This window comes from Dietzia maris (genome assembly GCF_036287335.1).
Classification (GTDB): Bacteria; Actinomycetota; Actinomycetes; order Mycobacteriales; family Mycobacteriaceae; genus Dietzia; species Dietzia cinnamea.
Genome location: NZ_CP143053.1, coordinates 1,199,191 through 1,535,000, shown reverse-complemented (window position 1 = coordinate 1,535,000; position 335,810 = coordinate 1,199,191). Strand labels below are relative to the sequence as shown.

The following is a 335,810-nucleotide window of genomic DNA, read 5'->3' as shown; positions in this document are numbered from 1 at the left end:
CAACCAAACAAAAAATTTGGCACTATCACAAACAAAACACACTGTTGAGTTCTCAAACAACACCCACACACCATCCACACACCCGACCAGACGGCCGAACAGCTTCCGGGGTGATCGCCGCCCCTTTCGAGGCAACTCCTCCAACTTAGCGGTCCCGCTTCACCGTGTCAAACCGGCTCGGCGCTCCGACTTGCTGGAGCCTGTCTCCTCGGGCGGCTCGGGCCTCTCGGTCCGGGCCGCTCTCGGCGACGTCCAATAAGTTACGCAGGCGTGAACGCAAACGCAAACCCGCAGGTCAAGCCCGTTAACGGACGATGGCGTCGGCACGAGCCGACGCCATCGTCGTAGACAGGGGCGGATCAGTTGATGCGGACGCCCGCGAAGCTCTTCTTGCCACGCCGCAGGACCAACCATCCGCCGTGGAGGAGATCGCCGGAGGACGGCGTCCACTCGGGGTCCGAGACCCGCTCGTTGTTGACGTACGCACCTCCCTCACCCACAGCACGCCGGGCAGCACCCTTGCTCTCGCTCAAACCGGAGGCCACGAGCAGGTCGACGATGGTCGTCGGGCTGCCCGGGGCGATCTCCACCGCGCCGGCGTCCTCGAGCGCCGCTGCGAGCGTCGCCTCGTCGAGCCCGCCGAGCTCGCCGCGGCCGAACAGGGCCTGCGCGGCGGCCTGGACGGATTCCGTCGCGGCCACGCCGTGCACGAGCGTCGTCATCTCCTCGGCGAGGCGCTTCTGCGCCGCACGCAGGTGGGGCTTGTCGCGGGTCAACGCCTCGAGCTCGTCGATCTCCTCACGTCCGAGGAAGGAGAACCACCGTAGGTAACGCACGACGTCGGCGTCGGCGGTGTTGAGGAAGTACTGGTACCAGGTGTACGGGCTCGTCATGGACGGATCCAGCCACAGGCTGCCGCCTCCGGTGGACTTGCCGAACTTCTTGCCGTCGGCGGACGTCACGAGAGGGACCGTCATGGCGTGGACCGTCTCGCCGTCCACCCGCCGGTTGAGGTCGACACCGCCGATGATGTTCCCCCACTGGTCGGACCCACCGAGCTGCAGTGTGCACCCCATGTTGCGGCGCAGCTGCAGGAAGTCGTTCGCCTGGAGCAGCATGTAGGAGAACTCGGTGAACGAGATGCCCTCGCCCTCGAGGCGACGCTTGACCGTGTCGCGCCCGAGCATCGTGTTGAGCGAGAAGTGCTTACCGACGTCGCGCAGGAACTCGATGACCGACATGTGCCCGGTCCACTGCATGTTGTTCACGATCCGCGCGCCGGTGGGTCCCTCGGTGAGGTCGACGAACAGCTCTAACTGACCAGCGATCCGCTCGGTCCACTCCGCGACGGTGTCGGAGGTGTTCATGACCCGCTCCCCCACCTCGCGGGGGTCACCGATCATCCCGGTGGCGCCGCCGGCGAGGACGATCGGCCGGTGCCCGGCCAGCTGGAACCGGCGCAGGGTCAGCAACGGGATGAGGTGCCCGGCATGCAGGCTCGGACCGGTCGGGTCGAACCCGCAGTAGAGCGAGACCGTCCCCGCGTCGAGGTGGGTGCGCAGCGCGTCCAGGTCGGTCGACTGGGCGATCAGCCCACGCCACTGCAGTTCATCGAGGATGTTGTTGGTCACGACCGTCATTGTCCCCCATCGGTGCGACCGGCCACCACGGGGCGGGTGACCTGCGGGGCGCGTGGGCTCCGCCGGTAGGCGGAGACCTCCCGCGCGCCGGCGAGCCAGAACCGCCACGGGCGGTCCGCCTCGCGGGAGACCCCGACGCGCGGACCGGAGCGGATGTGGGCGTCGGGAACCGGCGCAGGTCGGAACCGGATCGACGACGAGGGGTCCAACACGTCGGTGCCCCGCATCGACAGATCGATGCCGAGCGTGCGTCCGAGATTGCCGGGACCGCGGGCGGTGCGCTCCGCCGGGACGCCGGGCCGGCGGGTCTCCACGGTCTCGTGGCCCCCCACCACGCGGGCCGCCCGGAGGAGCACACCCCCTCCCTCACCCTGAGGTCGGCAGGTGATGTTCACGCACTGGTGCAACCCGTGGCTCAGGTACACGTACAGGTGACCGGCGTCGCCGAACATCACCTCGTTGCGAGCCGTGCGACCCGGCCACGTGTGGGCCGCCGCGTCAGGGAACGCCGAATCGGCGGGCCCGCCGTACGCCTCGACCTCCATGACGCGCACCGAGACCGTGTCGTGCGTGAGGATCCCGCCGAGAAGTAACCGCGCCGCCTCGTCCGGGGACGACTCGCGCAGCAACGCCCGGAATCGCTCGCCACCCGTGTCGTAGCCACCGGTGTCGTCACCACCCGTGGCGTCGCGGTCGGCCCCGGACGCGCCCGCCAGAGGACTCACTCCGCGGGCGTTCCGCCCGACCGGGCGACGAGGTCCGCGTGTTCGGCGTCGTCGACCTGCCGGGATTCGTCGACCAGCAGGACGGGGATGCCGTCGTCGATCCCGTAGGCCCGGCGCAGTCGCGGGTTGTACAGCGTCTCCCCGTCGACCAGGAGGAGGGGGCCCTTGTCCTCGGGACAGGCGAGGATCTCGAGCAGACGTGCGTCGATGACGGACATGCGTCTCACCCTACCCACGCGGCGAACTGGTCACGGACCTCGCCCAACCGCCGGCGTTGCTCCGCCACTGCCTCACCCGCGGTCCCGCCACGGGCGTTCCTCGACGCGACCGAGCCGGTCACCGTGAGGATCTCGCGGACCTCGGGCGTGAGCGTGGGGTCCACGGCCGCCAACTCGTCGTCGTCCAACTCGTCCAGTCCCACCCCGCGGCCCTCGGCCACCCGCACGCACTCACCGGCCGCCTCGTGGGCGACCCGGAACGGGACGCCCCGGCGGACCATCCACTCGGCGATGTCCGTCGCCAGCGTGTACCCGGCGGGCGCGAGCTCGGCGAGTCGCTCGGGATGGAATTCGAGGGTGCCGACGAGCCCGGCCATCGCCGGCAGGAGCAGGTCGAGCTGCGCGACGGAGTCGAAAACCGGCTCCTTGTCCTCCTGCAGGTCCCGGTTGTAGGCCAACGGCTGCGCCTTGAGGGTCGCGAGCAGCCCGGTGAGGTTGCCGATGAGCCGCCCCGTCTTACCGCGCATCAGCTCGGCGACGTCCGGGTTCTTCTTCTGCGGCATGATCGAGCTGCCGGTCGACCACTCGTCGGCGAGCGTGACGTACCCGAACTCGGGAGTCGACCAGGCGATGAGCTCCTCCGCCAGGCGGGAGAGGTCGACCGCGATCTGCGCGAGGACGTAGGACGCCTCGGCCGCGAAGTCCCTCGAACTCGTGGCGTCGATCGAGTTGTCCGCCGCACGGTCGAACCCCAGCTCCGCGGCGATCGCGTCCGGGTCCAACCCGAGCGAGGACCCGGCCAGTGCGCCCGAACCGTACGGCGACACCGCCAGCCGGCGGTCGAGATCACGGATCCGGTCGAGATCGCGCAGCAGCGGCTGCGCGTGCGCGAGCAGCTGATGAGAGAGCAGCACCGGCTGGGCGGCCTGGAAGTGGGTCTTGCCCGGCATGACCGTCTCCGGGTGGGCGTCGGCCTGCGCGACGAGCGCGTCGACCACATCGAGCACGCCCGCCGCCACCGCGCGGACGGCATCGCGGAGCCACATGCGGAAGAGGGTGGCGACCTGGTCGTTGCGTGAGCGGCCGGCCCGCAGTCGTCCACCGACCTCGGCACCGACCCGGTCGATCAGCCCGCGTTCGAGGGCGCCGTGGACGTCCTCGTCCGACTCGGCCGGGACGAACGCGCCGGAGTCGACGTCCGCGGCGAGGCGATCCAGGCCGTCGAGCATCGCGTCCAGATCCGGGCCGGTGAGCAGACCCGCCCGGTGCAGCACCCGGGCGTGCGCCTTGGACGCCCGGATGTCGTACGGCGCCAGCTCCCAGTCGAAATGGGTGGACTTGCTCAGGGCTGCCATGGCCTCCGCCGGACCGCCGGCGAACCGGCCGCCCCACAGGGCGCCGGTGTTGGTCCCGTGCCTGTCGTCCCCGGTCGCCCGCCCGCGGTCGCTCTGCTCGGCACTCATAGGCCGAGGTCCCGCTTGGCGGCGATCTTGGAGCTCAGGCCGTGCAGGTTGACGAAGCCCTTCGCGTAGCTCTGGTCGAACGAGTCGCCCTCGTCGTAGGTCGCGAGGTTGAAGTCGTACAGCGAGGAGTCGGAGCGGCGGCCGTTGACGGTGATCGACCCGCCGTGCAGGACCATCCGGATGTCGCCCGACACGTGCTGCTGGGTGTTGTCGATGAAGGCGTCCAGCGCGTACTTCAGGGGCGAGAACCACAGTCCGTCGTAGACCGCGTTCGACCACTCGTCCGAGACGCCGGACTTGTAGCGGGCGAGCTCACGCTCGAGGGTGACGTCCTCGAGGGCCTTGTGCGCGGTGATGAGGATCATCGCGCCCGGCGCCTCGTACACCTCACGGCTCTTGATGCCCACCAACCGGTCCTCGACCATGTCGAGACGACCCACGCCCTGCGCACCGCCGCGGCGATTGAGCTCCTCGATCGCCTCGAGGACGGTGACCTTGCGACCGTCGATGGCGACCGGCACGCCCTCGGAGAAGGTCACGGTGACCTCGTCGGGGGCGGCGAAGTTGATGGTCGGGTCCTCGGTGTAGTCGTAGACGTCCTTGGTGGGGGCGTTCCACAGGTCCTCGAGGAAGCCGGTCTCCACGGCGCGACCCCACACGTTCTGGTCGATCGAGAACGGCGACTTCTTGGTGACGTTGATCGGGATCTCGTTCTTCTCGGCGAACTCGATCGCCTTCTCGCGGGTCCACGCGTAGTCGCGGACCGGCGCGATCACGTCGAGATCCGGTGCCAACGCGCCGAAGCCGACCTCGAAGCGGACCTGGTCGTTGCCCTTGCCGGTGCAGCCGTGCGCCACGGACGTGCCGCCGTGCATCTTCGCCGCGGTGACGAGATGCTTGACGATGAGGGGACGGGAGATCGCCGACACCAGCGGGTACTGCCGCATGTAGAGACCGTTGGCCTTGATGGTGGGGGCGCAGTACTCCTCGGCGAACTCGTCGCGGGCGTCCACGACGATCGACTCGACGGCGCCGCAGTCCAGCGCGCGCTGGCGCACGACGTCCATGTCCTCGCCACCCTGGCCGAGGTCGATGGCGACGGCGACGACCTCGGCACCGGTCTCCTTGCCGATCCAGCTGATGGCGACGGAGGTGTCGAGTCCGCCGGAGTAGGCGAGGACGACGCGATCGGACATGGTGTTCTCCTTGGTGTGTGCTGTGGGTCTGTGGGTCTGGGTGTGCGGCTCGTCCGCGGGTCGCCCGGTCAGAGCTGGCGTCGGGCCAGCGCGGCGAGTCGGTCCGCGAGTTCTGCTCCGGAGACGGGTTCGCGGGCCATCACGAATATGGTGTCATCCCCGGCGATGGTGCCGACGACGTCGTCCGGGTTGGCGCGGTCCAGGGCGCTGGCGAGGAAGTTGGCGGCCCCCGGTGGGGTGCGCAGAACCGCGATGTTGCCGCTGTGATCGGCGGACACGAGCAGCTCGCCGAGCAGCTTGGCCAGTCGGTCGGTGCCCCCGGGGATGCCCGGGACGTGGCTCCCGTCCTCCGGGATGACGTAGCGGCCCGCTCCCCCGTCCGCGGCGCGGAGCTTGACGGCACCGAGCTCGTCCAGATCACGGCTGAGGGTAGCCACCGCGACCGCGATGCCCTCCTCGGCCAGTGCCTCGGCGAGCTCGGTCTGGCTGCGGACCGGGCGGCGCCGGAGGATCTCGGTGATCCGGGCGTGCCGCACCGTCCGACTCACGGCGCCGACCGAGGTCACGCCCGCTCCAGGAGCCAGACGAGCAGTGCCTTCTGGGCGTGGAGCCGATTCTCCGCCTCGTCGAACACCCGGCTGCGGGGTCCGTCGATGACGTCGGCGGAGATCTCCTTGCCCCGGTACGCGGGCAGGCAGTGCAGGACGATCACGTCGTCGGAGGCCCGGTCCACCGCCTCCTGGCCGAGCCGGTAGTCGGCCAGGTCGCGCAGGCGGTCGGTCGCGGAGTCCTCCATGCCCATCGACACCCACGTGTCGGTGATGAGCACGTCGGCCCCCTCGACCGCCGAGTCGACGTCGGTGGTGATGTGGACCGATCCGCCGGTGACCTCCGCGATCCGCTCGGCGTCGGCCACCACCTGCCCGGAGGGCTGGTATCCGTCGGGGGCGGCGATGGTGACGTGGATGCCGGCCGTGGCGAACCCGAGCAGGTAGGAGTGGCCCATGTTGTTGGCCCCGTCGCCGAGGTACACGGCCCGCAGGCCCGCCGTGCGGCCGAAGTTCTCCCGGATGGTGAGGAGGTCCGCGAGGATCTGGCAGGGGTGGAACTCGTCGCTCAGGGCGTTGACGACCGGGACGTCGGAGTGCGCGGCGAGTTCGACGAGTCCGTCCTGGGAGTACGTCCGCCACACGATCGCCTCGACGTAGCGGGACATCACCTTCGCGGTGTCCTCCAGCGTCTCGCCCTTGCCCATCTGGGTGGAACCGGACTCGACGACGATCGGGTTGCCGCCCAGTTGCGCGATTCCGGCGTCGAAGGAGAAACGGGTCCGCGTCGATGTCTTGTCGAAGATCACGGCGACGGAACGGGGGCCCTCCAGCGGGCGCGCGGAGAACGGCTCGGCCTTGAGCTCCAGCGCGAGGTCGAGGACGGCGGCCTGCTCGGCGGGGCTGAGGTCGTCGTCGCGCAGGAAGTGGCGTACCGAGTGGGAGGATGCCGGGGCACCGGTCATGACGAGGACTCCTTCTGGGACGCGGCATCGAGGATCGCGGGCAACGCGGTGACGAACTCCGCGGCCTGCCCCTCGGTGAGGATGAGCGGCGGGGCGAGCCGGACGACGTCGGTGGTCGTGGCCCCCACGAGGTAGCCGGCCCCGCGCGCGGCCTCTTCCACGGACTTGGCCACCGGGGCGGTGAGCACCATGCCGAGCAGCAGCCCCCGTCCCCGCACGTGGTCGATCAGCGGATGGTCGAGGCACTCGATCTCCGCGGCGATGACCTTGCCGAGCCGGTCGACGTGCGCCACGAGATCGTCGGACTCGATCGTGTCGAGCACCGCGAGCGCGGCGGCGCACGCGACCGGGTTGCCCCCGAAGGTCGTCCCGTGCTGGCCTGCGGTGAGCAGCTCGCCGGCCGCGCCGATCCCGAGGCATGCGCCGATCGGCAGCCCGCCGCCGAGCCCCTTGGCGAGGGTGATCACGTCGGGCACCACCCCTGCCTTGCGGGAGGCGAACATCGCGCCGGTACGAGCGATGCCGGTCTGGACCTCGTCGACGATCATGAGGACGCCGTGCTCCGTGCACAGCGCGCGGACATCGGCGAGGAACCCCTCCGGCGGCTCGACGACGCCGCCCTCGCCCTGCAGGGGCTCGAGGATCACGGCGGCGGTGTCACCGGGGTCCTTCTCCACGAGTGCGGTGAGGGCGTCGATGTCGCCGTACGGATAGAACTCGACGCCGGCCGGCATCGGCTCGAACGGCTCGCGCTTCGCGGGCTGGCCGGTCATCGCCAGCGCGCCCATGGTCCGACCGTGGAAGCCGTTCCCGGCGGCGAGGATCCGCGAGCGCCCGGTGCGACGGGCGATCTTGAACGCGGCCTCGTTGGCCTCGGCACCCGAGTTGCAGAAGAACGCCCGCACCGGCTCCTCCACCGCCAGCAGGGACTCGAGCCGCTCCGCGAGCTCGACGACCGTCGGGTGGACGTACAGGTTCGACACGTGCCCCAGCTCGGCGACCTGCCGGCTGACCGCGTCGACGATCGCGGGATGCGCGTGACCGAGCGAGTTGACCGCGATACCGCCGAGCAGGTCCGTGTACTCGCGGCCGTCGGCACCGACGACGGTGACACCGCGTCCCGAGACCAGCTCGAGCGGGGGTGTGCCGTAGTTGCGCATCAGGGCGGTGTCCCACCTCGAGGTGAGGGTGGGGGTGGTCTTCTCGCTCACGCGTGGTCTCCTGCCGGTATCCGGGTCTCGTGATCGCCCTCGGTCACCATCGTCCCGATGCCGCCCTCGGTGAGGATCTCCAGCAGCACGGAGTGCTCGACACGGCCGTCGATGACGTGGGCGGCGCGCACGCCGCCCTGCACGGCGCGCAGGCAGGCCTCCATCTTGGGGACCATCCCGCTCTCCAGTGACGGGAGCAGGCGCTCCAGGGGCCGGGTGCCCAGGTGAGTCACCAGCGAGGAACGGTCGGGCCAGTCCGTGTACAGCCCCTCGACGTCGGTGAGGACGACCAACTTCTCCGCCTCCAGGGCCGAGGCGAGCGCACCCGCGGCGGAGTCTGCGTTGATGTTGTGGACGGTCCCGTCGACATCGGGGGCGATGGTCGAGACCACGGGGATCCGCCCGGCCTCGATGAGGTCGAGGACGGCGCGCGGATCGACGGATTCGACGTCGCCGACGAGTCCGATGTCGGTGGGCCGACCGTCGACCATCGCGGTACGCCGGACGGCGGTGAACAGGCCGGCGTCCTCGCCGGAGATGCCGACCGCGTACGGACCGTGCGCGTTGATCAGGCCGACGAGTTCACGACCGACCTGCCCGAACAGCACCATCCGCACCACATCCATCACCTCGGGGGTGGTGACGCGGAACCCGCCGCGGAACTCCCCCTCCATCCCGAGCCGCGTGAGCATCGACGTGATCTGAGGGCCACCGCCGTGGACCACGACGGGCTTGAGTCCGCAGGTGCGCAGGAAAACCATGTCGGCGGCGAAGGCCTTCTTGAGCTCGTCGTCGATCATCGCGTTGCCGCCGTACTTCACCACGACGATCTTGTCGTGGAACTTCTGCAGCCACGGCAACGCCTCCGCGAGGACGTGCGCGCGGACGAACGGCGTCAGCTCTGTGGACCCGTCGTTCATCGCTGTGGTCATGTCAGGCCTCTCCGGGCTGGTCGGGGATGGTCAGGGCGAGATGGACGTCGGCGCCGCCGCGGTGCCGGAACCGGAACTCGACGCCGTCGGCCGTGGGCACCGGCTCGGGCAGCGGCGAGTGCTCGATGTCCGGCCGGAAGACGAGGACCTCGATCGGGCCGACCTGCGTCGCCGTCGCCGCGGCCAGCGACTCGGCGACGCTCTCGGCGACGAGGTGCGCGGCGGTGAAGTCGGTGGCCGTGTCCCCGGCGCCGGCATCTCCGATCAACACCACGGCCCGGGTGGCGGGGACCTGTGCGCAGCGGGCGCTCCACTGGAGTTCGCCGGCCAGCGCGGCCTCGGACACGCCCGGCGCGGCGATGTCGAGCCGGGCCGCGGTGCCGGCGGGCGCCCACCAGGACACGCTCCCGGGATCGTCGATGTACCTCCGGCGGACGAGACCGTGGAGGTCCTCGCCCGGGACGGCGCCGTCCGCACCGACCGGTCCGGCGTCGGTCACGGGGCGAGACCGACCGTGCTGAGCCCGTCGGTCTCGGGCAGGCCGAGAGCGAGGTTCATCGACTGGATCGCCCCGCCGGCGGTGCCCTTGGCGAGGTTGTCGATCGCGGCGGTGAACACCGCGCGGCCCGCGCGCTCGTCCACCTCGATGCCCAACTGCACGGCGTTGGAACCGAGAACGGAGGCGGTCATGGGCTGCACGCCGGCGGGCAGGACGTGGACGAACGGCTCGGTGCCGAACGCCTCCGCATAGACCGCGCGCAGCTCGGCGGCGCTCGCCGTGGTGGGGGCCACGGCGGTGGTGAGGATGCCGCGTGCCATGGGGGCGAGGACCGGGGTGAAGCTCAACGACACCTCCTCGTCGGTGACCGACCGGAGGTTCTGGAGGATCTCCGGGGTGTGCCGGTGGGTGGTGACGCCGTACGCCTTGACCGAGCCCATGACCTCCGAGGCCAGCATCGGGACCTTGGCGGACTTGCCGGCGCCGGACGCGCCGGTGACGGAGACGATCGTGATGGCCGAGGCGTCGATCAGCTTCGCCGCGACGGCCGGGAACAGCGCGAGCGTGGCCCCGGTGGGAAAGCACCCGGGCACGGCGACACGGCGGGTGGTCCGCAGCGCCTCGCGCGCCCCCGGCAGTTCGGGGAGTCCGTACGGCCACGACCCGGCGTGCTCGGAACCGTAGTAGCCCGTCCAGTCCTCGGCGCTGGAGAGCCGGAAGTCCGCGCCGAGGTCGACGACGAGGACGTCCGGCCCCAGCTGCTCGGCGATCGCCGCGGAGTGCCCGTGGGGCAGGCCGAGCACCACCACGTCGTGGCCCGCGAGGGACTGCGCGTCGGTCTCCGCCAGGACACGGTCGGCGAGCGGCAGCAGGTGCGGGTGATGCTCACCCAGCGTCTGCCCGGCGTTCGACCCGGCGGACAGGGTGCCCAGCTCGAGCTCACCCGACACGTAGGCCGGATGCCCCAGGAGGAGGCGGAGGAACTCCCCTCCCGCGTATCCCGAAGCACCTGCGACCGCTACCTTGATTGCCATGCGCACGAGTATGCACGACGTTGCAATCTTTTGCACGTGCGGGGGTCAGGCCCCTAGCTGCCGCCGTCCCCCCGCGAACCGCCGCTGCCCCAGGTCCACCGAGCCGCCCACCCGGCGCCCCTCCTCGATCCCGGACATGCCGACCCGTCGGCGGGTACCGCGCACCGCGGTCGGGAACCGGCGGCGCAGCTCCGCGTCCGCCCTCTGGGCGTCCGACCGGAGGACGATCCCCGCCCCTGCCGCGTCGCGGCTCTCGGCGACCGCGCCCTGCTCGGCGGCCTCCAACCGCCGGCCGACCTCGAAGGCGAACCCGGTCATGAACGACTTGCGGTGGGTGACGGCGGAGACGCCGGGCGCCGGGCGCTGGCGGGCCGCCGCGGCGAGCATCACCCCGGTCAACGCACCGGCGAGCATGCCCACCCGCTCGACGTGCCGCCGGACCCCGACGATGTGGACGACGCGCGTATTGTCACCGCGCACAGAGGTGACGGCCCGGCAGTGCATCGCCGACGCGAGTGCGGCGACGAGGCCCACCTGATCGGGCTGATACCTGCCGGAGACCACGTGGTCGAGCACGGTCACCTCCGCCGCGGTGGTGTCGGGACCCGTGCGCGCCAGCGCCTCGTCGACGCCGTACTTGGCGAGCAGTGCGTAGGCGCGCTCGAGGAGTACGTCCGCCTCCGGTGTCCCGGCCACGCTCTCGGCCTTGGCGAAGAGCTTCCGCACCCGGTCGAGCGCCTTCTCCGGCGGTGGGGCGCCGTGAGCGGGGGACGAGGTGGGGTCGGAGGGGGAAGAGGTGGCATGGGAAGTGTTCATGGTCTGCTCCTGGTCGTCTCGACTGTCAGTCGGGACGGATGTTCGCACGCCTGTACGACACCGACGGCGGCCGCGCCTGGGCCGGAGCATCCGCGCCCGACGTCCGGGGCCACCGCCGGAGACGCTCAGCGGTGCAGGAACCAGGTGTGGTCGAGCGGCCCGGATCCACGGCCCACCTCGAGTGCGAGCCCACCGTGTAGCGCCCCGTCCATCCACGGCCGGACTCGGCGGTAGGCCGCCTCCCAGTCCTGCGCGCCGACACGGGCGGTGGCCAGGGCCGAGGACAACGAGCATCCGGTGCCGTGCGTGTGCGGGGTGTCGACCCGCACGAACGGCAGGCGGAGCGTGGTCCGCCGGTCGCCATCGGTCTCGACGAGGACGTCCTCGGCGCTGCCGTCCTCGAGGTCACCGGTGGTGGCGAGCACCGCGCAGCCGGTCTGCTCGTGGACGAGTTCAGCCTGACCGACGATGGTCTCGATGTCCGTGGCGCCCGTCTCGCCGCACAGGACGGCGAGCTCGGGGACGTTGGGCGTGACCAGGTCCGCGAGGGGGACGAGGTCACGGAGCATGCGCGCGGCGTCCTCGCTGGCGAGCCGGCCACCGGTGGTGGCGACCATGACCGGGTCGAGGACGACGTGCGGGGGACGACGACGACGAAGCCAGTCCCCGACCGCCTCGACGAGGCCCGCCTCACCGAGCATGCCGATCTTGACGGCGTCGATCACCACGTCATCGGCCACGGCGTCGAGCTGGGCGATGACGGTCTCGGGCGGCACGGCGTGCACCCCGGTGACGCCGACGGTGTTCTGCACGGTGACCGCGGTGACGGCGCCCATCCCGTACCCGCCCATCGCGGCGACCGCCTTGACGTCCGCGAGCAGACCCGCGCCGCCGGACGGGTCGGTGCCCGCGATGCACAGCACCCTCGGTGCCCGGACCCTGTCAGCCACGCAGAACCGCCCCCACGGACTTCTCCGCGGCCTCGACGGCCGCGCTGCGCCAGGTGCTCGCCTCGTCCTCGGTGAGCGTGCGGTCGGCGGCGCGGAACGTCAGCGCATACGCCAGGGACTTGCGGCCCTCGCCGAGCTGGGCGCCGGTGTAGACGTCGAACAGGCGCACGCTCTCGAGCAACTCCCCGCCCCCCGAGCGCAGCGCGGACTCGACGTCCGCGGCTGGCACCGAGGCGTCCACCACGAGAGCGACGTCCTGGTTCACCGCCGGGTACGCCGAGATCGTCGGGGCCGGCAGGACCTCACGGACACCGATCGCGGTGAGGTCGAGCTCCACGGCGCAGGTCCGGGCCGGCACTCCGAGTCGCTCGCACGCCGCCGGGTGCAGTTCGCCGGCGTGCCCGACGACGACCGAGTCGACGAGCACCTCCACACAGCGGCCCGGGTGCCAGGGCGCGCACTCCGCCGCCCGGACACGCACCTCGGCACCGAGCGTACGACCGACGATCCTCGCCGCCTCCACCGCGTCGAGGGCGTCGGCCTCCCGGCCCGGGCCGAAGTGCCCGGCCGGCTCGCGCTTGCCGGTGTACAACGCAGCGACGTGCAGCGGCTGCTCGGGCAGCGAGGCGCTCAGCCGCTCGCGCTCCTCCGGGGTGGGCTCGCGGTCGACCGGCAGCATCTCCACCGGCGCGGTTGTGGGCGTACGGAACGACACCTGCGCGACCGAGAACAGCGCGAGATCGCGAGTCCCCCGGGTGATGTTGCGGCGGGCGATCTCGACCAATGAGGGCAGCAGCGTGGTCGCGAGGTGCGACTTGTCGCTCTCGAGGGGGTTGACCACGGACATCGTGTTGCGGCGCTCGTCGTCGTCACCCAGTCCCATGTCGTCGAACACCGACGGATCACAGAACGGGGACGTCAGCACCTCCACGTGCCCGGCCGCGGCCAGGGCGTGCCCGACGGCGCGGCGGCCACGCTGCTCGGCGGTGAGGCCCCGGCCCGCGGGCGCGGTGGGCAGCACCGACGGGATGTTCTCCAGCCCCTCGAGGCGCAGCACCTCCTCGACCAGGTCCGCCGGCAGGGCGAGGTCGGGACGCCAGGTCGGGGGCGTCACCTCGAGCAGCACCGCGTCGTCACCGGCGACGGTGCAACCGATCTGCTCCAGCCGGCGCCGCGCGGTCCCGGCCGGGTACCCGACGCCGGCGACGCGCGCGGGGCGGTCCGGGTCGAACGCGATGGTCGGCATGACCGGCGCCGAACCGACATCGGTGAGGGAGGCCTCGACGGTGCCCCCGGTGATCTCGGCGAGCAGGGTCGCCGCGCGGTCCAGGGCCGCGATCGAGGCGGCGGCGTCGACCCCGCGCTCATAGCGCTTGCCCGCCTCGCTCGGCAGCTTGTGCCGGCGGATGGTCCGGAACACGGCGAGGGTGTCCCACACGGCGGACTCCAGCAGCACATCGGTCGTCTGATCGGAGACCTCGGTCGAGGCCCCGCCCATGACGCCGGCCATCGAGACGGGCCCGCTGTCGTCGCAGATGACGACGTCCTCGGGGTCGAGCGTCCGCTCGACGTCGTCGAGGGTCACCAGGGTCTCCCCCGCCCGCGCCCGCCGGACGGTGAGTCCGCCCTGCAGTCGCGCCGCGTCGAACGCGTGCATCGGGTGACCGAGCTCGAGCATGACGTAGTTGGTCACGTCGACGGCCGGCGAGATCGGCCGCACGCCCGACAGCAGCAGGCGGCGCGCCATCCACCACGGGGTGCGCGCGGCCGGGTCGATCCCCGTCACGCGACGCAGCGCGAACCGCCGGGCGCCCGACTCCGGCAGCACCTCCAGCGGCCAGGTCTCGGCGTCGGCCGGGAGCCCGAGTTCGACGGCGGGGTCGGCGAAGTCGAGGTCGAACCCACACGCGAGCTCGCGGGACAGGCCGCGCGCCGACAGGCAGTATCCGCGGTCGGGGGTCACGTTGAGCTCGATGACGGTGTCCCGCTCGTCGGCACCGGCGGCGAGCACCGGCCCGGCGGGATCGCCCGGCTCGGCGGTGCCGGGGGCCAGGACGATGATCCCGCTGTGATCGGAGCCGATGCCCAGCTCGGACGCCGAACAGATCATGCCCTCGCTGGGCCTGCCGTACGTCTTACGCTTACCGATCTCGAACCCGCCCGGCAGGACCGTGCCGGGGAGCGCGACGACGACCAGATCGCCCTCGGAGAAGTTCCGGGCGCCGCACACGATCTGCTGTGCCTCGTCCCCGCCCACGTCGACCAAGCAGAAACGGATGGGCTTCTTGAAGCCCTCGAGCTCCTCGATACTCGAGACCCGGCCGATCGTGAGCGGGCCGGTGATCTCGGGGAGCTGTTCCGGCTCGCCCTCCACCTCGAGCCCGACGCGGACGAACCCGGCGTCGAGCTCGGCGGGGGTCACGGTCCAGCCGTCGTTGGCCCGCTGCAGGATCTCGGTCAACCAGGACTGCGCAATTCGCACTGTGGGGTCCTTCGTCTTGGTGTGGTGGGAGGGGCGCGGCGCGTCAGGCGCGGATGCCGAAGGGCAGGGAGAAGCGGACGTCGCCTTCGACTATGTCGCGCATGTCCGACAGACCGTTGCGGAACTGCAGGGTGCGCTCCAGGCCCATGCCGAACGCGAAGCCCGAGTACTCCTCGGGATCGATCCCACAGGCCGTGAGGACGTTCGGGTGGACCATGCCGCAGCCGCCCCACTCGACCCACCCGGCGCCGCCCTTCTTGCGGGGGAACCACACGTCCACCTCGGCGGAGGGTTCGGTGAACGGGAAGTAGTTGGGTCGCATGCGGGTGCGGGTCTCCGGACCGAACAGGGCACGTGCGAACGCGTCGAGCGCGCCGCGCAGGTGGGCCATCGTCAGCCCCTTGTCGATCGCCAGGCCCTCCACCTGGTGGAACACCGGGGTATGGGTGGCGTCGAGCTCGTCGGTGCGGAACGTCCGGCCCGGGCAGGCCACGTAGATCGGCGGCTCGCGGTCGAGCATCGTGCGTATCTGCACCGGGGAGGTGTGCGTGCGCAGCACCTGGCGGCTGCCCTCGGGCGCGACGTGGAAGGTGTCCTGCAGCGTGCGCGCCGGGTGGTCGGGCAGGAAGTTCAGCGCGTCGAAGTTGTAGTGCTCCGCCTCGACCTCGGGCCCCTCGGTGATCTCCCAACCCATCGCCACGAACACGTCCGCGACCTGCTCGGTGATGATCGTGATGGGATGCTGGGCTCCCACCGGGGCGCGCCCGGACGGGACCGTGAGGTCGAGCGTCTCGGCCACGAGGACGGCGGCGTCGCGCTCGGCCTGCAGTTCGGCCAGGCGGGCGTCGTAGGCCTGCTGCACGCGCCCGCGGGCGACGTTGACGGCCTTGCCGGCCGACGCCTTCTGCTCCTTGGGTAGTGCGCCCAGGCCCCGGCGCGCCAGGGCGATCGGGCTGCGGTCACCCAGATGCGCCGTCTTGGCGGCGGCCAACGCGTCCAGGTCGGCGGCTGCCGCGAACGCCGCCTCGGCGGCGGCGGCGTAGCCGGCCAGTGACTCCTCGTCGATCCGGACCTCGCCCGCGCCTGTGTCTTCGCTCACCAGTGCCCTCGTCCTCCCCGTCACGTCGGCCTCTCGCGACCGACACACCTCGGGCTCCGAGGGTAGTCGATCCCCGTAGCGCCCCCGGGTCCGCCCGGGCCGGCTCGTCCGAGGGCTCAGACCCGGCGCCGGGTCACCGCGCTCCTCGTCGTCGTCATCTCCTCGCCGGATCCCACACCGCGGCGGCGACAATCCTGACGGCTTGCGCTCCGAGCTGGTCCCGCCGGCCGGGTGCGTCACCTGACCTCCCGAACGGCCCCCGACTCCACCTCGAACTCGCGGGTCGCGCGGAAGGCGTCCCGCATGCGCCGGTCGTGGGTCACCAGCAGGACCGTCCCGTCGAAGGCGTCCACGGCCTGCTCGAGCTGCTCGATCGCGGGAAGGTCGAGGTGGTTGGTGGGTTCGTCCAGGACGAGCAGGTTCACCCCGCGCTGCTGGAGCAACGCCAGCGCCGCGCGGGTGCGCTCGCCCGGTGAGAGCGTGGCGCAGGCCCGCGCGACGTGCTCTCCGCCGAGCCCGAACTTGGCCAGCAGGGTCCTCGCCTCGGTGGGGTCGAGCCCGGCCGGGTCAGCGGCCACGCAGAACGTGTCGAGCAGCGTGTCGCCGCCACTGAACTCCGAGCGCGCCTGGTCGACCCGGCCGGGCAGGACGCCGGACCCGATCGTCGCGCGCCCCGCATCGGGTGACGAGGCGCCGGTGAGCACCGCCAGCAGCGTGGACTTGCCGGCGCCGTTGGCCCCGCTGACGAGGACCCGGTCGCCGGCCCCCAGCTGCACGGTGACGGGCCCCAGGACGAAGTCGCCGCGCCGGACCACCGCGTCGGTCAGCACCGCCACCACCGCGCCGGAGCGGGGTGCGGCGGCGATCTCCATGCGCAACTCCCACTCCTTGCGCGGCTCCTCGACGACCTCCAGTCGCTCCAACGCCCGCTCGGACTGCGAGATCTTGGCGGCCTGCTTCTCCGAGCGCTGCCCAGCCCGGTTGCGGATGTGCTTGTCTCGCTCGGCGTCCTTGCCACCGGTCTTGCGCATCGCGCTGCGCACGCCCTTGTCGAGCCAGGTCTTCTGCGTCTGCACGCGCTCCTTGAGCTGGTCGACCCGGCCCGCGTACTCCTCGTAGGCGTCGCGGGCTCGCTGCCGCGCGAGCGCGCGCTCGGCGAGATAGGCCTCGTATCCCCCGTCGAACACGGTGATCTGCCGCTGGGCGGAGTCGAGCTCGACGATGCCGGTCACGCACCGGGACAGGAACTCGCGGTCGTGGCTGACCACGACCATCGGGCGGCGTTCGGACCGCATGAACTCCTCGAGGACGGCCAGTCCCGCGAGGTCGAGGTCGTTGGTCGGCTCGTCGAGGAGCAGGACGTCGTACTGGCTGAGCAGGACGGCGCAGAGGTTGACGCGGGCGGCCTGCCCTCCCGACAGCGCGGTCATGGGCAGTTCCGTCACGGCGGCGTCGAGCCCGAGCCTCGCGGCGGTGGCGGGGATCCGGTCGTCGAGGTCGCCGCCGCCGAGCGCCAGCCAGCGTTCGAGGGCGTCCCCGTAGGCCTCGGCGGCGGCGTCGGAGTCGGCCATCCGCTCCGCGAGCGCGTCCATCCGTACCTGCGCGTCCGCGACACCGGTGACGCGGTGCAGGAAGTCTCGCACCACCTCGTCGTCGTCCCGTTCCACCTCCTGGCGGAGGAGGCCGACCGTGGCGTCCGGCGGGCTGACGGTGACCTGCCCGGTCATCTCGGCGAGCGGGTCGCCGGCCAGCGCGTGGAGCAGGGTGGATTTACCGGCGCCGTTGGGCCCGGACAGGCCCCAGACGTCACCGGGGGCGACGACGAGGTCGAGCCCGTCGAACAGCGTGCGCGCTCCCCGGGAGGCACCGACTCCGCGGACGGTGAGCGTGGCGCTCACGATCCCGCCTGCAGCCGGGAGCTGGTGTGCAGACAGATGGACGCCGCCGTGACGATGTTGAGGCTCTCGACGCGACCCCGGATGGGGATGCGGACCCGCAGGTCGGCGGCGGCGGCGAGGTCGGCCGGCACGCCGTGGGCCTCGTTGCCGAAGATCCACGCGGTGGGCGCGGCGAGCACGTCGTCGGCGCGTTCGATGTCGACCTCTCCGCCGGCGTCGGCGACGGCGACCTGCAGCCCCGACCGGTGGGCGCGCCCGACGAGGTCGTCCTCGGCGATGCCGCGGACGACCGAGAGGTGGAAGACACTGCCGGCCGACGCCCGCACTGCCTTGGGGTTCTCCGGGTCCACCGCCCCCTCCGTGAGCCACACGGCGTCGGCGCCGAGCGCGTCAGCGACACGGACGAGGGTGCCGACGTTTCCCGGCTCGGACAGTCCCTGACCGACCGCGACGAGGCGCGGCGAGGCGACCGTGTCCGGCCCGTCGGTCGCCCCTGCGGCGCGGGTGGCGGCGTCGGCGGCCGGCCGCGTGACGGAGCGGCACACGGCGACGATCCCGGTCGGGGTGACGGTGTCGGACAGCCCGCGGATGGCGCGGTCGGTCACCACGGACACCGGGACGCCGGCGGAGCGACCGGCGTCGACGAGGTCGGCGAACCGGTCGAGCGCCGCCTCGGTACAGAAGAGTTCGACGGCGGAGCCGGTGGCGAGCGCGGACTCGACGGAGTTGGCGCCCTCGGCGAGGAAGCGTCCGGCCTTGCGCCGGGCCGCCGAGCGGTGGAGCTTGGATGCGGAAACGACCCGCGGGGTCCGTTCGGTGAACGGGTCCGCGGGTCGTCCCGTGCCCTCTGCGGGCGGAGTGTTCGTCAAGTCGCGGGTGTCAGGCAGCCGGCGCGTTGACGTCGGCCGGCAGGGCCTTGCGCGCGACATCGACCAGCGCCGTGAAGGCGGCCGGGTCCGTGACGGCGAGGTCGGCGAGCACCTTGCGGTCCACCTCAACGCCGGCGAGCTTGAGGCCCTGGACGAAGCGGTTGTAGGTCATGTCGTTGGCGCGGGCCGCGGCGTTGATCCGCGAGATCCACAGCTTCCGGAAGTCGCCCTTGCGCGCGCGACGGTCACGGTAGCTGTAGGTCATCGAGTGGAGCATCTGCTCCTTGGCCTTGCGGTACAGCCGCGAACGCTGCCCACGGTAGCCCTTGGTGGACTCGAGTACGGTCCGACGCTTCTTCTGGGCGTTGACTGCCCTCTTCACGCGTGCCACTGGTCAATCCTCACTGGTCTGGGGCGGTCGCCTACGGGGCGACCGGGAGTTACTGAAGGTCGGAGGGGCTCAGAGCCCGAGGAGCCGCTTGATGCGGGGCACGTCGGCCGGGGCGACGTCCGTGCGGCCGTCGAGGCGACGGGTGCGCTTGGTGGGCTTCTTCTCCATGATGTGGCGGCGGTTGGCCTGCTGGCGCACCAGCTTGCCGGTTCCGGTCTTCCGGAAGCGCTTGGCGGTGCCCTTGTGGGTCTTCATCTTCGGCATGATCGGTCTTCCTCACATGGTTCGGCCCGGAATGCCCGGTGGGGCCTCGGGTGTGCGGACGGCGTGCGTCCGTGGTCTTGTCGGCGCGGAGGGCCTACTCGGACGCGGGGTCGGTGACCTTCGAGTCCTGAGCCTTGGCGCGGGTCTTGGCGCCGCGGTGGGGGGCCACGACCATGGTCATGTTGCGGCCGTCCTGCTTGGCGCTGGTCTCCACGTATCCGTACTCGGTGATGTCGTCGGCCAGGCGCTGCAGCAGCCGGAACCCGAGCTCGGGCCGGGACTGCTCACGGCCACGGAACATGATGGTGACCTTGACCTTCGAGCCCTTCTCGAGGAAACGGACGACGTTCCCCTTCTTGGTCTCGTAGTCATGCGTGTCGATCTTCGGCCGGAGCTTCTGCTCCTTGACGACGGTCTGCTGCTGGTTCTTCCGCGACTCGCGCTCTTTCTGCGCCGCCTCGTACTTGAACTTGCCGTAGTCCATGATCTTGCACACCGGCGGGCGTGCGTTGGGCGCGACCTCCACGAGGTCCAGATCGGCCTCCAGGGCCAGACGAAGTGCATCCTCGACGCGAACGATCCCCACCTGCTCGCCCCCGGGGCCGACGAGTCGGACTTCGGGGACACGGATTCGTTCGTTGATACGTGCTTCGGCGCTGATGGGCCCTCCTCGGTAGTTACGGTGCTGGCGTCCGCGACCACTCACGTGGCCGCACAACCGCCCTCGAGGCGCCCCACGCCTCGCCAGCCGTGGCCGGCGAAGGCGAGAAGGCCCCACGGCATGTCTACCGGGGGCCTCTCACTCCTCACCCGTCGACGAGTACACGTCCGCGATCACTCGCGGAACCCCTCGTCGGGGTGGTGACCATCAAACTGCCTCGCGGCGTCGGATGGTGGGAGATCGGGCTCCTCTTGGACGACGGAACCCGCCTCGTAGCGGATTCCCACAGTCGCTGATGGACTCTACCAGTTCCGGCCGGTGCCCCCAAACCGGTGTCGGTGCACACGGCCCGGGGCGGTCCGTGGGACAGTGAACGGCATGACCACCGACCAGCCTTCATCCGCTGACCAGGCCACCGAGAACCTGCTCGGGGATCACCTCGACGCTCGCGAGGTCGAGATCGTCGATCTGGCGGACGTCTCCGCGCAGGAGATCATCTTCCGTTCCATCGTCGTCCTCATGAGTGCCGCTGCCGAGAAGCTGGGGCTGTCCGACGAGGACCCGACCTCGAGCCCGCGCCTGGACCTCGACGAGGCCCGCAAGCTCATCACCGCTCTCGCGGGCCTGGTGACCGGCTCGGCCGAACACCTCGGGCCGCAGGCTCGCGTCGTGCGTGACGGGCTGCAGGGCCTGCAGCGCGCGTTCCGCGAGGCCAGCGCGTATCCCGACGAGCCCGGCGAGGGACCCGGCGAGAAGTTCACCGGCCCGGTCTACTGACCTCTCCCCCACTGCGGTCGGCGCCCGCGCGGTGCCGACCGCTCCCGTGGGTCACGCGCCGTGCGCCCGGCGGCGGGTGATCAGCGCAGCGCGCGCGCCTTGCGAGCCGCCTTCGCGGCGGTCTTCTCGGCCGCGGTCGGGGCGGCCTTCTTCGCGCCCGCGCTCTTCGCTACGGTCTTCTTAGCACCGGTCTTCGTCGACCCGGCCTTGCGCGCCCCGTTCTTCGCCGCCGCGGTCGAGGCGGAGGGCTTCTCTCCCGCGCCCGTTCCGTCGGCGCCCTGCCCCGTCGAGGTCTCCGCCGCGGGCAGGACTTCCGCGAGGAACCGTCCCGTGTGGCTCTCCGGGACCGTGGCGACCTGCTCGGGCGTCCCCTCGGCGACCACGGTCCCGCCGCCGGCACCACCCTCGGGTCCCATGTCGATGACCCAGTCGGCGCTCTTGATGACGTCGAGATTGTGCTCGATGACGATGACGGTGTTGCCCTTGTCCACCAGGCCCTGGATCACCAGCAGGAGTTTGGTGATGTCCTCGAAGTGCAGGCCCGTGGTGGGCTCGTCGAGAATGTAGACCGTCCGCCCACTGGAACGCTTCTGCAACTCCGCCGCGAGCTTCACGCGCTGGGCCTCGCCGCCCGAGAGGGTGGGCGCGGGCTGGCCGAGTCGGACGTAGCCGAGCCCGACCTCGGTGAGCGTCTTGAGGTAGCGGTGGATCGAGGTGATGGGCTCGAAGAACTCACACGCCTCCTCGATGGGCATGTCGAGCACCTCGGCGATGGTCTTGCCCTTGTAGTGCACCTCGAGAGTCTCGCGGTTGTACCGCGCGCCGTGGCACACCTCGCACGGCACGTAGACGTCCGGCAGGAAGTTCATCTCGATCTTGAGCGTGCCGTCGCCCTGACATGCCTCGCAGCGCCCGCCCTTGACGTTGAACGAGAACCGGCCCTGCTTGTAGCCGCGCACCTTGGCCTCGGTGGTCGCCGCGAACAGGGTGCGGATCTTGTCGAAGACGCCGGTGTAGGTGGCCGGGTTGGAACGCGGGGTCCGACCGATCGGCGACTGGTCCACCTGGACGAGCTTGTCGAAGTCCTCGATCCCGTCGATCCGGGAGTGCCGGCCGGGGACCTGGCGCGCGCGATTGAGCTGGTTGGCCAGCGTCGTGGCCAGGATGTCGTTGACGAGGGTGGACTTACCGGACCCGGACACCCCGGTGACAGCGCACAGCACGCCGGCGGGGAAGACGACGTCGACGTTCTTGAGATTGTTCTCCCGGGCGCCCCGGACGTGGAGCCGCCTGTCAGGGCTCGGCTCGCGTCGCTTGGCGGGCACCGCGATCTGGCGACGGCCGGCCAGGTAGTCGCCGGTGAGCGACTCCGTGTTGGCCAGCAACCCCTCGTAGTCGCCCGAGTGGACGACCCGCCCGCCGTGCTCACCGGCCAGCGGGCCGATGTCGACGATCCAGTCCGCGGACCGGATGGTGTCCTCGTCGTGCTCGACCACGAGCAGGGTGTTGCCCAGGTCGCGGAGACGGACGAGGGTGTCGATGAGGCGGCGGTTGTCGCGCTGGTGCAGGCCGATCGACGGTTCGTCGAGCACGTAGAGAACTCCCGCCAGGCCCGACCCGATCTGGGTGGCCAGGCGGATGCGCTGGGCCTCGCCACCGGACAGACTGCCGGCGACGCGGTCCAGGGAGAGGTAGTCCAGGCCCACGTCGAGGAGGAACCCCATCCGGGCCTGGATCTCCTTGAGGACGCGGCCGGCGATCATCGCCTGTCGCGAGTCCAGTTCCAGCCCGTCGAGGAAGGCCGCGCAGTCCTCGACCGACATGCGGCTGATGTCCGCGATCGAGCGCTCCTGGCCGCCGGGGCCCGCGAGGGTGACGGCGAGGATCTCCGGCTTGAGGCGGGTCCCGTCGCAGCCCGGGCATGGCACCTCGCGCATATAGCCCTGGTAGCGCTCCTTCTGCGATTTGGACTCGGTCTGTTCGAGGCGTCGCTTGAGGAACGACATGACGCCCTCGAACTTGGCGTCATAGGTGCGGGTCCGTCCGAACCTGTTGCGGTACTGGACCCGGACCTTCGTCGGGGCTCCCCCCAGCACGGCCTTGCGCACCTTCGCGGGCAGGTCCTGCCACGGCGTCCGCAGATCGAAGCCCATGTCGCTGGCCAGGCCGGTGAGGAGCTGCTGGAAGTAATCCGCGCTCTGACCACCCGACCAGGGCGCGATCGCACCGTCGGCCAGGGACCGCTCGGGATCGGGGACCACGAGGTCGGGGTCCACCTCGAGGTGCGCCCCTAGGCCGTCACACACCGGGCAGGCGCCGTACGGGTTGTTGAACGAGAACGCGCGCGGCTCCATGTCGTCCAACGCGATGGGGTGGCCGTTGGGGCACGCCATGTGCTCCGAGAACCGCCGGTGGCGGGCGGGATCCGACTCGTCGCGGTCCACGTACTCGATCACGATCACGCCGTCGGCGAGGCCGAGGGCGGTCTCGACCGAGTCGGTCAGCCGCTGGCGCGAGGACGGCTTGGTCGCCAACCGGTCGACCACCACCTCGATGTCGTGCTTCTCCTGCTTCTTCAGCGTCGGGGGCTCGGACAGCGAGTGCAGGACACCGTCCACTCGCACACGGCTGTAACCGTCGGCGGCGAGCTGCGCGAAGAGGTCGACGAACTCACCCTTCCGCGTCCGCACGACGGGCGCGAGCACCTGGAACCGCGCCCCTTCCTCACCCTCGAGGATCTGGTCGACGATCTGCTGCGGGGTCTGCCGCGAGATCACCTCGCCACACGTCGGGCAGTGCGGCACCCCGGCGCGCGCGTAGAGCAGACGGAGGTAGTCGTGGACCTCGGTGATGGTTCCGACGGTCGACCGGGGGTTGCGGTTGGTCGACTTCTGGTCGATCGACACCGCCGGCGAGAGACCCTCGATGAAGTCGACGTCCGGCTTGTCCATCTGACCGAGGAACATCCGGGCGTAGGAGGACAGCGACTCGACGTACCGACGCTGACCCTCCGCGAAGATCGTGTCGAACGCCAGCGACGACTTGCCGGAGCCGGACAGCCCCGTGAAGACGATCAGCGAGTCGCGGGGCACGTCGATGTCCACGCCCTTGAGGTTGTGCTCCCGTGCGCCGCGGACGACCAGACGGTCCACCATGGGTTCTCCTTCCGAGTGGGGAGCGCCGCCACTGATCCGTGACGGAAGCCGTACGCCGGGGCATGGCCACCGTTCCCGCAGACGAAGGTACCAACGTGGTACGACACGTTTACGGCCACCGGCCGCGTCCGACGTCGGTAGCCTGCAGTTATGTCGAATCCCACCGAGTCCCTACCCGACCGCATCACCCTCACCGAGGGTTATTCCGGCCGCCTCTCCGGGCGCCTGACCGGCGAGCGCTGGACCGTGGGTCCCGCGCGACTGAGCAAGATCTCCGTCGGCGAGATGGACAACAACGTCTACGTCATCGAGTCGACCGACACCGGCGCGGTCCTGCTGGTCGACGCCGCCAACGACGCGCCGCAGCTCGTCGAGCATCTGCGCGACCGCGCCCCCGGCGTCAAGGAGGTGCTGACCACCCACCTGCACGCCGACCACTGGATCGGCCTCGCTGAGACGGTCGAGGCGCTCGGCCTGACCACCATCGCCTCCCCCGGTGACGCCGCGGGCATCGACGTCCCCACGGATCGACACGTCTCCCACGGGGACGAACTCGAGGTGGGCGACCTCCGACTGGAGGTCATCGGACTGCGCGGCCACACGCCCGACGGCATCGCCCTGCTCCTGCGGACGGACGCGGGGACCCATCTGTTCTCGGGCGATTCGTTGTTCCCCGGCGGGCCCGGCAAGACCGGATCCCCCGAGGACTTCACCACCCTAATGGGCGACCTGGAGTCCCGGGTCTTCGACGTCCTCGACGACGACGTGGTGGTCCACCCCGGACACGGAGACGACACGACGATCGGCGCCGAGCGTCCGCACCTGGCCGAGTGGCGCGACCGCGGGTGGTGACGGTCGGCCGACCCGCCCGCCGACCGGCGACCCGCGACCGCGACCGGAAGCGCGCGCCGCGAGTTCGCACTAGGTTCGGTGACGCACTCCCACCTATCCAGGAGGAACGATGATTCGACGACTCGCACGACCCATGCTCGCCACGGTGTTCGTCATCGACGGCGTTGAGACGCTTCGCAATCCGCAGGCCCACGTCGCCGATGCCGCACCGCTCGTCGACAAGACGGCACCGCTGGTGGAGAAGGGTGAGCAGGCCGTCAACGAGAAGGTGTCCACGTCGGTGCCGCCGGTGCCCAAGGACGCCGAGACGCTCGTCAAGGCGCTCGCCGGGGTGAAGATCGGCGCGGGCGCGCTGTTCGCGCTGGGCAAGGCCCCCCGCCTGTCGGCACTGGCACTCACCGCCGCCCACGTCCCCTCGGCGATCAGCCGACACGCGTTCTGGATGGAGTCCGACCCGGCCGCGCGCAGCCGCAAGACCACGGGGCTGGCCACGGACGTCGCGCTCCTCGGTGCGCTCCTGCTCGCCTCCGTCGACACCGCCGGTCAGCCCGGCCTGGCGTGGCGCGCCCGCAAGGCCGGCGACACGGTCGCCGCCAAGCTGCCCGGCGCGAAGGCCGAGTCCGCTGCGGCCGGCGCGGCGATCGCCGGCGTCGCCCACAGCGTCGCGGACCAGGCGCGAGGCGCCGCCGATACGATCCGGGACAAGGCTCCGGAGGTGGCCGAGACGGTGCGTGAGAAGGCCCCCGAGGTGGCCGACCAGGTTCGTGAGCAGGCGACCGGCGTCGCCGGGGCCGTCCGCGAGAAGGCTCCCGAGGTCGCCGGCCGACTGCGTGGGCGCGCCGCCGCCGCACGGGATCAGGCCGCTCCGATCGCCGCCCAGGTCCGCGACGCGGCCGTGCCGGTCGCCGCCGAGGTGCGGGGCCGCGCCGACGCCGCCGCCCGTGTCGCGTCCGACCAGGCCGACGACGTCCGCAAGGCCGCGCTGGCGCGGAAGAAGGCCGCGGAGAAGCAGGCCAAGAAGAAGTCCGCGCGACTCGGCAAGGACGCCAAGAAGAAGACCGCCCGGTTCGAGAAGGACGCCGGCAAGGCGGCCCTGATGGCCAAGAAGAAGACCGACGAGGTCCGGGCGAAGGCGGCCGACGCCATCCATCCCTGACCCGTCGCGGGCCCGGCCGCCACTCGGGCCGGCCGGCTCCCCGGACCATCTCGTCACCCGATGACCCCGCCCGCACCCGGGCGGGGTCATCGCCGTCCGAGGGCACGTCGCGGATCCCGGTACCCTGGACGTCCTGCCCGAACAGCCCCAACCGGAAGGAGCGCCTGTGACGGGACACGACGCCGTCGACGAGGAGCAGCGTCACCTCGGTCGTCTCCTCGACCGCCTCGAGGAGTTGCGGGCGGACACCCGCGCGCGGCTCGACGCCGTCCTGCGCACTTCCGGCGGGACGCCGCAGGCCCGGTCGGAGCGGGAGTCGTTCGCCCGGCTCTACTCGTCGGAGCTCGCGGCCTTCAGCGCGGCCAACCTGGGCCTGTACTTCGGCCGCCTGGACATGGGTGACGGGGAGGTCCGGCGGATCGGCCGCGTGGGGCTGCGGGACGACGACGAGGACCTCACCACGCTGCTGTTGGACTGGCGCGCCGACCACAGCCGCCCCTTCTACCTGGCCACGACCGCCCGGCCCGAGGGCGCGCACCGCCGTCGTCACCTGCGCACGATCGGGCGTCGGGTGATCGGTATCCACGACGAGTATCTGACTGCGCCGGAGGACGGCGAGTTGCCGGAGGACCACGACGACGTGGTGGGGGAATCGGCCCTGTTGGAGGCACTCGACACCGCGCGGTCCGGGCACATGACGGACATCGTGGCGACCATCCAGCGCGAGCAGGACGAGATCATCCGCAATCCCCACGCGGGCGTGCTGGTCGTCCAGGGCGGTCCGGGCACGGGCAAGACCGCGGTGGCCCTGCACCGCGCGGCCTATCTTCTCTACACCCACCGTCAGCGGCTCGACCGCAGCGGCGTCCTCATCGTGGGCCCCAACGCACGGTTCCTCGACTACATCGCCCGGGTGCTACCGTCGCTCGGCGAGTCGGGGGTCGTGCTGCGCACCCTCGCCGATCTCTATCCGGGCGTGCGGGCGACCGGCCCCGAGACGCTGCGCGGTGAGGAGGTCAAGGGGTCGGGCGAGATGGTCGGCATCCTCAAGGCCGCCGTGCGGGCGCGTCAGCTCGCGCCGCGGTCCGAGGTGGTGGTGCGCGTGGAGGGCCACGACCTCACTCTCGCCCCGGCCACGGTGCGGGCGGCGCGGGGGCGGGCGCGGATGACCCGGCGCCCCCACAATCAGGCGCGGGAGGCGTTCGCGACGCGGATCGTCGACGCGCTCACCGAGCAGTACGTGGCCGCCCTGACCGATCCGGTGGGGCGCGCCGAGGACGAGGCGTGGTCGCCGGAGGGCGACGGCGTCGGGGATCTCGGGGATCCGGCCCGGCCGCTGTTGGACGCGGACGACCGCGCGGAGCTCCGGCGCGAGGTGGAGGCCTCCCGCGAGGTCGCGGAGATCGTCGACGAGTGGTGGCCCGTCCTGCGGCCGGAGCAGCTGCTGGCCGATCTGCTCTCGAGCCGCGAGCGGATCGCCGAGGCGGCGGGTGACTACGTCGCGGAGGACCAGGAGGCGCTCTTCCGCCGGGACGGCGCCGCGTTCTCGGTGGCGGACGTGCCGCTGCTCGACGAGCTCGCGGAGCTGCTCGGGGAGGATCCGACGGCGGACGGCAGCGAGGCCGACCGCGCCTGGGCGGAGCAGCTGCGCCAGGCGGAGGAGGCGCTGGAGATCCTCACCGGCTCGGCGGTCCAGGACATCGAGGACGATCTCGATCCCGAGGTGCTCATGGCGTACGACGTCGTCGACGCCGAGGCGCTGGCCCGCCGCCACAGCGCCGATTCGGACCTCACGGTCGCGGACCGAGCGGGGGCCGATCGGACGTGGGCGTTCGGGCACGTGATCGTCGACGAGGCCCAGGAGCTGTCCACCATGGCGTGGCGGGTCATCATGCGCCGCTCACCCAACCGGTGGATGACCCTCGTCGGGGACGTCGCCCAGACGTCGAGCCCGGCCGGGATCGACTCGTGGCACGACGCCCTGTCGCCGTACGTCGACGGCCGGTGGGTGCTCACCGAGCTGACGGTGAACTACCGGACGCCCGAGACGATCTCCGCGGTGGCGGAGTTGCTGCTGGCGGAGATCGATCCCGACGCGGCCTCGCCGCGCCCGGTGCGACCGGGGCGACGTCCGGTGGCGTGGCTGGAACCGGGACCCGACGAGGTCGCGCGGGTCGTGGCGGAGGAGATCCGCGCGGTGCCGTCGGAGCGCGCGGTGGCCGTCCTGGTCCCGGACGACGGCGGGGAGGGTGACGGGCGCGGCCACGACGGCGGTGGCGACGGTGGCGGCGGCCATGGCGGTGACGACGGCGAGGGCACCCCGCCCCGGTACGCCGCCCTGGCCGAGGTCGCGGAACGGGCCCGGCCGGGGACCTCGGTGCTGCCGTTGGCACTGGCCAAGGGGCTGGAGTTCGACGTGGTCGTGGTGGTGGACCCGGATCGTGTGCTCGCACGCTCGCCGCAGGGTCTGCAGGATCTCTACGTCGGCACCACCCGCGCCACCCAGGAGCTCGTCCTGGTCCAGCCTGGAGGATTCGGCCCGCTGCTCGCGGGGATCCGGGAGCGCGTGGCCGCCGACGACCGGGAGCTCAGCGCATGAGGCGGGTTCGTGCACGGGTGCTGGCCGCGGCGGCGCTCCTCGCGGTGACGGCCACGGCCTCGGCGTGTGGCGACGCGGCGGACGGAGCCGGCGGCGACGGGACGACCACGGCGGCGTCACCCGAGACCGTCGCAACGGACACCACGGTCGGCGCCCGGCCCGGGACGGGTGGGCCGCTCCGCACCGAGGAAGAGCGCGCCTTCCTCGCCGACCTGGCCGGGCTCGGGTTGCCGACCGAGATGACGGCGGAGACGACCCTGGAGGTCGGTCTCGGCATCTGCCGGGGAATCGACGACGGCGCGGACACCGAGACGATCCTTGATCGGATCCGCCCCCTCACCAGCGCGATCGCGTCCCAGAACGACGAGTGGGACACGGCCGGGGTCGGTCGCGCGCTCATCGACGCGAGCCGGGCCCACCTCTGCGACTAGTGGGCATCTCCGTTAGTTCGTCGGGGGTCGGTGATCCAGGCGGTGGGGTCGCCGAGATAGAGGCCGCAGGCGGTGTCGAGGGCTTCTGCGGGAGTGCCTGAGGGCCATCCGTTTGGCAGGGCGGCTTGCTGGTAGTCGTCGTGGCTGGCGCGGTAGATCGCAAAACCCCACTGGCTGGCTGATCCGGCGTAGCGCAGTCGGCAGAGCTTGACTTCGTCCCCGTCGCTCAAGGTGGCATCGATGTAGGCGAATCCGGCCCGGTAGCGGGTGTGCAGGGCCTGGATCTGGGGCCACCGTTCGGCAGCGCGGGCCAGGAGTTTCTGTCGCAGTGAGGTCTGTGTCGAGTCGGGGATCTTGGCCATGGTCTCCATCATCGCCGCCGCCGTTTCTCGCCCTCGACTTTCGGCTTGTTCCGGCGTGGCGGCTTGGCGGGCGCCGCTGGGTGCGTCAGAAATGAACATGCCTCCCACCAGCGCCGTTATCGGGCTTATATCGTTTTCGGTGCTGGGTTTTCCCAGCTCAGCAGCCCGCTAGGGTTGACGGTGGGAGAGGTTCGGTGAGCGCGGTTGTCGGCTGAGGGTTGTGCCTCGTGAACAGAGAATGCGACACCGGATCTGCCCCGCCACATGGCCCGTTTGAAGGGAATTGACGGACTGGCCTGGCAGAGGTGTTCTGTCGACTGGTCGCGCCGGATGACACGTAAGCACGGGCACACCCTGGCGGCGACACCTCTCGGCCGATTGCTGGCCGCGGGGCGCCGATGGCCTGCTGTGGCAGCGGCTCGAGTATGCGGGGCCGCGGCGACGGGATGCTCCCGAGACCGATAAGTACACAGGAAGCCACGGCCGCACTACCCGATGGCGCGGCGATGATTGTGGGGCTTCCCTCCTGCGACGTCGCAGGCAGGCTTGGTGGAGCCTGCCGGCACGTGCGATGCCGCTCGAGGACGCCCGGCGACATCGTCTCGACTGTCCCGCTATGGCGAGCGTGGCAGGAAGGAAGCCCGAACCCATGACTTCAACGGGCACAGTCCATAGTCCCACAACGATTCAGGCCCGCGCCGGGATCGACTGCGCGATCGTGGCGAATCACCAGTGCGAGCTGATCGAATATCGCGACGACGGCACGACACGAACAACCCGCAAGACCATCCCGAGCACCGCGGCCGGGATGAACGAGCTGACCAGGTTTCTCGCAGCAGTCGACGTCGCCGTCGACGTGGTCGCTGAACCGACTTCCCTGACCTGGGTTGGTATCCAGGCTGCGGTCGGCGCCGCCGGCGGCCGGTTCTACCTGATCGGCACCAGGCACTCCTCTCGACTGCGCGCAGCGGTGGCCGGCAAGAACAAGTCCGACGTCATCGATGCGCATCTGCTGGCCAAGGCGCTCGACTTGTTCGACCTTGAACCGCTCGTCGTTGCCGACGTCGGTTCCGAGGCCATCAAACGCTCGGCCCTGTCGCGGGGCGATGCCCGCGTGCACTACGACCAGTGCTGGCGCCGACTGCGTTCTTACGTCGCCGCCACCGTTCCGGACATCGACAAGATTCTCGCCGGATCTCGTACCCGCACGTTGGCGGTGCTGGGGCGGTGGCCTGACCTGCGAGCCCTGGCCCGAGCACACCGGTCCACCATCACCGCAGTGCTGCGCGAACACTCCTACTGCGGTGGCCGCCAGGAGCAGATCGCTGACCAACTCCGCAGTGCCGCGGCGGCCTGGGTGGGCATCCTCAGGGACTACTACGACCTAGATTTCTGGGCTTTGAAGGTCGCTGGAATGCTCGCCGACATCGATCAGGCCGCGGACCGATTCGACCGCTACACCGAGCAACTCGACGGGCTCTGGCACGCCTTCTACGGCCCCGATGATCTGCTGCTCTCGGTGCCGGGGACCGGCCCGATCACCGCGGCGACGATTCGTGGCTGGCTCGGCGACGGGTCCCGTTTCGCCCGCCCCGAGGACTTCGCCTCCTACTGCGGACTGACCCCATCGAACTGGTCGTCGGGAACCATGGAGCACAAACATCGCGCGATCAGCAAGGAAGGCCCGTCGGCTTTGCGGATGGCGGTGTTCCTCGCCGCGAATGCGGCACGCACATCCGACCCGCAGCTCGCTCGGGTGTACCACCGGCTCATGGTCGACAAGGGTCAGCACCACAACAAGGCCGTGTGCGCGGTCGCCCGCAAGCTCGCCGAGCGGATGTGGATAGTCGTGCACCGCAACGCGCCCTACGAGTACCGCGACGACGACGGCGCGATCCTCGACATCACCCAGGCTCGGGCCATCGTCCGCGAGCGCTACCAGGTGCCCGCGGAAGTCCGCGCCCGCCACCGCAACCACACCACCGCCCAAAGGAGAGCCCGACTGGCAGCCTGACCCCTCCCTCGCCTCGCCACCACGAGGCCCCAGATCAGCCGTAGAGCCCGGCGCTCTACGGCGCCTCGACATGCATCCCGACAGGACCATCCTGAGGGGGGTTGACAATCGTTAGGGAATCTCTTCCGGATCCGGAGTGCGTAGCTGGGGTTCGCCGGGGATGCGGTGAGGCACAAGATGTAGGGGTCCTGGGGCGTGTGAAGATGCAGGTTCCTACGCCACGCATCGAACACCCCAGGACCCGCTTTGAACGCTACCGCCAGCCTGCTTGCCGACACCATCTGCCGCACCGTCGAGCTCGGGGTGACGATCACCGACGCCGCTGTGGCTGACGAGCTCACGCACCTGTTCTGCGCCCCGGTCACACTCGACCCGGTCTGCGCCGAGTGCGGGATGGCGGGCCGTTTGCGGGACCACGTCCAGCGGAAGGTCACGGATCTGCCGATCGTGGGTCATCCCACCAGACTGCATGTGCGGGTACCGCGCTTCACCTGCGACAACATCGAATGCGAGACGCGCATCTTCCAGCAGCGGATGCCGGCGTTGGCCGAGCCGCGGGCCAAGACCACGCGTCGCTGCAGCCGCTGGATCCTGCAGCGTCTGGCGATCGACCGCACCAGCGTGTCCGCGGTCGCCAAGGCCCTCGGGCTGGGGTGGGATCTGGTCAACGATCTAGCACTGTCGGAGACTCGCACGATCGTCTACGACCAGCCCGGCCACTTCGACGGCGTCCGCATTCTCGGAGTCGACGAGCACAAATGGAAGCACGTGCGCGGCGACGGCAGCAGCTCATTCGTCACCGTCCTGGTCGACCTGACCCCGGTCGTGGACGGCACCGGCCCGTCTCGCCTGTTGGACATGGTCCCCGGGCGCTCGGCGAAGGTGCTCACCGAGTGGCTCGACGCCCGTGACCAGGTGTTTCGAGACCGAGTCAAGGTGGTCACGATGGACGGGTTCGCCGGCTACCACTCCGCCGCCGCCAAAGCCGTTCCCGCTGCCCGGACGGTGATGGACCCCTTCCACGTCGTGCGCCTGGCCGCCGACAAGCTCACCGTGTGCCGCCAACGCATCCAGCAGGCCACCACCGGGCACCGGGGCCGCACGGGCGATCCGCTGTACGGCATCCGCCGGACCTTGAACACCCGAGCCGAGCTGCTCACCGACAAGCAGAAGGTGCGCCTGTTCAAAGCATTCACCGCCAACGATGCGCACGCGGCGGTCGAGGTCACCTACGGCGTCTACCAGCGACTCATCGCCGCCTACGACGCCGCCGGCAAGCGGGAGGGCAAGATCGCGATGTACAAGCTCCTGCGCTCGATCCGGGCCGGGGTGCCCAAGGAGCTGCCCGAGCTCGCCCAGCTCGGTCGCTCACTGTGGAAACGGCATCGCGAGATCCTCGCTTACTTCGACGTGGGTGCCTCCAACGGACCCGTCGAGGCCATCAACGGCCGCCTCGAGCACCTCCGCGGGATCGCCCTGGGCTTCCGCAACCTCAAGCACTACATCTTGCGGTCACTCATTCACTCCGGCCGGCTTCAGGATCGGATCAATGCACTCTGATTCCGGAAGAGCCCGTTATCGTCATCCTGTCCGGCAAAGAACGCGACGTGCTGACCCGCCGCGCGCACGCTGCTCGTTGTGCGCACCGCGATGTACTGCGAGCCCGGATCGTCCTGGCGGCCGCTGCCGGTGATGCCAACGCTGCGATCGCCCGCGAGGTCGGGGTGTGCGAAGACACGGTGCGCCAGTGGCGGCATCGGTTCTGCACCGAGCGCCTGGAGGGTCTCAAAGATCGGCCCCGCTCGGGACGACCGCGAGTGTTCACCCCCGTCGAGGTCGCCCAGGTCAAAGCGTTGGCGTGTACGCGCCCGGCTGACCACGGTCTGCCACTGACCAGATGGTCGGCCGCCGAGTTGAGAGCCCACGCCGTGGCCACAGGGCTGGTGCGCCCCGTGGCGTCGGCGACGATCGGGCGCTGGCTGGCCGCAGATGCGATCAAGCCGTGGCAGCACCGGTCGTGGATTTTTCCCCGCGACCCCGACTTCGCCGTCAAGGCCGCCCGGGTGCTGGACCTGTACCACCGGCGCTGGAACGGCGTTGCTCTCGGCGACGATGAGTACGTCATCAGTGCGGACGAAAAATCACAGCTCCAAGCCCTCAAACGCCGTCACGCCGAGACTCCCGCCAGGCCCGGTCAGCCGCGGCGCGTGGAGTTCGAGTACCGCCGCGGTGGGACGTTGGCCTACTTCGCCGCCTACGACGTCCACCAGGCCCGCGTGATGGGGATGACCGCACCCAAGACAGGGATCGCCCCGTTCACCGAACTGGTCGAGCAGGTGATGACCCAAGAGCCATACGCATCCGCGAAGCGAGTGTTCTGGGTCGTCGACAACGGCTCATCCCACGCAGGTCAGGCCTCGAAAGACCGGATGCGTCATGCGTTTCCCAACGCGGTCCTGGTGCACCTTCCGGTGCACGCCTCGTGGCTCAACCAGGTCGAAATCTACTTCTCGATCCTGCAGCGCAAAGCCATCGCCACCGGCGACTTCGCAGACCTCGACGATCTCGCCGCACGCCTCCTCGCGTTCCAGGATCGCTACAACCGAAGCGCCGAACCGTTCGGCTGGAAGTACACCCGCGACGACCTCAACCGCCACCTCGACCGCCTCAACAACGACGGCACCCTCCGCGCAGCATGACCCCCGACGAACTAACGGAGATGCCCACTAGCGGCCGGACCCGGCGACCGCCGGGCCCGGCCGCGTGGCGCGAGCGCCTAGGTGGTGTGGACGATGAGCACGTCGCAGGTGGCCCGGCGGGCCGCGTCGGCGGGCACGGATCCGAGCAGACGCCCGGTCAGCGAGTTCAGCCCTTTGTTACCCACCACGAGCAGATCTGCGTCCACCTCGTTGGCCAGCTTGATCAACGACTCCACCGGCGCCCCACGGACCGTGCGCGTCTCGAGCTGCGTGGCCCCGGCGGCGAGAGCGCGCTCGCGGGCGCCCCGGACGATGTCCTCGGCGGGATTGTCGCCACGGATCTGGTAGGCGTCGTCACCCAGCTGATCTGCGGCCTGGCTGACCGACCGGGGGTCGGCGGGCACGTACGCGCAGGCGATCACGAGCGTCGCCCCGGCGTCGGCGGCCAGTCGGGCGGCGCGATCGACGGCGCGGTAGGACGACTCGGAGCCGTCAGTTCCCACCACCACCTTGGTGTAGGCGCTCATTTGCTTCCTCTCCTCGGGAACACGTTGCACACAGCGTAGTCCCAGGCGGGCGCGACCGCGTACGGTAAGCGCGCTCTGCACTCGCGGCCGGGCGCGCGTGGCCGCACCGTCCGCGTCAGTCGATTCCGGCCTCGCGCATCCCCTTGAGCTCTTTACGCAGCTCGGCGATCTCGTCGCGGAGCCGGCCCGCCAGCTCGAACCTCAGGTCCGTGGCGGCGGACATCATCTGCTCGGTCATCTCCTCGATGAGCTTCTCGAGCTCCTTGCGCGGCCGGGCGGCGTCCCCCACCGCACGCGCGCCGAGCAGCTCCGGACGGTCCGCGCCGTCGGCGGCGTCACCGCGCTCCTCCCCGACCCGGTCGAGGATGTCGGCGATCTTCTTGCGCAGGGGCTGCGGGTCGATGCCGTGTTCGGTGTTGTAGGCGATCTGCTTGTCGCGGCGCCGCTCGGTCTCCTCCATCGCGTACCGCATCGAGTCGGTGATGGTATCGGCGTACATGTGGACCTCGCCGGAGACGTTTCGCGCGGCGCGTCCGATCGTCTGGATGAGCGAGGTGCTCGACCGGAGGAACCCCTCCTTGTCCGCGTCGAGGATCGCCACGAGGGAAACCTCGGGCAGGTCGAGGCCCTCGCGCAGGAGGTTGATGCCCACCAGCACGTCGTACTCGCCGCGACGCAGATCCCGCAGAAGTTCGACGCGCTGCAGCGTGTCGATCTCCGAGTGCAGGTACCGTACCCGCACGCCGAGCTCGAGCAGGTAGTCCGTGAGGTCCTCGGACATCCTCTTGGTCAGCGTGGTCACCAGCACACGCTCGTCGCGCTCGGCCCGCGCGCGGATCTCCCCGATGAGGTCGTCGATCTGCCCCTTGGTGGGCTTGACCACGATCTTGGGGTCGACGAGGCCGGTCGGCCGGATCACCTGCTCGACGAACTCACCGCCCGTGCGGCCCATCTCGTACGGGCCCGGCGTCGCGGAGAGGTACACGGTCTGCCCCACCCGGTCGGAGAACTCCTCCCACGTCAGCGGCCGGTTGTCCAGGGCGGACGGCAGACGGAAGCCGAAGTCGACGAGATTGCGCTTCCGGGAGGCGTCGCCCTCGTACATCGCGCCGATCTGTGGAACGGTCACATGGGACTCGTCGATGACCGTGAGGAAGTCCTCGGGGAAGTAGTCGATGAGGGTCGCCGGCGCACTACCCGCGGGCCGGCCGTCGATGTGGCGGGAGTAGTTCTCGATGCCCGAGCAGAACCCCACCTGCTGCATCATCTCGATGTCGTAGGACGTCCGCATGCGCAGCCGCTGGGCCTCGAGCAGCTTTCCCTGGTTCTCCAGCTCGGCGAGCCGGACCTCCAGCTCCTCCTCGATCGACGCGATCGCCTTGGCCATCCGCTCCGGCCCCGCGACGTAGTGGGTGGCCGGGAAGATGCGCACCTCGTCGACCCGGCGGACCACGTCGCCGGTCAGCGGATGGATGTAGTACAGCGCGTCAACCTCGTCACCGAAGAACTCGATGCGGACCGCGAGCTCCTCGTAGGTGGGGATGATGTCGACCGTGTCGCCCTTGGCGCGGAAGGTGCCCCGGGTCATCGACACGTCGTTGCGCTCGTACTGGACGTCCACCAGCAGGCGGAGCAGCTGGTCGCGGTCGACCTCCTGCCCGACCGCCAGGGACACGGACCGGTCGAGGTACGACTGGGGAGTGCCGAGGCCGTAGATGCACGAGACGGAACTGACCACCACCACGTCCCGCCGGGACAGCAGCGAGGACGTCGCGGAGTGGCGTAGCCGCTCGACGTCGTCGTTGATCGACGAGTCCTTCTCGATGAAGGTGTCCGTCTGCGCGATGTACGCCTCCGGTTGGTAGTAGTCGTAGTACGACACGAAGTACTCGACCGCGTTGTTGGGCAGCATCTCGCGCAGTTCGTTCGCCAGCTGTGCCGCGAGCGTCTTGTTGGGCGCCATCACCAGCGTGGGGCGCTGCACTTTCTCGATGAGCCACGCCGTGGTCGCGGACTTGCCGGTGCCGGTCGCGCCGAGCAGCACGACGTCGCGCTCCCCCCGGGCGAGCCGCTCGCTCAGCTCGGCGATCGCCGTCGGCTGGTCGCCGGACGGCGTGAACTCGCTGACCACCTCGAAGCGGTTGGTGCTGCGTTCGACGTCGCCGATCGGTCGGAATTCCGAGTACGAGAGGACGGTCGGGTCGGCGGGGATCCCGTCGTCGGGGATCTCGGTCGCGAATGCCATGCCACCAGCGTACGAGCACTCGCCCACCCCCGCCCACCGGCGATCTCCTGACCGATGTCACAGGCGACAACTACCGTACTCTTGACTCTTCCTCACCTATCGTCGTGTCGTCTGGAGAACACCGTGGCCTGGAGCCCCCCTCGTCGTCGTACCCCTGCTCGCCCTCCCCGCCACCGGGGCGCGCGGTCCCTGGCCGCGGTGACCACGGCCTCCCTCGCGGCCGGGGCGCTCTCCCTCCTCGCACCCGTCGCCTCGGCCGCCCCGTGCGACCCGTGGCCCCCCACCGGCGGGAGCGGTTCCCTCGGCGGCTCCTCCGTCGGCTCGATCGGCGCATTCGGGCGCCCGGCGACCCCCTGGCACGACGGCGGGTCCGGCTACATCCCGGTGCTCAAGGGCCGAACCACCACCGTCGAGCTCCTCACCGGGCCCACCAGCCCCAACGACACGGTCGACCGGTTCGGCATCTGGGGCACCGACCTCGGGATCATGTGGGAGAACGGCGGCGCCGGCGGCGAGGACCAGGTGCACATGGCCCTCGGCGACACCATGGGCGACTGCTCCGTGCCGGGTGACCAGTGGCGCAGCAACATCCTCTTCCGCTCGCGCGACCGCACGCTGCACGACGGCATGCGCATCAAGAACGCGCCCATGGAGCGGCCAGGGATGGCCAAGTCCATCCTCCCCCGGTCGAACATGCCCGGCGAGACCACCGTGATCCCGACCGCCGGCGTCGAGGTGGGCGGCGTCCAGTACCTGCGGTACATGTCCGTGGAGCACTGGGGCGCGCCCGGCGAGTGGACCACCAACTACTCCGCGCTCGCCCGCTCGGCCGACAACGGCGAGAACTGGCAGCCAGTCTCCGGCACCGCCCGCCGCGGCACCGCGCCGATGCCCCTGCCCGCCGAGCTCGGCGAGGAGTTCACCCGCCACACCGACGGCCAGATGAGCGCCTTCCTCAAGCACGAGGGATTCCTCTACGAGTACCTCACGCCGTCGGGCCGCAGCGGTTCCGCGCGCCTCGCCCGGGTGCCCGAGGCCGATATCGAGGACATGGACGCCTACGAGTACTGGACCGGCGCCGGCTGGTCCCGGGAGCACCGGGACGCCCGCCCGGTCCTGGGAGCGCCGACCATCAACACCACCGTGAGCGAGCTGTCCGTCACCTACAGCGAACACCTCGACCGCTTCATCGCGCTGTACAACAACCGCCAGAACAACATCGTCATGGCGCAGGCCGAGAACCCGTGGGGCCCGTGGTCGGGCGAGGACATCCTCGTCTCGTACAGCCAGGTCCCCACCCTCTACGGTGCCTTCGTGCACCCGTGGAGCCCCGCCGTCGAGACCGACGGCGAGGACCTCTACTACACGATGTCCACCTGGGACGCCTACAACGTCTTCCTCATGCACACGGACCTCACCGACATCGCGCCGCGGACCTTCCCGAACCCCAACGCCAGGATGCGCACGACCGACGACAGCTGGACCCGCAACACCCCGGACCCCGCCGAGACCGGTGAGACCGTGCTCGTCGAGCGCCGCGACCTCCCGGGAGCCTGACGTGGCACGCTCCCTCCCCCGCCTGGCCGGGGCCCTCACCGCCGCGTCCGTCACGCTCGCCGCCTCGGTCACCGCCATCGGCACCCTCGGTGTCGGAACCGCCTCCGCGGGCCCGTGCAGCGAGATGTTCGGCAACTTCGGCTCCCTGCTCGAACACCGCACCGGCGCCGGGATGGCCACCGGGTCCCTCGGTTCCCTCGGATCGTCCGGCGATTCCGGATCGATCGGCTCCACCTCGCGCGCGCTCGGCTCGGCCGACCGCTCGGGCTCGCTCGTCCGCGAGCTGGAGACCGGGTCGCTCGGCAACGGACTGTCCGGCTCCCTCGATCCGCTGGTCGGCTCGGTCTACGGGATGCCGCCGTGGATCACCGGCGAGGAGGGCACGGTGCCCGTCCTGCGCGGCCCCACCCGGTTCGAGCAACTCGTCACCGGGCCCACCAGCCCCTCCGAGTCCATCAGCCGCTTCGGCGTGGGCGGTACCGACCTCGGCATCATGTGGGACAACGGCGATCCCGACGAGCCCCGCGTGCTCATGGCGTTCGGCGACACGATGGGCGACTGCACCGTCCCCGGGACCCAATGGCGGTCGAACGTCCTGTTCCGATCGGCGGACACCGACCTCACCGACGGCCTCACCATCGACTCCGCCGCCATGGGCACCGACGGACTCGCCAAGTCCATCGTGCCCCGCTCGGGGCTGCCCGGTGAGGTGACCATTATCCCCACCGCGGGCATCGCCGTGAACGGCGTCCAGTACCTGCGGTTCATGTCCGTGGCGCACTGGGGCCAACCGGGGTCGTGGACCACCAACTACTCCGGACTGGCCTACTCCGTCGACGACGGCGAGAACTGGACCGTCGTGCCCTCGATGGCCCGGCCGATCACCGACACCGTCCCCACGGGCGCCGGGTCGCCCGGTGTCGACGCCGCGTGGCGCGGAGCGCAGATGAGTTCCTTCCTCACCACCGACGATCACCTCTACGAGTACCTCACGCCCTCCGGACGCCAGGGCGGCGCGATCGTCGCCCGGGTCCCCCTCGACGGCTCCCCGGCCGCCGACGACCTCGACGCCCCCGGCGCCCCGCCGACCGCGGGCGTGCTCGACCCCGGCGCCTACGAATACTGGGACGGCACGAAGTGGGTGTCGGACATCCGCGCGGCCGGTCGCGTCCTGCCCGCCCCGGCCAGCGAGATCTCCACCATGTGGAACGAGCATCTCGGCAAGTACACGGCGATGTACTCCCAGGGCTTCGACTCGGTGGTCCTGCGCACCGCGGACCGCCCCGAGGGGCCGTGGAGCGCCCCGACCACGCTGGTGGACTACTCCATGCTCCCCGGCGTGTACGGGGCGTTCATGCACCCCTGGGCGCAGGGCGAGGACCTGTACTACCTCGTCACCACCTGGAACGCGTACAACGTCTTCCTCGTACGCACCCGGTTACCGGAGGTGTTCCCGGACCGCTCCCGCTCAGCGCGCGGCGTGGCCCCCGGGCCGCTGGAAACCGAGGTGATCCGCCAGGTGCCGGTCTCCGAGCTCGTGGACGGGGTCGTCCCCGGCGAATGACCGCTCCGCCTCGCGGCCTCGTGCCGGCGGCCTAGCGACCGCGGCGCGAGGCCTCGCACAGCGTGCGCTCGAAGCGACGCGTCTCCTCACGGTTCGCCCGGCGCAGGATCTCCGAGTACTCGGCGCGGGCACCGGGATCGGCACCGATCACTTCTGCCATCAACAGCGCGAACTCGTGCTCCGGGTCGTCCTCGGCGACCACGGACACCTCCAGTGGGCGCGCGGGGTCGCACCAGTGCAACAGCGGTCGATCGCTCTCGCTCGATCGGTCCCGGACGTACCCGGCCCCGGTGAGCTTGGCGAGCGCGGACTCGACCGCCGGCGCATCGCGCACCGTGACCTGCAGATCGATGACATCCGGCGCGTCGAGTCCGTCGACCGCCGTCGGCCCGACGTGGTCGATCCGCGTGGCGATCTCGCCCACCACGTGGCGGAGCCTCGCGCACGCGCGCTCCGCCTCGCCGGCCCACTCGGGGCGGAACGGGACGACGGTACGGTCCCCGATCACCGGCGTGCCGGTCCGCAGATTGTGCTCGAACGGGTTCAGCCTGACCTCGATGAGGGCGTTGGTCAGATCGATGGTGGTCTGCCGGTCGCCGGAGTTGTCGATCAGGACGTCGGCCACGGCCCGCCTGGCCTCGTCGGTCGCCTGCCTGGCCATCCGGGCTCGGGCGTCCTCCTCCGGCATCCCGCGCTGCTCCACGAGCCGCCGGAGCCGGATCTCGGCCGGGGTGTCGACCACGATCACGAGGTGGTATCCGGGGGCCATCCCGCCCTCGACGAGCAGCGGCATGTCGTGCACCACGATCGCGTCCGCGGGGGCCGAGTTGTAGAGCTCGGCGGTCCGCTCCGCGATGAGCGGGTGGGTGATAGCGTTGAGTGCGGCCGTGCGCTCGTCGTCGACGAACGCCTTGGCGGCGAGGGCGGCGCGGTCGAGCGCACCGTTGGGTCCGAGGATGTCCTCGCCGAACTCGGCGACGAGCATCGCCAGCCCGGGACTGCCGGGTTCGACGACCTCGCGCGCGATGCGGTCGGCGTCCACGACCACCGCTCCCGCGTCCGCGAGTACCGCCGTCACCGTTGACTTGCCGGCGCCGATCCCACCGGTCAGACCCACCATCAGCATGGTCTGGAGTCTAGGTGACCGTCCGGCCGCCCGTCCGGGCGGGCGGCTCCGGGCGGGCGACTCCGGGGCGCGCTGCTCCGGGCGCGCGAAATATACCGCCGCCCCGGAGGGTACCCACCGTGGTGGGCGACCCTCCGGGGCCGCGGCCGATGCTCTCGGGCGCTCGGGGCGCCGTCAGGCTGCGGCGATCACTCGCCGCCGGCGAGCTTGGCGCGCAGGGCGGCCAGCTGCTCGTCCGAGGCCAGCGAACCGCCGGTGGTCTCGGAGGTGCCGGCGTCGGCAGCCGGACGCGAGGACGGGGCGGACTCCGACGAGTAGTTGGTCGGCGCGGCCTCGGCGGCCTCCGCAGCGGCCACGCGACCCTTCTCGATCTGGGCCGTGTGCATCTTGTGGCGACGCTCGGCCTCCGCGTAGCGGTTCTCCCACTCCTCGCGCTGCTTCTCGAAGCCCTCGAGCCACTCGTTGGTCTCGGGATCGAAGCCCTCGGGGAAGATGTAGTTGCCGGCCTCGTCGTAGCTGTCGGCCATGCCGTACTTCGACGGGTCGAACTCCTCCGTGTAGTCCTCGTCGGCCTGCTTGAGCGACAGGGAGATACGACGACGGTCGAGGTCGATGTCGATGACCTTGACCATGGCGTCGGCGCCCACGGAGACGACCTGGTCGGGGACCTCGACGTGGCGCTCGGCCAGCTCGGAGATGTGGACCAGGCCCTCGATGCCCTCCTCGACGCGCACGAACGCACCGAACGGGACGAGCTTGGTGACCTTGCCCGGGACGATCTGGCCGATCGCGTGGGTCCGGGCGAAGTGCCGCCACGGATCCTCCTGGGTGGCCTTCAGCGACAGGGAGACGCGCTCGCGGTCCAGGTCGACGTCGAGCACCTCGACGGTGACCTCCTGGCCCACCTCGACGACCTCGGACGGGTGATCGATGTGCTTCCAGGACAGCTCGGAGACGTGGACCAGACCGTCGACGCCGCCGAGGTCGACGAACGCACCGAAGTTGACGATCGAGGACACGACGCCCTTGCGGACCTGGCCCTTCTGCAGCTGGTGCAGGAACTCGGAACGCACGGCGGACTGGGTCTGCTCCAGCCACGCACGACGCGAGAGCACGACGTTGTTGCGGTTCTTGTCCAGCTCGATGATCTTGGCCTCGAGCTCCTGGCCCACGTAGGGCAGCAGGTCGCGGACGCGACGCATCTCCACCAGCGAGGCGGGGAGGAAGCCACGAAGGCCGATATCGAGGATCAGGCCGCCCTTGACGACCTCGATGACGGTGCCCTTGACGGCCTCGTCCTTCTCCTTGAGCTCCTCGATGGTGCCCCAGGCACGCTCGTACTGGGCGCGCTTCTTGGACAGGATCAGACGGCCGTCCTTGTCCTCCTTGGTGAGGACCAGGGCCTCGACCTCGTCGCCCACCTCGACGACCTCACCCGGGTCGACATCGTGCTTGATCGAGAGTTCGCGCGAGGGGATGACGCCCTCGGTCTTGTAGCCGATGTCGAGCAGGACCTCGTCGCGATCGACCTTGACGATCGTGCCCTCGACGATGTCACCATCGTTGAAGTACTTGATCGTGGCGTCGATGGCGGCGAGGAAGTCCTCAGCGGAGCCGATGTCGTTGACGGCTACCTGCGGGGACGTGGTGTTGGTGGTCATAGGGTGGGGTGCTCCGAGGTGGATAGGAATCGTAGGTGGACGGACTGAACGCGAACGCGTACGCACGCGACCGTCAACTGTACGCTTCTGCCGTGACGTCCACAAACCCCCCCGGACATGGAGAGTCGGTCCGAGCCTCGCGCTCGTGGTGGGACTCGGAGGCCTCGGACTACCACGAGGAACACGGCGACTTCCTCGGCGCGCACTCCCCCGACGGCGAGTTCATCTGGTGCCCCGAGGGCCTGCACGAGGGCGACTGGCACCTGCTCGGCGACGTGGCGGGCCGCGACGTGCTGGAGATCGGCAGCGGTTCCGCGCCGTGCGCGCGGTGGATCGCCGGGCAGGGTGCCCGCGCCGTGGCCGTGGACCTGTCGGCGGGCATGCTCCGGGTGGGCGCCGAGGCGGCGAGCCGCTCGTCCGGACCGGCGGCCTCCGTGCCGCTGATCCAGGCCGACGCCGGGCGGCTCCCCTTCGCCGACGCGAGCTTCGACGTGGCGTTCTCCGCGTTCGGCGCGATCCCCTTCGTGGCGGACTCGGCGGGCGTGATGGCGGAGGCGGCGCGGGTGCTGCGCCCGGGTGGCCGGTTCGTGTTCTCGGTCAACCACCCGATGCGGTGGATCTTCCGCGACGACCCGGGCCCCGACGGGCTGCAGGCGGTGTTCCCGTACTTCGACCGCTCGCCGTACACCGAGTACGACGACGACGGCGAGCTGTCCTACGTCGAACACCACAGGACGGTGGGTGACAGGATCCGCGAACTGGTCGCCGCCGGGTTCGTGGTTCAGGACCTCATCGAGCCGGAGTGGCCGGAGTGGCTCGACCGGGAATGGGGGCAGTGGAGCCCGCTGCGGGGCGGGATCTTCCCCGGCACCGCGATCTTCGTGGCCTCCCTGCCGTGACACCCGCCGGCCGGGGTCATCCCGGCCGGCGCTCGGCGCGTGCGCTCAGAGGATCTTCGACAGGAAGTCCTTGGTGCGCTGGTGAGTCGGCCTGGCGAGCACGTCGGCGGGCTTGCCGGCTTCCACGACGACGCCGTTGTCCATGAACGCCACGGTGTCGGCGACCTCACGCGCGAAACCCATCTCGTGGGTCACCACGACCATGGTCATCCCCGCATCGGCGAGCTCCCGCATCACGCCGAGCACCTCACCCACGAGCTCCGGGTCGAGCGCCGAGGTGGGCTCGTCGAAGAGCATGAGCTTGGGGTCCATCGCGAGCGCACGGGCGATCGCGACGCGCTGCTGCTGCCCACCGGACAGCTGCGCCGGGTAGGCGTCGGCCTTGGCGCCGAGCCCGACCATGTCGAGCAGTTCGCGGGCACGCTCGGTGGCCTCCGCCCGCGACTGTCCCTTCACCAGCATCGGTGCCTCGATGACGTTCTCGAGCGCGGTGCGGTGCAGGAACAGGTTGAAGTGCTGGAAGACCATCCCGATGTGGCGGCGCTGGCGGGCCGCCTCCGCGGGCGAAATCTCGTAGAGCTTGTCGCCCTTCTCGCGGTAGCCCACCAGGTCGCCGTCCACGTAGAGCCGACCGGCGTCGACCTTCTCGAGGTGGTTGATGCAGCGCAGAAAGGTGGACTTCCCCGAACCGGAGGGTCCCACCAGGCAGAGGACCTCACCCGCCGCCACCTCCAGGGAGATCCCCTTGAGCACCTTCAGGGAACCGAAGTTCTTGACCACCTGGTCGGCCTTGACCATCGGCGTCATCGCCTACCTCCGGACGGGTCGGCGGCCTCGGCCGCGGCGAGGGAGGACGGCGTGAGACCGTCCGCGTCGGCGAGCGCGCGCAGTTGCTTGCCGGTGAGCTGGCGGGTCGCCCCGCGCGAGAACCTCTTCTCGAGGAAGTGCTGCCCCACCATGAGAACGCTGGTGATGACGAGGTACCACGTGGCCGCGACCAGGAGGAGCGGGATCGGCTGGAAGTTGACGCCCGAGATGTCGCGCGCCTGACCGTACAACTCCCCGGAGAACGGGATCGCCACGACGAGCGAGGTGGTCTTGAGCATCGAGATGAACTCGTTGCCCGTCGGCGGGATGATCACGCGCATCGCCTGCGGCAGGATCGTGCGCCGCATGGTCTGCCCCCACGTCATGCCGAGGGCGGTGGACGCCTCCGCCTGACCTTCCGGCACCGACGAGATGCCGGCCCGCACGATCTCGGCCATGTAGGCGGCCTCGTTCATCGCCAGGCCCACCACGGCCAACCAGAAGGCCGAGTAGAGCACCATGGTGTCGTCGAACCGGATGAAGTCGATGTCGGTGAAGGGGATGCCGAACTGCACCTGTCGGTAGATGGTGAAGATCAGTCCCCAGAACAGCAGCTGGACGTAGACAGGGGTTCCGCGGAAGATCCACAGGTAGACCCACGCCACGGCCTTGAGCACCGGGTTGGCGCTCATCCTCATGACCGAGAGGATGACGCCGAGAACCACGGCCAGGGTCATCGACAGCACGGTCAGCGCGATGGTGTAGAACACGGCCATCCCGAACCTGGTGTCGAACAGGTAGCGGGCGTACGTGTCCCAGCCGTAGGCCGGGTTGGTCGCCGCGCCCCAGACGAACAGGAAGACCAGGACGAGGACGATCGTCGCCGACACCCAGCGCCACGGGTGCCGTAGCGGTACGGCCTTGATGGGTTCCGGGGCGTCCGCCGCGGGGGCCCCGGCCCCCCTCTCCGCGGTGCTCACCTGGCGTTCCCTCAGCCCTTCCGGATCTCGGCGTCGTCGATCATGCCGTCCTCGACGCCCCAGTTCTGGGCGATCTTCTCGAAGTCGCCGGTCTCGATCAGCTTGTCGGCGGCGGCCTCGAGGGCCGCGGTCAGCTCGGAGCCCTTGCGCACCGGCCAGCCGTACGGGGCCGCGTCGAAGACGTCGCCGGCGAGCTGCATCTTGCCCTCGGACTGCTTGACGGCGTACGCGGTGATCGGCGAATCGGCGGACATCGCGTCGACCTTGCCCAGCGCAACGGCCGTGGAGGCCTCGTCCTGGGAATCGAACTGGACCTTCTCTATCGCGGGCTTGCCGGCGTCGGTGCAGGCCTTGCTCCGGGCGGGCACGTCCTCCTGGTCGGAGACGGTGGTCTGCTGGACGGCCACGCTCAGTCCGCAGGCGTCGTCGGGGTCCACGTCGTTGCCGGCGGCCGACGCCCACTGGATCCCGGCCTCGAAGTAGGTCACGAAGTCGACGGTCTTGAGGCGCTCGTCGTTGACGGTGAAGGACGAGGCGCCCATGTCCATGGTGCCGCCCTCGATCGCCGGGATGATCCGGTCGAAGTCCGACTCGCGGAATTCGGCGCGGAGTCCCATGAGCTGGGCGACGGCGGTCATCACGTCGATGTCGAAGCCGACGATCTCGCCGTTCTCGTCCTTGAACTCGTTGGGGGCGTACGGCGGGTTGGTGCCGATCACGATGACGCCCTTGTCGCGGATCTCGGCGGGCACGAGCGCGGCGATCGACTCGTCGGCCTCCAGCGACACCTCCTCGCGGGGCTCCCCGGAATCCTGCGGGCCCTCGGTGTTGGTGGTGCAGCCGGTCAGGGCGAGGGCTGCGGTGGCGGTCATGGCCAGGGCGGCACGCAGGCCGCGCCGTGAGGTGAGGGTCATGTGGGTGCCCTTTCAGGCGTCGGGAAGCCGAATCTGCAATGAACCTAGGGCATACGGGGACCGGCTCAAAACCAATCGACCTGTTCGGGCCCGGTGATCTCTGTCGCGTCGTGGTTCCGTCGCGCCGGTCGCCCCCACCCGCACCGGCCCGGTCAGTGGGCGGCGGAGTCCCAGTTCGGACCGGTGCCGGTCGACACGTCCAGCGGCACGTCCAACTCGATCGCGGAGTACATGCGGTCCACCACCAGGCCACGGACCTCGTCCAGTTCGCCGGGCGCCACCTCGAGCACCAGCTCGTCATGGACCTGGAGGAGCAGGCGACTCTCCAGTCCCCGTGCGGTGAGGTCGGCGTCGACCTTGAGCATCGCGGCCTTGATGATGTCCGCGGCGGTCCCCTGGATCGGCGCGTTGAGGGCCGCACGTTCGGCGTTCTCGCGCTTGAGCCGGTTGTCCGAGTTGAGCTCGGGAAGATAGCGCCGACGGCCGAAGAGTGTTTCGGTGTACCCGTCCTTCCGGGCCTGCTCGACGACCGCCTGGAGGTAGTCGCGGACCCCGCCGAAGCGGGAGAAGTACGCCTCCATCTGCTCGCGCGCCTCGCCCTGGCTGATACCGAGCTGGGCGGCGAGGCCGAAGGCGCTGAGCCCGTAGGCGAGGCCGTAGCTCATGGCCTTGACGCGACGCCTCAGCTCCGGGGTGACCTGGTCGATCGGCACGCCGAACGCCCGGGACCCCACGAACGAGTGCAGGTCCTCGCCGGTGCGGAAGGCCTCGATGAGGCCGGCGTCGCCGGACAGGTGCGCCATGACGCGCATCTCGATCTGGCTGTAGTCGGCGGTGAGCAGGCAGTCGTACCCCTCACCCACGACGAACGAGCCGCGGATGCGCCGGCCGTCCTCGGTGCGGACGGGGATGTTCTGCAGGTTGGGGTCGGTGGAGGACAGGCGGCCGGTGGCGGCGACGGTCTGGTTGAAGGTGGTGTGGATGCGTCGGTCGTCGCCGATGGTCTTGATGAGCCCCTCGACGGTCGTGCGCATCTTCGTCGTCTCACGGTGCAGGAGCAGCGCCTCGAGGAAGGCCCGCCCCGGGGTGTCGCCCGTCTCCTTGGCGAGCAGCTCCTCCAGCGCCTTGGCGTCGGTGGTGTACCCGGTCTTGGTCTTCTTGGTCTTGGGCATCCCGAGCGTCTCGAACAGGACCACCTGGAGCTGCTTGGGCGAACCGAGGTTGATCTGCTCGCCCCCGATCGCGGCGTACGCGGCCTCGGCCGCCTGCCGGCCACGGTCGGCGAAGTCGTCGCGCAGTCCGTCCAGCGCGGAGGCGTCGACCGCGATGCCGATGGACTCCATCCGAGCGAGCACCGGCACGAGAGGAAGCTCCATCTCCGCCATGAGGGTGGCACCGTGCACCTGCTCCAGCTCCACGTCCAGGCGCTCGGCGAGGTCGACCACCGCGCGGGCGCGGGTCGCGGCGGCGTCGGCGGCCCTCTGGGCGGCCTCGGCGTCGTCGACCTCGTCGAGGAGCGACAGCTGCTTCTCCGCCGCCTCCGCCTCCGGGAGTTCGCGGCGCAGGTGGCGCTGGAAGAGTTCGGCGAGTCCGTAGCTGCGCTGCCCCGGGCGGACGAGGTACGCCGCCAGCGCGACGTCCATCGTGACTCCGCCGAGACGGAGGTCGCGCCCCATCAGCGCGTGGGTGGCGGCCTTGGCGTCGTGGACCGCCTTGTGGACGGCGTCGTCCCCGAGCCAGCCCTGGAGGGCCTGCTTGTCGTCGGGGCCGATCGCCGCGAGGTCGACGTGGGCGGAGGCGCCGCCCGCGGCGGCGATGGTGACGGTCTGTGCGTCACCGGCACCGGGCCGGGAGGGGCCGACGACGACGAGGCCGTGCCGCTGCCCGGCCGGCGCGTGCGCTGCGAGCCAGTCCGAGACCTCGCCGGCGTGCAGGAGCGCCGCCTGCTCGAGCTCGACCTCGGCGGCGGGCTCCGGGGCTCCCTCGGGCAGGAAAGCCGACAGGAAGCGGTCGCGGGCCTGGGGCCCGAATTCCAACCGGTCGAACAGTGCGTTGACATCGCCGCGCTCCGGGGTGGAGCGGACCAGGTCGGTGAGCTCGACGCCCAGGTCCAGGTCCCGGGTGAGCTCGGTGATCCGGCGGTTGAGCTGGACCTGCGGAAGGTGTTCGCGGAAGCTCTCCCCCACCTTGCCCTTGATCTCGTCCGCGTGCGCGATGAGCTCGGACAGGCTGCCGTACTGGGTGATCCACTTGGCGGCGGTCTTGTCGCCGACCTTCGGCACCCCCGGCAGGTTGTCGGAACTGTCGCCGCGCAGCGCGGCGACGTCCGGGTACTGGGCCGGCGTGACGCCGTACTTCGCCTCGACCGCCTCGGGTGTGAAGCGCGCGAGCTCCGAGACGCCCTTGACCGGGTAGAGCACGGTGACGGCGTCGGAGACGAGCTGCAGCGCGTCGCGGTCACCGGTACAGATGAGGATCCGGGCGTCGTCCGAGTGCGCGGCGCCTGTCGCGAGCGTGGCGATGATGTCGTCGGCCTCGTGCCCCTCGAGCGAGAGCGTCCGTACCCCGAGGGCGGCGAGCGCCTCTTGGATGAGTTCGATCTGCCCCTTGAACTCCTCCGGGGCGGCCGAACGGGTCGACTTGTACTCGGGGTACTCGGCCGTGCGGTGCAGCGTGGCCCGTGAGACGTCGAACGCCACGGCGAGGTGGGTGGGCTCCTCCTCGGTGACGAGATTGGCCACCATCGACAGGAAGCCGTAGACGGCGTTGGTGTGCTGACCGGACGCGGTGGAGAAGTTCTCCGCCGGCAGTGCGTAGAACGCGCGGAACGCCAGCGAGTGCCCGTCCAGCAACAGCAGCCTCGCCGGCCCCTCCCCTTGGGCGGCGGAAGCGGGTGCGGCGGTGGTGGCGTCTGTGGTCTGGCTCGTGGTGCTCACACGGCCACTCTAGGGCGGGCGTCGGACAGGCGCTCATCGGTCGTCGGTTAGACTCACCGACCAGCGGCTCGCCGCGCTCGCCCCCGTAGCCCAATTGGCAGAGGCAACGGATTCAAAACCCGTCCAGTGTCGGTTCGAGTCCGACCGGGGGCACCACCTCGCCGCACCGTTCCGCACCGTGGCCGGAGCGCTACGCCGTTCAGCACCCGCCCCAGGGAGCTATCCCTCGATGTCGGCCTTGAGGTTGGTCAGCAGCTGGTGCTGGATGCGCTTGAGGCCGGCCGGCGCGAAGGTCCGCTCGAAGAACCCGCCCACTCCCCCGGCTCCGTCCCAGGACGTGGTCATCTCGACGAGCGAGCCGCCCGTGGCCTCGCGGACGGTGTACGTGGTGGCCATGGACGAGTTCTCGTCCTTCTCCACGAGCGACCAGTGCGCGCCCGCGTCGTCCACCGTCACGGTCGCCTTGACGTCGCGGTTGCGCTTCTTCGTCGCCTGCAGGTTCCAGGCCGCGACGGTGCCGTGGCCCTGCCCGCCCTCGATCAGCCGGTAGGCGCTGAACTGTTCGGGCTGGATCCGCGGCCGGACCCGGGCGTAGTCGGCGATCGCCGTGGTCACGGCATCGACCGGTGCCTCGATGACGATGGTGTTGGTTGCGGTGACCCTGGCCATGTCGGTGACTCCTCCTCGTGGGTCCGACCCTCTCGCACCCGACGCGGTCGCGAGGGTGGCGCCCGGTGGACGCGTCAGACCACTCCCATCCTGCCCGACGTCGGCGGTCCGTATCGGCCCGCCGAGCGGTGGGTCTGACAGCCGGTCGGCCCGCCGGGACGGGACCGGCCCGCGGCGACACCACCCGGCGTCACACCGGGCGGGCCACCGCGGGCCGGCTGGTTCTGCGCGGGGTATCAGTGCCCGCGCCTGATCCACTCCTCGAGGTGCGGGGACTCGTCCCCGACCTTCGTGCCGTCACCGTGACCGGTGTGCACGAGGGTCTCCGCTGGGAGCGTGAGGATCCGCTCGCGGATGGAGGCGATGATCGTCGGGAAGTCCGAGTACGAGCGCCCGGTGGCGCCCGGCCCGCCCGAGAACAGCGTGTCGCCCGAGAACAGGACACCCGCCTCGGGAACGTGGAACACGCACGAGCCCGGCGAGTGCCCGGGGGTGTTCATCACGTCGACGCGGGTGCCCGCGATCTCGAACTGCTGACCGTCCTGCAGCTCACGGTGGGACACGTCGGGATGCGTCTCTTCCCACAACATCTTGTCGCCCGGGTGCACGAGGATCGGCGCATCGAACTTCTCGGACAGCTCGGGGGCGACGGTGATGTGGTCGTTGTGGGCGTGCGAGCACAGGATGCCCTTGACCTTCCGCCCTCCGACGGCGTCGATGATCGGCTGGGCCGTGTGGGCCGCGTCGATCACGAACACCTCGGAGTCGTCCCCGAGGATCCAGATGTTGTTGTCCACCTCCCATTCGCCGCCGTCGAGCGCGAAGATCCCGCTCGTGATGACCTTCTCGATACGCAGTCCACCGGCGTAGCCGGCGCTGGTGTAGGTCTCACTCACAACGTCACCACCGATCGCAGTACGGAACCGGACTTCATGGCGTCGAACGCCGCCTCGACGGCGTCGATGCCGATCCGCTCGGAGACGAACTTCTCCAGCGGGAGTCGACCCTGCAGGTGCAGGTCGACGAGCATCGGGAAATCCCTCTCGGGCAGGCAGTCGCCGTACCAGGAGGATTTGAGGGACCCGCCGCGGCCGAAGAAGTCCAGCAGCGGGAGCTCGAGGCGCATCTCCGGCGTGGGGACGCCCACGAGGACGACCGTGCCGGCGAGGTCGCGGGCGTAGAACGCCTGCTCGTACGTCTCGGGCCGGCCGACCGCGTCGATCACGACATCTGCGCCGAAACCGCCGGTGGACTCCCGGATCGCGGCGACGGGGTCCGTGGAGGTCGAGTTGACCGTGTGGGTCGCCCCGAAGTCCTTGGCCCACTCGAGCTTGGTGTCGTCGATGTCCACCGCGATGATCTCGGAGGCGCCCGCGAGTCGCGCGCCGGCGATCGCGGCGACGCCCACACCGCCGCACCCGATCACGGCCACGGACTGGCCGCGGGTCACCTTGCCGGTGTTGATCGCGGCACCGATGCCGGCCATCACGCCACAGCCGAGCAGACCGGCGACCGCCGGATCGGCGGACGGATCGACCTTCGTGCACTGGCCCTCGTGGACCAGCGTCTTGTCGATGAACGCCCCGATACCGAGAGCGGGCGTGAGCGCGGTGCCGTCGGTGAGGGTCATCGGCTTCGACGCGTTGTGGGTGTTGAAGCAGTACTCGAGCTGCCCGCGCTTGCAGGCACGGCACTCGCCACACACCGCCCGCCAGTTGAGGACGACGTAGTCACCCTCGGCCACGTGCGTGACGCGGTCCCCGACGGTCTCGACGACTCCTGCGGCCTCGTGGCCGAGGAGGAAGGGGTACTCGTCGTTGATGCCGCCGTCCCGGTACGCCAGATCGGTATGGCAGACGCCGCACGCCTGCACCCGAACGATGACATCGTTGGGCCCCGGATCGGGCACCACGACATCGACCAGTTCGACCTCGGCACCCTTGCTGCGGGCGATGACGCCCTTCACGGTCTGCGACATGGATCGCCTCTCGATTAGATGTGGATACTCCCCACCCACTCTGTCAGAAGCGCACGGAGCCCGGCCGCACAAAGCGATGCGCCCCGCCTCCTTCAGGGGAGGCGGGGCGCAGTGCGTGCGTGAGCCGGGATGGCCCGGTCAGACGGCGAGGCCCTCGCGATCAGACCGCGACGCCGTTGGCGCGCAGCCACGGCACGGGATCGATCCACTGGCCGGCCGGGTTCCGCACACCGAAGTGGAGGTGCGGCCCGGTGGAGTAGCCACGGTTGCCGACCGTCCCGATGACCTGGCCGGCGTTGACCCGCTGCCCCACGGAGACGTAGTTCTGATCGTTGTGGCCGTACTCGAGGAGGTGCCCGTCGTCGGTCTGGATGCGGATCCACAGGCCGTACCCGGACGCCGGCCCGGCCGCGACGACGGTGCCCGACTTGGCGGCGAACATCGGGGTGCCGATCGGGGCGCCGAAGTCCGTGCCGTTGTGGAACGTGCCCCAGCGCGGGCCGAAGCCGGAGGTGATCGGGCCGTAGGTCGGGGCGTGCGCACCACCGGCGGCCGGGAGGCCGAGCGAACCGAACATCGCCGGGTCGATCGCGTACTCGCGCAGCTGCTCGGGGGTGAGTCCGATGCCCTGGACGACACCCTGCGCCATCTCGGTGAGCTGGTCCACGCCGATCTCGGCGGACTGCGCGGACGCGGCGGGGGCGGCGGCGAGGGCCGCGCCGCCGGTGAGGGCCGCGCCGGCGACGGTGCCGGCGACGAGGCGGCCCACGGCGTTGGAGGAACGGGCTGCACGGTGGCGACCGGCGGTCGCGCCGGAACCCTCGACGCCGAGTCGGTCTGCGAGCTCGGCGAAGGTGATGCGAGTGGCGTCGGACATCAGGGGAAACCTCGGGGTCTAGAGGGGTGAAGCGGTGAGCCGACCGGCTTCCCCGGTGGCCTCCAAGAAGGTAACAGAATTGTCTCGGCGCTGTCACGTCAAAAGCACGAACTCAGACGAAAGCACCGGTGAGCGGGGGTGCTCACCGGCGCTTCCGGGTGTTATCAGATGGTGACTACAGGCGGTCGACGCCTCGTCCCCGCCCTGTTCAGTGGTCGGCCTCGCCGATCCGGTGCACGAGGATGAAGTTGGTCGACCCCTCCACCCCCGGCACGTTGCCGGCGACGATCACGATGAGGTCGTCCTCGTTGTATCCCTCGACCGGGAGCAGGAGTTCGTCGGTGACCTTCACCAGCTCCGCCGTCTCGGTGACGCGGTCGGTGAGGAAGGTCTCGGTTCCCCACGTCAGCGACAGCTGACTGCGGATGCGCGGATCGCCGGTGATGGCGATGAGTGGCAGGTGACTGTGCAGGCGGGCGAGACGCCGGACGGTGTCACCGGTGGAGGTGACCGCGACGAGCGCCTTCGCCCCGAGCCGCTCGCCGATCTCGCGCGCCGAGTACGAGATCACGCCACGCTTGGTGCGCGGGATGTGGACCAGGTCGGGTGCGGCGGTGGAATCCGACTCCACAGCCAGCGCGATCGAGGACATCGTCCGCACGGCGTCGATGGGGTACTTGCCCACGGAGGTCTCGCCGGAGAGCATGACCGCGTCCGCCCCGTCGAGTACCGCGTTGGCCACGTCGGAGGCCTCCGCCCTCGTGGGCCGGGAGTTGGTGATCATCGACTCGAGCATCTGCGTGGCCACGATGACCGGCTTGGCGTTCTCGCGGGCGATCTGGATGGCCCGCTTCTGGACCAGCGGGACCTCCTGCAGCGGCAGCTCGACGCCCAGGTCGCCGCGCGCCACCATGATGGCGTCGAACGCCAGCACGATGGACTCGAGGTTCTTGACGGCCTCGGGCTTCTCGAGCTTGGCGATGACGGGGACGTGGATGCCCACCTCGTCCATCACCTCGTGCACGAGGTCGACATCCGCGGGGGACCGCACGAAGGACAACGCGATGAAGTCGACGCCCAGAGCGAGGGCGAACCTCAGGTCGGCGATGTCCTTCTCGCTCAGTGCGGGCACGGAGACGTTCATGCCCGGAAGCGAGACGCCCTTGTTGTTGGACACGGTGCCGCCCTCGGTGACGACGCAGTGCACGTCGTCGCCCTCGACCCGCTCGACGGTCAAGCCGATGTTCCCGTCGTCCACCAGCAGGCGGTCCCCCGGGCGCGCGTCGGCCGCGAGACCCTTGTACGTGGTGGAGACGCGGTCCTTGGTGCCCTCGACGTCCGCGACGGTGATGACGACGTGGTCGCCCTCCGCCCACTCGTGCCGGCCCTCGATGAACCGGCCCAGCCTGATCTTGGGGCCCTGGAGGTCCGCGAGCACGCCGACCGCGCGTCCGGACTCGTCGGAGGCCTTGCGGACCCACTTGTAGTTGGCCTCGTGGTCGGCATGCTCTCCGTGACTGAAGTTGAGGCGGGCGACATCCATCCCCGCGTCGACCAGCTCACGGATGCCGGCCTCCGAGGCGACGGCGGGACCCAGGGTGCAGACGATCTTGGTACGACGATTCACCCGACCCAATCTAGTCCCCTCGACCGGCTGGCCGGTTAACCCGACGTCAACGGCCGGACAACGGGGGTGCGTCCGTCGGGCCGTCCCCCACCGACTCGTCCACGGGATCGCCGAGAGCGCGCAGCTCCGAGGGGGCCTCACGGCCGCGGCGGGCACGCCAGAAGTACAGCAGCGCGGCGATCATGACGACCAGCGACACGATCGTGTTGATCCGGAGGCCGAACACCTCGGTGGCGGCGTCGGCGCGCAGCAACTCGACCCAGAACCGGCCGAAGCAGTACAGCGCCACGTAGAGGGCGAAGAGCCGGCCGTGTCCGAGCCTGAACCGGCGGTCGATCAGCACCAGCGCGACCGCGACGAGGACGTTCCACAGCAGTTCGTAGAGGAACGTGGGGTGCACCGTCGCCAGCACCTGCCCGGTGGAACGCCCGATGGTCTCGGAGTAGCCGTACGCCTCGTCGTAGCGCTGGTAGATCTCCAGGGCCCACGGCACGTCTGTCTCGCGTCCGTAGAGCTCCTGGTTGAAGTAGTTCCCGAGACGGCCGATGCCCTGCGCGAGCACGACGCCCGGCGCGATCGAGTCCCCCAGTGCGCCGAGGGCCCGGATCCCCTGCTGCCGCAGTCCGATGTAGGCCCCGAGCGCACCGAACGCGACGGCACCCCAGATGCCCAGGCCGCCGTCCCAGATCTTCAGCGCGTCGACCGGGTTGCGACCCTCGCCGAAGTAGCGGTACCAGTCGGTGGCCACGTGGTAGATGCGCCCGCCGATGAGACCGAACGGGATCGCCCACAGTGCGGTGTCGAGCACGACGCCCGCCCGCCCACCACGCGCGACCCAGCGCTTCTCGCCCCACCAGACGGCGATGACGATGCCGAGGATGATCCACAACGCGTAGGCGCGCAAGGGGAACGGGCCGATCTCCCACACGCCCTGGGGAGGACTCGGGATCACGACGACACCCCGCGGCGAACACCCTCGGCCAGCTCCGCCGTCAGACGCCGGAGCGCGTCCGGCCCCTCGGTCGCCGCCGTGATGAGCGCCGAGCCGACGATGACGCCGTCGGCGTAGGAGGCGATCTCGGCGGCCTGGTCGCCGTTCCGCACACCCAGACCCACACCACAGGCCAGATCGGATATCTCGCGTACGCGCCGGGTGAGCGTGCGCGGCGCGTCCGAAACGACGTCCCGCGCGCCGGTCACCCCCATCACCGCCTGGACGTAGACGAAGCCACCCGTGCGCGACAGCGTCATCGCCAGCCGTTCCGGGGTGGACGACGGGGCCACGAGGAAGACCCGGTCGATGCCGTGCGCATCGGAGGCGGCGATCCAGTCGTCCGCCTCGTCGGGGATGAGGTCGGGAGTGATCACGCCGGTGCCGCCGGCCGCCGCGAGATCGGCGGCGAAGCGGTCGACCCCGTATTGCAGGACGGGGTTCCAGTAGGTCATCACCACGGGCACCGCGCCGGCGTCAGCGACCGCCCGGACGACCTCGAAGGTGTCCGCGACCCGGAATCCCGCCTCGAGGGCGGTGTCCGCGGCGGCCTGGATGGTGGGGCCGTCCATCATGGGGTCGGAGTAGGGGATGCCGACCTCGATGATGTCGCAGCCGCCCTCGACCATCGTCCGGACGGCCTCGATCGATCCCTCGAGGGTCGGGTACCCGGCCGGGTAGTAGCCGATGAGCGCGGCCCGGTTCTCCGCCCGGCACCGCTCGAACACGTCGCTGAGAACGCTCATCCCTCGACTCCCCCGTCCGCGTACGCACCCTCGCCGTCGTCGGCACCCCGGCTCGAATCCACCCCGGCCTCCGGCGGCTCACCACCGCCCAACAACCCGAACCACCGCGCGGCGGTGTCGACGTCCTTGTCCCCGCGGCCGGAGACGTTAACCAGGATCAGGCCGACCCCCTCGGCGGCGAGCTGGGCCGCTCCGGCGACCGCATGTGCGGACTCGATGGCCGGGATGATGCCCTCCGTACGGCACAACTGCGCGAAGGCGTCCATGGCCTGGGTGTCGGTGATCGGCCGGTATTCGGCGCGACCGATATCCGACAGCCGCGAGTGCTCCGGCCCGACGCCCGGGTAGTCCAGGCCGGCGGAGATGGAATGCGACTCGATCGTCTGACCGTCCTCGTCCTGCATGAGGTGGGCGTACGAGCCCTGGAACACGCCGGGCCGGCCGGCGTTGACGGTCGCCGCGGTACGCCCGGTCTCCACACCGTCACCGCCGGCCTCGCAGCCGACGAGGCGCACGGACTCGTCCTCGATGAACGGGTGGAACAGGCCGATCGCGTTGGAACCACCGCCGACGCAGGCGACCGCGGCGTCCGGCAGCCGTCCCGCCTGCTCGAGGATCTGCACCCGCGCCTCGGCACCGACGATCCGCTGGAAGTCGCGGACCATCGTCGGGAACGGGTGCGGCCCGGCCGCCGTGCCGAACGCGTAGTAGGTGTCGTCGGCGTGCGCGACCCAGTCGCGCATCGCCTCGTTGATCGCGTCCTTGAGCGTGGCCGAGCCGATCTCGACGGCCTCGACCTCCGCGCCCAGCAGACGCATCCGGGCGACGTTGAGCGCCTGACGACGCACGTCCACCGCGCCCATGTAGATCTTGCACTCCAACCCCAGCAACGCACACGCGGTGGCGGTGGCCACCCCGTGCTGGCCGGCGCCGGTCTCCGCGATGACGCGGTTCTTACCCATCCGCTGGGCGAGCAGCGCCTGACCGAGCACGTTGTTGATCTTGTGCGAGCCGGTGTGGTTGAGGTCCTCGCGCTTGAGGAAGACCCGGGCGCCGATCTCCTCGCCGAACCGCGTGGCCTCGTACAGAGGGGACGGCCGACCCGAATAGTGCTTCTGCAGCCGGTCCAGCTGGTCGAGGTACTCCTCGTCCGCGCGGGCCTTGGCGTAGGCGTCGGTCACCTCGTCCACGACCGCCATCAACGCCTCGGGAACGTAACGGCCCCCGAACGGCCCCCAGTGGCCGCGCTGGTCAGGCTCGTGTCCGGTGGCTGTCCGGAGCACCTCCCCCATGGTGGGCAGTGACGTCAGATCCTTGGAGTTCACGACTCCCAGTCTGCCGGAAGCCCACCACCGGGGCCTAGCGGGGCCCCTGCGGGCAGGAGGGGTGAGCACCCGCCGTGGCCAGCGCGTTGCAGGCCGCACGCGGGTCGCCCTGCGTCACCAGCCCCTCGCCGACGAGGACCGCGTCCGCACCCACGCTGGCGTACGCCAGGAGGTCGGAGGCGTCCCGGACACCCGACTCGGCGATCTTCACGACGTCGGACGGCAGGCCCGGTGCGATGCGGGAGAACACGTCCCGGTCGACCTCGAGGGTCTTGAGGTTGCGGGCGTTGACGCCGATGACGCTCGCTCCGGCCTCCAGGGCGCGGTCCGCCTCCTCCTCGGTGTGGACCTCCACCAGCGCGGTCATCCCGAGCGACTCGGTACGGTCCAGCAGCGACACCAGGGCGTCCTGCTCGAGGGCGGCCACGATGAGCAGGACCAGGTCCGCTCCGTGCGCCCGCGCCTCGTGGATCTGGTACGGCCCCACGACGAAGTCCTTGCGCAGGACCGGGATGTCGACCGCGCGCCGGACCGCGTCGAGATCGGCCAGGCTGCCGTGGAAGCGTCGCTCCTCGGTCAGGCACGAGATGATCCGCGCCCCGCCGTCCTCGTACATGCGGGCCAGCACCGCCGGATCGGGAATGTCGGCCAACGCCCCCTTGGACGGGCTCGCCCTCTTCACCTCGGCGATGACGCCCACACCCGGGTCGCGCAGCGCCTTGAGCGCATCGAGCGGGTCCGGCGCGGACAGGGCCGCCTTCTTCACCGACTCCAGGTCGATGACGGCCTCGCGGGCCGCGACGTCCTCGCGGACCCCGTCGAGAATCGAGTCCAGCACGGTACCCACCGTGACCTCCCTCAGCAGTGATCGGGGCGGAAAGTGTGATCGAGATCGACAATAGAGGTCCGGAGCCGGGTTCCCGAATCGGGTCCACCCCGTCGCGGTCAACCGGTCGGATCGCGTCCTTCGTCGAGCTCCGACCAGAGGTCACGACCGGCGTCGCCGTCCGCGTCATCCCTCGCTTCTCCGCCGGTTCCGCGGCGTACGGCGGGCGTGACGTACCGGTCGTCGCGCCGCACCGGACGCGCCGGCCGCGCGAGGACGACGATCCCCGCCGCGAGCAGCGCGGCCGCGCCGGCGCCGGTGAGCGACGGGCCCACCGGCCGGGTCGACAACTCGGTGATCCGGGACCACTCCGGGATCGACTCGGAGCCCTCGGCGCCCGGCCCCGCGTTGGTCCGGGCGACCCCCTCGTCACTCGTGATCACCGTATGGACCCGCTCGGCGTCGACGCCGCCCACCGACGAGATCAGCAACGCGACGGCCGCCACCCCGAGCAGGGCGATGACCGCTCCCACGGCGCGGGCCGCGAGCCCCCGCACCAATGCCACCGCCGCGATGGCGGCCAGGGCGCCCAGCGCGAGCGGCACAAGAGCCGGCTGCCACTCGGCGCCGGCGAGCGCGCGCCGGGCCTCACCCGACTGGTCGTTGAACGCGGCCACGTCGAGCCACACCATCCGGGAGGCGATCCACAGCAGGGCCGCGCCGACGAGCAGCAGGACGACGGGCACCAGGAGCCGGGCGCGACGGCTCACCGGGACTCCCCTGCCGGCCGCAGCGTCTCCGCGGCGGAGACGGCCCGCAGGACCGCCATCGCCTTGTTGCGACACTCGGCGTCCTCCGAGGCCGCCACCGAGTCGGCGACGATTCCGGCCCCGGCCTGGACGAACGCGGTGCCGTCCTTGATCACCGCCGAGCGGATCGCGATGGCCTGATCGGTGTTGCCCGCGAAATCCACGTAGCCGACCACGCCGCCGTACACGCCGCGGCGGGTGTCCTCGAGGTCCTCGATGATCTGCAGGGCCCGCGGCTTCGGGGAACCCGAGAGGGTGCCGGCCGGGAAGCACGCGGTCACCGCGTCGATGCCCGTCCGCCCGTCGGCCAGGCGCCCCGTCACCGTCGACACGAGGTGCATCACGTGGCTGTACCGCTCCACCTGGCGGAACTCGGTCACCTCGACCGTGCCCGGGACGCAGACGCGGCCCAGGTCGTTGCGCCCGAGGTCGACCAACATCAGATGCTCGGCGTTCTCCTTGGCGTCGTCCACCAGGTCCTTGGCGAGCAGGATGTCGTGCTCGTCGTCGTCACCCCTGGGCCTCGTCCCCGCGATGGGGTGGGTCGTGGCGACGCCGTCGACCACGGTGACCAGAGCCTCCGGGCTCGATCCCACGATCGTGAACGCCGTCCCGCCGAACCCGTCCGGCCCCGTGCCGTCCGGGATCGTCATGAGGAACATGTACGGGCTGGGGTTGGTGGTACGCAGGATGCGGTACACATCGCGCGGCGAGGCGTCGGTGTCGACCTCGAAGCGCTGGCTCAGCACCACCTGGAACGCCTCGCCCGCGTGGATCTGCTCGATGATGTCGGCGACCCGCGCGTGATAGGTGGGCTCGTCGGTGCGACGACGCACCCGCGGATCAGGTGTGTTGAACACGCTCACCCCGCCGGCGCCGGGCTCGGCGAGACGCGCCGTCATCGACTCGAGCCGCTCGACCGCGTCCGCATACGCCTCGTCCACCCGCTCGTCGCTGCCGTCCCAGTTGACGGCGTTCGCGATGAGATGGATCCGGCCCTCGTGGTGGTCGAAGGCGGCCAGATCCGTGGCCAGCAACTGGACGAGCTCCGGCACCCGTAGGTCGTCGATCGTGTCGGGGGCGATCCGCTCGAGCCTGCGGACGATGTCATACCCCAGGTAACCGACCATCCCGGACGTCAGCGGCGGCAGGCCCACGATCTGGTCGGTCCGCAGCAGCTCGAGGGTCCGTCGGAGGGCGTCCAGCGGATCACCGCCGGTCGGCGCGCCGGCGGGGACGCTGCCCCACCACGTCGCCTCGCCGGCCTCGTCGACCGTCAGCGCGGCCGCCGCGCCACAGCCGATGAACGACCACCGTGACCAGGAGCGCCCGTGTTCGGCCGACTCCAACAGGAACGTGCCCGGCCGGTCCCCCGCCAGCTTGACGTAAGCCGAGAGCGGGGTCTCGGAGTCGGCGAGGACCGTGCGCACGACCGGCACCACCCGGTGCCCCGCGGCGAGCGCGCGGAACTGCTCCAACGTGGTGGTCGCGGTGCTCATCCGAGGGCCTTGCCGCCGATGCCGAAGGAGTCGTGCGGCATGTCGTTGACATGGACCCACACCTTCGCGGGGTCCTTGCCCGAGGCCTCCGCGTACGCCGCGGTGACGGCCTCGATGACGCGGGCCTTGCCCTCCGCGGTCATCCCGTCGAGCTGGTTGATCTGGATGAACGGCACGGCGATCAGTCCTCCCCGAGAAGTGTGGCGGTGTCGAAACAACTGGTCGTGCCGTTGTGGCACGCCGCCCCGGTCTGGTCGACCCGGAGCAGGACTGTGTCCCCGTCGCAGTCGATCTCCACGCTACGGACGTGCTGCACGTGGCCCGAGGTCTCCCCCTTCACCCAGCGCTGACCCCGCGAGCGCGAGTAGTACACGCCGCGGCGGGTCGCCAGGGTCTCGGCGAGTGCGGCGTCGTCCATCCACGCCATCATGAGCACCCGACCCGAGGTGGCGTCCTGCACGACGGCCGCGATCAGGCCGTCGGCATTGCGTGAGAGCCGCTCGGCGATGGACCGGTCCAGGACGTGCGCGGTCATCGGACCGTGATCCCCTCGGCCGCGAGCGCCTTCTTGACGTCGCCGACGGTCATCTCCCCGAAGTGGAAGACGCTGGCGGCCAACACCGCGTCCGCCCCGGCGTGGACGGCGGGCGCGAAGTGCTCCACCGCGCCCGCGCCTCCCGAGGCGATGACGGGGATCGACACGGCCTCACGGACCGCCCGCACCATCGCCAGGTCGAAACCCTCCTTGGTGCCGTCGGCGTCCATCGAGTTGAGCAGGATCTCCCCCACGCCCAGCTCCTGCCCGCGCCGGGCCCACTCGACGGCGTCGATGCCGGTGCCGCGGCGGCCACCGTGCGTGGTGACCTCCCACCCCGACGGCGTCGGCTCTGAGCCCTCGGGCACGGTGCGCGCGTCGACGGAGAGCACGATGCACTGCGAACCGAAGCGCCGGCTGAGCTCACCGAGTAGCTCAGGTCGGGCGATGGCCGCGGTGTTCACGCTGACCTTGTCGGCGCCGGCCCGCAGGAGCTGGTCGACGTCCTCTTCGGCACGGACGCCGCCGCCCACGGTGAGTGGGATGAAGACCTGCTCGGCCGTGCGGCGGACCACGTCGATCATGGTGCCGCGACCCGCGCACGACGCGGTGACATCGAGGAACGTGAGCTCGTCCGCTCCCTGCGCGTCATAGGCCGCGGCGAGCTCCACGGGATCGCCGGCGTCGCGGAGATCGAGGAAGTTCACGCCCTTGACCACACGGCCGGCGTCGACGTCGAGACACGGGATGACCCTGGTGGCGAGTGTCATGGCCGGATCACCGCTCCCCGGCCAGCCACGGGCGCGGACTCTCGGGTTCCGGCGTGGACCGGCGTCGACCGGCCTCGAAGAAGTTCCCCGGCTCACCGAGCTGCCGGACCGTGTCCAACACCTCCGCGTGGGCGCGTGGGGCCGCCGCCAGCAGCGAGGGCGAGTCGATGGACCACGGTCCACCCGTGAGGTCGGTGACGACACCGCCCGCGGCACGGATGTGGGACGCGCCCGCGGCGTTGTCCCAGGCGTAGTTGCCGAAGCTCACCGCGGCGGACAGCCGCCCTGACGCGACGAACGACAGGTCGACACCGGTCGAGCCGAACTTGCGGGTCCGCGCGGCGTCGAGGGTGAGCTGTTCGAACACCTCGCGGCGGTAGGCCGGCGGGTACGTGGTCCGGGCGCCGGTATTGAGAGAGCCGAGTCCGAGTGCCACGTCGCGGATGGAGACGTCCGACATCCGCGGGGACTCGACGCCGTTCTCCATGAGCGGCCCACCGGCGATCGAGGTGAACGTCAGGCCGAGCAACGGCAGCCACGTCAGGCCGAGCACCGGCTGGCGCTCGTGGACCAACGCGACGAGGATGCCCGCCGTCGGGATGCCCAGCGAGTAGTTGGCGGTTCCGTCGATCGGGTCGACCACCCACAGCGTGCCCTCGTTCACGGGCGGGCCGCCGAACTCCTCACCGTGCACCTCGAGGCCCGTCCCCTCACGCAGCGCGTCGGAGATCCGGCGCTCCAGTTCCAGGTCCAGCTCGGTGGCGAAGTCGTTCCGTGCGCCCTTGTTCTGGACGCCGGGGGCGCCGACGCCCTCGACGAACCGGGGCGTCACCTCGTCGAGCACCCGCGTCGCCAGCGCGAGCGCCTCGGCGGGGTCGACGGGGAGATCCGTCGGCAGGGTGTTTCCGGTCTGATCTGACATCTCGGGCCTCCTGCTCGAGGTCGTGCGGGGGTGGAGCTACCGGGTGAACACGGCGCTCGACGGATTCAGCGGCCGCTGACGGCGGCGAGCGCTTCGGGAAGGGTGAACCGACCGGCGTAGAGGGCCTTGCCCACGATGGCCCCCTCCACGCCCTGCGGCACCAGCGAGGCGATGGCCTCGAGATCCGCGACGGACGAGACGCCACCGGAGGCCACCACCGGCGCGTCGGTGGCAGCGCACACCTGGGAGAGCATCTCCAGGTTGGGCCCGTTGAGCATGCCGTCCTTGGACACGTCGGTGACGACGTAGCGGGCGCACCCGTCCTTGTCGAGGCGCTCGAGGACCTCCCACAGGTTGCCGCCGTCGGAGACCCATCCCCGGCCGCGCAGCCGCGGCTCGCCGTCGATGACCCGCACGTCGAGACCCACCGCGATGCGGTCACCGTGGCGGGCGATGGCCGAGGCGCACCACTCGGGGTTCTCGAGCGCGGCGGTGCCCAGGTTGACGCGCGCGCAGCCGGTGGCGAGCGCGGCCTCGAGCGACTCGTCATCGCGGATCCCGCCGGACATCTCGACCTTGACGTCGAGCGCCCGCACGACCTCGGCGAGCAGCTCCCGGTTGGTGCCCCGTCCGAACGCGGCGTCCAGGTCCACCAGGTGTACCCACTCGGCGCCGTCGTTCTGCCACTGCATCGCCGCGTCGAGCGGTGCACCGTAGGAGGTCTCCGTCCCGGCCTCGCCCTGGACGAGGCGGACGGCCTGCCCGTCGGCGACGTCGACGGCGGGCAGGAGTTCGAGGTATCTGGCGTTGGTCACGGGCATCAGCCTAGTCCGTCGTCAGCGGGGCGCTCCGCCTGCCCGCCGAGCTCCTCGCCGTACTCGGCGCGGATCGCGCGATCGGTGATCCGGCGCGACGTCAGGCCCATCGCCGCCACCGTCGCGACGACCCCGACGAGGGCGACGACCGCGCGCCCGGCGGGCGGCAGGGGCAGCAGTGCGACCGCGAGCGCGGTGAGCGCGAGAACCAGGACGCCCGCCCCCGCCACCGCCATGGCGAGCGCGGCGAACGACACCGCGGCCGGGCCGCGGTCGCTCTCAGGCGACAGAGCGGAGCCAGTTCTCGAGGAGCTGCAGGCCGGCGTCCCCGGACTTCTCGGGGTGGAACTGGGTGGCCGACAGCGGGCCGTTCTCGACCGCGGCGATGAACCGGGTCCCGTGCTCCGCCCACGTGACGTCGGGGGCGCGCAGGTGGTCGGAGGGCTCCATCTCCCACCGCTGGACGCCGTAGGAGTGCACGAAGTAGAAGCGCTCGTCGGCGGGCATTCCGGCGAACAGCACGGTGCTCGCGGGCGCCTCGACGGTGTTCCATCCCATGTGCGGCAGGACGGGGGCGTCGAGCTTCTCCACGACACCGGGCCACTCCCCACAGCCGGGCGCGCCGGGAGAGTCCTCGTGCTCGCCGTCCGAGAACTCGGTTCCGCGCTCGAACATCACCTGCATACCCACGCAGATGCCGAGAACCGGGCGACCGCCCGCGAGACGCTCTCCGATGATGCGGGGCCCCTTGACCGCCTCGAGGCCCTTCATGCAGGCGGCGAACGCACCGACGCCGGGCACGACGAGCGCCTCGGCCTCGGTCGCCACGCGCGGGTCGGAGGTCAGCTCCACCCGGGCGCCGACACGCTCGAGAGCGCGGTGAGCCGAGCGCAGGTTGCCGGAGCCGTAGTCCAGGAGCGCTACCCGCGGGGCCGTCTTCGTCATGAGTTCACCTTATCGCCGCTGTCTTCTGAGGCCAGATCTCGTACGGGCCGCGTGCGGCGTGCTCCCACCGCCGCCGGGCCGCCCACCACGAGGACGATCCCGGCCGCGACCGTGAACAGCACGACGTAACCGAAGCCCGCGAACCCACCCATGACCACCGACCCGAGCCCGGTGCCGGCGTCGAAGGAGATGTTCCACGACGCGGACGCGGTGCCCAGCCGGGAACGCGGCATCCGCTCGAACGAGCCCACGAGGGCCTCGTTCTGGATGGCGCCGAACCCGAGGCCGAAGACCACGGTCGGGACGAGGAACCACCAGGGGTTCGCCTCCAGTGTCAACAGCCAGGCGATGCCCAGCATTCCGAGAGCTGCGACACCCAGTCCGGGCCACACCAGCGCGCCGGGGCCGCGCCGGTCCGACACGAGTCCCGCGACGGTGCGGCCGACGATGACGCCGGCGCCCAGCAGGCCGAGCCCCAGCCCGGCGACGACGGCGCCGCTGCCGGAGACGATCGAGTCGAGGGCCGGCGACAGGAACGAGGCCGCCGCGCCGTAAGGCAGCGTCACCGCGACCATCACCAGGAACGGTCCGGCGAGGAGGAACAGCACCTTCCGGGGTCCCATCCCCTCGTGGTCGGACCCCTCGGGCGGGGTCGGGAAGACGTGTGGCAGACGCACCGCGGCGACGAGTCCGACGACGCCGAAGGCCGTGGCGGCCCAGGCCACCGTCGGCAGCCCGAACAGGTCGAGCAGCCACAGCCCGACCGGCAGGAAGAGCGCCTCGGAGATGCCCACGGCGAGGCCGATCAGCGAGGTCGCGCGTCCCAGCATTCCCGGCGGTGCCAGTTCGGCGACGAGCGCGGAACCGGCGACCGTCATCATGCCGAAGCCGGCGCCGCGCACTCCGCTGATGGCCAGCACCGCGAACGACCCGTCGAAGACCGCCAGCAGGCCCGAGGGCAAGCCCAGCAGGGCGCTGCCGATCCCGAGCACCCACCGGTACCCGATGATCCCCGTGAGCCGGGGGGTGGCCAGCTGGAACAGGACCGTCACCGTCATGAACACGCCGGTGGTGGCCCCGGCGACGAGTTCGCTGCCGCCGCCGCGGACGACCGCGAGCGGGACGACCGGCAGGAGCAGCGAGAAACCGCCGAACGCGAGCAGGACCAGAACGAAGGCCGCGGGGACGCCGGGGGTGCGGGCCAGGCGTGCGAACGCCCCCGAGTTCTCTACCCCCGCGTTCACGCCGGCATCACAGCGCGCCCTTGGTCGACGGGATCCCCGTGATGCGCGGGTCGGGCTCGACGGCGGCGCGCAGCGCGCGGGCCACGGCCTTGTACTCCGCCTCGGTGATGTGGTGCGGGTCGCGTCCGTAGTGCACGCGGACGTGGAGGGCGATGCGGGCGTTGTAGGCCAGGGTCTCGAACACATGCCGGTTGAGGACCGTGCCGTATGGCGCACTGTCGTGGCCCACGATGAGGTAACCGAGCATCATGTCCGGCTCACCGGTATGCACGCAGTAGGGACGGCCGGAGACGTCGACGACGGCCTCCGCGAGCGTCTCGTCCATGGGGATCGAACACTGTCCGAAACGTCGGATCCCGCGCTTGTCCCCCAGTGCCTGACCGAACGCCTGGCCCAGGACGATCGCCGTGTCCTCGACGGTGTGGTGAGCCTCGATCTCGATGTCGCTCGTGGCGCGGACCGTGAGGTCGAAGGCGCCGTGCTGCCCGAAGGCGGTGAGCATGTGGTCGAAGAACGGCACCCCGGTCGAGATGTCGGTCTGACCGGTGCCGTCGAGGTCGATCTCCACGACGATCGACGACTCCTTGGTCGTCCTCTCGACGCGTGCCCGCCGCGCGTTGTGCTCGCTCATCGTCTCTCCTCGGTTCCGGTGGCGATCTCATCGGCCGCCAGGTCGGCGCTCACCTGCAGCAGCCGGTCGTTCTCGTGCTCGAGCCCGATGGTCGCACGAAGCCGACCCGGGATGCCCACGTCACGGATCAGCACTCCGGCGTCGAGGTAGCGCTGCCACGCGCGGCCGGCGTCCGCGAACGGGCCGTAGAGCACGAAGTTGGCCTCGCTGGGCAGCACCTCGTAGCCCTGCTCCTCGAGTCCGGCGGTGACGCGCTTGCGCTCCTCCGCGAGGAGCGCGACCGAGGCCAGCGTCTCGTCCGCGTGACGCAGGGCGGCGCGGGCGGCGGCCTGCGCGATCATCGACAGGTGGTACGGCAGTCGCACGAGCAGTACCGCCTCGACGAAGGACGGATCGGCCGCGAAGTAGCCGAGGCGACCGCCGGCGAACGCGAAGGCCTTGCTCATCGTGCGCGACACGACCAGTTTCGCCGGATACTCGGCCAGCAGGGTGCAGGCGCTCGGCGACGGGGAGAACTCCGCGTACGCCTCGTCCACCACCACGATGCCGGGTGCCGCGTCGAGCAGTCGACGCAGGTCGTCGAGGTCCACGACGTGACCGGTGGGGTTGTTGGGGGTGGTGACGAACAGCAGGTCCGGCCGCTGGCGGTCGATCGCCGCCAACGCGGCGTCGACGTCGATCGACAGATCCTCGCCCCGCGGCACGGAGATCCACTCGGTATCGGTGCCGGACGCGAGGATGGGGTGCATCGAGTAGCTGGGCACGAACCCCATGGCCGACCGCCCGGGACCACCGAACGCCTGCAGCAGCTGTTGAAGGATCTCGTTGGAGCCGTTGGCGGCCCACACCATGTCGACGTCCACGGCGACACCGGTCTGACGGGTGAGGTACGCGGCCAGGTCGGTGCGCAGTCCGACGGCGTCGCGGTCGGGGTAGCGGTTGAGGTCCGTCGCGGCGGCGGACACGGCTGCGGCGATGTCGGCGACCAGCGCGGGGCCGGGCGGGTGCGGGTTCTCGTTGGTGTTGAGCTGGACGGGGACCTCGAGCTGGGGCGCGCCGTACGCGCTCTGGCCACGGAGGTTGTCCCGGAGCGGCAGGGCGTCGAGGCCGACACCGGGGCGGGGGCCGGCGGTCATCGCTCGTCCCGCCCCGCGGCGAGGTCCTCGAAGCGGGCGCGCACGGCCTCGCCGTGGGCGGGCAGCCGCTCGGCGTCGGCCAGCGCCACGACCGTGGGGGCGATCTCCTTGAGGGCGGCCTGGTCGTAGTCGACGACGTGGATGCCGCGGAGGAAGGTCTGCACGCTCAGGCCCGACGAGTGGCGGGCGCTGCCGGAGGTGGGCAGAACGTGGTTGGACCCGGCGGCGTAGTCGCCGAGCGGGACCGGCGAATAGGCGCCGACGAAGACGGCGCCGGCGTTGCGGACGCGCGCGGCGTCGGCGGCGGAGTCGCGGGTCTGCACCTCGAGGTGCTCGGCGGCGTACGCGTCGACCACCTTGAGGCCGGCGTCGATGTCGTCGACCAGGACGATGCCCGACTGCGGCCCCTCGAGTGCCTCGCGCACGCGCTCGGAGTTGAGGGTGACGTCGTACCGGGCCTCGATCTCGCGGTCGACCGCATCGGCGAGCAACTCCGAGTCCGTGACGAGGACGCTGGCGGCGTTCGGGTCGTGCTCGGCCTGGCTGATGAGGTCGTAGGCGACGTGCACCGGGTCGGCGGTCTCGTCGGCGAGGACGGCGATCTCGGTGGGGCCGGCCTCGGAGTCGATGCCCACGACGCTGCGGCACAGCCGCTTGGCGGCGGTGACGTAGACGTTGCCGGGGCCGGTGACCATGTCGACGGGCTCGAGGGCCTCGCCATCGGTGTCCTCCCCTCCGTAGGCGAGGAGCGCGACGGCCTGCGCGCCGCCGACGGCCCAGACCTCGTCCACTCCCAGGAGTGAACACGCGGCGAGGATGGTCGGGTGCGGCCATCCGCCGAAGTCGGCCTGCGGCGGTGAGGACACGACGAGGGATCCGACGCCGGCGACCTGGGCCGGGACGACGTTCATGATGACGCTGGAGGGGTAGACGGCCTTGCCTCCCGGGACGTAGAGCCCCACCCGCTCGACGGGCACCCACTTCCCGGTGACGAACCCGCCCGGGGCGACCTCGGTGACGCTGTCGCTGCGCCGTTGCGCCGAGTGGACGATGCGCGCGCGCCTGATGGCCTCGGCCAGTGCGGCCCGGATGTCAGGGTCGAGTTCCTCGGCCGCGCGGGCGATGACGTCGGCGGGCACGCGCACCGAGGCCGGCCGCACCGAGTCGAATTTCTCGCCGTGGTCGAGTGCTGCCCCGGCTCCGTGCTCGCGGACCGCCTCGACCACCGGACGGACGGTGTCGACGACGGAGTCGACGTCGGCGGCGCCGCGCGGGAGCGTACGCCTCAGCTCGGCCGTGCCGAGAGAGCGACCGCGCAGGTCGATGCGGGAGAGCATGGTGTGGCCTTTCCTCGGGAGCACCGTGGCCGCGGGCCGGATCGGCGCCCGTGTCGCGAGCACACGATGGGCCATGACCCGCGCGGCCACCCGAATAGTCTAGTGCCGCCGACGGCGCCCGCGACTCGGGCCACCTGCCCGGGTGACCGCCGGGCGGGTCGTGCGACCCACGCACACGCCGCGCACGGATTGTCAGCCGGCGCTCATCCTTCCGCGGCCCCCGCTTTCTATGCTCGTCGGCATGCGGAAACTCCTGTGGGTGGTCGGTGCCCTCGCCGTCGTCCTCGTCGTCGTCCTCGCCGCACCGTTCGTCTACAAGGCCGCTCGCGGCGGCGATGACACCGCGCCGACGGTGATCGATGTCGAGGCCGCCGACGCCGCGGCGACCGACCTCGACGGCACCTGGGTCGTCGTGCCCGGCGAACCGCCGAACGGCACCGTCGCCGGGTACACGGTCGACGAGATGCTCCGCGGCGAGCCGGTGACGGTCGTCGGCACGACGAACAAGGTGAGCGGCGAGGCCGTGATCGCGGAGGGCGTGCTCGAGACGGGCCGTTTCGAGGTGGACATGGGCGGCCTATCCACCGACATCGGCGCGCGCGACGAGATGGCCCGCTCGGCCGACATCCTCGACGTGGCCGGGCATCCCGTTTCGACCCTCGAGGTGGCCGATCCCGTCGACCTGGGCGCCGTGCCCGACGACGGCACCACCGCGACCGTGCCGATGCAGGTCAACCTCACCGTCAAGGGCACCACCGTCCGGACGCCCGTCGAGGTGACGGTGCTCCGGTCGGGCGATCGGATCATCGCCTCCGGCTCGATTCCGGTGACGTGGACCGACCTGGGGGTGGAACCGCCCAGCCTGGGATTCGTCACCGTCGCGCCGGACGGCACCGTCGACTTCCGGGTGGCCCTGGAGAAGCGGTGACCGTCGCCCGGAAGGGCGGGAACGGCGCGGTTCACCTCCTCGAACGGAGGGGGTGCTGTTAACATTGGCCGATGCAGCCGTGGACGACCCCGCGCCGCTCGGCGGTGTTCGCCTTCGTCCTGCTCGTGGCCACGGCCTTCGGGCGTCTCGGTAGCTCCAGGAGTCCGGCGTCTCGCTGCACTGGCCCGTCGCGGGCGTGATCGCCCTGTGGGCGCTCGTCCTGCGCGACCGCGCGGAGTAGATGGTCGTGGGTCGGAGCGAGGGCCCCCGCGAGCGGACCCGCACCCGGGTGGAGTGGAAGAACCGGCTCGAGCGCGCGCTCGAGGCCGACGATCTGCTCCTGTATCTGCAGCCCATCATCGACGTCCCGACGCGGCGGGTCGTCGGCGCGGTGGCGTTAGTCCGGCTCGATGACGACGGCGTGGTGGTCCCGCCGTCCGAATTCGTCCGGGTGGCCGAGCGGGCTGGGATGGCCACCCGCCTCGATCACTGGGTGGTGCGGGCGGCGGTCGCGATGGCCGCGCGGCTGCGCCGGATCGAGCCCGACTTCTCGATGTGGATCAACGTCTCGGCCCAGTCGGTCTCCAGCGAGGAACTGGGGACCGCCCTGCTCGCCAACCTGGCGGACCACGGAGTTCCGCCGAGCGCGGTCGTTCTGGAACTGACCGAGACCTCGCCCGTGAACGACGTCTCCGCGGCGCGATCTTTGGCGCAGCGACTGCGCGCAGCCGGAGTCCGCCTGGCACTGGACGACTTCGGCACCGGGTTCGCCTCGTTGCTGTACCTACGGCACCTGCTGTTCGACTTCGTCAAGATCGACGGGGAGTTCGTCGCCGAACTGGACACGTCCGATACCGACTGCACGATCGTGCGTTCCATCGTCGACCTCGCCACCGAGCTGGGCATGCAGACGGTGGCCGAACACGTCGGCTCGCCCGGGGTGCTCGACGTGGTCAGCCGGGAGGGGATCGCTCTCGCTCAGGGCTTCGGGATCGGCCGACCATGCACCGAGGACAAGTTCGTCACCCGCCACCTGACTGCCTCGAGCAAGGAAAGATGAGTCGGGAATACTCAACGCATGGGCTCCGTTGGAAGAGGTGCGATCCCGGAAAGACCGGGCGCTCCCCGATCAGTCCTGAAGGAGACCTGCGATGGCCACCAGCAACCGCTTTGATCCGTTCCGTGAGCTCGACCGCCTCCTGGGCGAGGGGCTGCGCAGCGCGACCGCCTCGACCTCCCTGCCGATGGACCTCTACCGCGAGGGTGACCGCTTCATCGGCCTCATCGACATGCCCGGCGTCGATCCGGCGAGCATCGACATCGACGTGGAGGACCGCACGCTGACCGTGCGGGCCGAGCGTCGCTCCCCGATCGACGGCGACGGTCAGTGGCTCATGCACGAGCGCCAGTCGGGCGCGTTCGCCCGCCAACTCGCCCTGGGCAAGGGCCTGGCCACCGACAAGATCGAGGCCGACTACACCGACGGTGTCCTCCGGCTGGTGATCCCGGTGGCCGAGGAGGCGCAGCCGCGCAAGATCGCCGTCTCGCACGGCACCCAGCGCACCGAGCAGGCCGAGATCGTCGAGGGCTCGTCCGACCTCGGGAGCTGACCTCCCGCCTCGCACCGACGCACGGTGTCGACTCATCCCACCGCCCCGTCCTCTCACGAGGTCGGGGCGGTGGCGTGTATCCGGGTCACCTGACTCAGCAGTCGATCTCCCCCACCACGACGAGCACGTCGGTCGCCCTCGACAGACCCACGTAGATGCGTTCGCGGAGGCGGTCGATGCCCTCATACCCGTTGCACACCAGCACGACCGCCCGCCGCTCGAGTCCCTTGAAGCCCAGGACGTGGCCGTAGAAGATGTCGTCCCCGCTCCAGAATGTCTCCCAGTAAGCGTCGTTGCCGTCCTCCTGCAGCTCCACCTGCATCGGGTGGCGTGAGCCGATCGTCAGCAGGGCGACGTCCCCGGGCTCCCAGCCCTCGTCGAGCAGCCGCATGGCCTCGTCGTCTCCCACCGCGATCGGGTCGGCTCCCTCCGGGACGTCGACGTACCGCACCGCGGGGCCGGACCCTCCCCGCAGCTCCATGCGGTGCCCGACGAGCGGGAGGAACGCGCTGGCGATCTGCCGGGTGTTGCGGAGGTTGTGGTCCAGCACGAGGGGCACGAGGTCCACGGGCGGTCGACCCGCCCGCTGGAAGACGCTCTGCCCGACGTCACCGACGATCATGAGGCGACCGTTCTCCCGGTCACGCAGAGCCCCGATCACGGGCTGCCACCAGCTGTCGGCGAAGTCCTGGGCCTCGTCCACGATCACGGCGTCGAAACGCCGGCCGTCGGGCAGCCCGTCGGCCAGCTCGGACATCAACCGCGGGAGCTCCTCCTCCCACCACCGCACCGACTCGGCGGACCGGATGCGCTCGTCGGGCCCCGCCGGGGCGCCCCATTCCACACCGAGGGCGTGGAACTCCCCGACGTAGGCGGGCCGTTCGCGCCGCTTCCATCCGTTGGTGACGCGCCTGAGGTAGCTGGCCAGGCCGTGGGAATAGCAGATCAATGCCACCCGCTGCCCGTCTCGCGACAGCCGGCGGGCCTGCTCGAGAGCGAGGTAGGTCTTGCCGCTCCCGGCGCCACCGCGGATCTCGACGCGCGGGAGGGCGTCGACCGCGCGCAGCAGCACCGACTGCTCGCGGGTGAGCGCGTCGGCGATGTCGGCGTTCTCCGCGGCACGCGCCACCACGTCGCGCTGCGGCAGGCCGCGGCCGCCGAGAATCTCGGCCAGCCTGTCGACCGTGTCCGCGGCGAGGAACGGGCGGTCGGCCGGTCCGGACTCCCGCGCGACCCGGTGCGCGACCGACGCGAGTTGATCGAGCTGGTCCCGGTCCACGATCCGGTCGCGGCTGATCTGCGGCAGCGCGAAGTCGTCGGGGATCGAGGCGTTGGGGAAGACGAGCAGGTGGGTCCACCGCTGGTGCTGTCGCGGCCAGCGTGGGTCCTCGCTGACGTACCCACGTAGAGCGTACAGCGCCTCGCGGCACTGCGTCACCGGGTCGATCGTGAACTGCTTCCCGCCACTGCCCTGCACCCAGCGTCCGTCCTCGACGGCGATCTGCCCGGACTTGATCTCGATGGCCACGATCCCGGCACCGGGCATCGCGACGAGGGCGTCGACCTCGTGCTCCTTCTCCGCCGTCGACACCCGCTGCCCCACCACCACGAGGCAGTCGTCGGCCAGCTGGTCCCGGAGCAGGTCGACGACCCTGCCCTCGGAGGGATGGCCGTAGACGGGGTGAGCGGGTATGACACGGGGCATGTGAGAACAGTTACCGCACCCGCCCCGCCGGCGGGTGGGGTACGCGCCGGACGGTCACGTCCTCCGGGTGGCCCTGACGACGACATCGTGCACGGTCACCGCGGCGCCGCCGCGCCCGGCCATCTCGCGCGAGCACTCGAGCGCGGTGTCGATCCGCCACCGGTCCCGCCCGAGCACCGAGGTGATCCCGGCGGCGGTCGCACTGGCCTCGGCCGGCGGGTGGGCGCCGTGGTGGGGATGCCCCGCGGCGCCGTGGTGGCCGTGCGCTCCGCGCTCTCCGTGGTGGAGGTGCCCCACGATGAAAAGCGTGCCGCCCGGGGCCACCCAGCCCGCGAGCCGCTCGTAGAAGTCCAGCTGCGGGATCGAGGGGTGGGCGTAATGCGTCGTGACCAGGCCGAACCGGACCTCGGGCTCCCAGGCGGACAGGTCCGCCTCGAGCCACGTCACCCGGTCGGCCAGGCCGGCCGCCGCCGCACGACGCGCCGCGACCTCGAGCGCCCCGGCCGCGAGGTCGACCCCCGTGACGCGCCAGCCTCTCGAGGCCAACCACAACGCCTCGGCCCCGGCCCCGCACCCGGCCTCGAGCGCCGCCCCGGGACTCAGCCCCGCGATCTCCCGGACGAGGTGCGGATTGGGTGGGCTCGTGGCCATCGCGGACGCCCTGCTCGCCTCTCCCGCATCCCCGGCGTTCCCGGTGTCCGCCGCGCCGGACCAGACGCGGTCCCAGTACCGACGATCAAACTCGTGCGCCATCGACCGCCTCACCCGCCTGCTCGACGACATCCTCCTCCGCGACAGCGCGCTCGGCGACCGCACGCTCGAGGTCGGCCGTCACCAGCGCGGCGTTGAGGGACTGCGCGACCCGCACACCGTGGGCGGCCGCCGCCCCGACCTGCGCCATGAGGTCCGCGCAGTTGCCGGCCGCCCACACACCCGGCACCGAGGTGGCGCCGGTCTCGTCGGTGGCGATGAACATGCCCACGGGGTGATCGTCCGCCGTCACGCCGATCGCGGTGTAGGGCTCGACCCGCACGGTCATCCGACTGCCCACCACCAGCGCGTCGAGATCGATGACCTCGTCGTCGTCGACACGGACGCCGACCACGCGCCCACCGTCGGTCTCCACCCGCGAGATCCCACCCTCGACGATCGGTATTCCGAGCGCGTCCAGATGGACGCGGTCCTGCTCGTCGAGCGGCCGCCCGCCCGTGAGGAAGGTGATGTCGCGGCTCCACTGGTGGAACAGCACGGCCTGGTGCGCGGACATCGGGCCGGTCGCGATGACGCCGATCCGCTGGTCGCGGACCTCCCAGCCGTGGCAGTACGGGCAGTGCAGGACGCCGTGCCCCCACTGCTCGCGCACCCCGGGAACGTCCGGCAGCTCGTCGGTCACCCCGATCGCGAGGACGAGCGTGCGAGTGGGCAGCACCGTCCCGTCGGCCAGGATGACGTCGAACCCGTGCCCGGCCGGGCGGGTGCCCACGACCTCGCCGTCGACGACCTCGCCGTCGTACCTCTCCACCTCCGCGCGCCCACGCGCGAGGTACTCCGACGGCTCCACACCGTCCAACGCGAGGAGACCGTGGATCCCCTCGGCCGGCGCGTTGCGCGGCCGCCCCGCGTCGATGACCGTCACGCGACGTCGTGCGCGCGCCAGTGTCAGGCCGGCGCTGAGCCCGGCCGCCGCGCCGCCCACCACGACCACGTCCCGCAGGTCGTCGATCCGTGTACTCATCTGTCCGTCTCCCCCGCTCTGGGCCGGCGGTCGCGGCCCTCGTCCCTCGACGATGGCGCCCGCACCTCGCAGGCGCAACGTTCCTTGCTGAAGTGGCAAACTGGCTTCATGACCGACCCGACCTCCCAGACCCTCACCGGCGTGGGACCCCGCCTGCGGTCCCTGCGACGGCGCCGCGACATGACCCTCGCCGAGCTCGCCGACAAGACCGGCATCTCCCCCAGCACGCTGTCCCGCCTCGAGTCGGGACAGCGCCGGCCCACGCTCGAACTGCTGCTACCGCTCGCGCGGGCGCACGGCGTCACGCTGGACCACCTCGTCGACGCCCCGCCGACCGGCGACCCCCGCATCGCCCTGCGGCCCCTCACCACCGACTACGGCGCCACCGTCATCCCGTTGTCACGCCGGCCGGGCGGGATCCAGGCGTACAAGTTCGTGCTACCCCGGGGGAGGGACGACGACGAGCCGCACCTCCACGTCCACGACGGCCACGACTGGGTGTTCGTGCTGGACGGCCGACTGCGACTGGTCCTCGGCGAGCACGACCTCATCCTCACCCCGGGCGAGGCTGCCGAGTTCGACACCCGCACCCCGCACTGGTTCGGTGCCACCAGCGCCGGCCCGGTGGAGTTCCTCAGCCTGGTGGGCCGGCAGGGCGAACGAGCGCATATCCGGGCCAGCACCGCGAGGGACTGACTGGTCGTACCGTGGAGGGGGCACCGGATCGGCTCGCACCCACTCGGTGATCACCTACTCGGCGAGCACGGTCACCACCAGGGAGGAGTGCGCCATGACCACCGACGGCCCGTACGCCGACAGCCCGAAACTGCTCAGCGGCGGCAACCCGCAGATCCCCAAGGGCGAGGGCCCCGGCCCGGTCCGCGACTACATCGCGGCGATGCCGGAATGGAAACAGGCGATCGGACAGCACCTCGACGACCTGATCGTGCAGACCGTGCCGGGCGTGCACAAGGGCGTCAAGTGGAACCAACCCCTCTACGGCCACGAGGGCGCCGGGTGGTTCCTGTCGTTCCGGTGTTTCACCCACTACGTGCAGCTGCAGTTCTACCGGGGGACCTCGCTCGACCCGATGCCGCCGAAGGGATCCAAGCACCCGGAGATGCGGTACTTCGACATCCGCCGCGACGACAAGCTGGACGACGAGCTGCTGCGCTCGTGGATCGAGCAGGCCAGTCGGTTACCCGGCCAGGACCTCTGACGGCGGGGCCGCGGGCGCCGGCGCGGGGATGGGCGGCGCCCCACTGTGCGCCGGGCCACCCCCCGTGCCACAATGAACGGTGTTCAGGTCGCCCTGCGGCCGCAGCATCACCAAGGAGTGTCATGAGCATGTCGATCGACACGGCCCCGGCCCGCAGCGCGACCCGGGACCTCGCCCAGATCGCGGTGTTCGCCGCCCTCATCGTGGTGCTCGGGCTGCCCGGCCAGATCAGCATCGGCTCGGCGGGCGTGCCCATCACCCTGCAGACCCTCGGCGTGATGCTGGCCGGGTCTCTGCTCGGCTGGCGCAAGGGCGCCCTGTCGGTGCTCGCGGTGATGGTCATCGGCCTGGCACTGCCGGTGCTCGCGGGCGGCCGCACCACCCTGACCTCGCTGGCCGGTCCCACGGCGGGCTTCCTCATCGGCTGGATCCCGGCGGTGATCGTCATCGGCCTGCTCACGGCGTGGGTCCTGCCGCGCTACCGCGTGCTGCCGGGGTTACTCATCAACATCGTCGGCGGCATCGGGGTGATCTACGCGGTGGGCGTGGCCGGGATGCTCATCCGCACCGAGCTCACCGTCACGGGCGCGATCGCCGCCAACACGGTCTTCCTGCCCGGCGACCTGCTCAAGGCGGTGGTCACCGCGATCGTGGCGGCACAGGTGCACCGCGCGCGTCCCGGGCTGATCGCCCCGCTGCGCGGGCAGCGTTCCACAGCCGCGTGACCAGCCTGAACGCCCCCGACCCGCGCGGCGCCGAGATCCGCTTCGACGGAGTCGGTCACGCCTACGGTGACCGGCCCGTCCTCGCGGACGTCGACCTCACCCTCACCGAGCGCCGCATCGGCATCGTCGGCGTCAACGGCGGCGGCAAGTCCACGCTGGCGCGCATGATCAACGGGCTGGTCGTCCCCACGTCGGGCACCGTGACGGTCGACGGCCTGGACACCCGCCGCAAGGGCGCGCAGGTCCGTCGCCGGGTGGGCTTCTGCTTCACCGACCCGGACACCCAGATCGTCATGCCCACCGTGGCGGAGGACGTGGACTTCTCCCTACGGCGCTCCGGGATGGGCAAGGAGGAACGACGACGACGAGTCGCCCGGGTGCTCGAGACGTTCGGCCTCGCCGGGCATGCCGGTCATCCGTGCCATCTCCTGTCCGGGGGGCAGAAGCAGTTGCTCGCGCTGGCGGCCGTGCTGGTGATCGAACCCTCGGTCATCGTGGCCGACGAGCCCACGACCCTCCTCGACCTACGTAACCGCCAGTTGGTGGCGGAGACGTTCGCCGCTCTCGAACAGCAGCTGGTCGTGGTCACGCACGACCTGGACCTGGTCGCCGATTTCGATCGCGTGCTGGTGGTCGACGGCGGCCGCGTGGTGATCGACGACTCCCCCGGGCCCGCGCTGGCCGGCTACCGGCGGATCGCGTTGGAGCGCTGACGTGTTCGCGACGTACATCCCCGGGGGCTCGCTGCTGCACCGCCTTCCCGCCGGGCTGAAGATCCTGGCGGTGTGCGTGCTCATCGTGGCCGCGACCCTGCTGATCAGAGAGCCCTGGCACGTCCTTCCCGCCCTGGCCCTGACCGCGGTTCTGTACGCCATCGGCCGCATCCGCCCCCGGGCCGCGTGGGATCAGGTCCGGCCGGTCCTGCCGATGCTGATCGCCATCCTCGTGCTGCAGTGGATCGTCGCCGACCTCGACACCGCCCTGCGGGTGTGCGGTGCGCTGCTGGTGGCCATCGCGGTGGCGGGTCTCGTCGCGCTGACGACCCGCATCTCCGACATGCTCGACGCGGTCACGCGCGCCGCCGGCCCCCTGCGCCACGTCGGTGTCTCGCCGGACCGCATCGCCCTGGTGCTCGTGCTGACGATCCGTGCGATCCCGCTCATCGCCCGCCGCCTGCGGCAGGTCACCGAGGCCCGCAAGGCGCGCGGCCTGGGCATGTCGATCCGTGCGCTCGTGGTGCCCACCGTCCTCGGCGCGCTCACGACGGCCGACCAGCTCGGCGACGCCCTGGCCGCCCGCGGCGTCGACGACTGAACCGGCCAACCGTCGGCATCCGCCGCCCCGGCCCATCGACAAGAGCGTTCCGCGCACCCCCTTCTCGCACCACGTGTTCCGAACACTCTTGAGGATGAAGCGGCACCGCGTGCCACCATAAGACTCGTGTCCGCGCTCGCCCGTTTCCTCCAGCTCTCCAGGCTGAACGGCGAATCATCCGCCCTCTCGCTGCTGCGTGCCCAGTTATGGCCGCTCATCGTGGCGGTCCTGGTGGAGGTCTTCGAGGGCTCGTCCCGGCGGGTCCCGTCCTCGGAGTTCTACGAGTTCCTCGACAGGACCCTGACGGCCGTCCGCGACTCCGGCGCGGACGTTCCGGGGACAGCCCAGGCCTACGTACGTCAATGGGTCGACGCCGGCTGGATGCTGCGCAGACCCGGCACCGCGGCGACGGGTGAGACGCTCGAACCCACCCAGTCCGCACTCGTGGTGATGGACTTCCTCGACGGCCTGCAGACACCGCGACGCGGACTGACCGTGTCCCGCGTCGAGACGCTCACCCGGCAACTGGAGGACCTCGCACGGGACACCGACCCGTCCGTTCAGGGCCGGCTGGCCGCCCTCCACCGGGAGCGCGACCGTATCGACGCCGCCATCGCACGTGTCGAGGCGGGCGACCTCGAGCTCGCGGACCCGGAGCAGGTCGGGGAGAAGGTGTCGGAGATCCTCCGCGGGGCGGATGACATACCCGCCGATTTCGCCCGCGTCCGCGCCGAATTCGAGTCGCTCAACCAAGACCTCCGTCGTCGTCTCCTCGACCAGGACGGCGCGCGCGGTGACGTCCTCGACGCCGTCTTCGGCGGCGTCGACCTCATCGGTGACTCCGAGGCCGGCCGCAGCTTCTCGTCCTTCTACTCGGTGCTCCTCGATCCCGAACGCTCGGCGTCGGTCGACACGTGGATCGACGACATCCTGAGCCGACCGCAGGTCGCCGACCTACCCCCGTCAGCCAGGCGGGGCCTGCGGGAGCTGTTCGACGAGATGGAGACCGCCGGGGCTGAGGTCAACGGTGTCCTCACCTCTCTGTCTCGCAGCCTGCGGCACTTCGTCACCTCCGACGCCTACGTCGAGCACCGGCAGATGCTGGCACTGATCCGGTCCGCCCGCGCCGCGGCAGCCGAGGCGAGCGGCGCGCGCGCCGTGAAGCCGACCAGTCAGATGTCGGTGCCGCTCCGTCGGGTCGGAATGTCGGTCCGGTCTGTGAGCGCGCTGCGCCTGCGGAATCCGGGAGAGGAACGGGTGGCGGCGGAGGTCGCGCACCACGAGGAGGGCCACGCGGACCTCGAGGCCCTCACGGCGCTTGTCCGGGCCTCGGAGATCGACGAGGCCGAACTCCGCGCCCATGTCCGCGACGTGGTGTCCAGGCTCGGCCCGTCATCCATCGGGGCGATCCTCCGCGAACACCCGGCCACCCAGGGCGTCGCCAGTATCGTCGGGCTGTTGAATCTGGCCATCACCACGCAGGCCGAGGCACCACCGGATGACCCGCGTTCGGTCGAGACCGTCACATGGACGAGTGGATCCGGCCCCACCTTGAGCGCCCGGATCCCGACCCTGGTGTTCACGGCCGATCGAGTTCTGGAGGAGGACCTGTGACGACCCCTGCGACGGCCGATCCCGACGGACCTGACGGTGCGGGTGATGACGGCCTGTGGCCCGGTGACACCGGGACGCTGTCCTTCGCCTCCAGACGCGCGTTGGCCCGGCTGCTCACGGGCCCGCTGGTGCAGGCGCATCGCCAGCCGGAGATCTGGGCGGCTGTGGTCTCCGACGAGCCCGCCATGCGATCCCGACTGGCGGACGTGTTCCTCGATCTGGTGCTGGACCACGACGCCGGTATCGCCTTCACCAGGCAGGTCGACACGGGTGGTCGGGTCGAGGTCCCGGCGATACTGCGGACCGAGACGCTGTCGCACATGGACACCGTCCTGCTCCTGCACCTGCGGTCCGAGTTGTCCGTGGCCCAGCCCGGCGAACGGGTGATCGTGGATCGCGAGGACGTGGCCGAGCGGGTCGACGTCTACCGTTCCGTCGTCGACTCCGACCGGAGCCGGTATGCGCGCAAGTTCGACGCCTCGTGGAACCGGCTCAAGAGCTACTCGCTGCTCTCCGACACGGAGACAGAGGGGCGCGCCGAGGTCTCCCCCGTTCTCCGCCACCTGTTCGACGCGGACGTCGTCGCGGGGATCCGCGACGAGTACCGCGCCCTGGTCGAGGCGCGCGGTGGGGCCGACGGTGAGCACGACGGCGAACCGGCCGGCGGGCGGGACGACGCTCTGTTCGACGACGACGAGGTGGTCGACGATGACTGAGGCCCTACAGCTTCCCGGAGCTCCGGAACACCCTGATCAGCTGCGACTGTCGCGAATCCAGGTGTGCAACTGGGGAACGCTTGACGGGTATCACGACGTGGAGGTGCCGCGGAAGGGGTTCCTCATCACCGGCGGATCCGGGTCCGGCAAATCGACCCTCATCGATGCGGTCTCAGCGGTGCTGGTGCCCCCGGCGCACCTGCGATTCAACGCCGCCGCGCAGGAGGAGGCGGGACGGGGATCGGGGCGCACCCTCGTGTCCTACATCCGAGGTGCCTGGCGGCGGGGAGCCGACGCCGAATCCGGCGACCTGGCCTCCGTCTACCTTCGTCCCAAGGCCACGTTCTCCGCGATCGCCCTGACCTACTCGGACGGCCGCGGCACCAGCGTGACGCTTCTCCTGTTGCTCTACCTCCGTTCGGGCGACAATTCCGCGGCCGGGGTCAAGCGTCTCCACGGTGTCCGCGAGCACTCGTCCGACGAGCCCACGGACCTGCCGGACCTGTTCGGCTACCTCCGCAGTGGCATCGACAAGCGGGCGCTCAAGCGGGAGATCCCGGACGTGAGGTTCCACGACAGCTACTCGGCGTTCGCCGCCGCGTTCCGGCGCCGGCTGGGCATCGCCTCCGAGTCCGCTCAGCTCCTGCTGCACCGGACCCTGTCCGCCAAGTCGCTGTCCAGTCTCGACCAGCTCTTCCGCGACTTCATGTTGGAGGAGCCGGGTACCTTCGCGGTGGCCGACCGCGCAGTGGCACAGTTCTCGGAGCTTCGTGAGGCCCACCGGTCGGTGGTCGACGTGCGCAAGCAGATCGCCCATCTGGCCCCGCTCGCCGACCTGCGGGCCTCCCGGGACCGCGTGCTGGCGCTGGCCGACGAGCTGGACGCTGAGAGTGAGGCTTTTCCCGCGGTGCAGGCCGCCGTGACCATCGAACTCGTCGAGGAGGAGCTGCGGACGGCCCGCGGGGCGCTGGTGGCCGCGGAGTCCACCATCGCATCCGCACGAGATCGACTCGATGTACGACGCACGGCGACCGACGACATCCGCGCCCGACTCCGGGGTAGCGCCGGCGCCGGGCGGGATGAGCTCGCGAGAGACCTCGACCGGGCCCTCGAACACGCCGCCGACGTCTCCGCACGGCGTGCGCGTGCGGAGGCGGAGGTCGAGCGCCTGGGCGGCGCCCTTCCGACTTCGGCCGAGGACTTCGCCGCCCTGCTCGCCACGCTCGAGCGCGAGGACGCGGAACAGGAGGCCGAGCGGGCGCGAGATCGCGAGACGCTGCGGGAGGTGGCCGGGTCCCTCAACGAGGAACAGCGCTCGCTCGAGGAGGTGACCGCGCAGCTGCAGGCGCTGTTGCGACACCGCTCGAACATCGATTCCCGGCTGCTGGCCGCCCGGGACCTCGTGTGCGAGGCGGCGGGGCTGAGCGCGCGCGAACTACCGTTCGCCGGAGAACTCCTCGACGTCCCCGCCGAGCACGCCCGCTGGCGTCCCGCGATCGAGCGGGTCCTGTCCGGCTTCGCCCGCACGATGCTCGTCCCCGACCACCTCCGGGACCGGGTGGCCGCCGCCGTCGACTCGACCCACCTGGGCGTCCGCCTGGTCTACGAGGTGGTCGACCACGGCGACGACTCCGCCGCGCGCAGGACCGGCCCGCACAGCCTCGTCCGGAAGGTCCGCCCCGCCGCCGGGCCGTTCCTCCAGTGGCTCAACCGCAGACTCGCGGCCGAATTCGACGTGACCTGCGTGGAGACCGCCGCTGAACTGGCCCAGCACGACAAGGCCGTCACTCTGCACGGGTTGATCAGACGCGGGGCGCGGTTCGAGAAGGACGACCGCCGACGGATCGACGACCCGGCGGCGTTCCAGCTGGGCAGTATGGACGACTCCAAGGTGGAGGCGCTGACCTCCGTCCGGAACGAGATCCGGGCACGTATCGACACCCACGAGCGGCAGTGGACCGGACTGGACGACCTCGACGCGCAGCGTCGCGCCCGCCAGCGCGCGGCCGCCACCCTCCTGGGCCTGCGGTGGGAGGAGCTGGACGCCGACACCGCCGAGGACCGCGCCCGGGCAGCCCGAGATCGCCTGGACCAATGGCGGGAGCAGCATCCCGAGGTCGCGGAGATGGAGCGGGACCTGCGCGCCGCCGAGGAGGCGCAGTCGCGGGCCCAGGCGGAGTACGACTCCGCGAACCGGGCCGGAGCGGTTGCCGCTAGCGTCGTGGAGGGTCTCGAGAGGCGGCTCGCCGACCTGACCGGTCATGAGAGGCGCGACGTCGACGAGGGCGCCGCGGCCCGCATCCGCGAACGCCTGGCGGCTGCGACGCGCCGCCTGACCGCCGAGAACGTGCAAGAAGTCTGCCAGCGTGCCGAGCGGTCCATCGCCGCCGAGCAGGTGTCCACCGCGACCGAGCGCGACCGGATCCATCGGCGCATCACCGCGGTTCTCACGTCGTACCTGGAGCTGTGGCCGGCCAAGAAGGCCGATCTCAAATCCGACCCGGAATTCGTCGGTGAGGCCGTCGAATGGCTGGTCCAACTTCGCCGGGACCGCCTCGCGGAGTTCGAGGACCGATTCCTCGGGCTCATCGGGGACATGCAAACCCGGAATCTGGGCGAACTCGCCCGTCACATCCGCCGCGCCCGCTCCGAGATCGAGGCCGGGATCAGACCGGTCAACGACTCGCTGCGCCGGTCGGAGTTCCAGTCCGGCCGGTGGCTGCAGATCGAGGTGCGTGACCGACGTACCGAGACCGTCACAGACTTCCTGAGCGACCTTGAGAAGGCGGTGTCCGGAGCGCTCGACAAGCGCACCGTCGACACCGCGGAGGCCGGTTTCGCGGTGATGTCACGACTCTTGGACCGGCTGGGATCCGCCGATTCCGCCGACCGACGCTGGCGGCAGACCGTGCTGGACACCCGGCGACACGTCGGCTTCATCGGCGTCGAGATCGACGAGGACGGGACGCCGACCAACTACCACGATTCGTCCTCCGGCCTGTCGGGCGGTCAGGCGCAGAAGCTGGTGTTCTTCTGTCTCGCCGCGGCTCTGCGGTTCCAGCTCGCGGACATCGACGCCGATGTGCCGCGCTACGGAACCGTGGTCCTCGACGAGGCGTTCGACCGGGCCGACCCCGACTACACGCGCCGCGCGATGGACGTCTTCACCGATTTCGGGTTCCACATGGTTCTGGCGACCCCGCTCAAGTTGTTGCAGACCCTCGAGCCGTACATCGGTGGTCTGGTGGTGGTGGGCATCGAGGACGGGAGCCGCTCCCGCATCGAGCGGGTCACCTGGGAAGCCGCGAGCTGACATGGCCGGGCCGACGACGCCGCGCGCTCCCGACGATCTGGCCGAAGCGTGCGCCACCCGGTTCGCCCGCCGGTACCGCGAGTGGATCGCCGACCCGGACTCCGCTGCCGCGTACGTCCTGCGATTCTCCACCGCATCCCCGACGGCGACGCGCGCCTCGGACGACCCGGCCGGCACGGCGGACTGGATCCGGCGGTGGCGGGAGTTCGACTCCGCCCAGGACGCCCTCGACGTACAGATCACATGGGTGGAACGCCGATTGCCCGGGTTCGGCGCGGTCGCTCTCCCTCAGCGCGTGGAGGTCCGGGGCGGCCGGGCGATCGCGCGGATCGCGGGACGAGCCGCGCACTGGGAGGCGATGCTCGCCAGGGCCACCGACCTGCTCCGGTTGGGCCCCGACGAGTCGGTCCTGCGACTCGCCGCCGCGGCCACCGCACCGACCTGGGAGAAGCTGAGCGACGCGGACATGGAGCGCCTGCTCGCCGTCTGCCGGTGGGCGCTCGCGCATCCCACGGAGGGATTGCGGGCGCGCGAGATCGCGGTCCCCGGAGTCGACACCAAGTGGATCGAATCACGGCTCCGCGTGGTCGAGCAACTGGTCGACGCGGCACGAAGCGGTCGCGACAGCGCGATCCCCGACGGTGCGGTCACTGTCGCCGGTCTCGGGCTGAAACGCTCCGACCTCCGCGTGAGGATGCGGATCCTCGACCCCTCGATCGACTTCCCACTGCGCGATGTGGAGAGCCCGGTCGATCAGCTCGCCGCGCTGTGGCCCGGTTCGGAAGGGCCGCGCACCCTCGTCGTCGTCGAGAATCTCACCACGTTCCTCGCGCTCCCCGACCTGCCCGGCGCGGTCGGCCTGTTCGGCCGGGGCTTCGCGGTCGATGCCGTCGCCGCACTGCCCTGGGCGATGACCGCCCGCATCGTCTATTGGGGCGACCTCGACTCCCACGGTTTCGCGATCCTCGACAGACTCCGACACCACGCGCCGCACGCGGTCAGCGTCCTCATGGACGTCGAGACGCTCGACGCCTGGGGCGAGTTCACGGTCCCCGAGCCCACGCCCGCCCGCACCGCGCCCACGCGACTCACCGCGGGCGAGGTCGCCGCACTCGAGGCGCTGACCGGCCGAGGCGACCTTCGGCTGGAGCAGGAACGTATCCCGTGGGACTGGGCGCTGCCTCGCCTTCGATCGGCGCTCGACTGAACCCGCGTCGGCCCGGCCCCGGAAGCACGCGTCTCGTTGGCGACCCGCCCCGCCCGTGATCAGCGCCGCTCCCGACCGCCCGCCGCTGGGTATCGTGGCCTCATGTCCCGAGAGACCCGGAAACCCGGCCGCGGCCGCTCCACCCCGGCCGACACGGACGACACCGCTGCCACGTCCGCGCTCGTACCGAAAACTCCCGAGTCGAAGGAGGTGGCACTGCGGTCGGCGCCGGTGTCCAGCCTCGTGGGTACGGCGTTCGGCGCGGTGGCGGCGGTGGCACGACTGGCCCGCCCCAAGGCACTGCATCCCAAGGGCGTCATCGCGAAGGCCACGCTGAGTGTGACGGGGGTCGGACGCACGGGCTCCCCGCTGCTGGACATCACGGGCCGTTGGCCGGCGACCGTCCGCTTCTCGCGGGCGGTGGGACTGCCGGACGCGGTCCCCGACATCGGCGGCATGGCCGTCCGGATCCACGCCGAACGACCCGTGGACATCCTGCTGGCCAGTACGGGGACGGGCCCGCTGAGCCGCTACGTCCTCACCGCGGGCTGGCGCACGACCGGCCGCACGATGACCTCCGTGTTCCCCGTGCTCGTCGCGGGACGACCGCTCCTACTGGCCGCGATCCCCGGCGGCGACGGTGGCACGTGGACGCTGCAGCACGCCACGCCCCTCGGCAGGTGGCGGACGCTAGGCCGACTCACGGTGGACACGTGGGAGGACGACGACGAGGACCTGCACTTCGACCCCATCGGTAACCGCCTCCCCGGGTCGCGCTACCCGCACGTCCTCAGGGCGCTGCGGGATCCGTCGTACCCGCCCCCCCGACCGGGCGTGACCGGGCCGGCGGGCCGACGCGCTCAGCGCTCCGCGGCGCCGCGCCTCCAGTAGCCCATGAACGCCACGGCCTCCTTGGGCACCCCGGCGGCGTCCACGGCGAGTCGGCGCATGGCCCGGACCAGGCTCGCCTCCCCGGCGAGGAACACGTACGGGTCGCCGGCCGACACGGCGGTGGCCGGCTGCCACTCACGCTCGGCGGGACGTCGACCGCCCAGGACGGTCTGCACGCACTCGTCGCCCAGGTCCAGCACGCCGGCCAGGTGCCGCGCCACCGCGGCGCCGGGCTCGCCCGCGCGGGGTAGCACGGTGACGAACTCGGGCGCGCCGTCGGCGAGCGCCACGGCATCGCCGGTGGTGGGCACCTCGATCACGATCTGCACGTGACGCTCGGGGGCGGGCCCTGCCGCCGCCCGCTCCTCGGCGAGCTCGTCGGCGATCGCGAGCAGGGCCGGCGCAGCGGTCTCGTCACCCGCGCACACGACACGCGCGGCCCGCCCGGGAGCCCAGGCCGCCCACGGCGCGTGTCCGCGTCCGGGCCCGGCGATGTGGACGATCTCGCCCGGCTGGACGGTCCTCGCCCAGGCCGAGCCCGGCCCCTCGTCGTCGCCCGGGTGGACCACCATGTCCACCGTGAGCGCGGGCACGATCTCGCCGTCGAGGTCGACGGTGTCGGCGCGGCGCACGGTATAGGTGCGCATCCAGCCCCGCTCGCCCTCGGGCAGCGCGAGCCAGTCCCGGATGCCGTCGGCGTCCGGGATGACGCCGCCCCCGCCGGGCGGCGGCACGATGAGCTTGATGTAGCAGTCGCGCACCGTGCCGGGGTCGACGACCTCGGCCGACCACCGGTGCAGGTCGGGACCCGCCACCACGAGGCGGACGAACGAGTCCCCGAGATCGCGGGCCTCGAGGACCCGGGTCTGCGAGACGACGATCGGTGTCTCTACGGCGATGGCGGTCATGTGGTCCCCTTCCGTCGTCCCCGCGGCAGCACCACGGGATGGCCGGTGGCCGGGTCGGTGATGATGTCGGCGTCCAGGTCGAACACGCGACGCAGTGTCTCCTTGGTGATCACCCGGTCCGGCGGGCCCGCGGCGACGACGCCGCCCTCGGCCACGGCGACCAGGTGATCGGCCACCCGCGCGGCCAGGCTGAGCTCGTGCAGCACCGCCACGACCGTGCGCCGGCCGGTGCCCTCTCCCCCGCGCCCGGCGTGGCCGGCGGGTAACGGCAGGTCGCGGACCAGGTCCAGGATGTCGAGTTGGTGCGCGAGGTCGAGGAACGAGCACGGCTCGTCGAGCAGCAGCGTGGGCGTGGCCTGCGCCAGTACGAGCGCGACCCACACGCGTTGCCGTTGACCGCCGGACAGTTCGTCGACCCGCCGGTGGGCGAAACCGGCGGTGTCGGTCAGGGTCAGCGCCTCGGCGACCGCCGTGTCGTCGTCGTCGCCCCCACCCCACCAGCGGCGGTGCGGGTGCCGGCCCCGGGCGACCAGCTCGGCGACGGTGAGCCCCTCGGGCACGAGGGGCGACTGCGGCAGGAACGCGACCGAGCGCGCGTGCTCGCGCGCCTTCACCGCCGCGACGTCGCGCCCGCCGGTCTCGATCGTCCCCGACAGCGGCCGCAGCTGACGGCCCAGGGCACGCAGGATGGTGGACTTGCCGCAGCCGTTGGCGCCGATGAACACGGTCGTCCGGCCCGCGGGGATGTCGAGGTCGAGGTCGCGGATCACCGACTCGGCGCCGTAGCCCAGCGTGAGGCCACGCAGCCGGAAGGCCGGATCGGGCTCGGGCTCCGGGTCCATCGGCAGGGCGCATAGTACGGGCGCGACGGGTGAGGGAATGCTCATCAGGCCACCTTTCTCGAACGCAGGAGGATCCACAGCATGGCGGGCGCACCCAGTGCGCCGGTCACCACGCCGGTGGGGAGATCGACGGTGCTCAGGGCCTCGGAGGCCACGATGTCGGCAGCCACCACGATGACGGCCCCGGTCAGAGCGGCGGCGACAATGGACGGCCGGCCGCGGCCGAGCGCAGCGGCGACGGGGGTGGAGAGCAGGGCGACGAACGAGAGCGGGCCGGCCACCGCGGTGGCCGCGGCGGCCAGGAGCGTGCCCACACCCAGGGCCGCGGCACGGGTGGGCACGGGACGGGACCCCAGACCGACGGCGAGCTCGGGTCCCAGCTCGGCGGGCCGCAGCGCGGAGTGCAGCCACACGCCGAGCGGCAGCAACACGACCAGGGTGACGGCGAGCCACGCGATGCGCTGGACCGACGCCCCGGACAGCGAGCCCACGGTCCACACCGCTGCCTCCTGCGCGCCGGTCAGCGGGAGGCGGGCGATGAGCTGGGTGACGACGGCGACGCTCAGGGCCGCGACCGCGACGCCGCCGATGAGGAAGCGCTGCCCGACGATGCCGGTGTGTCGGCCGGCGGAGGCCCCGAGGACGATCGCGAGCGCGACGGCGGACCCCAGCAGGGCGGCGGGCACGACACCGACCCCGCGCAGTCCCCACAGGGCCATCCCGGCCACCGCCCCGGCGGAGGCGCCCTGGGAGATACCGAGGATGTCGGGGCTGGCCAGCGGATTGCCCAGGACGCGCCGAAATAGCGCGCCGGACGCGCCGAACGCCAGGCCGGCGAGCGCGCCGAGCACCGCTCGCGGCAGCTTGTCCTCCATCACGACGAACGTCGCGCCGGGGATCGTCGCGCCGCCGAGGATGGCGACGAAGTCGGGGATGGTCACCGTGTAGCGGCCCAGCAGGACGCGCACCGCCATGACCGCCACGAGGAGCGCGACGAGTCCGACGACGACTCCGAGCGCGTGCCTACGGCGGTGGGCCGAGAGCCGACGGACCACCCGTTCGGTCTCGGCGTGCTCGGCGGGACGGTCGAGGACGGCGGCGCTCACGAGGCGCTCACCCCCCGGTTGGCGCGCAGGAGGGCGATGAGGAAGGGCACGCCGATCGCCACGGTCATCACGCCCACGGCGATCTCCCCGGGCGGTGCGATGACGCGGCCGATCGTGTCGGCGAACAGCAGCACGGCCGGCCCGACGAGCACGGACAGGCCCAGGACCACGCGGTTGCCCACCCCGACCAGCCTGCGCAGCAGGTGCGGCACGAGCAGACCGAGGAACGCGATGGGGCCGGCGAGCGCGGTGGCGACCCCGGACAGGATGACGACCCCGCCCAGGACGACGGCGCGACCGGCGACCGGGCCGACGCCGAGCCCGCGGGCCAGGTCGTCCCCCAACGCGAGCGCGTCGAGGGCGGCGGCGCCGGCGAGGACCAGGACGAGCCCGAGCAGCAGGAAGGGGACGGCCGCGCCGATCTCCGGGGCGCCCGAGCGGGCCACGGAGCCCAGGCCCCAGAAGCGGAAGCGGTCGAGGACGCCGGGCAGGGCGATGACCAGTGACGAGGTGACAGCGGTACAGCCGGCGGTGACGGCGGCGCCGGCGAGCACGAGCCCCGTCCCGGAGTCGGCGCCGAGTCGGCCCGCGCCCACGACGACCATCCCGGCCACCAGCGCGCCGATGACGGAGAACAGGGCGACGACGGACGGGCCGGCGGCCGGGGCGAAGGCCAGGCCCAGCACCACGCCGAGCGCGGCGCCGGCGGTGAGGCCGAGCAGCCCGGGATCGCCGAGGGGATTGCGGGTGGCGCCCTGCAGTCCCGCGCCCGCCACGGCCAGGGCGGCGCCCACGAGAACCGCGGTGATGGTCCGGGGCACGCGGGCGGCCACGACGACCTCGTCCATGCCCGCACCCGAACCGGGCGCGACGGCGGCGGCGAGGTCGCCGGAGAGCAGCTGGCCGGGCAGCGCGCCCAGCACCGACCACACGACGGCGGGGTCGACCGAACGGGCGCCGACGAACAGCGACGCCGCGATCCCCACGACGAGCAGCACCAGGGACGCCACCGTGCCGATCACGACACGGCGGCGTCCGGGTGCGGCCGGCACGACCGGCCCGCCCGCGGCGGGGGCGGGCGCGGTCGTGAGCGTCGCGGGGCTGGTCACCGGCGTCAGCCCTGCTCTTGCTGGGCGGCGGCGAGGATGTCGGGGACGACGTTCTCCAGCGCCCACGGCAGGCTCAGCGGGGACGACGCGGAGATGGACAGCACCTGCTGCTCGTCGGTCTGGACGACCATCCGGCCGGCCTCGACCGCGGGGATGCGGCCGAGCAGCGGGTCGGACTCGATGGCCTGCCGGACCTCGGGCGAGGTCGCGTAGGTGATGAGGATGTCGGAGGCGAGTTCGTCGGCGCGCTCGGGCGACCACGTGACGGCGAACTGATCGGGCGAGCCGCTGGAGGCCTCCGCGACGACCGGGGCCTGCTCCATCCCGAGCTGGGTGAGGAAGCGCGGGCGGTTGTCGACGTCGGTGAACGCGTAGATCTTCTCCGCGGCCTCGGGGTCGACGGTCGCCCAGACGAAGGTCGTCCCCTCGATGGCCGGATTGTCCTCGGCGACCTGCTGGATCTGGCCCTCCACCTCGGTGATGAGCTCCTCGGCGGCCTCGCTGCGGCCGAGCGCCTCACCGATCAGCCGGGTCGAGTCCTGCCAGGCGGTGCCGAACGGCACGTCGCCCTCGGGCATCGCGATGGTCGGCGCGATCTTGGACAGGGTCTCGTACTCCTCGGCGGTCATGCCGGAGTACGCGCCCAGGATGAGGTCGGGTTCGAGCGCGGCGATCGCCTCGGTGTTGATGCCGTCGGTCTCGGAGTACAGCTCGGGCATCTCGCCACCCACCGCCTCGAGCTCGGCGTCGAACCAGTCGGTGGAACCGTTGGCGTTGGCCCCGAACGAGTTGCGGGGCATGCCGACCGGGACGACGCCCAGCGCCAGGGAGACGTCGGCGTTGACCCAGGAGATCGTGGCGACGCGCTGCGGGGCCTCCGGGATCTCCGTCTCGCCGTAGGCGTGGGTGATGGTGCGCGGGAACTCGCCCTGCCGCTCGACGCCGGTCGTGTCGGCCGACTCGCCGCCCCCGTCGACGGAGCCCGTCGAACAGCCCGCGAGCAGCGCCAGCAGCGCGGCGATCGCGGTGAGGACGAACAGCACGGCCCGGGCCCGTGGGCGGGCCGTGCCGGACACCGCCGCCTCGAGTCGGGAACGCCGGGCAGGTGCAGTCATGGGATCTCCGTCCACTGAAACGAACACGTCTAGCTAGTTAGGTTTGGCTAACCTAGCCAGGCGCCACAGTAGAGGTGAGGCGCGCCATAACGCAAGGGTCACGAGAAAGATTTCCACATTCGCTGGGCGAGAAAGTGGTTCATCTCACCCAACTGTTGTTTAGGTAAGCCTAACCTGCTTAGCGTTCGCCGGTACCGAAGTCCCCGAGTAGGTCGGAGTACCCGTGAACGATCCATTGTTGAGCAGCGAGAACCGGGAGGCCCTCGCCGCGGCCCTGGCGGCGGCGACCGCCGAGGTCAGCCGGTACCTCGGCGGTCGGACCACGCCGCGATCCCCGGCGTCTCCGTCGGCGCTGGCCGCGCAGACCGCGGCCGTCGACCTGTCCGCCCCGCTCGGCACTCTCGACAAGGCGCTCGAAGAGGTCCGCGAGCTCTACCTCGACCACGCCGTGGGCTACCACCATCCGCGGTACCTCGCGCACCTGAACTGTCCCATCACCATCCCCGCCGTCGCCGCCGAGGCCCTGGCGACCTCGGTGAACACGGCCGTGGAGACGTGGGACCAGGGCACGTCCGCGTGCCTCATCGAGCAGAGACTCATCGACTGGGTCACCGATCTCATCGGGTTCGACGAGTCCGGGCGCCCGGACGGGGTGTTCACGACCGGCGGCACCGCGTCCAACCTCCAGGGCCTGTTCACCGCCCGTGAGGACCGACTCAGCCGGCCGGCACCGGGTCGCGACGACGCCGGCGACCGCTGCGCGCGGCTGCCGGGCCTGCGGATCGTCACCGGCGAGCACGCCCACCTCAGCGTGGTCAAGGCCGCGCGCCTGCTGGGCCTGGCCCCGGACGCCGTGGTGACGCTGCCCGGCGACGGCGACCAAATGGATCCGGCCACCCTCGACCGCATGCTGTCCACGTTGGCGGACGCCGGGCACGAGGTCGCGGCCGTCGTGGCCCTCGCCGGCACCACGGACCACGGCGCGATCGACCCGCTGCGCGCGGTCGGCGAGGTCTGCCGCCGCCACGACGTGTGGATGCACGTGGACGCCGCGTACGGCGGCGGGCTGCTGGTCTCCCCCACCCGCCGCGACCTGCTCGACGGGATCGACCTGGCGGACTCGGTGACCGTGGACTTCCACAAGACCTTCTTCCTGCCGGTCGCCGCGTCGGCGCTGCTGCTCCGCGCCGGTTCCGGCTTCCGACACTCCACGGTGAGCGCGGACTACCTCAACCCCGCCGACGGCGACGACCACGCGGTGGACAAGTCCCTGCAGACGACCCGGCGCTTCGACGCGCTCAAGCTGTGGATGACGCTGCGGGTGATGGGCGCGGACGGGATCGGCCGACTGCTGGACGGCGCGATCGACGTCGCGGCTCGCATCGGCCGCACCGTCGAGGCGGACGCCGAGCTCGAACTGGTCCGCGTGCCGGCCCTGTCGACGGTGCTGTTCCGCCCCCGCCCGGCCGGCACGGACGGGCGGCCCGTCTCCGACGCCGAGTCGGACGCCCTGGTCCGCCCGATCCGGGACGCCCTGTTCGCGGAGGGCCGTTCGCTCGTCGCGGCGACCGTCGTGGACGGGCGGCCGTGCCTCAAGCTGACGGTCCTCGATCCCAGGCTCGCCGACGAGGACGTCGCGGCCGTCCTGGCCGACGTCCGTTCCGCCGCCCGGTACCTGGCGGCCGGGATGCGCGAGGCCACGACCGCGGGGGTGCTGACGTGACGGGAGAGATCCACGACCTGCTGGGCGTGGGGATCGGCCCGTTCAACCTGGGCCTGGCGTGCCTGGCCGAGCCGCTGGGGCTGGACGCGGTCTTCCTCGACGCCCGCGACGGCTTCGCGTGGCACCACGGGCTGATGTTCGACGACGCCACCATCCAGGTGCCGTTCCTGGCCGACCTGGTGACGCTGGCGGACCCGACGTCGCCGTACTCGTTCCTGAACTACCTCAAGCAGATCGGGCGCCTGTACCCCTTCTACATCCGTGAAGACTTCCAGCCGCTGCGCGCCGAGTACGACGCCTACTGCCGCTGGGCGTCCGAACGGGTCGGCGGCCTGCGCTGGGGCCGCGAGGTGGTCGACGTCCGACGAGAAGGACGGGGCGACGACGACGAAGCGCCCGTCTACCGGGTCACGGCCATCACCCCGGAGGGCACCGAGACCTATCGCACCCGGCACCTGGTGCTGGGGATCGGGACGACCCCGTGGGCGCCGATCGACCGGGAGCCGCTGGACGGTGACGGGTCGGTGGCGCTCCACGCGAGCGAGTACCTGCACCGGCGGGACGAGCTGCTGTCGCTGGGATCGGTGACGGTGGTGGGCAGCGGCCAGTCGGCCGCGGAGATCTACCACGACCTGCTCTCGTCCGCCGGCGTCGACGGCCCGCGCGTCGACTGGGTGACGCGGTCCCCTCGGTTCTTCCCGATGGAGTACACCAAGCTCACGTTGGAGATGACATCGCCGGAGTACATCGACCACTTCCACGCGCTGCCCGCGGATCAGCGCGACCGGATGCTGCGGGAGCAGCGCTCGCTGTACAAGGGCATCAACGCCGAGCTCATCAACGAGATCCACGACCTGCTGTACCGCCGCTCGGTTCACGGCCTCCCCAGCGGCCTGCTCGCGGCGGCCACCACCCTGGACGGCGCCACTCGCGTGGCCACCCGGGGCGGCACCGCCAGCGCCGGCGGCGCCCTGCGGCTGGACCTGAGCTGCGCTGACACCGGCCGCCCCTGGACGCACCACACAGACGGGCTGGTCCTGGCGACCGGTTACTCCCCCACCCCGCCGCGGTTCCTGGACGGGATCGCCGACGAGATCGACCGGGACGAGCGGGGCCGGTACCGCGTGGCCCGCGATCACACCGTCGACCGTGCGCATTCGACGATCCACGTCCAGAACGCGGAGGAGCACACGCACGGGCTCACCGCCCCGGACCTGGGCATGGGGGCGATGCGCAACAGCATCATCCTGCGCTCGATCGGCGGGCGCGAGGTCTACCCGGTCGAGACGTCGATCGCGTTCCAGCAGTTCGGCGCGCCTGCCGGCGGTGTCGACCCCGCCCCACCCGCCCCCGCACACGACTCGCCGACCGCCCGGCACCAGGAGGCACGATGAGCCACCCCGTCAGCACAGTCCCTACCCCGGTCAGCACCGTCCACACCCCGGCCGGGATCGTCACGCTCGAGCCGCTCGTCCTCGGAAGCAGCACAGACAGCACAGACAGCCCAGACGCCCTCCGCACGCTGCACGCCTGGCTCGACCACCCCGGCTCGGCCTACTGGGGCATGCAGGGGTCGACGCCGGCGCAGGTCGAGGAGTTCCTCGTCGACTGGTCGTCGGACCCGCACCGGCGGGTGCTCGTCGTCCGCATCGACGGCCTCCGCGCCGGCCTGGCCGTGTTCTACGACCCCGACGAGGTCGAGCTCGACGGCCGGTACCCGCACGAGCCCGGCGACCTCGGCATGCACCTACTCGTCGCGCCGACCCGCACCCCGGTCCCCGGCACGACGGCCGCGGTCATGGGCGCCATCTGCTCCACGGCCTTCGCGGTCCCGATGATCGGCGGCTCGCCGGCCCGCCGGGTGGTCGTGGAGCCCGACATCCGGAACACGGCCGTGCACCGGCTCAACGCCCGCGCCGGCTTCCGCGAGGCGGGCCCGGTCGACCTGCCCGACAAGACGGCACTGCTCTCCTTCTGCACCGCCGAGGCGTTCCGCGGGTCGGAGATCGGCGCCGGGACGCGGGTGATCTCGTCGTCGTCGTCGGATACCCACGCCGGCCATGCGCACCTCACCGGTCACGCTCATCTCACCGGTCACGCCATGCGCCGCGCCCACCGTCACCTGTGCGTCAAGGCCCTCGCAGAGTTCTCCCACGAACGGCTCCTCGCGCCCGTCCACGACGCCGCGACGGACACCTACACGGTCCGCGCCGGCGACGAGCGGTGGTCGTTCCGCGCTCGCGTGCTGCCGCTGGAGCACTGGGTGATCGACGAGGCCTCGCTGCGCCGCGAGGTCGACGGCGTGCCGGCGGAACCGGACGCGCAGGAGCTCATCATCGCGCTCGCGCCGGACCTGGGCATCCCGGAGACGCTGCTCGGCATCTACCTCGAGGAGATCGCCGCGACGCTCGGTTCGGCCGCGTTCTGCCTGCACCACCGCGACCGGCCCGCGCAGCAGCTCGCCGAGTCCGGCCTCCAGGAGGTCGAGGGCGCGATGACCGAGGGGCACCCTGGTTTCGTCGCCAACAACGGCCGCGTGGGCCTCGGCCTGACCGACCGGCACCACTACACCCCGGAGTCGCGCTCGACGGTCCGGCTCGTGTGGCTCGCCGCGCGCCGCGACCTCAGCCACCTGGCCACCATCGCCGGCCTCGACGAGCGTGAGCTCTACGCCCGCGAGTTCGGCGCCGAGGCCCTCGAGCGGTGCGACGACCGGCTGCGCGCGCTCGGGCTCGACCCCGCCGGGTACCGCGTCCTGCCAGTCCACCCGTGGCAGTGGGAGCACAAGATCGCGGTGGCGTTCGCCCCCGACCTGGCCCGGCGCGACCTGGTGCACCTCGGCGAGTCCGACAGCGAGTACCGGCCGCAGCAGTCCGTGCGCACGTTCTTCGACGTCACCCGCCCCGAGCGCGGCTACGTCAAGACCGCCCTGGCCGTGCAGAATATGGGCTTCACCCGCGGGCTGTCGCCGAAGTACATGCGCGATACCCCGGCGGTCAACGACTGGGTGGCCGGGATCGTCGACTCCGACCCCGTCCTGCGAGCGCTCGACTTCGGGATCCTGCGCGAGGTCGCCGCGGTCGGCTACACCGGCGACGCCTATCACCGGGCCGCCGCCGCGGGCGTGTCCGACGAGGGTCCGCACACCAAGATGATCGCCGCGTTGTGGCGGGAGAGCCCGGTCCCCCGACTGGCCGACGGCGAGCGGGCCGTCACGCTGGCCTCGATGCTGCACGTGGACCTGCACGGGCGGGCCCTCGCCGTCGAACATCTCGAGCGCTCCGGCCACGACGCCCGCACGTGGCTTCGCGCGCTGCTCGACGCCTATGTCCTGCCGGTCGCGCGGTGTCTCCTCGCGCACGGGCTCGTGTTCATGCCGCACGGCGAGAACGTCATTGTCGTGCTGGGGCCCGACCACACGCCGCGGCGCGCGCTGTTCAAGGACATCGGCGAGGAGGTGGCGATGGTGCGCGACCTCCCGCTGCCAGACGGCATCGAGCGCGTCCGCCACGTCGTGGACGCCGAGACCGCCGCCCTGGGTATCCAGACCGACGTGATGGACGGGGTGCTGCGCCACCTCGCCGGGGTCCTCGACGCCGCCGGCGTGCTCGACGCCGACGCGTTCTGGGACGAGACGCGCCGGTGCCTGGAGGTGCTCGCCCCTGGTGACGCGGGCGACGACGGCGACGACGGCGAGGTGCACCGTCCCACCTGGGAGGCGCTGTTCGCCCCGCGGTTCAAGCATTGGTGCCTCAACCGGCTGCAGTTGCGCAACACCAGGCAAATGGTGGACCTGACCGATCAGGCCGGTTCTCTGCAGTTCGCGGGCACGCTGGCGAACCCGCTCGCCGCGCGCTCCGGGGAGACGGCCGACGAGGCGACGGGGCGACAGGGCGCGGCGCCCGGCGCTCGCGGCGATGCGGCACCGCGCCGGCAGCACGACCCGACACCCGTGGGGTGACGGTAGCGTCGACCGTGTGAACGGACGGGAACTCCAGAAGTGCGCGGCCGCGAGGGCGCGTGAGCTTCCGGCGTCCACCCTGGAGTTCCCGTTCGGCCCGGACTTCGACGTGTTCAAGGTCCGCGGCAAGATGTTCATGTTCCGCGCCGAGGTCGAGGGCGAGCCCCAGGTGATCCTCAAAGCGCTGCCCTCGGACTCGATGTCCCTCCGCGCCGCGCACGCCGACATCACTCCCGGCTACCACATGAACAAGCAGCACTGGATCTCGCTGCATCCGGGCGGAACCCTGACCGCCGAGATGGTCGACGAGCTCGTCACCGAGTCCTACCGTCTCGTCGTGGCCGGGCTGCCGAAGGGCCAGCAGCCCGTCGAGCCGGAGACCTTCGGCCGCGGGCAGCGGGCCTGACCGCGGCTGGGCCGGTCGGCGCGGCGGCCGCTGTCCGGCGCGGGCTCTCGCCGTCTCGGCTCAGTTCGCAGGCGACAACGACGTCTCGGTCAGCGAGCCGAGCTGCTCGCCCACCGATCCCTCGACCGACTCGGTGGCCGACGAGGTGTCGAGCTGATCCGCCAGCGAGCCGCCCACGAGCGGCACTCCGCTGAGGACAGCGCTGACCGATCCGTCGACGTCTCCTGCCAGCAGGGCGTCGGCGGACCGTGCAGCGGGGTTGAGGACCGCGCAGATCACGCCGACCGGCACCTGCAGCGGGGCCCCGATCGCATTCGCGGCCAGGCCGGCGGCGCTGCCGACGTTGCAGGCGAAGGTGGCCGCGGAACCGAGCGGCCCCGAGGCGTAGCCGGGCAGCGACCCCGTGACCGAGCCGGGAAGCAGCTCACCGAGTTCGCCCAGCTGGCCGGTCTCGCCGTCCTCGGCGCCTGCACCGCTGCCGCTCTCGGCACCCGTATTCTTCTCGCCATCGGCGGCCGCGGAGCCCGGGATCGAGCCGGTGTCCGCAGGATCAGAGCTCTGAGCTGCTGCAGTGCCCGCCGAGGCGACGAGCAGGGCCGCGGCCAGTGCGCCGACGTACGCGATTGACTTGGTCATGGTGAGCCTCCGAACTCCGGTGCGTCGGGCGGTCTCCCCCGATCAGTTAATGAGGGTCCCATAAATCTCGAGCCCCCGAAGCGTCGTTGCCAATGCGTGGTCTTTCTCAGTTCCACCCACGTAGGCCTTGTGGTGTCGAACACGTGGACGTAGAATAGAACACGTATTCGAGACGGCCGCGGTGCGGCCGCACAGTCGACCACAGGGGTGGGGCATGGACGGCGATTCCGAGCGCACGGCCGGCGGCCCTGCGTCCCCTTTCGGCGCTGCCGACTCCTCCGACCCCGCCGGTTCCTCTCGCCCCGCCGGCTCGTCCGGCCCGGCGGCGTTGACGGGCTTGACGGCGGCGGCGCGCGAGGGGTGGGCGACCGAGAACCGCGCGGCGGCGCAGCGCCTGGTCGCCTGCTACGCCCTGCTGCAGGAATGTTGGCGCGAGTACGGCCACGGTATCGACGGCAGCCACGAGGCCCGCCCCGGCCACGCCGTCGTCGACGGGCTCGTCGCCGCGGCAGGGTATGTGGTGGCGACGATGTCCATCTCCGCCAGGCGCGCCGAGAAGATGCTGTCCTTCTCCTGGGAACTACACACCCGCTACCCGGCCATCCTGGAGGCCATGGCCGCCGGGCTGATGGAACAACGCGTCGCCGAACTGCTGGCCCGGCAGATGGCCACCGTCCGCGGGGACGTGTTGGAGCAGGTCCAGCGCCAGGTCGTCGAGGACTACCTCAACGGTGTCGCCGCCGGGATCCGCCTGGGCGACAAGGCCCTGCGCGATGAGGTCGACGCCGTCATTGGCCGCCACGACCCCGACGCCATCCGGCTACGCAAAGAAGACGCCAGCCGCACCCGCGGCGTACGCATCGGCAAGGGCGTCGACGGCATGTCCAGCGTCTCCGCCCTGCTGGCCACCGAGGAAGCCGCCGTCCTGGCCGAAGCCCTCGACCAACGCGTCGCCGAACACCAGGCCGCCGACACCGACGCCACCGCCGCGGCCGCCGCGGCGCGGGCCGCCGACCCCGACACCGACCCGGATGAGCCTGTCGAGCCGGAGCCGAACTACTCCAAAGCCGAACGCCGCGCCGACGCCCTGATGTCCCTCATCTGCGGCGACACCCCCAACCGGCCCGGCACCGACGCCGATGGCGCCGACAGCCCAGCGGGCGCGGCCGCCAGCGGCACCGGGGGCGCCGGGCAAGGGCTGGCGCCGGTGTTGCGGCCGAAGGTCACCGTCATCGCCACCGGCGACAACGGCCGCGACGAACACGGCGCGCGAGTGGAGTTCACCCGCACCGGCGAGGCGGCCCTGCAGACCCTGATGGAGATGCTCGCCACCTCGGATGGGGCCACCTTCGAGCAGGTCGATCCCCGCATCGGCGCCGCCGACGACACCGACGCCGCCCTGAGGTACCGGCCCGGTGCCCAGTTGGCGCGCCGGGTCCGGCTCCGCGACGGCACCTGCCGCCACCCCGGGTGCACGATCCCCGCCGACGACTGCGACCTGGATCATGTGGTGCCGTTCAACCACGCCGACCCCGCCGCCGGTGGCCAGACGGTGGAGGCGAACCTGGTGGCCCAGTGCCGGCGCCATCACCGGTTCAAAACCTTCTCCGACTGGACCTACCAGCTCCAACCCGACGGCACCCTGATCGTGACGACCCCCGACGGCACCGTCATGCTCACCCGCCCCGACGGGCCGCTGGCCCAGTACCGGCGCGAGCAACAACGCGACGAGGCTGATGCCTGGGCACGTCAGCAACGCCGCAACCCCAGCCCCGACATCGGGGCCGGGGTCCTGGACGAGGCGACCTACTTCGCCCGCCGCGCCCAACGCCTGGCCCGCGAACGCGCCCGCACCGCCGCCCGCAACGCAGCCGAGTCGACCACGCCGCCACCCGAGGCCGCGGACGAGACCGCGGGCAGCTCGCCCGCCGCGGCGCCTGCCGAGACCGACGCCGCCCCGCACTCGGACCCGGCCCCGCGCGGAAGGGTGACCCCAGCCGAAGCCAGTCGCTGGTGGGAACGCAACAAACCCACCGACAGCGCCCTGGAAAAAGCCATCCTCCGCGCACTGCATGAGCACCTCGACGAACTCCTCCAACCACCACCACCCTTCTGAGGCTGTCGCCGCGGCGGGCGAGCCGCCGGTTACCGCCCTCACCAGCGAGGGATGAGGGATGGTGAAGTCATGACAGAGATCCCGATCGAGCCCTCCGCCCATTCGCTGGCCGATGTCATGCCGTCTATCGCTGCGTCGCTGGGCTCCGGCCACCACAACCCGCTCGCGATCGCGCCAGCTAGCGACGCCGTCCTGGTTCTCGTCGATGGTCTCGGCGCCGAGCTGATCCGCCGGTACGCCACCGACGCCCCGACGCTCGCCGTCATGTCCTCCCGGATGATCTCCGCGGGCTTCCCGGCGACGACCGCGACCAGCCTGACGAGCCTCGCCGTAGGCGCTCCGTGTTCCAAGCATGGGATTGTGGGGTACAGCTTCCGAATCTCGGACGACGCCGACAACACCGCCGTCTCGTTCAATCCGTTGCGCTGGACCCTCGACTCGGCGGGCGGGCCGTCGGCGATGGATCGCTTCCCACCGCGGAGAATCCAGCAACGGTCGAGCCTGCTCGAACATCTCGCCTCAGACGGCATCGACGTCACCTACGTGATGCGTGAGGAGTTCCGCGAATCAGGACTGACCCGGGCGGCCTTCCGGGCGGACGGGGACTTTCGCTCTGCTGTCTCCCTCGACGAGGTGAAGCAGGGAGTGATCGACGCTGTGGGCCGCCCCTCGCGATCCAGGCGCTTCGTCTACGCGTACTACGGCGACCTCGACCTCATCGGACACATCCACGGCCCCGGCTCTCCGGAGTGGCTGGAGTCGCTCCGCGCTGTCGACGCCTTCATCGCCGACCTCGCCACCGATCTCCCCCGCGACTGCAGACTCATCGTCACCGCGGACCACGGAATGGTCAACGCCGAGACCGTCGTCGATATCGACCACACGCCCGCACTCCTCGCCGATGTCGAGATCGTCGCCGGCGAAGCTCGCGTCCGTCACGCTTACGCCCGCCCGGGCGCAGCGGACGACGTCCTCCACGCGTGGCGAGCCGAACTGGCCGGTCACGCCCGCGTGATCAGCCGCGAGCAGGCCTTTGACGAGCGTCTCTTCGGCCCCGATCGCACCTACGCCGACCGGCTCGGTGATGTCATCGCCATCGCGAGCGGCGGCGTCATCCTCTCGCGGTCGGAGCACGAGCCGATGGAGTCGTCCCTCCTGGGCCACCACGGCGCCAACACCGCGGCGGAGCAACACATCCCGCTCATCCTCCGGTGATCCCGGCGTCGGCGCCCCACGCCGGCGTCAGCAGGTCACGAGAACCGACGGATCGCTGGTGGTGTCCAGCCACCGACCGTAGGCCGGGGGCCCTGCCGCGCGGACATCTGCGCACAGTTCCTGCCGGGTGTAACCCGACGCCCGGTAGACGGCGTAGATGACGTTGCCGTTCTCGTCGCGCGGCCGCAGTGACGGACACGCCATGTCCGTGCGTAGGTAGGACGCTCCCGGGAACCTGGCCAAGGCAGAAGCGATCTCCTGGGCGTAGGAGCCCGGGGTGACCGCAGAATAGAGGACGACGATCCCCCGGCCGTCACACGCCGGCCGGGACATCGGTGTGTCGAGTCCCAGGTCACCGACGGTCGCGGCGGGTTGCGGCGCGGCCGGCGCCCTCGGGGCCGCCGGCGCCGCCTGTGGAGTCGGCGCGGACGGCGAGCTCGGCGCCTCCGCCGACGGGACGACCGGGCTCTCCGTCGCTACGGGAGCCGTGATGGGAGCCGCACCGGGCGCAGCGGTGGGCTGATCGTCCTGCGACGCGACGAGGTAACCGACCCTCGCTGCGAGCACGAGGAGCAGCACCACGACGATCCCGCCCAGCACCCATACCGCAGTGTTCCGACCCGGCGACCGGAGGTCGTTGTACGGCGCGTACCGCCAGTCATCGGTGTCCCAGCCGTTCCCGGGCGATCTGGTCATGTCCACCACCGTCGACAGGGCCGGGTCTCCGACCGATTCCGTCTGAATGACGATTATTTTATCCGCGGCGGGGTCCAAAAGTCTTCGAATCGAGCCAGGGAGGCGTGGAACCGAACCGGCGATCCCGCGCGTCGAACAGGGTGCACGGAAATACGGCGCACGGGACCAACAGCGACGCCACCACGGCCGGCGAGGCGGATATGAGAACTCGGGTATGAGAACGACGACGACGACGAGCGCCACCAGAGCACCAGGCTGCTTCCACCGGGATGCGCGGGACCGTCAGGGGAAATCGGCGCGGATGGTGGTCGGACCCACGGTGGGGCCACGATGACCGGGCCGCTCGACGTCACGCCGGTCGAACTGACGGATCTCGCCCGGCGCGTGGACGGATACGGCGACCAGATCGGCGGGATCACCCCGGAGGGCGACCTCACCGCACTGGCGAATGCCGTGAGGGGCAGCAGGGTCGCGGCCATCGCGAGCACACTCGGCGCGCGGCTGAGTCAGTCCGGCGACAGGCTGAGCTCCGACTTGTCGGAGGAGGCGGGCCGCCTCCGGACCGCGACCGGGGTCATCGTCACGGCGGACGGCGGCAACGCCGCGATGTTCGGCGGGAGGTGAACCGGTGCCGATACAGGTCAGCGACGCACTCGCGTGGCAGGTCGACGACGCAGAATCGCGCCTGAGCGCGGTCCGCGCGGGTATCACCGCGACGGATGACGTCGCGGACCGGCTGCGGGACGATGCGGAGAGGGTGCTGGACGGGATGGAGGGTCAGTCCGTCGATGCGGCGCGCTCATCGGTTCAGGATCTGCGTCGGCGCACATCCGCACTCGGCGACGACCTGCGCAGCACCGCGAATCCCCTGTCGTCGTTCGCTCGATCCGTTGCCATCCACCGTGATCGGCTGCAAGCGGGCGTGGAGGCGGTACTCCGACAGGGGGCGACGGTCGCGGAGGACGGGAGCGTGGTGTGTCCTCCCGACATGGAGGCGACCCGGGTGCGAGAACTCCGCGAGCTCGAAGTGACCGTCAAGGACGCGCTCCGTGCGATCGACTCTCTGGACGTCGAGACGGCGGACAAGCTCACCCGTCTCTACGAGACCATTGCCGACCACAGCAACAACGTCGATGCCAAGACGATCACCGTCGGCGTGGTGAACTCGGTGATGACGGAACCACTGGCCGCCGCGATCGCCGCCGGCGACGACGGACTGCGCAGCACCCGAGTCGTCGCCAAGGGGCTCGGCCCGTTCGGGTCTGCGCTGAGCTTCGTGGCCGGGGTGTACGGCGCGCCGGAGGACGAGCCGTTGACGGAGACGCTCGCCGCCGAGGGCGCCGGTCTCGGAGCGGGGCTCGCGGCGAGCATCGTCGGTTCCGCCGTAGCGGGTGGCCTGGCCGGAAGCATCGTTCCCGGCGCGGGGACGGTGGCCGGAGTACTCGGGGGCATCGTCCTCGGCACGATTGCCAGCGCCAAGGCGTCCACGCACCTCCGCGACCGATTCGACGACCAGCGGCAAGGTGGGTGAGGGTGATGTCCCAACCAGCACCGGACTCTGCCGCCCGGACCATCGAGTGGACCTACCGCGTCGCCCAGAACCCTCGTTGGCTGCTGGCGTTCGCGGCCCTGTGTTGGTACGCCGGACAGGTCATATGGGCTGCCACGTCGATCGACGTCTGGTGGTTTCTCGGTGTCATCGACCCGGTGCGCGCCGCGTACTCCGAGCGGCCCGACCCCGTGGAGCTCGCGTATCTCGGGTCCAATGCGATGGTCGCCGTGCTCGTTCCGACCGCCACAGGTTTCGTCCACCTCAGGACTCCACCCCGAATCGATGAACCCCGAACACCGATTCCCGCATACGGGCACTGGCGCCTCCACATTCCTTTCGTGGTCGCGATGACGCTGAGCTCATGGGCGCTGATCCACTGGTTCTCCGATCCCGACTACGACAACCTCTGGTCTCAGGTCTCGGCCTACGTGGCCCTGGCGATCGGGTGGGCGGGCATGACCCTGGTCGGCTGGTCCCTCGTCGCCGGAGGTCACCGTCGCGCGCTCGTCTTCACACCCGGGGCGCTGCACTACACGCGCGGGTACTTCCAGGCCACCATCCCGTGGGACTCCGTCACCGCACTCCGACCCGTGTGCGACGCCAACATCAAGAACGGGGGCCCTGGCGAGATTCACCGGCCCTCCCACCGCAATCTCCGCGCGGGGGTCCAGATGTTCGTTCGCGAAGGAGTGGAGACCAGAAGGAAAACCATGCTCTTCCGTATCGACGATCAGGACGTGATCGGCGTGGACTGCTCCGGTTACAAGATCGAGCCGAACACTCTCATCAACGCCATCTACCTCCTCGTGGAGAACCCCGGGCTCCGGCCACTGCTGGACACCCCCGAGTGCGCCGAGTTCTTCGTGGGTCCGGACTGGAACATCCGTCGAACGATGCGCGTCGGCGATCGGTGGGATCGGACCACGGGCGAGATCGTTCGCGCCGAAGAAGGGGACACGCCATGACGACGCTCACAGAGTTCCTCGAGGCCGGCGGCAGGGTTCTCGAACCGCTGGACGACCCCTCCCTCGCCCGGCTCGACCCCGGCGACGGGTGGCAGCTCCTGGACCAGAACGAACCGGTGCCGAACGTCGCGATCTGGGCACACCCCCGGTTGTATCGCGAGGGGTTCCAACCGACCGTCATCATCTCGCTGGCACGCCTCACCCCCGCGGTCGACCTCGGAACGTTGCTGGACCGGCTCGACGACACGGCCGCGACGCTCGAACGATGGCGGGTGCGGGCCGCCGACAGGGTGGTGGACGACCGGGGTCGACTGGTCTCGGACACCCTCGGCGGGTTCCGCGTGGGCCCTCACGAGCTCACCGCGTCGACGATCGCCACCGTGTGGCAGGACGGCGGCGCCACGGTGCTGCGTCAGGTGGTGGTCACGACCTTCACCGACCAGGTGACGACGCACTCGGACGTCCTGCGGGCGCTGGGCTGACCGGGCGCGTCCACCGGATGCGGGCCGACGGGGTCGTTACTACGGTCGGGAGTATGCGTGAAGGCGCACAGCACGACCAGAGAGGAGCCCTAATATGAAGGCAGTCACCTGGCACGGCAAGCGCGACGTCCGCGTCGAGGACGTCCCCGATCCCAGGATCCAGGAGCCCACCGACGCGATCGTCAAGATCACCAGCACCAACATCTGCGGTTCCGACCTGCACCTGTACGAGGTCCTCGGGCCGTTCATGCACGAGGGCGACATCCTCGGCCACGAGCCGATGGGGATCGTCGAGGAGGTCGGCGCCGAGGTGACCGACCTCAAGCCCGGCGACCGCGTGGTCATGCCGTTCCAGATCTCCTGCGGGCACTGCTACATGTGCGACAAGGGCCTCAACACCCAGTGCGAGACCACCCAGGTCCGCGACCAGGGTATGGGCGCGATGCTGTTCGGGTACTCCGAGCTGTACGGCAGCGTCTCCGGCGGGCAGGCCGAGTACCTGCGCGTGCCCCAGGCGCAGAACACCACCATCAAGGTGCCGCATGAGCACGCCGACGACCGCTACCTCTACCTGTCGGACGTCCTGCCCACCGCGTGGCAGGCGGTCGACTACGCCGAGATCCCCGACGGCGGCACGGTCGTCGTGCTGGGCCTGGGGCCGATCGGTGACATGGCGGCCCGGATCGCCGCCCACCACGGGCACCGCGTCATCGGTGTGGACCCCGTCCCCGAGCGGCGCGCACGCCAGGCCCACCGCGGCGTCGAGGTCATCGACCCCACTGACGTCCCCGGCGAACTGGGCGACGTCATCCGCGACATGACGGGCGGGCGCGGCCCCGACTCGGTCGTCGACGCCGTGGGCATGGAGGCCCACGGCTCCCCGGCCGCCAGCGCCGCGCACGCGGCCGTGGGCATGCTGCCGAAGTTCCTCGGCAAGAAGATGATGGAGAACGCCGGCGTCGACCGGCTCGACGCGTTCTACTCGGCGATCGACATCGTGCGCCGCGGTGGAACGATCTCCCTGTCCGGCGTGTACGGCGGAAGCGCCGATCCCCTGCCCATGCTCACGCTGTTCGACAAGCAGATCACGTTGAAAATGGGTCAGGCCAACGTCAAGCGCTGGGTGCCCGACATCATGCCGCTGCTCACCGACGACGACCCGCTGGGTGTCGACGACTTCGCGACCCACCGGCTGCCGCTGGCGGACGCCCCGCGCGCGTACGAGATGTTCCAGAAGAAGCAGGACGGCGCGGTGAAGGTGGTCCTCCAGCCGTGACAGAACTCGCGCGGCTCCTGCTGATCCGCCACGGACAGAGCATCGGCAACGTCGCCGACGACCGCGCCCGCGCCGCGGGCGCCCACCGCCTCGACCTCGACCACCGTGACGCCGACACCCCGTTGTCGGACGTCGGGGGCGGCCAGGCGCGCGCGGTGGGCGCCTGGCTCGGCGAGCTACCGGAGGAGCTCCGGCCCACCGTGTGGCTGACCTCGCCGTACCGCCGGGCGGCCGACACCGCGGCCCTCGCGCTTGAGTCGGCGGGCGGCGCGGCGGGCGGGGCGACCCTGCTCACCGACGAGCGCCTGCGGGAGCGCGATCTGGGGATCCTGGACGGTTACACCGGCCGGGGCATCCGGGAGCGCTACCCGGAGGAGGCCGAGCGGCGGGACCGGATCGGCAAATTCTATTACCGCCCGCCCGGCGGCGAGAGCTGGACCGACGTGCTGCTGCGGGTGCGCTACCTGCTCACCGACCTGCGCCAGCAGTACCCCGGCGAGCGGGTGTGCGTGTTCAGTCACCAGGCGGTCATCATGTGCTTCCGCGTGGCGCTCGAGCAGATGGCCGAGCACGACGTCCTGACGATCGACCGCGAGAACCCGCTGCCCAACTGCTCGGTGACGACCTACCGGCGCGTGAACGATCAGCTCGCGCTCGAGCGCTACGCTGACACCACGGCTGTAGAGCGGGCGGACGCGCCGACGACGCGTGAAACGCCGACGACGCAGGAAGAGGCTGCGACATGACGAGCGGCGACACGACGAGCGGCGACACGACCGGCGGTGCCAGCGGGGCCGGGGCGGTCCTCACGCCTCATCTCCTGCGTGACTGGCCACTGCCCCCGCCCGGCGGGGGCAAGGAGGGCCGTGGACGGGTGATCGTCGTGGGCGGCAGCCGGGCCACCCCGGGGGCGGTGAAACTGGCCGGCGAGGCCGCGCTGCGCAGCGGCGCGGGCAAGTTGCAGATCGCCACGGCCGAGACGGTCGCGCCCGGCCTGGCGATCCACATCCCCGAATCCAAGACCGTGGGACTGCCCGAACGCGAGGACGGGGAGCTCGCGGCGGTGGGCGCCGAGACGATCGTCGGGCTCGCGAAATCCTGCGACGCCGTCGTCCTCGGCCCCGGCATCGCGGACAAGACCACCGCGACGGACCTGCTCGCCGAGGTGATCCCCCGGCTGGAGACCACCCTGGTGCTGGACGCGCTCGGCATGGCGTACGTCACCGAGTACCCCGACGGCCTCGAGCACCTCGACGGCCGCGTCGTCCTCAGCCCGAACCCCAAAGAACTCTCGCGCACCCTGGGGGTGGACGAGGACGACGTCGAGGCCGACACGCCCGCGCACGTCACCGAACTCGCGCGCCGCGCCGGGGCGGTCGTCGTGTCCGGCACCTCGACCTCGTGGATCGCCACCCCGGACGGCCATCTCTGGCGGGACGAGTCGGGATCGTTCGGCCTCGGCGTCTCCGGTTCCGGCGACGTCAAGGCCGGCATCATCGCCGGACTGTTGGCCCGAGGGGCCGAACCGGCACAGGCCGCCGCGTGGGCCACCTACTGTCACGGCCGTGCCGGAGAGCGCCTGTCCGGCCGGGTGGGTCCGACGGGCTTCCTCGCCCGAGAGCTGCTCCCCGAGGTTCCGGGGATCCTGGTAGAACTCTCGTCCTGAGCAGACCGTCGGGAGGGTGTCAGTCATGCAGGTCCGGCAACGTGGGATCCCGGTCGGCCGGTCGCGCCGCGCCAGGGGACCGAACGCGCTCGTCGTCGTCATTCTCACCCTCACGGGTGCCCTGACCGCCGCGTGTGGCGGACCGTTCCCCAGGGACACCGACGGCAGCCTCGACCGGATCGCCGGGGGCGTGCTGCGCGTGGGCGTGTCGGAGAACCCGCCGTGGACCGAGGTGTACGACGACGGGCGCGTCGCCGGGCGGGAGGTCGACCTGGTGCGTGGGTTCGCCGCCGAGCACGGGGCCGACGTGGAATGGACGCCCGGCGCGGAGAGCGAACTGGTGATGGCGATGGTCCGCGGCGATCTCGACGTGGTCGTCGGCGGGCTGACGTCCGATACCCCGTGGGAGAAAGAGGTGGCGGTGACCCGGCCCTACGCCGATGAGGTCACGCCGGACGGCGACACCGAGCAGATGGTCATGGCCACGCCGCTCGGCGAGAACGCCCTGCTCGTGGCGCTGGAGACGTACCTCGCCGGAACCGGAGAGGCGTCATGAGCGAAGAGGCGTCATGAGCGGGACGACTGCGCTGTGAGGTCGGGACCTGCCCGACGAGCAGCAGGCCGCACTGCGTCGCGCCATCCGGCTGGAGTGGGTGACCCTCGCCGTTCTCGCCGTGACGGTCGCGGCGGTGTACGCCGTCTCGGGACAGTCTCAGGCGATGAAGGCGGCGTGGATAGAGGACTCGTTGTCCTTCCTGCCGCCGATCGCGTTCCTCGTGGCGCTACGGGTGTCGAGGATCCCGCCGAGCGCGCGGTTCCCGTACGGGCGCCACCGGGCGGTGGGGATCGGGCACCTGGTGGCCGGTGTGTCGCTGCTGGTCATGGGCGTGTTCCTCGTCGTCGACTCGGGCACCGGGCTGATCACCGGAGAGCGGCCCCCGCTGGGGGTGGTGGAGATCGGCGGGCACGTCGTCTGGTCCGGGTGGCTGATGGTGGTGGTGATGGCGCTGTCGGTCATCGGGCCGTTCATCCTCGGCCGGATGAAGCTCGCACCGGCCGAGGCGCTGCACGACAAGGTGCTCTACGCCGACGCCGCCATGAACCGCGCCGACTGGAAGACCGGTCTGGCCACGATCGTCGGGGTGTTCGGGATCGGCCTGGGGCTGTGGTGGGCGGACGCGGTCGCGGCGCTGGTGGTGAGCGTGTCGATCATCAGCGACGGCTGGTCCAATCTGCGCGGCGCGATCGAGGGGCTGGCCGACGCGCGCCCCACCCGCTTCGACGGCACCGACCCCCACCCGCTCGTCTACGAGATCGACGCACTGCTGGCCGAGGTCGACTGGGCGGTGGACCGCGGCGCGCGCGTGCGTGACGAGGGGCACGTCTTCCACGTGGAGGCCTTCCTCGTCCCCGCCGAGGGCCGGGAGGTCACCGTCGAGCGGCTGTCGGAGGTCCGGCGGGGGCTGGCGGCGCTGAGCTGGAAGATCGAGGACGTCGTGGTCACGGTCGTGCCGGAGGTACTGGACGCGCACCGGCCGTGCTGACGCGCGCACCGGCCGCGCACCGGCCGCGCACCGGCTGCGGATCGCCGTAAGGGCTGGCAGGCTCGGGGCATGACCACACTCGACGACATCCGCACCGCCATCGACGCCGCCACCGATCCCGAGCAGCCCGCGTTGGAGCGGGCCCGCATGATCATCGTGGACAAGCTCGGCGAGCGCGACAGCCTGGGACTCGACGAGCTGATCGAGTCGGTATGCGAGGCGTACGACGCCCACTCGGGCGAGCCGCTGCGGCTGGTCGACGTCGACCCGTCCGCCCCCGAGACCGACACGCCCGCCCTGCGGAACCTGCGCTATGCCCGCGCCGCGCGCACGGCGATCATCGCGCTGCTCGACGAGGGGACGATCGTGACGGTCGAACCGCTGCCCGGCGACGGTGAGATGGTCCGCGCCACCGGCGAGGGGGACCCCGCGGGAGAGGACCACGACGACGAGGTCACCGCCGCCAAGGAGACCACCGACGCGGCGGCCGCGAAGGCCGGGGCCGAGGAGGTCGTCGTCGCGACGGGCCCGCAGCCGGAGGGGCGGCGGTTCTCGCTCGCCGACCGCTGACCGCCCCGCCGGCGGGTCCGGGGCGCGCGGGGCGTCCTACAGGGTGACGGTCTCGTCCGGGTGGTCGGTGTCCTTGAGCGGCTTCTGCGCCCCGCCGGACAGGGTCGTCTCGCCGAGGCGGGCCTCCCGGTACCGCTCGGCCTGCGCCTGGGTGATGGATTCGCGGGAACCGTCCTTGGCGTAGCAGACCGGCAGCCAGGCGCCCTCGTCGTCCAGGCGGGCGACGATCCGCTGGCGGAGGCGGAACGGCTGGATGGAGTCCGACCACGCGACGAGCAGGTCGAGGTTTCCGCCGCGGGCGTCGGGCGGCGAGTCGGTGATGCAGAAATGCTGCACACTGCGCCACACCGCGAACTGGGCGCCGGACACCGACAGCGGGTCGACGGTCGCGGCCTTCGGCGCGCGGGCGGACCGGGTTCGGGAGGCCTTGGCGGGCGCGGGGGGCGGAGGTGGGGAGGTGTTCTCCCCGGCCTCGACGCGGCGCCGGGCCTCCTCCATCCGCTGCAGTCGTCGCTCCGCCGCCGTGCTCTTCTCGCCTGAGTCCCAGAACCCCGTCATGGCAGACGACTTTACGCGGCCCGCCGCCCGGCGCCCGAGCCCGAACGCCCCCTGTGGGGCGGACCTCACAGGTCCAGACCCAGATCGAGTACTGCGACGGAGTGGGTCAGGCCCCCGACCGCGAGATAGTCGACGCCGCAGCGCGCGTAGTCGGCGGCCACGTCGAGCGTGAGTCCGCCGCTGGACTCCAGCCGCGTGCTCGGCGAGACCTTGTCGCGGCGCTGCACCGCGATCTGCGTCTGCCACACCGGGAAGTTGTCCAGCAGCACCAGGTCGACGCCCGCGGCCAGCATCTCGTCGAGCTGCTCCAGGGAGTCCACCTCGACCTCGCACGGCAGCTCCGGGAAGCGCTCGCGGACCGCCGTCAGCGCCGGGAGGACCCCACCGGCGGCGACGACGTGGTTGTCCTTGACGAGTACCGCGTCGCCCAGGCCGAGGCGGTGGTTGACCCCGCCGCCGCACCGCACCGCGTACTTCTGCAGCAGCCGCATGCCGGGCATCGTCTTGCGCGTGTCGCGGACCGCGCACGTCGTGCCGGTGAGTTCGTCGGCCCACGCGCGGGTGGCGGTGGCGACCCCGGACAGGTGGCACACCAGGTTGAGCAGCGTGCGCTCGGCGGTGAGCAGCCCGAGGGTGGGCGCGCTGATCTCGGCCACGACGTCACCGGCCGCCACGCGGTCGCCGTCGCGGGCGTGGAGGGTCACGGAGAAGCCGGAGCCGCCCGCGCCCCGGCCGAGCACCTCGGCCAGCACCATCTCGATCAGCGGAAGACCCGCCACGACGCCGTCGACCCGGGTCGCCAGCCGCGCGGTCGCCCGGGCATCGGCCGGCACCGTGGCCAGCGAGGTGGCGTCCGGGCCGTATCGCAGGTCCTCCTCGAGCGCACGACGGATCGCTACCACCGCGTCCGCACGGGTGTCGGGATCGAATAGCTCGTCGTCGTCGACCGCGGGCGCCCCGCCCGGTGCCGCTCCGGCCGGCACGTCCGGGCGGCTCACTCCCCCGACCCCGGGTTGCCGATCGCGATCATCCGCTCGACCGACCCGCGCGCGGCCTCGGCGGTCACGGGGTCGACGTGGACCTCGTCGGCGCCCTCGACGAGGGCGCGCAGCAGCGCGGCCGGGGTGATCATCTTCATGTACGGGCAGCTGGCCTGGTCGTTGACCGGCAGGAAGTCGATCTCCGGGGCGGCCTTGCGCAGCTGGTGGATCATGCCGACCTCCGTCGCCACGAGCACCTCGCGGGCGCCCGAGGCGCGGGCGGCGTCGACCATGCCGCCGGTGGACAGGATCTTGACCTGGTCGGCGGGCACCGCCCCCTCGGTGGCCAGGTGCAGCGCGCTGGTCGCGCAGCCGCACTCGGGGTGGACGAAGAGCTCCGCACCCGGGTGCGCCCCGGCCTTGGCGGTGAGCTGGTCGCCGTTGATCGCGGCGTGGACGTGGCACTCGCCCGCCCACACGAGGACGTTGTCCCGGCCCGTCTTGCGGCGCACGTGCTGGCCGAGGAACTGGTCGGGCAGGAAGAGCACCTCGCGGTCGGGGTCGATCGAGGCCACCACGTCCACGGCGTTGGAGCTGGTGCAGCAGATGTCGGTGAGCGCCTTCACCGCCGCGGTGGTGTTGACGTAGGAGACCACGACGGCGTCCGGGTGCTCCGACTTCCACTCGGCCAGCTGCTCGGCGGTGATGGAGTCGGCCAGCGAGCAGCCCGCCGCCTCGTCGGGGATGAGGACGGTCTTGTCGGGCGAGAGGATCTTGGCGGTCTCGGCCATGAAGTGCACGCCGCAGAAGACGATGGTCGACTGCTCGGCCGCCGCCGCGACGCGCGACAGGGCCAGCGAGTCGCCGACGTGGTGGGCGATGTCCTGGATGGCGGGGATCTCGTAGTTGTGCGCGAGGATCACCGCGTCCCGCTCCGCGGCGAGCCGACGGATCTCGGCGGCCCACTCCGCGTCGGGTTCGACGCCCGTGTACACCGAGCCGTCGTGGCGGATCCTCGCGGCGAGCGGCGAATCGAAGCGCCCGATCGCGGTGCCGGGCCGCGGCGCGACCGTCGTGCTGTGTCCTGTGGCAGTGCTCAACGCTGCCCCCTCCCGGGTGAAGTCTCACGGCGCCCTCCGGCAACCGCCCGGGGGCGTTTCCGACTTATAATCGAAAACATGACGGAGTGTAACACCGGTCACGAGGTACTCGTCGTGGTGACCCAGGTACGACCGGTCTCCGAGGGCTCGGCACCCGCCCTGCACGTGCTGCTCTGGCAGCACTCTCTCGGCCCCGCAGCCGGGCGGTGGGCGCTACCGGGTGGCGGCGTCCGCGACGACGAGGACCTGCCCACCTCGGCCACCCGGCAGCTCGCCGAGAAGGTCGACGTGCGGTCGCTGAGCCACCTCGAACCCGTCGCCGAGTTCTCTGATCCCGCCCGCGTCCCCGGTCGGCGCGTGTTCGCCTCCGGCTTCCTCGGCGTGCTGCCCTGCGACGCCGACCCGGCCGTCCCCGACGACACCGGGTGGTTCCGCGTGGACGAGCTGCCGGACACGGTGTACGACCACGCCGGCATCGTCGCCCTCGCCCGCGACCGCCTCGCGGCCAAACTGTCCTACTCCAACCTCGGCTTCGCCCTGGCGCCCGAGGAGTTCACGCTGTCCTTCCTCGCGCAGCTCTACGCGGCCGCACTCGGACACCCGGTGGACCCGACCAACCTCCAGCGCGTCCTGACCCGCCGCCGCGAGCTCGTGGCGTGCGGACGCAGCGCTCCCCCGGGCCCGGCGGGTGGGCGGCCGGCGGGGCTGTACCGATTCGCGGAGAGACGGCTGCGCATCACCGACCAGTTCGCCACCCTGCGTCCGCCGACCGGAAGCGGGTGGTGACGCCCGTCAGTCGGCGCCCAGATCCGGCGACGGGTCGAGGTACGCCAGGGCGGCGATCGTGAACGCCGCGATCATCGTCCCCAGGGCCAGCCAGCCGACGCCGGGCGGGAACCAGTCCCACGCCGGACCGGACAGTCCGTAGATCATCCGGTCGTAGAAGAGTTCGCCCGCCGCCGGGGCCTGGCGCACCACCTGCCCGTACGGGGCGTCCTCCGGGGGTGCCGCGAGCAGACCGGCCAGCGGCGTGGCGGCCATCGCGGCCGTCGCCGCCGCCAGCCCGGGCACGAGTGCGAGCGCGGGCACGCCTCCCGGCCGCCGCAGGCCGGGGTGCCGATGCCAGAGCACGAGCACCGCGCTCACCGTGGCGAAGCCGGTGAGCACGATGAGCGTGAGCAACTGACTGCCACCGTCCGCACCCGAATCGGCCAGCCGAAGGCCGCGCCCGTCACCGACGGACAGCAGCTCCGCGCGCGGGGCCGCGACGGCCCACAGCGCCAGAGCCGCGAGAAACGGGACGACGACGGCGAGGAGTGTGCCCGCCGCGCGCGGGGCGGTGCGGGGCGTACGGTCGGACGAACGCACGACACCTGGCGACGACGGGCCGGTCATGCGGCCCGACTGTACCAACGGCGGTGCCGCCGACCCGCTGTGGTGTAATCGGACCCGGCTCCGCCCCGCCCGGCGTGGCGCCCGGATGCCGGGCCGGGGCCATCCGCGACCCCCGGACGAGACGTCAGGAAGTACCAGCCAGTGGCCTCCATCCCTGCTCCCGCGCCCGCCCCCCGGCGCCGCGGGACGATGGCCTACCGGCACGACATCGACGGCCTGCGCGGCCTCGCGATCGCACTGGTCGTGGTGTTCCACATCTGGATGGGCCGCGTCTCCGGCGGCGTCGACGTGTTCCTCACCCTGTCCGGGTTCTTCTTCCTCGGCTCGCTCCTGCGCGGCGCCGGTGACCCGGACACGCCCCTCAACCCGCTGCCGCACCTCAAGCGCCTGGTCCGCAGGCTGTACCCGGCGCTGGTGGTGACCGTCGCCGCGACCGTCCTCGGCACCGTGCTCATCAAGCCGCCCACCCAGTGGTCGGCGATCTTCGAGCAGACCGTGGCCTCGCTGCTGTACTACCAGAACTGGGAACTGGCGCTCACCGCCTCGGACTACGCGGCCGCCGACGCGACCATCTCGCCGCTGCAGCACCTGTGGTCGATGTCCGTCCAGGGCCAGTTCTACCTCGTGGCCCTCGCGGTGATCCTCGGCGTGAGCCTGCTCTGGCGTCGACTCGTCCGCCGCGGGACCCCGAAGTGGGTCCTCGTCGGCATCGTGGCCGCCGGCACCGCCACCTCGGCGTGGTGGGCCGTACTCGGGCAGTCCGCCAACCAGCCGTGGAACTACTACGACACCGGCGCCCGCATGTGGGAGCTGCTCGTCGGCGGCCTGGTGGCGATCGTCCTGGCCGGGATCGTCCTGCCGTGGCCCCTGCGCCTGCTCACCACCGCCGCCGGCCTCTTCCTGGTGGTGAGCACCGGGTTCTTCTTCGACGGCGCGGGCCACTTCCCCGGCCCGCTGGCCTGGTACCCCATCGGCGGCGCGCTGCTCATCATCCTCGGTGGAAACCTCCCGCCCGGCCTGCGCGCCACCCCGGCCCGGGACCCGATCACCTGGCTGCTGTCCGGCCGGCTGTTCCGGCGCCTCGGGGACATCTCCTACTCGCTCTACCTGTGGCACTGGCCGCTGCTCATCCTGTGGCTCTCCCACGACCGGGAGGCCGAGATCACGCTCGTCTCCGGTCTCGTGATCATCGCCGTGTCGATCGTGCTGGCGCTTCTCACGGAGAAGTACGTCGAACGACCGTTGCGGATGGCCAGCCGGGCCCGCGGGCGCACCACCCCGGCGGCCGCCGCCCGCGACCGGCTGCGGGGCGGCCCGGCCCGCTCGGCCCGGGAGCAGGGGCTGTTCGTCCGCGCGAGCGTCCTCGTCGTCGTCGCCGCCGTCGCCAGCGTGGCCACCGTCGGCTGGTGGGGCGCCACCTCGGGCTCCCGCTCGGCCGTGCCCTACGTCGACTCCCTCACCGACCCGGACCACCCCGGCGCGCGGGCGTTCCTCGAGGGCGTCCCCGCGCCCGACGACGTCGGGTACGTCCCCTCCCTGCTCCAGGTGGGCAACGACCTGCCCGCCAGCACCATGGACGGATGCATCTCGACCTTCGAGTCGTCCGAGGTGGAGATGTGCGTCTACGGCGACGTCACCTCCCCCCGCACCATCGCGCTCACCGGCGGCTCCCACGCCGAGCACTGGATCAGCGGCCTCGACGAGGTCGGCCGGCACTACGGCTTCCGCGTCGTCACCGTCCTCAAGATGGGCTGCCCCCTCACCCTGGACGCCTCGGTCTCCGACGGCGACGAACCGCTCTACGAGAGCTGCGCCGAGTGGACCCCCGAGGCGCTGGCGGCGCTCGTCGGGCTGGACCCGGACTTCGTCTTCACCACCGCCACCCGCCCCGTCGGCGTGGTCGGACCCGACGTCACGCCCCGGCAGTACGTCGACCTGTGGCGCGCGCTCGGCGAGCAGGGCATCGGCGTCATCGCCATCCGCGACACCCCGTGGCTCAACCGCGGCCGCGGCCCGATCCGCGCCTCCGACTGCCTCGGCGACGGCGGCACCCCGGCCGAGTGCGGCATGCCGCGCGAGCGCTCCATCTCCCCCGTCAACCCCGCCGCGCTCGCCGGCGCCGGCCTCGACTCCGTACGGCTGCTCGACCTCACCGACGGACTGTGCGACCCCGAGGTCTGCCCCGCCGTGGTGGGCAACGTGATCGTCTACCACGACTCGCACCATCTGTCCGGCTCCTGGGTGCGCTCCGCGTCCGGCGAACTGGCCCGTCAGATGGGGCCCGCCACCGGCTGGTGGTGACCGGGACCTTCGCGTACGAGGGCCTCGCCGGGTTCCGATAGGCACTACCCTTGGGCAGCGTGACCCAAGATGACGTGACGCAAGCCGCCCCGGAGCTCATCCGCGCCTGGCCGGGAACCCCTTACCCGCTGGGGGCCACCTACGACGGCACCGGCACCAACTTCTCCCTGTTCTCCGAGGTCGCGGAGCGCGTCGAGCTCTGCCTGATCGACGACGACGGCAGCGAACAGCGCGTGGAACTCGAGGAGGTCGACTACCACATCTGGCACTGCTACCTGTTCGGGGTGACCCCGGGTCAGCGGTACGGATTCCGCGTCCACGGGCCGTACGAGCCGGAGAACGGGCTACGGTGCGACCCGTCCAAGCTGCTGCTCGACCCGTACGGCAAGGCGTTCGACGGCACCTTCGACGGGCACCCGAGCCTGCACAGCTACGACCTCGACAATCCGGACGAGCGCAACACCGAGGACTCGCTCGGGCACACCATGACCACCGTCGTGATCAACCCCTACTTCGACTGGGGCAACGACCGGGCGCCCGGCCACGAGTATCACAACACGATCATCTACGAGGCGCACGTCAAGGGTATGACGGCCACCCACCCCGACATCCCCGCCGAGATGCGCGGCACCTACGCCGGGATGAGCCACCCCGCGATCATCGACTACCTCACCGAACTGGGGGTCACCGCGATCGAGCTCATGCCGGTGCACCAATTCATGCACGACCAGCCGCTCATCGACAAGGGCCTGCGCAACTACTGGGGTTACAACAGCTTCGGGTTCCTCGCCCCGCACAACGAGTACGCCTTCTCCCGCCAGCCCGGCGACGCCGTGAGCGAGTTCAAGGCCATGGTCAAGGCCTTCCACGAGGCGAACATCGAGGTGATCCTCGACGTGGTCTACAACCACACCGCCGAGGGCAACCACCTGGGGCCCACCATCGGCTTCCGCGGTATCGACAACCAGGCCTACTACCGCCTGGTCGAGGGCGACGAGCAGTTCTACATGGACTACACGGGGACCGGTAACACTCTCAACGTCCGGCACCCGCACTCGCTGCAGCTCATCATGGACTCGCTGCGGTACTGGATCCTCGACATGCACGTCGACGGCTTCCGCTTCGACCTCGCCTCGTCGCTGGCCCGCGGCCTGCACGAGGTCGACCGGCTGTCCTCGTTCTTCGACCTCGTCCAACAGGACCCGGTGGTCAGCCAGGTCAAGCTCATCGCCGAGCCGTGGGACGTCGGTGAGGGCGGATACCAGGTGGGCAACTTCCCGCCCCTGTGGACGGAGTGGAACGGCCAGTTCCGCGACACGGTGCGCGACTTCTGGCGCGGCGAGCCCGCCACCCTGGGCGAGTTCGCCTCCCGCCTCACCGGCTCCTCCGACCTGTACGAGGCCACCGGCAGGCGCCCCACCGCGTCGATCAACTTCGTCACCGCGCACGACGGTTTCACCCTCAACGACCTCGTGACCTACAACGAGAAACACAACGAGGCCAACGGGGAGGACAACAACGACGGCGAGAGCCACAACCGCTCCTGGAACTGCGGCGTCGAGGGGCCCACCGACGACCCCGAGATCCTCGCCCTGCGCCGCCGTCAGAAGCGCAACCTGCTCACGACCCTCATCCTCTCGCAGGGCACGCCGATGATCGCCCACGGTGACGAGATCGCGCGCACCCAGCACGGCAACAACAACGTCTACTGCCAGGACAACGAGACGTCGTGGATGAACTGGGACCTCGACGAGGAGCAGGAGGACCTGCTCGCCTTCACCCGCGAGCTCGTCCACCTGCGGAAGAACCACCCCGTGTTCCGGCGTCGACGCTTCTTCGGCACCCCGGTGCGCGGCGAGGAGGACCCGCAGGACATTGCGTGGTTCGCCCCCGACGGCTCGGAGATGACGAGCAAGGACTGGGACTCCGGCTTCGGCAAGTCCCTGGCCGTCTACCTCAACGGCGAGGGCATCCGCGAGCCGGACGAGCGTGGGCAGCGGATCATCGACGACTCGTTCCTCATGCTGTTCAACGCCCACCACGAACCCATCCACTTCTCGTTGCTCGGCCCGGAGTACGCCGAGGCGTGGGAGATTGTCCTGGACACCACCCGGCCCGCCGGCGACCACAACGGGGACCTGCCCTCCGACGGCACCCTCGTCGTGGACGGCCGCGGCACGGCGGTCCTCCGGAAGCTGCGCTGATGAGCCACGCCGCGAACGGCGCGGGATCGGACCTGCGTGCCCGGGTCGACGTGCTCTCCAGCACGTACCGCCTCCAGCTGCGCACCCCCGCCTCCGACCCCGACGGCCGCGGCTTCACCCTGGCCGACGCGGAGGGCCTCGTGCCCTACCTCGCCGACCTCGGGGTGGGCGCGGTGTATCTCTCGCCCGTCCTGACCGCCACGCCCGGTTCGACCCACGGATACGACGTCGTCGACCCCACCGAGGTCTCGCCCGAGCTCGGCGGAATCGACGCCCTGCGTTCCCTGCGTGCGGCGTGCCGCGCCCACGGGCTGGGGCTGATCGCCGACATCGTGCCCAACCACCTCGGCGTGGACGAGCCGGCCGCCAACCCCTGGTGGTGGGACGCGCTGCGGCGGGGCCCCGACTCGGAGTACCACCGCTTCTTCGACTTCGACACCGAGGAGGCCAACGGGGCGGACGGCAGGATCGCGATCCCCGTCCTGGGCTCCCCGGAGGACGTGGCCGACCTCGTCGTAGTCGCCCCGGGGGACTCCGCGAGCGGCGAGGCCGAACTGCACTTCTACGACCACCGCTTCCCCATCGCTCCGGGGACCGGGGGCGGCACCGCGCAGCAGGTCCACGACCGCCAGCACTACCGGCTCGTCCACTGGCGCGAGCCGCTGCTCGGCTACCGGCGGTTCTTCACCGTCACCGGCCTGGCCGGCCTGCGCCAGGAGGGCCCCGCGGTCTTCGACGCCACCCACGCCGAGGTGCGCCGGTGGTGCGAGGAGGACCTCGTCGACGGCATCCGCGTCGACCACCCGGACGGGTTGTCCGACCCGGTGGGTTACGCGCGCCGGCTGCGCGACCTCGTCGGGCCGGACCGGCTCGTGCTGGTGGAGAAGATCCTCGCGCCCGACGAGGTGCTCGAGCCGGCCATGGGGGTCGACGGCACGACCGGCTACGACGCCCTGCGGCTCATCGACCAGCTGCTCGTCGACACCTCCGGCGAGGCACGGCTGTCCGAGCTCGCCGCGCGGTACAGCGGTGACCCGGGCGACGAGGACCGGGTCCACGCGCAGTCCGCCGAGCTCAAACGGCAGATCGTCGCCGAGGACCTCGCCCCCGAACTCGCCCGGCTCTCCCGCGTCGTGCGCCGCGAGGCCGCCGTCGGGCACGACGGATCGACGAGCGACGACGTCGAGGAGGTCGACCTCCGCGAGGCCCTGGTCTCGGTGATCGCGCACACGCCGTTCTACCGGGCCGACTATCCCGTCCTGCGGGGCACCCTCCCGGCCATCCTCGATCGGCTGCGCCGCGACCGGCCCGGGCTCGCGCCCGCGCTACGGCTCGTGGCCCGCGCACTCGCCCGCGGCGGGGAGGCTTCCACCCGGCTCGCGCAGGTCACCGGCGCCGCCACCGCGAAGGCCGAGGAGGACCGGCTCTTCTACCGGCTCGGGAGGCTCGTCTCGCTCAACGAGGTCGGCGGCTCCCCCGGGCGGATGGGCCTGCCCGTCGAGGCGTTCCACCTGGCGATGGCCGAACGCGCCCGCGCCACACCACTGGCCATGACCGCGCTGAGCACCCACGACACCAAGCGCGGTGAGGACGTCCGCGCCCGGATCTCAGTCCTCTCGCAGATCCCCGACGCGTGGGCCGACCTGGTCTCCCGCGTGTTCGAGGCCCATCCCCCGCCGGCCGAGGACGCCGGCTACTTCCTGCTGCAGATCGTCGTGGGCGTGTGGCCGGAACCGGGCGGGCCGACCGACGAGCTGCGCTCGCGCCTGCACGCCTACGCCGACAAGGCTCTGCGGGAGGCCGCGGTCCACACCAGATGGACCGATCAGGACGCGGAGTTCGAGTCCGCCGCCCACGAGTGGATCGACACCCTCCTCGGCTCCGGCGCCGCGCTCATCGGCCCGTTCGTCGAGCGCATCGCCCCGGCCGGACGCGACAACGCACTCGTCGCCAAGGCCGTGCAGCTGCTCTCCCCCGGCGTGCCGGACGTCTACCAGGGGACCGAGGTGTGGGAGGACTCGCTCGTCGACCCGGATAACCGGCGGTTCGTGGATTACGGTCCGCTGCGCTCGGGCGCCGTAGCCCGCGCCGGTCACCCGAAGTTCGCGCTGGTCCGCGAGCTGCTGCGGATCCGCCGCGCGCACCCGGCGGACCTCGTCGGCGGGGCGCACGTGCCCCTTCCCGTGCACGGTCCCGCCGCCGCGGACGTGGTCGCGTTCACGCGGTCGGTCGACGGCCGCGCGGCGGTCGGGCTGATCGCCCGGCGGCGGACGGCGGTCCTCAGCGCCGGCGATCTCGGAGGCACCACCGCCCTACTGCCGGAGGGGACGTGGGCGGTGCGGCCCGACGGCACGACGATCTCCGGGCGCGTGGACGTGGGCGAGTTGCTCAGCGCCTCCCCCGTCGTGGTGATCGTTCGCGAGGACTGAGGCGGGGCGACTGGCGTGTCGGGTCCGCCCGGTCGGGCTGGGTGAGGTCGGGCTGGGCCGGGTGGGCTGGGTCAGCCGCGGCCCAGCAGCCTGTCGGTCTCCCGCCGCTCGCGCTTGGTGGGCCGGCCCGCGCCGCGGTCCCGTCGCGGTTGGGAGGCCAGGACCTCCTTGGGCGGCGGCGGGGGCGAGTGGTCGATATAGCAGGTCGCCGCCACCGGAGCCCCGACCCGCTTGCTCACCGTCTCGACCACCTCGAGAATGCGGATCCGGCCGAGCGCGCCCGTCACCTGGACCCGGTCGCCGGGCACGACGTTCTTCGACGGTTGCACCGCCTCGCCGTTGACCTTGACGTGGCCACCCCGACAGGCGGCCGCCGCCTTGGTCCGCGACGGGAACAACCGCACCGACCACGTCCACGCGTCCACCCGCACACCCATGGCCCGAGGATAACCGCGCCCGGAGCCTCCACGCGGCCCGCGCGGTCTCATGACGGCGATACGCCCTTCGATCGGTGATCCGCCCCTCGGATGACGATCTGCCCTCGGAGTTCCTAGGGTGGGTCGATTTGCGGAGGGCGAATCGAGATTCGAGGGGCGGATCGTGACGGTCAGCCGCCGTAGTCAGGCGGCGGCCGGGTACATCACGCTCCGAAGGCGCTGTACCAGTAGCCGAGGCTTGTCGAGATCCGCCCAGCGCCAGTGGAGCACCCGGTAGCCCAGAGCCATGAGCGCGGCATCTCGATCTTTCTCCACACCCAGTCGGCGCCGGGCCTCTGCCGCATCCGCGCCATCGAGGTACTTGCCGAAACCGTCGCATTCGCCGATCAGACCGAGCTCCGGCCAGAGGAAGTCCACGCGAGCGACGAAGTCGCCGTGGGTATCGAAGATGTCGACCTGTGTCTGAGGCTCAGGAAGACCGTAGTCCGCGAAGATCAGGCGACTGCGGGTCTCCGCGACGCTCTCGCTGCGGGCATCGACTCGGGCCAGCGCGGCCCGCGCGCGTTTGACACCGGATTTACCGGCCGCGCGGCTCAGCGCGTCGTCCACCGACGCCGCAGTGACCGCCTCCGCCTTGAAGGCCGCATCTGCGACTGCCACGCTCGCCGGTGGTGCGCACGCCCTGGCCACGTCCACGATGGTGCGTTCCGGGCGGGTCACGCGGAGCCCGTCGACCACGTGGACGTCGTCTTCCGCCAACGGGGTCACGTCATGCCTAGTCAGCCTGGTGGTACGGGATCTCTGGGCGTGCCCGGCGCGGGACAACGACACGGTTCCGAGTGGCAGATCCCAGCCCGGCAATCCGAGGACGAGTGCTGCCGACCAGTGGGTGAACACCGGGCATGCGAGGGCGCGGTCCGCCGCCAGCACCATGAGCAGGTGCCGCTCCTCTCGCCCGAGCTCTCGCGTGGATCGGTCGACGTAGAAGCCGGGCCGCAGGCGGATGAGATCGCCCGAGGCGACCGCTCTACCGAGCGACTGGGTACTGAAGCCGGCCGCCATCAACTGTTCAGTCGTGTGGAGAAGTGCTCGCAGGTCATCGAAAGTAGCCATGGTCAGATCCTCGGTGCTCATCCGGCCGGTTCCGGCTCATCCCGGTGCTCGACTCGTTCCTGCTGTGGATCGGGGCGGCGACTGTGACTGCGTGCGCCAGCGAACTGACCTGCCTCATCGCCGCTGTCGGGGCGGCGAGTGGACGAGTTCCCGCCGGGCGGTCCGGATCCTCACGATCTGGCTTCCGACGGCCGAAAGTCCCGCCAGAGTGGACATCCAGCCGTAGCCGGCGTGAGCCTCCGATGCGGCCGTCGGCGTTCTGCCCCTCGGATCGCGAGTTGCTCCAGGAGTTCCTAGGGCAGGTGACGATCCGAGGGGCAGATCGTCGGGGGGCCCGAGCCGGGGCGCCATGGGAGACTGGGATCACACCACCCCGCAGCTCCCTGGAGGACCCATGACCGACGCCGCCTCGATCGCCCCGGCCACTCTCGACGCCGCCGCCACGCTCGAGCGGATCCTCGACGAGCGCTACAGTTGCCGCGGCTTCACCTCGGAGCCGGTGCCGGAGGAGACGATCGAGCAGATCCTGCGGATGGCCCAGCGCACGGCGTCGTGGTGCAACTCGCAGGCCTGGCAGGTCGACCTCGTGACCGGGGACGCGACGGCCGCGTTCAGCACGCACCTCACCGAGCACGTGCTGGCCAACGACATGCGCTCGGATTTCCCGGCGCCGGAGCGGTACGACGGCGTGTACGGGGACCGTCGGCGGGCCAGTGGCTACGGCCTCTACACCGCGCTGGGCATCGAGCGGTCGGACCAGGAGGCGCGACTGCGCCAGATGCTGGAGAATTACCGCTTCTTCGGCGCCCCTCATGTCGCGATCATCACCTCGGACGCGGGGCTGGGCACCTATGGAGCGGTCGACTGCGGCGGCTACGTGTCGACGTTCCTGGCCGCGGCCACCTCACTGGGCGTGGCGACGTGCGCGCAGGCCGCGATCGCCCTGTACTCGGACGCGGTCCGCGAGCACCTGTCGATCCCGGACGACCGGCTCATCGTGTGCGGGATCGCCTTCGGCTACGCGGACGAGAACCACCCGGTCAACACCTTCCGCACCGAGCGGGCGGACCTGGGCGACGTCGTGCGCCGCCACGGCTGAGACGGCTGAGACGGCTGAGACGGCTGAGACGGCTGAGACGGCTCAGTACAGCTCGCGCTTCTGGTCCGGCTTGCCGGAGATCGCCTTGCGGACCTTGTTGCCGTGGTAGATCGTCAGGATGCCGGCGATGATCGCCACCAGCGTGAAGAACGAGCTCGCGAACAACGCGATCGGCAGCGACACCACAGTCACACCCAGCGCGATCGCCGTGTTCCGCGCATCCTTACGGACCTGCTGCTTCTGGGCCTCGATCGAGTTCGGCTGGTAGGGCTGCATGCTCATACGTTCAGGATTCCATATCCGGGCGTGTCGCCGCGGTCTCGGTGGTCGCGACCCCCGCCTCTGACCACTCGGCGCCCCCGGACGTGCGGGCGGCGAGGATCGGCCCGATCACCCCGAACTCCCCCGCCACCGTCAGCCCGACTCGACGGCCGTAGTCCACGTCGAGGACGCGGACGCCGGCCGAGCGCAGCGCCGCCTCGAGTCCACCGGCGACGGAGTGGTCGACCACGGCCTTCCACGCGGGGGTCCGGGTCACCTCCACGACGCGCCCGTCGGTCCACGCCTGCTCGACGGCATCGCTCACCGCGGCGGAGTATGCGCGGGCGAGGCCGCCGGTGCCGAGCTTGGTGCCGCCGAACCACCGGACGACCACCGCGCACACGCCGGTCAGCCCGCTTCCCCGCAGGACGTCCAGCATGGGGGTCCCGGCGGTGCCGGAGGGTTCGCCGTCGTCGTTGGTCCGCTCGATCAGGCCGGCCCCGGGGTCGCCCACGATGAAGGCACTGCAGTGGTGGCGAGCCGCCGGATGCGCGGAGCGGAGGTCGGCGATCAGGGCGCGGGCGTCCTCCTCGTCGTCGCACCGTCTCAACACCGCCACGAACCTGGAGCGCTTCTCCTCGTACTCCCCCGTCACGTCCGGACCGGCGGAGAGCCTGAGCACGGGCGGCAATGCGGTCATGCCCCCAGTATCGCGCCCGGTGGCGGTGACGCGGCGCGGCGGTCCGACCCGACCCCTCCCCGCGGGCACCGGTTTTCCCTACGCTGGGCGGTGTGACCTCACCGAGCGAATCGACCTCGTCCACAGCCACCGGCGCCGACATGTTCTCCGTCTGGGCACCGGAGGCACGCGCGGTCGGGCTGGTCCTGGACTCCCCCGACGCCGACCCCGTCCCCATGCGGCGCGCCGCGGACGGCTGGTGGACGTGCGGCGTCCCCCGCGAGCAGGGCAGGGACTACGGGTTCGTGGTGACCGGCGACGACGACGAGGTCAGCCCGCCCCGGCCCGACCCGCGGTCGCCGCGTCAGCCGGACGGGGTGCACGGGCTGTCGCGGGTCCACCGCCTCGACCCGTCCCGCTGGACGGACGCGGCGTGGACCGGCCGGCAGCTGGCCGGGTCGGTGATCTACGAGATGCATGTGGGCACCTTCTCGCCCGGCGGGACGCTGATCAGTGCGATCGAGCACCTCGACGAGCTGGTCGAGCTGGGGGTGGACATGGTCGAGGTGATGCCCCTCAACGCATTTAACGGCGAGTACGGCTGGGGTTACGACGGGGTGGCGTGGTTCGCGGTGCACGAGCCGTACGGCGGGCCGGACGCGTTCCAGCAGTTCGTGGACGCCTGCCACGCGCGCGGCCTGGCGGTGTGCCTGGACGTGGTCTACAACCATCTGGGCCCGTCAGGGAACTACCTCCCGGAGTTCGGGCCGTACCTCTCCGCCGCGGACGGGCCGTGGGGGTCGGGGGTGAACCTGGACGGCGAGCACTCGGGCGAGGTGCGGCGCTACATCATCGACAATGCGTTGCGCTGGTTCGACGAGTTCCACGTGGACGCGCTGCGCCTCGATGCCGTGCACGCGCTGCACGACGCGTCGGCCGTGCACCTGCTGGAGCAGTTGGCGGTGGAGGTCGAGTCGCTGTCCACCCATCTCGGGCGGCCGCTGTCGCTCATCGCGGAGTCCGACCAGAACGATCCGCGGACCGTCACCGCGCGGGAAGCCGGCGGCCTCGGGCTGGACGGACAGTGGGACGACGACGTGCACCACGCCGTCCACGCCGCGGTCTCCGGCGAGCGGCAGGGCTACTACGTGGACTACGGGTCGCTCGAGTCGTTGCGGCAGGTGCTCACGGGCGCGTTCCTGCACGCGGGAACCTATTCGACCTTCCGGGGTCGTGTGCACGGGCGGCCGCTGGATGTGAACCGGGTGCCGGGCAGCCGGTTCGTCGCCTACACGCTGACCCACGACCAGGTGGGTAATCGCGCGGCGGGAGATCGGCCGTCGATGAATCTCACGCCGCAGCAGCAGCTGGCCAAGGCCGCGATCGTGCTGTGTTCGCCGTTCACGCCGATGCTGTTCCAGGGCGAGGAGTGGGGTGCGCGGACGCCGTTCTGCTTCTTCACCTCGCATCCCGAGCCGGAGCTGGCCGAGGCGGTGCGGCAGGGACGGACGCGCGAGTTCGCGGCGATGGGTTGGGATCCCGACACGGTGGCGGACCCGCAGGATCCGGAGACGTTCCGCCGCTCGGTGCTCGACCGCTCGGAGCAGGCAGCCGATGAGCACGCCGAGATCCTGCGCGTCTACCGCGCGCTGATCGCCCTGCGCAAGGCCGAGCCGGAGCTCAGCGATCCGTGGCTGGCGCCGGTTCGGGTCGAGTGCGGTGTGGAGGCCGACGACGACCGCTGGCTGGTGGTCCATCGTGGATCGTTGGCGTTGGTGGTGAACCTGGGCACCGAGCCGTGCCGGGTCCCGCTGGCCGGCGAGGCGGTGCTGGCCTCTGCTGCGGTGGCCGACGCCGAGTCGGTGTTCTGCCAGGCGTTCGGGTTCGCGGTGGTGCGGACACGCTGACGCCCGGTCGGGTCAGGTCAGGTATTCGTACGCGGCGGTGCCGGGCTCGAGGCGCTCGCAGTCGATGCGGGAGGCGTCCATACGCTCGAGCAGCGAGTGCAAACCGGTGGCCGACCCGAGCTCGATGCCCACCAGCGCCGCGCCGAATTCGCGGTTGTTGCGCTTGAGGTACTCGAACAGCGTGATGTCGTCCTCGGGACCCAGGACCTCGTCGAGGAAGCGACGCAGCTGGCCCGGCTCCTGCGGGAACTTCACCAGGAAGTAGTGCTTGAGCCCCTTGTGGACGAGGGATCGCTCGATGATCTCGCTGTACCGCGAGACGTCGTTGTTCCCGCCGGAGACGATGCAGACGACAGTGGCGCCCTCGTCGATGTCGAGCTGGTGGAGGGCCGTAACCGCCAGCGCGCCGGCGGGCTCACAGATGATCCCCTCGTTCTGGTAAAGCTCCAACATCTCCGTGCACACCGCGCCCTCGTCCACCGTGAGGACCTGGATCCGCTCGGTCATCGAGGAGATGACACCGAATGGGAAGTCACCGAGCCGGGCGACGGAGGCGCCGTCGACGAAGGTGTCGACCGTGTCGAGGGTGACGGGCTCCCCCGCCTCCAGTGCCCTCGTCAGCGACGGGGCGCCGGCGGGCTCGACGGCGATGATCTTGCAGTCCGGCGCGTACTCGGCCAGATAGGTCGCGATGCCCCCGGCCAGTCCGCCGCCACCGACCGGGACCACGACGGCGTCGGGGACCTCGTCGAGCTGCGCGAGGATCTCGGCGGCGATGGTGCCCTGTCCGGCCATCGTGTCGGGGTGGTCGAACGGCGGCACCATCGTCGCCCCGGTGCGCTTGGCGTCCGCGCGGGCAGCCGCCTGCGCGGCGTCGAAGTTCGTGCCGGTCACGACGAGCTCGACCCAGCTGCGGCCGTGGGCCAGAATCCTGTCGCGCTTCTGCTTGGGCGTGTTGGTCGGCACGTAGATGCGGCCGTTGATCCCCAGGACCCGGCAGGCGAACGCCACGCCCTGGGCGTGGTTGCCGGCGCTGGCGGTGACCACGCCCGCGCTGCGCTCGTCGCCGGTCAGCTGCGCCATGAGGTTGTACGCGCCGCGGATCTTGTAGGAACGGACCGCCTGCTGGTCCTCCCGCTTGAGCAGGATGCGCGCGCCGGTCTGCTCGCTGAGCCGCTCGCTGGCCTGCAGGTCGGTCGACCGGATGACCTCGCCGATCCGGCGGGCTGCGGCGTCGATGTCGTCGGTGGTCACGACCTGGGTGGGCGCGGGTTCGGTGGCGGTCACAACCACCAGTGTCCCACCGCCCCCGCGATCACCGCCAACCGGTCACCGCGTGCGCAGCGGCGCGCGGCACCCGGCGAGACACGCGTGTGCCGGGCGGCCGCGGTCAGCCCGCGAGGCAGCCGGCACCGAGTAGCGCCTTGAGGTCTCCCATGAGGGAGGACGAGGTCTCGACCCGCAGTTGGTCGTCGAGCCGCAGGACCGTCGAGGAGTTGCCGTTGACCAACCGCAGGTGGACGTCCGAGGGGCCGGGGTGGCGGACCAAGACCTGCTTGAGCGCGGTGACGGTCTCGATGGTGCACATCCGCGTCTGCAGCGTCAGCGCGAGCGGCGCGCCGTTCCCGCCGACGACCAGGTCCGGCACCTCGAGGGTGTCGCCGAAGACCGACACGCGGTCCTCACGGATGTTGATCCTCGCCTTGACCAGCACGACCGCGTCCTCGGCGATGTCCAGGGCGGCGATCCGGTAGGTCTTGGGGAAGAACAGCACCTCGACGCTGCCGTTGAAGTCCTCGATCGTCACGATCGCCCACGGCTCGCCGTTCTTGTTCACCCGCCGGTCGACACCGGAGATGATCCCGCCGATCGTCACGGCGGTGCCGTGGGGCAGTTCGCCCTCGTGGATCGTGGCGATGTTCGTGTCGGTCTTGGCCTCCAGCGCGGCCTCGAGCCCGTCGAGCGGGTGGCCGGAGACGTACAGGCCCAGCATCTCGCGCTCGAGGGCCAGTTTCTGCTTGGTGTCCCACTCCTCGTCGGGCACGCGGACGGCGAACACGTCACCGAAGCCGGTGTCGGCCGCGGTGTCGTCTCCCCCACCGAAGAGGTCGAACTGGCCGACGGCCTCGGCCTTCTTGGTGGACATGACCGATTCCACGGCGTCGGCGTGGACCAGGAACAGGCCCTTACGCGGATGGCCGAGCGAGTCGAAGGCGCCGGCCTTGATGAGCGACTCGGTGACCTTCTTGGTGCAGGCGGTCTGGTCGATCTTGGCGAGGTAGTCCGAGAAGTCGGTGAACTCGCCCTTGGCCTCGCGGGCGGCGACGATCGAGTCCACGACCTGCGCGCCGACGTTGCGCACGGCGCCCAGGCCGAACCGGATGTCCTTGCCGACGGACGCGAAGTTCGTCAGCGACTCGTTGACCGACGGCGGGAGCACCTTGATACCCATCTGCCGGCAGTTGGACAGGTAGAGGGCGGCCTTGTCCTTGTCGTCACCGACGGAGGTGAGCAGCGCGGCCATGTACTCGGCCGGGTAGTTGGCCTTGAGGTAGCCGGTCCAGAAGGACACCAGACCGTAGCCGGCGGCGTGGGACTTGTTGAACGCGTACGAGGCGAAGGGCTCGATGGTGCCCCACAGCGCGTCGACGGCCTCCTTGGAGAACCCGCGCTCGAACATGCCGCCCGAGAACTTCTCGTACTCCGCGGCCAGGACCTCGGCCTTCTTTTTACCCATGGCCTTACGGAAGCCGTCGGCCTCACCGGCCGTGTATCCCGCGAGCTCGCGGGAGATGGCCATGATCTGCTCCTGGTAGACGATCAGGCCGTGGGTCTCCCCGAGGATCTCCTTGAGCGGCTCCTCCAACTCGGGGTGGATCGGCACCAGTTCCTGCTTGCCGTTCTTGCGGTCGGCGTAATTCCAGTGCGTGCCCATGCCCATGGGGCCGGGTCGGTACAGGGCGAGGGCGGCGACGATGTCGTTGAAGCCGGTGGGCTTCATCCGCTTGAGCAGCTCGCGCATGCCGCCGGAGTCGAGCTGGAACACGCCGAGGGTGTCACCGCGGGCGAGCAGGTCGTAGGTGGCCTGGTCGTCCGTGCTCAGCGTGTCGAGGTCGATCTCCTCGCCGCGGTTGAGCTTGATGTTCTCCAGGCAGTCGCCGATCACCGTGAGGTTGCGCAGGCCCAGGAAGTCCATCTTGAGCAGGCCGATGTCCTCACACGACGGGTAGTCCCAGCCGGTGATGATGGCGCCGTCCTGCGCGCGCTTCCACATGGGGATCACGTCGAGCAGTGGCTCGGAGGACATGATCACCGCGCACGCGTGGACGCCGGCCTGACGGACCATGCCCTCGAGACCGCGGGCCGTGTCGTAGATCCGCTTGACGTCGGGGTCGGTCTCGAGGAGCTGGCGCACCTCGGCGGCCTCGCCGTACCGCTCGTGCTTGGGGTCGGTGATGCCGGACAGCGGGATGTCCTTGGCCATGATCGCCGGCGGCAGCGCCTTGGTGATGCGGTCGGCGATCGCGTACCCGGGCTGGCCGAAGTTGACGCGGGCGGCGTCCTTGATGGCGGCCTTGGTCTTGATGGTGCCGAAGGTGATGACCTGGGCGATCTTGTCGGCGCCCCATTTGTCGGAGGCGTAGCGGATCATCTCGCCGCGACGCCGGTCGTCGAAGTCGATATCTATATCGGGCGCGGACGGCCGCTCGGGGTTGAGGAACCTCTCGAACAGCAGGCCGTGCTCGATGGGGTCGATGTTCGTGATCTTCAGCGCGTACGCCACCAGCGCGCCGGCGGCGGACCCTCGGCCGGGCCCGACTTTGATGCCGATCGAGCGGGCGTGCTCGATGAGGTCGCCGACCACGAGGAAGTAACCGGGGTAACCCTTGCCCTTGATGACCTCGAGCTCGAAGTTCGCGCGATCGATGTACTCCTGCGGCACGCCGTCGGGGAAGCGCCACTGCAGGCCCTTGTGGACCTCCTTGGCCAGCCACGTGTCCTCCGTCTCGCCCTCGGGGACGGGGAACTTGGGCATCCGGTCGCGCGGCGTCCAGATGTCGTCGTACGGCTGGACGCGCTCGGCGATCCACAGGGTGTTGTCGCACGCGCCCGGGACCTCGGAGTCCCACTGGGCGCGCATCTCCTGGGCGGACTTGAGGTAGTAGCCGTCCCCGTCGAACTTGAAGCGGTTCTCGTCGGCGAGGGTCTTACCGGTCTGGACGCAGAGCATGGCCTCGTGAGCGTGGGCCTGCTCGCGGGTGACGTAGTGGCAGTCGTTGGTCACGAGCGGCGGCATGCCCAGGTCCCGACCGAGCTTGAGGAGGTCCTCGCGGACCCGACGCTCGATGTCGATCCCGTGGTCCATGAGCTCGAGAAAGAAGTTGTCCTTGCCGAAGATCGACTGCCACTTCTCGGCGGCCTCGTAGGCCTCCTTGTTGTGGCCGAGGCGCAGGCGGGTCTGGATCTCGCCGGAGGGGCAGCCGGAGGTGGCGATGATCCCCTCGGAGTACTCGGCGAGGATCTCCGCGTCCATGCGCGCCCACTTGCCCAGCTGCCCCTCGTACGAGGCGAGCGAGGACAGCCGGAACAGGTTGCGCAGGCCGGTGGCGTTCTCGGCGACCATCGTCATGTGCGTGTAGGCGCCGGAGCCGGCGACGTCGTCGCTCTTCTGGTGCTTCTCGCCCCACAAGATGCGCTTCTTCTCGAACCGCGACTCGGGGGCGACGTACGCCTCGATCCCGATGATGGGCTTGACCCCGGTCTTCTTGGCCTGCTTGTAGAAGTCCGAGGCGCCGTACATGTTGCCGTGGTCGGTCATCCCGACGGCCGGCATACCCAGACGTGACGCCTCCGCGAACAGCGGGTCGATCTGCGCCATCCCGTCGAGCATCGAGAACTCGGTGTGATTGTGCAGATGCACGAACTGATCGCCCACGAAAGCACTCCTCCTACGGACTCGTCCGCCACAGTCTAGGTCGGATCACCGACAGGCCTCGAACCCCCAGGACGGGCCGCGCGCGGCGTGCGACCGGCCAGCGTGAACGCGATGACCGCGGTCCAGATGAGCGCGAAGCCCACCCACTGGACGGCGTCGAGTCGCTCTCCCACGACGAGCAGTCCCCACGCCATCTGCAGCACCGGGACGATGTACTGCAGCATGCCGACGGTGGCCAGCGGGATGCGCTGCGCGGCGACGGCGAACAGCAGCAGTGGCACCACGGTGACGAGGCCGGAGGCGGCCAGCAGCGCGGAGTGCCCCGCACCGTGCCCGGTGAAGGTGCCCGCGCCGGACGCACCCAGCCAGACGAGGAACGCCACCGCGACGGGCGTCGTCACCGCGACCTCGCCGAGCATCCCGGTCACCGGGTCCACGCGCAGCTTCTTCTTGAACACGCCGTACAGGCCGAAACTCACCGCGAGGATGACCGACAGGTACGGGAAGTGACCGTAACCGGCGGTGAGGACCCCGACGGCGACGACGGCGAGGGCCACCGCGAGCCACTGTGGGCGGCTGAGGCGTTCGCGGAAGACGATCACGCCCAGCAGCACGCTGACCAGCGGGTTGATGGTGTACCCCAGGGCCGCCTCGGTGACCCGCTCGGAGTTGACCGCGTACACGTAGACGCCCCAGTTGGCCGAGACGAAGACGGCCGCACCGCCGATACGGGCCCAGGAGACGCGGTCCACGGCGCGCACCCGCCCCCAGCCGCGCAGCAGCGTGACCACGATCGCCATGACGACGAACGACCACACGATCCGGTGCGCGAGGATCTCGACCGCCCCGGCGGGCTCGAGCAGCGGGAAGAAGGCGGGGAAGAAGCCCCAGAGCGTGTACGCCGCGACGCCGGCCGCCATGCCGACGGCGACCGTCCTGTCCTTCTCCCCTGCCGCCTCACCGTTCACCGGCGCAACCCTAGGAGCATGGGTCAGTAATGGCTCGAAGCGCGCCGAGAGTACGGCGGAGTGCGTGAGAGCGTTGCGCTCGGGCCGGCGTCACTGGCGGACAGGTATTCGGTTTGCGAAGCCGCGGTGATGGCGTTCAGTCCGCGGGTCAGCCTGTAGGTCGCCCGGGCCTGCCAGTTCAGGCGATCTGGAGGCCGCCGAGCCCGGTGGCGCCGATATGACCGTGGAGCTTTCGCAGGTTGTGGCAGGCAGCGAGCAGTAGCCATTCACCGCGGGCGGCGTCCAGACCGCGAATCAGGAGTTGCTTGCCGTTCTGCAGGGTGCTCATCTGTCCGAAGACCGGTTCGACGATCGCTTTGCGCCGGGCGTAGACCGCTCGGCCTTTCTTCGTGGCGAGCTTGCGGGCCATGCGCTGCTTGTCCGTGGCGCTGGCCGGGATCGGTCCCCGGGGGGCGATCGGCGCCGGTTCCCCGCTGCGCTGTCGTCCGGTGGCGATGAAGAACTCGGTGCCCTGCTCGCCGGTGACCTCGGCGGAGGCGGCGAGGTTCGCGGCTGAGCAGTACCCGGCATCGGCGAGCATCTGCTTCGGGGCCTGCCCCGTGTTGCTGATGGCCTGCTCGGTCATGGGGATGAGGTTGCCGACGTCGGCGGCACAGTCGTTGACCTCGGCCGCCACGATGATCTGATGGGCGGCATCGACCACGGCCTGGCCGTTGTAGCACTGAGCGAACGACCCGTCCCCGGTGAGCATGATCTTCGACTCCGGGTCGGTGAAGTTGCGCTGGGCCTTCGGCCTGGGCGTGGCGCGCTCGGCGGCCTCAGCGGCCTTCTGCGCGACGGTGTCTTCGTCTTCGCCCTTACCGCGGGCCTTAGCCTCAGCCTTCTCCGCCGCATCGGCGGCGGCGTCGGCTTCCAGAGCAGCTTTGGCCTGGCGCAGCTTGACCAGGCGAGACTCTCGGCGGGCCAGCTCATCGGGCAGCTCGTCCCCGCGCCGGTTCTTGCCGAACTTGGCGTCCTCGGCCTTGTCGATGGCCTCGGCGGCGGCCAGCAGATCGGAGACCTCCTGGGCCAGTACCTTCTCCTTGTCCGTCAGCCGCGCGTACGACATGGCCTTGCGTTTGGAGGCGTTCGCCCGCAGCTTCGTCCCATCCAGCGCGACCTGTCCAAGCGTGACCATCCCGGCGGCCTGGCACAACGCCAACGCCTGCAAGAACAGGTTGCCCAGCGCGGCCAGGTGCCTCTTGCGAAACCTGGCGATCGCGCGGTAGTCCGGGGCCGCCCCGGCCGCCAACCACCGGAAAGCGACGATGTCGGTGCAGGCCTTCTCGATCCCGCGGGAGGAGCGCACCCCCGTGGTGTAGCCGAAGATCAGCAACCGCACCATCAACCGCGGATCGTACGGCGGGGCCCCGCGCCCCTCCTGGTAGGAGACGTAGATCCGCGATAAATCCAGGTGCTCATCGACCAGATCCGCCACGAACCGTGCCAGATGATCGGCCGGAAGCCAGTCATCCAGCGACGGCGGCAGCAACAACCCCTGGCCCGGGTCGAACGCCCGAAATGTCTTGCCTGCGCCCACCGGCTCGACCTCGCCCTGCCGGTCAGCCCGCTCGACGCGGAACTCCTCGGCGGCGAACAACCCTTCCTCGCCCATGACGACAATTATCCCGCCGAACCCGCCCCATCAGCGGACCTGAACTGGCGTGTTACTGACCCACGCTCCTAGCGCCGGTCGCCCGCGGTGGCCGGTCAGGCGGGGGGTACGGGGGCGGCGTCCGGGAGCGGCAGGGCCGAGTCGACCTGCTGAGGCAGCAGGGGCCGGACGGCGAAGCGCCCGTACACCGCGTCGGGGGGCAGCGCCTCCACCGCCCGCACACCGCGGTGGTCGGCCACCGCGCGCAGCTGTCCGGTCGTGCCGCGCACGAGCAGGCCGATGATCGCGGGCTCCCCCGCCCGGATGCGGGACGCGGTGAGCGCGGCGGCCGCGGCGGCCCGGTCCGATCCCGCCGGGGCCGGATCGAGCCGCGCGGCCGCCTGCTCGAGGCCCCGGCCGAACACCGCCTCGCGCCCGGCCTCCCCCGCCACCGGCTCGGCCAGCGCCACGTCGGAAACGGGCATCGCGACCCCCTCGACCGGCACCTGCACGGACAGCCCCGAGACGCGCGGCAGACCCCGCACCGCGCCGGCGGCCTCGGCGACCGACCACGCCTCACCCGCGCTGACGAGGGCCCAGCGGTGGGCGTCGGGGTCGCGGGCGCGGCCCTCGTCGTCGTCGCCATCATCACCGGATCCCCCCGGGACGTCCGTCCCGCCGCCCACGGTGACCAGTGAGGCGGCCGCGCGGTCGAGGTAGTCGCCGACGCGCTCGCCGGGGTCGGGGCCCAGGGCGTCGCTCATCACCCCCGGGCTCCGCGGGAGCTCGGTGCGCAGCGCGGTGAGGATCGTCACCAGCGCCAGGACGACCACCACCCCCACGCCGGCGGCCCGCAGCAGCCGCGCGGCGCCGGTCATGCGTCGCGGAGGACGTCGATCGCGTGCTGCAGGTCGTCGGGGTACCGGCTCGCGAAGTCCACGCGCGCCCCCGTGCCCGGATGCTCGAAGCCCAGGCCCACCGCGTGCAGCCACTGCCGCTCGAGCCCCAGCCGCCGCGCGAGGACCGGGTCCGCGCCGTACGTGAGGTCACCCGCACACGGGTGGTGCAGCGCCGAGAAGTGCACGCGGATCTGATGGGTGCGCCCCGTCTCGAGCTTCACCTCGACCAACGTCGCCGCCTGGTGCGCCTCGAGGGTGTCGTAGTGCGTGATCGACGGCTTGCCGTCGGAGGTGACCGCGAAGCGCCAGTCGTTCGACGTGTGCCGGCCGATCGGCGCGTCGATCGTCCCCGAGAGCGGATCGGGGTGGCCCTGCACCAGCGCGTGGTAGGTCTTGTCGACAGTCCGGTCGCGGAACGCCCGCTTGAGCAGCGTGTACGCCCGCTCCGACGCCGCCACCACCATGAGGCCGGAGGTCCCCACGTCGAGGCGGTGGACGATCCCCTTGCGCTCCGGCGGTCCCGAGGTCGAGATGCGGTACCCGGCGGCGGCCAGGCCGCCGATCACCGTGGGACCGGTCCACCCGACCGAGGCGTGCGCGGCCACACCGACGGGCTTGTCGACGACGACGATGTCCGCGTCCGAGTACACGACCGCCATCCCCTCGACCGGCTCGGCGACCACCGCCGGCTCGGCCCGCGGCTCCGGCATCTCTACCTCGATCCAGGACATCCCGGTGAGCTTGTCGGACTTGCCCACGGTGCGGCCGTCGAGCAGAACCTTGCCCTCGCCGGCCAGGTCCGCCACCGCGGTGCGCGAGATGCCCAACAGCCGGGAGACGCCGGCGTCGACGCGCATGCCGTCGAGACCGTCCGGCACGGGGAAGGTACGCAGCTCACCCATCGGCCGGGTCCCCCTTGGCGACGGGGGCGGCGTCGTCCGACACGCGCGAGCCGTCGAAGTCGATGTTGCGCAGGACCGCCACCGCCACCACGATCACACCGGCGACCAAGCAGGAGTCCGCCACGTTGAACACCGGCCACCAGCCCACGGACAGGAAGTCCACGACGTGGCCCTGCAGGATCCCGGGCGCCCGGAAGTACCGGTCCACGAGATTGCCGGCGGCGCCGCCGAGGATGAGGCCCAGCCCCCACGCCCACCATGTGGAGTGGACGCGGCGGGAGAACCACAGCAGCCCCAGCACCACGACCGTGGCGACGACGCTGAGCACGACCGTCGACTCCGTACCCATCGAGAACGCGGCGCCGGGATTGCGCAGCAGCACCAACCGCACCGTGTCACCCACAAGCTCGATCGGGCGGGCGTTCTCCAGGTTGGCCACCGCGAGCACCTTGGTGACCTGATCGATCAGGACCACCACGCCCGCGATCGCCAGCATGACCGCCGGCCCCGCGCGGAAGTACCCGGGCGCGGTGGCCCGAGGTCCGGGTGTGCTCGCTCCCGCGGCGTCAGGCCGCGTGCCGTCGGTCTCCGTCATGCCGCCCAGTATCCCTGATGATGTCGCCGACCCGACGGCTGCGGGTGGGCGACCCTCTAGGCTCGGGGCGTGGACCCGCGATCGACCGTCATCCCCGGCCCCTCCCGAACCACCCGCCGCGAGCGTGGCGGCGACCGAGGACGGGGTGGCCGCGGCGGCTCCGGTCGACGTCTCCTCGCGGCCGCGCTCGCGGCCACCCTCGTAGTCGGTACCGCCGGGTGCGCCGACGACGACGCCTCTGACCCCGCCGCCTCGGGGCAGGCGACGACCACCGGGGCGGGCGCCGCTGCGGACCCGGACGCGCAGGCGCTCGAGCCCGAGGTGAGCGTCGACCCCGGACCCGCCCCCACCGTGGAGCTGGTGGACGCCGGGCAGGGCGAGCGGCGGGTACTCGCCTACGCCCCGTCGCTCGAACCGGCGGTCGTGGCCGTGACCCGTGCAGCCACGTCCCGCACCGAGGTGCCGGGTTCCGAGCCGAGGGTCGACGACACGCCGGAACAGACGCTCACGCTGGAAGGGCGTTCCGAACCGGACGTCGACGGCGCCCAGCGGGCGACCGTCACCGCGCGCGAGTTCACCTCCGTCGACGACCGCCGGTCCGCGCAGTTCGCCACCGCGCCCGGTTTCACCGTCACCTGGACCCGCAGCGCCGACGGCGTCATCCGCGAGCTCTCACTGGCGGCACCGGCGGGTGCGACCGACGCCGCTCGCGCCGGCGTCGAGATCACCGCCAACGCGATCTCGGAGGCGACCGTCGCGTTCCCCACCGAGGAGATCGGCGTGGGCGCCCGGTGGACGGTCACCCGGCAGGTCGACGACGCGGTCGCCCCGACCCGGGTCACCACCTACGAGCTGGTGGACCTCGACGGCGACGTCGCCACCGTCCGGTCACGCACCGAGGCCCCCGATCCGCAGGACACCCTCACCGCACCCGCGCCCGACGGCGGGCCGGGCGTCACCCTGGACGTGGAGTCCTACGACGTCTCCGGCTCCGGCGAGCTGACGGTCGACCTCCGGGCCGCCCTGCCGGTGGGCGGGACGACCGAGTCCTCCACGCGGACCGCCTACGTCGACCCGGATTCCGGACGACGGTCGACCTACGAGGAGGACTCGGAGCTGAGCTTCCGCACGGTGGACTGACCGCCGGCGCGGCGGCCGGCGGTCGCCCGGATCAGGCCTCGGCGCAGGTGGCCGGCAGCTGGAGCCCGGCGTTGGTGATCAGCGCGCAGGCGAAGGACTTCTGCAGCTGCCACTGGCCGTTCTGGTTGATGAACTGCGCCTGGACGTTGATGTCCTCCTGGCCCGGCTGGGTGATCACCGCGTTGGCGATGAGCGTGCCCGGGATGTCGCCCTCCGCCACGCCGGTGATCGTCACGCCGGCGCCCTGCTCGGCCTTGAGGGCGGCGATCTGGTCGAAAATCTCGGGCGCCTCGGCACCCCCCTCGACGAGGTCGACCTTCTCCTCCACCGGAACGGCGGGATCGGACGCCCGGTCGAGGAGCCCGGTCAGCTCCGCGGCGGTGGGCACGGTGGCGGTCTCCTGCGCGCTCGTGGTGGGCGCGGGTGCGGTCTCGCGCTCATCGCCTCCACCCCCACAGGCGGCGAGGCCACCCATGGCGAAAGCGGACAGGGAGAGAGCGGCGATGGTCCGTCGAAGACTCACGCGGGGTCCTTTCGTCGAGATGTGGGGCACCGGGCATCCGGCGCCGAGCCGGTCCCGGCTCCGGGCCGTGTCACCGGCCCAACGAACACTGGTCGGCCATTGTTCCATCGTCGGCGGCCCGGGTGTTTGACGACGAGCCGCCCGCACAGCACTGTGGACCGGGTGACCAGCGCCCAGACCAGCACCGATACCCCCCACATCGTGATCTGCACCACCGGCGGCACGATCACCGCCTCCACGACGCCCGAGGGCGCGGTGGTGGCCGGGGACTCCGATCCGGCCACGGCGGCGATGCTCGACGAGCTGCGGGCCGTGCTGCCCGGCGAGATCCGGGTGAGCGCCCGCGCCGTCCTCGACGCCGACTCCTCCACCTTCGGACCCGCCGAGTGGGACCTGATCGTCGACACCGTCGCGGACGTCCTGGTCGATCCGGAGGTCTCCGGGGTGGTCGTGACCCACGGGACGGACACCCTCGAGGAGACCGCCATCGCGCTGGACCTGCATCACGCGGACCCGCGGCCCGTGGCGCTCACGGGCGCGCAGCGTGCCGCCGACCACCCCGAGGCCGACGGGCCCGCGAACCTGCTCGACGCGGTGCTGTTGGCCGCCGACCCGGTCTCCCGCAATCTGGGGGTGCTGGTGGTGCTCGGGCGGTCGATCCTTCAGGCCCGCGGGGTGCGCAAGTGGCACACGACCGATCCCGTCGCCTTCGCCCGAAACTCCCCCGAGCACCCGGTGGAGGACCTGCCGCCGGAGCTCGAGCGCCCCACGCTGACCGGGCGGGCCCGGTTCGCCGACACCCGGGTGGACGTGGTCGCCTGCCCGCCGGGCTCCGACGCCGCGGCGGTGAACGCCTGCGTCGACGCCCGCGCGCGCGGGCTGGTCCTGGAGGGTTCGGGGTCGGGCAACCTCCCGCCCCTGGTCGCCGACGCGGTGGCCCGGCTCGCCGAGGACCGGCCCGACATCGTGGTGGTGGCCTCCAGCCGGGTGCCGCGGGGCGAGGTGACCGCGACGTACGGCGGCCGGGGCGGCGGTGCCGAGCTCGCGGCCCGCGGGGTGCTCTCCGCCGGCTACCTGCGCTCGGGGCAGGCCCGTGTCCTGCTGGCCGCTCTCCTGTCCGTCGCGGAGGGGGCGGAGGTCGACGTGGACGCTGATGCCGCCGCCTACGCCGACGCCGACGCCGCCGCCTACGCCGACCCCGCGGCGCGGGTCCGCCGCGAGTGGTCGAGGTTCCACCTCTACAACTGACGAGCAGGCCCCCGGGCAGCCCGGGGAGCCCGAGCGGATACACAGCCGCCCGTCACCATGGCGTCTCGCGCGCACCGCGGTGGGGGCGAGACGCCATCGCCGGGAGCGGCTGCGAACCGGGGCGGGCATTCGCGGGCGCGAGACGCCATCGCCGCGAGCGGCTGCAGCTGGGCCGGGCGGCTGGCGTGCAAGGGGTGTCACCAGCCCAGGGAGTCCAGGGGGTCCGCGGGCTCGAGCGCCGGATCGTCCTCGGCGAAGGTGCGCATCCGGCCCGGCCCGGTCACCGCTGTCTCGAACCGCACAGAGACCCGCCCGTGCCCCGAGCCCTGCACCCAGCCGTGTCCGAACTCCGGGTGACGCACGTCCGCGCCGGTCTCGAACCGCCGGTCCTCGCCCCGACGCCACGCCCCGATCGCCGGGAGTTCCCCCGCGCCCGTTTCCGCGGCAGCCCCCGCGCCCGCGGGCCCCGACCCGGCATCGGCCGGCTCGGACTCCTCCGTGGTCACGGTGGTGCCCACACCGACGATGTCTGGCAGGTCCTCGTCGTCGTCGACCCCCGCCCCCGGCCGCACGCCCAGGGTGAACTCCTGCTCGAACAGCGCGTCCTGGTGGAAGTCCGTCAGGCCCGCCACCCCCACGCCCAGAAGGCGGATCGCACCGAAGTCCACCGGATCCGGCGCCAGGGACCTGGCCACCGCGATGATCGTCTCGAGCGAGGTCGTGCCCTCCGGCAGCGTGTACGAGCGGCTGATCGACGTGAAGTCCGAGCGCTTGACCTTCACCGTCACCGTGCGGGCGGCACGCCCGTCGCGCAGCAGCCGACGGTGCGCGGCCTCCGCCGCCCGTCGTACCGCCGCGGTGACCTGACCGGGCGTGGTCAGGTCGGCGGCGAACGTGCTCTCCGCGCTGATCTGCTTGGCCTCGGCCCGCTCGTGCACCGGCCGGTCGTCGTACCCGCGCGCGATCCGGGCGATCGCCGGGCCCACTGTCCGGCCCAGGGCGTGCGCCACGTCGTCGTCGTCCATCGCGGCCAGGTCGCCGATCGTCGACACCCCGAACTGGGCGAGCCGCTCCCCCGCCACCGGGCCCACGCCCCACAGGCTCCGGACCGGCAGCGGGTGCAGCACCCGTTCGTGATCGCGGCGCGCGACCACCGCGACCCCGTCCGGCTTGGCCAGCTCGGACGCGATCTTGGCGTACTGCTTGCCCGCCCCCGCACCGACCGAGGCCGGCAGCCCCGTGGCCTCGCGGATCGCCGCCCGCAGATCCTGCGCCCAGCGCCGGGTGCGGTCCACGTCCGCTCCCCGCAGCTCGGGCGGCTCGAGGAACGCCTCGTCCACGGACACCTGCTCGACCACCGGCGCGTGCTCGGCGAACACCTCGAACACCCGGCGGCTCAGCGCGCGGTACACCGGCATCCGCGGCGAGACGAACACCGCCGACGGGCCGACGAGCCGCCGGGCCTGGTGCGACGGCATCGCCGACCTCGCCCCGAACGCCCGCGCCTCGTACGAGCATCCCGCCACCACACCGCGGCCGCCCTGCCCGCCCACGAGCACCGGCCGACCCCGCAGGGTCGGCCGGGTGAGCTGCTCGCAGGAGGCGAAGAACGCGTCCATGTCGACGTGCAGGACCCAGCGGTCCTGCCCGTCGGTCACCGTCGCCTCCGTCGGATCACGATCGCGTCCGTCAGGGTCGGGTCCGGGCCGATCAGACCCGGGCCAGCGTCATCCGGACGCCCTCGGCGAGCTCCACCGCGTCACCGTCGGCCGCGTCCAGGCCGTCGACCACCGCGAAATCGGTCGCCAACACCTCGGCCGCGATGAGCTGCGCATGCCGATCGGCCCACTCCCGGCGATCGGCCGGCACGGCCATCCGCACACGGATGCGGTCGGAGATGTCGAACCCGGCCGCGCGGCGCGCCTCCTGGATCTCGCGGATGCGGTCCTTGGCCCACCCCTCCGCCTCGAGTTCCTCGGTGACCGTCAGATCCAGCACCACGAGGCCGGCGCCGCCGGGCAGCGCGGCAGTCGACTCGGGATCGGAGGCGACGAGGCGGTGCTCGTACTCGCCCTCGTGCAGCTCGATGCCGCCGGCGGTGACCACCCCGTCGACCTCGGTCCAGTCGCCGGTCTTGGCGGCCTTGATGCAGGTCTGGACCTGCTTGCCGAGCCGCGGGCCGGCGGCTCGGGCGTTGACCGCCAGCTCCATCCGGCCGTGCGCGGCCACATCGCTGGTCAGGTGGACCTCACGGACGTTGACCTCGTCGGCGATGATGCCGGTGAACGGCTCCAGCCGCTGCGCGTCCGGCATCGCCACGGTGAGCGAGTTCAGCGGCAGACGCACCCGCAGGTGCTTGGCCTTGCGGATCGAGGACACGGTCGAGCACACGTCGCGCACGGCCTCCATCGCCTCGACCAGCGCGGCGTCGCGCGGCAGCTCGTCCTCTGCCGGCCAGTCCACGAGGTGCACCGACTCCTCGCCGGTGAGCCCGGTCCATACGACCTCGCTCATCAGCGGCAGCAGCGGCGCGGCGAGCCGCATGGTCGTCTCGAGCACCGTGTACAGCGTGTCGAACGCGTCTCGCGAGTCCTGCCCGCTGTCCTCGCCCGCCCAGAACCGGGACCGCGACCGACGCACGTACCAGTTGGTCAGCGCGTCGGCGAACAGACGCAGCTCGTCGCACGCGGCGGCGATGTCCGTGGCGTCCAGGGCCTCGGTCATGGCGTCGCGGGTCGAGGCCAGCCGGGACAGGATGTAGCGGTCCAGCACGTGCTGGGAGTCCGTCCGCCACGTCGCCCGGCGGGAGGCGTACAGCTGGAAGAAGCTGTACGAGTTCCACAGCGGGAGCATGGCCTGGCGGACGCCCTCGCGGATCCCCTGCTCGGTCACCACGAGGTTGCCGCCGCGCAGGATCGGCGAGCTCATGAGGAACCACCGCATGGCGTCCGAGCCGTCGCGGGCGAACACCTCGTTGACGTCCGGGTAGTTGCCCTTGGACTTGCTCATCTTGAGCCCGTCGTTGCCCAGGACGATGCCGTGGGCGGCGACGTGCGTGAACGCCGGGCGGTCGAACAGGGCGGTGGCCAGCACGTGCAGCGTGTAGAACCAGCCGCGGGTCTGCCCGTTGTACTCGACGATGAAGTCGCCCGGGTTGTGGGTCTCGAACCACTCCTTGTTCTCGAAGGGGTAGTGGACCTGCGCGAACGGCATCGACCCGGACTCGAACCAGCAGTCGAAGACGTCGGCGACGCGCCGCATGGTCGACTTGCCCGTCGGGTCGTCCGGGTTGGGTCGGGTCAGTTCGTCGATGTACGGCCGGTGCAGGTCCGTGGGCCGGACGCCGAAGTCCCGCTCGAGCTCGTCCAGCGAGCCGTAGACGTCCACGCGCGGGTAGGCCGGGTCGTCCGACTCCCACACCGGGATGGGCGCGCCCCAGTAGCGGTTGCGGTTGATGTTCCAGTCACGCGCGCCCTCGAGCCACTTGCCGAACTGGCCGTCGCGCACGTGCTCGGGCATCCACGTGATGTGCTCGCGGTTGAGCTCCACCATGCGGTCCCGGAACGCGGAGACCTTGACGAACCACGCGGGCAGCGCCATGTAGATGAGCGGCTGGCCCGAGCGCCACGAGTGCGGGTAGGAGTGCTCGATGGTCTCGTGTCGCAGCAGCCGGCCCGCCGACCGCAGGTCGCGGGAGATGGGGGCGTTGGCGTCGAAGACGAGCTGGCCGGCGTACGGCGGTACCTCCGAGGTGAACTTGCCGTCGGGCCCCACCGGGATGACGAGCTCGATGCCCGCGGCGTCACAGGCCTCCTTGTCCTCCTCACCGAAGGCCGGGGCCAGGTGGACGATGCCGGTACCGGACTCGGTGGAGACGTAGTCGGCCGAGAGCACGACGTGGGAGTTGGGGTGTCCGGCGAAGAAGTCGAACGGCGGGGTGTAGCGCAGGCCCACCAGCTCGGAGCCCTTGACGGTGGTCTCGACCTGGGCGTCGTCACCGAACTCGGCCGCGTAGACGCCGCGGCGCGCCTCGGCCAGCACGAACACGCGGCCGGCGAAGGGCCCCGAGTTGACCCGCACGACCGAGTAGTCGATCTCGGGGTGCACGGCGGCGGCGAGGTTGGACGGCAGGGTCCACGGCGTGGTGGTCCACACGAGGGCCTCGGCCCCGTGGAACGGGCTGTCCTGCGGCGCCTCGAGCGGCAGTCCCACGGTGACGGCCGGGTCCTGGCGCATCTTGTAGGCGTCGTCGAGCCGGGTCTCCTGGTTGGACAACGGTGTCTGCTCGTACCAGGAGTACGGCAGGACGCGGAAGCCCTTGTAGACGAGACCCTTGTCGTAGAGCTGCTTGAAGGCCCACAGGACGGACTCGGTGAAGTCGATGTCGAGGGTCTTGTAGTCGTTGTCGAAATCCACCCAGCGGGCCTGGCGGTGGACGTACTGTTCCCACTCGTCGGTGTACTGCAGCACCGACTTCTCGCACGCGGCGTTGAACTCGGCCAGACCCATCTCGAGGATCTGGGACTTCTCGGTGATCCCGAGCTGCTTCTCGGCCTCGAGTTCGGCCGGCAGTCCGTGGCAGTCCCAGCCGAAGCGGCGTTCCACCTTGTAGCCGCGCATGGTGCGGTAGCGCGGGACGACGTCCTTGACGTAGCCGGTGAGCAGGTGGCCGTAGTGGGGCAGGCCGTTGGCGAAGGGCGGGCCGTCGTAGAAGACGTACTCCTCCGCGTCCGCCCGGTTACGGATGGACTCGCGGAAGGTGTCGCGCTCGTCCCAGCGGGCGAGAACCGTCTCCTCGAGGGCCGGGAACGAGGGGGTCTGTGACGTGGTGCCGCCGGTGAGGTCGACGATCGGGTACGCGCTGCCGGTGGCACCGGCCTCGGCGTCGCCGGACGCCGGGTCGGCGGATTCGCGGTTCACGGGCTCGGTGCTCATGGGGGCGGACTCCTCGCGTACGGGGCCCGCACGAGTTCGCATCCGTGGGGCCGGTCAGGCCTGCGCTCGGGGACGATCCGGCGGCGCCCAGCGCGCTACCGTCCGCGGTACCACCCCGTTTGGCGACGACGTGCGACGCCCACTCGTGGGTCGGGCTGTGACGGGCTCCCCCGTTCGGTTCTACTGAGCGGGTCCCGAAGCGGGGCCGCGCCGTTCTTCCGAGCGCTCCCCGGTGATGGCCGGATCATCGCGCGTCCGGCTCGGGGCCGGACGATGTCCGATATTACCCGTCGGCCCGGACGTCCGCCTCTTCCGAGGGCCCGCGGGTGCGGGTGTCCCGGTCACCGCGCCCCTGGATGAGGTCGATCACCAGCAGCAACAGCCCCAGGGCTCCCACGACGATGCACGCCCAGGCCCACCCGATCTGACCGGTCGCGACCGCGGCGACGAGAAAGCCGAATCCGAGGATCGTCAGTCCGAGCGCGGCGACGAGCATCCGTGCCTCCTGGGGGCGGTGCGTGGTGACAGGGGATGCGCGCGACTCACTGTGGCGCGCACCTCGTGCCGTCGAATATACGTCGGTCCCCGCACCCTGGGCAGGGGCGGGGACCGTTCGCGCCGCGCGGATCGGGCGCGTCACGCGTGAGGGGTCAGTCGGCGCGGTGGCCGCCGTCCTTCTTGGTCGCCTGATCGACGGCGCCACTGGCACCACCGGCGTCGGCGGGGGCCGCCGGGGCGGCGGAGCCCGTCTTGCCGAGTTCGGCGAGCTGGTTCTCGAGGTAGCTGGTGAGGCGGCTGCGGTAGTCCTTCTCGAACGTGCGCAGCTGGTCGATCCGGCTCTCCAGCACACCGCGCTGCTGGTTGATGGTCGCCATGATCTCGGTGTGCTTGCGCTCGGCGTCGGCCTGCAGGGCGTCGGCCTTGGCCTGCGCCTCCTTGACCTGCTGCTCGGAGCGGGCCTGGGCGTCCTTGACGATGCCGTCGGACTTGCTCTTGGCCTCGGCGAGAAGCTTGTCCGCCTCGCGGCGGGCGTCGCCGACCATCTTCTCGGACTGCGCCTTGGCGTCGTTGACCAGCTTCTCGGACTGGGTCCGGGCATCGCCGACCAGGCGGTCCGACTCGCTGCGGGCCTTGGCCATGAGCCCGTCGGACTCCTTCTTGGCCTCGCCGGTCAGACGGTCGGCCATCTCCTGGGCCATGGCCAGGACGCGGGCGGCGCGCAGGTGCGTCTCGTTGTTGGCGGCACCGTCGTCCTCGCGCTTGCCCAGCGACGGGGTCGCGGCGGCGGGAGCAGGGGTGGTGGGCGCGGGCGCCGGGGCGGGAGTCGGCGCGGGGGTGGGCGTCGGGGCCTGCGCGGCTGGGGCGGCGGCACCCGATCCGCCACCGGAGGACTTGCCGGCCTCGTCAGCGGCCTTGCGCGCCTTCTCGAGGTCGCGGGTCAACTCCTCGACCCGCTGCCGGAGATCTTCGTTGTCCGAGACGAGTTCCGCGAGCTCCGTCTCGACCAGGTCCAGGAACTGGTCGACTTCGTCCTCGTTGTAGCCACGCTTGCCGATCGGTGGCTTGGAGAACGCGACGTTGTGCACATCGGCTGGTGTCAACGGCATGGGATACCCCTCGTGGTCGTCTCGGGTGCCGGTCCGGCGTTCTCGCACCGGACCCACGACTTCATTACTACCTTAACGGTGGCCAATCTAGTCACAACCGGCCCGCGCGTCACCAGCGGCCGTGGTCCGGGACGGTGAGCCGGGGCCGCCCTGCCGGCCGCCGCGCGGCCCGGTCGGTCTAGATGAAGGCCAGGATGACGACCCGCAGCACCATGAGGATGATGAAGAGGACCAGGACCGACAGGTCCAGGGAGACCTGACCCAGGCGGACCGGCTTGATGACCTTCCGCAGCGCCTTGACCGGCGGGTCCGTGATGGTGAACAGCCATTCCAGCACCACCGCGAGGACACCCTTCGGGGTCCAGCTGCGGGAGAACGAGGCGATCATCTCCACCACGATCCGGCCCAGCAGCAGGAACCAGAAGACCTCGATCACGTAATAGAGGACCAGCAGAATCAACGTCACGCTTCAACCCTACTGTCCCGGGCCGTCGCGGCGCCCGAGGGCACCCTATGCGCGCCGACGGGCCGGCCGGTCAGCGGCGGAAGGCGCCGTTGACGGCGTCGCGGACCTCGGCCTCGGTGAGGTCCATGCCGGCGGGCTGCAGGAGGAAGGTGCGCTCGCGGTCGGCGACCTTCTCCATGCGGCCGTCGAGGCCGAAGACGAGGCCGGCGGCGAAGTCGACCATGCGTCGGGCGTCGCCGGACGCCATCGTGGACAGGTCCAGGACGACCGCGCGTCCGGCGCGGAAATGCTCGCCGAGGCTCTTGCCGTCACCGAAGCCGCGGGGCCGCTCGACGACGGTCTCGGGCACGGTGACGACCCCGTCCTCGACGAAGTCCTCCTCCGGCGCGAGGGCGACGGCACCGCGGGTGGCGGGCACACCGCGGAGGTTGGCGCGCGCGCCGGCCTCGGCCGCGTGGTAGCGGCGGGGGCGCGGAGCCGGCTCCTCGACGGGCGCACGGCGGGCGGCGGCACGCTCGTCGACGGGGTCGAGGTCGGCGACGCGGGAGCGGGGCGCGGGCTCGTCGAGGTACCGGTCGGCGGCGTAGCCGTAGTCGTCCCGGCGGTCGCGGGCGACCGGACCGAGGTCGTCCGTGTCGTGCATTCCGCGACCGACGCGCGCGTCGTGGTGGACGGGGCGGTCGTAGTCGTCCAGGTACTCGTCCTCGTACGCCGCGACGGGCGCCATTCCGAAGTACTCCTTGAACCGGGCGATTGCGCTCATCTTCCGGGACCTTCCTGGTAACGGGGTCGTCGCGGGCGTGTGTTCTTCGCGGGCGGGTGTCCCCGCGAGGCTGGATCTCAAACTACTGGTCGGGGGCCGAGGATCGCCGTTCCGACACGCACGCAGGTGGAACCTGCCGCGATCGCCTCCTCGATGTCCCCGGACATGCCCGCGGAGAACTCGACGGCGTCGGGGTGCCGGCGCCGCAGGTCGGCGGCGACGCCGGCGGCGTCGGCGAAGTGGGCGGCGGGATCGCCGGAGAGCGGGGGCACCACCATGAGGCCGGCCAGACGGAGGTGCCCGAGTCCGGCGACGTGATCGGCGAGGGCCGGCAGGTCCTCGAGGGTGACCCCACCGCGCGAGGTGTCGCCGTCGAGGCTCAGCTGGAGCAGGACGGGCAAGGGCGTGACGCCGTCGCGCTCGTCGGCGGCGCGGGCGCGGCCGCGCTCGAGCCCGTTCGCGACCTTCACGGAGTCCACCGAGTGGACCCGGTCGGCCCACCCGGCCACGGCGGCGGCCTTGTTGGACTGGATGTGCCCGACCATGTTCCACCGCACGGACGCCGCCAGCTCGGCGTCGGCGGCGGTCAGGTCGTCGACCTTGGCCGCCGCCTCCTGCACCCGGTTCTCGCCGACGTCGCGCACCCCGAGGCGGGCGAGGTGGACGACGTCGGTGACGGGATGGAACTTGGTGACGACGACGAGGTCGACCTCGTCGGTCCGGCCCGCCGCCGCCCGCGCCGCGTCCATGCGTTCGCGGGTCTCGGCCAGCCGCGCGGCGAGTTCTGTGGCCCTGGTGTCGGTCATGTCCGCCCTTTCGTCTCCCGGTCCGGCGGGTCGGCCGGCCCGGCCTGCTACACCTGCCGCCAGATCACGCTGGCCTGGCGCCCGGTCCGCCCCTGTCGACGATAGGAGAACAGGGACTGCTCGGCGATCGTGCAGCGGGGGTCGGAGTCGACGCGCGTCACGCCCAGCCCGGCGAGCTGGCGGGTGATGCCCTTGCGCAGGTCGACGCCCGCCGTTCCGGCGACGGTCCGGGTGCGACTGCCGGGCAGAGCCGCCTCGACCTCGTCGGCCAGGTCGTCGGGCAGCTCGTAGTGCTCCCCGGCCGCCGCCGGACCGAGGAGCACGGTGATGCGCTCCGGACGCGCCCCGAGCGAGGTCATCGCGCCGATGAGGTCGGGGACGATCCCGCCGACCGCGCCGACGCGTCCGGCGTGCACGGCCCCGATCACGCCGGCCTGCTCGTCCGCGGCGAGCACCGGGACGCAGTCGGCGGTGAGCACCGCCAGCGCGAGGCCGGGCCGGTCGGTCACGAGTCCGTCCGTGGCGGGGACGGGCCCGCCGGTCGGCCTGGTGACGCGGGCGATCCGGGTGCCGTGGACCTGGTCCATCCACACGATGTCGGTCGCGGGCAGGCCGAGCCGGCGGGCGAGCCGCGCGCGGTTGGCGGCCACGGCGGCGGGGGCGTCACCGACGTGGTCGCCGAGGTTGAACGAGTCGAAGTCTCCGGTCGACGCGCCGCCGCGGCGGTCGGTGACCACCCGGCGGACGCGCCCCGTGGCGTTGGGTGTCACGGGGCGCCGCGTCAGTGCCGCATGAAGGGCGGGACGTCGATGTCGTCGTCCTCGTCGCGGCGACGGGACGACGACGAGGACGAGCCCGTCGAGCTCGCGGACGACCCGCCGGAGCCCGAGTAGGCCGACTCCTCGCGACCGCGACCGCCGAGGGGCGTCGATCCGAGCTCCGAGGCCCCGCCGGTGTCGCCGGAGGCGCCGGGGACCGACTCGTCGTCGTCGAGGTGGTGGCGGCCGCGGCGAGGCTGGGCCGCTCCGGCCGTGACCGGTCGGGACCCGCCCTCGAACCCGGCGGCGATGACGGTCACGCGGACCTCGTCGCCGAGGGAGTCGTCGACGACCGTGCCGAAGATGATGTTGGCGTCGGGGTGCGCCTCCTCCTGCACGAGGGAGGCGGCCTCGTTGATCTCGAACAGGCCCAGGTCGCTGCCACCGGCGATGGACATGAGCACGCCCTTGGCGCCCTCCATCGTGGTCTCGAGCAGCGGCGAGTTGATCGCGGCCTCGGCGGCCTTGAACGCACGGCCCTCCCCGCGGGAGGAGCCGATGCCCATGAGCGCGCTGCCGGCGCCGGACATGACGCCCTTGACGTCGGCGAAGTCGACGTTGATGACGCCGGGAGTGGTGATGAGGTCGGTGATGCCCTGCACGCCGTTGAGCAGCACCTCGTCGGCGGTCTTGAACGCCTCCATCATCGACACCCCCGCGTCGCCCAGCTGCAGGAGGCGGTCGTTGGGGATCACGATGAGCGTGTCGCAGGCCTCGCGCAGGGCGTCGATGCCGGCGTCGGCCTGGCCGCCGCGGCGCTTGCCCTCGAACGAGAACGGGCGCGTGACCACGCCCACCGTGAGGGCGCCGAGCTTGCGGGCGATGGCCGCAACGACGGGCGCGCCGCCGGTGCCGGTGCCGCCGCCCTCGCCGGCGGTGACGAAGACCATGTCGGCGCCCTTGAGCACCTCCTCGATCTCGTCCTTGTGGTCCTCGGCGGCCTTACGGCCCACCTCGGGGTCGGCGCCCGCGCCGAGTCCGCGGGTGAGCTCGCGGCCCACGTCGAGCTTGACGTCGGCGTCGGACATGAGGAGGGCCTGCGCGTCGGTGTTCACGGCGATGAACTCGACGCCCTTGAGCCCCTCGTCGATCATCCGGTTGACCGCGTTCACGCCGCCGCCGCCGATGCCGACGACCTTGATGACTGCGAGGTAGTTGTGGGGTGAGCTCATCGAGGCCCGGCCTTCCTATGGGGGTGTCGTGCTCGGTTGCGTGCTGTCTCGACGAAACGTTCCGTGGACCCTGAAGTCTCACCCTCTAGTTGAGGGTTAAACTTGCTGGTCAGAGGCGGTTTCTGCCGTCGGAACACCACGGTAGGGCTACCGGCCCCGCGCGTCCACGAGGCTCGCGGGCGTGTCGTGCGTACCGGGTTGTCGAGCGTGCTCCACCGAGGCGCGGACGCGGCGCCGGCGGGGCTCTAGCGGGACGTCGGCAGGGCCGGGTTGGACACGTTCCAGGTCTGCCCCGGCTGCTCGAGCACCATCTGCAACGCCACGGCCTTCTCCCGGTCGCGGCCGGCCGCTCCCCACTCGACGATGCGCCCGTCGGCGAGGGTGAGCACGATCGACGCGCGGGTGTCGACCTCCACGGCGGTGATCTCCTGGCCGGCCGTACCGCGCACCTCGGCGAACACCGTCGCTAGGTCGCGCACGACCGCCGGCAGCTCACCGCGGGCGTCCTCCCCCACCGTGAGCACCGGCGTCCCGAGCGGGACCTCCCCCGGGCCGAAGTCGATGCCCTGGGCGTCCACGAGATGCTGCTCGCCGTCGACCTCCACCACCACGAGTGCGGTGCGCTCGACGAGCTCGATCCGCAGCCCCGACGGGTAGTCCCGCTTGACCGTCACCTGGTCCACGCGCGGGATGCCCGCCACGCGCCGGGCGACCGCGTGGGTGTCGACCTGGAGCAGCGGCGTTCCCGGCGCGACCGCCGCGCGCTCGGTGACGACCTCCGCGGGGATCGTCCGGGTGCCCTCGACGCTCACCTCACGGACGGCGAACACCGGGAGGAAGTACAGCGCGATGTAGCCGAGCAGCACCACGACCAATGCGATGCCCAGCCCGGCGTAGATCCGGTTGGTCCGCCGGCGGCGGCGCCGCAGGCGTGCGCGCACCGCCGGGTCGGAGTGACGGACCCGCTCGTCGGAGCGACGCAGGTCGGCCGCGGCCCGCCGGCGGTCCGGGTCGTCGGTGGGCGGGGTGTCCCACGCCGTCACCTCGGTGGACGCCTCGGTGGGCGGTGGCCCGGGGTCGGGCCCCGGTCGCTCCGCGGCGGGGTCGACGTCCGGCGCACCGGGGACGTCGTGCTCCTCGGGGAGGTCGGGCTCGTCGGTCACCGCGCGGCCCTCCTCACGGCTCCCCGCCGGCGACGATCCGCGGGCCGAGAGTGGTGATGTCGCCGGCGCCGAGGGTGAACACGACGTCGCCGGGCCGCAGGATCCCGGTGACCGTCGTCAGCGCGCTGTCGAGGTCGGGCACGTGGTGGACGGCCGCGGTGACGTTCCGGGCGATCAGTCCGCCGTCGACGCCGGGCTCGGGTCGCTCGCGCGCGCCGTAGACGTCGAGGACCACCACCTCGTCGGCGAGCGACAGTGCGCGGCCGAACTCCTCGGCGAAGATCCTCGTGCGCGAGTACAGGTGGGGCTGGAAGACGGCGACGAGCCGACCCCCGTCCGCCTCGACGATCTCCCGCGCGGCGCCGAGCACCGCGGCGACCTCCGTGGGGTGGTGGGCGTAGTCGTCGTAGACGCGCGCCCGCCCCTCGCCGACCACGGCCTCGCCCTTGGGCTCGAAGCGTCGTCCGACGCCGCCGAACCCGGACAGGCCGGCGAGGAACCCGTCCGCGTCGAAGCCGCCCGCCTCGGCCACCTCGCGGGCGGCGAGCAGGGCGGCGAGGGCGTTGAGCGCCATGTGCTCGCCCGGGGTGCCCACGTGCAGGTCGCCGTGCGACCCGCCGTCGAGGGTGAGCCGGGCCCGCGTGCCGTCGGAGTCGACGGTGATCCCCGCGAGCTCCCCCGCCACCGGCAGGTCGGTCGTCGGGCCGTCGGCGGTGCGGTACCCCACCACGCGGACGCCCGCGGCCGCGGCCCGACGCGCGCGCTCGGCCGCGCCCTCGTCATCGACGCACACCACGAGCGCGCCGGTGTCGGGGATGCGGGCGAGGAAGGTGTCGAAGACCTCGTAGTACGCCTCGGCGGTGCCGAAGTGGTCGAGGTGGTCGGGTTCGGCGTTGGTGAGGATCACGACGTCGGGCTCGTAGTGCACGAGGGAGCCGTCGGACTCGTCGGCCTCGGCCACGAACACGGGGTCGGCGCCGCCGCGAGCGTTGGTCCCGAACTGCAGGACGGTGCCGCCCACCGCGAAGGACGGGTCGGACCCGGCGGAGAGCATGCCCGCGATCAGCATCGAGGTGGTGGAGGTCTTGCCGTGGGTGCCGCACACCATGATCGAGCGGCCCGCCCGGGCGAGGTGCCCGAGCACGTGCGATCTGGTGACGACCGGGACGCCCGCGGCCCGCGCCGCGACGAGCTCGGGGTTGTCGGCGGGGATCGCCGCCTTGGACACCACGACGATCTGCGGGGGCGAGCCGAGGGCCTCGAGGGCGTCGGCGTGGTGGCCGACGCGCACGACGGCGCCGCGGTCGGCCAGCGCGCGCAGGTCGGCCGAGTCGCGGGCGTCGCTGCCGGAGACCCCCACGCCCTGGTCGAGCAGGATCCGCGCGACGCCGGACATGCCGGCGCCGCCGATCCCGATCATGTGGACGCGCTCGAGCGTGGCGGGCACGGAGTCGGTGCCGGGGGTGGTGCTGGTCAACGCGGGGCCTTTCCGGCGGCGTCCAGCGCGATGCGCGCCACGACCTCCGCCGCGTCTCGGGAGCCGCCGCGGACGGCGGCCTCGGACATCATCTGGAGCCGGTCGGGGTCCAGCGCGAGCGGCAGGACCTCCGAGCGGAGGTGGTCGGGCGTGAGGTCGGAGTCCTCCACGAGCAGGGCCGCGCCGCCGGCGACGAGGTCACGGGCGTTGAGGGCCTGCTCGCCGTTGCCGTGGGGTAGCGGGACGAACACCGCGGGCAGCCCGACTGCGGAGACCTCGGCGACGGTGATGGCACCCGACCGGCACAGGATGAGGTCGGCGGCGGCGTACGCCAGGTCCATGCGGTCGAGGTAGGGCACGGTCACGTAGGGCGCGCCGCCGGCCGGTACGACCGGGGCGTCGTCGAGGTTCTTCGGACCGACCGCGTGCAGGACGCCCACGCCGGCCCGGGAGAACTCCTCGGCGACCGCCGCCATGGCGGTGTTGAGCGACCGCGCGCCCTGGGAGCCGCCCACGACGAGCAGGACGGGCCCGTCGGGGTCCAGCCCGAATGTCGCGCGGGCCTGCGACCGCAGGGCCGCGCGGTCGAGGGTCGCGACGGCGCGGCGGACGGGGTTGCCCACGACGCGGGCGTCGAGCCCCGACCCGGTGACCGCGGCGAGGGTCGCGACGGCGAACCGCGCGCCGAGCTTGTTGGCGATCCCCGCGCGCGAGTTGGCCTCGTGGACGACGATCGGCACGCGGCGACGCGCGCCCCCGGACGCGGGTCGCAGCGGCGCGGCCGCGGCCAGGTACACGGGCACACACGCGTATCCGCCGAAGCCCACGACGACGTCCGCGTCCGTGCGTCGCAACACCTCGCGGGCCCCGCGCACGGCCCGGACGAGACGCCCGGGCAGGCGGAACAGGTCGCCGCCGACACTGCGCGGCAGCGGGACCGGATCGACCAGTTCGAGTGGCACGCCCCGCCTGGGGACGAGGTCGGTCTCCAGGCCGCGCGGGGTGCCCACTGCGGTGACGCGTGCGGTCGGGTCGAGGGCGGTGACGGCCTCCCCCACCGCGAGCGCGGGCTCGATGTGGCCGGCGGTGCCGCCGCCGACCACGAGGACCGAGGGACCGCCTGTGGACGCCGCGCTCATCGCTCGCGTCCCCGGTGGATGGGGCTGGGCCGGCCGGCGCCGGGGCTCTGGCGGCCCCCTGCGTCGGGGGCCGGGCGGCGCGGCTGGCGGCGCTCGGCCTCGCGTCCGCGGACGGGCCGGGCCGTGCGGCCGGTCATCGCGGTCGCCCCGCGCCGACGCTCTCGGGCGGCGTCGGCCGGGATCGGCATGGTCTCGTACGCCGGCGGCCGTGGTCCGCCGCGCGGCGGACGCGGCACGGGGGCGGGCTGGGCCGTGCGCCGGGCGCCGGCGGCCCGGTCACGCGGCGCGGGACCGCCGGGGCGGGCCGGCTGGCGGCGGGTGACGGGGTCGCCGTACCGCCGGGCGCCCTCGCTCGAGCGACCGGGCGCCGACGAGGCGGGGACGGGGCGCTCGGGCCGGTAAGGGCGCGGGTCGGGCAGGGAGAACCACCGGTGCCGACGGCGGTTCGGGGAGCTGAGGATCGCGGAGATGGCCTCGGGCTCGTGCCGGGCGCAGTTGGCGAGCAGCCCGAGCGAGGTGAGCGTGACGACCGCGGAGGTACCGCCGTTGGAGATGAGCGGCAGCTGCAGGCCGGTCACCGGCAGCAGGCCCACGACGTAACCGATGTTGATGAACGCCTGCAGGACGATCGTCGCGGAGATGGTGCCCGCGAGCAGGCGGCGGAACGGGTCCACCGAGCGCATGGCGATCCGCATGCCGACCCAGCCGAGGGTGAGGTAGAGCGAGACGACGACCGCGGCACCGAACCAACCGAGCTCCTCGCCGATGATGGCGAAGATGAAGTCGTTGGTGGCCTCCGGCAGGTAGAACCACTTGGCGCTGGACTGCCCCAGGCCGACGCCGAACAGTCCGCCGTCGGCCAGGGAGAGCATGCCCTGGTACGACTGGTACGCCGCGCCCTGCGGGTCGGAGAAGTCGCCGCGGAACGTGTCGAGGTAGGTCCGGATCCGTTCGAAGCGGTAGGCGAACGCCACGGCGAGGACGCCGAAGACGACGACACCGACGGCGATCACCCACGCGAAGTGCCGCGCGGGGTACCCGGAGAACCACAGGATGCACAGGAAGGCGATGGTCACCGCGGTGGCCATGCCCAGGTCGGGGGCGACGACGACGAGGACCGCCACGATGAGGTACCCGACGACCGCCGGGAAGAGCAGGTCCAGCCAGTAGCCCGTCCGCACGCGCTTGGCGACCACGGACGACGCCCAGATGATGAGGGCGAACTTGGCGATCTCGGCGGGCTGGATCGAGAAGATGCCGAGGTCGATCCAGCCGCGGGAGCCGTTGACCTCGGAGCCGATGCCGGGGATGAGCACCGCGACGAGCAGGCCGATGGACACGAGCAGCAGCGGGAACGCCGCGGCGCGCAGCAGCTCGATGCGCAGGCGCAGGGCCAGGACGAAGCCCATCCAGCCGATGAGCACGAACATCGCCTGGCGCAGGAAGATGTCGAACGGCGTGCCGCCGCCGGAGAACGCCAGCACGTTGGAGCTGGACAGCACCATGCCCAGGCCGATGACCGTGAGCAGGGCCGTGACCACCATGACCACGTGGTACGAGGTCAGGGGTGCCCGGTTGACGGCGGCCAGGGGCGCGGCGATACGTCCGAGCAGGTCCGGCCGATCGGCCCGGTCGCCGCTCCCGGCCGCGTCGGGTCCGCCGGCGGTGTCGGCCCGGTCGTGAGGTGCCTTGTCTCGCAGTGCCATAGCCTCTACCTCCCGGCCACGCGGCCCACGGCGAGGACGAAGCTGCGCCCCCGGTGGCCGTAGTCGGTGAACATGTCCATCGACGCGGCAGCCGGGGCGAGCAACACGGTGTCGCCTCCGGTGGCCATCCGCGCGGCCTCGGCGACCGCGCGGTCCATCGTCTGCTGCGGCTCGTCGGGACCCGCAGCGTCGTCATCGTCTCCCGAGGCCAGCTCCACGACGGGCACCGTCGGCGCGTGTCGGGCCAATGCCCCGGCGATCCGCCCGCGGTCGCGGCCGATGAGGACCACCCCGCGCAGGACATCAGCGACCTCGGCGACCAGTGGCTCGACGTCGGCGCCCTTGAGCAGTCCCCCGGCGATCCACACCATCGGCCCGCCCGCGAGCAGCGAGGTGCGGGCGGCGTGCGGATTGGTGGCCTTCGAGTCGTCGATGTAGGTGACCCCGTCGACGACTCCGACCGGTTCGGCGCGATGGGCGCCCACCGTGAACGAACGCAGGGCCGCGGCGACGTGCTCGGCCCGCGCGCCCACGGACATGGCCACGGCCGAGGCGGCGAGTGCGTCGAGGACGCCCGCGGGCCCGGCCGGGCGCACGTCCGCGGCCGGCAGCAGCGGCACCTCGTCGTCGTCGTCACCACCGCCGATCCGCGCGGTGAGCACGCCGTCGACCACGCCACACTCCCCCGCGGCGGGAGCGCCGAGGCGCACCCCGATACGCGTCGCGGCGGGCGCGTCGGCGAGCAGTCGGGCGGCGATCTCGTCGTCGGCACCGGCCACGGCCACCCGGCCGGTGAGGACCTGCGCCTTGGCCGCGGCGTACGCCTCCATGGACCCGTGCCAGTCGAGATGGTCCTCGGCGACGTTGAGGACCACGCCCACGTCCGGCCGGCAGCTCGGTGCCCAGTGCAGCTGGAAACTCGACAGTTCGGCCGCGAGCACCTCCACGCGCGGCTCGGCCAGCAGCACGTCGGTCACCGGCAGCCCGATGTTCCCGCACGCGCGCGCCGCCATGCCCGCCTCGAGGCAGATCGCCTCGAGCATCGAGGTGGTGGTGGTCTTGCCGTTGGTGCCGGTCACCGCGAGCCATGTGCGGCGGGGGCCGAACAGCTCGGCGGCGTCGGCGCGCCACGCCAGCTCCACGTCGCCCCACACGCCGATCCCGGCGTCCGCAGCGGCGACCAGCAGAGGCGAGTCGGGGCGCCATCCCGGGCTGGTCACGACCAGGTCGATACCGATCCGGTCGACCGCACCGGCTGCACCGGCCCCGCCGGCTCCACCGGCCTGGCCGACCGGTCCGCGCGAGGCGGCCAGGAGTTCGGCGGCGCGGTCGAGGTCGACGCCCTCGCACGCGACACCGTCCGGCAGCGCCTCCCGCAGGCGTGCGATCGCCTCGGGTCGCGAGTCGGCGACCACGGGCTCGGCGCCCAGCGCGTCGAGGATGCGTACCGCGCCCGGCCCGGACACGCCCGCGCCCAGGACCAACACCCGCAGCCCGTGCAGCGCCCGGACGTCCAGCCCCGGCCGGTCGGTCGACGCGGCGGTCTCGCTCATATCGGTCATGTCGGTCATCCCGCCGAGCTCGCGAGCCAGTCGCCGTAGAACAACGCGATCGCCAGGCCACACGAGATGGCCACCAGCAGCCAGAACCGGATGGTCACCGTGGTCTCGGCCCAGCCGCCGTTCTCGAAGTGGTGGTGGATGGGGGTCATGCGGAACGGCCGACGGCCCGTGGTGCGGAACGCGGCCACCTGGATGAGCACGGAGACGAACTCGATGACGAACACGGCGCCCACGACGACCATGAGCAGCTCGGTGCGAGAGACCACGGACACGCCCGCGACGATGCCGCCGAGGAACATCGACCCGGTGTCCCCCATGAAGATCTTCGCGGGGGCCGCGTTCCACCACAGGAAGCCCAGGCAGGCGCCGAGCGCCGCCGAACAGACCACCGCGATGTCGAGGGGGTCACGGACCTGGTAGCAGCCCGACAGGTCGACTCCCTCCGCGGTGGAGAAGCAGGAGTAGCGGAACTGCCAGAAGGTGAACACCACGTAGGTGCCCATCACCATCGCCATGGACCCGGCGGCGAGGCCGTCAAGGCCGTCGGTGAAGTTGACGGCGTTGGACCAGCCGTAGACGAGGACGACGATGAAGACGAGGAAGACGACGACGGGGAAGCTCACCGCGACGAAGTCCCGCACGTAGCTCAATGACGTGCTGGCGGGGGTGAGCCCGTCGTTGTTGCGGAACTGCAGCACGAGGACGCCGAACGCCAGCGCCGCGAGGACCTGCCCGACCGTCTTCGACAGGATGCCCAGGCCCTTGTTGTGGCGCTTGAATACCTTGAGCCCGTCGTCGACCATCCCCACCACCGCCAGCGCGGTGGCCAGGCCGAGCACGAGCACGCCCGAGGCGGTGAAGCCGCCCCCACCGACCGTGACCTGCCCGATCACCCCGGCGACGATGTACCCGAGCCACACGGCGGTGAGGATCGCGACGCCACCCATGTTGGGCGTGCCGCGCTTGCTCATGTGGGACTGCGGTCCCTCGAGACGGATCTCCTGGCCGTAGCCCTTGCGCCGGAAATAGATGATGAGCAGGGGTGTGAGGAAGATGCTCACGACGAAGGCGACGATGCCTGCGATCATGATCTGGGTCATGACTGGTTCTCCTCACCACGCGACGCGAGCAGGTGCTCGGCGACGCTCCACAAACCGACGGCAGCAGAGGCCTTGACCAGGACGATGTCGCCGGGCTCCACGCGCTCGTCCAGGATCGCCACGGCCTCCTCGGCGGTGGCGACGTGCTCCGCCTCGGAACCCCACGAGCCCTCCTGGATCGCGCCCTGGAACAGCGCCCGCTGGGGACGGCCCAGGCCCACGACCACGAGCTGGGACACGTCCAGGCGGACGAGGAAACGCCCGATGAGGTCGTGCTCGATGACCGCGTCCTCGCCGAGCTCGGCCATTTCCCCCAGCACCGCCCAGGTCCGCCGGTGGCCGCCGCCGGAGCGGGCCATGACGGCCAGGGACTTCAGCGCGGCCCGCATCGAATCGGGGTTGGCGTTGTACGAGTCGTTGATGACGGTGACGCCGTCGGCGGTCATCCGCACGTCCATCCGGTGTACGGAGGCGGCCTCGGCGGTACCCAGCGCCGCCGCGATCCGCTCGACGTCCATCCCGCACGCGAGGCCCACCGCGGCCGCCGACAGGGCGTTGCCCACCTGGTGTTCGCCGTGCACCCGGAGCGCGACCTCCGCCTCACCCCGCGGGGTGACCAACGTGAACGAGGCGCGCACCTCGTCGTCGAGCCTCACCCGCTCCGCACGGACGTCCGCGGACCCACCCAGCCCCACCGTGACGACCTCGGCGGAGGTCCGACCGGCCATGGCGGCGACCCGGTCGTCGTCGGCGTTGAGGACGGCGACCCCGCCGTGCGCGGCGTCCGGCAGCGCCTCGACGAGCTCACCCTTGGTGGCGGCGATGACCTCTCGCGAACCGAACTCGCCCAGGTGCGCGGTGCCGACGTTGAGGACCACCCCGACGCGCGGGGGCGCGAGGGCCGCGAGCTCGCGGATGTTGCCGGGTGCGCGGGCGCTGAGCTCGAGGACGAGGAAGTCGGTGTCCTCGTCCGCGCGCAGCGCGGTCCACGGGTGGCCGATCTCGTTGTTGAACGAGCCCGGGGGTGCGACGACCGTGCCGGCCGCCGACAGTACGGCGCCGATGAGGTCCTTGGTGCTGGTCTTGCCCGACGACCCGGTGACCCCCACGACGACGAGCCCGTGGTCGGCGACCAGCCGGTCGACGCTGGCGCGCGCGAGGGCGCCGAGCGCGGTGAGCACGGCGGCCCCGGAGCCGTCGGTGTCGGCGGCCAGCGCCATGGCGTTGGTCTCGCGACGGTCGACCGCGGGCACGACGATCTGCGCACCGTCCACGCCGTCGACCTCGTGCGCGACGAGCGCACCGGCCGCCCCCGCGTCGAGCGCGCGGGCGACGAAGTCGTGGCCGTCGACGCGTTCGCCGGGCAGGGCGAGGAACAACCCGCCCGGGGTGAGGCGGCGGGAGTCGAACTCCACGGTGCCGGTCACGGCCGTCGACGGGTCACCACCGACCAACCGACCGCCGACTATCCCCGCGATCTCGCCGAGGGTGAGGTCGATCATGGTGTGCTGTCCTCCGTCTCGCCCGTGGGGGCGCGGTATCCGAGTCGTCTGACGAGTTCTTCCGCGGCCCTGGCCCGGTCGTCGAACGGGTGCACGACGCCGGCGACCTCCTGACCGGTCTCGTGTCCCTTCCCGGCGATCACGACGACGTCGCCGGCGCGGGCCCAGTCGATCGCGGTGGCGATCGCGGCGCCGCGGTCGCCGACCTCCTCGACGCGGGTGTCGGGCCCGGCGGCCTGTTCGGCCCCCGCGCGGACGGCGGCGCGGATGGCGGCGGGGTCCTCGCTGCGGGGGTTGTCGTCGGTCACCACCACGAGGTCGGCGATCTCGGCCGCGGCGGCCCCCATCTTGGGGCGCTTACCCGGGTCGCGGTCGCCCCCGGCGCCGAGGACCACGGCCACACGGCCCTCGGTCTGCGCGCGGACGGAGCGCAGGACCGCGGCGACCGCGCCCGGCTTGTGGGCGTAGTCCACGAGGACGCGGAAGTCCTGGCCGCGCACGACCGGCTCGAGGCGGCCGGGCACCCGCACCCGCATGAGTCCGGCCGCGGCTGCGGCGACGTCCCCGCCCAGGGCGTCGACGATCGCCAGCGCCACGAGCGCGTTGGCGACGTTGAACCGACCCATCAGCGGGAGCTCGACGTCCACGGCCAGCCCGCGGGGCCCGTGGACGGTGAACTCCTGGGTGTCGCGGTCGGTCGGGGTGGACTCCCCGGCCGTCCAGTCGGCGTCGGCGTCGGGCTCGGCGGACACGGTTACCGCGTCCGGGCGCATCCCCACCAGGCGGCGGCCCCACTCGTCGTCGATCACCACGACCGCGCGCTCGGCCGGCCACACCGCCGAGCCCGGGTCCGCCTCGACGTCGAACAGCCGCGCCTTGGCGCGGAAGTAGTCGTCCATGCTCGGGTGGAAGTCCAGGTGGTCCTGCGACAGGTTGAGGAACGCGCCCACGGCGAACCGGACGCCGTCCACCCGGCCGAGCCGCAGGGCGTGGCTGGAGACCTCCGCCGCGACGGCGCGTGCCCCCGCGGCTCGCATCCGGGCGAGCAGGGCCTGGAACTCGGGTGCCTCGGGGGTGGTGAGCCGGCTGGGCAGGGCGCGGCCGTCCACGCGGCTGCCGGTGGTGCCGATGAGACCGGCGACGTGCCCGCAGCCCTCGAGGGCGGCCTCGACGAGGTAGGTGGTGGTGGTCTTGCCGGAGGTGCCGGTGATGCCGACGACGTCGAGGTCGGCGGACGGGTCTCCGGTCACCGCCGCGGACACCGCGCCGAGAACCGCGCGCGGGGCGGGGTGGACGAGGACGGGCAGGCGCCCGGCGACGGCGGCCATCAGCTCGATGCCCTCGGGGTCGGTGAGCACCGCGGATGCGCCCGCCTCGACGGCGGTGGCCCCGAACGAGGCGCCGTGGATGCGGGTTCCGGGCAGGGCGGCGAAGAGGATACCCGGGCCGCAGTCCTGGGCCCGGATGGTCGCCCCGGTGAGGTCGACGTCGGCCCCGGACCTGTCGCCGAGGAGCCTGGCCCCCACCGCATCTGCCAGCTGTCGCGCCGTGGTCATCGCCTGTCCTCGCCCCGCCTTCCTCGCTCGATCCCTCCCGTGAACCCGCTACACGCTACCCTGCCGGGCGCCGGTCACCGCGCCTGCAGGACCAGTTCCGGCGCGGGGGCGGACGGCGGGATGTTGTCCCTGTTGACCAGCCATGACGCGATGTCGTGGAACAGCGGGGCGGCGGACGCGCCGAGCACGCCGCGGGAGGGCGCGTCGAGCATGATGGCGATCACGTAGCGCGGGTCGTCGGCCGGCAGGATGCCGGCGAAGGTGATCCAGTAGCGCGAGTTGGAGTAGCAGGAGCAACCCGGGTCGATCTGCTGCGCGGTGCCGGTTTTGCCGCTGATCTGGTAGCCGGCGACCGCGGCCTGGGGGCCGGTGCCGGCCTGCGCCCCGGGCCCGGACTGCACGACGGCGCGGAACATGTCGCGCACGGTGCGGGCGGTCTCGGCGCTGACCACGCGCTCGCCCTCGGGGCGTTCGGTGGGGTGACTCTCGCCGTCCGGGCCGACCCGCTCGGCGACGATCCGGGGCGGCACGCGGACGCCGTCGTTGGCGATGGTCTGGTAGATCCCGGCCATCTGCAGGGTGGTCATGGACAGGCCCTGCCCGATCGGCAGGTTGGCGAACGTGCCGCCCTGCCAGTTCTGCAGGTCGGGCACGAGGCCCTCCGACTCCCCCGCCAGTTCGATGCCGGTGCGCTGGCCGAGGCCGAACTTCTCCAGGTACTGCGAGAACGGCTCCTTGCCCACCCGCTGGGCGAGCATGAGAGTGCCGACGTTGGAGGACTTCCCGAAGATGCCGGTCGTGGTGTACGGCGTGGGTCCGTGCTGCCACGCGTCGGAGACCGTGACTCCCTCCATGCGGATGCTGCCGTCGACCGAGTGCACCTCGTCCGGATGGGTCAGTCCGGCCTCGATGGCGGCGGCCGCGGTGATGATCTTCTGCACGGAGCCCGGCTCGAACGGGGAGGTGATGGCCGGGTTGCCGAGGTCCGCGCCACGCTCGAGCTCCGCACCGACGCCGACGGCCGGGTTGAACGTGTTGTCGTTGGCCATCGCCCGCACCTCGCCGGTCCGCGCGTCCAGGACGACGGCGGACGCGCTCTTCGCGCCCGAGGTGTCCTTGGCGGACTGGATCGCCTTCTGGACGTGCCACTGCAGGTCGGCGTCGAGGGTGAGGCGGATCGTGTCGCCGTCGCGCGGTTCGGTGACGTTGCGAAGGGTGCCGGGGATGACCGTGTTGTCCTGGGCCCGGTCGAAGGTCTGCCGGCCGTCCTCGCCGTCGAGCTGGTCGTTGAAGTGCGACTCGATGCCCTGCAGGCCGATCAGCTTGCCCTCGTCGCTCTTGGTGGTGGCGCCGACGACATTGGCGGCGAGCGCGCCGCCCGGGTATTCGCGGATGTCGACGCGCTCGGCGCCGATCATCGGGAACTTTCGGACGATCGCGTTGGCCTGGGTGACGTCGACGTTGCGGACGAGGTAGGTGAAGCCGCCGCCGGAGGAGAGCTTGGCCTCGATCTCGTCGCGGTCGACGGCGTCGCCGAGCACGGCCTCGAACTCGTCGGCGATCTCCACGACGAGCTCGTCCCACGTCGGCTTGGTGCTGTCGAGCTCGCGGCGGGCCTCGGCGTTCTGCTGCTCGACGAGCGGCTGGATCGACAGGTCGCGGGCCTCGCGGGTGAAGGCGATGGGGTCGCCGTCCAGATCGACGATCGCCCCGCGGGTGGCGGGCAGGACCTGGTGGACCTGCCGCTGGCTCTCCGCGCGGGCCGCGAGCTCGGTGCCCCCGATCGTCTGTACCCAGAAGAGCTTGACCAGGGCGATCACCATGATCACGGCGAACGCGGACCGCATGAAGGTGAACCGGCGCTCGGTCGAGTTGGTGGTGAGGACCCGGCCGAACCGGTTCGGTGGCCGTCCGACGCCCGGTGCGGTGGCGCGCGGGTCACCCGAGGTAGCCCGGCGTCCCGCTTCCGGGGTGCGTCGTTCGGTCATCTCGGGGGCCTTTCGGGTGGGGGTGCTAGAAGGGTTGTCCGGGCACCGGGGCGAGCGTCGCGGCACCGTCACCGGGAGCCGTCGGGGCGGGCGGCGCGGCCGGGGGGCGCCGGGTCGGGGGCGGGGCCCGCCTCGGCGGCGGGGGCCGGCGGGGCCGGCTCGACCATGGGGGACGGCGGCGCCACCGGGGACGGCGGGCCGGCGAGCGGCGGGTACGGAACGGGGGCGACACCGCGGGGGGTGCGGTCCTGCGGCGCCTGTGCGGGCGGCGCGTCGAACGCGTCCCGGTCGGACGACCTCGACCGCTCGGACGCTACCGGAGCGGGCTGGAGCGGCTTGATCGGCGCGCCGAGCTTTGCTTCGGGCTCCCCCACGATCTCGATGACGCCGTCGGATCCCCTGGTGAGGATCGGCGCGCTGGCGACGCCGACCATGCCCAGCTTCTCGGCGCGCTGCGCGAGCACCTCGGCCGAACGGGCGCGCTCGTTGGACGCGCGGAGCGCCTCCATCCGCTCGACGAGTTCGACGTTGGCGTCGCGCGCGTTCTTGAGGTCGTAGGTGTCCTGGGTGGTCTGGGCTGACAGCAGGAGGGTGCCGCCGACGCCGGCGCCGATGAGGAGGAGGAGGACGACGACGAAGGGCACCCTGGCGGCCAGCTCGGCCGGACTCAGACGTTCCGCGGGGACGACCACGGTGCGACGGCCGCGGACGGAGCGCGTGACGGGCCTGCGTCGTAGGCCGACGGCCCGTCCCGCTCCGGCGGGGGCGTCGGCGTCCGGGCCGGGGGCCGGGCGGGTGTCGAGCCCGTCAACGGTGCCGGGCGTGTCGATCGTGCTCGTCATGGGGTTCTCCCGTCGATACGCCGGACGCAGCGCACCCGGACCGAGGCCGAGCGCGGGTTGTGGTCGATCTCCTCCTGCGAGGCCTTCTCCGCTCCCCTGGTGACGGCCTCGAACTCGGGGCCGTGGCCGGGCAGCTCCACCGGCAGGCCCGCCGGGGTGCGGGAGGCGGTGCGGGTCGCGAGTTCGCGCTTGACGATCTTGTCCTCGAGGGAGTGGTACGCCATGAAGACCGCGCGACCGCCGAGCCGCAGGAGGTCGAGGTAGCCGGGCACGGCGTTCTCGACGGCCTCGAGTTCGGCGTTGACCTCGATGCGCAGGGCCTGGAACACGCGTTTGCCGGGGTGGCCACCGGTCCGGCGGGCGCCCTGGGGGATCGTGTCGTAGAGCAGTTCGACCAGCTGTGAGCTGGTGACGATGGGATCGGTGTCGCGCCGGCGGACGATCGCTGCCGCGATCTGCCGGGCGAAGCGCTCCTCGCCGTACACCCGTAGGATCCGGGCGAGCTCGTCGCGCGGGTACTCGGCGAGGATGTCGGCGGCGGTCGGCCCGGTGGTGGGGTCCATCCTCATGTCGAGCGGCGCGTCCACCGAGTACGCGAAACCGCGCTCGGCGACGTCGAGCTGCATCGAGGAGACGCCGAAGTCGAGGAGGATGCCGTCGATCGCCGGGCCGGCGTCGTCGCGCGCGTCCGGGGGCAGCGCCGCGGTCACGGCGCCGAAGTCGTCGAAGCGGGCGTGGACGGGCGTGAAGCGGTCGCGGTACGCGGTGAGCCGGCGTGTCGCCATGTCGAGCGCCTCGGGGTCACGGTCCACGCCGAGCACACGCAGCTCGCCGAACTCGGCCAGCAGGTGGGAGGAGTGTCCGCCGAGACCGAGGGTGCCGTCCACGATGACGGGAGCGCGCCCCTCCTCCGCGGCGGCCTCGACGACGGGCCGGAAGAGCTCGATCGTGCGCTCGAGGAAGACGGGGACGTGCCCGGAGCGCGTGGCGTCGCGATCGGCATCGGGCCGTTCTGCCATCTCGCCTCCTTGCGTCCGGTCGTCGGTGCTCCGGCGGTTGTGGTGGAGCCCCCTGGTCCCCGTCCGGTACCCACCTGGCGTTGGGGAAGTACGTCAGGGTGGTGCCGGGCAGGGGCCGGGGGGCTCCGTCCGTCGTGCTCTCGTGTGCGTTCTCGTCCTCCCTCTCCCGGGATCAGAACTCGATCCCGAGCGAGGTGCCCTCCATCTCGGAGAACACGGGTAGGTTCTCCGCGCTGTAGCGGTCCCACGCCTCGGCGTCCCAGACCTCGAGACGCTCCCCGAGGCCGTTGACGACGCAGTCCTTGTCGAGACCCGCGTAGTTCCGCTGACTCGCGGGGATGGAGATCCGTCCCTGCGAGTCCAGTTGTTGGACTTCCGCGCCGCTCACCAGGAGCCGGAAGAACGCCATGTGCCTCTCGCTGAGGTTGGCGGTCGGCCGGACCTTTCTGACCAGCGCGTCGAACTCGTCTTCAGGGAAGACCGAGAGCGTGTTGGTGAACCACCCACACACCACCACCCCGTCCGCCAGGCCGGGCCTGAATCTGGCGGGGATCGTCAGCCGCCCCTTGTCGTCGAGCTTGGGACGGTGGGTCCCGTACCCGACGAAGGCTCGTTCGCGTCCGGAGTCGACGGGATCGGTGTCGGTCACCCGCCACCTCCTGGGGTCCAGGCCCATCGAGCTCCTTACGTGCCCCACTGTACCCCACAACGCCCCACAAACAAGGCCTGCGCCCCACTTCTCCCCACCGTCTTACATCACTGCACTTCAGACGGTTTCCGCCTCGTCGACGCGGCCGACCCCCGGCCGCCGAGCCCGCGTCACGAACCGCACATTCTGCGACTTACTGAGGCTGATGTGACTGAAGTAGCCCATGAGACGGTCACAGCCGCGACGGTGGGGAATGGTGGGGCCACGGGGTGGGGCGTGGTGGGGCCCCGGGGTGGGGAGGGGTGGGCGCGCAGCCGCCCGGCCCGCTCAGCCGCCCGGCCCGCTCAGCCGCCCGGCCCGCTCAGCCGCCCGGCCCGCTCAGCCGCAGCCGCACGCCAACATGGCGTCTCGCGCGCACCGCGGGGGGTGCGAGACGCCATCCCCGGGAGCGGCTGCGTGCTCGGCGTACATCCGCGCGAGCGAGACGCCAGGGCCGGGGGCGGCTCCAGGCTCGGCGTTAAGACCCGCCGGCGAGACGCCGACTGCGCGAGCCGCTGCCGGCGAGCCGCGGGGCCGACGGCCCTCGGGCCGGTGGGCCTCGGGCCGGTGGGCCGGTGGGCCGGTGGGCCGGTGGGCCGGTGGGCCGCGGAGCCGGCGGGCCCGGAAATGAGTGAAGGGGTGAACGCTGGTGCGCTCACCCCTTCATCTGAAGCGTGGTGGTCGGCCCGGAGGCCGTCGATCGATCAGGGGCCCTGCTCGAAGCGACGACGGAAACGGTCCTCCATCCTCGAGGAGTAGGACCGACCGTCGGAGGACTTGGAGGAGGCCCGCCCGGCCCCGGGGACACGCGGCCCGCCCGGGTTCTTGACCCCCGGCGCACCCGCGGACGGCGTAGAACGCAGCGCGAGCACCCCGGCCGCGAACATGACGAGGAATCCGACGAGGCTCAGCACGGGGAAACCGCCCGGCTTGACGTCGAGGGCCAGACCACCGATGAGAAGTGCCACACCGAGGACGGCGAGCGCCACGACCAGGCCCGCGGGACGCCGGGCGCCACTCGCGCCGGTCTTACGGACGGACGACGCGAACTTGGGGTCGTCGGCGTAGAGCGCGCTCTCGATCTCCTTGAGCATGCGCTGCTCGTGCTCGGACAGGGGCACTTCGACCTCCTTCAGATGCTCGTGATGACGAGCGTGGCCGGCTCGGTCGGTTCGCACCGACCGCGGACGGTGATCAGCCGGTCAGGGTTCTCCCCATCATACGAGGGCAACGCGGCCGGGACCACCGGGATTCCCCTGGACGGGCCAGGGGGCCGGTGGGTCCGCGGCGGGGCGGGTCAGGCCGCGGGGCCCAGGACGCCCAGGCGCTGGTCCACCAGGTCCATGAAGCGGCCCACCGCCCACAGGAAATCGTCCGCCATGCGGGCCGAGATCGTCCGCGGGAGCCCGTCCTCGACGGCGGCCGCGAGAGCGGAGTACCCGCCGAGGGCGGTCGCCCACTCGCCCAGCTCCGGCACCTCCGCCGCGAGCCGGTGCCAGACATCGACCGGACCGCGACGCCGTGGCCCCGGGGCGAGCAACGCGCCGGCGGCGCACCTGGCGGCGCGGTACGCCTCGACGAAGCGCTCCGACGGGTCGGCCGCCGCGATCGCGCGGCCACGGTGCACCTCGGCGCGGCCGGCGCGCCCGAGGGGCCCCACGGCACCCCCGCGGGACGACCGCGTCCTGCTCGTGGTCCGCGTCTCCCTCATGTCCATCTGCTGCACCTCCGCCTCCTGCATCTCCGCGTCTGCGCGCACGGTATCGCCGGGGTACGACACATCCCGGCGCCCCGGATCCGCGCCCGTGATGAAATGGGGTGGATGGACACCGTGATCACCCGGCTGGACGCCGCCGACTTCCGAGACCGACTGCCCGAGGCTCTGGGGGTCTACGTCGACGCCATGGGCTATCCGTCGCAGGTGATCCGCTCCCGGGCGGCCGCCTGGATGGAGCACAGCTACCGCGACGGCTGGTCCGGGGTGGCCGCGTTCGAAGCCCCGCGTCGACGTCTGCTCGGACAGTCGAGGGGCCCTCTGGTCGCGATCTGTTACGGCTACCACGGTGCGCTCGGCCAGTGGTGGTACGAGCAGGTTTCCCGGGGATTGCGCGACCGGGGCCGGGAGCTCCCGTCCGACTACGTCGAGCTGACCGAGCTACACGTCTCGCCCACCCACCAGGGCCGCGGTATCGGCGGGACCCTACTGCGCAAATTCCTCGCGGACCGGCCGGAGAGCAGGGTGCTGTTGTCGACCCCCGAGATCGAGGGCGAGGACAACAGCGCGTGGCGGTTGTACCGGTCGCTCGGCTTCACCGACGTGCTGCGGTCGTATCGCTTCGAGGGTGACGCCCGGCCGTTCGCGGTGCTGGAGCGTCCGCTGCCGCTTCCCGGCCCGGGGACCGTCGAGTGAGCTCGCGTCATGACGTGGTGGTGATCGGCTCGGGCCACAACGGGTTGGTCTGCGCCGCCTATCTCGCCCGCGCCGGGCACGACGTCCACGTGGTGGAGAAGGACACCGTGATCGGTGGCGCCACCTCCACGGTGGAGAGGTACCCCGGCCACCGGACCGATCGCGGGTCGTCCGCGCATCTCATGATCCGGCACACCGGCATCTCGGAGGAGCTGGACCTCGCGTCCCACGGACTGCGCTACATCGACTGCGATCCCTGGGGGTTCGCGCCCGCTCCGCCCGGGTCCGGCGCGCCGCCGATCGTCTTCCACCGCGACCTCGACGCGACGTGCGCCAGCATCGCCGCCGCCTGCGGGGACGCGGATGCCGACGCGTACCGCGAATTCGTCCGGCGGTGGGACGTCCTCGCGGGACGCATGATGAAGGGCTTCTCCGTGCGGCCCACCGCGCCGGGGCTCGGGTCGGCGTTCCTCGGGGCCGAGGACCTGCGCGACCCGTTCGGCACGGCCCAGACGTTCCTGTCCTCCGGTGACGCGCTCCTGGACTCGATGTTCGACTCCGAGCGACTCAAGGCCGCGCTGTCGTGGTTCGGGGCCCAGTCCGGTCCGCCGATGTCGCACCCCGCCACGGCCCCGATGATCGGATTCGCGGCGCTGATGCACCGGATTCCGCCCGGGCGTGCGGTCGGTGGATCGGGGGCGCTCGCTGACGCACTGACGTCGGCGATCCGGGCGCACGGCGGCACGGTCACCGCCGGCGCGGGCGCCACCGCGATCCGCCGCTCGGGTCCGGGCTGGCGCGTCGACACCGAGGGCGGGGACTCCCTCCACTGTTCGACGGTGGTGGCGGCGTGCCACGTCCACACGACCCTCGACCTCCTCGAGCACGAACTGCCCGCGACGACGGTGGCCGGGTGGCGACGGCGGATCCGCCCCGGCTTCGGACTGGGGATGGTCGTCCGGCTGGGCACCACCGACCTGCCGCGCTATCCGGGCGTGCCCACCGAGACCAGCGCCCACGGGCTGCAGCTGCTCGTCACCGACCGGCGACACCTCGACCGGCGCTACGGCGTCGCCGCCGCCGGTGGGCTCGACGCGGACCCCGCCGTCCTGGCCATGAGTTTCAGCTCGCTCGACCCCTCCCTCGCTCCGGCGGGCCGGCACGAGCTCACCCTCTGGTCGCAGTGGCACCCACGCCATCTCGCCGACGGGCGGGGCTGGTCCGAGGCGGGGTCCGCGGAGGCCGACCGCATCATCGCCGCGGCGGACCGGTTCGCCCCGGGCCTGGCGGACTCGATCGTCCACCGTCACGTCCAGACCCCGGAGGACCTGGAGACCGAGCTCGGGCTGCTCGGCGGGAACGTCATGCACGTGGAGATGTCGCTGGACCAGATGCTGCCGATGCGCCCGCACCCCGACCTGCGCGGCCACGCGGTCCCGGGCGCCGACGGGGTGTTCCTGGCCGGGGCGTCCACCCACCCCGGCGGAGGCGTCATCGGCGCCAGCGGCAGGACGGTGGCGCGGCTCGTCGGACGTAGGCTCGGCAGGTCGGCGCTATGGCGTCGGGGAGTACGGGCAGAATGACCGCCGTGACCGTGCCCCGACCGCTCCGGCGCCCCACGACCGCGCGCTCCACGACCGTGCGCCCCTCAGCCGCCTCCGGCCGCTCGCGGCTGCCGCGACGGGTCGCGGGCCTCACCACGCTGGCCGCCCTCCTGATCGTGCTCACCGGGTGTCTCCAGCTCAACGCCCAGATGAGCGTCCGCAAGGACGACACCGTCTCCGGCCGCATCCTCATCGCCGGCGATCAACCGGAGCAGGCGGCGGCCCTCGAGCGGCTCGGCGCGCCGTCCGGCCTCGAGCAGAAGGTCCGGATCACGCCCTACTCGGCGGACGGGTTCACCGGCCGGGAGATCTACTTCACCCAACTGACGTTCGCGGAGATGGACACGCTCACACTGGCGATCGACATCGAGGGCGCCCGCCCCTACACGCTCGGGTTCCGCCGCAGCGGTGACACGGTGTCGTTCAGCGGCGCGATCGACCTGTCGATGCTCCCGGCCGATCGCGCCGGGTCGACGACGACGCGGGTCGACCTGACGTTCCCCAACCGCATCAGCGAGACCAACGGGACCGTCGGAGCGGGGAATTCCGTGAGCTGGACGCCGGCGCCGGGCTCGATCACCCGGATGCAGGCCTCGTCCTCGTACCCCGACCCCGCCACCCGCGGCTTCGCCGTGTGGATGATCGTGGGCATCGGCGCCGCCCTGCTGGTGTCCATCGGGACGATCCTGGCCGCGCGGACCGCGAGGGCCCGCGCGGACCGCCTGGTGCGCTGAGGCGGTCAGATCCGGCTGGCCGCCACCCCGGGCGCGGGCGCCATCGACAGGTTCGTGAGGACCTCGCGGGTCGCCCGCGAGAAGTTGAGGGTGTTGAAGTGCAGACACGGCACGCCCTCGGCGATCAGCCGCTCACACATCCGGGTGGTCAGGTCGATCCCCACCTCGCGCACCGCCTCGCGGTTCTCCTCCGGCCCGTCCCCCGCGGCGGTCCGGAGCCGCTCGGCCAGGTCGTCGGGCAGCGCGCACCCCGACAGCTCGACCATCCGCTTGACCTGCCGCAGGCTGGTGACCGGCATGAGACCGGGGATGATGGGCTTGTCGCCCTGCTCCGGATCGGCCGCGACGGCGCGGTCCCGCAGGCGCAGGTAGTGCTCGACGTCCCAGAACATCTGCGTGATGGAGTACTCGGCACCCGCGCGCAGCTTGCCGACCAGGACCTCGGTGTCGTGATCGAGGTCGCGCGCCCGGTAGTGCCCCTCGGGGAACGACGCCACGCCCACGTGGAAGTCCCCCACCTCGTGGATCAACCGGACGAGCTCCTCGGCGTAGCGCAGTCCCTCCGGGTGCGCCGTCCACTCCCCCAACGGGTCCCCGGGCGGGTCCCCGCGGAGCGCGAGGATGTTGGACACCCCCACCTCCCCGTACATGCGGATCATGTCGGCGAGCTCGGCCACCGTGTGCCCGACCGCCGTCAGATGGGCGATCGGGACCAGGTCGGTCTCCCGGACGATGCGCTCGACCACGCGGACGGTCCGGTCACGCGTCGACCCGCCGGCCCCGTACGTCACCGAGACGAACGCCGCGCCGAGCTCGGAGAACACGGAGGCCGCGCGCCACAGGCGCTCCTCAGCGGCCTCGTCACGGGGTGGGTAGAACTCGACGGAGAACGGCACCCTCGGGGTGGTCGACGTCGCGATCCTCTCCACGATGCTCGGGTGCCGGCCGCCGTCCGTCGGGTCTGGGTCGGGTAGCTGGGTCACCCGACCAGGGTAGCCCGACACGCGTCCGGTCCGGCCGCCGCCCGACGACTAGGATCGTCGTCGACGAGGGCGGCCGGACCGGACGCCCGGAAGGGATGGTGCCCGTGGTCATGGCGACCCGCCCCGACGACGGAGGACGCGTCCTCGCCACGCTCCGCCGCCACATCGAGGGACGCCGCACGGTCGTCGCCGCGGTCGACGAGCGGGTGGACCGGCTGGCCGGGCTCCTGTCGGACTTCGTGCTCGACGGCGGCAAGCGCATGCGGCCCCGGTTCGCACTGGCCGGGTGGGCCGCGTCCCGGCCCGACGCCGGCCCGGCGCCCGAGGAGGTCGTGACCGCCTGCGCCGCCCTCGAACTGATCCAGGCGTGCGCCCTCGTCCACGACGACATCGTCGACGCCTCCGACACCCGCCGCGGCCGTCCCACCGTGCACCGCGCGATCGAGTCCGCGCACCGCCGGGACGGGTGGGACGGCGACGCCGCCCGCTACGGGATATCGCAGGCGATCCTCGTGGGCGATCTCGCGCTGAGCTGGGCCGACGAGATGTTCGTGACGTCCGGCGTCGACCCGGCCGCGCTGGGCCGGGCGCTCGGCCCGTGGCACGCCATGAAGACCGAGGTCCTGTCCGGCCAGATGCTCGACATCCTCGCCGAGGCGTCCGGGGCCACGGACGAGCAGACCCCCGCCCGGGTGAACCGCTTCAAGACCGCGGCCTACACCGTCGAGAGGCCGCTGCACATCGGGGCCGAACTCGCCGGCGCGACCGACGAGACGGTCGCCGCGCTGAGGGAGTTCGGCGTCGCCGTGGGCCAGGCCTTCCAGCTGCGTGACGACCTGCTCGGGGTGTTCGGCGACCCGGAGGTCACCGGTAAGCCGTCCGGGGACGACCTCCGTGAGGGCAAGCGCACCCTCCTGCTCGCCCGCGCGATGACCCTCGCGCCCGGCGAGGACGCGCGCTTCCTCGCCGGAGTCCTGGGCACCGAACCCGACGGCCCGACGCTCGAACGGGCCCGCGCCGTCCTCGTGGACTCCGGGGCGGTCGCCTCCGTGGAGACCGAGATCGAGGAGCTGACCGCCCGCGCGCTGGACGCGATCGCCTCGGACGCGATCAGCGCACACGGGCGGGACATGCTGCGGGACCTCGCGGAAGCCGCGACCCGCCGGCGGGCCTGACCCGTGCCCGCAGCCACCGGACACCGACCGGAGCGGGACTCCTCGTCGTCGTCACGCCCGCCCACCCGGGCCACCGCGGCGGTGGGCTCCGCCCGGGCCGCCCTGACCGGCCCGTCCGGTCCCGCGCTGTGGCGGGGCGTCCTCGGTGCCGCGCTGCTCACGGTCTCCGGCTTCGGCGCCGGCGCGCTGCCGGTCGACGGCGGCCCCGCGGTCGCGATCGGCCTTCCCGGTTTCACGTTCGGTCACGGTGAGGTCCTGGCCCTCGTCCTGTGCTGGGCGGGCGTCGCGCTCCTGGTCACGTCGTGGCTCTCGCTCGGCCCCCGGGCGGTCTCCGGACGGCTCCCCACGCGCGACGCCGCGTGGGCCACCGCGCTGTGGTCGCTGCCGCTGCTGCCCGCCGTCCCCCTGTTCAGCCGCGACGCGTGGTCGTACCTGGCGCAGGGCGCCATGACCGCCGCGGGCGTCGACCCGTACGAGTACGGGCCCGAGGCCAACCCCGGCCCGTTCACCACCGAGGTCAGCTCCGACTGGCAGTCCACCGCCACCCCCTACGGCCCCCTGCACCTGCTCCTCATGCGCGGCGTCGTGGCACTGTCGGGCGGGCATCCCGCGGTGGGCGTGCTGATCCTGCGCGTGCTGGTGCTCATCGCGCTGGCCGGGCTCGTCGCGCTCGTGGCGGCGGCTGCTCGGCGCGCCCGGGTCGATGCGGGCGCGGCCGTGTGGATGGCCGGCGCGTCACCACTGACGGTCATCCACCTCGCGGGCGGACTGCACAACGAGATCTTCCCCCTGGTGGCGTGCCTCGCGGCGGTCGTGCTCACCCTCGACCGGCGCTACGCGTGGGCGGGGGCCGCGATCGGCCTCGCGGTGGCGTTCAAGGCCACCGCCGTGATTGTCGCGCCGTTCCTACTGTGGATCGCCCTCGACCGGCGCCGGCGACTGCAGGGCTCCACGCGGCCTCTTCCGCGGCCGCCCGGGAGTCCCCTCGTGGGCGCGATCCTCGACACGGTCGTCGCCGCGGGCGCGGCGGTCGTCGTGTTCGCGCTGGCCACCCTGGCCGCGGGCACGGGCCTCGGCTGGGTGGACGCCATCTCCGTCTCCGACCGGGTCATCAACTACCTGAGCGCGCCGACCGCCGTGGCCCACCTCGTCCACGCCGCGTTCGACACCCCCGGCTTCGAGGACGTCCTCGCCGTGACCCGGCAGGTGGGGCGCGTGGTGCTCGCGGTGGCGCTGGTCGTGGTGTGGTGGCTGTACCGCCGGGACACCCGCTCGGCGCTGCGCGGCATCATGGTCGCACTACTGGTCTTCGTGGTACTCAACTCACTGTCCTGGCCGTGGTACCACGTGTGGGTGGCGGCGTTCTGGTTCGTCGCCCGGCCCGGCCCGCGCGCGACGACCGCGGCGGTCGGCGTGACCGTCTTCCTCGTCATGGCGATCGGCCCCAACGGCTCGACCAGCCTCTACAGCCCCACGCTCGTCGGGGCCGCCCTCGTGGCGTCCGCCGCCGCGGCGTGGTGGTGGTGGCGTGCGACCGCCGCGGAACGGACCGAGCCCGGACCCGTCAGAACGCCATCGCCTGCGCGCGACGCATGACCTCCCGCGCGCGGTGGCCGTGGAGCGCGTCGGCCGGGCGGCCGGGCAGGCTGTCGTCCTCGGTGAACAGCCACCGCAGGATCTCCTCGTCCCGATAACCCCCGTCCCGCAGGACGGCGATCAGTCCCGGGAGGAACCGCACGACCTCGTCGTCGTCCAGGAAGACGGCCGGGACCACGACGACGCCCGCGCGGCGGACGGCGAGCAGTGTCCCGTCGCGCAGCAGATCGTGCACACGGGTCACCGGGATTCCGAGGCGCTCGGAGACCTCGGGCAGGTTGATGGTCTCGGCCCCGGCGGGCAGGACGTCGTCGCAGTGCGGAACGGTACTCACCCCTCCCACGTTAGCCCCCGGGCCGCGTCGGGACGTCTCCGGACGTACCGCGGACGGGGCGGGAGGGGCAGAATGGACGATATGAGCACTTACGACGGGCAGCCCCCCGGACCAGGCACCCTGCTCGACGGGCGCTACCGGCTCGACGCCGTGATCGCCCGCGGCGGCATGTCCACGGTCCACCTGGCCACGGACGAGCGGCTCGACCGTCACGTCGCCGTCAAGCTGCTCGACCCCACCCTCGCCGGCGACCGCGCGTTCGTGGACCGGTTCACGCTCGAGGCCCGGTCGGCGGCGCGCCTGTCCGATCCGGGGATCGTCCAGGTCTTCGACCAGGGCGTCGAGGCGGGGACCGCGTTCCTCGTCATGGAACTGGTGCCCGGCGGCACGCTACGGGAACTGCTCGACGAGCGCGGGCCGATGCCGCCCTACGCCGCGGCCGCCGTGCTGCGCCCGTTGCTCGGCGCGCTCCGCGAGGCCCACGCCGCCGGCCTCGTTCACCGGGACATCAAGCCGGAGAACGTCCTGATCTCCACGTCCGGCCCAGTCAAGCTGGCCGACTTCGGCCTGGTGCGCGCGGTCGCCGAGTCGCGCGCCACCTCCAGCAGCGTGGTCATGGGCACCGCCGCGTACCTCTCCCCCGAGCAGATCTCCGGCGCCGACACGGACCCGCGCTCCGACCTGTACTCCCTGGGCGTTCTGACCTACGAGATGCTCACCGGGGAGCCGCCGTTCAGCGGCGACAACAACATCGCGGTGGCCTACCGTCGCCTCGACACCGACGTCCCCGCGCCGTCCGACCAGTCCGACACCGTCGCCGAGGACCTCGACCACCTGGTCCTGCGCGCAACCCGCCGCAGCCGCGAGGACCGCTACGCCGACGCCGACGAGATGCTGCGCGACCTCGACCGCGCCGCCAGGATCGGGCGGTTCCCCGACTACGTCGTCCCCGCGCCGAGGCAGTCCTCGTGGACGCGGGCCCGGGCGAACGCCGCGCGCGCCACCCCGGGCGGGGAATCCGAGTTCGACGCCGCCGACCGCGAGAGCGGCGAGGCCCTGCGCCGCGGCGACGGTCCGACGCCCACCCGGGTCCAGACGCGTGCCGACCTCGCCCCGGCGCCCCCGGCCGGCGGCCCCGGCACGCACGCCGGCCCCGCCGAGCCCGCCCGCGCACCGCGCGCCGAGGTGGAGGCCGCGCCCGACCGCGACATCATCCGGCCGCGCCGACAGCGCGGCATGTTATGGCTCATCGTGGTGCTCGCCGCCGCGATCGGACTGGCCGTCGCCGGCTGGTGGCTCGGCTCGGGGCGGTTCGTGGAGGTGCCCTCCGTCCAGGGGATGTCGGTGGGCCAGGCCACCGACGCGGTCAACGCCGTGGGGCTCGCGGCCGCGACGCGCGACGCCTTCAGCAACGACGTCCCCCCCTCCGGCCTGGTGGGCACCGACCCCGCGGCGGGTGAGAAGGTGCCCCGCGGGGACACCGTCGCCGTGTTGGTGTCGGTGGGGCGCCCGGTGGTGCCCGAGGTGGGTGCGAACCGCACCGTCGACGCCGTCTCGGCCGCCCTCCGTGAGAACTCGCTGGAGCCGGTGCGCGGCGGCACCGAGTACTCCGACTCGGTGCCAGTCGGCCAGGTGGTGTCGCTGCAGCCCGGCGCGGGCACGACCGTCGACGTGGGCACGCGCGTGGCCATGATCACCAGCTCCGGGCCGGCGCCGGTGGCCGTGCCGGAGGTGGTGGGCCTGGCCGAGGACCAGGCGCGCGCCGCCCTCGAGGGCGCCGGGCTCGCCGTGTCGCAGGTCAGGAGGGTGTACGACGACGAGGTGGACGGTGGCCTGGCCGTGGGCACCGACCCGGACGCCGGGACCGACGTGTCCCGCGGCGACGGGGTCGTCCTGCTGGTCTCCAACGCACTGACCGTGCCCGACATCAGGGACGTGCCCGTCGACGAGGCGACCGACGTGCTCGAGAAGGCCGGTTTCACGGTCGTCCTCGAGTCGCCCGTCACCGATCGTCAGGTCGCCGACGGTCGGGTGGTCCGTACCGAGCCGCCGGCCGGGACCCGCCTCGACCCGTCGGGCGCCGTGCTGCGGATCGTGCCGTCGGACGCGGTGACCGTCCCGGTCGTGCTGGGCTCACGCGCGTCCGACGCCCGCCAGCGACTGCAGGAGGCCGGGCTGCGCGCCACCATCGACGCGGGGACGTCGAGCGGCATCGTCTACGGCCAGACCCCGCTGCCCGGCCGGGTGGTGGCCCGGGGCAGCGAGGTCGAGATCGACGCCCTGGGCTGACGCGTCGCGCCGGCGGCCGGGCCCGACGCGTCAGTGGCGCAGCATCTCCGCGACCAGGTAGGCCAGCTCGAGCGACTGCTGGGTGTTGAGCCGCGGGTCGCAGGCCGTCTCGTACCGGCCCGCCAGATCCAGGTCGGAGATGTCCTGGGCGCCGCCGAGGCACTCCGTGACGTCCTCGCCGGTCAGCTCGATGTGGATCCCGCCCGGATGCGACCCGAGCGCGTGGTGCACCTCGAAGAAGCCCTGGACCTCGTCGATGATCCGGTCGAAGTGGCGGGTCTTGTAGCCGTTCGACGTGGAGTGCGTGTTGCCGTGCATGGGATCGCACTGCCAGATCACCTTGTGCCCGGTCGCCTCGACCGCGCGGACGATCGGCGGGAGCGCCTCTCGGACCTTGTCGTTGCCCATGCGGGAGACCAGGGTCAGTCGGCCCGGCCGGTTGTGAGGGTCGAGCTTCTCGACGTACTCGACCGCGAGCTCGGGCGTCGTGGTGGGCCCGATCTTCAGTCCGATGGGGTTCTGGATGAGCGAGGCGAACGCCACGTGGGCGTCGTCGATGCCGCGGGTGCGCTCCCCGATCCACAGGAAGTGGGCCGACAGGTCGTACAGGCCCTGCTCGGCGTCTCCGGTGAGTCCCGTCCCGTCATCGGCCAGGCGCAGCATCGCCCGCTCGTAGTCCAGGACGAGGGCCTCGTGGGAGGAGAAGATGTCGGCGGACCGCAGGTTCGCGTCGGAGACGCCGCACGCGTCCATGAAGCGCAGGCCCCGGTCGACCTCCGCGGCCAGGGCCTCGTAGCGGGCGCCGGCCGGCGAACCGGCGACGAACTCCATGTTCCACTCGTGCACGCGGTGTAGGTCGGCGGTGCCCGACGCCGTCAGGGACCGGACGAGGTTCATCGCCGCGGCCGCGTTGGCGTAGGCGCGGACCAGGCGGGACGGGTCGTGCTCACGTGCCGCCTCGTCCGCCTCGAGGCCGTTGACCATGTCACCCCGGTAGGACAGCAGTCCGCTGCCGTCGCGGTCGGCGGACCGGGGCTTGGCGTACTGGCCGGCGATGCGACCGACCTTGACCACGGGCATCGAGGCGCCGTAGGTCAGCACGACCGACATCTGCAGGAGCGTGCGGATGACGCCCTTGATGTGGGGCTCGGTGTTGGCCTCGAACGTCTCGGCGCAGTCACCGCCCTGCAGCAGGAACGCCCGACCGTGGGCCACGTCCGCCAGGCGATCCGAGAGGTGCTCGACCTCGGAGGCCACGCAGATCGGCGGGACGCTCTCGAGGACCTTGCGCATGGCGGCGGCGTGCTGCGGGTCCCACGACGGCTGCTGCAGCGCCGGCCGGGAGAGCGCATCGGCCAACTGCCTGTCGAGATCCGCGGAGAGCGGCGGCAGGTCGGGGAGTTGCGCGATGTCGACGTCGACTATCCAGTTGCTCACCCCGGCGACGATACGCCACCGCGCGCGGGCGAGGCCTCAGAGACCCAGGTGGGGCGCCTGCTCGGCGATGGCCCGGAACCGCATCGCCACATGGCGGGCGTCACCGAGTGCGTCGTGCGCGCCCCCGGGGTGCGCCGGCAGATCCGGCCGGCCGGCGAGCTCCCACAGTTGGCGGACGTCGCGGGTGAACTTGGGCATCGCCGCCGGGAGCTTCGTCATGTCGCCCCACAGCTGGCACACCGCGACGTGGTCATAGGCGCCGATCCACGCCCACATCTCGACCGGGCCGGTGGGCCGGGCCGTGACGAAGTCGTAGAGCTCGTCGCGGATCCGGGCCCTCGACATCCACGCCGCGGACGACGGGTTGGGGAGTTTGGGCAGGACGTTGCGGCGGACCCACGGGCCGGCCGTCGACGAGTCGAACTCGGTGGACACCGCGTAGAACTCGCGACCGTCCTCCGCGACGACCCCTACCGACACCAGGTCGATGGTCGTGCCGTCCTCGATGAATTCGCAGTCGTAGAAGTACCGCACCTCGTCAGCGCTGCCCGTCGACGGGCTGGTCGAGCAGGTTGTGCCCCGACTCGCGCACCGCCTGGTAGCGCTTCTTCATGTCCGCGCCGTAGATGTCGTGGACGTACTCCTGGCCGGTGAGTGCCTGGATGCGACGCATGAGCTCGTCGGTGACCTCGCGCTCGGCCGCCCGGTCGCCCTCACGGCCGGCCCACGGCGAGAGGTCGAGCGGCTCGCCGAGCATCACGCGGACCTCGGTGCGCGGGAAGAAGCGGAACCTGGTCGCCTTGCGGACGTACTCGCCGGTGCCGGAGACCCCGACGGGGATGATCGGCACGCCCGCGCGCAGCGCCAGCCGGGCCGGCCCGGTCTTGCCCCGGTAGAGCCTTCCGTCCGGGGAACGGGTGCCCTCGGGATAGATGCACAGGATGCGCCCGGACGACAGGACCTCGAGACCGGCGTCCAGCGCCGCCTGTGCGGCGTCGGCGTTGGTGCGGTCGATCGGGTACTGCCCGGAGCCGGCGAAGAACCACCGGCTGAGCATCCCGCGGATGCCGGTTCCCGTGAAGTAGTCATTCTTGGCCAGGAACGTCACCCGGCGCGGCAGGAGCAGCGGGGTGAACAGCCAGTCCGCGACCGACTGGTGGTTGCCGACGAGGAGAGCGGCCCCCCGGGCCGGGAAGTGCTCGCGTCCCGTCACGACCCGCCGACTCGTCACCCGGAGGAACGGGCCGATGAGCACGTACTTGAACAGGTAGTACAGCAACGCGGTCCCCGGTCCTCTCGTGGTGGCAATCGACGAATGCGGATACTACCCGGCCGTGTCGGCGGAACCGGTCGGCACGAGGTTCTGCGGCCACAGATCGGGATCCGGGAGAAAGCGTAGCCGGACGCGCCCGGCGCCGGCGTCGAAGGTCGAGTCGACGAGGACGCAGCGGGTCAGCAGCGGCGGCAGGCCAAGAACGGCGCGGAAACCGTCGTGTTCGAGGCGGAGCCGGTCGCCCTGGACCGACGCCGGCGCGGAGGGCGCGTTCGGGACGGCGTACTCGACGCGGTATCCCCCGGCGCCGTCGGGCACCACCTCGGGTCGCACGGCGCCGCGCGCGAGCGCAGCCATCGCGGCCGTCCGTTCCGGCGCGCGGCCGACGACGATCACCTCGAGCGGGCCGGCGAGGAAGCCGGCCACGTCACCGGCGAGCAGCGCGAGCCGGTGCGCCTCCCGGACCCGGGCATCCGCACGGGCGCCGGCGGCCATGGACGCGAAGCGCACGTTCGCCGGCCACCTCGACTCGACGAAAGCGGCCAGTTCCCCGGCCGCGGCGATGCGGCGGACGGCGGCCAGGTCCCCGTCGAGCTCCACCACGACGACGTCCCAGTAACCGGATGCCGCGGCGCGGCGCGCGTACTCCCAGCCGAGCACGGCCGCCAGCGGCGTGTCGCCGCCGGCGGAGAGTGCGGCCAGGACCTCGTCATCCGGGTCGGCGGCGCCGGATCGGAACGCCTCCAACCTCGCGGTCGGGTCGTCCGCGCGAACCTCGACCGGGCCCTCGTCGGAGGTGTCGAGACGGGGGTCGACGGCATCAGGGTGCCCGGTCAGGACCAGGGCGGTCCGCCCGGACTCCGCGAGTAGCTCGCCGGTGACGCCGGCGCGTTCGGCCGGGTCGCCGCCGAGGACGACGACCACACGGGTGTGGTTCACCGGGACTCGGCCCGTCGCTTGAGCTCGCTGAGCGCGTCGCCCAGGATGCGTCGCTGCGCACGGCTGCGCAGACTCCCGATCACCGGCACGGTCAGTGCGATCTCCAGCTCGTAGTCCACCCGCGTACCGGCCTCCACGGGTTCCAGACGATAGGACCCGCGCTGGTCACGCTGCAGCGTCGAGCTCTCGAGGCGCCACTCCACCGAGCGGTGGTCCGCCGACCAGGAGTAGACGAGCACGTACTCGTCGATGATCGCGCCCGCCCGCAGCTGGAACCGCACTCTGTCCGGGCGACCGTCCGCTCCCGTCGACAGCACCTCGGCGGCGTCGATCGACGTGGACCACTCCGGATAGGCCGCGAAGTCGGCGATGACCGCCATGACGTCCGCCACCGACGCGTCGACCACGGTGGAGTCTCTGGTCGGCCAGACCTCGGGGGCGCCGTCGTGCTCGCTCATGCCCTCCAGCTTCACACATCCCGACCCGGGATGCGCCCACGCCGAGTCCTGAGGGTGCCGGTCGCCGTGGTCGCCGTGCCGGGGCGGCGATAGTGTGTGGTCACCGACATACGACGAACGTCACCACCGGGAGGACCCTTTGCGCGAATACGTCGCGGCACCCGCCACCTTCACCGTCCCCGACGACTGGTCCTGCGTTCAGTCGGCCTACGACCGAGCGGAACAGACCCCGGAGAACGTGGCGTTCCTCAAGCCCGTCGGCGGGCGGTGGACGGACGTCACCAACCGTGAGTTCGCCGAGGAGGTCCGCACGGTCGCCCGCGGCCTCGTGGCCCTGGGCGTCCAGGCGGGCGACAGGGTCGCCCTGCTCAGCGCCACGCGCTACGAGTGGAACCTGATCGACTTCGCCATCTGGGCGGTCGGGGCGGTCACGGTGCCGGTGTACGACAGCTCGAGCGCTGACCAGATCCGGTGGATCATGGAGGACTCCGGCGCGAAGCTGATCATCGTCGAGAACGACACCCACGCGGCGACGGCCCGCGAGGGCATCGAGGGGCTCGAGGTCTCCGACGTCCTCGTGATCGACGGCGCCGAACCGGTTCTGGAGACTCTCACCGCCCAGGGCGCCTCGGTCGACGCCTCCGTCCTGGACGAGCGCCGAGCCACGGTGCGGGCCGACTCGCCCGCGACACTCATCTACACCTCCGGCACGACGGGGCGCCCCAAGGGCGTCATGCTCAGCCACCACAACTTCATGTCCGAGACGCTCGCCGTGCTCGAGACGCCCTTCAGCCAGATCCTGCGCATCGACGCGACCTCGGTGATGTTCCTCCCGTTGGCGCACGTGCTGGCCCGCGCGATCACCTATGCCGGCTTCCACGCCGGTGTGACGATCGCGCACTCCTCCGACCTCACCAACCTCGTCGACACCTTCGGCGAGATGAAGCCGCACTACATCCTGGCGGTCCCCCGCGTCTTCCAGAAGGTCTTCAACAAGGCCCGGGCGACCGCCCAGGACGGCGGCACGGTCAAGGCGTGGATGTTCGACAAGGCGGCCGACACCGCCGTGGCGTACTCCAAGGCCAACCGGGGCGATGGCCGCGTGGGTCCGCTCCTCCGGCTGCGCCACGCCCTCTTCTCGAAGCTCGTCTACGCCAAGCTCGTCAACGCCCTCGGTGGACGCTGTGAGGTCGCCATCTCCGGCGGCGCGGCCCTCGGTGACCGGCTGACCCACTTCTTCGACGGCATCGGGGTCAACATCTTCGAGGGCTACGGCCTGACGGAGACGTGCGCCGCGATCACGGTGAACACCCCGGGCCACATGCGCATCGGCAGCGTCGGCCAGCCGCTCCCCGGGTGCGCCGTCCGTATCGCCCAGGACGGCGAGGTCGAGGTGAGCGGCCCCGTGGTGGCCTCCGGCTACTGGCAGAACGAGAAGGCGACCGCCGAGTCCTTCACGGACGGCTGGTTCCGGACCGGCGACCTCGGCTCGCTGGACGAGGACGGCTACCTGTCGATCACCGGCCGCAAGAAGGAGATCATCGTCACGGCCGGCGGCAAGAACGTGGCTCCCAACCAGCTGGAGGACGCCCTGCGCGCCGATCCCCTGGTCGCGGAGGCGGTCTGTGTGGGCGACGGCAAGCCGTTCGTCTCCGTCCTGCTGACCCTGGATCCGGAGGCCCTGGAGCGCTGGAAGTCCCACCACGACAAGTCGGGGTCGCTGTACGAGCTGCTCAAGGACGCCGACATGATCGAGCACCTCGATCAGGCGTTGGCGCGGGCGAACCGCAGCGTGTCGCACTCGGAGTCGATCAAGAAGTACCACGTCCTGCCGGACCAGTTCACCGAGGAGACCGGCGAGCTCACCGCGTCGCTCAAGGTCAAGCGCAACGTGGTGCACCAGAAGTACGCCGAGCAGATCGAGGCCCTCTACGCCTGACGGCGCGGCCTGACGGTCGGGCCGAGCCGGACGGCACGACGGCCCGGACGCGTGCTCTCGCGGGTCACTCCCCCGAGAGCACGCGTTGCATGTCCCGCGCCAGGTCCTCCCACCGCCAGTTCTCGAGGACCCAACGGCGGCCACTGAGCCCCATCGAGGACGCCCGCGGACGGTCCTCGAGCAGCCCGGCCACCGCGTCGACGATCTCGCGCCGCGAGGTCCCGTCCACCACGAGTCCGGTCCGCCCGTCCCGGACCGTCTCCGGCGCTCCCCCGCTACGCCCCGCCACCACCGGTACGCCACACGCCGAGGCCTCGAGGTAGACGATCCCCAGTCCCTCCACGTCCAGCCCGCCGCCGCGCGTGCGGCACGGCATCGCGAAGACGTCGGCCATGCGGTGGTGGTCGACGATCTCGTCCGCGGGGATCCGGCCGGAGAAGATGACCCGGTCCGCCACGCCGTACCGGCGTGCGAGCCCCTCGAGCGTCCGTCTGTACGGCCCCCCGCCGACGACGACGAGGACGGCCCCGGGCACCCGTCGGGCGATCTCCGGCATCGCGCGGATGAGCGCATCCTGACCTTTCCGCGGCACGAGACGGGACAGGCACACGATCACGTCGCGGTCCGCGACCCCGTAGCGGTCCCGGATCGCCCGGCGCCTGACCGGGTCCGGGCGGAACCGTTCCGTGTCGACACCGCCCGGTTGACGCACCAGCCGTGCCCGGGGGCCGAAGGCCGCGGAGACGCGCCTTCGCGTGTAGTCACTGACGTAGGTGATCGCGTCGGTCGACTCCCCGATCACGCGCAGGACCTGACGCGACCCGGGGAGCATCGACCATCCCACCTCGTGCCCGTGGGTACTCGCCACGACCCGCTCCACGGGCCCCTCACGCAGGACCGGGGCCATGGCCGCGAGCGGGGCGGCCGCCCCGAACCAGATCGTCGTCGCCCCGAAATCCGAGGCGAGGCGACGCGCCCGGGCCGCCAGGTCCGGCGTCGGCAGCAACATCTCGGTGGGTACGCGCTCCACGAGATAGGGCTTCGACGCGTCGTACTCGGCGGACTCGGCACCGCGGAACGTCGACGCGAGGACCGCGACCTCGGCGGGGTCGAGGTGGCTCAGGTACGTCTCGAGATAGGACTGGATCCCGCCGGGGCGCGGCGGGTAGTCGTTGGTGATCAGCAGGGTCTTGGTCATCGACTCCGAGCCTGCCACAGCACCTACACCGGCCCCGCGCGACCCGGCACGACCGTGCGCCCCGGGAACGTCACGGGGCCGTCCGCGCGCGGTCAGTACCGTCGGATCGAGTGGATCGGCATAGCGTCGACCCTCTCCAGTCTGACGGGGACGCCGTAGGTCGGGGCGTGCAGCACCAGACCGTCGCCGGCGTACATCCCCACGTGGGTCGCCTCCGGGTAGTAGATGACGAGATCGCCGGGACGGGCGTCCCGCATCGCCACGGGCGCCCCGGAGACCGCCTGCGCCTGGCTCGATCGTGGCAGGGTCTTGCCCTCCCGGGCGTACGACCACACCATGAGCCCGGAGCAGTCGAACTCGTCGGGACCGGTGGCGCCCCACGAGTACGGAGCGCCGAGCCGGGTCAGTGCCACGCGGAGCGCGGCCGAGTTGGCGTCGTCCACGGGCGGGGCGACGTAACCGGCGGGCATCACCGGCCCGCCGACCCACAGGGCCCGCTGCCCGTCCGACAGGGAGTCCACGCGGCGACGTACCTCGTCCATGAGTTCGCGCATCTCGGCCATGCGCCGGTCGAGGTGATCGGCGTGCTCTCGCGCCGCGCGAGCGGAGGCCCGCGCAGCATCCGCGGCCCTGGTGGCGTCATCCCGGAGGCGTGCGGCAGTCTCGGAGGCCGCCCGCGAGGCGTCCAGTGCGCTCGTGGTCGCGCCGGACAGCCGGCGTAGCGCGTCCAATCTGTGCACGAGGTCCCGTGGGCTCTCGGCGAGCATCGCGGCACGGGTCGCGCCCGGGTCGCCACCGCGGTACCTCATGGCGGCGAGGTGGTCGACGAGGGACTGATCCCTCACGGCCGCACCGTCGGCCACCGCGGCTCGGCCGGCGGCTGCCCCGGCGGCCCGCTCGAGGCGATCCCGCTCCCGCTCGGCGCGGTCGAGTTCCGCGCGGGCCAGGTGGAGTTCCTCGCCGAGAGCCCCCGCCGCCTCGGACAGCCGCGCCAACTCGGCCAGGTCCTCGCCCGCCGCGGACACGGAGCCCTCCGGAGCACCGCGCGAGGCGGAGGCCGGCGCATCGACCGCGCTCTCGCTCAGAGTGGGGGGAGCGTCAGCCGCGGGGGCCGCGGTCGTCGTGGAGGCGGCGACGGGAACGGTGGGCTGAGCAGTGGCGGTGGGTTGAGCGGTGACACCGGCGACGGCCAGCAGCACCACGACCGCCGCGGCCGCAGCGGCGGCGACCATGCTCACGCGGGGACGGGGCTTCATCTGCTGTCGTCGGTCTCTCGGATCCGGGGTGCGCCTGGGCTGGGCCGGTCCGAACGCCTGCAGAGGCGTCCGGCTCCCGAGAGGGGATGTTACATACGACACACCCCGCCCGGGGCCGGTACGCGACCGGTCTCAGGCGGGGTGTGCAGGAGTCGGAGAGCCGACCCGCTCAGTAGTAGCGGGTGGCGCCGTAGAACGGCATCGAGTCCAGCGACGCGTAGCTCACGGAGGTACCGGAGTACGGGGCGTGGACGACCTGACCGTTGCCGGCGTAGATGCCGACGTGGGACGCGCCACTGTAGAAGGCGACGATGTCGCCGGGCTGCAGGTCGGACTTGGCCACCGGGGTGCCGCCGCCGATCTGAGCCTGGCTCGTCCGCGGGATCGAGATCCCCGCCTCCTTGTAGGCCCACGAGGTCAGGCCGGAGCAGTCGAACGAGCTGGGGCCGGTCGCTCCCCACGCGTAGGGCGAGCCGACACGAGTGGTGGCCGCGTCCAGGATGCGCTGGCCGGTGGAGATCTCGGGCGCCGGGGTGGCGAACTCGACCGGAGCGGCCGGGGCCGCCTGGGCGGCCTGCTGGAGGCCGGCCGGAAGTGCGATGCCCTCCGGGACGTCGATGGTGACCTGGGCCGGAACACCCGGCAGCCGCAGCTCGACGGGGACGTCGACGGTCACGGGCGCGGCGGACGCGGTCCCGGAGCCCGCGACAGCGGCTCCGGCGGCGAGCAGTCCGGCGGCGGCCACGCGGCGGCCGGTCGAGCTGGTCTTGATGCTGTGGACTCCCACGAGAGACTTTCCTCTTTCTTCCTGCGACACCGACCGGGTTAGCTGACGGGTTCGGACACGGAAGTCTGTCCTACGCTCGCCGACCTCCCGGTCGTCGAGCGATTCACCCCAGTGGAACGTGGTTCCCCGGCGCGCCCTCGGGCGCTTAGGCGTGACCCCGGCTCCCCACCGGCGGGCGGGGAATGACTTCCGAGGTCTCGAAAAGGTTACGAAACCATCTCGCCGAAGTCCAGTTCCCCGCTCACGCGGCGGTTTCCGCGGCCAGGATGTCGATGGACGTCACCATGCCCGCGGCTCGGAGGACATCGATCGCCGTCCGCACCTCCGGGTCCAGCACGTACCCGCAGGACTCCGGAGAAAGCTCATCTACCTGGCCCTTCTCGCCGAGAAGCAGGGAAACGATGCAGCCTTCACAGTCGCCCGCCACCGCCGGGCAGCGAGCGCAATCCATCGACACCATGATCTATCTCACATTCCGTCCTGGGCGTGTTGCCCGTTCGTTATCGAGCCGCGATGCGGCCCGCGGCGGTCGGCCCGGGGCGCACCCTAGGAACCGGGTACGACACACTCCCCCGGTCCGTGGCCCCGCCGCCGCCCACGGACGGCGATGTCGGACCCCGCCGCTACCGTCTCCGTCATGCCCCCGTCCACCTCACCGGCACCCGTCGGCGTGCAGGCCGCGTTCGACGAGCTCGAGCCGCTGCTGTCCGAGGTGACCTTCGTCGTCGTCGACCTCGAGACCACCGGCACCAGGCCGGGCGGCGACGAGATCACCGAGATCGGCGCCGTCCGGGTCAGGGGAGGCGAGGTGCAGGCGGAGCTGTCGACCTTCGTCTCGATCGACGGTGTCCTACCGGGGCACATCAGCAGGCTGACGGGAATAGCACCGGAGGATCTCGTCGGGGCGCCGTCCCTCGGCGAGGTGATGGCGACGTTCCTCGAGTTCTCGCGCGGGGCGGTCCTGGTGGCACACAACGCCCGGTTCGACCTCGGCTTCCTCCGCGCCGCCGCGGCAGCGACGGGCCACCGGTGGCCGGATCCCCCGTCCGTGTGCACCCTCGCGCTCGCCCGGCGGGTGCTGCACCCGGGCGAGACGCGTGGCCACCGGCTCGGGGTCCTGGCCGCACACCTGGGCGCCACGGTCGAGCCCAATCACCGCGCCCTGCAGGACGCGCGTGCCACCGTGGACGTACTGCACGCCCTCATCTCGCGGGTCGGTGACTGCGGGGTGTCCACCCTTTCGGAGCTGCTGGCGTACGACGGCCGCCTGGCTCCCGAGATCCGACGTCGCGCGACCCTCACCGAGTCGCTCACCGACGGTCCCGGGGTCTACGTCTTCCGCGACGAGGCCGGCGGGCCGCTGTACGTCGGTTCGTCCGGTTCGGTGCGTCGTCGCGCGCGTTCCTATTACTCCGGCGGGGACACCCGAGGACGGATGCGCACCATGGTCGGCCTGGCCGCATCGGTGGACTCAGTGCCGTGCGCCCACCTCCTCGAGGCGTGGACCGTCGAGGAACAACTCATCGACTCACTGCAGCCACCGTTCAACAGACGGTCCCGCAGCCCCCGGCGAGGCTGGTGGCTCTCCCCTCCCACCGGCCGCGCCAGCCGCCCGACGATCGTCCGGGTCCCGGAGGATCCCACTGCGATCGGACCCTTCCGCCGCGCCGAGGACGCGCGCACCGCCTGGGAGGACCTCCTCGAGGCTTTCGGCGGTCGGCCCGCGCCCGAGAGCTGGGCGGCGCTCGCCGACGGGCGTGATTCGGCCCCGCTGCATGCGCTCGTGGAGCAGATCGACCGACTGGCCGCAGGCGGGGCCTTCGAACGCGGGGCGAGACTGCGCGACAGGACCGCCGCCCTCATCCGGGTACTCGCCCGCCGGCAGGAGCTGGTCGCCACCGCCGCGCTCGCAGAGATCGTGCTCGTCCAACCGGCGCCCCGCCGGGCCTGGGCGGTGGCGGTCGTCCGCCACGGCCGGCTCGCCGGATCCGGCACGGTTCCACCCGGAGCCGCGCCCATGCCGGTCATCGACGGACTACGGGCCGCCGCGGCCACCGTGCAGCCCGCACCCGGGCCGTTCGCCGGGGCGACCCGGGCCCAGATTCAGAACGTCCACCGATGGATCGACTCCACGCAGACCCGCATCGTCTCGGTCGACGGCTGCTGGACGCTCCCCGTCCAGGGTGCGCACACCCTGACGGACTGGGCTGACCGGGCCGAACACGCGGCCGCCGATCACCGCCACGCCTGACTCACCGGTTCGCGCTGAAACCGACCCACTTCTCGAGCAGACGCGCCGCCTCGCCGTCGTCGATCGCCGTCGCCGCCCGGTCCACGGCCGCACGCATCGCGGTCACCAGGTCCGCATCTCTGTCGAGCCCGTCGAACGCCACCAGCGCCGCCGCGGAGTTGAGCAGGACCGCGTCACGCACCGGCCCGGTCTTCCCCGCCAGGAGATCCCGGGCGACCCCGGCGTTGTGCACCCCGTCGCCGCCACGGAGATCCTCGATCGAGCACGTGCTCATCCCGAAGTCGGCGGGCTCGATCCGGTCCTCGTCGACCTGACCGTCGGACACCCGCAGGACCCGGGTCGGACCCGTCATCGTGATCTCGTCCAACCCGTCGGAACCGCGGACGACCAGAGCCGATCGGCCGCGCAGCGCGAACACCTCCGCCATCACCGAGAGGAGATTCTCGAAGGCGCAGCCGATGAGGTTCGCCGTCGGAGCGGCCGGGTTCGTCAACGGCCCCAGGATGTTGAAGACGGTCGGGATGCCGATCTCCCGCCGCGGCGTCGCGGCGAAGCGCAGAGCGGGGTGGAACACGGGGGCAAAGCAGAAGGCCACCCCCACCTCGTCGAGACAACGCCCCACGTCCTCGGGCCCCAGATCGATCGCCACGCCGAGCGCCTCGAGGACGTCCGCCCCTCCGCTCTTGGAGGACGCCGCCCGGTTGCCGTGCTTGACGACGGGCACACCGCACGCGCTGACCACCAATGACGACATCGTCGAGATGTTCACGGTGCCCTGCCGGTCGCCGCCGGTGCCGACGATGTCCACGCAGGCGCGGTCCGTGGGCACGCGGCGGGAGTAGTCGAGCATCGTCGAGGCGAGCACCTCGAGCTCGGGTCCGGTGACACCCTTCATCTTCAGGGCCACTCCGAACGCGGCGATCTGCGCATCGGTCGCGACGCCCTCCATGATCCGCGACATCGCCCACCGCGCGTCCGCCGGATCGAGGTCCACCTCCGCCGTGAGAGTGCCGAGTACTCCGGGCCAGGACCGGCCCCCGTCGATCGCCGCCGAACTGCCCACGTGTCCCGACCTCCTCTGGTCTCATAGATACGGAACCGGCGCTCAGAGGGGCCGGTCACACGGGGTCAATCGTGCCACCCCGGCACCGCCGCCGCCCGCGCCGTCCCCTGTCACGGTGCCCGCGACCGCCCGGGCCGATCAGCCTGAGAGGCCGCTGATAGCCCCTGCAAGGGGGTCGATTTCCGACCCCTGACCGTGATGTATCCGAGGCGACCTGCGGAAACGCTGAGGGGACACGCCGATTTCGGGGGTCCATGCAGACTCGCCCCACCTCAGGGGTCATACTTGGCCACGTGACGAGCGCAGTAGATAACTCAGGATCGGCCATGGCCCAGCGTGTTCATTCGCTGAATCGGCCGAACATGGTCAGTGTGGGCACCATCATCTGGCTGTCCCAGGAGCTGATGTTCTTCGCGGGCCTGTTCGCGATGTACTTCGTCTCCAAGGCGAACTCGGGAGGTGACTGGCCCTCCTACCCGACGCATCTGAACGTGCCGTTCGCCCTGACGATCACGGTGATCCTCGTGGCGTCGTCGTTCACGTGTCAGCTGGGCGTCTTCGCCGCCGAGCAAGGCGATGTCTTCGGACTGCGGCGGTGGTACGTCATCTCCGCAGTCATGGGCACCGTCTTCCTCATCGGCCAGTCGTACGAGTACGTGATGCTGTACCTCGAGGGGACCACCATCTCCTCCAGCGTCTACGGGTCCGTCTTCTTCATCACCACCGGCTTCCACGGCCTCCACGTCGCCGCGGGCGTCATCGCCTTCGTCGTTCTCGTGATGCGTACGACGATGTCGCGGTTCACCCCGGCGCAGGCCACCGCCGCCATCGTGGTGTCTTACTACTGGCACTTCGTCGACGTGGTCTGGATCGGCCTCTTCGTCACCATCTACTTCATTCAGTAGTCAGCTGGCCGCAGGACGCTGTGTCCAGCAGGTCCCAACACCAAAGGGAACTCACAATGAACTCACCTCACCCACCCGCTGCGGATACGCCGTCGCCGGACCTGGCGACGACCCCGACGCGGTCGGCCTCCACCAAGCGGCGCCGTAAGGCGACCGGCGCGCTCGTCATCGCTGCCGGCCTCCTCGGAGCGGGAGCCATCGCCACCGCCGTCGTCCCGGAGCCGCAGGTGGCGACGGCCCAGCAGGACCAGGCCGCACTCATCGCCGAGGGCAAGTCGATCTACGACGTCGCCTGCATCACCTGCCACGGGCAGAATCTGCAGGGTGTCGAGGACCGCGGCCCGTCCCTCGTCGGTGTCGGCGCGGGATCCACCTACTTCCAGGTGCACTCGGGCCGCATGCCGGCCGCGGACAACGAGGCGCAGGCCGAGCGGAAGAAGCCCCGCTACAGCGAGCAGCAGATCATGGCTCTCGCGGCCTACGTCGACCTCCACGGCGGCGGGCCGGGCATCATCACCAAAGCCGACGGCACGATCGCGCAGGAGTCGCTGCGGGGCGCTTCCGGGCAGAGCACCGCCGAGGAGATCGCCCGCGGTTCCGAGCTGTTCCGGCTCAACTGCGCGTCCTGTCACAACTTCACCGGCCGCGGCGGAGCACTCTCCGGCGGTAAGTACGCGCCGGTTCTGGACCCTGCCAACGAGCAGGAGATCTACCAGGCCATGCTCACCGGCCCGCAGAACATGCCCAAGTTCTCGGACCGGCAGCTCACGCCTGACGAGAAGAAGGACATCATCGCCTACATCAAGGCCACGGATAACAAGGTCTCGCCCGGTGGCTACGGCCTCGGCGGTCTCGGCCCGGTGACCGAGGGCGTGGCTATCTGGCTTGTCGGCATCGTCGCCCTCATCGGTGCGACCCTGTGGATCGGATCCCGTTCATGAGTGAGACCCCGAACAACCCGTCACCGGCGGACCTGGACCGCATGAGCGAGGCCGAGCTCGTCGAGCTGGGCACCCGGCTCGACGGAGTCGAGATCCGGCACCGCGAGAGCCGCTGGCCCGAGGGCGTGACCACCCGCGCCGAGAAGCGCGCCGCGCGCACCGTCACCACCTGGTTCGCCCTGTCGGCACTGTTCGCCCTCGCCTTCGCCGTCGTCTACCTCTTCTGGCCGTGGGAGTACCGCGGCGAGGGTGAGGACGGCTTCTGGCTGTACATGGCCTACACGCCGCTCCTCGGCGGCACGATCGGCCTGTCGATCCTGTTCCTGGGCTTCGGCGCCGTGCAGTTCACCAAGAAGTTCGTCCCCGAGGAGATCTCGGTCCAGACGCGCCACGACGGCCCGTCCGACGAGGTCGACCGCCGCACGATCGTCGCCGAGCTCAACGACTCGTGGAAGTCGTCCACCATCGGCCGCCGCAAGGTCATGGGCGGGTTCCTCGGCGCGGGCGTCGGCCTCATCGGCCTGTCCGCGATCCTGCCCCTCGGCGGCATGATCAAGAACCCGTGGAAGCGCGGAGAGATGACCCTCTCCGGTGACGGCACCCTCCACACCACCGGCTGGACCCTCGCCTCCGAGAACCGCCCCGACGGCCTGCCGCCGGAGAAGGTGTACCTCGGCCGCGACACCGGCAAGGTCTACCCCGACGGGCATCCCCCCGCCGGTGAGGGCCGCCTCGAGCGCATCCGCGTCGACGACCTCGCCGCCGGTGGCCTCGAGTCCGTCTTCCCGCTGCCCGCGAGCGCCCTGGGCAACTTCGAGGAGCACATGCACTCGATCCACGGTTCGCGTAACTCGGTCATGCTGATCCGTTTCCGCCCCGAGGACGCGGCCCGCGTCGTCAAGCGCAAGGGCCAGGAGAACTTCAACTACGGCGACCTGTACGCCTACTCGAAGATCTGCACCCACCTCGGCTGCCCCACCTCGCTGTACGAGCAGCAGACCCATCGATTCCTCTGCCCGTGCCATCAGTCGCAGTTCGACGCGCTCGAGTACGCGAAGCCGGTCTTCGGCCCCGCCGCCCGCGCGCTTCCGCAGCTGCCCATCGCCGTGGACAGCGAGGGTTACCTCGTCGCCAACGGTGACTTCGTCGAGCCGGTCGGACCCGCCTTCTGGGAGCGTCGTTCATGAGCACTAACACAAGACTCGCGTCCCTGGGCGACGGCCTCGACGCGCGGTACACCATGGCCAAGGGTCTGCGCCGGCAGATCAACAAGGTCTTCCCGACCCACTGGTCCTTCCTGCTGGGCGAGATCGCCCTGTACAGCTTCATCATCCTGCTGATCTCGGGTGTCTACCTCACCCTGTTCTTCGACCCCTCTATGTCGAAGGTGATCTACCAGGGTGCGTACGCTCCGCTCAACGGCATCGAGATGTCTCGTGCCTACGAGACCGCGCTGGACATCTCGTTCGAGGTCCGTGGCGGACTCTTCGTGCGACAGATCCACCACTGGGCGGCCCTGCTGTTCGTGGCCTCGATGGTCGTCCACATGATCCGCATCTTCTTCACCGGCGCGTTCCGCCGCCCGCGTGAGGCCAACTGGACCATCGGTTGCGTGCTGCTGCTCCTGGGCATCGTCGAGGGCTTCCTCGGCTACGGTCTGCCGGACGACGTGCTCTCGGGCACCGGCCTCCGCATCACCTCCGGGATCATCGTGGGTCTGCCCGTGATCGGAACCTGGATGCACTGGATGATCTTCGGCGGGGACTTCCCCGGCGAGATCATGATCCCCCGCTTCTACGTCCTGCACGTGCTGATCATCCCGGCCATCATCCTCGCGCTGATCGCCGCTCACCTCGCGCTGGTGTGGTACCAGAAGCACACGCAGTTCCCCGGGCCCGGCCGCACGGAGAAGAACGTCGTCGGCGTCCGGATCCTCCCGGTCTTCGCCGTCAAGTCGATCGCGTTCGGCGCCATCACCGTCGGCATGCTCATGCTCTTCTCGGGCTTGTTCACGATCAACGCCATATGGAACCTCGGGCCATACAACCCGTCGCACATCTCCGCCGGTTCGCAACCCGACTGGTACATGCTGTGGACCGAGGGCGGCGCCCGTGTGATGCCGGCCTGGGAGCTCTACCTCGGCCCGTACACGATCCCGGCGACCACCTGGGTGGCTGTCATGCTCGGCGCCATGGTCGTGCTGATGTTCCTGTACCCGCAGATCGAGGCCAAGATCACGGGCGACAAGGCGCACCACAACCTGCTCCAGCGTCCGCGCGACGTGCCGGTCCGTACCGCGTCCGGCATGATGGCGATCACCTTCTACGTGGTCCTGGTCCTGATGGGATCCAACGACCTCATCGCGTACCACTTCGCCATCTCGCTCAACGCGACGACGTGGGCCGGACGCATCGGGCTCATCCTGCTGCCGCCGCTGGTGTACTTCTTCACCTACCGTCTGTGCCTGGGCCTCCAGCGCTCGGATCGCGAGGTGCTGGAGCACGGCATCGAGACAGGCATCATCATGCGGCTGCCGCAGGGTGAGTTCATCGAGGTCCACCAGCCCCTCGGCGAGATCGACGAGCACGGCCACGCCGTCCCGCTCGAATACGCCGGCGCGAAGGTGCCCACCAAGATGAACCAGCTCGGCGTCGCGGGTCGGCCCCCGCGCGGTGCGCTCACCCCCGACCCGGTCGAGGAGTCGCGCCTGCTCGACGAGGCCGAGCACGACAAGCACCACCGCGAGCACTCGATGCTCACGACGCTGCAGGAGGAGAACCGTACTCGTCGCGACGACGAGCACTGATCCCCGACTGCACCCGACCGCGGGCCGGATCTCCTTCTCCGAGGAGGTCCGGCCCGCGGTCGTCGTCCACCACACCCTCGACCCGCGGGACAGGAATGATCGAGCAGTCACACTCGTCCGGAGCGGACGGTGCGATCGTGCTCACCGATGAGTTCGACCACGCCCTCGAACTCCTCCACGGGGGGCACGACCTCTTCCTCACGGGCAAGGCGGGCACCGGTAAGTCGACCCTCATCCGTCGCTTCCTGTCGGAGACGCGCCGCCCCACCCTGGTCGCCGCCCCGACCGGCATCGCCGCACTCAATGTCGGCGGCTACACGATCCACCGGCTGTTCGGCTTCCACCCCGGGTCCACCGTCGGCCACGTCCGCAGTTCCTCGTACCGCCCGGGACGCTTCGCCGGGGCCCTCGCCGGCGTCCGCACACTGATCGTGGACGAGGCGTCGATGATCCGCGCCGACCTGTTCGACATGATGGCGATCGCCCTCGAGCGATTCGGTCCGGACCCCACGATGCCGTTCGGCGGCGTCCAGCTCGTCCTGGTGGGCGATCTCTTCCAACTCCCACCGGTCGTCACCGACGCCGAGCGACCCGACTTCGACGCGGCGTACACGACCCCCTACTTCTTCTCCGCCGAGCGCTTCGACCGCGACCGCTTCCCCACCGTCGATCTCACCCGCGTCTTCCGACAGTCCGGCGACCCGGAACTGACCGCCATCCTCAACTCGATCCGCGAGGGCACGCTCGTCGGCACCGCGCTGGAGCGGCTCAACTCACGGACCGACCCGGGCTTCACGCCTCCGGACGACGCGCCGTGGCTGACACTGACGACCACCAACCGGATGGCCGCCGCCCACAATCGCCGACGTCTCGACCGTCTGCCCGGGGCGAAGCTGACGTCGGAGGCGGCCGTCACCGGCGACCTCACCGGGTTCGAGCCCCCGACCGAGGCGAGGCTCGTGTTCAAAGTCGGTGCCCAGGTCATGATGCTGACCAACGACCCGGCGGGCCGCTGGGTCAACGGCTCTATCGGAAGGGTGCTCGACGCGTCGCCGGGGAGACGGGAGGGTCGGGGCGAGGACGGACCCGTCGTCGTCGTCGGATTCTCCGATGGGGAGGTGGCCGAGGTCGCGCCACACACCTGGGACGTCACCCGACCCGACGGCTCCGACGGCGCGGTCCGCCACGAGGTCATCGGCTCCTTCAGGCAGCTGCCGTTCACCCTCGCCTGGGCGATCACCATCCACAAGAGCCAGGGCCAGACGCTGGACAGGCTCATCGTGGATCTCGGCGGCGGCACCTTCGCGCCCGGCCAGTTGTACGTCGCGTTGAGCCGGTCGCGGTCCCTGGACGGTCTCGTCCTCACCCGGCCGGTCAGGCCGGGGGACCTCGGAACCGACCGCCGGATCCTCCGGTTCCTCCGCGACCCCGAGGGAGATGTCCACGGCCACCGCTATTGTGCTGTCGCGGCGCTCACCGTCGGGGGCGACAGCGCCCGTTCCCGTCCGCGGCCGGTGGAGCTCGCGGTGGTGTTCCCGGACGGTAGCGCGGTGACCACGCTGGTCAATCCGCAGCGCGATCTGGGCCAGGCGCGGGCGGACTACGGGATCTCCGCCTCCGACGTGCTGCTCGCGCCGACCTTGCCCGAGGCGTGGGCGTTGATCGCACCGCTCGTGGACGGCTACACGCCGATAGGCGTGAACCTGGACGCCACGTTGGAGTGTCTCGACTCGGAGCTCGAGCGTCTGGGCAGCCCGGTGGCGATGCCGCTCGGGGTGGATATCCCCTCCGCCGCGCTCATCCCCGGCGAGCGTGCGCGTCATCGCGCCGGCTCGGCGATCCGCCGTGCGCGGGTCGCTCTCGAAGTCCGGGATCGGCTGTGGCTCGACGAGGCCGGCGCCGGGGTGTTCGACGTGGTCGGGCCGGGCCAGGCGGGTCCGGGAGAGCTGGCGCGGGGCGGGTACCTTCTCACCCGCGACGGCGACGCCCACCCACCGTCCCCGGCGGCGCTCCCCCAGCTGTCGGCGATGCTGTGCATCAGCGCGGAGGTGTCGGCCGTATTACTCGACTCACCGCGCCGCGGTGGCCACCCGGGTGCTGGCGACGACGACGAGGTGGTCAACACCGGCGACTGCGACCTCGTGGTCGGGGCGCGCGGGCTCGTGGCCGACCAGATCCGTCGCGCCGCGCAGCGGGTGCCGATGACCGCTGCACTGCTCGACAGGCTTCGGCTGGCCTCCGAGGTGGTGGGCTCGGATCTCACGCGCGGGCTGGAGGCCGCGCCGGCGGTCGACGTGGCCGAGGTGCTGCGCCCCGGGGCGCGCGTGTGCTTCAGCGGCAGTGCCCTCGACCGGGACGGTACGGTGGTGGCTCGGAACGAGATGGAGGGCATGGCTCGCCGACGCGGCCTCGAACCGGTGTCCGCGGTGACCAAGTCCCGCTGCGACGCGCTGGTGATCGCCGAACCGGGCAGCCAGTCGACCAAGTCACGGGCCGCCCAGCGGTGGGGTACGCCGGTCATCCCGGTCGCTGACTTCCTCCGCTGGGCCAGCCGCTGAGGGCAGCTGCCGGGCCGGCAGGCCCACGCGGCCCGGTTCAGGGCGCGATCGGCAGCGGCTCCCCGGCCATGTCGGCCACGGCCCTGAACGCCATGGTCATCCCGGAGCCGAGCGGGACGCCCGGCCCGGGGTAGGCCTCCCCGGACACCGACGCCGACGAGTTGCCCGCCGCGTACAGGCCGGGGATCGAACGACCCTCCGTGTCGAGCACGGCACCGTTCGCGTCGATCACCGCGCCGCCCTTGGTGCCGAGGTCACCGAGGACCAGGCGGACGGCGTGGAGTCGGTCCCCGCCCACGGGACGCAGGCACTGCTCGGCCGTGGAGGCACCCAGGAAGAAGCGACCGTACGGGTCCTCCCCGCGGGCGAAGTCCGCGTCCCTGCCCCGCTCGGCGAAGCCGTTGAACCGCTCGAGACTCTCCTGCAGAGCCGCGGGGTCCAGCCCGGTGGCGGCCGCCAACTCGCCGACGGAGCCGGCGGTGTGCCACAGCCCCGCTTCGCGCAGCTGGTCGGGCTCCGGCGCCGGGATACAGATCGCCGGGAAGCCCCCGGCCTCGGCGTCGTCGAAGACCAGCCAGAACTCGTCACCGGCCCCGTCCGCCATCCGGGCGCGCATCCGGCGCCCCATCTGGTCGTAGGGCAGGAGCTCGTTGGCGAACCGACGGCCCGTGCCGTCGACGATGAACCCGGAGCGGAACCCCAGCGTGAACGCCGCGTGGCCGTTCGGGAAGAGGGTGGCGGGGCACCACCACGACTGGTCGAGCAGGTCGAGCTGCGCCCCGACGTCCTCGAACATGCGGACCGCGTCGCCGGAGCCGGTGTCCGGGTGCGAGGACGACCACTCGGCGGTCGGCATCTGCTGCCAGCGGTGACGCAGCTCCCCGGAACGCTCGAACCCACCCGCGGCGACCAGCACGCCCCGACGGGCACCGAGCAGCCGGCGGCCACCGTCACCGTCGACGGCCACCCCGATCACGCGTCCGTCCTCGTCGCGCACCAGCTCGCGGGCCGCGGTGTTAAGACGCGTCTCGGCGGAGTCCATCGCGTCAAGCGCGAGCACGAGCCTGGCGACCCACGCGCGGCCTCCCTCTAGCCCCGCTGATTCATGGGGCGTGATGGAGTCGGTTCTCTACGGATGTTGTGCCCGGCGGGTCGTGTAGACGTGTTTGGGCGCCGGCTGGCGCTGCCGGTGGGCGGGTCTCCGGGTGGTGCTCTCAAGGGTGGGCAGGCGGGGTCAGGCCGGTTTGGGGATCGCGGCGATCTTGTGGAACACCGCTTCGATGGCGGTGGCCCAGGGCCAGGTTTCGGGGATTTTGACCCGTCTACGTCGGCTGCTGCGGGTCAGTAGGGCGGCGACGTGGAGGAAGCGGTAGCGCATCGCTTTGGGCTCGCACGCTGCGAGGATGGCGGCGGCGCCGGTGCAGGCCAGCATCCGGGTCCAGGCGACGAGGTCGGCGGCGATCATCACCGCCACCAGCCATGCCTGGTTGAGAGCGAACTCTCGCGAGGGCAGACGGCCCAGGCCGGTGTCTTTGGCGTGGCGGATCCGGTCCTCCACCCGGGCATGCGCCCGATGCCTGGCCTCGAGGAACTGCAGTTGACCGGTGGCGGTGTTGGTGACGAACGCCTGGTAGCGCCACCCGTCGAGTTCCTCGAACATCGACAACTGGGCGCCGGGGTGGGGCCGCTCACGGCGGACGATGACCCGCATCCCGTCGGGCCACTTGGCGAGCATCCTGGGCGGCAGCAGTCCAGTCAGCTCGGCGATCTCCGCGCCCGGCCTCAGGTCGCCGCCTTGATTCACCGCTGGCCCCCACGCGGTGTCGGGGGCGATCGCGATGGCCCGGCGGATTCCGGCGGTGATCGAAAAGCCGACCGAGTACTCCACCCGCCGACCACGGATCCGATTCTGCTCGGAGATCCACTCCAACAGGTCATGGGAGGCGCCGGCGCCGTCGGATCGGATCAGCAGATCACGCCGATGGGCGGCGGGAATCTGGGCGATGGCTTGCCCGAGGACGTCGATGTGGTCGGCCGCGGTGTTCGACCCCGCGTTGCCCGGGCGCAAGCTCGCAGCGAGGAACTCTTCTGTGTTGTCGCACCACACGCCGATCGGGTGGTAGCCGAAGGTGCGCTTATAGGTTGGCGCGCTCTGTTCTTTCTCGCTGTGGGTGACCACGATGGTGGCATCCACATCAAGCACGACCGTGTCCCCCAGATCCCGGCCCGCGCACTTAGAGGCCGGCACCCCGCCAGGCAGCTGGGACCAAACGTGCCGCCGCGTGCGGGCACGCGCGACCTGGATCTTCTTGCGTTTACCAGCGGTGACCTCATCCAGCGTGCGCCACACCGTCGGAGAGGAGGCGACCGGACCCAGGACCGTGGATTGGTGGCGCAGGACGCGGATATCGGCAATGGACGTGCCGCCACCGGTGAGCATCACCGCGACATCGGTCAACACCCGTCCACGGTCATGGATCGGGATGGATCGGCGCTGCGCCATGGCCCCCGACAGCTCGGCGGTCAGGCCGACGCGATCAGCCAGAAGACGTGGCGCGATGACCCCGGCATGAGCAATCACCCCGACATCCTCGACGGAGAACGACAGACCAGACGACCACGAAGTACGCTTCACCTACCGAGTGCTTTCTGCTTGAGAACCTGGAGCTCTAGACAAGTCCCAGTTTCCCCTGTTCAGGAAGCACTTCGGTCTATTTTCACCCAGCGATCCGCAGATCCCCGTGAATCACCGGGGCTAGCCGGGTGGTGTCCTCGGCCGCCCCGAACTGGTCGGCGGGAACCGGCGGGCGCACATCAGCCACCCGATCCCCGACCTCCTCGCCCTTGATCGGCTTCGGGTAGATGCTCCGACCCTGCTCCTGGCGCCCCGGTGCGTCGAAGTAGTCGGGGAACGCCTGGAACCTCGTGGGGATGCCCAGTTCTTCCTGGAGGAAGGTGACGACCTCCGGCCCCGTGTTGAGGAAAGCGTCCTGCAGATCCCGGTCGGTTCGGTCGCCCACCACCGCACGGAAGTAGGTCCGCCCTTTCTCGACGGAGTCGTCGACACCGTCTCTGGCGAGGACGGCGTTTCCCGGCAGCCACACCGCCCCGCCGGAGTAGGCGGAGGTTCCGCCGAATCGGTCGGTCTTCTCGATCAGGCAGGTGGACAGTCCGCGCGAGGCCGCGGCGGCGGCACCGAACAGCGCGGCCACCCCCGATCCCACGACCACCACGTCGAATTCCGCGTCGAAAGTACTGTCCTGCGCCGTCACGAAGATCCCTCGTCTTCTGTCTCATCCGGTGGAACACGTTTCAGTGCCCTGTCGTGACGATAACACCGGACTCGGATTGACCGCCGTCGGATGCGATCACCGCCGACCGCGGACTCTCGCAGGCATGATCGACAGGGTGAGCGACGAGCAGCAAGGCCCTGCCGACGGCGTGGAACACCCGGACGCCGGCCGCTACATCGTGGTCGGCGTGAGGCGTTGGCGCGCGACCGACCCCTCGATTCCCGAGAAGCTCCGCGCCGAGTTGGTTCGCGCACTGATGACCGGGCGGCGGGAGGTCAAGGCCCGGGGAGATGTGGCGCGGGTGATGGTGCATGACGCGAAGGTCGCCCTCGGTGAGCGCGGCGATCCGTGGTGGGAGCCGACCGACGAGGGCACGCGGCAGCGACTCGAGGCGACGATCAGAACCCTCCTACGTTCCCGCGGCACCGGGTCGATCTGCCCCTCGGACGCAGCCCGGGTCGTCGGCGGGGAACGCTGGCGCGACCACATGGAGACGGCGCGGTCGGTCGCGTTCGAGCTCCGCGAGAAGGGCGTCGTCGCAGTGACCCAGAAGGGCCGGCGAGTCGACGGGACGGACGTCAGCGGTCCGATCCGGATCGTCGCCGACAACGGCCTGGAATTCACTCCGGGCAATGAGTGAGATAACCGGAACGGATGAGGTGAGGAACCCGCGGAGCGCAGTCGGATTCTTGTAAGCTACTCACCAGTAACAGTCCACTACCCGACTCCCCGCTCCCCTCCGGCACGATCGGCCCGCCGACCCGGGCGGGCTCCAGATGGAAAGGCACCCTCTTGCGCCGCACTGTGTTCAACGAAGACCACGAGGCCTTCCGGAAGACCCTCCGCGACTTCATCGAGTCCGAGGTCGTCCCCCACTACGACGAGTGGTACGAGGCCGGGATAGTCCCGCGCGACTTCTACTACAAGCTCGCCGACCTCGGCCTGTTCGGCATCACCGTGGACGAGGAGTACGGCGGTGCCGGCCTCGACTCGCACAAGTTCGAGGCCATCCAATCCGAGGAGGTCATCCGCGCAGGCGTGAGCTTCGGGGGCTCCAACGTCCACGTCGCCCTCTGCCTGCCCTACCTGAAGATGCTCGCGACCGATGAGCAGAAGTCGCGGTACTTCCCCAAGTTCGTCTCCGGCGAGGAGATGTGGGCCATCGCCATGACCGAGCCGGGCACCGGTTCGGACCTCGCCGGCATGAAGACCACCGCCAAGCTCTCCGAGGACGGCACCCACTACATCCTCAACGGGGCCAAGACCTTCATCACCGGCGGCGTCCATGCCGATCGCGTCATCGTCTGCGCGCGTACCGCGCCGCCGCGGGAGGACGACCGCCGGTTCGGCATCTCCCTGCTCGCGGTGCAGACCTCGCTCGAGGGCTACTCCGTGGGCCGGAAGCTCGACAAGGTCGGACTCAAGACCTCCGACACCGCCGAACTGTCCTTCACCGACGTCAAGGTTCCCGTCGAGGACCTCCTCGGCGAGGAGAACCGGGGCTTCTCGTACCTCGGCCAGAACCTGCCGTCGGAACGCTGGGGCATCGCCTTCGGCGCCTATGCACAGGCCGCCGCCGCGGTGCGTTTCGCCAAGGAGTACACCCAGCAGCGTGAGGTGTTCGGCAAGCCCGTCGCCGCCTTCCAGAACACCAAGTTCGAGCTCGCGGCCTGCCAGGCCAAGGTCGATGCAGCTCAGGCCGTCGCCGACCGGGCACTCGAGGCACTCGACGCGGGCGAGCTCACCGCCGCCGAGGCCGCCTCGGCCAAGTTGTTCTGCACCGAGGTCGCGGCCGAGGTCATCGACCGGTGCCTCCAGCTGCACGGTGGCTACGGCTTCATCAACGAGTACCCGATCGCGCGCCTCTACTCCGACAATCGCGTGAACCGGATCTACGGCGGCACCAACGAGGTCATGAAGACCATCATCGCCAAGGACATGGGGCTGTAAGCGACCCCACCACCCCACGAACGGGCCTCGACCGCACACTGCGGACGAGGCCCGTTCTCGTGGCCGCTCCGCCGCCTCCGCCCCTTCCGTCCGGCCGGCGTCTCGCCGCCCGGTGCCCCTCGCCCTCCCTGCGAGTAGACGAGTTGGGACCCCATCGTGTCGTAGCGGGTTGCTAGTGTTCACTTGATCGAACACACGAGCGATCCTCGCCCGGCCGGGCGGCGATCACACCCACGCACGAAGGGGCGGTCACCGATGACGCGAGCACCACAGCCGCACCCGGACGGCTCCGTCAACTGTCCCGCCATCGCCGCGGCCGGCGCCGCCGCCGTGCAGGCCCTGTACGCCGAGAACATCGCCGCCGCCGCCCGACTGCGCGCCTGCTACGACCTCTACACCGTGTGCGAGGACGAGCAGGAACGGCGCGACCTGGCCGCCGGCTACGACCCCGAGATCGACCTGCGGCCCGAGCACGCCGTCATCGACCCCTTCCACATCGCCTGCGCCGAAATCGTCGCCGCCTACGGCGTGCACAACAACCGCGCCCGCACCCTGCTCACCCGGGCCCGCACCCTGATCACCCGCTTCCCCACCCTGGTCGAGGCCATGGAAACCGGCCGCCTCGACGAGGACACCGCCACCCTGCTCGCCCGCCACATGCGCACCGTCGACTCCGCCCACCGCGGCCCCGTCCAACGCGAGATCATCGACTGGCTTATGGCCGCCATCGCCGCCGGCACCCGCCCCGGCCGCGACGCCATCCTGGGCACCCTCGACCGCATCATCACCGACCACGACCCCGCCGGCGTCCGCGCCCGCCGCGCCGCCGCCACCCGCGAACGCCACATCCGCCTGCGCCGCGGCACCGACGGCATGGCCGACCTGACAGCCCACCTCACCGCCACCGAAGCCTCCACCCTCTACGAGGTCCTGCACCGCGCCGCCACCGAGCAGGCCACCCGCGACAAAAAGGCCCGCCTCGAGGCCGCCCGCGCCAGCGGCGACGCCGTCGACGCCGAGTACATCCGCAGCATCGACGAACTGCGCGCCGACGCCCTCGTCGCCGCCTTCCTCGACCCCACCGACCCAGACGACCCGGCCACCACCCGCACAGGCGGCGACGCCGCGCAGACCGGCGCACGGGATGGCGCACAGGCCGGGGCCCGCCCCTTGGCCACCCAGGTCCGCCCCACCATCACCGTGCTCGCGCCCCCGGGCCCCGACGGCGAACCCGAGGTCTACCTCCCCCGAGGCGGCCCGGCCACCATCGACGCCCTCATCGAACTACTCACCCGCAGCACCGGCGCGACCATCACCGTGCCCGACACCGCGCCCGGCGCCACAGACAACCCCCACCACGCCCACCGCTACCGCATCAGCGACCGACTGGCCCACCGCATCCGCCTACGCGACGGCACCTGCCGCCACCCCGGCTGCTCCGTCCCCGCCGACGCCTGCGACATAGCATCCACGTCCGCCCCTTCAACCACACAGACCCCACCGCCGGCGGACTGACCATCGAAGCCAACCTCGCCAGCATGTGCCGCCAACACCACCGCTTCAAAACCTTCCACGGCTGGCACTACCACCTCGCCCCCGACGGCACCCTGACCGTGACCACCGACACCGGCCACACCCTGACCACCCACCCCACCGGCCCCCTGGCCCGCTGGCGCCAACGCGCCCCCGCCCCCGACCCCGGCCCAGACCCAGACCCCACCGACGACGCCCCACCCCGCCGGCCCTGGCTCGACCCTCGACCACAAGCCACCCACTGGCTCCGACGCGCCCGACGCCTCGCCGCCGAACGCGCCGCCAACACCACCACACCCCCACCCACAACCGGCCACCCCACCACCGACACCGACCCACCGCCCTTCTAAACGGCACGGGCCGCCGGCGCGCGGCGAAAAGCGCCGGGGCCCGACGTCGCGGACAGCGACGCCGGGCCCCGGCGGAAGACGATCAGAAGGTCAGTGCTTCTCGCGACCCCAGTGGTACTCGAACACCAGACCGGAGGCGCAGAAGATCACGCCGAGGGCGCCACCGATGAGCACCCACCAGTTCCAGAACGCCGCACCGTAGCCGATGACGAAGACCGAGAAGGCCAGCAGGAACGGCCAGAAGCTGTGCGGGCTGAAGAAACCCAGCTCACCGGCACCGTCGGAGACCTCGGCCTCCTCGTAGTCCTCGGGCAGGGTGCTGATGCGCCGCGCCACGAAGCGGAGGTAACCACCGATCAGCAGGCTCAGGCCGGCCGAGAGCACGAGGGCCGTGGTACCGACCCACTCGACGCCCGTCCGCGACGTACCGGTGAGGTACGCGTACGCGATGGCCAGGATGGCCAGGAAGATAAACAGTGCGTCAAAGATTCGTACTGTTGCGCTCATCGTTCAGAAATCCTTCGCGTGATACCGGGAGAACCGTCAGTTAGCTGACGCGGTCTCGATGGTGTTGTTCTGGTCGCGGGTATCGCTGCGGCCGGTCTTGAACGGTGCAGTGGAGATCGAGTACGGCTCCTCCCCGATGGACTCCAGCGCCTCCGCGTTGGTCGCGGTCGGGTTGGCCTGGCGGAATTCGATGTAGTCGGCGAACGCCTCCGGGGAGACCGCACGCAGCTCGAAGTTCATCATCGCGTGGTAGATGCCGCACATCTCGGCACAGCGGCCGACGAAGGCGCCCTCGCGCTCGATCTCCTCGATCTGGAACATGCTCAACTGCTGGTTCTTGCCGGGGTGCGGCATGACGTCGAGCTTGTAGATGAACTCGGGGATCCAGAACGAGTGGATCACGTCCGCCGACGCGAGCCGGAACTCGATGCGGGTGTCGGTCGGCAGCACCAGGACCGGGACCTCCTCGGAGGTGCCCACGGTCTCGATGTTGTTGTAGTGCAGGTACGACTTGTCCTCGGCGAGACGGCCGTGGATCGGGCCGCCGGCGGCGGGCTCACCCTCGTTCCCGAGCGCCTCGCGGGCCTCGTCGGACAGCACACCGGCCTCCTCGGCCTGACGCTGCGCCTCGTAGTTGGTGCCATCCTCGATGCTCGCACCGGCCACGTCGACCTTGTTGTAGCCGAACTTCCAGTTCCACTGGTACGCGGTGACGTCGACCTTGACGCCGACCTCCTCCTCCGGACGGAGGTCGAGGACCTTGTTCTGCGTGACCACGGTGAAGTAGAAGAGCACGGAGATGATCACGAACGGCACAGCCGTGTAGATCAGCTCCAGCGGCACGTTGTACGCCGTCTGCCGCGGGAACTCGCCGTTGTCGTTCTTCCGCTTGCGGTAGGCGGCCATCGACCAGAAGATCAGGCCCCACACGAAGAACCCGACGATCAGCGAAGTGATGACGGTGCCCGTCCAGAACTCGCGGATCGCGACGCCCTCGGGGGTGACACCGGTCGGGAATCCGAAGTTGATCGTCTGGTTCCACCACTTGTTGTCGGTCTGGAGGCTACAACCGGACAACAGCAAGCCCAATGAACCGAGAGCCACCGCGAGAGTCGCCCTGCGCGTCCGACGACGCCCGTCACGCTGTTCCACCATCACGCCTTCCTGATCAGCGGCACCGGCCACGTGGCCGGGACACCTTAGAAGAGTAGACCACGGCTCTCAGAATGAAAGCCGCGGGTCCGGCAATTCACCCGCGAGGCCCCCACGCCGTCCGCCGGGACGGGCGGGAACCCACGGACCAGTAGTATTCGAACGCGTCCGGACCCGCGCAGGCGGGTCATCACGGACGCTACGACGACGATGGACGAGGTACCCGACGAATGTGTGGCCTGCTCGGTCTGATCACCCCTGACGGCTCCGCCCGTACCCACGAGGCCCGCGTGCTCGGCGCCATGGGGTGCCAGCGCCACCGCGGGCCCGACGAGGTCGGCACCTGGGTCGACGGCGACATGGCCTTCGGGTTCAACCGCCTGTCGATCATCGACATCTCGCACTCACACCAGCCGCTCCGCTGGGGCCCGCCGGAGCAGCCCGACCGCTACGCGCTCGTGTTCAACGGCGAGATCTACAACTACCTCGAGCTGCGGGACGAGCTGCGGCGCGAGTTCGGCGCCACCTTCGAGACGGAGGGCGACGGGGAACCGATCATCGTCGCCTTCCACCACTGGGGCCCCGCGGCGGTCCGCCGGCTCCGCGGCATGTTCGCCTTCGCCATCTGGGACACCGTCGAGCGGTCGCTCTTCGTCGCCCGCGACCCCTTCGGCATCAAGCCCCTGTACATGGCGACCGGGCCCGGGGGAACCGTGTTCGCGAGCGAGAAGAAGTCGATCACCGAACTGATTGACCTCGTCGTCGTCGACACCTCCCTCGACACCCGAGCCCTCCAGCACTACGTCACCCTCCAGTACGTCCCGGAGGACGAGACCCTCACCCGCGGCGTCCGGCGCCTCGAGTCCGGGTGCCACGCCACCCTCACCCCCGGCGGCGAGCCGGTGATCGAGCGGTACTTCAAACCCACCTTCCCCGTGGCGCCCGTCGCCGACGGCGACGCCGAGCGCCGCTACGACGAGATCGCCGCGGCCCTCGAGGACTCGGTCGCCAAGCACATGCGCGCCGACGTGACCGTCGGATCGTTCCTGTCCGGCGGTATCGACTCCACCGCCATCGCCGCGCTGGCCCGACGCCACAACGAGAACCTCCTGACGTTCACCACCGGGTTCGAGCGCGAGGGCTACTCCGAGATCGACGTCGCCGCCGAGTCCGCGGCCGCGATCGGGGTCGAGCACATCGTCAAGGTCGTCTCCCCCGAAGAGTTCGCCGCTGCGATTCCCGAGATCATCTGGTACCTCGACGAACCCGTCGCCGATCCCGCCCTGGTCCCCCTGTACTTCGTCGCCCGTGAGGCCCGCAAGCACGTCAAGGTCGTGCTGTCCGGCGAGGGCGCCGACGAACTGTTCGGCGGCTACACCATCTACAAGGAACCGCTGTCGCTCGCGCCGTTCGAGAAGGTCCCCGGCGCCCTACGTCGCGCGCTCGGCAGGGCCAGCGAGCTGATCCCCGAGGGCACCCGGGGCAAGAGCCTCCTGCACCGCGGGTCTATGACCCTCGAGGATCGCTACTACGGCAACGCCCGCTCGTTCTCCGAAGACCAGGTCCGCTCCGTCCTGCGCGACTACCGCCCGGAGTGGAGCCACCAGGACGTCACCGCGCCCATCTACGAGCGCTCCCGCGGCTGGGACCCCGTCGCGCGCATGCAGCACCTCGACCTGTTCACGTGGCTGCGCGGCGACATCCTCGTCAAGGCGGACAAGGTCACCATGGCCAACTCCCTCGAACTGCGCGTGCCGTTCCTCGACCGCGAGGTCTACGAGGTCGCCTCGCGGCTGCCGTACACCGAGAAGATCGCCCACGGCACCACCAAGTACGCCCTGCGCAAGGCGCTCGAACGGATCGTGCCCGCGCACGTGCTGCACCGGCGCAAGCTCGGCTTCCCCGTGCCCACGCGCCACTGGCTGGCCGGGCCGGAACTGCACGACTGGGCGCGCGAGCACGTGGCGGCGTCGGGCACCGACGAGTACGTGAACAAGGACGCCGTGATGCGCATGCTCGACGAACACCGTCGTGGCGACTCCGACCACAGCCGTCGGATCTGGACCATGCTGTGCTTCATGATCTGGCACGGCATCTTCGTGGAGGGGCGCATCTCCCCCGACATCGAGCGGCGCGAGTACCCGGTCCGCCTCTGACCCCGGGGGCGGGCACGGCGGACCGGGCGGCGGGTCAGGCCGGGAGGAGCGAGGAGATCTCCTCGGCCGCCTCGTCGCCGTAGGTGTCGGCGAGACGGCGGCGCGCGGCCACCGGGTCGATGGTCCACTCCTGGGTGCCGGTGGTCTCGAGGACGTGCGTGGCGATGAGCGCACCGAACTGGGCCGAGCGCTCGAGCGACAGTCCGTCGAGGACACCGCTGAGGAAGCCGGCGCGGAACGCGTCGCCCACGCCGGTCGGATCGAGCAGGTTGTCCGACGGGACGATCCCGACCTCGATCGGCTCGGAGCCCTGCTCGACGATCACCACGCCCTTGCCGCCGCGGGTCGTGACGCGGGTGCCGACCCTGGCGTCGAGTTCGGCCGCCGTCCAGCCGGTCTTGTTGAGCAGCAGCTCGTACTCGTACTCGTTGGTAAACAGGTAGCGCGCACCGTCCACCAGGGCGGTGGCCGCCTCGCCGTCGAGGAACGCGAGCTGCTGGGAGGGATCAGCGGCGAAATCCAGGCCCAGCTCGCGGCACTCCGCCGTGTGGGAGTTCATCGCGGTCGGGTCGTTGGCGCCGATGAGGACGATCTCGGGGCGGCCGATCCGCTCCACCAGGCGGGCCAACGAGATGGTGGCGGCCTCCCCCATCGCGCCGGGGTAGAACGACGCGAGCTGCGCCATCTCCGAGTCGGTGGTGCACACGAACCGGGCGGTGTGCAGGGCAGAGCTGATGTGGACCGCCGAGCAGTCGACGCCGTGCCGCTCGAGCCAGTCGCGGTAGTCGGCGAAGTCCTCGCCCGCCGCGCCCACCAGATGGGGCCGACGACCGAGCACGCCGAGCGCGAAGGCGATGTTGCCACCGACGCCGCCGCGCCGGATCTGTAGCGAATCCACCAGGAAGCTCAGCGATACGTGCGCGAGCTGGTCCGGCAGGAGCTGCTCGGAGAAGCGACCCGAGAAGGTCATGAGGTGGTCGGTGGCGATGGAACCTGTGATGACGACGGGCATGCCCCAGACAGTAGACGACCCGGACCGATGCGTGATCGGTCCGGGTCGTCAGGCGGTCAGCGCGACCGAGGGGTCAGTTGAACGAGTCGCCGCAGGCGCACGAACCGGTGGCCTGGGGGTTGTCGATCGTGAAGCCCTGCTTCTCGATGGTGTCGACGAAGTCGATCGAGGCACCCATGAGGTACGGGACGCTCATGCGGTCGACGGCGAGCTTGACGCCGCCGAAGTCGTCCACCACGTCGCCGTCGAGCGAACGGTCGTCGAAGAAGAGCTGGTAGCGCAGGCCCGCGCAGCCACCGGGCTGGACGGCGATGCGCAGGGAGAGGTCGTCACGACCCTCCTGATCGAGCAGGGCCTTGGCCTTGGCGGCGGCGGCCTCGGTGAGCAGTACGCCGGTGGCGGTGTTCTCCGCAGTGGTCATGTCGGTTCTCCTTGCGATCCGAGAGGGCTTCGGGGACGTATGCAGGTTCCAACGTCCACCGGGGAGTCCTCTATTCCCCGGCTCCCGTTCCCCTCCACACGATACGCCTGCCACCTCGTACGGGTGAATGTCCGGCACAACCGGGGATCGCCTAGCCTTGAGTGCGTGAAGTTGCGCGCATTCGGCTCCAGAGACGACGAGACCGGCAAGGACTCCCCCGCCCCCGAGGCGGCGACGGAGTCGACGCCCGAGCCCGCCGTCGACCCGCGGCGTCCCGCGGGCAAGGGCAAGCCCACGCCCCGCCGCCGCGACCAGGAGCGCGCCCGCGGGATGCGCCAGGGGCCGGTCACCGCTCCGCTCACCCGCAAGGAGGCGAAGGAGCGCCGCAAGGCAGCGCAGGCCTCCATGACCAAGGAGGAGCGCCGCGCCGCGAAGGCCGAGGAGCGCGCCGCCCGCGAGGAACGCCGCCAGCTCATGATGGAGGGCGACGACCGCTACGTCCTCTCCCGCGACCGCGGCGAGGTCCGGCGCTTCGCCCGCGACTGGGTGGACACCCACCGCCGACTCATCAACTGGTTCATGCCACTGGCGCTGTTCGTCATCGTCTTCCAACTCATCCCCAACCCGGAGCTGCTGGCGTTCAGTCAGACGCTGTTCCTCGTCCTCATCGCGGTCGTCGTGATCGACGGCGTGCTCCTCGGCCGAACCGTGAACAAGGCGGTCCGCGAGCGGTTCCCCGACACCGACGACACCGGTTTCGGCATGGGCTGGTACGCGGTCATGCGCGCGACCCAGCCGCGGATGCTGCGCACCCCGCGTCCCCGGGTCCGCCCGGGCGACGCCATCTGATCCCGCCCCGCTGCTCCCCGGAAGGGTCTGACCCATGCGCCTGCTCGTCCTCGGTGGCACCCGCTCGGGTAAATCCGCCCACGCCGAGTCCGTGGCCGCCGCCACCGGTACCGACGTCGTGTACGTCGCCACCGCCCGTCGCGACCCCGACGACGCGGAGATGACCGCCCGCATCGCCGCGCACCGCGACCGCAGGCCGGACGAGTGGGTCACCGAGGAGACCGACGAGGTCACCCGCGTCCTCGCCGAGCACCCGGACTCGACCGTCCTCGTCGACGACCTCGGGGGCTGGCTCACCCGACGCATGGACGCCACTCTCGGGTGGACCGACGGGGGTTCCGCGGTCGCCGACGAGACGGACGCGCTCGTCGCCGCGGTCGCCGAGCACCCCGGCCCGGTCGTGTTGGTCTCCCCCGAGGTCGGCCTCGGCGTGGTCCCGGACACCCTCTCCGGCCGGGTGTTCGCCGACGTGATCGGCTCGCTCAACCGGCGACTGGCGCAGGTGTGCGACTCGGCGGTCCTCGTCGTCGCCGGGCGTGCGCTACCCCTCGACGACGCGCGCCCGACCCCCGCCGCCACCACGCCCGTCGTTACGGCCGCGGCGACGACCGCGCCCGCCGACACCCCGGCCGAGCCTCCCGCCAGCACGCCCACCGACGCGCACACCGGAGCCTCGCAGGACTTCCCCGGACGCTCCGACGTCGCGCACTACGACGACCCGGTCGTCTTCCCGCCGGTCCACCCGCCGTCCCACGCGGTCGCCGAGGAGGCCCGCGGTCGCCACCTCACGCTGACCAAGCCCGCGGCGTCCCTCGGACGCCTCGAGGAGCTGGGCGTCTGGATCGCCTCGTGCCAGGGCACGTGTCCGCCGCGCCCGCTCGAGCGGGCTCGCGTCGTGGTGTTCGCCGGTGACCACGGTGTCGCCGAGCACGGGGTCTCCGCGTTCCCGCGGGAGGTCACCCTGCAGATGGCCGACAACATCGTCGCCGGGGGCGCGGCCGTGTCCGTCCTCGCCCGCACCGCCGGCGCGACGGTCCGGGTGGCCGACATGGCGATGTCCGCGGAGCGCCCCGGGGGTCTCGACGACCACAAGGTCCGCCGCTCCAGCGGTTCCATCGACCGGGAGGACGCGCTGAGCCCCGAGGAGGTGCGGGCCGCGATCGCCGCCGGCCGCCGCATCGCCGACGAGGAGGTCGACTCCGGGGCGGACCTGCTCATCGCGGGTGACCTGGGCATCGGCAACACCACTCCGGCTACCGTCCTCACGTGCCTGGTCACCGGCCACGAGCCCGTCGAGCTCGTGGGGCGCGGTACCGGCGTCGACGACGAGGGATGGATGCGTAAGACCGCCGCCATCCGCGACGCCATGTACCGCGCGTCCGGCGACCTCCGCGACCCCGTGGCGATGCTGCGGAAGGTCGGCGGTGCCGATCTCGCGGCGATGGCCGGGTTCCTCGCTCAGGCGGCGATCCGCCGGACGCCGTGCCTGCTCGACGGCTCGGTGGTCACCTCGGCCGCCCTCATGGCCGAGGCGCTGGCGCCCGGCTGCCGTCAGTGGTGGGCGGCCGGGCACCGCAGTGCCGAACCCGCCCACTCGGCGGCGCTGACCTACCTGTCACTCGACCCGATCCTCGAGCACGCGATGCGACTGGGTGAGGGCAGCGGCGCCGTCGCCGCCCTACCGGTCGTCCACAACGCCGTCGCGATCCTCACGGAGATGGCGACCTTCGCCGACGCCGGGGTCAGCGGCCGGGACTGACGGCTCGTGATCGACGCGGTCCGCCTCTCGCTGTCGTGGATGACGGTTATCCCCGTCGGCCGCGGCGGCGTCCCCGACGCGACCGCGGCCGGACGCGCCATGACGGCGCTCCCCGCCGTGGGACTGGTCTGCGGCGCCACGGCCACCGCCCTCGCCCACGGCGCTCACGCCCTCGGGGCCGGCGCGATGCTCTCCGGCGTCGTCGGCGTGGGGGCCGTCCTGGCGCTCACCCGCGGCATGCACGTCGACGCCCTGGCCGACACCGCCGACGGGCTCGGGTCGTACGCCGGCCCGGACCGTGCGCTCGAGATCATGCGCTCGGGCTCGGTGGGGCCGATGGGGGCAGCCGTGCTGGTCCTCGTCCTGCTCGCGGAGGTCGCCGCGCTCGGCGCGCTGGTCGGCTCGGGGGCGTGGCTGGCCCCCGTCGCGGCGTTCGTCCTGTCCCGCTGTCTACCGGTGGTGCTGCTGCGCCGCGGGGTTCCCGCCGCGTCGTCGACGGGCTTCGGCGCGCTCGTGGCGGGCTCGCAGTCGCGCGTCGCGGTGGCGATGACCGCGGTGCTGTGCGCGGTCGCCGGCGCGGGGCTGGCCGGCGGCGCGTCGCCCGCCGACCGGTGGTGGGCGCCGGTGGTCGGCGCGGCGGCGGGCCTGCTCGCCTACGCGACCGCGGCGGGTTTCGGCCGCCACGTCGTCCGCCGGTTCGGTGGCGTCAACGGCGACGTCCTCGGTGCGGTCATCGAGGCCGGCACCGCCGCGGCTCTCGTCGCGGCGGTACTCCTCGCCTGACGGCGCCGGGGGGTCACACGGCCCGGCTCAGGCCAGGCGCGTCATCCAGCCGAACGGGTCCTCGACCGAACCCCGCTGGATGCCGGTGAGGGTCTCGCGCAGCCGCATGGTGATCGCGCCCGGGCCACCGTCGCCGACCGTGTAGCCGCCGCCGGCGTGCTGGACCGAGCCGACGGGGGTGATGACGGCGGCGGTGCCGCAGGCGAACACCTCGGAGATCTCGCCCGAGGCGACGCCGGACTCCCACTCGTCCACGGAGACCTTGCGCTCGGTGACGCGGTAGCCGAGGTGCCGGGCCAGCTGCAGGAGGCTGTCGCGGGTGACGCCGGGCAGCAGGGAACCGGACAGTTCGGGGGTGACGATCTCGGCCGAGTCGCCGGCGCCCAGGACGAAGAACAGGTTCATCCCGCCCATCTCCTCGACGTACTTGCGCTCGATCGCGTCCAACCAGACCACCTGGTCGCACCCCTTGGCGGCGGCCTGCTCCTGGGCGGCCAGGGAGGCGGCGTAGTTGCCGCCGAACTTGGCGGCGCCGGTGCCGCCCGGGCTGGCGCGGACGTACTCGGTGCTCAGCCAGACGCTCACGGGGGCGACCCCGCGGGAGAAGTACGCGCCGGCCGGGGAGGCGATGACCGAGTAGAGGTATTCGTCAGCCGGCCGCACGCCGAGTCCGGTCTCGGTGGCGATCATGAACGGTCGCAGGTAGAGCGCCTCCTCATCGCCGGCGGCGGGCACCCAGTCGCGGTCGATCGACACGATCTGGCGCAGCGACTCCATGAACAGCTCCTCCGGCAGCTGCGGCATGGCCAGGCGCCGCGCGGAGCGGTTGAAGCGGGCGGCGTTCTGCTCGGGCCGGAAGGAGGCGATGGAGTCGTCGGCCTGGCGGTAGGCCTTGAGGCCCTCGAAGATCGTCTGGGCGTAGTGCAGGACCACGGCGGACGGGTCGATCGACAGGGGCGCGTACGCCTCGACGACCGGCGTCCCCCAGGCACCGCCGGCGTACGGGATGGTGACCATGTGGTCGGTGAAGTGCTTGCCGAAGCCGGGGTCGGCGAGGATGGCGGCGCGCTCGTCGGCGGTCCTGGGCGAGGCGGACGGGCGGATGTCAAAGTCGGTCGTGTCGGACATGGCGGGTCTCGTTCCTGGAGTGCGGGGGCGGGAAGGGCGGGGTCAGCGGGTGCGGATCTCGACGAGCGGGGGTACCGCGAGTCGGCACGGTACCTCTCGTCCGCGGACGTCCACGATGACCTCGTCGCCCTTCTTGAGCCCGGCGTCCAGGTCGATGAACGCCAGCGCGATCCCCGTCTTGAGCGTGGGCGAGAACGTGCCCGAGCTGGTGACACCCACGTCGCGGCCGTCGGCGCGCACGGTCTGGCCGGCGCGCAGGACGCCGCGGCCGGTGACCTGGAGGGCGTACATGCGTCGGGCCGGGCCGGCCTCCTTCTGCCGCAGCAACTCCTCGCGGCCCCAGAAGGACGGCTTGTCCCACCCGATGGCCCAGGCGCAGCGCGCCTCGAGGGGGCTGAGGTCCACGGACAGCTCGTTGCCGTGGAGCGGGTAGCCGGCCTCGGTGCGTAAGGAGTCGCGCGCGCCGAGACCGCACAGCGCACCCTCGCGGGCCAGGACCTGCTCGGCCAGCGCGTCCCACACCTCTCCGGCCTCGTCCCACGCGGGCAGGACCTCGAACCCGTACTCACCGGTGTAGCCGGTGCGGCAGATCCGCACGGATCGCCCGTTCCAGTCGGCGTCGACGAACGCCATGTAGTCGAGCTCGGTGGGCAGCCCGAGCGCGCCCAGCACCTCGCCGGCGAGCGGGCCCTGGACGGCGATCACGGCGCGGGAGCGGTGCTCGTCGGTGACGGTGACTTCCGGCGCGCGCTCGGCGGCCGCGGCCTGCAGCCGGCGGACGACCTCGGCGGTGTTGGTGGCGTTGGGGATGAGGAAGATCTCGGAGTCGGAGACGCGGTAGGCGATGAGGTCGTCGACCACTCCCCCGGACTCGTCGCAGCAGAGCGTGTACTGCGCACTGCCGGCGGAGATGCGGTCGAGGTCATTGGTGAAGCAGGAGTTGACGAACTCCGCGGCACCCGGACCGGAGACGAGGGCCTTACCCAGGTGACTGACGTCGAACAGCCCCACCGTCGTGCGGGTGGCGGTGTGCTCGGCGACGGTGCCGGTGTACTGCACGGGCATCGACCAACCACCGAAGGGCGCGAAGGTGGCCCCGGCCTCCGCGTGGCGGGAGTGCAGCGGCCCCTCGTAGAGGTCCCCCGTGTCTGTCATGTGGCCACTCCTCGCGCTCTCCGGTCACGGCTTCCGTTCCACGGTAGTCGATAGACTATGGTGCCCTCGCCGTGACGGTCCCACCGCGGGCGTCCGGGCACCGGACCTGACCGACCTCATCCCGCCGACCACCAGGAGCGCCCCTATGCCGACCGCGCAGTCGATCCTCAGCCACACCCCGGACATCGCCCCGATCGAGGCGGTGACCGCACCCGCGGAGTCCGATGTCGTGGTGATCGGCATCGCCGCGCCCGCCGGCTCGGGTGACGGGGTCCCCGTCGTCGTCGCCCCCGGTCTCGAGGCGGCGGTGACCGACGCGGTGGCCGAGGTCGCGCACGCGGTCGGCGCGTCCACGAAGGTCGGGTCCACGACCCGCGTGCCGGCGCCGGAGGGCGTGCCCGGCGCGTCGGTCGTGTTGGTCGGCCTGGGCGCCTCGGACGACGAGATGTCCGACGAGACGCTGCGCCGCGCGGCCGGCGCCGCCGCGCGCGCCTGCCGCGGGCTGGGGTCGGCGCTGGTGCTGCTCGACGCCGAGCGCGCCGAGCCGGTGGCCCTGGGCGCGGGCCTGGGATCGTTCCGGCCGGCGAAGGTCACCGGATCCGACGGGGGCGACGACGACGAGAAGTCCGATTCCGTGCGGGTGCTCGTCGCCGAGGGGGGCGCGGACGCCGTGGCCCGGGCCGCCACGATCGCCGAGTGCGTGGGCCTCGCGCGCGATCTGGTCAACACCCCGCCCAACCTGCTGTTCCCCGGTTCGTTCGCCGATCGTGCCGCCGAGCTGGGGCGCGATGCCGGGCTCGAGGTCGAGGTGCTCGACGAGGCCGCGTTGGCCGAGGGCGGTTACGGCGGCATCCTCGCCGTGGGCGGCGGCTCGTCGCGTGGCCCGCGCCTGGTGCGGCTGACCCACCGGGGCGCCGAGGGGCGTCCGACCGTGGCACTGGTGGGCAAGGGCGTCACCTTTGACACCGGCGGCATCTCCATCAAGCCGGCCGCGGGCATGGAGCAGATGACGATGGACATGGGCGGTGCGGCGGCCGTGGTCGCGACCGTCATCCTCGCCGCGCGCCTGGGCCTGGACCTCACCGTGGTGGCGACCGTGCCGATGGCCGAGAACATGCCGTCGGCCACCGCCTACCGGCCGGGCGACGTGCTCACCATGTACGGGGGCACGACCGTCGAGGTGCAGAACACCGACGCCGAGGGGCGGCTCATCCTGGCCGACGCGATCGTCCGCGCCTGCGAGGACTCGCCGTCCCACCTCATCGACACCGCCACGCTCACCGGCGCGCAGATGGTGGCGCTGGGCAAGAAGACCCCGGGCGTCATGGGCACCGACGGGTTCCGTGACCGGGTCGCCGAGCTCAGCCGGGAGATCGGCGAGGGCGGCTGGCCCATGCCGCTGCCCGAGGAACTGCGCGACGGGCTGGATTCCGAGGTGGCGGACCTGACCAACGTCACCCCGAACCGCTGGGGCGGCATGCTGTCGGCCGGACTGTTCCTGCGCGAGTTCGTCGGCGAGGGCGTGGAGTGGGCGCACATCGACGTCGCCGGCCCCGCCTACAACGACGGCGGCCCCGAGGGCTACCTGCCCAAGGGCGGCACCGGCGTGCCGGTCCGTACGATGCTCGCCGCGCTCGAGGACATCGCCGCGGCGGGCTGACCGCCCCGCCGCGACGGATCCGGTCAGCGCCCGTCGGCCTCGCGCATCTGTTCGCGCAGCCGGCGGGCGCGTTCGCGCTTCTCGCGGGTGATGCGGACCTGCTCGTAGTCGCGCATGCGTTGCGGGTAGCCCTGGATCGAGGCGTCGAAGAGCGGCAGCTTCAACCGCGCGGCCAGCCTGCGGGCGGTGGCGACGTCACCGACCGGGCGGCGGGTCCACTCGCCGTCGAACGCCACCAGGCACAGGCCCGGCACGGAGACGAGGGTCTCGGGCTCGAGGTAGGCCTCGACGCCCACCCGCGTGCGGCACCACCGGCGGAGGTGGTCGAGGTCGGCCGGGTCGGCGGCGATCCCCCGCCGACGACGTCCGAACAAGTCGCGGATCCCCACGGTCGGCCTCCTCCCGCCGGCCCCCCGTCCGGGGTGGGGCCGGTCACGCCGGTTCGATCGTACCCATCACGAGCAGCGCGGATCGCGTCGCCCGCCGGGGGGATTCGGCGCCCGGCTCGGGTCGGATCGGGGCGTCCGACGACACCGCCCAGTGGCAGAGGGCACAATGGACGGCGATCGTCCGGCCGGGTCGGCACCGCGGGTCCGTCCGAGGCGCTATCGACGAACAGACAGCAGACCCACACACGACGCCGCTCACAGCGGGCGCTGACCGCGCCGGGGAGCAGCGCCTCTAGACCTCTCGAGGAGTCACGACACCATGGCCTTCTCCGTACAGATGCCGGCTCTCGGTGAATCCGTCAGCGAAGGGACCGTCACCCGCTGGCTCAAGAAGGAGGGGGACACGGTCGAGGTCGACGAGCCATTGCTCGAGGTCTCCACCGACAAGGTCGACACCGAGATCCCCTCCCCCGCTGCGGGCACCCTGCAGAAGATCGTCGCCGAAGAGGACGAGACGGTCGAGATCGGCGGCGAGCTGGCGGTCATCGACGACGGCTCCGGCGGGTCCGATGACTCGGGCGACGACGCCGCTGACGACGATGCAGACGACGCCGCCGATTCCGATCAGGCCGAGGAGGCCGACGACTCCGCCGACGAGCCCGCCGAGGAGCCGGCGCCGAAGAAGTCCTCCGGCGGCTCCGGCGGCGGCAAGGGCACCGACGTCACCATGCCCGAGCTCGGCGAGTCCGTCACCGAGGGCACCATCACCCGCTGGCTCAAGTCCGTCGGCGACACCGTCGAGGTCGACGAGCCCCTGCTCGAGGTCTCCACCGACAAGGTCGACACCGAGATCCCCTCCCCCGTCGCCGGCACCGTCCAGAAGATCGTCGCCGAGGAGGACGAGACCGTCGAGGTCGGCGCCACCCTCGCCGTCATCGGCGACGGCTCCGGCAGCTCCGACGACGCGGGCGACGCAGGCGACGACGACTCGGACAGCGACGACGACGCAGCTGACGCTCCCGCCTCCGACGACCAGGGCGCGGACGACGCGTCCGACTCCGCGGACGAGGCCGACGACGAGCCCGCCCCCGCGAAGAAGTCCTCCGGCGGCTCCGGCGGCGGCAAGGGCACCGACGTGACCATGCCCGAGCTCGGCGAGTCCGTCACCGAGGGCACCATCACCCGCTGGCTCAAGGCCGTCGGCGACACCGTCGAGGTCGACGAGCCCCTGCTCGAGGTCTCCACCGACAAGGTCGACACCGAGATCCCCTCGCCCGTCGCCGGCACCGTCCAGAAGATCGTCGCCGAGGAGGACGAGACCGTCGAGGTCGGCGCCACCCTCGCCGTCATCGGCGACGGCTCCGGCAGCTCCGACGACACCGACGACGCGAGCGACGACGACCAGTCGGCCGAGGATCAGAACGCGACCGACGCCAAGGACGAGGGCGTCGACGCCTCCGGCGAGGACGAGGTCCCCGAGGACACCCCCGCCCAGGAGACCGAGGCCGCGGCCAAGGCCGAGAAGAAGTCCGAGAAGAAGTCCGAGGACACCTCCGCGAAGAATTCCGCGAAGCCGGCGCCGAGGACGTCCTCCGCGGACGAGTCGTCCGACGCGGTCCCGCCCCGGGCCGAGCCCGCCGCCGCCAAGGCCGGCACCTCGCCGTACGTCACCCCGCTCGTGCGCAAGCTCGCGCAGGAGCACGGCGTCGACTTGGACTCGGTCAAGGGCACCGGTATCGGCGGCCGGATCCGTAAGCAGGACGTCCTCGCGGCGGCCGAGGGCTCGGGCTCCGACTCCGGTTCCGAGGCCCCGGCCGAGGAGAAGGCGCCCAGCGGCGGCCCGTCGAAGGCCGGCGTCCGGCCCGAGCTCGCGGAGCTGCGCGGCACCACCAAGAAGGCCAACCGGATCCGCAAGATCACGGCGCAGAAGACCCGTGAGTCGCTGCAACAGACCGCTCAGCTCACGCAGGTCTTCGAGGTGGACATGACCCGGGTGGCGCAGCTGCGCTCGCAGGTCAAGGAGAAGTTCGCCGACAAGCACGGCGTCAAACTGACCTACCTGCCGTTCTACGCCAAGGCCGTCGTCGAGGCCCTGGTCTCGCACCCCAACGTCAACGCCTCGTACAACGAGGACGCCAACGAGATCACCTACCACGGGTCGGTGAACCTCGGCATCGCCGTGGACACCGAGGCCGGACTGCTCTCGCCGGTCATCAAGAACGCCCAGGACATGGACATCCCGGCCCTGTCCAAGGCGATCAACGACCTCGCGGAGCGGGCCCGGTCTTCCAAGCTGACCCCGGACGATCTCTCGGGCGGCACGTTCACCATCACCAACATCGGTAGCGAGGGTGCCCTCTTCGACACCCCGATCCTGGTCCCGCCGCAGGCGGCGATGTTGGGTACCGGCGCGATCGTGCGCCGTCCGGTGGTGGATGCCGACGCCGACGGCGAGTCGATCGCCATCCGGTCCATGGGCTTCATGCCGATGACGTACGACCACCGCCTCATCGACGGTGCCGACGCCGGCCGTTTCCTCACCACGGTCAAGGACCGCCTGGAGAAGGCCGAGTTCGAGGGCGACCTCGGACTGTAGTCCCACCGCCGGTTCCGCCGACCACGCGACGGGCGTCCTCCTTACGGGGAGGGCGCCCGTCGTCGTGGTACCACCCTCCCGGGCCACGCGCGCCCACGCGGCCTACCCTGGTGGTATGTCTCACACCGGTCAGTCCCTGCGCCGCGACCCGTCCGCCCCGGAGATCCGGCGGCTCGGCACCGTCGAGTACTCCCCCACGTGGGACCTCCAGCGCACCCTGGCCGAGGAGCGCGCCGACGGGCGACGCGGAGACACCGTGCTGCTCCTCGAGCACCCCGCCACCTACACCGCCGGCAAGCGGACGGAGCCGTCCGACCGGCCGGTCGACGGCACCCCGGTCGTCGACGTGGATCGCGGCGGGCGAATCACCTGGCACGGCCCGGGCCAGCTCGTCGGGTACCCGATCGTCGCGCTGACCGACCCGATCGACGTGGTCGAGTACGTGCGCCGCGTCGAGCAGGCACTCATCACCACCTGTGCCCGGCTCGGCGTGGAGGCCGGCCGCGTCGACGGTCGCTCCGGGGTCTGGTGCGCGGCCGCGGGCGGGCGGCCCGAACGCAAGATCGCCGCGATCGGGATCCGCGTCCAGCGCGGGGTGACAATGCACGGGTTCTCCCTCAACTGCGACTGCGACCTGACCGCGTTCTCCCGGATCGTGCCGTGCGGGATCGTCGACGCCGGGGTCACCTCGCTCACCGCCGAACTCGGCCGCACGGTCACCGTGTCGGACGTTCTCGATCAGGTCACCTCCGACGTGGTGGAGGCGCTCGACGGCCGACTGCCCGTGTCCTGAACCACGCGTAGTCTTGGTGACGTGACTGTGACTCCCGAGGGCCGCAAGCTCCTGCGCATCGAGGCCCGCAACGCTGAGACCCCCATCGAACGCAAACCGTCGTGGATCCGTACGCGTGCCACGATGGGCCCCGAGTACAAGGAACTGAAGGGCCTCGTGCGAGGTGGCGGTCTGCACACGGTGTGTGAGGAGGCCGGTTGTCCGAACATCTACGAGTGCTGGGAGGACCGCGAGGCGACGTTCCTCATCGGCGGTGAGCAGTGCACCCGTCGTTGCGACTTCTGCCAGATCGACACCGGCAAGCCCTCCGCCCTCGACCGCGACGAGCCCCGCCGTGTCGCCGAGTCGGTCCGCGAGATGGGCCTGCGCTACTCGACCATCACCGGCGTCGCGCGCGACGACCTCGACGACGGCGGCGCCTGGCTGTACGCGGAGACGGTCCGCAAGATCCACGAGCTCAACCCCAACACAGGGGTAGAGAACCTCATCCCCGACTTCAACGGCGACCCCGACCAGCTGGCCGAGGTCTTCGAGTCGCGCCCCGAGGTGCTCGCACACAACCTGGAGACCGTGCCCCGGATCTTCAAGCGGATCCGGCCCGCGTTCCGGTTCGAGCGCTCCCTCGACGTGATCCGCGCCGCCCGCGACTTCGGTCTGGTGACCAAGTCCAACCTCATCCTGGGGATGGGCGAGACCACCGAGGAGATCGTCGACGCGATGCGGGACCTGCACTCCGCCGGCTGCGACATCCTCACCATCACCCAGTACCTACGCCCCACCCCCCGGCACCACCCCATCGACCGGTGGGTCAAGCCCGAGGAGTTCGTGGAGCTGTCCGACCAGGCCCGTGAGATCGGCTTCGCCGGCGTCATGGCCGGCCCGCTCGTCCGCTCGTCCTACCGCGCCGGTCGCCTGTACGTCCAGGCGCTCGAGCACCGCGGCCAGGAGGTGCCCGAGCACCTGCGGCAGCTCACCTCGGAGGGATCGGCGTCGCAGGAGGCCTCGAGCGTGCTGGCCCGCGAGGCCGCGCGCCTGACCCGGGCACGCACACCCGGCGCCGCACCCGCCGCGCTCCTCCCGCCGCCCTCGCCCCGTCACGCTCGGGGCGAGGGCGGCGCGGTTCTCTGACCGCGCCCCACGCCACGTATCCTCAGGGGTATGGCGAAGAGCGAGGTCAGCAAGGCGGACAAGAAGGCGGCCCGGGCCGCACGGCGGGCGGCGGGCAAGGAGCAGCGCGGCCAGATGTGGCAGGCGCTGAAGATCCAGTCCAAGCAGGACAAGCTCCTGTGGCCGCTGATGATCGGTGCACTCGTCCTCTCGGCCGTGGTGTTCTTCCTCCTCGGCACCCTGTGGGGCGGCGAGTGGTGGATGTTGCCGCTGGGTGTGCTCGTGGGCCTCATGCTCGCGATGGTCGTCTTCTCGCGGCGCGTGCAGAACACCGTGTACGGCAAGGCCGAGGGGCAGCCGGGCGCCGCCGCGTGGGCGCTGGACCAGCTGCGGTCGGGATGGCGGGTCAACCAGGCCGTCGCCGCCACCACCAGCTTCGACGCCGTCCACCGCGTGGTCGGCCGCTGTGGGATCGTGCTCGTCGGCGAGGGCCAACCGCACCGGCTCAAGCCGCTCATGACGCAGGAGAAGAAGAAGGTTGCCCGCGTCGTGGGCGACACCCCGATCTACGAACTGATCGTGGGCGACGAGACCGACGCGACCCCGGAGCAGGTGCCGCTGCGCAAGCTCAACCGGCGCCTCACCCGCTACCCGATGAACATCAGCCGCGCCAAGGTCGACGCCCTGGACACCCGGCTGCGCGCGCTGAGCACCAAGACCGGCGTGCAGAACCAGATGCCCAAGGGCCCGGTCCCGCAGGGCGCGAAGGTCCGCAACATCCAGCGAAGCGCCCGCCGCCGGGGCTGATGCTCAGCGGGAGCGGATGAGCGCCGTGCCTGTGGCGCGGTCGTGCATGCCGCGGCCGTCCTCGTCCTGGATAAGCGGGGGCAGCAGGAAGAAGATGAACACCACCCGCACCAGGGAACGCAGGAAACCGACCCGCTCCTCCTCGTCCACCCGGGCGGTGCCGATCCCGAGCACCGCCTGGCCCGGGGTCTGCGCGAACAGCCAGACGCAGACCACGCCGATCACGCCCCACACCAACGGCACCGCCCAACTGGACACCGCCGCGAACGAGTCACCGCCCAGCACACCGGGCCCGGCCACCGACACGACCGCGGCCACCAGGCCGTAGGCCAGGAACCAGTCGACCACGAGGGCTCCGAAACGGACACCGAGCGGGGCCATCGAGCCCGGGCCGGACTCTGGCAGACCGAGGTTCTCGCCCTTGAACTTCTGCTCCGGCCCGCTGCCGGACGTGGGTCCGGACAGCCACGATCCCGCTACATCACGCATGTGGCCAGCGTAGCCCGGCGAGCTGCCGTTCCTCATGTCGGCGACCCCCGCCCCGCACGACTAGGCTTGTCCCATTGGGAGGGACACCCCCGGCCGTCTCGTGTAACACCGGCGAAACATTCGCTTGACGGCCGGGCAACACCTCGCCCATATCGTGAGGTCACCGCACGACGGGAGACACCGGTCGCCCGTCGCACTTGAAGAGACGAGGAGCGAATCGTGGCATTCTCCACTCCGGACGAGGTCATCAAGTTCATCAAGGACGAGGGCGTCGAGTACGTCGACATCCGGTTCACTGACCTGCCGGGCAACGAGCAGCACTTCACGATCGCCGCAGCGGCGTTCGACGAGGACTTGTTCGAGGACGGCCTGGCCTTCGACGGCTCCTCCATCCGGGGTTTCCAGTCCATCCACGAGTCGGACATGATGCTCCTCCCGGACGTCGCCACCGCCCGCCTTGACCCCTTCCGCCGGGCCAAGACGCTCAACGTCAGCTGCTTCGTCCACGACCCGTTCACCCGCGAGGCCTACAGCCGCGACCCACGCAACGTCGCCCGTAAGGCCGAGGAGTACCTGATCTCCACCGGCATCGCCGACACGTGCTTCTTCGGCGCCGAGGCCGAGTTCTTCGTGTTCGACTCCGTCCGCTACGGCTCCGGGACGAATCACGGTTTCTATGAGGTCGATTCGAGCGCCGGCAACTGGAACACGGGCGCCGGCCAGGAGGCCGACGGCTCGCCCAACCTGGGCTACAAGGTCCGCGAGAAGGGCGGGTACTTCCCCGTCGCCCCGTACGATCACTTCGTCGACCTGCGCGACGAGATGTCCACCAACCTCACCAACGCCGGCTTCGAGCTCGAGCGTTTCCACCACGAGGTGGCCGGCGCCCAGCAGGAGATCAACTACAAGTTCAACACCCTGCTGCACGCTGCCGACGACGTCCAGCTGTTCAAGTACATCGTCAAGAACACCGCCTGGAAGAACGGCAAGTCGGCCACGTTCATGCCCAAGCCACTCTTCGGCGACAACGGCTCGGGCATGCACGCCCACCAGTCGCTGTGGAAGGACGGCAAGCCGCTGTTCCACGACGAGTCCGGCTACGCGGGGCTGTCCGACATCGCCCGCTACTACATCGGCGGCATCCTGCACCACGCGCCGTCGCTGCTGGCGTTCACCAACCCCACGATCAACTCGTACCACCGGCTCGTCCCGGGCTACGAGGCCCCGATCAACCTCGTGTACTCACAGCGCAACCGCTCGGCGTGTGTCCGGATCCCGATCACCGGCAACAACCCCAAGGCCAAGCGCATCGAGTTCCGCTGCCCCGACTCGTCCGGCAACCCGTACTTCGCGTTCGCCGCGATGATGATGGCCGGCATCGACGGTGTGAAGAACAAGATCGAGCCGATGGCTCCGGTCGACAAGGACCTCTACGAGCTCCCGCCGGAGGAGGCCGCCGACATCCCGCAGGCGCCCACCTCCCTGCCCGCGGTGATCGACCGCCTCGAGCAGGACCACGATTACCTCACCGAGGGCGGCGTGTTCACCGAGGACCTCATCGAGAACTGGATCTCGTACAAGCGGGAGAAGGAGATCGCCCCGGTCAACCTGCGGCCGCACCCGCACGAGTTCGAGCTCTACTACGACTGCTGAGCGCACGGCGATCTGATCGCCGGCCCTGCATGATCCGGAGCCCATAGCCCCGGAAACCCGAAACGCCCCGGCCCCACGGCCGGGGCGTTTACGGTTGTGCCAGGTAGCACTGGTCGCCCGGATCGCCACCGGGCGGTGGGCCGGGAAGGAGCCGGGATCACCATGGACACGGACGCTTTCGACTTCCGCAGCGCCTCCCCGCGGGCCAGGCCGCTCAAGGTGGTCGCCGCCGCCCTGGACCCCGAACACGACCCCGAGGCCGACCGCGAGGGACAGGGTTACCCGGTCCTGCTCAAGCTCTCGCGGGTGCTGGACCCCGAGGAGGCCCGCCTCATCCTCGAACGCAACCCCTTCCTCCACGCCACGGCCGGCTCCCGCAAACTCATCGCCATGGACACGTCCGTGGAGACCCTGCGGGAACAGAAGGACCGCCTCCAGTTGCTGCTCGCCGAGGTCGAGGCGAACGCCCTGGCCGAGCAGGCGCGGCAGCGCATGGAGGAACACCGCGCCGCCGAGCTGCGGCTGGCCGAACTGCGGCGCCGCAACGAGGTCCTCGGCGAGATCGAGTGGTGACCCGGGACCGGATGGGAAACGCCCGCAGGCGTGGGAGAATCCGGCCATGAACTCGCCGCTGCGTTCCCGTTCCGCCACCGGCACCGCACGGTCCGCGTCCGGCGCCGCCCGGTCCGCCGTCGACCACCCGGCGCTCGAGTGGCTGGCCCGCGCGGGCTTCGTGATGAACGGCGTGGTGCACCTCCTCATCGGCTGGATCGCCGTGCGGATCGCCCTGGGCTCCGGCGGCGGCGAGGCCTCCAACTCCGGCGCGCTCGCCCAGATCGCCTCAGCGCCGGGCGGCACGATGATGCTCTGGGCGGGCGCGGCGGCGTTCATCGCCCTGGGCCTGTGGCAGGTCGTCGAGATGCTGCTGGGGTCCGAGGAGGCCTCCGACCGGCTCAAGGCCGGCGCGAAGGCCGCCGTCTACGTGGCCCTGGGGCTGACCACCGCACGGTTCGCGTCCGGCGGTGGCGGGTCCGATTCGGAGACGGCGTCCGACGCCACGGCCGGCCTGCTGGGCTCGGGCGCCGGGAAGGTGGTGCTGGTGGTCGTGGGTCTGTTCCTGCTCGGCGTGGGCGGCTACCACGTGTACAAGGGCGCGACCGCGAAGTTCGTCGAGGACCTCGAACGCACCGGCCGCGGTGAGATCGGCCGCGCGATGGTCATCGCGGGGCGCGTCGGATACGTCGCCAAGGGGGTGGCGCTGGCGATCCTCGGTGGGCTGGTGATCGCGGCCGTCGTCACCGCGGACCCCGAGAAGGCCGGCGGGCTGGACGCCGCGCTGCGCACGGTCGGCGAGCAGCCCTTCGGCCAGGTGCTGCTCGTCCTCACCGGCGCGGGCATCGCCCTGTTCGGCGTGTACTCGATCGCGCGGGCCCGGTTCGCCCGCATGTGAGCGACGGGCCTCAGCCCAGCTTGGGAAAGTTCTCCGGGCAGTAGGTCCCCACCGCGGCGCCGAGGAAGAACCCCTGCCCGTCCGGGTCGAGCCCGGCGCGGTCGCCGAGCCAGCCGGACACCTCGTCCATCTGCTGACCGCCGTCGAAGCGACCGCACGCCTCGGTGGCCGTGGCGACCGGGTCCACGCCCGCGGGCAGTGTCACCCCGCGACGCTGTAGCAGCACCGCGAAGTCGCCGGCGCCCGGAGCGGGCGGAGCCGGCGCGGCGGACGGGTCCGCACCCGGTGCGGGCGCGACCTCCGCGGGCGGCGGTAGCGGCTCCGGCTCGCCGGGCATCGGCTCGGGCTCCGGCGACTGCGGCGGGGGCGGCGGTACCGGCCCGGTCGGCTTCTCCGGCAGCTCCTCGGCGAACGGGGTCGCAGGCGCCGATGTGGTGGGCTCCGCCGACACCTCCGGCGCCTCCCCCTCCACGGTCGCCCCGCCGCACCCGGCGAGGACGGCCGCCAGCACCGCGCCGGTGGCGACGACGACTCCGGCCGCGCGCGAACGTGTACTCATGGTGCGCATGGTAGGTCACCCTCCGCGGGGAGCGGGCAGACGCACCGTGGCGAGCACGCCCAGATGGTCGGTCCTGTCCACCTCGACGGTCTCCGTCTCCCCCACCGCGACCGCGCCCCGCGCCAGCACGTGGTCGATCCCGATGAGCGGCGGGAACCGCCGGCCAGCCGGCCAGGTGGGCACCCGGCCGTCACGGCCCCCGGAGACCGAGTCGGTGTACCCGAGGTCGCGCAGGTCTCGGAACCGCACGTGGTCCCAGGTGGCGTTGAAGTCCCCGCCCACGATCACCGGGGCCGGACCCGGCAGGCTGCCCAGGTACCACCGCAGGCGGTCGGCCTCCTCGACCGCCAGGGCTGCGTCGAAGACGGGGGCCACCGGGTGCGCGGCCACCACCGTCACCGGCCCGCCGGGCCCGGCCATCTCCGTGAGCACCAGCCCCAGGCTGAAGCCGGGCACGCGCTCCGGCGCCGAGAGCGGGAACCGCGACCACACGGCCACCCCCTGGGCGGCGGGCGCGGTGGCGGCGGCCTCGTGAGGGAGCAGGCCCGTCAGTCCGGCGGTGCGCAGCGCGTCCGCCGACTCCGGAGTGGTCTCCACCGTCAGGAGCAGATCCACCCCGCCGGTGCGTACCGCCCGTACCACGTCGTGCGGGGCGGCCCGGCCGTACTCGAGGTTCTGCACCATCACCCGCACTCCGACGCCCTCGTCGTCGTCGACCTCGGGTGCCGGCCCCACCAGCGGCGCGTACTGGACCACGCCGACGCCGACCAGCGCGACGGACACGATCCCGAGCAGCACCGACCGGGCCCGCACCGCGGCGATGAGCGCGACCAGGGAGAACGCCCAGAACGCGACGGCGAAGGACGCCAGGACCGGGACCACGGCGATCTCCGCGCGGGAGTGGTGCAACGCCACCCCCGCCGCGGCGACGAGCGCGGTGAGCACCGCGACGGCCCGGGCGACCGGGTGCCGACCGCTCAACGCAGGAACTTGCGCAGGTCTCCCAGCGCGGCGATGACCCGGTCGAGATCGTCACCGTTGCGCACCATCGAGCGCACCGTCTCGGCCACCGACGCGACGGTCGGCGACGCGACGGTCGGCGACGCGACGGTCGGCGACGCGACGGTCGGCGAGGACGGCGACGCGGAGGACGGGTCGACAGGCTGACCCACCAGGGCGCCGGAGGCCGCGCGGGCCGCACCGGGGCGGCGACGATCCGGGCCGAGCTCCACCTCGAAGCGGTCGCCCTTGTCGTCGGAGCCGATGCAGCGGACCCGCTCGTCGGCCGGGACGCCGGCCGCGCGCACGGCGTCGACGAACTCGTACAGCTCCCCGTACGTCACGCCGTCGAGGGTGAGGGTGAGGTTCATGGTCACAGGCATGCGCCCAGGTTATCGGCGCGCGGGCCCCGGGCACATCGGGGACGACCCCCATCCGCACCCCGACCCGCGCCCGGACGCCGGTGGCGTCAGTCCTCGCCCCAGAACACGCGGTCGACCGCGCGGCGGCCGTGCCGGGTCACGCGCAGGTACTCGTTGAGGAACTCCGCGCCGTCGGCCCTGCCCGTGCAGATCATGGCCACCGCCGCGAGGATCTTGCCCTGGCCCGGCAGCTGGTCGACCGCCTTGCCGCGCGCGAGGACCAGCGCGTTGCGGGCGTGGCCGGCCATGAGCCACGACTGCACCAGCGCGTCGCGTTCGCCCTCGGACAGCAGCTCCGCGGAGGCGGCGGCCTGCAGCGCCTCGAGGGTGGAGGTGGTGTGCAGTCCGGGAACCCGGGCGGCGTGCTGCATGGTGAGCAGCTGCGCGCACCACTCGACATCCGCCAGGCCGCCGCGCCCGAGCTTGGTGTGCGTGGCGGGGTCCGCGCCCCGCGGCAGGCGCTCGGAGTCGATCCGCGCCTTCATCCGGCGGATCTCCTGGACGACCTTGGGCGGCACGCCGTCCTCCGGGTACCGGAACACGTCGATCATGTGGAGGAAGTCCAGGCCGAGGTCGCGATCGCCGGCGGCGAACGAGGCGCGCAGGAGCGCCTGCAGCTCCCAGGTGTCGGCCCAGGTGGAGTAGTAGGCGCGGTAGGAGGCCAGGGTCCGAACGAGGAGGCCGTTGCGCCCCTCGGGGCGCAGGTCGGCGTCCAGGTCGAGCGGGGGGTCCGACGACGGCGTGGACAGCAGCCTGCCCACCCGCTCGGCCACCTGCGTGGCCCATCGGACCGCCTCGTCCTCACCCGTGCCGTCGGTGGGCTCGCACACGATCATCACGTCCGCGTCCGAGCCGTAGGACAACTCGTTCCCGCCGAGTCGGCCCATGCCGATGTAGGCGATCCGGGCCGGTACGCGGCCGTCGGCGGGCATCATGTCGCGCACGACGGCGGCGAGTGACGCCTCGAGCACCGCACGCCACACGGCAGTCAGCCGCCTGCCCACCTCCGGCACGGAGATCATGCCCAGCACGTCGGCGGCGCCGATCCGCGCCAGTTCCGCTCGCCGCAGAGACCGGGCGGCGGCGATGACCCGCTCCGGCGTGGGGTGCCGGGCCGCGGACGCCGTGAGCGCCGAGGCGATGTCCGAGACCTTGGCCGCGACCAGCAGCGGCCCCTCCGCGCCGTCGGTGAGGTCGGGGATCACCTCCGGGTTCCGCATGAGCAACTCCGCGACGAACGCCGACGTACCCAGCACCCGGACGAGGCGGCGGGCCACGATGCTGTCGTCACGCAGCGTGCGCAGGAACCAGGTGACCTCCTCGTTCTCCTCACACAGTCGGCGGTAGGCCAGCAGGCCCGCGTCCGGGTCAGGAGTGTCGGCCAGCCACTCCATGAACGTCGGCAGCAGCAGCGCCTGGATCCGGCCCCGGCGGCTGCTCTGCCCCGCGAGCGCCCGCAGGTGCCCGAGCGCGTTGCGCGGGGCGGCGAACCCGAGCGCGGCCAGCTGCCGCTCCATCGCCTGAGGGCTGAGCGAGAGCGCTTCGGCGTCATAGGACGCGATCGAGTCGAGCAGCGGACGGTAGAACAGCTTCGAGTGCAGGCGGCGCACCCGGCGGCGCAGCTGACGCAGGCTCTGCCGCAGCACCTGGGAGGCGTCGTTCGGCCCGTTCGGCCGGATGTGCGCCGCGCGGGCCAGCCAGCGGTACGCCTCCTCGTCGTCGTCCTCCGGGAGCAGGTGGGTGCGCTTGTACCGCTGGAGTTGCAGGCGGTGCTCGAGCAGGCGCAGGAACTCGTACGCCGCGACCAGCTCGGCGCCGTCCTCGCGCGCGATGTAGCCGCCGTCCCGCAGTGCGGCCAGCGCGTCGACAGTGCTGGTCACGCGTAGGTCCTCGTCCGTGCGGCCGTGGACCATCTGCAGCAACTGGACCGCGAACTCCACGTCGCGCAGTCCCCCGCGGCCCAGCTTGAGCTCGCGCTCCCGCAGCGCCTCGGGCACGTTCTCCTCGACCCTGCGGCGCATCGCCTGGACGTCGTGGACGAAGTCGTCGCGCTCGGCGGCGGTCCACACCATGGGGTGGACGATGTCGTGGTACTCGGTGGCCAGCGCCATGTCACCGGTCATTGGGCGGGCCTTGAGGAGCGCCTGGAACTCCCAGGTCTTGGCCCAACGCCTGTAGTAGGCCGCGTGCGAGTCGACCGTGCGCACCAGCTCACCGGACTTGCCCTCGGGACGCAGGGCGGCGTCCACCTCGAAGAACGCCATCGACCCGATGCGCATCATCTCCCCCGCCACGCGACCCGTCTTGGCGTCGGCGGGCTCCGCCACGAAGATCACGTCGACGTCGGAAATGTAGTTGAGCTCGCGCGCGCCGCCCTTGCCCATCGCGACCACGCCCAGCCGCGAGGGCATCGGCCCGTCCGGGTAGACGGTGGCCACGGCCACGGCGAGCGCCGCGGTCAGGGCCGCGTCGGCGAGATCGGACAGCCGCCGCCCCACCTCGGCGAACGCCAGTCGCGGCTCGTCGTCCTCCACCGCCGCCGCCACGTCGTGGGCGGCCAGCAGCGCCACCTGGTCACGGTAGGCCGTGCGCAGCACCTTCACGGCCGCGCCGCCGGTGATCCCGGCGCGGTAGGTCCCCGCCGCGCACAGGTCGTCGCGCTGGGTCGGCTCGGGCGCGCCCTCCACCGGGTCCTCGGGCACGGCCTCGACCGCACCGAGCATGGCCGCCGCGACCTCCTGCGGCGAGGGCAGATCGGCGCGCAGGAGGGTCCAGCGGGTCGGCTCGGCGACGAGGTGGTCCCCCAGCGCGCTCGACGACCCCAGCAGGCCGAACAACCGCGCGCGCAGGCGGGGGTCCGAGCGCAGGGCGGAGTCCCACGCGTCCGCGCCCGACCCTGTGCCCGCGGCTCCGGAACCGTCGCCCGCGGCCGCGCCGTCGCCCGCGGCGACGAGCGACTCGCGCAACCGCACGAGCGCACCCAGCGCCAGATCGGGGTCCGGGGCCCGGGACAGCGCCCACAGCACCGGCACCGCGTCGTCGTCGTTCCACCCCAGATAGTCAAGCCAGTCGGCGGCACGGTCGTCGAGCAGGCCGAGCCGCCCGGGGCTCGGCAACCTCGGGCGGGACGAGTCCCTGCTCACGATGCCGCCGCCGGTCACAGGTTGAGGTAGTTGCGCAGTTCGTACGGGGTCACGTCGGTCCGGTACTCGCGCCACTCACGGCGCTTGTTCCGCAGGAAGAACTCGAAGACGTGCTCGCCGAGCGCCTCGGCGACCAGCTCCGACTCCTCCATCGCGTCCAGCGCCTGCTCGAGGCTGCCCGGCAGGTCGGTGTAGCCCATCGCGCGGCGCTCACGGCGGCTCATGGTCCACACGTCGTCCTCGGACTCCGGCGGCAGTTCGTAGCCCTCCTGGACGCCCTTGATGCCGGCGGCGAACATCACCGCGAACGCCAGGTACGGGTTGCACGCCGAGTCCGGGCTGCGGACCTCGATGCGGCGGGAGGACGCCTTGTTGGGCGTGTACATGGGCACCCGCACCAGTGCCGAACGGTTGGCGCGGCCCCACGTGGCCGCCGTGGGCGCCTCGCCGCCACCGATGAGTCGCTTGTAGGAGTTGACCCACTGGTTGGTCACGGCCGAGAACTCGGGCGCGTGCGTGAGGATGCCGGCGACGAACGACTTGGCGGTACCCGACAGCTGGTACTCGTCGTCCGGGTCGTGGAACGCGTTGGAGTCGCCCTCGAACAGGCTCATGTGGGTGTGCATGGCCGAGCCGGGGTGATCGCGCAGGGGCTTGGGCATGAACGACGCCCACACCCCGTTGTTCATGGCCACCTCCTTGACGATGTAGCGGAACGTCATGATGTTGTCCGCCATGCTCAGGGCGTCGGCGTAGCGCAGGTCGATCTCCTGCTGCCCCGGCGCGCCCTCGTGGTGGGAGAACTCCACCGAGATGCCCATGGCCTCGAGCGCCTCGATGGCGTGGCGCCGGAAGTGCGGGGCGGTGTCGTGCACGGCCTGGTCGAAGTAGCCGCCGTTGTCCGTGGGCACCGGCTCGGCACCGTTGGTGTCGAGGTCCTTGAACAGGAAGAACTCGATCTCCGGATGCACGTAGCAGGAGAAGCCGAGGTCGGCGGCCTTGTTGAGCTGGCGCCGCAGCACGTGGCGCGGGTCGGCCCAGCTCGGGCTGCCGTCCGGGTTGTAGATGTCGCAGAAGATGCGCGCCGAGTGCTGGCCGCCGTCGGCGTGCGCCCACGGCAGGACCTGGAAGGTCGACGGGTCCGGCTTGGCGACCGTGTCCGCCTCGGACACGCGGGAGAACCCCTCGATCGCGGAGCCGTCGAAGCCGATGCCCTCGCCGAAGGCCCCCTCGAGCTCGGCCGGCGCCACGGCCACGGATTTCAAGGTGCCGAGCACGTCCGTGAACCAGAGCCGGACGAACCGGATGTCGCGTTCCTCGAGGGTCCTGAGAACGTACTCCTGCTGGCGGTTCATGCCTCCAACCTAGTGCCTGCCGTGTGACGGGCGTGAGTCATCCCCTCGGTCAGACGCGGGCCGACCCCGGGTGACCGCTCGTGGCAGACTCGACCGCGACACCGCGCGGCGGCCGCCGCGCGAGACGTCACCGCCCCCTGTCCCACCCGGGGACCGGCCCCGGCCGGCCTCGAGGCACCGAAGGAAGGCCACACACCTCATGAGCGACACCCCCGACACCCCGGTCTACGGCTCCGGCGCCGCCCCCGGGCAGACGCCGCCCGGCACCGACGGGCAGGAGGGCCTGACGCGGGTCACGCGCCTGCACCACCTCGCCGAACTCAAGGCCGCCGGCGAGCCGTGGCCGATGCTCACCGCCTACGACTTCGTCTCCGCGCGTCTGTTCCAGGAGGCGGGGATCCCCGTCCTGCTGGTGGGTGACTCCGCGGCCAACGTGGTCTACGGCTACGACACGACCGTCCCGGTGACGGAGGACGAGATGATCCCGCTCGTCCGTGCCGTCACCCGGGGCGCGCCCAAGGCGCTGGTCGTGGCGGACCTGGTGTTCGGCAGCTACGAGGCCTCGCCCACCCAGGCCGTGGCCGCGGCGACCCGCATGCTCAAGGAGGGCGGTGCCCAGGCGGTCAAGCTCGAGGGCGGCGTGCGGATGGCGCCGCAGATCCGCGCGATCGTCGACGCCGGCATCCCCGTGATGGCCCACGTCGGCTTCACCCCGCAGTCCGTCAACGGGCTCGGCGGATTCCGCGTCCAGGGCCGCGGGGACGCCGCCGAGCAGCTGCGCGCCGACGCCCGTGCCGTCCAGGAGGCCGGCGCGTTCTCCGTGGTCATGGAGATGGTGCCGGCCGACCTCGCCCGCGAGGTCACCGCGGAGCTGGAGATCCCGACCGTGGGGATCGGCGCCGGGAACGGCTGCGACGCCCAGGTCCTCGTCTGGCAGGACATGGCCGGCCACAGCACCGGCCGGACCGCCAAGTTCGTCAAGCGCTACGCCGAACTGGCCGACACGCTGCGGGAGGCCGCCCGCGAGTACGGCACGGAGGTCCGTTCGCGGGCCTTCCCCGGCGCCGAGCACTCCTTCTGATCGTGGGAGCCCCCGCGATCAGCACCGACCGGGGCGGCGCGCGCCGCGCCCCGTACCCGGAGATCGACCCGTACGAGACGGGCATGCTCGACGTGGGCGACGGTCAACGCCTGTACTGGGAGTGCTCCGGCAACCCGGACGGCGCACCCGTGCTCTTTGTCCACGGCGGGCCGGGCGGGGGCACCGACCCCGCGCACCGCCGCATGTTCGACCCGGCCGTCTACAGGATCATCCTGGTGGACCAGCGCGGGTGCGGGCGCAGCACGCCGCACGTGGCCGACGGCGCGGACCTGTCCGTCAACACGACGTGGCACCTGGTGGCCGACCTCGAGCGGCTGCGTGAGGCGCTGGGCGTCGACCGCTGGCTGGTGTTCGGCGGCTCGTGGGGCTCGACGCTCGCGCTCGCGTACGCCCAGGAGCACCCCGATCGGGTCCGCGGCCTGGTGCTGCGCGGGATCTTCCTGTGCCGCCCGAGCGAGATCGACTGGTTCTACCGAGGCGGCGCCGCGCACCTGTTCCCCGACGTATGGGAGGGCTACCTCGCGCCGCTCGTCGCCGCCGACGGCGCCGACGCCGTCCACGGGCCCGGTTACGACCACGTCGCGGCCTACCACCGTCTCCTGCACTGCGGCGATCCGCGACTCGAGCTGGAGGCCGCCCGGGCGTGGACGACGTGGGAGACGTCCACGTCCACCCTGCTGCCCCGCACGGTCGGCAAGGACGGGGATCCGGACCGGTTCGCGCTGGCGTTCGCGCGCATCGAGAACCATTACTTCGTCAACGACGCGTTCCTGCCGGGTCGGGCGATCCTCGACCGGATGGATCGCATCGCCCACCTCCCCGGCGTGATCGTCCACGGGCGCTACGACGTGGTGTGCCCGGTGGCCAACGCGTGGGAGCTGCACGCGGCGTGGCCGGGCTCCGAGCTGCACATCGTGCCGGACGCCGGGCACGCGATGGCCGAGCCGAGCACCACCCACCACCTGCTCGAGGCCACGGACGCGTTCCGCCCCTGACCCGCGGGCGCGCCGGCGGCCGGGGCCGCGCGAGCGAGCGCCGGCTCAGACCACCCCGAACCGGCGCGAGGCCGCGACCGTCGCCTTCTGGTAGCCGGCCGGGAACAGTCTCACCAGCACGTCGAGGACGTGCGCGTCCGCCCCGACCAGCACGCGGGGACGGCGCCGCTCGACGCCGTCGAGGATGACGCGCGCGGCGGTCGAGGCCTCCGTGCGGGCGAACTTCGTGTCGAAGATGGTGGCGAAGTCGGCGCTGTCGAGCCCCTCGGCCGCGCCGGCGCTACGGGCGACGGCCGTCTTGATGCCGCCGGGGTGCACGCAGGTGACGTCCACTGGGTGACCGGCCGCGAGCATCTCCATCCGCAGCGACTCGGTGAACTGCTGAACCGCCGCCTTGGCCGCGTTGTAGGCGTTCTGCGTGGGCACGGACAGGAACGCGAAGATGCTGGAGATGTTGACCAGGTGGCCGTCGCCGGAGGCGATGAGGTGCGGGAGGAACTCCTTGGTGCCGTGCACGACGCCCCAGTAGTCGACGTCCATGACGCGCGCGATGTCCTTGTAGGAGGACCGTTCGACGGCGCCGGTGAACGCGATGCCGGCGTTGTTGATCACCAGGTGGACCACGCCGTAGTGCTCGGCGACCAGCCCGGCGTACTCGGCGACCGTGGCCTGTTCGGTGACGTCGAGGCGCTGCGAGTGCACGTCGCCGGCGCCGTCGCCGCGGGCCAGCTCGACGGTGCGGGCCAGGCCGTCCGGGTCGATGTCGCTCAGCGCGAGTCGCGCGCCGCGTCGGGCGGCCTCGCGCGCCAGCTCGCGTCCGATGCCGGAACCGGCGCCGGTGACGACGACGACCTTGCCGTGCATCCGCCAGCGGCGCGTGTCGGTCCGTACGCGCCAGGGGCGGGGCAGTCCGGCGCCGCGGGCGCTCACCGCAGGGCCCCCTGCCCGGCGGACGTCGCGGCCGAGAGCTCGGCGGCGCTCCGCCGGTGGTAGGCGCTCAGGTCGAACTCGCGGGTCTGCCGGCGGAAGGCGAGCGTGAAATCCGGCCACACGGCCGGGGCGTTGCCCTTGTCGTCGAGGTACCAGCTACGGCAGCCGGTCACCCAGACGGTCTCGCCGGTGTGCTCGCGCAGCTCGCGGTTGTACGCCTCCTGGACGGCCTCGCGGACCTCGACGGTCTGCAGGTCGTGGTCCCGCATGGTGCGCAGCGCGTCCACGAGGTAGTTGAGCTGGGATTCGATCATGTAGATCATCGACGAGTGCCCGAGGCCCGTGGCCGGGCCGACCAGGACGAACAGGTTCGGGTAGCCGGCCACCGTGGTGCCCTTGTAGGCCTCCATGCCCTCGCTGCGCCACTTCTGCGCGAGGGTGCGGCCGCCGGCGCCGCGGACGCGCTCGAAGAACGGCGAGTCGGTGACGTGGAAGCCGGTGGCCACGACCAGCACGTCGGCGGGGTGCTCGACGCCATCGGCGGTGACGATCCCGCTCTCCGTGACCCGGGATATCGGCTCGGTCACGAGGTCCACGTTGTCCCGGCCGAGCGCGGGGTACCAGGTGTTGGAGAGCAGGATGCGTTTGCAGCCGATCTCGAAGTTCGGGGTGACCTTCTCCCGCAGCGCCCGGTCGCGGACCTGCATCGCGAGGTGCGCGCGGCCGAGCGCCTTGATCGGGGCCAACGCGGCGCGGGTGCGGGTCAGCCCCACCACCTGGAACTCGCGGCTGGCGTACTGCAGGGCCCGGACGGCCTTCTGCAGGCCGGGTACCCGGCGGTACAGCGACCGCTCGAGGCGCGGGTAGGGGCGGTCCATGCGGGGAAGGACCCAGGGCGCGGTGCGCTGGTAGACGTCGAGGTGACCCACCGTCGGCGCGATGGACGGAACCACCTGGATGGCCGAGGCCCCGGTCCCGATCACCGCGACGCGGCGGTCGGCCAGCGGGACCGAGTGGTCCCAGCGGGCGGTGTGGAAGAGGTCGCCCGCGAAGTCCTCGATGCCGTCGATCTCCGGCAGCCGGGGCTCGCACAGGGCCCCGACGCCGAGGACGACCACGCGGGCGTCGTACTCCCCCGCGCTCGTGGACACCGACCAGCGTCCGCGGTCGGCGTCGTACTCGACGGCGGTGACGTCGACCCCGAAGCGGATCTTCTCGCGGACCCCGGTCTCGGCGGTGACCCGACGGATGTAGTCGTAGATCTCCCCCTGCGGGGAGAACGCCCGGGACCAGTCGGGGTTGAGGGCGAACGAGTAGGAGTAGAGGTGGGACGGGACGTCGCACGCCGCGCCCGGGTAGCTGTTGTCGCGCCACGTCCCGCCGACGTCGTGGCCGCGCTCGAGGACCACGAGGTCGTCGAACCCCTCCTGCGAGAGCCGGATCGCCGTGCCGAGGCCGGAGAACCCGGCCCCCACGACGAGGACGTCGACCACGTTCGGCTGATCCACTTCTTCTCCCAACGACGAGTGTGTGATCTGCAACACTCCCGATCTTACCCGCAAGTAAGTCCCGGTTGGGGCGTAGCACGTCGGGCGGTGTTCACCGGCAACTGGTACAACCGGTCCATGACGATCAACGAGACCGTCGAGGTCGAGAGCAAGTTCGAGGTCGACGACGACATCCCGGCTCCCTCCGCCGACGCGTTCGCGCCGCTCATCGCGGACGGTCCGGAGGAGTACGAGCTCTCCGCTGTCTACTACGACACCGACGATCTCTCACTCACGCGGCACAAGGTGACGCTGCGCTGCCGCACCGGTGGGGACGACGAGGGGTGGCACCTCAAACTGCCCGCCCACGCCGGCCGTATCGAACTGCAGGCCCCTCTCGGCGACGAGGTCCCGGACGAATTCCTCTCCGCGGTCGCCGGGCTTGTCCGTCGCCGTCCGCTGGCGCCCGTCGCCCGGGTCGACAACCTCCGGCAGGTCCACACGTTGCGGGACGACGACGGCGCCGCGGTGATCGAGTTCTGTGACGACCACGTCTCCACCGAGGCCTTCGTGAACGGCGGGTCCGCGGCCACATGGCGGGAGTGGGAGGCCGAGATCGTCGATCCGGGGCGGCCCGACGCCCACGCCCATCTCGCGGCCGTCGCCGCCGCGTGCGCGGACGCCGGGGCCACCACCTCGTCGTCGTCCTCCAAACTCGCCCGCGCGATCGGGCCCTTACCGGACGCCGGTGACGAGGGCGTCTCCCCGGTCCGCGACGCCCTGGCGCGCGACCTGGAGAAGCTGCTCGACCACGACCCGGCCGCCCGGCGCACCACCATGGTGGGCGTCCATCAGATGCGCGTGGCGGTCCGCGGGCTGCGCAGCACCATCAGCACCTTCGCCGCCGAGCTCGAGGCCGACGTGGCCGGCACCGATCTCGACCTGCCCGGGCTGCTCGCGGAGCTCAAGGTCCTCGCCGCCGTTCTGGGCAAGCTCCGCGACATCCAGGTGGTCGACGAGCGCCTCGAGGAGGTGGCCGCCGGATACCCCGAGGACGTGGTGAGCCCGCAGACCCGTCAGCGCCTGCGGACGGAACTCGACGCCGAGGCCCGGCGCGCGGGCGAGCGAGTCACCTCGGCTCTGCTCTCCGACCGGTACATCGACCTGGTCGACCGGCTCCACGAGCTGGTCCGCGTCGCCGGCGTCGGCCCCTCCGGCGCGGGCGACGAGGGCGACGCCGCGGCCGACGGTGCTGAGGCGAAGGGCGGCAAGAAGAAGCGCCGCGAGGCCGAGGACCTGATGCTGAGTGGCGTCGACCGCCAGTTCAAGAAGTTCACCAAGGCCCGCACCCGCACCGAGCGCGACCTGGCCGAACTCGACCTCACGCTCGCCGAGCGGGAGGAGCTCACCCACGTCGTCCGCAAGCGCGCCAAGGCCCTGCGGCGCAATGTCAACGCCCTGTCCGGGACGGACGAGCTCACCGTGGCACCGCTGCGCGACGCCTGTCAGCGCCTGCACACCGTGCTCGGGGACGTGCAGGACAGCGTGACGGCCCGGCAGTGGCTACGCCGGATCGCCCGCCGGGCCGAGACGGCTCACGAGTCGACCTTCGGGTTCGGGGTGCTGTTCGAGCACGAGCGCGGCTTCTCCGAGCACGCCCTCGACGGGTTCGAGAGCGACGCCGCGGCGGTCACGGCCGCCTACCGCGAACTGTCGGAGTCACGGCGCGCGGCGCGCAAGCGCCGGAAGAAGGGCAAGAAGAGAAAGAAGTAGGGCGGCGAGAAGAGTCGCCGGGGCCTGCTCGACGCGGTCGACGCCCGCGCGGGGTCGCCGAGCCCGGTCAGTCCTTCTCGTCCTCGGCGTCCCACGCCTCGTTGCGGGCCTTGGCCTTGGCCAGCGCCGCCTCCGCCTCGGCGCGCGTGGCGTACGGGCCCATCCGGTTGTCCCAGTTGGTCACCTTGCCCTGCAGTGCCTGACCTGTGGCGATGTCGTAGTACCACTGCTCTTCCGACACGGCGGACCTCCTCGGATCGACGGGCTGGGCGTGCACCCATGACCCTACTAGCGGCGGCCCGGCGACGCGCGGCATGACGACCCGCGACGCGCGGCATGACGACCTGTGGCGCGCGGGCTCTCTGGTCGCACTACCGGTCCGGTGCCGAACTGGCTCGGGGCGGGGCGGGGCGGGGCGCGGGGCGAACGAGCCGGCCTGTAAGCCGGATCCTGTGCCCACCGCGTGCGGCGGGCGACGGCCATCCATCTGGGCACACCGTCACCGGGTACCTCGAGCGGTCCACCCGCGGACTCGGGCGAGCAGCCCTCCCCGTGCGTCACCGCACGTCCATCCGCGCAGTCGCACCGCCAGCGGTGCGACCTTCGACCTTGCTCCGGGCGGGGTTTACCGAGCCACCCCGGTCACCCGGGGTGCTGGTGCGCTCTTACCGCACCGTTTCACCCTTACCGCGCCGGCGTGGGCGCGGCGGTCTGTTTTCTGTGGCACTGTCCCGCGGGTCGCCCCGGGTTGCCGTTAGCAACCGCCCTGCTCTGTGGAGTCCGGACTTTCCTCGGGCCGGGGCCTGGCCACCCGTGGGCGCCGGTTCCCCTGTCCGCGGCCGTCCGGCCGACTCGTTCGCCGCCCAGTCTAGTCCCCGGCACCCATCGACCGAGCCGCGGCGTCGACCGAGTCGCGGCGTCGGCGGACGTGCCGCGTCAGTCGAGGTGCGAGGTGTCGTTGACCAGGTGGACCGACGTGGGCCCGTCGGCGTAGAAGCGCACATCGGAGACCGAGGCCAGGTCGAGGTGCAGGCGGAACAGCAGCTCGTCGCCGGCGCCGAGTCCTGCACGGATGGCCAGCTTGATGGGGGTGACGTGGCTGACCACCGCGACCACCTGCCCGGGACGCTCGGAGACGATGCGGCGTAGGCCCCGTTCGACGCGCTCCCGCACCACCTCGAAGCTCTCGCCCCCCGGCGGCGGGACAGAGGTGTCGCCGAGCCAGCGGGAGTGGGTGTCGGGGTCCTGCTCGGCGGCCTCGCGGAACGTCAGCCCCTCCCACCAGCCGAAGTCGGTCTCGATGAGGTCGTCGTCCGCGATCAGCGGCACGCCGGCGGCCTCGGCGGCGCGCTCGGCGGTGCCCAGACACCGACGCAGCGGCGAGGACACCACGGCGGCCAGGTCCGGCAGGGCGGCGAGCCGCCGGGCGGTGCGTTCGGCCTGGGCCAGGCCGAGGTCTGTGAGCTCGGGGTCGCCCTGGCCGGAGTACCGCCGGTCGACCGAGAGGGCGGTCTGGCCGTGTCGGGCCAGGACGATGCGGGTGGGCCGGCCGGTGGCGCCCGTCCAGCCGGGACCGGCGCTCACTGGGTGCCGGTACGGACGACGATCACGCCGCATTCGGGGCAGGTGAGCACGTCGTCGGCGGGAGCGGACCGGAACGCGGCCACGGTGCTGCGGTCCAGGTCCATCGCACAGGCCGAGCACCGGCCGCCGTTGAGGATGGCCGCCCCGACCCCGGCGTTCTCCGCGCACCGGGCGTAGAAGTCGAGGAGGTCGGTGGGGATCCCCTCGGCCTCACGCGCCCGCTCGGCCGTCGTGGCGGTGACCGCGTCCTCGAGCTCGGCCAGCGCGGTGTCGCGCAGTGTCCGCGCCATGCCGATGCGCGCGTCGAGGTCGGTGACGATCGCCCCGGAGTGGCGGACGTCGGCCTCCATGGCCTCGTGGCGTTCGCTGAGTTCGCCGAGTTCGGCCTCGAGCGCGTCCTGCCGGCGGGCCAGCGAGCGCAGCTCGTAGTCCAGCTCGGTGGACTGGTGCTCGGACAGGCTGCCGGAGGCCAGCAGGTCGGAGTCGTGGGCGCGGCGACGGCGGACGGCGTCGAGGTCCGAGCGCAGCTTGGCCAGGGCGCGATCGAGGTCCTCGAGGTGGATCCGGGCCCGGGCGACGGACTCCGTGGCGGCGCGGCGCTCGGCCGTGAGCCCGTCCAGCGTCTCCTGCTCGGGCAGGTGCTCTCGCCGGTGGGCGAGACCGGCCAGGCGCAGGTCGAGGTCGGCGATGTCGACGAGTCGACGCTGGTGGTGGGGATCGGCCTTCATGGGAGCCAAGACTACCGCTGCCCGCGCGCTCCCCCGGCGGCCACCGTCCACGGATCGGTCCGCAGGTCGCACACGCTCGCGGTGACCCCGGCGCCCTCCTCGAGCAGGGCCGCGGCCTGCGCGCACCACGGGAATTCCAGCGCCCAGTGGGCGGCGTCGACGAGCATCGGCCCGCCCTCGCGCAGGTGCTCGTCCACGACGTGGTGACGCAGGTCCCCGGTGAGGTAGACGTCGGCGCCGGCCGCGCGGGCGGCGCCGAGCAGCGAGTCACCGGATCCGCCGCACAGGGCGACGCGCCGGACCTCGGCCTCCGGGTCGCCGGCGGCCCGCACCCCCCACTCGGTGGCGGGCAGACTGTCGGCGACGAGGCGGGTGAACGCGGCGAGGGTGGTGGGCTCGTCGAGATCGCAGATCCGGCCGAGCCCGGTGTCCTCCGGCCCGGGGCCGGGTCCGGCGTGGTTGACGAGGACGTCCATCGCGGGCACCTCGTACGGGTGCCCGGCCACGACAGCGCGCCGGACCGCGGAGCGCAACTCGGGCGGGGCCACGAACTCGACCCGGGTCTCGGAGACCTGTTCGGGCTCGCCGATGCTGCCGATCGTCGGGTCGGTGCCGTCGCCGGGCCGGAACCGCCCCGTGCCGCGCACGGAGAACGAGCACTCGGTGTAGCCGCTCATCCGTCCGGCCCCGGCGGCGAACACCGCGTGCAGGAGGTCGTCGAGGTCGTCGTCTGGCACGGTCACCACCCACCGGTCGACGGTGCCGTCGCCGGTCGGTGCCAGGGGGGCGCCGGCGGTGAGACCGAGCGCGTCGGCGAGGGCGTCGTTGACGCCGGGTCGCGCGGAGTCGGCGTTGGTGTGCGCGGCGTACAGCGCGCACCTGCCGGCGATGAGGCGGTGCAGCAGACGTCCCTTGGGCGTGTCGGCGGCCACGGAGTGCACGCCGCGCAGCAGCGGCGGGTGGTGGACGAGCAGCAGATCGGCGCCCTCGGCGAGGGCGTGGTCGACCACGGCGTCGGTGGCGTCCACGGCCACGACGACGCGCGAGACCTCGGCGGCGGGGTCACCGGCGACCAGGCCGACGCGGTCCCACGACTCGGCCAGGCGCGGCGGGTAGGCGCGCTCCAACAGGTCGATCACGTCGGCCAGGGTGGGCCTGCCGGTGGTCATGCTCGCTCCCCTTCCAGTCGGTTCCGCGCCGCGCCGGCCTCCGCGTGCCAGGCGCCGACGAGTTCGTCCACCATCGTGCCCGGCCGCACGGCCAGCCGCAGGTAGGTCGCGTCGAGGCCGGGGAACGTGTCGCAGCGGCGGGTGACGATGCCGCGTCGCACGAGTCCGTCCCGGAACGCCTCCGGGTCCACGCCCGACGGGGTGCGGACCAGCACGAACGGCGCCGACGGGGGCACGGCCACCTCGATCCCGGCGGCGTCGAGGGCCCCGACCATCGCCTCCCGTTCCGCCGCGACGGCGACGCGAAGGCGGGCGAGCTCACCGTCCGCGTCCGCCCCGACGCACGCCCGGATCGCCTCCAGTTGGAGCGTGCCCAGCGGCCAGTGCGGTCGGTGTGCGGCGAGGTCGGCCAGCACGGCGGGTTCACCGACCGCGTACCCCACGCGCAGGCCGGCCAGCGCCCACGTCTTGGTCAGCGATCGCACCACGACCAGGCCGGGCAGGTCGGCGCCCGCGAGGGAGTGCCCTGCCTCGTCGTCCACCACGTCGCAGAACGCCTCGTCCACCACGGTGACTCGCCCGGGACGGCACAGCGCCGCGACGGCGGCGCGGGGGTGCAGCACCGACGTGGGATTGGTGGGATTACCGACGACGACGAGGTCCGCGTCCCCCGGGACCAGGGCCGGGTCGAGACGGAACGGGTCGGGCAGGAGGACGCGCTCGACTCCGACGCCGGCCCGTCGCAGCTCCAGCTCGGGTTCGGTGAAGGACGGGTGCACCACGGCGGCGCGCAGGCGGTGCCGGGCCGCGTGGCCGGCGAGCAGGTGGAACCCCTCCGATGCCCCGCCCAGGAGCAGGACGCGCTCGCGCGGCACCCCGTGACGGGCGGCCACGGCCGAGACGGCGGCCTCGTCGTCGTCGCCCCCGGGATATCCCCCCAGGTCGGCGAGGCGCGCGGCCAACCTGTCGCGAAGCCACGTCGGCGGTCCCGACCCGCGCACGTTGACGGCGAAGTCCAGGGCGCCGGGGGCCAGCTCGGCGTCCCCGTGGTGACGCAGCGCCGCCCACGACGGCTCGTCGGCGCGGACCCCGGTCGGTTCGGTCATGTCCGAAGCCTAGGACGGCGACCCCGTCACCCGACCGCCGTTCGGCCCGCGTCCCCTCCTCTGGGAGGATGGCGGCATGACCGACCGCCCGATCCTCCTCGTGGACCTCGACGGCACGATCACCGACTCCCTCGACGGCATCGCCCGATCGCTGCACCACGCTCTCGACGTCGTGGGCGCCCGCTGGGACACCACCCGCGACATCCGCTCGATCGCCGGGCCACCCATGATCGACACCCTCGCCTCGCTCGGCCTGGCCGGCGCCGACCTCGACCGCGCGATCGACGCCTACCGCGAGCGCTACGACGAGGTCGGCTGGCGCGAGAACGCCGTCTTCACCGGCATGGACACGCTGCTGAACCGGCTCGCCGTGGACGGGTACCGGATGGCCGTGGCGACCAGCAAGGACCAGAACGCCGCCCGCAGGATCCTCGGCCACTTCGACCTGCTCGCGCCGTTCGAGTTCGTCGGCGGCGCCGACATCGGCGTGGGGCGGCTGGCCAAGGCCGACGTCGTCGCGCACTCCCTCGCCGCGATGGGGGTCGATCCCGTGGCCGCCGCCGACGGCGGCACGGACGGGGTGCTGATGATCGGCGACCGCGAACACGACATCGACGGCGCCGCCCGGTACGGCATCCCCACCGCCATCGTGCGCTGGGGCTACGGCCGGCCCGAGGAGTGGGACAGGGCCCGCTGGTCGGCCGTCGACACCGCAGCACTGGAGGAGATCATCCGTGGCTGGTGACCGCACGGTACGAGTGGTGTTCGTCTGCACGGGCAACATCTGTCGCTCCCCCATGGCCGAGGTCATGGCGCGGCACGAGTTCGACGAGGCCGGGCTCGGCGACCGGGTGAGGGTCTCCAGCGTCGGCACCGGCGACTGGCACGTCGGCCACGGCATGGACCCGCGCGCGGCGTCCGAGCTCGCGGCCCACGGCTACGACACCGCGCACGTGGCCGCGCAGCTGTCCGACGACGACCACGACGCCGACCTGCTCGTGGCGCTCGACAGCGGCCACCGCGACCACCTCCTGCGCGCGGGCGTCGACCCCGACCGGGTCCGCCTGTTGCGCGCGTACGAACCCGGGGCCGACGGCGCGGACGTGGCCGACCCCTACTACGGCGACGACAGCGGTTTCACGCGTACGCGCATGCAGATCTCGCGCGCCCTGCCCGGTCTGGTCGCCGAGGTGCGCGAGCTGCTGGGGTAGCCGCCACCACCGCGGCGGTGCCCCGCCCCGCCCGACCGATATCCTGGGAGCATGCGGATCCTGCGGCGCTTCCTGACCCCCGGGTGGGTGATCGGGGTCCTCGCGGCGATCCTGTTCGCCTGGGCGTGCTTCGCGTTCCTCGCCCCGTGGCAGCTCGGCAAGAGCGATGACCTCGAGGCCCGCAACGCCCGGCTGGTCGAGTCCGTCGAGGCCGAGCCCGCCCCGCTCGACGAGGTCGTGCGCGGCCCGCAGGACTACGCCGAACGCGAGTGGCGGCTCGTGACCCTCGACGGCCGGTGGGAGCCGGACTCCGAGGCCCTGCTGCGGCTCCGGTCGGTCGACGGCGAGCTGGTCTACCACGTCCTGACCGTATTCGACCCCGTCGACGGGCCGGATCTCCTCGTCAACCGCGGCTACGTGCAGGTGGGAGAGAACAACGCCGTCCCCGACTACCCCGCGGCGCCCGCCGGCGAGGTCGGGATCACCGCCCGCGTGCGCGTCGCCGAACCCGGCCAGGCCGATCCCGTCGAGCTCGACGGCCGTCCCGCGGTCCGCGTCGTCGACCCGGCCGTCATCGGCGACACCCTCGGGCACGACCTCCGGCCCGCCGGGTACCTGCAGCTGACCGGCGACCAGCCCGGCTCGCTCACCCCCGCGCCGATCCCGGGCATCGAGAACGGGCCCTACCTGTCCTACGGCCTTCAGTGGCTCGCCTTCGGCGTCCTCGCTCCGGCCGCCCTCATCTACTTCGCATGGGCCGAGATCCGCGCGCGGCGCCGCGACGACGACGCCGGGCTCGCCGACCGCACGGCGGACGCCGGTGATGCCGCGTCGGGCGGTGGCCCGGACGGCGACGCCGGCTACGCCGGCTCCGGCGTAGCCGGGGGTGACGGCCCGGCCCCGAGGAGCGGCGTCGGAGTGTCGGCCGCGGACGACGAGGCCCGGGCCGACGACGAGGTCTCGGCCCGCGAACGCGCGATGCGCGCGCGTTACGGCGACCGCGACGCCGCCGAACAGCGGCGCGCGTTCCGCCGCGCCGACCGCCTGCGGAGCTGACGAACCGCTCGACAAGCGCCCCTCGCCCCAGCAGAATCCGGGGATGCGAATCCCGCGGCGCGCCGTCACCGTGACCACCGCCGTCTGCCTCGCGCTGGGCGGGACGACCGCGTGCAGCCCCGCCGACCGCGCCGTCCTCTTCGCGTCCGCCTGCTCGGACTCCACCGCTTTCCCCACCGCCCCCCGCCACGAGCCCGGACAGGCCCACCTCATCGGTCAGGTGATCCGGAGCGGCCTGCCCATGGGCCCGGTCCCCGGGTGGGACGACGTCGTCTCGGTCGCCGACGCCGGCACCACCCTGGCCGCCGTGCACGCCGGCGGGACCGTCTCCGTGGTGGGCGTCGACCACGACGGCCTCCTCGCCGGAACGGCCGGCGGCGCCGGGCAGACCCTGCTGCCGCGCCGTGTGCCCGGGGTCTCGGACGCGATCTCGGTCGCCGCCGTGGGGTCGGCGTTCCTCGTCACCCACGCGGACGGCACGGTGTCCGGCTGGGGCGACTCGTTCATCGCCTCCGGCGGTTTCCGGGGCGACTCCTCGGTCCGCACGACCCCGGCCGCGGTGCAGGGCGTCGACGAGGTGGTCTCCGTCGCCGACGGCTCCCTCAGCGCCCTCGCCCTCCGCTCGGACGGTGGTGTCCTGGGCTGGGGCGTCAACCTCACCGAGATCCTCGGTGAACCGCCCGGGACCACGGTCCGCCGGATCCGCGACGTCCCCGGGGCGGTCAGTGTGGCCGACGCGAGCGGGGCCGCGGTGATCGCCACCGCGACGGGCGAGGTGTGCGCCTGGGGCAACAACGTCCACGGCCTGCTGGGCGTGGAACCGCGCGGCGGGCAGACCAACCGGCCCGTCCGCGTGGACGGCTTCGGTGACGCCGAGGTCGTGCAGGTGGCCGGCGGCCAGCACTTCGCGCTGGCGCTCGATTCGGCCGGCACCGTCTGGACCTGGGGACGCACCGTCACGGGGATCCTCGGCGACGGCACGACCGACGACACCGTCCTCACCTCCCCGCGGCCGGTGCCGGGGCTGCCGCCCCTGCGGTGGGTCGGGGCGAGCGAATCGTCCCCCTACGGGATCGACGGCTCCGGCGCGCTGTGGTCCTGGGGCCGCGGCCCCGTGCGCTCGCCGGAACCCGCTCGCGACACCCGGCCCCGTCGCGTCCCGCTGCCCGGACCGGCCCAGACCGTCTCGGGCGCCCTCGTCCTGCTGGCACCGGGAGACTGACCCGCGGCGCCCGGCTCAGTCAGTTGACCCGCGGGGCACGGATCGGTGGCTGCGCGCGCCCGCGGCGGCAGCGCACACGGCGGCCGCCGCGGCCCCGATCTGCACCGCCCGCATGAGTCGGACGGCCCGCCGGATGTCGACGGGGCGCGGCGCGGGGCCGTCACCGAGCCCGGGCCGCTGCTCCGTCCCGTACGGGTACGGGGTGGGCCCGCCGAGCCGGACGCCGAGCGCTCCCGCGCACGACGCCTCCGCCACGCCGGCGTTGGGACTCGGGTGGGACGAAGCGTCCCGACGCCAGGTCCGGATCGCCTCCGCGGGCCGCCCGCCCACGACCGGGGCTACGGCCGCGGTCAGCAGGCCCGCGAACCGGGCGGCCGGCCACCCGAGCACGTCATCGAGACGAGCCGACGCCCAACCGAAGTCGACGTAGCGCGGTGAGCGGTGCCCGACCATCGCGTCGAGCGTGTTGGCCGCACGGTGGGCCGCCGCCCCGGCGGGGCCCGCGACGCCGGCCCAGAACAGCGTGGCCACCGCGGCGTCGGAGGTGTTCTCCGCGACCGATTCGACCACCGCCCGCGCGAGTTGGCCGGCGTCGAGAGCCCCGGGCTCGCGGCCGCACAACCACGGGAGCAGCCGCCGCGACCCGTCGACGTCAGACCGGTCGAGCAACTCCGCCTGGCGACGGGCGATCCGGAGGAGAGAGGTCCCGCCGAGACAGGCCCACACGGTGGCCGCCGTGGTCGCCACACGCAGGAAGGGCCTGGTGGCCACGGCCGAGTCGAGACCGCGCGCGGCGGCCGTCACCCCGCCGACGAGCACGACGGTGAAGACGACACCGCGGGCCCGGACGGCGACGCGGCCCGCCGTCGCGTGGTGGGCGCCTGCCGCCGCGTGGGCGTCGACGGCGTCCGCGGGCGGGTGGAGCAGTCCCTCCACGCGCGAGGCCACCGCGCCGAAGCCGGCCACCGGATGCCACCTCGAGGGGTCGGCCAGCGCCGCGTCGACGAGGAAGCCCAGGGCGATGCCGCAGGCGCGAGAGGTGTCCATGGGGTGCGCGCGGAGGGAATCGAACCCCCGACCGCTGGTGTGTAAGACCAGAGCTCTAACCGCTGAGCTACGCGCGCATGCACCGGCGCCTCCGCGGGCACCGGTGCCGCTCAGGTTATCCCACCGTGGGCCGCGCCTCCCCGCGGGGCGGACACGGAGCTCCCGGGGTCCCCGCCCTACTTCCGCGGCATGCTGTTCTTGCGGAGTGCGAGCCGGCTGCCGACCCAGTCCCCGATGGCCGCCGTCCGGGTCTGGAGCATCCCCGCGGTCTGGGCGGACTCCGCGATCACCGCGGGCTCCACGTGCCCGTCACGCCCCGTTTTGGGGGTGAGGACCCAGACCGACCCCTCGTCCGCGAGCGGAGTGACGACGTCCATCAGCCGATCCACGAGGTCTCCGTCACCGTCCCGCCACCAGAGCAACACCGCGTCGACCACCTCATCGGTGTCCTCCTCCAGCAGCTCCGATCCGACGGCGTCCTCGACGGCCTCGCTGATCGACTCGTCGCAGTCGGAATCCCATCCGACCTCCTGAACGAGCATGCCCTCCGTCAGATCGAGCTGACCAGCGACCTGGTCCGCTCCGTCCTGCTGGTTCGCCGCGGCGACCACCGTGGTGTTCCTCCCTCTGTTCCGAGTAGTCCATCGAGGTAGTTCATCGAGGACTTTCGCTGACCAGGAACACTACCCGCGGACAGGCACCGGGGAAACGACTACCGCCCATTTACCGGCGCGGGGCATCCCGCGACGGTGTCGCGGGTCACGCTTTGGGGCACAATCGGAAACGACGGGCCGACGGTGGCCCGGTCCGAGCCCGACGCGGTCCGCCACACACCCGTGGACCGCGGTGCGGGCCCGACGCTGTACCGACGAGTGGTGGCCCCACCGGGCCGCCACGGTACGAATCACAGAGGTGAGGACGAGAAGCATGACCGAGAACGCAGGCCCCAGGAACGGTTCCGCACCCACCAACGTGCCGGTCCTCCGCGAGGGCGTCGCGTCCTACCTGGCGGACTCCGATCCCGAGGAGACCCAGGAGTGGATGGATTCGCTCGACGGTCTGCTCGCCGAGGCCGGGCCCGAGCGGGCTCGTTACCTCATGCTGCGGCTGCTCGAACGTGCCTCGAAACAACGCGTACCGCTCCCGGCGCTCACCTCGACGGACTACGTCAACACGATCCCCACCAGCCTCGAGCCGGAGTTCCCGGGCGACGAGGCGGTGGAGCGGACCTACCGCCGGTGGATCCGCTGGAACGCCGCCATCATGGTCCACCGCGCCCAGCGCCCCGGCATCGGCGTGGGCGGCCACATCTCGACCTACGCGGGCGCGGCGCCGCTCTACGAGGTGGGCTACAACCACTTCTTCCGCGGCAAGGACCATCCCGGCGGCGGTGACCACGTCTTCTTCCAGGGCCACGCCTCCCCCGGCATGTACGCCCGCGCGTACCTCGAGGGTCGGCTCCGCGAGCACGATCTCGACGGCTTCCGGCAGGAGAAGAGCCACCCGGGTCGGTCCCTGCCCTCCTACCCCCATCCCCGCTCGATGCCCGAGTTCTGGGAGTTCCCGACCGTCTCGATGGGTCTCGGGCCCATCAACGCCATCTACCAGGCGCGGTTCAACCGCTACCTGCACAACCGCGGCATCAAGGACACCTCCCAGCAGCACGTCTGGGCGTTCCTCGGCGACGGTGAGATGGACGAGGTCGAGTCGCGCGGCGCGCTGCAGATCGCGGCCAACGACGCGCTGGACAACCTCACCTTCGTCATCAACTGCAACCTCCAGCGGCTCGACGGGCCCGTCCGCGGCAACGGCCAGATCGTCCAGGAGCTGGAGTCCTACTTCAACGGCGCCGGCTGGAACGTCATCAAGGTCGTCTGGGGCCGCGAATGGGACGCGCTGTTCGAGAAGGACACCGAGGGCGCGCTCGTCTCGCTGATGAACTCCGTCTCGGACGGTGACTACCAGACGTTCAAGGCCAACGACGGCGCCTACGTCCGCGAGCACTTCTTCGGCCGCGACCCCCGCACCGCCAAGCTCGTCGAGGACATGACGGACGAGGAGATCTGGGACCTGCGCCGCGGCGGGCACGACTACCGCAAGATCCACGCCGCGTACAAGGCCGCGCTCGAGCACACCGGTCAGCCGACCGTGATCCTGGCCCACACCATCAAGGGCTTCGGGCTGGGTCAGAACTTCGAGGGGCGCAACGCGACCCACCAGATGAAGAAGCTGACGCTCGACGACCTCAAGCTGTTCCGCGACAAGCAGCAGATCCCGATCACCGACGAGGAGCTCGAGGCCGACCCCGCCCAGCCGCCGTACTACAACCCGGGGCCGAACTCCCCCGAGATCAGGTACATGCTGGACCGCCGTGCCGCGCTGGGCGGTCACGTGCCCGAGCGGCGGCAGACCTTCACCCCGCTGAACGTGCCCGACATCGACGCCCTGAAGTCGCTGCGCAAGGGCTCGGGCAAGCAGGCCGTGGCCACGACGATGGCGCTCGTGCGAACCGCCAAGGAGCTCATGCGCGACGAGTCGCTGCGTGACCGTTTCGTGCCCATCATCCCGGACGAGGCCCGCACCTTCGGCATGGACTCGTGGTTCCCGACGCTGAAGATCTACAACCCGCACGGCCAGAACTACACCTCGGTCGACCACGAGCTCATGCTGAGCTACAAGGAGGCCAAGAACGGCCAGATCATGCACGAGGGCATCAGCGAGGCCGGTTCGGTCGCCGAGTTCACGGCCGCCGGAACCGCATACGCCACCCACGGCGAGCCGATGATCCCGCTGTACATCTTCTACTCGATGTTCGGCTTCCAGCGGACCGGCGACGCGATCTGGGCGGCCGCCGACCAGCTCGCCCGGGGCTTCCTGCTCGGCGCGACCGCCGGCCGCACGACCCTCACCGGCGAGGGCCTCCAGCACATGGACGGACACTCCCCCCTGCTGGCGGCGACCAATCCGGGCATCATCTCCTACGACCCCGCCTGGGCCTACGAGGTCGCGCACATCATGCGCGCCGGCGTCGAGCGGATGTACGGGCCGGGTTCCGCCCACGAGACGGAGACCGACGGCATCGACCGCAACGTCTCGTACTACATCACCCTGTACAACGAGCCCGTTCCGCAGCCGGCCGAGCCGGAGGATCTCGACGCCGACGCGCTGCTGCGGGGCCTGTACCGGTTCCGGGCGGCCGAGTCCGGCACCCACAAGGCCGCCATCCTCGCTTCAGGCGTGGCCATGTACGCGGCGGTCGACGCGCAGCGGATGCTCGCCGAGGACTGGGACGTCGCGGCAGACCTGTGGTCCGCGACCTCCTGGACCGAGCTGGCCCGCGACGGTTTCGAGTGTGAGCGACACGCCCTGCGCCACCCGGATCAGCAGCCGCGCACCCCGTTCGTCGCGGCGGCGCTGGCCGACGCCGAGGGGCCGAAGGTCGCGGTGAGCGACTTCCAGAAGGCGGTGCCGGACCAGATCCGCGCCTGGGTCCCCGGTGACTTCACGGTTCTGGGCTGCGACGGGTTCGGGTTCTCCGACACCCGGCCGGCCGCTCGTCGCTACTTCAACACCGACGCCGAGTCGATCGTCGTCGCCGTGCTGGCGGGGCTCGTCCGCGAGGGCGCCATCGAGAAGGTCACCCTCCTCGAGGCCGCGCGGCAGTACCGGATCGACGACGTCATGGCCGCCCCCGAGCCGACGACGGATCCCGGAGTGGCGTGACCGAGACGTCCGACCCCGCCACCGGGGAGAGGCAGCCGGAGCGCGTCCGGCGGCGGTCGTCCACGCCGCCGGACGACAGGCCGGTCTCCGACGCCCTCCTCAAGCGCATCACGCGGTACTCGGGGACCCTGTCCACCGAGGCGGTCCGCGCACTGGAGCAGGAACTGCCGTTCTTCGCCGAACTGTCGGCGGACCAGCGGGCGGAGATCCAGCTGATCATCCAGAGCGCGGTCCGTGACTTCGTCACGTGGGTGCGCAACCCCGAGGCCCCGCACACCGACACCATCGCCGGTTTCAAGTTGCTACCCAAGGGCGTCGGTCAGGGGCTCACCCTGCAACAGACGGTGCAGCTCGTGCGATCGACCCTCGAGTACTTCGAGCTGGTGATGCCCCGGATCACCCACAACGAGCGACAGCGCGGGCTGATGATCGCGGCGGTCCTGAAGTTCGGCCGCGAACTGGGGTTCACCGCGGCCTCCGTGTACGCGGCGGCGGCGGAGAACCGCGGCGCGTGGGACACGCGCATGGAGGCGATGATCGTCGACGCCGTGGTCCGCGGGGACCGGCACGCGGACCTCATCTCCGGTGCCTCCGCACTGAACTGGGACCCGACGACCGCGGCCACGGTCATCATCGGGACCCCGAGGGAGGACCTGGGTCTCGCCTCGGTGCCCGCCGTCCACAAGGCGGCCGTCTCGTCCGACCGGCACGCGCTGGCCGTGGTGCAGGGGGCCCGCCTCGTCGTCATCCTGTCGGGAGAGCTGGAATCCTCCGCGTCGATCCCGCCCGCGGTGCTCGACGCGTTCTCCTCGGACGCCCCCGTCGTCCACGGACACACCGTGGGCTCCCTGGTCGAGGCCCCGGACAGCGCGGCGGAGGCGCTGTCCGGGGCGGCGGCGGTGAGCGGCTGGCCCGGCGCGCCGCGGCCCGTCGCGGCCATCGACCTCCTCCCCGAGCGCGTCCTCGGGGGCGACCGCGGCGCGGCGGCGATGTTGGTCGACCGGATCGTCACGCCCCTGCGGGGTGCGGACGCCTCCGTGGAGGACACCCTGCGGGCCTACCTCGACTCCGGCGGGCACGTGGAGAAGTGCGCCCGCGAGTTGTACGTCCATCCCAATACCGTCAGGTACCGCCTGAAGAGAGTGAGTCAAATCACTAAATTCGACCCCCTCACCGCGCGGGACGCATTCGTGCTGAGAATCGCGCTCGTCCTCGGGAAGTTCGCCGAACGAAGTACTCAAGAGGGCTAAATATTCACTTGCGTCACAACCTGTAACGAAACTCCTTCCTCCGGAGATGGACGAGCAGCCAGCTCGCAATTTGTGGAGATCCCACAAAATCCGGGGCTCGTTTCTGGCTTCGGGAACATCATCCGAAAGGGGCCCGGCCGTGTTGTCTGATACCCGTGCTTTGCCTAACCGCCCCTGGACAAGGGTCACAGAAAGCCGGGATGCTCGCGCCCTGGCTCGAGCTGCCCGGCGCCTCCGACCGTCTCGCCGACTGGTCCGCGTCGAGCGGACTCGATCTCGAGCGCCTCGGCACCACGGCGACCCTGCAGGAGATCACCGACACCGCGGTGACCCAACCACTCGTGGTGGCCTCCGCGCTCCTCGGTGCCGCGGAGTTGCGCCGACGCGGTCAGGTCCCCTCCGACACGCTCGTCGCGGGTCACTCGATCGGCGAGATCGCCGCACTGGCGATCGCCGGCGTGGTCTCGGAGGCGGACGCCCTGCGCCTCGCGTCCGTGCGCGGAGCGGCGATGTCACGGGCGTGCGCCGAGCGACCGACCGGGATGATCGCCGTTCTCGGCGGGGTCGAGGCCGATGTGCTGCTGGCTCTGGACAATGCCGGGCTCGCGCCGGCGAACCGGAACGGCGCGGGGCAGATCGTCGCCGCGGGCCCGCTCGAGGCCTGCGACGCACTCGAGCAGAACCCGCCCACCCGGGCGCGCCTGCGCCGGCTCGAGGTCGCCGGCGCGTTCCACACGAGCCACATGGACTCCGCCGTCGACGAGTTCCGCGCGCTGGCCGAGACGATCGAGGTCAACGATCCGGAGCTGACGCTGCTGTCGAACGCCGACGGCATGGCGGTCACCTCAGGCCGTGACGCGCTGGACCGGGTGGTCTCGCAGATCACCCACCCGGTGCGCTGGGACCTCTGTACGCAGACCATGCTCAAGCTCGGCGTGGACGCGTTCGTCGAGCTGCCGCCGTCCGGCGCGCTCGTCGGGCTGGCCAAGCGCTCGATGCGCGAGGTCGCGCGCCACGGCGTGACCGTCCCGGAAGACATCGAGACCGCTCTCGCGACGGTTCCCGCCCTCAGCGGGGCCTGAGGCCCTCCCCCGACCACCCCCGTTCGTCGGCCGTCGTCGATGATCGGGTACGACAAACGTCCGTCGCGCCCGTCGGGCACGACGTCACCCATCAGAAAGGACACCACATGGCACGCACCGAGGCCGAGATCATCGCAGGACTGGCGGAAATCGTCGAGGAGGTCACCGGGATCGAGCCGTCCGAGGTGACCCCCGAGAAGTCCTTCGTCGACGACCTCGACATCGATTCGCTCTCCATGGTGGAGATCGCCGTGCAGACCGAGGACCGATACGGAGTGGAGATCCCCGACGAGGACCTCGCCAAGTTGCGTACCGTGCAGGATGCGGTCGACTACATCCAGAAGATCGACCAGAGCTGATTTCCCGCCCCGCACGTCGGGGGCGGGGACGCGTTCAGGGCCGAAGGTGCGGTCGGTGCACCACGTCGAGCCCGCGTCCCTTCCCCGCGTGCAGGGCACTCCACAGATCGCCCCGCCCAGAGCGGGGCGCCGGGCACGAGGTCCGGAAACGGGACGGGGGTCCCGCTTCCGGTCATCGTCCGCCCACAAGTCAGTCCGGGGGTCCGTCACAGGTGCACGCTCCCTCCCCGGGACGTGCACCAAGGAAAGGACTGCACTCATGACCATCACCAGCGCTGTTGACCAGAACACCCAGATCGATCCGCGCGACCCCGTCGTCCGGCTCGAGAACCTCTTCGATCCCGCCTCGCTGGAGTTCATCACCGAACCCGACGCCTCGGGAGCCCTGGCCGCGCGCGGCCTGATCGACGGTGAGCCCACCATCGCCTACGCCACGGACGCCACCGTCATGGGTGGCGCCATGGGCCTCGACGGGTGCCGGCACATCGTCCGCGCGATCGATGTCGCGATCGACGAGCAGCTGCCCATCGTGGGCGTCTGGCACTCGGGGGGCGCCCGCCTCGCGGAGGGCGTCGAGGCCCTGCACGCCGTGGGTACCGTCTTCGAGGCCATGGTCCGCGCCTCGGGTCTGGTCCCCCAGATCTCCGTCGTGCTCGGACCCGCCGCCGGTGGCGCCGCCTACGGCCCCGCCCTGACCGACGTCGTCATCATGGCGCCGGCGGGCAAGATCTTCGTCACCGGGCCCGACGTGGTCCGCTCGGTGACCGGCGAGCAGGTCGACATGGAGGGCCTGGGCGGCCAGGACGTGCACCACCGCAAGTCGGGGGTGTGCCACATCGCCGCCGAGGACGAGCGCGACGCCCTGAACCGGGCCCGCCGACTGGTCACCCTACTCACCGCGCAGGGTGAGTTCGACCAGCGCCTCCTCGAGGGCGACCACACGGACCTCGCCGGGCTGCTGCCGGAGTCGCCCAAGCGCGCGTACGACGTCCGTCCGCTCGTCCACGGCCTGCTCGACTCCTCCGAACTGGACGGCAACACCACGTTCGAGGAGCTGCAGTCCAAGTGGGCGCCCAGCATCGTCGTGGGCTTCGGTCGGATCGCCGGCCGCACCGTCGGCGTGATCGCCAACAACCCGCTGCGACTGGGCGGGTGCCTCAACTCCGAGTCGGCGGAGAAGGCGTCCCGTTTCGTCCGCCTCTGCAACGCCTTCGGTGTGCCGCTCGTCGTGATCGTGGACGTGCCCGGGTACCTGCCCGGCGTCTCGCAGGAGTGGGACGGCGTGGTGCGCCGCGGCGCCAAGCTCCTGCACGCGTTCGCCGAGGCGTCGGTCGCCCGCGTCACGCTCGTCACGCGCAAGATCTACGGCGGTGCCTACATCGCCATGAACTCCCGCGCGCTCGGTGCCTCCGCCGTGTTCGCGTGGCCGGACGCCGAGGTGGCGGTCATGGGCGCGAAGGCGGCCGTCGGCATCCTCCACAAGCGCACCCTCGCGGCCGCGCCGGAGGACGAGCGCGAGGCCCTGCACGAGCGACTGGCCGAGGAGCACGCGGCGATCGCCGGCGGCGTCGGCCGCGCCGTGTCGATCGGGGTGGTCGACGAGGTCATCGAGCCGACCGACACCCGTCGTCGTCTCGCCGAGGCCCTGGACGCCGCCGCCCACACCCGCGGTCGGCACAAGAACATCCCGCTGTGACCTGACCCGTCGGGTCGGTCTCACGCACGAGAAGGCGCCCGCCCCCGGGAGATCTGGGGGCGGGCGCCTTCTGTCGTGAGTGCGGGAGGCGCGGCGGGTCAGCCGACGCGCGAGAGCCAGGTGACCTCGGAGGCGGCCGGGTGGCCGCGCAGCGGCTCGAGCGCGCGGTCCCACGGGGTGCCGAGCTCCGCCTCGACGGCGGCGTGGAAGGCGGCGGGGCCGGCCTTCATGAGGTGGCGCAGCCGGTTCTCGCTGATGACGACGTCACCGCTCGCACCGGTCTGACCCCGCCACATGCCGAGCTCGGGCGTGTGCGAGAAGCGTTCGCCGTCGACGAGGTCGCTCGGGTCCTCCGTCACCTCGAAGGACAGCATCGACCACTTGGCCAACGACTCGGCCAGCCGTGCGCCGGTGCCGACCGGACCGATCCAGTCGACGATCGCCTTGCGAGCGCCCGGCTGGGCCGGCTGGTCTTCCCAGCGCATGGCCGAGTTGGCGTCGAGCGTGCTCGCCAGAGCCCACTCGACGTGAGGACACAGCGCGGTCGGCGCGGCATGGATGAACACCACGCCGGTCGTCGTATCCGCGAAATGGTTATGGTCAGACATCACTTCACTCCCGACTCACTGAGGGACGTCTTCCCCAACGACCTCACGAAATCGTGTGAATGATGTGGCTTGTGTTGTTGTTGGTTTCTACTGTGCCTGAAGTGGCCGGATTACACCAGTGACACTTCTGGACTCTCAGCAAAGTTACAGCACCGTGATTCCGATGCCGGGCGGCCCCTCGGCGTGTCGGCCAGCCCACCGGACGGCTCATCGATCCGCCCGGGCCGGACCCGGGAACCGGCGGCGGCGCGGTTACCGCCCGAGCGCCTCGACGACGCCGTCGGACAGCTCCGGCCACAGCGGCTTGGCCCAGTCGCCGAAGTCGCGGTCGGTGAGCACGACCAGCGCCGCGGACAGCGCGGGGTCGACCCACAGCAGCGTCCCCGACTGCCCGAAGTGGCCGAACGTCCCGGCCGAGTTCCGCGAACCGGTCCAGTGCGGGTCCTTGTCCCCGCGCAACTCGTACCCCAGCCCCCACGGGCACGGCTTCTGCATCCCGTACCCGGGCACGATCCCGTCGAGCCCGGGGAACTGCTCGGTCACGGCCTCGGCGAGGGTCTCGGTGGCCAGCAGTCGCGGCGCGACGAGTTCGCGCGCGAAGGGCACGAGGTCCGCGAGGCTGGCGGAGGCGCCGTGCCCGGCCGAGCCCTCGAGGGCGGTGGACTCCATCCCGAGCGGCCGGCACACGGCCTCGTGGAGGTACTCGGGGAAGTCGATCCCGGTGGCGTCGGCGATGTGGTCGGCCAGCACCTCGAACCCGGCGGACGAGTAGATGCGTCGCCGGCCCGGCGCGGTGCGGACCTCGTCCCTGTCGGCGAAGTCGAGTCCGGAGGCGTGCGCGAGCAGGTGCCGCACGGTGGAGCCCTCGGGACCGGCGGGATCGTCGAGGCCGATCGCCTCCTCCTCGACCGCCAACAGGGCGGCCGTGGCGACGAGCGGCTTGGTGACCGAGGCGAGGCGGTAGACGCGACTGTCGTCGCCGTGCGTCGCGAGCGCGCCGTCGGGTCCGACGACCGCGGCCGAGACGGTGTCCACCGGCCATTCCCCGACCACCGCAAGTGCGGCGGCGAGCGCGTCTCGATCGACCTGGTCCGACATCGGTTCCTCCCTGGTTCGCGTCCGGCCGGCGGCGCCGGCGGCAGTGCCCGTCAGTCTGTCAGGTCGGCGTGGACGCCGCGCCGGGGCGGGCGGACCCCGAGGCGGGCTGTCCCCGCACCGGGTCGGGCGGTCAGGGCCGGGGCACGTCGCGGCGCCGGAACGCGGCGAGCCCGGCGGCGACCAACACGGCGCCGCCCACGAGCAGGACGATGACGCCCGCGGTGTCGACGGGGCCGGCGGGGGCGGTGCCCACCGCGCCGAACGGCGACAGGCGCATCTGCGCCTCGGTGAGTCGGAGCGTGGGGCCCATGAGGGTGACGACGACGGCGAGGGCGAACGGAGCCCAGGCCAGGACCTGCAGTCGCGGGGCCGCGCCGAACAGGCAGACGGAGACCCCGACGAACAGCAGCGCGGCGGGCAGCTGCCACGCGCCCGCGCCGAGGATCCGACCCACCAGTTGCGGATCGTCGAGCACCGCTGCCGCGGAGACGGCGAACGCGGCCGCGCCGGCGAGTACGACCACCGCGGTGCCGGCCGCCACGACCGCCGCGTGTCCGGCCAGCCAGGACCACCGCGACCGCCCGGCGGCGAGCATGAGCTCCAGTCGACCCGAGGACTCCTCGCCGCGCAGCCCGCCGAGGCTCTGCAGCGCGAACCCGGCGCCGAGGAACCCTGCGAACGCGACGAGCATCTGCACGATCGTGTCGACCAGGGCGTCCGGGTCGCCCAGGAAGACGGCCAGGTCCGGGTTGGCGACGATGGCCTCCACCGTGACGTCCATGAGGGCGCCGTAGACGGCCATGAGCGCGACGACGCCGACCGTCCAGCCGGTGAGCGCGCCGAGGTGGTGGTGGAGGGCGGCGCCGGCATGGGAGGTGCGCCACCGCGACGCGGTGGCGGGCCCGGTGCGGGCGGGCACCACCCCCGAGCCGAGGTCGCGGCGGGCCGCGAGCCACAGCGCGAGGGTGGCCAGCGCGGCGGCGGCCGCGAGCGACACCGCGAGAGGGAGCGGGGACGACTCGCCGAACGGCCGGGTCAGCCCGTGCCAGCCGAGCGGGGACGCCCAGCTCAGCCAGTTCTCCTCGGCGTCGCCGACGCCGCGCGTGACGAGGGTCAGTCCGGCCACCGCGAGGGACGCCGCCCAGACGGTGCGGTGGTGCGCGAGGACCTGGGCGAGGACGGCGGTGGCCGCGGCGTAGACCCAGCCGGTGGCGACGATCGAGGCCACGTACAGCGCCGCGCCGCCGCGGTCCACGTCGAGCGCCAGCGTCGCGGCCCAGAGGCCGGCGCCCAGTGCGAGGAAGACCCCGGCGACGACGACGAGGGCCGCCGCCACCGGGGCGAGCCGGCCGACCCCACCCGCGACGAGGAGTTCCGATCGTCCGGACTCCTCCTCCCGCCGGGTGGAGCGCGCGGTCAGGGCGATCGCCATGAGCGGGACCCCGAAGCCGACGAGGAACGAGTACTCGTTCATCACCACTCCGCCCGGGGTGTCGAGGCCGGCCACCCGACCGGTGAGCATGACCATCGTCTCGCCGACGGAGGCGCTGTACGCGGCGAGCTCCTCCGGGGTGTCGTAGAGCGTGGCGATGGACAGTCCGGTGGCGAGGAACAGTGCGACGGCCCCGACGACCCAGGCGACCATCGCCGGCCAGCCGGTCCGGAGCGCGATCCGGCTGAGCAGGCCGGTACCGGCCAGGCGCGCGCCGACGAGGGGTGCGCTCATCACCGGGCTCCGGAGTAGGCGCTGAGGAAGAGGTCGTCGAGGCTGGGCGGGGTCGCGGTGAGGGTGTGGACGCCGGCGGCGTGGAGGATGCCGGTGACCTCCCCGAGCGCGGGCGCCGGGACGTGGCAGCGGATGTCGAACCGGCCGTCGCCGGCGTCGCCGATCCGTAGGTCGTCGACGCCGCTCACACGGTCGAGCGCCCGCGGATCGGTGTCGGTGACGGCGTGGACCTCGGTCGTGGTGTGGCGCCGCAGATCGGCCAGCGTGCCCGAGCTGACGGTCCGCCCGTCGCGGATGATGCTCACGCGGTCGGCGAGCGCCTCGACCTCCCCCATGATGTGACTGGACAGCAGCACGGTCGCACCCGCGTCGACGGCCTCGCGCACGCAGTCCTGGAAGACCCGCTCCATGAGCGGGTCCAGGCCGGAGGTGGGTTCGTCCAGCACGAGCAGGTCGGCACCGGAGGCCAGCGCGGCGATGAGCGAGACCTTCTGCCGGTTGCCCTTCGAGTAGTCGCGGGTGCGCCTGGTGGGGTCGAGGCGGAACCGCTCGACGAGCTCGTCGCGCCGGGCCGGCTGGAGCCCGCCCAGCGACCGGCCCACCAGGTCGATGCACTGGCCGCCCGTGAGCCGCGGCCACAGCGTGACCTCGCCGGGGACGTAGGCGACCCGCGAGCGCAGCCGGACGGCGTCGCGCCACGGGTCGGCGCCGAACACGGTCGCGGTGCCGGAGTCCGCGCGCACGAGCCCCAGCAGGACGCGGATGGTGGTGGACTTGCCGGCGCCGTTGGGACCGAGGAACCCGTGGATCTCACCACGGCGGACCTCCAGGTCCAGCCCGTCGAGGGCCCGCACTCCCCCGAACGTCTTGACCAGCGCCTCGACCCGGATGACGTCGTCGTCTTCTGAACGCATGACCAGCTCCTTCGACCAATCACCATCGATCATCCCGCGTTCCACGTCACAATGTGGCCATGCGCCCCGCACTGTCACCCTCTGGAATGTCCGGCCACCGTGCCTTCACACCGTCGCTCGGCGACCGACTGACCAAAGCCGTCATGACGGCCGCCGGATATCTGCCCGGCCCCCTGCTGCGCCCAGTGGCAGGTGCTCCCCGGCGCGTCGACGGACAGGTCCTCGATCCGCACTTCCAGGCCGGGCTCCGGGTCATCTCGCTCATGTCCGAGGGGGAATACCAGGACCTCACCCTCGAGCGGGCGCGCTCCGTCGTCGAGAGGTCGGCCTACACCGTCTCGGGGAAGAAGATCGACCTCGCCGTCGTCACCGACATTGTCCTCCCGCTCGGCGGTGACGATCCCGACCGCGTCGACCTTCCCGCACGCCTGTACTCGCCCGTCGACGGCGACGAGGCGCTGCCGGTCCTGGTGTACTTCCACGGCGGCGGGTGGGTGCTCGGCAGCATCGACTCGCACGACGCGACGTGCCGCTACATCGCCGACACCGGCCGCCTCAAGGTCATCAGCGTGGACTACCGGATGGCGCCGGAGTTCCTCTTCCCCACCGCCGCCGAGGACGCCCTGGCCGCGTTCCGGTACGTCCGCGACCACGCCGCCGAACTCGGCGTGGACCCGCAGCGCATCGCGGTGGGCGGCGACAGCGCCGGCGGCAACCTCGCCGCGGTGGTGTGCCAGCAGGCCCGCGACGCGGGCGAGAAGACCCCGGACTTCCAGCTGCTGTTCGTCCCGGCGACGAACATGTCCGTCCGGACCCGCTCGTACGAACTGTTCGGCGAGGGGTACTTCCTCACCCGCGGCAACATGGACTGGTACGAGCGCACCTACATCCGCTCGGACGACGACCGGCTCGATCCCCGCGCGTCTCCCCTGCTGGCCACGGACTTCTCGGGGCTGCCGCCCGCGCACGTCGCCACGGGCGGGTTCGACCCACTGCGCGACGAGGGCGAGGCGTACGCCCGCCGGATGGCCGACGCCGGGGTGCCGGTATCGCTGCGGCGCCACGCCACGCTGGTCCACCCGTTCGTCAACGCCGTGGGCGCCACCCCTCTCGCCAGGGCGGCGCTGTCCGAGGCGGTGGGCGCGATGCGGATGGCGTTGGCCTACTGACCGGAGGTCGTGGTGGGGCCAGCGGGGCTCGAACCCGCGACCAGCGGATTATGAGTCCGCGGCTCTAACCAACTGAGCTATAGCCCCTCGCGTGACGGGCGTCTCGCCCACACGCGCGGCGCAATCGTAGCAAGGCGTCAGGTCGCGCCGTCCGGCCACCAGACCTCACGGACGTCCGCCAGACCGTCCTCCACGACTGCGGGCGGCTCGTCCCACACCTGCACCCGCCGCGTGGGCGCCTCGTAGGCCGGCGAACCGGGGTCGCCGGAGCGGACGAAGTCCACCCACGAGCCGTGCATCGCCGCGACCAGGTCCGGCGGAACGGGCGCGTCGAGGAACGCGCGTACGTTCGCGGCCTCGGGAACAGACCAGAAGAACGGCAGGTCCGCGCAGTGCACCGCCCCGCGGCCCGCCGCCCACCGGAAGTCGTACACCCACGTCGGACCGCCCGCCGCGATGCGGGTCTCGGCGGCCCGCACGACAGTCGAGTGGATGGTCGCCGCGTCGACGACCGCCCCCACCGCTCGACGCAGCGACCGACCCGACGACTGGCGGGCCAACGCGCGCAGCCCGGTGGTGGGCAACTCCTGCGAACGCAGGATCATCGCCGCGCCCGGCACCAGCGCGGGGCCCGGGAGCGCGCGGACGAGCCCCTCGAACTCGGTGGCCGTGGAACCGATGAGCAGCGGCACCCCGAGCCCCGGCCCCTCCCCGACCCCCTCGAGCGGCGGCATGGGGACCGTCTCGTCGCCGATGGTCGGCCGGAACGGCATGAGGAACGGGTTGTCCCTGCGGAGCCGACGGTGGAACTCGTCGACCGCGCCCCGGCCGCCCGCCGCCAGCTCGGCAGCCGTCGCTCCCTTGGGGGCCTGCGCGGCCGGCGACCGCAGTACCGCCGGCGACGAAGCGATCCCGCGGTGGAACAGTCCTGTCGCTGCCGGCGAGGCCAGCAGGCACAGCACGGCACCGCCGCCCGCCGACTGGCCCGACACGGTGACCTGCCCGGGGTCACCGCCGAAAGCCGCGATCTCGTCGCGGACCCACTCCAGCGCCATGATCCAGTCGCGCACCCCGCGGTTGTCCGGGGCGTCGGGGAAGGACGTGAAACCCTCGACGCCCAGCCGGTAGCCCACGGACACCACGACGATCCCCGCCCGGGCGAACGCGGTCCCGTCGAACCACGGTTGATGCGACGACCCCGATTCCCACCCGCCGCCGTGGATCCACACCAGGACCGGGTGCCCGGCGCCCTCGGGAGGCGCCCACACGTCCACATGCAGGATGTCCGTGCCCGCGACGATCGGCTCGGGGATCGCCGGATCCGGATCGAAGCGCAGACGCTGCGCGGTGGCCGCCGGACGCGTGGCGTCGCGGACCCCGGTCCAGGGGCTCCGCCTGACGGGGGCCGCGAAGCGCAGATCGCCGACCGGGTCCTCGGCGTACGGGATGCCGTAGAAGCGGACCACGTCCCCCAGATCGGTCCCGCGGACGCGGCCGGTGGACAGCGTGACCTCGACGGCGCTCTGGGCTGCGGGACGACTCATGGCGTCAGGGTAGCGAGACCGCCCGGATCCACCGCGAATCCCTGCTACGAAGGACAGATGACGACCGACAGGGATCAGATCATCTAGCGGCTGGCGGACGTCGCCAGGGCGCTGGACACCTGCGACTGGGACGCGCTCGGGGCCTTGTTCACCGACACAGCACCTGCTGGGGAACCACCGGGTGGAACTCGTGGACGAGGGCGCCCCTGAGCGCGCCCGCAACCTCACCTACGCCCGCGTGCTGCGCCGCGGCTGAGACGGGAAACAGAAGAGGGCCCGCGGCGACAACGCCACGGGCCCTCTCCGAAGGAGCTCCCCCAATTGGACTCGAACCAATAACCCTTCGATTAACAGTCGAATGCTCTGCCAATTGAGCTATGGGGGATTGCTACCGGCCTTCCGGCTGCTGTGCCGGATACCGAGAAACCACCTTAGTGCGAACCACGCCGAGGAACCAAATCGTCAGGTCACGCGATGTCCGGCGTGGCACCGACCGCCTGCTCCAGCAGGCCGCGCCGGTACTCTTCCAGCGCCACCAGATCACCGAAGAGTGCCGAATACCCCTCCGGGTCCTCCGCCGGACTCATCCGCTGCACCTTGGACTTGAGGTCGGCGATCTGCCCCGACACCCACACCTCCTGAAGGCGCGCGAGCACCCCGGAGATGTAGCGCGGCAACGCCTCCTCCGACACGCGCAACGTCTCCACCGCGAGCACCCCGGCCAGACGACGCAGGCCCTCATCCTCCAGCCCCTGCGACACCTCGGCCACCCAGTTGACGCCGCTCTTGCCGGCCGCACAGCCCCCGGCCCGAGACAGCGCCTCCGCGATCGCCGCGTACGCCGGGTGGGTGTAGCACTCGTCCGGCAGCGAGTCGAACAACGGGCCCGCCAGGCCCGGGTACTGCAGGGCCGCCTTCACCGCCTCGCGTTGGGGCCACAGCACCGGATCACCGGGGGCGGGAATCGGCACGCCTTTCGGCACCTCCGGAGTCCGCGGGGCGTCGCCGCCGCCGACCTCGTCGTCGTCGTACCCCCCTCGACCACGACCCACGCCACCACGCTCGGCCGCGTCCCATCCCGGGCGGGCTCCCCCGCCCGGTCCACCCGGCCCGCGCCGGCGCGGACCCGGACCCGCCCCGGCCGAGCGCGCCCGGCCCTTCTTGCGCGACTCCTCGCGGACCCGGCGCACCACGGTCGCCGGGTCGTCCCAGCCCACCCACCCGGCGAGCTGACGGGCATACTCATCCCGCAGTGACGAGTCGCGGATGTCCGCCACCACCGGCACCGTGCGCCGCAGCGCCTCCACGCGCCCCTCGGCGTGGTCCAGGTCGTAGTCCTCCAGCATCGACCGGATCGCGAACTCGAACATCGGCACCCGCGCCGACACCAGGTCCCGCACCGCGACGTCGCCCTTGGTCTGACGCAGATCACACGGGTCGAGCCCCGGCGGGGCCACCGCGACGAAGGTCCGGCCCGAGAACTGCTGATCGCCCGAGAACGCCCGCAGGGCGGCCTTCTTGCCCGCCTCGTCACCGTCGAAGGTGTAGATGATCTCGCCGCGGAAGTAGTTGTCGTCGAGCATCAGCCGCCGCAACGTGGACAGGTGATCCTCGCCGAACGCCGTGCCACACGCCGCGACCGCCGTGGTCACGCCCGCCGCGTGCATCGCCATGACGTCCGTGTAGCCCTCGACCACCACCGCGCGCCGCTGCGAGGCGATCTCCCGCTTGGCCAGGTCCAGCCCGAACAGCACCTGCGACTTCTTGTAGAGCATGGTCTCGGGCGTGTTCATGTACTTGCCCAGGGTATCGTCCTCGAAGAGCTTGCGCGCACCGAAGCCGATCACCTCGCCGGCCAGGTTGCGGATCGGCCACAGCAGCCGGCGGTGGAAGCGATCGATGAGCGTCCCCCGCGAACTGGTCTTGGACAGCCCCGCCGCCTCCAGCTCCTTGGGCTCGAAGCCCTGCCGCATGAGGTGCTTGCTCATGGTGTCCCAGCCGGCGGGGGCGTAGCCGCAGCCGAAGTGCTGCGCCTGCGCCATGTCGAAGCCGCGGTCGGTGAGGAACGTCCGCGCCGTCTCGGCCTCCGGGTCCTGCGCGAGCCGCTCCGCGTAGAACTTCTGCGCCGCCGCGTTGGCCTGCGCCAGCCGGGAGCGCGTGCCGCGGTCGCGCTGGACCACCTGCCCGCCGCCCTCGTAGGAGATGCGGTAGCCGATCCGGTCGGCCAGCTGCTCGACCGCCTCGACGAAACCGATGTGCTCCATCTTCATGAGGAACGCGAAGACGTCACCGCCCTCACCCGTGGAGAAACAGTGGAAGTAGCCGTGTTGCGGACGCACGTGGAACGAGGGGGTCTTCTCGTCCTTGAACGGGGACAACCCCTTGAGCGAGTCCGCGCCCGCCGGCTTCAGCGCCACGTACTCGCCGACGATCTCCTCGATACGGGTGCGTTCGCGGATCGCGGCGATGTCCTGCTCCGGAATCCGCCCTGCCATGCGCCCAGAGTAGCCGCCCGCGCGGCGGACCGGCGTGGCCCCTCTCCGGGGCCGATACGCTGGGCTCATGATCGCCGCTTCACCCCGTCCGGCCACCCCCGTCGCCCTCCGCCGCCTCCACCTCGCGGCGGTCTCGCTGCTCGCCGCGCTCCTGGTCTGCCTGACGGCGTGGGGCCCCCCGATCGCCGCCGCGGAGTCGCCGTCGAACCTGCGGCAGCAGCTCACCGACTCCGCGGGCGTGCTCGGCGGCGACTCCCGCGACGTGGAGAGCCGACTGGCCGAACTGCGCTCCACCGACCAGATCCAGCTGTGGGTGACCTTCGTCGACACCCTCGACGGCATCCCGGTCGAGGAGTGGTCGCGGCAGACCCGGGAGCTCTCCGATCTGGGCGCCTCCGACGCGCTGCTCGTGGTGGCCGTGCAGGACGGCCGGTACTGGTTCGAGTTCGACGACCCGGAGCGCTCCCCCGCCGACGACCAGCGGACCGCCCAACAGATCGCCGACCGCGACATCGAGCCGCGCCTGGCCGACGACGACTGGGCCGGCGCGGTCATCGGCGCCGCCGACGGACTCGAGCGGCAGGGCTCCGGTTCCGAGATCTCGCCGTTCGCGATCATCGCGGGGATCGCGGTGATCGTCGTCCTCGTCGTCGTCCTGGTCCTGGTCACCCGCCGACGGCGCGTCGCCCGCACCGCGCGGCAGGCGGAGGACGCCCGCGACATCCCCGGCGACGACGCCGCGCGGATGTCCGCCCTGCCGATCGACGTGCTCGACGCCCGCGCCCGCGCCGGGCTCGTGGACGCCGACCAGGCCGTGGACGCCTCCGCCACCGCGCTCGAGACCGCCACCGGCGAGTTCGGCGACCTGCGCACCAGGCCGTTCCGGGCCGCGCTCGATGCGGCACGCTCGGAGGTCGCCGCCGCGCACGGGCTCGTCCAGCGGCTCGACGACGACATCCCCGAGACACCCGATCAGCGCAGGGCGATGCTGCTCGAGGTGGCCGCCCGCGCCGAACGCGCCGAACGCGGGCTGGAGGACCAGGCGACGGCGTTCGCGGAGATGCGTGACCTGCTCATCAACGGCGGCGCCTCCGTGGACGCGCTCACGCGCCGCGCGGTGGCCCTGCGCGCCCGGCTACCCGAGGCCGAGAAGACCATGTCCGACCTCCGCGAGCGGTTCCCGTCCGCGGTGCTCACCTCCATCGCCGACAACCTCTCGCTGGCCGAGCAGCTGCTCGACGCCGCCGAAGCGGAGACCGGCCGCGCCCGCGTCGCGCTGGCCCGGCCGGTCGGCGAGCAGGGTGAGGCCGTGGACGCCATCACCTCCGCCGAGGGCGAACTCGCCCGCGCCGAGAAGCTGGTCGACGGCGTGGACCACGCCGCCGACGACATCGCGACCGCCCGACGAGACCTCGAGCCGCTCGTCGCCGAGGTCGAGGAGGAGCTGGAGATGGCCGCCCGACTGCTCGCCTCCACCGACGTCAGCGACGCGACGAGCCGCGACCTCACCGCTGCCGCCTCCGCCGGTCGTGACGCCGTCGAGGCCGCCCGCCGGGACGGGCAGACCGACCCGTTGGGGACGTTCTCCCGCCTCATCGAGGTGGACCGCGAACTGGACGGGGCACTGGCCACCGCCGGACACGAGGCCGAGGCCGCCGGCCGCGCACGCGCCGCCCGTCGGGCCGCCCTCACCCGCGCGGCCGGTGCGGTCCGCGAGGCCGACGACTTCATCGGCAGCCGCTCGTACGTGATCGGTCAGGCCGCCCGCACCCGGCTCGCCTCGGCGAAGAACTCCCTCGCCACGGCCGAGGCCACGGTCGGTCCGGCCGCGTTCCCCGCCGCCGACCGGGCGCTCAACCTCGCCCGCGAGGCGCTGCGGCTCGCCCAGGACGACGCCTCACGGCCGCAGTACACCGGCCGCTACGGAGGCCCGTACGGCCCCTACGGGCGCGGCGGGCGCGGCGGTTCCGGCACCGGCGCCCTCGTCGGCGGCATGATCGCGGGCGCCCTCATCCAGGGCATGACGCGCGGCGCCGGGTCCAGCTTCGGCTCGGGCTCCAGCTGGGGCGGCGGCCTCGGGGGCGGCGGTGGATTCGGCGGGGGCTTCGGGGGCGGCGGATTCTCCGGCGGCGGAGGCGGCGGCTGGGGCGGCGGAGGTGCGGGCGGGCGGTTCTGACCGCGCTGTCGGACCCGCTGGCTACCCTCTCTGTTCATGACACGTCGGCGGAGAGTGCTCATCGCGGTGTTCGCGGTCCTCGTCCTCCTGGTCGGCGCCGTGGTCGCGGCCGGCGTGTACTTCCGCCCCCTGCTGCTCACCGGCACCGGATACGCCGCGCACAACGCGTGCGCCCTGCACTTCCTCGTCGGGCGCGAGGACCACGAGTCCGACCTGCCGCCCAACCCGCTCGTGCCCTACCTGCGCACGGCGATCGACGACGAGGCCGGGACCGCCACCGCCTCCGTGCTCGGGATCGGCTTCCGGCAGACCGCGCACGTCTCCGAGCACGGCTGCGCCCTCGGTGGCCGCGCCGCGGGAGCCGAGAGCGCTGAGCCGCCCCCGCCGCTGCGCGAGGACGGCGGCCCGGGCGTCCGGCTCGCCGAGGCGACCGACGTCGCGGACGAGGTCTCCGCGGCCCTCGAGGAGACGGCGGCGCGCGAGGGGACGCGGGGCCTCGTCGTCGTCCATCGCGGCGAGATCCTCGACGAGTGGTACGCCGACGGTTTCGGCCCCGACACCCGCCAGCTCGGCTGGTCCATGGCCAAGAGCGTGGCCTCCACGCTCGTCGGGCGTGCGCAGCTCGAATTCCCCGACGCCGACCTCGACCCGGCCACCACCGCGCTCCGCCCCGAGTGGACCGACGAGCGGGCGCGGATCTCACTCGACCACCTGCTGCGCATGACCTCCGGCCTCGAGTGGGACGAGGAGTACGACCTCGGCACCCCGGTCACCCGGATGCTCTACCTCGAGCCGGACATGGCCGACTACGCCGCGTCCCAGCGGCCCGCCCACAACCCGGGTGAGTACCGCCAGTACTCCTCCGGCACCACCAACATCCTCTGCGACCTCCTGCACGAGCGGACCGGGATGGGACCCGAGATGGCCGAGGAGTTGCTGTTCCGCCCGCTCGGCATGCGCAGCGCCGTCCTCGAGGCCGACGCGTCCGGCGGGTCGGTGTGCAGCTCGTACCTGTGGGCGAGTCCCCGGGACTGGGCGCGGTTCGGTCAGTTCGTGATGGACGACGGCGAGGTGGACGGACAGCGGCTCTTGCCAGAGGGGTGGATGGACTACGCGACCACGGGCGTCGCGGCGGGCGGCGAACCCGAGCCCTACGGCGCCCAGTGGTGGCTCAACCAGGCCGGTGACGGTGGCCCGCTCCGGTTCGACCGGATGCCGGCCGATGCCTACTGGGCGTCCGGTCACGACGGGCAGTACGTCGTGGTGGTCCCCTCGGCCGACCTCGTGGTGGTGCGCACGGGATTCACCCCCGGCTCGAGCCTCGACGAGGTGGGCGTGGACCGGCTGGTCGGCGAGGTCGCACGCGCGGTCGGCTGACCGACGGGTGCCCGCCTCGGTCGGTCGCCGCGCCCGCCGAGTGGCAGCCGCGGATCCCGGGGTCAGCCCCAGGCGGCCTGGATGCCGGCGCTCGCGCGGTCGACACGCTCGAGGCGGCTCTCGGTGTACAGGGCGATCTGATCGACGATGACCCGCATGCGCGCAGCGTCGTCGGGGGCCGCGTCCCACAGCGGCCGCAGCACCGGATCGAGTCCCGCCGGCGCGGACTGCGCCAGGAACTCCGCGACCCGGTGGATCCGGTCGCGCTGCCGGTCCTGCCTCAGGCGGTGCCCCGGATCGCTCATCACGTAGCGGACGGCCATCGTCTTGAGCATGACGACCTCGGCCTCGACCTCGACCGGCACCTCGAGATCGGCACTGTAGCGACCGTGCGGCTTCGCGCCGTGCACCTCGCGGGTCGCATGGATGGCGGGCATGACGAACCGGCCCACCAGCTCGCTGGTGAGGGCCTTCAGCGCGACGAACCCGGCGAAGCTCTCGTCGAACGGCTGCACCGCACGGACCACCTCGAGCGAACCCAGGCGCCCGGCTGCCTGCTCCAAGTGGTCGGCGTCCGGGCCGCGGAACTCGGCCGCGCCCAGCTCGGCGAGCGCGGCGACCTCCGACCGGTCCGTCAGCGACCGCAGGTCCAGTCGGCCGGCGACGATCGCGTCCTCCACGTCATGCACCGAGTAGGCCACGTCGTCGGAGAAGTCCATGATCTGAGCCTCCAGGCACCGGGTGTCCCCGGGCGCGCCCTGCCGGATCCACGCGAGGGTGTCCGCGTCGTCGGCGTAGGCACCGAACTTCCGCGTCCCCTCCCGCGGCAGCCACGGGTACTTGGTGGCCGCGTCGAGGGCGGCGCGGGTGAGGTTCAGCCCCACCCCGCGACCGTCCCCGTCGACGACCTTGGGCTCGAGCCGGGACAGGATCCGCACGGTCTGCGCGTTGCCCTCGTAACCGCCGAAGGAGCGGGCGACCTCGTCCAGAGCACGCTCGCCGTTGTGGCCGTAGGGGGGATGGCCGATGTCGTGACTCAGACCCGCGAGGTCCGCCAGATCCGGGTCGCAGCCCAGACCTGCGGCGATGCTGCGCGAGATCTGCGCCACCTCGAGCGAATGGGTGAGCCGGGTGCGCGGGGTGTCCCCGTCACCGGGGCCCACCACCTGGGTCTTGTCGGCGAGTCGTCGCAGTGCCGCCGAGTGCAGGACGCGGGCGCGGTCGCGGTCGAACGGGCTGCGCTCACTGGCCTTGCCCCGGGCGCGTCCCGCCCCCTCGTCCACGCGCCGCTCGGCGTCCGCCGCCTCGTACGCGTAACCCGTCATGCCCGTCCCCTCCGGGCGTCGCCGCCCCCCGTCGTCCCCCGGTCGCAGGCTCATCCCGGGAAGTCCACATCGCTACCGACGATCCGGTGGTACTGGTACCAGAGCACCGCCCCGGTCTCCCGGATGATGCTCATGATCTGGTTCTCGCGGGTCCACACCGCCGGCCCGTGCCGGGTCGGTGAGGTCCACGCGTCCAGTCCGGCATCGCGGGCCATCATCCGCGAGCGGTACGAGTGCGTGGGGTCGCTGACCAACACCACCGACTGTCCGCCCTGATCCCGCACCGTCTGGGCCACGGCGTCCAGGCTGCCCTCGGTGTTCGTGCCGGTCTCCACCGCCAGGACGGCCTCGGGGGGCACGCCCAGCCGGGTCAGATAGGCCCGGCCGGACCCGGCCTCGGTGTACAGGTCACCGGGCTGACCACCGCCGACCGTGATGATCTGCGGTGCGACCCCCTCGTCGTACAGCAGGGCCGCGTGTTCGAGTCGCGCCTGGAACACCGGGGTCGGTACGCCGTTGTACTGGGCGGCCCCCAGCACGACGATCGCGTCCGCCGGCGTGCGGTCATCGATCCGCGCGACGTGCCAGACGCGGAACGCGATGAACCCGGGGATGACCAGGCACAACAGCAGTGCGATGGTCAGGACCCAGCTGACGGCCCTGGACACCGCGCGGAGCGGGGACCCGGAACTTCTCACCCGACCAGTGTGCCAGGGGCGCCCGTCAGCACCCGATCAGGCGCTGGGCGAGGTACCCCTCAACCTGGTCGATGGCCACGCGTTCCTGCGCCATGGTGTCGCGCTCGCGGATCGTGACGGCCTGGTCCTCGAGCGTGTCGAAGTCCACGGTGATGCAGAACGGCGTGCCGATCTCGTCGTGGCGACGGTAGCGTCGGCCGATCGCCTGCGCATCGTCGAAGTCCACGTTCCAGTTCTTCCGCAGCTGGGCCGCCAGGTCTCGGGCCTTGGGAGACAGGTCGGCGTTGCGGGACAGCGGCAGCACCGCGGCTTTGATCGGCGCGAGCCGGCGGTCCAGCTTGAGCACCGTGCGGGTGTCCACGCCGCCCTTGGCGTTGGGGGCCTCGTCCTCGGTGTAGGCGTCGATGAGGAACGCCATGAGCGACCGGGTCAGACCGAAGCTCGGCTCGATGACGTAGGGCACGTACTTCTCGCCCGAGGCCTGGTCGAAGTACTGCAGATCCTCACCGGAGTGGGTCTGGTGCTGGGTCAGGTCGTAGTCGGTGCGGTTGGCGACGCCCATGAGTTCGCCCCACTCGTTGCCGGAGAACCCGAACTTGTACTCGAAGTCGATGGTGCCCGCCGAGTAGTGCGCGCGCTCGTCGTCGGGGACGTCGAAGCGGCGCATGTTCTCCGGGTTGATCCCCAGGTCGACGAACCAGTCCCAGCAGTCCTCGACCCAGCGCTTGAACCACTCGTCGGCCTCGTCGGGCTTGACGAAGAACTCGATCTCCATCTGCTCGAACTCGCGGGTGCGGAAGATGAAGTTGCCGGGGGTGATCTCGTTGCGGAACGCCTTGCCGATCTGACCGATGCCGAACGGCGGCTTACGCCGGGCCGTGGTCATGACGTTCTTGTAGTTGATGAAGATGCCCTGCGCGGTCTCCGGACGCAGGTAGTGCAGGCCGGTCTCGTTGTCCACGGGGCCGAGGAACGTCTTCATCAGGCCGGAGAACAGCTGCGGATCGGTCCACTGCCCCTTGGTGCCGCAGTTGGGGCACGCGATCTCGGTCATCGGGGCGTCGGCCACCGAGTCGAGCTTCTTCTTGGCGGCGTACGCCTCCTGCAGGTGGTCCTGACGCAGGCGGGTGTGGCAGTTGCGGCACTCGACCAGCGGGTCCGTGAAGGTCTCGACGTGGCCCGAGGCCTGCCACACCTGGCGGGGCAGGATGATCGAGGAGTCCAGGCCCACGACGTCCTCGCGGCCCGTGACGAACGTGCGCCACCACTGCTTCTTGATGTTGTCCTTGAGCTCCACGCCCAGGGGGCCGTAGTCCCACGCCGAGCGCGTCCCGCCGTAGATCTCGCCACACTGGTACACCAGTCCCCGGCGCTTGCAGAGATTGACGACGGTGTCGATGACGGACGCTGAGGATGCCACGTCGGGGGTTCTCCCTCTGATGAGTCGGTTGGCGGAGGTGTCGGGGTGGACCACCTCGGCGCGGGCCTGCGCCCGGGCACTTCTCACCAGGGTATCCGGTCGACCCCCCGGGTCTGGGATACTGGGGTCCCCTACCCGACACGGCGCCGGCGGCGACCGAGTACGACCTCGAGCCCGGAAGGTGGAGACGATGGCACCCGGACCCCGATCGACCGGTCCCCAACCGGTCGCGGACGTCCACGACTCCGACCACAGGGCCGTCCCGGTCCCCCTCCCGCCCGACCGTGTGGTGTCCGCGGCGGGGGAACTCCTGCGGGCCCTGTCCGCGCCGCTGCGCATCGCGATCGTCCTGCAGCTGCGGGAGGGGCCGCGGTGCGTCCACGAACTCGTCGACGCTCTGGGGGTCGCCCAGCCACTGGTGAGCCAGCACCTGCGTGTGCTCAAGTCCTCGGGCGTGGTCTCGTCCCACCGGCAGGGACGCGAGATGCGCTACGAACTGCTCGACGGGCACATGCTCAACATCGTCGAGGCGGCCGTCGGTCACGCCGGGGAGCAGTAGGGCCATGACCTCTTCCCGCAGGCCCATCGGCGTGCGCTCCACCCGACAGCGCAGCGCGATCTCGGGTCTCCTCGACGAGTCCAAAGGCTTCCGTTCGGCGCAGGACCTGCACGCCGAGCTGCGCGATCGAGGCGACACGATCGGGCTCACCACCGTGTACCGGACCCTGCAGTCGATGGCCGACGCCGGCGCGGTCGACGTGTTGCGCACCGACTCCGGAGAGCTGATCTTCCGCAAATGCTCCGACTCGCACCACCATCACCTGGTGTGCCGGATCTGTGGGTTCACCGTGGAGGTCGAGGAAGCGGGGGTCGAGGTGTGGGCCCACCGCGCGGGCCGGGCCCACGGGTTCACCGAAGTCAGTCACACCGTCGAGCTGTTCGGCGTCTGCACACGGTGCGCCGAGGCCGGGGCCGAGCCCGCCACCGACTGAACCGCCGCCGGCCCGCCCGGCCACAGCCGCCCGCCGCCTTGTCGTCTGGCGCGTACCGATGCGCAGGCGAGACGCCATGCCCGCGCGCAACTGTCTCCCGAGCGTACATCCGTAGGCGCGAGACGCCATCCGCGGGAGCGGCTGCGCGGCATGCGCGGCCTGGCGGCGTGAGTACGAGCCTCCGCCGTCTCAGGCCGGGGCGACGCCGCCGAAGCGCCGGTCGCGTTCCGCGTACTCCAGGCAGGCCGCCCACAGGTCTCGGCGATCGAAGTCCGGGAACAAGGTGTCCTGGAAGACGAACTCGGCGTACGCGCTCTGCCACAGCAGGAAATTCGACGTGCGCAGCTCCCCCGACGGGCGCAGGAACAGGTCGACGTCCGGCATGTCGGGCTCGTCGAGGAAGTCGGCGAAGTTCTCCTCGGTGATGTCGTCAGGCCCCAGCTCGCCGGCGGCCACACGGCGGGCGATGTCGCGCGCGGCGTCGACGATCTCGGCCCGACCGCCGTAGTTCACGCACATGGCCAGGGTCATGACCGTGTTGTCGCGGGTGAGTTCCTCCGCCTCCTCGAGCTCTTTGATGACCGACCCCCACAGCCGCGGTCGCCGGCCGGCCCACCGCACGCGCACCCCGAGGGCGTGCATCTCGTCGCGACGTCGCCGCAGGACGTCGCGGTTGAAGCCCATGAGGAACCGCACCTCCTCCGGGCTGCGCTTCCAGTTCTCGGTGGAGAACGCGTACGCGGACAGGTACGGGATTCCCATCTCGATGCATCCCTCGACCACGTCCATCAGCACGGCCTCGCCGCGCTTGTGCCCCTCGGTACGGGGCAGACCGCGCTCCTGCGCCCAGCGCCCGTTGCCGTCCATGACCAGCGCGACGTGGCCGGGCACGAACTCGGCGGGGATGGCCGGCGGCCGCGCCCCCGACGGATGCGGGGACGGCGGCCGGACCGTGGCCGCCTGCGGCGCGGAACGCTTACGGAATCTGGGTAGTCCGGGCACGGGGCTCCTCAACGGAGATGACGGGGGCGGAATCGGCAGGCCGGGCCGCATCGACGGGCCGAGCGGAATCAGGACGAGCGGAGTCGAGCCGAGCGGAATCAGGACGAGCGGCGACGACTCCGTCGACATCCGCGCCGATCAGCCCGCGGTCGACCAGCGGCAGGCTGCGCAGGTCGCGCTCGAGATGCCACTGCAGGTGCGCGGCCGCGATGCCGGAGGCCTGGCGGACGACCGCGGGCGAGGACAGCCCCACGGCGTCCCACCGGCCCGCCAGCAGCGCGGACAGGTGCTCGGCGACGCCCGGCGAGAGCATCGCACAGCCCTGCGGCCGACAGTGCACGCACACGGTGCCGCCGGACGCGACGTGGAACGCCCGGTGCGGACCGACGGCCCCGCAGCGCACGCAGCAGTCCAGGACGGGTTCCCAGCCGGAGGCGGCCATGGCGCGCAGGAGGAACGCGTCGGCGACCAGCCCCGGCGTGCGGCGGTGCTCGGCGAGGGAGCGCAGGGCGCCGACGGCGAGGCCGAGCAACCGCGGAGTGGGAGCACCCTCCTCGCCGGCCAGGCGTTCAGCGGTCTCCAGCACCACACAGCCGGACGTGTACGCGGGGTAGTCCGCGACCAGCGGACGGGCGAGGGACTCGCGGCTGGTGGCCTGGCGGACCGTCCCCAGCCCGCTGCTGCCGCGTCCCGGGGCGATCTGCACCTCCACCACCGCGAACGGCTCGAGGCTGGCGCCCATGCGGGAGCGGGTGCGCCGTACGGCGCGGGCCACGGCGCGGACGAGGCCGTGACGTTCGGTCAGCAGGGTGACGATGCGGTCGGCCTCGCCCAGGTCGTAGGTGCGCACGACGAGGCCCGTGTCGGTGAAGGGATGCACCCGGGCCTCCTTCCGTGTCGTTCGCCCGCGCCGTAGTGTTCGCCCGCGCCGTATCGATCACCCGCACGACCACGCGGAACGACGCGCATCGCACGGCTCGGTGTCCATTGTCCCACTGGCGGGCTAGAAGCCCAGGCGCCCCAGCATCTTGGGATCGCGCTGCCACTCCTTGAGGACCTTGACATGCAGGTCGAGGTACACGTTGGTACCGAGGAGCTGCTCGATGCCGGCGCGGGCGCGGGTGCCGACCTCGCGCATGCGGGATCCGCCCTTGCCGAGCACGATCGACTTCTGACTCTGCCGCTCGACGTAGACGGTGGCGTGAACGTCCACCATGTCGTCACGGCCCTCGTGCGGAAGGACCTCCTCGATGGTCACCGCGATCGAGTGCGGCAGCTCATCGCGCACGCCCTCGAGGGCCGCCTCGCGGATGAGCTCGGCCATCCGGGTCTCGTCGGACTCCTCGGTCACCACGTCGTCCGGGTAGAACTGCGGCCCCTCGGGCAGCAGTGAGGCGATGACGTCCGCCACCACGTCGACCTGCTCACCCGACGCGGCCGAGACCGGCACGACCTCGGAGTCCGGCCCGAGGAGCTTCGAGACGGCGACGAGCTGCTCCATGACCTTCTGCTTGGAGACCGTGTCGATCTTGGTCACCAGCCCCAGGAGCGGCGTGGTCGGGCACAGTTTGCGGACCTGTTCGAGGATCCAGCGGTCGCCGGGACCTATCCGCTCCCCCGCCGGGATGCACAGGCCGATGAGGTCGACGTCGGAGTAGGTGTCCTCGACCAGCGCGTTGAGCCGTTCCCCGAGCAGGGTGCGCGGGCGGTGCAGGCCCGGGGTGTCGACGAGGATGATCTGCGCGTCGGGCCGGTGGACGATGCCGCGGATGGCGTGCCGCGTGGTCTGGGGCTTGGCGGAGGTGATGGCGATCTTCTCGCCCACCAGCGCGTTGGTCAGGGTAGACTTGCCCGTGTTGGGCCGGCCCACGAAACTGACGAACCCACTGCGGTAGTTCTCGGGAGTGCTCATCGGTTGTCCTCGCGCCGGGGATGGTCGTCGGTGTCGTCGTCATCGGTCTCGGTGGGCGTGGCCACCACGGTGACCACCTTCACCCGCCCGCGTCGGTCGTGGCCGCCCTCGGCCCGCAGGTCGAGGCCGCTGGAGACGATGTGCGCCCCGGGCAGGGGGACGCGGCCGAGTTCGAGGGCGAGCAGCCCGCCGACGGTCTCGACCTCCTCGGACACCTCGTCGGGGAACTCGATGTCGAACAGGTCCGCGACCTCGTCCAGACCGAGCCGGGCGGACAGCCTGTACCGGCCGTCGCCCAGATCCTCGACGGGCGGGACCTCGGTGGTGTCGTACTCGTCGACGATCTCGCCGACGATCTCCTCGAGGATGTCCTCGATCGACACGAGCCCGGCGGTGCCGCCGTACTCGTCGACCAGGATCGCGAGGTGGTTGTGGTCGCGCTGCATCTCGGCCAGCAGGTCGTCGATCCGCTTGGCGTCGGGCACGAACACCGCCGGGCGCATCACCTCGGCGACGGGGGCGGCGCGCCCGTCCGGGTCGTCGAGGCGGGCCACGATGTCGCGGAGGTAGACCACGCCCACCACGTTGTCGGAGTTGTCCCCGTCGACCACGGGGATGCGGGAGTAGCCGGACTTGACGGTGAGCCGCGCGGCCTGGCCGACGGTCTTGTCGGACTCGATCCACACCATCTCAGTGCGGGGGGTCATGACCTCGCGGGCGGTCGTGTCTCCCAGTTCGAAGACCGACTGGATCATGCGGGACTCGTCGTCGGCCACGACGCCGCGCTCGCGGGCCATGTCGACGATCTCGAGCAGCTCGATCTCGGAGGCGAAGGGCCCGTTGCGGAAGCCGCCGCCGGGGGTGACGGCGTTGCCGAGGCCGACCAGCAGGGTCGCGACGGGGCCCAGGACGACCCCGGTCACGGTCAGCGGCGTCGACGCGCCCAGGGCGAGCGTGTAGGCGTGCTGGCGCCCGAGGGTGCGGGGCCCGACCCCGGCGACGATGTACGCGGCGACGGTGGTGACGACGACCGCGGTGACCAGGGCCCAGGCGCGGGAGTCGATGAGCTCGTCGAACACCACGGTGAACAGCACGGCGGCGCCGATGAGGCTGAGCATGTGCAGCAGGACGGCGACGTTGATGTACCGCGGGCGGGCGTCGAGCATCCTGGCCAGACGGGCGGCGCCGTAGCGGTTGTCCTTGGCCATCTCCTCGACGCGCGCCACGGAGACCGTGCTCAGGGCGGCGTCGAGGGCGGCGAACAGGCCGGCGACGGGGATGAGCACCACGGCCGCGATGGCCGTGTAGATGGTGGCGTCCACGTCTCAGGCGTCCACTCTCGGAGACTCGTCGCGGTGGTCGTACCACTCGCCCAGCAGCTCGTTCTGCAGGCCGAACATCTCGCGCTCCTCGGCGGGCTCGGCGTGGTCGTAGCCCAGCAGGTGCAGGCACCCGTGGACCGTGAGCAGGGCGAGCTCGTGCGCGAGCGGGTGACCGGAGCTGGCGGCCTGGTCGGCGGCGAACGCCGGGCACAGGACGATGTCGCCGAGCATGGCGGGGCCGGGCTCGGGCAGGTCGGGGCGGCCGCCGGGGGTGAGCTCGTCCATGGGGAAGCTCATCACGTCGGTGGGGCCGGGCAGGTTCATCCACGTGACGTGGAGATCGGCCATGGTGTCCTTGTCGACGAGCGTGATCGACAGTTCGGCGGCCGGGTGGACGTCCATCCGGGCGATCACGAACGCGGCCACGTCGATGAGCTCGGCCTCGTCGACCTCCACGCCCGACTCGTTGGCGACCTCGATACTCATCGTCGGCGCTGCTCCCTGTTCCTGTGTCCGGTGGTGGGTCGGTCGCCCCGTTCGAGGCGGGCTTCGTGCTTGGCGTAGGCGTCGACGATCCGCCCGACGAGGGCGTGGCGGATCACGTCGCGTGACGTGAGCTCGGAGAAGTGGATGTCGTCGACGCCGGAGAGGATGTCGCGCACGACCTTGAGGCCGGAGCGCTGCCCGCCCGGCAGGTCGATCTGGGTGATGTCGCCGGTGACGACGATCTTGGAGCCGAAGCCCAGGCGGGTGAGGAACATCTTCATCTGTTCGGGCGTGGTGTTCTGCGCCTCGTCGAGGATGATGAACGAGTCGTTGAGCGTGCGGCCACGCATGTACGCCAGCGGCGCCACCTCGATCACCCCGGCCGCCATGAGCTTGGGGATCGCCTCGGGGTCCATCATGTCGTGCAGCGAGTCGTACAGCGGCCGCAGGTACGGGTCGATCTTCTCGTGCAGGGTGCCGGGCAGGTAGCCCAACCGCTCCCCCGCCTCGACCGCGGGCCGGGTGAGGATGATGCGGCTGACCTCCTTGGCGCGTAGCGCGGCGACGGCCTTGGCCATGGCGAGGTAGGTCTTGCCGGTACCGGCGGGTCCGAGGCCGAACACGATGGTGTGGTCGTCGATCGCGTCGACGTAGCGCTTCTGCCCCAGCGTCTTGGGCCGGATCATGCCGCCGCGGCGGGACAGAACGTCGGTGCCGAGGACCTCCTCGGGCGTGAGCGGTCCGGAGTCGGCGAGGATCTCCACCGAGCGCCGCACGGACGCCGGGGTGATCTCCACTCCCCTGCGCGCCTGCCGCAGCAGGTCGGACACGACGCGGGAGGCGCGGTCGACGTCGGGCGGCTCCCCGGAGATGGTCATGGTGCCACCGCGTACGTGCAGGTCGGCGGCGAGCAGGTCCTCGAGGGCGCGGAGATTGACGTCGGCGGCGCCGAGCACCGCCATCGCCAGGTCGGGGTCGAGTTGGACCGCCGTGCGGGCGGGGGTGTCGCCGGGGTCGCGCCGGTCGCCGCCGGTGGGGGCGCCGGGGTCGGGGACTGCGTCGTTTCCTGGGGTGCTTACGTGGATCACTTCCCGTGTCGTGGTGCGGTTGGGTCGAGTGTAGACCGCGCGGCCGCCCATCTCGGGGTGAGAACGCCGAGTGCGGCCAACGCCACCGTCGCGGCGGTGGAGGTCCGGAGGACCTCGGGACCCAGGACGACCGGGCGGGCGCCGGCGGCGGTGAGGGCGTCGAGTTCGGCGTCGGAGACCCCGCCCTCGGGGCCGACGACGACGAGGACCCGCTCCCCCGTCGGTCCCGCCGTCACCGCGTCGGCGAACCCGGCGGCGCCCTCCTCGTGCAGGACGAGTGCGCTGGCCCCGCCCTCGACCTCGGCGGCGACGAGGGCGGCGAGCGCGGTGGAGTCGACGAGGTCGCCGATCTCCGGCTCCCAGGCCCGGCGGGACTGTTTGGCGGCGGCCCGGGCGGCGTTGGTCCACTTGGTGCGGCCCTTGTCCACCTTGGGGCCGGTCCACCGGCTCACGCAGCGGTCCGCCTGCCACGGCACGATCCGGTCGGCGCCGGCCTCCGTGGCGAGTTCCACGGCCAGTTCCGACCGCTCGGACTTCGGCAGGGCCTGGACGACGGTGACCTCCGGTGTCGGGCGTGGCACGTCGACCCGGGTGACGACCTCGGCCTCGACGCGGCCGGAGCTCGTCGTCGTCACCACACAGTCCGCCACCGCGCCCCGGCCGTCACCGACCCGGATCGCCTCCCCCGGGCGGACCCGCAGCGCCGATCCGGCGTGCCGGCCCTCGGGGCCGTCGAGCACGACCGTCTCGCCGACGGCGGGGACGGTGTCGGCGCGGAACAAAGAGGGGGTCACGGGCGGCTCGGTATCCGGGGTTCTCGGTGTCGTGTCTCGGCGGCTCAGTGCCCGGCGACGGCGTCGCGCAGGCGGGAGAACAGGCCACCGCGGCGGGCGGTGTCCTCGTTGACGACCTCGGCCGAGTCACCGTCGAGGCGGCGCAGCTGCTCCACGAGGTCGCGGCGCTTGCGGTCCAGCCTCTCCGGGATGACGACCTCCATGTGGACCGTCAGGTCACCCGCGCCACCACCGCGGACGCGGGGCATGCCGCGCCCGGTGAGGGTGACGGTGTGGCCGGGCTGCGTGCCGGCCGGGATCTCGATCTGCAGGGGTTCGCCCACCACCGTCTCGAGCTCCACCTCGCCGCCGAGGATCGCGTCGACCACCGGCACGCGGACCGTGCAGTGCAGGTCCTCGCCGTCGCGGACGAACACCGGGTGGGTGCGCTCGTTGACCTCGATGTAGAGGTCACCGGCCGGCCCGCCGCCGGGGCCGACCTCGCCCTGCCCCGCCAGACGGATGCGCATGCCGCCGCCGACGCCGGCGGGGATCTTGGCCGAGACGGTGCGGCGCTTGCGGACGCGGCCCTGGCCGGTGCACTCACCACACGGGTCGGTGATGATCTCGCCCGTACCCGCGCAGGTCGGGCAGGGACGGCTGGTCATGATGTTGCCCAGGAGCGATCGCTGGACGGACTGGATCTCACCCTGGCCCTGGCACATCCCGCAGGTGGCCGGCGGCTTGTCGCTGGCCGAGCCCTTGCCGTGGCACGTCTCGCACAGCACGGCGGTGTCGACCTGGATCTCCTTGGTGACGCCGGTGGCGCACTCGTCCAGGCCGAGCGTGACGCGGATGAGTGCGTCGGAACCGGGCTGGACGCGGCTGCGGGGGCCGCGTCCACCGCCTCCGGCCCCGCCGCCGAAGAACGCCTCGAAGACGTCGCCGAGTCCGCCGCTGCCGAAGCCCCCGCCGAAACCGCCGCCGTAGCCGCCGCCACCGCCGGACGAGTCGAGCGGGTCCCCGCCCATGTCGACGATGCGGCGCTTCTCCGGGTCGGTGAGGACCTCGTAGATCGCGGTGATCTCGCTGAACTTCTCACGCGCCTCGTCCGACGGGTTGACGTCGGGGTGGAGCTCGCGGGCGAGCTTGCGGTAGGCGCGCTTGATCTCGGACTCCGAGGCGCCCCTATCGACCCCGAGGGTCCCGTAGTAGTCGCGTGACACGTGTGGCCTTTCGTCGTGAGGAAGTTCTGGTTGCCGGGAGGCAGCGTACGGGCGTCAGCGCCCGGTGAGGAGCTCGCCCACGTAGTGGGCAACAGCGGCGACCGAGGCGATTGTTCCCGGGTAGTCCATCCGAGTGGGTCCGAGCACCCCCATCCCGCCGAACGTCTGCCCCTCCGCGCCGTACTGCGAGGACACCACCGAGGCACCGCGGATCTCGGCGGCCTGGGTCTCCTCGCCGATCTGCACGGTCACCCCGCCGGGGCCGCCCCGGCCCACGGAGTGCGCGGCGGTGAGCAGTCGCAGGATCACCACCTGCTCCTCGAGGGCCTCGAGGACCGAGCGCAGGGAGCCGTCGAAGTCGGCGGCGCTGCGGGTGAGGTTGGCGGTGCCGCCCAGGACGATGCGGTCGTCGGGGTGCTCGACGAGCGTCTCCACCAGTACGGTCACGCAGCGCTCCACGGCGTCGCGGTATTCGGGCCGGGCACGCTCGCCGGTCGCGGCCAGGGCGTCCGAGGCGTCGGACAGGCGCTTGTCGGCGACAGCCTCGGACAGCAGGCCGCGCAGCTCGGCGAGGTGCTCGTCGGTGAGCGGGGCGGCCAGCTCGACCGTCCGCTGGTCGACACGGCCGGTGTCGGTGATGAGGACCAGCAGCAGGCGCGTGGGGGTCAGGCTCACCACCTCGAGGTGGCGCACCGTCGAGCGGCCGAGGACCGGGTACTGCACGACGGCGACCTGTCGCGTGAGCTGGGAGAGCAGGCGTGCGGCCCGCCGGAGCACGTCGTCGAGGTCGACCGCGCCCTCGAGGAACGCCCGGATCGCCCGCTTCTCGGCCCGCGAGAGCGGGGTGATCTCCTCGATCGAGTCGACGAAGTGACGGTAGCCCTTCTCCGTGGGCACGCGCCCCGAGCTGGTGTGGGGTTGGACGATGAACCCCTCGGCCTCGAGCACCGCCATGTCGTTGCGGATGGTCGCGCTGGACACGCCCAGCGAATGGCGGTCGACGAGGGCCTTGGACCCGACCGGTTCGTGGGAGGCGATGTAGTCGGAGACGATCGCGCGCAGGACCTCGGTCCTACGATCGGCCGTACTCGACATACCCGCTCCTCCCTGTGCCCGTTGTTCTGCCGATTCTATGCCAGTTCCTGCACTGATGGCCCAGTCGGCGGCGTCACACGAGCACGTCGCGGACGACGCCGTCGGCGAGCAGACGGCCCGCCTCGGTCAGCGCGTACCCGGGGCCGGCGGGATCGTCGGCCGCCCGGCGACGCAACAGCCCGGCCGCCACGCGCTCGTCGGCGCGGGCGCGCTCGTCCGCGGTGAAGGCCTCGTCGCCGAGCCCCTCCGCCAGTCGGAGCCCGGTCATGATCCGCTCGATGTGGCGGTCGGAGTCGTCGAGCAGTTCCCCGCCGTCGACGGGGAGTCGACCGGCGTCGCACTCCGCGGCGTAGCGCGCGGGGTGCTTGACGTTCCACCACCGGGCCCCGGCGACGTGGGAGTGCGCACCCGGCCCGACGCCCCACCAGTCGCCGCCGCGCCAGTAGCCCATGTTGTGGCGGCAGTACGCCGAGGAGTCGGTGGCGAAGTTGGAGACCTCGTACCAGTGGAACCCCGCCCGGGCGAGGCGGTCGGCCACCTGCTCGTACCGGTCGGCGAGCACATCGTCGACGGTGCCCGGCATCTCGCCCCGGCGGATCCGGCGGGCCAGGGCGGTGCCGTCCTCGACGATCAGCGAGTAGGCGGAGACATGGTCGACCCCGGCGCCGACCACCGCGTCGAGGGTCCGCGCGAGGTCGTCGTCGGTCTCCCCCGGCGTGCCGTAGATGACGTCGAGGTTGACGTGCTCGAACCCCGCCTGCAGCGCCTCGGCGACCGCCTCCTGGGGCCGGCCGGGGGTGTGGGCCCGGTCGAGGACGCGCAGGACGTGCGCGGCGGTGGACTGCATGCCCAGCGAGATGCGGGTGAACCCGCCCCCGCGCAGGCGCGCGAAGAACTCGGGGGACGTGGACTCGGGGTTGCTCTCCGTGGTGACCTCCGCGCCCGGGGCCAGGCCGAAAGCGTCGTCGATACGGGCGAGGAGGCCGACCAGCACGTCCGCGCCGACCAGCGACGGGGTGCCGCCGCCGATGAAGACGGTGTCGACCTTCGGGGCCGCGCCGGCGGAGGACAGCGCCTGCGCGGCCCTCTCGATCTCGATCGCGGCAGCGCGTTCCCAGTCGACGGGTGAGGTCGCCGATCCGAGTTCGCCGGCGGTGTAGGTGTTGAAGTCGCAGTAGCCGCACCGGGTGGAGCAGAACGGCACATGGAGGTAGATGCCGAAGGGCGCCTCGGGGTCGCGGGCCGGTGGCGTCGCCGCCAGCACGGCCGGGTCGTGTGGCGCGATCGTCACATCTGACCGGTCTCGGTGTCCGATCCGGTCTCACCTCCTGTCGTGCCCGGGGTGGGCGGCGTCTCGATCGGCGGGGTCGTCGTCACCGAGAGCTCGTCGTCGTCAAGGACTGTAACCGCAGGCGCGCCATACGTCGGTGTCCGGGAGGCGTCGTCGGGGGTGCCCGGCCCCGCGGGGGCGTCCGGCACGGCGGTCGGCCGATCAGGGCCGGCGTCGCCGTCGGGCGTGGTCGCCGCCGGAGCGCTGTACGTCGGCGCCTCGGCTTCGTCGGCGCCGCCTCGGTCCGCGCCGGTCCCCCCGCCCGCGTCACCGCCCGTGGCCGGCGCCGGCGCGACGGTCGGCGTCGGCACCGCCGGGGTCGGGTCGACGCTCTGCGCGTCACCGGCGGGGCCGGCGGCCGTGGGTGCGCTGTAGGTCGGCGCCTGCGCGGCGTCGTCCGGGGTGCCCGGGCCCGCGGGGGCGTTCGGCACGGCGGTCGGCCGAGCGGGTCCGGCGTCGCCGTCGGGCGTCGTCACCGCCGGAGCGCTGTACGTCGGCGCGGCGGGCGCGTCCGCGCGGTCAGCCGGCCGCGGTGCGGACCCGGTCGGCTTGGAGCCGGTGGGCTTGTTCTGTCGCTTCGCGGCCGCACTCTGCTTCGTGGCGGCCTTCTTCTTGGCGGCCTTTTTCGCCGGGGCCTTCGGGGCGGGGGTCTTCTCCGCGCCTGCCTTCTTCCCGGGGGCCTTCTTCGCCGGTGCCTTCTTCGCAGAAGCCTTCTTCGCAGAAGCCTTCTTCGCGGGAGCCTTCTTCGCGGGAGCCTTCTTCGCCGGCGTCTTCACGGCGGCCGCCTTCTTCGCGGGTGTCTTCCTCGACGGCGCAGGGCGCTCGGCCACCTCGGTCGACTGCTCTTCGAGTGTGGCCACGGCCGTGGAGGTGCCCTCCCGTACGGCGACCTCGGCCCCGGCCGGGCCCGCCGGATCGCCACCGCCGTCGCGCTCGGCCGCCGCGACGACGAACTCCGCCAGTGCGTCCTCGACCGCGTTCGCCAGCGGCCAGGGATCCGGCACGAGGTCCTTACACCCGATGAACCCGAAGTGGAGGCGTCCGTCCAGCGACATCACAGTGCAGTTCAGGCCGGCGCCGTGGAACACCGGGCCCATCGGCATCATCTTCTCGATCTTCGCGCCCAGGAAGTACAGCGGGAAGTTGGGGCCGGGCACGTTCGAGACCACCAGGTTGTGCACGACCGGGTGACGCTCGGAGAGTCGCAGCCGCGAGTACATACGCACCGCGGCCCCGAACACCGACGGCGCGGCGAACTGCGCCCAGTCCGTGAGCAGGTTGGCGTCCAGGGCGTCGGTGTGGTCCTTGGCCACGGTGTTCGCGTCGCGGATCGCCTCGAGCCTCCCGACAGGGTCGTCGATATCCGTGGCCAGGGACATGAACATCCCCGACACCCGGTTGGTGCCCGGTCTGGACTCCGCGGCGTGCACGGACATCGGCACCATCGCGATGAGCGGCTTGCGCGGCAGGGCGTCCAGCCCGTCGAGGTACTTGCGCAGGGCGGTGGAGCACACGGCCAGCACCACGTCGTTGACCGTCGTGTCGAAGGCGTTCTTCACGCGCTTGACGTCCGCGAGGTCCACGCTGGCGAAGGAGATGGACCTGTGGCCGGTGATGGTGCGGTTGAACGGAGTGCGCGGGGCCGTGAACGGCGCGGGCATGGCCAGCCCCTTGCGGGCGCGGTAGATCCACGACGGCAACACCCCGAGCGTGCCCGGCAGCAGCGAGGCGAGCCGCCACGGCGTGGCCAGGCGGGACAGCGCCCCGCCGACGGCGAGCTCCAGTGCCCCGGAACCACCGGCGCTCTGACCGACCAGCTCCTCGTCGAGGTCCGGGTCCTCGGGCGTCAACGTGCACAGCTGCGAGAGCATGTTGGCTCCCGTGACGCCGTCCACCGTGGAGTGGTGCATCTTCACGAACACGGCGACCCTGCCGTCCTGCAGGCCCTCGATGACGTACATCTGCCACAGCGGCATCGACCGGTCGATCGGCTGGCCGGCGAGGTGTGCGCACAGCTCCGCGAGTTCGTGGTCCCCGCCGGGGGCGGGAATGCCGACGCGGTGCAGGTGGTGGTCGATGTTGAACTCCTCGTCCTCCACCCAGACCGGATGGTCCACGTTGAGCAGCGAGTCGTGCAGTTTGCGACGGAACGGGGGCATCGCGGTGATCCGCCGGGAGAGCTCGTCCCGCAGGGCCCCGAACGAGTACCCGTCCGGCATCTCGGACACATCCAGCACGATCAGCCCGCACACGTGCAGGAGCTGGGACCTGGTCTCGAAGTAGAGGAAGCTGGCGTCGAGCCCACTCAAGCGCTGCATGGAGGGAGTGTACGTCCGGGTTTCGCCCCACGGGTCGCGTTGGGAACGGTTCCGTGCAGCGAATGTGAACAGGGTCTACAGGACCTCGACGAGGACCCATGCGATCACGACGAACGCGATCAGCAGGACGAGGGCGAGCGTCACACGCGACCGGGGCATCAGCGGACCTCCTTCCCGGTCTCGGCGGTCCGCGGCGCGACGAGCGCGCGGAACCTCTGGACGAGCAGATCCGCGATCCACTCCACCGCCACGGCGGCGAGGAGGAACAGCGGGACCCCCATCGCGAGCATGATCGCGACCTGCAGGGGGAACGGCAGGGTGGCGAGCCAGAGCTCGACCCTGTCCCAGAACTGCAGGAACGCCGTCACGAAGGGATCCTACGACCGCCCGGTGGCGGCGGCGCGGCGGCCTCCCACCACCGAGGAGTCGAGTCCGCGTCGGCGCAGCAGGGCCGCCGTGTTCGGCTCGGACCCGCGCATCCGCCGGTAGGCGTCGAGGAAATCGATCGCGCCGCCCCGCGAGAGGACCTCGCGTCGCATCCGGTCCCCCGAGTCCCGCCTCAGCCCCCCGCGCTCCACGAACCACTCGGCGGCGTCGGCGTCGAGCACCTCGGCCCAGAAGTACGAGTAGTAGGCAGCCGAGTACCCGCCGGCGAAGATGTGCTGGAAGTACCGCGACCGGTAGCGCGGCTCGATGCCCGGTACGTCGAGGCCGGCACCGGCCAGCACACGGGCCTCGAACTCGTCGACGTCGGTGACGGCCTCCGCCTCCTCCGGGGTGAGCGAGTGCCACTCGAGGTCGATCAGGGCGGCGGCGAGGTACTCCACGGTGGCCTGGCCTTCGCCGAAGCGCTCGGCCTCCCGCATCCGCTCCACCAGTTCTTCACCGATCGGCTCCCCCGTCTCGACGTGCCGCGCGTAGCGGGCGAGCATCTCCGGCCGGCGCGCCCACATCTCGTTGACCTGGGACGGGAACTCGACGAAGTCGCGCGGGACCGAGGTGCCCGAGAACACCGGGTACTCCACGTCCGACAACAGTCCGTGCAGGGCGTGACCGAACTCGTGGAACATCGTCGTGACCTCGTCCATGGTGAGCAGCGTGGGCTGCCCCACCGCGGGACGGGCGAGGTTCATGACGTTGACGACCACCGGGCGGGAGTCCAGGAGCCGGGACTGGTCCCGGAACGAACTCATCCACGCCCCGCCGCGCTTGGTCGGACGGGCGTAGTAGTCCAACAACAGCAGGCCGACGCCGGCATCCGGCTCCGAGCGCTCGTCGTCGAACACCTCGATTACGCGGACATCGGGCAGGTATCCGGCGAGATCGGTGCGCTCGGCGAAGCGCAGGCCGTACAACTCCGACGCAGCGTGCATCACCCCGTCGTGCAGCACCCGCTCGAGCTCGAAGTACGGACGGACGGTCGCGTCGTCCACCCGGAACCGCTCGGCGCGCAGCCGCTCGGACTCCCACGCCCAGTCGGCGGGGTGCAGTTCGCGCTCCTCGCCACCGAGCAGGTCCTTGGCCTCGTTGCGGGCGTTGGTCACCGCGGCGTCGACCACGTCGAGCAGCAGACCGCGGGCCGCCTCCGGGGTCCCGGCCGTCTCCACGGCGAGGACGTGTTCGGCGTGGGACCCCAGCCCGAGCAGGCGGGCGCGCTCGGCGCGCAGGCGCACGATCTCCAGCACGATCGGGGTGTTGTCGTGACCCGGGGTCGCGCCCCGGCCCAGCGAGGCCTCCGACACGCGGCGGCGCAGGCCCGCGTCGTCGAGCCAGGCGGTGATCGGCTGGACCGTCGGCAGCCCGAGCGGGATCAGCCAGCCGTCCCGGCCCGCGTCGGCGGCGGTCGCGGCGAGCGTGGCACGCATCGACTCCGGCAGCCCGGCGAGTTCGGCCTCGTCGGTGACGGGGACGGCCAGTTCCGTGGTGGAAGCCAGCAGGTTCTCGCCGAACTCCGTGGTGAGCTCCGCGAGACGGGTGTCGATCGCGGTGAGGCGGGCCCGGCCCGCGTCGTCGAGCGCGGCACCGGCACGAAGCAGGTCCCGGTGGTGCCGGCGGACGAGCCGCGCGGTCTCGTCGTCGAGCCCCAGCTCGCCGGCCTCCAGCGCGGAGTGGACCGCGTCGACGCGCGCGAACAGGCCGGGGTCCGTCATCACGGCCGAACGGTGCGCGGCCAGCAGCGGCGAGACGACCCGTTCCACGGCCAGGCGGGCGGGCGTGGCGTCCGGGCCGAGCAGTCCGTAGAAGACCGACAGGACCCGGTCCAGAGCACGGCCCGAGCGCTCGAGCGCGACCACGGTGTTGTCGGCCGTCGGCGGCTCCGGGTTGCCCACGATCGCGGCGATCTCCGCCGCGTGATCGTCGATCGCGGTGCGGATGGCCGGCTCGAGATCCTCGTCCCGCACCGCCGCGAAGTCGGGCAGTCCGTACGGCAGCGGGGACTCGTCGAGCAGCGGGTGACGCGGGGCCTCGGGGCTCGGAGTGGTCATGAGGGGCAGTCTACGTCCGCTCCCCGACCGTGCCCCCGTCCGCTCACGACCGCCGCGCGGCAACGCACGTCACGTGCACCGCGCGGCAGCGCACCTCACATCCACTGCGCGGCGGTGTCCCACGCCAGCCTCACGGCCAGGATCGCGATGACCGCGAGGAACACGGTGCGGATGAACTCGTTGCCGCGGTTCATGGCCATGCGGGCCCCGAGGAAGCCCCCGGTGAGGTTGGCCAGGGCCATACAGCCGCCGAGGATCCACAGGACCTCGCCGTGCACACCGAACACGAGGATCGAGGCGAGGTTGGTGGTGAGGTTGGCGATCTTGGCGGCCACGGTGCCCTGGAGGAACCCGAAGCCCAGGAACGCGACGATCGCGATGACGAAGAAGGATCCCGTCCCCGGGCCGAGGATGCCGTCGTAGAAGCCCACCACCACGCCGATGAGCGCCGAGCGCCACGCGCGGGACCAGCCCGAGTGCCGCTCCTCGTGGACACGCCCCAGGCTCGGCTTGAACCACGTGTAGGCCCCCACCGTGACCACCGCCACCAGGACGAGCGGGGTGAGCAGCTCCTTGGGGATGAAGCGGGCGACGGACGAGCCCGCCGCGGAGCCCGCGAAGGCGGCCACGACCAGCGGCGCGACCATGGCCACCGGGACCCGGATCCGGCGCAGATAGGTCGCCGTGGCCATGAGCGTCCCGGCCACCGACGAGAGCTTGTTGGTGCCGAGGATCTCCGGGGTGGAGGTGTCGGCGGGGAGCCCGATGACCAGCGCCGGCAACTGGATGAGTCCGCCCCCGCCGACCACGGAGTCGACCCAGCCCGCGATGAACGCCGCCAGCACCAGGGCCGCGAGGACCCACACCGAGACACCGACGGCGGACGACGAGGCTGCGCTCGCCAGGGAGAAGGACATGCCGGTAACTGTGCTGTAATCGGTTTGTGTATATCAACCCTTACGGAGCCGATCCGGTCACCCTGGCCGCCGACCTGGCCAACCGCCGCCCCCGCACCACCCGCGAGCTGGTGGACCGCTGCCGCGAAGCGGGTGTGACCATCGATCGGAGCGCCTCCGACGCGGACCTCGGGGACCTGCTGACGTTCCTCGACGACTGGCTCGTCGTCGTCGACACCACCGACCCCCGTGAGCGCGCCACCGCGCTCAACGCCCTGCTCGCCGACCACTCGGGGCCGCCCCGCCTGACCGACCACGACGGACACTGGCACGTCCACTACCGCGCCGACGACGTCTCGTTCGCGCGGCTGCTCACCACCATGTTCTCGGTGGGCACCGCCCTGCACCTCACCTCACGCGGCATCGACCGGCTCGCGCGGTGCGCGGCCGACGACTGCGACGCCGTGTTCGCCGACACCACCCGCAACGGGCGCAAGGCGTACTGCTCGACGCGCTGCACGAACCGGTGCGCGGTCCGCCGCCACCGCGCACGGGTCTGACGCGGTCGCCGCCCGGACCCGCCGCCCGGACCTACTTCTTGTCCGTGCTCGAATCCGCCGACAGCGCCGCGACGAAGGCCTCCTGCGGCACGTCCACCCGGCCGATGGACTTCATCCGCTTCTTGCCCTCCTTCTGCTTCTCCAGCAGCTTGCGCTTACGGCTGATGTCGCCGCCGTAGCACTTGGACAGCACGTCCTTGCGGATGGCGCGGATGTTCTCGCGCGCGATGATCTTGGACCCGATCGCCGCCTGCACCGGCACCTCGTACTGCTGACGCGGGATGAGCTCCTTGAGCTTGACCGTCATCTTGTTGCCGTACGCCTGCGCGTGGTCGCGGTGCACGATCGCGCTGAACGCGTCCACGGCCTCGCCCTGCAGCAGGATGTCGACCTTGACCAGGTCCGCGATCTGCTCGCCGGCCTCCTCGTAGTCCATCGACGCGTAACCCTTGGTGCGGGACTTGAGGGAGTCGAAGAAGTCGAAGATGATCTCGCCCATCGGCAGCACGTAGCGCAACTCCACCCGCGTCTCCGACAGGTAGTCCATGCCCTTCATCTCGCCGCGCTTGGACTGGCACAGCTCCATGGTCGTGCCGACGAACTCGCTGGGCACGATGATCGTGCACTTGACGATCGGCTCGTAGACCTCGCGGTTCTTGCCCTCGGGCCAGTACGAGGGGTTGGTGACCTGGTGCTCGGAGCCGTCTTCGGCCACGACGCGGTACACGACGTTCGGGGCGGTGGAGATGAGGTCGAGGTTGAACTCGCGCTCCAGGCGGTCGCGCGTGATCTCCATGTGCAGCAGGCCCAGGAAGCCGCAGCGGAAGCCGAAGCCCAGCGCCACCGACGTCTCGGGCTCGTAGTCCAGGGACGCGTCGTTGAGGCGCAGCTTGTCCAGGGCGTCGCGCAGCACCGGGTAGTCCGAGCCGTCGATCGGATACAGGCCCGAGAAGACCATGGGGTTGGGCTCGGCGTACCCGGGGAGCGGCTCCTCCGCGCCGTTCCGCGCGGCGGTGACCGTGTCACCGACCTTGGACTGGCGGACGTCCTTCACGCCGGTGATGAGGTAGCCCACCTCGCCGGGGCCGAGCCCGTCCGTGGCCTTGGGCTCGGGCGAGATGATCCCCACCTCGAGCGCCTCGTAGGTGGTACCCGTGGACATCATCTTGACCTTCTCGCGCGGCTTGAGCGCGCCGTCGACCACGCGGACGTACGTGACCACACCGCGGTAGGTGTCGTACACCGAGTCGAAGATCATCGCCCGCGGCGGGGCCTCCGGGTCACCCACCGGGGCGGGGATGGTCTCGCACAGCTTGTCCAGCAGCGCCTCGACGCCCATGCCCGTCTTGCCGGAGACGCGCAGGACGTCGTCCGGCTCGCAGCCGATGATGTGGGAGATCTCCTCGGCGAACCGGTCGGGGTCCGCGGCCGGCAGGTCGATCTTGTTGAGCACGGGGATGATCTCGAGGTCGTTCTCCATGGCCAGGTAGAGGTTGGCCAGGGTCTGTGCCTCGATGCCCTGCGCGGCGTCCACCAGGAGGATCGCGCCCTCACACGCCTCGAGCGCGCGGGAGACCTCGTAGGTGAAGTCCACGTGACCGGGGGTGTCGATCATGTGCAGGACGATCTCCTCGCCCTCGTGCGCGCCGGAGCGCGGCACCCAGGGCAGGCGGACGTTCTGCGCCTTGATGGTGATGCCGCGCTCGCGCTCGATGTCCATGCGGTCGAGGTACTGGGCGCGCATGAGCCGCTCCTCGACCACGCCGGTGAGCTGCAGCATCCGGTCGGCCAGCGTCGACTTGCCGTGGTCGATGTGCGCGATGATGCAGAAGTTCCTGATCCTGGCCGGATCGGTGAACGTCGTCTCTGCGAAGTTGGGAATCTCGATCACTCCTGGAGGCGGGCCCGGGTGCTGCTGGATTGCGGTCCGTCCGGGCGATCACCCCATTGTCACACGCCCGCAGCCCGAACACCCACCACGTATCGGCCCGTGGGGACGGCGTCCACGGTGCCGTCGTCGAGGAACCGCGCGGTCGACGCGGTCATCGCCCGCATGTTGGCCGTCATACGCTCGTCGTCCCCTCGCGCGTCGAAGAACACGCCCAGGTCCGTCGCCGCCTCGGCGGGGAAGACCTCCTCCACGATCCCGTCGATCCGCGGGGCGTCCGGCGTGAGCGCGCGGACCACCACGTGCTGGGTGTAAGAGGTGGTGGACTGGGTATCGATCGCCACCCGCGTGTGCTTCTCGAGCCACACACGCAGCCACTCCTCACGCCCGATCCGCTCCGGCCGGCGCAGGAACGCGATGTTGGCCATCCCCTCGCAGCGCCCGTCGGGTCCGGGCACCGGGGCCGGCAGGGGTTCGGACGCGGTGACTGACCACGCCGACACCGGCCCGAGCGCCTCCAGCGCCGCGAGGAGTTCCGCACACGCGGTGGCCGAGGCGACCGGCACCCGGGTGCGGACCACCGCGAGCACCGGCAGCTCGGTGACGCGCACGTCGATCATCGCGCCGGCGACCTGTTCGTCGCGCACGTTGACCACGACCTCGTCGACGCCCAGTGCGGCCAGCGGCCCCGTCACGGCCTCCGCGATCCGCCCGCGCAACTCCTGCGCCCCCGCCGGCCCGACCGGCCCGTCCTGTGCCCACACCACGGCCAACAGCATGTCCATGGGCTGATCCTATGGCGGTTACCCTGACGGGCATGGCAATCGACTGGGCCCGCGTGGGTCGCACGGCGGTCCGGATGGGCCGTAGATACGGACCGACGGTCGCGCGCGAGGTGCGCAGGCGTCTGGACGACCGGGGCGCCTCCCCCGCCCTCTCGCGTCAGGCCGGCGCCCCGGGCCGGCCGGCCACGACGCGCACCGCGCCCACCTCGAGCCGCGCGCGCACGATCTCCTACACCCCGGACCTGGACGGTCACGCCGATCCCGGCGAGATCGTGTGGACGTGGGTGGAGTTCGAGGAGAACGACGGACGCGGCAAGGACCGGCCGGTCCTGGTGGTGGGGCGCGACGGGGACCGTCTGCTCGGCCTCCAGTTGTCGTCGAAGGACAAGCGGGACGACGACGAGGAGTGGCTCGGACTCGGATCGGGGCCCTGGGACTCCGAGGGCCGGCCGAGCTGGGTGCGCCTGGACCGGGTGCTGGACGTCCCCGAGCAGGGCATCCGACGCGAGGGCGCGATTTGCCCGCGACAGAAGTTCGAGCAGGTCGCCGAGCGGCTCCGCGCGGACTACGGCTGGCGCTGACTACGGCTGGCGCTGACGCCGGTAGTCCCGCGCCGCCTCCGCAGCTGGCGCGGACGCCGGTTGTCCCGCGCCGCCTCCGCAGTCGCCCCTCCCAGCCGCCCTCCCCAGCCACGCCACGTATCGGATCCCGCTACGCCTACGGGACCCCTTAGGCGTAGCGGGATCGGATGGGTGGCGTGCGGCGATGAGTCCCTCCGTCATGGATGAGTCCGTCCGTGATGACCCGCCGCGGGCGCGGGCCTCGCGGTCTCCGTGGGCAACCGCCGGGCGCCTGCCGGGCGCCTGCCGGGCGCCTGCCGGGCGCCTGCCGGGCGCCTGCCGGGTGGCCGACTGGGCGGCGTCGCAGTAACGTTGTCGTGCGTCGACGGGGTCGGCCGACGTTTTGGCCGGTGAGAACCCCACTGGTAAAGTGGGCCGTCGGTGTCCACCGGAGCACGTTCCACGTGCCCGCACGGACGAGACGACCAGACATCAGATCGGCGGGATCCCCTCGTGGAGCCGTCGACACACGACATAAAGGTGTGACGAGTGGCCAACATCAAGTCCCAGATCAAGCGGAACCGCACCAACGAGCGCAACCGCCTCCGTAACCAGTCGACCAAGTCGGCTCTGCGTACCGCCATCCGCAGCCTGCGTGAGGCCACCGAGTCCGGTGACAAGGAGAAGGCCGGCGCCCTGCTCGTCGCCACCTCCCGCCAGCTCGACAAGGCCGCCAGCAAGGGTGTCATCCACCAGAACCAGGCCGCCAATAAGAAGTCGGCGCTGACCAAGGCCGTCAACAGCCTCTGAGTCACCCCGGCGCTCCCCCGCCGGGAGCCGCCCAGCCCCGCGTCAGCGTCACCGACGCGTCGAGGCTCCGAGGGCCCACTCCGCACCACGTGCGCGGGGTGGGCCCTCGTCGTGCCCCCGGCTTCGGCGAGCGGGGGCGCCGGGTGTCCGGCCGGGGCGAACGGCCCGGTCGGACGGGACGGTGCCGGGCCCGATCGGCCCGTCTACAGGGAGGCCAGCGACCCGACCTCGCGCACCGCGCGCTCGAGGGCGTAGTACGGGTTCTCCGCCCGCCCCTTGACCTCGCCGTTGAGACGCGCGACCACCTGCAGCGCACTGCCCAGCGTCTCGATGGACCAGTAGCGCGTCTGGGCGGTGACCTTCTTGACCTTCCACGGCGGCAGGCCCTGCTTCGCCAGCTCCGCCGGCGGCACGCCACGCTGCGTACCCACCAGGGCGATCGAGTTCACCGCATCCGCCAGCGCGTCGGCGAGCACCACCTCCGGCACCCCGGTGTGCAGCGCCCACTCGAGCGCCTCGATCGCGCCGGCCACGTCCCCGGTCACGGCGCGCTCGGCCACCGTGAACCCGCTGACGCCCACCACCCCGGAGTGGTAGCGCCGGACGGCTTCCACGTCCACTTTGCCGCCGGTGTCGGCCACGAGCTGTCCGCACGCCGACGCCAGCTGACGGAGGTCGGTCCCCACAGCCTCGACCAGTGCTTCGCACGCCTCGGGTGCCACACGCACGTCCAGGCCCCGGAACTCGGACCGCACGAACCCCACCACGTCCATGTGGCGGGTGAGCTTGCCGGCCGCGTGCTCCTCCGCGCCGGCCCTGCGGAGATCCGCCACCAGTGCCTTGGCGCGCCCGCCGCCGGTGTGCTGGACCACCAGGACCGTCTCCGGCGGCAGGTCCCGCGCGGCATCCAGCACCGCAGCCTGGGCGTCCTTGCCCAGTTCCGCGGCGCCGGTGACGACCACGATCCGCGCCTCGCCGAACAGAGACGGCGAGAGCAGCTCGAACAGCTGCGGGGCCGTCACCTCGGGACCACCCAGCCGGGAGACCACCGGCGGGTCCTGCCCGGCCGGCGTGGCCGCGCGGACCGCCGAGACGACGCCCGTGGTGGCGCGCTCGGTGAGGAACTCGTCCTCCCCCAACACCAGGTGCAACACAGCGGGTGCGGACCCCGATGCCATCTGCGCTCCTCGTCGTCGTTCTCGTCGTCGTCGTGCCCCGTCATCGTGCCACGCGCCTCCGACCGGTCGCCCGCTCCCCGGCCCGTGGCTACGTTGGGGCACCGAGGCCACCCCGACGGGCGACGCCGAGGCGTCGCCCCGGGCGCGCGGAATCACACCCGACCCGGAAGGTAGGACATGAGCCAGAACCAGGACACCCACACCACCCGGACCGACCAGCTGACGTTCCAGAACCCCGTCACGAGGTACCCCGCCATCGAGCCGCCGGTCCAGCACCAGCCCGAGCCGGGCCTGGGCGTCGACCTCGAGCCGCGCGCCGACGTCGGCGAGCACTCCTACCGGGGTACCGGTCGGCTCACCGGCCGCAGGGCGCTCATCACCGGCGGTGACTCCGGGATCGGCGCCGCGGTGGCCATCGCCTTCGCCCGCGAGGGCGCCGACGTGGCCATCCACCACCTGCCCGCCGAGGAGGCCGACGCCCGCGCCGTCGCGGAGATCATCGAGCGCGAGGGACGCACGGTGGCGCTCCTGCCCGGCGACCTCACCGACCGCACGTCCTGCGAGGGCCTCGCCGATACCGCGGCGGAGCAGCTCGGCGGGCTCGACATCCTCGTGAACAACGCGGGCAAGCAGGTCGTGGCCCCGGACCTCGAGGACCTGCCCGACGACCAACTCACCGACACCTACGGGGTGAACATCATCGGGATGGTCCGCGTGACCAAGGGCGCGCTGCGGCACCTCGAGCCCGGGTCGACGATCATCAACACCACCTCGGTGGTGGCGTACATGCCCGCGCCGAACCTGCTGGACTACTCCTCGACCAAGGCGGCGATCAACAACTTCACCAAGGGCCTCGCGCAGCAGCTCGCACCCAAGGGCATCCGCGTCAACGCCGTCGCGCCCGGCCCGATCTGGACGCCTCTACAGGTGTCGGACGGGCAGGAGAAGGAGGACCTGCCGGAGTTCGGGAAGTCCACTCCGCTCGGACGGGCCGGACAGCCCACCGAGCTCGCGCCCGCCTACGTGTTCCTCGCGTCGCCCGAGTCGAGCTACGTGGTCGGCGAGACGCTCGCGGTGACCGGCGGCATGCCGACGCCCTAGCGCGGCCGCGAGGCGCTCCGCGGCGCGGCCTCACGGGGGCGCGGCCTCACGGGGGCGCGGCCTCACGGGCGGCGCTCGCCGTCCTCCATCACCATCCGCTCGCGGGTGTCGCCGTGCACCTCGGTCCCCTCCGCGATCGGCTCGTGGAGGGCGCCCGAGGTGTCCGGGGCGGGCGTGCCCTTGCCGATCTCCGACTCCGAGAGCTTGCCGGAGAACCGCTCGGTGAGCTCCTTGAACAGCCGGTGCGAGGCGTGGGAGCCGCGCGCCTTGGGGCCGACCGGCTGCTCCTGCTGCGGGTCGACGCACGCGTCGACGATCGCGTCGACGACGATGTCCGGGTCGTCCATCGCCGCCAGCCTCGGCGCGTGGCCGGTGTAGTTGCCCACGTGGTCCCACCAGGGCGTGTCGGCCGCCCACGGCAGGATGGTGCCGACCTTGATCGTCTCGTGCAGTCCGGCGAGCCGCAGCTCCTCGTTGAGCGAGCGGCCCAGGCTCGTGATGCCGGCCTTCACCGAGGCGTAGCTGGCCTGGTACGCGAGCGGCACCTCGCCGGCGACCGAGCTGACATTGACCAACACGCCCTCGCCGCGATCGACGAACCGGCGCAGCGCCACGTGGGCGCCGGTCATCATCCCCTTGAGGTCCACGTCGACGAGCCGCGCGTGGTCGGCGAGCGGGATCTCCCAGAACAGGCCCATGACGCCGACCGCGGCGTTGTTGACCCAGACGTCGATGTGCCCGAACCGGTCCTCGGCGGCCGTCGCGAGCCGCTCGACCGCGTCGGCGTCGCTGACGTCGGTGGGCACCGCCAGCGCGGTGCCGCCGGAGTCGGTGATCTGCGCGACCACCTCGTCGAGGACGTCCGGGCGTCGGGCGGCGACGACGACGTGGGCGCCCAGCTCACCCAGTTTCAGCGCCGTGCCGCGGCCGAATCCGCTCGAGGCGCCCGTCACCACGACCGTCCGTCCTGCCAGGTCTTCCCGCTTGCTCATTCCTGCCTCCTGAGGGTCGGCGACGTCGGGATCCGTTCTCGCGGTTCATGGTCCACCGCGTGCGCTGGCCGTGCATCCGGTCAGTGGCCCGGGCAGCGGATGCGGCGGCGCGCGGGGCCCGCGATACTGGGCGGCGTGGATCTCGTGCTCGACGCCGTGCGGCGGTGGCGCCGCGACGGGACGCCGTGTGCCCTTGCCCGGGTCGTCCACACCGGGGGCTCGGCGCCCCTGCCGGCGGGTGCCGCGATGGCGGTCGCCGCCACCGGTGACGTCGTCGGCGGGGTCTCGGGCGGCTGCGTGGACGGGACCGTGTTCGAGCTGTGCCGGCAGGTCCTCGACGACGGTCGCCCCGCCCTGGCGCGGTTCGACGGGTCCGACGGCTCCCCGCTCTCCGAGGGGCCGACGTGCGGCGGGACGTCAGAGGTCTTCGTCCAGCCCGTCGACGCCGCGGGCCATACGCTGCTGGGCCGTCTCGACGAGATGCTGCGTGGCCGAGAACCCGTCTTCCTGGCGACCGCGCTGACGGGCGACCGTGCCGGCACGCACCTGCTCGTCGGAGCCGACGGCGCCGAGGGCTCCCTCGGCGACGACGACCTCGACCGGCGCATCGCCCGCCTCGCGGCCGGACACCTCGGCCGGGCCGGCGCGATCACGATCGACTTCGACGGCCGCGCCAGCCCCGACGACGACGGCCACCACGACGGCCCCCACCGGGAAGGCGACCGGGTGGCCCGCGTCCTGCTGCACTCCTTCGCCTCCCCCACCCTGCTGGTCTTCGGCGCCAGCGCGTTCGGCGAGGCACTGAGCCGCGTCGGCGCGATGCTCGGCTACCGGGTGGTGGTCTGCGACGCCCGACCCGCGTTGAGCCGACCGGAACGGTTCCCCGACGCCCACGAGGTCGTCACCCGGTGGCCGCACGACCACCTGGCCTCGGTGCCCGTCGACGAGACCACGGCCATCTGCGTGCTCACGCACGACCACAAGTTCGACATCCCGCTCCTGAGCGCCGCTCTGCGCGGCCGCGCGGGATTCGTCGGGGCGATGGGCAGCCGACGCGTCCACGCCGAGCGCCTGGAGTTGTTGCGGGCCGAGGGCCTCACCGAGAGCGAGCTGGCACGACTACGCTCCCCCATCGGCCTGGACCTCGGTGCGCGCACCGCCGAGGAGACGGCGTTGTCGATCGCCGCCGAACTCGTCGCGCACCGGCGCGGCGGCTCCGGCGCCCCGCTGTCCGGGCTCGACGTGGCGATACACCGGTGACCGGGCTCGTCCTCGCGGCCGGGGCCGGCCGGCGCTTCGGCCGCCCCAAGGCCCTGATCGAGCTCGACGGCACGCGGCTCGTCGACCGCGCCGTGGCCCTGCTCCGCGAAGGCGGGTGCGATCGCGTCGTCGTGGTCAGCGGTGCGGTCGAACTCGCCGTGCCGGGCGCCGAGGTGGTGCCCAATCCGCTGTGGGAGACGGGGATGGGGTCGTCGCTTCGCGCCGGGCTCACGGCGATCGGCGGGGACGACGTCGTGGTGGTGCCCGTGGACATGCCCTGGCTCGGTGCGGAGGCGGTCCGCCGCGTCGCCGCCGCCGGGTCCTCGCTGGCGGTCGCGACCTACGGCGGGATCCGAGCCCACCCGGTCCTCCTCGGCGCCGACCACCACGCGGGCGTCATCGACTCGGCGTCCGGCGACGCCGGGGCCCGTCACTACCTCCGGGCGCACTCCCACCTGGTCACGGAGGTCCCCTGCGACGGCACGGGGTCGCCGCGCGACGTCGACCGGCCGGAGGATCTGGCGTCCGCGGCCGGCGACCACCGCGCCCGCTGAGCCCCGCTTGACCGGCGGTCGCCGCCGCGCCTACTGATCGACCGGAAGGTACTCCAGCAGCGCGTCGGCGTGGACGGGCAGGTCGCGGATGCGCGCACCGGTGGCGTTGTGGATCGCGTTGACCACGGCGGCCGCGCTGCCGACGTTGCCGATCTCCCCCGCCCCTCGCGTGCCCATCGGGGTCGCGAACTCGTCGACCTCGTCCAGCCAGACCGCGTCGATGTCGGTGGCGTCGGCGTGGGTGGACACGTGGTAGTCCGCGAGGTTCTGGGTGACGACGTGGCCGAACCGGGTGTCGCGGACGCTCTGCTCGTGCAGCGCCATGGACAGCCCGAAGGTCATGCCGCCGATGAACTGCGACCGCACGGTGCGGGGATTGACGACCCGGCCGATCGAGAAGACGCCGAGCATCCGCGGCACCCGGATCTCGCCGGTGTCGGCGTCCACGCGGGCCTCCACGAAGTGGGCGCCGAACGAGATCGCGCGATAGCGCTCGAGCTCGGGGTTGTCGCCGGCGGCGGCGGTGGTCTCCGCACCCGCCGGCGGGTCGCCGCCGTACCGCGTCCGGAACCGCCCGGCCGCGGCGAAGATGGCCGAGCCCCACGACGAGATGCCGGACGAGCCGCCGGCAACGGTGGCGTACGGCAGGGCGGTGTCGCCGATCTCCAGGGTGATGGCCTCGGCGGGGACCCCGAGGGCGTCCGCGGCGACCAGGGTGAGCGCGGTCCACGTGCCGGTGCCGATGTCCACGGCGCCGACCTGCACGCGGTAGCGGCCGCCGCCCTCCGCGCGGATCGTGGCCTGCGACCCGGGCTGCACCATGTGCGGGTACGCGGCGCTGGCGACGCCGTAGCCGACCAGCCAGCGACCGTCCCGGCGGGACGCCGGTGTCGCGGGGCGCTCAGACCACCCGAACCGCTCGGCGCCCTCGCGCAAGCAGTCGACCAGACGCCGCGAGGACCACGGCCTACCGGACTCGGGGTCGGTCTCCGGGTCGTTGCGCACCCGCAGCTCGATCGGGTCGAGCCCGCACGCCTCGGCGAGCTCGTCCATCGCGACCTCGGCCGCGAACGCGCCCGGGGCCTCCCCCGGCGCCCGCATCCAGTACGGGGCCGGCACGTCCAGGGGGACGGCGTGGTGGAAGGTCCGGCGGTTGGGCGCGGCGTACATCGAGCGCGACGGCGCGGCCGACTGCTCGACGAACTCCTTGACCCGCGAACTCTGCGACCACGCCTCGTGGCCGATCGCGGTGAGGCGGCCGTCAGCGTCGGCGGCCAGCCGGATCCGCGAGACCGTCCGCGGGCGGTAACCTACGAAGACGAACATCTGCTGCCGGGTCACCGCATACTTGACGAGTCGGCCCGGCAGATGCATGGCGCCCAGCGCCGCCAACACGTCGTGGGCGTGCGGCGCGCCCTTGGATCCGAACCCGCCGCCGACGTGCGGGGCGATCACCCGGATCTGCTCGACCTCCAGCCCGAGGACGGGCGCGAGCGTGGAGGCCACGCCGTGCGGGGACTGCGTGGAGTCGTACATGGTCAGCAACGGGCCGTCGGGGTCCCAGTGCGCCGAGACGGCGTGCGGCTCCATCGGGTTGTTGTGCTCCTCCGGCGTGGAGTAGCTCTGATCCACCACGTGGCCATGCGTCTGCGCGCGGGCGAGCGACGGCCCCATCTCGCCGGTCGCCGACGCGGGCTCGTAGCCGCCGTTGACCACCTCGGGCTCGTAGACGTCCGGGTGGTCGGTGCGGAAGCCGACGTCGTGGGGCTGCTGGTCGTACTCCACCCGCACCAGCGACTGCGCCCACCGGGCCGCCTCCGCCGTCTCGGCCAGGACGAGACCGATCGGCTGGCCGCGGTAGAGCACGTCGGTGTCCTGACAGACCACGTACTCGCGCTCGGAGGTGTCGGCCAGCCGCGGGGCGTTCCACGGCGTGAGGACGGCCAGCACCCCGGGCTGCGCCTCGGCCTCGGCGGTGTCCATGGAGGAGACGGAGCCACGCGCGATGGTGGACGTGACCGGGTGGAGGAACACGGGCTCGCCGGGTCCGGTGTGCTCGAAGGCGTACTGCGCGGTCCCGGTGACCTTGGCGGGCCCGTCGAGCCGCGGGGTCGAGGTGCCGATGGCACTCATCGCGGATCCTCCTCTCCGGTGGCGCCCGTGCGGCCGCCCGCGGCCTCGGCCGCGAGGTCACGCAGGACGGCGATCACGGTCCGCCGCAGCAGGGGGATCTTGAATCCGGTCCCCTCTACGGGCGTCGCGTCCGCGAGTTCGGCGTCCGCCGCCTCGGCGAACGCGGAGGTCGAGGCGGCACGGCCGACGAGCAATTCCTCGGCCTTCGTGGCCCGCCATGGCTTGTGCGCGACACCGCCGCACGCGATCCGGACGCCGGTGATCACCTCGTCGTCGTCGATCTCCAGGTGCGCGGCGACGGAGACGATCGCGAAGGCGAACGACGCCCGGTCGCGGACCTTGCGGTAGGTGGAGACGGCGCCGGGCGCCGGCGGTGGCAGCTCCACCGCGACCACGAGCTCGTCATGCTCGAGGATCGTGTCGAGATGCGGTTGGTCGCCCGGCAGGCGGTGGAACTCCGTGGCCGGTATCCGACGCTCGCCGCCGGGCCCGAGGGCCACCACCGTCGCGTCGAGCACGGCCAGAGCGACGGCCATGTCGGAGGGGTGGGTGGCGATGCAGTCGTCCGAGTGGCCGAACACGGCGTGGTAGCGGGTGTAGCCGCCGATCGCCGAACATCCCGTGCCGGGGTCGCGCTTGTTGCACGGGGTGGTGACGTCCTGGAAGTACACGCAGCGGGTGCGCTGGAGCAGGTTGCCGCCGGTCGTCGCGAGGTTACGCAGCTGCGGCGAGGCCGCCGAGAGCAGCGCCCGGCTCAGCACCGGGTAGCCCCTGCGAATGGCGGGGTGTCCGGCCAGGTCGGCGTTGCGGACGTTGGCGCCGATCCGCACCCCGCCCCCGTCCAGCTCGTCGACGGTGTCCAGCGGGAGCCGGGACACGTCCACGATGACGTCGGGGGTCGCCACCCCGAGCTTCATGAGGTCGACCAGGTTGGTGCCGCCGGCCAGCGGCCTCGCGCCGTCATGCTCGCTCAACAGCGCGACGGCCGCGTCGGTGTCCTCCGGGCGCTCGTAGCGGAAGGGTCTCATCGCCGGGCCCCGTCCCGGTCGGCGGGCGCGGAGTCCCGGACCTGTCGTATCGCGGCGACGATGTTCGGGTACGCCGCGCACCGACACAGGTTGCCGCTCATCCGTTCCCGGATCTCCTCGTCGGTCAGCTCGACCTCGGCGTCGAGATCCTCCGTGACGTGGCTCGGGGCGCCCCGCCCGGCCTCGTCGAGCATCCCCACGACGCTGCACACCTGCCCGGGTGTGCAGTACCCGCACTGGAACGCGTCGGTATCGATGAACGCCTGCTGGACCGGATGGAGCCCGTCCTCGGACAACCCGGCCGCCGTGACGACGTCCCGGCCGTCCTGTGCCACCGCCAGCGACAGGCAGGAGGTGACCCGGCGGTCGTCGACCAGCACGGTGCACGAACCGCATTGACCGTGGTCGCACCCCTTCTTGGGCGAGTAGTTGCCGACCCGGTCGCGCAGCGCGTCCAGCAGCGTGGTCCGCGTGTCCACCGTGAGCTCGTGCTGCGCGCCGTCGACCCGGAGCGTGATGCGCATCTCCATGAGCCGACTGTAGGTGCGCCCGCGGGGTGGGCGCGACCGGTCGGCGGGGGCGCACGCGGTGGCCGATGTCCGGCATGCGCTTACCCTCGGGTGTCCGGGACCATCCCACCGCGGGCCGCCCGACCGCGACGGAGAGGACGCACACGTGACGACGACGCAGGCCGAGCCCACCGATCCCCTCGAGGTGGCGGAGCGCGTCTTCGGATGGGACGAACTGCGGCCACCGCAGGCCGAGGCGATCCGGGCGGCGGTGAGCGGCCGCGATGTGCTGGCCGTCCTGCCCACCGGTTACGGCAAGTCGGCGATCTACCAGCTCGCCGGGATCATGGCGGAGGGCCCGTGCATCGTGGTCTCCCCTCTCATCGCGTTGCAGACCGACCAGTGCGAGGGGCTCAACGAGCTCGCCGACGACGCCCCCACCCGATCGCTGGCGATCAACTCCTCGATGGGCGCTCGGGCGCAGGCCGAGGCGTGGGACGACGTCGTCGCCGGACGCGTCGACTTCGTGTTCCTCACCCCCGAGCAGTTGGCCAAGCCCGAAGTCCTCGACCGCCTCCGCCAGGCGGGCCCGAGCTTCCTCGTCGTGGACGAGGCGCACTGCGTGTCCGCCTGGGGGCACGACTTCCGTCCCGACTACCTCCGCCTCGACACCGCACGTCACCGGATGGGGTCACCGACCGTCATCGCGCTCACCGCGACCGCCTCGACACCGGTGCGGGAGGAGATCCTCGACCGCTTGGCCATGTCCGACGCGCTCGTGCTCGCCGGCGGCTTCGACCGGTCGGAGTTGCACCTCGCCGTGCGGCGCCACGTGGAGGACGACGACAAGAAGGACGCGGTCGTGGAGCGGGCCGTCGAACTGATCGGTCCCGGGCTGGTCTACACCGCGACCCGCAAGGCCACCGAGGACTACGCGGCTCGCATCGCCGAGCGCTCGGCCGCCGCCGACCGTCCGTTGAGGGTCCGCGCCTATCACGCCGGGCAGAAGGCGGCGGAGCGCGAGGAGACGCTGGGCGCCTTCCTCGACGGTCACCTCGACGTGGTGGTGGCGACGAACGCGTTCGGGATGGGCATCGACAAGGAGGACGTACGGTTCGTCCTCCACGCCGACATCCCCGACTCGCTGGACACCTATTACCAGGAGGCCGGGCGCGCCGGACGGGACGGCGAGCCGGCCACCATCGAACTGCACTACCGCAGCGAGGACCTCGGCCTCCGCAGCTTCTTCTCGTCTCACAGCGCGGACGAGGAGGTGATCCGAACCGTCGTCCGTCACCTGCGCCGAGCGGACGGGCCGGTGCGACTGAGCAAGCTGAAGAAGGCCGTCGACGCGGGCGGGAAGCGTGTCACGGGCGCGGTCAACCTGCTCGAGGCGGCCGGCCTGCTCTCCTCCGGCAAGAAGGGGCTCGAGCTCGTCGAGGACGTGCGTCCCAAGGAAGCGGTACGCCGCGCGGAGGAGATGTCCGAGACGCTCGAGAGAATCGATCGCTCCCGGATCGAGATGATGCGCGGGTACGCGGAGACCGACGGGTGTCGACGCCAGTTCCTGCTCGGATACTTCGGCGACGAGCTCGCCGATCCCTGCGGGAACTGCGACACCTGCGACGCCGGCACGGCCGTGGACATCACTCATGATGCGGCGGACTTCCCTCTCCAGTCCGCGGTGACCCACCGGGAGTGGGGGCCGGGGATCGTCATGAGTGTCGATGACGACCGCCTCACCGTGTTCTTCGAAGAGCAGGGGTACCGGACGCTGTCCCTGGATCTCGTCCGTGAGCAGGAGCTGCTCACGCGGGCGTGACCGTCGGCGAGCCGGGCAGGCCGGCAGCGACGCCGGCGACGGTGTCGAGCCACCACAGCGCGGGCGCGCACGCCGCGGCCAGCGCCACGGCCCCGCCCTGCCACAGCGGGCCGAGCGCGGCGGCCGCGGTGCCCAGCACCGTCACGACCGGCACCGCGGGGGCGACCGCGATGTTCGCGGGTAGCGCCCACGGCCCGGACCCGAGCCCGGAGGCCACGAGGATCGGGAGCGTGGCCACGTGCGCGACCAGGCAGACCGCCAGGACGTCGGCGGCGGGGCCGGGAATCCACGGTCGGCGAAGCCGCTGGGCCACTGGTCTCGCGGCCACCACCAGCGCGGCCGTCGCGGACACCGACAGAACGAAACCCGCCCCCGTCGCCGTCGCGGGGTCGAGGAGTGCCACGAGGAGGACGATCGCCGCCAGCGCCGCCAGGGGCCTACCTGTGCGGCGCGCACCCAGTGCGGCCAGGCCGATCGCCCCCGTCCCCGCCGCGCGCAGCACCGCCGGCTCCGGGCCGACCACCGCGACGAACCCGACCAATGCGAGGGCCGCGGCCAGGAGGCGACCACGACGACCGACACCTGCCGCGGCGGCCGCGAGCAGCACCGCTCCGACGACGTAGGTCGTGTTGGCGCCCGAGACGGCGGCGAGATGCGCGAGCCCGGACGCGCGGAACTCGTCCCGTGTCTCGACCGACACGCCGCTCTCGTCGCCGAGTACGAACGAGGGCAGCAGGCCCGCGGACTCCCCGGACAGGGCCCGGTCGGACACCTCGCGGAAACGGTGCCGTACCGCCGCCGGGACCCGCCCGCTCCAGCCCGAAGGACCGGTGATCCGGGGTGGCGCGAGAGCCCGGAGGCCCGGCGGCTCGCCGACCGATCGGGGCTCCAGCACCGTCACCGAAGTGGTGACCCGGGTCCCCGGCGGCAGGCCCCGCCAGCCCTCCCGCGCGAGGAGCACCACGTCGAGCTCGCCGCGGCGCGCCGCGGTGCCCGTCCCGGTGGCCTCGACCCGCACGGGCACCATGACCCCGCCGCTGCGGACCGGCCTGTCGAACCCGGTCACCACCGCCTCCACGCCGGTGCGGGCACCCACCAGATCGACCAGCGGGTGCGCGGCCAGCGCGTACGTCCGCGCCGCCTGGGCCCCCGCCGCGACCGCACCGACCGCGCACGCCAACGCCACCACCCCGAGTGCGACGCGGTCGGTCCTCGATCGGCCGCCCGCGCCCGTCGACCACGCCGCGGACACCACGGCGGCGGCCAGCAGCACCACCGCGAGGGCGGCCGCGACAGCGGGGCGGAGGGCGACAGTCGCAGCGGTGGCGACGAACACCGTGAGCGTGGGCACCACCAGCCGCAGGTCGCGGGCCGCCGGCATCCCAGGCGCCGCGTGGGCCGGCGCCCGAGGCTGCGGATCGGTCACACCGTCACCAGGGGGCGCAACTTCGCCAGCGTCGCCGGGCCTATCCCGTCGACCTCGACCAACTGGTCGACGCTGGTGAACACGCCGTTGGCCGACCGCCACGCGAGGATCGCCGCCGCGGTGACCGGCCCGATCCCGGGCAGGGACTCCAGGGCGGCGGCGTCAGCGGTGTTGAGATCGACCGGCCCGGCACCCGCTCCGGCGGGTGCCGGCGCGGGAGCTCCGGCCGCCGGGGCGCCCGGGGCGGCGGGGGGTTGGGCGGGGCCGGGACCGACGATGTCGCTCCGCGGCCCCCTCGGCCCGTCGGGCCCGGGGGCCAGACCGACGAGGATCTGCTCGCCGTCGGCGACCCTGCGCGCGAGGTTGAGCCCGTCCCGGTCCCCGCCCTCGAGGACACCGCCGGCACTGTCGAGTGCGTCGGCGACCCGGGCGCCGGGCGTGAGGGTGACCAGCCCACTGCGTCCGACCAGGCCGACCACGGAGACGACGAGTGGGCCTTCCGCGGCGTCCGGGTCGGCTCCCGGGGCTGCCGTGGCCGGCGCCGGCGGCGCCGGCGGCGTGGGGGCCGGGCCGCTGCCCACCGATGCCGCGTCCGACGCCGCCAGTGGAAGTTCGGGAACGGGCGGGCCCGCCGGGACGGCGGCGAGCAGCCGGTGTACGGAGAACGCCCCGAGGGCGAGGACCACGACCACCAGCGCGACGCCGGCGAGACGATCGGGTGCCCATCTGATGCGGGCCCACCACGGTGGGTCGGCCCATGCGGCGATGTCCGGTTCCTCGGCGGGGACGCGCTCCGGCCGGGCTCCGTCCGGATCGGGTTCCGCCCACGGCACCCGGGCCGCCTCCGCGGCCGCCGGCTCACGGCTCCGACCGACCGGCTCCGGCGCGAGTGCACCGGCCAGTCGCTGTAAGGCGGCCGCCCGCGCCGGGTCCCGCTCGGGGTCGGCGGGACGGGCCCGGGTCTCGGTTCGCATGGGCGCGACGCTAGACCGGCGCCCGCCCCCATCCGCTCCGGAACGCGGTCCTCAGTCCGCGTCCTGTGGAGAGGGGGACGGGATGGGGAATTCGGTGTCCACGAGGTCCGTCACCGACACCCCCACTGTTCCGGGGCCCAGATGCCACGCGAGGACCTCGTCGAATTCGACGATGATGACGCGTTCCGGGAACGGGGTCTGTTTGCGGATCTCCGCGGCCATCTCCCCGGCCCGTTCCGCCGCCTCGTGGTGGTGGATGACGACCAGGACGTCACCCCGGGAGAGGTCGTCTCGGAGCAGCGCGCGGAGGCGTTCATGGGCCTTCGTGGTGGTGCGTGCCTTCGCGGCGAGGTCGACCGAACCCGACCGCAGCACGATCACCGGACGCATCGCCAACGCGCTGCCGAAGATCGCGGCCAGGGCGCTGATCCGGCCGCCCCGCCGTAGGTGCTCGAGCGACTCGAGGGCCGCGTACGTCGAGGCGCCCCGGCACAGACGCTCGGCGAGGTCGTAGGTCGCCGACAGCCCGAGTCCGTTGTTCGCGGCCCACGCGCACTGGGCGACCGCGGCGCCGAAGGCCATCCCCGCCCCCCGGGAGTCGGAGACGAGGACTCGGCCACCGAAGCGGGTGGCGGCGTCGCTGGCCGACTGCCAGGTCCGCGAGAGTTCTTTGGACAGGTGCACCGAGACGACGCCCGTGCAGTCCGGGTCGGCGAGGAGGTCGGCATAGTTGGCCGCGAGTTCGTCTGGGGTCACCGCTGCGGTGGAGACGGCCTTGTCGTCCTCCTCCACGACGTGCAGCGGCACGACCGTGATGCCGAAGGCGTGGACCCACGCGGCTGGCAGGTCCGCGCAGGAGTCGGTGACCAGTCGGATCGTCACGGGGCGTCCACCGGCGGTGTGATCCCCGCGTTCCACTGGTCCAGGCGCCACAGCAGGGCCCGTGCCGCGTCAGTGGTGGGCGCGACCTCCGGCTCGGCGTACGAGTCGTCCGGGTTCGCGGGGCGCGGGTGGGCGGACAACTGCACCCAGCAGGTGTTGCCGAGCCCGTTGAACATCGGGTAGTGCTCCACGGGCAGTTCGAGCAGTGCCCCGGTCAGTGCCGCGATGGCGCCGCCGTGCGCGACGATCACGGCCGGGTGCTCCCCCCACTCCGGAGACGACTCGACGAGCTCGTCGACGACCTCGCGGGTACGGCGCGCCACCTCGATGCGGCTCTCCCCGTTCGGCGGTGACCAGCGCGGACTGCTGCGCCAGCGCAGTCGCGCGTCCGGCCACTGCTCGTCGACCTCGGAGTGGCTCATCCCCTGCCAGGTCCCCAGGTTCGTCTCGCGCAGCCGCGGGTCGGTATGGACATTCAGTCCTACCTCGGACGCCAGCGCCTTCGCCGTCTCGTGCGCACGCTGGAGATCCGAGGACAGGATCGTCCACGGCCGTCGGGGCGCCAGTGCCCGGCCGACCGCGTGCGCCTGTCGGACCCCGAGCTCACTGAGCTCGGTGTCCAACTGCCCCTGCATCCGCAACGAGGCGTTGTAGTGCGTCTGGCCGTGACGCAGCAGGATGAGACGTCGGGTCACCGAGGAGTTCAGAGCTCCTGATCCCGCTGTGGCTCCTCCGGGGCGAGCGAGTCATCGGCCCCGCCGGCGGCGGCGTCCGAGCGCCGGGACGTCTCGACACCCTCGATCTCCACGACCGGGCAGTCCTTCCACAACCGGTCGAGCGAGTAGTAGTCGCGCTCGTCGACGTGCTGCACGTGCACGACGAGCTCGTTGTAGTCGAGCAGGGCCCAACGACCCTCGCGGGTGCCCTCGCGGCGCAGTGGCTTGTGTCCGGCCTCGCGGAGCTTGTCTTCGATCTCCTCCACGACGGAGTTCACCTGACGCTCGGTGTCCGCGGACGCCAGGACGAAGCAGTCGGTGATGACGAGTTGGTCGGAGACGTCGATGACGACGATGTCGGTCGCCAGCTTGTCGTCTGCGGCGTGGGCCGCGACAGCGGCCATCTCCAGGGCCTCGGGGCTTGCGGTCACTGGGGGTTCTCCTCGGGGTGCGAATCGATGGGGACGGGGACCCGGTGTACCGGGGCCGTCGCTACGGGGGTGCCGTCCAGGCGGGTGGAGCCCTCCGGCCGGTACAGGTTGCGTTTGGCGATGTACTGCACGACGCCGTCGGGTACGAGGTACCAGACGGGGGCGCCGTCGGCCGCACGGCGGCGGCATTCGGTGGACGAGATGGCCAGGGCCGGGATCTCGAGCAGGTAGACCCGTCCGTCCTCGATCTCGGTGAGATGGGTGTCGGACAGCTCGAAACCGGGACGGGAGACGCCGACGAACGTGGCGAGCTCGAACATCTCCTCCCAGCCGCGCCAGGTCAGGATCTTCTCCAACGCGTCGGCACCGGTGATGAAGAACAGTTCGGTCTCCGGGTGCTGGCGGAGGAGATCCTTGAGGGTGTCGACCGTGTACGTCGGCCCACGGCGGTCGATGTCCACGCGGCTGACCGAGAAGCGCGGATTGGAAGCCGTCGCGATGACGGTCATGAGATAGCGGTCCTCGGCCGGGGAGACCTCCCGGCTACGCTTCTGCCACGGCTCGCCCGTGGGGACGAACACGACGTCGTCGAGATCGAACCGATGAGCCACCTCGCTGGCCGCCACGAGGTGACCGTGGTGGATCGGGTCGAAGGTTCCGCCCATCACTCCGATGCGGCGCCGCGAGCCGTCGGCGGTTCCCGTCGTGGTCATGGTCACTGAGTCTATCGGGCCGGGGTGACGCGTACTCGTCTGCCGCTCCCCGCCGCCCCGGACGCTCACACGGGCAGCAGGCTGGAGACGACCGCCGTGAGCTGCTCGACGTTGCGGCACTCGTGCATGGGCACGTACTGGGAGTACAACCTGGCGGCCGAGTCGCCGGTCCCCCACTGCCGCTGCGGTTCCGGATTGAGCCAGTGGGTGTGCCCGACCCGCTCGCTGACGAACTCCAGAGCTCCGACCGCGGGATCGCGGTAGTTGTTGCGGCCATCGCCCAGGATGAGCAGCGACCCCGTCCTCGTCAGCGTGTGGGCGTACCGGTCGGCGAACCCCTCGAGGGCATGCCCGTAGTCGGAGTGCCCGTCATAGGTGATGATCTCGGCCTCGCGCACCATCCTGCTCATCGCCGTGCCGAGGTCGGAGCCCGATTCGAAGAACGAGGTCACCTCGTCGGTGGTGTCGACGAACGCGAAGACACGCACCCGGGAGAACTGCTCACGGAGCGAGTGCACCAGCTGGAGGGTGAAGTGACTGAAGCCCGCGACCGACCCGGACACGTCGCACAGCACCACCAGCTCGGGGCGGGCCGGACGCGGCTTGCGCAGCACCAGCTCGACCGGGACCCCGCCCGTGGACATCGACCGACGCATGGTCTTGCGCATGTCGATGGCACCGTGCCGGTGGCGACGCCGCCGCGCGGCCAGGCGACTCCCGAGCTGGCGCGCCAGCGGCCCGACCCGGCGACGAAGCGCCTGCAGATCCTGGTCGTTGGCGCGCAGGAAGTCGACCTGCTCGGCCGCCGGGCCGACCGCGTACTGGGCCACCCGGTCCCGCCCCACTGTCTCGGCGGTGCGGCGACGCGTCTCGTCGGCCACCTCGCGCAGGAACCCGCGCACCAGATTCGCCGCGGCGTTGGCGGCCGCGGTCTTCTCCGCGTGTCGCTTGGAACCGTCGGGGTCGAAGGGGTCGGCGCCGAGCAGCCCGTCGAGGATCCTCTGCATGATCGAGTTCGTGTCCAACGGGCTCAACGCCTGGTAGGCGGAGTAGCGCGGGCCGTTGACCGAGTCATACGAGCCCAGCTGCTCCACGAGGAGTTCGGCGAGCGCCCGAGCCTTGGCGCGCGACTCGTCGGTGTCCTCGAGGAGCAGCGAGGCGATGAGCTCGTTCAGGGCGTCGGGATCCACCTTGCCGTCGTCATCGGTCGGGATCTCCACCTCCAGCATCACCGCGTCGCCCGGGGTGTGGCCGCCGACGGCGGCCGGGAACCACAGGTCGAAGAGCTGGTCGAACACCCCGCGGTGTGTGGGCTTGTGGAGGATCGTCGAGGCCAGCGCTTCGCGCAGCGCGGCGCGGTCGAGCAGGTCGACGTGCACCATCGCCGAGGCCGCGTCGACCGCCTCGCTGGGCCCGACCGGGATGCCCTTGCCGCGCAGTGCGTCGACGAAGTCGACGAGGTGGCCGGACAGGCCGCCCGGACTCTTCTGGGTCATCTCCCCCGCCTCCCGATCATCTCCTGCGTCCGCCCGCTAGTTCAGCCGCAGTTCGGCGGCCGCGCGCAGCTGGTCGGACTGGTGCTTGAGGACCACGCCGAGGGTCTGCAGGACGGTCTCGTCGTCGATCGTGTCCAGGCCCAGCGCCACGAGCGTGCGGCCCCAGTCGATCGTCTCGGACACGCTCGGCACCTTCTTCAGCGCCATGGCGCGCAGCACCCCGACGACCCGCACGAGCTGCTCGGCCAGCCGGTCGTCCAGCTCGGGAACCCGGGACGCGAGGATCTTCCGCTCGAGCTCGGGCATCGGGAAGTCCAGGTGGAGGTAGAGGCAGCGTCGCTTGAGCGCCTCGGACAGCTCGCGGGCGGCGTTAGACGTGAGCACGGCGAAGGGCCGGCGGGTCGCCTCGATCGTCCCCAGCTCGGGGATGGTCACCGCGAAGTCGCTGAGCACCTCCAGCAGCAGGCCCTCGATCTCGATGTCCGCCTTGTCCACCTCGTCGACCAGCAGCACGGTGGGCTCACTGCGCCGGATCGCGGTGAGCAGCGGCCGCGACAGGAGGAACTCCTCGGAGAACACGTCGTCCCGCGTGGAGTCCCAGCCCTCCCCCTGGCCGGCCTGGATCCGGAGGATCTGCTTGGCGTGGTTCCACTCGTAGAGCGCACGGGCCTCGTCGACGCCCTCGTAGCACTGCAGGCGGATGAGCTCGGCCTCGGTGGCGGCGGCGACGGCCTTGGCCAGCTCCGTCTTGCCGACGCCCGCCGGCCCCTCGATGAGCAGCGGCTTGCCCAGCCGGTCGGCGAGGTAGACGACCGTCGCCGTCGACCGGTCGGCCAGGTACCCCTGCTCGCCGAGGGCGTCGATGACGTGGTCGATGCTCTCGAACGCCGGGCGCTGTCCGGTGCGGGCTCGGTCCATGGGGCGGGTCCTCTCGGTGGGGTGATCTGGTGCGAACCGCGCGGACGCGGCCTGCTCGGGCGCGGGTGCCTTACGGCCGCACGTGCCCCTTGCCGTGGGCGATCCACTTGGTGCTGGTGAGTTCCTCGAGCCCCATCGGTCCGCGGGCGTGGAGTTTCTGGGTGGAGATGCCGATCTCGGCGCCGAAGCCGAACATCTCGCCGTCGGTCCAGGCGGTGGAGGCGTTGACCATCACCGCGGCGGCGTCGACGCGCGCGGTGAACGCCTCGGCCACGTCGATGCTGCGGGTGGAGATGGCCTCGGTGTGGCCGGACGACCAGCGGGCGATGTGCTCGATCGCCTCCTCGACGCCGTCGACGACCTTGAGCGCGATGTCCATGCTGAGGTATTCCTCGCCCCAGTCCACGTCGTCGGCGGGGACGAGCCCCTCGCGGTCCCCGTGGACGGTGACGCCGGCCGTGCGCAGGGCACCCACGACGCGGTCCACGGCGGCGTCGCCAAGGGCGGCGTCGAGCAGGACGGTCTCGGTGGCGTTGCAGACGCTGCAGCGGCGGGTCTTGCCGTTGAGCAGGAGGCTGATCGCCTCGTCGAGGTCCGCGTCTCCGTGGATGTAGAGGTGGCAGTTGCCGGTGCCGGTCTCGATGGCGGGGACCTTGGCGTTCTCCACCACGGCCTGGATGAGGCCCGCGCCTCCCCGGGGGATCACGACGTCGACGAAACCGCGCGCCTGGATGAGGTGGGTGACCGACGAGCGGTCCTCCGAGGGCAATAACTGCGCGGCGTCGACGGGCAGGTCGTGCTCGGCGAGCACCCCGCGCAGGACCTCGACGAGCGCCTCGTTGGAGTTGCGTGCCGAGCGGGAGCCGCGGAGGAGCGCTGCGTTGCCGGACTTGAAGGCCAGACCGAAGGCGTCGACGGTGACGTTGGGACGCCCTTCGTAGATCATCCCGACCACGCCCAGCGGCACGCGGACCTGACGGAGCTGGAGCCCGTTGGGCCGGGTCGACCCGCGGGTGACGGTCCCGATCGGGTCCGCCAGACCGGCGACCTGGCGCAGCCCGCTCGCGATGCCCTCAATCCGGTCGGCGGTCAGGCGGAGCCGGTCGAGCATGGCCTCTCCGGTACCGGCCTCGATCTGCTCGGCGATGTCCGCCGCGTTGGCCTCGAGGATCGTCGCCTCCGCCGACACGAGAGCATCGGCCGCGGCGAGCAGCAGCGCGTTCTTGCGGTCGGCGGTCAGCAGCGCCAGCTCGCGAGAGGCGGCGCGGGCACGACGGGCGGCACCGTGGACGGCGTCGCGCACCGGGTCCGCGGCCGGCCGATCGGCGTCCGTCTGGCCGGCGAGGTCGGGGGCGTCGAGGTGGCTGGTGGTCATGCGGGCCAGCTTACCGATCGGTGGCTCGCCGACGGCGCAGGTGACAGCGTGACCGGACGCTCGCGGGGGGATCGCGAGTCGGCTGGCCAGCCGGAGGCCCGGGCACGCAGCGCCCGACCCGGCCGGGTCACCTGCCAACTGTGAGGAGGTCACGCCGCCCTCGCCGGAGTACCGGGTGGGATCCATCGGGGCATACCGGGGCGTGCCGGGTCCGGGACCGTGCGCCACTGGCCGGGCCCGTCACCGATCCACCCGTGGTGGACAGGACACACCAGCGCCAGGCTCGACACCGTCGTGGGACCGCCCCGCGACCAGTCCGTCACGTGGTGGCCCTGACACTGTGCCGCCGGCTGCTCGCACCCCGGATGGGTACACCCACCGTGCGCGGCATACATCACCAGCCGCTGCATCGCCGAGGCCAACCGACGATCCCGACCCCGGTCCACATCGATTCGGCGCTCCTCGCGCCCGTCGCGCAGTGCTGACAGAAACCAGGAGCGTCGTCCCGCCAACGTCACCGCCTGCCCGGCGCTCAGCTGCACCCCGCCGTCGGTGTCGACCACCCCGCGGCTCGCGCCCGGCTCCACCGCCAAGCCCAGAGCCAGCACGTGGCACAGCGCGTCATAGGCCCGCTGGCCCGCAGCACGCGTGTCGTCCGCGGCCAACGCCTCCGGGCCGGCCTGCCCACCAGACTCCGGATCCGCCGGTGCGGCGATGCACTGACCCGGGCCGCCGAACCGGGCGATCACCGCCGCGAGCAGCGCTTGCAGGCGCGGCTCGGCTGTGATCCCCATGCTCGCCAGCCCATCCAGACCCGGCCGATGCGCCCGCAACCCCCGCCGTTTCTGCTGCATCTCCTCCAGCCGCTCCAACCGGCCCGGATCCGCCTTGGCCAACTCCCTCGCCGCCGCCGCGGTCAGTGCCCGCACGCTGGCCCCCGCCTGCGCCAACCCCGTCAGATGGCGGGAGAAATCCTCCCGCGCCTCATCGGGGGCGCCCTCGGGCAGTTCGGCGACCGCCTCACCGATCGCCCGCTCCTGCCCGGCGGTGATCCGTCCCCGTCGATGCGCCTCCATCGCGGGAGATCCTTGACGGCGCCCGGCGTCGATCCGGGCCCGGCACTGCCCCGCCGTCAACCCCAGATCCCTGCCCAGCGACGTCGCCGCCGAAGACACCGACCGGCCCGCACGTTCCGCGCGGCCGGCCGCCTCCGCAGCCCCCGCAGCACTGATGGCCTCTACACGCCGGGACACCTCCTCCAGCCGCCGCAACACCACAGGCAACTCCGACTCGGACACCTCCGACCAGCACACCGACGCGAGCTGCTCAACGCTCGTCGTCGTCGACTCCACCAGGTCCGAGATCATGTCCCCATCCTACCGCCGCTATCACACATGTGTTCGAACACCAGGTCCCGGTTCAATAACCCCATTAGGCTATCTACCTGCCGCGATGTGCTGGACGATGCCGGACGGAGCCGAGCACCTCGCCGGGCGGCAGGTCCCACTGGCACCTTTCGATGCAGCCGCCCGAAGTGACCACTTTCGCCTCTCGAGAGCCGGGGGCGCCGCTTCTTACCGTGAACGCACTCGCCGCCACCGCGCGAGCACCTCACCGAAGCAGCCGGTCATGACCGTCGCCGAAACCCCCAGCGAAACCCCCACCGACACCGCCACCGCCATCACGCGTCGGCAGCGGCCGCGGCCGCTGGACTTCATCCGCCGCCACCCGTTGCCGACGTTCTTCGTCCTCGCCAACCTGCTCAGCTGGATCGCCTGGACGCCCTACGTCCTCTCCGAGACCGCGCTCGGCGTCCTGCCCGTGACGCTCAACTCGATCGTCGGCGTCCTCCCCGGCGCGTACCTCGGCCCGATCTCCTCGGCCTTCCTCGTCACCGCCGTCACCGAGGGGCGCGCCGGGGTGCGCAGCTGGGTCGGGCGACTACTGCGCTGGCGGGTCCCGGGGCGGTGGTACGCGGTGGCGCTGCTCGGGGTGCCGGGCGGGATGCTGCTCACGGGCTTCGCGTTCTCCGGCGGCGAGATCCACGCGCCGTCGCTCATGGCGCTGAGCATGTACGTGCCGCTCCTGCTCTTCCAGTTCGTCACCACGGGGCTCGCGGAGGAGCCGGGCTGGCGTGACTTCGCGCTACCCCGGTTGCAGGACCGGTTCAGCCCGCTGGCCGCGTCGATGATCCTGGGGCCGATCTGGGCGCTGTGGCACGTCCCGCTGTTCTTCACCGCATGGGGCGGCTATCCGGACGCGAGCTGGACCCGCGCGACGTCGTTCCTGCTGTTCTGCCTCGGCTTCAACCTGGTCATGACCTGGATCTTCACGAGCGCCGCCGGGAGCAGCCAGGGTCCCGTGGTCGACGCGCGCACCTGCACGGGCCCCTACGCACGTACGAGTACCGCGACCATGAAGCCGCTGTCGTCGTCGAAGGGCCGCAGATCCCAGGTCGACCACCGCTGCTCGACCCGCAGTCCGGCTCGCTCGGCGTCGAGGTCGAACTCCTCCCGCGTCCAACCGCGGTCGAGCCCGAATCCCACGACGAGCCTGCCGGGTCGTCCGTCGGTGGACTCCGACGCCGGCGCCAGGCGGGCGGCGAGGTTGGCCAGGACGGCTCCGCGGTCGGCCGGGTCGACGAAGGCGAGGACGTTGCCGGCTGACACGGCCAGGTCGAAGGGGCCGGCGGCCCAGCCGTCGTCGGCGAGGTCGGCGACCTCCCAGGTGGCGTCGGGGCACTGTTCGCGCGCCCGGTCGACGAGGTAGGGGTCGATGTCGACGCCGGTGACGCGGTGGCCGCGGGCGTGGAGGTAGACGCCCATCCGTCCCTGGCCGCAGCCCACGTCGAGGATGCGCGCGCCGCGCGGCGCCATGGCGTCGGCGAGCCGCGCCTCGCCGTCGATGTCGACGCCCTCGGCGATCATGTCATCCCAGCGCCGCGCGTATCGCCGCGAGTGCTCGGGGTCGGCCTCCACGATCTTCTTCCATGTCTGCGCCATGCGGTCCAGTATGGCCGCCGCGGTGCGGCGCTGCCGAGGGCGGTGACGACGACGAGGACGTGGTCCGCGCGGCCGGCGGGCGGGCCGGGTCAGGAGCCCAGTCGGCGCAGGAGTCGGAAGGTGGTCATGTCGGCGCCCCTGGTCTGGTTCACGAGGGTGGCCGCCGCGACCCCGCCGAGGTGGTCGACGACGGCGATCGACCGGAACCCGCCCGTCCCGCCGTTGTGCCAGAGCACCCCGGACCCGGCCCGGTGCCACCCGAGACCCATCTGCGTGGGCCCGCCCGGTGGGGTCGCGTGGGTGAGCCGGATGGCGTCGGCCAGGGCGGTGCGCGACGGGTCGAGCTGCGCGGCGAGGTAGCGCGTGAGGTCGGCGGCCGTGGATCGCAGTGCGCCTGCGCCGGGGATGCCGGGCAGGGGCCAGGGGTCGGCCGGGCGCCCGCGGCTGCGGTGACCCACCGCGGAGCGGCACCGCTGCTCCTCGGTGAGCAGGTCGTCGGTGACCGTGTCGGGCATTCCGAGCGGCGCGCAGATCCGGTCGCGGACGAGCGTGCCGAAGTCGGTGCCGGTCGCGGTGGTCAGCGCGATGCCGAGAAGCCCGGCGCCGAGGTTCGAGTACGACGGTTTACCGTGCCCCGGGGCGCGGCGGAGTCGGACGCCGCCGAGGCCGTCCAGCACGGCCTGCTCGGTGAGGTCGGCGTACGGGTCCGTGCCGCGGCGCAGGTAGGAGAGGTTCTCGCGGAGGCCGATACGGGAGGGCGACCGCGGGAGCCCGGCGGTGTGGGTCGCCAGATGCTGGAGGGTGATCTGCCGTCCGTCGTGGTCCGGGACGTCGACGCCGGTGGGGAGCAGGTCGCGGACGGGGGTATCGAGTCGCCACCGGCCGCACACGACACCGTCGGCGAGCAGCAGGGCGGTGAAGGTCTTGGTGATGGAGCCGATCTCGAACAGCGTGTGGTCGTCGGGGACCTCTCCCCGACCAGTGTCACCGCGCGCGGCGACGTGAGTGTCCCCGGGCGGCCCGGCGGCGACGATCACCCCCACCCGCCGGCGTGCCAGCCGTCCCGCCGCGTGCTCGACCTGTCCCGCTATGCCCCGCCCGTCGCTCGTCACGGCCACCAGTTAACGCCGGTCGGGGTCGGCGCCGCACCCTCGTGTCGTAGTGGTGGTGCACGATGGGCCCATGACCTCGCCGGCGGACCGTCCCCATCCCGACAGCCCGACCGCAGCGGATCCCGCGTCCCTGCGGGCGCGCGCCGACGAGCTGCTCGGGGCCCTCGCGGGCCCGGGTGCGCGACTGCGCGAGGACCAGTGGACGGCGATCGAGGCGCTGGTGGCCGACCGTCGGCGCGCACTGGTGGTCCAACGCACCGGCTGGGGCAAGTCCGCGGTGTACTTCATCGCCGCGCGGCTGCTCCGCGAGCTCGGCTCCGGTCCCACGGTGATCGTCTCGCCGCTGTTGGCGCTCATGCGCAACCAGGTCGAGGCGGCGGCCCGGGCCGGGGTGCGGGCGGCGACCATCAACTCGGCCAACATGACCGAGTGGGACGAGGTGCGCGCGTCCGTCCGGGCCGGCGAGGTGGACGTGCTGTTGGTGAGCCCCGAGCGGCTGAACAACCCGGATTTCCGGGACACCGTGCTGCCGGCGCTCGCCGCGGACGCCGGGCTGGTCGTGGTCGACGAGGCCCACTGTGTCTCGGACTGGGGTCACGACTTCCGGCCCGACTACCGTCGGATCCGCACCCTCCTCGCCGACCTGCCGGAGGGGGTGCCGGTCCTGGCGACCACCGCCACGGCCAACGACCGGGTGGTCCGCGACGTCGCCCAGCAGCTGGGTGTGGGCGTGAGCGGTCTCGCGCAGCAGCCTTCGGCCGCCGACGACTCCGCCGCCTCGGACACCCTCGTCCTGCGCGGCGGCCTCGACCGTGAGTCGCTGCGTCTGTCGGTGGTGACGATCGACGACTCCGAGACGCGCGCGGCCTGGCTGGTGGAGAATCTCGACGCGCTGCCCGGCAGCGGGATCATCTACTGCCTCACCGTCGCCGCCGCGGAGGACATGGCCGAGCTGCTCACCTCGGCCGGGCACCGCGTCAGCGCCTACACGGGACGCACCGACTCCGGCGAGCGGGAGGAGCTGGAGCGTGCCCTGTTGGACAACGAGGTCAAGGCGCTGGTCGCCACGTCCGCGCTGGGAATGGGTTTCGACAAGCCCGACCTGGGGTTCGTCGTCCACCTGGGGGCGCCGCCTTCTCCCATCTCGTACTACCAGCAGATCGGCCGCGCCGGGCGCGCGGCCGACAGAGCGGAGGTCGTCCTGCTGCCGGGGCCCGAGGACCGGGCCATCTGGAACCACTTCGCCTCGCTGGCCTTCCCGCCGGAGGACGTCGTCCGGCGGGTCCTCGACGCGCTGGAGCCCGACCGTCCGCAGTCGACGCAGGCGCTGGAGCCGGCCGTCGACCTGGGCCGGACCCGGCTGGAGATGGTGCTCAAGGTCCTCGACGTGGACGGCGCGGTCCAGCGGGTGCGCGGCGGCTGGGTCTCCACCGGGCGGCCGTGGCACTACCACGCCGAGCGCTACGCGGGTCTGGCGGAGGCTCGGCAGGCCGAGCAGCAGGCGATGATCGCCTACGAGCGCACCGACTCGTGCCGCATGGAGTTCCTGCGCGCGCAGCTCGACGACCCCACCCTCGACCCGGCGTCGCCCGGGTGCGGCCGCTGTGACAACTGCACCGGCGAGCGCCGCACCACCGACGTCGATTCCGGCGCGCTGACCCGGGCGCGCGAGGCGCTGGAGCGGCCCGGTGTGGTGCTTCCGCCCCGCCGGCAGTGGCCCACGGGCCTGGCCAAGCTCGACGTACCGCTCAAGGGCAAGATCGCCGACGGTCCCGCCGAGGGACGCGCTCTCGCGCGCCTCACCGACCTCGGCCTGGGGCAGAAGCTTCGGGCGCTGCTCGCCGAGCCCGATCAGGACGCGCCCGAGTGGCTGGCACGGGCGTGCGTACCGGTCCTGCGGGAGTGGGGCTGGTCCGAGCGGCCCACCGGGGTCGTCGCCCTGGTCACCGGGGAGCACCCGCAGCTCGTCGCCAGCCTCGCCGCCGCGCTGGCGCGGATGGGACGTATGGAGCCGCTCGGCGAGCTCACCCGCGACCCGGCGCTGCCGCCGGTGACGGCGCAGAACTCGGCCTACCGCGTGGCCCAGCTGTGGGGCACGTTCTCCGGCCCGGCCACTGCGCCGGACGGTCCGGTCCTGCTGGTCACCGATGTTCTAGGCACGGGTTGGACGGTCACCGAGGCGGCCCGGCACCTGCGCTCCTCCGGCGCCTCCGCGGTTCTGCCCCTGGCCGTCGCCGCCGCGGGTTAGGCGACCGCCGGTGATCGACAGGTGGGCGCCGGCACGGGATCATCGACCCATGATCACTTTGACGAGACCGTCGCCCACTGCCCGGCCGGGCACCTCCACGACCCGGTCTGATCGGTCATGAGCGTCCTGACGGTGGTCGCCCTGTCGCTGGGCTTCGTGCTGCTCATCGGCGGCGGTGAAGTACTGGTACGGGGCGCCGGCGGTCTGGCCGCCGTCCTCGGGATCTCCCCGCTGGTGGTGGGACTCACCGTCGTCGCGTTCGCCACCTCGGCGCCGGAACTCGCGGTGAGCGTCGATGCCGCGCTGAGCGGATACCCGGGACTGGCCGTCGGCAACGTCGTGGGCAGCAATATCGCGAACATTCTGCTCATCCTGGGGCTGACCGCGATCGTCGCCCCTCTGGTGGCGACGTCCCGGATCGTGCGAGTCGACATCCCCATCATGGTGCTGTTCTCTCTGGCCGTGCTTCTGGTGGCCCTCGACGGCACGATCAGCTTCCTCGACGGTCTGCTGCTGTTCGCCGGCCTCGTGACCTATACGACCGCGACGATCGTCATCGCGCGCAAACAGGACGGAGACCGCGCCACCGAGGCATTGGACGCCCCGGCCGGTGACAGCGCGGGCGAGACGACGCCTACCGGCGGCGACACCTCGCACCCGGTCCTCCTCAACAGCGCTCTCGTGATCGCCGGGGTGGCGCTGCTCGTGATCGGGGCACGGCTACTCGTCACCGCGGCCAGTGATCTCGCGTCGGCCTGGGGGATGAGTGACCTGGTCATCGGTCTCACGGTGGTGGCCATCGGCACCTCCCTCCCGGAACTCGCCACGAGCCTCGTGGCGGCGATCCGCGGCGAACGCGACCTCGCCATCGGCAACATCGTCGGAAGCAACATGTTCAACATCGGCGCGGTTCTCGGAATGACCTCGCTCATCACGCCGATCGGGGTCGCCCAAGGGGCCATCCGCTTCGACCTGCCGATCATGCTCGCCGTCTCGATGGCTCTGCTTCCGATCGCCTTCACCGGGATGGCGATCAAGCGGTGGGAGGGACTGCTCTTCGCGGGGTTCTACGCCGCGTACGTCGCCTACGTGGTGCTGCAGGCCGCCGACCACGACGCGTTGGATCCGTTCAGCGCCGCCATGCTCTGGTTCGTCATCCCCGTCACCGCGCTGTGGCTGATCGTATTGGCCACCTACGAACTCGGTGTCCGGCGGGGACGCGGTCAGGCCCGCGGCCGGCCCGTCGCGAGAGACGACGGCGGCCGCGAGGGCGGTTGAGGGGAGGCGGCCCCGCATCGGCCGCCGGACGGCTCAGACCTCCCGCGCCATCGCCCGGCCGGCCCTCAGGCCGGAGAAGATGCACCCGCCGAGGAACGTGCCCTCGAGCGAGTTGTAGCCGTGGACGCCGCCACCGCCGAATCCCGCGACCTCGCCGGCGGCGTACAGCCCCGGGAACGGCTCGCCGGCGGGAGTGAGGCACTGCGAGTCGAGCGTCGTCTCGATCCCGCCGAGGGTCTTGCGCGTCATGAGGTGCGCCTTCACCACGATCAGCGGGCCACCCGAGCCGGCGGCCGAGCCCTTGCCCGGGCCGGAGTCGGCGAGCAGGCGGTGCGGCTTGGCCAGGCGGGTGAGCTTGTCGGTGAGCACGCGCCGCGAGTTGTGGATCGCCTGCACCTGGGCGTCCTTGGCGAACGGATTGTCCATCTGCCCGTCCATCGCCAGGACGAACTCCCGCACCTTCTCCACGTCCAGCTCCGGCTCGCCATCCCGCAGCAGCGAGTTCATGCCGGCGACCATCTCCTCGAGCGTGTCCGCCACCACCCAGTCGACGCCCTTCTCGGTGAAGTCGGCGATCGACGGGGGAAGGCCGCTGCCCGCCTTGGACGCGAACTTCCGGATGCTCTTGTCGGTCAGCTCGGGGTTCTGCTCCGAGCCGGAGAGGATGAACTCCTTGCCGGCGATCGCCGAGTCGAGGATGAACCACGAGTAGTCCTGGCCGGCTCGGCGGATCGCCTCGATGGACGCCGTGGTGTGGAAGCCCGGGAACAACGGCACGGGCATCCGGTCGCCGTTCGCGTCGAGCCACAGGGTGGACGGTCCCGGGATGATGCGGATCGCGTGCGAGGGCCACACGGGCGCGAAGTGGGCCACGCCCTCGGTGTAGTGCCACATGCGGTCCCGGTTGATGAGGTTCACGCCGGACCTCGCGGAGATCTCCAGCACCCGCCCGTCCACGTGCTCGGGCACACCCACGATGAGGTCCTTCGGCACGTCGCCGAGCCGGTCGGCGGGCCAGTACTTCCGCACCAGGTCGGGGTTGCCGCCGATCCCGCCGGAGGCCAGCAGCACGGCCTTCGCCCGGAACTCGAACTCCCCCGTCTCCTCCCGGGGGGACGCGACGCCGCGGTCGTAGTCGCAGGGCACGAGCGTCGCACCGCGCACGCCCACGGCGCGGCCGTCCTCCACCACGATCTCGTCCACCCGGTGGCGCACCGCGAAGCGGACCAGGCCGGCGCGGGCGGCATCGCGGACGGGTTCCTCGAAGACGCGGACCACCTCGGGCCCGGTCCCCCACGCCACGTGGAAGCGAGGGACGGAGTTGCCGTGCCCGTTCACGTCGCCGCCGCCACGCTCGGCCCAGCCGACGGTGGGGATGATCCGCAGTCCCAGGTCGTGGAGGTACCGACGCTTCTCCCCCGCGGCGAACTCGACGTACGCACGCGCCCACTGCCGCGGCCAGTGGTCCTCGGGGCGGTCGAACCCGGCCGAGCCGAGCCAGTCCCGCCACGCGAGCTCGAGAGAGTCTTTGATGCCGATCCGCCGCTGCTCCGGGGTGTCCACGAGGAACAACCCGCCGAGGGACCAGAACGCCTGCCCGCCGAGGTTCTTCTCGCTCTCCTGGTCCACCACGAGCACCTTCTTGCCCGCGCGCGTCGCCTCGTAGGTCGCCACGAGGCCCGCCAGGCCGTGCCCGACCACGATGATGTCCGGGGCGAACCCGGGCTCTGGCGCGGGCAGCGGCCCGGCGTTGGCGGCGCGGGACGTCGACGGCGGCTGCCACGACGGGTAGACGGGGCGGACGGGCCGGGCCTCGCCGGTGGTGCGTGCGGAACGGGACGCGGAACTGGTCATGGGTCCAGTGTGCCCGGTCACTCCAGCAGGTGGCGCAGGTATCGCCCGGGTGCGTCGAGGTAACGCCGGTAGTGGTCCACCATCGCCAGGTCCTCCCATCGCGCCCGGTGCATCCCCTCGTCGGAGAGCTCGTACACCGCGGCGCCGGGGACCGAGGCGAGGATCGGCGAGTGGGTCGCCATGAGCACCTGCGCGCCGCGCCGGTCGGCCAGCTCGAGCAGCAGCGCCACCAGCCGGAGCTGCGCGTCGAACGACAGCCCCGCCTCCGGCTCGTCCAGGACGAACAGGCCGCCGCCGTCGAACCGGGAGGTGGTGAGGATGTCCCAGAACGCCTCGCCGTGGCTGCGCGAATGGAAATCCCGCTCGGGGCCCGAGGACTGCAGGTAGGTGAACATGCCGTGCATGGTCTCGGCGCGCAGGAAGTAGCCCCATCGGGACGCGGCTCCCCCGCGGACCAGGCGCAGGTCCGAGTTCAAGGGTGACTCCGACCGCCACGTGACGTCCCGGCCGTGGACGGACCCGCCCTCGGCGCCGAGGCCGAACGCCATGGCGACGGCCTCGACGATCGTCGACTTGCCCGCGCCGTTCTCGCCGACCAGCACGGTGAGATCGTCCAGCTCGAGGCCGTCGCGCAGGAGCTGCGCGACCGCCGGGATCGAGTACGGCCACGGGGACTCCTCCGCCCCGTGCCCGGCCACCGCGGCCGCCACCTCGGGGTCGGCGGTCACGCGGACCACGGGGCGCGGGTCCAGGACACGGTCTCGGCTCACCCGGCCACGGTACCGTTGCCCTCATGCGGATCCACCAGATGAACTGCGGGACGTTCGCGGGTCTGGCCCCCACGCGCGTGCTGCTGCTCGAGGCGCCGGGCGGTCTGGTGTTGGTGGACTCGGGGATCGGGCTGGCGGACATCGCCGACCCGGCAGGTCGCCTCGGCGCCGCGCGCCACGTCCTGCGCCCGGCGCTGCGCGAGCGCGAGACGGCGGTCCGCCGCATCGAGGCCCTGGGCCTGGATCCGCGCGACGTGCGGCACATCGTGCTCACCCACCTGGACCTCGACCACATCGGCGGCCTCGCCGACTTCCCCGCCGCGCAGGTGCACGTCTCGGCGCAGGCCCTGACGTGGGCGGTGCGGACGCCGCGCTTCCTGGAGCGTCGGCGGTACCGCCGCCGCCAGTGGGCGCACGGGCCGCGCTTCACCGAGTACTCGTTCGGCGCCGACCGGTGGGAGGGCTTTAGGGTGCACCCCCTGGACCATGTCGCCGAGGGGATGCTGCTCGTGGACCTGCCGGGTCACGCCGTCGGGCACGCGGGGGTGTTCGTGCCGGGGCGCGGCGGGGACCCGTCCGCGACCGGAGACGGCGGTGACGACGGCGACGACAAGGACGTCCTCCACGCCGGTGATGCCTTCTACCACCGGGGCCAGGTCGGCTCGGCGGGCCGGGTGCCGGCGTGGGTCCCGGTCGCCGAACGCGTCATGGCCCTGGAGCCGGCCGCGGTCGAGGTGACGCACGCCCGACTCGCCGGGTTGGCCGCTCGCCGCGCCGACACCCTGGACGTGGTGTGCGCGCACGACCCCTCGGGCCCCGGGGGCCTGTAGATGGTCCGCATCCGCGACACCGCCTGGACACCGGCCGAGCGCACCCGGCCGGACGCCGACCTGCCCGAGCGCGCCGATGCCCTGGCGGACCTGATGCGCGGCCGCCGCGCTGTCGTCCTCACCGGAGCGGGCATTTCCACGCCCTCGGGCATCCCCGACTACCGCGGGCCCGACTCACCGGGTCGCACGCCGATGACCTACCAGCAGTTCGTCGGTGACCCCGCGTTCCGCCGTCACTACTGGGCCCGCAACCACCTGGGCTGGCGGCACATGGAGGCCGCCCGCCCCAATGCCGCGCACCTGCTGCTCGCCGAGTGGGAACGGCGCGGCACCGTCACGGGCGTCATCACGCAGAACGTGGACCTGCTGCACCTCAAGGCCGGCAGCCGGCGGCTGGTCGACCTGCACGGCACCTACGCGGTGGTCACGTGCCTCGACTGCGGGCTCCGCCAGAGCCGGTGGGCCCTGCACGAGCAGCTGGACCGGCTCAACCCCGGCTTCGCCGAACGCGTCGCGACCCGCGGTGCGATCGAGGTCGCGCCGGACGCCGACGCCGTCCTCACCGACACCGCCGACTTCCGGATGGTGGACTGCCCGCGCTGCTCCGGGGTGCTCAAGCCCGACATCGTCTACTTCGGCGAGAACGTCCCCGCGCACCGCGTGCAGGAGGCCAACTCCCTGGTGGACGGGTCCGACCTCGTCGTCGTCGTCGGCTCGTCACTCACGGTGCGCTCCGGCTACCGGTTCGTGCGGCGCGCGGTGACCACCGGTACGCCCGTCGCGGTGGTCAACCGCGGCCGCACCCGCGCGCACGACGAGGCCACCCTCACGATCGACGGCGACTGCGTCGAGGTCCTCACCCGCGTCGACCGGGCGCTGGGCGCGTAGACCGCGGGCGACGGCCAGCACCGCCCGCCCGGACCCCGGGGTGCGGTCGCTGTGCGGGCCGCCACAGGCGCACACTGGAACCATGAGCACAGATCTGAGCCCCGCCGCCGCGCTGGACCGACTCCTCACCGGCAACCGTCGCTACGTCGACGGCGCCAGCCTCCACGCACACCAGGATCCCGCCCGCCGCGCCGAACTCACCGGCGAGCAGCACCCCTTCGGCATGGTCTTCGGCTGCGCCGACTCGCGCGTGCCCGCCGAGGTCGTGTTCGACCAGGGCCTGGGTGACCTGTTCGTCATCCGCAACGCCGGCCACATCGTCGACCCCTCCGTCCTGGGCTCGATCGAGTTCGGCGTCGACGTGCTCGGCATCCCGCTGACCCTCGTGCTGGGGCACACCTCGTGCGGCGCGGTCGGCGCCACCATCACCGCGGTCGACTCCCACTCGACCCCGTCGGGCTACCTGCGCGACGTGGTCGAGCGCATCGCCCCGGCCGTGTTCGAGGCGCGGCGCGACCCGGATGCCGGGTACGACGACGTGGTGATCGAGAACGTCCGGCAGACGGTCACCGCGATCCGCGAGAAGTCCGCGGCCGTCGACCGCGCGATCACCGAGGGCCGCACGGCGATCGTCGGCGCGATCTACAACCTCGAGGCGGGGACCGTCACCCCGGTCCACACCGAGGGCAGGGTCAACGGGGGCTGATCCCTCCGCGGCGCGCGCGGACCGGCGGCCCGGCTCGCGGCGGCTCGGCAGCCCGGCGCGGTGGGGTCCGCGCTCAGACGGCGACGAGATCGTCCGCGTGCACCAGCGGCCGCCCCTGGCCGGCGGCGCCCGTCCCGGACTGCCGCTCGGCGAGCCGGGATCGGACCTCGATCGAGTCGTACTGCGCGATGCCCCGGGCCACGACCCGCCCGTCGGAGTCGTGGAGCTCGATGACGTCGCCGAAGTGGAACAGCCCGTCAACGCCCGTGACCCCGGCGAGCAGCAGCGACCGACGCGAGCCCGTCACCGCGCGCACGGCGCCGTCGTCGAGCAGCACCGCGCCCCGCGCATCGGCGGCATGGCGGACCCAGAAGCGGCGGGCGGTCATCCGCTCGGGGCGGGCCGCGAAGACCGTCCCCACGGTCGGCTCGGCGGCGAGCGCCTCGGCCGCCCGCTCCGCGGAGGTGAGCAGGACCGGGATCCCCGCGTCGGCGGCCAGGCGGGCGGCCGCGAGCTTGGAGGCCATGCCGCCGGTCCCGAGCGCTCCCCCGGCGCCGGCCACCACGCCGTCGAGGTCCCCCTCGCCGCCGACCATCGTCACCGCGGTCGCATCGCCCTTGCGGGGGTCGGAGTCGTAGAGGGCGTCGACGTCCGAGAGCAGGATGAGCGCGTCGGCGCTGATGAGGTGGGCGACCAGGGCCGCCAGCCGGTCGTTGTCGCCGAAGCGGATCTCGTTGGTCGCGACGGTGTCGTTCTCGTTGATGACCGGCACCGCCCGCAGGGTGCGCAGGCGGTCGAGGGTGCGTTGCGCGTTGGCGGCGCTGTCCCGGCGGCCGATGTCGGCGGCGGTGAGCAGCACCTGTCCCACCACCCGGTCGTAGCGGGCGAACGAGTCACCCCACGCGCGCGCCAGTTCGAGTTGCCCGACGCTCGCGGCGGCCTGCTTGGCCGACAATGTGGCGGGCCGGGTGGTCATGCCCAACGGGGCCATCCCGGCGCCGATCGCGCCCGAGGACACCACGAACACGTCCGATCCGCCGGTCATGCGCGTCTGGCAGACGTCCGCCAGGGTGTCGAGCTCGGCGCGCCGGATCCCGCCGTGGAAGCTGGTGATCGCGGACGAACCGATCTTGACCACCACGCGGCGGGCCGTGCCGATGCGACGGCGCAGCTCGCGCTCGGTGGTCACTCCAGGATCTCCTCGTCCGGGTCGATGAGGCCGCGGCGCACGCGCTTGCGGTACTTGCGCTCGGCGGCGCCCACACGCTCGTCGGACTCGAGTCGGATGTCCGTGCCGCGGCCGGTGCGCATGAGGTCGACGCCGGCCGGGGTCTGCGGCTCCCACTCGAACGAGACGTCGCCGATCGTGACCGTGCAGCCCTCCTCGGCGCCGGCCTTGATGAGCGCGTCCTCCACGCCGATCCGGGCGAGGCGGTCGGCGAGGAAGCCCACGGCCTCGTCGTTCTCGAAGTCGGTCTGACGGATCCACCGCTCGGGCTTGGTGCCGGTGACGACGAAGTCGCCGGGAGAGGCGGGGTCGGGGCGGACGTCGAACTCGCCCGCGTCCACGGCCTTGGGCCGGATGACGATCCGCTCGGGCGCGGCGGGCGGGTTGGCCTTCCGGTGAGCCTTCACCAGCTCGTAGAGCCCGAAGCGGAGTTCGTCGAGGCCCTTGTGGGCGACCGCGGAGATGGCGTACACGGGCCACCCCCGGGCCTCGAACTGCTCGCGGACCATCTCGGCCATGTCGGCCGCGTCGGGGACGTCGATCTTGTTGAGCACCACCACGCGGGGCCGGTCGGACAGGTCGCCGATCCCGGCGTCGGACAGTTCTGACCGGTACGCGGCGAGCTCCGCCTCGAGGGCGTCCACGTCGGAGACAGGGTCGCGGTCGGACTCAAGGTTGGCGCAGTCGACGACGTGGGCCAGGACGACGGTGCGTTCGATGTGGCGTAGGAAGTCCAGGCCGAGACCGCGGCCCTCGCTGGCACCGGGGATGAGGCCGGGTACATCGGCGATCGTGAAGGTGTCGTCGCCGACCGAGACCACCCCTAGGTTGGGCACCAGGGTCGTGAACGGGTAGTCGGCGATCTTGGGCTTGGCCGCGGAGAGCACCGAGACGAGGGAGGACTTGCCGGCGGACGGGAAGCCCACGAGTCCGACGTCGGCCATCGACTTGAGCTCGAGCGTGACGTCGCGGACCTCGCCGGGCTCGCCCAGCAGGGCGAAGCCGGGCGCCTTACGCGCACGGGACGCCAGGGCCGCGTTGCCGAGACCGCCCTTTCCGCCCTCGGCTGCGACGAACCGGGTGCCGGCGCCGACGAGGTCCGCGAGGACCTCACCGTTCTCGTCCAGCACGACCGTGCCGGGCGGGACCGGGAGCACGAGGTCGGCGCCCTGGGCGCCGTTGCGGTGGGAACCCATGCCGGGCTGGCCCTTGCCGGCGCGGGCGTGGGGCCGGAAGTGGAAGTCGAGCAGGGTGTGGACCTGCGGGTCCACGACGAGCACGACGTCACCGCCGTCGCCGCCGTTGCCGCCGTCGGGGCCGCCGAGCGGTTTGAACTTCTCGCGGTGCACGGAGGTGCAGCCGCGGCCGCCGTCCCCCGCCGCGAGGTGGAGGACGACGCGGTCGACGAATCTCGACATGGTGGGGACTCCTCCTGGTGACGGACGACGGTGGATCGGGTGGTGCTGCCGCAAATACTCTCGGGGGCCGGGTGTGGGGTCGATCAGACCCCGCCCGGCCCCCGAGGGCGATTCACGTGTGGTTCGGTCGGCTGGGAGGCTCAGGCCTCGGCGCCGGCCGGCACGATGTTCACGGTCTTGCGGCCGCGCTTGGTGCCGAACTCCACCGCACCGGCGGAGAGGGCGAACAGGGTGTCGTCGCCGCCGCGGCCGACGTTCACGCCCGGGTGGAACTTGGTGCCGCGCTGGCGCACCAGGATCTCGCCGGCGTTGACCTCCTGGCCACCGAAGCGCTTGACGCCGAGACGCTGCGCGTTGGAGTCACGACCGTTACGGGTGCTGGACGCGCCCTTCTTGCTTGCCATGTCCGAGTCCCTCCTTCAGGGAGCACGCCCGAGGGCGCTGAGCTGGTGGCCTTGGCGGCCGGTGACGGATTACTTGATACCGGTGATCTTGACGACCGTCAGCTTCTGACGGTGGCCCTGACGCTTGTGGTACCCGGTCTTGTTCTTGAACTTGTGGATCCGGATCTTCGGACCCTTGGTCTGCTCGACGATCTCGCCGGAGACGGTGACCTTGGCCAGGGCGTCGGCGTCGGAGGTGACGGCCGAGCCGTCCACCACGAGGATCGGGGACAGCGACACGGAGGTTCCGGCCTCGCCCTCGATCTTCTCGACCTTGACCTGGTCCCCTTCGGCGACCTTGTACTGCTTGCCGCCGGTCTTGACGATCGCGTACATCGAGGGCTTCCCCTTGCTTCTCGGGTGTGCGGCCGCCGGGGCGACCGCACCTGGTGTGCGGTGTTCTCTCATGCTCGCCGGCTCACGCCGGTCGGAGGTCGTCGGCCACGCCGGTCCGTGTGGACCGGGCCCGCGACTCCTCGCGCGGCGACATAGCGCCGCGACGAGCGACCTGTCAAGGTTACGGTCCGGCGGCGCAGCAGGTCAAACCGACCGTGCCGCCGGACACGCGGCCCGGTCTCTCAGTCGCTCGTGGGAGCCGTCGTCGACCGGGTCGCGCGTCGCCTCGCGGGGCGCCTGCGCGGCTCGGCGACCACGGCGGTCGGCGTCTGCGCGAGCGGCGCGGCCTCGACCCCGGCCGGGGGTTCGACCGATGCCGCCGGAGCCGCAGGGATCTCCGTGGCGGCCGTGGCGGCGCCGGCCGCGCTCGTGGCCGCCGCGGAGTCCGCTGTGGCGGCACCCGCCTCGCGACGGGTCGACCGGCGACGGGGCCGCCGGCCGGACGTGGCACCGGTGGTCGCCGCGTCGGCGGACGTGGCGTCGGCGGACGTGCCGGCTGAGGCCCCACCCCCCGACGTCGCGGACTCGACCTCGTCCACGATCTCCTCCGCCTCGGCCACCGTTGCGGACTCGGCCTGTGGCGTCTCGACGACCTCCTTCGCGGCGGAGTCCGCGGCGGCGGTCTCCGGGGCTGGAGCGTTGCTCGCCGCCCGTCGCGACGCGCGGCGCCGACGCGCGGGCCGGGTGACCCCGGCGGCGTCGGCGGAGTCCGCCACCCCCGCCTCGGGGGCCGCTGCGGGAGCGGTCTCGCCCTCGTCCGCAGCAGAGGTCGCCACCGCCGTCGTCGCCGCGTCCGCCGCCGACGGGGCCGCGGCCTCTGCCGCCGACGTCGCCGCCGGGGCATCGGACTCGTCTGTACCGGCCTCGGCCGGCGGGGCGGCCACCACGACGGGCGCGGCGGCCTCGGCGGCTTCGACGGTCTTCGAATCCGCCGAATCGGTCCCGCCGGCGCCGGCCTCGGCGTTCTGCCGGGCGATCGCCAGCGCGGCCGGGTGCGCGGCCGGCGCGGGGCCGTCCTTGCGCGGTGCCTGCTTGGGCGAGGCGCTGTCGGACTCGCCGTTGCCCTTACCGTTGCCGTTGCCGCCACGACGACGGCCGCGCTTGGCGCCCGGCTCGTCGGCGTTGTGCGACTCGGTGTGGAGGGGGTCGGCGTGGACGATCAGACCGCGACCCTGGCAGTGCTCACACGGCGTGGAGAACGCCTCGACCAGACCGGTGCCCAGCTTCTTCCGGGTGAGCTGGACAAGGCCGAGCGAGGTGACCTCGGAGACCTGATGGCGGGTGCGGTCGCGGCCGAGGGCCTCGGTGAGGCGGCGCAGCACGAGGTCGCGGTTCGCCTCGAGGACCATGTCGATGAAGTCGATGATCACCATGCCGCCCACGTCCCGCAGGCGCAGCTGGCGGACGATCTCCTCGGCGGCCTCGAGGTTGTTCTTGGTGACGGTCTCCTCGAGGTTGCCGCCGGAGCCGGTGTACTTGCCGGTGTTGACGTCGATGACGGTCATGGCCTCGGTGCGGTCGATCACCAGGGAGCCACCGGAGGGCAGCCACACCTTGCGGTCGAGCGCCTTGGCCAGCTGCTCGTCGACCCGGTGGGTGGCGAACACGTCCACGTCGGGGTTGTCGTGGCGTTCGAGCCGGTCGACCATCTCGGGCGCCACACGTGAGACGTAGCCGTGGACCGTGTTCCAGGACGTCTCGCCCTGGATGACGAGCTTGGAGAAGTCCTCGTTGAACAGGTCGCGGACGACCTTGACCAGCAGATCGGGCTCCTCGTACAGCGCGACGGGCGTGCCGGAACCGGACTCGGTGCGCTTGGCGGCCGCCTCGGAGATCTCGGTCCACTGCGCGGCGAGCCGCTCGACGTCGCGACCGATCTCCTCGGCGCTGACGCCCTCGGCCGCGGTGCGGATGATGACGCCGGAGCCCTCGGGGACGACCTCCTTGAGGATCCCCTTCAGGCGGCGCCGCTCGGTGTCGGGCAGCTTGCGCGAGATGCCGGTGGAGTTGCCGTCGGGGACGTAGACGAGGAACCGGCCGGCCAGCGAGATCTGGGTCGACAAGCGGGCGCCCTTCTGCCCGACGGGGTCCTTGGTCACCTGGACCAACACCATGTCGCCGGACTTGAGGGCCTGCTCGATCCGCCGGGCCTTTCCGCCGAGGCCGGCGGCCTCCCAGTTGACCTCGCCGGCGTAGAGCACGCCGTTGCGGCCGCGTCCGATGTCGACGAACGCCGCCTCCATGCTGGGCAGGACGTTCTGCACGCGGCCGAGGTAGACGTTGCCGACCATCGAGCGGGCGGACTCGGTGGTGACGAAGTGCTCGACGAGCACCTTGTCCTCGAGGACGCCGACCTGGGTCATGAGGCCCTTGCCGTCGGTGCGCTGCTTCTCGCGTACCACCATGACGCGGTCCACGGCCTCGCGGCGGGCGAGGAACTCGGCCTCCGACAGGATCGGCTGGCGGCGACGGCCGGCATCACGGCCGTCGCGTCGACGCTGGCGCTTGGCCTCGAGTCGGGTCGAGCCGGTGATGCCCTGGACCTCGTCGGAGGACGTGCCGGAGCCCTGTCCCGCGCGCCCGGTGCGGCGGCGTGGGTCGCGCTCGTGAACCTCGGTGTGGGGCGGGTCGTCGCTGGAGGTCTGGGCGTCGTCGGCGCCGGAACCCCCACCACGACGACGACGACGGCGACGCCTCCTCGAGCCCGACGGGGCGCCCGAGGAGTCGTCGGACTCGTCCGCGTCGTCGTCTCCGGACTCGTCCTGCCCGTCGGCGTCGTCGGCCGTCCGGTCCGCGGCGTCGTCGGAGCGGTCGCGGCCGGTCCCGCGGGCGGCCGTCGCGGCGTCGTCGGACGCGTCTGCGCCGTCGGTGTCTCCGGAGGACGCCGCGGTGGCGGCGGTGCGGTCGTCGGCGTCGTTGTCGTCGTCACCGGTCACGTCGTCGGATCCGGCGGCACCCGCGTCCGGACCGGAGGTGGTGTCCTGGCCGTTCTGCTCGTCGCCGCCCTCACCGCGCCCGCGGCCGCGGCCCCGACGGCCACGCCGACGACGACGGGTTCCGCCCTCACCGGAGTCGGACTGTTCGGTGGAGTCGGGCTGGGCAGTGGGGTCGGACCGCGTGGCCGAGTCGGACGGCGCCGTGGAGTGCGACTGCCCTGCCGAGTCGGACCTTTCGGTGGCCGCGGCGGTGTCCTCGGGAGAGAGGAACAGGGGGGAGAACGAGGGGGTCGCGGTGGAGCGACGTCGACGATTCCCGGGCTCGGCGGCGCCGACCTCGCCGGTGACGATCGCGATCTCCGGCAGCGGCGGCCGGTTCCTCGCGTCGGTCTTCCCACCCCCGGTGCGGGCGGCTTCCGAGCGGGTGTCCTCGGCCGGGACGGTCTCGTCGGCGGTCCTCGCGGCGCTCTTCTCCGCCGCGGTGGCCTTCTCGGCGGTCTTCTCGGCGGTGGTCTTGCGCGCCGGGCTCTTCCGGGCGGGCGCCTTCCGGGCGGATCGGGTATCGGCCGTCTCCCCCTCGGCGGGGGCCACGTCCACTCCCGTCGCCTCGGCGGCGTCCTCGCGCGCTGGGGCTTTCTTCGCCGCGGCCTTCTTCGCGGCGGTCTTGCGGGCCGGGGCCTTCTTCGCGGCTGGAGCCTCCGCCGCGTCGGAACGGCTGTTGAACCAGGTCAGCAGCATGTCGCGGGTCACGCCGGACTGGGCGCTCTTGATCTCCACCCCGATCCCGGCCATGGCGGCCAGGAACTCCTTGCTGGTCATGCCCACGGCCTTGGCCGCGGCGTGCGCGCGCATCCTCTCGGGCAGCGCGGCGAGGTCGTCGATGGTCAGGTTCGGATCCGACACGTGTCTCCTCCGGCCGGACTCCGGGCGCGATCACGTCACCGGGAAACCGGTGACCCACGCCGCCGCACGGGGTCGGGCGTCTTCTGGTCTCGGCCCCGCCGTGGCGGGGCAACGTCTTGTGGTCCGCGGTACCCGGACGAATCGGGCCGCGGGTGGCGGGCGCCCGTTCCGGGGCGGACTGGTGGTCCACTCGCCAGGATGGGCTCCGATCATTCTCCCACACCGGGCGCCGGAACGTCGCCGTCCGGGCACCACGAAATGGCGACGCGCCCGTCGGGACGGGGGCCGACGGGCGCGTGGGCAGCGTCGTCGCTGCAGGAGGTGGCGGGAGCTACAGACCGGGGAACCAGAGCGCGATCTCGCGCGCCGCCGACTCCTCGGAGTCCGAACCGTGGACGAGGTTCAGCTGGGTCTCGAGGCCGAAGTCGCCGCGGATGGAGCCCGGGGCGGCCTTCTCGACGGGATCGGTGCCACCCGCGAGCTGCCGCCACGCGGCGATCGCGCGGGGCCCCTCGAGGACGCCAGCGACCACGGGACCGGAGGTGATGAACTCGAGCAGGTCGCCGTAGAACGGACGCTCGGCGTGCTCCGCGTAGTGCTCGGCCGCGGTCTCCTGCGGCACCCGCCGCATGTCCATGGCGACGATCCTGAGCCCCTTGGCCTCGATACGGGACAGGATGGTGCCGGTCAGGCCGCGCTCGACTCCGTCGGGCTTGATGAGGAAGAAGGTTCTCTCGGTCACGGCGGCAATGCTACAAGCACATACGCGGGCGGGGTCGCCCGGCGGGGCCGCTCAGTCGTGCTGACTGGGCAGGTATCCCCCGGCCATCCGTCCCGCGAGGTCGCGGCGCAGGAACAGGATGTACGCCCACACGGTCGCGAACAACAGGCCGGAGACGCCCATCGACCAGTGCACGGCCCATCCCGCCACGGCCAGGGCCGCGAGGGTCAGATTCATCGGGATCGCCCAGGGTTTGCGCTGGAGTCCGCTGGCCACGAGCATCGCGATCGCCAGCAGACTGACGAACCACACCTTCCACGGTTGGAAGTGCGCGCCGTCGTCGAGCCGTGCGATCACCGTGAGCACCAGGCCGATGACGATCGCCTCGAGCACCAGGGTCCCCGCCATGATGCCCCGCAGGCCCTTCCACGGGTCCACCGACGGCTCGTGTGCGGTGCCCCGGGGTCCGGGGGTCGGGTCGGTCACTGTGCGTCCTTTCCGAACAGACTGCGGGCGGCACCGGCGGTCACCACGGAGCCGGTGACGAGGACGCCGACTCCGGAGACGTCGTCGTCCGCGGTGGGGTCCGGGACGCCCACGAGATCCAGGGCGGCGCTGACCGCGTCGGGCAGGGTGTCCACCACGTGGACGCGCTGCGCGGTGAACCGCTCCTCCGCGATCCGGGCCAACTCGTCGAGTTCCATCGCGCGCGGTGACGCCGAGCGGGTGACGACGACCTCCTCGACCACGGGCTCCAGCGCCGCGAGGAAGGCGTCGGCGTCCTTGCCGTCGAGCATGGCGACCACGGCGACCAGCCGCTTGAAGTCGAACTCCGAGGTGACGGCCTCGGCGAGCGCGCGACCCCCGTGGCCGTTGTGGGCCGCGTCCACCAGGACGGTGGGGCTGGAGCTGAGCCGTTCGAGACGGCCCGGGTTGTCGACCGCGGCGAAGCCGGCGCGGACGAGTTCCGGATCCAGCGCCCTGTCGGGCCCGGCTCCGAAGAACGCCTCGACCGCGGCCAGGGCGGTCGCCGCGTTCTCGGCCTGGTGCTCGCCGAACAGGGGCAGGAACACCTCGGGGTACTCGCCGCCGAGCCCGCGCAGGGTTAGCTGCTGTCCGCCCACGGCGAGACGCCGCTCCACGACATCGAACTCGGAACCGAGGCGCGCGACGACCGCGCCGACCTCGACCGCGCGGCGGATCAGCACCTCCATGGCCTCGGGCTCCTGGCGGCCGATCACGGCGACCGGGTCCCGCGGCAGCAGGTCGTCGGAGGGTCCCGGCTGGATGATCCCGGCCTTCTCCCCCGCGATCGTCGCGAGGTCCTCGCCGAGGTACTCGGTGTGGTCCAGGCCGACGGGGGTGATGACGGAGACGGCCGGCCGCACGACGTTGGTGGCGTCCCAGGTCCCACCCATCCCCGTCTCGATCACCGCGACGTCGACGGGAGCGTCGGCGAACGCGGCGAACGCCATCGCTGTGAGCACCTCGAAGTAGCTCATCCGCGGGCCGCCCGCCTCCTCGGACCGCTGGTCGACCAGGTCGAAGTAGGGCTGCAGCTCACGGTAGGTGTCGACGAAGGTCCGCGCCGTGATCGGCTCGCCGTCCATCGCGATGCGCTCGGTGACGCTCTGCAGGTGCGGGCTGGAGTTGCGCCCGGTGCGCTGGTGGAGCGCCCGGAGCAGCGCGTCGATCATCCGGGTGACCGACGTCTTGCCGTTCGTCCCGGCGACGTGCACCACGGGGTAGGCGTGCTGTGGGTCGCCGAGGATCGAGGTCAGCTCGGCGATCCGGTCCAGGCTCGGCTCGAGGCGGGACTCGGGCCAGCGGGTGGCCAGGTTCTCCTCGACCGCCGCGAGCTCGGCCGTGTCGGCCTGCCACTCGGGGCTGCCCACCTCGGGGATCGGGCGCGGCGGCAGGTGGTCGTCACCGTCGCTCTCCTCGTCCCCCGGGATGGGCCCGCCCAGTGGTACGCCCGACACGAGCCCGTCCTCGCCGAGCATCTCGGCGACGTCCTCCTCGGTCGGGGTGTCCCATCCCTCCTCCGGATCGTGGGGCGGGAGCCACTTGCGGTCACTCACGCGGAGCCACTCCCCGCCGGCATCGTCTCGAGCCGGGCGGTGATCCGGGCGACCTCGGCCTCCGCCAGGTCACGCCTGGCACGGATCTTGTCGACGACGTGGTCAGGCGCCTTGCCCAGGAACGCCTCGTTGCCGAGCTTGGCGCCCGTGGTCTCGAGTTCCTTGTGGGCCGCCGCGAGATCCTTCTCCAGGCGACGC

The 335,810-nt window shown here is 71.8% G+C and carries 296 protein-coding genes, 4 tRNA genes, 1 other RNA gene, 3 pseudogenes and 1 riboswitch (1 of these 305 running past the window's edge); of the genes and pseudogenes, 108 read left to right on the top strand and 196 right to left on the bottom strand.

Going from position 1 to position 335,810, the window contains the following annotated elements; all coding sequences use genetic code 11:
- Positions 1-359 precede the first annotated feature (359 nt).
- The 20 genes from tyrS to infC all read right to left on the bottom strand — a co-directional run bounded on the left by tyrS (position 360) and on the right by infC (position 19,906).
- Positions 360-1,631, bottom strand: coding sequence for a tyrosine--tRNA ligase (tyrS, locus tag VYL96_RS06995; protein WP_131886598.1), 1,272 nt, complete (start codon positions 1,629-1,631; stop codon positions 360-362).
- Between the two features lie 5 nt (positions 1,632-1,636).
- Complete coding sequence (locus tag VYL96_RS06990) at positions 1,637-2,365, bottom strand: DNA-3-methyladenine glycosylase (protein ID WP_131886597.1); 729 nt, start codon at positions 2,363-2,365, stop codon at positions 1,637-1,639.
- On the bottom strand, positions 2,362-2,583 hold the full coding sequence (locus VYL96_RS06985; protein ID WP_131886596.1) for a Trm112 family protein: 222 nt from the start codon (positions 2,581-2,583) through the stop codon (positions 2,362-2,364). Before VYL96_RS06985 ends, VYL96_RS06990 begins: the two co-directional genes overlap by 4 nt.
- Before the next feature lie 5 nt (positions 2,584-2,588).
- A complete protein-coding gene (gene argH / locus VYL96_RS06980) occupies positions 2,589-4,046 on the bottom strand; it encodes an argininosuccinate lyase (RefSeq protein ID WP_131886595.1) in 1,458 nt (485 codons plus the stop codon).
- The gene (locus tag VYL96_RS06975) at positions 4,043-5,242 is read right to left on the bottom strand and encodes an argininosuccinate synthase (RefSeq protein WP_007627020.1); all 1,200 of its coding nucleotides are present in this window, start codon (positions 5,240-5,242) and stop codon (positions 4,043-4,045) included. The genes argH and VYL96_RS06975 overlap by 4 nt, the downstream gene beginning before the upstream one ends.
- 68 nt (positions 5,243-5,310) lie before the next feature.
- Entirely contained in the window at positions 5,311-5,808 is a 498-nt protein-coding gene (locus tag VYL96_RS06970) for an arginine repressor (RefSeq protein ID WP_131886594.1), read from the bottom strand.
- On the bottom strand, positions 5,805-6,755 hold the full coding sequence (argF, locus tag VYL96_RS06965) for an ornithine carbamoyltransferase (RefSeq protein WP_131886593.1): 951 nt from the start codon (positions 6,753-6,755) through the stop codon (positions 5,805-5,807). The genes VYL96_RS06970 and argF overlap by 4 nt, the downstream gene beginning before the upstream one ends.
- Entirely contained in the window at positions 6,752-7,966 is a 1,215-nt protein-coding gene (locus VYL96_RS06960) for an acetylornithine transaminase (protein ID WP_131886592.1), read from the bottom strand. The genes argF and VYL96_RS06960 overlap by 4 nt, the downstream gene beginning before the upstream one ends.
- The gene (argB, locus tag VYL96_RS06955) at positions 7,963-8,898 is read right to left on the bottom strand and encodes an acetylglutamate kinase (RefSeq protein ID WP_207913609.1); all 936 of its coding nucleotides are present in this window, start codon (positions 8,896-8,898) and stop codon (positions 7,963-7,965) included. The genes VYL96_RS06960 and argB overlap by 4 nt, the downstream gene beginning before the upstream one ends.
- A 1-nt stretch (position 8,899) precedes the next feature.
- Complete coding sequence (locus tag VYL96_RS06950; protein ID WP_131886591.1) at positions 8,900-9,397, bottom strand: hypothetical protein; 498 nt, start codon at positions 9,395-9,397, stop codon at positions 8,900-8,902.
- The gene (gene argC / locus VYL96_RS06945; protein ID WP_131886590.1) at positions 9,394-10,431 is read right to left on the bottom strand and encodes an N-acetyl-gamma-glutamyl-phosphate reductase; all 1,038 of its coding nucleotides are present in this window, start codon (positions 10,429-10,431) and stop codon (positions 9,394-9,396) included. The genes VYL96_RS06950 and argC overlap by 4 nt, the downstream gene beginning before the upstream one ends.
- 45 nt (positions 10,432-10,476) lie before the next feature.
- Entirely contained in the window at positions 10,477-11,247 is a 771-nt protein-coding gene (locus tag VYL96_RS06940) for a DUF2786 domain-containing protein (RefSeq protein WP_131886589.1), read from the bottom strand.
- Between the two features lie 125 nt (positions 11,248-11,372).
- Positions 11,373-12,197 carry a bifunctional hydroxymethylpyrimidine kinase/phosphomethylpyrimidine kinase gene (gene thiD / locus VYL96_RS06935; protein WP_243699819.1) on the bottom strand — a complete coding sequence of 275 codons (825 nt, stop codon included), beginning with the start codon at positions 12,195-12,197 and terminating at the stop codon, positions 11,373-11,375.
- The gene (pheT, locus tag VYL96_RS06930; RefSeq protein ID WP_131886588.1) at positions 12,190-14,679 is read right to left on the bottom strand and encodes a phenylalanine--tRNA ligase subunit beta; all 2,490 of its coding nucleotides are present in this window, start codon (positions 14,677-14,679) and stop codon (positions 12,190-12,192) included. Before pheT ends, thiD begins: the two co-directional genes overlap by 8 nt.
- A gap of 43 nt (positions 14,680-14,722) precedes the next feature.
- Positions 14,723-15,778 (bottom strand): phenylalanine--tRNA ligase subunit alpha, encoded by a 1,056-nt coding sequence (gene pheS, locus VYL96_RS06925; protein WP_131886587.1) that lies wholly within the window; start codon positions 15,776-15,778, stop codon positions 14,723-14,725.
- Positions 15,779-16,014: 236 nt separating this feature from the next.
- Positions 16,015-17,676 carry an ABC-F family ATP-binding cassette domain-containing protein gene (locus VYL96_RS06920; protein ID WP_131886586.1) on the bottom strand — a complete coding sequence of 554 codons (1,662 nt, stop codon included), beginning with the start codon at positions 17,674-17,676 and terminating at the stop codon, positions 16,015-16,017.
- The gene (locus VYL96_RS06915) at positions 17,673-18,545 is read right to left on the bottom strand and encodes a TrmH family RNA methyltransferase (protein ID WP_243699818.1); all 873 of its coding nucleotides are present in this window, start codon (positions 18,543-18,545) and stop codon (positions 17,673-17,675) included. Before VYL96_RS06915 ends, VYL96_RS06920 begins: the two co-directional genes overlap by 4 nt.
- A 10-nt stretch (positions 18,546-18,555) precedes the next feature.
- Entirely contained in the window at positions 18,556-18,936 is a 381-nt protein-coding gene (gene rplT, locus VYL96_RS06910) for a 50S ribosomal protein L20 (RefSeq protein WP_131886584.1), read from the bottom strand.
- Positions 18,937-19,005: 69 nt separating this feature from the next.
- A complete protein-coding gene (rpmI, locus tag VYL96_RS06905) occupies positions 19,006-19,200 on the bottom strand; it encodes a 50S ribosomal protein L35 (protein ID WP_007630819.1) in 195 nt (64 codons plus the stop codon).
- Between the two features lie 94 nt (positions 19,201-19,294).
- The gene (gene infC, locus VYL96_RS06900) at positions 19,295-19,906 is read right to left on the bottom strand and encodes a translation initiation factor IF-3 (protein ID WP_100086307.1); all 612 of its coding nucleotides are present in this window, start codon (positions 19,904-19,906) and stop codon (positions 19,295-19,297) included.
- A gap of 333 nt (positions 19,907-20,239) precedes the next feature.
- Between infC and VYL96_RS06895 the strand changes: the two genes are divergently transcribed.
- Positions 20,240-20,638, top strand: coding sequence for a DUF1844 domain-containing protein (locus VYL96_RS06895; RefSeq protein WP_007630815.1), 399 nt, complete (start codon positions 20,240-20,242; stop codon positions 20,636-20,638).
- A gap of 80 nt (positions 20,639-20,718) precedes the next feature.
- Here the strand turns inward: VYL96_RS06895 and uvrA are convergent, their stop codons facing one another.
- Complete coding sequence (uvrA, locus tag VYL96_RS06890; protein WP_131886583.1) at positions 20,719-23,793, bottom strand: excinuclease ABC subunit UvrA; 3,075 nt, start codon at positions 23,791-23,793, stop codon at positions 20,719-20,721.
- A gap of 150 nt (positions 23,794-23,943) precedes the next feature.
- On the opposite strand from uvrA, the gene VYL96_RS06885 reads away from it, so the two are divergent.
- From VYL96_RS06885 to VYL96_RS06870, 4 genes are all read left to right on the top strand, one after another.
- Positions 23,944-24,645, top strand: coding sequence for an MBL fold metallo-hydrolase (locus tag VYL96_RS06885; protein ID WP_131886582.1), 702 nt, complete (start codon positions 23,944-23,946; stop codon positions 24,643-24,645).
- Between the two features lie 109 nt (positions 24,646-24,754).
- Positions 24,755-25,801 (top strand): DoxX family protein, encoded by a 1,047-nt coding sequence (locus tag VYL96_RS06880; protein ID WP_131886581.1) that lies wholly within the window; start codon positions 24,755-24,757, stop codon positions 25,799-25,801.
- 166 nt (positions 25,802-25,967) lie between these two features.
- Positions 25,968-28,400: a HelD family protein gene (locus VYL96_RS06875; RefSeq protein ID WP_131886580.1), complete on the top strand. Its 2,433-nt coding sequence runs from the start codon at positions 25,968-25,970 to the stop codon at positions 28,398-28,400.
- A complete protein-coding gene (locus VYL96_RS06870) occupies positions 28,397-28,831 on the top strand; it encodes a DUF732 domain-containing protein (protein WP_243699817.1) in 435 nt (144 codons plus the stop codon). The genes VYL96_RS06875 and VYL96_RS06870 overlap by 4 nt, the downstream gene beginning before the upstream one ends.
- Here VYL96_RS06870 and VYL96_RS06865 read toward each other — a convergent pair.
- The gene (locus VYL96_RS06865; RefSeq protein ID WP_329439730.1) at positions 28,828-29,292 is read right to left on the bottom strand and encodes a hypothetical protein; all 465 of its coding nucleotides are present in this window, start codon (positions 29,290-29,292) and stop codon (positions 28,828-28,830) included. The genes VYL96_RS06870 and VYL96_RS06865 overlap by 4 nt on opposite strands.
- A gap of 550 nt (positions 29,293-29,842) precedes the next feature.
- Here VYL96_RS06865 and VYL96_RS06860 point away from each other — a divergent pair.
- The 3 genes from VYL96_RS06860 to VYL96_RS06850 all read left to right on the top strand — a co-directional run bounded on the left by VYL96_RS06860 (position 29,843) and on the right by VYL96_RS06850 (position 33,906).
- Entirely contained in the window at positions 29,843-31,207 is a 1,365-nt protein-coding gene (locus VYL96_RS06860; protein ID WP_329438463.1) for an IS110 family RNA-guided transposase, read from the top strand.
- Positions 31,208-31,453: 246 nt separating this feature from the next.
- Entirely contained in the window at positions 31,454-32,767 is a 1,314-nt protein-coding gene (locus VYL96_RS06855; RefSeq protein ID WP_106385017.1) for an ISL3 family transposase, read from the top strand.
- 47 nt (positions 32,768-32,814) lie between these two features.
- On the top strand, positions 32,815-33,906 hold the full coding sequence (locus tag VYL96_RS06850; RefSeq protein ID WP_329439726.1) for an IS630 family transposase: 1,092 nt from the start codon (positions 32,815-32,817) through the stop codon (positions 33,904-33,906).
- A gap of 77 nt (positions 33,907-33,983) precedes the next feature.
- Here VYL96_RS06850 and VYL96_RS06845 read toward each other — a convergent pair whose 3' ends face one another.
- Positions 33,984-34,433 carry a universal stress protein gene (locus VYL96_RS06845; protein ID WP_131885199.1) on the bottom strand — a complete coding sequence of 150 codons (450 nt, stop codon included), beginning with the start codon at positions 34,431-34,433 and terminating at the stop codon, positions 33,984-33,986.
- Between the two features lie 115 nt (positions 34,434-34,548).
- On the bottom strand, positions 34,549-36,678 hold the full coding sequence (gene uvrB / locus VYL96_RS06840; RefSeq protein WP_131885200.1) for an excinuclease ABC subunit UvrB: 2,130 nt from the start codon (positions 36,676-36,678) through the stop codon (positions 34,549-34,551).
- Between the two features lie 198 nt (positions 36,679-36,876).
- Between uvrB and VYL96_RS06835 the strand changes: the two genes are divergently transcribed.
- Both VYL96_RS06835 and VYL96_RS06830 read left to right on the top strand, forming a co-directional pair.
- Positions 36,877-38,235 (top strand): glycoside hydrolase family 183 protein, encoded by a 1,359-nt coding sequence (locus tag VYL96_RS06835; protein WP_131885201.1) that lies wholly within the window; start codon positions 36,877-36,879, stop codon positions 38,233-38,235.
- A gap of 1 nt (position 38,236) precedes the next feature.
- Entirely contained in the window at positions 38,237-39,799 is a 1,563-nt protein-coding gene (locus VYL96_RS06830; RefSeq protein ID WP_131885202.1) for a glycoside hydrolase family 183 protein, read from the top strand.
- Positions 39,800-39,830: 31 nt separating this feature from the next.
- On the opposite strand, the gene coaE is transcribed toward VYL96_RS06830, so the two are convergent.
- Positions 39,831-40,925 carry a dephospho-CoA kinase gene (gene coaE, locus VYL96_RS06825; protein WP_131885203.1) on the bottom strand — a complete coding sequence of 365 codons (1,095 nt, stop codon included), beginning with the start codon at positions 40,923-40,925 and terminating at the stop codon, positions 39,831-39,833.
- Positions 40,926-41,113: 188 nt separating this feature from the next.
- Positions 41,114-42,586 (bottom strand): 30S ribosomal protein S1, encoded by a 1,473-nt coding sequence (rpsA, locus tag VYL96_RS06820; RefSeq protein ID WP_131885204.1) that lies wholly within the window; start codon positions 42,584-42,586, stop codon positions 41,114-41,116.
- Between the two features lie 92 nt (positions 42,587-42,678).
- On the opposite strand from rpsA, the gene VYL96_RS06815 reads away from it, so the two are divergent.
- On the top strand, positions 42,679-43,485 hold the full coding sequence (locus VYL96_RS06815; RefSeq protein ID WP_223210248.1) for a class I SAM-dependent methyltransferase: 807 nt from the start codon (positions 42,679-42,681) through the stop codon (positions 43,483-43,485).
- A 45-nt stretch (positions 43,486-43,530) separates the two neighbouring features.
- Here VYL96_RS06815 and VYL96_RS06810 read toward each other — a convergent pair whose 3' ends face one another.
- From VYL96_RS06810 to polA, 4 genes are all read right to left on the bottom strand, one after another.
- Complete coding sequence (locus VYL96_RS06810; protein WP_131885206.1) at positions 43,531-44,292, bottom strand: amino acid ABC transporter ATP-binding protein; 762 nt, start codon at positions 44,290-44,292, stop codon at positions 43,531-43,533.
- A complete protein-coding gene (locus VYL96_RS06805) occupies positions 44,289-45,272 on the bottom strand; it encodes an amino acid ABC transporter permease (RefSeq protein WP_007632846.1) in 984 nt (327 codons plus the stop codon). The genes VYL96_RS06810 and VYL96_RS06805 overlap by 4 nt, the downstream gene beginning before the upstream one ends.
- An 11-nt stretch (positions 45,273-45,283) precedes the next feature.
- Positions 45,284-46,186, bottom strand: coding sequence for an ABC transporter substrate-binding protein (locus VYL96_RS06800; protein WP_007632845.1), 903 nt, complete (start codon positions 46,184-46,186; stop codon positions 45,284-45,286).
- A 152-nt stretch (positions 46,187-46,338) separates the two neighbouring features.
- Complete coding sequence (gene polA / locus VYL96_RS06795; protein WP_131885207.1) at positions 46,339-49,122, bottom strand: DNA polymerase I; 2,784 nt, start codon at positions 49,120-49,122, stop codon at positions 46,339-46,341.
- 79 nt (positions 49,123-49,201) lie between these two features.
- On the opposite strand from polA, the gene VYL96_RS06790 reads away from it, so the two are divergent.
- Positions 49,202-49,278, top strand: a tRNA-Leu gene (locus VYL96_RS06790).
- Between the two features lie 63 nt (positions 49,279-49,341).
- Here the strand turns inward: VYL96_RS06790 and VYL96_RS06785 are convergent.
- The 22 genes from VYL96_RS06785 to hisD all read right to left on the bottom strand — a co-directional run bounded on the left by VYL96_RS06785 (position 49,342) and on the right by hisD (position 68,804).
- Positions 49,342-49,791: an SRPBCC family protein gene (locus VYL96_RS06785; RefSeq protein WP_063973184.1), complete on the bottom strand. Its 450-nt coding sequence runs from the start codon at positions 49,789-49,791 to the stop codon at positions 49,342-49,344.
- 236 nt (positions 49,792-50,027) lie between these two features.
- On the bottom strand, positions 50,028-50,687 hold the full coding sequence (locus tag VYL96_RS06780) for an MBL fold metallo-hydrolase (RefSeq protein WP_131885208.1): 660 nt from the start codon (positions 50,685-50,687) through the stop codon (positions 50,028-50,030).
- Positions 50,684-51,769, bottom strand: coding sequence for an S-(hydroxymethyl)mycothiol dehydrogenase (locus VYL96_RS06775; protein ID WP_061915614.1), 1,086 nt, complete (start codon positions 51,767-51,769; stop codon positions 50,684-50,686). Before VYL96_RS06775 ends, VYL96_RS06780 begins: the two co-directional genes overlap by 4 nt.
- A 160-nt stretch (positions 51,770-51,929) precedes the next feature.
- On the bottom strand, positions 51,930-52,646 hold the full coding sequence (locus VYL96_RS06770) for a M23 family metallopeptidase (protein WP_131885209.1): 717 nt from the start codon (positions 52,644-52,646) through the stop codon (positions 51,930-51,932).
- 208 nt (positions 52,647-52,854) lie between these two features.
- Positions 52,855-54,273 carry a pyruvate kinase gene (gene pyk / locus VYL96_RS06765; protein ID WP_007632833.1) on the bottom strand — a complete coding sequence of 473 codons (1,419 nt, stop codon included), beginning with the start codon at positions 54,271-54,273 and terminating at the stop codon, positions 52,855-52,857.
- Positions 54,274-54,319: 46 nt separating this feature from the next.
- Positions 54,320-55,225 carry a prolipoprotein diacylglyceryl transferase gene (lgt, locus tag VYL96_RS06760; protein ID WP_061228785.1) on the bottom strand — a complete coding sequence of 302 codons (906 nt, stop codon included), beginning with the start codon at positions 55,223-55,225 and terminating at the stop codon, positions 54,320-54,322.
- Entirely contained in the window at positions 55,222-56,010 is a 789-nt protein-coding gene (trpA, locus tag VYL96_RS06755) for a tryptophan synthase subunit alpha (protein ID WP_063973181.1), read from the bottom strand. The genes lgt and trpA overlap by 4 nt, the downstream gene beginning before the upstream one ends.
- Positions 56,007-57,302 carry a tryptophan synthase subunit beta gene (gene trpB / locus VYL96_RS06750; RefSeq protein ID WP_061228809.1) on the bottom strand — a complete coding sequence of 432 codons (1,296 nt, stop codon included), beginning with the start codon at positions 57,300-57,302 and terminating at the stop codon, positions 56,007-56,009. Before trpB ends, trpA begins: the two co-directional genes overlap by 4 nt.
- A gap of 67 nt (positions 57,303-57,369) precedes the next feature.
- On the bottom strand, positions 57,370-58,182 hold the full coding sequence (gene trpC, locus VYL96_RS06745) for an indole-3-glycerol phosphate synthase TrpC (RefSeq protein WP_007632826.1): 813 nt from the start codon (positions 58,180-58,182) through the stop codon (positions 57,370-57,372).
- A gap of 98 nt (positions 58,183-58,280) precedes the next feature.
- On the bottom strand, positions 58,281-58,931 hold the full coding sequence (locus tag VYL96_RS06740; protein WP_243699606.1) for a TIGR02234 family membrane protein: 651 nt from the start codon (positions 58,929-58,931) through the stop codon (positions 58,281-58,283).
- On the bottom strand, positions 58,928-60,469 hold the full coding sequence (locus VYL96_RS06735) for an anthranilate synthase component I (RefSeq protein WP_061228789.1): 1,542 nt from the start codon (positions 60,467-60,469) through the stop codon (positions 58,928-58,930). The genes VYL96_RS06740 and VYL96_RS06735 overlap by 4 nt, the downstream gene beginning before the upstream one ends.
- Positions 60,466-60,645, bottom strand: a complete 180-nt coding sequence (locus VYL96_RS06730; protein ID WP_007632015.1) for a tautomerase family protein — start codon at positions 60,643-60,645, stop codon at positions 60,466-60,468. The genes VYL96_RS06735 and VYL96_RS06730 overlap by 4 nt, the downstream gene beginning before the upstream one ends.
- 5 nt (positions 60,646-60,650) lie before the next feature.
- A complete protein-coding gene (gene hisI / locus VYL96_RS06725; protein WP_007632014.1) occupies positions 60,651-61,004 on the bottom strand; it encodes a phosphoribosyl-AMP cyclohydrolase in 354 nt (117 codons plus the stop codon).
- Complete coding sequence (gene hisF, locus VYL96_RS06720; protein ID WP_131885210.1) at positions 61,001-61,774, bottom strand: imidazole glycerol phosphate synthase subunit HisF; 774 nt, start codon at positions 61,772-61,774, stop codon at positions 61,001-61,003. Before hisF ends, hisI begins: the two co-directional genes overlap by 4 nt.
- 7 nt (positions 61,775-61,781) lie before the next feature.
- Positions 61,782-62,696 carry an inositol monophosphatase family protein gene (locus VYL96_RS06715; RefSeq protein ID WP_007632012.1) on the bottom strand — a complete coding sequence of 305 codons (915 nt, stop codon included), beginning with the start codon at positions 62,694-62,696 and terminating at the stop codon, positions 61,782-61,784.
- 65 nt (positions 62,697-62,761) lie between these two features.
- Positions 62,762-63,517, bottom strand: coding sequence for a bifunctional 1-(5-phosphoribosyl)-5-((5-phosphoribosylamino)methylideneamino)imidazole-4-carboxamide isomerase/phosphoribosylanthranilate isomerase PriA (gene priA, locus VYL96_RS06710; protein WP_007632011.1), 756 nt, complete (start codon positions 63,515-63,517; stop codon positions 62,762-62,764).
- Positions 63,517-63,768 carry a hypothetical protein gene (locus VYL96_RS06705; protein ID WP_061915606.1) on the bottom strand — a complete coding sequence of 84 codons (252 nt, stop codon included), beginning with the start codon at positions 63,766-63,768 and terminating at the stop codon, positions 63,517-63,519. The genes priA and VYL96_RS06705 overlap by 1 nt, the downstream gene beginning before the upstream one ends.
- A gap of 22 nt (positions 63,769-63,790) precedes the next feature.
- Complete coding sequence (gene hisH / locus VYL96_RS06700) at positions 63,791-64,456, bottom strand: imidazole glycerol phosphate synthase subunit HisH (protein ID WP_061915603.1); 666 nt, start codon at positions 64,454-64,456, stop codon at positions 63,791-63,793.
- A complete protein-coding gene (locus tag VYL96_RS06695; RefSeq protein ID WP_131885211.1) occupies positions 64,453-65,700 on the bottom strand; it encodes an MFS transporter in 1,248 nt (415 codons plus the stop codon). The genes hisH and VYL96_RS06695 overlap by 4 nt, the downstream gene beginning before the upstream one ends.
- Positions 65,701-65,707: 7 nt before the next feature.
- A complete protein-coding gene (gene hisB / locus VYL96_RS06690) occupies positions 65,708-66,331 on the bottom strand; it encodes an imidazoleglycerol-phosphate dehydratase HisB (RefSeq protein WP_131885212.1) in 624 nt (207 codons plus the stop codon).
- Entirely contained in the window at positions 66,328-67,467 is a 1,140-nt protein-coding gene (locus tag VYL96_RS06685) for a histidinol-phosphate transaminase (protein ID WP_131885213.1), read from the bottom strand. The genes hisB and VYL96_RS06685 overlap by 4 nt, the downstream gene beginning before the upstream one ends.
- Positions 67,464-68,804: a histidinol dehydrogenase gene (gene hisD / locus VYL96_RS06680; protein ID WP_131885214.1), complete on the bottom strand. Its 1,341-nt coding sequence runs from the start codon at positions 68,802-68,804 to the stop codon at positions 67,464-67,466. The genes VYL96_RS06685 and hisD overlap by 4 nt, the downstream gene beginning before the upstream one ends.
- 241 nt (positions 68,805-69,045) lie before the next feature.
- On the opposite strand from hisD, the gene VYL96_RS06675 reads away from it, so the two are divergent.
- The 3 genes from VYL96_RS06675 to VYL96_RS06665 all read left to right on the top strand — a co-directional run bounded on the left by VYL96_RS06675 (position 69,046) and on the right by VYL96_RS06665 (position 71,342).
- On the top strand, positions 69,046-69,732 hold the full coding sequence (locus VYL96_RS06675) for a YceI family protein (RefSeq protein WP_063935166.1): 687 nt from the start codon (positions 69,046-69,048) through the stop codon (positions 69,730-69,732).
- Positions 69,733-69,979: 247 nt separating this feature from the next.
- Positions 69,980-70,792 (top strand): EAL domain-containing protein, encoded by an 813-nt coding sequence (locus VYL96_RS06670; RefSeq protein WP_165928439.1) that lies wholly within the window; start codon positions 69,980-69,982, stop codon positions 70,790-70,792.
- A gap of 91 nt (positions 70,793-70,883) precedes the next feature.
- Positions 70,884-71,342 (top strand): Hsp20/alpha crystallin family protein, encoded by a 459-nt coding sequence (locus VYL96_RS06665; protein WP_007631991.1) that lies wholly within the window; start codon positions 70,884-70,886, stop codon positions 71,340-71,342.
- Between the two features lie 94 nt (positions 71,343-71,436).
- Here the strand turns inward: VYL96_RS06665 and VYL96_RS06660 are convergent, their stop codons facing one another.
- The 3 genes from VYL96_RS06660 to VYL96_RS06650 all read right to left on the bottom strand — a co-directional run bounded on the left by VYL96_RS06660 (position 71,437) and on the right by VYL96_RS06650 (position 74,782).
- Positions 71,437-73,047, bottom strand: a complete 1,611-nt coding sequence (locus tag VYL96_RS06660; protein ID WP_131885216.1) for an NERD domain-containing protein — start codon at positions 73,045-73,047, stop codon at positions 71,437-71,439.
- Positions 73,048-73,101: 54 nt separating this feature from the next.
- Positions 73,102-73,698: an SAM-dependent methyltransferase gene (locus VYL96_RS06655; protein WP_329439679.1), complete on the bottom strand. Its 597-nt coding sequence runs from the start codon at positions 73,696-73,698 to the stop codon at positions 73,102-73,104.
- A gap of 85 nt (positions 73,699-73,783) precedes the next feature.
- Positions 73,784-74,782 (bottom strand): NAD(P)/FAD-dependent oxidoreductase, encoded by a 999-nt coding sequence (locus tag VYL96_RS06650; protein ID WP_131885217.1) that lies wholly within the window; start codon positions 74,780-74,782, stop codon positions 73,784-73,786.
- A gap of 108 nt (positions 74,783-74,890) precedes the next feature.
- Between VYL96_RS06650 and VYL96_RS06645 the strand changes: the two genes are divergently transcribed.
- The 10 genes from VYL96_RS06645 to VYL96_RS06600 all read left to right on the top strand — a co-directional run bounded on the left by VYL96_RS06645 (position 74,891) and on the right by VYL96_RS06600 (position 85,781).
- On the top strand, positions 74,891-75,478 hold the full coding sequence (locus VYL96_RS06645) for a type II toxin-antitoxin system RelB family anti-toxin (RefSeq protein ID WP_131885218.1): 588 nt from the start codon (positions 74,891-74,893) through the stop codon (positions 75,476-75,478).
- 94 nt (positions 75,479-75,572) lie between these two features.
- Positions 75,573-76,001 carry a DUF1801 domain-containing protein gene (locus tag VYL96_RS06640; RefSeq protein ID WP_131885219.1) on the top strand — a complete coding sequence of 143 codons (429 nt, stop codon included), beginning with the start codon at positions 75,573-75,575 and terminating at the stop codon, positions 75,999-76,001.
- A 122-nt stretch (positions 76,002-76,123) separates the two neighbouring features.
- Entirely contained in the window at positions 76,124-76,726 is a 603-nt protein-coding gene (locus tag VYL96_RS06635) for a biotin transporter BioY (RefSeq protein WP_131885220.1), read from the top strand.
- Positions 76,723-77,439, top strand: coding sequence for an energy-coupling factor ABC transporter ATP-binding protein (locus VYL96_RS06630; RefSeq protein WP_207913536.1), 717 nt, complete (start codon positions 76,723-76,725; stop codon positions 77,437-77,439). The genes VYL96_RS06635 and VYL96_RS06630 overlap by 4 nt, the downstream gene beginning before the upstream one ends.
- 1 nt (position 77,440) lies before the next feature.
- On the top strand, positions 77,441-78,040 hold the full coding sequence (locus VYL96_RS06625; protein ID WP_131885221.1) for an energy-coupling factor transporter transmembrane component T family protein: 600 nt from the start codon (positions 77,441-77,443) through the stop codon (positions 78,038-78,040).
- Between the two features lie 126 nt (positions 78,041-78,166).
- On the top strand, positions 78,167-79,654 hold the full coding sequence (locus tag VYL96_RS06620) for a DUF3375 domain-containing protein (protein WP_165928441.1): 1,488 nt from the start codon (positions 78,167-78,169) through the stop codon (positions 79,652-79,654).
- Positions 79,651-80,370 carry a DUF4194 domain-containing protein gene (locus VYL96_RS06615; RefSeq protein WP_131885223.1) on the top strand — a complete coding sequence of 240 codons (720 nt, stop codon included), beginning with the start codon at positions 79,651-79,653 and terminating at the stop codon, positions 80,368-80,370. Before VYL96_RS06620 ends, VYL96_RS06615 begins: the two co-directional genes overlap by 4 nt.
- Entirely contained in the window at positions 80,363-83,683 is a 3,321-nt protein-coding gene (locus VYL96_RS06610) for an ATP-binding protein (protein ID WP_131885224.1), read from the top strand. Before VYL96_RS06615 ends, VYL96_RS06610 begins: the two co-directional genes overlap by 8 nt.
- Position 83,684: 1 nt before the next feature.
- Positions 83,685-84,890 (top strand): Wadjet anti-phage system protein JetD domain-containing protein, encoded by a 1,206-nt coding sequence (locus VYL96_RS06605; RefSeq protein WP_165928442.1) that lies wholly within the window; start codon positions 83,685-83,687, stop codon positions 84,888-84,890.
- A gap of 102 nt (positions 84,891-84,992) precedes the next feature.
- Entirely contained in the window at positions 84,993-85,781 is a 789-nt protein-coding gene (locus tag VYL96_RS06600; RefSeq protein WP_243699607.1) for a phosphodiesterase, read from the top strand.
- On the opposite strand, the gene VYL96_RS06595 is transcribed toward VYL96_RS06600, so the two are convergent.
- From VYL96_RS06595 to VYL96_RS06575, 5 genes are read right to left on the bottom strand one after another with little or no spacing between them, the layout of a single operon-like run.
- A complete protein-coding gene (locus VYL96_RS06595) occupies positions 85,751-86,689 on the bottom strand; it encodes a siderophore-interacting protein (protein WP_131885226.1) in 939 nt (312 codons plus the stop codon). The two genes, VYL96_RS06600 and VYL96_RS06595, sit on opposite strands and share 31 nt — an antisense overlap.
- Positions 86,686-87,531 carry an ABC transporter ATP-binding protein gene (locus VYL96_RS06590; RefSeq protein ID WP_131885325.1) on the bottom strand — a complete coding sequence of 282 codons (846 nt, stop codon included), beginning with the start codon at positions 87,529-87,531 and terminating at the stop codon, positions 86,686-86,688. Before VYL96_RS06590 ends, VYL96_RS06595 begins: the two co-directional genes overlap by 4 nt.
- A gap of 44 nt (positions 87,532-87,575) precedes the next feature.
- The gene (locus VYL96_RS06585) at positions 87,576-88,637 is read right to left on the bottom strand and encodes a FecCD family ABC transporter permease (RefSeq protein WP_131885227.1); all 1,062 of its coding nucleotides are present in this window, start codon (positions 88,635-88,637) and stop codon (positions 87,576-87,578) included.
- Positions 88,634-89,746, bottom strand: a complete 1,113-nt coding sequence (locus VYL96_RS06580; protein WP_131885228.1) for a FecCD family ABC transporter permease — start codon at positions 89,744-89,746, stop codon at positions 88,634-88,636. Before VYL96_RS06580 ends, VYL96_RS06585 begins: the two co-directional genes overlap by 4 nt.
- 5 nt (positions 89,747-89,751) lie before the next feature.
- On the bottom strand, positions 89,752-90,861 hold the full coding sequence (locus VYL96_RS06575) for an iron-siderophore ABC transporter substrate-binding protein (RefSeq protein ID WP_131885229.1): 1,110 nt from the start codon (positions 90,859-90,861) through the stop codon (positions 89,752-89,754).
- A gap of 238 nt (positions 90,862-91,099) precedes the next feature.
- Between VYL96_RS06575 and VYL96_RS06570 the strand changes: the two genes are divergently transcribed.
- The 4 genes from VYL96_RS06570 to VYL96_RS06555 are packed head-to-tail and all read left to right on the top strand — an operon-like array spanning position 91,100 to position 96,951.
- Positions 91,100-92,584, top strand: coding sequence for a pyridoxal phosphate-dependent decarboxylase family protein (locus VYL96_RS06570; protein ID WP_131885326.1), 1,485 nt, complete (start codon positions 91,100-91,102; stop codon positions 92,582-92,584).
- A complete protein-coding gene (locus VYL96_RS06565) occupies positions 92,581-93,978 on the top strand; it encodes a lysine N(6)-hydroxylase/L-ornithine N(5)-oxygenase family protein (RefSeq protein ID WP_131885230.1) in 1,398 nt (465 codons plus the stop codon). The genes VYL96_RS06570 and VYL96_RS06565 overlap by 4 nt, the downstream gene beginning before the upstream one ends.
- Positions 93,975-96,545 carry a GNAT family N-acetyltransferase gene (locus tag VYL96_RS06560; protein WP_131885231.1) on the top strand — a complete coding sequence of 857 codons (2,571 nt, stop codon included), beginning with the start codon at positions 93,975-93,977 and terminating at the stop codon, positions 96,543-96,545. The genes VYL96_RS06565 and VYL96_RS06560 overlap by 4 nt, the downstream gene beginning before the upstream one ends.
- A gap of 16 nt (positions 96,546-96,561) precedes the next feature.
- Positions 96,562-96,951: an MmcQ/YjbR family DNA-binding protein gene (locus VYL96_RS06555; protein ID WP_243699609.1), complete on the top strand. Its 390-nt coding sequence runs from the start codon at positions 96,562-96,564 to the stop codon at positions 96,949-96,951.
- Positions 96,952-97,011: 60 nt separating this feature from the next.
- Here the strand turns inward: VYL96_RS06555 and VYL96_RS06550 are convergent, their stop codons facing one another.
- Positions 97,012-97,587: a hypothetical protein gene (locus tag VYL96_RS06550; protein WP_131885233.1), complete on the bottom strand. Its 576-nt coding sequence runs from the start codon at positions 97,585-97,587 to the stop codon at positions 97,012-97,014.
- A 214-nt stretch (positions 97,588-97,801) separates the two neighbouring features.
- Between VYL96_RS06550 and VYL96_RS06545 the strand changes: the two genes are divergently transcribed.
- Both VYL96_RS06545 and VYL96_RS06540 read left to right on the top strand, forming a co-directional pair.
- Entirely contained in the window at positions 97,802-99,703 is a 1,902-nt protein-coding gene (locus VYL96_RS06545) for an HNH endonuclease signature motif containing protein (RefSeq protein ID WP_329439657.1), read from the top strand.
- 69 nt (positions 99,704-99,772) lie between these two features.
- Positions 99,773-100,918: an alkaline phosphatase family protein gene (locus tag VYL96_RS06540; RefSeq protein WP_131886557.1), complete on the top strand. Its 1,146-nt coding sequence runs from the start codon at positions 99,773-99,775 to the stop codon at positions 100,916-100,918.
- A 27-nt stretch (positions 100,919-100,945) separates the two neighbouring features.
- On the opposite strand, the gene VYL96_RS06535 is transcribed toward VYL96_RS06540, so the two are convergent.
- Positions 100,946-101,614 carry a serine/threonine protein kinase gene (locus VYL96_RS06535; RefSeq protein ID WP_243699813.1) on the bottom strand — a complete coding sequence of 223 codons (669 nt, stop codon included), beginning with the start codon at positions 101,612-101,614 and terminating at the stop codon, positions 100,946-100,948.
- Positions 101,615-101,944: 330 nt separating this feature from the next.
- On the opposite strand from VYL96_RS06535, the gene VYL96_RS06530 reads away from it, so the two are divergent.
- The 10 genes from VYL96_RS06530 to VYL96_RS06485 all read left to right on the top strand — a co-directional run bounded on the left by VYL96_RS06530 (position 101,945) and on the right by VYL96_RS06485 (position 109,669).
- Complete coding sequence (locus VYL96_RS06530; RefSeq protein WP_131886558.1) at positions 101,945-102,238, top strand: hypothetical protein; 294 nt, start codon at positions 101,945-101,947, stop codon at positions 102,236-102,238.
- A 4-nt stretch (positions 102,239-102,242) separates the two neighbouring features.
- Positions 102,243-103,145, top strand: a complete 903-nt coding sequence (locus tag VYL96_RS06525; RefSeq protein ID WP_131886559.1) for a hypothetical protein — start codon at positions 102,243-102,245, stop codon at positions 103,143-103,145.
- A 5-nt stretch (positions 103,146-103,150) separates the two neighbouring features.
- Positions 103,151-104,131: a hypothetical protein gene (locus tag VYL96_RS06520; RefSeq protein ID WP_131886560.1), complete on the top strand. Its 981-nt coding sequence runs from the start codon at positions 103,151-103,153 to the stop codon at positions 104,129-104,131.
- Positions 104,128-104,613 (top strand): hypothetical protein, encoded by a 486-nt coding sequence (locus tag VYL96_RS06515; RefSeq protein WP_131886561.1) that lies wholly within the window; start codon positions 104,128-104,130, stop codon positions 104,611-104,613. The genes VYL96_RS06520 and VYL96_RS06515 overlap by 4 nt, the downstream gene beginning before the upstream one ends.
- Before the next feature lie 94 nt (positions 104,614-104,707).
- Positions 104,708-105,889, top strand: a complete 1,182-nt coding sequence (locus VYL96_RS06510; protein WP_007627751.1) for a zinc-dependent alcohol dehydrogenase — start codon at positions 104,708-104,710, stop codon at positions 105,887-105,889.
- On the top strand, positions 105,886-106,635 hold the full coding sequence (locus VYL96_RS06505; protein ID WP_131886562.1) for a histidine phosphatase family protein: 750 nt from the start codon (positions 105,886-105,888) through the stop codon (positions 106,633-106,635). Before VYL96_RS06510 ends, VYL96_RS06505 begins: the two co-directional genes overlap by 4 nt.
- Complete coding sequence (locus VYL96_RS06500; protein ID WP_131886563.1) at positions 106,632-107,555, top strand: NAD(P)H-hydrate dehydratase; 924 nt, start codon at positions 106,632-106,634, stop codon at positions 107,553-107,555. Before VYL96_RS06505 ends, VYL96_RS06500 begins: the two co-directional genes overlap by 4 nt.
- A 25-nt stretch (positions 107,556-107,580) precedes the next feature.
- On the top strand, positions 107,581-108,111 hold the full coding sequence (locus VYL96_RS06495) for a substrate-binding periplasmic protein (RefSeq protein ID WP_131886564.1): 531 nt from the start codon (positions 107,581-107,583) through the stop codon (positions 108,109-108,111).
- A gap of 97 nt (positions 108,112-108,208) precedes the next feature.
- Positions 108,209-109,099 carry a cation diffusion facilitator family transporter gene (locus VYL96_RS06490; protein ID WP_243699814.1) on the top strand — a complete coding sequence of 297 codons (891 nt, stop codon included), beginning with the start codon at positions 108,209-108,211 and terminating at the stop codon, positions 109,097-109,099.
- A gap of 69 nt (positions 109,100-109,168) precedes the next feature.
- Entirely contained in the window at positions 109,169-109,669 is a 501-nt protein-coding gene (locus VYL96_RS06485; RefSeq protein ID WP_131886566.1) for a hypothetical protein, read from the top strand.
- Positions 109,670-109,705: 36 nt separating this feature from the next.
- Here the strand turns inward: VYL96_RS06485 and VYL96_RS06480 are convergent, their stop codons facing one another.
- The 3 genes from VYL96_RS06480 to nadA all read right to left on the bottom strand — a co-directional run bounded on the left by VYL96_RS06480 (position 109,706) and on the right by nadA (position 112,253).
- Positions 109,706-110,227, bottom strand: coding sequence for a hypothetical protein (locus VYL96_RS06480; RefSeq protein WP_131886567.1), 522 nt, complete (start codon positions 110,225-110,227; stop codon positions 109,706-109,708).
- A gap of 65 nt (positions 110,228-110,292) precedes the next feature.
- The gene (gene nadC / locus VYL96_RS06475) at positions 110,293-111,129 is read right to left on the bottom strand and encodes a carboxylating nicotinate-nucleotide diphosphorylase (protein ID WP_131886577.1); all 837 of its coding nucleotides are present in this window, start codon (positions 111,127-111,129) and stop codon (positions 110,293-110,295) included.
- 92 nt (positions 111,130-111,221) lie between these two features.
- Entirely contained in the window at positions 111,222-112,253 is a 1,032-nt protein-coding gene (gene nadA, locus VYL96_RS06470; protein ID WP_207913608.1) for a quinolinate synthase NadA, read from the bottom strand.
- A gap of 132 nt (positions 112,254-112,385) precedes the next feature.
- Here nadA and VYL96_RS06465 point away from each other — a divergent pair, with 132 nt between their 5' ends.
- On the top strand, positions 112,386-113,093 hold the full coding sequence (locus tag VYL96_RS06465; RefSeq protein WP_131886569.1) for an NUDIX hydrolase: 708 nt from the start codon (positions 112,386-112,388) through the stop codon (positions 113,091-113,093).
- Between the two features lie 6 nt (positions 113,094-113,099).
- On the opposite strand, the gene VYL96_RS06460 is transcribed toward VYL96_RS06465, so the two are convergent.
- Positions 113,100-113,702 (bottom strand): hypothetical protein, encoded by a 603-nt coding sequence (locus VYL96_RS06460; RefSeq protein ID WP_236885580.1) that lies wholly within the window; start codon positions 113,700-113,702, stop codon positions 113,100-113,102.
- A gap of 141 nt (positions 113,703-113,843) precedes the next feature.
- Between VYL96_RS06460 and VYL96_RS06455 the strand changes: the two genes are divergently transcribed.
- From VYL96_RS06455 to treY, 3 genes are all read left to right on the top strand, one after another.
- Complete coding sequence (locus VYL96_RS06455; protein WP_243699815.1) at positions 113,844-116,003, top strand: acyltransferase family protein; 2,160 nt, start codon at positions 113,844-113,846, stop codon at positions 116,001-116,003.
- A gap of 74 nt (positions 116,004-116,077) precedes the next feature.
- Positions 116,078-118,207 (top strand): glycogen debranching protein GlgX, encoded by a 2,130-nt coding sequence (gene glgX / locus VYL96_RS06450; protein ID WP_007627730.1) that lies wholly within the window; start codon positions 116,078-116,080, stop codon positions 118,205-118,207.
- Positions 118,207-120,636, top strand: coding sequence for a malto-oligosyltrehalose synthase (treY, locus tag VYL96_RS06445; RefSeq protein WP_131886570.1), 2,430 nt, complete (start codon positions 118,207-118,209; stop codon positions 120,634-120,636). The genes glgX and treY overlap by 1 nt, the downstream gene beginning before the upstream one ends.
- Positions 120,637-120,707: 71 nt before the next feature.
- Here the strand turns inward: treY and VYL96_RS06440 are convergent, their stop codons facing one another.
- Together VYL96_RS06440 and VYL96_RS06435 are read right to left on the bottom strand one after the other, a co-directional pair.
- On the bottom strand, positions 120,708-121,073 hold the full coding sequence (locus tag VYL96_RS06440) for an Hsp15 family ribosome-associated heat shock protein (RefSeq protein WP_108847143.1): 366 nt from the start codon (positions 121,071-121,073) through the stop codon (positions 120,708-120,710).
- Between the two features lie 183 nt (positions 121,074-121,256).
- On the bottom strand, positions 121,257-122,207 hold the full coding sequence (locus VYL96_RS06435) for a type IV toxin-antitoxin system AbiEi family antitoxin domain-containing protein (protein ID WP_131886571.1): 951 nt from the start codon (positions 122,205-122,207) through the stop codon (positions 121,257-121,259).
- A gap of 373 nt (positions 122,208-122,580) precedes the next feature.
- Here VYL96_RS06435 and VYL96_RS06430 point away from each other — a divergent pair, with 373 nt between their 5' ends.
- The gene (locus VYL96_RS06430; RefSeq protein ID WP_131886572.1) at positions 122,581-123,285 is read left to right on the top strand and encodes a nitroreductase; all 705 of its coding nucleotides are present in this window, start codon (positions 122,581-122,583) and stop codon (positions 123,283-123,285) included.
- A 42-nt stretch (positions 123,286-123,327) separates the two neighbouring features.
- On the opposite strand, the gene VYL96_RS06425 is transcribed toward VYL96_RS06430, so the two are convergent.
- Positions 123,328-123,567, bottom strand: a complete 240-nt coding sequence (locus VYL96_RS06425; protein WP_061229121.1) for a hypothetical protein — start codon at positions 123,565-123,567, stop codon at positions 123,328-123,330.
- A gap of 4 nt (positions 123,568-123,571) precedes the next feature.
- A complete protein-coding gene (locus VYL96_RS06420; RefSeq protein ID WP_131886573.1) occupies positions 123,572-124,246 on the bottom strand; it encodes an IMPACT family protein in 675 nt (224 codons plus the stop codon).
- A 140-nt stretch (positions 124,247-124,386) separates the two neighbouring features.
- Here VYL96_RS06420 and treZ point away from each other — a divergent pair, with 140 nt between their 5' ends.
- The gene (treZ, locus tag VYL96_RS06415; protein ID WP_243699816.1) at positions 124,387-126,132 is read left to right on the top strand and encodes a malto-oligosyltrehalose trehalohydrolase; all 1,746 of its coding nucleotides are present in this window, start codon (positions 124,387-124,389) and stop codon (positions 126,130-126,132) included.
- 12 nt (positions 126,133-126,144) lie between these two features.
- Here the strand turns inward: treZ and ilvA are convergent, their stop codons facing one another.
- The 7 genes from ilvA to lspA all read right to left on the bottom strand — a co-directional run bounded on the left by ilvA (position 126,145) and on the right by lspA (position 136,065).
- Positions 126,145-127,419 carry a threonine ammonia-lyase IlvA gene (ilvA, locus tag VYL96_RS06410; RefSeq protein ID WP_082904522.1) on the bottom strand — a complete coding sequence of 425 codons (1,275 nt, stop codon included), beginning with the start codon at positions 127,417-127,419 and terminating at the stop codon, positions 126,145-126,147.
- Positions 127,420-127,522: 103 nt separating this feature from the next.
- A complete protein-coding gene (dnaE, locus tag VYL96_RS06405) occupies positions 127,523-131,068 on the bottom strand; it encodes a DNA polymerase III subunit alpha (protein WP_131886575.1) in 3,546 nt (1,181 codons plus the stop codon).
- Positions 131,069-131,103: 35 nt separating this feature from the next.
- Complete coding sequence (gene rarD / locus VYL96_RS06400; RefSeq protein WP_131886576.1) at positions 131,104-132,036, bottom strand: EamA family transporter RarD; 933 nt, start codon at positions 132,034-132,036, stop codon at positions 131,104-131,106.
- A 178-nt stretch (positions 132,037-132,214) separates the two neighbouring features.
- Positions 132,215-133,690, bottom strand: a complete 1,476-nt coding sequence (locus tag VYL96_RS06395; RefSeq protein WP_061917889.1) for an IS1182 family transposase — start codon at positions 133,688-133,690, stop codon at positions 132,215-132,217.
- A 95-nt stretch (positions 133,691-133,785) separates the two neighbouring features.
- Positions 133,786-134,547, bottom strand: coding sequence for a hypothetical protein (locus VYL96_RS06390; protein WP_063935653.1), 762 nt, complete (start codon positions 134,545-134,547; stop codon positions 133,786-133,788).
- Positions 134,544-135,470, bottom strand: a complete 927-nt coding sequence (locus VYL96_RS06385; protein WP_061916452.1) for an RluA family pseudouridine synthase — start codon at positions 135,468-135,470, stop codon at positions 134,544-134,546. Before VYL96_RS06385 ends, VYL96_RS06390 begins: the two co-directional genes overlap by 4 nt.
- Positions 135,463-136,065: a signal peptidase II gene (gene lspA, locus VYL96_RS06380; protein WP_061229115.1), complete on the bottom strand. Its 603-nt coding sequence runs from the start codon at positions 136,063-136,065 to the stop codon at positions 135,463-135,465. Before lspA ends, VYL96_RS06385 begins: the two co-directional genes overlap by 8 nt.
- A gap of 69 nt (positions 136,066-136,134) precedes the next feature.
- Here lspA and VYL96_RS06375 point away from each other — a divergent pair, with 69 nt between their 5' ends.
- The gene (locus VYL96_RS06375; RefSeq protein ID WP_207913579.1) at positions 136,135-137,205 is read left to right on the top strand and encodes a hypothetical protein; all 1,071 of its coding nucleotides are present in this window, start codon (positions 136,135-136,137) and stop codon (positions 137,203-137,205) included.
- Positions 137,206-137,236: 31 nt separating this feature from the next.
- Here VYL96_RS06375 and VYL96_RS06370 read toward each other — a convergent pair whose 3' ends face one another.
- On the bottom strand, positions 137,237-137,728 hold the full coding sequence (locus tag VYL96_RS06370) for a WKL family lipoprotein (RefSeq protein WP_131886043.1): 492 nt from the start codon (positions 137,726-137,728) through the stop codon (positions 137,237-137,239).
- 162 nt (positions 137,729-137,890) lie between these two features.
- On the opposite strand from VYL96_RS06370, the gene VYL96_RS06365 reads away from it, so the two are divergent.
- Positions 137,891-138,976 carry an asparaginase gene (locus VYL96_RS06365; protein WP_243699737.1) on the top strand — a complete coding sequence of 362 codons (1,086 nt, stop codon included), beginning with the start codon at positions 137,891-137,893 and terminating at the stop codon, positions 138,974-138,976.
- A gap of 197 nt (positions 138,977-139,173) precedes the next feature.
- On the opposite strand, the gene VYL96_RS06360 is transcribed toward VYL96_RS06365, so the two are convergent.
- From VYL96_RS06360 to VYL96_RS06250, 23 genes are all read right to left on the bottom strand, one after another.
- Positions 139,174-140,634: a DNA polymerase IV gene (locus tag VYL96_RS06360; RefSeq protein ID WP_131886044.1), complete on the bottom strand. Its 1,461-nt coding sequence runs from the start codon at positions 140,632-140,634 to the stop codon at positions 139,174-139,176.
- A 52-nt stretch (positions 140,635-140,686) separates the two neighbouring features.
- Positions 140,687-143,911 carry an isoleucine--tRNA ligase gene (gene ileS, locus VYL96_RS06355; RefSeq protein WP_243699738.1) on the bottom strand — a complete coding sequence of 1,075 codons (3,225 nt, stop codon included), beginning with the start codon at positions 143,909-143,911 and terminating at the stop codon, positions 140,687-140,689.
- A gap of 283 nt (positions 143,912-144,194) precedes the next feature.
- Positions 144,195-144,407 carry a hypothetical protein gene (locus tag VYL96_RS06350; RefSeq protein ID WP_131886045.1) on the bottom strand — a complete coding sequence of 71 codons (213 nt, stop codon included), beginning with the start codon at positions 144,405-144,407 and terminating at the stop codon, positions 144,195-144,197.
- A gap of 154 nt (positions 144,408-144,561) precedes the next feature.
- Complete coding sequence (locus VYL96_RS06345) at positions 144,562-145,518, bottom strand: DivIVA domain-containing protein (protein WP_131886046.1); 957 nt, start codon at positions 145,516-145,518, stop codon at positions 144,562-144,564.
- Positions 145,519-145,696: 178 nt separating this feature from the next.
- Positions 145,697-145,984, bottom strand: a complete 288-nt coding sequence (locus VYL96_RS06340; protein ID WP_007631036.1) for a YggT family protein — start codon at positions 145,982-145,984, stop codon at positions 145,697-145,699.
- A 70-nt stretch (positions 145,985-146,054) separates the two neighbouring features.
- Positions 146,055-146,747, bottom strand: a complete 693-nt coding sequence (locus tag VYL96_RS06335) for a cell division protein SepF (RefSeq protein ID WP_131886047.1) — start codon at positions 146,745-146,747, stop codon at positions 146,055-146,057.
- Between the two features lie 77 nt (positions 146,748-146,824).
- Positions 146,825-147,553 (bottom strand): YggS family pyridoxal phosphate-dependent enzyme, encoded by a 729-nt coding sequence (locus tag VYL96_RS06330; RefSeq protein ID WP_131886048.1) that lies wholly within the window; start codon positions 147,551-147,553, stop codon positions 146,825-146,827.
- Positions 147,554-147,600: 47 nt separating this feature from the next.
- A complete protein-coding gene (gene pgeF, locus VYL96_RS06325) occupies positions 147,601-148,323 on the bottom strand; it encodes a peptidoglycan editing factor PgeF (RefSeq protein ID WP_165928506.1) in 723 nt (240 codons plus the stop codon).
- A gap of 11 nt (positions 148,324-148,334) precedes the next feature.
- The gene (gene ftsZ, locus VYL96_RS06320; protein WP_131886049.1) at positions 148,335-149,543 is read right to left on the bottom strand and encodes a cell division protein FtsZ; all 1,209 of its coding nucleotides are present in this window, start codon (positions 149,541-149,543) and stop codon (positions 148,335-148,337) included.
- Positions 149,544-149,788: 245 nt separating this feature from the next.
- The gene (locus VYL96_RS06315; RefSeq protein ID WP_131886050.1) at positions 149,789-150,706 is read right to left on the bottom strand and encodes a cell division protein FtsQ/DivIB; all 918 of its coding nucleotides are present in this window, start codon (positions 150,704-150,706) and stop codon (positions 149,789-149,791) included.
- A 13-nt stretch (positions 150,707-150,719) separates the two neighbouring features.
- On the bottom strand, positions 150,720-152,126 hold the full coding sequence (gene murC, locus VYL96_RS06310) for a UDP-N-acetylmuramate--L-alanine ligase (RefSeq protein WP_329440103.1): 1,407 nt from the start codon (positions 152,124-152,126) through the stop codon (positions 150,720-150,722).
- A gap of 53 nt (positions 152,127-152,179) precedes the next feature.
- Positions 152,180-153,322, bottom strand: a complete 1,143-nt coding sequence (gene murG / locus VYL96_RS06305; protein WP_131886052.1) for an undecaprenyldiphospho-muramoylpentapeptide beta-N-acetylglucosaminyltransferase — start codon at positions 153,320-153,322, stop codon at positions 152,180-152,182.
- Complete coding sequence (ftsW, locus tag VYL96_RS06300; protein WP_131886053.1) at positions 153,319-155,028, bottom strand: putative lipid II flippase FtsW; 1,710 nt, start codon at positions 155,026-155,028, stop codon at positions 153,319-153,321. The genes murG and ftsW overlap by 4 nt, the downstream gene beginning before the upstream one ends.
- 5 nt (positions 155,029-155,033) lie before the next feature.
- Positions 155,034-156,590 carry a UDP-N-acetylmuramoyl-L-alanine--D-glutamate ligase gene (murD, locus tag VYL96_RS06295; protein ID WP_131886054.1) on the bottom strand — a complete coding sequence of 519 codons (1,557 nt, stop codon included), beginning with the start codon at positions 156,588-156,590 and terminating at the stop codon, positions 155,034-155,036.
- A gap of 5 nt (positions 156,591-156,595) precedes the next feature.
- Positions 156,596-157,690, bottom strand: a complete 1,095-nt coding sequence (gene mraY, locus VYL96_RS06290) for a phospho-N-acetylmuramoyl-pentapeptide-transferase (RefSeq protein WP_131886055.1) — start codon at positions 157,688-157,690, stop codon at positions 156,596-156,598.
- The gene (locus VYL96_RS06285; RefSeq protein ID WP_131886056.1) at positions 157,687-159,192 is read right to left on the bottom strand and encodes a UDP-N-acetylmuramoyl-tripeptide--D-alanyl-D-alanine ligase; all 1,506 of its coding nucleotides are present in this window, start codon (positions 159,190-159,192) and stop codon (positions 157,687-157,689) included. Before VYL96_RS06285 ends, mraY begins: the two co-directional genes overlap by 4 nt.
- A complete protein-coding gene (locus tag VYL96_RS06280; protein ID WP_131886057.1) occupies positions 159,189-160,748 on the bottom strand; it encodes a UDP-N-acetylmuramoyl-L-alanyl-D-glutamate--2,6-diaminopimelate ligase in 1,560 nt (519 codons plus the stop codon). Before VYL96_RS06280 ends, VYL96_RS06285 begins: the two co-directional genes overlap by 4 nt.
- Positions 160,749-160,822: 74 nt before the next feature.
- Complete coding sequence (locus VYL96_RS06275) at positions 160,823-162,736, bottom strand: peptidoglycan D,D-transpeptidase FtsI family protein (protein ID WP_131886058.1); 1,914 nt, start codon at positions 162,734-162,736, stop codon at positions 160,823-160,825.
- Between the two features lie 68 nt (positions 162,737-162,804).
- Positions 162,805-163,578: a cell division protein FtsL gene (locus tag VYL96_RS06270; RefSeq protein ID WP_131886059.1), complete on the bottom strand. Its 774-nt coding sequence runs from the start codon at positions 163,576-163,578 to the stop codon at positions 162,805-162,807.
- Positions 163,575-164,597, bottom strand: a complete 1,023-nt coding sequence (gene rsmH, locus VYL96_RS06265) for a 16S rRNA (cytosine(1402)-N(4))-methyltransferase RsmH (protein ID WP_131886060.1) — start codon at positions 164,595-164,597, stop codon at positions 163,575-163,577. The genes VYL96_RS06270 and rsmH overlap by 4 nt, the downstream gene beginning before the upstream one ends.
- Positions 164,598-164,769: 172 nt before the next feature.
- Positions 164,770-165,246, bottom strand: a complete 477-nt coding sequence (gene mraZ / locus VYL96_RS06260; RefSeq protein ID WP_007629002.1) for a division/cell wall cluster transcriptional repressor MraZ — start codon at positions 165,244-165,246, stop codon at positions 164,770-164,772.
- 743 nt (positions 165,247-165,989) lie between these two features.
- A complete protein-coding gene (locus VYL96_RS06255; protein ID WP_061228920.1) occupies positions 165,990-166,406 on the bottom strand; it encodes an SCO2097 family morphological protein in 417 nt (138 codons plus the stop codon).
- Between the two features lie 176 nt (positions 166,407-166,582).
- Positions 166,583-167,044, bottom strand: a complete 462-nt coding sequence (locus VYL96_RS06250) for an SAV_6107 family HEPN domain-containing protein (RefSeq protein ID WP_243699739.1) — start codon at positions 167,042-167,044, stop codon at positions 166,583-166,585.
- 63 nt (positions 167,045-167,107) lie between these two features.
- Here VYL96_RS06250 and VYL96_RS06245 point away from each other — a divergent pair, with 63 nt between their 5' ends.
- From VYL96_RS06245 to VYL96_RS06235, 3 genes are read left to right on the top strand one after another with little or no spacing between them, the layout of a single operon-like run.
- Positions 167,108-167,695: a GNAT family N-acetyltransferase gene (locus VYL96_RS06245; RefSeq protein ID WP_131886061.1), complete on the top strand. Its 588-nt coding sequence runs from the start codon at positions 167,108-167,110 to the stop codon at positions 167,693-167,695.
- Positions 167,692-169,278, top strand: coding sequence for a phytoene desaturase family protein (locus tag VYL96_RS06240; RefSeq protein ID WP_131886062.1), 1,587 nt, complete (start codon positions 167,692-167,694; stop codon positions 169,276-169,278). Before VYL96_RS06245 ends, VYL96_RS06240 begins: the two co-directional genes overlap by 4 nt.
- Positions 169,275-170,033, top strand: coding sequence for an LppM family (lipo)protein (locus tag VYL96_RS06235; protein ID WP_131886063.1), 759 nt, complete (start codon positions 169,275-169,277; stop codon positions 170,031-170,033). The genes VYL96_RS06240 and VYL96_RS06235 overlap by 4 nt, the downstream gene beginning before the upstream one ends.
- A gap of 5 nt (positions 170,034-170,038) precedes the next feature.
- Here the strand turns inward: VYL96_RS06235 and metF are convergent, their stop codons facing one another.
- Positions 170,039-171,016 carry a methylenetetrahydrofolate reductase [NAD(P)H] gene (metF, locus tag VYL96_RS06230; RefSeq protein WP_109149224.1) on the bottom strand — a complete coding sequence of 326 codons (978 nt, stop codon included), beginning with the start codon at positions 171,014-171,016 and terminating at the stop codon, positions 170,039-170,041.
- A 95-nt stretch (positions 171,017-171,111) separates the two neighbouring features.
- Here metF and VYL96_RS06225 point away from each other — a divergent pair, with 95 nt between their 5' ends.
- Together VYL96_RS06225 and mptB are read left to right on the top strand one after the other, a co-directional pair.
- Positions 171,112-172,191 (top strand): polyprenyl synthetase family protein, encoded by a 1,080-nt coding sequence (locus VYL96_RS06225; protein ID WP_131886064.1) that lies wholly within the window; start codon positions 171,112-171,114, stop codon positions 172,189-172,191.
- Between the two features lie 3 nt (positions 172,192-172,194).
- Complete coding sequence (gene mptB / locus VYL96_RS06220; protein ID WP_243699741.1) at positions 172,195-173,787, top strand: polyprenol phosphomannose-dependent alpha 1,6 mannosyltransferase MptB; 1,593 nt, start codon at positions 172,195-172,197, stop codon at positions 173,785-173,787.
- Here mptB and VYL96_RS06215 read toward each other — a convergent pair.
- The gene (locus tag VYL96_RS06215; protein WP_007630648.1) at positions 173,756-174,121 is read right to left on the bottom strand and encodes an Rv2175c family DNA-binding protein; all 366 of its coding nucleotides are present in this window, start codon (positions 174,119-174,121) and stop codon (positions 173,756-173,758) included. The two genes, mptB and VYL96_RS06215, sit on opposite strands and share 32 nt — an antisense overlap.
- An 81-nt stretch (positions 174,122-174,202) precedes the next feature.
- Here VYL96_RS06215 and pknB point away from each other — a divergent pair, with 81 nt between their 5' ends.
- Complete coding sequence (pknB, locus tag VYL96_RS06210; RefSeq protein ID WP_243699742.1) at positions 174,203-176,410, top strand: Stk1 family PASTA domain-containing Ser/Thr kinase; 2,208 nt, start codon at positions 174,203-174,205, stop codon at positions 176,408-176,410.
- A 30-nt stretch (positions 176,411-176,440) separates the two neighbouring features.
- Here pknB and VYL96_RS06205 read toward each other — a convergent pair whose 3' ends face one another.
- Genes VYL96_RS06205 through VYL96_RS06185 form a run of 5 tightly spaced genes read right to left on the bottom strand, consistent with a single transcriptional unit; the run spans position 176,441 to position 180,517 of the window.
- Positions 176,441-177,847: a class II 3-deoxy-7-phosphoheptulonate synthase gene (locus VYL96_RS06205; protein ID WP_131886066.1), complete on the bottom strand. Its 1,407-nt coding sequence runs from the start codon at positions 177,845-177,847 to the stop codon at positions 176,441-176,443.
- A 36-nt stretch (positions 177,848-177,883) separates the two neighbouring features.
- Positions 177,884-178,381 (bottom strand): polyadenylate-specific 3'-exoribonuclease AS, encoded by a 498-nt coding sequence (locus VYL96_RS06200; RefSeq protein WP_131886067.1) that lies wholly within the window; start codon positions 178,379-178,381, stop codon positions 177,884-177,886.
- A gap of 4 nt (positions 178,382-178,385) precedes the next feature.
- A complete protein-coding gene (locus VYL96_RS06195) occupies positions 178,386-179,126 on the bottom strand; it encodes a lysophospholipid acyltransferase family protein (protein WP_131886068.1) in 741 nt (246 codons plus the stop codon).
- A 45-nt stretch (positions 179,127-179,171) separates the two neighbouring features.
- On the bottom strand, positions 179,172-180,059 hold the full coding sequence (locus VYL96_RS06190) for a hypothetical protein (RefSeq protein WP_131886069.1): 888 nt from the start codon (positions 180,057-180,059) through the stop codon (positions 179,172-179,174).
- Entirely contained in the window at positions 180,056-180,517 is a 462-nt protein-coding gene (locus VYL96_RS06185; RefSeq protein WP_131886070.1) for an SRPBCC family protein, read from the bottom strand. Before VYL96_RS06185 ends, VYL96_RS06190 begins: the two co-directional genes overlap by 4 nt.
- A 139-nt stretch (positions 180,518-180,656) precedes the next feature.
- Between VYL96_RS06185 and VYL96_RS06180 the strand changes: the two genes are divergently transcribed.
- Entirely contained in the window at positions 180,657-182,456 is a 1,800-nt protein-coding gene (locus VYL96_RS06180; RefSeq protein ID WP_007632186.1) for an AMP-dependent synthetase/ligase, read from the top strand.
- Between the two features lie 64 nt (positions 182,457-182,520).
- Here VYL96_RS06180 and VYL96_RS06175 read toward each other — a convergent pair whose 3' ends face one another.
- The 4 genes from VYL96_RS06175 to VYL96_RS06160 form a co-directional block, all read right to left on the bottom strand.
- The gene (locus VYL96_RS06175; RefSeq protein WP_131886071.1) at positions 182,521-183,654 is read right to left on the bottom strand and encodes a glycosyltransferase family 4 protein; all 1,134 of its coding nucleotides are present in this window, start codon (positions 183,652-183,654) and stop codon (positions 182,521-182,523) included.
- A gap of 92 nt (positions 183,655-183,746) precedes the next feature.
- On the bottom strand, positions 183,747-184,910 hold the full coding sequence (locus VYL96_RS06170; RefSeq protein ID WP_131886072.1) for an NlpC/P60 family protein: 1,164 nt from the start codon (positions 184,908-184,910) through the stop codon (positions 183,747-183,749).
- Between the two features lie 169 nt (positions 184,911-185,079).
- Positions 185,080-185,697: a C40 family peptidase gene (locus tag VYL96_RS06165; protein ID WP_131886073.1), complete on the bottom strand. Its 618-nt coding sequence runs from the start codon at positions 185,695-185,697 to the stop codon at positions 185,080-185,082.
- Between the two features lie 12 nt (positions 185,698-185,709).
- Positions 185,710-185,859, bottom strand: a riboswitch (cyclic di-AMP (ydaO/yuaA leader).
- Positions 185,860-185,938: 79 nt separating this feature from the next.
- Positions 185,939-186,157: a hypothetical protein gene (locus VYL96_RS06160; RefSeq protein ID WP_131886074.1), complete on the bottom strand. Its 219-nt coding sequence runs from the start codon at positions 186,155-186,157 to the stop codon at positions 185,939-185,941.
- 177 nt (positions 186,158-186,334) lie between these two features.
- On the opposite strand from VYL96_RS06160, the gene VYL96_RS06155 reads away from it, so the two are divergent.
- Positions 186,335-187,948 (top strand): DEDD exonuclease domain-containing protein, encoded by a 1,614-nt coding sequence (locus VYL96_RS06155; protein ID WP_243699743.1) that lies wholly within the window; start codon positions 186,335-186,337, stop codon positions 187,946-187,948.
- Position 187,949: 1 nt separating this feature from the next.
- Here the strand turns inward: VYL96_RS06155 and trpD are convergent, their stop codons facing one another.
- On the bottom strand, positions 187,950-189,011 hold the full coding sequence (gene trpD, locus VYL96_RS06150) for an anthranilate phosphoribosyltransferase (protein WP_131886076.1): 1,062 nt from the start codon (positions 189,009-189,011) through the stop codon (positions 187,950-187,952).
- Positions 189,012-189,304: 293 nt separating this feature from the next.
- On the opposite strand from trpD, the gene ctaE reads away from it, so the two are divergent.
- The 5 genes from ctaE (at position 189,305) to VYL96_RS06125 (ending at position 196,221) form a co-directional block, all read left to right on the top strand.
- Positions 189,305-189,916: an aa3-type cytochrome oxidase subunit III gene (gene ctaE, locus VYL96_RS06145; protein WP_131886077.1), complete on the top strand. Its 612-nt coding sequence runs from the start codon at positions 189,305-189,307 to the stop codon at positions 189,914-189,916.
- 56 nt (positions 189,917-189,972) lie between these two features.
- Positions 189,973-190,857, top strand: a complete 885-nt coding sequence (gene qcrC / locus VYL96_RS06140) for a cytochrome bc1 complex diheme cytochrome c subunit (RefSeq protein WP_131886078.1) — start codon at positions 189,973-189,975, stop codon at positions 190,855-190,857.
- Positions 190,854-192,044 (top strand): cytochrome bc1 complex Rieske iron-sulfur subunit, encoded by a 1,191-nt coding sequence (gene qcrA, locus VYL96_RS06135; RefSeq protein ID WP_131886079.1) that lies wholly within the window; start codon positions 190,854-190,856, stop codon positions 192,042-192,044. Before qcrC ends, qcrA begins: the two co-directional genes overlap by 4 nt.
- Entirely contained in the window at positions 192,041-193,663 is a 1,623-nt protein-coding gene (qcrB, locus tag VYL96_RS06130) for a cytochrome bc1 complex cytochrome b subunit (protein ID WP_131886080.1), read from the top strand. Before qcrA ends, qcrB begins: the two co-directional genes overlap by 4 nt.
- A 95-nt stretch (positions 193,664-193,758) precedes the next feature.
- The gene (locus VYL96_RS06125) at positions 193,759-196,221 is read left to right on the top strand and encodes an AAA family ATPase (RefSeq protein ID WP_207913580.1); all 2,463 of its coding nucleotides are present in this window, start codon (positions 193,759-193,761) and stop codon (positions 196,219-196,221) included.
- A gap of 37 nt (positions 196,222-196,258) precedes the next feature.
- Here VYL96_RS06125 and VYL96_RS06120 read toward each other — a convergent pair whose 3' ends face one another.
- The 3 genes from VYL96_RS06120 to VYL96_RS06110 all read right to left on the bottom strand — a co-directional run bounded on the left by VYL96_RS06120 (position 196,259) and on the right by VYL96_RS06110 (position 199,493).
- Positions 196,259-197,338 (bottom strand): FAD-binding protein, encoded by a 1,080-nt coding sequence (locus VYL96_RS06120; protein WP_279432747.1) that lies wholly within the window; start codon positions 197,336-197,338, stop codon positions 196,259-196,261.
- A 117-nt stretch (positions 197,339-197,455) separates the two neighbouring features.
- Positions 197,456-198,856 (bottom strand): IS1380 family transposase, encoded by a 1,401-nt coding sequence (locus VYL96_RS06115; protein WP_329439075.1) that lies wholly within the window; start codon positions 198,854-198,856, stop codon positions 197,456-197,458.
- 82 nt (positions 198,857-198,938) lie between these two features.
- A complete protein-coding gene (locus VYL96_RS06110; protein ID WP_243699842.1) occupies positions 198,939-199,493 on the bottom strand; it encodes an FAD-dependent oxidoreductase in 555 nt (184 codons plus the stop codon).
- Between the two features lie 124 nt (positions 199,494-199,617).
- On the opposite strand from VYL96_RS06110, the gene VYL96_RS06105 reads away from it, so the two are divergent.
- The 4 genes from VYL96_RS06105 to VYL96_RS06090 all read left to right on the top strand — a co-directional run bounded on the left by VYL96_RS06105 (position 199,618) and on the right by VYL96_RS06090 (position 203,347).
- On the top strand, positions 199,618-200,154 hold the full coding sequence (locus VYL96_RS06105) for a DUF3253 domain-containing protein (RefSeq protein WP_243699841.1): 537 nt from the start codon (positions 199,618-199,620) through the stop codon (positions 200,152-200,154).
- 152 nt (positions 200,155-200,306) lie between these two features.
- The gene (locus VYL96_RS06100) at positions 200,307-201,464 is read left to right on the top strand and encodes an acyl-CoA dehydrogenase family protein (protein WP_063973926.1); all 1,158 of its coding nucleotides are present in this window, start codon (positions 200,307-200,309) and stop codon (positions 201,462-201,464) included.
- A gap of 255 nt (positions 201,465-201,719) precedes the next feature.
- On the top strand, positions 201,720-202,979 hold the full coding sequence (locus tag VYL96_RS06095; RefSeq protein ID WP_329439561.1) for a DUF222 domain-containing protein: 1,260 nt from the start codon (positions 201,720-201,722) through the stop codon (positions 202,977-202,979).
- A 23-nt stretch (positions 202,980-203,002) separates the two neighbouring features.
- Positions 203,003-203,347, top strand: a complete 345-nt coding sequence (locus VYL96_RS06090) for a hypothetical protein (RefSeq protein ID WP_329439559.1) — start codon at positions 203,003-203,005, stop codon at positions 203,345-203,347.
- A 90-nt stretch (positions 203,348-203,437) separates the two neighbouring features.
- Here the strand turns inward: VYL96_RS06090 and VYL96_RS06085 are convergent, their stop codons facing one another.
- Complete coding sequence (locus VYL96_RS06085; protein WP_007632898.1) at positions 203,438-203,854, bottom strand: cytochrome c oxidase subunit 4; 417 nt, start codon at positions 203,852-203,854, stop codon at positions 203,438-203,440.
- A gap of 36 nt (positions 203,855-203,890) precedes the next feature.
- Positions 203,891-205,009: an aa3-type cytochrome oxidase subunit II gene (gene ctaC, locus VYL96_RS06080; protein WP_207913504.1), complete on the bottom strand. Its 1,119-nt coding sequence runs from the start codon at positions 205,007-205,009 to the stop codon at positions 203,891-203,893.
- Between the two features lie 227 nt (positions 205,010-205,236).
- On the opposite strand from ctaC, the gene asnB reads away from it, so the two are divergent.
- Positions 205,237-207,162 (top strand): asparagine synthase (glutamine-hydrolyzing), encoded by a 1,926-nt coding sequence (gene asnB / locus VYL96_RS06075; RefSeq protein WP_131884839.1) that lies wholly within the window; start codon positions 205,237-205,239, stop codon positions 207,160-207,162.
- A gap of 34 nt (positions 207,163-207,196) precedes the next feature.
- Here the strand turns inward: asnB and VYL96_RS06070 are convergent, their stop codons facing one another.
- Together VYL96_RS06070 and VYL96_RS06065 are read right to left on the bottom strand one after the other, a co-directional pair.
- Positions 207,197-208,174: a carbohydrate kinase family protein gene (locus VYL96_RS06070; protein ID WP_131884840.1), complete on the bottom strand. Its 978-nt coding sequence runs from the start codon at positions 208,172-208,174 to the stop codon at positions 207,197-207,199.
- Positions 208,175-208,247: 73 nt separating this feature from the next.
- Positions 208,248-208,595, bottom strand: coding sequence for a HesB/IscA family protein (locus VYL96_RS06065; RefSeq protein ID WP_007632903.1), 348 nt, complete (start codon positions 208,593-208,595; stop codon positions 208,248-208,250).
- Positions 208,596-208,760: 165 nt separating this feature from the next.
- On the opposite strand from VYL96_RS06065, the gene VYL96_RS06060 reads away from it, so the two are divergent.
- From VYL96_RS06060 to VYL96_RS06050, 3 genes are read left to right on the top strand one after another with little or no spacing between them, the layout of a single operon-like run.
- Positions 208,761-209,444, top strand: coding sequence for a DUF3043 domain-containing protein (locus tag VYL96_RS06060; protein ID WP_131884841.1), 684 nt, complete (start codon positions 208,761-208,763; stop codon positions 209,442-209,444).
- Between the two features lie 34 nt (positions 209,445-209,478).
- Complete coding sequence (cobT, locus tag VYL96_RS06055) at positions 209,479-211,203, top strand: nicotinate-nucleotide--dimethylbenzimidazole phosphoribosyltransferase (RefSeq protein ID WP_131884842.1); 1,725 nt, start codon at positions 209,479-209,481, stop codon at positions 211,201-211,203.
- 6 nt (positions 211,204-211,209) lie between these two features.
- Positions 211,210-211,986, top strand: a complete 777-nt coding sequence (locus tag VYL96_RS06050) for an adenosylcobinamide-GDP ribazoletransferase (protein WP_131884843.1) — start codon at positions 211,210-211,212, stop codon at positions 211,984-211,986.
- Between the two features lie 27 nt (positions 211,987-212,013).
- Here VYL96_RS06050 and VYL96_RS06045 read toward each other — a convergent pair whose 3' ends face one another.
- Both VYL96_RS06045 and gcvT read right to left on the bottom strand, forming a co-directional pair.
- Complete coding sequence (locus tag VYL96_RS06045; protein ID WP_131884844.1) at positions 212,014-213,114, bottom strand: branched-chain amino acid aminotransferase; 1,101 nt, start codon at positions 213,112-213,114, stop codon at positions 212,014-212,016.
- Positions 213,115-213,156: 42 nt separating this feature from the next.
- The gene (gene gcvT, locus VYL96_RS06040; RefSeq protein WP_131884845.1) at positions 213,157-214,269 is read right to left on the bottom strand and encodes a glycine cleavage system aminomethyltransferase GcvT; all 1,113 of its coding nucleotides are present in this window, start codon (positions 214,267-214,269) and stop codon (positions 213,157-213,159) included.
- Between the two features lie 145 nt (positions 214,270-214,414).
- On the opposite strand from gcvT, the gene VYL96_RS06035 reads away from it, so the two are divergent.
- Positions 214,415-215,929: a leucyl aminopeptidase gene (locus VYL96_RS06035; protein ID WP_131884846.1), complete on the top strand. Its 1,515-nt coding sequence runs from the start codon at positions 214,415-214,417 to the stop codon at positions 215,927-215,929.
- A gap of 23 nt (positions 215,930-215,952) precedes the next feature.
- Here VYL96_RS06035 and VYL96_RS06030 read toward each other — a convergent pair whose 3' ends face one another.
- Positions 215,953-216,318, bottom strand: coding sequence for a hypothetical protein (locus tag VYL96_RS06030; RefSeq protein ID WP_007632918.1), 366 nt, complete (start codon positions 216,316-216,318; stop codon positions 215,953-215,955).
- Between the two features lie 319 nt (positions 216,319-216,637).
- Here VYL96_RS06030 and sucB point away from each other — a divergent pair, with 319 nt between their 5' ends.
- The 4 genes from sucB (at position 216,638) to VYL96_RS06010 (ending at position 221,621) form a co-directional block, all read left to right on the top strand.
- A complete protein-coding gene (sucB, locus tag VYL96_RS06025; protein ID WP_131884847.1) occupies positions 216,638-218,914 on the top strand; it encodes a 2-oxoglutarate dehydrogenase, E2 component, dihydrolipoamide succinyltransferase in 2,277 nt (758 codons plus the stop codon).
- A gap of 115 nt (positions 218,915-219,029) precedes the next feature.
- Positions 219,030-219,707, top strand: a complete 678-nt coding sequence (gene lipB, locus VYL96_RS06020) for a lipoyl(octanoyl) transferase LipB (protein ID WP_131884848.1) — start codon at positions 219,030-219,032, stop codon at positions 219,705-219,707.
- Positions 219,708-219,728: 21 nt separating this feature from the next.
- A complete protein-coding gene (gene lipA, locus VYL96_RS06015) occupies positions 219,729-220,835 on the top strand; it encodes a lipoyl synthase (RefSeq protein ID WP_243699548.1) in 1,107 nt (368 codons plus the stop codon).
- Between the two features lie 30 nt (positions 220,836-220,865).
- Positions 220,866-221,621, top strand: a complete 756-nt coding sequence (locus VYL96_RS06010; RefSeq protein WP_061230035.1) for a DUF4191 domain-containing protein — start codon at positions 220,866-220,868, stop codon at positions 221,619-221,621.
- Between the two features lie 3 nt (positions 221,622-221,624).
- Here the strand turns inward: VYL96_RS06010 and VYL96_RS06005 are convergent, their stop codons facing one another.
- A complete protein-coding gene (locus tag VYL96_RS06005) occupies positions 221,625-222,110 on the bottom strand; it encodes an RDD family protein (protein ID WP_061230036.1) in 486 nt (161 codons plus the stop codon).
- 219 nt (positions 222,111-222,329) lie between these two features.
- Between VYL96_RS06005 and glnA (VYL96_RS06000) the strand changes: the two genes are divergently transcribed.
- The 3 genes from glnA (VYL96_RS06000) (at position 222,330) to VYL96_RS05990 (ending at position 225,213) form a co-directional block, all read left to right on the top strand.
- Positions 222,330-223,763 (top strand): type I glutamate--ammonia ligase, encoded by a 1,434-nt coding sequence (glnA, locus tag VYL96_RS06000; RefSeq protein ID WP_131884849.1) that lies wholly within the window; start codon positions 222,330-222,332, stop codon positions 223,761-223,763.
- Positions 223,764-223,925: 162 nt separating this feature from the next.
- Entirely contained in the window at positions 223,926-224,336 is a 411-nt protein-coding gene (locus VYL96_RS05995; protein ID WP_131884850.1) for a hypothetical protein, read from the top strand.
- Between the two features lie 46 nt (positions 224,337-224,382).
- Entirely contained in the window at positions 224,383-225,213 is an 831-nt protein-coding gene (locus VYL96_RS05990) for a DUF1206 domain-containing protein (protein ID WP_131884851.1), read from the top strand.
- Between the two features lie 10 nt (positions 225,214-225,223).
- On the opposite strand, the gene VYL96_RS05985 is transcribed toward VYL96_RS05990, so the two are convergent.
- The 5 genes from VYL96_RS05985 to glnA (VYL96_RS05965) form a co-directional block, all read right to left on the bottom strand.
- Positions 225,224-225,772: a DUF732 domain-containing protein gene (locus VYL96_RS05985; RefSeq protein WP_243699549.1), complete on the bottom strand. Its 549-nt coding sequence runs from the start codon at positions 225,770-225,772 to the stop codon at positions 225,224-225,226.
- A 15-nt stretch (positions 225,773-225,787) separates the two neighbouring features.
- Positions 225,788-226,753, bottom strand: a complete 966-nt coding sequence (locus VYL96_RS05980) for an endonuclease/exonuclease/phosphatase family protein (protein WP_243699550.1) — start codon at positions 226,751-226,753, stop codon at positions 225,788-225,790.
- Positions 226,750-227,154 carry a hypothetical protein gene (locus VYL96_RS05975; RefSeq protein ID WP_243699551.1) on the bottom strand — a complete coding sequence of 135 codons (405 nt, stop codon included), beginning with the start codon at positions 227,152-227,154 and terminating at the stop codon, positions 226,750-226,752. Before VYL96_RS05975 ends, VYL96_RS05980 begins: the two co-directional genes overlap by 4 nt.
- 86 nt (positions 227,155-227,240) lie before the next feature.
- On the bottom strand, positions 227,241-230,339 hold the full coding sequence (locus VYL96_RS05970) for a bifunctional [glutamine synthetase] adenylyltransferase/[glutamine synthetase]-adenylyl-L-tyrosine phosphorylase (protein WP_131884993.1): 3,099 nt from the start codon (positions 230,337-230,339) through the stop codon (positions 227,241-227,243).
- Positions 230,340-230,350: 11 nt separating this feature from the next.
- Positions 230,351-231,691: a type I glutamate--ammonia ligase gene (gene glnA / locus VYL96_RS05965; protein ID WP_070721793.1), complete on the bottom strand. Its 1,341-nt coding sequence runs from the start codon at positions 231,689-231,691 to the stop codon at positions 230,351-230,353.
- A gap of 199 nt (positions 231,692-231,890) precedes the next feature.
- On the opposite strand from glnA (VYL96_RS05965), the gene panB reads away from it, so the two are divergent.
- Together panB and pip are read left to right on the top strand one after the other, a co-directional pair.
- Positions 231,891-232,772, top strand: a complete 882-nt coding sequence (gene panB, locus VYL96_RS05960) for a 3-methyl-2-oxobutanoate hydroxymethyltransferase (protein WP_131884853.1) — start codon at positions 231,891-231,893, stop codon at positions 232,770-232,772.
- Between the two features lie 83 nt (positions 232,773-232,855).
- Positions 232,856-233,788 (top strand): prolyl aminopeptidase, encoded by a 933-nt coding sequence (gene pip / locus VYL96_RS05955; RefSeq protein WP_243699570.1) that lies wholly within the window; start codon positions 232,856-232,858, stop codon positions 233,786-233,788.
- A gap of 45 nt (positions 233,789-233,833) precedes the next feature.
- Here pip and VYL96_RS05950 read toward each other — a convergent pair whose 3' ends face one another.
- Both VYL96_RS05950 and VYL96_RS05945 read right to left on the bottom strand, forming a co-directional pair.
- Positions 233,834-234,652, bottom strand: coding sequence for an SDR family NAD(P)-dependent oxidoreductase (locus tag VYL96_RS05950; RefSeq protein WP_131884994.1), 819 nt, complete (start codon positions 234,650-234,652; stop codon positions 233,834-233,836).
- A gap of 62 nt (positions 234,653-234,714) precedes the next feature.
- Entirely contained in the window at positions 234,715-236,226 is a 1,512-nt protein-coding gene (locus VYL96_RS05945) for a flavin-containing monooxygenase (RefSeq protein ID WP_131884855.1), read from the bottom strand.
- Positions 236,227-236,343: 117 nt separating this feature from the next.
- Between VYL96_RS05945 and VYL96_RS05940 the strand changes: the two genes are divergently transcribed.
- Positions 236,344-237,978: a CYTH and CHAD domain-containing protein gene (locus VYL96_RS05940; protein ID WP_165928413.1), complete on the top strand. Its 1,635-nt coding sequence runs from the start codon at positions 236,344-236,346 to the stop codon at positions 237,976-237,978.
- 67 nt (positions 237,979-238,045) lie between these two features.
- Here VYL96_RS05940 and VYL96_RS05935 read toward each other — a convergent pair whose 3' ends face one another.
- The 6 genes and pseudogenes from VYL96_RS05935 to cobC form a co-directional block, all read right to left on the bottom strand.
- Positions 238,046-238,219: an SPOR domain-containing protein gene (locus VYL96_RS05935; RefSeq protein WP_007630414.1), complete on the bottom strand. Its 174-nt coding sequence runs from the start codon at positions 238,217-238,219 to the stop codon at positions 238,046-238,048.
- Positions 238,220-238,401: 182 nt separating this feature from the next.
- An RNA gene (gene rnpB, locus VYL96_RS05930) (RNase P RNA component class A) lies at positions 238,402-238,833 on the bottom strand.
- 81 nt (positions 238,834-238,914) lie between these two features.
- Positions 238,915-239,565 (bottom strand): annotated as a pseudogene (locus tag VYL96_RS05925) (histidine phosphatase family protein); the annotation flags it as partial.
- Positions 239,559-240,290, bottom strand: coding sequence for a zinc ribbon domain-containing protein (locus tag VYL96_RS05920; RefSeq protein ID WP_131884858.1), 732 nt, complete (start codon positions 240,288-240,290; stop codon positions 239,559-239,561). The gene VYL96_RS05920 and the pseudogene VYL96_RS05925, both read right to left, overlap by 7 nt.
- Positions 240,291-240,301: 11 nt before the next feature.
- A complete protein-coding gene (locus tag VYL96_RS05915; protein ID WP_131884859.1) occupies positions 240,302-241,459 on the bottom strand; it encodes a Nif3-like dinuclear metal center hexameric protein in 1,158 nt (385 codons plus the stop codon).
- A complete protein-coding gene (cobC, locus tag VYL96_RS05910; protein ID WP_131884860.1) occupies positions 241,456-242,565 on the bottom strand; it encodes an Rv2231c family histidinol phosphate aminotransferase CobC in 1,110 nt (369 codons plus the stop codon). Before cobC ends, VYL96_RS05915 begins: the two co-directional genes overlap by 4 nt.
- Before the next feature lie 76 nt (positions 242,566-242,641).
- Here cobC and VYL96_RS05905 point away from each other — a divergent pair, with 76 nt between their 5' ends.
- From VYL96_RS05905 to VYL96_RS05890, 4 genes are read left to right on the top strand one after another with little or no spacing between them, the layout of a single operon-like run.
- Positions 242,642-243,310: an HAD hydrolase-like protein gene (locus tag VYL96_RS05905; RefSeq protein WP_131884861.1), complete on the top strand. Its 669-nt coding sequence runs from the start codon at positions 242,642-242,644 to the stop codon at positions 243,308-243,310.
- Positions 243,300-243,776: a low molecular weight protein-tyrosine-phosphatase gene (locus tag VYL96_RS05900; protein ID WP_063974078.1), complete on the top strand. Its 477-nt coding sequence runs from the start codon at positions 243,300-243,302 to the stop codon at positions 243,774-243,776. The genes VYL96_RS05905 and VYL96_RS05900 overlap by 11 nt, the downstream gene beginning before the upstream one ends.
- A 51-nt stretch (positions 243,777-243,827) precedes the next feature.
- Positions 243,828-244,832 carry an SURF1 family cytochrome oxidase biogenesis protein gene (locus tag VYL96_RS05895; RefSeq protein ID WP_131884862.1) on the top strand — a complete coding sequence of 335 codons (1,005 nt, stop codon included), beginning with the start codon at positions 243,828-243,830 and terminating at the stop codon, positions 244,830-244,832.
- A 43-nt stretch (positions 244,833-244,875) separates the two neighbouring features.
- Positions 244,876-246,054: an RCC1 domain-containing protein gene (locus VYL96_RS05890; RefSeq protein WP_131884863.1), complete on the top strand. Its 1,179-nt coding sequence runs from the start codon at positions 244,876-244,878 to the stop codon at positions 246,052-246,054.
- A gap of 15 nt (positions 246,055-246,069) precedes the next feature.
- On the opposite strand, the gene VYL96_RS05885 is transcribed toward VYL96_RS05890, so the two are convergent.
- From VYL96_RS05885 to VYL96_RS05875, 3 genes are all read right to left on the bottom strand, one after another.
- Entirely contained in the window at positions 246,070-247,101 is a 1,032-nt protein-coding gene (locus VYL96_RS05885; RefSeq protein ID WP_131884864.1) for a CobD/CbiB family cobalamin biosynthesis protein, read from the bottom strand.
- Between the two features lie 4 nt (positions 247,102-247,105).
- A tRNA-Val gene (locus tag VYL96_RS05880) sits at positions 247,106-247,178 on the bottom strand.
- Positions 247,179-247,277: 99 nt separating this feature from the next.
- Positions 247,278-247,712: a DUF3052 domain-containing protein gene (locus VYL96_RS05875; RefSeq protein ID WP_007628241.1), complete on the bottom strand. Its 435-nt coding sequence runs from the start codon at positions 247,710-247,712 to the stop codon at positions 247,278-247,280.
- A 316-nt stretch (positions 247,713-248,028) separates the two neighbouring features.
- On the opposite strand from VYL96_RS05875, the gene aceE reads away from it, so the two are divergent.
- The 5 genes from aceE to VYL96_RS05850 all read left to right on the top strand — a co-directional run bounded on the left by aceE (position 248,029) and on the right by VYL96_RS05850 (position 255,211).
- A complete protein-coding gene (gene aceE, locus VYL96_RS05870) occupies positions 248,029-250,824 on the top strand; it encodes a pyruvate dehydrogenase (acetyl-transferring), homodimeric type (RefSeq protein WP_131884865.1) in 2,796 nt (931 codons plus the stop codon).
- Complete coding sequence (locus VYL96_RS05865; RefSeq protein WP_131884866.1) at positions 250,821-252,074, top strand: PucR family transcriptional regulator; 1,254 nt, start codon at positions 250,821-250,823, stop codon at positions 252,072-252,074. Before aceE ends, VYL96_RS05865 begins: the two co-directional genes overlap by 4 nt.
- Positions 252,075-252,229: 155 nt before the next feature.
- On the top strand, positions 252,230-253,156 hold the full coding sequence (locus tag VYL96_RS05860; RefSeq protein WP_081470517.1) for an ACP S-malonyltransferase: 927 nt from the start codon (positions 252,230-252,232) through the stop codon (positions 253,154-253,156).
- Between the two features lie 107 nt (positions 253,157-253,263).
- Complete coding sequence (gene acpM, locus VYL96_RS05855; RefSeq protein WP_007629089.1) at positions 253,264-253,515, top strand: meromycolate extension acyl carrier protein AcpM; 252 nt, start codon at positions 253,264-253,266, stop codon at positions 253,513-253,515.
- A 259-nt stretch (positions 253,516-253,774) separates the two neighbouring features.
- Positions 253,775-255,211 (top strand): acyl-CoA carboxylase subunit beta, encoded by a 1,437-nt coding sequence (locus VYL96_RS05850; RefSeq protein ID WP_007629093.1) that lies wholly within the window; start codon positions 253,775-253,777, stop codon positions 255,209-255,211.
- Between the two features lie 98 nt (positions 255,212-255,309).
- Here the strand turns inward: VYL96_RS05850 and VYL96_RS05845 are convergent, their stop codons facing one another.
- The 4 genes from VYL96_RS05845 to VYL96_RS05830 all read right to left on the bottom strand — a co-directional run bounded on the left by VYL96_RS05845 (position 255,310) and on the right by VYL96_RS05830 (position 259,557).
- Positions 255,310-255,819: a DUF3145 domain-containing protein gene (locus VYL96_RS05845; RefSeq protein WP_043567216.1), complete on the bottom strand. Its 510-nt coding sequence runs from the start codon at positions 255,817-255,819 to the stop codon at positions 255,310-255,312.
- Positions 255,820-256,071: 252 nt separating this feature from the next.
- Positions 256,072-256,917, bottom strand: a complete 846-nt coding sequence (locus VYL96_RS05840; protein ID WP_070721479.1) for a serine hydrolase domain-containing protein — start codon at positions 256,915-256,917, stop codon at positions 256,072-256,074.
- Between the two features lie 130 nt (positions 256,918-257,047).
- Positions 257,048-258,643: an ABC transporter permease gene (locus VYL96_RS05835; RefSeq protein ID WP_061229307.1), complete on the bottom strand. Its 1,596-nt coding sequence runs from the start codon at positions 258,641-258,643 to the stop codon at positions 257,048-257,050.
- Positions 258,643-259,557, bottom strand: coding sequence for an ABC transporter ATP-binding protein (locus tag VYL96_RS05830; RefSeq protein WP_165928414.1), 915 nt, complete (start codon positions 259,555-259,557; stop codon positions 258,643-258,645). The genes VYL96_RS05835 and VYL96_RS05830 overlap by 1 nt, the downstream gene beginning before the upstream one ends.
- Positions 259,558-259,616: 59 nt before the next feature.
- On the opposite strand from VYL96_RS05830, the gene VYL96_RS05825 reads away from it, so the two are divergent.
- Positions 259,617-260,726 (top strand): alpha/beta hydrolase, encoded by a 1,110-nt coding sequence (locus tag VYL96_RS05825; protein WP_243699552.1) that lies wholly within the window; start codon positions 259,617-259,619, stop codon positions 260,724-260,726.
- 10 nt (positions 260,727-260,736) lie between these two features.
- Here the strand turns inward: VYL96_RS05825 and VYL96_RS05820 are convergent.
- The 4 genes from VYL96_RS05820 to dnaG form a co-directional block, all read right to left on the bottom strand.
- A tRNA-Ile gene (locus VYL96_RS05820) sits at positions 260,737-260,813 on the bottom strand.
- 50 nt (positions 260,814-260,863) lie between these two features.
- Complete coding sequence (locus VYL96_RS05815; protein WP_243699553.1) at positions 260,864-262,270, bottom strand: carboxylesterase/lipase family protein; 1,407 nt, start codon at positions 262,268-262,270, stop codon at positions 260,864-260,866.
- Between the two features lie 312 nt (positions 262,271-262,582).
- Positions 262,583-262,655, bottom strand: a tRNA-Asn gene (locus VYL96_RS05810).
- Between the two features lie 82 nt (positions 262,656-262,737).
- Positions 262,738-264,765, bottom strand: coding sequence for a DNA primase (gene dnaG / locus VYL96_RS05805; RefSeq protein WP_131884868.1), 2,028 nt, complete (start codon positions 264,763-264,765; stop codon positions 262,738-262,740).
- Between the two features lie 67 nt (positions 264,766-264,832).
- Between dnaG and VYL96_RS05800 the strand changes: the two genes are divergently transcribed.
- Positions 264,833-266,941, top strand: coding sequence for a TPM domain-containing protein (locus VYL96_RS05800; RefSeq protein ID WP_131884869.1), 2,109 nt, complete (start codon positions 264,833-264,835; stop codon positions 266,939-266,941).
- 36 nt (positions 266,942-266,977) lie between these two features.
- Positions 266,978-268,318: a serine hydrolase domain-containing protein gene (locus VYL96_RS05795; RefSeq protein WP_165928415.1), complete on the top strand. Its 1,341-nt coding sequence runs from the start codon at positions 266,978-266,980 to the stop codon at positions 268,316-268,318.
- A gap of 62 nt (positions 268,319-268,380) precedes the next feature.
- Here VYL96_RS05795 and VYL96_RS05790 read toward each other — a convergent pair whose 3' ends face one another.
- From VYL96_RS05790 to VYL96_RS05780, 3 genes are read right to left on the bottom strand one after another with little or no spacing between them, the layout of a single operon-like run.
- On the bottom strand, positions 268,381-269,643 hold the full coding sequence (locus VYL96_RS05790; RefSeq protein WP_131884870.1) for a deoxyguanosinetriphosphate triphosphohydrolase: 1,263 nt from the start codon (positions 269,641-269,643) through the stop codon (positions 268,381-268,383).
- 50 nt (positions 269,644-269,693) lie between these two features.
- Positions 269,694-270,311, bottom strand: coding sequence for a YdcF family protein (locus VYL96_RS05785; protein WP_063974057.1), 618 nt, complete (start codon positions 270,309-270,311; stop codon positions 269,694-269,696).
- Positions 270,312-270,366: 55 nt separating this feature from the next.
- The gene (locus tag VYL96_RS05780) at positions 270,367-271,761 is read right to left on the bottom strand and encodes a glycine--tRNA ligase (protein ID WP_131884871.1); all 1,395 of its coding nucleotides are present in this window, start codon (positions 271,759-271,761) and stop codon (positions 270,367-270,369) included.
- Between the two features lie 190 nt (positions 271,762-271,951).
- On the opposite strand from VYL96_RS05780, the gene VYL96_RS05775 reads away from it, so the two are divergent.
- On the top strand, positions 271,952-272,320 hold the full coding sequence (locus VYL96_RS05775; protein WP_043565829.1) for an ArsR/SmtB family transcription factor: 369 nt from the start codon (positions 271,952-271,954) through the stop codon (positions 272,318-272,320).
- A gap of 4 nt (positions 272,321-272,324) precedes the next feature.
- A complete protein-coding gene (locus tag VYL96_RS05770) occupies positions 272,325-272,753 on the top strand; it encodes a Fur family transcriptional regulator (protein WP_131884872.1) in 429 nt (142 codons plus the stop codon).
- 189 nt (positions 272,754-272,942) lie between these two features.
- Here the strand turns inward: VYL96_RS05770 and VYL96_RS05765 are convergent, their stop codons facing one another.
- From VYL96_RS05765 to VYL96_RS05700, 14 genes and pseudogenes are all read right to left on the bottom strand, one after another.
- A complete protein-coding gene (locus VYL96_RS05765; RefSeq protein ID WP_131884873.1) occupies positions 272,943-273,755 on the bottom strand; it encodes an isoprenyl transferase in 813 nt (270 codons plus the stop codon).
- Entirely contained in the window at positions 273,730-274,635 is a 906-nt protein-coding gene (recO, locus tag VYL96_RS05760) for a DNA repair protein RecO (RefSeq protein WP_131884874.1), read from the bottom strand. The genes VYL96_RS05765 and recO overlap by 26 nt, the downstream gene beginning before the upstream one ends.
- Before the next feature lie 123 nt (positions 274,636-274,758).
- On the bottom strand, positions 274,759-275,667 hold the full coding sequence (era, locus tag VYL96_RS05755) for a GTPase Era (RefSeq protein ID WP_131884875.1): 909 nt from the start codon (positions 275,665-275,667) through the stop codon (positions 274,759-274,761).
- Positions 275,664-276,989, bottom strand: coding sequence for a hemolysin family protein (locus VYL96_RS05750; RefSeq protein ID WP_131884876.1), 1,326 nt, complete (start codon positions 276,987-276,989; stop codon positions 275,664-275,666). The genes era and VYL96_RS05750 overlap by 4 nt, the downstream gene beginning before the upstream one ends.
- Before the next feature lie 3 nt (positions 276,990-276,992).
- Positions 276,993-277,475: an rRNA maturation RNase YbeY gene (gene ybeY / locus VYL96_RS05745; protein WP_007626431.1), complete on the bottom strand. Its 483-nt coding sequence runs from the start codon at positions 277,473-277,475 to the stop codon at positions 276,993-276,995.
- On the bottom strand, positions 277,472-278,563 hold the full coding sequence (locus tag VYL96_RS05740; protein WP_131884877.1) for a PhoH family protein: 1,092 nt from the start codon (positions 278,561-278,563) through the stop codon (positions 277,472-277,474). Before VYL96_RS05740 ends, ybeY begins: the two co-directional genes overlap by 4 nt.
- Positions 278,560-279,357 carry a 16S rRNA (uracil(1498)-N(3))-methyltransferase gene (locus VYL96_RS05735; protein WP_131884878.1) on the bottom strand — a complete coding sequence of 266 codons (798 nt, stop codon included), beginning with the start codon at positions 279,355-279,357 and terminating at the stop codon, positions 278,560-278,562. The genes VYL96_RS05740 and VYL96_RS05735 overlap by 4 nt, the downstream gene beginning before the upstream one ends.
- Before the next feature lie 44 nt (positions 279,358-279,401).
- Positions 279,402-280,562 (bottom strand): molecular chaperone DnaJ, encoded by a 1,161-nt coding sequence (dnaJ, locus tag VYL96_RS05730; protein ID WP_061913715.1) that lies wholly within the window; start codon positions 280,560-280,562, stop codon positions 279,402-279,404.
- 54 nt (positions 280,563-280,616) lie between these two features.
- On the bottom strand, positions 280,617-281,657 hold the full coding sequence (gene hrcA / locus VYL96_RS05725) for a heat-inducible transcriptional repressor HrcA (protein WP_063974049.1): 1,041 nt from the start codon (positions 281,655-281,657) through the stop codon (positions 280,617-280,619).
- Positions 281,658-281,730: 73 nt separating this feature from the next.
- Positions 281,731-282,942 carry a radical SAM family heme chaperone HemW gene (gene hemW, locus VYL96_RS05720; protein ID WP_243699571.1) on the bottom strand — a complete coding sequence of 404 codons (1,212 nt, stop codon included), beginning with the start codon at positions 282,940-282,942 and terminating at the stop codon, positions 281,731-281,733.
- 974 nt (positions 282,943-283,916) lie between these two features.
- Positions 283,917-285,305: pseudogene (locus tag VYL96_RS05715) on the bottom strand (WS/DGAT/MGAT family O-acyltransferase); the annotation flags it as partial.
- A 158-nt stretch (positions 285,306-285,463) separates the two neighbouring features.
- On the bottom strand, positions 285,464-285,673 hold the full coding sequence (locus tag VYL96_RS05710) for a hypothetical protein (RefSeq protein WP_061913708.1): 210 nt from the start codon (positions 285,671-285,673) through the stop codon (positions 285,464-285,466).
- Between the two features lie 9 nt (positions 285,674-285,682).
- A complete protein-coding gene (locus VYL96_RS05705) occupies positions 285,683-287,791 on the bottom strand; it encodes a M3 family metallopeptidase (RefSeq protein WP_131884881.1) in 2,109 nt (702 codons plus the stop codon).
- A 95-nt stretch (positions 287,792-287,886) separates the two neighbouring features.
- Positions 287,887-288,708: a TSUP family transporter gene (locus VYL96_RS05700; protein ID WP_131884882.1), complete on the bottom strand. Its 822-nt coding sequence runs from the start codon at positions 288,706-288,708 to the stop codon at positions 287,887-287,889.
- A gap of 26 nt (positions 288,709-288,734) precedes the next feature.
- Here VYL96_RS05700 and VYL96_RS05695 point away from each other — a divergent pair, with 26 nt between their 5' ends.
- Entirely contained in the window at positions 288,735-289,247 is a 513-nt protein-coding gene (locus VYL96_RS05695) for a CGNR zinc finger domain-containing protein (protein ID WP_131884883.1), read from the top strand.
- 31 nt (positions 289,248-289,278) lie between these two features.
- On the opposite strand, the gene lepA is transcribed toward VYL96_RS05695, so the two are convergent.
- Entirely contained in the window at positions 289,279-291,138 is a 1,860-nt protein-coding gene (lepA, locus tag VYL96_RS05690; protein ID WP_131884884.1) for a translation elongation factor 4, read from the bottom strand.
- A gap of 59 nt (positions 291,139-291,197) precedes the next feature.
- A complete protein-coding gene (locus tag VYL96_RS05685) occupies positions 291,198-291,920 on the bottom strand; it encodes an EthD domain-containing protein (protein WP_131884885.1) in 723 nt (240 codons plus the stop codon).
- Positions 291,921-291,952: 32 nt separating this feature from the next.
- Between VYL96_RS05685 and VYL96_RS05680 the strand changes: the two genes are divergently transcribed.
- Both VYL96_RS05680 and rpsT read left to right on the top strand, forming a co-directional pair.
- On the top strand, positions 291,953-292,501 hold the full coding sequence (locus tag VYL96_RS05680) for a type II toxin-antitoxin system PemK/MazF family toxin (protein ID WP_165928416.1): 549 nt from the start codon (positions 291,953-291,955) through the stop codon (positions 292,499-292,501).
- 528 nt (positions 292,502-293,029) lie between these two features.
- Positions 293,030-293,290, top strand: a complete 261-nt coding sequence (rpsT, locus tag VYL96_RS05675; protein ID WP_007629872.1) for a 30S ribosomal protein S20 — start codon at positions 293,030-293,032, stop codon at positions 293,288-293,290.
- A 203-nt stretch (positions 293,291-293,493) separates the two neighbouring features.
- Here rpsT and holA read toward each other — a convergent pair whose 3' ends face one another.
- Positions 293,494-294,468 carry a DNA polymerase III subunit delta gene (gene holA / locus VYL96_RS05670; RefSeq protein WP_061913695.1) on the bottom strand — a complete coding sequence of 325 codons (975 nt, stop codon included), beginning with the start codon at positions 294,466-294,468 and terminating at the stop codon, positions 293,494-293,496.
- Between the two features lie 177 nt (positions 294,469-294,645).
- Between holA and VYL96_RS05665 the strand changes: the two genes are divergently transcribed.
- Positions 294,646-295,569 carry an SDR family oxidoreductase gene (locus tag VYL96_RS05665; protein ID WP_131884887.1) on the top strand — a complete coding sequence of 308 codons (924 nt, stop codon included), beginning with the start codon at positions 294,646-294,648 and terminating at the stop codon, positions 295,567-295,569.
- Positions 295,570-295,631: 62 nt separating this feature from the next.
- Here the strand turns inward: VYL96_RS05665 and VYL96_RS05660 are convergent, their stop codons facing one another.
- Positions 295,632-296,561, bottom strand: coding sequence for an SDR family NAD(P)-dependent oxidoreductase (locus tag VYL96_RS05660; RefSeq protein WP_131884888.1), 930 nt, complete (start codon positions 296,559-296,561; stop codon positions 295,632-295,634).
- 135 nt (positions 296,562-296,696) lie between these two features.
- Here VYL96_RS05660 and VYL96_RS05655 point away from each other — a divergent pair, with 135 nt between their 5' ends.
- Both VYL96_RS05655 and VYL96_RS05650 read left to right on the top strand, forming a co-directional pair.
- Positions 296,697-297,821 (top strand): XdhC family protein, encoded by a 1,125-nt coding sequence (locus VYL96_RS05655; protein WP_243699554.1) that lies wholly within the window; start codon positions 296,697-296,699, stop codon positions 297,819-297,821.
- Complete coding sequence (locus VYL96_RS05650; RefSeq protein ID WP_131884890.1) at positions 297,818-298,375, top strand: nucleotidyltransferase family protein; 558 nt, start codon at positions 297,818-297,820, stop codon at positions 298,373-298,375. The genes VYL96_RS05655 and VYL96_RS05650 overlap by 4 nt, the downstream gene beginning before the upstream one ends.
- 30 nt (positions 298,376-298,405) lie before the next feature.
- Here VYL96_RS05650 and VYL96_RS05645 read toward each other — a convergent pair whose 3' ends face one another.
- The 3 genes from VYL96_RS05645 to VYL96_RS05635 are packed head-to-tail and all read right to left on the bottom strand — an operon-like array spanning position 298,406 to position 302,066.
- Entirely contained in the window at positions 298,406-300,508 is a 2,103-nt protein-coding gene (locus VYL96_RS05645; protein ID WP_131884891.1) for a xanthine dehydrogenase family protein molybdopterin-binding subunit, read from the bottom strand.
- Positions 300,505-301,536 (bottom strand): FAD binding domain-containing protein, encoded by a 1,032-nt coding sequence (locus VYL96_RS05640; RefSeq protein ID WP_131884892.1) that lies wholly within the window; start codon positions 301,534-301,536, stop codon positions 300,505-300,507. Before VYL96_RS05640 ends, VYL96_RS05645 begins: the two co-directional genes overlap by 4 nt.
- Positions 301,533-302,066, bottom strand: coding sequence for a 2Fe-2S iron-sulfur cluster-binding protein (locus tag VYL96_RS05635; RefSeq protein ID WP_131884893.1), 534 nt, complete (start codon positions 302,064-302,066; stop codon positions 301,533-301,535). Before VYL96_RS05635 ends, VYL96_RS05640 begins: the two co-directional genes overlap by 4 nt.
- A gap of 145 nt (positions 302,067-302,211) precedes the next feature.
- Between VYL96_RS05635 and VYL96_RS05630 the strand changes: the two genes are divergently transcribed.
- Positions 302,212-303,867: a RecQ family ATP-dependent DNA helicase gene (locus VYL96_RS05630; protein WP_131884894.1), complete on the top strand. Its 1,656-nt coding sequence runs from the start codon at positions 302,212-302,214 to the stop codon at positions 303,865-303,867.
- Here the strand turns inward: VYL96_RS05630 and VYL96_RS05625 are convergent.
- From VYL96_RS05625 to VYL96_RS05575, 11 genes are all read right to left on the bottom strand, one after another.
- Positions 303,854-305,293, bottom strand: coding sequence for a ComEC/Rec2 family competence protein (locus tag VYL96_RS05625; protein WP_243699555.1), 1,440 nt, complete (start codon positions 305,291-305,293; stop codon positions 303,854-303,856). The genes VYL96_RS05630 and VYL96_RS05625 overlap by 14 nt on opposite strands.
- A complete protein-coding gene (locus VYL96_RS05620) occupies positions 305,290-306,267 on the bottom strand; it encodes a ComEA family DNA-binding protein (protein WP_131884895.1) in 978 nt (325 codons plus the stop codon). The genes VYL96_RS05625 and VYL96_RS05620 overlap by 4 nt, the downstream gene beginning before the upstream one ends.
- A 51-nt stretch (positions 306,268-306,318) precedes the next feature.
- On the bottom strand, positions 306,319-307,149 hold the full coding sequence (locus tag VYL96_RS05615) for a DegV family protein (protein ID WP_131884896.1): 831 nt from the start codon (positions 307,147-307,149) through the stop codon (positions 306,319-306,321).
- A complete protein-coding gene (locus tag VYL96_RS05610) occupies positions 307,146-307,844 on the bottom strand; it encodes a histidine phosphatase family protein (RefSeq protein ID WP_131884897.1) in 699 nt (232 codons plus the stop codon). Before VYL96_RS05610 ends, VYL96_RS05615 begins: the two co-directional genes overlap by 4 nt.
- Before the next feature lie 8 nt (positions 307,845-307,852).
- Positions 307,853-308,296, bottom strand: coding sequence for a ribosome silencing factor (gene rsfS, locus VYL96_RS05605; protein WP_131884898.1), 444 nt, complete (start codon positions 308,294-308,296; stop codon positions 307,853-307,855).
- Positions 308,293-309,009: a nicotinate-nucleotide adenylyltransferase gene (gene nadD / locus VYL96_RS05600; RefSeq protein ID WP_131884899.1), complete on the bottom strand. Its 717-nt coding sequence runs from the start codon at positions 309,007-309,009 to the stop codon at positions 308,293-308,295. The genes rsfS and nadD overlap by 4 nt, the downstream gene beginning before the upstream one ends.
- Before the next feature lie 65 nt (positions 309,010-309,074).
- Positions 309,075-310,505 carry a vWA domain-containing protein gene (locus tag VYL96_RS05595; RefSeq protein WP_131884900.1) on the bottom strand — a complete coding sequence of 477 codons (1,431 nt, stop codon included), beginning with the start codon at positions 310,503-310,505 and terminating at the stop codon, positions 309,075-309,077.
- A gap of 36 nt (positions 310,506-310,541) precedes the next feature.
- The gene (locus VYL96_RS05590) at positions 310,542-311,423 is read right to left on the bottom strand and encodes an AAA family ATPase (RefSeq protein WP_131884901.1); all 882 of its coding nucleotides are present in this window, start codon (positions 311,421-311,423) and stop codon (positions 310,542-310,544) included.
- Positions 311,424-311,493: 70 nt separating this feature from the next.
- Positions 311,494-312,798: a glutamate-5-semialdehyde dehydrogenase gene (locus tag VYL96_RS05585; RefSeq protein ID WP_243699556.1), complete on the bottom strand. Its 1,305-nt coding sequence runs from the start codon at positions 312,796-312,798 to the stop codon at positions 311,494-311,496.
- 149 nt (positions 312,799-312,947) lie between these two features.
- Positions 312,948-314,165, bottom strand: coding sequence for an HNH endonuclease signature motif containing protein (locus VYL96_RS05580; protein WP_131884902.1), 1,218 nt, complete (start codon positions 314,163-314,165; stop codon positions 312,948-312,950).
- Positions 314,166-314,582: 417 nt separating this feature from the next.
- Entirely contained in the window at positions 314,583-314,858 is a 276-nt protein-coding gene (locus tag VYL96_RS05575; protein ID WP_207913519.1) for a hypothetical protein, read from the bottom strand.
- Between VYL96_RS05575 and VYL96_RS17270 the strand changes: the two are divergent.
- Positions 314,803-315,120, top strand: a pseudogene (locus tag VYL96_RS17270) (CPBP family glutamic-type intramembrane protease); the annotation flags it as partial. The gene VYL96_RS05575 and the pseudogene VYL96_RS17270 overlap by 56 nt on opposite strands.
- Before the next feature lie 68 nt (positions 315,121-315,188).
- Here VYL96_RS17270 and VYL96_RS05570 read toward each other — a convergent pair.
- The gene (locus VYL96_RS05570) at positions 315,189-315,800 is read right to left on the bottom strand and encodes a class I SAM-dependent DNA methyltransferase (protein ID WP_131884903.1); all 612 of its coding nucleotides are present in this window, start codon (positions 315,798-315,800) and stop codon (positions 315,189-315,191) included.
- A gap of 89 nt (positions 315,801-315,889) precedes the next feature.
- Positions 315,890-316,912 carry a serine hydrolase domain-containing protein gene (locus tag VYL96_RS05565; protein ID WP_165928417.1) on the bottom strand — a complete coding sequence of 341 codons (1,023 nt, stop codon included), beginning with the start codon at positions 316,910-316,912 and terminating at the stop codon, positions 315,890-315,892.
- 70 nt (positions 316,913-316,982) lie between these two features.
- Between VYL96_RS05565 and VYL96_RS05560 the strand changes: the two genes are divergently transcribed.
- Together VYL96_RS05560 and VYL96_RS05555 are read left to right on the top strand one after the other, a co-directional pair.
- Positions 316,983-319,160 carry a RecQ family ATP-dependent DNA helicase gene (locus VYL96_RS05560; protein ID WP_131884905.1) on the top strand — a complete coding sequence of 726 codons (2,178 nt, stop codon included), beginning with the start codon at positions 316,983-316,985 and terminating at the stop codon, positions 319,158-319,160.
- Between the two features lie 117 nt (positions 319,161-319,277).
- The gene (locus VYL96_RS05555) at positions 319,278-320,438 is read left to right on the top strand and encodes a calcium/sodium antiporter (protein WP_131884906.1); all 1,161 of its coding nucleotides are present in this window, start codon (positions 319,278-319,280) and stop codon (positions 320,436-320,438) included.
- A 33-nt stretch (positions 320,439-320,471) separates the two neighbouring features.
- Here VYL96_RS05555 and VYL96_RS05550 read toward each other — a convergent pair whose 3' ends face one another.
- Entirely contained in the window at positions 320,472-322,292 is a 1,821-nt protein-coding gene (locus VYL96_RS05550) for an FAD-binding dehydrogenase (protein WP_131884907.1), read from the bottom strand.
- 17 nt (positions 322,293-322,309) lie between these two features.
- On the bottom strand, positions 322,310-323,062 hold the full coding sequence (locus tag VYL96_RS05545; RefSeq protein WP_243699557.1) for an AAA family ATPase: 753 nt from the start codon (positions 323,060-323,062) through the stop codon (positions 322,310-322,312).
- Positions 323,063-323,085: 23 nt separating this feature from the next.
- Here VYL96_RS05545 and VYL96_RS05540 point away from each other — a divergent pair, with 23 nt between their 5' ends.
- From VYL96_RS05540 to VYL96_RS05530, 3 genes are all read left to right on the top strand, one after another.
- On the top strand, positions 323,086-323,892 hold the full coding sequence (locus tag VYL96_RS05540) for an MBL fold metallo-hydrolase (RefSeq protein WP_131884908.1): 807 nt from the start codon (positions 323,086-323,088) through the stop codon (positions 323,890-323,892).
- Positions 323,893-324,780, top strand: coding sequence for a Sir2 family NAD-dependent protein deacetylase (locus VYL96_RS05535; protein WP_207913505.1), 888 nt, complete (start codon positions 323,893-323,895; stop codon positions 324,778-324,780).
- Positions 324,781-324,862: 82 nt separating this feature from the next.
- Complete coding sequence (locus tag VYL96_RS05530) at positions 324,863-325,486, top strand: carbonic anhydrase (protein ID WP_131884909.1); 624 nt, start codon at positions 324,863-324,865, stop codon at positions 325,484-325,486.
- Positions 325,487-325,559: 73 nt separating this feature from the next.
- Here the strand turns inward: VYL96_RS05530 and proB are convergent, their stop codons facing one another.
- The 9 genes from proB to VYL96_RS05485 all read right to left on the bottom strand — a co-directional run.
- Entirely contained in the window at positions 325,560-326,675 is a 1,116-nt protein-coding gene (gene proB, locus VYL96_RS05525) for a glutamate 5-kinase (protein ID WP_109148409.1), read from the bottom strand.
- Entirely contained in the window at positions 326,672-328,132 is a 1,461-nt protein-coding gene (gene obgE, locus VYL96_RS05520) for a GTPase ObgE (RefSeq protein WP_131884910.1), read from the bottom strand. The genes proB and obgE overlap by 4 nt, the downstream gene beginning before the upstream one ends.
- Before the next feature lie 140 nt (positions 328,133-328,272).
- Positions 328,273-328,536, bottom strand: a complete 264-nt coding sequence (gene rpmA, locus VYL96_RS05515; RefSeq protein WP_007626965.1) for a 50S ribosomal protein L27 — start codon at positions 328,534-328,536, stop codon at positions 328,273-328,275.
- 69 nt (positions 328,537-328,605) lie between these two features.
- Entirely contained in the window at positions 328,606-328,911 is a 306-nt protein-coding gene (gene rplU, locus VYL96_RS05510; protein ID WP_007626967.1) for a 50S ribosomal protein L21, read from the bottom strand.
- Positions 328,912-329,153: 242 nt separating this feature from the next.
- Positions 329,154-332,810, bottom strand: a complete 3,657-nt coding sequence (locus VYL96_RS05505) for an Rne/Rng family ribonuclease (protein WP_131884911.1) — start codon at positions 332,808-332,810, stop codon at positions 329,154-329,156.
- A gap of 331 nt (positions 332,811-333,141) precedes the next feature.
- A complete protein-coding gene (gene ndk / locus VYL96_RS05500) occupies positions 333,142-333,552 on the bottom strand; it encodes a nucleoside-diphosphate kinase (protein WP_007628950.1) in 411 nt (136 codons plus the stop codon).
- Positions 333,553-333,603: 51 nt separating this feature from the next.
- A complete protein-coding gene (locus VYL96_RS05495; protein ID WP_007628951.1) occupies positions 333,604-334,017 on the bottom strand; it encodes a DUF4233 domain-containing protein in 414 nt (137 codons plus the stop codon).
- Entirely contained in the window at positions 334,014-335,612 is a 1,599-nt protein-coding gene (gene folC / locus VYL96_RS05490; protein ID WP_174521534.1) for a bifunctional tetrahydrofolate synthase/dihydrofolate synthase, read from the bottom strand. The genes VYL96_RS05495 and folC overlap by 4 nt, the downstream gene beginning before the upstream one ends.
- A protein-coding gene (locus VYL96_RS05485) for a valine--tRNA ligase (protein ID WP_131884912.1) crosses the window boundary here: on the bottom strand, positions 335,609-335,810 show its 3' end. 2,510 nt of this gene lie beyond the right edge of the window; the window shows 202 of its 2,712 coding nt (coding positions 2,511-2,712); its start codon lies off the right edge, out of view — the gene reads right to left on this strand; the stop codon is at positions 335,609-335,611. The genes folC and VYL96_RS05485 overlap by 4 nt, the downstream gene beginning before the upstream one ends.

Excerpts from the sequence above, each read along its gene's own strand:
- VYL96_RS05660 (WP_131884888.1), bottom strand. The coding sequence starts at position 296,561 with ATGAGCAAGCGGGAAGACCTGGCAGGACGGACGGTCGTGGTGACGGGC.
- qcrB (WP_131886080.1), top strand. The coding sequence starts at position 192,041 with ATGAGCACTAACACAAGACTCGCGTCCCTGGGCGACGGCCTCGACGCG.
- VYL96_RS06395 (WP_061917889.1), bottom strand. The coding sequence starts at position 133,690 with ATGGGCGAGGAAGGGTTGTTCGCCGCCGAGGAGTTCCGCGTCGAGCGG.
- VYL96_RS06425 (WP_061229121.1), bottom strand. The coding sequence starts at position 123,567 with ATGAGCATGCAGCCCTACCAGCCGAACTCGATCGAGGCCCAGAAGCAG.
- VYL96_RS05645 (WP_131884891.1), bottom strand. The coding sequence starts at position 300,508 with ATGAGTGCCATCGGCACCTCGACCCCGCGGCTCGACGGGCCCGCCAAG.
- hrcA (WP_063974049.1), bottom strand. The coding sequence starts at position 281,657 with ATGTCGAGTACGGCCGATCGTAGGACCGAGGTCCTGCGCGCGATCGTC.
- uvrB (WP_131885200.1), bottom strand. The coding sequence starts at position 36,678 with ATGGCATTCGCGACCGAGATCCCCGACGACGGGATCCCCGCCGACCCG.
- VYL96_RS05920 (WP_131884858.1), bottom strand. The coding sequence starts at position 240,290 with ATGAAGGCCGATCCCCACCACCAGCGTCGACTCGTCGACATCGCCGAC.
- VYL96_RS05815 (WP_243699553.1), bottom strand. The coding sequence starts at position 262,270 with ATGAGTCGTCCCGCAGCCCAGAGCGCCGTCGAGGTCACGCTGTCCACC.
- coaE (WP_131885203.1), bottom strand. The coding sequence starts at position 40,925 with ATGCTGATGGTGGGTCTGACCGGTGGGATCGGCGCCGGCAAGTCAACG.
- VYL96_RS06435 (WP_131886571.1), bottom strand. The coding sequence starts at position 122,207 with ATGAGCACCGAGGATCTGACCATGGCTACTTTCGATGACCTGCGAGCA.
- ileS (WP_243699738.1), bottom strand. The coding sequence starts at position 143,911 with ATGAGCACCGAGCCCGTGAACCGCGAATCCGCCGACCCGGCGTCCGGC.
- VYL96_RS05590 (WP_131884901.1), bottom strand. The coding sequence starts at position 311,423 with ATGGACCGAGCCCGCACCGGACAGCGCCCGGCGTTCGAGAGCATCGAC.
- VYL96_RS06735 (WP_061228789.1), bottom strand. The coding sequence starts at position 60,469 with ATGAGCACCGCGACCACCACGTTGGAGCAGTTCCGCGCGCTCGCCGCG.
- VYL96_RS05800 (WP_131884869.1), top strand. The coding sequence starts at position 264,833 with ATGATCGCCGCTTCACCCCGTCCGGCCACCCCCGTCGCCCTCCGCCGC.
- argH (WP_131886595.1), bottom strand. The coding sequence starts at position 4,046 with ATGAGTGCCGAGCAGAGCGACCGCGGGCGGGCGACCGGGGACGACAGG.
- VYL96_RS06035 (WP_131884846.1), top strand. The coding sequence starts at position 214,415 with ATGCCGACCGCGCAGTCGATCCTCAGCCACACCCCGGACATCGCCCCG.
- VYL96_RS06535 (WP_243699813.1), bottom strand. The coding sequence starts at position 101,614 with ATGACCAGATCGCCCGGGAACGGCTGGGACACCGATGACTGGCGGTAC.
- VYL96_RS06800 (WP_007632845.1), bottom strand. The coding sequence starts at position 46,186 with ATGACCCTCACCTCACGGCGCGGCCTGCGTGCCGCCCTGGCCATGACC.
- VYL96_RS05915 (WP_131884859.1), bottom strand. The coding sequence starts at position 241,459 with ATGACCACCGGCAGGCCCACCCTGGCCGACGTGATCGACCTGTTGGAG.
- VYL96_RS06530 (WP_131886558.1), top strand. The coding sequence starts at position 101,945 with ATGACCGGGCCGCTCGACGTCACGCCGGTCGAACTGACGGATCTCGCC.
- rpmA (WP_007626965.1), bottom strand. The coding sequence starts at position 328,536 with ATGGCAAGCAAGAAGGGCGCGTCCAGCACCCGTAACGGTCGTGACTCC.
- VYL96_RS05990 (WP_131884851.1), top strand. The coding sequence starts at position 224,383 with ATGAACTCGCCGCTGCGTTCCCGTTCCGCCACCGGCACCGCACGGTCC.
- VYL96_RS06610 (WP_131885224.1), top strand. The coding sequence starts at position 80,363 with ATGACTGAGGCCCTACAGCTTCCCGGAGCTCCGGAACACCCTGATCAG.
- hisF (WP_131885210.1), bottom strand. The coding sequence starts at position 61,774 with ATGACACTCGCCACCAGGGTCATCCCGTGTCTCGACGTCGACGCCGGC.
- VYL96_RS05530 (WP_131884909.1), top strand. The coding sequence starts at position 324,863 with ATGAGCACAGATCTGAGCCCCGCCGCCGCGCTGGACCGACTCCTCACC.
- VYL96_RS05940 (WP_165928413.1), top strand. The coding sequence starts at position 236,344 with ATGACGATCAACGAGACCGTCGAGGTCGAGAGCAAGTTCGAGGTCGAC.
- panB (WP_131884853.1), top strand. The coding sequence starts at position 231,891 with ATGAGCGACACCCCCGACACCCCGGTCTACGGCTCCGGCGCCGCCCCC.
- treZ (WP_243699816.1), top strand. The coding sequence starts at position 124,387 with ATGTTCTCCGTCTGGGCACCGGAGGCACGCGCGGTCGGGCTGGTCCTG.
- ybeY (WP_007626431.1), bottom strand. The coding sequence starts at position 277,475 with ATGAGTATCGAGGTCGCCAACGAGTCGGGCGTGGAGGTCGACGAGGCC.
- qcrA (WP_131886079.1), top strand. The coding sequence starts at position 190,854 with ATGAGTGAGACCCCGAACAACCCGTCACCGGCGGACCTGGACCGCATG.
- uvrA (WP_131886583.1), bottom strand. The coding sequence starts at position 23,793 with ATGGTGGACCGTCTGGTCGTCCGCGGCGCACGGGAGCACAACCTCAAG.
- VYL96_RS06390 (WP_063935653.1), bottom strand. The coding sequence starts at position 134,547 with ATGACCGGCGCCGCGCGGCTGCTGCGGGCCGCCGGCGTGGGGGTGGTG.
- VYL96_RS06245 (WP_131886061.1), top strand. The coding sequence starts at position 167,108 with ATGGACACCGTGATCACCCGGCTGGACGCCGCCGACTTCCGAGACCGA.
- VYL96_RS05795 (WP_165928415.1), top strand. The coding sequence starts at position 266,978 with ATGACACGTCGGCGGAGAGTGCTCATCGCGGTGTTCGCGGTCCTCGTC.
- VYL96_RS06385 (WP_061916452.1), bottom strand. The coding sequence starts at position 135,470 with ATGGGTGAGCTGCGTACCTTCCCCGTGCCGGACGGTCTCGACGGCATG.
- VYL96_RS06860 (WP_329438463.1), top strand. The coding sequence starts at position 29,843 with ATGACTTCAACGGGCACAGTCCATAGTCCCACAACGATTCAGGCCCGC.
- treY (WP_131886570.1), top strand. The coding sequence starts at position 118,207 with ATGAGCCACGCCGCGAACGGCGCGGGATCGGACCTGCGTGCCCGGGTC.
- VYL96_RS06285 (WP_131886056.1), bottom strand. The coding sequence starts at position 159,192 with ATGATCGACCTCACCCTCGGCGAGATCGCGGGGATAGTCGGCGGTCGG.
- asnB (WP_131884839.1), top strand. The coding sequence starts at position 205,237 with ATGTGTGGCCTGCTCGGTCTGATCACCCCTGACGGCTCCGCCCGTACC.
- VYL96_RS05845 (WP_043567216.1), bottom strand. The coding sequence starts at position 255,819 with ATGTCTGACCATAACCATTTCGCGGATACGACGACCGGCGTGGTGTTC.
- VYL96_RS06560 (WP_131885231.1), top strand. The coding sequence starts at position 93,975 with ATGAGCCACCCCGTCAGCACAGTCCCTACCCCGGTCAGCACCGTCCAC.
- VYL96_RS05560 (WP_131884905.1), top strand. The coding sequence starts at position 316,983 with ATGACCTCGCCGGCGGACCGTCCCCATCCCGACAGCCCGACCGCAGCG.
- VYL96_RS06985 (WP_131886596.1), bottom strand. The coding sequence starts at position 2,583 with ATGTCCGTCATCGACGCACGTCTGCTCGAGATCCTCGCCTGTCCCGAG.
- VYL96_RS05895 (WP_131884862.1), top strand. The coding sequence starts at position 243,828 with ATGCGGATCCTGCGGCGCTTCCTGACCCCCGGGTGGGTGATCGGGGTC.
- hisD (WP_131885214.1), bottom strand. The coding sequence starts at position 68,804 with ATGCTCTCCCGCATCGACCTGCGCGGTCGCTCTCTCGGCACGGCCGAG.
- VYL96_RS06845 (WP_131885199.1), bottom strand. The coding sequence starts at position 34,433 with ATGAGCGCCTACACCAAGGTGGTGGTGGGAACTGACGGCTCCGAGTCG.
- VYL96_RS06500 (WP_131886563.1), top strand. The coding sequence starts at position 106,632 with ATGACGAGCGGCGACACGACGAGCGGCGACACGACCGGCGGTGCCAGC.
- VYL96_RS06590 (WP_131885325.1), bottom strand. The coding sequence starts at position 87,531 with ATGGACCCGGAGCCCGAGCCCGATCCGGCCTTCCGGCTGCGTGGCCTC.
- murD (WP_131886054.1), bottom strand. The coding sequence starts at position 156,590 with ATGACCGATATGAGCGAGACCGCCGCGTCGACCGACCGGCCGGGGCTG.
- VYL96_RS05535 (WP_207913505.1), top strand. The coding sequence starts at position 323,893 with ATGGTCCGCATCCGCGACACCGCCTGGACACCGGCCGAGCGCACCCGG.
- VYL96_RS05705 (WP_131884881.1), bottom strand. The coding sequence starts at position 287,791 with ATGACCACTCCGAGCCCCGAGGCCCCGCGTCACCCGCTGCTCGACGAG.
- VYL96_RS06270 (WP_131886059.1), bottom strand. The coding sequence starts at position 163,578 with ATGACGAGCACGATCGACACGCCCGGCACCGTTGACGGGCTCGACACC.
- trpA (WP_063973181.1), bottom strand. The coding sequence starts at position 56,010 with ATGAGCGTTCTCAGCGACGTGTTCGAGCGGTGCCGGGCGGAGAACCGG.
- VYL96_RS06090 (WP_329439559.1), top strand. The coding sequence starts at position 203,003 with ATGTGCCGCCAACACCACCGCTTCAAAACCTTCCACGGCTGGCACTAC.
- VYL96_RS05570 (WP_131884903.1), bottom strand. The coding sequence starts at position 315,800 with ATGGCGCAGACATGGAAGAAGATCGTGGAGGCCGACCCCGAGCACTCG.
- VYL96_RS06510 (WP_007627751.1), top strand. The coding sequence starts at position 104,708 with ATGAAGGCAGTCACCTGGCACGGCAAGCGCGACGTCCGCGTCGAGGAC.
- VYL96_RS06465 (WP_131886569.1), top strand. The coding sequence starts at position 112,386 with ATGACGGAGTGTAACACCGGTCACGAGGTACTCGTCGTGGTGACCCAG.
- VYL96_RS06715 (WP_007632012.1), bottom strand. The coding sequence starts at position 62,696 with ATGTCAGATCAGACCGGAAACACCCTGCCGACGGATCTCCCCGTCGAC.
- VYL96_RS06545 (WP_329439657.1), top strand. The coding sequence starts at position 97,802 with ATGGACGGCGATTCCGAGCGCACGGCCGGCGGCCCTGCGTCCCCTTTC.
- VYL96_RS06125 (WP_207913580.1), top strand. The coding sequence starts at position 193,759 with ATGATCGAGCAGTCACACTCGTCCGGAGCGGACGGTGCGATCGTGCTC.
- VYL96_RS06785 (WP_063973184.1), bottom strand. The coding sequence starts at position 49,791 with ATGGCCAGGGTCACCGCAACCAACACCATCGTCATCGAGGCACCGGTC.
- hisI (WP_007632014.1), bottom strand. The coding sequence starts at position 61,004 with ATGACCGCGCACGTCCTGGACCGGTCCATCGCCGAGCGGCTCTCACGC.
- VYL96_RS05890 (WP_131884863.1), top strand. The coding sequence starts at position 244,876 with ATGCGAATCCCGCGGCGCGCCGTCACCGTGACCACCGCCGTCTGCCTC.
- VYL96_RS06155 (WP_243699743.1), top strand. The coding sequence starts at position 186,335 with ATGCCCCCGTCCACCTCACCGGCACCCGTCGGCGTGCAGGCCGCGTTC.
- VYL96_RS05950 (WP_131884994.1), bottom strand. The coding sequence starts at position 234,652 with ATGCACGGCAAGGTCGTCGTCGTCACCGGCGCCGGTTCCGGCATCGGA.
- murC (WP_329440103.1), bottom strand. The coding sequence starts at position 152,126 with ATGATCGGGATCGGCGGCGCCGGCATGTCCGGCGTCGCGCGGATCCTG.
- VYL96_RS05835 (WP_061229307.1), bottom strand. The coding sequence starts at position 258,643 with ATGAGCGCACCCCTCGTCGGCGCGCGCCTGGCCGGTACCGGCCTGCTC.
- VYL96_RS05550 (WP_131884907.1), bottom strand. The coding sequence starts at position 322,292 with ATGACCAGTTCCGCGTCCCGTTCCGCACGCACCACCGGCGAGGCCCGG.
- VYL96_RS06495 (WP_131886564.1), top strand. The coding sequence starts at position 107,581 with ATGCAGGTCCGGCAACGTGGGATCCCGGTCGGCCGGTCGCGCCGCGCC.
- lipB (WP_131884848.1), top strand. The coding sequence starts at position 219,030 with ATGTCTCACACCGGTCAGTCCCTGCGCCGCGACCCGTCCGCCCCGGAG.
- VYL96_RS06070 (WP_131884840.1), bottom strand. The coding sequence starts at position 208,174 with ATGCCCGTCGTCATCACAGGTTCCATCGCCACCGACCACCTCATGACC.
- VYL96_RS05555 (WP_131884906.1), top strand. The coding sequence starts at position 319,278 with ATGAGCGTCCTGACGGTGGTCGCCCTGTCGCTGGGCTTCGTGCTGCTC.
- lspA (WP_061229115.1), bottom strand. The coding sequence starts at position 136,065 with ATGACGGAGACCGACGGCACGCGGCCTGACGCCGCGGGAGCGAGCACA.
- hisB (WP_131885212.1), bottom strand. The coding sequence starts at position 66,331 with ATGAGCGAGCACAACGCGCGGCGGGCACGCGTCGAGAGGACGACCAAG.
- trpB (WP_061228809.1), bottom strand. The coding sequence starts at position 57,302 with ATGGGGGAGGTGCTCCGGACAGCCACCGGACACGAGCCTGACCAGCGC.
- VYL96_RS06330 (WP_131886048.1), bottom strand. The coding sequence starts at position 147,553 with ATGACCGACACCAGGGCCACAGAACTCGCCGCGCGGCTGGCCGAGACC.
- VYL96_RS06895 (WP_007630815.1), top strand. The coding sequence starts at position 20,240 with ATGACCACCGACCAGCCTTCATCCGCTGACCAGGCCACCGAGAACCTG.
- VYL96_RS05635 (WP_131884893.1), bottom strand. The coding sequence starts at position 302,066 with ATGGAGATGCGCATCACGCTCCGGGTCGACGGCGCGCAGCACGAGCTC.
- VYL96_RS06550 (WP_131885233.1), bottom strand. The coding sequence starts at position 97,587 with ATGACCAAGTCAATCGCGTACGTCGGCGCACTGGCCGCGGCCCTGCTC.
- pip (WP_243699570.1), top strand. The coding sequence starts at position 232,856 with ATGCTCGACGTGGGCGACGGTCAACGCCTGTACTGGGAGTGCTCCGGC.
- VYL96_RS06940 (WP_131886589.1), bottom strand. The coding sequence starts at position 11,247 with ATGAACACTTCCCATGCCACCTCTTCCCCCTCCGACCCCACCTCGTCC.
- sucB (WP_131884847.1), top strand. The coding sequence starts at position 216,638 with ATGGCCTTCTCCGTACAGATGCCGGCTCTCGGTGAATCCGTCAGCGAA.
- VYL96_RS05825 (WP_243699552.1), top strand. The coding sequence starts at position 259,617 with ATGCGCCCCGCACTGTCACCCTCTGGAATGTCCGGCCACCGTGCCTTC.
- VYL96_RS06045 (WP_131884844.1), bottom strand. The coding sequence starts at position 213,114 with ATGTCCGACACGACCGACTTTGACATCCGCCCGTCCGCCTCGCCCAGG.
- cobT (WP_131884842.1), top strand. The coding sequence starts at position 209,479 with ATGCGCCTGCTCGTCCTCGGTGGCACCCGCTCGGGTAAATCCGCCCAC.
- VYL96_RS05885 (WP_131884864.1), bottom strand. The coding sequence starts at position 247,101 with ATGGACACCTCTCGCGCCTGCGGCATCGCCCTGGGCTTCCTCGTCGAC.
- VYL96_RS06460 (WP_236885580.1), bottom strand. The coding sequence starts at position 113,702 with ATGACCGGCCCGTCGTCGCCAGGTGTCGTGCGTTCGTCCGACCGTACG.
- VYL96_RS06065 (WP_007632903.1), bottom strand. The coding sequence starts at position 208,595 with ATGACCACTGCGGAGAACACCGCCACCGGCGTACTGCTCACCGAGGCC.
- era (WP_131884875.1), bottom strand. The coding sequence starts at position 275,667 with ATGAGCACTCCCGAGAACTACCGCAGTGGGTTCGTCAGTTTCGTGGGC.
- VYL96_RS06010 (WP_061230035.1), top strand. The coding sequence starts at position 220,866 with ATGGCGAAGAGCGAGGTCAGCAAGGCGGACAAGAAGGCGGCCCGGGCC.
- VYL96_RS06350 (WP_131886045.1), bottom strand. The coding sequence starts at position 144,407 with ATGCTCGTCGCCGCGCTCGGACTGACGATCCTCGGATTCGGCTTTCTC.
- VYL96_RS06885 (WP_131886582.1), top strand. The coding sequence starts at position 23,944 with ATGTCGAATCCCACCGAGTCCCTACCCGACCGCATCACCCTCACCGAG.
- VYL96_RS05665 (WP_131884887.1), top strand. The coding sequence starts at position 294,646 with ATGAGCCAGAACCAGGACACCCACACCACCCGGACCGACCAGCTGACG.
- glnA (WP_070721793.1), bottom strand. The coding sequence starts at position 231,691 with ATGAACCGCCAGCAGGAGTACGTTCTCAGGACCCTCGAGGAACGCGAC.
- argF (WP_131886593.1), bottom strand. The coding sequence starts at position 6,755 with ATGACCGGTGCCCCGGCATCCTCCCACTCGGTACGCCACTTCCTGCGC.
- VYL96_RS06655 (WP_329439679.1), bottom strand. The coding sequence starts at position 73,698 with ATGGCCACGAGCCCACCCAATCCGCACCTCGTCCGGGAGATCGCGGGG.
- VYL96_RS06005 (WP_061230036.1), bottom strand. The coding sequence starts at position 222,110 with ATGCGTGATGTAGCGGGATCGTGGCTGTCCGGACCCACGTCCGGCAGC.
- VYL96_RS06600 (WP_243699607.1), top strand. The coding sequence starts at position 84,993 with ATGTCCCGAGAGACCCGGAAACCCGGCCGCGGCCGCTCCACCCCGGCC.
- VYL96_RS06235 (WP_131886063.1), top strand. The coding sequence starts at position 169,275 with ATGACCGCCGTGACCGTGCCCCGACCGCTCCGGCGCCCCACGACCGCG.
- VYL96_RS05905 (WP_131884861.1), top strand. The coding sequence starts at position 242,642 with ATGACCGACCGCCCGATCCTCCTCGTGGACCTCGACGGCACGATCACC.
- VYL96_RS06175 (WP_131886071.1), bottom strand. The coding sequence starts at position 183,654 with ATGACCAAGACCCTGCTGATCACCAACGACTACCCGCCGCGCCCCGGC.
- VYL96_RS05995 (WP_131884850.1), top strand. The coding sequence starts at position 223,926 with ATGGACACGGACGCTTTCGACTTCCGCAGCGCCTCCCCGCGGGCCAGG.
- VYL96_RS06440 (WP_108847143.1), bottom strand. The coding sequence starts at position 121,073 with ATGGGTGTGCGGGTGGACGCGTGGACGTGGTCGGTGCGGTTGTTCCCG.
- VYL96_RS06160 (WP_131886074.1), bottom strand. The coding sequence starts at position 186,157 with ATGGTGTCGATGGATTGCGCTCGCTGCCCGGCGGTGGCGGGCGACTGT.
- argB (WP_207913609.1), bottom strand. The coding sequence starts at position 8,898 with ATGACCACAGCGATGAACGACGGGTCCACAGAGCTGACGCCGTTCGTC.
- VYL96_RS06520 (WP_131886560.1), top strand. The coding sequence starts at position 103,151 with ATGTCCCAACCAGCACCGGACTCTGCCGCCCGGACCATCGAGTGGACC.
- dnaG (WP_131884868.1), bottom strand. The coding sequence starts at position 264,765 with ATGGCAGGGCGGATTCCGGAGCAGGACATCGCCGCGATCCGCGAACGC.
- VYL96_RS06660 (WP_131885216.1), bottom strand. The coding sequence starts at position 73,047 with ATGCCCCGTGTCATACCCGCTCACCCCGTCTACGGCCATCCCTCCGAG.
- VYL96_RS05790 (WP_131884870.1), bottom strand. The coding sequence starts at position 269,643 with ATGACGGGTTACGCGTACGAGGCGGCGGACGCCGAGCGGCGCGTGGAC.
- qcrC (WP_131886078.1), top strand. The coding sequence starts at position 189,973 with ATGAACTCACCTCACCCACCCGCTGCGGATACGCCGTCGCCGGACCTG.
- murG (WP_131886052.1), bottom strand. The coding sequence starts at position 153,322 with ATGAGCGCGGCGTCCACAGGCGGTCCCTCGGTCCTCGTGGTCGGCGGC.
- VYL96_RS06870 (WP_243699817.1), top strand. The coding sequence starts at position 28,397 with ATGAGGCGGGTTCGTGCACGGGTGCTGGCCGCGGCGGCGCTCCTCGCG.
- argC (WP_131886590.1), bottom strand. The coding sequence starts at position 10,431 with ATGGCAATCAAGGTAGCGGTCGCAGGTGCTTCGGGATACGCGGGAGGG.
- priA (WP_007632011.1), bottom strand. The coding sequence starts at position 63,517 with ATGCCCGTGACCAACGCCAGATACCTCGAACTCCTGCCCGCCGTCGAC.
- VYL96_RS06225 (WP_131886064.1), top strand. The coding sequence starts at position 171,112 with ATGGTGCCCGTGGTCATGGCGACCCGCCCCGACGACGGAGGACGCGTC.
- VYL96_RS05770 (WP_131884872.1), top strand. The coding sequence starts at position 272,325 with ATGACCTCTTCCCGCAGGCCCATCGGCGTGCGCTCCACCCGACAGCGC.
- VYL96_RS05985 (WP_243699549.1), bottom strand. The coding sequence starts at position 225,772 with ATGAGTACACGTTCGCGCGCGGCCGGAGTCGTCGTCGCCACCGGCGCG.
- VYL96_RS06170 (WP_131886072.1), bottom strand. The coding sequence starts at position 184,910 with ATGAAGCCCCGTCCCCGCGTGAGCATGGTCGCCGCCGCTGCGGCCGCG.
- VYL96_RS06650 (WP_131885217.1), bottom strand. The coding sequence starts at position 74,782 with ATGAGTACACGGATCGACGACCTGCGGGACGTGGTCGTGGTGGGCGGC.
- VYL96_RS05580 (WP_131884902.1), bottom strand. The coding sequence starts at position 314,165 with ATGATCTCGGACCTGGTGGAGTCGACGACGACGAGCGTTGAGCAGCTC.
- VYL96_RS05680 (WP_165928416.1), top strand. The coding sequence starts at position 291,953 with ATGGCAATCGACTGGGCCCGCGTGGGTCGCACGGCGGTCCGGATGGGC.
- VYL96_RS06280 (WP_131886057.1), bottom strand. The coding sequence starts at position 160,748 with ATGACCACGGCGCGACAGCTGGCAGATGCGGTGGGGGCCAGGCTCCTC.
- nadD (WP_131884899.1), bottom strand. The coding sequence starts at position 309,009 with ATGACCACGACGGGAACCGCCGACGGCTCGCGGCGCCGCATCGGAGTG.
- VYL96_RS06540 (WP_131886557.1), top strand. The coding sequence starts at position 99,773 with ATGACAGAGATCCCGATCGAGCCCTCCGCCCATTCGCTGGCCGATGTC.
- VYL96_RS06480 (WP_131886567.1), bottom strand. The coding sequence starts at position 110,227 with ATGACGGGGTTCTGGGACTCAGGCGAGAAGAGCACGGCGGCGGAGCGA.
- VYL96_RS06595 (WP_131885226.1), bottom strand. The coding sequence starts at position 86,689 with ATGACCGCCATCGCCGTAGAGACACCGATCGTCGTCTCGCAGACCCGG.
- VYL96_RS05850 (WP_007629093.1), top strand. The coding sequence starts at position 253,775 with ATGACCATCACCAGCGCTGTTGACCAGAACACCCAGATCGATCCGCGC.
- cobC (WP_131884860.1), bottom strand. The coding sequence starts at position 242,565 with ATGACCGAACCGACCGGGGTCCGCGCCGACGAGCCGTCGTGGGCGGCG.
- VYL96_RS05595 (WP_131884900.1), bottom strand. The coding sequence starts at position 310,505 with ATGACCCAGAAGAGTCCGGGCGGCCTGTCCGGCCACCTCGTCGACTTC.
- VYL96_RS06485 (WP_131886566.1), top strand. The coding sequence starts at position 109,169 with ATGACCACACTCGACGACATCCGCACCGCCATCGACGCCGCCACCGAT.
- rsmH (WP_131886060.1), bottom strand. The coding sequence starts at position 164,597 with ATGGCAGAACGGCCCGATGCCGATCGCGACGCCACGCGCTCCGGGCAC.
- VYL96_RS06975 (WP_007627020.1), bottom strand. The coding sequence starts at position 5,242 with ATGTCCGATCGCGTCGTCCTCGCCTACTCCGGCGGACTCGACACCTCC.
- VYL96_RS06095 (WP_329439561.1), top strand. The coding sequence starts at position 201,720 with ATGACGCGAGCACCACAGCCGCACCCGGACGGCTCCGTCAACTGTCCC.
- VYL96_RS06335 (WP_131886047.1), bottom strand. The coding sequence starts at position 146,747 with ATGAGCGCAATCGCCCGGTTCAAGGAGTACTTCGGAATGGCGCCCGTC.
- rplU (WP_007626967.1), bottom strand. The coding sequence starts at position 328,911 with ATGTACGCGATCGTCAAGACCGGCGGCAAGCAGTACAAGGTCGCCGAA.
- acpM (WP_007629089.1), top strand. The coding sequence starts at position 253,264 with ATGGCACGCACCGAGGCCGAGATCATCGCAGGACTGGCGGAAATCGTC.
- ctaC (WP_207913504.1), bottom strand. The coding sequence starts at position 205,009 with ATGGTGGAACAGCGTGACGGGCGTCGTCGGACGCGCAGGGCGACTCTC.
- pknB (WP_243699742.1), top strand. The coding sequence starts at position 174,203 with ATGAGCACTTACGACGGGCAGCCCCCCGGACCAGGCACCCTGCTCGAC.
- VYL96_RS05540 (WP_131884908.1), top strand. The coding sequence starts at position 323,086 with ATGCGGATCCACCAGATGAACTGCGGGACGTTCGCGGGTCTGGCCCCC.
- rpmI (WP_007630819.1), bottom strand. The coding sequence starts at position 19,200 with ATGCCGAAGATGAAGACCCACAAGGGCACCGCCAAGCGCTTCCGGAAG.
- VYL96_RS06085 (WP_007632898.1), bottom strand. The coding sequence starts at position 203,854 with ATGAGCGCAACAGTACGAATCTTTGACGCACTGTTTATCTTCCTGGCC.
- VYL96_RS06605 (WP_165928442.1), top strand. The coding sequence starts at position 83,685 with ATGGCCGGGCCGACGACGCCGCGCGCTCCCGACGATCTGGCCGAAGCG.
- VYL96_RS06865 (WP_329439730.1), bottom strand. The coding sequence starts at position 29,292 with ATGTTCATTTCTGACGCACCCAGCGGCGCCCGCCAAGCCGCCACGCCG.
- VYL96_RS05575 (WP_207913519.1), bottom strand. The coding sequence starts at position 314,858 with ATGAGCGACGGCGCGTGGATCTCGCCGCCGGAGAACGCGAAGCCCGTG.
- VYL96_RS05775 (WP_043565829.1), top strand. The coding sequence starts at position 271,952 with ATGGCACCCGGACCCCGATCGACCGGTCCCCAACCGGTCGCGGACGTC.
- VYL96_RS06665 (WP_007631991.1), top strand. The coding sequence starts at position 70,884 with ATGGCCACCAGCAACCGCTTTGATCCGTTCCGTGAGCTCGACCGCCTC.
- ftsW (WP_131886053.1), bottom strand. The coding sequence starts at position 155,028 with ATGGCACTGCGAGACAAGGCACCTCACGACCGGGCCGACACCGCCGGC.
- VYL96_RS06685 (WP_131885213.1), bottom strand. The coding sequence starts at position 67,467 with ATGACCGCCGGCCCCCGCCCCGGTGTCGGCCTCGACGCCCTGCCGCTC.
- VYL96_RS06635 (WP_131885220.1), top strand. The coding sequence starts at position 76,124 with ATGAGCATGTCGATCGACACGGCCCCGGCCCGCAGCGCGACCCGGGAC.
- mraY (WP_131886055.1), bottom strand. The coding sequence starts at position 157,690 with ATGACCCAGATCATGATCGCAGGCATCGTCGCCTTCGTCGTGAGCATC.
- VYL96_RS06105 (WP_243699841.1), top strand. The coding sequence starts at position 199,618 with ATGATCGACAGGGTGAGCGACGAGCAGCAAGGCCCTGCCGACGGCGTG.
- aceE (WP_131884865.1), top strand. The coding sequence starts at position 248,029 with ATGACCGAGAACGCAGGCCCCAGGAACGGTTCCGCACCCACCAACGTG.
- obgE (WP_131884910.1), bottom strand. The coding sequence starts at position 328,132 with ATGTCGAGATTCGTCGACCGCGTCGTCCTCCACCTCGCGGCGGGGGAC.
- VYL96_RS05830 (WP_165928414.1), bottom strand. The coding sequence starts at position 259,557 with ATGCGTTCAGAAGACGACGACGTCATCCGGGTCGAGGCGCTGGTCAAG.
- VYL96_RS05620 (WP_131884895.1), bottom strand. The coding sequence starts at position 306,267 with ATGCGAACCGAGACCCGGGCCCGTCCCGCCGACCCCGAGCGGGACCCG.
- holA (WP_061913695.1), bottom strand. The coding sequence starts at position 294,468 with ATGGCATCGGGGTCCGCACCCGCTGTGTTGCACCTGGTGTTGGGGGAG.
- hisH (WP_061915603.1), bottom strand. The coding sequence starts at position 64,456 with ATGACGAAGACGGCCCCGCGGGTAGCGCTCCTGGACTACGGCTCCGGC.
- VYL96_RS06810 (WP_131885206.1), bottom strand. The coding sequence starts at position 44,292 with ATGACGCCGATGGTCAAGGCCGACCAGGTGGTCAAGAACTTCGGTTCC.
- VYL96_RS06275 (WP_131886058.1), bottom strand. The coding sequence starts at position 162,736 with ATGACCGAACGACGCACCCCGGAAGCGGGACGCCGGGCTACCTCGGGT.
- VYL96_RS06675 (WP_063935166.1), top strand. The coding sequence starts at position 69,046 with ATGCGGAAACTCCTGTGGGTGGTCGGTGCCCTCGCCGTCGTCCTCGTC.
- VYL96_RS06430 (WP_131886572.1), top strand. The coding sequence starts at position 122,581 with ATGACCGACGCCGCCTCGATCGCCCCGGCCACTCTCGACGCCGCCGCC.
- VYL96_RS06515 (WP_131886561.1), top strand. The coding sequence starts at position 104,128 with ATGACGACGCTCACAGAGTTCCTCGAGGCCGGCGGCAGGGTTCTCGAA.
- VYL96_RS05685 (WP_131884885.1), bottom strand. The coding sequence starts at position 291,920 with ATGGACATGCTGTTGGCCGTGGTGTGGGCACAGGACGGGCCGGTCGGG.
- VYL96_RS06575 (WP_131885229.1), bottom strand. The coding sequence starts at position 90,861 with ATGACTGCACCTGCCCGGCGTTCCCGACTCGAGGCGGCGGTGTCCGGC.
- VYL96_RS06775 (WP_061915614.1), bottom strand. The coding sequence starts at position 51,769 with ATGTCGCAGACCGTGAAGGGCGTCATCGCCCGCAGCAAGGGTGCCGAG.
- rpsA (WP_131885204.1), bottom strand. The coding sequence starts at position 42,586 with ATGACCACCAACACCACGTCCCCGCAGGTAGCCGTCAACGACATCGGC.
- VYL96_RS06880 (WP_131886581.1), top strand. The coding sequence starts at position 24,755 with ATGATTCGACGACTCGCACGACCCATGCTCGCCACGGTGTTCGTCATC.
- ftsZ (WP_131886049.1), bottom strand. The coding sequence starts at position 149,543 with ATGAGCTCACCCCACAACTACCTCGCAGTCATCAAGGTCGTCGGCATC.
- VYL96_RS05975 (WP_243699551.1), bottom strand. The coding sequence starts at position 227,154 with ATGCCTGTGACCATGAACCTCACCCTCACCCTCGACGGCGTGACGTAC.
- VYL96_RS06420 (WP_131886573.1), bottom strand. The coding sequence starts at position 124,246 with ATGACCGCATTGCCGCCCGTGCTCAGGCTCTCCGCCGGTCCGGACGTG.
- VYL96_RS05700 (WP_131884882.1), bottom strand. The coding sequence starts at position 288,708 with ATGTCCTTCTCCCTGGCGAGCGCAGCCTCGTCGTCCGCCGTCGGTGTC.
- VYL96_RS06645 (WP_131885218.1), top strand. The coding sequence starts at position 74,891 with ATGACCGACCCGACCTCCCAGACCCTCACCGGCGTGGGACCCCGCCTG.
- VYL96_RS06345 (WP_131886046.1), bottom strand. The coding sequence starts at position 145,518 with ATGCCGTTGACACCAGCCGATGTGCACAACGTCGCGTTCTCCAAGCCA.
- VYL96_RS05840 (WP_070721479.1), bottom strand. The coding sequence starts at position 256,917 with ATGTCGGACCAGGTCGATCGAGACGCGCTCGCCGCCGCACTTGCGGTG.
- VYL96_RS06185 (WP_131886070.1), bottom strand. The coding sequence starts at position 180,517 with ATGAGCGAGCACGACGGCGCCCCCGAGGTCTGGCCGACCAGAGACTCC.
- VYL96_RS06640 (WP_131885219.1), top strand. The coding sequence starts at position 75,573 with ATGACCACCGACGGCCCGTACGCCGACAGCCCGAAACTGCTCAGCGGC.
- VYL96_RS06770 (WP_131885209.1), bottom strand. The coding sequence starts at position 52,646 with ATGTCCGACGCCACTCGCATCACCTTCGCCGAGCTCGCAGACCGACTC.
- gcvT (WP_131884845.1), bottom strand. The coding sequence starts at position 214,269 with ATGACAGACACGGGGGACCTCTACGAGGGGCCGCTGCACTCCCGCCAC.
- VYL96_RS05585 (WP_243699556.1), bottom strand. The coding sequence starts at position 312,798 with ATGACCACCAGCCACCTCGACGCCCCCGACCTCGCCGGCCAGACGGAC.
- VYL96_RS05640 (WP_131884892.1), bottom strand. The coding sequence starts at position 301,536 with ATGAGACCCTTCCGCTACGAGCGCCCGGAGGACACCGACGCGGCCGTC.